Source organism: Micromonospora zamorensis, from assembly GCF_900090275.1.
In the GTDB taxonomy this organism is placed as follows: domain Bacteria; phylum Actinomycetota; class Actinomycetes; order Mycobacteriales; family Micromonosporaceae; genus Micromonospora; species Micromonospora zamorensis.
Genome location: NZ_LT607755.1, coordinates 6371613 through 6821204, shown reverse-complemented (window position 1 = coordinate 6821204; position 449592 = coordinate 6371613). Strand labels below are relative to the sequence as shown.

At 70.8% G+C, this 449592-nt stretch carries 436 protein-coding genes, 5 tRNA genes, 7 pseudogenes and 1 riboswitch (1 of these 449 cut by a window edge); of the genes and pseudogenes, 196 read left to right on the top strand and 252 right to left on the bottom strand.

The window, feature by feature from the left end:
• The 5 genes and pseudogenes from GA0070619_RS30745 to GA0070619_RS30725 form a co-directional block, all read right to left on the bottom strand.
• Nucleotides 1-2046 carry the 5' portion of a bifunctional glycosyltransferase/CDP-glycerol:glycerophosphate glycerophosphotransferase gene (locus GA0070619_RS30745; protein WP_088951240.1) on the bottom strand. The gene continues 165 nt to the left of window position 1, outside the view, so the window shows 2046 of its 2211 coding nt (coding positions 1-2046); the start codon lies at nt 2044-2046; the stop codon falls past the left edge of the window.
• A 15-nt stretch (nt 2047-2061) separates the two neighbouring features.
• On the bottom strand, nt 2062-4023 hold the full coding sequence (locus GA0070619_RS30740) for a DUF5941 domain-containing protein (protein WP_157744116.1): 1962 nt from the start codon (nt 4021-4023) through the stop codon (nt 2062-2064).
• Nucleotides 4020-4625: pseudogene (locus GA0070619_RS30735) on the bottom strand (ABC transporter ATP-binding protein); the annotation flags it as partial. The gene GA0070619_RS30740 and the pseudogene GA0070619_RS30735, both read right to left, overlap by 4 nt.
• Before the next feature lie 142 nt (nt 4626-4767).
• Nucleotides 4768-5595, bottom strand: a complete 828-nt coding sequence (locus tag GA0070619_RS30730; RefSeq protein WP_088951238.1) for an ABC transporter permease — start codon at nt 5593-5595, stop codon at nt 4768-4770.
• Between the two features lie 72 nt (nt 5596-5667).
• The gene (locus GA0070619_RS30725) at nt 5668-7038 is read right to left on the bottom strand and encodes an L-serine ammonia-lyase (RefSeq protein WP_088951237.1); all 1371 of its coding nucleotides are present in this window, start codon (nt 7036-7038) and stop codon (nt 5668-5670) included.
• Between the two features lie 471 nt (nt 7039-7509).
• On the opposite strand from GA0070619_RS30725, the gene GA0070619_RS30720 reads away from it, so the two are divergent.
• Nucleotides 7510-7719 (top strand): PspC domain-containing protein, encoded by a 210-nt coding sequence (locus GA0070619_RS30720; protein WP_088951236.1) that lies wholly within the window; start codon nt 7510-7512, stop codon nt 7717-7719.
• A 782-nt stretch (nt 7720-8501) separates the two neighbouring features.
• Here the strand turns inward: GA0070619_RS30720 and GA0070619_RS30715 are convergent.
• From GA0070619_RS30715 to pdxH, 7 genes are all read right to left on the bottom strand, one after another.
• On the bottom strand, nt 8502-9317 hold the full coding sequence (locus tag GA0070619_RS30715) for a DUF4230 domain-containing protein (protein WP_088951235.1): 816 nt from the start codon (nt 9315-9317) through the stop codon (nt 8502-8504).
• Nucleotides 9318-9489: 172 nt separating this feature from the next.
• A complete protein-coding gene (locus GA0070619_RS30710; protein WP_088952165.1) occupies nt 9490-10653 on the bottom strand; it encodes an acyl-CoA dehydrogenase family protein in 1164 nt (387 codons plus the stop codon).
• Nucleotides 10654-10697: 44 nt separating this feature from the next.
• Nucleotides 10698-11003 carry a type II toxin-antitoxin system VapB family antitoxin gene (locus GA0070619_RS30705; protein ID WP_030329612.1) on the bottom strand — a complete coding sequence of 102 codons (306 nt, stop codon included), beginning with the start codon at nt 11001-11003 and terminating at the stop codon, nt 10698-10700.
• Nucleotides 11004-11190: 187 nt separating this feature from the next.
• Nucleotides 11191-11793, bottom strand: coding sequence for a nitroreductase family protein (locus GA0070619_RS30700; RefSeq protein ID WP_088951234.1), 603 nt, complete (start codon nt 11791-11793; stop codon nt 11191-11193).
• The gene (locus tag GA0070619_RS30695; protein WP_088951233.1) at nt 11793-12722 is read right to left on the bottom strand and encodes an aldose 1-epimerase family protein; all 930 of its coding nucleotides are present in this window, start codon (nt 12720-12722) and stop codon (nt 11793-11795) included. Before GA0070619_RS30695 ends, GA0070619_RS30700 begins: the two co-directional genes overlap by 1 nt.
• 18 nt (nt 12723-12740) lie before the next feature.
• Nucleotides 12741-14039: an MFS transporter gene (locus GA0070619_RS30690; RefSeq protein ID WP_088951232.1), complete on the bottom strand. Its 1299-nt coding sequence runs from the start codon at nt 14037-14039 to the stop codon at nt 12741-12743.
• The gene (gene pdxH / locus GA0070619_RS30685) at nt 14036-14665 is read right to left on the bottom strand and encodes a pyridoxamine 5'-phosphate oxidase (protein ID WP_088952164.1); all 630 of its coding nucleotides are present in this window, start codon (nt 14663-14665) and stop codon (nt 14036-14038) included. Before pdxH ends, GA0070619_RS30690 begins: the two co-directional genes overlap by 4 nt.
• A 279-nt stretch (nt 14666-14944) precedes the next feature.
• Between pdxH and GA0070619_RS30680 the strand changes: the two genes are divergently transcribed.
• The 3 genes from GA0070619_RS30680 to sepH all read left to right on the top strand — a co-directional run bounded on the left by GA0070619_RS30680 (nt 14945) and on the right by sepH (nt 18650).
• Nucleotides 14945-16051: a citrate synthase 2 gene (locus GA0070619_RS30680; protein ID WP_030329620.1), complete on the top strand. Its 1107-nt coding sequence runs from the start codon at nt 14945-14947 to the stop codon at nt 16049-16051.
• A 206-nt stretch (nt 16052-16257) separates the two neighbouring features.
• Complete coding sequence (gene serC, locus GA0070619_RS30675) at nt 16258-17385, top strand: phosphoserine transaminase (protein WP_088951231.1); 1128 nt, start codon at nt 16258-16260, stop codon at nt 17383-17385.
• A 185-nt stretch (nt 17386-17570) separates the two neighbouring features.
• Nucleotides 17571-18650 carry a septation protein SepH gene (gene sepH, locus GA0070619_RS30670; protein WP_088951230.1) on the top strand — a complete coding sequence of 360 codons (1080 nt, stop codon included), beginning with the start codon at nt 17571-17573 and terminating at the stop codon, nt 18648-18650.
• A 55-nt stretch (nt 18651-18705) separates the two neighbouring features.
• Here sepH and GA0070619_RS30665 read toward each other — a convergent pair whose 3' ends face one another.
• Both GA0070619_RS30665 and GA0070619_RS30660 read right to left on the bottom strand, forming a co-directional pair.
• Nucleotides 18706-19536 (bottom strand): alpha/beta fold hydrolase, encoded by an 831-nt coding sequence (locus GA0070619_RS30665; protein ID WP_088951229.1) that lies wholly within the window; start codon nt 19534-19536, stop codon nt 18706-18708.
• 37 nt (nt 19537-19573) lie between these two features.
• Nucleotides 19574-20239, bottom strand: a complete 666-nt coding sequence (locus GA0070619_RS30660) for a DUF4097 family beta strand repeat-containing protein (RefSeq protein ID WP_088952163.1) — start codon at nt 20237-20239, stop codon at nt 19574-19576.
• Nucleotides 20240-20479: 240 nt separating this feature from the next.
• Between GA0070619_RS30660 and GA0070619_RS30655 the strand changes: the two are divergent.
• Nucleotides 20480-21193: pseudogene (locus tag GA0070619_RS30655) on the top strand (helix-turn-helix domain-containing protein); the annotation flags it as partial.
• Nucleotides 21194-21255: 62 nt separating this feature from the next.
• Here the strand turns inward: GA0070619_RS30655 and thpR are convergent.
• The 5 genes from thpR to GA0070619_RS30630 form a co-directional block, all read right to left on the bottom strand.
• Nucleotides 21256-21840: an RNA 2',3'-cyclic phosphodiesterase gene (gene thpR / locus GA0070619_RS30650; protein WP_088951227.1), complete on the bottom strand. Its 585-nt coding sequence runs from the start codon at nt 21838-21840 to the stop codon at nt 21256-21258.
• 7 nt (nt 21841-21847) lie between these two features.
• Nucleotides 21848-22357, bottom strand: coding sequence for a hypothetical protein (locus GA0070619_RS30645; protein ID WP_088951226.1), 510 nt, complete (start codon nt 22355-22357; stop codon nt 21848-21850).
• 161 nt (nt 22358-22518) lie between these two features.
• Entirely contained in the window at nt 22519-23802 is a 1284-nt protein-coding gene (locus tag GA0070619_RS30640) for an MFS transporter (protein ID WP_088951225.1), read from the bottom strand.
• A 73-nt stretch (nt 23803-23875) separates the two neighbouring features.
• Complete coding sequence (locus tag GA0070619_RS30635) at nt 23876-24325, bottom strand: MarR family winged helix-turn-helix transcriptional regulator (RefSeq protein ID WP_172862146.1); 450 nt, start codon at nt 24323-24325, stop codon at nt 23876-23878.
• Between the two features lie 116 nt (nt 24326-24441).
• Nucleotides 24442-25920 (bottom strand): NCS2 family permease, encoded by a 1479-nt coding sequence (locus tag GA0070619_RS30630; RefSeq protein WP_088952161.1) that lies wholly within the window; start codon nt 25918-25920, stop codon nt 24442-24444.
• Between the two features lie 88 nt (nt 25921-26008).
• Here GA0070619_RS30630 and GA0070619_RS30625 point away from each other — a divergent pair, with 88 nt between their 5' ends.
• Nucleotides 26009-26254, top strand: a complete 246-nt coding sequence (locus GA0070619_RS30625; RefSeq protein WP_088951224.1) for a DUF2530 domain-containing protein — start codon at nt 26009-26011, stop codon at nt 26252-26254.
• A 36-nt stretch (nt 26255-26290) separates the two neighbouring features.
• Here the strand turns inward: GA0070619_RS30625 and GA0070619_RS30620 are convergent, their stop codons facing one another.
• A complete protein-coding gene (locus GA0070619_RS30620; protein WP_088951223.1) occupies nt 26291-27112 on the bottom strand; it encodes a DUF3027 domain-containing protein in 822 nt (273 codons plus the stop codon).
• Between the two features lie 106 nt (nt 27113-27218).
• On the opposite strand from GA0070619_RS30620, the gene GA0070619_RS30615 reads away from it, so the two are divergent.
• Both GA0070619_RS30615 and GA0070619_RS30610 read left to right on the top strand, forming a co-directional pair.
• Nucleotides 27219-28820, top strand: a complete 1602-nt coding sequence (locus tag GA0070619_RS30615) for an MFS transporter (RefSeq protein WP_088952160.1) — start codon at nt 27219-27221, stop codon at nt 28818-28820.
• On the top strand, nt 28817-29467 hold the full coding sequence (locus GA0070619_RS30610; protein ID WP_088951222.1) for a futalosine hydrolase: 651 nt from the start codon (nt 28817-28819) through the stop codon (nt 29465-29467). The genes GA0070619_RS30615 and GA0070619_RS30610 overlap by 4 nt, the downstream gene beginning before the upstream one ends.
• 1 nt (nt 29468) lies before the next feature.
• On the opposite strand, the gene GA0070619_RS30605 is transcribed toward GA0070619_RS30610, so the two are convergent.
• Nucleotides 29469-30323, bottom strand: coding sequence for a helix-turn-helix domain-containing protein (locus tag GA0070619_RS30605; protein ID WP_157744115.1), 855 nt, complete (start codon nt 30321-30323; stop codon nt 29469-29471).
• A gap of 470 nt (nt 30324-30793) precedes the next feature.
• Here GA0070619_RS30605 and GA0070619_RS30600 point away from each other — a divergent pair, with 470 nt between their 5' ends.
• Complete coding sequence (locus tag GA0070619_RS30600; RefSeq protein WP_088952159.1) at nt 30794-31642, top strand: 1,4-dihydroxy-6-naphthoate synthase; 849 nt, start codon at nt 30794-30796, stop codon at nt 31640-31642.
• Here the strand turns inward: GA0070619_RS30600 and GA0070619_RS30595 are convergent.
• Both GA0070619_RS30595 and GA0070619_RS30590 read right to left on the bottom strand, forming a co-directional pair.
• Nucleotides 31603-31989 carry a cold-shock protein gene (locus tag GA0070619_RS30595; protein WP_088951221.1) on the bottom strand — a complete coding sequence of 129 codons (387 nt, stop codon included), beginning with the start codon at nt 31987-31989 and terminating at the stop codon, nt 31603-31605. The two genes, GA0070619_RS30600 and GA0070619_RS30595, sit on opposite strands and share 40 nt — an antisense overlap.
• Before the next feature lie 27 nt (nt 31990-32016).
• Nucleotides 32017-32640 (bottom strand): HAD family hydrolase, encoded by a 624-nt coding sequence (locus GA0070619_RS30590; protein WP_088952158.1) that lies wholly within the window; start codon nt 32638-32640, stop codon nt 32017-32019.
• An 84-nt stretch (nt 32641-32724) separates the two neighbouring features.
• Here GA0070619_RS30590 and GA0070619_RS30585 point away from each other — a divergent pair, with 84 nt between their 5' ends.
• Entirely contained in the window at nt 32725-35208 is a 2484-nt protein-coding gene (locus tag GA0070619_RS30585; RefSeq protein WP_088951220.1) for a helicase-associated domain-containing protein, read from the top strand.
• Nucleotides 35209-35250: 42 nt separating this feature from the next.
• On the opposite strand, the gene GA0070619_RS30580 is transcribed toward GA0070619_RS30585, so the two are convergent.
• Together GA0070619_RS30580 and GA0070619_RS30575 are read right to left on the bottom strand one after the other, a co-directional pair.
• A complete protein-coding gene (locus tag GA0070619_RS30580) occupies nt 35251-35490 on the bottom strand; it encodes a hypothetical protein (RefSeq protein ID WP_088951219.1) in 240 nt (79 codons plus the stop codon).
• A gap of 98 nt (nt 35491-35588) precedes the next feature.
• Nucleotides 35589-36476, bottom strand: a complete 888-nt coding sequence (locus GA0070619_RS30575; RefSeq protein WP_088951218.1) for a L,D-transpeptidase family protein — start codon at nt 36474-36476, stop codon at nt 35589-35591.
• Nucleotides 36477-36648: 172 nt separating this feature from the next.
• Here GA0070619_RS30575 and GA0070619_RS30570 point away from each other — a divergent pair, with 172 nt between their 5' ends.
• Entirely contained in the window at nt 36649-38328 is a 1680-nt protein-coding gene (locus GA0070619_RS30570; protein WP_088951217.1) for a DNA repair helicase XPB, read from the top strand.
• Nucleotides 38329-38846: 518 nt separating this feature from the next.
• On the opposite strand, the gene GA0070619_RS30560 is transcribed toward GA0070619_RS30570, so the two are convergent.
• Together GA0070619_RS30560 and GA0070619_RS30555 are read right to left on the bottom strand one after the other, a co-directional pair.
• Complete coding sequence (locus GA0070619_RS30560; protein ID WP_231927194.1) at nt 38847-40112, bottom strand: glycosyltransferase; 1266 nt, start codon at nt 40110-40112, stop codon at nt 38847-38849.
• 4 nt (nt 40113-40116) lie between these two features.
• On the bottom strand, nt 40117-40701 hold the full coding sequence (locus GA0070619_RS30555; protein ID WP_172862144.1) for a tetratricopeptide repeat protein: 585 nt from the start codon (nt 40699-40701) through the stop codon (nt 40117-40119).
• Between the two features lie 259 nt (nt 40702-40960).
• Between GA0070619_RS30555 and GA0070619_RS33660 the strand changes: the two genes are divergently transcribed.
• Both GA0070619_RS33660 and GA0070619_RS30535 read left to right on the top strand, forming a co-directional pair.
• Nucleotides 40961-42601 (top strand): hypothetical protein, encoded by a 1641-nt coding sequence (locus tag GA0070619_RS33660; protein ID WP_231927193.1) that lies wholly within the window; start codon nt 40961-40963, stop codon nt 42599-42601.
• Nucleotides 42602-43102: 501 nt separating this feature from the next.
• Nucleotides 43103-43660 (top strand): annotated as a pseudogene (locus tag GA0070619_RS30535) (DNA repair helicase XPB); the annotation flags it as partial.
• A 50-nt stretch (nt 43661-43710) separates the two neighbouring features.
• On the opposite strand, the gene GA0070619_RS30530 reads toward GA0070619_RS30535, so the two are convergent.
• The 4 genes from GA0070619_RS30530 to GA0070619_RS30520 form a co-directional block, all read right to left on the bottom strand.
• Nucleotides 43711-46617 carry a hypothetical protein gene (locus GA0070619_RS30530; protein WP_088952156.1) on the bottom strand — a complete coding sequence of 969 codons (2907 nt, stop codon included), beginning with the start codon at nt 46615-46617 and terminating at the stop codon, nt 43711-43713.
• Nucleotides 46618-46839: 222 nt separating this feature from the next.
• On the bottom strand, nt 46840-46965 hold the full coding sequence (locus GA0070619_RS33890) for a hypothetical protein (protein ID WP_269458541.1): 126 nt from the start codon (nt 46963-46965) through the stop codon (nt 46840-46842).
• A 372-nt stretch (nt 46966-47337) separates the two neighbouring features.
• Nucleotides 47338-48300 carry a zinc metalloprotease gene (locus GA0070619_RS30525; RefSeq protein WP_088951214.1) on the bottom strand — a complete coding sequence of 321 codons (963 nt, stop codon included), beginning with the start codon at nt 48298-48300 and terminating at the stop codon, nt 47338-47340.
• A gap of 158 nt (nt 48301-48458) precedes the next feature.
• Entirely contained in the window at nt 48459-49211 is a 753-nt protein-coding gene (locus GA0070619_RS30520; protein ID WP_088952155.1) for a TIGR03089 family protein, read from the bottom strand.
• Between the two features lie 141 nt (nt 49212-49352).
• On the opposite strand from GA0070619_RS30520, the gene GA0070619_RS30515 reads away from it, so the two are divergent.
• Nucleotides 49353-50423: a hypothetical protein gene (locus GA0070619_RS30515; RefSeq protein ID WP_231927192.1), complete on the top strand. Its 1071-nt coding sequence runs from the start codon at nt 49353-49355 to the stop codon at nt 50421-50423.
• Between the two features lie 319 nt (nt 50424-50742).
• Here the strand turns inward: GA0070619_RS30515 and ligD (GA0070619_RS30510) are convergent, their stop codons facing one another.
• Entirely contained in the window at nt 50743-51654 is a 912-nt protein-coding gene (ligD, locus tag GA0070619_RS30510; RefSeq protein ID WP_088951213.1) for a non-homologous end-joining DNA ligase, read from the bottom strand.
• The gene (gene ligD / locus GA0070619_RS30505) at nt 51644-52585 is read right to left on the bottom strand and encodes a non-homologous end-joining DNA ligase (RefSeq protein WP_088951212.1); all 942 of its coding nucleotides are present in this window, start codon (nt 52583-52585) and stop codon (nt 51644-51646) included. Before ligD (GA0070619_RS30505) ends, ligD (GA0070619_RS30510) begins: the two co-directional genes overlap by 11 nt.
• Before the next feature lie 85 nt (nt 52586-52670).
• On the opposite strand from ligD (GA0070619_RS30505), the gene ku reads away from it, so the two are divergent.
• The 6 genes from ku to GA0070619_RS30475 all read left to right on the top strand — a co-directional run bounded on the left by ku (nt 52671) and on the right by GA0070619_RS30475 (nt 58023).
• Entirely contained in the window at nt 52671-53699 is a 1029-nt protein-coding gene (gene ku / locus GA0070619_RS30500) for a non-homologous end joining protein Ku (RefSeq protein ID WP_088951211.1), read from the top strand.
• A 73-nt stretch (nt 53700-53772) separates the two neighbouring features.
• Nucleotides 53773-54411 (top strand): DUF4241 domain-containing protein, encoded by a 639-nt coding sequence (locus GA0070619_RS30495; protein WP_088951210.1) that lies wholly within the window; start codon nt 53773-53775, stop codon nt 54409-54411.
• Nucleotides 54412-54522: 111 nt separating this feature from the next.
• Nucleotides 54523-55239: an FKBP-type peptidyl-prolyl cis-trans isomerase gene (locus GA0070619_RS30490; protein ID WP_088951209.1), complete on the top strand. Its 717-nt coding sequence runs from the start codon at nt 54523-54525 to the stop codon at nt 55237-55239.
• A 189-nt stretch (nt 55240-55428) separates the two neighbouring features.
• On the top strand, nt 55429-56256 hold the full coding sequence (locus GA0070619_RS30485) for an SCO6745 family protein (RefSeq protein WP_088952153.1): 828 nt from the start codon (nt 55429-55431) through the stop codon (nt 56254-56256).
• A gap of 32 nt (nt 56257-56288) precedes the next feature.
• Complete coding sequence (locus tag GA0070619_RS30480; RefSeq protein WP_088951208.1) at nt 56289-56942, top strand: HAD family hydrolase; 654 nt, start codon at nt 56289-56291, stop codon at nt 56940-56942.
• Nucleotides 56943-57012: 70 nt separating this feature from the next.
• The gene (locus tag GA0070619_RS30475; RefSeq protein WP_088951207.1) at nt 57013-58023 is read left to right on the top strand and encodes an NADPH:quinone reductase; all 1011 of its coding nucleotides are present in this window, start codon (nt 57013-57015) and stop codon (nt 58021-58023) included.
• A gap of 191 nt (nt 58024-58214) precedes the next feature.
• On the opposite strand, the gene GA0070619_RS30470 is transcribed toward GA0070619_RS30475, so the two are convergent.
• Nucleotides 58215-59864, bottom strand: a complete 1650-nt coding sequence (locus GA0070619_RS30470; RefSeq protein ID WP_088951206.1) for a fatty acid--CoA ligase — start codon at nt 59862-59864, stop codon at nt 58215-58217.
• A gap of 56 nt (nt 59865-59920) precedes the next feature.
• Here GA0070619_RS30470 and GA0070619_RS30465 point away from each other — a divergent pair, with 56 nt between their 5' ends.
• Nucleotides 59921-60412, top strand: a complete 492-nt coding sequence (locus GA0070619_RS30465; RefSeq protein ID WP_088951205.1) for an NUDIX domain-containing protein — start codon at nt 59921-59923, stop codon at nt 60410-60412.
• Between the two features lie 36 nt (nt 60413-60448).
• Here the strand turns inward: GA0070619_RS30465 and GA0070619_RS30460 are convergent, their stop codons facing one another.
• The gene (locus tag GA0070619_RS30460) at nt 60449-61483 is read right to left on the bottom strand and encodes an aldo/keto reductase (protein WP_088951204.1); all 1035 of its coding nucleotides are present in this window, start codon (nt 61481-61483) and stop codon (nt 60449-60451) included.
• 126 nt (nt 61484-61609) lie between these two features.
• Between GA0070619_RS30460 and GA0070619_RS30455 the strand changes: the two genes are divergently transcribed.
• On the top strand, nt 61610-62242 hold the full coding sequence (locus GA0070619_RS30455) for a TetR/AcrR family transcriptional regulator (protein WP_088951203.1): 633 nt from the start codon (nt 61610-61612) through the stop codon (nt 62240-62242).
• Nucleotides 62243-62268: 26 nt separating this feature from the next.
• Here the strand turns inward: GA0070619_RS30455 and GA0070619_RS30450 are convergent, their stop codons facing one another.
• A complete protein-coding gene (locus tag GA0070619_RS30450; RefSeq protein WP_088951202.1) occupies nt 62269-63945 on the bottom strand; it encodes an MDR family MFS transporter in 1677 nt (558 codons plus the stop codon).
• Nucleotides 63946-64119: 174 nt separating this feature from the next.
• Nucleotides 64120-64659 (bottom strand): type 1 glutamine amidotransferase domain-containing protein, encoded by a 540-nt coding sequence (locus tag GA0070619_RS30445; protein ID WP_088951201.1) that lies wholly within the window; start codon nt 64657-64659, stop codon nt 64120-64122.
• A gap of 155 nt (nt 64660-64814) precedes the next feature.
• Here GA0070619_RS30445 and rfaE2 point away from each other — a divergent pair, with 155 nt between their 5' ends.
• Together rfaE2 and GA0070619_RS30435 are read left to right on the top strand one after the other, a co-directional pair.
• Nucleotides 64815-66662, top strand: a complete 1848-nt coding sequence (gene rfaE2 / locus GA0070619_RS30440; protein ID WP_088951200.1) for a D-glycero-beta-D-manno-heptose 1-phosphate adenylyltransferase — start codon at nt 64815-64817, stop codon at nt 66660-66662.
• On the top strand, nt 66659-67537 hold the full coding sequence (locus GA0070619_RS30435; RefSeq protein ID WP_088951199.1) for a glycosyltransferase family 2 protein: 879 nt from the start codon (nt 66659-66661) through the stop codon (nt 67535-67537). Before rfaE2 ends, GA0070619_RS30435 begins: the two co-directional genes overlap by 4 nt.
• Before the next feature lies 1 nt (nt 67538).
• On the opposite strand, the gene GA0070619_RS30430 is transcribed toward GA0070619_RS30435, so the two are convergent.
• The 3 genes from GA0070619_RS30430 to GA0070619_RS30420 are packed head-to-tail and all read right to left on the bottom strand — an operon-like array spanning nt 67539 to nt 69702.
• Nucleotides 67539-68645, bottom strand: coding sequence for a glycosyltransferase family 9 protein (locus GA0070619_RS30430; RefSeq protein WP_088951198.1), 1107 nt, complete (start codon nt 68643-68645; stop codon nt 67539-67541).
• Between the two features lie 8 nt (nt 68646-68653).
• Entirely contained in the window at nt 68654-69199 is a 546-nt protein-coding gene (locus GA0070619_RS30425) for an Hsp20/alpha crystallin family protein (protein WP_088951197.1), read from the bottom strand.
• Nucleotides 69199-69702, bottom strand: coding sequence for a DUF2231 domain-containing protein (locus tag GA0070619_RS30420; protein ID WP_088951196.1), 504 nt, complete (start codon nt 69700-69702; stop codon nt 69199-69201). The genes GA0070619_RS30425 and GA0070619_RS30420 overlap by 1 nt, the downstream gene beginning before the upstream one ends.
• A 167-nt stretch (nt 69703-69869) precedes the next feature.
• Between GA0070619_RS30420 and GA0070619_RS30415 the strand changes: the two genes are divergently transcribed.
• Nucleotides 69870-70487, top strand: a complete 618-nt coding sequence (locus GA0070619_RS30415; protein ID WP_088951195.1) for a pyridoxamine 5'-phosphate oxidase family protein — start codon at nt 69870-69872, stop codon at nt 70485-70487.
• Nucleotides 70488-70504: 17 nt separating this feature from the next.
• Here GA0070619_RS30415 and GA0070619_RS30410 read toward each other — a convergent pair whose 3' ends face one another.
• Both GA0070619_RS30410 and GA0070619_RS30405 read right to left on the bottom strand, forming a co-directional pair.
• Nucleotides 70505-70861 (bottom strand): VOC family protein, encoded by a 357-nt coding sequence (locus tag GA0070619_RS30410; protein ID WP_088951194.1) that lies wholly within the window; start codon nt 70859-70861, stop codon nt 70505-70507.
• An 81-nt stretch (nt 70862-70942) separates the two neighbouring features.
• Nucleotides 70943-71347 (bottom strand): VOC family protein, encoded by a 405-nt coding sequence (locus GA0070619_RS30405; RefSeq protein ID WP_088951193.1) that lies wholly within the window; start codon nt 71345-71347, stop codon nt 70943-70945.
• Nucleotides 71348-71388: 41 nt separating this feature from the next.
• On the opposite strand from GA0070619_RS30405, the gene GA0070619_RS30400 reads away from it, so the two are divergent.
• The 5 genes from GA0070619_RS30400 to GA0070619_RS30380 all read left to right on the top strand — a co-directional run bounded on the left by GA0070619_RS30400 (nt 71389) and on the right by GA0070619_RS30380 (nt 74364).
• Entirely contained in the window at nt 71389-71940 is a 552-nt protein-coding gene (locus GA0070619_RS30400; RefSeq protein WP_157744114.1) for an RNA ligase 1 family protein, read from the top strand.
• Between the two features lie 15 nt (nt 71941-71955).
• Nucleotides 71956-72600, top strand: coding sequence for a class I SAM-dependent DNA methyltransferase (locus GA0070619_RS30395; RefSeq protein WP_088951191.1), 645 nt, complete (start codon nt 71956-71958; stop codon nt 72598-72600).
• Nucleotides 72601-72684: 84 nt separating this feature from the next.
• Complete coding sequence (locus tag GA0070619_RS30390) at nt 72685-73542, top strand: patatin-like phospholipase family protein (RefSeq protein ID WP_157744113.1); 858 nt, start codon at nt 72685-72687, stop codon at nt 73540-73542.
• A gap of 69 nt (nt 73543-73611) precedes the next feature.
• Complete coding sequence (locus tag GA0070619_RS30385; RefSeq protein WP_088951189.1) at nt 73612-73938, top strand: DUF6331 family protein; 327 nt, start codon at nt 73612-73614, stop codon at nt 73936-73938.
• Between the two features lie 36 nt (nt 73939-73974).
• Nucleotides 73975-74364: a hypothetical protein gene (locus tag GA0070619_RS30380; protein WP_088951188.1), complete on the top strand. Its 390-nt coding sequence runs from the start codon at nt 73975-73977 to the stop codon at nt 74362-74364.
• A 44-nt stretch (nt 74365-74408) separates the two neighbouring features.
• Here the strand turns inward: GA0070619_RS30380 and GA0070619_RS30375 are convergent, their stop codons facing one another.
• Complete coding sequence (locus GA0070619_RS30375) at nt 74409-75830, bottom strand: hypothetical protein (protein WP_231927526.1); 1422 nt, start codon at nt 75828-75830, stop codon at nt 74409-74411.
• Between the two features lie 348 nt (nt 75831-76178).
• Between GA0070619_RS30375 and GA0070619_RS32620 the strand changes: the two genes are divergently transcribed.
• The 6 genes from GA0070619_RS32620 to GA0070619_RS30350 all read left to right on the top strand — a co-directional run bounded on the left by GA0070619_RS32620 (nt 76179) and on the right by GA0070619_RS30350 (nt 80309).
• Nucleotides 76179-76373 carry a hypothetical protein gene (locus tag GA0070619_RS32620; RefSeq protein ID WP_157744112.1) on the top strand — a complete coding sequence of 65 codons (195 nt, stop codon included), beginning with the start codon at nt 76179-76181 and terminating at the stop codon, nt 76371-76373.
• Between the two features lie 254 nt (nt 76374-76627).
• Nucleotides 76628-77161 (top strand): AAA family ATPase, encoded by a 534-nt coding sequence (locus GA0070619_RS30370; protein ID WP_088951187.1) that lies wholly within the window; start codon nt 76628-76630, stop codon nt 77159-77161.
• Nucleotides 77162-77429: 268 nt separating this feature from the next.
• Nucleotides 77430-77678: a hypothetical protein gene (locus GA0070619_RS30365; protein WP_172862143.1), complete on the top strand. Its 249-nt coding sequence runs from the start codon at nt 77430-77432 to the stop codon at nt 77676-77678.
• Between the two features lie 60 nt (nt 77679-77738).
• Nucleotides 77739-78017, top strand: coding sequence for a tyrosine-type recombinase/integrase (locus tag GA0070619_RS33885; protein ID WP_088951185.1), 279 nt, complete (start codon nt 77739-77741; stop codon nt 78015-78017).
• 823 nt (nt 78018-78840) lie between these two features.
• Nucleotides 78841-79569, top strand: a complete 729-nt coding sequence (locus GA0070619_RS30355; RefSeq protein WP_088951184.1) for an LPXTG cell wall anchor domain-containing protein — start codon at nt 78841-78843, stop codon at nt 79567-79569.
• 215 nt (nt 79570-79784) lie between these two features.
• Complete coding sequence (locus tag GA0070619_RS30350) at nt 79785-80309, top strand: nucleotidyltransferase domain-containing protein (RefSeq protein ID WP_197699580.1); 525 nt, start codon at nt 79785-79787, stop codon at nt 80307-80309.
• 225 nt (nt 80310-80534) lie between these two features.
• On the opposite strand, the gene GA0070619_RS30345 is transcribed toward GA0070619_RS30350, so the two are convergent.
• Nucleotides 80535-80608, bottom strand: a tRNA-Thr gene (locus GA0070619_RS30345).
• A 144-nt stretch (nt 80609-80752) separates the two neighbouring features.
• On the opposite strand from GA0070619_RS30345, the gene GA0070619_RS30340 reads away from it, so the two are divergent.
• Nucleotides 80753-82495 carry a metallophosphoesterase family protein gene (locus GA0070619_RS30340; protein WP_088951183.1) on the top strand — a complete coding sequence of 581 codons (1743 nt, stop codon included), beginning with the start codon at nt 80753-80755 and terminating at the stop codon, nt 82493-82495.
• A 118-nt stretch (nt 82496-82613) separates the two neighbouring features.
• On the opposite strand, the gene GA0070619_RS30335 is transcribed toward GA0070619_RS30340, so the two are convergent.
• The 6 genes from GA0070619_RS30335 to tmk form a co-directional block, all read right to left on the bottom strand.
• On the bottom strand, nt 82614-83453 hold the full coding sequence (locus tag GA0070619_RS30335) for a PSP1 domain-containing protein (protein WP_088951182.1): 840 nt from the start codon (nt 83451-83453) through the stop codon (nt 82614-82616).
• Between the two features lie 313 nt (nt 83454-83766).
• Nucleotides 83767-84447, bottom strand: a complete 681-nt coding sequence (locus GA0070619_RS30330; RefSeq protein WP_088951181.1) for a hypothetical protein — start codon at nt 84445-84447, stop codon at nt 83767-83769.
• Nucleotides 84447-84752 carry a type VII secretion target gene (locus tag GA0070619_RS30325; protein WP_088951180.1) on the bottom strand — a complete coding sequence of 102 codons (306 nt, stop codon included), beginning with the start codon at nt 84750-84752 and terminating at the stop codon, nt 84447-84449. The genes GA0070619_RS30330 and GA0070619_RS30325 overlap by 1 nt, the downstream gene beginning before the upstream one ends.
• A 1-nt stretch (nt 84753) precedes the next feature.
• Nucleotides 84754-85083 (bottom strand): YbaB/EbfC family nucleoid-associated protein, encoded by a 330-nt coding sequence (locus tag GA0070619_RS30320; RefSeq protein ID WP_007454690.1) that lies wholly within the window; start codon nt 85081-85083, stop codon nt 84754-84756.
• A gap of 145 nt (nt 85084-85228) precedes the next feature.
• Nucleotides 85229-86494: a DNA polymerase III subunit delta' gene (locus GA0070619_RS30315; protein ID WP_088951179.1), complete on the bottom strand. Its 1266-nt coding sequence runs from the start codon at nt 86492-86494 to the stop codon at nt 85229-85231.
• Entirely contained in the window at nt 86494-88593 is a 2100-nt protein-coding gene (tmk, locus tag GA0070619_RS30310) for a dTMP kinase (protein WP_088952150.1), read from the bottom strand. The genes GA0070619_RS30315 and tmk overlap by 1 nt, the downstream gene beginning before the upstream one ends.
• A gap of 308 nt (nt 88594-88901) precedes the next feature.
• On the opposite strand from tmk, the gene GA0070619_RS30305 reads away from it, so the two are divergent.
• Nucleotides 88902-90110: an amino acid deaminase/aldolase gene (locus GA0070619_RS30305; protein ID WP_088951178.1), complete on the top strand. Its 1209-nt coding sequence runs from the start codon at nt 88902-88904 to the stop codon at nt 90108-90110.
• Nucleotides 90111-90142: 32 nt separating this feature from the next.
• On the opposite strand, the gene GA0070619_RS30300 is transcribed toward GA0070619_RS30305, so the two are convergent.
• Entirely contained in the window at nt 90143-90748 is a 606-nt protein-coding gene (locus tag GA0070619_RS30300; RefSeq protein ID WP_088951177.1) for a TetR/AcrR family transcriptional regulator, read from the bottom strand.
• Nucleotides 90749-90974: 226 nt separating this feature from the next.
• Here GA0070619_RS30300 and GA0070619_RS30295 point away from each other — a divergent pair, with 226 nt between their 5' ends.
• Nucleotides 90975-92291 (top strand): D-arabinono-1,4-lactone oxidase, encoded by a 1317-nt coding sequence (locus GA0070619_RS30295; RefSeq protein WP_088951176.1) that lies wholly within the window; start codon nt 90975-90977, stop codon nt 92289-92291.
• A 126-nt stretch (nt 92292-92417) separates the two neighbouring features.
• Here the strand turns inward: GA0070619_RS30295 and topA are convergent, their stop codons facing one another.
• From topA to GA0070619_RS30265, 6 genes are all read right to left on the bottom strand, one after another.
• Nucleotides 92418-95261, bottom strand: a complete 2844-nt coding sequence (gene topA, locus GA0070619_RS30290) for a type I DNA topoisomerase (protein ID WP_088951175.1) — start codon at nt 95259-95261, stop codon at nt 92418-92420.
• A gap of 463 nt (nt 95262-95724) precedes the next feature.
• Nucleotides 95725-96456: a hypothetical protein gene (locus GA0070619_RS30285; RefSeq protein WP_088951174.1), complete on the bottom strand. Its 732-nt coding sequence runs from the start codon at nt 96454-96456 to the stop codon at nt 95725-95727.
• Nucleotides 96447-96989 carry a hypothetical protein gene (locus tag GA0070619_RS30280; protein WP_088951173.1) on the bottom strand — a complete coding sequence of 181 codons (543 nt, stop codon included), beginning with the start codon at nt 96987-96989 and terminating at the stop codon, nt 96447-96449. The genes GA0070619_RS30285 and GA0070619_RS30280 overlap by 10 nt, the downstream gene beginning before the upstream one ends.
• Before the next feature lie 102 nt (nt 96990-97091).
• On the bottom strand, nt 97092-99452 hold the full coding sequence (locus GA0070619_RS30275) for a sodium-translocating pyrophosphatase (RefSeq protein WP_088951172.1): 2361 nt from the start codon (nt 99450-99452) through the stop codon (nt 97092-97094).
• Nucleotides 99453-99767: 315 nt separating this feature from the next.
• Entirely contained in the window at nt 99768-100202 is a 435-nt protein-coding gene (locus GA0070619_RS30270; protein ID WP_172862142.1) for an ATP-binding protein, read from the bottom strand.
• Entirely contained in the window at nt 100202-100558 is a 357-nt protein-coding gene (locus tag GA0070619_RS30265; protein WP_088951170.1) for an STAS domain-containing protein, read from the bottom strand. The genes GA0070619_RS30270 and GA0070619_RS30265 overlap by 1 nt, the downstream gene beginning before the upstream one ends.
• 188 nt (nt 100559-100746) lie before the next feature.
• Here GA0070619_RS30265 and GA0070619_RS30260 point away from each other — a divergent pair, with 188 nt between their 5' ends.
• The 3 genes from GA0070619_RS30260 to GA0070619_RS30250 all read left to right on the top strand — a co-directional run bounded on the left by GA0070619_RS30260 (nt 100747) and on the right by GA0070619_RS30250 (nt 104148).
• Complete coding sequence (locus GA0070619_RS30260) at nt 100747-103119, top strand: DEAD/DEAH box helicase (RefSeq protein ID WP_414855648.1); 2373 nt, start codon at nt 100747-100749, stop codon at nt 103117-103119.
• Nucleotides 103120-103217: 98 nt separating this feature from the next.
• Nucleotides 103218-103427 carry a hypothetical protein gene (locus tag GA0070619_RS30255; RefSeq protein ID WP_088951168.1) on the top strand — a complete coding sequence of 70 codons (210 nt, stop codon included), beginning with the start codon at nt 103218-103220 and terminating at the stop codon, nt 103425-103427.
• Between the two features lie 142 nt (nt 103428-103569).
• Nucleotides 103570-104148 carry an LURP-one-related/scramblase family protein gene (locus GA0070619_RS30250; RefSeq protein ID WP_088951167.1) on the top strand — a complete coding sequence of 193 codons (579 nt, stop codon included), beginning with the start codon at nt 103570-103572 and terminating at the stop codon, nt 104146-104148.
• Between the two features lie 145 nt (nt 104149-104293).
• Here GA0070619_RS30250 and GA0070619_RS30245 read toward each other — a convergent pair whose 3' ends face one another.
• The 7 genes from GA0070619_RS30245 to ssd are packed head-to-tail and all read right to left on the bottom strand — an operon-like array spanning nt 104294 to nt 109600.
• The gene (locus GA0070619_RS30245) at nt 104294-104701 is read right to left on the bottom strand and encodes an Rv3654c family TadE-like protein (protein ID WP_088951166.1); all 408 of its coding nucleotides are present in this window, start codon (nt 104699-104701) and stop codon (nt 104294-104296) included.
• Entirely contained in the window at nt 104701-105111 is a 411-nt protein-coding gene (locus GA0070619_RS30240; RefSeq protein ID WP_088952149.1) for a TadE family type IV pilus minor pilin, read from the bottom strand. The genes GA0070619_RS30245 and GA0070619_RS30240 overlap by 1 nt, the downstream gene beginning before the upstream one ends.
• Before the next feature lie 32 nt (nt 105112-105143).
• Nucleotides 105144-105311: a DUF4244 domain-containing protein gene (locus tag GA0070619_RS30235; RefSeq protein ID WP_081883916.1), complete on the bottom strand. Its 168-nt coding sequence runs from the start codon at nt 105309-105311 to the stop codon at nt 105144-105146.
• 23 nt (nt 105312-105334) lie between these two features.
• Complete coding sequence (locus GA0070619_RS30230) at nt 105335-105976, bottom strand: type II secretion system F family protein (protein ID WP_088951165.1); 642 nt, start codon at nt 105974-105976, stop codon at nt 105335-105337.
• Nucleotides 105973-107292, bottom strand: coding sequence for a type II secretion system F family protein (locus GA0070619_RS33990; protein ID WP_331716858.1), 1320 nt, complete (start codon nt 107290-107292; stop codon nt 105973-105975). The genes GA0070619_RS30230 and GA0070619_RS33990 overlap by 4 nt, the downstream gene beginning before the upstream one ends.
• Nucleotides 107289-108500 carry a TadA family conjugal transfer-associated ATPase gene (locus GA0070619_RS30220; protein ID WP_088951164.1) on the bottom strand — a complete coding sequence of 404 codons (1212 nt, stop codon included), beginning with the start codon at nt 108498-108500 and terminating at the stop codon, nt 107289-107291. The genes GA0070619_RS33990 and GA0070619_RS30220 overlap by 4 nt, the downstream gene beginning before the upstream one ends.
• Entirely contained in the window at nt 108497-109600 is a 1104-nt protein-coding gene (ssd, locus tag GA0070619_RS30215; protein WP_088951163.1) for a septum site-determining protein Ssd, read from the bottom strand. The genes GA0070619_RS30220 and ssd overlap by 4 nt, the downstream gene beginning before the upstream one ends.
• Before the next feature lie 484 nt (nt 109601-110084).
• Here ssd and GA0070619_RS30210 point away from each other — a divergent pair, with 484 nt between their 5' ends.
• The 5 genes from GA0070619_RS30210 (at nt 110085) to GA0070619_RS30190 (ending at nt 115055) form a co-directional block, all read left to right on the top strand.
• Entirely contained in the window at nt 110085-110474 is a 390-nt protein-coding gene (locus tag GA0070619_RS30210; protein WP_088951162.1) for a hypothetical protein, read from the top strand.
• Between the two features lie 815 nt (nt 110475-111289).
• The gene (locus GA0070619_RS30205) at nt 111290-112096 is read left to right on the top strand and encodes an HAD family hydrolase (protein ID WP_088951161.1); all 807 of its coding nucleotides are present in this window, start codon (nt 111290-111292) and stop codon (nt 112094-112096) included.
• Nucleotides 112097-112270: 174 nt separating this feature from the next.
• Nucleotides 112271-113167, top strand: coding sequence for a hypothetical protein (locus GA0070619_RS30200; protein ID WP_088951160.1), 897 nt, complete (start codon nt 112271-112273; stop codon nt 113165-113167).
• Complete coding sequence (locus tag GA0070619_RS30195; RefSeq protein WP_088951159.1) at nt 113164-114528, top strand: methyltransferase; 1365 nt, start codon at nt 113164-113166, stop codon at nt 114526-114528. The genes GA0070619_RS30200 and GA0070619_RS30195 overlap by 4 nt, the downstream gene beginning before the upstream one ends.
• Complete coding sequence (locus GA0070619_RS30190) at nt 114423-115055, top strand: TetR/AcrR family transcriptional regulator (RefSeq protein ID WP_088951158.1); 633 nt, start codon at nt 114423-114425, stop codon at nt 115053-115055. Before GA0070619_RS30195 ends, GA0070619_RS30190 begins: the two co-directional genes overlap by 106 nt.
• 7 nt (nt 115056-115062) lie before the next feature.
• Here the strand turns inward: GA0070619_RS30190 and GA0070619_RS30185 are convergent, their stop codons facing one another.
• Nucleotides 115063-115809, bottom strand: coding sequence for a Fic family protein (locus GA0070619_RS30185; RefSeq protein WP_088951157.1), 747 nt, complete (start codon nt 115807-115809; stop codon nt 115063-115065).
• Nucleotides 115810-116252: 443 nt separating this feature from the next.
• Between GA0070619_RS30185 and acs the strand changes: the two genes are divergently transcribed.
• The 7 genes from acs to GA0070619_RS30150 all read left to right on the top strand — a co-directional run bounded on the left by acs (nt 116253) and on the right by GA0070619_RS30150 (nt 128168).
• Nucleotides 116253-118217, top strand: a complete 1965-nt coding sequence (acs, locus tag GA0070619_RS30180; RefSeq protein WP_088951156.1) for an acetate--CoA ligase — start codon at nt 116253-116255, stop codon at nt 118215-118217.
• Nucleotides 118218-118485: 268 nt separating this feature from the next.
• A complete protein-coding gene (locus tag GA0070619_RS30175) occupies nt 118486-121281 on the top strand; it encodes an immune inhibitor A domain-containing protein (protein ID WP_088951155.1) in 2796 nt (931 codons plus the stop codon).
• Between the two features lie 331 nt (nt 121282-121612).
• A complete protein-coding gene (locus GA0070619_RS30170) occupies nt 121613-124045 on the top strand; it encodes an immune inhibitor A domain-containing protein (RefSeq protein WP_088951154.1) in 2433 nt (810 codons plus the stop codon).
• Between the two features lie 110 nt (nt 124046-124155).
• The gene (locus tag GA0070619_RS30165; RefSeq protein WP_157744110.1) at nt 124156-124632 is read left to right on the top strand and encodes a hypothetical protein; all 477 of its coding nucleotides are present in this window, start codon (nt 124156-124158) and stop codon (nt 124630-124632) included.
• Nucleotides 124633-124874: 242 nt separating this feature from the next.
• A complete protein-coding gene (locus GA0070619_RS30160; protein WP_157744109.1) occupies nt 124875-125642 on the top strand; it encodes a helix-turn-helix domain-containing protein in 768 nt (255 codons plus the stop codon).
• A 112-nt stretch (nt 125643-125754) separates the two neighbouring features.
• The gene (locus GA0070619_RS30155) at nt 125755-127095 is read left to right on the top strand and encodes a vanadium-dependent haloperoxidase (RefSeq protein WP_157744108.1); all 1341 of its coding nucleotides are present in this window, start codon (nt 125755-125757) and stop codon (nt 127093-127095) included.
• A 140-nt stretch (nt 127096-127235) separates the two neighbouring features.
• Nucleotides 127236-128168 (top strand): alpha/beta fold hydrolase, encoded by a 933-nt coding sequence (locus GA0070619_RS30150; RefSeq protein WP_088951151.1) that lies wholly within the window; start codon nt 127236-127238, stop codon nt 128166-128168.
• Between the two features lie 4 nt (nt 128169-128172).
• Here GA0070619_RS30150 and GA0070619_RS30145 read toward each other — a convergent pair whose 3' ends face one another.
• The gene (locus GA0070619_RS30145; protein WP_088951150.1) at nt 128173-128538 is read right to left on the bottom strand and encodes a hypothetical protein; all 366 of its coding nucleotides are present in this window, start codon (nt 128536-128538) and stop codon (nt 128173-128175) included.
• Nucleotides 128535-131408 carry an SseB family protein gene (locus GA0070619_RS30140; protein ID WP_157744107.1) on the bottom strand — a complete coding sequence of 958 codons (2874 nt, stop codon included), beginning with the start codon at nt 131406-131408 and terminating at the stop codon, nt 128535-128537. The genes GA0070619_RS30145 and GA0070619_RS30140 overlap by 4 nt, the downstream gene beginning before the upstream one ends.
• Before the next feature lie 152 nt (nt 131409-131560).
• Here GA0070619_RS30140 and mycP point away from each other — a divergent pair, with 152 nt between their 5' ends.
• Complete coding sequence (gene mycP, locus GA0070619_RS30135; protein WP_088951149.1) at nt 131561-132784, top strand: type VII secretion-associated serine protease mycosin; 1224 nt, start codon at nt 131561-131563, stop codon at nt 132782-132784.
• 85 nt (nt 132785-132869) lie between these two features.
• Here the strand turns inward: mycP and GA0070619_RS30130 are convergent, their stop codons facing one another.
• Both GA0070619_RS30130 and GA0070619_RS30125 read right to left on the bottom strand, forming a co-directional pair.
• Complete coding sequence (locus GA0070619_RS30130; RefSeq protein ID WP_088951148.1) at nt 132870-133163, bottom strand: WXG100 family type VII secretion target; 294 nt, start codon at nt 133161-133163, stop codon at nt 132870-132872.
• A gap of 22 nt (nt 133164-133185) precedes the next feature.
• Nucleotides 133186-133506: a WXG100 family type VII secretion target gene (locus GA0070619_RS30125; protein WP_088951147.1), complete on the bottom strand. Its 321-nt coding sequence runs from the start codon at nt 133504-133506 to the stop codon at nt 133186-133188.
• A 290-nt stretch (nt 133507-133796) separates the two neighbouring features.
• Here GA0070619_RS30125 and eccE point away from each other — a divergent pair, with 290 nt between their 5' ends.
• The 4 genes from eccE to rarD all read left to right on the top strand — a co-directional run bounded on the left by eccE (nt 133797) and on the right by rarD (nt 137696).
• Nucleotides 133797-135725 carry a type VII secretion protein EccE gene (gene eccE, locus GA0070619_RS30120; RefSeq protein WP_231927189.1) on the top strand — a complete coding sequence of 643 codons (1929 nt, stop codon included), beginning with the start codon at nt 133797-133799 and terminating at the stop codon, nt 135723-135725.
• A 61-nt stretch (nt 135726-135786) separates the two neighbouring features.
• Complete coding sequence (locus tag GA0070619_RS30115) at nt 135787-136173, top strand: phage holin family protein (RefSeq protein ID WP_088951145.1); 387 nt, start codon at nt 135787-135789, stop codon at nt 136171-136173.
• Between the two features lie 111 nt (nt 136174-136284).
• The gene (locus GA0070619_RS30110; RefSeq protein ID WP_088951144.1) at nt 136285-136782 is read left to right on the top strand and encodes a GNAT family N-acetyltransferase; all 498 of its coding nucleotides are present in this window, start codon (nt 136285-136287) and stop codon (nt 136780-136782) included.
• The gene (gene rarD, locus GA0070619_RS30105) at nt 136779-137696 is read left to right on the top strand and encodes an EamA family transporter RarD (RefSeq protein WP_088951143.1); all 918 of its coding nucleotides are present in this window, start codon (nt 136779-136781) and stop codon (nt 137694-137696) included. Before GA0070619_RS30110 ends, rarD begins: the two co-directional genes overlap by 4 nt.
• Before the next feature lie 21 nt (nt 137697-137717).
• Here rarD and GA0070619_RS30100 read toward each other — a convergent pair whose 3' ends face one another.
• The 3 genes from GA0070619_RS30100 to GA0070619_RS30090 all read right to left on the bottom strand — a co-directional run bounded on the left by GA0070619_RS30100 (nt 137718) and on the right by GA0070619_RS30090 (nt 139981).
• Nucleotides 137718-138437 (bottom strand): anti-sigma factor family protein, encoded by a 720-nt coding sequence (locus GA0070619_RS30100; RefSeq protein ID WP_088951142.1) that lies wholly within the window; start codon nt 138435-138437, stop codon nt 137718-137720.
• Entirely contained in the window at nt 138434-138949 is a 516-nt protein-coding gene (locus tag GA0070619_RS30095) for a sigma-70 family RNA polymerase sigma factor (RefSeq protein WP_088952145.1), read from the bottom strand. The genes GA0070619_RS30100 and GA0070619_RS30095 overlap by 4 nt, the downstream gene beginning before the upstream one ends.
• A 249-nt stretch (nt 138950-139198) precedes the next feature.
• Nucleotides 139199-139981, bottom strand: coding sequence for an IclR family transcriptional regulator (locus GA0070619_RS30090; protein ID WP_088951141.1), 783 nt, complete (start codon nt 139979-139981; stop codon nt 139199-139201).
• Nucleotides 139982-140135: 154 nt separating this feature from the next.
• Between GA0070619_RS30090 and GA0070619_RS30085 the strand changes: the two genes are divergently transcribed.
• The gene (locus tag GA0070619_RS30085; protein WP_088951140.1) at nt 140136-141365 is read left to right on the top strand and encodes an MFS transporter; all 1230 of its coding nucleotides are present in this window, start codon (nt 140136-140138) and stop codon (nt 141363-141365) included.
• Here GA0070619_RS30085 and GA0070619_RS30080 read toward each other — a convergent pair.
• The 20 genes from GA0070619_RS30080 to mqnC form a co-directional block, all read right to left on the bottom strand.
• Nucleotides 141341-142426, bottom strand: a complete 1086-nt coding sequence (locus tag GA0070619_RS30080) for a polyprenyl synthetase family protein (protein ID WP_088951139.1) — start codon at nt 142424-142426, stop codon at nt 141341-141343. The genes GA0070619_RS30085 and GA0070619_RS30080 overlap by 25 nt on opposite strands.
• 90 nt (nt 142427-142516) lie before the next feature.
• Nucleotides 142517-144070 carry an NADH-quinone oxidoreductase subunit NuoN gene (nuoN, locus tag GA0070619_RS30075; RefSeq protein ID WP_088951138.1) on the bottom strand — a complete coding sequence of 518 codons (1554 nt, stop codon included), beginning with the start codon at nt 144068-144070 and terminating at the stop codon, nt 142517-142519.
• Entirely contained in the window at nt 144067-145602 is a 1536-nt protein-coding gene (locus GA0070619_RS30070; protein ID WP_088951137.1) for an NADH-quinone oxidoreductase subunit M, read from the bottom strand. Before GA0070619_RS30070 ends, nuoN begins: the two co-directional genes overlap by 4 nt.
• Nucleotides 145603-145666: 64 nt before the next feature.
• A complete protein-coding gene (gene nuoL, locus GA0070619_RS30065; protein WP_088951136.1) occupies nt 145667-147592 on the bottom strand; it encodes an NADH-quinone oxidoreductase subunit L in 1926 nt (641 codons plus the stop codon).
• A 12-nt stretch (nt 147593-147604) separates the two neighbouring features.
• The gene (gene nuoK, locus GA0070619_RS30060) at nt 147605-147922 is read right to left on the bottom strand and encodes an NADH-quinone oxidoreductase subunit NuoK (protein WP_088951135.1); all 318 of its coding nucleotides are present in this window, start codon (nt 147920-147922) and stop codon (nt 147605-147607) included.
• A gap of 58 nt (nt 147923-147980) precedes the next feature.
• The gene (locus GA0070619_RS30055; RefSeq protein ID WP_088951134.1) at nt 147981-148751 is read right to left on the bottom strand and encodes an NADH-quinone oxidoreductase subunit J; all 771 of its coding nucleotides are present in this window, start codon (nt 148749-148751) and stop codon (nt 147981-147983) included.
• Nucleotides 148748-149389, bottom strand: coding sequence for an NADH-quinone oxidoreductase subunit NuoI (gene nuoI, locus GA0070619_RS30050; RefSeq protein ID WP_088951133.1), 642 nt, complete (start codon nt 149387-149389; stop codon nt 148748-148750). The genes GA0070619_RS30055 and nuoI overlap by 4 nt, the downstream gene beginning before the upstream one ends.
• 1 nt (nt 149390) lies before the next feature.
• Nucleotides 149391-150743: an NADH-quinone oxidoreductase subunit NuoH gene (gene nuoH / locus GA0070619_RS30045; RefSeq protein WP_088951132.1), complete on the bottom strand. Its 1353-nt coding sequence runs from the start codon at nt 150741-150743 to the stop codon at nt 149391-149393.
• Nucleotides 150740-153247, bottom strand: a complete 2508-nt coding sequence (locus tag GA0070619_RS30040) for an NADH-quinone oxidoreductase subunit G (protein ID WP_088951131.1) — start codon at nt 153245-153247, stop codon at nt 150740-150742. Before GA0070619_RS30040 ends, nuoH begins: the two co-directional genes overlap by 4 nt.
• Nucleotides 153247-154563, bottom strand: a complete 1317-nt coding sequence (gene nuoF, locus GA0070619_RS30035) for an NADH-quinone oxidoreductase subunit NuoF (protein WP_088951130.1) — start codon at nt 154561-154563, stop codon at nt 153247-153249. Before nuoF ends, GA0070619_RS30040 begins: the two co-directional genes overlap by 1 nt.
• Nucleotides 154560-155747, bottom strand: coding sequence for an NADH-quinone oxidoreductase subunit NuoE (nuoE, locus tag GA0070619_RS30030; protein WP_088951129.1), 1188 nt, complete (start codon nt 155745-155747; stop codon nt 154560-154562). The genes nuoF and nuoE overlap by 4 nt, the downstream gene beginning before the upstream one ends.
• On the bottom strand, nt 155744-157069 hold the full coding sequence (locus GA0070619_RS30025; RefSeq protein ID WP_088951128.1) for an NADH-quinone oxidoreductase subunit D: 1326 nt from the start codon (nt 157067-157069) through the stop codon (nt 155744-155746). The genes nuoE and GA0070619_RS30025 overlap by 4 nt, the downstream gene beginning before the upstream one ends.
• Nucleotides 157066-157803, bottom strand: a complete 738-nt coding sequence (locus tag GA0070619_RS30020; protein ID WP_088951127.1) for an NADH-quinone oxidoreductase subunit C — start codon at nt 157801-157803, stop codon at nt 157066-157068. The genes GA0070619_RS30025 and GA0070619_RS30020 overlap by 4 nt, the downstream gene beginning before the upstream one ends.
• Nucleotides 157800-158477, bottom strand: coding sequence for a NuoB/complex I 20 kDa subunit family protein (locus GA0070619_RS30015; RefSeq protein WP_088951126.1), 678 nt, complete (start codon nt 158475-158477; stop codon nt 157800-157802). Before GA0070619_RS30015 ends, GA0070619_RS30020 begins: the two co-directional genes overlap by 4 nt.
• Nucleotides 158478-158491: 14 nt before the next feature.
• Nucleotides 158492-158857 (bottom strand): NADH-quinone oxidoreductase subunit A, encoded by a 366-nt coding sequence (locus GA0070619_RS30010; RefSeq protein WP_007454588.1) that lies wholly within the window; start codon nt 158855-158857, stop codon nt 158492-158494.
• Nucleotides 158858-158992: 135 nt separating this feature from the next.
• Nucleotides 158993-160270 (bottom strand): geranylgeranyl reductase family protein, encoded by a 1278-nt coding sequence (locus GA0070619_RS30005; RefSeq protein WP_088951125.1) that lies wholly within the window; start codon nt 160268-160270, stop codon nt 158993-158995.
• A gap of 139 nt (nt 160271-160409) precedes the next feature.
• Nucleotides 160410-160634, bottom strand: a complete 225-nt coding sequence (locus GA0070619_RS30000; RefSeq protein WP_088951124.1) for a hypothetical protein — start codon at nt 160632-160634, stop codon at nt 160410-160412.
• An 87-nt stretch (nt 160635-160721) separates the two neighbouring features.
• Nucleotides 160722-161432, bottom strand: a complete 711-nt coding sequence (locus GA0070619_RS29995) for a demethylmenaquinone methyltransferase (protein ID WP_088951123.1) — start codon at nt 161430-161432, stop codon at nt 160722-160724.
• Between the two features lie 165 nt (nt 161433-161597).
• Nucleotides 161598-162824, bottom strand: coding sequence for a cell wall anchor protein (locus GA0070619_RS29990; RefSeq protein ID WP_088951122.1), 1227 nt, complete (start codon nt 162822-162824; stop codon nt 161598-161600).
• 420 nt (nt 162825-163244) lie between these two features.
• Nucleotides 163245-164435, bottom strand: coding sequence for a cyclic dehypoxanthinyl futalosine synthase (gene mqnC, locus GA0070619_RS29985; RefSeq protein ID WP_088951121.1), 1191 nt, complete (start codon nt 164433-164435; stop codon nt 163245-163247).
• Between the two features lie 208 nt (nt 164436-164643).
• On the opposite strand from mqnC, the gene GA0070619_RS32615 reads away from it, so the two are divergent.
• From GA0070619_RS32615 to GA0070619_RS34195, 3 genes are read left to right on the top strand one after another with little or no spacing between them, the layout of a single operon-like run.
• Entirely contained in the window at nt 164644-164829 is a 186-nt protein-coding gene (locus tag GA0070619_RS32615) for a hypothetical protein (RefSeq protein ID WP_157744106.1), read from the top strand.
• Nucleotides 164829-165596: a peptidoglycan recognition protein family protein gene (locus tag GA0070619_RS29980; protein ID WP_172862140.1), complete on the top strand. Its 768-nt coding sequence runs from the start codon at nt 164829-164831 to the stop codon at nt 165594-165596. Before GA0070619_RS32615 ends, GA0070619_RS29980 begins: the two co-directional genes overlap by 1 nt.
• Nucleotides 165597-165604: 8 nt before the next feature.
• Entirely contained in the window at nt 165605-166333 is a 729-nt protein-coding gene (locus GA0070619_RS34195) for a hypothetical protein (RefSeq protein ID WP_088951120.1), read from the top strand.
• 228 nt (nt 166334-166561) lie between these two features.
• Here the strand turns inward: GA0070619_RS34195 and GA0070619_RS29970 are convergent, their stop codons facing one another.
• The 7 genes from GA0070619_RS29970 to paaA are packed head-to-tail and all read right to left on the bottom strand — an operon-like array spanning nt 166562 to nt 170779.
• The gene (locus GA0070619_RS29970) at nt 166562-166963 is read right to left on the bottom strand and encodes a hypothetical protein (RefSeq protein ID WP_088951119.1); all 402 of its coding nucleotides are present in this window, start codon (nt 166961-166963) and stop codon (nt 166562-166564) included.
• Entirely contained in the window at nt 166960-168069 is a 1110-nt protein-coding gene (paaE, locus tag GA0070619_RS29965; protein ID WP_088951118.1) for a 1,2-phenylacetyl-CoA epoxidase subunit PaaE, read from the bottom strand. The genes GA0070619_RS29970 and paaE overlap by 4 nt, the downstream gene beginning before the upstream one ends.
• Nucleotides 168066-168542 carry a 1,2-phenylacetyl-CoA epoxidase subunit PaaD gene (paaD, locus tag GA0070619_RS29960; RefSeq protein ID WP_088951117.1) on the bottom strand — a complete coding sequence of 159 codons (477 nt, stop codon included), beginning with the start codon at nt 168540-168542 and terminating at the stop codon, nt 168066-168068. Before paaD ends, paaE begins: the two co-directional genes overlap by 4 nt.
• On the bottom strand, nt 168536-169261 hold the full coding sequence (paaC, locus tag GA0070619_RS29955; protein WP_088951116.1) for a 1,2-phenylacetyl-CoA epoxidase subunit PaaC: 726 nt from the start codon (nt 169259-169261) through the stop codon (nt 168536-168538). The genes paaD and paaC overlap by 7 nt, the downstream gene beginning before the upstream one ends.
• Nucleotides 169258-169422 (bottom strand): hypothetical protein, encoded by a 165-nt coding sequence (locus tag GA0070619_RS32610; protein WP_157744105.1) that lies wholly within the window; start codon nt 169420-169422, stop codon nt 169258-169260. Before GA0070619_RS32610 ends, paaC begins: the two co-directional genes overlap by 4 nt.
• Complete coding sequence (paaB, locus tag GA0070619_RS29950) at nt 169419-169703, bottom strand: 1,2-phenylacetyl-CoA epoxidase subunit PaaB (RefSeq protein ID WP_088951115.1); 285 nt, start codon at nt 169701-169703, stop codon at nt 169419-169421. The genes GA0070619_RS32610 and paaB overlap by 4 nt, the downstream gene beginning before the upstream one ends.
• Nucleotides 169700-170779 carry a 1,2-phenylacetyl-CoA epoxidase subunit PaaA gene (paaA, locus tag GA0070619_RS29945; RefSeq protein ID WP_088951114.1) on the bottom strand — a complete coding sequence of 360 codons (1080 nt, stop codon included), beginning with the start codon at nt 170777-170779 and terminating at the stop codon, nt 169700-169702. Before paaA ends, paaB begins: the two co-directional genes overlap by 4 nt.
• Nucleotides 170780-171150: 371 nt before the next feature.
• On the opposite strand from paaA, the gene GA0070619_RS29940 reads away from it, so the two are divergent.
• Entirely contained in the window at nt 171151-172143 is a 993-nt protein-coding gene (locus tag GA0070619_RS29940; RefSeq protein WP_088951113.1) for a hypothetical protein, read from the top strand.
• The gene (locus GA0070619_RS29935; RefSeq protein WP_088951112.1) at nt 172143-173105 is read left to right on the top strand and encodes a serine hydrolase; all 963 of its coding nucleotides are present in this window, start codon (nt 172143-172145) and stop codon (nt 173103-173105) included. Before GA0070619_RS29940 ends, GA0070619_RS29935 begins: the two co-directional genes overlap by 1 nt.
• A 69-nt stretch (nt 173106-173174) precedes the next feature.
• Here the strand turns inward: GA0070619_RS29935 and GA0070619_RS29930 are convergent, their stop codons facing one another.
• The 3 genes from GA0070619_RS29930 to GA0070619_RS29920 form a co-directional block, all read right to left on the bottom strand.
• Entirely contained in the window at nt 173175-174026 is an 852-nt protein-coding gene (locus GA0070619_RS29930) for a menaquinone biosynthetic enzyme MqnA/MqnD family protein (RefSeq protein WP_088951111.1), read from the bottom strand.
• Nucleotides 173978-175375, bottom strand: a complete 1398-nt coding sequence (locus GA0070619_RS29925) for an MFS transporter (RefSeq protein ID WP_088951110.1) — start codon at nt 175373-175375, stop codon at nt 173978-173980. The genes GA0070619_RS29930 and GA0070619_RS29925 overlap by 49 nt, the downstream gene beginning before the upstream one ends.
• Before the next feature lie 113 nt (nt 175376-175488).
• On the bottom strand, nt 175489-176073 hold the full coding sequence (locus GA0070619_RS29920) for an ArsR/SmtB family transcription factor (protein ID WP_088951109.1): 585 nt from the start codon (nt 176071-176073) through the stop codon (nt 175489-175491).
• A 181-nt stretch (nt 176074-176254) separates the two neighbouring features.
• Between GA0070619_RS29920 and GA0070619_RS29915 the strand changes: the two genes are divergently transcribed.
• Both GA0070619_RS29915 and GA0070619_RS29910 read left to right on the top strand, forming a co-directional pair.
• Entirely contained in the window at nt 176255-177505 is a 1251-nt protein-coding gene (locus GA0070619_RS29915) for an HNH endonuclease signature motif containing protein (RefSeq protein WP_088951108.1), read from the top strand.
• Between the two features lie 307 nt (nt 177506-177812).
• Nucleotides 177813-179921: a HelD family protein gene (locus tag GA0070619_RS29910; protein ID WP_088951107.1), complete on the top strand. Its 2109-nt coding sequence runs from the start codon at nt 177813-177815 to the stop codon at nt 179919-179921.
• On the opposite strand, the gene GA0070619_RS29905 is transcribed toward GA0070619_RS29910, so the two are convergent.
• Genes GA0070619_RS29905 through GA0070619_RS29890 form a run of 4 tightly spaced genes read right to left on the bottom strand, consistent with a single transcriptional unit; the run spans nt 179910 to nt 182193 of the window.
• Entirely contained in the window at nt 179910-180521 is a 612-nt protein-coding gene (locus GA0070619_RS29905; RefSeq protein WP_088951106.1) for a hypothetical protein, read from the bottom strand. The genes GA0070619_RS29910 and GA0070619_RS29905 overlap by 12 nt on opposite strands.
• The gene (locus GA0070619_RS29900) at nt 180518-180865 is read right to left on the bottom strand and encodes a YbaB/EbfC family nucleoid-associated protein (RefSeq protein WP_088951105.1); all 348 of its coding nucleotides are present in this window, start codon (nt 180863-180865) and stop codon (nt 180518-180520) included. Before GA0070619_RS29900 ends, GA0070619_RS29905 begins: the two co-directional genes overlap by 4 nt.
• 9 nt (nt 180866-180874) lie before the next feature.
• On the bottom strand, nt 180875-181801 hold the full coding sequence (locus GA0070619_RS29895) for a WXG100 family type VII secretion target (RefSeq protein WP_088951104.1): 927 nt from the start codon (nt 181799-181801) through the stop codon (nt 180875-180877).
• Nucleotides 181798-182193: a WXG100 family type VII secretion target gene (locus GA0070619_RS29890; protein ID WP_143743148.1), complete on the bottom strand. Its 396-nt coding sequence runs from the start codon at nt 182191-182193 to the stop codon at nt 181798-181800. The genes GA0070619_RS29895 and GA0070619_RS29890 overlap by 4 nt, the downstream gene beginning before the upstream one ends.
• 131 nt (nt 182194-182324) lie before the next feature.
• On the opposite strand from GA0070619_RS29890, the gene GA0070619_RS29885 reads away from it, so the two are divergent.
• The 5 genes from GA0070619_RS29885 (at nt 182325) to GA0070619_RS29865 (ending at nt 185870) form a co-directional block, all read left to right on the top strand.
• Entirely contained in the window at nt 182325-182951 is a 627-nt protein-coding gene (locus tag GA0070619_RS29885; RefSeq protein ID WP_088951103.1) for a transporter, read from the top strand.
• 8 nt (nt 182952-182959) lie between these two features.
• A complete protein-coding gene (locus GA0070619_RS29880) occupies nt 182960-183271 on the top strand; it encodes a transcriptional regulator (protein ID WP_088951102.1) in 312 nt (103 codons plus the stop codon).
• Nucleotides 183268-184263, top strand: coding sequence for an ABC transporter ATP-binding protein (locus GA0070619_RS29875; protein WP_088951101.1), 996 nt, complete (start codon nt 183268-183270; stop codon nt 184261-184263). Before GA0070619_RS29880 ends, GA0070619_RS29875 begins: the two co-directional genes overlap by 4 nt.
• A gap of 10 nt (nt 184264-184273) precedes the next feature.
• Complete coding sequence (locus tag GA0070619_RS29870; protein ID WP_088951100.1) at nt 184274-185011, top strand: ABC transporter permease; 738 nt, start codon at nt 184274-184276, stop codon at nt 185009-185011.
• A gap of 94 nt (nt 185012-185105) precedes the next feature.
• Nucleotides 185106-185870, top strand: coding sequence for a VOC family protein (locus GA0070619_RS29865; RefSeq protein ID WP_088951099.1), 765 nt, complete (start codon nt 185106-185108; stop codon nt 185868-185870).
• On the opposite strand, the gene GA0070619_RS29860 is transcribed toward GA0070619_RS29865, so the two are convergent.
• The 4 genes from GA0070619_RS29860 to GA0070619_RS29845 all read right to left on the bottom strand — a co-directional run bounded on the left by GA0070619_RS29860 (nt 185820) and on the right by GA0070619_RS29845 (nt 191072).
• Nucleotides 185820-186656: an ABC transporter ATP-binding protein gene (locus GA0070619_RS29860; protein ID WP_088951098.1), complete on the bottom strand. Its 837-nt coding sequence runs from the start codon at nt 186654-186656 to the stop codon at nt 185820-185822. The genes GA0070619_RS29865 and GA0070619_RS29860 overlap by 51 nt on opposite strands.
• Nucleotides 186657-186760: 104 nt before the next feature.
• A complete protein-coding gene (locus tag GA0070619_RS29855; protein WP_172862255.1) occupies nt 186761-187822 on the bottom strand; it encodes a FecCD family ABC transporter permease in 1062 nt (353 codons plus the stop codon).
• Between the two features lie 76 nt (nt 187823-187898).
• A complete protein-coding gene (locus tag GA0070619_RS29850; RefSeq protein WP_088951096.1) occupies nt 187899-188828 on the bottom strand; it encodes an ABC transporter substrate-binding protein in 930 nt (309 codons plus the stop codon).
• 84 nt (nt 188829-188912) lie between these two features.
• Nucleotides 188913-189035: riboswitch (cobalamin riboswitch) on the bottom strand.
• A 156-nt stretch (nt 189036-189191) separates the two neighbouring features.
• Nucleotides 189192-191072: a M14 family metallopeptidase gene (locus GA0070619_RS29845; protein ID WP_088951095.1), complete on the bottom strand. Its 1881-nt coding sequence runs from the start codon at nt 191070-191072 to the stop codon at nt 189192-189194.
• Nucleotides 191073-191283: 211 nt separating this feature from the next.
• Here GA0070619_RS29845 and GA0070619_RS29840 point away from each other — a divergent pair, with 211 nt between their 5' ends.
• Nucleotides 191284-192621, top strand: coding sequence for a C39 family peptidase (locus GA0070619_RS29840; RefSeq protein ID WP_088951094.1), 1338 nt, complete (start codon nt 191284-191286; stop codon nt 192619-192621).
• A gap of 115 nt (nt 192622-192736) precedes the next feature.
• Here the strand turns inward: GA0070619_RS29840 and GA0070619_RS29835 are convergent, their stop codons facing one another.
• The 3 genes from GA0070619_RS29835 to mqnE form a co-directional block, all read right to left on the bottom strand.
• A complete protein-coding gene (locus GA0070619_RS29835) occupies nt 192737-193033 on the bottom strand; it encodes a DUF4229 domain-containing protein (RefSeq protein ID WP_088952144.1) in 297 nt (98 codons plus the stop codon).
• Between the two features lie 73 nt (nt 193034-193106).
• The gene (locus tag GA0070619_RS29830; protein WP_088951093.1) at nt 193107-193544 is read right to left on the bottom strand and encodes a hypothetical protein; all 438 of its coding nucleotides are present in this window, start codon (nt 193542-193544) and stop codon (nt 193107-193109) included.
• 23 nt (nt 193545-193567) lie between these two features.
• Nucleotides 193568-194737, bottom strand: a complete 1170-nt coding sequence (gene mqnE / locus GA0070619_RS29825) for an aminofutalosine synthase MqnE (protein ID WP_088951092.1) — start codon at nt 194735-194737, stop codon at nt 193568-193570.
• 237 nt (nt 194738-194974) lie between these two features.
• On the opposite strand from mqnE, the gene GA0070619_RS29820 reads away from it, so the two are divergent.
• The 4 genes from GA0070619_RS29820 (at nt 194975) to GA0070619_RS29805 (ending at nt 201175) form a co-directional block, all read left to right on the top strand.
• On the top strand, nt 194975-196537 hold the full coding sequence (locus tag GA0070619_RS29820) for a C40 family peptidase (RefSeq protein WP_088951091.1): 1563 nt from the start codon (nt 194975-194977) through the stop codon (nt 196535-196537).
• A 114-nt stretch (nt 196538-196651) separates the two neighbouring features.
• On the top strand, nt 196652-198313 hold the full coding sequence (locus GA0070619_RS33645) for a hypothetical protein (protein WP_088951090.1): 1662 nt from the start codon (nt 196652-196654) through the stop codon (nt 198311-198313).
• A gap of 197 nt (nt 198314-198510) precedes the next feature.
• A complete protein-coding gene (locus tag GA0070619_RS29810) occupies nt 198511-200448 on the top strand; it encodes a DEAD/DEAH box helicase (protein WP_197699579.1) in 1938 nt (645 codons plus the stop codon).
• 106 nt (nt 200449-200554) lie between these two features.
• Nucleotides 200555-201175 carry a putative glycolipid-binding domain-containing protein gene (locus tag GA0070619_RS29805; RefSeq protein ID WP_088952142.1) on the top strand — a complete coding sequence of 207 codons (621 nt, stop codon included), beginning with the start codon at nt 200555-200557 and terminating at the stop codon, nt 201173-201175.
• Between the two features lie 15 nt (nt 201176-201190).
• On the opposite strand, the gene cds1 is transcribed toward GA0070619_RS29805, so the two are convergent.
• Genes cds1 through GA0070619_RS29790 form a run of 3 tightly spaced genes read right to left on the bottom strand, consistent with a single transcriptional unit; the run spans nt 201191 to nt 203654 of the window.
• Nucleotides 201191-202282 (bottom strand): L-cysteine desulfhydrase Cds1, encoded by a 1092-nt coding sequence (gene cds1, locus GA0070619_RS29800; RefSeq protein WP_088951089.1) that lies wholly within the window; start codon nt 202280-202282, stop codon nt 201191-201193.
• 32 nt (nt 202283-202314) lie between these two features.
• A complete protein-coding gene (locus tag GA0070619_RS29795) occupies nt 202315-203145 on the bottom strand; it encodes an SDR family NAD(P)-dependent oxidoreductase (RefSeq protein ID WP_088951088.1) in 831 nt (276 codons plus the stop codon).
• 50 nt (nt 203146-203195) lie between these two features.
• Nucleotides 203196-203654, bottom strand: a complete 459-nt coding sequence (locus GA0070619_RS29790) for an Lrp/AsnC family transcriptional regulator (protein WP_088951087.1) — start codon at nt 203652-203654, stop codon at nt 203196-203198.
• Between the two features lie 270 nt (nt 203655-203924).
• Here GA0070619_RS29790 and GA0070619_RS29785 point away from each other — a divergent pair, with 270 nt between their 5' ends.
• Complete coding sequence (locus GA0070619_RS29785) at nt 203925-204191, top strand: BldC family transcriptional regulator (RefSeq protein ID WP_007454516.1); 267 nt, start codon at nt 203925-203927, stop codon at nt 204189-204191.
• A 107-nt stretch (nt 204192-204298) separates the two neighbouring features.
• On the opposite strand, the gene GA0070619_RS29780 is transcribed toward GA0070619_RS29785, so the two are convergent.
• Complete coding sequence (locus tag GA0070619_RS29780) at nt 204299-204928, bottom strand: UbiX family flavin prenyltransferase (RefSeq protein ID WP_088951086.1); 630 nt, start codon at nt 204926-204928, stop codon at nt 204299-204301.
• 161 nt (nt 204929-205089) lie between these two features.
• On the opposite strand from GA0070619_RS29780, the gene GA0070619_RS29775 reads away from it, so the two are divergent.
• Nucleotides 205090-206052, top strand: coding sequence for a terpene synthase family protein (locus tag GA0070619_RS29775; protein WP_088951085.1), 963 nt, complete (start codon nt 205090-205092; stop codon nt 206050-206052).
• A gap of 17 nt (nt 206053-206069) precedes the next feature.
• On the opposite strand, the gene GA0070619_RS29770 is transcribed toward GA0070619_RS29775, so the two are convergent.
• The 4 genes from GA0070619_RS29770 to GA0070619_RS29755 form a co-directional block, all read right to left on the bottom strand.
• Complete coding sequence (locus GA0070619_RS29770) at nt 206070-207068, bottom strand: DUF1648 domain-containing protein (protein ID WP_088951084.1); 999 nt, start codon at nt 207066-207068, stop codon at nt 206070-206072.
• Nucleotides 207065-207418 (bottom strand): GntR family transcriptional regulator, encoded by a 354-nt coding sequence (locus tag GA0070619_RS29765; protein WP_088951083.1) that lies wholly within the window; start codon nt 207416-207418, stop codon nt 207065-207067. Before GA0070619_RS29765 ends, GA0070619_RS29770 begins: the two co-directional genes overlap by 4 nt.
• Nucleotides 207419-207524: 106 nt before the next feature.
• Nucleotides 207525-208436, bottom strand: coding sequence for a menaquinone biosynthesis prenyltransferase MqnP (gene mqnP / locus GA0070619_RS29760; RefSeq protein ID WP_088951082.1), 912 nt, complete (start codon nt 208434-208436; stop codon nt 207525-207527).
• A complete protein-coding gene (locus GA0070619_RS29755; RefSeq protein WP_088952141.1) occupies nt 208436-209896 on the bottom strand; it encodes a menaquinone biosynthesis decarboxylase in 1461 nt (486 codons plus the stop codon). Before GA0070619_RS29755 ends, mqnP begins: the two co-directional genes overlap by 1 nt.
• Nucleotides 209897-210164: 268 nt before the next feature.
• Between GA0070619_RS29755 and GA0070619_RS29750 the strand changes: the two genes are divergently transcribed.
• A complete protein-coding gene (locus tag GA0070619_RS29750) occupies nt 210165-211040 on the top strand; it encodes an alpha/beta fold hydrolase (RefSeq protein ID WP_088951081.1) in 876 nt (291 codons plus the stop codon).
• 24 nt (nt 211041-211064) lie between these two features.
• Here GA0070619_RS29750 and GA0070619_RS29745 read toward each other — a convergent pair whose 3' ends face one another.
• Nucleotides 211065-211619 carry a carboxymuconolactone decarboxylase family protein gene (locus GA0070619_RS29745; RefSeq protein ID WP_088951080.1) on the bottom strand — a complete coding sequence of 185 codons (555 nt, stop codon included), beginning with the start codon at nt 211617-211619 and terminating at the stop codon, nt 211065-211067.
• A gap of 97 nt (nt 211620-211716) precedes the next feature.
• Between GA0070619_RS29745 and GA0070619_RS29740 the strand changes: the two genes are divergently transcribed.
• The 3 genes from GA0070619_RS29740 (at nt 211717) to GA0070619_RS29730 (ending at nt 214037) form a co-directional block, all read left to right on the top strand.
• A complete protein-coding gene (locus tag GA0070619_RS29740) occupies nt 211717-212199 on the top strand; it encodes a MarR family winged helix-turn-helix transcriptional regulator (RefSeq protein ID WP_088951079.1) in 483 nt (160 codons plus the stop codon).
• A gap of 126 nt (nt 212200-212325) precedes the next feature.
• Nucleotides 212326-212601 carry a hypothetical protein gene (locus tag GA0070619_RS29735; RefSeq protein WP_088951078.1) on the top strand — a complete coding sequence of 92 codons (276 nt, stop codon included), beginning with the start codon at nt 212326-212328 and terminating at the stop codon, nt 212599-212601.
• Between the two features lie 77 nt (nt 212602-212678).
• Nucleotides 212679-214037: a COG1361 family protein gene (locus GA0070619_RS29730; protein WP_157744104.1), complete on the top strand. Its 1359-nt coding sequence runs from the start codon at nt 212679-212681 to the stop codon at nt 214035-214037.
• Nucleotides 214038-214106: 69 nt separating this feature from the next.
• Here the strand turns inward: GA0070619_RS29730 and ccsB are convergent, their stop codons facing one another.
• The 6 genes from ccsB to hemL form a co-directional block, all read right to left on the bottom strand.
• Nucleotides 214107-215078, bottom strand: coding sequence for a c-type cytochrome biogenesis protein CcsB (ccsB, locus tag GA0070619_RS29725; RefSeq protein ID WP_088951076.1), 972 nt, complete (start codon nt 215076-215078; stop codon nt 214107-214109).
• Complete coding sequence (gene resB / locus GA0070619_RS29720; protein WP_088951075.1) at nt 215078-216733, bottom strand: cytochrome c biogenesis protein ResB; 1656 nt, start codon at nt 216731-216733, stop codon at nt 215078-215080. The genes ccsB and resB overlap by 1 nt, the downstream gene beginning before the upstream one ends.
• Entirely contained in the window at nt 216733-217581 is an 849-nt protein-coding gene (locus GA0070619_RS29715) for a cytochrome c biogenesis CcdA family protein (protein ID WP_088951074.1), read from the bottom strand. Before GA0070619_RS29715 ends, resB begins: the two co-directional genes overlap by 1 nt.
• Entirely contained in the window at nt 217581-218147 is a 567-nt protein-coding gene (locus tag GA0070619_RS29710; RefSeq protein ID WP_088951073.1) for a TlpA family protein disulfide reductase, read from the bottom strand. Before GA0070619_RS29710 ends, GA0070619_RS29715 begins: the two co-directional genes overlap by 1 nt.
• Nucleotides 218147-218794 carry a histidine phosphatase family protein gene (locus tag GA0070619_RS29705; protein WP_088951072.1) on the bottom strand — a complete coding sequence of 216 codons (648 nt, stop codon included), beginning with the start codon at nt 218792-218794 and terminating at the stop codon, nt 218147-218149. Before GA0070619_RS29705 ends, GA0070619_RS29710 begins: the two co-directional genes overlap by 1 nt.
• Nucleotides 218795-218857: 63 nt before the next feature.
• Nucleotides 218858-220195, bottom strand: a complete 1338-nt coding sequence (gene hemL / locus GA0070619_RS29700; protein ID WP_088951071.1) for a glutamate-1-semialdehyde 2,1-aminomutase — start codon at nt 220193-220195, stop codon at nt 218858-218860.
• A 178-nt stretch (nt 220196-220373) separates the two neighbouring features.
• Here hemL and GA0070619_RS29695 point away from each other — a divergent pair, with 178 nt between their 5' ends.
• Nucleotides 220374-220709, top strand: a complete 336-nt coding sequence (locus GA0070619_RS29695; RefSeq protein WP_088951070.1) for an STAS domain-containing protein — start codon at nt 220374-220376, stop codon at nt 220707-220709.
• A 19-nt stretch (nt 220710-220728) separates the two neighbouring features.
• Here GA0070619_RS29695 and GA0070619_RS29690 read toward each other — a convergent pair whose 3' ends face one another.
• A complete protein-coding gene (locus tag GA0070619_RS29690) occupies nt 220729-221283 on the bottom strand; it encodes a response regulator (RefSeq protein WP_088951069.1) in 555 nt (184 codons plus the stop codon).
• Nucleotides 221280-225647 carry a HAMP domain-containing protein gene (locus GA0070619_RS29685; protein WP_088952140.1) on the bottom strand — a complete coding sequence of 1456 codons (4368 nt, stop codon included), beginning with the start codon at nt 225645-225647 and terminating at the stop codon, nt 221280-221282. The genes GA0070619_RS29690 and GA0070619_RS29685 overlap by 4 nt, the downstream gene beginning before the upstream one ends.
• 340 nt (nt 225648-225987) lie before the next feature.
• Here GA0070619_RS29685 and GA0070619_RS29680 point away from each other — a divergent pair, with 340 nt between their 5' ends.
• Together GA0070619_RS29680 and GA0070619_RS29675 are read left to right on the top strand one after the other, a co-directional pair.
• A complete protein-coding gene (locus tag GA0070619_RS29680; RefSeq protein WP_088951068.1) occupies nt 225988-228063 on the top strand; it encodes a SpoIIE family protein phosphatase in 2076 nt (691 codons plus the stop codon).
• Between the two features lie 50 nt (nt 228064-228113).
• The gene (locus tag GA0070619_RS29675) at nt 228114-228518 is read left to right on the top strand and encodes a hypothetical protein (RefSeq protein ID WP_088951067.1); all 405 of its coding nucleotides are present in this window, start codon (nt 228114-228116) and stop codon (nt 228516-228518) included.
• 16 nt (nt 228519-228534) lie between these two features.
• Here the strand turns inward: GA0070619_RS29675 and GA0070619_RS29670 are convergent, their stop codons facing one another.
• Nucleotides 228535-229893 carry an FAD-binding oxidoreductase gene (locus GA0070619_RS29670; RefSeq protein WP_088951066.1) on the bottom strand — a complete coding sequence of 453 codons (1359 nt, stop codon included), beginning with the start codon at nt 229891-229893 and terminating at the stop codon, nt 228535-228537.
• A 96-nt stretch (nt 229894-229989) separates the two neighbouring features.
• Here GA0070619_RS29670 and GA0070619_RS29665 point away from each other — a divergent pair, with 96 nt between their 5' ends.
• Nucleotides 229990-232086: a S9 family peptidase gene (locus GA0070619_RS29665; protein ID WP_088952139.1), complete on the top strand. Its 2097-nt coding sequence runs from the start codon at nt 229990-229992 to the stop codon at nt 232084-232086.
• A 153-nt stretch (nt 232087-232239) separates the two neighbouring features.
• Nucleotides 232240-232425: a hypothetical protein gene (locus GA0070619_RS29660; RefSeq protein WP_088951065.1), complete on the top strand. Its 186-nt coding sequence runs from the start codon at nt 232240-232242 to the stop codon at nt 232423-232425.
• Between the two features lie 21 nt (nt 232426-232446).
• On the opposite strand, the gene GA0070619_RS29655 is transcribed toward GA0070619_RS29660, so the two are convergent.
• The 4 genes from GA0070619_RS29655 to GA0070619_RS29640 all read right to left on the bottom strand — a co-directional run bounded on the left by GA0070619_RS29655 (nt 232447) and on the right by GA0070619_RS29640 (nt 236017).
• Complete coding sequence (locus GA0070619_RS29655) at nt 232447-233970, bottom strand: FtsX-like permease family protein (protein WP_088951064.1); 1524 nt, start codon at nt 233968-233970, stop codon at nt 232447-232449.
• The gene (locus tag GA0070619_RS29650; protein ID WP_088951063.1) at nt 233967-234668 is read right to left on the bottom strand and encodes an ABC transporter ATP-binding protein; all 702 of its coding nucleotides are present in this window, start codon (nt 234666-234668) and stop codon (nt 233967-233969) included. The genes GA0070619_RS29655 and GA0070619_RS29650 overlap by 4 nt, the downstream gene beginning before the upstream one ends.
• Nucleotides 234665-235201, bottom strand: coding sequence for a PadR family transcriptional regulator (locus GA0070619_RS29645; protein ID WP_088951062.1), 537 nt, complete (start codon nt 235199-235201; stop codon nt 234665-234667). The genes GA0070619_RS29650 and GA0070619_RS29645 overlap by 4 nt, the downstream gene beginning before the upstream one ends.
• A 225-nt stretch (nt 235202-235426) precedes the next feature.
• Nucleotides 235427-236017, bottom strand: a complete 591-nt coding sequence (locus GA0070619_RS29640; RefSeq protein WP_088951061.1) for a TIGR03086 family metal-binding protein — start codon at nt 236015-236017, stop codon at nt 235427-235429.
• A gap of 31 nt (nt 236018-236048) precedes the next feature.
• Here GA0070619_RS29640 and GA0070619_RS29635 point away from each other — a divergent pair, with 31 nt between their 5' ends.
• Nucleotides 236049-236846, top strand: a complete 798-nt coding sequence (locus GA0070619_RS29635; RefSeq protein ID WP_088951060.1) for a helix-turn-helix domain-containing protein — start codon at nt 236049-236051, stop codon at nt 236844-236846.
• Between the two features lie 12 nt (nt 236847-236858).
• Here GA0070619_RS29635 and GA0070619_RS29630 read toward each other — a convergent pair whose 3' ends face one another.
• Genes GA0070619_RS29630 through GA0070619_RS29605 form a run of 6 tightly spaced genes read right to left on the bottom strand, consistent with a single transcriptional unit; the run spans nt 236859 to nt 242456 of the window.
• Nucleotides 236859-238397, bottom strand: a complete 1539-nt coding sequence (locus GA0070619_RS29630) for a SpoIIE family protein phosphatase (protein WP_088951059.1) — start codon at nt 238395-238397, stop codon at nt 236859-236861.
• Between the two features lie 4 nt (nt 238398-238401).
• Nucleotides 238402-239763 carry a sensor histidine kinase gene (locus tag GA0070619_RS29625; protein WP_088951058.1) on the bottom strand — a complete coding sequence of 454 codons (1362 nt, stop codon included), beginning with the start codon at nt 239761-239763 and terminating at the stop codon, nt 238402-238404.
• The gene (locus GA0070619_RS29620) at nt 239760-240782 is read right to left on the bottom strand and encodes a SpoIIE family protein phosphatase (RefSeq protein ID WP_374223731.1); all 1023 of its coding nucleotides are present in this window, start codon (nt 240780-240782) and stop codon (nt 239760-239762) included. The genes GA0070619_RS29625 and GA0070619_RS29620 overlap by 4 nt, the downstream gene beginning before the upstream one ends.
• Entirely contained in the window at nt 240770-241189 is a 420-nt protein-coding gene (locus GA0070619_RS29615; RefSeq protein ID WP_088951057.1) for an anti-sigma regulatory factor, read from the bottom strand. The genes GA0070619_RS29620 and GA0070619_RS29615 overlap by 13 nt, the downstream gene beginning before the upstream one ends.
• Complete coding sequence (locus GA0070619_RS29610) at nt 241186-241596, bottom strand: STAS domain-containing protein (protein ID WP_088951056.1); 411 nt, start codon at nt 241594-241596, stop codon at nt 241186-241188. The genes GA0070619_RS29615 and GA0070619_RS29610 overlap by 4 nt, the downstream gene beginning before the upstream one ends.
• Entirely contained in the window at nt 241596-242456 is an 861-nt protein-coding gene (locus GA0070619_RS29605; RefSeq protein ID WP_088951055.1) for an STAS domain-containing protein, read from the bottom strand. Before GA0070619_RS29605 ends, GA0070619_RS29610 begins: the two co-directional genes overlap by 1 nt.
• A 163-nt stretch (nt 242457-242619) precedes the next feature.
• Here GA0070619_RS29605 and GA0070619_RS29600 point away from each other — a divergent pair, with 163 nt between their 5' ends.
• Nucleotides 242620-242976 carry an STAS domain-containing protein gene (locus GA0070619_RS29600; RefSeq protein WP_088951054.1) on the top strand — a complete coding sequence of 119 codons (357 nt, stop codon included), beginning with the start codon at nt 242620-242622 and terminating at the stop codon, nt 242974-242976.
• Between the two features lie 11 nt (nt 242977-242987).
• Here the strand turns inward: GA0070619_RS29600 and GA0070619_RS29595 are convergent, their stop codons facing one another.
• Nucleotides 242988-244139: an MFS transporter gene (locus tag GA0070619_RS29595; protein WP_088952137.1), complete on the bottom strand. Its 1152-nt coding sequence runs from the start codon at nt 244137-244139 to the stop codon at nt 242988-242990.
• A 209-nt stretch (nt 244140-244348) separates the two neighbouring features.
• Here GA0070619_RS29595 and GA0070619_RS29590 point away from each other — a divergent pair, with 209 nt between their 5' ends.
• The 4 genes from GA0070619_RS29590 to GA0070619_RS29575 all read left to right on the top strand — a co-directional run bounded on the left by GA0070619_RS29590 (nt 244349) and on the right by GA0070619_RS29575 (nt 246515).
• Nucleotides 244349-245029, top strand: coding sequence for a FadR/GntR family transcriptional regulator (locus GA0070619_RS29590; protein WP_088951053.1), 681 nt, complete (start codon nt 244349-244351; stop codon nt 245027-245029).
• 39 nt (nt 245030-245068) lie between these two features.
• Nucleotides 245069-245530, top strand: a complete 462-nt coding sequence (mscL, locus tag GA0070619_RS29585; protein WP_088951052.1) for a large conductance mechanosensitive channel protein MscL — start codon at nt 245069-245071, stop codon at nt 245528-245530.
• Nucleotides 245531-245612: 82 nt separating this feature from the next.
• The gene (locus GA0070619_RS29580) at nt 245613-245864 is read left to right on the top strand and encodes a hypothetical protein (RefSeq protein WP_088951051.1); all 252 of its coding nucleotides are present in this window, start codon (nt 245613-245615) and stop codon (nt 245862-245864) included.
• 279 nt (nt 245865-246143) lie between these two features.
• Complete coding sequence (locus GA0070619_RS29575; RefSeq protein ID WP_088951050.1) at nt 246144-246515, top strand: hypothetical protein; 372 nt, start codon at nt 246144-246146, stop codon at nt 246513-246515.
• 67 nt (nt 246516-246582) lie between these two features.
• Here GA0070619_RS29575 and GA0070619_RS29570 read toward each other — a convergent pair whose 3' ends face one another.
• Entirely contained in the window at nt 246583-247845 is a 1263-nt protein-coding gene (locus GA0070619_RS29570; protein ID WP_088951049.1) for a benzoate/H(+) symporter BenE family transporter, read from the bottom strand.
• A 58-nt stretch (nt 247846-247903) separates the two neighbouring features.
• Here GA0070619_RS29570 and GA0070619_RS29565 point away from each other — a divergent pair, with 58 nt between their 5' ends.
• Nucleotides 247904-248464 (top strand): XRE family transcriptional regulator, encoded by a 561-nt coding sequence (locus GA0070619_RS29565; RefSeq protein ID WP_088951048.1) that lies wholly within the window; start codon nt 247904-247906, stop codon nt 248462-248464.
• 5 nt (nt 248465-248469) lie between these two features.
• Here the strand turns inward: GA0070619_RS29565 and GA0070619_RS29560 are convergent, their stop codons facing one another.
• On the bottom strand, nt 248470-249510 hold the full coding sequence (locus tag GA0070619_RS29560; RefSeq protein ID WP_088951047.1) for a response regulator transcription factor: 1041 nt from the start codon (nt 249508-249510) through the stop codon (nt 248470-248472).
• Between the two features lie 63 nt (nt 249511-249573).
• Here GA0070619_RS29560 and GA0070619_RS29555 point away from each other — a divergent pair, with 63 nt between their 5' ends.
• The 7 genes from GA0070619_RS29555 (at nt 249574) to GA0070619_RS29525 (ending at nt 255712) form a co-directional block, all read left to right on the top strand.
• Nucleotides 249574-250293, top strand: coding sequence for a PP2C family protein-serine/threonine phosphatase (locus GA0070619_RS29555; RefSeq protein ID WP_088951046.1), 720 nt, complete (start codon nt 249574-249576; stop codon nt 250291-250293).
• A gap of 103 nt (nt 250294-250396) precedes the next feature.
• Complete coding sequence (locus GA0070619_RS29550; protein ID WP_088951045.1) at nt 250397-250735, top strand: PadR family transcriptional regulator; 339 nt, start codon at nt 250397-250399, stop codon at nt 250733-250735.
• Complete coding sequence (locus tag GA0070619_RS29545) at nt 250732-251577, top strand: ABC transporter ATP-binding protein (protein ID WP_088951044.1); 846 nt, start codon at nt 250732-250734, stop codon at nt 251575-251577. The genes GA0070619_RS29550 and GA0070619_RS29545 overlap by 4 nt, the downstream gene beginning before the upstream one ends.
• Nucleotides 251574-252266: an ABC transporter permease gene (locus GA0070619_RS29540; protein WP_088951043.1), complete on the top strand. Its 693-nt coding sequence runs from the start codon at nt 251574-251576 to the stop codon at nt 252264-252266. Before GA0070619_RS29545 ends, GA0070619_RS29540 begins: the two co-directional genes overlap by 4 nt.
• A 92-nt stretch (nt 252267-252358) precedes the next feature.
• Nucleotides 252359-253549, top strand: coding sequence for a GNAT family N-acetyltransferase (locus GA0070619_RS29535; protein ID WP_088951042.1), 1191 nt, complete (start codon nt 252359-252361; stop codon nt 253547-253549).
• 54 nt (nt 253550-253603) lie between these two features.
• The gene (locus tag GA0070619_RS29530) at nt 253604-254353 is read left to right on the top strand and encodes a ZIP family metal transporter (protein WP_088951041.1); all 750 of its coding nucleotides are present in this window, start codon (nt 253604-253606) and stop codon (nt 254351-254353) included.
• A gap of 174 nt (nt 254354-254527) precedes the next feature.
• Entirely contained in the window at nt 254528-255712 is a 1185-nt protein-coding gene (locus GA0070619_RS29525) for a hypothetical protein (RefSeq protein ID WP_088951040.1), read from the top strand.
• Between the two features lie 150 nt (nt 255713-255862).
• Here the strand turns inward: GA0070619_RS29525 and GA0070619_RS29520 are convergent, their stop codons facing one another.
• Both GA0070619_RS29520 and GA0070619_RS29515 read right to left on the bottom strand, forming a co-directional pair.
• Nucleotides 255863-256945 carry an NAD-dependent epimerase/dehydratase family protein gene (locus GA0070619_RS29520; RefSeq protein WP_088951039.1) on the bottom strand — a complete coding sequence of 361 codons (1083 nt, stop codon included), beginning with the start codon at nt 256943-256945 and terminating at the stop codon, nt 255863-255865.
• A gap of 141 nt (nt 256946-257086) precedes the next feature.
• On the bottom strand, nt 257087-257389 hold the full coding sequence (locus GA0070619_RS29515) for a hypothetical protein (protein WP_088952136.1): 303 nt from the start codon (nt 257387-257389) through the stop codon (nt 257087-257089).
• Nucleotides 257390-257561: 172 nt separating this feature from the next.
• Here GA0070619_RS29515 and GA0070619_RS29510 point away from each other — a divergent pair.
• Nucleotides 257562-257633: transfer RNA gene (locus GA0070619_RS29510), tRNA-Lys, on the top strand.
• 65 nt (nt 257634-257698) lie between these two features.
• On the opposite strand, the gene GA0070619_RS32605 is transcribed toward GA0070619_RS29510, so the two are convergent.
• The 15 genes from GA0070619_RS32605 to GA0070619_RS29435 form a co-directional block, all read right to left on the bottom strand.
• Nucleotides 257699-258940 (bottom strand): tyrosine-type recombinase/integrase, encoded by a 1242-nt coding sequence (locus GA0070619_RS32605; protein WP_157744103.1) that lies wholly within the window; start codon nt 258938-258940, stop codon nt 257699-257701.
• 1 nt (nt 258941) lies between these two features.
• Nucleotides 258942-259121 carry a helix-turn-helix domain-containing protein gene (locus GA0070619_RS29500; RefSeq protein WP_231927521.1) on the bottom strand — a complete coding sequence of 60 codons (180 nt, stop codon included), beginning with the start codon at nt 259119-259121 and terminating at the stop codon, nt 258942-258944.
• 106 nt (nt 259122-259227) lie between these two features.
• The gene (locus GA0070619_RS29495; RefSeq protein ID WP_088951037.1) at nt 259228-261021 is read right to left on the bottom strand and encodes a replication initiator; all 1794 of its coding nucleotides are present in this window, start codon (nt 261019-261021) and stop codon (nt 259228-259230) included.
• On the bottom strand, nt 261021-261284 hold the full coding sequence (locus GA0070619_RS29490) for a hypothetical protein (protein WP_088951036.1): 264 nt from the start codon (nt 261282-261284) through the stop codon (nt 261021-261023). The genes GA0070619_RS29495 and GA0070619_RS29490 overlap by 1 nt, the downstream gene beginning before the upstream one ends.
• Nucleotides 261281-262087 (bottom strand): DUF2637 domain-containing protein, encoded by an 807-nt coding sequence (locus tag GA0070619_RS29485; RefSeq protein WP_088951035.1) that lies wholly within the window; start codon nt 262085-262087, stop codon nt 261281-261283. Before GA0070619_RS29485 ends, GA0070619_RS29490 begins: the two co-directional genes overlap by 4 nt.
• Nucleotides 262074-262364: a hypothetical protein gene (locus GA0070619_RS29480; protein WP_088951034.1), complete on the bottom strand. Its 291-nt coding sequence runs from the start codon at nt 262362-262364 to the stop codon at nt 262074-262076. The genes GA0070619_RS29485 and GA0070619_RS29480 overlap by 14 nt, the downstream gene beginning before the upstream one ends.
• A complete protein-coding gene (locus GA0070619_RS29475) occupies nt 262361-262771 on the bottom strand; it encodes an RRQRL motif-containing zinc-binding protein (RefSeq protein WP_088951033.1) in 411 nt (136 codons plus the stop codon). The genes GA0070619_RS29480 and GA0070619_RS29475 overlap by 4 nt, the downstream gene beginning before the upstream one ends.
• Complete coding sequence (locus tag GA0070619_RS29470; RefSeq protein ID WP_088951032.1) at nt 262768-263067, bottom strand: hypothetical protein; 300 nt, start codon at nt 263065-263067, stop codon at nt 262768-262770. The genes GA0070619_RS29475 and GA0070619_RS29470 overlap by 4 nt, the downstream gene beginning before the upstream one ends.
• Nucleotides 263064-263462, bottom strand: a complete 399-nt coding sequence (locus tag GA0070619_RS29465) for a DUF6197 family protein (RefSeq protein WP_088951031.1) — start codon at nt 263460-263462, stop codon at nt 263064-263066. Before GA0070619_RS29465 ends, GA0070619_RS29470 begins: the two co-directional genes overlap by 4 nt.
• An 85-nt stretch (nt 263463-263547) precedes the next feature.
• Nucleotides 263548-263757 (bottom strand): hypothetical protein, encoded by a 210-nt coding sequence (locus tag GA0070619_RS29460; RefSeq protein ID WP_088951030.1) that lies wholly within the window; start codon nt 263755-263757, stop codon nt 263548-263550.
• Nucleotides 263754-264623 (bottom strand): FtsK/SpoIIIE domain-containing protein, encoded by an 870-nt coding sequence (locus tag GA0070619_RS29455; RefSeq protein ID WP_088951029.1) that lies wholly within the window; start codon nt 264621-264623, stop codon nt 263754-263756. The genes GA0070619_RS29460 and GA0070619_RS29455 overlap by 4 nt, the downstream gene beginning before the upstream one ends.
• Nucleotides 264624-264704: 81 nt before the next feature.
• Nucleotides 264705-265649, bottom strand: coding sequence for a hypothetical protein (locus GA0070619_RS29450; protein WP_088951028.1), 945 nt, complete (start codon nt 265647-265649; stop codon nt 264705-264707).
• Between the two features lie 106 nt (nt 265650-265755).
• Entirely contained in the window at nt 265756-265938 is a 183-nt protein-coding gene (locus tag GA0070619_RS29445) for a hypothetical protein (protein WP_088951027.1), read from the bottom strand.
• 35 nt (nt 265939-265973) lie between these two features.
• Nucleotides 265974-266402: a DUF3307 domain-containing protein gene (locus tag GA0070619_RS29440; RefSeq protein ID WP_088951026.1), complete on the bottom strand. Its 429-nt coding sequence runs from the start codon at nt 266400-266402 to the stop codon at nt 265974-265976.
• A gap of 245 nt (nt 266403-266647) precedes the next feature.
• Entirely contained in the window at nt 266648-266965 is a 318-nt protein-coding gene (locus GA0070619_RS29435) for a hypothetical protein (RefSeq protein ID WP_088951025.1), read from the bottom strand.
• A 160-nt stretch (nt 266966-267125) separates the two neighbouring features.
• Between GA0070619_RS29435 and GA0070619_RS29430 the strand changes: the two genes are divergently transcribed.
• The gene (locus GA0070619_RS29430; RefSeq protein ID WP_088951024.1) at nt 267126-267884 is read left to right on the top strand and encodes an XRE family transcriptional regulator; all 759 of its coding nucleotides are present in this window, start codon (nt 267126-267128) and stop codon (nt 267882-267884) included.
• A gap of 4 nt (nt 267885-267888) precedes the next feature.
• Nucleotides 267889-268359 carry an NUDIX hydrolase gene (locus GA0070619_RS29425; protein WP_088951023.1) on the top strand — a complete coding sequence of 157 codons (471 nt, stop codon included), beginning with the start codon at nt 267889-267891 and terminating at the stop codon, nt 268357-268359.
• On the opposite strand, the gene GA0070619_RS29420 is transcribed toward GA0070619_RS29425, so the two are convergent.
• Nucleotides 268347-268904, bottom strand: a complete 558-nt coding sequence (locus tag GA0070619_RS29420; protein ID WP_231927188.1) for an HD domain-containing protein — start codon at nt 268902-268904, stop codon at nt 268347-268349. The genes GA0070619_RS29425 and GA0070619_RS29420 overlap by 13 nt on opposite strands.
• Before the next feature lie 88 nt (nt 268905-268992).
• Entirely contained in the window at nt 268993-269259 is a 267-nt protein-coding gene (locus tag GA0070619_RS29415; RefSeq protein WP_088951022.1) for a hypothetical protein, read from the bottom strand.
• Between the two features lie 748 nt (nt 269260-270007).
• Between GA0070619_RS29415 and GA0070619_RS29410 the strand changes: the two genes are divergently transcribed.
• A complete protein-coding gene (locus tag GA0070619_RS29410) occupies nt 270008-271720 on the top strand; it encodes a DUF262 domain-containing protein (protein WP_157744102.1) in 1713 nt (570 codons plus the stop codon).
• Between the two features lie 87 nt (nt 271721-271807).
• Nucleotides 271808-272953 carry a restriction endonuclease, SacI family gene (locus tag GA0070619_RS29405; protein WP_269458539.1) on the top strand — a complete coding sequence of 382 codons (1146 nt, stop codon included), beginning with the start codon at nt 271808-271810 and terminating at the stop codon, nt 272951-272953.
• A gap of 6 nt (nt 272954-272959) precedes the next feature.
• Here the strand turns inward: GA0070619_RS29405 and GA0070619_RS29400 are convergent, their stop codons facing one another.
• The 4 genes from GA0070619_RS29400 to GA0070619_RS29385 all read right to left on the bottom strand — a co-directional run bounded on the left by GA0070619_RS29400 (nt 272960) and on the right by GA0070619_RS29385 (nt 276215).
• On the bottom strand, nt 272960-274120 hold the full coding sequence (locus tag GA0070619_RS29400) for a DNA cytosine methyltransferase (RefSeq protein WP_088951019.1): 1161 nt from the start codon (nt 274118-274120) through the stop codon (nt 272960-272962).
• Between the two features lie 321 nt (nt 274121-274441).
• A complete protein-coding gene (locus tag GA0070619_RS29395; RefSeq protein ID WP_088951018.1) occupies nt 274442-274741 on the bottom strand; it encodes a hypothetical protein in 300 nt (99 codons plus the stop codon).
• Entirely contained in the window at nt 274738-275841 is a 1104-nt protein-coding gene (locus GA0070619_RS29390) for a WXG100 family type VII secretion target (RefSeq protein WP_088951017.1), read from the bottom strand. Before GA0070619_RS29390 ends, GA0070619_RS29395 begins: the two co-directional genes overlap by 4 nt.
• The gene (locus tag GA0070619_RS29385) at nt 275838-276215 is read right to left on the bottom strand and encodes a hypothetical protein (protein WP_157744100.1); all 378 of its coding nucleotides are present in this window, start codon (nt 276213-276215) and stop codon (nt 275838-275840) included. The genes GA0070619_RS29390 and GA0070619_RS29385 overlap by 4 nt, the downstream gene beginning before the upstream one ends.
• Nucleotides 276216-276682: 467 nt before the next feature.
• Between GA0070619_RS29385 and GA0070619_RS29380 the strand changes: the two genes are divergently transcribed.
• The 3 genes from GA0070619_RS29380 (at nt 276683) to GA0070619_RS29370 (ending at nt 279135) form a co-directional block, all read left to right on the top strand.
• On the top strand, nt 276683-277210 hold the full coding sequence (locus tag GA0070619_RS29380) for a hypothetical protein (RefSeq protein WP_157744099.1): 528 nt from the start codon (nt 276683-276685) through the stop codon (nt 277208-277210).
• A 473-nt stretch (nt 277211-277683) separates the two neighbouring features.
• Entirely contained in the window at nt 277684-278673 is a 990-nt protein-coding gene (locus GA0070619_RS32600; protein WP_157744098.1) for a PIN domain-containing protein, read from the top strand.
• A 3-nt stretch (nt 278674-278676) separates the two neighbouring features.
• Nucleotides 278677-279135, top strand: coding sequence for a protein NO VEIN domain-containing protein (locus GA0070619_RS29370; RefSeq protein WP_088951013.1), 459 nt, complete (start codon nt 278677-278679; stop codon nt 279133-279135).
• Between the two features lie 246 nt (nt 279136-279381).
• Here the strand turns inward: GA0070619_RS29370 and GA0070619_RS33880 are convergent.
• The 6 genes and pseudogenes from GA0070619_RS33880 to GA0070619_RS29345 all read right to left on the bottom strand — a co-directional run.
• Nucleotides 279382-279527: pseudogene (locus GA0070619_RS33880) on the bottom strand (site-specific integrase); the annotation flags it as partial.
• A 23-nt stretch (nt 279528-279550) separates the two neighbouring features.
• On the bottom strand, nt 279551-279808 hold the full coding sequence (locus GA0070619_RS29365; protein WP_088951012.1) for a hypothetical protein: 258 nt from the start codon (nt 279806-279808) through the stop codon (nt 279551-279553).
• A gap of 22 nt (nt 279809-279830) precedes the next feature.
• The gene (locus tag GA0070619_RS29360) at nt 279831-280460 is read right to left on the bottom strand and encodes an EndoU domain-containing protein (protein WP_088951011.1); all 630 of its coding nucleotides are present in this window, start codon (nt 280458-280460) and stop codon (nt 279831-279833) included.
• A gap of 10 nt (nt 280461-280470) precedes the next feature.
• Nucleotides 280471-281196 carry a WXG100 family type VII secretion target gene (locus tag GA0070619_RS29355; protein ID WP_088951010.1) on the bottom strand — a complete coding sequence of 242 codons (726 nt, stop codon included), beginning with the start codon at nt 281194-281196 and terminating at the stop codon, nt 280471-280473.
• A 19-nt stretch (nt 281197-281215) separates the two neighbouring features.
• On the bottom strand, nt 281216-281530 hold the full coding sequence (locus GA0070619_RS29350; protein ID WP_088951009.1) for a hypothetical protein: 315 nt from the start codon (nt 281528-281530) through the stop codon (nt 281216-281218).
• Complete coding sequence (locus tag GA0070619_RS29345) at nt 281530-281922, bottom strand: YbaB/EbfC family nucleoid-associated protein (protein WP_088951008.1); 393 nt, start codon at nt 281920-281922, stop codon at nt 281530-281532. Before GA0070619_RS29345 ends, GA0070619_RS29350 begins: the two co-directional genes overlap by 1 nt.
• Before the next feature lie 278 nt (nt 281923-282200).
• On the opposite strand from GA0070619_RS29345, the gene GA0070619_RS29340 reads away from it, so the two are divergent.
• The 10 genes from GA0070619_RS29340 to GA0070619_RS29295 all read left to right on the top strand — a co-directional run bounded on the left by GA0070619_RS29340 (nt 282201) and on the right by GA0070619_RS29295 (nt 293242).
• A complete protein-coding gene (locus GA0070619_RS29340) occupies nt 282201-282581 on the top strand; it encodes a hypothetical protein (protein ID WP_088951007.1) in 381 nt (126 codons plus the stop codon).
• Complete coding sequence (locus GA0070619_RS29335; protein ID WP_088951006.1) at nt 282581-286177, top strand: caspase, EACC1-associated type; 3597 nt, start codon at nt 282581-282583, stop codon at nt 286175-286177. The genes GA0070619_RS29340 and GA0070619_RS29335 overlap by 1 nt, the downstream gene beginning before the upstream one ends.
• Nucleotides 286178-286459: 282 nt before the next feature.
• The gene (locus tag GA0070619_RS29330) at nt 286460-286879 is read left to right on the top strand and encodes a YbaB/EbfC family nucleoid-associated protein (RefSeq protein ID WP_088951005.1); all 420 of its coding nucleotides are present in this window, start codon (nt 286460-286462) and stop codon (nt 286877-286879) included.
• A gap of 3 nt (nt 286880-286882) precedes the next feature.
• Nucleotides 286883-287203, top strand: a complete 321-nt coding sequence (locus GA0070619_RS29325) for a hypothetical protein (RefSeq protein WP_088951004.1) — start codon at nt 286883-286885, stop codon at nt 287201-287203.
• A 44-nt stretch (nt 287204-287247) separates the two neighbouring features.
• A complete protein-coding gene (locus GA0070619_RS29320) occupies nt 287248-287700 on the top strand; it encodes a WXG100-like domain-containing protein (protein WP_231927520.1) in 453 nt (150 codons plus the stop codon).
• Nucleotides 287701-287757: 57 nt separating this feature from the next.
• Nucleotides 287758-288180 (top strand): hypothetical protein, encoded by a 423-nt coding sequence (locus GA0070619_RS29315; protein ID WP_157744097.1) that lies wholly within the window; start codon nt 287758-287760, stop codon nt 288178-288180.
• Nucleotides 288177-288545 carry a hypothetical protein gene (locus GA0070619_RS29310; protein ID WP_088951001.1) on the top strand — a complete coding sequence of 123 codons (369 nt, stop codon included), beginning with the start codon at nt 288177-288179 and terminating at the stop codon, nt 288543-288545. Before GA0070619_RS29315 ends, GA0070619_RS29310 begins: the two co-directional genes overlap by 4 nt.
• A 160-nt stretch (nt 288546-288705) precedes the next feature.
• On the top strand, nt 288706-289476 hold the full coding sequence (locus GA0070619_RS29305; RefSeq protein WP_088951000.1) for an IclR family transcriptional regulator: 771 nt from the start codon (nt 288706-288708) through the stop codon (nt 289474-289476).
• 302 nt (nt 289477-289778) lie between these two features.
• Nucleotides 289779-291209 carry an extracellular solute-binding protein gene (locus GA0070619_RS29300; protein WP_088950999.1) on the top strand — a complete coding sequence of 477 codons (1431 nt, stop codon included), beginning with the start codon at nt 289779-289781 and terminating at the stop codon, nt 291207-291209.
• 125 nt (nt 291210-291334) lie between these two features.
• Complete coding sequence (locus GA0070619_RS29295) at nt 291335-293242, top strand: ABC transporter permease (protein ID WP_231927187.1); 1908 nt, start codon at nt 291335-291337, stop codon at nt 293240-293242.
• 114 nt (nt 293243-293356) lie between these two features.
• On the opposite strand, the gene GA0070619_RS29290 is transcribed toward GA0070619_RS29295, so the two are convergent.
• On the bottom strand, nt 293357-294001 hold the full coding sequence (locus tag GA0070619_RS29290) for a TetR/AcrR family transcriptional regulator (RefSeq protein WP_231927186.1): 645 nt from the start codon (nt 293999-294001) through the stop codon (nt 293357-293359).
• Between the two features lie 56 nt (nt 294002-294057).
• Here GA0070619_RS29290 and GA0070619_RS29285 point away from each other — a divergent pair, with 56 nt between their 5' ends.
• The 3 genes from GA0070619_RS29285 to GA0070619_RS29275 are packed head-to-tail and all read left to right on the top strand — an operon-like array spanning nt 294058 to nt 295657.
• Entirely contained in the window at nt 294058-294351 is a 294-nt protein-coding gene (locus GA0070619_RS29285; RefSeq protein ID WP_088950997.1) for a hypothetical protein, read from the top strand.
• Entirely contained in the window at nt 294351-295265 is a 915-nt protein-coding gene (locus tag GA0070619_RS29280) for a methyltransferase domain-containing protein (protein WP_088950996.1), read from the top strand. Before GA0070619_RS29285 ends, GA0070619_RS29280 begins: the two co-directional genes overlap by 1 nt.
• Nucleotides 295262-295657, top strand: coding sequence for a hypothetical protein (locus tag GA0070619_RS29275; protein ID WP_088950995.1), 396 nt, complete (start codon nt 295262-295264; stop codon nt 295655-295657). The genes GA0070619_RS29280 and GA0070619_RS29275 overlap by 4 nt, the downstream gene beginning before the upstream one ends.
• A gap of 55 nt (nt 295658-295712) precedes the next feature.
• On the opposite strand, the gene GA0070619_RS29270 is transcribed toward GA0070619_RS29275, so the two are convergent.
• Both GA0070619_RS29270 and GA0070619_RS29265 read right to left on the bottom strand, forming a co-directional pair.
• Nucleotides 295713-296660, bottom strand: coding sequence for a GNAT family N-acetyltransferase (locus GA0070619_RS29270; protein ID WP_088950994.1), 948 nt, complete (start codon nt 296658-296660; stop codon nt 295713-295715).
• Nucleotides 296657-297268, bottom strand: coding sequence for a dihydrofolate reductase family protein (locus tag GA0070619_RS29265; protein WP_088950993.1), 612 nt, complete (start codon nt 297266-297268; stop codon nt 296657-296659). The genes GA0070619_RS29270 and GA0070619_RS29265 overlap by 4 nt, the downstream gene beginning before the upstream one ends.
• Before the next feature lie 114 nt (nt 297269-297382).
• Between GA0070619_RS29265 and GA0070619_RS29260 the strand changes: the two genes are divergently transcribed.
• Nucleotides 297383-298285: a LysR family transcriptional regulator gene (locus GA0070619_RS29260; protein ID WP_231927185.1), complete on the top strand. Its 903-nt coding sequence runs from the start codon at nt 297383-297385 to the stop codon at nt 298283-298285.
• A gap of 73 nt (nt 298286-298358) precedes the next feature.
• On the top strand, nt 298359-299540 hold the full coding sequence (locus GA0070619_RS29255) for a low temperature requirement protein A (RefSeq protein ID WP_088950991.1): 1182 nt from the start codon (nt 298359-298361) through the stop codon (nt 299538-299540).
• 19 nt (nt 299541-299559) lie between these two features.
• Here the strand turns inward: GA0070619_RS29255 and GA0070619_RS29250 are convergent, their stop codons facing one another.
• Nucleotides 299560-300456, bottom strand: a complete 897-nt coding sequence (locus tag GA0070619_RS29250) for a helix-turn-helix domain-containing GNAT family N-acetyltransferase (protein ID WP_088950990.1) — start codon at nt 300454-300456, stop codon at nt 299560-299562.
• A gap of 10 nt (nt 300457-300466) precedes the next feature.
• Nucleotides 300467-301630, bottom strand: coding sequence for a low temperature requirement protein A (locus GA0070619_RS29245; RefSeq protein ID WP_157744096.1), 1164 nt, complete (start codon nt 301628-301630; stop codon nt 300467-300469).
• Nucleotides 301631-301875: 245 nt separating this feature from the next.
• Here GA0070619_RS29245 and GA0070619_RS29240 point away from each other — a divergent pair, with 245 nt between their 5' ends.
• Nucleotides 301876-302340, top strand: coding sequence for a hypothetical protein (locus tag GA0070619_RS29240; protein WP_088952132.1), 465 nt, complete (start codon nt 301876-301878; stop codon nt 302338-302340).
• 63 nt (nt 302341-302403) lie between these two features.
• On the opposite strand, the gene GA0070619_RS29235 is transcribed toward GA0070619_RS29240, so the two are convergent.
• Entirely contained in the window at nt 302404-304803 is a 2400-nt protein-coding gene (locus GA0070619_RS29235) for a glycoside hydrolase family 65 protein (protein ID WP_088950988.1), read from the bottom strand.
• A gap of 169 nt (nt 304804-304972) precedes the next feature.
• On the opposite strand from GA0070619_RS29235, the gene GA0070619_RS29230 reads away from it, so the two are divergent.
• On the top strand, nt 304973-305602 hold the full coding sequence (locus GA0070619_RS29230) for a phosphatase PAP2 family protein (RefSeq protein ID WP_088950987.1): 630 nt from the start codon (nt 304973-304975) through the stop codon (nt 305600-305602).
• 5 nt (nt 305603-305607) lie between these two features.
• Here GA0070619_RS29230 and GA0070619_RS29225 read toward each other — a convergent pair whose 3' ends face one another.
• Nucleotides 305608-306285, bottom strand: a complete 678-nt coding sequence (locus tag GA0070619_RS29225; protein WP_088952131.1) for a prepilin peptidase — start codon at nt 306283-306285, stop codon at nt 305608-305610.
• Between the two features lie 797 nt (nt 306286-307082).
• Here GA0070619_RS29225 and GA0070619_RS29220 point away from each other — a divergent pair.
• The 12 genes and pseudogenes from GA0070619_RS29220 to GA0070619_RS33640 all read left to right on the top strand — a co-directional run.
• A complete protein-coding gene (locus GA0070619_RS29220; RefSeq protein ID WP_088950986.1) occupies nt 307083-307649 on the top strand; it encodes a hypothetical protein in 567 nt (188 codons plus the stop codon).
• On the top strand, nt 307643-308605 hold the full coding sequence (locus tag GA0070619_RS29215) for a hypothetical protein (protein ID WP_088950985.1): 963 nt from the start codon (nt 307643-307645) through the stop codon (nt 308603-308605). The genes GA0070619_RS29220 and GA0070619_RS29215 overlap by 7 nt, the downstream gene beginning before the upstream one ends.
• 40 nt (nt 308606-308645) lie before the next feature.
• Nucleotides 308646-309305 (top strand): SAF domain-containing protein, encoded by a 660-nt coding sequence (locus GA0070619_RS29210; protein ID WP_088950984.1) that lies wholly within the window; start codon nt 308646-308648, stop codon nt 309303-309305.
• Between the two features lie 2 nt (nt 309306-309307).
• Complete coding sequence (locus GA0070619_RS29205) at nt 309308-310108, top strand: P-loop NTPase family protein (protein ID WP_088950983.1); 801 nt, start codon at nt 309308-309310, stop codon at nt 310106-310108.
• Entirely contained in the window at nt 310098-311639 is a 1542-nt protein-coding gene (locus GA0070619_RS29200) for a CpaF family protein (RefSeq protein ID WP_088950982.1), read from the top strand. The genes GA0070619_RS29205 and GA0070619_RS29200 overlap by 11 nt, the downstream gene beginning before the upstream one ends.
• Nucleotides 311600-312543, top strand: a pseudogene (locus GA0070619_RS29195) (type II secretion system F family protein). Before GA0070619_RS29200 ends, GA0070619_RS29195 begins: the two are co-directional and overlap by 40 nt.
• Before the next feature lie 58 nt (nt 312544-312601).
• Nucleotides 312602-313471, top strand: coding sequence for a type II secretion system F family protein (locus GA0070619_RS29190; protein WP_088952130.1), 870 nt, complete (start codon nt 312602-312604; stop codon nt 313469-313471).
• A gap of 24 nt (nt 313472-313495) precedes the next feature.
• Nucleotides 313496-313699 (top strand): hypothetical protein, encoded by a 204-nt coding sequence (locus GA0070619_RS29185; protein ID WP_088950980.1) that lies wholly within the window; start codon nt 313496-313498, stop codon nt 313697-313699.
• Between the two features lie 5 nt (nt 313700-313704).
• Complete coding sequence (locus GA0070619_RS29180) at nt 313705-314154, top strand: TadE/TadG family type IV pilus assembly protein (RefSeq protein ID WP_088950979.1); 450 nt, start codon at nt 313705-313707, stop codon at nt 314152-314154.
• Nucleotides 314151-314675 (top strand): TadE/TadG family type IV pilus assembly protein, encoded by a 525-nt coding sequence (locus GA0070619_RS29175; RefSeq protein ID WP_088950978.1) that lies wholly within the window; start codon nt 314151-314153, stop codon nt 314673-314675. Before GA0070619_RS29180 ends, GA0070619_RS29175 begins: the two co-directional genes overlap by 4 nt.
• A gap of 95 nt (nt 314676-314770) precedes the next feature.
• Complete coding sequence (locus tag GA0070619_RS29170) at nt 314771-315142, top strand: hypothetical protein (RefSeq protein ID WP_374224950.1); 372 nt, start codon at nt 314771-314773, stop codon at nt 315140-315142.
• A gap of 14 nt (nt 315143-315156) precedes the next feature.
• Nucleotides 315157-316305, top strand: a pseudogene (locus GA0070619_RS33640) (LysM peptidoglycan-binding domain-containing protein); the annotation flags it as partial.
• Nucleotides 316306-317069: 764 nt separating this feature from the next.
• Here the strand turns inward: GA0070619_RS33640 and GA0070619_RS29160 are convergent.
• Nucleotides 317070-317923 (bottom strand): annotated as a pseudogene (locus GA0070619_RS29160) (Rieske (2Fe-2S) protein).
• Between the two features lie 175 nt (nt 317924-318098).
• On the opposite strand from GA0070619_RS29160, the gene GA0070619_RS29155 reads away from it, so the two are divergent.
• Nucleotides 318099-318899 carry a crotonase/enoyl-CoA hydratase family protein gene (locus GA0070619_RS29155; protein WP_088950975.1) on the top strand — a complete coding sequence of 267 codons (801 nt, stop codon included), beginning with the start codon at nt 318099-318101 and terminating at the stop codon, nt 318897-318899.
• A gap of 1 nt (nt 318900) precedes the next feature.
• Here the strand turns inward: GA0070619_RS29155 and GA0070619_RS29150 are convergent, their stop codons facing one another.
• From GA0070619_RS29150 to GA0070619_RS29115, 8 genes are all read right to left on the bottom strand, one after another.
• Nucleotides 318901-322599, bottom strand: a complete 3699-nt coding sequence (locus GA0070619_RS29150) for a discoidin domain-containing protein (RefSeq protein WP_088950974.1) — start codon at nt 322597-322599, stop codon at nt 318901-318903.
• A 190-nt stretch (nt 322600-322789) separates the two neighbouring features.
• Nucleotides 322790-325669, bottom strand: coding sequence for a galactose-binding domain-containing protein (locus GA0070619_RS29145; protein ID WP_088950973.1), 2880 nt, complete (start codon nt 325667-325669; stop codon nt 322790-322792).
• Nucleotides 325670-325815: 146 nt separating this feature from the next.
• Nucleotides 325816-327438: a glycoside hydrolase family 13 protein gene (locus tag GA0070619_RS29140; RefSeq protein WP_231927183.1), complete on the bottom strand. Its 1623-nt coding sequence runs from the start codon at nt 327436-327438 to the stop codon at nt 325816-325818.
• Between the two features lie 139 nt (nt 327439-327577).
• On the bottom strand, nt 327578-328465 hold the full coding sequence (locus GA0070619_RS29135; RefSeq protein WP_088950972.1) for a carbohydrate ABC transporter permease: 888 nt from the start codon (nt 328463-328465) through the stop codon (nt 327578-327580).
• An 11-nt stretch (nt 328466-328476) separates the two neighbouring features.
• Nucleotides 328477-329433, bottom strand: coding sequence for a carbohydrate ABC transporter permease (locus GA0070619_RS29130; protein WP_088950971.1), 957 nt, complete (start codon nt 329431-329433; stop codon nt 328477-328479).
• Nucleotides 329434-329521: 88 nt separating this feature from the next.
• A complete protein-coding gene (locus tag GA0070619_RS29125; protein WP_088950970.1) occupies nt 329522-330901 on the bottom strand; it encodes an ABC transporter substrate-binding protein in 1380 nt (459 codons plus the stop codon).
• A 333-nt stretch (nt 330902-331234) separates the two neighbouring features.
• Nucleotides 331235-332239: a LacI family DNA-binding transcriptional regulator gene (locus tag GA0070619_RS29120; protein WP_088950969.1), complete on the bottom strand. Its 1005-nt coding sequence runs from the start codon at nt 332237-332239 to the stop codon at nt 331235-331237.
• Between the two features lie 104 nt (nt 332240-332343).
• Entirely contained in the window at nt 332344-333819 is a 1476-nt protein-coding gene (locus tag GA0070619_RS29115) for a dihydrolipoyl dehydrogenase family protein (protein ID WP_088952128.1), read from the bottom strand.
• A 91-nt stretch (nt 333820-333910) separates the two neighbouring features.
• On the opposite strand from GA0070619_RS29115, the gene GA0070619_RS29110 reads away from it, so the two are divergent.
• Nucleotides 333911-334987, top strand: a complete 1077-nt coding sequence (locus tag GA0070619_RS29110) for a serine hydrolase domain-containing protein (protein ID WP_088950968.1) — start codon at nt 333911-333913, stop codon at nt 334985-334987.
• Here GA0070619_RS29110 and GA0070619_RS29105 read toward each other — a convergent pair whose 3' ends face one another.
• Both GA0070619_RS29105 and GA0070619_RS29100 read right to left on the bottom strand, forming a co-directional pair.
• Nucleotides 334988-336313 carry a cryptochrome/photolyase family protein gene (locus GA0070619_RS29105; RefSeq protein WP_088950967.1) on the bottom strand — a complete coding sequence of 442 codons (1326 nt, stop codon included), beginning with the start codon at nt 336311-336313 and terminating at the stop codon, nt 334988-334990.
• Nucleotides 336310-337233 (bottom strand): phytoene/squalene synthase family protein, encoded by a 924-nt coding sequence (locus GA0070619_RS29100; RefSeq protein ID WP_088950966.1) that lies wholly within the window; start codon nt 337231-337233, stop codon nt 336310-336312. Before GA0070619_RS29100 ends, GA0070619_RS29105 begins: the two co-directional genes overlap by 4 nt.
• A gap of 65 nt (nt 337234-337298) precedes the next feature.
• Between GA0070619_RS29100 and GA0070619_RS29095 the strand changes: the two genes are divergently transcribed.
• From GA0070619_RS29095 to GA0070619_RS29060, 8 genes are all read left to right on the top strand, one after another.
• Nucleotides 337299-338441, top strand: a complete 1143-nt coding sequence (locus GA0070619_RS29095) for a polyprenyl synthetase family protein (protein ID WP_088950965.1) — start codon at nt 337299-337301, stop codon at nt 338439-338441.
• A gap of 28 nt (nt 338442-338469) precedes the next feature.
• Complete coding sequence (gene crtI, locus GA0070619_RS29090) at nt 338470-339951, top strand: phytoene desaturase family protein (protein WP_088950964.1); 1482 nt, start codon at nt 338470-338472, stop codon at nt 339949-339951.
• Nucleotides 339948-340568 (top strand): isopentenyl-diphosphate Delta-isomerase, encoded by a 621-nt coding sequence (gene idi, locus GA0070619_RS29085; protein WP_088950963.1) that lies wholly within the window; start codon nt 339948-339950, stop codon nt 340566-340568. Before crtI ends, idi begins: the two co-directional genes overlap by 4 nt.
• Nucleotides 340558-341502 (top strand): MerR family transcriptional regulator, encoded by a 945-nt coding sequence (locus GA0070619_RS29080; protein ID WP_088950962.1) that lies wholly within the window; start codon nt 340558-340560, stop codon nt 341500-341502. Before idi ends, GA0070619_RS29080 begins: the two co-directional genes overlap by 11 nt.
• A 75-nt stretch (nt 341503-341577) precedes the next feature.
• A complete protein-coding gene (locus tag GA0070619_RS29075; protein WP_088950961.1) occupies nt 341578-342360 on the top strand; it encodes a polysaccharide deacetylase family protein in 783 nt (260 codons plus the stop codon).
• A gap of 154 nt (nt 342361-342514) precedes the next feature.
• Nucleotides 342515-342587: transfer RNA gene (locus GA0070619_RS29070), tRNA-Glu, on the top strand.
• A gap of 31 nt (nt 342588-342618) precedes the next feature.
• Nucleotides 342619-342692 (top strand) — tRNA-Asp (locus GA0070619_RS29065).
• A gap of 102 nt (nt 342693-342794) precedes the next feature.
• Nucleotides 342795-342868: transfer RNA gene (locus GA0070619_RS29060), tRNA-Phe, on the top strand.
• Nucleotides 342869-343145: 277 nt separating this feature from the next.
• Here the strand turns inward: GA0070619_RS29060 and GA0070619_RS33150 are convergent.
• Nucleotides 343146-344309 (bottom strand): hypothetical protein, encoded by a 1164-nt coding sequence (locus GA0070619_RS33150; RefSeq protein ID WP_197699578.1) that lies wholly within the window; start codon nt 344307-344309, stop codon nt 343146-343148.
• Between the two features lie 165 nt (nt 344310-344474).
• Between GA0070619_RS33150 and GA0070619_RS29050 the strand changes: the two genes are divergently transcribed.
• Complete coding sequence (locus GA0070619_RS29050; RefSeq protein ID WP_088950959.1) at nt 344475-344999, top strand: SRPBCC family protein; 525 nt, start codon at nt 344475-344477, stop codon at nt 344997-344999.
• A gap of 13 nt (nt 345000-345012) precedes the next feature.
• Here GA0070619_RS29050 and GA0070619_RS29045 read toward each other — a convergent pair whose 3' ends face one another.
• Complete coding sequence (locus tag GA0070619_RS29045) at nt 345013-345720, bottom strand: DUF2786 domain-containing protein (RefSeq protein WP_088950958.1); 708 nt, start codon at nt 345718-345720, stop codon at nt 345013-345015.
• 126 nt (nt 345721-345846) lie between these two features.
• On the opposite strand from GA0070619_RS29045, the gene GA0070619_RS29040 reads away from it, so the two are divergent.
• The gene (locus tag GA0070619_RS29040; RefSeq protein ID WP_088950957.1) at nt 345847-346287 is read left to right on the top strand and encodes a hypothetical protein; all 441 of its coding nucleotides are present in this window, start codon (nt 345847-345849) and stop codon (nt 346285-346287) included.
• A gap of 57 nt (nt 346288-346344) precedes the next feature.
• Here the strand turns inward: GA0070619_RS29040 and GA0070619_RS29035 are convergent, their stop codons facing one another.
• A complete protein-coding gene (locus GA0070619_RS29035) occupies nt 346345-346734 on the bottom strand; it encodes a hypothetical protein (protein WP_088952127.1) in 390 nt (129 codons plus the stop codon).
• Between the two features lie 155 nt (nt 346735-346889).
• On the opposite strand from GA0070619_RS29035, the gene GA0070619_RS29030 reads away from it, so the two are divergent.
• Complete coding sequence (locus GA0070619_RS29030) at nt 346890-348233, top strand: ABC transporter substrate-binding protein (RefSeq protein ID WP_088950956.1); 1344 nt, start codon at nt 346890-346892, stop codon at nt 348231-348233.
• Nucleotides 348234-348297: 64 nt separating this feature from the next.
• Here the strand turns inward: GA0070619_RS29030 and GA0070619_RS29025 are convergent, their stop codons facing one another.
• Both GA0070619_RS29025 and GA0070619_RS29020 read right to left on the bottom strand, forming a co-directional pair.
• Nucleotides 348298-349041, bottom strand: coding sequence for an enoyl-CoA hydratase/isomerase family protein (locus GA0070619_RS29025; protein WP_088952126.1), 744 nt, complete (start codon nt 349039-349041; stop codon nt 348298-348300).
• A gap of 70 nt (nt 349042-349111) precedes the next feature.
• A complete protein-coding gene (locus tag GA0070619_RS29020) occupies nt 349112-349969 on the bottom strand; it encodes a 3-hydroxyacyl-CoA dehydrogenase family protein (RefSeq protein WP_088950955.1) in 858 nt (285 codons plus the stop codon).
• A 175-nt stretch (nt 349970-350144) separates the two neighbouring features.
• Between GA0070619_RS29020 and GA0070619_RS29015 the strand changes: the two genes are divergently transcribed.
• A complete protein-coding gene (locus GA0070619_RS29015) occupies nt 350145-350432 on the top strand; it encodes a hypothetical protein (protein ID WP_088950954.1) in 288 nt (95 codons plus the stop codon).
• 50 nt (nt 350433-350482) lie between these two features.
• Here the strand turns inward: GA0070619_RS29015 and GA0070619_RS29010 are convergent, their stop codons facing one another.
• A complete protein-coding gene (locus GA0070619_RS29010) occupies nt 350483-351262 on the bottom strand; it encodes a class I SAM-dependent methyltransferase (RefSeq protein ID WP_088952125.1) in 780 nt (259 codons plus the stop codon).
• A 54-nt stretch (nt 351263-351316) separates the two neighbouring features.
• On the opposite strand from GA0070619_RS29010, the gene GA0070619_RS29005 reads away from it, so the two are divergent.
• Nucleotides 351317-351706, top strand: coding sequence for a PPOX class F420-dependent oxidoreductase (locus GA0070619_RS29005; protein ID WP_088950953.1), 390 nt, complete (start codon nt 351317-351319; stop codon nt 351704-351706).
• Between the two features lie 85 nt (nt 351707-351791).
• Here the strand turns inward: GA0070619_RS29005 and GA0070619_RS29000 are convergent, their stop codons facing one another.
• Together GA0070619_RS29000 and GA0070619_RS28995 are read right to left on the bottom strand one after the other, a co-directional pair.
• Nucleotides 351792-352001 carry a BldC family transcriptional regulator gene (locus GA0070619_RS29000; RefSeq protein ID WP_007073996.1) on the bottom strand — a complete coding sequence of 70 codons (210 nt, stop codon included), beginning with the start codon at nt 351999-352001 and terminating at the stop codon, nt 351792-351794.
• A 251-nt stretch (nt 352002-352252) separates the two neighbouring features.
• Complete coding sequence (locus GA0070619_RS28995; RefSeq protein ID WP_088952124.1) at nt 352253-353092, bottom strand: hypothetical protein; 840 nt, start codon at nt 353090-353092, stop codon at nt 352253-352255.
• Nucleotides 353093-353285: 193 nt separating this feature from the next.
• On the opposite strand from GA0070619_RS28995, the gene GA0070619_RS28990 reads away from it, so the two are divergent.
• Both GA0070619_RS28990 and GA0070619_RS28985 read left to right on the top strand, forming a co-directional pair.
• Complete coding sequence (locus tag GA0070619_RS28990) at nt 353286-354368, top strand: Leu/Phe/Val dehydrogenase (protein WP_088950952.1); 1083 nt, start codon at nt 353286-353288, stop codon at nt 354366-354368.
• Between the two features lie 302 nt (nt 354369-354670).
• On the top strand, nt 354671-354886 hold the full coding sequence (locus tag GA0070619_RS28985) for a DUF3073 domain-containing protein (RefSeq protein WP_088950951.1): 216 nt from the start codon (nt 354671-354673) through the stop codon (nt 354884-354886).
• Between the two features lie 137 nt (nt 354887-355023).
• Here the strand turns inward: GA0070619_RS28985 and amcA are convergent, their stop codons facing one another.
• The 5 genes from amcA to GA0070619_RS28960 all read right to left on the bottom strand — a co-directional run bounded on the left by amcA (nt 355024) and on the right by GA0070619_RS28960 (nt 359693).
• Nucleotides 355024-355251, bottom strand: a complete 228-nt coding sequence (gene amcA / locus GA0070619_RS28980) for a multiple cyclophane-containing RiPP AmcA (protein ID WP_088950950.1) — start codon at nt 355249-355251, stop codon at nt 355024-355026.
• Nucleotides 355232-356323 (bottom strand): cyclophane-forming radical SAM peptide maturase AmcB, encoded by a 1092-nt coding sequence (gene amcB, locus GA0070619_RS28975; protein ID WP_331716867.1) that lies wholly within the window; start codon nt 356321-356323, stop codon nt 355232-355234. Before amcB ends, amcA begins: the two co-directional genes overlap by 20 nt.
• A 126-nt stretch (nt 356324-356449) precedes the next feature.
• A complete protein-coding gene (purM, locus tag GA0070619_RS28970) occupies nt 356450-357604 on the bottom strand; it encodes a phosphoribosylformylglycinamidine cyclo-ligase (protein ID WP_088950948.1) in 1155 nt (384 codons plus the stop codon).
• A gap of 59 nt (nt 357605-357663) precedes the next feature.
• On the bottom strand, nt 357664-359202 hold the full coding sequence (gene purF / locus GA0070619_RS28965) for an amidophosphoribosyltransferase (protein ID WP_088950947.1): 1539 nt from the start codon (nt 359200-359202) through the stop codon (nt 357664-357666).
• A 107-nt stretch (nt 359203-359309) separates the two neighbouring features.
• Nucleotides 359310-359693 (bottom strand): sterol carrier family protein, encoded by a 384-nt coding sequence (locus tag GA0070619_RS28960; protein WP_172862252.1) that lies wholly within the window; start codon nt 359691-359693, stop codon nt 359310-359312.
• A 191-nt stretch (nt 359694-359884) separates the two neighbouring features.
• Here GA0070619_RS28960 and GA0070619_RS28955 point away from each other — a divergent pair, with 191 nt between their 5' ends.
• Nucleotides 359885-361930, top strand: coding sequence for a carboxypeptidase-like regulatory domain-containing protein (locus tag GA0070619_RS28955; RefSeq protein ID WP_231927182.1), 2046 nt, complete (start codon nt 359885-359887; stop codon nt 361928-361930).
• 93 nt (nt 361931-362023) lie between these two features.
• On the opposite strand, the gene GA0070619_RS28950 is transcribed toward GA0070619_RS28955, so the two are convergent.
• The 4 genes from GA0070619_RS28950 to purS all read right to left on the bottom strand — a co-directional run bounded on the left by GA0070619_RS28950 (nt 362024) and on the right by purS (nt 366464).
• Nucleotides 362024-362779, bottom strand: coding sequence for a 2-phosphosulfolactate phosphatase (locus GA0070619_RS28950; RefSeq protein WP_088952122.1), 756 nt, complete (start codon nt 362777-362779; stop codon nt 362024-362026).
• Between the two features lie 4 nt (nt 362780-362783).
• Entirely contained in the window at nt 362784-365453 is a 2670-nt protein-coding gene (gene purL, locus GA0070619_RS28945) for a phosphoribosylformylglycinamidine synthase subunit PurL (RefSeq protein ID WP_088950945.1), read from the bottom strand.
• A 67-nt stretch (nt 365454-365520) separates the two neighbouring features.
• Nucleotides 365521-366204 carry a phosphoribosylformylglycinamidine synthase subunit PurQ gene (purQ, locus tag GA0070619_RS28940; RefSeq protein ID WP_088950944.1) on the bottom strand — a complete coding sequence of 228 codons (684 nt, stop codon included), beginning with the start codon at nt 366202-366204 and terminating at the stop codon, nt 365521-365523.
• The gene (gene purS / locus GA0070619_RS28935; protein ID WP_030491392.1) at nt 366201-366464 is read right to left on the bottom strand and encodes a phosphoribosylformylglycinamidine synthase subunit PurS; all 264 of its coding nucleotides are present in this window, start codon (nt 366462-366464) and stop codon (nt 366201-366203) included. The genes purQ and purS overlap by 4 nt, the downstream gene beginning before the upstream one ends.
• Before the next feature lie 356 nt (nt 366465-366820).
• Between purS and GA0070619_RS28930 the strand changes: the two genes are divergently transcribed.
• Together GA0070619_RS28930 and GA0070619_RS28925 are read left to right on the top strand one after the other, a co-directional pair.
• Nucleotides 366821-367504 carry a S1 family peptidase gene (locus GA0070619_RS28930; RefSeq protein ID WP_088950943.1) on the top strand — a complete coding sequence of 228 codons (684 nt, stop codon included), beginning with the start codon at nt 366821-366823 and terminating at the stop codon, nt 367502-367504.
• Nucleotides 367505-367528: 24 nt separating this feature from the next.
• Nucleotides 367529-368092 (top strand): YbjQ family protein, encoded by a 564-nt coding sequence (locus GA0070619_RS28925; protein ID WP_088950942.1) that lies wholly within the window; start codon nt 367529-367531, stop codon nt 368090-368092.
• 120 nt (nt 368093-368212) lie between these two features.
• Here GA0070619_RS28925 and purB read toward each other — a convergent pair whose 3' ends face one another.
• Nucleotides 368213-369637, bottom strand: a complete 1425-nt coding sequence (purB, locus tag GA0070619_RS28920) for an adenylosuccinate lyase (RefSeq protein ID WP_088952121.1) — start codon at nt 369635-369637, stop codon at nt 368213-368215.
• A 67-nt stretch (nt 369638-369704) separates the two neighbouring features.
• Nucleotides 369705-370997, bottom strand: coding sequence for an acetyl-CoA C-acetyltransferase (locus GA0070619_RS28915; RefSeq protein WP_088950941.1), 1293 nt, complete (start codon nt 370995-370997; stop codon nt 369705-369707).
• Between the two features lie 55 nt (nt 370998-371052).
• Here GA0070619_RS28915 and GA0070619_RS28910 point away from each other — a divergent pair, with 55 nt between their 5' ends.
• The 7 genes from GA0070619_RS28910 (at nt 371053) to GA0070619_RS28880 (ending at nt 378092) form a co-directional block, all read left to right on the top strand.
• A complete protein-coding gene (locus tag GA0070619_RS28910) occupies nt 371053-372417 on the top strand; it encodes a 3-oxoacyl-ACP reductase (RefSeq protein ID WP_088950940.1) in 1365 nt (454 codons plus the stop codon).
• Between the two features lie 80 nt (nt 372418-372497).
• Nucleotides 372498-373373 carry a MaoC/PaaZ C-terminal domain-containing protein gene (locus tag GA0070619_RS28905; RefSeq protein ID WP_088952120.1) on the top strand — a complete coding sequence of 292 codons (876 nt, stop codon included), beginning with the start codon at nt 372498-372500 and terminating at the stop codon, nt 373371-373373.
• Nucleotides 373374-373453: 80 nt separating this feature from the next.
• Complete coding sequence (locus GA0070619_RS28900) at nt 373454-374206, top strand: NUDIX hydrolase (RefSeq protein ID WP_088950939.1); 753 nt, start codon at nt 373454-373456, stop codon at nt 374204-374206.
• The gene (locus GA0070619_RS28895; RefSeq protein ID WP_088950938.1) at nt 374203-375177 is read left to right on the top strand and encodes a protein kinase family protein; all 975 of its coding nucleotides are present in this window, start codon (nt 374203-374205) and stop codon (nt 375175-375177) included. Before GA0070619_RS28900 ends, GA0070619_RS28895 begins: the two co-directional genes overlap by 4 nt.
• Nucleotides 375178-375188: 11 nt before the next feature.
• The gene (locus GA0070619_RS28890) at nt 375189-376148 is read left to right on the top strand and encodes a hypothetical protein (RefSeq protein ID WP_088950937.1); all 960 of its coding nucleotides are present in this window, start codon (nt 375189-375191) and stop codon (nt 376146-376148) included.
• Entirely contained in the window at nt 376145-377404 is a 1260-nt protein-coding gene (locus tag GA0070619_RS28885; RefSeq protein WP_088950936.1) for an adenylosuccinate synthetase, read from the top strand. The genes GA0070619_RS28890 and GA0070619_RS28885 overlap by 4 nt, the downstream gene beginning before the upstream one ends.
• Nucleotides 377405-377474: 70 nt before the next feature.
• Complete coding sequence (locus tag GA0070619_RS28880) at nt 377475-378092, top strand: DedA family protein (protein WP_088950935.1); 618 nt, start codon at nt 377475-377477, stop codon at nt 378090-378092.
• Between the two features lie 156 nt (nt 378093-378248).
• Here the strand turns inward: GA0070619_RS28880 and GA0070619_RS28875 are convergent, their stop codons facing one another.
• Nucleotides 378249-378887 carry a TetR/AcrR family transcriptional regulator gene (locus tag GA0070619_RS28875; protein ID WP_088950934.1) on the bottom strand — a complete coding sequence of 213 codons (639 nt, stop codon included), beginning with the start codon at nt 378885-378887 and terminating at the stop codon, nt 378249-378251.
• 70 nt (nt 378888-378957) lie between these two features.
• Here GA0070619_RS28875 and GA0070619_RS28870 point away from each other — a divergent pair, with 70 nt between their 5' ends.
• From GA0070619_RS28870 to GA0070619_RS28860, 3 genes are all read left to right on the top strand, one after another.
• A complete protein-coding gene (locus tag GA0070619_RS28870) occupies nt 378958-379410 on the top strand; it encodes an SCP2 sterol-binding domain-containing protein (RefSeq protein WP_088950933.1) in 453 nt (150 codons plus the stop codon).
• A gap of 1 nt (nt 379411) precedes the next feature.
• A complete protein-coding gene (locus GA0070619_RS28865; RefSeq protein ID WP_088950932.1) occupies nt 379412-380626 on the top strand; it encodes an acyl-CoA dehydrogenase family protein in 1215 nt (404 codons plus the stop codon).
• A 196-nt stretch (nt 380627-380822) separates the two neighbouring features.
• Nucleotides 380823-382385 (top strand): AMP-binding protein, encoded by a 1563-nt coding sequence (locus tag GA0070619_RS28860; RefSeq protein WP_088950931.1) that lies wholly within the window; start codon nt 380823-380825, stop codon nt 382383-382385.
• A gap of 31 nt (nt 382386-382416) precedes the next feature.
• Here the strand turns inward: GA0070619_RS28860 and purD are convergent, their stop codons facing one another.
• The 3 genes from purD to GA0070619_RS28845 all read right to left on the bottom strand — a co-directional run bounded on the left by purD (nt 382417) and on the right by GA0070619_RS28845 (nt 386149).
• Nucleotides 382417-383667: a phosphoribosylamine--glycine ligase gene (gene purD, locus GA0070619_RS28855; protein WP_088950930.1), complete on the bottom strand. Its 1251-nt coding sequence runs from the start codon at nt 383665-383667 to the stop codon at nt 382417-382419.
• Between the two features lie 100 nt (nt 383668-383767).
• Nucleotides 383768-384697 (bottom strand): type IV toxin-antitoxin system AbiEi family antitoxin domain-containing protein, encoded by a 930-nt coding sequence (locus tag GA0070619_RS28850; RefSeq protein ID WP_088952119.1) that lies wholly within the window; start codon nt 384695-384697, stop codon nt 383768-383770.
• Between the two features lie 162 nt (nt 384698-384859).
• Nucleotides 384860-386149, bottom strand: coding sequence for an adenylosuccinate synthase (locus tag GA0070619_RS28845; protein ID WP_088950929.1), 1290 nt, complete (start codon nt 386147-386149; stop codon nt 384860-384862).
• 124 nt (nt 386150-386273) lie between these two features.
• Here GA0070619_RS28845 and GA0070619_RS28840 point away from each other — a divergent pair, with 124 nt between their 5' ends.
• Both GA0070619_RS28840 and GA0070619_RS28835 read left to right on the top strand, forming a co-directional pair.
• Nucleotides 386274-387353, top strand: a complete 1080-nt coding sequence (locus GA0070619_RS28840) for a diacylglycerol kinase family protein (protein WP_088950928.1) — start codon at nt 386274-386276, stop codon at nt 387351-387353.
• A gap of 93 nt (nt 387354-387446) precedes the next feature.
• Nucleotides 387447-389645, top strand: coding sequence for a chromosome partitioning protein (locus GA0070619_RS28835; RefSeq protein WP_088950927.1), 2199 nt, complete (start codon nt 387447-387449; stop codon nt 389643-389645).
• Nucleotides 389646-389690: 45 nt separating this feature from the next.
• Here the strand turns inward: GA0070619_RS28835 and GA0070619_RS28830 are convergent, their stop codons facing one another.
• Nucleotides 389691-390119 carry a DUF3151 domain-containing protein gene (locus GA0070619_RS28830; RefSeq protein WP_088950926.1) on the bottom strand — a complete coding sequence of 143 codons (429 nt, stop codon included), beginning with the start codon at nt 390117-390119 and terminating at the stop codon, nt 389691-389693.
• A gap of 249 nt (nt 390120-390368) precedes the next feature.
• Here GA0070619_RS28830 and GA0070619_RS28825 point away from each other — a divergent pair, with 249 nt between their 5' ends.
• Nucleotides 390369-391562, top strand: coding sequence for an LOG family protein (locus GA0070619_RS28825; protein WP_172862138.1), 1194 nt, complete (start codon nt 390369-390371; stop codon nt 391560-391562).
• 52 nt (nt 391563-391614) lie between these two features.
• Here GA0070619_RS28825 and fbaA read toward each other — a convergent pair whose 3' ends face one another.
• On the bottom strand, nt 391615-392640 hold the full coding sequence (gene fbaA, locus GA0070619_RS28820) for a class II fructose-bisphosphate aldolase (RefSeq protein ID WP_088950924.1): 1026 nt from the start codon (nt 392638-392640) through the stop codon (nt 391615-391617).
• Nucleotides 392641-392775: 135 nt separating this feature from the next.
• Nucleotides 392776-393159, bottom strand: a complete 384-nt coding sequence (locus GA0070619_RS28815) for a phage holin family protein (protein WP_088950923.1) — start codon at nt 393157-393159, stop codon at nt 392776-392778.
• Nucleotides 393160-393282: 123 nt separating this feature from the next.
• Here GA0070619_RS28815 and GA0070619_RS28810 point away from each other — a divergent pair, with 123 nt between their 5' ends.
• Nucleotides 393283-393495, top strand: coding sequence for a hypothetical protein (locus tag GA0070619_RS28810; protein ID WP_088950922.1), 213 nt, complete (start codon nt 393283-393285; stop codon nt 393493-393495).
• A gap of 18 nt (nt 393496-393513) precedes the next feature.
• On the opposite strand, the gene GA0070619_RS28805 is transcribed toward GA0070619_RS28810, so the two are convergent.
• Both GA0070619_RS28805 and GA0070619_RS28800 read right to left on the bottom strand, forming a co-directional pair.
• On the bottom strand, nt 393514-394575 hold the full coding sequence (locus tag GA0070619_RS28805) for an LCP family protein (RefSeq protein ID WP_088950921.1): 1062 nt from the start codon (nt 394573-394575) through the stop codon (nt 393514-393516).
• A 2-nt stretch (nt 394576-394577) separates the two neighbouring features.
• The gene (locus tag GA0070619_RS28800; RefSeq protein WP_088950920.1) at nt 394578-395057 is read right to left on the bottom strand and encodes a SigE family RNA polymerase sigma factor; all 480 of its coding nucleotides are present in this window, start codon (nt 395055-395057) and stop codon (nt 394578-394580) included.
• Nucleotides 395058-395263: 206 nt separating this feature from the next.
• On the opposite strand from GA0070619_RS28800, the gene GA0070619_RS28795 reads away from it, so the two are divergent.
• Nucleotides 395264-396085, top strand: coding sequence for a DedA family protein (locus GA0070619_RS28795; protein WP_088950919.1), 822 nt, complete (start codon nt 395264-395266; stop codon nt 396083-396085).
• Between the two features lie 173 nt (nt 396086-396258).
• Here the strand turns inward: GA0070619_RS28795 and GA0070619_RS28790 are convergent, their stop codons facing one another.
• From GA0070619_RS28790 to GA0070619_RS28725, 14 genes are all read right to left on the bottom strand, one after another.
• The gene (locus tag GA0070619_RS28790; RefSeq protein ID WP_030332125.1) at nt 396259-396636 is read right to left on the bottom strand and encodes an ArsR/SmtB family transcription factor; all 378 of its coding nucleotides are present in this window, start codon (nt 396634-396636) and stop codon (nt 396259-396261) included.
• Between the two features lie 57 nt (nt 396637-396693).
• Nucleotides 396694-397233 (bottom strand): orotate phosphoribosyltransferase, encoded by a 540-nt coding sequence (pyrE, locus tag GA0070619_RS28785; protein WP_088950918.1) that lies wholly within the window; start codon nt 397231-397233, stop codon nt 396694-396696.
• Nucleotides 397234-397402: 169 nt separating this feature from the next.
• Entirely contained in the window at nt 397403-398212 is an 810-nt protein-coding gene (locus tag GA0070619_RS28780) for an SDR family NAD(P)-dependent oxidoreductase (RefSeq protein WP_210791942.1), read from the bottom strand.
• Nucleotides 398213-398222: 10 nt separating this feature from the next.
• Entirely contained in the window at nt 398223-398879 is a 657-nt protein-coding gene (locus tag GA0070619_RS28775) for a hypothetical protein (RefSeq protein WP_088950916.1), read from the bottom strand.
• Nucleotides 398880-398951: 72 nt separating this feature from the next.
• Entirely contained in the window at nt 398952-399740 is a 789-nt protein-coding gene (locus GA0070619_RS28770) for a hypothetical protein (protein WP_088950915.1), read from the bottom strand.
• 92 nt (nt 399741-399832) lie between these two features.
• Nucleotides 399833-400438 carry a DUF4178 domain-containing protein gene (locus GA0070619_RS28765; RefSeq protein ID WP_088950914.1) on the bottom strand — a complete coding sequence of 202 codons (606 nt, stop codon included), beginning with the start codon at nt 400436-400438 and terminating at the stop codon, nt 399833-399835.
• Between the two features lie 142 nt (nt 400439-400580).
• Nucleotides 400581-400961: a hypothetical protein gene (locus GA0070619_RS28760; protein WP_088950913.1), complete on the bottom strand. Its 381-nt coding sequence runs from the start codon at nt 400959-400961 to the stop codon at nt 400581-400583.
• A 112-nt stretch (nt 400962-401073) separates the two neighbouring features.
• Nucleotides 401074-402666 (bottom strand): polyamine aminopropyltransferase, encoded by a 1593-nt coding sequence (locus GA0070619_RS28755; RefSeq protein ID WP_088950912.1) that lies wholly within the window; start codon nt 402664-402666, stop codon nt 401074-401076.
• A 52-nt stretch (nt 402667-402718) separates the two neighbouring features.
• Nucleotides 402719-403141 (bottom strand): DUF350 domain-containing protein, encoded by a 423-nt coding sequence (locus GA0070619_RS28750; RefSeq protein WP_088950911.1) that lies wholly within the window; start codon nt 403139-403141, stop codon nt 402719-402721.
• Nucleotides 403142-403175: 34 nt separating this feature from the next.
• Nucleotides 403176-403601 (bottom strand): DUF4247 domain-containing protein, encoded by a 426-nt coding sequence (locus GA0070619_RS28745; RefSeq protein WP_088950910.1) that lies wholly within the window; start codon nt 403599-403601, stop codon nt 403176-403178.
• Nucleotides 403598-404110, bottom strand: coding sequence for a DUF2617 family protein (locus GA0070619_RS28740; RefSeq protein ID WP_088950909.1), 513 nt, complete (start codon nt 404108-404110; stop codon nt 403598-403600). Before GA0070619_RS28740 ends, GA0070619_RS28745 begins: the two co-directional genes overlap by 4 nt.
• Nucleotide 404111: 1 nt before the next feature.
• A complete protein-coding gene (locus GA0070619_RS28735; RefSeq protein WP_088952118.1) occupies nt 404112-404738 on the bottom strand; it encodes a DUF4178 domain-containing protein in 627 nt (208 codons plus the stop codon).
• 178 nt (nt 404739-404916) lie between these two features.
• Nucleotides 404917-407508: an ATP-dependent chaperone ClpB gene (gene clpB, locus GA0070619_RS28730; RefSeq protein WP_088950908.1), complete on the bottom strand. Its 2592-nt coding sequence runs from the start codon at nt 407506-407508 to the stop codon at nt 404917-404919.
• 85 nt (nt 407509-407593) lie between these two features.
• Nucleotides 407594-408238 carry a TetR/AcrR family transcriptional regulator gene (locus GA0070619_RS28725; RefSeq protein ID WP_088950907.1) on the bottom strand — a complete coding sequence of 215 codons (645 nt, stop codon included), beginning with the start codon at nt 408236-408238 and terminating at the stop codon, nt 407594-407596.
• An 84-nt stretch (nt 408239-408322) separates the two neighbouring features.
• Here GA0070619_RS28725 and GA0070619_RS28720 point away from each other — a divergent pair, with 84 nt between their 5' ends.
• The 4 genes from GA0070619_RS28720 to GA0070619_RS28705 all read left to right on the top strand — a co-directional run bounded on the left by GA0070619_RS28720 (nt 408323) and on the right by GA0070619_RS28705 (nt 411891).
• Entirely contained in the window at nt 408323-409459 is a 1137-nt protein-coding gene (locus GA0070619_RS28720) for an epoxide hydrolase family protein (RefSeq protein ID WP_088950906.1), read from the top strand.
• A 145-nt stretch (nt 409460-409604) separates the two neighbouring features.
• Nucleotides 409605-410105, top strand: a complete 501-nt coding sequence (locus GA0070619_RS28715) for a cation:proton antiporter regulatory subunit (RefSeq protein WP_030332098.1) — start codon at nt 409605-409607, stop codon at nt 410103-410105.
• 5 nt (nt 410106-410110) lie between these two features.
• Nucleotides 410111-411316, top strand: coding sequence for a cation:proton antiporter (locus GA0070619_RS28710; RefSeq protein WP_088950905.1), 1206 nt, complete (start codon nt 410111-410113; stop codon nt 411314-411316).
• 143 nt (nt 411317-411459) lie between these two features.
• Nucleotides 411460-411891: a hypothetical protein gene (locus GA0070619_RS28705; protein WP_088950904.1), complete on the top strand. Its 432-nt coding sequence runs from the start codon at nt 411460-411462 to the stop codon at nt 411889-411891.
• A gap of 126 nt (nt 411892-412017) precedes the next feature.
• Here the strand turns inward: GA0070619_RS28705 and GA0070619_RS28700 are convergent, their stop codons facing one another.
• The 5 genes from GA0070619_RS28700 to dnaK form a co-directional block, all read right to left on the bottom strand.
• On the bottom strand, nt 412018-412212 hold the full coding sequence (locus GA0070619_RS28700; protein ID WP_088950903.1) for a hypothetical protein: 195 nt from the start codon (nt 412210-412212) through the stop codon (nt 412018-412020).
• 135 nt (nt 412213-412347) lie between these two features.
• Nucleotides 412348-412788 carry a heat shock protein transcriptional repressor HspR gene (locus GA0070619_RS28695; protein ID WP_088952117.1) on the bottom strand — a complete coding sequence of 147 codons (441 nt, stop codon included), beginning with the start codon at nt 412786-412788 and terminating at the stop codon, nt 412348-412350.
• A gap of 30 nt (nt 412789-412818) precedes the next feature.
• On the bottom strand, nt 412819-414000 hold the full coding sequence (gene dnaJ, locus GA0070619_RS28690) for a molecular chaperone DnaJ (protein WP_088950902.1): 1182 nt from the start codon (nt 413998-414000) through the stop codon (nt 412819-412821).
• 85 nt (nt 414001-414085) lie between these two features.
• Nucleotides 414086-414844, bottom strand: a complete 759-nt coding sequence (grpE, locus tag GA0070619_RS28685) for a nucleotide exchange factor GrpE (protein ID WP_088950901.1) — start codon at nt 414842-414844, stop codon at nt 414086-414088.
• Between the two features lie 48 nt (nt 414845-414892).
• The gene (gene dnaK, locus GA0070619_RS28680; RefSeq protein ID WP_088950900.1) at nt 414893-416770 is read right to left on the bottom strand and encodes a molecular chaperone DnaK; all 1878 of its coding nucleotides are present in this window, start codon (nt 416768-416770) and stop codon (nt 414893-414895) included.
• A gap of 220 nt (nt 416771-416990) precedes the next feature.
• Here dnaK and GA0070619_RS28675 point away from each other — a divergent pair, with 220 nt between their 5' ends.
• The 3 genes from GA0070619_RS28675 to GA0070619_RS28665 are packed head-to-tail and all read left to right on the top strand — an operon-like array spanning nt 416991 to nt 421795.
• Nucleotides 416991-418832 carry a GTPase domain-containing protein gene (locus GA0070619_RS28675; RefSeq protein WP_088950899.1) on the top strand — a complete coding sequence of 614 codons (1842 nt, stop codon included), beginning with the start codon at nt 416991-416993 and terminating at the stop codon, nt 418830-418832.
• Nucleotides 418829-420514 (top strand): GTPase, encoded by a 1686-nt coding sequence (locus GA0070619_RS28670; RefSeq protein WP_088950898.1) that lies wholly within the window; start codon nt 418829-418831, stop codon nt 420512-420514. Before GA0070619_RS28675 ends, GA0070619_RS28670 begins: the two co-directional genes overlap by 4 nt.
• 57 nt (nt 420515-420571) lie before the next feature.
• The gene (locus tag GA0070619_RS28665; protein ID WP_088950897.1) at nt 420572-421795 is read left to right on the top strand and encodes a hypothetical protein; all 1224 of its coding nucleotides are present in this window, start codon (nt 420572-420574) and stop codon (nt 421793-421795) included.
• A gap of 64 nt (nt 421796-421859) precedes the next feature.
• Here the strand turns inward: GA0070619_RS28665 and GA0070619_RS28660 are convergent, their stop codons facing one another.
• Together GA0070619_RS28660 and GA0070619_RS32590 are read right to left on the bottom strand one after the other, a co-directional pair.
• Nucleotides 421860-422483 carry a phosphatase PAP2 family protein gene (locus GA0070619_RS28660; protein ID WP_088950896.1) on the bottom strand — a complete coding sequence of 208 codons (624 nt, stop codon included), beginning with the start codon at nt 422481-422483 and terminating at the stop codon, nt 421860-421862.
• Between the two features lie 65 nt (nt 422484-422548).
• Nucleotides 422549-423364, bottom strand: a complete 816-nt coding sequence (locus GA0070619_RS32590) for a hypothetical protein (protein ID WP_157744095.1) — start codon at nt 423362-423364, stop codon at nt 422549-422551.
• A gap of 603 nt (nt 423365-423967) precedes the next feature.
• On the opposite strand from GA0070619_RS32590, the gene pdhA reads away from it, so the two are divergent.
• From pdhA to GA0070619_RS28630, 6 genes are all read left to right on the top strand, one after another.
• Nucleotides 423968-425143, top strand: a complete 1176-nt coding sequence (gene pdhA / locus GA0070619_RS28650) for a pyruvate dehydrogenase (acetyl-transferring) E1 component subunit alpha (RefSeq protein WP_088950895.1) — start codon at nt 423968-423970, stop codon at nt 425141-425143.
• Nucleotides 425143-426132, top strand: a complete 990-nt coding sequence (locus GA0070619_RS28645) for an alpha-ketoacid dehydrogenase subunit beta (protein WP_088950894.1) — start codon at nt 425143-425145, stop codon at nt 426130-426132. Before pdhA ends, GA0070619_RS28645 begins: the two co-directional genes overlap by 1 nt.
• On the top strand, nt 426129-427601 hold the full coding sequence (locus tag GA0070619_RS28640) for a dihydrolipoamide acetyltransferase family protein (RefSeq protein WP_172862137.1): 1473 nt from the start codon (nt 426129-426131) through the stop codon (nt 427599-427601). Before GA0070619_RS28645 ends, GA0070619_RS28640 begins: the two co-directional genes overlap by 4 nt.
• A 217-nt stretch (nt 427602-427818) precedes the next feature.
• Nucleotides 427819-427956 (top strand): hypothetical protein, encoded by a 138-nt coding sequence (locus GA0070619_RS32915; RefSeq protein ID WP_165435866.1) that lies wholly within the window; start codon nt 427819-427821, stop codon nt 427954-427956.
• A 341-nt stretch (nt 427957-428297) separates the two neighbouring features.
• Nucleotides 428298-431018: an LppU/SCO3897 family protein gene (locus tag GA0070619_RS28635; protein WP_088950893.1), complete on the top strand. Its 2721-nt coding sequence runs from the start codon at nt 428298-428300 to the stop codon at nt 431016-431018.
• A gap of 232 nt (nt 431019-431250) precedes the next feature.
• Complete coding sequence (locus tag GA0070619_RS28630; protein WP_088950892.1) at nt 431251-433089, top strand: NHL domain-containing thioredoxin family protein; 1839 nt, start codon at nt 431251-431253, stop codon at nt 433087-433089.
• Between the two features lie 34 nt (nt 433090-433123).
• Here the strand turns inward: GA0070619_RS28630 and GA0070619_RS28625 are convergent, their stop codons facing one another.
• From GA0070619_RS28625 to GA0070619_RS28615, 3 genes are read right to left on the bottom strand one after another with little or no spacing between them, the layout of a single operon-like run.
• Nucleotides 433124-433873 carry a LamB/YcsF family protein gene (locus GA0070619_RS28625; RefSeq protein WP_088950891.1) on the bottom strand — a complete coding sequence of 250 codons (750 nt, stop codon included), beginning with the start codon at nt 433871-433873 and terminating at the stop codon, nt 433124-433126.
• Nucleotides 433857-434720, bottom strand: a complete 864-nt coding sequence (locus tag GA0070619_RS28620) for a 5-oxoprolinase subunit C family protein (RefSeq protein WP_088950890.1) — start codon at nt 434718-434720, stop codon at nt 433857-433859. Before GA0070619_RS28620 ends, GA0070619_RS28625 begins: the two co-directional genes overlap by 17 nt.
• The gene (locus GA0070619_RS28615) at nt 434717-435373 is read right to left on the bottom strand and encodes a 5-oxoprolinase subunit B family protein (protein ID WP_088950889.1); all 657 of its coding nucleotides are present in this window, start codon (nt 435371-435373) and stop codon (nt 434717-434719) included. The genes GA0070619_RS28620 and GA0070619_RS28615 overlap by 4 nt, the downstream gene beginning before the upstream one ends.
• A gap of 107 nt (nt 435374-435480) precedes the next feature.
• Between GA0070619_RS28615 and trhA the strand changes: the two genes are divergently transcribed.
• On the top strand, nt 435481-436158 hold the full coding sequence (trhA, locus tag GA0070619_RS28610; protein ID WP_088950888.1) for a PAQR family membrane homeostasis protein TrhA: 678 nt from the start codon (nt 435481-435483) through the stop codon (nt 436156-436158).
• Nucleotides 436159-436363: 205 nt separating this feature from the next.
• Here the strand turns inward: trhA and GA0070619_RS28605 are convergent, their stop codons facing one another.
• Nucleotides 436364-436651 carry a DUF6458 family protein gene (locus tag GA0070619_RS28605; protein WP_088950887.1) on the bottom strand — a complete coding sequence of 96 codons (288 nt, stop codon included), beginning with the start codon at nt 436649-436651 and terminating at the stop codon, nt 436364-436366.
• A gap of 113 nt (nt 436652-436764) precedes the next feature.
• Between GA0070619_RS28605 and GA0070619_RS28600 the strand changes: the two genes are divergently transcribed.
• Nucleotides 436765-437304: a SixA phosphatase family protein gene (locus GA0070619_RS28600; protein WP_088950886.1), complete on the top strand. Its 540-nt coding sequence runs from the start codon at nt 436765-436767 to the stop codon at nt 437302-437304.
• A 52-nt stretch (nt 437305-437356) separates the two neighbouring features.
• Here the strand turns inward: GA0070619_RS28600 and GA0070619_RS28595 are convergent, their stop codons facing one another.
• The 4 genes from GA0070619_RS28595 to GA0070619_RS28580 all read right to left on the bottom strand — a co-directional run bounded on the left by GA0070619_RS28595 (nt 437357) and on the right by GA0070619_RS28580 (nt 441763).
• Nucleotides 437357-437626, bottom strand: coding sequence for a DUF6458 family protein (locus GA0070619_RS28595; RefSeq protein WP_030332052.1), 270 nt, complete (start codon nt 437624-437626; stop codon nt 437357-437359).
• A gap of 283 nt (nt 437627-437909) precedes the next feature.
• A complete protein-coding gene (locus tag GA0070619_RS28590) occupies nt 437910-439766 on the bottom strand; it encodes an acyl-CoA dehydrogenase (RefSeq protein WP_088950885.1) in 1857 nt (618 codons plus the stop codon).
• A 129-nt stretch (nt 439767-439895) separates the two neighbouring features.
• Nucleotides 439896-441020: a PP2C family protein-serine/threonine phosphatase gene (locus tag GA0070619_RS28585; protein WP_088950884.1), complete on the bottom strand. Its 1125-nt coding sequence runs from the start codon at nt 441018-441020 to the stop codon at nt 439896-439898.
• A 104-nt stretch (nt 441021-441124) separates the two neighbouring features.
• On the bottom strand, nt 441125-441763 hold the full coding sequence (locus GA0070619_RS28580) for a septal ring lytic transglycosylase RlpA family protein (RefSeq protein WP_172862136.1): 639 nt from the start codon (nt 441761-441763) through the stop codon (nt 441125-441127).
• A 187-nt stretch (nt 441764-441950) separates the two neighbouring features.
• Between GA0070619_RS28580 and GA0070619_RS28575 the strand changes: the two genes are divergently transcribed.
• The 3 genes from GA0070619_RS28575 to GA0070619_RS28565 are packed head-to-tail and all read left to right on the top strand — an operon-like array spanning nt 441951 to nt 444065.
• Nucleotides 441951-442502, top strand: coding sequence for a phosphoribosyltransferase family protein (locus GA0070619_RS28575; RefSeq protein ID WP_088952114.1), 552 nt, complete (start codon nt 441951-441953; stop codon nt 442500-442502).
• Between the two features lie 33 nt (nt 442503-442535).
• The gene (locus GA0070619_RS28570; RefSeq protein WP_088950882.1) at nt 442536-443576 is read left to right on the top strand and encodes a questin oxidase family protein; all 1041 of its coding nucleotides are present in this window, start codon (nt 442536-442538) and stop codon (nt 443574-443576) included.
• Nucleotides 443577-443633: 57 nt separating this feature from the next.
• Nucleotides 443634-444065: an ASCH domain-containing protein gene (locus GA0070619_RS28565; protein ID WP_088950881.1), complete on the top strand. Its 432-nt coding sequence runs from the start codon at nt 443634-443636 to the stop codon at nt 444063-444065.
• A 10-nt stretch (nt 444066-444075) separates the two neighbouring features.
• On the opposite strand, the gene GA0070619_RS28560 is transcribed toward GA0070619_RS28565, so the two are convergent.
• Entirely contained in the window at nt 444076-444954 is an 879-nt protein-coding gene (locus GA0070619_RS28560) for an LLM class flavin-dependent oxidoreductase (protein WP_088950880.1), read from the bottom strand.
• 75 nt (nt 444955-445029) lie between these two features.
• Here GA0070619_RS28560 and GA0070619_RS28555 point away from each other — a divergent pair, with 75 nt between their 5' ends.
• From GA0070619_RS28555 to GA0070619_RS28545, 3 genes are all read left to right on the top strand, one after another.
• Nucleotides 445030-445449, top strand: coding sequence for a hypothetical protein (locus tag GA0070619_RS28555; protein WP_157744094.1), 420 nt, complete (start codon nt 445030-445032; stop codon nt 445447-445449).
• A 72-nt stretch (nt 445450-445521) separates the two neighbouring features.
• Entirely contained in the window at nt 445522-446226 is a 705-nt protein-coding gene (locus GA0070619_RS28550; protein ID WP_088950878.1) for a dihydrofolate reductase family protein, read from the top strand.
• A 33-nt stretch (nt 446227-446259) separates the two neighbouring features.
• Entirely contained in the window at nt 446260-446904 is a 645-nt protein-coding gene (locus GA0070619_RS28545) for a dihydrofolate reductase family protein (RefSeq protein ID WP_088950877.1), read from the top strand.
• 62 nt (nt 446905-446966) lie between these two features.
• Here GA0070619_RS28545 and GA0070619_RS28540 read toward each other — a convergent pair whose 3' ends face one another.
• Complete coding sequence (locus tag GA0070619_RS28540; RefSeq protein WP_231927181.1) at nt 446967-447311, bottom strand: VOC family protein; 345 nt, start codon at nt 447309-447311, stop codon at nt 446967-446969.
• Nucleotides 447312-447539: 228 nt separating this feature from the next.
• Here GA0070619_RS28540 and GA0070619_RS28535 point away from each other — a divergent pair, with 228 nt between their 5' ends.
• Nucleotides 447540-448055: a DUF6886 family protein gene (locus GA0070619_RS28535; RefSeq protein ID WP_231927180.1), complete on the top strand. Its 516-nt coding sequence runs from the start codon at nt 447540-447542 to the stop codon at nt 448053-448055.
• A 137-nt stretch (nt 448056-448192) separates the two neighbouring features.
• On the opposite strand, the gene GA0070619_RS28530 is transcribed toward GA0070619_RS28535, so the two are convergent.
• Both GA0070619_RS28530 and GA0070619_RS28525 read right to left on the bottom strand, forming a co-directional pair.
• Entirely contained in the window at nt 448193-448996 is an 804-nt protein-coding gene (locus tag GA0070619_RS28530; protein WP_088950874.1) for a hypothetical protein, read from the bottom strand.
• Nucleotides 448993-449580 carry an RNA polymerase sigma factor gene (locus GA0070619_RS28525; RefSeq protein WP_088950873.1) on the bottom strand — a complete coding sequence of 196 codons (588 nt, stop codon included), beginning with the start codon at nt 449578-449580 and terminating at the stop codon, nt 448993-448995. Before GA0070619_RS28525 ends, GA0070619_RS28530 begins: the two co-directional genes overlap by 4 nt.
• Between the last annotated feature and the right edge of the window lie 12 nt (nt 449581-449592).

Here is a 449592-nt window from a genome sequence, read left to right as displayed (position 1 = left end):
GTCGGCGAAGGTGGTGACCACCGCGCCCGGTGGTTCGGCAGTGACGTCGAAGTAGACCCCTCGGGCCAGCCGGTACGCCTCCCAGTCCGGGGTATAGAGCACGATCGGCCGGTCCAGCACCGCATAGTCGAACATCGCCGACGAATAGTCGGTGATCAACACGTCGGCTATCAGGTAGAGATCCTCCACCCGTTGGTGGCCACTCACATCGCGAACCCGTTCCCAGTCCACCGGCCGACCGGGGCGACGGTCACGGTCGTGGAAATAGTGGCTGCGCATCAGCAGCCGGCCCGAGTCACCCAGCGCCCGCACGAACCGGTCCGGGTCGAACGGCGGCCGGTAGCCGGGAAGGTGCTCCCGGTGTGTCGGTGCGTACAGCACGACCTGCTCGTCGGGGCCGACGCCGAACTCCGCGCGCAGCCGACGCACCTCGTCCGGACCGGCCGTCACCAGGCGGTCGTTGCGCGGGTAACCCACCTCCAGAGTCGTGTACGTGGCCGGGTACGCCCGGTCCCACATCTGGGTGGAGAAGCTGTTCGCGCTGACGCTGTAGTCCCAACGGTCCACCCGGCGCAGCAGCCCGGCGAAGTCCATCCGACCCGCGCCGATCGGGTAGCGCTGCTGGTCCAGCCCCATCACCTTGACCGGGGTGCCGTGGTGGGTCTGCAGGTGCACCTGCTCCGGCCGCTTGCGGACGAAGTCCGGAAAGTTGACGTTGTTGACCAGCCACCGGGCGCGGGCGAGGACCCGGTAGTACGCCGGCGTGCCGGCGACCACGTACTCCACCCCGGCCGGCACGCTGTCCACCCGGTCCCGCCGCACGATCCACACGCCGCGCACCCCCGGCGCCAACGTCCGGGCAGCCTCGTAGATCGCCGCCGGGTTGCAGGAGTAACCCCGGAACCAGTAGGCGGCGTACACCGCGAGCGTCGGGTCGACAGGCCGACGCAACTCGGCCCGGTAGTACTCGCGCAGCAACCCGTCGCGGGTCAGCCGGGCACCGCGGCGCGCGACCGGGCCGACCCGACGCCGGGCGGTGCGGGTCTGCCGACGGGCGGCGTCGCGGGCCCGGCTGGCGGCCCGCAACGCGCTGAAGGTGCGCCAGCGGCCGGACGCGACGAGCCGGTGTTTGATCCCCTCCACCCCGTCCGGCACCGGATAACCGCCGGCCGGCAGCCAGCGCTCGTAGTCGGCGGTGATCTGCGCGAAGAACGCCGGTCGCAGCTCCGGGGCGATCCGCTGGCCGTTGCCCAGCACCGTCAGGTAGTGCCAGATCATCCGCTCGAAGACCGCCGGCCGCAGGGCGTCCGTCGCCGAGCCCCACGCGTCCATCAGGTGGAAGACCCGGTGCCACTGTGGGAAGACCTCGAAGTGCCGGTCACCCCGGGTCCGGGTGATCGCGCCGGCGCGGCGTTGCCGGTAGTTGACGCACACCCGATCGAGTACGCCGATCCGCTGCGCCGCCATCAGCACCGGATAGCTGAACGAGACGTCCTCGTACCAACCCGGCGCGAAGCGCAGCCCCAGGCCGGCCAGGAACTCCCGGCGGACCAGCCGGTTCCACGCGGTGTGCAGCAGGTGCATCGCCTCCGGCCGGTCCCGCAACCGGAAGGTGTCCGCGCCGGGCGGCTCCGGGAACACCTCGGCCATCGCGCTGCGGGTCGCTGTGTCGTTCCAGTGGGTGCGGACGTGGTCGACCAGCAGCACGTCGGGGCGGGTCGCCCGCAACCGCTCGGCGACCTCGGTCAGGCACTCCGGCGCCAGCCAGTCGTCGCCGTCGAGGAACCACACGTACTCGCCGACGGCCCGGTCCAACCCGATGTTGCGGGCTGGACCGAGGCCGACGTTCTCCGACAGCCGAACCGAGCGGACCCGCTGGTCGCGGGCCGCGTACTCGTCGATGATCTCGCCGCTGGCGTCCGGCGAGCAGTCGTCGACGGCGATCACCTCGATGTCGGTCTCCGGCTGACCGAGGACGGAGTCCAGACATTCACGCAGGTATCCCTGCACGCGGAAGGCCGGCACCACGAAGCTGATCAGGGTCATCCGGCCGTCCCTCCGTCAGTGCGGCGCGGCACCTCCAGCGCCCACCGGCGCGACCGACGCCCGCGCGCTACGGGCCGGTCGCACGAACCAGGCCAGGACGACGCTCACCACGAAAACCACGAGAAGGTACGCACCGAGTGTAGCCAGCCCGATACCCACCATGCCGGCAATCGCCGCGAGGGCCAGCAGCGCCGAGCGCACCTCCCAGCCCAGCGTGAACGCGTGCAGCGGCGGTGCCGCCTGCCGCTTCTCCAGCCGGGCCGTCAGGTCGTAGTGGTGCACGGTGAGCACGAAGACGTACCCGAAGATCAGCCAACCCGGCGCCCCTCCGACCACCCCGACCGCGATGGCGAACAGGTACTCGGCGGCGCGCAACGCCGCGGGCACCAGCCAGTCCAGCGGACCGTTGTGCGCGGCCCCCGCGCCCAGGCCGCCGACCAGCAGCACCAGCAGCGCCACCGGCACCGCCCAGCGCAGCCCGTCCGGCGAGTCGCCCCACAGCGCCGCGACCAGCAGCACCGCCGGGCCGAGCGCGGCGATCACCGCCAGGGTCAGCGGCCCCATCGGGCGGACCACCGGCAGCCAGCGGGCCAACGGGCCGTCGTCGCGGTGCAGGGTGGCGTCGACCGTGTCCAGCACCGGCACCCTCATCCAGCGGGCCCGCAACGTCCGCAGCGCCCCGGTGTACGCGAACGCCAGCACACCCCAGACCAGCACCGCGATCAGGCTGACCAGCGGGTTGAACAGCGCAACGGTCAGCGCGATCAGCGCCCACCGCTCGCCGATGGGGAAGACGACGGTCCGCTTCAGCCAGTACGACAGCGACCCGGTGTCCGCCTGCACACGGGTCGACGCCGCGTTGAGCCGGTCACCGATCCCGCCGCTGGCACCCGCCGCAGCTCTCGGTCGACGGGCCGCCTCGTCGTGCAGCACCCCGTACCAGGTGTCGGTCATGTGCCGGACGGTCTGCAACGTCATCGCGGCGATCGCGAGCGCCCAGCCGTTGCCCAGCCCGGCGTGGCTCACCCCGAAGCCCAGCCCGGCGTAGACCAGGTATTCCTTCGCCCGGTCCGCCATCGTGTCCAGCCAGCCACCCCAGGCGCTGAAGTGCCGGGTGTAGCGGGCCAACTGGCCGTCCACGCAGTCCAGCACGAAGCCGAGGTAGAGCAGCACCGCGCCGCCGACCAGCGCGGGTCGCCCACCGACCCCGAACAGCACCGCCGCGGCCAGCGCGAACAGCACCGAGATCGCCGTCACCCCGGTCGGGGTGAGCCGCAGCCGGGCCGCCCACCGGACCACGTACGGGGACCAGGTGCTGACGAAGTAGGTGGAGAAGAAGTCGTCCTTCTCCTTCACCGACAGCCGCAGCTCGGCCCGGTCCTCGTCGACAGCGGTCACCGCCGCCTCGGCAGCGGTCAGCTCGTCCTCGTCCTCGACCCGGCGGGCGACGAGCAGGCGTACCCGCTGGGTGAAGATCAGCGTGCCGAGCGCCGCGAGACCCGCGAAGAGCCGGTCCACGGCGGACCCGGGGCCACCCTCCGCGGCGCGGGCGGCTGCGGCGAGGGTCGGCAGGTCGTCCACGCCGAGCCGCAGCGCGCCGCCGAACACGCCGGTGGCGGCCCCGTCGAGGGCGTCCAGGGCGCCGGCGTCGACCACCTGGCCGCGTTCCTCCCGCACGGCAGTGCGCCCGGGCACCGGCGGGTCGCCCAGCACCAGCGCCACCGTGGGCCCCACCGGGCTGGTGGCCAGGTGCCGCAGCACGGCGGTGTGCGCCACCAGGTCGGTGCCGGTGACCAGCACGGGGGCGGTGGCGGTGGCGACCAGCGCGGTCAACTCGTCGAGGGTGGCGGCGAAGCGCACCTCATCGGCACCGGCCCGGCGCAACTGGGCGGCCAGGCGGTCGGCCAGCGGCTCACCGGTCGCGGTGGTCAGGCCCGCTGCCGGCGACCCGGCGGCGAGCACGATCGCGAGCGTCACCGCGGGACCGCGGCGTGGTACGCGTCGAGCGCCTCGGCGATGGTGCCGTCGAGCGTCAACCGGCCCGCGTCGAGGTGCAACCCCCGACGACAGAACCGGGTCAGGTCCTTTTCGTTGTGTGACACCAACACCAGCGTGCGCCCCTCCCCGAGCAGACGATCAATCGTCGCGTAACACTTCTTGCGGAACTCCGCGTCCCCGACCGCGGTCACCTCGTCCATCAGCAGGATCGGGTGCGGCAGGTGCGAGATGATCGCGAAGCCGAGTCGCACCTTCATGCCCGACGAGTAGTGCCGGACCGACGTGTCGATGGCCCGCTCCACCTGCTCACCGGCGAACTCGACGATCTCGTCGAAGTGCCGCTTCAGGTAGCCCGTCGACAGCCCGTGCAGGCCACCGACCAGGTGCAGGTTCTCCCGCCCGGTCAGGTCGTTGGAGAAACCGGCGGACAACTCGAGCAGCGGTGCCACCGCGCCGTGCACCCGGATGTCGCCCTCGTCGGGGATGAGCACCCCGGCGATCAGCCGCAGCAGGGTGCTCTTGCCGGTGCCGTTGCGGCCGATCACGCCGACCGTCTCGCCGGGTTCGATGGTGAACGACACGTCCCGCAACGGCCAGAACTGGCCGGGCAGGGCACCACGCGCACCCCGGTGGATGAACAGCTCCCGCAGGCGCAGCTGACGGCGACGGTTCCGGACGAACCGGATGCCCAGGCCGTCGGCCTCGATGATCGGCGCGGCCACGTCAGAGTTCCTTGAGCACTGCGGGTTCCAACCGGCGGAACGACCACCAGCCGGCGGCCAGCACCAGCAGGCTGCCGACGACGGTGGTGGCGAGCAGCCGGGCGTTCGGGAACTCGTCCGGGTACCAGATCGCGTGATGCAACTGGAAGATCCCGACCAGGGGGTTCAGCTCGTACACCACCTTCAGCCAGCCGGGCAGGCCGGACTCGCGGACCAGGCTGAGCGGATAGATGATCGGCGTGGCGTAGAAGAGCACCCGGATGATCAGGCGCATCAAGCGTTCCACGTCGCGCATCAGCACGTTCCAGGCGGACAGCAGCAGGGCGAGCCCGGTCAACAGGACGGCCTGGACGGCCACCGCGAGCGGCAGGGAGAGCAGCGACCAGCCGGGGTGGATCCGACCGTGCACCGCGTAGATCACCGCGATGGCGATCAGGATCGGCAGGCCGGCCGCGTACTCGGCGAACCGGCCGGTGACCCGGCCGATCGGGAAGATCTGACGCGGCACGTTCATCGTGGTGATCAACCGGGACTGGCCGGTCAGCGCGTTAGTGGCCTCGCTCAGAGCCGAGCTGGCCCACATCCAGGCGAAGATGCCGGTGATCAGGAACAACGGGTACGACCCCGCCGCCTCGCCGAGATGCCGGCCGGTGTCGCGGGAGTAGAGCACCCCGAACACGAACCAGTAGATGGCGCCCATGCCGAGCGGCTCGATCAACGACCAGAAGTAGCCCAGCACCGACTGCTGGTACTTGACCGCCAAGTCCCGCCTGACCAGGATGCGCAGCGAGTTGCGGTGCGACCACAACGCCGCGACGCCAGAGGTCACCGCGAGCCTCCCGCCTCCTGAAACGGACGACAGGTTAGCAGTCGGTGAACGAATGCCCGGAATCGACCGGACTCAGCACTCGATCACGTTGACGGCCAGACCGCCACGCGCCGTCTCCTTGTACTTGACCTTCATGTCGGCGCCCGTCTCCCGCATGGTCTTGATGACCTTGTCCAGCGACACCTTGTGCACACCGTCGCCGCGCAGCGCCAGCCGGGCGGCCGTGATCGCCTTGATGCTAGCCACCGCGTTCCGCTCGATGCAGGGGATCTGCACCAGGCCACCCACCGGGTCGCAGGTCAACCCGAGGTTGTGCTCCATCCCGATCTCGGCCGCGTTCTCCACCTGCTCCGGTGTGCCACCGAGCACCTCGGCCAGCCCTGCCGCCGCCATCGAGCACGCCGAACCAACCTCACCCTGGCAGCCCACCTCCGCACCGGAGATCGAGGCATTCTCCTTGAACAGCACCCCGATCGCGCCGGCCGTCAGCAGGAACCGCACCACACCGTCGTCGGACGCCCCCGGCACGAACCGGGCGTAGTAGTGCAGCACCGCCGGAATGATCCCGGCCGCCCCGTTGGTCGGCGCGGTGACCACCCGGCCACCGGCGGCGTTCTCCTCGTTGACCGCCAGGGCGAACAACGTCACCCAGTCCATCGCGTGCAGCGGGTCGGGCGTCCCGGCGTCCGCCTCCAGGCCGCGCCGCAGCTCCGCCGCGCGCCGCCGGACCTTCAACCCCCCAGGGAGTACGCCGTCGCGCTCACAGCCGCGCTCCACGCACTCCCGCATCACCCGCCAGATCTCCAGCAGGCCCGCCCGGATGTCCGCCTCGCTGCGCCAGGACCGCTCGTTGGCCAGCATCACCTCACTGATCGACAGCCCGGTGCGGGTGGTGACCTCCAACAGTTGCGCCCCGGTCAGGAACGGGTACCGCACCACTGTGCTGTCCGGCTTGATCCGGTCCGCGCCGGCCGCGGCCTCGTCCACCACGAAGCCACCACCGACGGAGTAGTAGGTGCGGCTGCGCAGCTCGGCACCGGCCCCGTCGTACGCCGCGAAGGTCATCCCGTTCGGGTGGTACGGAAGCGACCGGCGACGGTGCAGGGTCAGGTCCCGGTCCGGGTCGAAGTCGATCTCGTGCGCGTCGAGGATGTTGATCCGCCGCTCAGCCCGGATCCGTTCGACCCGAGGGCCGACGGTATCCGTGTCGACAGTTTCCGGCGACTCGCCGGACAACCCCAGCAGCACCGCCGGGCCACTGCCGTGCCCGTGCCCGGTGGCACCCAGCGAGCCGAACAGCTCGGCCTGCACCCGTGCGACGTCGCTGAGCAGCCCGTCGGCCTTGAGCCCGCCAACGAACGTACGCGCGGCCCGCATCGGCCCCACCGTGTGCGAGCTGGACGGCCCGATACCAACGCTGAAGAGGTCGAAAACACTGATCATGGCCGCGCTTCCTCGCCGTCGTCCCGGCGTACGGGACCCGGCCGGGTCGTGACCGCCGGTCTGACGGCCCCGCTCGTGACCGCCCGGGGTATGGGTGCCGGTCACCCGGGGTGTGGGTGGCCGATCTGCCAGCCTACCCGCCCAGCTCAACGCCCACCCGGCCGCCGGGAGGCGAGCACCTGACCGCCGTCTTGCGGCCATTGCAAGATCACGCTCGATCCATGTTGCAGTGGTCTGGGCCCTTCCCCGAGGCCACCCCGTGAACGAGCGCGATCTTCACCGGTCCCGCCGTGCGCGGCGGTCGGGCGCGGCGCGGGCGGGTCGCGGGGAGGCGTCAGCGAGGGGCTGCCCGGGTAAAGCACCTACGGGTCCACGGGTCACCGCTCATCCTCGGGACCGAGGGCGAGGTGGCCACCCCCTTCTACCGTGGATTGCAGACGCGGCGCACTGCCGCAGAGTGGGAGTACGACGATGAGTCGCAAACTGGTCCGGCCCCGCGAGGGGCGCATGCTCGCCGGTGTCTGCGCCGGCCTCGGTCGGCGGTTCGGCATGTCCGCCGGGATGGTCCGGCTGCTGTTCCTGCTGTCCCTGCTGCTGCCCGGCACCCAGGTGATCGTCTACCTGGTCCTCTGGGTTCTCATGCCGAACGAGGATCGCTACCTGGCCTCCACCCAGCACTGACCCCCACCCCTCAAGCGCGCCGCGCGTCCGGGAGGCCACTACAACCCTGTTGTAGTGGCCTCCCGCACGTCCAGGGCCCCCATTTCCAGGAACTTGCGGGCAGAAGCGCTCGCCAACTCCATCCGGAACCGCCGCTCCAACCAAAGCCCCGCCCCACCCACCCCCTGCCCCCCCCGCCCCCGCCCCGCCTCAGCCCGAGGCAGCAACTTCGGGGAAGTTGCTGCCTCGGGCGCTCCTGAGGCACCAACTTCCCCGAAGTTGCTGCCCACCTCGCCGTTGATCCACTCGGGTTTGCTGATTCCGCGGTGTCCAGGTGCCGGCAATACCCCGAATTCAGCAAACCCGAGTGGATCATGGAGCGCACACGCCGCTCGGCAGAGCGCGGGCCTGCCCCCAGAGCACGACCGCGCCACGAGAGGCGGCAGACGGACGAACGGCAGGATTCAGCACTCAGACGCGCTGCAGACCGCCGGCAAAACGGCAGGCGAATGCCGACCGCGTGAACGACGCGACCACCGACAGCGAATGCCGACGCCGAATGCACGAGAGCGACTACCGACAGCGAATGCCAGCGGCGACTAACAGCGGCTGCCGACGGTGACTCACACAGCGGGCTGACAGCAGGGCTGCCACCGGCGACCGCCAGCTGCGACCGCCGACGGCGAATGCCAGCTGCGACTGCCAGCGTGGGCTACCAGCCGCGAATGCCAGCGGTCCCGATGGAGAAGCGCCCGCTCCGACGGACGTCGGGGCGGGCGCTTCCGCGGTTGGATTGTCGCCGGTCAGGGAGCCGTGTAGGTGACCGTGATCTGTTGGTAGCCGAGGGAGCGCAGCAGCCCCTCCAGCATCTTGCGGGTGTTTTCCTCGGCTCGGGCGGAGAGACCGCTGTCGCGGGCGGCGGCGGTGATCCGCTCCTCGGCGAGCTGGTAGACCTGCTGCTGCCGGTTGGGATCGTTGCCGACCAGGTCACCGAGCCGGTTGAGCAGACCGCGCTGCTCAGCGAAGACGTAGCTCTTCTCCATGTCGAGGTTGGTCTCGCCGAGCTGCGGGGCGGGCAGTTTGATCTCGACGGACTTGCCGTCCGCGGACTGGACGACGGCACCCTCACCGATCTTGGTGAAGTCGACGTACGCCTCGACGCTGCCGGCCCCGACGAACAGGGTGCGCTCGTTGAGCAGGAAGTCGGGAACGTTGCGCCGGTCGTTCTGGGTGTCGACCACGACCTGGAAGTTGCCTTCGGCCGCCACGTAGCGGCTGAGGTCCTGGATCGACTTCAGCAGTGGTGGCTGGCTGCGGTCGGTCTGCTCCTTGGCGAACGGGTTGCGGAAATCCGGCAGGATGCCGGTCGCCTGGATGCCGAGCAGCACCACCACGGCCAACGCGGCGGCGCCGAGCAGCAGGAGCAGGCCACGGGCCCCGCCACCACCACCCGTCGGGCCACCGCTGCCGCCCATCGGGCCACCCGTCGGGCCACCGGGGCCACCCGGTGTGTCCATGGTCGGCTCGGGTGTCGCGGCCGACCGCTCCTTGAGATCGTCACCGGTCGGGTAACCGGGAAACTCCCTCGTGGGCTCGTTGATGCCAGCGTCGCGGGCCATCACGCTCACCGTCCTCGTCAGACACGTCGTCTGTCAATGACGGTACGGCCCCGGTACGACAGCCGCGCGTCGAGCGGCCGGAAAGCACAAACGGGCAGGTCACGCGCGGGCAGGTCACGCGCGGGCAGGTCAGCACGCGGGCAGGTCAAGCCAGGCAGGTCACGCGCGCAGGTCACGCGAACGCGGAGATCCCGGTGAGTCGCTGCCCGACGACCAGCTGGTGGATTTCGGAGGTGCCCTCGTACGTCAGCACGCTCTCCAGGTTGTTGGCGTGCCGCATGATCGGGTATTCGCCGGAGACACCGTTGGCGCCGAGGATGGTGCGGCACTGCCGGGCGATGGCCAGGGCCTCCCGCACGTTGTTCAGCTTGCCCACGCTGACCTGCTCGGGTCGCAGCCGGTGGGCGTCGGCGAGCCGGCCCAGGTGCAGCGCGAGCAGTTGCCCCTTCACCAGCTCGACGGCCATGTCGGCGAGTTTCGCCTGGGTGAGCTGGAAGCCGGCCAGCGGGCGACCGAACTGGGTGCGGGTGGTGGCGTACGCCAGTGTGGTTTCCAGGCAGTCACGGGCGGCGCCCACCGCGCCCCAGACGATGCCGTACCGGGCCTCGGTGAGGCAGCTTAGCGGCGCCTTGAGCCCGATCGCCTCGGGCAGTCGGGCGTCCGCCGGGAGCCGGACGTCGTCGAGCGCGATCTCGCCGGTCACCGACGCGCGCAGCGACATCTTGCGGCGGATCTCCCGGGCCGTGACACCGGGCGTGTCCATGGGTACGAGGAAACCCCGCACGCCCTCGTCGGTGCGCGCCCAGATCACCGCGGCGTGGGCGATCGGCGCGTTGGTGATCCACATCTTGGCGCCGGTGAGCACCCAGTCGTCGCCGTCGCGGCGGGCGCGGGTGGTCATCGAGGCGGGGTCGGAGCCGTGGTCCGGCTCGGTCAGGCCGAAGCAGCCGATCGCCTCGCCGGTGGCCATCGACGGCAGCCAGCGTTGCTTCTGCTCCTCGCTGCCGTAGCGCCAGATGGCGTACATGGCGAGCGAGCCCTGTACCGAGACCAGGGATCGGAGGCCGGAGTCGCCGGCCTCCAGCTCCTGGCAGGCCAGGCCGTACGCGACGGCGGAGGCGCCAGCGCAGCCGTAGCCGGTGAGGTGCATGCCGAGCAGGCCGAGCTTGCCGAACTCCCGGGCCAGCTCGCGGGCCGGCACCTGGCCCTGTTCGTACCAGTCGGCGACGTGCGGGCGCACCCGGTCGTCGACGAGTTGGCGGACGACGTCGCGGATCTGTCGCTCTTCGTCGGTGAGCGACGGGTCCAGATCGAGCAGGTCCAGCGCAGCGGTCATGGACGCCACCCTAACGAAGGTTCAGCGAGCGACAGAAGGGCTCGTCACTCGATCGGCTCGGAGAGCACCAGCACCCGGGCGTGGATCTGGTTGCGCTGCTGTAGGGCGGCCCGCAACGCGCGGTGCAGCCCGTCCTCAAGGTAGAGCCCACCGTTCCACTGCACCACGTGCGGGAAGAGGTCACCGTAGAAGGTGGAGTCCTCGGCGAGCAGCTTGTCGAGCGCCAGCTCACGCTTGGTGGTGATCATCTGGTCCAGGCGCAGTGGCCGGGGCGGAATCTCCGCCCACTGCTTGAGCGTCAGATTGTGTTCCGGATAGGGACGCCCGTCCCGGACCGCTCTGAAGATCACGACGGCACGCTCCCCTCCCCGTGGCCGGGCCGACCGACGGCGCCGAGCCGGGCCGCGGCGGGCACCGCGCGGCGCGGCACCGATGACCGTGCCAGCCTAGCCGCCCGGCGCACGACGCGTTTCGCTCCCTGATGTCAGTTTCGCTACCGGTCGTCCGATCCTCAAGCGGACAAACGGGACGGGGTGCTCAACTCCACCGGCCGCGCCGCACCACCTCGTCCATCGGACGACGCCCCCGGCGCAGCGACGGTGACCGATGGTCCGCTGCCCGGTAACCGATTGTGACGGCACCGACGGGCTGGTATTCCTCCGGCACACCGAACGCGTCGCGGTAGGGGGCGAGTTGTTGCGGCGGAATGCCGAAGAAACAGGCCCCCAGCCCTTCGTCCACGGCGGTGAGCAACATCAGCAGGGCCGCGAAGCCGGTGTCCACGTGCCAGTACGGCACCGGCCAGCGGTCGGTGGACCGGTCCGTCCACCCCTTGTCCGGCTCCGCGTACCGCCGCAGGTAGGCCGACTCGTTGGCGTGCGGCACCACGATCAGGGGTGCCCGGCGCATCCCGGCCAGCCAGCGCTCCCGCCCACCGCCGTCCGGTGTGGTGGCCGCCCAGAACCGCTCCCGGTCGGCCGGCTCCTCCAAGACCAGGAAACCCCAGCCCTGAGCGAACCCGGCCGACGGTGCGCGGACCGCGTGCTCGAGCAGCCGGTCCACCACGTCGGGCGGGACGGGGCGGTCCGGGTCGTAGTTGCGCACCATCCGCCGACGCCGGACGACCTCGGCGAACTCCATCAGGCCCCGGGCCGGATGCCCCAGGCACCCCGCCAGGTCGTAGCAGGCTTGAGCGTGAGCACGTCCCGGCCCGAGCGGAACGCGTCCGGCGGGCAGGTCATCGGCTCGATTGCCACCGAGCGGCGGTGCCGGTCACCGGTGAGCGCGTCCCCGGTGAACACCTGCCACCAGCCGAACTCCGCGTCCGCCCAGATGCTCACCCCCGCCGAACCGTCCGGCGCGGACAGGCTCACCGACGAGCCGCCGTCAGCGTCGCGGATCACCTCGCCGAAGCAGAGATCCAGCTCGGCGGCGCCGATCCGGCGCGGGCTGGTCCAGTCGTACTCGGTCCCGGCCACCGGGGTCGCGCCGACCGGCAGCAGCCGACCGTCCACCAACAACCGGGTACGGGTCGGAAGCCGCATGACCAGGTCGTCGACCGCGACGCCCGGCAGCTGCAGGTACGGGTGCACGGAGAAGCCGAACGGCGCGGCCTCCCCGCCGATGTTGGTCACCTCGTGCTCGGCGCGCAGCCCGTCCGCGCTGACGCTCCACCGGCTGAGCAGCCGCAACGGCCACGGGTAGCCGGGCTGCGGCGGCAGGTCGTAGCCGAGGGTCACCGCGGCCTCCGACTGCTCCAGCAGACGCCACGGCACCCAGTTGACCAGCCCGTGGATGGCCACGTGCCGCTCCGGCTCGGTCAGCGGGAGCTGGAGCGCCCGCTCCCCGAACGCGTAGCGGCCATCGCGGATCCGGTTCGGCCAGGGTGCCAGCACCTGCCCGGCGCAGCCGGGGCACACCTCGTCGGTCTGGTACCCGTCGACCAGGTCGACACCGTCGTGCCGGTACGTCCGGAGCCCACCGCCCACCTCCACGATGACGGCCTCGTGACCGGCGGCGGAGATGGTCCACTGGGCGCCGGAGAAGGGGCGCTGATCGGGGCTTTCCATGCCGGCGACCCTAACCGGTCAGGCCCGGTCGTTGCTCGACGCGGTAGTGGCCCGGTAGCGCAGCAGTGCCGGGAACGCCACCGCGAGCACGACCACGAGCACCGCCGAGGCGAGCCCGCCGGCCACCCAGGCCACCCCGCCGCCGAACCCGGCGGCCATGGTGCCGGCCCGGAGGTCGCCCAGGCGTGGGCCACCCGCCACCACGACCGTGTTGACGCCCTGGAGCCGGCCGCGCATCCGGTCCGGTGCGTAGACCAGCAGCATCGACTGGCGCAGCACCGCGCTGATCAGGTCGGCGGCCCCGGCAACGGCGAGCAGCGCGACCATCAGCCAGAGCTGCTGGGCCAACCCGGCCGCGGCGATCGCCAGGCCCCAACCCACCACCGCGAGCACCAGGCCGAGCCCCTGCCGGCGGAGCCGGCCGATCCAGCCGGAGGTCAGCCCACCGATCATCGAGCCGATCGCGATGGCGCTGTAGAGCAGGCCGACGGACCCACCACCGCCGAACCGTTCGTGGGCGATCTCCGGGAAGAGCGCCCGCGGCATGGCGAGGATCATCGCGATCAGGTCCACCCCGAAGGACAGCAGGAGTACGGGTGTGGTGGCCAGGTAGCGGAATCCGTCGATGACACTGGCCAGGCCGGCTCGCCGGGCCTGACCGTCGGCGCTCGGCTCGGGCGGCAGCGAGGGCAGGCGCAGCGCCGCCCAGAGCATCGCGGTGAACAGCAGCGCGTCCACCCCGTACGCGATCGGCAGGACCACAGCGGTGTCCGGCGACGCGGCGAGGATCAGGCCCGCGGCCAGCGGGCCGGCCACCGAGGCGGCGGTGAAGGTCGTGTAGTTCAGGGTGGCGGCGGCTGGGACGAGGTCGTCCGGGACCAGTCGGGGCAGCATGGCACTGCGGGCCGGCGAGCTGATCGCGAACGCCACCGACTGCAACGCCATCAGCGCCAACAGGAGCACCGGGCTGCCCACGTTCAGCAGTGCCTGGACCAGCAGCCCAAGGGTCGATGCCCAGAGCAACAATGAGCCGCCGAGCAGCACCGCACGGCGGTCGCGGGCGTCGGCGACCGCGCCGCCCCAGAGCCCGAAGACCAGCAACGGTACGAAGGCCGCCACGCCCAGCAAGCCGACCCAGAGGGAGTCCCTGGTCAGGGCGTACATCTCCACCGGCACCGCGACGGCCGTGAACTGGAAGCCGAACATCGCCACGGTGTTGCCGAGCCAGAGCCGCCGGTACGCGGGCACGCGCAGCGGGCGTACGTCGAGGGCCCAGCGGCGCGCTCCGCGCGGCCGAGCCTCCTGCACATCTGTCACGGCGCCAACCGCTCGACGATCCAACCGCCCTCGTCGAGGCGACGGAAGCGGAGCCGATCGTGCAACCGGCCGGCCCGACCCTGCCAGAACTCCACCGACTCGGGGTGGACCCGCAACCCGCCCCAGTGCGACGGCGTCGGGATCACGTCCTCGTCGGCGAACCGCTCGGCCACCTCCCGGTAGCTCTCCTCCAGCTCGGCCCGGCCCGACACCACCTGCGACTGCGGGCTGGCCCAGGCGCCCAGCTGGGAGCCGCGCGGCCGGCTGGTGAAGTACGCCTCGCTCGTCGTGCGGTCGACCGGCGCGACCCGCCCGGCGACCACCACCTGACGCTGCATGGGAAACCACGGAAAGACCAGGCTGGCGTACGGGTTGGCGGTCGCCTCGACGCCCTTGCGCGACAGGTGGTTGGTGAAGAAGACGAACCCCTCGGGGTCGTACCCCTTCAGCAGCACCGTCCGACCGCTCGGCCGACCAGCCGGGTCCGCGGTGCCCACCACCATCGCGTTCGGTTCGGGTAGCCCGAAGGCCACCGCGTCGGCGAACCAGCTGGCGAACTGGGTGTGCCAGTCGGCGGCCAGGTCAGCCTCGGTCAGGCCCAGGTCCGCGGCGTACTCGTTACGCATCGCAGCCGGGGCGGGTGTGTCACCCGTCACGTGCCCACTCCTTCTCGGCGGCCCCGCCAACGCCCTCCCGCGCTGGCCAGCACGCACCGCCCAGTCTCACCGAGTCCAGCGGAGATTGCGCGCCCGGGGATGTCGCGTGCAGCACAGTCGCAGCGGGTCGCGTATCCCTTACTCAGCAGGCAAGATGTTGCGAACACATCCCTGAGGGTCGCCTAAGGCGCCCGGCCGACCGGGCCGGATGAGCTGTTCGGGCGCACCGACCAGATCCAGGAGAGCGACATGGCTGATTTCAAACCCGGGCTGGAGGGCGTCGTCGCCTTCGAGACCGAGATCGCCGAACCTGACCGTGAGGGCGGCGCGCTGCGCTATCGCGGGGTCGACATCGAGGATCTGATCGGGCAGGTGTCGTTCGGAAACGTCTGGGCGCTGCTGGTGGACGGCCGCTTCGGGCCGGGCCTGCCGCCGGCGGAGCCGTTCCCGGTGCCGGTGCACTCCGGCGACATCCGCGTCGACGTGCAGTCCGCGGTCGCCATGCTGGCCCCGTACTGGGGGCTCAACCAACTGCTGGACATCTCCGACGAGCAGGCCCGCGAAGACCTCGCCCGGGTGTCGGTGACCGCGCTCTCCTTCGTCGCCCAGTCCGCCCGGGGCCTCGGCCTGCCGGCGGTGCCGCAGAAGGAGATCGACAAGGCGCAGACCATCGTCGAGCGGTTCATGAAGCGTTGGCGCGGCGAACCCGACCCGCGGCACGTCAAGGCCGTCGACGCGTACTTCATCTCGGCAGCCGAGCACGGCCTGAACGCGTCCACCTTCACCGCCCGCATCGTCGCCTCCACCGGGGCGGACGCGGCGGCCTGCATCTCGTCGGGCATCGGTGCCCTCTCCGGCCCGCTGCACGGCGGCGCGCCGTCCCGCGTTCTCAGCATGCTGGAGGCGGTGGAGCGCAGCGGCGACGCCGAGGGTTACGTCAAGGGCGTCCTCGATCGCGGTGAGCGGTTGATGGGCTTCGGCCACCGCGTCTACCGGGCCGAGGACCCGCGCGCCCGCGTGCTGCGGCGCACGGCCAAGGAGCTGGGCGCGCCGCGCTTCGAGATCGCCGAGGCACTGGAGAAGGCCGCCCTCGCCGAGTTGCAGGCCCGCCGCCCGGACCGGGTGCTGGCCACCAACGTCGAGTTCTGGTCGGCCGTGGTGCTGGACTTCGCCGAGGTGCCGGCGCACATGTTCACCTCGATGTTCACCTGCGCACGGATGGGTGGCTGGAGCGCGCACATCCTGGAGCAGAAGCGCCTTCAGCGGCTGGTGCGCCCGTCCGCCCGCTACGTCGGCCCGGAGACCCGCAAGCCGTCCGACGTCGAGGGCTGGGCCGCCATCCCGCACGGCGTCTGATTGACACGAGGGGGCCCCTTCTCGACGCCTGCCGTCGAGGAGGGGCCCCCTTTCGTACCTCTGGGCGCGCTGAGGACGCCGGGTGTGGCGAAGGCCTCAGACCTGCCCTCGGGGGCCCGGCTTCCACCGATGGGTCCGGGTGCGAGGATGAGGGCCGGCAGTGTCGCCGGGCCCGCCCTCGCCCTTGCGGAAGGATCTTCAAGACCGTGGCTGACGCACCGACCATCCGGATTCCGGATGACATCAAGCCCGCCGACGGACGTTTCGGCTGTGGCCCGTCCAAGGTCCGCCCAGCGGCGGTGTCCGCCCTTGCCGAGGTCGCGACGAGCTACCTGGGCACCTCGCACCGGCAGAAGACGGTCCGCGACCAGGTGGCGCGACTGCGCTCCGGCATCGCCGAGTTCTTCTCGCTGCCCGAGGGCTACGAGGTCGTGATCGGCAACGGTGGCACCACCGCATTCTGGGAGGTCGCCACCTTCGGCCTGATTCGCGACCGCGCCCAGTTCGCCAGCTTCGGCGAGTTCGGTGCCAAGTTCGCCAAGTCGGTCAAGGACGCGCCGTTCCTGGGCGAGCCGACCGTCCGCAAGGCCGATGCGGGCAGCGCGCCGACGCTGGTCGCCGAGTCCGGCGTGGACGCGTACGCGACGCCGCAGAACGAGACCTCGACCGGTGTGGCGGTCCCGATCAGCCGGGTGGCCGGCGCGGACGAGGGCGCGTTGCTGCTGGTCGACGCGACCTCCGGCGCGGGTGGCCTGGAGGTCAACGTCGGCGAGACCGACGTCTACTACTTCGCCCCGCAGAAGTGCTTCGGCTCCGACGGCGGCCTCTGGCTGGCCCTGATGTCACCGGCCGCCCTGGACCGGGCCGCCGAGATCAAGGCGTCCGGGCGCTACATCCCCGCCTTCCTCGACCTGGTCACCGCGATCGACAACTCGCGGCTGGAGCAGACCTACAACACTCCGGCGCTGGCCACCATCTTCCTGGCCGCCGAGCAGACCGACTGGATGAACGCGCAGGGTGGCCTGGCCTGGGCGGCCAAGCGCACCGCCGAGAGCGCCGCCACGGTGTACGGCTGGGCGGAGCGTTCCAGCGTGGCCTCCCCGTTCGTCGGCGACCCGGCACTGCGCTCCAACGTGGTCGCCACGATCGACTTTGCCGACGAGGTGGACGCCACCGCGATCGCGAAGGCGCTGCGCGCCAACGGCATCGTGGACACCGAGCCGTACCGCAAGCTCGGGCGCAACCAGCTCCGGATGGCGCTGTTCCCGGCCATCGAGCCGGCCGATGTCGAGGCGCTGACCGCGTCCATCGACTACGTGGTCGAGCGACTCTGACGTTCGTCACGGTCGGTGTCGGTGGAGGCCTCCACCGACACCGACCGTGATCATTGCCGCAGCTCAGTCACGACATGCGGGGTGTCGCTTCCCCCACCCCGAGACAGATGCGCGTACGGTGGTCCGAGACGCCTGGGTGGCCGACTCGTGGCGTGCGGCCAGCGAAGCGGGACGGAGGCAACGCTATGCGCCCAGTACGCTTCGTCGCCCTCTCCGAGGACGGCCATGCTCTGGTTCTCGCCGACGAGGTCGGGCGGTTGCTCGCCCTGCCGATCGACGAACGGATCTCCGGTGCGCTGCACGCGGAGCCCGGTTCGCCGCCGCTCGCGGCGGCGCCGACCGCAGCCGATCCGATTCCCTCACTGTCCCCGCGGGACATCCAGGCCCGCATCCGCTCCGGTGAGTCCGCCGAGGATGTCGCCCGGATCGCCGGTGTGCCGGTCGACCGGGTGCTGCGCTATGCCGGCCCGGTTCTCCAGGAGCGGGCGATGCTCGCGCAGCATGCCCGCCGCACCCGCCTCAAGGGAGCGGAGAAGCCCACCCCGCTCGCCGAGGTGGTCAACGGTCGGCTGAGCCAGCACGGCATCGACACCGAGAAGATTTCCTGGGACGCATACCGGCGTGATGACGGCACCTGGCGGATCATCGCCACCTGGCCGTCCGGCAAGGCCACCGCGCAGGCCATCTGGGATCTCGACAAGACCCGGCAGTCGGTCGCCCCGCACGACGACATGGCGCAGTATCTGTGCGCCGAGCGGCCCACGCCGATCCTCGGTCAGGAGCCCGCACCGGAGCGGGGCGGGCATGCCCTGCCGGGTCCGTCGCGCGGTGAGCCGAGCCGAGGTGGACACGGGTTGCCGGCGGCGTCCGAGCACCCGCGTCCCGGTCGGGATCCGATCCGCGCTGGCCGCGATGCGTTGCTCGCCTCATTGGACCGCCCACTCGGCGCCTCGTCGGGCCGTGGTCTGGAACCGCGTACCCCGGCTGCTCTCGCCGGCTCGGACGCGCCCCGGCAGCGGCCGGTCGGCGGGGGTGCCGCCGCGTTGCTCGGCGGCGGCCAAGGGTCGGCCTTCGACGACGACTCGGACGCGCCCAAGGAGGTGCCGGCCGTGCCGTCGCTGGCGGTGCTGCGGCCTCGCCGGACGGGCGCTGCGGCAGCCGCTGGCGGCGAGTCCACCGATGCCAACGGCAAGCCGCGCAAGCGGCTGCCGAGCTGGGACGACGTCCTCTTCGGCAGCGGCCCGGCCGCACGCGAGTCCTCCTGACGCTTCGCGTTGACGGGTGGTGGTTCGCCACCCGTCAACGCGAAACACGTGAGCCTCATCGACGGTCTTCGGCGTCCCCGCGGTCGAGGCCGGCGACCTCGCGTACGGCCTCGGCGACGGCCGGGAAGTCCTTCTTGAGGATCGCACCGTGGTTGCTGGCGACCTTCGCCCCGATCCGGATGTGCGGGTTCCGGACGGTCACCGCGTCGAGGCTGGCGCGGATCTGTTCCTGCTCGTCACCGCGGCTCCCCAGGGACGTCCCCGAGGCGACCACGTACCGCACCGGCACGGTGATGGTGTCCAGCACGGGGCCCAGCTCGCGCTCGCGGGAGAGCCTGCCGAGTTCGATGTTGCTGTCGGCCATCTGGTCGGCGTTCATCCGAGGGGTCAGGCCGGTCGGGCGCAGCAGCGGCATGAAGAGGTTCATCCGTCGGAACATCTTGCGGATCCGTTGCGCCATGGCCTCGTCGAGCCAGTCGTGCGGGAACGCGCCGTCGACCAGGACCGCGCCCAGGGCACGCTCCGGGTTGCGGCTGACCCAGTGCGCCCCGACAACAGCTCCGTAGGACCAGCCCACCACGAGCGCGCGGTGCACGCCCCGAGCGGCGAGGACGACATCGACATCCCGGACGGCCGCCTCGAAGGAATAGTCCGCTGAGCGCTTCGACTTCCTGCCGCGAGCCCGCTCGTCGAAGGTGATGTGCCGCCACCCGGTGCCCAGTTCGGCGATGACCCGCCGCCAGTATCCCTGGGTGGCGAACTGGCCGTTGAGGTAGACCACGGGGACCCCGGGACCGCCGGTGTCGGTGACGGCCAGGGCCGTGTCGTCGACCGGCACCATGCCGGTCCAGGACGAACTCGGGGCGGAAGCGTTGTTCATTGGCATGTCTGCACTCCTGGTCGCGTCGGGGTTTCGGTCGGGATCAGAGGCTGCGGGCGGTGATGTCGCCGTGGGAGGTGGTGGCGCGGATGTCGAGGGCGGTGGTGCCGTCGTTCCTGAGGGCGTTGCTGACCCGGCCGTGGCCGGTGCCGGCGTCCAGCGCGGCCGACACGCCTGCGGCGGCGCCGACCGAGATGTCGCCGGACTGAGTGGTCAGCACGACGGTGCCGTGCACGGCTTCGGCGATCCGGATGTCGCCCCTCGCGGTGCTGATCTCCGCAGGGCCGGTGAGCCGGCCGACCTCCACGTCGCCGTCGATCGCGGTGAGGCGCACGCTCGCCGCCTCGTCGATCTTGATCTGGCGGTACGCGCCGTCGAAGGTGACGTCGCCGAGACGCCCGACACCACGCAGCTCGGCGCTGGCGGCCTTGGCGTCGACGCGGGAGTCGGCAGGCAACCGGACGGTGACCTGCACGGATCCGGAGGAACCGACGAGCGGGTTGCCGGGGGTCGCGGCCGTGATCCGCAGGACGCCGTCGGCGTACGCGACTGTGGTCTGCTCGGCGGCCCTGGTGTCGCGGCTCTTGGAGGGGTCGGTCGGCAGCACCTCGACCGTCGTGTCGACGCGGTCCGCGGCGATGAGCTGGATGCGCCCGGCGGGGATGTTCAGGACGGCGGAGATCGGGGCGGGGGTGTCGAACGTCTTCATCATGCTCTCCCGTGCTCGTACAGCGTTTCTGATATCGGAAACGCTACGTTGCTTTCCATAAGACGGCAACGGGTCTGTTGCGTTGAAGAGGCGTCTTCCCAGCTAGACTCGTCGGAGTTGTTGCAACGAGCTAGAAGATAACGCAACGTCTCCCGGTCGCGCGCGTTGCAATGAACCAGAATTGAACGCTATGGTGGAGGTGCCACGGGCCGCCCACGAAGGATCACCAGGGAGATCACGATGCCGGGAGGCAGACTCACCCAGCAGGAGCGCCAGCAGATCGCGCTGGGGCTGGTCGACGACCTCCCCTACGCGGAGATCGCCCGACGACTCGACCGTCCCACCTCGACGATCACCCGCGAGGTGATGCGCAATGGCGGCCCTCTGGCCTACCGCGCCGACCTGGCCCACCGCGCCACCGAACACCGCGCCCACCGACGCAGGTCGGCCTCCTCCCGCACGACGGAGTCAGTCCCCCAGCCCCACGGCCGTGACGCCGAGGCCGTGGGCGCGTACGAGGAAACGTTCACCACCGTCCTCATGGCGTCGGGTCTGAGCAAGATGGCGGCCCGTGTGTTGACCTGCCTGTTCATCACCGACTCGGGCAGCCTCACCGCGTCCGAGCTCGCTGGGCGCCTCCAGGTCAGCCCGGCGTCCATCTCCAAGGCGATCACCTTCCTGGAGGGGCAGAGCCTGGTCCGCCGCGAACGCGACGAACGCCGCCGTGACAGATACGTCGTCGATGACGAGCTCTTCTACCAGGCCACGATCGCCAGCGCCCGAGCCAACGACCAGCTGGTCGAGACCGCACGACAGGGCGTGGCCCTCCTCGGTCCGCACACCCCGGCCGCCGCCCGCCTGGAGAACATCGCCCGCTTCCTCGACTTCATCAGCGAGAGCATCGTCCGCGCCGCCGAACAGGCCCGCGAGGTCCTCCACAGCAGACCAGGGGCGGTCACTGCCCAGCCGAGTCCGGACCAGGATCAGTCGGGGGTCGCCGTGACGAGAGTGCCGGGTCAGAGCGGCCAGGCGGCGAGCCGGTCGTAGCGCGATGGTCGCGGGTCGAGGTGGCTGCGGATCAGCAGCAGTTCGGTCGCCGGCCACTCCGGTCCCTGGTAGTCGTCCAGGTCGGCCTGGTCCGCCTCGATGTCGGCCAGGTCCATCCGTTCGCCCGGCCGGGCCACTGTCAGGTGCGGGCGGAACGGCCTGGCGTCGTCACACGGCAGCCGGGCCTGCCGCAACCGGGACCGGACCAGCCCGGCGAGCACGTGCAGTGCCTCGACCTCGCCTCGCAGGCCCACCCAGAGCACAGTGGACCGACCCTGACCGAACCGACCACCGCCGCCGAGGCTGAACCGGGGCGGGGCGTTCCGGCCGTCGTGGAACGCTTCGGCGGCCAGCCCGAGCGCGCTCTCCACCTCGACCAGCCGGGCCGCCTCGACGTCGCCGAGGAAGGCCAGGGTGACGTGCAGATGGGCCGGATCGGCGAGCCGGACGTTGGTGCCGGCGGCAGCCGCTGCGCCGACCCGTAGTCGCGCGACCTGCGCGCCGAGGTGGCCGACCGATTCGGGGGGCGGGTAGACCGCGACGAAGAGCCGCAACCGTCGCTCAGCGGTGCCGTTGCCGGTGGCCGGCCCGAGCCGCTGGCAGGGTCAGCCCGGCGGCGTGCAGCACACCCTCCACCCGGACCCGCTCGATCTCCTGGTCGACGCCCTCCAACTCACCAAGGTGCTCGGTGATGCCGAGGGCGCGGCAGGCGAGGCGAAGCCGGTCGTCGTACGCCTGGAGCAGCGCGCCGTGCCAGACCATCGACCGGCCGGTGCCGCCGAGCCGCTGACCGCCGAGGCGGCGCAGGTCGGCGGCTAGTTGCTCCAGGGGCCGACGGTCGGTGCGGTCGAACTCGCTGAGGTCGATGTCCCGAGTCAGCGCGTCGGCCTCGATGGCCCGGTCGAGACGCGCGATCGTCCGTTTCTCCCGCCGGCGATCACGCCACTCGGACCAGCCGCAGACCACCCGGTCGAGGATCTCGTCATAGCAGAAGAGCAGGGCGAGTGCCGCCGGAAGACTGGCCACGGCGAGGAACGCCAGGGCCAGCATCAGCGCGCGTCCGACTCCCACGTATCGACGCTAAGCCCCATCGTGCCGCCCCGCCAGCGGTTTGCCCGCATCCGCGTCATCCGCTCAAGACGGCGCGTGCGGATCGGACCGCGGATGCGGCAGTGCCCGGAAGGGCCCCTTGTCATGCGAAGTCCGATGACGAGGGGGCCCTTCCGGACAGCTCAGCAGTCGGTGGACGTGACGTAGAAGCGGGGCATCGGCAGCACCCGGAAGCGCAGCCGGGCGCCGGAGTGCCGCAGCTGCCAGGTGAGGGCGATCAACGCGGCGGCCAGCGAGATCAGCCCGCCCATCCAGATGCTGGCACCGGCACCGAAGCGCTCCGCGACCCAGCCGATCAGTGGCGCGCCCACCGGGTTGGTGCCCAGGAAGACCAACACCCACAGCGCCATCACCCGGCCCCGGAAGGCCGCGTCCACGCCCAACTGGACCCGCTGGTTGGCGGCCTGGGCGAAGAAGACCATGAAGAAGCCGGTCGGCACCAGCAGTGCCACGACCAGCCAGTACGTCGAGGCGAGACCGACCAGGGTGCCGAAGCTGGCGCAGGCGATCGCCGCGCCCAGCACCAGCCAGACCGACGGCCGGCTTCGCCGACCGGTGCCGCTGAGCGCGCCGCCGAGCGCGCCCACGGCCAGCGCCGTGCTGAACAGGCCGAAGGAGGCGGCACCGGTGTGGAAGACCGTCTTCGCCAGCGCGGCCAGGGTCAGCTGGAAGTTGAACAGCGACATGCCGATCACCGACATGACCGCCATCGGCAGCAGCAGGTCGGGGCGGCGCGACACGTACCGCAGCCCGTCGATGACCCGTGCGGACGCCCGCTCGTCGCGCGGCAGCAGGGCGTCGCGGTGCAGGTCGGCCGTACGCATCCGGACCACGTTGACCAGGGGCGCGACGGAGCTGAGGGCGGTGAAGAGGAAGACCGGGCCGACGTCGAAGGCGGCGATCGCCAGGCCGGCGACGGCCGGGCCGACGATCCGCGCCGAGTTGAACACGGCGGCGTTCAGCGACAAGGCGTTGGGCAGCAGCGGCGTGCCGACGAGTTCGGAGACGAACGCCTGACGGACCGGGGTCTCCACTGCGTTGGCCGTGCCGAGCAGCGCGGCGAAGGCGAAGACGTGCCAGAGCTGCACCAGGTCGGTGAGGACCAGCACGGACATGCCGAGCGCCAGCACGGTCCAGAAGGCGTTGGCGACGAAGAGCAGCACCCGCTTGTCGTACCGGTCGGCAAGTCGGCCGGAGAGCAGGGTGAGCAGGAGCACCGGGGTGAACTGACAGGCGGTTACCACGCCGAGCGCGGTGGCCGAGTTGTTGGAGAGCTCAAGGACGAGCCAGTCCTGGGCGATGAACATCATCCAGACGCCGATCAACTTGATCAGCTGCCCGGATGCGAAGAGGCGGTAGTTACGGACCTGCAGGGACTGGAACATCGTGCTCAACTTGGCCTGCACTCTTCGTGCGCCTCCTTAAGAACGTACGCGTCATCGACAGGTGACGGCACGGACCCGGTGGCGCGGGCGCGGCTCAGGCGCGAGCGAGCTGCTGAAGAATCTGGGCAGCCCTCTGCAGGGTCTCCCGTTCGTCCTCGTCGAGTGCGGCCAGCCGGTGGGCCAGCCACTCGTCGCGGGCCCGCTCGAACTGGTCGAGCACGGCCTGCCCTCCTTCGGTCGCCGCGAGGATGACCTGCCGGCCATCGGTCGGGTGGGGTGTCCGCCGCACGAGGCCGCGGTCCTCCAACTTCCCGACGATCTTGGTCATCGTCGGCGGCTGCACCCGCTCCACGTCGGCCAGTTCCCTGGGCGTCAGCGCGCCGGCCAGCCGCAGGCTGGTGAGCGCGGAAACCTGGGTGACCGTGAGGTCGCCGACCGGTCGGGCCTGGCGGACCCGTCGGTTGAGTCGGGTGATCGCATCACGCAACTGGGGAGCCAGTTGCGCCGGTGGCACGCGTTCCGCCGTCACCGTCCGCTCCATCACGTTAGTTAGCTTAACTAATGAGCCTGGCTAACGACATCCGTTATGACCAGGCTCACGAGGACGTTGGTGCTGTTCCGAGCGGGGAATCCCGTTCGATTCCCCGCCCGGAACGTACGTCAGAGCACCAGGGACTCGATCGGCCCGCGCAGGAAGTACAGCACGAACAGCACGGCCACCCCGTACAGCAACGGGTGGACCTCCCGGGCCTTACCCCGGGCCAGCTTCACCACCACGAAGGTGATCAGGCCAGCGCCGATCCCGTTCGAGATCGAATAGGTGAACGGCATCAGCACGATGGTGAGGAACGCCGGGATGGCGATCTCGTAGTCGGACCAGTCGATCGTCCGCACCGCTGTCATCATCAGGAAACCGACCACCACCAGGGCCGTCGAAGCCGCCTCGAACGGCACGATCACCACCAGCGGCGCCAGGAACATCGCCAGCAGGAAGAGCACGCCGGTGACCAGGCTGGCCACGCCGGTCCGGGCACCCTCCCCGACACCGGCGGCACTCTCGATGTACGACGTGTTACTGGAGGTGCTGGCCGCACCACCGGCCGCCGCGGCGATCGAGTCGACCAGCAGGATCTCCTTGGCCCGTGGCGGGGTGCCCTGCTCATCGAGCAGGTCGCCCTCCTGGCCGACCGCCACCATCGTGCCCATGGTGTCGAAGAAGTCCGTGATCAGCAGCGTGAAGACGAACATCAGCACGACCAGCCAACCGGCCCGACCCCACGAGTCGAGCACGTTGAACTTGCCGAGCAGCGACAGGTCCGGCAGGTCCACCACCGTCTTCGGCAGCTCCGGCACGTTCAGCGACCAACCCTTGGGGTTGGGCTGACCGTTGACGAACGACGGGCCGATGTTGCCGATCGCCTCCACGATCACCGCCAGCACGGTCGAGGCGAGGATGCCGATCAGGATCGCACCCCGTACCCGGCGGACCACCAGCACGAGGGTGATCAGCAGGCCCACCACGAAGACCAGCATCGGCCAGCTCACCAGCTTGCCGCCGATGCCCAGACCGACCGGGACTGTGGTGTTGGCGTCGTCCGGGATCCGTCGGACGAAACCGGCGTCCACCAGACCGATGATGGTCAGGAACAGACCGATCCCGACCCCGATCGCGGTCTTCATCTGGGTCGGCACCGCGCGGAACACAGCGGTCCGCAGACCGGTCAACACCAGCACAGCGATGATCACACCCTCGATCACCACCAGGCCCATCGCGTCGGCCCAGGTCATCTCGGGGGCGATCTCGTACGCCACCAGCGCGTTGACACCCAGACCGGCGGCGAGCGCCAGCGGGAACCGACCCACCACGCCCATCAGGATGGTCATCAGGCCGGCGACCAGCGCGGTCCCGGCAGCCAGCGCGGGAATGGGGAGGGTCTTGCCGTCACCGTCGACGGCACCACCCAGGATCAGCGGGTTGAGCACCACGATGTACGCCATCGTGAAGAAGGTCGCCAGGCCACCGCGTACCTCGCGGCTCATCGTCGAGCCCCGGGCGGAAATCTCGAAGAACCGGTCGAATCCGTTACGCGGGTGAGCGGGGTTGGGAGGGGTGCCGTTCTCGGGCGGCGCTACTGCCATCAGGTCCTCGCAGGTGATCTTCCGGTTGTCGCGCGCATCGTCCCAGATCACCGACGGGCAGGGGAAGTAGGTCGCGTACGCTTGCCGAATGCCGAACGAGCAGCCACCGCGGCCCGCACCACTGGACCCGCCGATGGTGCCGTTCGCCCTCGCCGGGCTGGCCGCCTGGGCGATTGCCGGGCTGGTCCTGCTGATCTTCTTTCGGGGTTGGCTGACCGACCACGGTCACCAGAACTGGCTCTGGACCTGCCTCGCCGGGTTCCTGTGGGGCTTCCCGGGCCTCGCCGTGATGATGCGGCACGACGCCAACCGACGACGTCGCCGCGCGCGCTGACCCGGCCACGCACCGGGCCACCCCCGGTGCGAACGATCAGGAGTGCCCGTACGGCTCCGCCGGCTCGGCGGCTTCCACCGAGCCCGGGGCGCGGCTGACCGACATGGCCTCCACCGCGCTGTCGTCGTACACCGTGGGTAGCTCTTCGACCGCGGTCTCGGCCGCCTCGATCAGCGTCTCGGAGTGGGCACCGCAACCGTGGTCGGCGCTCACCACCCGGCCGTCGTCGGGGGCGTAGAAGTTGCCGCACGCCCCGAACGCCTGCCGCATTGCACCGGCCAGCGGCAGATAGAAACCGCAGGTGCCACAGCGGGCGGCGGCCGGCGCGGCAGCGGAGATGGGCGCGGCGGGGCCGTGGTCGCCGTCATACCAGCGCTGCGCCGCCTCCATGCGGCCCTCGAGGGAGAGCACGCGCGCCCGACCGAGGCCCAGCTCCCACGCCGTCTCCTCGACCGCCGGGTCGTCGGAGAGCAGGTAGCCGGGGACCAGCCGGTCGTCATCCGGTGAGGTCGGCAGCAGATCGCCCGGACCCAAGTCGCCCGGCTTGAGCCGCTCCTGCCAGGGCAGCCAGCCGGGCGCGAGCAGCGCGTCGGAACCGGGCAGCAGCACCGTCTCGCAGATGGTCACGGTCTTGCTGCGCGACACCCGGGTGACGGTGACCGCCCACCGCCAACCGCGGTAGCCGGCGAGGAGGCATTCGAAGTAGTGGGTGACCAGCCGTTCACCCTCGGCCACAACCTGCAGGTGATCGCCGACATCGTCGGCGTCGACCTCGGTGATGCCAGCGCGGGCCACCTCGACGGCGGCGGCGCAGACCTGGTCGAGACGGGCGGCACGGGTGGAGACAGGCCTGGTCACCTAACCATTGTTCCCTATGCGCCTCGCAGGGGTGACAGGGACTCCCGGGGAACCTTTCCCCGCAGTGGTGCGGCGTACCCGGATCGGATGGGCGAGGATGGTGGACATGCCGTCGTACTCCCGCTCCGGGCGATCCGTCCTCGGACGGACCGTCGGCACCGGCATTCGCGCCGTTCGTCTGTTGCTGCGTGGTTCGCTGGGCAGCGGCCGCTGGGTGACCCGTCGGGCCGGCAGCGCCCGGGCCCGGGGCGCCGGTGGCGAGGTCGGCATGGTCCGCCTGTTCGACCTGCACGCGCTCTCCTGCGCCGGTGACACCCTGATCGCCATCGGCCTGGCCGGCACGATCTTCTTCAACGTGCCGCTGGGCGAGGCCCGCAGCAAGGTCGCCCTCTACCTGCTGGTGACCATGGTGCCGTTCGCCATGCTCGCCCCCGTGGTGGGCCCGCTGCTGGACCACTTCCGGCACGGCCGGCGGTACGCGCTGGCCGCGACGATGCTGGGCCGCGCCTTCCTGGCCTGGTTGATCTCCGACTACATCCACGGCTTCGGGCTCTATCCGGCCGCGTTCGGGGTGCTCGCGCTGTCCCGGGCGTACGGCGTGGCCCGGTCCGCGGCCGTGCCCCGGTTGTTGCCGGAAGGGCTCGGCCTGTCCCAGGTGGGCGCCCGGGCCAGCGTCTACGGCACGGTCGCGGGTGCGCTGGTCGCGCCGATCGGGTTGGCCGCGTTCTGGTTCGGGCCGCAGTGGCCGCTGCGCGTCGCGTCGGTGATCTTCCTGGTCGGCATGGTGATCTCCCTGCGTCTGCCACCGAAGGCCGATTCGGAGCCACCGGAGCGGGTCCCCCGGCCACTGCGCGCGTTGGGCCGCCGCCGTGGCGATCGGCCGCTGGGCCGAGGCCGACCCGCCGGCCGCCTGGTGATCGCGTCGCTGATCGGCGCCGCGACGCTCCGCGCGGTGTACGGCTTCCTGCTGCTCTTCCTCGCCTTCGCGATCAAGAAGGGCGACCTGACCACTGTCGCGTTCGGCCGGGATCTGGGCGCCGAGTGGGCGCTGGGGCTGGTCGGCGGGGCCCTCGCGGTCGGCACCTTCCTGGCCACCGCCATCGGCACCCGACTGCGCATCCACCGGCCGACCGCCATCCAGTCCAGCAGCATGATCATCGTGGCCGGGGTGGCGGTGCTCGCCGTCATCCAGTTCTCGCTGGTGATGGTCGCCCTGCTCTGCCTGGTCGCCGCGCTGGTCAGCGGGATATCGAAGCTGGCCGTGGACGCCTCGATCCAGGAGCGCATCCCGGAGCGGCTGCGCGCGAGTTCCTTCGCCCATTCGGAGACGGTGCTGATGCTCGCCTTCGTCGCCGGTGGAGGGTTGGGGCTGGTCCCGTTCGACGGTCGGATGGGCATCGCCGTGGCCGCCGGGGTGGGCGTCCTGGCCGCGATCCGGGGTGTGCTGGTCGCCGCCCGGCTGCGCGGCGAGAAGCTGGCCGGCCGGCCGCTCGGCGACGACGAGCTGACCGAGGACGAGCCGGCCGACGAGCCCGGGGACGCCGCGCCCACCTCGCCGGCACCGGCCCAGGCCAGCTCCCCGCAGTACGACGATCCCAGCCTGACCCCTCCCGGCTACCACATCTACCGCCCGTCCTCAGCGGTCGGCGGCCCGGGCGGCGGGGCGGACGACGAGACCCGCCGGGAGTCCCCCGGCTCAGTCTCGTGAGCGGTCTGCTGGTGGTGACCGCGGTACCAGCCGAGGCGGAAGCCGTCCGCGCCGGTCTGACCGATCCCACCGTGACCGTCACCCCGGTTGGCGTGGGCCCGGCCGTCGCCGGTGCCGCCACCGCCAGGCTGCTGGCGCTGGCCGAGGCCGCCGGCCGCCCGTACCGTGCCGTGGTCAGCGCCGGCGTGGCCGGCGGCTTCATCGGGCGGGTCGAGGTCGGCGACACCGTGCTCGGCACCGCCAGCATCGCCGCCGACCTGGGTGCCGAATCACCGGACGGTTTCATCCCCGTCCACGAGTTGGGCATGCCGCCCGCGATGCTGGGTGTCGGCGGCGTGGTGCCGACCGACCCGGGTCTGCTGGCGGCACTGCGGGCAGCCCTCCCGGCGGCCACGACCGGGCCGGTGCTCACCGTCAGCACGGTCACCGGCACCACCGCCAGCACCGAGGAGCTGCGCCGGAGGCATCCGGAGGCGGTCGCCGAGGCCATGGAGGGGTACGGGGTGGCCGTCGCCGCCGCCCAGGCCGGGGTGCCCTTCGCCGAGCTGCGCACCATCTCGAACCCGATCGGCCCCCGCGACCGGGACGCCTGGCGGCTACGCGAGGCCCTCACCGCCCTGACCGCTGCGGCCCCAGCGCTGCGCTGAACTACGGCCGCGTAGGACGGACTTCGAGGGTGAGCGCCGACGGCCGGCCTGGCTGTAGCTCGAACCCGCAGGCGAGCAGAAACACGACGTTGCCACCGTCGGCTATCGCGTGGACGGTCCGGATATCAGCGACTGCCATCTCGCTGGCCAGCAGCTCGATCAGCTGACGCGCGATGCCCAGGGTCCGGAGGCCGGGCGCAACGACGACGCCCTCCAACACCAGCTCACGTCGGTCGCCCCAATCCTCGCCACGGAGGAGGTCCAGGCTTCGCTCATGGGCCCTCAGCTCACCGACCGGCCCGGCCCCTGGCAACTCGGCGAGAAAGCGCCACGACGTGGCTGGCAGCCCTTCGAACGCGCGCCGAAAGCGAACCCGGGCCCGCGCCTGGTCCCGCAACCGCCGCTTGTCACGTCGCGCTCGATCGAGGTCGTAGGTCAGCTCCGGGACGCGTACCGGCCACAACCGCTGCGGAAGTGTGTAGGAATGCACCCACCAGGCGCCGGGCCAGTCCTTCAGGGTCAGGACTCGACGGACGTCGAGATGCGCTGGGTAGCGGCGACCGGCCTCGTCCCGCAACTCGTCCCACAGCTCGTGGTCGGGCGCCTGCGGTGACTCGTCAACCGCCGCGGAGGAGGGGGCGTCGGGGAGTTTGAGCACGAGCTCACCGCCGGCCGCGCGGACCAGCCGCTCGACCGTGCGGAACGCCGGCCCGGCACCCTGCCCCGCCTCGATGCGAGCCAACGTGCTCTTCGGGATCCCCGACTGCTCGGCCAGCTCGCGCTGGCTCAAGTCGGCACGTCGACGAAGATCCCGCAGGGTTGCCCCCACGTTGATCGCACTCTTGTCGGCAGCCACCCGTCCATGGTTTTCCGCTCAGCCCGTGCCGTCAACAGCATCCGCCCACCTGTGGATAACCCTGTGGACAGCGTCTCTGCCGCTGTGCACATCCCTTCGTCAGCGCCTGTAGAGCTGCCCCGCGAGTGGGGCAAGAGGGTGCCCCTCGCCGGTACGGCCCAGCCCGGCCCGGCCACAGCACCTTCCGGACGCCGGCGCGCCTTCCGGACGCCGGCGCGCCTTCCGGACGCCGACGCGCCTTCCGGACGCCGACGCGCCTTCCGGACGCCAGCGCCCCACAGACGGGGCAGCTCTACAGGGAGCAGAGGTGAACACCGAGCCCCGACGACGGCTCGCGGGCAATCGGTCGCCGGGGACAGGCGGCGGGCCGGGGACAGGCGGCAGCCGGGGACAGGCGGCGAGTGCCCGGCAGATCACAGGCGCCGGACCGCGGCGACCGAGTGGCGAGGGGCGGGGCTAACGTGAAGGGCGTGGCGCTCTCTCTGGCGATCTCGCCCTGCCCCAACGACACGTTCGTCTTCCACGCGCTCGTGCACGGGCGGGTGCCCGGCGCGCCGCCGGTCGAGGTGACGTACGCCGACGTGGACGTCACCAACACGGCGGCCGAGCAGGGCGCCTTCGACCTGGTGAAGGTGAGCTTCGCGGCGCTGCCGTGGCTGCTCGACGACTACCACCTGCTGCCCTGCGGTGGCGCGCTCGGTCGTGGCTGCGGCCCGCTGGTGCTCACCCGGGGCGACCGCGACGGCGGGCCGGACCGCACCGACCTGACCGGCGCCACGGTGGCGGTGCCGGGTGACCGGACCACCGCGTACCTGCTGTTCCGGCTCTGGTCGGCCGGACGACCGCCGGCCCGGATCGAGGTGGTTCCGTTCCACGAGATCATGCCGGGCGTCGCGGCCGGCCGCTACGACGCTGGGCTGGTCATCCACGAGGCCCGGTTCACATACCACCGGCACGGCCTCAGCGCGCTGGTCGACCTCGGTGAGTGGTGGGAGGCCGACACCGGCCTGCCCATTCCGCTCGGCGCGATTCTGGCCCGCCGCGGCGCGGTGGACCCGGAGGCCGCGGCCGGCTGGGTCCGCGAGTCCGTCCGGCAGGCCTGGGCGGACCCGGCGGCCAGCCGGGAGTACGTGCTGGCGCACGCCCAGGAGATGGAACTCGACGTGGTGGACCGGCACATCGGCCTCTACGTCAACGAGTTCACCGCAGACCTGGGCGAGGCCGGTTTCGCCGCGGTGGCGGCACTGCTCGACCGGGCCGCCACCGCCGGGCTGGTGCCTCAGACCTCCAGCTCGTTCGCCACCGCGTGGACCAGCTGAGCGATCTTCTGCGCGGTCTTCTTGTCCGGGTACCGGCCCCGACGCAGGTCCGGCTGGACCTTCGCCTCCAGCAGCTTGATCATGTCCTCGACGAGACCGTGCAGTTCCTCGGCCGGTCGACGGCGCAACTCGGCCATCGACGGCGGCGCGTCCAGCAGTTTGACGCCCATGGCCTGTGCGCCCCGGCGGCTGTCCACCACGCTGAAGTCGACCCGCTGGCCACCCTTGAGGTCGGTGACACCCGCCGGCAGCGCCGCCTTGGACAGGAACACGTCGCCGCCCTCGTCACTCGTGACGAAGCCGTATCCCTTGGCCGTGTCGTACCACTTCACTCGACCCGTAGGCACCTGAAAACCCCTGCTTCACTTGAGCCGCTACTGCTCCAAGGCTAGCTGGATCATGTCGTCGAGCGCCGCCGGGAATTGGGTGAGGTCGTTCAACACGACTTCCGCGCCTGCCGCGTGCAGCTCGTCCGGAGAGCACGGGCCGGTCGCCACGCCGATCCCCGGCACCCCGGCCGCCCCCGCCGCCACCATGTCCGCCACATGGTCGCCGACGTAGTGGGTCGCGTCGTGCTCCCGCAGAGCGGTCGCCTTCTGCTCGGCGAACAGGTCACCGGCCAACTCGTCGACGGTGAGACCGAGGTGGTCCAGGTGCAGCCGGGCCAGCCGGCCCATCTTCGCTGTGACGACCAGCACACGGCCGCCCCGGGCCCGGATGGCGTCGATGGCCTCCCGCGCGCCCGGCAGCGGGACCGTCGGGGTGATCGCATACGCCGGGTACAGCTCGCGGTACGCGCGAACCGCCGACTCGACCTCTCCCGGCGGGAACCAGTACGCCAGCTCGGTGCGCAGCGGCGGCCCGAGCCGGGACACCGCCAGGTCGGCGTCCACCGGCACGCCCGTCCGCGCGGTCAGCGCCTCGAAGGTCGCGGCGATGCCGGGGCGGGAGTCGACCAGGGTCATGTCGAGATCGAAACCGACGGTCAGTGCGGGCATGCCGAGAAACGTACCCGGCGACACCTGCCCAGCCGAACGTCCGAGGGGCGCGGAAGCCCGGTGCCGGGCTAGCGTGGAAAGACGATGACCACCTCACTCGCCGACCACCTGCGGTCGCTGCCCGACGAGTCACTGGCCGCGCTCCTCCAGCTGCGGCCGGACCTCGTCGTGCCCGTGCCAGCCGACGTCTCCGCCCTGGCCATCCGGGCCCAGTCCCGGGTCTCGGTGGCGCGTGCGCTGGACGGGCTGGACCAGTTCACCCTCCAGATCCTCGACGCCGCCCGCCTCACCCGGAACCCGGACGACGGCACCACGGCCACCGACACCGTGCTCGCCATGGCGACCGCAGGGCCGCAACCCCCGGCCCCGACCGCTGTCCGGGCCGCCGTGGGCCGGCTACGCGCGCTCTTCCTGCTGTACGGCCCGGAGCACGCACTGCAGGTGCTGCCAGCCGTCGACGAAGTCGCCCCGTACCCCGCCGGGCTCGGTCGACCGGCCACGGAGCTGGACCCGCGCACGGCCGCGCTCTGCGCGGACCCGGCGAAGCTGCGGCGGACGCTGCTCGCCGCCCCGCCCTCGGCCCGGGCGATCCTGGACCGGTTGGCGGCCGGCCCGCCGGTGGGCAGCGTGCCCCCGGGCGCGTTGCAGGCACCGCCGCTGGGCGCGGAGGACCCGGTGCTCTCCGACCCGACCAACGGTGGCGCCCCGGCCGGCTCCCCGGTGCGGTGGCTCGTCGACAACCGGCTGCTGGTCCCCGTGACGACCGGGTCGTCGACGGCCGCCGGCACTGTGGAGCTGCCCCGCGAGGTCGGTCTGCTGCTGCGCCGGGACAGCGGCCCCCTCGGGCCACTGCGCACCAGCCCACCGCCGGTGGCCGCCGCCCCCCGCGAGCCGAAGGCGGTCGACTCGGCCGGCGCCGGGCAGACGATGGAGGTGGTCCGACACACCGAAGGGCTGCTGGAGCAACTCGCCGACGAGCCGGCGCCGGTGCTGCGCTCCGGTGGCATCGGCGTACGCGACCTGCGGAGGCTGGCGCGTACCGCCGTGCTGGACGAGCCGACGACCGCGCTGCTGCTGGAGGTGGCGTACGCGGCGGGGCTCGCCGGCGAGCTGGAGATGCCGGGTGCGACCACCAGCCGGTACGGGGCGGATCAGCAGGTGCTGCCGACCGGCGGGTACGAGGTGTGGCGGGCCGCCTCGCTGGCTCAACGGTGGGAGCAGTTGGCCCGAGCCTGGCTGAGCATGACCCGGCAGGTGGGGTTGGTCGGCCGCCGGGACGACCGGGACCGCCCGATCACCGCCCTCTCCGCAGAGGCCGAACGGGCGGGTGTGCCGGCCACCCGGCGGGCGGTGCTCGGCGTGCTCGCCGATCTGGAACCAGCGACCGCGCCCACGCCCGAGGAGGTGCAGGACCTGCTCGACTGGCGGGCTCCGCGCCGCAGCCGGGGCCGGGACGCCGCCCACCGGGAGGTGCTGGCCGAGGCCGCGCAGTTGGGCGTCACCGGGCTGGGGGCGCTCACCTCGTACGGTCGGCTGCTGCTGGGTGACCTGACGTCGACCGACGAGCGGGGAGGCGACCCGCTGGGCGTGCACGCGGACGTCGAGAGCGGTGACCCGTCCGCTGCCGCCCGGGCGTTGGACGCACTGCTGCCCGCCCCGGTCGACCACTTCCTGGTGCAGGCCGACCTGACAGTGGTGGTGCCCGGCCCGCCCGAGCCGGCGCTCGGAGTCGAGTTGGAGGCGATGACCGAGCTTGAGTCGGCCGGTGGGGCCAGCGTCCACCGGGTCACCACGGCCAGCGTCCGGCGAGCACTCGACTCCGGCTACACGGCCGACGACCTGCACGACGTGTTCCGGCGACGATCGCGTACTCCGATTCCGCAGGGCCTCACCTACCTGGTGGACGACGTGGCCCGTAAGCACGGTGGGCTGCGGGTCGGCCTGGCCGGGGCGTACCTGCGCAGCGACGACGAGACGCTGATCAGCGAGGTGCTGGCGGACCGGCGGCTGGAGTCGCTGGCGCTGCGCCGGCTCGCGCCGACGGTGCTGTGCACGCAGTACCAGGTCGGTCGCCTGCTGGGTGCGCTGCGCGACGCCGGGTACGCCCCGGTGCAGGAGGACGGCACCGGCAGCACCGTGCTGACCCGGCCACGAATCCGACGCGCCCCGCCTCGGGTCTCGGTGACCACCCGGACACTCGACCCGTTGGCCGCCCCGAAGCTGCCCATGCCCCGGCTGCTCGGGGTGGTGGAGCACATCCGGCGCGGTGACGCGGCGGCGCGGGCGGCCCGACGGGCACCGGCGGTGGTGCGTGGCGGTGCGGCAGGACTGGGCGGCGGCCCGGTGCCGGCGCACACGCACAGCGAAGCCCTGGCGGTGCTCCAGCAGGCGGTACGGGACAAGGCGCTGGTCTGGGTCGGTTATGTCGACGCGCACGGGGCGACCGCGTCCCGCCTGGTCAAGCCGGTCTCGATCGGTGCTGGCTATCTGCGCGCCGAGGACGAACGGACCGAGATGCTGCACACGTTCGCGCTGCACCGGGTCACCGCGGCGGTGCTGGCGGACTGACCGGGTCGGGTCGGCCGACGGCACCGACGCGGGCGCTGTCGGTCAGCGGCGGCTGCGGCGAACCGTGCCGACCACCGAGACGATCAGGAGCAGCGCGAAACCGGCGCCAGCGGACTCCCCGACCGAGTCGACGAAGCCCTGCCGCAGCACCAGCCAGCCGAAGAGGAACCACCCGACGAGGAGCGTCGCCGCGACGGCGTACGCGATCACGGTCGCGCGCGACACCTCGTCGGGCGGTGCCGCCTGCTCATGCTCCACGATCACGTCACGGTCGACCGTCATGCCAAGCCTCCCCGCCCGGTCCGGCCCTGGACTCCCAGCGTGACACTCGTTGGACCGGTCGGACAGGGGGTTATCCCCCGCGTTTCGCCGCGTGTCGCTCAGGTGCCGGGGCGGCGGCCGATCAGCACCACCCGGGTGCCGACCTTGCCCAGCTCCCACATCCGCACCGCGTCGGCGTGCAGGAGGTTGACGCAGCCGTGCGAGCCGATCGGCTTGTCGTGCAGGTAGGTGGTGGTCTCGTGGAAGCCCATGCCCTGGGTGAAGTGCTGCCAGTAGGGCAGCCACACCTCGTACGGGTCGGACCACTCCCTGGGGTTGCGGAAGTTGACGGTGAACGTGCCGGCCGGGGTGCGGTAGCCGGACATGCCGGTGCGCGTCACCGTCGGCTCCATGATCACCTTGCCGCCGCGCATCGCCCAGACGGTCTGCCGGGTCAGGTCCACGCAGAACGTGGTGCCCGTGCCGGCCTTGCAAGCGGCCGGGTCGGTGGTGGCGAGGCGTTGGGCCACGTCGTACGTGGTCGGTCCGGCGCGACCCTCGACGGGGCGAATGCCGTACCTCTTCTGGAACTTCTTGATCGCCGCGCAGTCGGCGGCGGACTGCCGGCCGTCCACGGTCACCGCCCCGAACCCGCCCAACCGGGCCAGGTAGGTCTCCACCTCGCGCTGGTGCTGGCCCTGCGGACAGCTGGCGACGGTCGGCGTGCCGGTGCTGGGTTTCGGCTTCGGCGTTGCGCTGCGTGTGGGTTTCGGCGTCGGGGACCGGGTTGCCTTCGGCGTGGGGCTGGGCGCGGCCGGCGTGGGCCGGCCGCGCTGGTCCGGGCCGGGCGTGTCGCTCGCCCCCGTTGCCTGGTCCGCCGCACCGGCTGGGGCGGCTCCCCCGCCACCACTCCCACCGGACTGCGGATCGAACGTGCACGCACCAGCACCGACCAGCACGACCATCAGCAGGGCGACCAGCCGGGAGGTGCTCCGAACATGCTTCATGGCAGCTCCCCTGACAGTCGTCCCTTTGCTAGACGTTCGTGAGTGCCGTCACGGTTGCACCTGGTGAGCATCTTTCTTCCGACAGCAGGCACCGTGCAACACTGGATGGTCGGCCAGCAGCGGGTATGCGACCCGCCCGGGCCGGACGGCCAACCGAGGAGAGGACGCTCGCGTGAGCGGTGGACCACTGATCGTGCAGTCGGACAAGACCCTGCTGCTGGAGATCGACCACCCCGACGCGCAGGCGTGCCGGATGGCGATCGCACCGTTCGCCGAGTTGGAACGCTCGCCGGAGCACGTGCACACCTACCGGCTGACCCCGCTGGGCCTGTGGAACGCCCGGGCCGCTGGGCACGACGCGGAGGGTGTGGTCGACTCGCTGCTCAAGTACTCCCGCTACCCGGTGCCGCACGCGCTGCTGGTCGACGTGGCCGACACGATGGACCGCTACGGCCGGCTCCAGCTCGCCAACGACCCGGCGTACGGGCTGGTGCTGCGCGCGCTGGACCGGCTGGTGCTGATCGAAGTGGCCAAGAGCAAGAAGCTCGCCGGGATGCTCGGCGACAAGATCGACGACGACACCATCCGGGTGCACCCGTCCGAGCGTGGCCGGCTCAAGCAGGCGCTGCTCAAGCTGGGCTGGCCCGCGGAGGACCTGGCCGGTTACGTCGACGGTGAGGCGCACCCCATCGAGCTGGCCGAGGCCGGCAAGGACGGGCGCAAGCCGTGGACGCTGCGGTCGTACCAGCGGGAGGCCGTCGAGGCGTTCTGGGCCGGCGGGTCGGGTGTGGTGGTGCTGCCCTGCGGCGCCGGCAAGACCCTGGTCGGCGCGGCGGCGATGGCCGAGGCGAAGGCGACCACGCTGATCCTGGTCACCAACACGGTCGCCGGTCGGCAGTGGAAGCGGGAGCTGATCGCCCGCACGTCGCTGACCGAGGAGGAGATCGGCGAATACTCGGGCGAGCGCAAGGAGATCCGCCCGGTCACCATCGCCACGTACCAGGTGCTCACCTCACGGCGCGGCGGCGCGTTCACCCACCTGGACCTGTTCGGGGCCCGCGACTGGGGCCTGGTCGTCTACGACGAGGTGCACCTGCTGCCCGCGCCGATCTTCCGGTTCACCGCGGACCTCCAGGCCCGCCGTCGGCTGGGCCTCACCGCGACTCTGGTTCGCGAGGACGGCCGCGAGGGTGACGTGTTCAGCCTGATCGGCCCGAAGCGGTACGACGCGCCGTGGAAGGACATCGAGTCGCAGGGCTGGATCGCCCCGGCCGAGTGCACCGAGGTCCGGGTAACCCTGACCGACGCCGAGCGCATGTCGTACGCGACGGCGGAGGCCGAGGAGCGCTACCGGATGGCGGCAACCGCCCGCACGAAGCTGCCCGTGGTCAAGGCACTGGTGGACCGGCACCCGGACGACCAGGTGCTGGTGATCGGCGCGTACATCGACCAGCTGCACCAGCTCGGCGAATATCTCGACGCGCCGATCATCCAGGGTTCGACCACGAACAAGGAGCGGGAGCGGCTGTTCGACGCGTTCCGCACCGGTGAGATCCGCACGCTGGTGATCTCCAAGGTCGGCAACTTCTCGATCGACCTGCCCGAGGCGGCGGTGGCGATCCAGGTGTCGGGCACGTTCGGGTCGCGCCAGGAGGAGGCGCAGCGGCTGGGTCGGGTGCTCCGGCCGAAGGCCGACGGCCGGCAGGCCCACTTCTACACGGTCGTGTCCCGGGACACGATCGACACCGAGTACGCGGCACACCGGCAGCGCTTCCTCGCCGAGCAGGGGTACGCGTACACGATCGTGGACGCCGACGACGTCCTCGGCCCGAAGCTCCCGACCGTCGACTGACCCGCGCGGCCTTGATCGACTCGGCTTTCCGGCCTTGATCGACTCGGTTTTCCGGAAGTCGCGGTGTCCGGGGCGCTCTGATACCCCGGTTTCCTGAAACCCGAGTCGATCAGCGCGGTGGGCGCGGGTGCGGGGCGGAGACGGCGTGTCTCTCGCGCTCGCTATCGAGCTGATGTCGTAGACGAATCAGCCGTCCGGCGTGGACCTCGGCCGCGGGCAACGCCGGGCGGGGTGACCGTCTCGGCGGAGGACCAGCAGGGCGTACGTCATTGGGTCTTCTGTGACCGGCCTCTGCCTGGCGGCGCGCGGTGCGCCCTGCCCGTCGACCACGTCGCGCCGTGCGCGCGACGACCCCGTAGGCCCTTACCGGTGGCGCTCCCCGGTAAAAGCGGTCGACCAGGACCGCGAGCCGCCGGTCGTGGTCGGCGCGGCGGAGCCGGCCGCTGCGCATCGTTCCTCCTGCCCTGGGGCCTCCTGCCCTAGCCGGAGGCCGCAGGGGCCGTGTCACGGCCGTCGGCTCAGATCGTCAACAGACCTCCGTTGCGGGTCTCGTCCTTCACCGCGATCAGGTTCGCGACGACGTACGGGATGTTGTTCGCCTGGTGAAAATCGCTCGGGAAGTACGTGCCCAGGCGGGACACCTGGAATCGGCAGCGGATTTCCGGCACGAAGCGTGCGTACTGGTCGTTGGTGTAATACCAGAACGAGTTCTCGTTGTAGAACGCGACGTGCGTCGGGTCCTGGTACGCGCCCCGTCCGTCCGAACTGGGCGTCAGGGACAGCAGCAACCCGTTCGGGGCGAGGACCCGGTACAACTCGTTGAAGATCCCGATCTTGTCCGGGATGTGCTCCAGGAAGTCGACCGCCCGGATCACCCCGACGCTGTTGTCCGGCAGGTCGATCCCCTTCGTGACGTCACAGACGATGTCCACGCCGTCCCCGGCACGGCGATCCAGCCCGAGGAACCCCTCCGGCTTGTTGTATGCCGCTCCCATATCCAGGGCCAGCAGGTCCCGCCGTTTCGCCCAGGCCAACGCGTTGAACTGGACGTTACGGTCGTAGATCTCCACGGACCGCCGCTGGATGCGCGCGTTGACCTCAGGGTCGCGCTGGGTGTTTCGGGTGTGCATCCGTTGCAGGTAAAGGCACTTGGGGATCTGGTGGAACTCGGCCGCCTGGTACAGCCGGCACATCAGGTCGAGGTCGTCGGCCACGTCGAGTTCCTCGTTGTAGCCGCCCACCTTCTCGTACAGATCCCGTCGGAACGCCCGGACGTGGTTCGGGGCGTACCAGATGTAGCTGACGTTGTGCGGCGTCGGCTCCAGCGAGTAGCAGGCCAACACCTCACGCCCGTCGACCCGCTCGTCGCGGTAGCGCCACCCGTGCGCGGCGGCGAACCGCGAGTCGTCCCGGCCGCCGTCCTCGCTGATCTGGGCCGTGTCGCTGTAGACGAAGCCCGCCCCGGGGTACGCGTCGAAGGCGGCCACGACCTCCGCCAGGCAGTCGCTGCTGAGCAGGTCGTCGTCGTCGAGTTCGACGAGGATGTCCCCGTACGCCTCGGCGCAGGCCTGTCGCTTCACCGCACCGACACCGGACAGCCCGTCCCGCACCAGGAGGCGGATCCGTGGATCGTTCGCCTCGGGGCGCCACCGGGTGCCCTGGTTGAGAATGACCACCCATTCCCAGTCCGCGTACGTCTGCGCCAGCAGGGACTGCAGACAATCGTCCAGGAAGCGGGTTCGGTTGCTACCCGTGAAAACCGTGACGTGTGGCGCCTTCACCACGCGATCACTTCTTTGTCTTCTGCGGGCGGAAGTCCTCGGGAACCGCCGACGCCAGCTTCGGATCTGCATCGATCGCCGACGCGAACGCCGCTCGCGCGCCCGTCCGGTCTTGCTGCTTGACGAGCATCAACCCCAGCCGCAGGTACGCCGTGGAAGCGCCGTCATCGGCATCGACGATCTTGCGATACAGCGCGACCGCCTCGTCCGGCTTCGCCTCCTCCAACAGCATTGCCTTGTTGTAGAGGGCGGGCCGGTAGGAGTCGTCGATCTGCAGCGTCTTGTCGTAGGCCGCCACCGCTTCGTTGGTTGAGTTACGCGACTGGGCGAGGTAGCCGAGGTTGAACCAGGCGAACTTGTTGTCCCCCTGAAGCGCGACCACCTTCTCGAAGGTTGCCTTCGCCTCGTCCGACTTTCCGGCCTGCCCCTGCTCGATACCCTGCTGGAGCAAGACCCCCGGATCCCCCTGCCCGGCCCCTGGAGCGACCGTCCCGCCGGATCCCTTCGCCACGGGCGTCTTGTCGTCACTGCACGCACCCGCCCCAGCCAGTAGCACGGAGCCGCAGGCAAGCGTGCCGAATACCTGTCGCATTCTCACTGTCTTCCTCTTCCTGCCGATCATTCTGGGTGTGCTTCGCCGATCACGATGTGCCGGGCGCGCAGATGACGTAGACGAGGCCGGGTTCTGTCCCCAGGAAGTTGGCCTGCCATCCGACCGGCGTCTCTCCTACTACGACCGGGCTATTCACGTTCACGGTCCCGTTGGTGGTGTAGCCGCCGCCCGTCGCCACTTCGCCGGTGGGGCAGCTGACGGTTTGGAAGCCGGTCCCAGGCTCATCAGAAGACTCGACATGAACGCCCGCCAGGGCGCCCTGGGCGCCTTGTGGGCCCTGGAAACCCTGCGAGCCCTGCGGACCAGCCTCGCCCTGCGCACCCTGCGCACCCTGCGGACCGGCCTCGCCCTGCGCGCCCTGCGCACCCTGCGCGCCCTGGAAACCCTGCGCACCCTGCGGACCGGCCTCGCCCTGCGCACCCTGCGCGCCCTGGAAACCCTGCGCGCCCTGCGGACCGGCCTCGCCCTGCGCACCCTGCGCGCCCTGGAAACCCTGCGCACCCTGCGGACCGGCCTCGCCCTGCGCACCCTGGAAACCCTGCGCGCCCTGCGCACCCTGCGGACCGGCCTCGCCCTGCGCACCCTGGAAACCCTGCGCGCCCTGCGCACCCTGCGCGCCCTGCGGACCGGCCTCGCCCTGCGCGCCCTGCGCACCCTGCGCGCCCTGGAAACCCTGCGCACCCTGCGGACCGGCCTCGCCCTGCGCACCCTGCGCGCCCTGGAAACCCTGCGCACCCTGCGGACCGGCCTCGCCCTGCGCACCCTGCGCGCCCTGGAAACCCTGCGCACCCTGCGGACCGGCCTCGCCCTGCGCACCCTGCGCGCCCTGGAAACCCTGCGCACCCTGCGGACCGGCCTCGCCCTGCGCACCCTGCGCACCCTGCGCGCCCTGCGGACCGGCCTCGCCCTGCGCACCCTGCGCGCCCTGCGGACCGGCCTCGCCCTGCGCACCCTGCGCGCCCTGCGAGCCCTGCGCACCCTGCGCGCCCTGGAAACCCTGCGCACCCTGCGGACCGGCCTCGCCCTGCGCACCCTGCGCGCCCTGGAAACCCTGCGCGCCCTGCGGACCGGCCTCGCCCTGCGGACCGGCCTCGCCCTGCGCACCCTGCGCGCCCTGGAAACCCTGCGCACCCTGCGCACCCTGCGCGCCCTGCGCACCCTGCGCGCCCTGCGCACCCTGCGCGCCCTGCGGACCGGCCTCGCCCTGCGCACCCTGCGCGCCCTGCGAGCCCTGCGCACCCTGCGCGCCCTGGAAACCCTGCGCACCCTGCGGACCGGCCTCGCCCTGCGCACCCTGCGCACCCTGGAAACCCTGCGCACCCTGCGAGCCCTGCGGACCGGCCTCGCCCTCCGCACCCTGCGCGCCCTGCGGACCCGGCGAGCCGGTCACACCCTGTGGACCCTGCTCACCCTGGAAACCCTGCGCGCCGGTAGCACCCTGGAAGCCACGCGGGCCACGCGGGCCGCGTTCGCCCTGCGGACCCACCTTGCCGCCATCATGGCGGCGCCGACCCGGCCCCTGGTCCTGCCACTGCCAACCCTGCGGATCGGACCACCCGTCGGGGCCGCCGTCCCGCGCGAGGGTTGCACCGGGCTGCCACGCCTGCGCCTGCCCGAACGGCCCGGGCGTGCCCTGGTAGCTGCGCTCGGCGCGGGCCTTGTGGACCACCTCGGCCGCCTGAGCGGGGGTGACGCCGGTGGTCATCCCGGCAATGATCAGCACGGAGCTCAAACCCGACGCGGCCTTGACGTGCCTGGGACTCGCCAGCGGCTTACGTTCCGTCTTTTCCCTCATGTCCCCTCCACGGAACGGGTCGACACATCGCGAGCCCCTCCCAGGACGCGCAAAAGTCACACTATCGGCGGTAGCAGCCAATAAAGGGCAAATGTAGTTTTGCACTCAAACCCTTAGGAATCGCCCACTCACGGCAGGTCTCCCGACGGGCATTGCTTCTGCACGGTGGTGTGTCAGACCCCCTGGCCGACCGGCGTGCCGGTGTAGATCCACGGCATGGACCCTGCCGTCGGTCGACTGACGGCGCGCGGGACGGCCGCGACAGTCCTGACCGGCGGCTCTTACGGCGAGAAGCGCTCCACCAGGACCGCGAGCCGCTGCTCGTGGTCGGCGCGGCGGAGCCGGCCGCTGCGCATCAGTGTGACCAGCCCGTGCAGGCCAGCCCAGAAGGTATCGGTCAACGTCTCGAGGTCGTCGTCCCCAGCGACCGGGCGCACCGCCTCGGCAGTTCGGCGAAGCCCCGGGCCAGGCTGGTCGCGGCTTCATCGGCGCGCGGTTCATGCTGGCACCCCGGGCGGCGGCAGCCGGGTACGGCGTGCCGGCCCGGCCGGACGGGGACGCCGCCTACCTGAGGATCAAGGGCCTGCGACTCTGGTACGCGAGGACGGCCGCGAGGGTGACGTGTTCAGCCTGATCGGCCCGAAGCGGTACGACGCGCCGTGGAAGGACATCGAGTCGCAGGGCTGGATCGCCCCGGCCGAGTGCACCGAGGTCCGGGTAACCCTGACCGACGCCGAGCGCATGTCGTACGCGACGGCGGAGGCCGAGGAGCGCTACCGGATGGCGGCAACCGCCCGCACGAAGCTGCCCGTGGTCAAGGCACTGGTGGACCGGCACCCGGACGACCAGGTGCTGGTGATCTCCAAGGTCGGCAACTTCTCGATCGACCTGCCCGAGGCGGCGGTGGCGATCCAGGTGTCGGGCACGTTCGGGTCGCGCCAGGAGGAAGCACAGCGGCTGGGCCGGGTGCTCCGGCCGAAGGCCGACGGCCGGCAGGCCCACTTCTACACGGTCGTGTCCCGGGACACGATCGACACCGAGTACGCGGCACACCGGCAACGCTTCCTCGCCGAACAGGGGTACGCGTACACGATCGTGGACGCCGACGACGTCCTCGGCCCGTCACTGCCGTCGTTCGACTGAGCGCGGTGGGTCGCCCCCCGAGGGGGCGACCCACCGCGCTCACCGCCGGATCAGGAGAAGTCGACCAGGAAGTAATAGTTGGTCGAGTCGGACCACGCGCCGTCGGCCGTACGCCCGCGCACGCTGATGGTGTGCGAGCTGGTTGAAGTGGGCGCATAGGTGACTGTGACGACCCCGGCGGCGTTCGCCGCCACCGTGGCCGGCTCCCCGTTGTCGATCGTGTACTCGAACTCCACCACCCCGGGGCCGCCCTGGGTGAAGGTGAAGTCGCCCGGCTCGCCGACGCCACCGGCCCACTGGCCCTCCGGATAGGCGGTCGACGACACCCTCGGCGCGGTGCCGACCAGGAACGGGTAGTCCGTCTGCGGCGTGTACTCGCCCGCCTCGGTGCGGCCCCGCACGGAGAACACGTTCGCGCCGTTGCGATCCATGGTCACCGAGATGTCGGTGACCAGCGAGTTGGGTGTCTTCGGCACGCTCTGCCAGGCGCCGCCGTTAAGCTGGTACTCGAAGGTCGTCACCTCGCCGATCTCGGTGTCGACACCGAACCTGCCGACCGCGCCGATCCCGCCACGCGGGGTGTACTCGTCGTACGCGCTGCCCACGTTCACGCGAGGATCGCGTACCCGGAAGTAGTACCGCCGTTCGGCGCTGGCGGTGCCGTCCGCCGCCCGGCTGGTGACCGTCAGCAGGGTGTAGCCGGGATGCACGGGCGCGATCTCGATGGTCGCCTTGCCGTCCGCTCCGGCGGCCACCACCTGCTCCTCGCCGCTGTACTCCAGCACGTAGCGGTACTCCACCACGTCGGAGCGGCCCGGATTGAAGGTGAAGCGACCCGGCTGGCCGGGCTGGCCTCCGTCGCCGTTCTCCGGGTATTCGCTGGACGTCACCACCGGAGCATCGCTGACCTCGAACGTATAGGTTCGCGTCGGCGAGAACGATCCGTCCAGGAAGCGCGTACGGACCGTCAGCGTGTTGCTGCCGGAGTGCTCGGGGGCGATCGTCGCGCGAGCCCAGCTGTACTCCGGGTCGACAGTCTCCTCGGGACCGTCGTTCAGCCGGTAGAGGTAGGCGTCCACGTCCGGCATCGCGGTGTCGAAGTTGAACTCACCGGGGATGCCCACGCCGCCCCACGCGCCGAACTCGTAGTAGGTGCCGGAGGAGACGGTCGGCTTGGCGTCGATGACGTTGAACTGGTACTGCTCGACCTCCGAGACGGTGCCGTCGGCGCTGATGCTGCGCACATTCAGCGTGTACCAGTTCGGCTCGGTCGGCGTCCAGGGCAGCACCGCGGTGCCGTCCGCCGCCGCGTCGACGCGTCGCATCTCGTCGTACTGGAACGCGTACTCGTAGGCCGCCACGCCCGTCCGGCCAGGCCGGAAGGTGAAGCTGCCGGCACGGTCCACCACGCCATCGTGTTCCGGGAAGGCGAAGTCGGCCGATTCCACGACTGGGTTGTCGCGGACCTGCACGTCCTCGGTGTACGCGCCGACCATCTCGGCGCCGACGTAGCTGCGCACCTGGACCCGGACGAGACCGGTCTGCGTGAACACCACCGGGACGACAGTGGCGCCGTCGGCGTCCGCCGGCACCCGAACATCCGCGCCGTCGCCGATCCGGTAGCCGAACTCGGTGACTCCTTCGACGTTGGTCGAGATCGCCAGTTGGCTCGGCAGGCCGACACCGCCCATGGTCACCCGGACCCCGGGGGCCGTGGACTTGACGAAGAAGTCGTACTCAACCACCGGCGAGGAGTTCGAGGCGCTGTCCACGCTACGCACGCTCAGATACTCGACAAACGAGGTGGGCGTGTATTCGAGGGTGACGTCCGCGCCCGGCTGCGGAGCGGCGATGTAGTTGTACGTCTCGCCGAAGCGCCCCCAGTAGTAGCCGACCACGTCCTTTGATCCGTTCGCCTTGAAGGTGAACGTGCCGGGGACGCCCGAGCCGCCATGGGGCTCGCCGTCGTCCGGGTACGTGACCGAACTGACCAGAGGTGTGGCCGGCCGCTCGCCGTCCACCTTCACGAAGCACGGCTTCGCCCAGGAGGAGTAGTCGTGACCGTCGTAGGCGCGAGCGGTCCACGCGATCACGCTGCCGTGCGGGTACTGCCCCATGTCCCAGGTGACCTTGGAGAGGGCGCCTGAGTAGCTCGAGCCGGACAGCTCGGAGCGCTGGTCCTCGTGGCCGACCGGCCACGCGGCGAACTGTCCCCAGTAGTCGTAGTCGTAGGGGTCTGCGTCCGCGCCCCGGACCATGAGGGTGTAGTTGCGCGCCCCCACGGGCTGCGGCTTGTCCTTGGTGCCGCAGGACCACGACGGAAACTCGAGCCCGATCTGCGTCACCGTCGGCGCGTGGTTGGCCTCCGTACGGATCGACGGGTACGGGCGGAGCTTACGGCCGTGGGAGAGGTCGCCCTCGTAACCGTGCGGCACCCGAAACTCGACGGTGAGGGTCTGCACGCCCTGCTTCGCCAGCTTCTGCAAGGCGGGCATGATGTCCCACGCCAGGTAACCGGGGCAGGTCGCCTCGCCACCGGCGTGCACGGTGCCGAGCAGTTCGCGTTGACGCGGCGCCGAATCCCAGCTCGTGGTGGCCTTGATCGCATCGGTGCGCCACAACTCGACCGGCTGCGCCGAGGTGCAGTCGGCAGCCGACCCCTCGGCGATGACCAGATCCGCCTTGTGGATGACGGCGCCACTGAAGCGTGTGATGTCGAAGGTGAAGTAGGACCGCGACTTGTGCTTCTTTCCGCCCGCGTCGGTCCACGCGCCGATCGGCGCGTCCCCGGAGGGGTTGACGAACGACTTCTTCGGCAGTTGGGAATCAGTGTAGGCCCAACCGGACTTGGTTACGTCCCACTGCTGGTAAGCCTGAGCCGGCGCGGCGGTCACGCCGACCAAACCCGCACCGAGCACTATGCCAAGTGACCCGGCCAGCAATCTTCGTGCGCGCACGACGATGCCACTCCCCCCGTAGACGATGGCGTGCATCGCCATCGAGGGGCCAGAGCATATCGAGGTATGACCAGGTCTCGGCTAGCCGATTCGGGTGGTCTGTGACCGTCATCCGGACCATGATCACCGTTGCGGCAAAACGCGTGTCGGCCTTCAGCCGACCCGCGTCAACGCTTGCCGGATTCCGCTACGAGGACACCGGGCCGGGGCCGGGCGGGGGTCTCAGGAGGTGGGCGGTGGGCAGCGGTCCGGGAGGGTGACCACGCCCGGGCGGTGCTCGAAGGTGTCCATCGTGAACCACTCGTCGAGCTCCGGGTCGAAGAGGTTCTGCAGGCCGAACTGCAACACCTGCCACCACCTGCTCGAGTCCCGCTGGTCGACGTAGATGTCGCCGAGCGCGAGCGGGAAACGGAAACCACGGTCCGACGGGTGCGCCTCGACACCATGTCCCCTCCGCCAACGTGCACTGTGGCCGGCGCTCCGACCGCGCGTGCCTTCGGCGGAGCGTAGGAACTCTCAAGACGTCCGAGCGGGCGGAACGGATGACCTCCACCGAACGGGTGACGCCCACGCGGCCTTGATCGACTCCGTTTGCTGGAAGTCGCGGTGTCCGGGGCAGGTTGATGCCCCGGTTGCACGGAAGCCGAGTCGATCGACGGCAGGACGAGGGGCCGACGAGTCGCATGCAGCGACCCGCCGGCCCCGACGGTCACCAGAGAGCTATCCGGCGCCACCGGCGCGGAACGCCACCCAGGCGTCGCTCATCCGGTCGGCCTGACCCGGCGTGAACATGTTCATGCAGGAGTCCTGCGTGTAGTCCATGAAGTTGTGGATCGGGTCCAGCCCGGGTGCGGTGCAGGTGTCCGCGCCCACCGGGCAGTCGAACTGCGGTGCCGCCTCGCGCGGGGTGTCCGCGACGAAGTCGCCGGACGCGGAGCAACCGTGCGCGAAGGTGTGCTCCAGCATCAGCCAGTGCCCGACCTCGTGCGTCAGCGTGTCACCGAGGGCGTACTTGCCGGCCGTGCCGCCCGGCATCGACTCGTCGAGCATCACCACGCCGTCGATGTAGTCGCGCCCGTTGTTGTAGCCCTTCGGGAAGTACGCCCAGCCGAGCAGGCCGCCGCCGATGTTGGCCGCGTACACGTTCAGGGTCTCCGAGTCGCCGGTGTGGAGCGCCTTCTTCATGTCCCGCTCGTTCTTGCCCGGCACGACCGTGTACCAGGCGCTGTTCACCGTCCACGTCGTGTCGACGAGCGAGAACCGGAACGGGGTGTTTGAGGCGTCTCCCGCCGTACGGCCCGCGAACGAGTCGTTGAGCACCTCCATCTGGGCCGCGATCAGGGTGTTCCACCTGGTCGTCTCGGCGGCGCTGAGGGGGTGGTCGGAGACCATGTGGAAGACGGTCGGCACGGTGACGCTGCCGTTCGGCAGGCGCGGCGCGTCCTTGATCACGCCGTAGGCCTTGGCCTCGTTCTTGGAGTACAGCTCCGGCTCCTGGGCGGTGGCGCCCTCGGCGACCCGGGCGGCGCTGTGCGCCTCGGAACCCGGCTCGCACGCCGCGACACCCGGGGAGGCGGCCGTGGGGGCGGCCGTGGCGAGCGCCCCGGAGGCGCCGCCGGACGCAAGGAACGTGGCGGCGGTCGCGGTGAGGACAGCCAGTCGGAAGGTCGATCTCCTGTGCATCGGTGCACCTTTCAGTGAGGGAGCGGTGCGTTGTCGATGACGTCGTTGTTCCGGTATGAGAACATGCCGACGACATCGACAAAAGACCCTCTGAGCAGGGCAGATGCCGATGTAACGGAACAGGGCCAGCCGGCGCTGTTTGGGCCGGTCCGGCCCGATCAGAGGACCCGGGTCACCCGCTCGGCGACGACGATCGCGTCCCGCCGCGCCGGGTCGAGGTTGGCGCTGATCACCACGGACGCGCCGGCCGAGAGTGGCGCGAGCAACCACTTCAGCGGCTGCTCGGTCTCGGCGGCGTCGACCAGCAGTCGGTCGCCGGCGCGTAGGTCCAGCATCGTGGCGAACTCCTGGGCGAGCGCACCCCACTGGCCGTAGGTGGTGCCGTCCGCTGTGGCCGGATCCGACGGGTGGATGGCGGTGTGGTCGGGCGCGCCGTCGCCGTGCCGGAGCACCTCTGCGGACCAGTCCAACCAGCCCAACGGCACGTCGTCCAGCCGCCCCGGCCCGGTGCCGACGAGATAGCGGTGCGGCGCGTCCGGCACCTCCTCCAGCCAGTCGTCCTGCCGCTCCGGCGTCACGAAGACCGCGTCGAACGGCCGGTCACCGCCGGGCTCAAGGACCGGCAGGCCCGCCGTGGCGCGCGGTCGGAACGACACCGCCAGGCCGGAGGCCCAGGCGCCCAGCAACACCGCGGCGGTACGCCAGTGCGGCGGCAGCAGGACCGCTACGCGGCTGCCGGGGCCGAGCCCGCAGCCGTCGCGCAGGAGGCTCGCGCTGCGCGCCGCCCAGCTGCCGACCTGCTGTGCGGTCAGGTCGACGCGCTCGCCGGTCGCCTCGTCGCGGTAGCTGAGCAGCGGGTGTTCGGCGTCGGCGGGTCGGGCCGTCAGGTCGGCCGTGACGGTTGGCTGCATCTCCACGCTCCCCGGGTCGACGTCGGCACCACCCTACTCAACGACTTTGGTCGCACCGGTCGTCGGCCGATGGCCGTAGCGGCTGGTCGGGTGGCCCGAGCACGGTACGGGGTGACACCCCACCGCCGCCGAGGAGCGCCCATGACGGCCGAGCCCCACCCCACCGCCACTGACGGCCCCGCCAACACCGAGCGCCCTGTCGCCGCTGCCCGGCTTCCGCTGCGCCGGCGGCTCCTGCCGGTGCTCGCGTTGCTGCTGCTCGCGCCCTGGGCGGCCGAGTGCTCGTGGGGTGGCTTCGCCATCGACGACTTCCTTCCGGTGCTGATCTTCCTGGGCCCGATGTACGGCGGGGCGGCGATCCTGGTCCGGGAGACCGCCCGGCATCTCGGCGCGGGTTGGCCGACGATCGTGCTGCTCGCCGCCGCGTTCGGCGTACTCCAGGCGGGCCTGGTCGACCAGTCGCTGTTCAACCCCGACTTCCTCGACGACACCCAGTACGCCGACACCCGCGCCGCCGCGGAGGCGACGCTGGTGCCCGGGCTGGAGTTCAGCCTCCGGCAGGCCTTCGACTACGTGGGCAACCACATCGTGCTGACCATCTGCGCCCCGATCGTGGTCGTCGAGTCGTTCCTCGGGGCGGACCGCCGGCTGCGGCCGTGGCTGGGCCGGCCCGGGCTCGTCGTGATCGGCGTGATCTACCTGCTCGGCAGTCTGCTGATCTTCTCGGACAGCAGCGGCCGGAAGGACTTCCTGGCCAGTCCGCTCCAGCTGACCTTCGCCACGGTGCTGGTCCTCACCCTCGTCGCGACGGCGCTGCTGCCGCGCTGGCGCCGCCCGCGTCCGCGTCGGGTCCGTCGGGTGCCGCACCCACTCTGGGTGGGCCTACTGGTCGTCCTGGTCCGCTTCGGCACCGACCTGACGCCCGGCTGGGCGGGGGTGGCCATCGCGCTGGCGCTCGCCGCCGCCGTCGGAGCGCTGATCGTGTACTGGTCGTCGCGCAACGGTTGGGGGCAGCGGCACGTGCTCGCCGCCGGCTCGGCGAGCCTGCTCACCGCCGCCGCGTTCGCGTACCTGGTGCCGCCGTACTCCCCGGCGAGCCCGGCGGCGGCCCTGGCCGGCGACGTCGCGGTCACCGTCGTCACGCTCGCCCTGATCGGTGGCGCCTGGTGGCGGCTGCCTGCTTCGCCGGCTGTTCGCGTCGCCGCAACCTGATGCGGGACCAGCTCTACGGCGTCACCAAAGCCGCGTACCTCCCGGCCCGGCGCACACCGCACATGGACGCAGGGCCGGTGACACAAGGTGATGCCAGGCGCAGCCAACACCCCCACCCCAGACCCTTTGCTCTGCATACCTATACGCAACGCTAACGCTCTGCGAGCACAGGTCCGGCCGCACCATCGGAGACCAGGAAGGAATCCGCAGCTCATCGTGGTGTTGCGTATAGGTAGGCAAAGCAAAGGGGGTTGAGGGGGCTGGGTGAGGCACTGGCGCTTGTCGCGCTCAGTCACGGACAGCCCGCCGCGCCGTCAGCTCAGAGGGGCAGTTCCGGGCCGCCGTCGAGCAGGGGGGCGAGCAGGTCGTCGTACTCCTCGACCCGGGCCAGGACCTCGGCGGCGGTGAACTGGCGGACGGCCGGCTTGCGGCCGCGGGCGCCGGCCTCGACCTCGTCCCAGGTCAGCGGCGTCGACACCGACGGCACCGACTGGGCCCGCAGCGAGTACGGCGCGACTGTGGTCTTCGCCGCGTTGTTCTGACTCCAGTCGATGAAGACCTTGCCCGGGCGGAGGTTCTTCGCCATCTTCGACACGATCAGCTTCGGGTGGGCCTTCTCCAACTCCTGGGCGATCCGTCGGGCGTAGTCGGAGACGAGATCCGACGACTGGGTGCCCGCGATCGGGCAGCAGAGCTGCATGCCCTTCTTGCCGGAGGTCTTCGGGTACGACTCGATCCCGTCCTCGGCGAGCCGGTCGCGCATCAGCACCGCCACCGGACAACACTCGGCGAGCCCGGCCGGCGGCCCAGGGTCCAGGTCGACGACCATCATGTCCGGGCGCTCGCCGACCTTCCACTGCGGCGTGTGCAGCTCCAATGCGGCCAGGTTGGCCAGCCAGACCAGGGTGGGCAGGTCGTCGGCGACCACGTAGTCGATGGTCTCCCGGCCCTTCGTCGAGCCGGGCGCCGGGAGGTTCTCCACCCGCACCCAGTCCGGGGTCGCGGCCGGCGTGTTCTTCTCGAAGAACGACTTGTCGTCCACGCCGTTCGGAAAGCGGATCCGGGTGACCGGTCGGTCCCGCAGGTGCGGCAGCAGCACCGGTGAGATCCGGGTGTAGTAGTCGATCACCTCACCCTTGGTGAAGCCGGCCGCCGGGTAGAGCACCTTGTCCAGGTTGGACAACTCCAGCGCGCGGCCCTCGACGTCCACCCGTAGCCGATCAGCCGGCATCGTCGACCTCCTCCGCGGGTTTGTCCGGGCGCAACCGCAGCACCCGGGGGAAGCGCAGTCGACCGTCCGGAGTGCGCTGGCCGTACTTCACCTCCACCACCACCCGGGGTTCTACCCAGATGGCCCCTCGGGCATCCTCGCGCGGCACACCCGGCGCGAACGGTGACGCGCCGGACCGCAGCGGCTCCAACTCGGCGAGGAGCTGCCGTTCGATGGCGGCACCGATCCCACCGCCGACCCGACCCCGGTAGATCAGCCGACCGTCCGGGCCGGGCACCCCGACCAGCAGTCCGCCGATCCGGCGCGCGCCCGGCCGCCAGCCACCGATGACGAAGTCGCCGGTCACCTCAAGCTTGACCTTCACCCAGTCCGGTGAGCGCACCCCCGGGCGGTAGACGGCACCGATCCGCTTGGCCATCACCCCCTCCAGACCGTGCTCACCGGCCGCCTCGTAGGTGGCCGGACCGTCAGCGAACGTCGGGGGCACCGCCCACCGGGCGCCTCCGAGCGCGAGGGCCTCCAGGGCCTCCCGGCGGCGCTCGTACGGCCAGCCGGTCAGGTCGTCGCCGTTCCACCGGAGCAGGTCGAAGATCATGTACGTCACCGGCATGACCGCCGCCAACCGGGCCGCCTTGTTCCGGTCCCGCACGTGCATCCGCTCGGCCAGCGCGGTGAACGACGGTTGCCCGCTCTCGCCGAGCAGCACCACCTCGCCGTCGAGCAGCGCGTCGTCGACCTGCTCGGGCAGGGTGGCCAATTCCGGGTACGCGGCGGTGATCTCCACGCCGGAGCGGGCATACAGGTGCTGACCACCACCGGAGATGTCGGCGAGCGCGCGGACCCCGTCCCACTTGAACTCGTACGCCCAGCCGTCACCGGCCGGGAGCGGCCCGGTCATCGCGAGCATCGGCTTGAGCGGCGCGCCAGGCACGACCCGACTGTAGTAGCAGGCCGAACAGCTCGCGTCCGGTTCTTTCGGATGCGAGCATGGTCGATACCGGGGAAGGGAGCGCAGGATGCGTGCCATCTGGAAGGGAGCCGTGTCGTTCGGGCTCGTCTCGATCGGGGTGAGGCTCTACTCCGCGACCGAGGAGAAGGACATTCGGTTCCACCAGGTGCACCGCGAGGATGGCGGTCGGATCCGCTACAAGCGCACCTGCTCGGTCTGCGGCGAGGAAGTCACCTACGACGACATCGCCAAGGGCTACGACATCGGCGGTGGCGAGATGGTGATCCTCACCGACGAGGACTTCGCCGACCTGCCGCTGACCAGCTCACGGGCCATCGACGTGTTGGAGTTCGTGCCGGCGGAGCAGGTCGACCCGATCCTCTACAACAAGGCGTACTTTCTGGAGCCGGAAGGCGCGGCGACCAAGCCGTACGTGCTGCTGCGCGACGCGCTGATCGACTCGGAACGGGTGGCCATCGTCAAGGTGGCGCTGCGCCAGCGGGAGCAGCTCGCCACGCTGCGGGTCCGTGAGGGTGTGCTGCTGCTCAACACCATGCTCTGGCCGGACGAGATCCGTACCCCCGATTTCGGTTTCCTCGACGAGGACCTCAAGGTGCGCCCGCCGGAGCTGGCGATGGCCAGTTCCCTGATCGACTCGATGACCGGTGAGTTCGAGCCGGACGTCTTCACCGACGACTACCGGGCGGCGTTGCAGGAGGTCATCGACGCCAAGGTGGAGGGTCGGGAGGTCGTGCAGCCGGAGGAGGTCGAGGAGGCGCCGGCCGCCGCGGTGGACCTGATGGCCGCACTGAAGGCGTCCGTGGAACGGGCCAAGGCCGCTCGCGGCGAGCAACCCGCGCGTGGCGGTGGTGGCGGCGGCGAGCCGACGCCCATCTCGTCGGCCCGGTCGGCGCAGAAGGCGGCCGAGAAGAAGGCGGCCAAGGCACCGGCGAAGAAGACCACCGCGAAGAAGACCGCCGAGAAGAAGGCGGCCGAGCCGGCGAAGAAGACCGCCACCAAGAAAACCGCCGCGAAGAAGGCGGAGCCGGCGAAGAAGACCGCCGCGAAGAAGGCCGCACCCCGCAAGAGCGCCTGACCGTACGGCAGCGACGGCGGTGTCCGCCGGGCCGGGTACGCTCCGCCGGCCGCTGGCCACCGGAGGAGCCCCCATGCCGTACACCCCTGATCTGGACCGGTTGCTGACGCCCGGTGCCCGCTTCACCGACCAGCACGGCGGATACCTGATCGAGGTCCACCCGGTGGGCGACGTCGTGTTGCCGACGGGTCAGGTGGTCGGGTGTGACCCGCTGGTCTGCCCGGAGGCCGAGCCGTTCACGGTGACCGTGCCGCCCGGTCGGCATCCCGCCCGCGCCTGGGTGGCGGTGGTGCTGCGGGAGGACGCCGAGGTGGACCGGCGGGTGGCCGCCCTGGAGCTGGTCGTCTCGGACGAGCCGACCACCCGTTGGGAACTGGCCGTCGCGGGCGACCAGGACGTCGCGACGCTCGGCGCGGACGACTACTTCGGGTACGGGGTCGACGCCGGCGCGGGCACCCTCGCCGACCCGACGGCGCTGGCCGTTCTGGAGGAGTGGGACGAGGACCGGGTCGAGGAGGTCTTCATCCCGAACGAGCTGCCCGCGTCGCCGGTCCCGGGGCTGATCACCGCCGTTCTGGACGAGGCCACCGGCGCCAACGTCGTCACCGTGGCCACCGGTTGGGGAGACGGTTGCTACGGCACCTGGATCGGTCGCGCCGCCGATGGTCGCGTGACATCGTTCGTGACCGACTTCATGGTCGTCCCGGAATAACCGCCCGCGAAGGCCCCGCAACTGCCTCGCTGGGCGATCCGAGGCGTCCGCGGCGGGCACGGTGGGCCGCGATGCGGGTACCGTGTGCGTCGGCTTTCCCCCCGGCACTGGGTGCCGGCCACACCTTCGCAGCAGGGAGTCGACGACGTGAGCGAGCGGACGCAGCAGAACCGGTCGGCGGGCGACCAGAGCCCGGCGACCAAGTCGGGCCGCCGGCTGGCGGCCCAGCTGGCGGCGAAGAAGGCTGCCGACGCGAAGCGCCGCCGCCAGGCGTGGGCGGGCGGGCTCGCCGGCGTCGCGGTGATGGCGCTGCTGATCGGCGGTTTCGTGTGGATCGACCGGAACCGGAGCGACGACAAGCCCGCCAACCAGGCCGGCGCGACCCCGTCCGCCTCGGCCCCGGCCCCCGATGCCGCCGCACCCCCCGCGCCGCAGTTGCCCGAGGGCTCCGACCCGGCGCTGGGCAGCAAGCCGACGGTGGCAAAGGGCACCGGCGACCTCAAGAAGCTCGCCGTCACCCCGCTGATCAAGGGCAAGGGCGCTGCCGTGCAGAAGGGTCAGACGATCACCACCAACTACGTGGGGGTGTTCTTCAAGGACGGCAAGGAGTTCGACTCCTCCTGGAAGGCCGGGCAGCCGGCCACCTTCCCGATCGGTGTCGGCCAGGTCATCCCCGGCTGGGACCAGGGCCTGGTCGGCGTGACCGTGGGCAGCCGGGTGCAGCTCGACATTCCGGGCGAGCTGGCGTACGGCAACGACGAGGCTGCCGCAGGTGGACGCCCGACCGGCCCGCTGCGCTTCGTGGTGGACGTGCTCGCCGCCCAGTGACCTGCCTGAATCGCCCCGGTTGTCCCCCGGTCGCGATGGAGTTGTTCACATGGGGCTTCCGACCCGTTACCCAACGGCAGTAGGTTCGGCGTCACCCCGGGCGGTCCGCCGCCCGGGGTGAGCATCGGGGACCGGGACGCGGAGGTGCACGTGACAGCGCTGGACGATCCTGGACGGACCGCTCGGTTGATGTGGACGCACTTCGAGCCGGTGCACGCGGTCACCTACTTCCACCCTCGGGCTCGTGCCGCGTACGAGGCGGTCGGGCTACGCGGCTACTGGCGGGGTTACTTCGCCGGCCGGGCCGCGCCGCTGGGCGCCACCGAGGCGGCCCCGGTGATCGCCGCGTTCTTCAGCTTCGCACCACCGATGGTTGCCCGGGCGCTGCCGGCGGTGTGGCGGTTGGCCACCCCGCAGGAGGCGCTGCGTGCCCGCCTCACCGGTGCGGTGCAGGCCCTCGCCGAGCTGACGTACGAGCTGCCGGAGACACACCTGGCGGAGGCCGCCGACCTGCTGGAGCGGGCCGCCTCGGCGACGCAGACCGCCGGCCGGGTGCTCGGCGCGGTCAACGCCGCGCTGCCGGTCGGGGAGTACCCGCTGGCCCGGCTCTGGCAGGCCGCCACCACTCTGCGGGAGCACCGCGGCGACGGGCACGTGGCGGCGCTGGTGGCCGCCGGGCTGGACCCGGTGGAGACGCTGGCGTGGCGGATCGCGATGGACGGCTCGTCGCCACTGAATCTCCTGGGCCGGGGCTGGTCCGAGGAGCAGTGGCACGCCGCCCGCGAGCGGTTGGCGCAGCGGGGCTGGCTGACCGCGGACGGCACGGCCACCGACCACGGCCGGGCCGAGTTCCAGGCGGTCGAGGACGCCACCGACCGGGCCGCCGCGCACCCGTGGCAGGCACTGGGCCGAGACGACACGGATCGGCTCCGGGAGCTGCTGGAGCCGACGGCCCGATCCTGCCATGCGTTGATCCCGGCCGGCAGCCCGATCGGCCTGCCCGCACTGCCCGGCTGACCGGGCGCCCGCCCGTCGGGCAGGATGGGGCCGTGGCTGATGCGGTGGTCTTCGACCTGGACGGCGTGATCGTGGATTCCGAGCCGGTGTGGGAGGAGGTCCGCCGGGCGTACGTGGCGGCGCACGGCGGGACGTGGCAACCGGACACGCAACGTCGCCTGATGGGCATGAGCACCGGCGAGTGGGCCCACTACCTCAGCGGCGAGTTGGGCGTCGACCGCACGGCCGAGCAGGTCGCCAGCGAGGTCGTCGAGGAGATGACCCGGCGCTACCGGGACCACGTACCCCTCATCGACGGCGCCGATCAGGTCGTGCGCCGGCTCGCCGCGCGCTGGCCGCTGGGGCTGGCCAGCTCGTCTCCGACCCGGCTGATCGAGGCGGCGCTGGCCGCCACCGGTCTGACCGACGCGTTCGGCGCAACCCTCTCCACCGAGCAGACCGAGCGGGGCAAGCCCGCACCGGACGTGTATCTGAGCGTCGCCCAGCGCCTCGGCGTCGACCCGGCCCGCTGCGTCGCGGTGGAGGACTCGTCCAACGGGGTGCGCTCAGCGGCCGCGGCGGGTATGCGGGTGGTGGCGGTGCCGCACGGTTCGTACCCGCTCGACCCGGACGCCGCCCGACTGGCCGTGGTGACGCTGGGAGCGATCGGTGAGCTGACCCCGGAGCTGGTGGACGACCTGGGTTGATCGAGGCTGAGCGGGGTACCGCAGCCGGCGGTGCTCGGCGCGGATGCCGCGCATGGTGAGGAGATCACGGATGAAAGCCATCGTGTACGAGCGCACCGGCGACCCTTCGGTGCTGGAGCTGGTCGACCGGCCGGTGCCGGAGCCGACTGCGGGCGAGGTTCTGGTGCGGATGGCGGTCGCGGGGGTGAACCCGACGGACTGGAAGTCCCGCCGCAGTTCCCCGCCGAACGGGTGGCAGATTCCCGGGCAGGACGGCGCGGGAGTGGTGGAGGCGGTCGGCGAAGGGGTCGACCCGGACCTGATCGGTGAGCGCGTCTGGATCTGGGAGGCCGCCTGGCAGCGGCCGTGGGGCACGTCGGCGGAGTACACGCTGGTGCCGGTCCGCCAGGCGGTACGCCTCGGTGACGCCCCGTTCGAGCTGGGAGCTGCCCTGGGCATTCCGTTCCTTACCGCGCACCGCTGTCTGACCGCTGGCGAGTTCATGCCGGACACGCTGCGCGCCGGTGCGCTGGCGGACCACACGGTGCTGGTGCAGGGCGGGGCCGGCGCGGTGGGCAACGCCGCGATCCAGCTGGCCCGTTGGGCCGACGCCACGGTGATCGCCACGGTTAGCAGCGCGGAGAAGGCGCAGCTCGCGGCGGCGGCCGGCGCCTCCTATGTCATCAACTACCGGGAACAGGACGTGGTCGAGGAGGTCCACAAGATCGCCCCCGACGGGGTCCACACGATCGTGGAGGTCTCCCCCGCCCGCAACGCCTCGGTCGACGTGCAGGTGCTGCGGCACGGCGGCGCGGTCTGCATGTACGCCGACAACGGCGGCGACGAGGTGAGCATCCCGATCCGGGCGATGATGGTGCCGAACGCCCGGTGGCAGTTCGTGCTGGTCTACACGGAGCCGAAGGCGGCCAAGGCGCAGGGCGTGAAGGACGTGGCGGCGGCGGCCAGCCAGGGTGGAATCCGGGTCGGTGCGGACGCCGGCCTGCCTCTGCACTCCTACGCCCTGGCCGAGACGGCTGCGGCGCACCAGGCGGTGGAGGACTCGGCGGTGGGCAAGGTGCTCATCACCACCAGCGACGCCTGATCGGGTCGCTGACCACCCGATTTCCCCGTCATCAGGACAGAGACGAACAAGTTTCGCAACAATGACGGTGCGGGGGTAACCCCGCGTGGAACGGGCGGCCCCGGCGCGGTGCGAACGCCGGGGCCGCCCCCTGGGGAGGGATCTTCCAGGAGTTACCCCTGCCCCAACAGGCGACAGTGCCTGGGAAAACGTTACGGGGCTGTCAGCTCCCGGACAGTCAGCTCACCCCCGGCGTACTGCGAACGGACGACCTTCTTGTCGAACTTGCCCACGCTGGTCTTCGGCACCGCGTCGATGAACGCCCAGCGCTCGGGCAGCTGCCAGCGCGCCACCGAGCCGGCCAGGAAGTCCCGCAGCTCCTCGGCGGTCACCGAGGCGCCCTCCCGGACCACCACGGTGGCCAGCGGTCGTTCGTCCCACCGCTCGTCCGGCACACCCACCACGCATGCCTCCAGCACCGCTGGGTGGCCCATCAGCGCGTTTTCCAGCTCGACTGAGGAAATCCACTCACCGCCGGACTTGATCACGTCCTTGGCCCGGTCGGTCAGCGTGATGTAGCCGTCCGGCGAGAGGGTGCCCACGTCGCCGGTGCGTAGCCAGCCGTCGCGGAACTTCTCCTCGTCCGGGGCATCGTCACCGACGTACCGGGCGGTCACCCACGGCCCACGGACCTCCAGCTCGCCCACGGCCCTGCCGTCGGCGGGCAACGGCTCGGCCAACGGGCCGACGATCCGCGCCTGCACACCCGCCGGCACCCGCCCCTGGGTGTAGCGGTAACGCCACGCCTGCTCCCCGGTCGCACCGGCGGGCGGGCGTGAGACCGACCCCAGCGGGGACATCTCGGTCATCCCCCAGGCGTGGATCACGTCGATTCCGAAGCGCTCGTCGAACGCGTGCATCAGCGCCGGCGGGCAGGCCGAGCCACCGACGATCACCTCGGTGAGCGAGGACGTGTCGACGTCGTGGCTGTCCAGGTAGGCGAGCAGATCGGTCCAGATGGTCGGCACCGCCCCGGCCAGGGTGGGCCGCTCGGCCGCGATCATCTCGGCGATCGGCGCGGCCTGGAGGAACCGGTCCGGCATGATCAGCGACGCGCCGGAGAGGAAGGCCGCGTACGGCAGACCCCAGGACATCGCGTGGAACATCGGCACGATGGCCAGCTCCCGGTCGGTCGGCCCGAGACCGAAGCCCTCCGGCATGCAGACCTGCAACGAGTGCAGGTAGATGGACCGGTGCGAGTAGGCCACGCCCTTCGGGTTGCCGGTGGTGCCCGAGGTGTAGCAGAGGGCCGCGGCGTCACGCTCGTCCACCTCGGGCCAGTCGTACACCTCGGGCCGGTCGGCGAGCAGCGCGTCCCAGTGGTGCACGGTGATCCGGTCGCCGGCCGCCGCCACCAGGGGCGCCGGGTCGCCACCGCCGACCACCACCACGTGCCGCACAGTGCTCAGCTCGCCGATCACCCGGGCCAGCAGCGGGATGAGCGTGCTGTCGACCAGCACCACCCGGTCCTCGGCGTGGTTGGCGATGTAGACGACCTGGTCGGGAAAGAGCCGGATGTTGAGCGTGTGCAGCACCGCACCCATGCTCGGCACCGCGAAGTACGCGACCAGATGCTCGTTGTTGTTCCACATGAAGGTGGCGACCCGCTCGTCGCCGGTCACCCCGCACTCGTCGCGCAGCGCGTGTGCCAGCCGGGCGGCGGTGCGACCCACCTCGGCGTACGTCATTCGGCGGGGCTCGGCGCCGGTCCAGGTCACCACCTCGGCCGTGCCGTGTACGCCTGCGCCGTGGTCGAGGATCCGGGAGACCTGAAGGGGGGCGTCCATCATCGTGCTACGCATGGGTAACAAGCTAGTGTCGGCGGTCACACGTTGGGAACCCCCGTAAGTTGTCGCAGGTGAGCATCTCCTGGGCCGACTCATACGTAGGGCAGTTACGCGCGATCGCCGGAGACCGGACGCTGATGTTCGTCGGCGCTCGTGCCGTGGTCAGCGACAACGCCGGGCGGATCCTGCTGATCCAGCGCTCGGACAACGGGCAGTGGGCCATGCCGGCCGGTGCGATGGAACTGGGCGAGTCGATCGCCGACTGCGCGGTCCGCGAGGTCCGCGAGGAGACCGGGTTGCGCGCGCTGCGGGTCTGCGCGTTCGCCCTCTACACCGGCCCGGACCGGACGAGCACCAACATGTACGGGCACACGTACCAGGTCTTCACGACGGCGTTCAAGGTGGAGGAGTGGGACGGGCAGCTCGCCCGGGTCACCGACGAGACCACCGACGCCGGCTTCTTCGCCCGGGACCGGTTCCCCGCCCCGCTCTCCGCCTCGGTCACCGAGACGCTGGCAGATCTGGACGTCTTCGAGCAGACCAACCGGCTCATCCTGAAGTAGGGCGGCCCCGGAGCCAGCGGCCCCGGGGCCGTGGCCTCACTGCGGGTGGCGGAGCCCCGCGAAGAACCCCTCCTGGATCCAGTTCGGGTACGCGACCGGCAGCTTGGTGGCCTCGTCCAGTTCGGTGAGGTCCTGCTCGGTCAGGGTGAGATCCGAGGCGGCGATGTTGTCCACCAACTGCTCCTGCTTGCGCGCACCGACGATCACGCTGGTCACCGCCGGTCGGGACAACAGCCAGGCGACCGCCACCCGGGCCGGGCTCACCTCGTGCCGCTCGGCGACACCCTTGAGCACGTCGACCACGGCGAAGGCGTGCTCCGGGTCGAAGGGGGTGAAGCTGGCGTACCCGGGCTGGGCGCTGCGCGCGCCGCTGTCGGCGACGGCGCCGTCCCGGCTGACCTTGCCGGAGAGGAAACCACCGGCGAGCGGGCTCCACACGGTCAGCCCGACACCCGCGTCGAGCGCCATCGGCACCACGTCGCGCTCCACGTCGCGGCCCAGCAGGGAGTAGTACTCCTGCACCGAGACGAAGCCGGCCAGCTTCTCCCGGGCGGAGATGCCCAGCGCCTTGGACATCTGCCAGGCGGCGAAGTTGGCGGCGCCGATGTAGCGGACCTTGCCCTGCCGGACCGCGTCGTCCAGCGCCCGCAGCATCTCCTCCATGGGGGTGACCTGGTCGAAGTTGTGGATCTGGTACAGGTCGATGTGATCGGTGCCCAGCCGGCGCAGGCTGTCCTCCAGGTTCTGCATGATGTGCAGCCGGGAGGTGCCCACGTCGTTCGGGCCGGGGCCGGTCCGGGAGTGCACCTTGGTGGCCAGCACCACGTCGCGGCGCCGCTTGCCGAGCGCCTGGCCGAGCAGCTCCTCGCTCTCGCCGTCGCTGTAGCCGTCTGCGGTGTCGATGAAGTTGACCCCGGCGTCCAGCGCGGTGTCCACCATCCGCTGAACGTCGGGCAGCGCCAGCCCGCCGAGGGTGCCCCAGAGGGGGTGTCCGCTGCCACCGAAGGTCATCGCGCCGAGCGAGATCTCCGAGACGTACACCCCGGTGGTGCCCAACAGTCGGTACTTCACGTGTCGCTCCTCGCGGTGCGGGGTCGGAGGCCGCAGTCGGGCGCTCCCTGGTCAGAGTGTCGGACAGTGTGTCCGGCAACGAGCGTACGTCGCCCACCCCGCACCCGCCCACCTAGGATTCCGGCTATGCCTTCGATCACCCGCCGTCGCCCACGCAACCCCGATGGGCGGGCCGCCGTCGAAGCGCGGGTGCTGGCGGCCACCGAGCGGCTCCTCCAGGAGGGGATCCGCTTCACCGACCTGGGCGTGCAGCGGATCGCCGCCGAGGCCGGGGTGGCGCGGTCGACCTTCTACACCCACTTCCGGGACAAGAGCGAACTGCTCATGCGTCTCGCCGGCACCATGCGGGAGAGCTCCTTCGGCCGCACGGGCGAGTGGAACCCCGCCGGTCCGGCCGATCCGCTCGCGTCGCTGACCGAGATCTTCGCCGACGTGATCCGGATATACCGGACGTACGCCCCGGTGCTTGCGGCGGTCAGCGAGGTCGCCGCGTACGACGAGGTGGTCCGGGAGTACTGGGCCGCAGGCCTGGAACAGTTCGTGGCGCGCACCGTGCAGGTGCTCCGCGCCGAACAGGAGGCCGGGCGCACCCCCGCGGGCATCGATCCGGTGACCGCGAGCCGGCTGATCGTGATCGGCGGCGACCGCTTCCTCGCCGATCACGTCAGCGCCACCTCGGCCGACCCCGACACCGACGCGTCGGCTGCGAGAGAGTTGGCCGCGACCTGGTGGTACGGCGTCTACCGCCGCCCCGCCTGACCGACCCGGACCGACACCAACCTCGCTCAGATCATCGTCTGGGACTTGGCCTCCATGTCGGCGGCGGCCTCTTCCTTGGACTCGCGGGTCAGCGGCTTGCCGCCCGGTGCCGGGGCCTCACCGCCGAGCGGGTCCGCGCCGCCGGTCGCGCCCTGCGGGCCGGCGCCCCGCAGTTGCGTGTTGGGCAGCGTCAGGGTGACCACCACCGCCACGATGGCGATCAGACCGGCGGTCAGGAAGACCATGTCCAGCGCGTCGACGAAGGCGCCCTGGATGGCCGCGCGGACCGGCCCCGGCAGGGCCAGGATGGTCGCCGGGTCGTTGATCGAGATGTTGGTGCCACCACTCGCCGCCACCGCGGCCTGCTCCTGCGGCGGGAGCTGCGCGATGGCACCGGGCAGCCGGTCGGACAGCCCGCTGGCCAGCCGGGACGACAGCACCGTGCCGAGGATCGCCACCCCGAACGAACCGCCCAGAGACCGGAAGAAGGTCGCCGAGGAGGTGCCGGCCCCCAGGTCGCGCACGGAGACAGCGTTCTGCACCGCCAGGATCAGCGACTGCATACACAGACCCAGCCCGACGCCGATCACCACCATGAACCCGAAGGCCACCCAGAGGGAGGTGGCCACCTCCAGCTGGGTGAACAGGAACATGCCGACCAGCAGGGTCACCGAGCCGGCCACCGGGAACCACTTGTACCGGCCGATCCGGGTCATCGCCCGGCCGGTCAGGATCGAGGTGATGATGATGCCGGCCATCATCGGCAGCATCAGCAGACCGCTGCGGGTCGGCGAGGCGCCCTTGACGATCTGCAGGTACAGCGGGATGAAGATGATCGAACCGAACATCACCAGACCGATGATGAGCAGTGCCGAGTTGGCCAGCGCGAAGGTGGCGCTCCGGAACAGCCGCAGCGGCAGGATCGGCTCGGCGACCCGGGCCTCCTGGAGGACGAAGAGCACCCCCAGCACCGCACCGACGACGAAGAGCCCGATGATCACGCCGGAGCCCCAGGCGTACTCGTTGCCGCCCCAACTCAGCGCGAGCAACAGCGAACTCACCCCGGCGACTAGCAGGCCGGCGCCGAGCCAGTCGATCGAGTGGTCCCGGCGTTCGAAGGGGATCAACCGCATCACGTGATAACAGACCACGATGGCCAGGATCGCCAGCGGCACGTTGATGTAGAAGATCCACCGCCAGTCGGTCTCCGCGAAGTAACCACCGACCAGCGGCCCCGCCACCGACGAGATCCCGAAGACGGCGCCGAACAGACCCTGGTAGCGACCACGCTCCCGGGGTGACACCACGTCCGAGATGATGGTGAACGCGAGGGTCAGCAGACCACCGGCTCCGAGACCCTGGATGCCCCGGGTGACGATCAGCTGGGTCATGTTCTGGGACAGCCCGGCCAGCAGCGACCCGACCAGGAACGTGCCGATCGAGAAGAGGAAGACCGGTCTGCGCCCGTACAGGTCGGCCATCTTGCCGTACAGCGGCGTGGACGCGGTCGAGGCGAGCAGGTACGCGGTGACCACCCACGAGTAGTGGTTGATCCCGCCCAGCTCACCGACGATGGTCGGCAGGGCCGTACCCACGATGGTCTGGTCGAGCGCGGCCAACAGCATGCCGGTCATCAGACCGAACATGAGCAGCCGAATCTGCTGACGATTCAGCACCGGCGCGCCGGAGGCTTCGGTGGTCATGTGGCCTTCTATCCCGGACAGCGCGGAACATGCGCCCAACCACAAAAAACCACCCCACCCGGACCCGATCCGGAGCGTTGATCATGAAGTTATCGCCACGACACGCCGAGTCGGAGGACGCTAACTTCATGATCAACGCGGAGGGGGTAGGGGTGGGGTGGGTGGGTGGGGTCGTCAGGCGGCGAAGACTTCGGTGATCTTCTGGCAGAAGGCCGGGAGGTCGTCGGGCTTTCGGCTGCTGGTCAGGTTGCCGTCGGTTACGCACTCCTCGTCGACCCAGGTCGCGCCGGCGTTGGTCAGGTCGGTACGCAGGGTGGGCCAGGAGGTGATCCTTCGGCCCCGCACCACGTCCGCCTCGATCAGCGTCCACGGGCCGTGGCAGATCACCCCGACGGGCTTGCCCGCGTCGAAGAACGCCTTCACGAACCGCACCGCGTCCGGGTCGCCACGCAGGAAGTCCGGGTTCGCCACCCCACCGGGCAGCACCAGAGCGTCGTAGCCGGCGGCGTCCGCCTTGTCCGCGGTCACGTCCACGTCGTACGTCTTCGACTGGTCCAGATGGTTGAAGGACTGGATGGAGCCGGGCTTGAGCGAGACCAGCTCGACCGTCGCGCCGGCGTTCTCGACCGCCTCGCGCGGCTGGACGTACTCGACCTCCTCGACGCCGTCGGCGGCCAGGAAGGCGATCCGCTTGCCCTGCAGTTGCGCTGCCATCTCGGTACATCTCCTTTCCGGGGTTACCTCAATTCCCTTCCCGCCTCCGGACGTCCGAAACGGCCCAGCCGGGCGGTAAGGGCACGGTGGTGACATGACCGCAGGTCAGGCGCGGGTCAGGTTTGGCCCGGAGGGCGGTGGGGACCCGGGGAGGCATGGCAGGAGCAGCAGCGGAACAGCGCCGGCTCGCCACCGTCGTGGAGAGCTGGCTCGGGCGCCCAGTCCTGATCGTCGGTGACGCCATGTTGGACGAGTGGCGCTTCGCCGACTCCGACCGGCTCTGCCGAGAGGCACCAGCTCCGGTCCTCACCCTGCGCAGGCGGATCTCCGCCGCAGGTGGCGCCGCGAACACCGCGGTCAACGTCGCCGCCCTGGGTGGCCGGGCGGTGCTGGTGGCACCGGTCGGCGCCGACGTGGCCGGCGACGAACTGCACGACTGTCTGGACCGGGCGGGCGTCTGGGACCGGACGGTCAACCAGCCGGGACGGCCCACCCCCGTGAAGCGGCGGATGCTCGCCGGCAACCAGATCCTGCTGCGCGAGGACTCCGGCGACCCGGACGACGCACTCGACCCGGAGGGCGTGACCCGGCTGCTCACCGCCCTGAGCTGCGCCACCGAGGAGTTGCGCGCCGCCGCCGGTGGGGAGGCGCCGACCCTGGTGGTCTGCGACTACGGTCTGGGTGCGCTGCCCGCACAGGTCCGCGCGTGGCTCGTCGAGCAACGCGAGCGGTACGCCACTGTCGCGCTGGACGCCCACGACCTCGCCGACTGGCGGGGGCTCGCGCCGACCGTCGTCACCCCCAGCTTCGCCGAGGCGACCCGGCTGCTGGCCCGGGCCGGCGGCACCAGCCGGACGACCACGGGGACCGAACTGCACCTGGAACACCCCGACGGCGACCCGGCCGACGGACCGTCCGAACTGACCGTCGGTGCCGCACCCGGTGGGGTACGCGCCGACGACAGCACCGCCGACCCGGCCCCGGAGCCGTCGCCGTCCGATCGCTCCGGGCCGGTCGGTGAACCCGTCCCAGGCGAGGGTCGGGTGGCCCTCACCGGCGACGGACTCAGCGTCACCGGCACCGGCGTCACAGTGAACACCCAGGCCGGGGAGGGCGTCGACCGGGCCGTCCTGGCCGAGTCGCGGCTGGCCGAGTTGCGCGCGCACACCGGTGCCGACGTGGTCGCGGTGACCCTCGACACCGAGGGCGCGGTGGTCGGTGGCGCCGACGGGGCGCCACGACGCAGCCACAGCACGCCGGTCCCGGCGAGCCACGCCGTGGGCGCCGGCGACGCGTACCTGGCGGCGATGACGTTGGCCCTGGCCGCCGACGCGCCGCTGCCCACCGCCGCCCAGCTCGCCCAGTTGGCGGCCACCATCACCGTCTCCGACACCGGCACCTGCGTGTGCCGGCGGGAGGACCTGCTCACCGCGCTCGACCAGCCGACCGAGACCACGGGCCATGCCGCGCTCGTCGACACCGACGAGTTGGACGCGATCGTCGCCGAGTACCGCGAGGCGGGACGGTCGGTGGTGTTCACCAACGGCTGCTTCGACGTGCTGCACCGAGGGCACGTGCGCTACCTGGAGCAGGCACGTGCGCTGGGCGACCTGCTCATCGTGGCGGTCAACTCGGACGGCAGCGTACGCCGGCTGAAGGGCGCCGACCGTCCGGTCAACCCGGTCGAGGACCGGGCTGCCCTGCTCGCCGCGCTCGCCTGCGTGGACCACGTCGTGGTCTTCGAGGAGGACTCGCCCGCCAAGCTGATCGAGGCGGTCCGGCCGGACGTGTACGTCAAGGGCGGGGACTACCCACCGGAGCTGGTCCCGGAGGCACCGCTGGTGCGCCGGCTGGGCGGCCAGGTGCGCACCCTGGGGTACGTGCCGGACCGGTCCACCTCCGCGATCATCGAGCGGATCCGGTCACACAGCCAGGACCCGTCGGCGCACCCCGTCGACCGGGAACCCGACCCGTCGCTGAGCACCCGCACCCAGGCGTCGTGAACCGCCCCCTCGTCCTCGGCACGCCGGAGGAGTTCCGCGCCGACCGGCTGCTCGACGTGCTGATTCCGACCCGGAACCGGCCCGCCGAGCTGGCGGTCACCCTGGGCGGGCTCGCCGCGCAGGACGGCGTACCCGGTTTCGGGGTGGTGGTCAGCGACCAGTCCGACGGAGATCCGGCGTACGCGCATCCCGCCGCGGCCACCATGGTCCGGGCGCTGCGTCACCGGGGTCACCCGGTGTTGCTGACCCGTCGGCTGCCCCGGCGGGGGTTGGCCGAACACCGGGCGTACCTGCTCGCCGCCTCGGCCGCCCGTTACGTCCTCAGTCTCGACGACGACATCTGGTTGGAACCGGGGGCGGTACACCGGCTGGTGTCGGCGATCGGCGAGCTGGGCTGCGGGTTCGTGGGCAACGGCGTGCACGGGCTCTCGTACGCCGACGACGTGCGGCCGGAGTCGCACGGGCACTACGAGGAGTGGATCGGCCCCCCGACGCCGGAGCGGATCCGCCCGGACACTCCTGAGTGGAACCGCGCCCGGATCCACTCGGCAGCCAACCTGCTGCACATCACCCAGCACCTGGCGCTGCCCCCAGGGGCGTGGCGGGCGTACAAGGTCTCCTGGATCGGCGGGTGCGTGCTCTACGACCGGGCCAAGCTCGTCGACGCCGGTGGCTTCGACTTCTGGCGTCGGGTGCAGGAGAAGCACCAGGGTGAGGACGTGGCCGCGCAGCTCTCGGTGCTGGCCCGGCACGGCGGGGCGGGCATCCTGCCCAGCGGCGCGTACCACCTGGAGTCCCCCACCACTGTCACCGACCGGGACGTGGAGGCGTGGGAGGTCGTCCTGGCCGACGAGGACAGCCCTCAGCCGGCCTGAACTACGGGATGAGCAGCTCCCGGGCGGCTTCCAGCACCTCGATCACCGGAACGTCCGCCACGAAGGAATCCCGGTGCGGGCACTCGCCGTCACCGGGCCGGTGCGGGTAGATGCCGGGTGTGCAGTCCACCCCGCAGACCGGGCAGTGCACCATCCAGGAGCAGATCGGCCGGTGCCGGCCGCGCAACGGATTCGCCGTGTTGATCAGGTTGCCGACCCAGAAGATGCCCACCGTGGGCGCGCCCACCGCGGCGGCCACGTGCAGCGGGCCGGTGTCGTTGGAGACGACCAACTCGCAGTCGGCGTAGCAACCCAGCAGCCCACCGAGGCTGAGCGTGCCCACCTGCGGCCGCACCGGCACCCCGGCCGCCGCGACGACGCGGTCCACCACCTCCTGCTCGGAGGGTGTGCCGGTGACCAGCACCTCGTAGCCGTCGCCGTGCAGCTCACGGGCCACCTCGGCGAAGCGTTCGGCGGGCCAACGTCGGCGGGTGTCGCTGGCCCCCGGGTGCAGCGCCACCCGGGGTCGGCTCGCCGGGCCGAGCACCTGGGCGGCCTCGGCCCGGTCGGCGTCGGTCACCGCCAGCGTCGGCACGATGGTGGTCGCCGGTGCTCCCACCAGCGCCACCACCTCCAGGTAGCGGATCACCTCGTGCTGGTAGTAGACGTAACGCAACCACCGGTCCAGCGGCGGCGCGTCGTCGGCGCGCAGGCCGACAGTCACCCGGGCGCCGAGGCGACCAATGATCGGGTTGGAGTTCGCGCCGCCACCGTGGATCTGCACCGCCAGGTCGAAACCCTCACCCGTCGCAGCGGCCAGGAAGTCGTCCATCGACGAGTCCGCCTCGCCCGGGTCGGGCGCACGGATGCCGGGGGCCGGCGGCACCACCAGCACCCGGTCCACCGGGCCGGGCCGGTCGCGCCAGAGCTTCGCGTGCCACGGCGCGCCGAGCAGCACGATCTCCGCCGACGGGTACGCGGAACGCAACGCCTCCAGCGCCGGCAACGCGAACACGAAGTCGCCAAGTGCGTTGGCGCGCAGCACGGCGATCCGCCGCACGTCGGGAAGGCGCTCGGCGGTCGGGCCGAGCAGTGCCGGGGTGACCACGCAGGCCGCTACGGCCGGTCGATCTCGGTGTCCGGGCGGTGCAACTCCCGGTCCGCGGCGGGATCGGCCGGCATCGGCGTACCAGTGGAAAAGTCGCCGGAGCGCGGCCCGGTGCGACCGACGGTGATGGTGCGCGGCGCGGGCCGGGTCGCCCGGGGCAGGCGGACCCGGAGCAGGCCATGGTCCATGACCGCGTCGATGACGTCCGGGTCGACCCGCGACGGCAGGTTGATGCGGTATTCGAAGCCCCGGGTCTCGAAACCGCCGGGGATGCCCTGGTCGGCGTTGACCTCCGCCTCGGAGCGGGCCCGCACGCACAATTCGAGGTCGTCCAACTCGACCGCCACCTCCTCCGGTGCCACCCCGGGCAGCCGGACGACGACCTCCCAGCCGTCGGCGGTCTCAGTCAACTCGACGTCGGACGCGCCGGCCCGGCCGCCGACCAGGCGACTCAGCTCGGCGCGCAGCGACTGAAGCTCACCCATCGGGTCCCAGCCCTGCTGCCGGCCACCCCGCCAACCCCGGCCGAAGCCCCCGGACTGCTGCTCGCTCATCACACATCTCCGATCCGCTGAGCGGCCGCGGGCGGCCGTAGGGAGCTGGGCGCGTCCAGGCCGGCATCGCGGTCGACGCCCACACCGAGCCGGTCGACCAGCTCGCCGCCGAGCCAGGCGCTGATGCCGAGGATCGCCAACGCGACAATCTCGACGACGAGCAACGCGCCGCCAGCGGCGCGGGAGTCGGCGTTGAGCCGGACCACCCAAATCGCGGCGAAGAGCAGAATCACCGCGAGGTTGGCCCCCGCGTGCAGCAGGCCCACCCGCTTGGCGCGGGTGCCCGTCGGGATGGCCAGCAGGTCGAACGAGCCGGCCACCGCGGCCAGGAGGCCGCCGATCAGGCCGACAGTGATGTTCCAGTACGCGACCTCGCCGAGCAGGTCCGGGCCCCCGACGGTGTCCACCACGTCGAACAGCACCGCCGTGGCCAGCAGCGCGACCGGGAACATGACCAGCATCGGGTGGACTGGGTGCCCCAGCACCTTGAGTCGGCTCTCCATCTCCCGGCCTCCACTGGTCGGCGTCCTGCGAACGGTCTCGTTGCGGCGGGCGCGTCGGATGAGGCCGTACCCCCGGCAACCGGGCACAAACCTCGCGCTGGTCACGGCGGCCTAGGCTGACAAATGGTGGTGCCCGCCAACGGGTCAACGCCTGAGGGAGGATCAACGTGACGGTGGAGATCACTTCGCACGAGGAGTTACGCGAGCTGCTCGGTGTGCCGACCGCGCGGGCCGCCAACAAGGAACGCAACCGCCTGCACGAGCGGGACCGCGAATGGCTCGCCGCCTCGCCGTTCTGCCTGGTGGCCACGGCCGGCGCGGACGGCAGTTGCGACGTCTCCCCCAAGGGCGACCCGGCCGGGTTCGCCCTGGTGCTGGACGACACGACCGTCGCGTTGCCCGAGCGGCCGGGCAACAAGCGGGCCGACGGCTACCGCAACATCCTCGACAACCCGCACGTCGGGCTGCTCTTCCTCATCCCGGGGCGGACCGACACCCTGCGGATCAACGGGCGCGCCCGACTGGTGAGCGACGCGCCCTGGTTCGACGACATGGTGGTCAAGGGGCACCGGCCGGTGCTCGCCGTGGTGGTGGAGATCGAGCAGATCTTCTACCACTGCGCGAAGGCGTTCCTGCGGTCCGCGCTGTGGCAGCCGGAGACCTGGCAGCCCGACGCGCTGCCGTCCCGAGCACGCCTGATCAAGGAGGTCGAGGCGCCGGTGGAGAGCCTCGAAGACCTGGAACGGCACTACGGCCCGGAGTACGCCAGGAAGATCTACGCCTGACCCCAGCCGGCGGGCGGTCAGGCCGCTGGCGTCACCAAGCAGATGACATGGCCGTCCGGATCGGTGAGCACCGACTGTCGTTCACCCCAGGGCTGATCAGCTGGCGCGTCAACGACCTGGGCACCGGCCTTCACCGCCGCAGCGGTCGCCGCGTCGACATCCGACACGAGGAAGCTCACCGCGACGCCGGCCAAACCGGGCGTGGGTGGGCGTTCGTGCAGCAGAAGCTCGACCCCGGAATCCGGAACGGCCAGGGCCACCATCTCGCCGGCACTGTATTTCTCGGTCAGCCCCAACGCATCCCGGTAGAGCGCCAGCGCGCGCTCCCGATCCGCCACCGACACGATGATCCGCCGCAGCCCTCGTACCGTCACGAGGTGACCTTAACGTCGGAGGATCGATCCGGCGTTCCCGGCAGGCTGTATCCGACGATGGAACTCTGATCCTGCGGAACGTCACTCGGGGGTGACCGACACCATCCACAGGTGACCGTCGGGATCGGCGAACACAGCCGCGTACCCCCAGGGTTGGGCTTGCGGCTCGGTGACCACCTCGCCGCCGGCGGAGCGCGCCCGCTCGACGATCGCGTCCGCGTCGGCGGACGAGGCGACGCCGAGGCTGAGCACGCACTCGCTCTGCCCCCGCGCGGCGACCTCGTGCCGGCCGATCACCCATCCGAAGCCCCCGGTCGGGACCAGCATCAGCCGCAGACCGTCGTTGACCACGAACTGCAACGGCTCCGGGAGGCCGTCGTCGGCCAGCTCGCCGACGGGGTCGAGGCCGAGACCGTCGCGATAGAAGTGGTACGAGGTGGCGCGATCGGCGATGGGCAGGCTGACGGTCATCGGTACGAAGGTCATGGGCGGACGCCTCCAGATCGTCGGACGGGCACCGTCGCAGCATGACCGCTCCGGACCCGGTTCGCGAGGTCACGATAAGACGTGGCGGCCGATATCGCCGCTCCTTCATGCTGTGCGGAGCCGGCGACCAACGACTGACCGCCACCCGGAAGTACGACGGCGAGCGCTGGTGGGCCCGGCGCGAGGTGAAGCCGGGCAGGGCCACACCAGCGGGGTACCAGCCGGTCATGACCGATGAGGTGACCGGCAAGACCGTCGGCTGGGAGCCGGTCGAGCAGTCGTCCTTCGCCACGTTCCACGCCGAGGCTCTGGACGCGATCGTCGACGCGGATCGGTTCGCCGGCCCACAGCTCGGCGCGACCTACGAGCTGGTCGGGCCAAAGGTGAACGGCAATCCGGAGCAGGTCGCGAGCCACCAGCTCATCCGCCACGGCTTCTGCACGTCTGGCGACGACGACGAGTTGGAGAAGGCACCGCTGGACCACGACGGGCTGCGCGCATGGCTCCTGGCTCACCCGGACTGGGAGGGTGTCGTCTGGCATCACCCGGACGGCCAGATGGCGAAGCTCAAGCGTCGCGACTTTTCCCTCTGATCTAGCGTCTCCGAGGTGGACGTTGACGGTTGGTTGGCAGACACCCGCACCTCCTACGACACCGTCGCGGTCAGCTACGCACACCTGGTGAGCGGCCTGCTGGCGGAGGCACCGCACGAACGGGCGGCGCTGAGGCTGTTCGCCGAGCTCGTGGATGGCGTCGGTGGCGGGCCGGTCGCGGATGTGGGCTGCGGGACGGGGCGCATCACCGCCCATCTGCACACGCTCGGCATCGACGCCTTCGGGATCGACCTCTCACCCGGGATGATCGCCGTGGCCCGCCGCGATCATCCCGGCCTGAGGTTCGAGGTGGGCTCGATGACGGATCTCGACCTGGCCGACGGGTCGGTCGCCGGCCTGATCGCCTGGTACTCGCTCATCCACATCCCCGACGACCAGCTCGGCGCGGTGTTCGCGCACTTCCGGCGGGTGGTGCGTCCCGGTGGTCCGCTGCTGCTCGGCTTTCACGTGGGCGACGAGACGACCCTCAAGACGGAGGGGTACGGCGGCCACCCGATGAAGGTGCACGTCCATCGTCGGCAGCCGGCCCAGGTGGCGGCCTGGCTGCACGACAGCGGATTCCGGGTCGAGTCGCAGACGACTCTCACCTCACCGGAGAGCAGGCTCGGCGGCATCATCTTCGGACGACGAGAGCCCTGATCATCGTTGCCAGCCCTCCGGGACCCTTGTTAGCCTGGAACTGCGAACGTTGTTAGCGGTTTGACCGACCTGAATGAGGAACTGATGACGGACGACGCGCGGCCCGTCTGGGTGCTCGGTGGCGGCGGAGTGACCGGCATCGCCTGGGAGGTGGGCGTCCTCGCCGGACTCGCGGACGAGGGCGTGACAGTGACCCCGGAGGCAGTGCTCATCGGCACGAGTTCCGGCGCCGTCGTGGGAGCACAGATCGCCAGCGGAACACCGCTGGCCGAGCTCTACGAACGTCAACGCCAAGGCGCGGCCCACGAGACCTCCACCGCACTGGGCCTCCTCGACCTCCTGCGCCTCGCCCGAGCGCAACTGTTCGCCCGGACCCCCGAGCAGGCCGCTCGCCGCCTCGGTCGCCTCGCCCTCGCCACGCCCACCCCCGACCCGTCGCGGCAACACCGGACAGCCGAAGCCCGCCTGCCGGATCACACCTGGAAGGACGCGGACCTGCGCATCGTCGTCGTCGACGCGGAGTCGGGCAGCAGCCGCACCATCACCCGGCACGACGGTGTCTCCCTCGTGGACACCGTCGCCGCAAGCTGTGCCATGCCGCTCTCCAGCGCGCCGGTGATGATCGACGGACACCGGTACATGGACGGGGGCATGCGCTCGACTCTCAACCTCGACCTCGCTCCCGGGGTCGGCCCGGTGGTCGCCCTCGCGCCCAGCACCGCCGCCATCGGGCCGTGGGCGCGCATCGCCAAGCAGCGGGCCGCACTGGGCGAAACCCGCCGGGTGGAGCTGCTCCTGCGGGATCCAGCGTCCAGACGAGCGCAGGGAAGGAACGTGATGGACAGGTCCGTCGTGCCCGCGCTTGTCGCCGCCGCCCGAGAGCAGGGTCGGCGTGAGGCGTCACGTGTGGCTGCCGCACTTGCCACCACCAGCCACTCGTAGGCCGGCCCGTCGCGGCGTTAGCATCGGCTACGCGCCAGCGTTTCGGCGGGCTCAACCGAAGGAGCGGCGATGGCGGAAGTATCGGTCGAAGTGCCATCGCCCCTGAGCAAGTGCATCATCTTCTGCGAGGTCGAGTGCGTCCGCGGGTGCTGCGGGATCGACGCCGTCTCCACCGATCCCGCGCTTATCAAGGCGTGGTGCCATCAGGTCGGGTCGGATGCGGTGGTCGAGGCTCGGGTTCAACTTGCGGAGCTGATCGAGGTGATCGAGGGCCGCTCACATGGACTCACGTCCACCTTCCTGAACCACCGCACGCACGACGACGCCGCACGGCGTGAGTTGCTGGACTTCCTGGCTGCCCTCGAAACAGGGCTGGCCGCTTGCGATGCCGCGTGAGCGACTACGGGCACCGGAACCGAGAACGGCGGGAGTGTGAAATTGAGCCTCGATATCCGGGTGTGGATACCGGACGGCGACGCCTATGCCGGTCGGCAGATTGTCGTGGATCCGCCGGGAACCAGCACCGGAGTAGGAGCTGAGAGCTTTCGTTACAAGCTGTGGGGTTCCGCAGCCGCTCGGCGTCTCGGCGCGACGTTTCTGCCGCAACTCGGTGACATCACGGTCGAGAACCATGCAGAACTCCAGGTCCCGCCCGACCAGCTCGATGTCTTCGAGCAGGAGTGCGTACTCCTGGAAGAGAGCGTCGAGCGACTATCCGCCGCGACTGGGTACGACGCGGATCGCATCCTCCATTACCTGACCAATATGCGCGACGCTGTGGCGCGCGCGAGAGCGGTACACGGCGGCATCATCATCTGGTAGCGGCATCAGGGACGACCGGCTCGGCGGCCGCGCCCACCTCGGTGTCAGCCCGCGGTCATCCTGTCCAGGATCTGCTCCATCTGATCGACCGTCAGAGCCCGGTTGGCCGCGGCGGCCTCGGCCAGTTCAGGATCATTGAGAAGCGCGACGATCCGCGGTGCCGGGAGGCGTGGGCTGCTTGCCATCGCCTGTCGCACGCTGGCGTCGGGGTCGGTGCTCAGTCGGTCGACAAGTTCGGGGTCGGCGTCCGGGTCGAGGGCGACGAGCCGTCGTACCGCCGGGTCGGGGTCGTCGGCGAAGCGGGCCAACCCGTCGGTAGGAAACTGCGGAAGCTCGCTCAACCGGTCCCGGCCGCAGCAGTGGTACTCGAGGAAAGAGCGCAGCAGCAGTGCTGGCGGTGCAGCCGGGTGGTGCTGGGCGAGCAGGACCCGGACACCCAAGTCGGAGTCGTCGGCGAGTATGGCGACGACTTCCGCCGGCAACTCGGCGTTGCGGGCCGCTCGGCGGCGCAGCAGCGGATTGACCGAACGGGCCCACGGCAGCGCATCGGCGAGCGCCGGTACGGCGTCGTCGGGAGGCAGGATCCATCGGCAGCGGACGTCCCCAGAGCCGAAGTGCCCATCACCCGGGGCAGTGGTCGTGTCGATGTCGATGCTGGCCCGCTGCGGCTCGGTGAGGCCCGGATGCGTGGAGACCGCGGTTCGGACCTCGACCGCTGGGTCAGTGGCGAGCCTGAGGAGCTGATCGCCGCTCAGGTCGACGCGACCGGCGAGTCCCTGCCGGACCGACGGGTCGGGGTGACGCAGCAGCGTCTCGACCACGTCCGGCGGGACACTCGGGTTCTTCGCCATCACCTTCAGCGCAGCCGCGTCGCCGGTGGCGAGCACCTGATCGATCAGCGCCCGGGACAGTGGGCGCTGCAGCACGTACCAGAATGCGTGACCGTGCTGGTCCGGCAGATCCGCAGGCTCCATCACCTGCTGCCGGTGCGAGACGGACGCCACGGCGGCCGCCCGCACCTCGGGCACCTCATCCTCCAGCAGCGCCTGGCGCGACCGCTCGTCCAGTCGGTACAGGGAACCGGCCGCGTACCGGCGCACCCCCGGTCGGGGGTGCGCGGCGGCCAGCCGAAGCAGACGCCGGTCGTACCGCATTGCGTTGAACAACTCGCCGATCAACTCCTCGCGGCTGAACGGCAGGTCGGAGGGTGGACGGTCGAGCTCGGTCAGCAATCTGACCAGCACGTCGTCAGGCAGCGATTCCTGACCAGGCCGGCCGAACGCGCGCATTCTGACCCGCCATTCCGGGTCGGCCAGCAGTTGGGCACGCGACGGTGCGTCGACCTGCGGGTGGGTGGCGAGCGCGCTGCGGATCCTGGGCAAGGGATGATGCAGCATCGCATCCCGCACCGGCGGCGGCAGCTCGCGGCGGCGTTGCAGCCCCTCGCACACCTGCTCCGGCCACATTTTCACCAGCCGGAGCAGCAGGTCGGTAGGCGCTGCCGGGTTCCTCGCCAGCCCGCCCAAGGTTCGCGGAGACGAACACCGATCCAACGAAGCGTCGCCGGTCATCGGCTGCACCCTACGCCCACGCCCGTCGTCGCGGCGCCCGCTCATCGGCATAGCAGGACCTTTCGTGACGGGCACGGCGGGCTCAATCTGGCGCCTTGGACCATTTGGACCCGTCCAGATCTAGGTGGTGAGCCTTTCATCCCTTGTGGAGGGATTTGAGCAGCGATCTGCGCCGCAGTTGCTCATTGCATAGACGAGGACGTTCATCTTCCTTGCCTTTCCGTCCGCTGACGGTAGCGACGCTTGACAACCGCGCTGCCGCAGTTCCTCGTCGACAAGCTGGCCGCGCACGTCGCCGGGAAGCGCCGGGACGCGCTGGCGTTCACCGCCCCGAATGGCGGCCCGCTCCGCAACACCAATTCCGAACGCGGGTCTTCGCGCCAGCAGCAGCGTCAGTCGGGCCGACCCGGGGGTGCCACGCCGGGCTGTGTTCGGTGACGACCTGGACGCGGTCGCCAACCGGCTGGACGAAGCGGTCGCTGCACGGAACAAGGACTATTCGAGGACTCGGCCGGCCAGCGGCGACCTGATCGATCTCGGGAAACCACCGCCTGGTCCTCGTGCCCGGCACGGTGTCCTGGTCCGCGATCGTCCGCTCATGCTCGCCGGTTTGGCTGCTCGGCAGGGCCCTGACGCCTCGCTTACAAGTCCTGTACAGGTCGTCCGGTTGCCCACGCGCGTTAATGTGTCCCGTGATCGTATGGCTCAACGGCACCCACGGCGCGGGCAAGACGACGACCAGCGCGCTCGTGCAGCAACTGATTCCCGATTCACGGGTATTCGACGCCGAGAAGGTCGGCGAGACGCTCATGGACATCACGCCGGGGCTGCCCGAGACTGACAACTTCCAGCACTGGCCGCCGTGGCGGCAGCTCGTCGTCGATACCGCCCGCCACGTGCTCGACTACACCGGCGGCACTCTGGTGATGCCCATGACTGTCCTGGTCGAGCAGTACTGGCGCGAAATCAGTACGGGTCTCGGCGAACATGCGATCCCAGTAAGGCACTTCGTCCTCCACGCTGACGAAGACACCCTCCGCAGGCGTATCGAGGGGGAACACCCCGTCCCGTCGCCGTTCCGTCTCAAGTACCTCGAGCCCTACGCCGAGGCGGCCCGCACGTGGCTGCATGCCGAGGCCGAGGTCGTCGACACCACGCACCTGACTCCCGCGCAAGCCGCCGTGCAGATCGTCCTCCGCGCTACCGCAGGAAGCCCAGGTGCCTAACCTCAGCTTGGAAATCAGATTGATCTCCACGGACAGCGACCGACATCAACGGGGGATAGCGCAGAGCGTTGATACCGCGTGCAGCGCGGCTACTGCTGATACCTGGTGTTGACCGTTGCGTCGGGCAAAGGAACGGGCACGAAGAACGTTGGGAGGGAACATGGAAATCACTTCTGGCGGCACCCCCGGGCCGCGTCTTGCCGACCGTCTAGCCGTTCGCGGCAACAACGTCTACGGCCGTCTCCCTCATGCCCCGAGGGTGAAAGTCTTGGCCGAGATGTTCGTGCGTGCAGGCTGGCGTGCCCGTGCAAGCTCGTGGACCGAGTATGAGGTCGAGAACGAGTGGGTGTGCATCGAACTGGTCGAGCCGTCACCTGATGAACGCCTTTTCAGCGGCGTCGTTGATCCGTCCCGCGTCGACGAACTCGGTGCCGTCCTCGCGGGTTTGGGCCTGCGCTACTCGATCGAACTGTGGAGCGACGACGGAACAAGCCTCCTGCGAGAACTCTCCGGATGAATCGTTCGGTGTGAACGAATGACCGGCGGGCGGTGAGCTGCCTCTGCCCCCCCTGCTGACCTGCTGACCCAACCCGCCCTCGTCCGAGTCCGTCCGTCCGTCTACGCGCGTACCGATCGTCACTCAGTTGGTGCCGGCCTACGGCAGGTTCGTCTTCACGACCTGCGGCACACGGCGGCCAGCGTCCTTCTCGCCCAGGGCGTACCCGCCCGTGTGGTGATGGAGATCCTCGGTCACTCTCAGATCAGCGTCACTCTCAACATCTACGCACACGTGGCCCCTGAGGTCGCGCGGGAAGCTGCGGCACGGCTGGAAGGGGCGCTGTGGTCCGGTGAGTAGGGTGCTGCTCGCTTGGCTGCTCGCCACAACGAAGGCAAGCGAAAGGCCCAGATCATGTTCGGCGATCAAGCCGGCGACCTGGGCACATGGGGTGTCCAGCAGCGGAAATACCTCTCGACATCTCGCACCATTCCCCCGCCGTCCGTCGACCTCTTGCGGACTGGATGCGGACCGTTTACCTCGGGCTCGTGGTGTGTGTGCGGGGGGCGGGTTGCGGTGTCCAATATTCAGTCCCGGGATCACTCCGGGGACCTACCAGTGCCCGCCCCCCGTAGCCGCGCTGTCCCACGTGGGGTTGCTCTGACCGGCCAACTGCGGCGCACCGTAACAGGCGGTTACGACATGGAAGGTCCTAAGCCGGGGATCAGAAGAAGATCGCGGCGGCCTGCTGGAAGGCCATTACCCCTGTTCAGGGGTCTGCCGCCGTCTGGGGATGCCGGCCCGGATGGGGTGGCTTGGCTGCACCGCTGGCTATACAGCCATTGGCGTCCGCATCGTGCGCTTCGGCGCTGGTCGCAGCACCTCAGCGGTACAGCTTGCCGGGGTATGAGTCCAGCTGGGCCGTTGACCCTCGACGCCCGCCCGACCAGGGCAGGGCGAGCCACGCGGCGCCTTGACCCATCCAAGTCCGCCCAGCTCGCTGAGAACTTCTTAACAGAATGATCTCAGTGGCGGGTCTTTCATCCCTTGTAGAGGGGTTGGGGCGGCGATTTTACGCAGTGGGTTGCTCGTTGCGCGGTTCAGGCCGCCGATCTCTTCTTGCCTATCCATCCAGTGACGGTAATATCCCCGTGTTTTGACGTGTAACGGGGAGGAAGACCACATGCGATGGAAGACCCCGGCTGGCGCCCTCATAGCGCTGGCCTTTCTGATTCCGGCCGCGCCGGCGATGGCTCAGACCCCATCGACCGGGCTGAACGCAGCCTGCCAAACGGTCAAGCGCGACGTGTACCAGGACATCCGCAAGCTTACCTCCGACCTGGACGCCGCCGATGATGAGCAGTTGCGGCTGGTGGCCTACCGGATCCTCGACGAGGCGCAAACCAACAAGTTTCCCGTCCTGCCTGGCGCCCTGGAGAAGCCGCTGGCGGGCACCCCGGACGATCTCCGCGCCTACCTCAAGGCGGACGTGCAGAAGGCCTGGTTGACGGATCTGCGGGTCTCGGTGGGCCGAACGATGGTGGACGCTGGTGACAACGTGGACGCTGCCGCGCAGAAGGTGCTCGACGAGGCGGCCGTCGACGCCTACCTGGCTTACCTGAACGACGGCGTGTACGTCGCACGTGCGCTTGATTGCGCGTCTACGCCCACACCGACGCCGAGCGCCAGTGCCACGCCGAGCGCCTCCCCCAGCGCCACGACGACCGTCGCACCGACCACCACTTCCTCCGCCAGCCCGGGCGCTCCCGGCGGCGAGAACGGTGAGGGCGGTGGGCTGCCCGTGACCGGTGCCAACACCGCGACCGTGGCCGGCATTGGCGGCGCGCTTCTGCTCCTCGGCGGCGCGGGCTACCTGATCGGACGCCGACGCCGTTCCAGCTTCGTGGCATAACCACCCGATCGCGCCCGGCTCGATGCTTCATCGGGCCGGGCGCCATCGGCGCTGTTCTGAAGAGGTCGGTCCGGCCCGAAGGAGTGTGCCAGCTTCGGGAGCAAGCCGCAGTGCATATCCGACGAGCGGCGGCAATCCGTGCCGTTGAAGGCATCGTGACCTGCATTGCGGAAGATCTTCTCGGCTGACCCTGGCTTGCCAGCCGCGTTGGAAAGATGGACATGATCGACACTGCTGACATGAATGCCGGCGAGGTCCAGACGGTTCTGGACACTCTCGCTGCCGCCGGCTGCAACGCATGGATCAGCGGCGGGTGGGGTGTGGACGCGTTGTTCGGAAAGCAGACTCGTCCGCACCGCGACTTGGACCTGGCAATCGCCGCAGAGCACGAAGCAGCGGCCCTGCTGGCTCTCGGCCGGCTGGGCTATGTCATCGAGACTGACTGGCGCCCGGTACGCGTTGAGGTCGTGGCCGAAGGACGAGGCCGAGTAGACCTTCACCCGCTCAAGTTCGACGAGGCCGGCCACGGCCACCAGGCCAGCCTCGATGGCGGTAACTTCCGCTGGCCGAAGGAGTGCTTCACCACGGGAACCATCGCCGGCCGCCCGGTCAACTGCATCTCGGTGGAGCAGCAACTGCTGTTCCACAGCGGGTACGAGCCGCGCGACATCGACCGCGCAGACCTGGCCCTTCTGCAGATACTCGCAACGGAGACCCGGCGAGCAGACGAAATCGTCTGATAATGCCCGCCACTCTCTACCTCACGTGAGATATCCAGGACAGTGGCAAGACCACCTTGGCCCGACGGCTGGAAAGAGATCCACACGACCTGGACGCTGTCACCAACCGCCTGGACGAGGCGGTCCCTGCGGAGAAGGACCACCTGCGGACCGGCACCACAGACGGCGGCGTGACAGACCTCGGAAACGGCGAAGCCCAGGCCAATGACCTGGGCTTCTGTACCGAGCCGCCTGACGGAATCGAACCGTCGACCTACGCATTACGAGTGCGTCGCTCTAGCCGACTGAGCTAAGGCGGCAACGATCAGCAAGTGTACGGCACCACCCGCCCACCGCTCGAACGGGATACCCCTGGCAGTCCCGCCGTCGCCAACCGGACATCGGCCGCCATCTAGCCGTTTACCGGACAGCGAGTGATCGAATGCGGGACTACGCTGCGGCGGGTGAGCGACGAACGCGACGATTCCCCCCACCAGGAGCGTCCTGCCCGCCCCCCGGGTGGCGAACGCGCCGCCCACCGTCCGCGTAGCACCGACCCGCTGGAGCTGGGCTTCACACCGCGCAAACCGGTGCCGTGGCTGGCGCCGTTCCTGCTGATCAGCACCGGCATCCGCACGCTGCTGGCCGTGCTCTTCGGGGCGTACCTGGACAAACGCGAGTTGCAGAACGCGTTCGGCGACGACGTCTTCCGCCAGGTCGGGCCGGACGGCGGGCTGTGGCTGGACTATGTGGCCGACCTGGGCGACGGCTTCAACGCCACGTACTCGGTGGCGTACCTGCTGGCGCAGCCGGAGCTGACGGTGGACGGGCACCGGCTGGCCCGGGCGCAGACCCTGGTGATGGGTGGCGACCAGGTGTACCCGTCGGCGGCCTACGCCTCGTACGAGGACCGGTGCAAGGGCCCGTACCAGGCCGCGCTTCCGGTGGCACCGCCCGAGAAGCCCACGCTCTTCGCGGTGCCGGGCAACCACGACTGGTACGACGGCCTCACCGCTTTCCTGCGGCTGTTCGTCCGCTCCCGGGACCGGAACTTCGCCGGGTGGCGCACCGGGCAGTCACGGTCGTACTTCGCGGTGGAGTTGCCCGCCGGCTGGTGGCTTCTCGGCGTGGACGACCAGTCCGGCTCGTACCTCGACGACCCGCAGTTGGCCTACTTCGACGAGGTCGCCCGGCAGCTCGGCCCGGAGTCGAAGGTGATCATCGCGGCGCCGGCGCCGACCTGGGTCAAGGCGGCCGACAACCCCACGGCGTACGACTCGATCGACTACTTCATCCGGACGATCATCGACCCGACCGGGGCACGGGTGCGGCTGCTGCTCTCCGGCGACCTGCACCACTACGCCCGCTATTCCGGGCCGGACCGGCAACTGATCACGTGCGGCGGCGGCGGGGCGTATCTCTACCCCACGCACAAGCTGCCCGAGCGCATCGAGGTCCCACCGCGGGACACGCTGGCCCGCCGGGCCAGCTCGGCCCAGCCGTACGACCTGGTGGCCCGCTACCCGGACGCGGCCCGTTCCCGGCGCTACGGCTGGGGCATCTTCACCCGGCTGCCGTTCCGCAATCCCGGCTTCACGACTCTGCTCGGGACCCTGCACACCCTCCTCATGCTGGCCATGGCGGGTGCCACCGCGAACTGGGCAGACAGCACCAATCAGCGGCTGTTCAGCGTTCCGCTGGTGTTGATGGTGCTCGTGACGGTGCTGGCGGCGATTCTGTTCGCCAAGCCGCCCAGCGCGAGCGGCAAACGCCACGCACGGCACGGCATCCTCGGTGTCAGTCACGGCGTGGCGCATGTGGCCCTGGCGGCGGCCGGCACCTGGGCGTGGTTGGCGCTGCCGTTCTACGACTGGCCGTGGCCGCTGCCGGCGGTCGCCGCGGCAGTTCTCTACGGCCCGGTGATCGGCCTGGTGGCCAGTCAGCTGGTGGCGGCGTACCTGTTGGTGGCTGGGTCGTTCGGGGTGAACGTCAACGAACTCTTCGCTGGGCAGGGCATCGAGGACTCCAAGGTGTTCCTGCGGATGCGCATCGACCCGGACGGCACGCTGACGATCTATCCGATCGCTGTGGACCGGGTCTCCCGTGACTGGCAGGTGAACCCCGACCAGTCCCCCACCCAGAGCTGGCTGACCCCGAAAACCCGCCTGGTCCCCCGCCTACCGGAACCCCCCACAGTCCTGCACTAACCCCACCCCACCCCACGCCCTCTCCTTCCGTTGACCATGAAGTTGTTGCCCCGACACGCCGGTCTGGTTGGCAATAACTTCATGATCAACGGGGACAGGGGTGGGGGTGAGGACAGGGTCAGGGGGTGTAGTGCTGGTCGTGGGCCTGGCGAGAGCCGCAGACGGAGGCGCGGGAGCACATGGAGCGGGAGCCGTCGGCGTCCAGCCGGACCGTCACCGCGTCGCGCGGAACGCTGTGGCCGACCACCCGGCCGTCGCCCTCGGGTGTGGAGACCCGGCTGCCGACCGCCGGGGCGGTCTCCTGGAAGCGCTGGTAGAGCGGATGTTCGTACTTCAGGCAGCACATCAACCGGCCGCACGCGCCGGAGATGCGCAGCGGGTTCAGCGGCAGGTCCTGGTCCTTCGCCATCCGGATGGTCACCGGCTCGAAGTCGGTGAGGAACGTGGCGCAGCACAGGTCCCGACCGCAGGAGCCGATGCCGCCCTGCACCCGCGCCGAGTCGCGGGCGGAGAGCTGACGCAGCTCGACCCGACAGTGCAGGGTGGCGCCGAGGTCACGGACCAGGGAGCGGAAGTCCACCCGGTGCGGCGCGGTGAAGTAGACGGTGCTGCGCTCGCCGCCACCCTCGGCGGAGCCGAGCACGTGGTCGACGGCCACCACCTTCATCGGCAGGCCGTGCGAGCGGATCAGCCGTTTCGCGGCGACCTTGGCCTCGGCCTTGCGGCGACGCAGCGCCTCGTCCCGGCGCAGGTCGTCGTCGACGGCCAGGCCCACCAGGCGGGGGAAGCCGTCGGTCTCCTCGGTGACCCACTGGGCGGCCCACACGCACTCCGCCACCTCGGGCCCGTCGTCGGTGGGCACCAGCACCTTGTCGCCCACCTGTGGGCGCAACTCGCCCGGGTCGAGGTAGTAGAGGCGCCCGTACCGGTTGAAGCTGACCGCGCAGAGCATGCCCATACCCCCACCCTACGACGGTCGCGGGCCGAGGGGCACGTCGGCCGTCGCCGGACGACTACGCCCCGCTGCCATTCACGACCGTCGACTTGACCTATTGCCGGGCGGCCCGTCGTGCCGTTGCTCCTCGACCGGACGGTTGATTCCGGGCCCGGGCACGAGACAAGACGCACCCCGGAGGCGTTGAGTGGAGGCATACCTGCGGGGGGTGCAGGGGGAAGACCACGGCGTCGCCGTGGGGCCGGCTCAGATCAGGCGCCCGCGAGCGACGCCGTGGCCTGTCCGGGACCTGGTGACCCCCTTCCGGGGGATCTGGCTACCAGCCGACCCGGGTGGGCTGGTCGTAACGGGGTCGCCCGTCCACCGGCGGTCGCCACGCTGCCTCGGCGAGACTCGGCGCCCACTGACGCAGCAGCGTCTCCGCCCCGTCGTACGCGACGCACAGCACCGCCAGCACCCGCGCGCCGATCTCGGCAGCGTCGGCCACACCGGGCCCGATCGGCCCGGGGCGCGTCGACACACCGGCGGCGGTGGCGGAGACCACGGCGACCGCCTCGGCCGAGCGGAGCACGTCGGCCAGCGTCCGGGCCAGCGCGAGACGGCTCCCCTCCACCCAGTCGGCGAGCGCGTCGGCGTAGCCGGCCGTGGACTCGAGTCGCCCGACCAGGCTGTCCGGCCCCTCGTCGAGGTGACGCAGCAGTGCCGCCCGCTGCTGCCCGTACGCGGTGGCGGCCGGACCGGACCAGAGCAGCCCGTCGGTGAGCGCGGCGGAGACGTCGTCGTACCCCCGGACCAGCCGGCGCACCGCGTGCCCGGCGCCGGCGAGCGGCGCGGGATGAAGGTCGAGGAAGCTGCGGACGGCGTCGCCCGGCAGCACCTGCATCCGGCGCAGCAGCGGCCAGACCCGGTGCCCCTCGGGGACACCCGCGGCGATCAGCGCGTCCACCCGGCGCAGCAGGTCGAGGCCGGGCTCGGCGAGGCGGTCCAGCGCGTCCATCAGGGCTCCCCGACGAGCCGGCGGCGGGCCGCCCGGTCGACTTCGGCATAGCGGTCGGCGGCCTCCCGCACCGCCGCGGCGGCGGCGGACAGTCGACCGGCGGCGGCGCGGGCCTCGCGGGCCCGGTCGTCGGTGGCGGTGGTCCACTGCCGGTGCAGCGCGCGACCGATCTCGCCGGGGCGACCCGGGGCGTCGGTGCCGAACGCGGCCTGGGCCGGGTCGGTGGCGGTGACGGTGTGCGAAACAGCGGTGAGCGTGGCGCTCGCCTCGTCCAGCCGGGCGGAGAGCGCGCGCAGTGTGTCCATCTCAGGCTCCCGCGAGCGGTCGGTAGGCGGCGAACGTCTCGTTGTGCAGCTTTTCCCGGGCCCACTCGGCGGCATCGGCCGCCGCGGTGACCGCGGCCTGCACGGAGCCGGCCACATCCCGAGGGCTGCGGGTGTGCAGCGGCCCGAGGAAGCGGACGTCGGTGATCCGCCCACCAGCGGTGACCACCACCTCGACCAGACCGTCCGGCGACCGGACGGTCACCTCGACGGTGGACACCGCCTGGTCGAACTCGGCCTGGAGCGACTCGATCCGGCGGTAGCGCCGCACCGCCTCCTCGATCCAGGCTTCGTCGATCTCCCCCCGCGGCATCGGCCGACTCCTCCCGGTGATCCCTCACTCAGCGTGCTGCCACCGTCACCACGGCACACCGGACCGTACCGCACAGCAATTGCGTGTGTCGATGCCTGTGGATGACCAGTCCGGCGAGCGGGACCAGGGCCTCCGAGGGTGCGGGTCAGCCCTTCCAGAGGGCGAGCATCATCGCCTCGACCGCGATCCGCGGTTTGACGTTCGCCTCGATCGCCGCTCGGCAGGCGAGCACGGCCTCCAACCGCCGCAGCGACCCCTCGGCGTCCCACTTCTGAGCGCCAGCGCCGGCCAGCGCGGCGGTGTCGGTGTGCACCGGGGCGACGGGCGCGCGCAGCGCCATGGTGAGCGCGTCCCGATAGAAGCCCGCCAGGTCGACCAGCGCCCGGTCCAGGGCGTCCCGCTGGGCCCGGGTTGCCCGCGACTTCTGCCGCTTCTCCAGCTCCTTGAGCTGGCCGGCGGCACCCCGGATCGCGCCGGACGCGCCCCGCCCGGTGCCGCCCGCGCCGAGCGCGGTCTCCAGCGCCGCCCGTTCGGTCGTGTCGGATTCGGTGACCGAGGCCTCGGCCTCCGCCTCGGCTGCCTCGATCAGCGCGGACGCCGCGTCGAACGCCGCGCCGACACCGGTCAGCCGGCGCGGCACCGCGAGCACCGCCTCGCGCCGCTTGCGGGCCTCCGGGTCGCGGGCCAGGCGGCGGGCCCGGCCCACGTGCCCCTGCGCGGCCGCCGCTGCCCACTGCGCCACGTCGGGCGCGATGCCGTCCCGACGGACCAGCACCTCGGCCACCGCGGTGGCCGGCGGCTGCCGCAGGGGTACGACCCGACAGCGCGACCGGATGGTCACCGAGATGTCGTCCGGGTGGGTGGACGGGGCGCAGAGCAGGAAGACCGTACGCGGCGGAGGCTCCTCGATCGCCTTGAGCAGCGCGTTGCCGGCGGCCTCGGTGAGCCGGTCGGCGTCCTCGATGACCACCACCTGCCAGCGCCCGCCGGACGGGGTGCTGGCCGCGCGGAGCACCAGCGCGCGCATCTCACCGACGCCGATGGAGAGCCCCTCCGGCACCACCAGTCGAACGTCGGCGTGCGTGCCGCCCGTCGTGGTGCGGCAGCCGGGGCACTCGCCGCAGCCGGTGCCATGCGCGCACTGGAGTGCGGCGGCGAACGCCCGGGCGGCGACCGAGCGACCGGAGCCGGGCGGGCCGGTGAAGATCCAGGCGTGCGTCATCCCGGTGGACGGGTCCACCCCGGCGGGCGCGCTCGCGGGCTCGGCAGCGCTGGCCGGGCCTGCGGCGACCAGCGCCGGTGCCCGGTCGACCGCACCCGCGCGCAGCACGGCGGCCGCCGCGGCGGCGGCCCGGCGCAGCTCGGTGACCGCCTCGTCCTGACCAACCAGGTCGGCGAAGACGTCCGGCATCAGGTCTTGTGCTCCATCGTCACCAGCTCCGCGTCGGATAACTCAGGCTGCACCGACGTGTCCGGGCCCTGCGCCGGCCGGGGGTGCACGATGCCGCCCGGCTTGCCGAGCATCTCCTCGACACGGCGGACCACCTGCCGGTTGATCTCCTCGACCGACCGGGACGCGTCGAGCACCAGGTAGCGCTTCGGGTCGGCGGCGGCGAGGTCCAGGAACGCGTACCGGACCCGCTCGTGGAAGGCGACCGACTCGGCCTCCAGCCGGTCGGTGCCGGTGTTGCGTGAGGCCACCCGGGACAGGCCGGTCTTCGGCTCGACGTCGAGCAGCACCACCAGGTCGGGCTTGAGCCCGCCGGTGGCCCACGAGGACAGCCAGGACACCTCGTCGACCGGGAGTGTCCGCCCCGCGCCCTGGTACGCCAGGGACGAGTCGACGTACCGGTCGCTGATCACCACGCCACCCCGGACCAGGGCGGGCCGGACGACGGTGGCCACGTGGTGTGCCCGGTCGGCGGCGTAGAGCAGCGCCTCGGCGCGCGGTGACGGCGCGTCGTCGCCCGAGGTGTCCAGCACGAGAGACCGGATCCGTCGGCCGACGCCGGTCGCACCCGGCTCGCGGGTGACCACGACCTCGCGTCCGTGGCCGCGCAGCCGCTCGGCGAGCGCGGTGAGCTGGGTGGACTTGCCCGCGCCCTCGCCACCCTCGAAGACCACGAAGAGCCCGGCGGAGACGAACGGCTCGGCCGGCATCAGCGGACGGCCCCGGATGGATCCCCAGAGGTCGGCGAGGACCGGCACGCCCTTCTTGTCGTCCATCTGGCCGAAGGCGCTGATCCCGGCGAAGATGCCGGCGGCACCGGCGGCGAGCAGCAGCAGTCGGGTGGAGGACACGGAGATGCCGAGGTCGGCGATGGTCAGCTTGCGGGAGCCGCCGACGCCGACCAGCACGCTGCTCAGCCCGATGGCCAGGATCAGCACCAGCCGGGTGCCGATCTGCACCACCGCGAAGACCCGGCCGCGCACCTCGTCGGCCACCTCGCCGCCCAGCAGCGTGGTGCCGGCCAGGAAGGCCATGCCGGCGCCGGCGCCGACCAGCACCGCGCCGACGATCGCCATGGACAGGTGTATGGCGAAGGCGAGGGTCATCACCGCGGCGCTGGCCAGCACGATGCTCATGCCGAACCAGCGGCGCCGGGACATCTCCTTGACGACCATCGGGCCGAGCCCGATGCCGAGCGCCAGACCGAAGAAGATAGCGCCGAAGAGCAGCGAGAACGCGGCGTCGCCGGCGCCCAGCGAGTTGGCGAAGAACTTGGCCGTGCCGACCACGATGCCGCCACCGGCGAACGCGCCGAAGATGCCCAGCACCAGGCCACGGACGAGCGGGGTCTCGCCGATGTACTTCCAGCCCTCGGAGAACTGCCGGAACATGCTCTGCTCGGAACGCTCGGCCTCACCGCGCTGCGCCTCGCTGATCTCCTTGATCCCGAATGCCACCACCAGTGCGGTGGCGAGCCGGGAGAAGGAGTTGATCCAGAGCGCGAGCTGGGCCGGCTCGGCCCAGGAGGGCAGGTCGCCGCCGACGGCACCACGGACGCCACGGTCGAGCACGGCCAGGCCGATGGCGGCGGCGATCGGGGTGAGGCCGTACGTGGTGATCAGGGTGAGCTGGTTGGCCGCCTCCAGCCGGGACCGCGGGATCAGGTTGGGGACCGCGGCCTCCTTGGCCGGAATCCAGAGCAGGGTGAGCGACTCGATCAGGAAGGTGGCGATCAGCGCCCAGCCGACCACCAGGCCGCCCGGGGCGCCGGAGAGGGCGTAGAGCGGGATGGAGGCGAAGAGCACGAAGCGCAGCAGGTCACAGATGACCATCGTCCAGCGCCGGTCGAACCGGTCGGCGAAGACGCCGGCCACCGGGCCGAGCACCAGCGCGGGCAGCAGCCGGATCGCGGTGACCCCGCCGAACGCGGCGCCCTGGGCGGTGCTGCCCTGCACCTGCGAGGCGGCGAAGAGGGCGGTGGCCAGCAGGCCGAGCCAGTCACCGAAGGAGGCCGCGCCGAGCACGATCCAGAGCCGCCGGAACGGCCGGATGCGCAGCACGGAGCGGATCGCGGCATAACCGGACGGATCAACCTGACCGCCGTTGGGCTGCTTGGCGGCGTTGCCCGACTGGTCGCCCGAGCGCGACACGCCGGGCGACTCGCCGCTGTTCTGGCTTTCGATGGCCGTACCTCCACGTGCCGGCCCATCGCTGGGCACCTCCGGTGGAACACTCTAGACCCGGTGGGGGGCCACCCCACGGGCGACATTCTCCTGCTCGCTGAGCCTAGGCCGCCGGAGGTACCGGCCGCAGCCCGGACGTACGCGAGGGTATTTCGCATTCTCCGTCGGACAGTTAGCGTGCATACGTGGCCATCGAAAGCGACAAACTTCGCGAGCGCCTGGATCGGGCGACCGCACACCTCGACCCGCCGTACGCGGTGGTCGATCTCACTGCCTTCGACGCCAACTCGGCCGCCCTGGCCGACCGCGCCGCCGGCAAACCGGTCCGGCTGGCGAGCAAGTCGGTCCGCTCCCGGGGGTTGATCAACCGGGCGCTCGCCCGGCCCGGCTGGCGGGGAGTGATGGCGTTCACCCTGCCCGAGGCGATCTGGCTGGTCCGTGCCGGTGTCAGCGACGACGTGCTGGTCGCGTACCCGAGCGTGGACCGGGCGGCACTCGCCGAGCTGGCCGCCGACCCGGCTCTGGCCGCCGCGATCACCCTGATGATCGACGGCACCGGGCAGCTCGACCTGATCGACGACGTGCGCGCCCCCGCGCAGCGCGCCGAGCTGCGGCTCTGCCTGGATCTGGACGCCTCCTGGCGGCCGATGCGCGGGCGGGTGCACGTCGGCGTCCGCCGCTCACCGGTGCACAGCGCACGGGCGGCCGCCGCGCTCGCCGCCACCGTCGCCGGGCGGCCGGGCTTCCGGCTGGTCGGGCTCATGTCGTACGAGGCGCAGATCGCCGGCCTGGGTGACGCGCCGCCGGGGCAGACGCTGCTGGCGGGCGCGATCAGGCTGGCCCAGCGCGGGTCGTACCGCGAGTTGCTGGCCCGCCGGGGTGCGGCGGTGGCCGCGGTACGCGAGCACGCCGACCTGGAGTTCGTCAACGGCGGCGGCACCGGCAGCGTGGCGGCGACCAGCGCCGATCCCGCGGTCACCGAGGTCACCGCGGGATCGGGCCTGTACGGGCCGACGCTGTTCGACGCGTACCGCGCCTGGCGGCCCACCCCGGCGGCGTTCTTCGCCTGCGCGGTGGTCCGCCGGCCGACGCCCGAGTTGGCGACGGTGCTCGGCGGCGGCTGGATCGCCTCCGGCCCGGCCGCCGACAGCCGGTTGCCCCGACCGTGGCTGCCGGCCGGGCTCAAGCTGGTCGGCAGCGAGGGCGCCGGCGAGGTGCAGACCCCGTTGTCCGGCGCGGCCGCGGCCACCCTCCAGGTCGGCGACCGGGTGTGGTTCCGGCACGCCAAGGCTGGTGAGCTGTGTGAACGGGTCAACGAGCTGCACCTGGTCGAGGGGGACGCGGTGGTGGCGACCGTCCCGACCTACCGGGGTGAGGGGCAGGCGTTCCTCTGACCCGCCGCCCGCCCCGGGCCGGCCGACACGAGTCAGGCGGGCTGAGCCACCTCGACTGGTTGCTCGGCGGCGACCCGACCGCTGTCCGGGCCGTCGACCTGGCGATGCAGGTACTCCCGGATCAGGGCCTTCGCCTCGAGCAGCACCCGCTCGTCGCCGTCGGACCTGCGCCGGAACGCGAGCTTGATCAGCGCGTCCGCGGCCTCGACCGCGATCTCCAGGACGAAGCGCAGCTTCGGTACGTCGGTGAGCCCGAAACGTTCGGTGAGCACCCGGGCCAACTGGTCGGCGATCACGCCGTTGTTGTCCCGCTGCTCGTCGAGCAGGTGCAGGTCGACCACGTCGCCGAAGTGCAGGGTACGGAAGCCGGGCACGGTGCGGTGCATCGAGATGTACTCGTCGATGCCCGCGTCGACGCCGTCCCACCAGTGGGTCATCTCGTCCGAGGCGAACCGCTCGTCGAGGCGCTGGAGGTAGGACTCCATGGTGCGCAGGGTCAACGCCTGCACGATCGCCCGTTTGTCCGGAAAGAACTGGTAAACCGACCCGATCGCCACTTCGGCTCGTTCGGCGAGCAGGGTCGTGGTCAGCCCCTCGTACCCCACCTCGTCGACGAGTTCGGCGCAGGCATCCAACATGCGCTGTACCCGCGCGACACTTCGACCCTGCACCGGTACGCGGCGCAGCGGCCCGGTCGTGGCGGCTGGTGTGGACACTCGGCGCCACCCCCCTTCGACGGATGAACATATCTCCACGTCACGAGTCCGTGACTACCGGTACAACGAGCGGATCGCAATTGCGGTATTTACCAGCTAGAACGTTCCTGATATGAAGTCAGTTCATATTCATGAATGAGGAGCGCGCATGGTAGGCACCGCATCGCTCACCGCCAAATGGTCCAACTGGGCCGGCAACCAGCGTGGCAGCGCCACCGCCATCCTGCGCCCAGGCTCGCCGACCGAGGTCGCGGAAGCTGTCCGATCGGTCGCGGCCGACGGCGGTCGGATCCGGGTCACCGGCAGCGGTCACTCGTTCACCGCGGTCGCGCTCGCCGACGACCGACGGATGGAACTGTCCGAGCTGGACAGCACCGTCAGCGTCGACGTCGCCCACCGACTGGTCACCGTACCGGCCGGAATGACTCTGCACGCGCTCAACGGCCTGCTCGCCCGGCACGGCCTCGCGCTGCCCAACCTCGGGGACATCGACGCCCAGACCGTCGCCGGGGCGATCTCCACGGGCACCCACGGCACCGGCGCCGGCTACGGGTGCCTGTCCACCTTCGTCGAGGCGATCACCCTGGTCACCGGCACCGGCGAGGTGCTGCGCTGCTCCGCCGACGAGAACCCCGACGTCCTCGCCGCCGCACGGGTGTCACTCGGCGCGCTCGGCGTCCTGGTCGAGGTCACCCTGCGCTGCGTGGACGCCTTCGTCCTGCACGCCCACGAACGCCCGGCCGAGATGGCCGACGTGCTCGGCGACCTGCCCACCCTGATCGGCGGGCACGACCACGTCGAGTTCTACTGGTTCCCCTACACCTCCCGGGTGCAGGTCAAGACCAACAACCGGGTCCCCGCCAACGACCGGCCACTGCCCCGCTGGCGCGGCTGGTTGGACGACGACTTCCTGTCCAACACCGTCTTCGCGGGCGCCTGCCGACTCGGCCGGGCCGTGCCCGCGCTGGCACCGGGAATCAGCGCGGTCTCCGCCCGCGCCCTGACCGAACGCCACTACACCGGCCGCTCCGACCGGGTGTTCTGCACCCCGCGCCGGGTCCGCTTCGTGGAGATGGAATACAGCCTGCCCCGCGAGGCACTGCCCGAGGCGCTCGCCGCCCTCCGGCGGATCGTGGACGGGCTGCCGTTCAAGGTGCTCTTCCCGGTGGAGGTGCGATTCACCGCCGCCGACGACATCTGGCTCTCCCACGGCTACGGGCGGGACAACGCCTACATCGCCGTGCACCAGTACGTCGGCATGCCGTACGAGCCGTACTTCCAGGCCTTCGAGAAGGTGGCCGCCGAGCTGGGCGGTCGTCCGCACTGGGGCAAGCTGCACTACCGCGACGCCGCCTCGCTGGCCGACGCGTACCCCCGCTTCGCGGATTTCCAGGCCGTCCGCGACCGGCTGGACCCGCACCGGGTCTTCACCAACCCGCACCTGACCCACGTCCTCGGAGTCTGACGGCCGGCCGGGTGCGTTTGATCGACTCGGCTTCCCGGAAGTCGGGGTATCAGCATGCTTCGGATACCCCGATTTCCCGGGAAGCGAGTGGATCTTCGGTCGGGTGTGAGCGGACTTGGCGCGGGGTCACTCCGTGCTGGTGGCCGCCTTGCGCGGGGCGGCCTTCTTCGCCGGGGCCTTCTTGGCCGCCGCCTTGGTGGTCGTCGCCTTGGCCGTCGTGGTCTTCTTCGCGGCCGTGGACTTGCTGGCAGCGGCCGTCTTCTTCGTCGCCGTGGCCTTCTTGGCGGGGGCCTTCTTCGCCGCCGCCTTCTTCTTCGGCGCCGGGCCCTTCGCCCGCTTCTCGGCCAGCATCTCGGATGCTTCCTCGATGGTCAGCGCCTCGGGAGTCTGCCCGCGCCGCAGCGACGCGTTGAACTCCCCGTCGGTGACGTACGGGCCGAACCGACCGTCCTTGATCACCATCGGCTTCTCGGTCGCCGGGTCCACGCCCATCTCGCGCAGTGGCGGTGCCGCCGCCCGCCGTCCACGTGCCTTCGGGGCGGCCAGCAGAGCCAGCGCCTCGTCCAGCGTGACGGTGAACATCTTGTCCTCGGAGTCCAGCGAACGGAACTCCTCGCCCTGCTTGACGTACGGGCCGTAGCGGCCGTTGTTGGCGAAGACCTCGACGCCGTCCGGCGCGACACCGATCAGCCGGGGAAGGCTGAGCAGCTTGAGCGCCTCCTCCAGGGTCAGCGAGTCCGGCGTCTGCGTCCGCAGGAGCGACGACTTCCGCTCACCGCTGGACACGTACGGGCCGAACCGGCCGGACTTGAGCACGATCGGCTCGCCGGTCGCCGGGTCGTCGCCGAGCTTGCGCTCCCCGCTGCCGCCGAGGAACAGCTCGTGCACCTTCTCCGGCGTCAGCTCGTCCGGGGCCAGGCCCTCGGGGATCGGCGCCCGGTCACCCTGGGAGCCGCCCTCCTCGCCCTCGGCAGCCGGTGCCGGCTGCTCACCGCCGGGCAGTTCCCGTTGCAGGTACGGCCCGTACCGGCCGACGCGCACCACGACCTCGCGGCCGTCGTCGTCGGTGAAGAGCGGGATGGAGTTGACGCTGCGGGCGTCGATGTCGCTGAGGTTCTCGGTGACCAGCTTCTTGAGCCCACCGGAGCGGGCGATGTCCTGGTCGCCGGCACCGTTGGAGCTGCCGAAGTAGAACGCGGTGAGGAAGTCGACAGCGGCGTGGTCACCGCCGGCGATCTCGTCCAGCTCGTTTTCCATGGTGGCGGTGAAGTCGTAGTCGATGAGGCGGGGGTAGTGCCGCTCCATCAGCCCGATCACCGCGAAGGCCAGGAAGGTCGGGATCATCGCCTGGCCGCGCTTGGTGACGTACCCCCGGTCCTGGATCGTCTGCATGATCGACGCGTAGGTCGACGGGCGGCCGATGCCCAGCTCTTCCAGGGCCTTGACCAGCGACGCTTCGGTGTAGCGCGACGGCGGCTGGGTGTGGTGGCCCTGCGCGGCCAGCTCGTCGGCGGTCAGCGGCTGGTCCTTGACCAGGGTCGGCAGCCGGCGCTCGGCGTCCTCGGCCTCGGCGTTCTCGTCGTCGCTGGACTCGACGTACGCGCGCAGGAAGCCCGGGTCCGTGATCGTCTTGCCGGTCGCGCCGAAGTCGGCTTCCTCCTGGGAGGTGGAGACCGCCCGGATCCGCACCGAGACGCTGGAGCCGACCGCGTCGGTCATCTGCGAGGCGATCGTCCGCCGCCAGATCAGCTCGTAGAGCTTGAACTCCTCGGTCGACAGCTCCTTGGCCACCTCACCCGGGGTGCGGAAGTTGTCCCCCGCCGGGCGGATCGCCTCGTGTGCCTCCTGCGCGTTCTTCACCTTGCCGGTGTAGCGACGCGGCTCCGGCGGCACACTGCGCTCGCCGTACAGCTCGACGATCTGCCGGCGGGCCGCCGAGATGGCGGTCTCCGACAGGTTCACCGAGTCGGTACGCATATAGGTGATGTAGCCGTTCTCGTACAGCCGCTGCGCGGTGCGCATCGTCTGCTGCGAGGACAGGCGCAGCTTGCGGGCCGCCTCCTGCTGGAGGGTCGAGGTGATGAACGGCGCGTACGGGCGGCGACGGTAGGGCTTCTCCTCGACCCGGGTGACGGTGAACGGCCGTCCGTCGAGTCGGGCCGCGAGACCCCGGGCACCACTCTCGTCGAGGTGGACCACCCCGGCGCCGGCCCGGACCCGACCGGTGGTCGGCTCGAAGTCCTTACCGGTGGCGATCCGGTCGCCGTTCAACGCGATCAGGGTGGCGTTGAAGGCGCGCGGCCCCTCGCCGGCGTTGGCCACGGCGAGGGTGGCCAGGATGTCCCAGTATTCGGCGGTGCGGAAAGCCATCCGCTGCCGCTCCCGCTCGACCACGATGCGGGTCGCCACGGACTGCACCCGGCCGGCCGAGAGCCTCGGCATGACCTTCTTCCACAGCACCGGGGAGACCTCGTAGCCGTACAGCCGGTCGAGGATCCGCCGGGCCTCCTGGGCGTCGACCAGGTCGCGGTCGATCTCCCGGGGGTTGGCCACGGCCGCCTGGATCGCCGGCTTGGTGATCTCGTGGAAGACCATCCGCTTGACCGGGACCTTGGGCTTGAGCGTCTCGACCAGGTGCCAGGCGATCGCCTCGCCCTCGCGGTCCTCATCCGTCGCCAGGAAGATCTCGTCGACTTCCTTGGCCAGCTTCACCAGCTTGCTGATCTGCTGCCTGCGGTCGGCGGAGACGACGTAGAGCGCCTGGAAGCCGTTGTCCACGTCCACCCCGAGACGGGCCCAGGGCTCCTTCTTGTATTTGGCCGGCACATCGGCGGCGTTGCGCGGCAGGTCGCGGACGTGACCGAAGCTGGCCTCCACGACGTACCCCGGGCCAAGGTAGCCCGAGATCGTCTTGGCCTTCGCCGGTGACTCGACGATGACCAGACGGGTGGTTCCAGCTTCGCTTGGCACGTCTCTCCCCGACCTCACTCCTGCTCGTGGCCTCCCGGCGCCCGGACAGCGACCGCTTTCGACCCCCGCCGTCGCACCGGCGGTCCGGATGTCCAACGTAACGCGCCGCCCGCGTTTCGGGTTTCGCGGGCCGCAATCCGCTTCAACGCGGCGGTGGACGCCGCCTCGCCGCGTTCGGCACTGCCGGACGGCGCCACCGTACACCGTGGGTAGGGCTCGAAGCGGGTCACTGTGACGATGGCGGACTGACGGCGGAGGTCCGACCCGCCCGTTTTCCGCCTGGATCAACCCGCCAGCTGTCCGGGACCGGACACCGGAAGCGCACGCCCCGCCCGGCCCCGCCCCCCGTCGATCATGGACTTGTGGTGGGCGTTTTAACCCCGGACGAGAAGTACGTCCACCACCACAACTCCAAGATCGACGGGGCAGGGCGGGGGCGAGGCAAGATCGAGGCAGGGCGGGGTTAGGACGGCCAGGCTTCTGGCGGTGCCGCTTTGGGGGGCTCGCCGACCAGCTCGGCCAGCCGGGCGAGCCGGCGGCGGCCGGTGATCCGGTAGGCGGGGCCACCCTCGTTCGGGCTCAGGAGCGTGCCGGCGAGCCCGGCAGCGGCGAGCGCCACCCCGATCGGCTCCCAGCACTCCTGGTCGTTCGCGCCGAGCCGCAGCAGACAGGCATCCGGAGGCTCCGGCGTCCCGGCGGCGGCGAGCCACAGCCGCAGCCGCCGGCCGGTCAGATGAAAGGTGGCTGGCGGGCGTTTCGCCGAACTGTGCAGCCACGCAGCCGCGAGCGGTTTCAACACCCGGGTGTACGACGTACGGACGGCGTGTCGCTCGCCCTCGGTCGGCTCCCAGCTCGCCGCGAGCCCGCGCGCCGCCAGTTCGGCGACGAGCACGTGCACCCGCCACGCGGCGTCCACCTGCACCGAGAGACGGGCGGTGCCCCCCATCCGGACCACCTCGCCCGGTCCGGCGAGCAACCCGGCCAGGTCGGCGACCGTCGGCTCGGCCGCCTCCGCGCCGAAGAAGACAAGTTGTCGCCCCGCGTCGTCACCCTGAGCTGAGCCGTTGCGGGGTGGACCATTCTGGGGCTGGCCGCCGCGCCGCCGCGCGGGTGCGGGCGCGTCCGACTCGGGCGCGGGAAACAGCGCCGGGGGCGGCTCTGCCTTCCCGGTGTCACCGAGCCCGCTCAGCGACACTCCGGCACCTCGTCGAAGGCTTGTTTCAACTCCTCGGAGTTGAGCTTGCTGGTGTCCAGCGCGCTGGCGTCGTACTCCTTGTTGAGGGTCTCCACCGCGGCCCGCACGCCGTCGTAAAAGGCGGTCGGCTCGCCGGTGCCCAACCCGTCGATGGTGTCCCGGGCGCGGCCGTAGGCGTCCCGCATCTTCCCCAGTGAGCTACGGAAACCGGCGGAGATCGCCTCGCCGTTGTCGGTCTCCGGGACGCCCGCCTGCTCCACCTTGCGGCGGGCGGTCTCGCTGGCCTTCTCGGCCCCACCGAAGAGCCGCACCAGGTTCTCCTTGGCCTGCGCCGGCGTGGTCTGCGCGGTCATCTGCTCGTCGGTGCTGCTGGTCAACTTGCTGATCTCGGAACGCCACGGGGTGAGCGCGCCGCAGACCGAGGCCGCCCAGGCCCGCGGGCTGGGACCCCCGCCGCAACCGGCGAGCACGACGACGATCGTGGCCAGGACCACCGTGAGCTTTCCGGCGGCAGACGCCCGGCACGTACGCATGCGTTGCAGCGTACGGCCTTTGGCCAGGTGTGGCACCGGTCCGGACGGCCGGGGTCCCCGGCCGACGCGGACGTCGACCGGGGACCCTGGGCCGTTGACGGGTCAGGCGTTGACCGTCTCCGGGCGGTGGTCGGTGCTGCCGGCGCCGGTGTTGCCGTCGGCGTCGGAGTCGGACATCGCGATGCCCTTGCGCTTGCTGAACACCACCGACGCCACGATGATCAGCGTCGCGACCAGGGCGATGCCGACCCGCAGGCCGACGTTGCGCTCATCGCCGACGCTCCACGCCACCACGGCGGGAGCGATCAGCAGCGAGACCAGGTTCATCACCTTGATCAGCGGGTTGATCGCCGGACCGGCGGTGTCCTTGAACGGGTCACCGACGGTGTCGCCGATGACCGTCGCGGCGTGCGACTCGGAGCCCTTGCCGCCGTACGCGCCGTCCTCGACCAGCTTCTTGGCGTTGTCCCAGGCCCCACCGGAGTTGGACAGGAACACCGCCATCAGGGTGCCGGCACCGATCGCACCGGCCAGGTACGCCGCGAGCGCGCCGGGCCCGAGGCCGAAGCCGACCGCGATCGGCGCCAGGATGGCGAGCAGGCCGGGGGTGAGCAGCTCACGCTGCGCGTCCCGGGTGCAGATGTCGACGACCTTGCCGTACTCCGGGCGCTGGGTGCCGTCCATGATGCCGGGCAGTTCACGGAACTGCCGGCGGACCTCCATGACCACGGCGCCAGCCGAGCGGGACACCGCGTTGATGGCCAGCCCGGAGAAGAGGAAGACCACCGCCGCCCCGATGATCAGGCCGACCAGGTTGCGCGGGTTCGCCACGTTCAGCGCGTTGAGGATCTCGTTGCCGACGTCGTTCACGCCAGCCGTCGCGTACGCGCTGGTGAGCGAGTCGGTGTAAGAGCCGAACAGCGCGGTCGCGGCGAGCACCGCCGTGGCGATCGCGATGCCCTTGGTGATCGCCTTGGTGGTGTTGCCGACCGCGTCCAACTCGGTGAGCGTCTTGGCGCCGTGCTCGTCGATGTCGCCGGACATCTCGGCGATGCCCTGGGCGTTGTCGGAGATCGGCCCGAAGGTGTCCATCGCGACGATCACACCGACAGTGGTGAGCAGGCCGGTGCCGGCCAGTGCCACCGCGAACAGCGACAGCGTGATGGAGCTGCCGCCGAGCAGGAACGCGCCGAAGACACCGGCGCCGATCAGCAGCGCCGAGTAGACGGCCGACTCCAGGCCGATGCTGATGCCGGCCAGGATGACGGTGGCCGCACCGGTCTGCGAGCTCTTGCCGATGTCCTGCACCGGTCGCCGGTTGGTCTCGGTGAAGTAGCCGGTCAGCGCCTGGATCGCGGCGGCCAGCACGATACCGATCACGACCGCGCCGATGGCCACGAACCGCGGGTTGCCGGTGGCCTCGGTGAGGCCACCGTCGAACTCGCCGAAAGTCGCCGGGAGGTACGCGAAGGCGGCGATCGCCACCAGCACCGCGGAGAGCACCGCCGAGATGTAGAAGGCTCGGTTGATCGCGGTCAGGGCGTTGCGGTCGGAGGCTCGCAGCCGGGTGATGAAGACTCCGAAGATCGCGACCAGCACGCCGATGGTGGAGATGATCAGCGGGAAGACCAGGCCCTCCTCGCCGAACGCGGCGCGGCCGAGGATCAGTGCGGCGACCAGCGTCACCGCGTACGACTCGAACAGGTCGGCGGCCATGCCGGCGCAGTCACCGACGTTGTCGCCCACGTTGTCGGCGATGGTGGCGGCGTTGCGTGGGTCATCCTCGGGGATGCCCTGCTCGACCTTGCCGACCAGGTCGGCACCGACGTCGGCGGCCTTGGTGAAGATGCCGCCGCCGACCCGCATGAACATCGCGAGCAGCGCGGCACCGAAGCCGAAGCCCTCCAGCACGGTCGGCGCGTCACCCCGGTAGACGAGGACGACCAGCGCGGCACCGAAGAGGCCGAGGCCGACGGTGAGGAAGCCGACGACGCCGCCGGTCCGGAAAGCGATCTTCATGGCCGCCTCGCGGCCACCTACTCGCTCCCTCGCGGCGGCGGCCACGCGCAGGTTGGCGCGGGTGGCCAGCCACATGCCGGCGCCACCGATGAACGCGCTGAACAGGGCGCCCACCACGAAGAAGGCCGAACGGCCGATCTTCACCGCCAGCTCACTGCCATCGGTGTCGTGCACCGGCAGCAGGAAGAGCAGCACGACGGCGACGACGACGAAGATCGCCAGGGTGCGGAATTGCCGGAGCAGGTAGGCCGAGGCGCCCTCCTGGACCGCCCCCGAGATCTCCTGCATTTTCTCGGTGCCCTTACCAGCGGCCAGCACCGTTTTTGTCAGGGCGGCAGCGAAACCGAGCGCCACCAGCGCGACTACCGCGGCGATGACGACGTAGGTGACATTGCTTCCGGTAAGGGAAAGCCCGCCGCCGTCGGCGGCCAAGGTCTCGGACATCTGTGTCCTCCTGTTACCGAACACTCGCGCCGGTGAGTGGAGACGCACTGACCGACGCCTGATTGCGGACTCGCAAGCGCGCGCCAACCCACCAGCGGACCAGCGATGAACACCCATACCCGCTGGCTGCGGGATAGGTCACTTGCTGACAACCCGGGTACTGTAGCCCTCCACAGTGTCGGAGGTCACACGCAGGTGCCACCGTGTCGCGATGATCTTCGTCGCTGTGTTATGAAACGAAATCTGATATAGGGCCCGGTCCATGCAAGAAGGCCGCACCCCCTGCTGGGGATGCGGCCTACGAACGAGAAGGGGTCAGTGGCCGACCGGCCACACCATCCGCACCTCGGTGCCGATGCCCTCGTCGACCGGGCGCACCTGCAGGTCCTCCACGAAGCCGGCGAGCAGCGCAAAGCCCACGCCGGTGGTCAGCGCCTCGTCGGTGAGCGACTCGTTGGCCAGCTCGTCCGGCGGCAGCGCGGTCAGACCGATGCCAGCCTCGATCGGCGCCCGGTCCACCACCCGCACCGCGTACGAGCCGCCGTCGGACATCTCCACCAGCACCGGGTCGGCCAGGCCGTACTGCCGGTGCAGCGCCACCGCCCGGGTGCACGCCTCGCCGATGGCCAGGCGCACCTCGTCGAGCAGGTCCTCCCGGACCCCGGCACGGCGGGCGACGGCGACGCCGACCAGGCGAGCGGTCCGCACGTGCACCGGGGCGGGCGAGAACGAGAGCTTGACTGTCGCCATCACGCGCCGGCGCCCGCCGAGTCGGCGCTGATCGCCGCGTCGACCGTCGGGTGCAGCGGGAAGACCTGGTCCAGCGCGGTGATGCGGAAGATCTTGAGCAGTGGCTCCTTGTCGCAGACCAGGGCGAACGAACCGCCGGCCGAGCGCAGCCGCTTGAGCGCGCCGACCAGCACGCCCAACCCGGTGGAGTCGAGGAAGTCCACCCGACCGAGGTCGACCACCACGTGACGGGCGCCACCATCGATCAGTTCGAGGAGTCGTTCGCGGAGCCGGGGCGCGGTGTAGACGTCCACCTCACCACCGACCTCAAGCACCGTGTGCTCACCCACGGTGTGCGTCGCCAGCGACAGCTCCATCGGTCCTCCTCGCCAGAGCCGTAAACTCTCGTGGGCATCTAACCACTACCGCCTGCGCGGCCTGCGGACGCCAGTGGAGGCTTCCCCTTACCCCGGTGTCCGACTTTTCATCTCCGAACACCAGTGCGAGAGTGCAGGGCGTGACCTCCAACGACTTCAGCACGGCGCATCCCGCGTCGCGCCCTGAGCTGGAGTCGTCGTCCGCGGCCACCGTATCCGCTGGTCCCAGCCCGGGGCCAACGCCGGCCGACCTGCTGCGCCGGCTTCGGGCCCGGGGTGCCGCCGACCCGGTCACCCACGTCGAACGGGTCCCGGCCCGCCCCGGGGTGCCCGCGCCGTGGCCGTCGTGGGCCCCGCCGGAGCTGCGCGCCGCGTTCGCCCGGCGCGGCGTGGGCGCGCCCTGGCAGCACCAGGCCCAGGCAGCCACCCTGGCGTACGAGGGTGAACACGTCGTGGTCGCCACCGGCACCGCGTCCGGCAAGTCACTGGCGTACCAGCTCCCGGCGCTGGCCACCCTGCTCGCCGACCCCCGGGCCACAGTGCTCTACCTCGCGCCGACCAAGGCGCTCGCCGCCGACCAGCTGCGGGCCGTCGCCGCGCTGGAACTGGAGGGGGTACGCCCCGCCTGCTACGACGGGGACACTCCGCGCGCCGAGCGGGAGTGGATCCGCCGGCACTCCCGGTTCGTGCTGACCAACCCCGACATGCTGCACCACGGCGTCCTGCCCGGGCATGCCCAGTGGTCCGGTTTCCTGCGCCGGCTCGCGTACGTGGTGATCGACGAGTGCCACACCTACCGGGGGGTGTTCGGCTCGCACGTGGCGCACGTGCTGCGTCGGCTGCGGCGGCAGTGCGCCCGATTCGGGTCCACCCCGGTCTTCGTCCTCGCCTCGGCGACCTCCGGTGACCCGTCGACCGCGGCCGGGCGGCTGACCGGCCTGCCGGTGACGGCGGTCACCGAGGACGCGTCGCCGCGCGGCGGGGTGACCTTCGCGCTCTGGGAGCCGCCGCTGCTGCCACCCGACTCCGGCCCCTCCACCCCGGTGCCACCGCAGTCGACCGGCGACCACGACGACCTTCAACAGGTCCGCCGCTCGGCGCTGCGCGAAACCGCGGACCTGCTCGCCGACACGGTCGCCGAGGGGGTACGCACGCTCGCGTTCGTCCGTTCCCGCAAGGGCGCCGAGGTGGTGGCGGCCAACGCGCGCCGGGCGCTGGACGACGCGGTCCCGGGGCTCGGCGACCGGGTCGCCGCCTACCGGGGCGGTTACCTGCGCGAGGAGCGGCGCGAGCTGGAACGGGCGCTGCTGCACGGCGACCTGCTCGGCCTGGCTTCGACCAACGCGCTGGAGCTGGGCGTGGACCTGGTCGGGCTCGACGCGGTGCTGATCTGCGGCTACCCGGGCACCCGGGCGTCGCTGTGGCAGCAGGCGGGCCGCGCCGGGCGTTCCGGCCAGGAGGCCCTCGCCGTGCTGGTGGCCCGGGACGACCCACTGGACACCTATTTGGTGCACCACCCGGAGGCGATCTTCGGCGCGCCGGTGGAGGCGACGGTGCTCGACCCGGCCAACCCGTACGTGCTGGCACCGCAGCTAGCCTGCGCCGCGTTCGAGGCCCCGCTCACCCCGGCTGACCTGGCGCTATTCGGTGACGGGGCGAAGGAGGCCGTCGACCAACTGGTGGCCGCCGGGGCGCTGCGGCAGCGGCCCACCGGCTGGTACTGGCGGCATCGGGAACGGCCCGAGGTGGACCTGCGCGGGGAGGGCGGCGCCCCGGTCTGCGTGGTGGAGTCGTCGACCGGCCGGCTGCTCGGCACGGTCGACGGTGGTTCCTCGCACTTCCTGCTGCACTCCGGTGCGGTCTATCTGCACCAGGGCGTCTCGTACGTGGTCGACGATCTCGACCTCGTCGACGGTTGTGCGCTGGTGCACGCCGAGGAGCCGGACTGGTCCACCCACGCCCGCGACGTCACCGACCTGTCCGTGGTGTCGGTGCGCTCCTACGTGGACGCCGGGCCGGTCGGCATGTTCCTCGGCGAGGTGGACGTGACCAGTCAGGTCGTGTCGTACCAGCGGCGGCGGATCGCCACCGGCGAGGTGATCGACACCCGGCCACTGGACCTGCCCGCCCGGGAGCTGCGCACGGTGGCGGTCTGGTTCACCCTGTCGCCGCAGTCGTTGACTCTTGCCGGGGTCCAGCCAGCCGACGTGCCCGGTGCGCTGCACGCCGCCGAACACGCCGCGATCGGCCTGCTGCCGCTGATGGCCACCTGCGACAGGTGGGACATTGGCGGGCTTTCCACCGCCATGCACCAGGACACCGAGGCGCCGACCGTCTTCGTCTACGACGGGCACCCGGGTGGTGCCGGGTTCGCCGAGCGGGCGTACGGGACGGCGTCGGCGTGGCTGCGGGCCACCCGGGACGCGATCGCGGAGTGCGGCTGCGAGAGCGGCTGCCCGTCCTGCGTGCAGTCGCCGAAGTGCGGCAACGGCAACAACCCGCTCTCCAAGCCGGACGCCATCCGGGTGCTCGACGTGGTGTTGGCGAACCTGCCCGAGTGAGCAGGTTGCATGAATCGACTCGGCGCGGGGCACAATGTGTGGGAGCGCTTCCATCGATGCCTTTGTTGCTGATCGCCCCCCGTGCCCGAGGAGAAGCCGTGGCCGACACCATCGCTGAGACCGTCGACCTGCTCTACACCATCGACCAGGACAAACTCACTCTCGACCAGCAGATCGCGCTCGGAACCGCGCTGGCCGCCCTGGCTCAGGCGGAACGGTTGGAGCAGATCAACGAACGGCTGCGCGTGATCCACCAGGTGCTCAACACGTGGGCGCTGCGCGCCGCGACCACCGCCGACGGCCGCTGATCCTCCATTCTCGGTCGGCACGGGCACCGGGATGCGGGGCGGTCGCCTGGCCGCCCCGCATCCTGTGATCATCGACGGCGGGGAACGCGACGGTTGTCGGGCTGTGCGAGACTCCGGCGCACGAACCCCCTGAGGAGATCAGATGCAGCTTGACAACTTGCAAGGTCAGCACCAGTTCCACATCCGCCAGCGACTGCGCATGATGGTCAACCAGTACGAGGTCCGGGCAGTCTCCCCGGACGGCACCGAAGGTGAACTGCTGGCGTTCGCGCAGCAGAAGCGGCTCGCCTTCAAGGAGCAGGTGACGATCTACACGGACGACTCGAAGCAGCAGCCCCTGCTCGGCTTCAAGGCCCGCCAGCGCATCGACCTCGGCGCCACGTACGACGTCACCGACGCGGCCGGGAACCCGATCGGCCTGTTCCGCAAGGACTTCGCCCAGTCGCTGCTGCGCTCCACCTGGCACGTCGAGCAGAACGGCCTGCCGCAGGTGACGGGCCAGGAGCGCAGCATGCCGGTGGCGCTGCTGCGCCGGTTCGTCGACTCGCTGTCCTGGTTGCCGTACCACTTCGACTTCACCGCGGGCGGCCAGCCGGTCTTCACCGTGGTCAAGAAGTGGGGCCTGCGCGACAAGTACATCGTCGAGGTGCAGCACCCGCAGATCGACCGCCGCCTGGTCATCGCGATGGCCGTCGCCCTCGACGCGCTCCAGGCCCGCTGACCCACCCGGCCCGCCTGGCCACCCATTCCTCGGCCGCTGGCCGGGACGCGGCTCTCAGCCCCGGTCCCGGCCAGCAGGTCGTCGGAAGATGTCGTAAATCGTCAGCTCCACAGCACTTGTCGACGCACCGCCCAGCCTCATCCCGTCAACCGCGCGCTGGGCCGGCGCGGGCCGTCGAGGTGACGGCGCGGGTCAGCCCGGGAAGTGGCGTGAAGGCCACCTCGACGGTCACCAGCACGTCGAGTCCGTCGAGGCGACAGCCGACCAGCCGACCAGCGTTGCGGCCGACGATGTCGGCGGCCGATGCGCAGGCCACCGCGTCGCCGTCGAGCGCCTGGACAGCCCCGGCCAGCGCGCCCAGATCGGCCGCCACCGCCGCCCGTTGACCGGCCATGCCGGCGGCGGCGATGGCAGCGCCGAACATCCCGAACAGCACGAAGACCAGCCCGATCGCCAGCAGCAGGACTGTTGCACCACCACGCTGCGCGTCCGGCAGCCCGTCATCGAGTCGCTCAGCGTCCGGTCCGTGGCCGAGGCGGGTTCGACAACCCATCACCAAACTCCCTCGGCGGCGCCTGGTTCCATGGCTGCGACGGCGGTCGCGACCACGGTGACCCGTGGTAGCCGGCCGCCCAGCGTGCGGACGGGCGCGCGTACCGTCGCCTGCACCCGGTTGCCGTCGACGGACACCGTCACCGAAGCCCCCGGCGGTGCCGCACGCCCGGCCGCCGCGCTGCCGTCCCCGCCACGGGCGGCGGCCAGCGCCGCCTCCCGGGCCGCGTGCAGGCAGCCGGCCTGCGCGGTGACGGCGTTGACCGCGGTCAGGCCAGCCAACAGGAGCAGGAGCAGCGCCGGCAGGCCGGCCGCCAGTTCGGCGGTGAACGACCCACGGTCCCCACCAGCGGCGCGTTCGACGAAGCGAGCTCTCCGCCCGCCCTCACCTGCCCGCCCAGGGGTGCCCAACCTTGGACCGCGACCGGCCTGCCGGCGCCCGGTCACTTCAGCGCCCGGTCGATGACGGCGGTCAACGCCGACTGGACGTTGCCGGAGGTCAGCACCTTCAACAGGATTCCGGCGAAGGCGACCGCCGCAAGCGTGCCGACCGCGTACTCGGCCGTGTTCATCCCGGCGTCGCCGCGCAGGCGGGCGATCAGTTTGCGCATGACTGTTCCCTTTCTCGATGGGGTCAGAGCACGTCGCCGAGAACGGCGACGATCACCGGCACCAGGCCGGCGAGAATGAACGCCGGCAGGAAGCAGAGCCCCAGCGGCAGGACGATGAGCACGCCGGCCCGGCGTGCCGACGCCTCGGCGGCGGTGGCACGGTCGGCGCGCAGGTCGTCGGCGAGCCGGGTCAACGCACCGGCCAGGGCGGCACCACTGTTGGCTGAGCGCAGGGCCGCCGCCGTCAGCCGGTCCGCGCCAGGGATCCCGTCCAACGCCGACCATGCCTCCGGCGGGCCACCGCCGAGCAGCAGCGTGCGGCCGACCCGGGCCAACCGGCCGGCGAGCGGTCCGTCGAGCGCCTCGGCGACGGCCAGCACCGAGCGATCCACCGGGGCCCCCGCCCGCATCGCCGCAGCCAGCAGATCAGCGGCCAGCGGCAGGTCGGCGGCCTCCTGGAGCCGCCGCTTGCGCACAGCCGGCGGCTCGATCCGGCGTAGGAGAAAGTCCAGCAGGAATGCGGTCGGGACCGCACCGAGCAGCCCCAGCCACCCCCCGACGACCACGGCTACGGCGAGCCCGGACAGCGCCGCGGCGAGCCGGATGGCGTCCGGCCGTCGGCCGCTGGCCGGGCCGCGTCGAGTCGCCGGGACCCGGGAGGTCATCCGGCCCGTCCCGGTGCCGAGCCGAGCCGTTCCGCCCAGAGGAGACCCACGACCTGCAGGGCGACCGCGAGAACGGCACAGGCTCCACCGACCCTGCTGTGCAGGAGCACTGCCACCGGGTCGACACCTATCCCGTACCCGAGGGCGATCCCGCCGATCGGCAGCGCCGCCAGCAACCAGGCCGTGGCCCGGGCACCGGCCGCCTGTGCCGCTGCGGCGGCCAGACCTCGGTCGGTCGCCCGAGCGTCCGCCTCGATCCGCTCGACGAGTTCGGCGAGCGGCGCGCCGGTCCGGTCCGCCAGTCGCACCGCCGCTGAGGTCAGCTGGCGCAGCCGGTCCGACTGCCCGGGACCACCGGCGGCGGCCTCAAGCGTGTGCGGGACGGGCAGGCCGGCCCGGAGATCCGCCGCGAGACCACAGAGTTGGTCCAGCCCACGTCGTCGGATGCGCTCGGCGCGCCGGTTCGCCCGCCAGCGCAACACACCCCGTACGGCCAGCGTGCCGTAGCTGGCCAACGCGACCGCGGCCACCGGACCGCCGACCACCGCACCGACACCGCCTCCCAGGAGGCTGACCAGCGGTATCACGCGCGCCCTCGATCGCACGGCAGGCGCCGCCGCGACGGCACTCGGCCCAACGGCCGTCATGTCGGCCAGGTCGGCGGCCGTCACCTCCGCCGGGTCGCCATGATCACGGCGATCGACGTCGCCGCGCCCCTCGGCGCCGAACACGTCACCTCGACTGTCCGCCTCGCCGTTGGTGCGATCACCGATCGCCGCAGCGCCTGGGGCGTCGACCCACCGGTCCGCTGTCACTCCTACGCCGTCGATCGCGATCGCGGCCACCGACGTGCCGCCCCCACGTCCCGCGTCGGTGGTCGTGACCTCCGGCACTGCGGTGCCGGCCGGGCGCCGAGGATCCCGACGGATCGGCGGGCGCGTCGGCCCCGCCGGACCTTTCGACCCCACCGACCCGCCCGGCGCTCCGGGCCAGCTCGGTCTCCCGGTGATGTCCCGGGCAGGCCAGCCGAGCGCGGTCCGTCTCGCGCTGGAACCCGTGCCGGGTTGCGGCTGGTACGCCATGCCGACCGGACGACCCGAGGTCAGCGACTCGCCGGTCTCGTCGACCGGCCCGTCCAACGTACGACCGAGTTCCCGGATCCACTCCACCAGTGCGTCGTCCGGATCGGGACCGGCGCTCCCCTGTCCGGGCGTCAACACACGACGCCGGCGGGACCGGATGGTCTGCACGGGCCACGCCACCAGGGCGGCGGCGACCAGGAGCAGCGCTGCCACCAGCAGCGCCCCGCCCGTCATGCCGGGCCTGCCGATCCGGGCCACGGCTCGCTCAGAATCGGCGGCACCGCCACCCCGCGCGCCCGCAGCAGCGCTCCGAGTGCACGGGCGGCCAGCCCGAGCCCGCCGCCGCGCACCCAGGCGGGCACCACTGTCACCAACCGATCGGGCCCCTCGGGCAGCAGCAGGCAGACCGACTCCAGGACGCGCCCCTGGTCGCCTCGTCGCACCTGGAACAGCACCTGCAACGCAGCGGCGACCTGGGCGTGCAGCGCGGCGCGGGGTAGCCCTCCCAGCATGCCCAGCGCCTCCAGTCGGGCCGGCACGTCGGACGGGGTGTTGGCGTGCAGCGTGCCAGCGCCCCCGTCGTGGCCGGTGTTGAGCGCGGCCAGCAGGTCGACCACCTCACCGCCCCGGCACTCCCCGACCACCAGCCGGTCCGGACGCATCCGCAGCGCCTGCCGGACCAGGTCTCCGAGGCTGATGACCCCCGATCCCTCCACATTGGCGGTACGCGCCTGAAGCCCCACCACGTGCGGATGCCCCGGACGCAACTCGGCGGCGTCCTCCACGAGCACGATCCGCTCGGTGGCCGGCACCATCCCCAGCAACGTGTTGAGCAGGGTCGTCTTGCCTGACCCGGTTCCGCCGGTCACCAGGTACGCCAGCCTGGCCGCTACGACGGCGGCGAGCAGCGGTGCCACCGGTCGCGGCACGGTGCCCTGGCGCACCAGCTCGTCGAGCGTGAACGGCCGGTGCCGGAAGGTCCGCAGGGACAGGTAGGGACCCTCGGTCGCCACCGGTGGCAGCACGGCGTGCAGTCGAGTGCCGTCGGGGAGTCGGGCATCCGCGAACGGTGACCCGTCGTCGAGCCGCCGACCGGCGCTGGAGATCATTCGCTGCGCCAACCGGCGGACATCCTCCACCGAGCCCACCGGGACCGCGACCTGTTGCAGCCCCGAACCACGGTCGACCCACACTCGGGTCCCGTTGACCAGGACGTCGGTCACCTCGGGGTCGGCGAGCAGCGGGGCCAGCGGCCCCGCGCCGACGAGGTCGTCATGCACCCGGTCGGCGATCCGCAGCACGGCGGTGTCGCCGAGCACCGCGGCGGCCGGTTCGGCCCGTACCGCCGAGACGATCGCCGCCGGTGTGACCGGGGTGGTGGCGGAGGCAATGCGCTGGCGCACCCGGGCGGCGATGCCGCTGTCCTCCGGCCGGCCGGTCATGCCGCACCCGTCGCCGGCGCACCGGTGAGGTCGGCGACGATCCGTTGGCAGAGCACGGCCAATGGGCCCTTGCCTGCGGCGGCTGGTGCTTCGCCCCGTTCCAGCCCGCGGCAGAGCCCCGGCTCGGGGCGCAGCGTGCCAGCCAGTGGGAGCCCAAGAGCCCGTGCCACCTCGGTCGCGCGCAGCCGGCCCGGGGCGGGACCGCGCACCACCACCGAGAGCGCGGCGCAGTGCGGGGCGGCGGCGGCAACGACCCGAGCGGCCGCAGCGGTGGCACGCAGCTCGGCCGGGACGACAACGAACGCCTGGTCGGCCGCCTGCAACGCCACCACGGCCGCGTCGTCCAACTGTCGGGGCAGGTCGACCACCACAAAGTCCCGCCCACGACGGGCGGCATCCACAGTTGCCGCCATCGCTGCCACCGGCAGCGGCAGCATTTCGCCGCGATCCCAGGAGAGCACCACCAGGTCACCTCGGCTGGGCAGAGCCTGCACGAGCGCCGGGGCATCGACCCGCCCGTCGGCACCGGTGAGGGACGGCCACCGCAGCCCTTCCAACTGCTCCCAGCCCAGCACCAGGTCGAGGCCACCACCGAGCGGATCAGCGTCGACCAGCAGAGTGCGCAGCCGGGCCCGGGCTGCGGTCACGGCGAGACCACCGGCCAGCACACTCGCGCCGGCACCGCCCCGACCGCCGAAGACCGCGACGATTCGAGCACCGACACCGTCCGGACGGCCGGGTCCCTGCTCGGCGAACCGGTCCACGAGCCACGGCTCCGCGTTGGGCAGCATGGCGACGTGTTCGGCCCCGATCAGCTCAGCGATCTGCCAGCCCGGATCGAGCTGACCGGCCCGGCCGACCAGCACCAGGCGGGAGCGCTGCGGCAACCGGGCGCGCAGACACGACTGCGCCTGATCGGCGCCGAGCAACACCAGCGGCGCGGGAAGCCACCGGGTGCGGGCGGCCGCCGGATCGCGGGCGAGGTCCACCTCCGTCCCGCCTGCTGCGGCGAGCCGGAGCACATCATCGAGCAGATCGTCGTCGCCGGTGACGACCAGCGGAAGCCGACGGATCGGCGGAACGGAGGTACGGGGTGGCATCGCGGCCTCCAGCGGTCGGGCTCTGGTATGCCGCCGACCCTGCTCGGAAACCGCTCCGCGAGCCGCCCTGATCGCGTCGCCTGTGGACAACTTCGTGGGCTGTGGACAACGCCCGTCGAGACAGTTGATCTGCTACGGGCGCGGGCAACTTCGCAGCTCCTGCCGCTGCCCGGAAAACAGCGGGGCCGCTCCCGGAAGAAGCGACCCCGCAAGTGCGCGCGTACTCAGCGGCGTACAGGCTGGTGATCCAGTCCTCGTCCCGCTTCTTCGGTGGACCCACTGAGACGCCCAACAGGCTCTCCCATCAGAAACCACCTGACCAGCCACAACGCCGGAAAGGCAATCACGGAAACCGCCACTGGCCAGCAATTTCAGGGAGATCACAGAAAGTTCCAAGCTTTGACACCAGTAAATTAGATACTTGCGCTCTCAACTTTCCCGGTGGTAACTTTCATCGACCGATTCCTCTGGGAAAGAGAGAAACGTGCGACTGAAATCCCTCGCCATCGCCCTGTCCACCGCAGGCCTGCTGGCCGCCATCCCCGCCGCGCCGGCGTCAGCCGACGGCCCGTGGCCGGACGAGGAGCCGTGGCCGCCCGGCAACTGTCAGCAGGGCACTTTCTGCGCCTGGCCGAACTGGGCCCCCGTGAATTCCGGCCCTACGGAGACCCCGTCCCTGGTGACCACCGGTCCGTGGACCGGCAGCGCCCCGACGAAAACCTTCTACAACTACACGACCGCGAACGTCGAATTGGAATACCACCACACGTGGCAGGACGACTCGACGGTTATCACACACTGCGCCACCCCGCGCGGCAACATCTTCTACCTTCAGGTAATCGTGACCAAGGTAAATTGGCACGGTTCCTGCTAGCGCTTCGCAATGAGGAAACCGCGCCGCCGTCCACGGTCGCGAATGCGGTGGTGCAGCTTGCCGGCGGCCAGGTCCGGCGCGGCGATCCCGTGTCGCACTCCCGGGTCACGGGCGTAGGTGGCGCGTAGTCACACCGACCGGCCGCCACGCACGCCTCGGTCGAACTTGCAGCTTCAGCGGCCCTGATCCATTGCCCGCACGGGACCCGGCCCTTGGCGGACCGGTGGTCACAACGGTCCAGGAGCCGGCGCATCCGTGGTGAAGTCGGGTCAGGTGCACCGGTAGATGAGCAGATCGAGTCTCGGGTCTGCTCATCGACCGTCTCGGTGCGCAGCTGAGCGACACCTGGACGACCACCGCCGCGCCCCGTAGGCACCCGCTGGCTCTGCTGCCTCTCTGCTGCTTTCCAACCGCAGAAGCGCCGTCCGCAAACGCCCGGACCGGCCGGGGGACGGCCTGCGACCAGCGGTGGAGCGTTTCCAGCAGAAAGGGACGACCCCCGTCGGGGGGAGACGGGGGTCGTCGAAAGGTTCGGCTCCGGGGGGGTCGAGCCGAACCACTCAGCGGTCACGGGGGGTGCAACCGCTGAGGGTCTTGTCTGTTTTCGGAGATGTGAAAACTCGTCGTACGGACAAGTCTGCCTGAGCGGGCCCGTCACGTCGAGTGGTGCCGCCTCCACTCAGTGCGAAAATCTCCTCGCAGAGTGTGAGCACGGTCACGCGGAGCGGAGGTGGTGGTGCCTGCCCGCAGGTCTGAGGGGTGGCCTGACCCCGGGCACCCGCCGACGATAGACCATCCGGCTAGACTTTCGCGCCGTGGGCCGAAGTGCCGCTTTCTTCGATCTGGACAAGACCGTCATCGCCAAGTCGAGCGCCCTGGCGTTCGGTCGGCCGTTCTACCGGGACGGGCTGATCACTCGACGTGACGTGGTCAAGTCGGCGTACGCGCAGCTGATGTTCCGGCTGGGCGGCACCGACGAGCAGACCATGGCCCGAACACGGGACTACCTGGCCGCGCTCTGCAAGGGCTGGCAGGTGGAGCAGGTCCGCCAGATCGTCGCGGAGACGCTGCACGAGCTGATCAACCCCTATGTGTACGCCGAAGCCGCCGTCCTGATCGCGGAGCACCAGGCGGCGGGGCGGGACGTGGTCCTGGTGTCGGCGTCGGGCGAGGAGATGGTCCGGCCGATCGGCGAGCTGCTTGGGGTGACCGACGTGATCGCCACCCGGATGACGGTGCGCGACGGTCGGTACAGCGGCGAGGTCGAGTTCTACGCGGCTGGCCCGAGCAAGGTCGAGGCGGTCAACGAGTTGGCCGCCGCCCGCGACTACGACCTGGCCGACTCGTACGCCTACTCCGACTCGTACAGCGATCGCCCGCTGCTGGAGTGCGTCGGCCATCCGAGCGTGGTCAACCCGGACCGGCAGCTGCGCAAGCTGGCCTCGGAGAACGCGTGGCCGGTGCTGGAGTTCCGGCACCCGATCCCGCTGGGCCGTCGTCTGCGGGAGCGACCCGCCGTCCCGGTGGCCGCGGCCGCGCTCGGCGTCGGGGTCGGTGTGGCCATCGGCATCGCCTGGTACGGCCGGCACCGTCGCACCCGCGCCGCCGCCACCACCGCCTGAGTCCGACCAGGCTGGCAGGGCGCACCAGCCAGCACCCGGAGCCCGGGCGCCGGTGAGGGCCGCCCAGAACCACATCGCCACCAGCGTCCTCGCTTCCGCCTGAGTGCGGGATTGAGCGGTCGCTCAAATAGCCGTACCCTCCGTTTAAGCGACTGCTCAACACGGGGGGTTCGGATGGAGAATGACGATGAGTCGCCACCGCAGCGGACAAGTGCGCACTGGATCCTGGCCGGCCTGATCGCGCTCTTCGGGCTGGTCCTCTTCGTCGGGGTGGTGCGCCAGGGACGCGCCGACAGCGCTGTGCTCTTCGTGGCGTTGCCGGTGCTCCTGGCGGCCGGGCTCGCGCTCACCCCCCGCCGGACGGCCCACGGCCAGGTCTTCGCGGCCACCACGGTGACCCTGCTGCTGGCGGCGGTGGCACTGCACGAGGGCGCGGTCTGCGTCATCCTGGCCGCCCCACTGGTCTACGGGGTGGCACACGGCACCACAGCGCTGATCCGCGCCCTGCGGGAAGCCAACCGGCCGTACGCGATCATCGCCGTTCCGCTGCTGCTCCTGCCCGGCCTGGAGGGCAGCGGCATCGCTCCCCGGGTCGACCCGGAGCAGACGGTCGAGGTGGTCCGGGTCGTCGGGCTCCCCGTCGAGCGGGTCGCCGAGCGGCTCGCCACCGGCCCCCGCCCGACCGCCGTCCGGTCCGCGCCGCTGCGACTCCTGGCAGTGCCCACGCCCGGGCAGGTCAGTGGCGACGGGCTTGAGGTCGGCGACCGGTGGATGTTCGGCTACCACGGCAGCGCGCACGGCCCGGGCGGCCATCTGCTCGCCGAGGTGGAGACCGTCGCGCCGGGGCGGGTGGGCTTCCGCTTCGTCGAGGACAGCTCCATCACCGCACGGTGGTTCACCTGGCAGCACGCGGAGCTGACCTGGCGGGCGCTCGACCCAGGGCACACCGAGGTGCAGGTCCGGGTCGACTACACGCGCGGTCTGGACCCCTCCTGGTACTTCGGCCCGGTGCAGCAGGTGCTGCTCGGTGCCGGGATGCGGCACCTGCTCGACATGTTGGCGCTGCGGTGACGGTCGCCCGCTGGCTGAGCCTGGCACTGCCGCTTCTCGCCGTGCTCGCCGTCGGCGCCCGGGAACGGGACCGGGCCGTCCGCGCGGCGGCGCTGCTGGCGTTCCTGACCGCCGGGATCGGCATCGCCGCGCTGCACGAGGTCGCCGGCCTGGCCGACTGGTACGCCTTCGCGCCCGTCGACGGGTCGTACCGGGGGATGCCGGTGGACCTGTGGATCGGCTGGGCCGCCCTCTGGGGTCCGCTGCCGGTGCTGCTGCGCCGGGTGCTAGCGCTGCCGGTCGCGCTGGGTCTGCTGCTCTGGGTCGACGCGGTGGCCATGCCGGCACTGCACCCGCTGGTCAGCCTCGGCCCACACTGGCTCGTCGGGGAGGTGGTCGGGCTGCTCACGGTGGCTCTGCCCGCCCAACTGCTCGGTCGGTTCTGCGCCGACGGCCGGCACCTCGGCGCGCGTACGTTCCTGCAGGTGGGCGTCTTCAGCGCCCTGCTGCTCTGGTTCATCCCCACGCTGGCCTTCGAGTTCGGCGACGGGTCGTGGTCGGCAATGACCGAGTTGGACCGCACCGGGATGCTGGTCGTCGCGCAGCTCGCCCTGCTGGTGGCCACGCCGGCGCTGGCTGCCGTCGCGGAGTTCGCCGTCCGGGGCGGCGGCACCCCGTACCCGTGGGACCCGCCGCGTCGTCTGGTCACCACCGGCCCGTACGCCTATCTGGCCAACCCGATGCAGGTCTCCGCCGTGGTGTTGCTGCTGTTCACCGCGGCGGTCACCCGGAGCGTCGCACTGGTCCTCGCCGCGGTGTCGGCGTGTGCGTTCGGAGCAGCCGTGGCCGGGCCGCACGAGCAGCACGACCTACGGGTGCGCTACGGCGTCTCCTGGCGGTTCTACCGGCGGCAGGTGCGCGACTGGTGGCCTCGATGGCGGCCGTACTCCTCCGGGCCACCGGCGGTGCTCTGGCTGGACGACGACTGCGGGCCCTGCGCGGCCACCTGGCGGATGTTGGCCCGGCGGCATCCGGTGGGGCTGCGGATCCGACCGGCCCGCCAACACGAGCACGTGCTGTGGCGGGCGGAGTACGTGGGCGGCGACGGTCACACGGAACGGGGGGTGGCCGCCGTCGCCCGCGGGCTCGAACATGTCCACCTCGGCTGGGCGTTTGTCGGCTGGACCCTGCGACTGCCCGGGGCCACCTGGCTCGCCCAACTGGTCACCGATGCGATGATCGCAGCGCCGCACCCGGCCCGTCCGGAAGGAGAGCCATGTCCGACACCAAGCAGCGTCTCCTCGACGGCGCCATCGCCGCCATCCGCGAGCACGGCATCGCCGGCGTCTCGGCCCGCACCATCGGTGCCGCCGCCGGGGTGAACCAGGCGCTCGTCTTCTACCACTTCGGCACAGTCGACGACCTGCTCTCGGCGGCCTGCCGGGTCAGCACGGCCGAGCGGGTCGAGCACTGGTCGGCGCGGCTGGCCTCGGCCGGGTCGTTGCGCGAACTGCTCGCCGTCGGGCGGGCGTTGCACGAGGAGGAACGCCAGCTCGGCAACGTCACCTTCCTGGCCCAGATGTTGGCGGGTGCGCAGGCGGACCAACGGATGGCTGCCCCCACCGCCGGGGCGCTCCAACTGTGGGTGGACGAGATCGAGGCGGTGCTGCGGAGGCTGCTCGCCGGGTCCCCGTTCGCCGAGGTCGCCGACGTGCCCGGCCTGGCCCGCGCGGTCTCGGCCGCGTTCATCGGGCTGGAGCTCTACGACGGGGTGGATCCGGAGGGCGCCGACCAGGCGATGGCCGCGCTCGACCAGCTCGCGCTCCTCATGGAGATCGTCGACGACCTCGGGCCGATCGCCCGCCGGGCGCTCCAGGCCAAGGTCAACCGGGCGACCCGACGGGACTGATCGCGGCTCAGGCGGCGGCGAGGATCTCGTCGCCGATGACGGTGAGCTGGTCGGCGCCGACCTCGACGGCCGCCATGTAGTGGCGCAACCAGGAGCGCAGACCGTCCGGGGTGCCGGTGGCGAAAGCGCCGGCCGAGCCGACGTACTCCGGCTCCCGCTCGCGGTGCCCGACGTCGACGGCGAGCAGGCCGCGCGGGTCCAGGCCGCTGGCGAGTAGCACCAACCGGGCGGCCCCCCGGGCCACCACGCCGGACGGCCCGGCGAACGGACGCAGGTTCAACAACTCCCCGTGTACGACGGCAGCCAGCACCAGCGGCGACACCTTCGTGCCACCGGCGACCAGCCCGGCCAGCCCGTCCAGCCGCGTGGCGACGACGGGATCGGCCACCGGGCGGCCCAGCTCGGATTCCGGCACCAACTCCCGGGCGGCGAGGACATGCAGCTTCGCGAGAGCCTGCCGGGGGGCCTTCGGCCAGAGTTCACTCAGGCCGGGCAGCGCCCCGGCGACCCGCAGCGCCCCCTGGAGAAGTGGGTCGGTGACCGTGCCGGCGCGGACCGCCTCGCGTTCGTGCACGGCCCCTTCGAGGGCGGCGCTGGCCACTGCGGAGCGCAGGCTGACCTCGGCCGCGACCTGGCCACCGTGCCGGCGCAGCGCGCGGTGCCCGAGCGCCTGGTCGAACCGTTCGCGGGCCTGCTCGACGGCAGTGGCGATGTCGGCGAGCGCGAGCAGCGGGGCGAGCGGATCGGTGGTCACCCCGTCACGCTAGCGACCCGGCCCGGCCGGTCGGGCCGCACCCGGCCGCAACGCGACCCGGACCACCCAACCCGGGCGCCCCACCCGACCCGGCGCCCAGCCCTGGCGCCCAGCCCGGACCCCCACCCGAGCCGGACGTCTCGCTTTGATCAACACGAGTTTGGTGAATTCGGGGCATCCCATCGGCTCCGACACCGCGATTTCAATGAACCCGTGTTGATCAAGGCCCTCCCCACCGACTCCGCGCCGACCGAGCCCGCACACCGAGCCCGCAGACCGGGGCGGGCCGTCGGGCGCGTGGTGACGGCCGCTCGGCGCGACGTGCCGGGCAGCGGTCGCCCGTCGAGGGTCCCGCGACTACCCTCGTGCCAACGCAGGTCACCCCGAGGACCAACGCAGGTCACCCCGAGGACCAGGTCACCCCGAGGACGAGGAGTCACGGCATGAGCGAGGCATTGGCAAATCTGCTGAACGAGACGCGCCAGTTCCCCCCGCCGGCCGAACTCGCCGCGCACGCCAACGTCACCGTCGACGCGTACGCCGAGGCCGAGACCGACCGGCTCGCCTTCTGGGCGAAGCAGGCCGACCGTCTGGCCTGGTCGAAGAAGTGGGACGAGGTGCTCGACTGGTCGAACCCGCCGTTCGCCAAGTGGTTCGTGGGTGGGCAGCTCAACGTGGCGTACAACTGCCTCGACCGGCACGTCGAGGCGGGGCTCGGCGACAAGGTCGCGATCCACTGGGAGGGCGAGCCGGGCGACACCCGCACCCTCACGTACGCCGATCTGCACGAGCTGACCTGCCGGGCGGCGAACGCGCTCACCGACCTGGGGGTGACCGCCGGCGACCGGGTGGCGATCTACCTGCCGATGATCCCGGAGGCGGCGGTAGCCATGTTGGCGTGCGCCCGGGTCGGCGCGGCGCACAGCGTGGTCTTCGGCGGCTTCTCGGCCGACTCGCTGAGCAACCGCATCCAGGACGCCAGCGCCAAGGTGGTGATCACCGCGGATGGTGGTTACCGGCGGGGCAAGCCGTCGGCGCTGAAGCCCACAGTGGACGAGGCGGTAGCCAACAGCCCGTCGGTGGAGCACGTGCTGGTGGTCCGCCGCACCGGCGAGGACGTCGCGTGGACGGAGAAGGACCACTGGTGGCACGAGACGGTGGAGACCGCGTCGCCCGAGCACACCGCTCAGCCGTTCGACTCCGAGCACCCGCTGTTCATCCTCTACACCAGCGGCACCACGGCCCGGCCGAAGGGCATCCTGCACACCACCGGCGGCTACCTCACCCAGGCGTCGTACACGACGCACGCGGTCTTCGACCTGAAGCCGGAGACGGACGTCTACTGGTGCACGGCGGACATCGGCTGGGTCACCGGGCACTCCTACATCGTGTACGGGCCGCTCTCCAACGGCGCCACCCAGGTCATGTACGAGGGCACCCCGGACACCCCGCACAAGGGCCGGTTCTGGGAGATCGTCGACAAGTACCGGGTGAGCATCCTGTACACCGCGCCCACCCTGATCCGCACGATGATGAAGTGGGGCGAGGACATCCCCGCCGGCTTCGACCTGTCCTCGCTGCGCCTGCTGGGCAGCGTCGGTGAGCCGATCAACCCCGAGGCCTGGATGTGGTACAGGCAGTTCGTCGGCCGGGGCGAGCTGCCCGTGGTGGACACCTGGTGGCAGACCGAGACCGGCGCCATGATGATCTCCCCGCTGCCGGGTGTGACCGCTGCCAAGCCGGGTTCGGCGATGACCCCGCTGCCGGGCATCGTGGCCGACGTGGTGGACGACCAGGGCCAGTCGGTGCCTAACGGTGGTGGCGGCTACCTGGTGCTGCGCGAGCCGTGGCCGTCGATGCTGCGCACCATCTGGGGTGACGACGACCGGTTCATCGACACGTACTGGTCGCGGTTCCAGGGCATGTACTTCGCCGGTGACGGGGCGAAGAAGGACGACGACGGGCACATCTGGCTGCTCGGCCGGGTGGACGACGTGATGCTGGTGTCCGGGCACAACATCTCGACCACCGAGGTGGAGTCGGCGTTGGTGTCGCACCCGTCGGTGGCCGAGGCTGCGGTGGTCGGCGCGACCGACCCGACGACCGGCCAGGCGATCGTCGCGTTCGCCATCCCGCGCGGCAGCACGGACATCGTCGGCGAGGCGGGTGAGAAACTCATCGCCGACCTGCGCAACCACGTGTCGAAGACGCTCGGCCCGATCGCCAAGCCCCGGCAGATCATGCTGGTGGCGGAGCTGCCGAAGACCCGCTCCGGCAAGATCATGCGCCGGTTGCTGCGGGACGTGGCGGAGAACCGGTCGCTGGGCGACGTCACCACCCTGCAGGACTCGTCGGTGATGGACCTGATCTCCTCGGGGATGAGCGGCACCAAGTCCGACGAGGACTGACGGCAGGCGTACACACCGGAGGGTGGCGGTCCGTGCGGACCGCCACCCTCCGTCATTTTCTTACGGGTACGGCACGCACGGCCTGACCAGTGTCACATCGGTCGGTCGGTGGAGCTGGGGAAGCTGAACGGACACACGAGGCAGACCACCCCTGTCCTTTCGGCCGGTTGTGATTTAGGTTCACGCAGGTTGGCAGAGTTCGACGCTCATCGCATCGATGGTCGGCCACGCCAGCGTCCTCCTCCCCATGCCCGAGAAATGGAGCGGCATGAACCACAAACCGCAGTCCGGGGCGCGCCGACGACTACTCGTCGCGCTACCCGCCATCGCCCTCGCGGCCACGTCACTGACCGTGACCGGCAGTGCGGCGGCCCAGTCGTCCTCCCCCGCCCCACGGGCGGTGATCGGGGCCGACGAGCACTACATCAACTACGCCGAGCCCGAGGTGCAGCCGGACACCACCGGCCGTGAGGTCAAGGGCAAGGGTGGCGTCTACACCCCGGCCGTGGAGTCCGCGCGCGAGTTCGACCAGAAGCACGCCCGGGGCAACCCGGTGACCGCGCGGCAGCTCGCCAAGGACGAAGCCCGGTCGCTCAAGACGGGCAAGAACCCCCGGCAGTTCAAGAAGTCGCCGACCACCCAGACGGCGAAGCTGCTCACGCTGCTGGTGGAGTTCAACGACAAGGCCAACGACGACTTCACCGACGTGATGGTCCCGAAGACGGTGTTCGAGGACCGGACGTGTGTCCCCGGCACCGTGCAGAACGGCCCGAAGCACAACAACATCCCGAACCCGGCGACCCTGCCCCACGAGGACAACAACTCGATGTGGGTGCCGGACTTCTCGCCGTCGCACTACAACAAGATGCTCTACAGCAAGAAGGGCATCACCGAGCGGGTCCGCACCGATCTGCGCGGCCCGGACGGCAGGAAGGGTGTCGACCTCTCCGGCCGCACCATGCACAACATGTACCTGGAGATGTCCAAGAACGCGTACACGGTGGACGGGCAGGCCAGCCCGTGGATCTCCGTGCCGCACTCGGAGGGCTGGTACGCCGCCAACCGCTGCTTCCAGGACGAGACCGGCGCCTGGGTCGCCGGCCGTGAGCAGTCGATGAACGGCCACCCGGACAACCCGGCCGGCGCGGGCCGCCTGGCGACCGACGCGATCGACGCGCTCGTCGCGAAGGACCCGAGCTTCCCGTGGGCCGACTACGACATCGAGGACCAGGCCGACCGCGACGGTGACGGCAACGTCTACGAGCCGGACGGCGTGATCGACCACCTCGTGCTGGTGCACGCCGGTCAGGGCAAGTCGCGCGGCGGCGGCGCCGAGGGCGTGTACGCCGTGTGGGCGCACTCCTCCACGGTCGCTGGCGGCTACACCATCCCGGGTACCAACCTCAAGGCGTCGAACTACATCGTGCAGCCCGAGGACGCCGGTGTCGGTGTCTTCGCCCACGAGTTCGGCCACGACCTGGGCCTGCCGGACCTCTACGACACGTCCGGCAACGCTGACTCCGACGTGGACTTCTGGGACCTGATGGCCTCGGGCTCGCACTCCGGTGAGATCTTCCAGGCGCTGCCCACGCACATGGGCATCTGGGACAAGTGGGTGCTCGGCTGGGCCGACCCGCTGACCATCCGCCCCGGGTCGAACCCGCGCGAGGTGAAGCTCGGCCAGACGTCGCGCACCCCGATCGACTCCGAGGACGGCATCAAGGTCGACCTGCCGGACAAGGTGACGACGCTGGCCACGCCGCACAGCGGCACCAAGATGTGGCACAGCAACAACGACCAGGAGTGGGCCGACGTCAAGCTCAGCCGCTCGGTCGACGTGCCTGCGGCAGCGGACTCGAAGTTCTGGATGTGGAACAACTACATCATCGAGGAGGACTGGGACTACGGCTTCGTCGAGCTCTCGACCGACGGCGGTACGACCTGGACCGAGCAGAAGGTGTACGACGAGGGTGGCGCGGTGGTCACCACGCCGGACGGCTACCCGGACCCGAACGGCCGGATGAACGACTTCGGCGGCAAGAAGTACGGCCTGACCGGCAGCACGAACGGCTGGCGCCACGACTACGTCGACCTGTCGGCGTACGCGGGCACGACGGTGCAGCTGCGGTTGCGCCAGGCCACCGACGAGGCGTTCGAGGAGCGCAACTGGTTCGCCGACGACTTCTCGCTCACCGGCGGCGGCGCCACCACGTGGAGTGACGACGTCGAGGGCGGCGCCAACGGCTGGACGGCCACCGGCGGCACCTTCGTGGACACCACCGGCGGGGGCTGGAAGGTCTCCAGCGGCACCGAGGTCCACGCCCAGTTCTACCTGGCGGAGTGGCGCAACTTCGACGGCTTCGACAAGGGCCTGAAGTACGCCTACGACACCATCTACTCGCACGACGCGTGGAAGGTCGACCGGATCTCCTACAACGCGCCGGGCATGCTGGTCTGGTACCGGGACAGCGCTCTCGGCGACGTCAACCACGTCACCGGGCAGATGACCGCGCTGCCCAGCTACGGCGCGAAGGGCGGGTTGCTCATCGTCGACTCGCACTTCGACCCGTACCGGCGTACCGGTGAGGCGGCGGTGAAGGACCCGTCGGTGACGGACAACCTGCCCAGCCGTCCGCAGTCGGCCAACGCGGCCTTCTCGCTGAACAAGACGTACCCCTTCACGGAGTGCCTGGAGGCGGCGGACGAGCCGTACAGCGCGTACTGCACGAAGTTCAAGGCGCAGGCGCCGGTGAAGGGCTTCACGGACGCCAAGACCTGGTACCCGGGCATCGAGATGCGCGACGGGGCTGCGTACGCGCGGGACAACGACGCCTCGGTGGTGGTGCCGTCGCGGAACAACGCGCCGTACACCACCCGGGTCACCCACCCGGACGGCAGCCCGGCACCGGAGTTCTACGGCACGACCCTCGGCGGTGGCGCGATCGTGCTGGGCACCGGTAACCCCGGCGACCAGGGCGTGAACTACGGCGTCTCGCTCACCATCAAGAAGGCGGCACGGGACAACTCGTCCGCCACGATCTTCGTCACCCCGGCGAGGAAGTAACGGTTTCGCGGATCAACAACTGACAGTGGGGCCGGTGGCGGAGACGCCGCCGGCCCCACTGTCGTACATCGATCATGTTGATCGAAATGAGTCGCTATATTTGGGATCACGCCGTCCTCGCTGGTCAGCGTGGCTGATGAAGCCCGGGTATGTGACGGTGAAAAGCATTCCCAACAAAATCTTGCAACAAATCGACGCGTGCATCTTCCCACCCGTCGCAGCAGTGTCTATGTTCACCAATGGTCCCACTAGTGGGATCGATCTCCCACCGGCCCGTACCCCCGTATGGCCGGTTCCCTCACACCGGAGGTACCACGTGCGCAAAGTCGCAGTGGGTCTGCTCGGGCTCTCACTGACGGCGACAGGCCTGGCTTTCGGCCCGTCCGCCTCGGCGGCGCCCCAGCCCAAACTGCCGGCAGCAGCACCTGCTGCTGCGGAGCCGCAGGCGCTGAAGGACGAACTCCCCGACAAGCTCGAGGAGAAGCGCCGCGCCCTGCGTGAGCAGGGTCTCAGCGACGTGCTGAGCGGTCGTAGCAAGCCGATTCAGCGCAACGGAAGCACTGTCGTCAAGGTCGGTCAGGTCGGCAAGACGGGCACCAACGCCAACGCCCGCTCCGCAGCCGGCACCCAGCCGACCCAGGATCAGTACGTCGAGCTCCAGCGGGAGCGCACCGACAAGATCTTCGTGATCCTGGCCGAGTTCGGTGACGAGCGGCACCCGTCCTACCCGGACAAGGACATGGACCCGAACATCGCCGGACCGGCGACGTTCGAGGGTCCGCTGCACAACAAGATCCCGGAGCCGAACCGGGCGGTCGACAACTCCACCATCTGGCAGCCGGACTTCAGCCCGGAGCACTTCCGCCAGGTCTACTTCGGCACCAACCCGGGCGACGAGTCGCTCAAGCAGTACTACGAGGCTCAGTCCTCGGGTCGCTACACCGTCGAGGGTGAGGTGACCGACTGGGTCAAGGTCCGGTACAACGAGGCCCGCTACGGTCGTTCCGACGACCCGAAGGCCGACGACGACCCGACCGGCGACCCCGCCGTCTGCGGCGACAACGTCTGCTCGAACACCTGGGCCCTGATCCGCGACGCCGCGAACCAGTGGGTCGCCGACCAGAAGGCCAAGGGCCGGACGGACGCGCAGATCGCCGAGGAGATGAAGTCCTTCGACCAGTGGGACCGCTTCGACTTCGACGGTGACGGCGACTTCAACGAGTCGGACGGCTACATCGACCACTTCCAGATCGTCCACTCCGGCGGCGACCAGGCCGACGGTGACCCGCAGCAGGGTGAGGACGCCATCTGGAGCCACCGTTGGTCGGCGTTCAACAGCTCGCCCGTGGGCCCGCCGAACTTCCCGATCGGTGGCACCCAGATCGGCAACACCGGCGTCTGGATCCGCGACTACACGATCCAGCCGGAAAACGGCGGCCGTAGCGTCTTCTACCACGAGTACGGCCACGACCTGGGCCTGCCGGACGACTACGGCCCGGCGGACAACAACAACGAGCACTGGACCCTGATGGCCCAGAGCCGGCTCGGTGCGAAGAACGACCCGGCCATCGGTGACCGTGGCGGCGACCTCGGCGCATGGAACAAGTTCCAGCTCGGCTGGCTCGACTACGAGGTGGTCGTGGCGGGCCAGAAGCGCAACATCGACCTCGGCCCGCAGGAGTACAACTCGAAGAAGGCACAGGCCGTCGTGGTCGTGCTCCCCCAGAGGGAATACACCTTCAACTACGGCGCACCCTTCGAGGGCTCGAAGCAGTACTTCACCGGTAACAAGGACAACCTCGACGGCACCATGACGAGGACGTTCGACCTCACCGGCAAGTCCGCGGCGGCAATGTCGCTCAAGGGCAAGTACAGCATCGAGGAGAACTACGACTACCTCTACTTCGAGGCGTCGACCGACGGCGGTCAGACCTGGACCGACCTGGACGGCACGGTCGGCGGCAAGCCGATCGGCGTCGACGGTGCGGGCCGCCCGGCGCTCGACGGCACCAGCAACGGGGCCTGGGCGGACATCAACATCCCGCTCAACTCGCTCGCTGGCAAGGTGGCGCAGGTTCGCCTGCACTACGTCACCGATGGTGGCGTCTCTGAGGGCGGCTTCTTCGGTGACGCGATCACCGTGACCGCCGACGGTCAGACCGTGCTCAACGACGGTGCCGAGACCGACGCGGGCTGGGCGCTCAACGAGTGGAAGGTCGTCGGCGCGACCTACACCGAGCTGTTCGACAACTACTACATCGCCGGCAACCGGTCGTACGTCTCGTACGACAAGTACCTGAAGACTGGCCCGTACTTCTTCGGCTACGCGAACACCCGCCCGGACTGGGTGGACCACTACGCGTACCAGGAGGGTCTGCTCATCTCGTACTGGAACCTGCGCTGGGAGGACAACAACACCGCTCCGGTTTCGCCCACCAACCCAGGTGGTCACCCGGGTGAGGGTCGCAACCTGTACATCGACGCGCACCCGCGCCCGATCTACAACCTGACCGGTGCTCCGTGGCGCGCCCGGGTCCAGGTGTACGACGCACCGTTCAGCCTCAAGAAGGCCGACTCGTTCACGCTGCACCTCAACAGCCAGCCGCAGTACATCCGTGGCCAGGCTGCCGAGCCGCTGTTCGACGACACCAAGAAGTACTTCTACGAGGAGCTGCCTAACCACGGCGTCAAGCTCCCCGCAGCCGGTGTCAAGATCAAGGTTCTGGAGCAGGACGGCACCGCGATGAAGATCCGGATCAGCTGACCACTGATTCAGCAACACCCAGCGGCGCCCGGGCGGGTCACCTGCCCGGGCGCCGCCCTTTGTCCCACCGGCAGGCGGAACCCGGCGACCTGCTGGAACGTCCCATCACCGTGCACCTCCCCTCACGCGTCACCCTCCTCGCCGCGCTCCTCCTGCTGCTCCTGACCGCGTGCGCCGACCCGGAGGGCTCCGGTCCCCTGGCTGCTCCCTCGGCCTCCGACACCCCGACGCCGGACGCACCCACCTCGCGCGCATTCAGGCCCGCCCAGCCCGCAGCGACGCCCTCACCGGCCTTCACACCGCCGCTGTCGCGCACACTCCGGCCGCCCATCGGCATTCCGCCAAAGCCACCAAAGCCGACACCGCCGACCGACCTACGAGACAGCGGCCTGATCGCGGGCCACATCACCCGGGGCGGTTCCGGCCCCTGCTACGGCCTCGTCGCCGAGGACGGCCGCGCGTACGCCCTGCACGGCCCGGGTTACGGCAACCTGACCGAGGGCAGTTTCGTCACCCTGCGGATCGTCCCCAGGCCAGCCGGAGTGGACTGCGGTGCGGGTGTCCCCGTGAGCATCGTCATGCGTTGACCCGTCGGGTAGACCCTGACCGGGGTGACGAATGGAACACCGTCGCCACGACCACTCACGTCGTCCGGCACTTGACGCAGAGTCGCCATCCAAGCACGATCATCGATGTCGATGGTGGACCGGCACCTGCGCTGACGACGTCGCAGCCGACACCACCTCGGCATCGTCCACGGGGGTGGTCAGGCTTGTCAGGTGGAATCTGGTCGGACACAGACGGCAGCGGCGCAGACCCGCTCTGGAGGGTGAATTCCACGCCACTCGACGCCGCCATGGTGTCGGCGGTGGAGTTGCGACTGCTGCTCGCCGCCCGACAGCGGGAGCTGGTCCGCGCCCAGCATCGTCTGATCGCCCAGTACGCCCAGTTGGAACAACTGGAGGAGCACCGAAGTTCGGTCGCGCTCGGCCCGGACGATGTCGTACGGGACTGGGCGGCGTTCACCCGGCTCTCCGGTCGACTGGCCACCGATGCGCCGGAGGACTGCCGAATCCTGCTCGGCATGCCGCCGGACTCCGCCGCCGGGGAGCCCGACCTGGAGCCACGGCACCGCACGATCCTCGACCGACGACTCCTCGAACGTCCCGGTGGCCTCAACCGCGCCGACCGAGCCGCCCGGCCGGAAGGTCAGGTCCGGATAGTCGGGGAGGTCCCCATCTCGATGGTGGTCTCCGCCAAAATGGCCGTGGTCGCACCGATCGGCACCCACCGGTCGGTCGGCTGGGTGCTGCGCGCGCCGGCGCTGGTCGATTTGGCAGGCCACTACTTCGACAGCCTCTGGCGGCAGTCACAGCCCCTGTCCACCCCGACGGCCGCAGGCAGGGACGCGCCGTCGGAGGTGCAGCTGCAGATCCTCCGACTCGCCGCGCACGGCGCCAAGGACGAGGCCATCGCCCGCAGCCTGGGGCGTAGCCCGCGATGGGTCCGGCGGCACTTCGAGTTGCTGGCCGAGCGACTTGGCGCGTCCAACAGGCTCACCGTCGGGATCGCCGCCGCCCGCCGCGGCTGGATCTGACCTTGCAACTTGCGGAACGCGACCGCTTCGCCCTTCTCCGTGATCAAGCCGTCCCAGATCATCGACACAAGCCGATAGAGACCCTACGGCTCACGTCCGGGAAGGGACCACGTTGAACACAAGAGTGAAGCTGGGACGGCTGGTCGCGGTTTTCGCCGCGGTCGTCGTCGGGGGCGGCGTCATCACACCCACGTCCGCCAGCGCCATTCCTCCCAACTTCGACCATGTCGTCTACTGGAACGACGTCCTACTGGACGCCTTCCGCACCAGCAACGGCCCACCCACCACGTTGTCCCGCGCCGGCGCGATGATGCACCTGGCCATGTACGACACCTCGATCTCCATGGGCGGAACCGGGGCGCCCTACATCGCGAAGGTGTCCCCGATCCCCAACTTCAGTTACGACCGCGACACCAACCTCGACGTCGCCGCGTACGACGTACTCCGGACGCTGTTCCCCGCCCAGGCCAGCTACTTCACCGCCAGGTTCAACGACGCCCGGCAGGCCGACCCGCCGACCGGCGAGCCGGGACCCGAGGGGTGGAGCAGCAGCATCGGCGAGACGGCCGCACGCAACATCATCAACGCCCGTGCGAACGACGGCTCGACCAACAACGCCGGGTACACCGCCAGCAACACCGCCGGGCAGTGGCGGCCAACCGGTTCCGGCGCGGCCGTCGGCCCCAACTGGGGTTTGGTGAAACCCTTCGCCCTGACGTCCGGCTCCCAGTTCCGCCCACCGCTGCCCGGGGGCTTCGGCACGGTGTCCGCGATGCTGACCAGCAGCGCCTACGCCGCCCAGGTCAACGAGGTGAAGAGGCTGGGCTCGGCCACCGCGCCACTGACCGACCGGAACGCCGACCAGACGCAGCAGGCCTTTTTCTGGGCCAACGACGTGAGTGGCACCTACAAGCCGCCGGGGCAACTCTTCGAGCACACCCAGATCGTCGCCAGCCAGCGGACCACGGACACCCCGCGACTCTTCGCCCTCGTCGCGATGGCCATGGCCGACGTCGCCATCGCCTCCTGGGACGCCAAATACAACACCAGCATCGACCTGTGGCGACCGGAGACGGCGATCGCCGAGCCGCAGAGCGACGGCAACGCGGCCACCGTTCCCAACGCCGCTTGGCGCCCGCTCTCAGTCGACCGCAACGGCACCCGGTTCTCACCGCCGTTCCCGGCGTACATCTCGGGCCACGCCAGCTTCGCCGGCGCTTGGGCGGGTGTCATGAAGCGGTACTACGGCACCGATGCGATCGGATTCGTCGCGACCACCGAGGACCCGAACGCGGTGGGCGTCACCCGTTCGTTCACCAGTTTCAGCGCCGCAGCGACCGAGAACGCCCGCAGCCGTATCTACCTGGGCGTGCACTACCAGTGGGACGCAGACGCGGGCCTGAGCACCGGTGACGCGGTGGCCAACCGGGTCTTCAACACCTACCTGCGCTAGATCGAATCGGCGGCGTCCGGGTCGACGGTCCACGGACCGTCGACCCGGACCCTCGTGTCGGTAGGGGACAACCCGGGCTTCTCCCTGTTCAACGCGACCACCGGCGCTGTCAGCGGCAACCGGGTCCTAGGCTGTCTGCCATGACCGACCAGCGCGGCGGAGCCGTCGACGAGTCCTGTGTCCTCACCGAGGGGCCGTGGACGCACCGCTTCGTCGGCGCCAACGGCAGCCGGTTCCATGTGGTCGAGGCCGGCACCGGCCCGATGGTGCTCTTCCTGCACGGCTTTCCGGAGCACTGGTGGGCGTGGCACCAGATGCTCCCGGCGATCGCCGACGCCGGCTTCCGGGCGGTCGCCGTCGACCTGCGCGGTTACGGCGCCAGCGACAAACCACCCCGGGGGTACGACGGCTACACCCTCGCCGCCGACATCGCCGGATTGATCCGGGCGCTCGGTGAACGGTCGACGACGATCGTCGGCAGCGGCCTCGGCGGCATGGTGGCCTGGACTGTGGCCTCGTTCCACCCGTCCCTGGTCCGTCGGCTCGTGGTGCTGGGGGCACCGCACCCGCTGCGGCTGCGCACCGCCACCTTCGCCGACCCGCGCGGGCAGTTCGCCGCCTCCACCCTGGCGCTGAAGTTCCAGCTACCCCGCTACGAGCACGTGCTGACCCGGGACGGCGCGGCGGCCATCGGTGAGATCCTGCACCGCTGGGGCGGGCCGCGCTGGGTGGCCGGGTCGGAGTTCGAGGCGTACGCCGAGCGGTGTCGGGAGGCGATGTGCATCCCGCAGGCCGCGTTCTGTGCCCTGGAGGGGTACCGCTGGGCGTTCCGCTCGCTGCTACGGCTGCACGGCTACCGGTTCGTCCGCCTCATGCAGAAGCCGCTGTCCACTCCGACCCTGCAACTGCACGGCGCGCTGGACGTCGCCTCCCTGCCGCGCACCGCCCTGGGCTCCGGCCGCTACGTCGTCGCCCCGTACGAGTGGCGGCTGCTCGACGGGGTGGGGCACTTCCCGCACCTGGAGGCACCGGAGCTGGTGCTCGGCGAAATCCTGCGCTGGGCCAAGACCTGACCGTTCAGACCCGCTGCTCCCGCAGGTCGGTGACCTCGGCGGCCGGCGCCCAGCCCTGGTAGACGCCGAAGTCGAAGACCTCCAGCCGCATTGCCTCCGCCACCGGCCAGCGGCCACCGGTGTATTCGACCCGCAGCCAGGCGTCGTGCTCGCCGAGCACGATGAACGGCTGCCCCTGCCACGTGCAGGTGGTGCGCACGTACGCCAGATCCTCGATCTCGCTCGCCGGCAGCACCCGGACGTACCGGCCCGCGCGGACCTCCTCGAAGCCCTCGCCCGGCTCGGGCTGATAGAGGCGGATGTTGTCGCCGTCCGGGCTGGCCTGGTATTCCCGACCCTGCCAACGGGCCACGTAACCGTCGCGCATCACGCCTCCCCGACCCGTCGCCAGACCACCGCGTCGGTGTCGAGCTCCGCGATAACCCGCTCGGTGCCGTCCGCAGCGACCCGCCACAGCTGCGCGCCGTGCGGGAGGCGCGCGCTGTCCACCTTGAACTCGGCCACCACGTCGCTGCTCTCACCCGGGGCGAAGCCGTTGCCCCGGAACGGCGGGCGCTCGATGACCCAGCCCTCCATGGCCCGCATCGCCGCCTCGTTCTGACCGCCGTACGGAATCCGGTAGAGGCTCGGCCGGTGCGCCGGCCAGCGCAGCACGTAGATCTCCTCGGCGTCCCGGGAGAACGGGGATCCGGGGTAGCTGAGGCCGAGCGCGTCGTGCACCTGAGCCGGCGTGGTCAGGTGCGCCAGCTCACCGGCACGGTGCACGAAGCCGGAGACGCGGTCGTAGCCACGATCCAGGTAGTAGGCGAGCTGGCTGGGCGCGATCGCCTTCTGCATGACCGTCGGTCGGGTCGGGTCGACGGCCGCCGGAGCGTACCGGGGGCGGGCGGTGGGCTCCGCCACGGCCGGCGCTTCCTCCTGGTCCACCTCCAGGTCGTCACCGAGCCCGACCTCGGCAGCCCAGTTGGCCAACGCGATGATCTGCTCCCCGGGCAGCTTGGCGCCGACCGGGGTGCCCGGGTTGACGGCGAACGACCAGTCTTCGTCCGGCCAGCGCCGGATCAGTTGGGCGAACTTCACCCGGACCGTGTCGACGTCACCCTCGAAGTGGTCGGCGAGGCGCTCCGGCGACGTGTAGACCACCACGTACGTCTCGCCGTCGAGTTGTGCCGTACGCCAGACGAAGCCCGCATCGCCGGGGCGGCTTCCCCGCAGCGATTCGGGTGCCGCCGGCAGCAGGACCCGGGCCAGCAGCAGGGTGGACAGGAACGTGTCGGTGCTTCCGGAGCCGGCGGCGCCGAGCAGGTCCTCCTCGACCGTGTTGGCCGGGTCGAACTCGACCACCGCCGGTTCGTCGGCCGGCGGGCGCTGCCCGTCGCCGGTGGTGGCGCTCTCGCTGGTCGGATCCGCGCTGGTCACGCCAACCGACGGGCTGTCGGTGTCGGCGCGCTCGGCACCGGCCGGATCGCCGGCGCGGACACCGCTCACGTCGCCGGCCTCCGCCGCCGGACCTGCGGGACGCGGGGTGGACGGGCTCGTGGCGGGCTGCGCGGGGACGAACGACGCCGGACCGGACGGGCGGGGACCGGCCGACGACGGCTCGAACAGACCCGGCCCGGCGTGCGTCGTGCCGAAGGGTGGCGGGGCGGTCTCGGCGGGGCGGGGCCCTCGGGGAGGGCCGGCCGGGCCGCTGGTCTCGACCGGGTCGGTGAGGTCGCGGGACTCGATGATGGTGCCCTCGATGACGATGGGCGTGAAGCCGCGGCGTGGTGCGGGCGGACCGGAGACCGGTTCCGCGGCCGACACCTCCTCCACCGGGGCGAACCGGTTCGGCAGGTCGCGTGGGATCGCCTGGGTCTCATCCGCCGGCGGGCTCGGCCGCGCCGATGACCGGATCGGCGGGGACTCACCGGTCGTCCGGAAGGCGCGGGTGACCTCCTCCGCCGCCGGGTCGGGCCGGCGGGGAGGCAGCGGCTGGGTGACTTCCTCACCGGGTGCCGGTGCGCGTACCCCTCGGGACGTGCCGAGGTCGCCCGCCGGCTGCCGAAGTGGCCGGGTGGCGTCCGGATCCGCCATCGGGAAGGCGCGGGTCGCGGTCTCGTCGGCGGGCCCGTCGGCCGGACGGCGGCGTGGGAACGGCTGGCTGCCGAGCCCGAAGCGCGTCGGTGGTGCCGCCCGGTCCCCGGGGCGGCCCCCACTCGCGTTCGGGTCGGCTGCCCGGTCCCGGACGGGAGTCGGTTCGAAGAAGGAACGTCGAGCGGCCTGCGGACCGCCGTTGCCGTTGCCCCCGGTCAGGCCGTCGTCGCCCGGCCGGTCCGCCGCCGGCCAGCCCGCGCCGAACCTCGACTGGTCGGTGGTGGGACGTTCGACGGGCGTCAACGGTGCGAACCGGGACGGCCGAGCGGAGCGGGGAAGGGCGCCGGTGCCCGGCAGGCCGGGTCGCGGCGGCTCGGTCGGGTGGCGCTGACCGGCGGCCGGCAGGTCCTCCTCGCCGGGTCGGCGGGACGGATCAGCGGTGCCGGGCGTCCCGGACGCCGGGGCAGCGACCCGAGGCGACACACCCTGCGAGGGCCTCCGAGGGGAGACCGGAGCAGACGGGACCGCAGCGGGCGGCACGGCGGCGAGCGGGCTCGGGGCGAGCGGACTCGGCGCAGGCGGAACCGGGGCAGGCCGACCTGGGGCAGCCGGGGCAGCCGGGGCCGCCGGGGCCGGCTCGGACCCGGGCGACGACGTACCCGCCCCGGAGGGCCGACCAGCGGCTGGCGCGGTGTCCCGGCCCGGCGGGCCGGTCCGGGTGCGGGCGAGGGTTTCGACCCGCTCCAGGCGGGCGCGGGCACCCATGGCGCGGCCGGGCAGGCGCACGTCGCCCCGGGAGAGTTGAGCCACGAACCAGGCCGGCAGGTAGCCCTCGACCGGCAGACCGGGGTTGACGGCGAGCCACCACTCGTGGTTTGGCCAGCCGACCGCGAGGTCGGTGAAGGGGACACGTCGGTTGCTGCCGGGGTGATCGCCGAGGCAGGCCCGCAGTGCGGCCGCGGAGGTGAAGGCCAGGACGTGGGTCCGGCCGCCGGTGGTCCAGGTGCCCCAGTCGGCGGCTGGCTGGCCGGGTTGCGTCGGGGCGGCGACCGGCAACAGCAGATCGGTGCGGGACAGGAGTCGGAAGTAAAGCTCCTGGTCATTGGCGCGCAGCGCGTCGCGCATCGCCACCTCGGCCTCCGTGGCCGGCTCCCATGCGGTCACGGCCACCTCCCCTTCCGAGAACAGGCCACAGGTATCGCGTACAACCTACAAGGTGGTATCAAGATCACAATGGCTGGCCGTCGGCGGCCTGCCGGGGCGCGGATGAGGCGATAACATCCCGTACCGGAGCCGACACGATACGGAGGCCGTCGATGTCCCGATCGATCGCGCGCCCGGTCCTCGCAGGTCTGGCCGCCAGCCTGTTGACCGTACCGGCCCTCCCGACCGTCGCCGCCACCGCCAGGCTCCGTGCGGCACCGGCCTGTGCGACCTCGCTCGCCCCGGCCCGGCCGGTCACGGCCGCGCCCTGGCCACAGCAACGGTACGACCCCGCCCGGCTCGCGCCCCTGGCCACCGGCACCGGGGTGACCGTCGCGGTGGTCGACTCCGGGGTGGACCGGGCGCACCCCCAACTGGCCGACCGCGTGCTGGCCGGCACCGACCTGCTCGACCCCGGCGGGGACGGCAGTCGGGACTGCGCCGGGCACGGCACCGGCGTGGCGAGCATCATCGCGGCGACACCCCGCGCAGGGGTCGCCTTCCAGGGTCTCGCACCGGATGCCCGGATCCTGCCGGTGCGGGTGAGTGAGCAGCAGGTGGTGCAGGGGCGGGAATCGGGGCGAACGGCCAGTGCTGGCGAGTTCGCGCAGGCCATCCGCTGGGCCGTCGACCACGACGCCGACGTGGTGAACCTGTCTGTGGTGCTGTATGCGGACGACCCGGAGGTCCGCTCGGCCGTGCGGTACGCGGTCGACCGGGACGTGGTGCTGGTGGCCGCAGCCGGCAACCTGCACGACAGCGGTGACCCCCAACCGTTCCCCGCCGGCTACGACGGGGTGCTCGGCGTGGGGGCGATCGGGGCGGACGGTGGACGGGCGACGTTCTCGCAGACCGGCGCGTACGTCGACCTGGTCGCGCCGGGCAGCGAGGTGCTGACCGCCGCCCCCGGCGCGGGCCACCATCAGGTCGAGGGCACCAGCTACGCGGCACCCTTCGTGGCCGCCACCGCCGCGTTGCTGCGCCAGTATCGACCGGAGCTGACCGCGGCCCAGGTGGCGGAGCGGATCATCGCCACCGCCGATCCAGCTCCCGGCGCGGGCCACGGCGGCGGGTACGGCGCCGGCGTGCTCAACCCGTACCGGGCGGTCACCGAGACCAGCGGCAGCCGTGCGGGCGACCCTCGACCGGTCACCGCGCTCGCCGACGACCGGCCCGACCCGGCGGTGCTCGCCCACCGGGCCCGACGGGCGACGGCACGGGACCGGGCCCTGCTGGTCGGTGCGGTGGTCGGCACGACGGCGGCCACCGTGGTGCTGCTCGCCCTGGTGCTGCCCCGTGGTGCCCGCCGACGCTGGCGCCCGGCCGGCCAGGCCTGACCCGGTCAGCCCGCCGTCCTGGCCGCAGCGCGGCGGTGGCCGGGGCACCGACCTGGACATGGTCAGCGCTCCCGGCCCACCGCGCTCACTGGAACAGCCCGGTGTTCTTCTTCTCGGTGTCCAGATAGTCGTTGGCGGAGTCGCCCACCGCCAGCTTGATGTCACGCAGCATCGCCTGGAGGTCCTGAGAGGCGGAGCGCCACCGCGCCTGCCGCTGCTCGTAGGCCTCGCGGGCCTCGCCCGTCCAGCTCGCCACCAGCGGAGCGGCATCCCGCTCAAGCTGACCGAGTTGCGAGTCGAGCCTGTTCAGGGCCTTGTGGATGTCGGCGCCGGCCTGCTGAAGCGCGGCGAAGTTGACGACCAGCACACCATGGTCCATCGGATTTCCTTCCCGGGCGGGATCAGAGCGGCAGCTGGATGCCGCCGCGGTTGGTGCCGGCTACCCGGCTGGCCACCTCGTCGTCGGAGGCGTCGTACTGCCGGCCGGCGGTGCGGATCGCGCCGGCGGTCTCCCGCAGCGCCCGGTGCAATGCCGCCTGGTCCTGTGACCACTGCTGCTTGACCTGCTCGAACGATCGGCCGCCTGCGCCACGCCAGGCCTGCTGCAACACCTCCAGCTCGGCCAGCAGGCCGGTCAGCATGGACTGCAACGACTGGTCCACCTGCTCGAACTTCGCGGCGGTCTGCTGCATCACCGCGGCTTCTGCCTGCGTCTGGGACACCCCGATGTCACCTCGTCTCTCTGATCGCGCGTGGCCCTCGAACGCGCCCGCCCTGGGGGCGCGTCGTTCGCTTGGCCCGGTCGTCGAGCACTGAGACACGGGTCAGCGACGAACTTCGTGGCTGACGGTAGCGATCCCGTAGCAGTTCTGCTACCCCCCGCCTCTCCCCTGTGGACAACCACGGCAGCCATCGGTCACTTACGATGTGCTGCAGCCACGTCGCGGCGCGTGACGGGCCGTCCGAGGACGGCCGACCGCCCGACCCGGTCCCGACTGGTCGAGGAGGCGCGGTGCCGGCGATCACCACCGGAGGGCCGCACCCGGCGACACCGGTCGGGCCGGGGCCGGGCGCCGTTCCCCGGGCGATCGGGCCGGGCCAACCCGCCGACCGCAGCCCGGGCCCGGCCGATCAGCGCGCACCGCGTCGCCGCTCGCCGTTCGGCCGCTGGGCGTCGCCCACTCCGGGCACCGGCACAGGGGTGCGGGCCGGTCAACTGGTCGCCGCGCAGGTCGCGGCAGCGCTCGTCCTCACCGCCCTGGGTCGACCCGCACCGGTCACCGCGGCCGCCGCACTGGTCGCCGTGCTGCTGGTGGCCGTCGCCGTGCTCCGGGTCCGGGGCCGGTGGCTCTTCGAGTGGCTGGGCATCGCCGCCGGGCATCTGACCCGTCGTCGGGAGCTGACCGCGCCGGCCGGAGCGGCCGACCTGCTCGACCTCGTCGCTCCGGGCACCGTCGTCCACTCGACCGAGCTGACCGGCGGGCCTGCGGCAGTGCTGGAGGACACCGAGGGCATGGTGGTGCTCCTGGAACTCGGGGACCCCGGCGATCTGCTCGGCGACGCGTCGCGGGCCATCCCGGCGCCGTCCGCGTTGCTGCCCCAGACCGGGCCGGACGCGCCCCCGCTCCGGGTGCAACTGTTGTTCAGTGGAGCACCGGCACCGGTGCCGGCCGCAGGTGGCACCGTCGGGACGTCGTACCGGCAGCTCACCGACGGGCGGCTCGCCGGGCGGGAACGGGCGGTGCTGGCGGTGCGGGTGCTGCGCGTCGACGGTTGGTCCGAGGAGGACCTTCGCCGGGTGCTCGCCGGCACCGTACGCCGGATCGTCCGCCGAGTCGGGTCGCTGACCGCACGGCCGCTCGGCGTGCCGGCGGCGCTGCGTGTCCTGGGCGAGCTGGCCCATCACGACGGCGACCGGGTCCGGGAGTCCTGGCCGGCGCTCCGGTCCGGCACCCTGGTCCAGGCCACCTTCCGGCTGATCCGGTGGCCGGACGGAACGGGTGCACGGCGGCTGGTGCCCCGGCTGCTCGCGCTCCCGGCAACCGCGACGACGGTGTCGATCTCCGCAGGGCCGGCGCCGATCACCTCCGCCGCCGGGGTGCCGACCGAGCTGACCGTGCGCCTGGCCGCTCAGACGGCGACCGAGCTGACCGCCGCCACCGAGGCCCTGGAGCGCCTGGTGAACGACCTGGGCGGGGAGCTGCGGCGGCTCGACGGCGCACACCTGGGCGGGCTTGCCGCCACGCTCCCGTTGGCGCTGACCACCCGGGAAGCGCAGCCCCGCCCCGCACTGGACGACTGGGATCTCACCCTGGGCGATGCCGGGATGATGGTCGGCACGAACCGGCACGGCGGGGCGGTCACCGTCCGACTGTTCCGGCCGGAGAGCACCCGGGTGCTGCTGGTCGGCGGGGTGCGCGCCGCCCAGTTGGTGGCCCTGCGCGCCCTGGCGCTCGGCGCCCTGGTGGTCGTGCAGACCTCCCGACCGCGCGTCTGGGAGCCGTTCGTCCGGGGAGTGGGCGCACCGGGCGGGACGATCCCGTTGATCCCACCCGGTCGACCGGTGGCCGACGGGGTGGGCAGCGCGCTGCGCCCGTTGCTGCTGGTCGTCGACGCCGGGCCGGTGCCGGCCGACGCCGGGCCGGTGCCGGCCGACGCCGAGCCGGGCCCGCCGTGGCGCGCCACTCTGGTGGTACGCGACGAGCTGACCCCGGCGGACGTGGACGCGTTGAGCCGGGCCGACCTGGCACTGCTGCAACCGCTGAGCGTCACCGAGGCCGCACTGGCCGGCACCGCGCTGGGGCTGGGTGGGTCGGCCGAGTGGTTGACCCGGATCCGGGACGACATGGTGGCCGTGGTCAACCGGCGGGCGCTGCGCTGGGCACTGCTCTCCCCCACGCCGATCGAGTCGCAACTGATCGGGCGTCCGGCTCGCGGCTGATCCACCGTGGTGGTCAACTGGCGGGTTACGTGGGTGCGTGGTCCGTGGCACGATCCCCGCCATGGGTTTTCTGAAAGGTCTGCTGATTCGGCTGGCCAGCACAGCGCTGGCTTTCTGGCTGGCCACACTCCTCATTCCGGGCATCTCTCTGGAGTCGAACTCCGCTGGCGAGACGGTGACCACGCTGCTCCTGGTGGCGGTGATCTTCGGCGTGGTCAACGCGGTTCTCCAGCCGCTCATCAAGACGGTCGGCTGCGGCTTCTACCTGCTGACCCTCGGTCTCATCGCGCTGGTGGTGAACGGGCTGCTGTTCCTGCTCACCAGCTGGATCGCCGACCAGGCCGGGCTGCCGTTCACCGTGGACGGTTTCTGGCCGGCCGCCGTGCTCGGTGCTCTCTTCGTGAGCATCGTGACCTGGATCCTGGGCGCCGTCCTCGACCGGGACTGACCGCCGACCGCACCGGCCCGTCCCGGGCTCCGGCCGGGCCCGGGCAGGCCGGTGACCAGAGTTCGGGAATTGGCCGGCACGGGTCCCCACCTGGGCGGTTAGCCTCGCATCGTGTTCACGCTGACCCGCAACGACGGCTATCTGCTCAGCACCGACCCGGCTCTGCTCGACCTGGGCCTGGTGCACCACTGGTTGTCCACCGACGCGTACTGGGCACTCGGACGTGACCGGGCCACCGTCGACCGGGCGTTCGCCGGCTCCCTGCCGTTCGGCGTCTACCGGCCTGAGGACGGCCGCCAGGTCGCGGTGGCCCGGGTGGTCACCGACCGGGCCACCTTCGCCTGGCTCTGCGACGTGTACGTCGACCGCGCCGCCCGTGGTCGCGGTTTGGGCGGGTGGTTGGCCAGCGCGGCCCGCGACCACCTGGACGAGCTGGGCGTACGCCGGATCCTGCTGGCCACGAACGACGCACACCAGGTGTACGCGCAGGTGGGCTTCACGCCGCTCGACGTGCCGGAGCGGTGGATGAACCTCGACCGGCGGATCCCGGTGACCCCGGTCACCGGAAAGGAACAGAGCGACGGTACGCCCCTTACGGTGGAGGCGTGACGCCTCTCCGCCTGGGATACCTCTACGGCCTCGGCGCGTACCTGCTCTGGGGTTTCTTCCCGCTCTACCTCAAGCTGCTGCGGCCGGCCGGCCCACTGGAGATCCTGGCCCACCGGATCGTCTGGTCGGTGGTGTTCGTGGCCCTACTCCTGGCCGCTCTGCGCAACGTCGGCTTCCTGCGGGCGCTGCTGCGTCGCCCCTGGGCGATGGCCGGGATGGTCGCCGCCGCCGCGCTGATCGCTGTCAACTGGGGCACCTACATCTACGGTGTCAATTCCGACCGGGTGGTGGAGACGGCGCTCGGCTACTTCATCAACCCGCTGGTCGTGGTGCTGCTCGGCGTGACGGTGCTGCGGGAGCGGCTACGCCCGGCGCAGTGGGTGGCGCTGGGGATCGGCGCGTCGGCGGTCGCGGTGCTCGCCGTGGACTACGGCCGGTTGCCGTGGCTGGCGTTGACCCTGGCGTTCAGCTTCGCCGGCTACGGCCTGGTCAAGAAGCGGCTGGGGCTGCCGCCCGCGGAGGGGCTCTTCGTCGAGTCGGCGGTGCTGGCGCTGCCGGCGCTGGGTTATCTCGGCTGGCTGATGGCGAGAGCCGACTCGACGTTCGGGCACGTCTCGGCCGGGCACACCGCGCTGCTGGTGCTGGCCGGTGCGGCCACGGCGATCCCGCTGCTGATGTTCGCCGGCGCGGCCAACCGGCTGCCGCTGAGCAGCCTCGGCATGATCCAGTACCTGGCACCGATCCTCCAGCTCGGCTGCGGCGTGCTGATCTTCCACGAGCCGATGCCACCGGCCCGCCTCGCCGGCTTCGCGCTGGTCTGGCTCGCCCTGATCGTCTTCACCGCCGACGCGGTCCGCAACTCCCGCCGCACCCGGGCCCAGGCCCGGATCCTGGAACCCGTCCCCACCCCCTGACCGCCATGCCCAGACGGGCGGTCAGGGCACCGCGTAGGTGAGCAGTGGTGTGCCGTCGGCTCGTTGCAGCTCCACGCTGACCAGCTCGGCGTCGGTGAACCTGGTGGCGCCGCTGAACTGGAGGGCGTCGCCGGGGGCCGCCAGCCAGGAGCCGATCTGCTCACTGGCGCCGTTCGGGCCGTGCGCCACCAGCCGGAACGGGTACGCCTTCCCATAGCTCGTCCGCGCGTCGTACCCGCACCGCATGGTCACCGCCGTGCCCCACTTGGTGCCGGACAGCCCGATGTCGGCGTGCACCGGCCCGGCGGTGGCCACCGGTCGCATGGCGACCATCGACACCTGCGTGGCCGGGGCGCTGGTCTGCGCCACGGGAGGTCCGGACGGGCCGGTGGGTCGGGGCAGCACCACGGCAGTGCCCACACCGACCATCAGGGCCAGCCCGGCAGCGGCCAGTGTGGTCAGCGCGTACCGTCGGCGGTCCGCGGAGCGGTCCCTCCTGCGGCGACGCCGGGCCTCCTCGATCAGCGCGGGCACCCGGGGCGGGGCCGGCGGCGGCAGGATCTGCTCCAACCCCGCCGGGTCGAGACGCCCCAGCAACCCGGGCAGGACGGCGATCTCGGCGACCGCCTCCCGGCAGGAGGCGCAGCCGGAGAGGTGCCGCTCGTAGGCCGCCCGCTCAGCGGGGGCCAAGGCGCCCAGCACATACGCGCCATCGTCGTACGCGAACTCACACTGCGTCATCCCGTCACCCCCATCTCGGCCAGCACCAACCGTAGAGACCGCAGCGCGTAGTGGGTGCGGGACTTCACGGTCCCCGGCGGTACGCCCAGCCGGGATGCCGCCTCGGCCACCGACCGCCCCTGGTAGAAGCACTCGACCAGCACCTCGCGGTGGGTCGGGCTGAGCCGGTTCAGCGCCTCGGCGACGGTCCACGCCTCAACCGCCCGCTCGGCCTCGTCGATCACGTCCGGCGGTTCGGGCAGATCGTCGGTGAACACCTCGCCGACCCGGGTGGACCGCCGCCGCCAGGCGTCGATGGCCAGGTTGCGGGCGGTGGTGAACAACCAGGACCGCACCGAACCGCGCTGTGGGTCGAGGGATTCCGGATGTCGCCAGGCCCGCAGCAGCGTCTCCTGCACCAGATCCTCGGCGCGCTGCCGGTCCCCGTTGACCAGCCGCAGGGCGTGGGCGTACAGCGCCTCCGCGTGCTCGTCGTGCAGCGCGCGCAGCAGTTGGGCGTCGTGGTCGCTGATGGCGGTCTCCTCGCTTCCGGCGCGCGTCCGGCGGTGCGTTCGCTCGGGAATACGTGCCGTCACGCCGATCGGTTCAGCCCGAGGTCAGACCGGTTGCGTGCCGGTTGCCGCCCGCGAAGGTGTTCATGGAGGCTTCTCCCATGAGCGACCGTCCCCGGCTGCTCCCCCTGTTGACCGGCACCCGCCATGGCACCCCGCCGCGAGAGGCCCTCTCCCAGCCCGGGAGAGGGCCTCTCATGCGTGGGTGCGTCAGTTGTCGGAGGCGATGCCGTCGGCGACGCTGCGGGCCACGGTGAGCAGTTTGGCCCGTACCACCCGGGCGGAGGTCATCATCTCGCTGGCCGGCAACGCGCAGGCCAGCACGACGCGGCGTTCCATGTCCTTGTCCGGCGCGACGAGCACCGCCGCGCAGGCCACCCCCTGACGGAACTGGCCCATCTCCAACTGCATGCCGCGCCGGTCGCCGGCGGCCAGGTCGGCCTCGAACGTCTCGGTGGTGGTCAGCGTGGCCGTGGTGAACGGGCGCATGCCGTATTCGCGCAGGTAGCGGTTGCGCTGGTCGACAGTGAGGGTGGCGAGCAGCGACTTGCCCAGGGCCGTCGCGTGCGCCCCCTCGTCGAAGCCGGGGACCAGGTCCTCCAGGTAGGGCGACCGGTGCCCCTCGGCGACCGCCGTGAGGGCCACCTGACCGCCGACGAAGCGACCCAGGTAGTGGCTGTAGCCGGTGTCCAGTGCGGCCCGCCGCAGCGTCTCACCGACCGCTGGCGGGCCCCGGAACGCGGTCACCAGCTCCCGGTACCGGTCGGCCACCTCCAACCCCACGATGTACGTGCCGTCCTCGCGACGGATCACGTAGCCCTCGTAGGCCAGGGTGCGGACCAGGTGGTAGGTCGTGGCCACGGTCAGCTCGCACCGTCGAGCGATCTGCTTGACGGTCAGGCCTTTCGGGGCGCGACCGACCGACTCCAGCACCCGCAGCGCTCGGGACACGCTGCGGATCAGGTCCGAAGGTTCTGCCAAGGGGTCGCGCACAACCACCTCCGCCGCCGGGGACTTACACCATATGAAAAACAGGCCCGGTGCGAAATGCCTGTTCGGGTCGAGGATGCCAGATCACCATCCACTCGTTGTGCCCCGACCGTCACCAGGAGTGGCCTGAGCGAGTCTCACGTAGGTTTGCCGGACGATGACCAACAACGCCATCACCTCCGACCCGACCGTCGCCCCCTCCCACCCGATCAGGGCGAGCGCCGGCGCAGTGGCCACCACCGTGGCCTGCGTACTCCCCGTCTTTCTGCTCGGTGGTCTCGCCGTGCAGATGGGCAGGGACCTCGACTTCTCCCCGGCCGGCCTCGGCCTGGCCGTGTCCGTCTACTTCGGGGTCAGTGCGCTGGCCTCGGTGCCCTCCGGCCGCCTCGTCGAGCGGTACGGAGCGGCCCCGGTGGCCCGCTGCGGGATCGTGCTGGCCGCCGGGTCGATGCTGGCCGTGGCGGCCTTCGCCCGCTCGTACCCGGTGCTGGTCGGGTTGCTGGCGCTCAGCGCCGCCGCGAACGCGCTCGGCCAGTTGGCAAGCAACGCCGCGCTGGCCCAGCACGTGCCGGCCCGACGGCAGGGTCTGTCGTTCGGCGTCAAGCAGGCCGCCATCCCGGTCTCCACACTGCTGGCCGGTGCGGCGGTGCCTACCATCGCGCTGACCGTCGGCTGGCGCTGGGCGTTCGTGGCGGCGGCCGTGGTCGCGACGATGACGCTGGCCGCCGTGCCCCGGCAGGTGCCCCTGCGGGCGCGGCAGGCCGGCGCGACGCGCGCTGGCCGGGCCACTGCGGCGTTGGTGGTGGTCGGTGCGGCGGCGACGTTGGCCGCGGCCGCAGCGAACGCGCTGGGCACCTTCCTGGTGGACTCCGCGGCGGCCCGGGGCATGTCGCCGGGCCTCGCCGGACTCACCCTGACGCTGGGCAGTGCGATCTGCATGACCGCGCGGGTGGGTGCCGGCTGGCTGGCCGACCGCCGCGTCACCGGTCACGTCGCCGTCATCGCCGCGATGCTGGTCGTCGGTGCGGCCGGGCTGGGCCTGCTCGCGTTGACCGGCCCGGTGCCGCTGGTGGCCGGCGTGGTGCTCGGCTTCGGCCTGGGTTGGGCCTGGCCCGGCCTGATGACGTTCGCGGTGGTCCGACTCCACCCGCAGTCACCGGCCGCCGCCACCTCGATCACCCAGACCGGGGTGTACGCGGGCGGCTGCCTCGGCCCGTTGACCCTGGGCCCACTGGCCGCCCACCTCGGCTATCCGGCCATGTGGACCGCCGCGGCGGTGTCCATGCTGCTCGCGGCCGTCCTCATGCTCTGCGGTGGCCGCCTGTTGACCCGCGTCGCCGGTGCGGCGAGCCGGGGTGACGATCAGCTGGTGCGGTCGGCGATGTAGTCGCAGAGCGATTCGAGTGCGTGCCGGGACGGGCCCTCGGGCAGCGGGGCGAGGCGCGCACGGGCGTCCTCGGCGTAACTGCGCACGGTCTCCCGGGCACGCTTGAGCGCGGGGCTCTCGCGCAGCAGACCCAACGCCTCGGCGTGCAGCGCGTCGTCGGTCAGCGGGCCGGTCGCCAGGATCTCCCGCAGTCGCACCGAGGACGCGTCGGAGTCGTCCGCCGCGCGGGCGTAGAGCACCGGCAGGGTCGGGACGCCCTCGCGCAGGTCCGTGCCGGGCGTCTTGCCCGACTGCACCGACTCGGAGGCGATGTCGAGCAGGTCGTCGGAGAGTTGGAAGGCGACGCCGATCGTCTCGCCGTATCCGGCGAGGGCCTCCACGTGCTCGGCCGGTGCGCCACCGAACATGCCGCCGAAGCGTGCCGACGTGGCGATCAGCGAGCCGGTCTTGTCGGCGATCACGTTGAGATAGTGGGTCACCGGGTCGTCGCCGGCGCGCGGCCCGACCGTCTCCGCGATCTGGCCGTGCACCAGCCGGGCGAAGGTGCGCGCCTGCAACCGGACCGCCTCGGGGCCCAGGTCGGCGGCGATGTCCGCCGCACGGGCGAAGAGATAGTCGCCGACCAGGATCGCGACCGAGTTGGTCCAGCGGGAGTTCGCGCTGGGCGCGCCCCGGCGAACGGCGGCCTCGTCCATCACGTCGTCGTGGTAAAGGGTCGCCAGGTGAGTGAGCTCCATCACCACGGCGGCCGGAACCACCTGCGCGCCGGTGGGATCACCGAACTGGGCACCGAGCGCCACCAGCAGCGGCCGGAAACGCTTGCCCCCGGCCTCCAGGAGGTGCCGGGCGGCCTCGGTGACGAACGGGTCGGCGCTGGACACACTGGCCCGCAGCTCGACCTCGACCGTCTCCAGCAGACCCAGCACGGACGCCTCGACGCGGGGATCGGCGAGATTGAGGCCGAGCGCGCCGAACTGACTCGTGCTCGCCCGACCCCGCCGACCGCCGGAGCCGGAGGCACCTGAACGCTCGCCCGCCGGATTCACCACACCATCAACCATGCCACACCCGTTCGACCTGCTCCGGGTCGGGGATACGCACCGGGGGCCGGCACGTGAACACGAGCCGGCCCCCGGTGGTCGATCCTTTGGTCATCGCACGAATTCGGCAGCTCCGGTGGCCAGATCGAGCAGCGGCGCCGGGGCGATGCCCAGCACCAGAGTGGCCAGCACGCCGATCATCAGGGCGGCGGAGGTGAGCCCGCCGGGCACCATGACGGTCGGGGTGGACTCGCCCGGCTCGGAGAGCCACATCATCACCACGACCCGCAGGTACGGGAACGCCAGCACCATGCTGGTCAGCACACCGGCGATCACCAGCCAGGCCTGACCACCCTCCAGGGCCGGCCCGAAGATGGCGAACTTGCTGGTGAAGCCACTGGTCAGCGGAATACCGGCGAAGGCCAGCAGGATGAAGGTGAACAGCCCGGCGAAGAACGGCGACCGCCGACCCAGCCCGGCCCAGCGGGACAGGTGGGTGGCCTCCCCGTCGGCGTCCCGCACCAGGGTCACCACGGCGAACGCGGCCAGCACCGAGAAGCCGTACGCGACCAGGTAGAACATCGTGCCGGAGAGCCCGTCGCGGCTCGGTGCCAGCACGCCGACCAGCAGGTAGCCGGCGTTGGCGATCGAGGAGTACGCGAGCAGCCGCTTGATGTCGGTCTGGGTGACCGCGAGCACTGCACCGATCAGCATGGTCAGCACCGCCACCGCGCCGAGGACCGGGGTGAAGTCCCAGGAGGCGTCGGTGAACGCGACGTGGAAGACGCGCAGCAGGGCACCGAACGCGGCGACCTTGGTGCAGGCCGCCATGAAGCCGGTGACCGGGGTCGGCGCGCCCTGGTAGACGTCCGGGGTCCAGACGTGGAACGGCGCCGCCGCGGCCTTGAAGAGCAGACCGATCGAGAGCAGTGCCATGCCGGCGAAGAGCAGCACCTTGCTGGCCGGGGACTCGCTCACCGCAGCGTGGATGGTGGCGAAGTCGACGCCGGCCGTCCGGCCCGGGATGCCCGAGGTGAAGCCGTAGATCAGGGCCACGCCGAACAGGAAGAACGCGGAGGCGTACGCGCCGAGCAGGAAGTACTTCATCGCCGCTTCCTGGCTCAGCAGACGCCGGCGACGGGCCAGCGCGCAGAGCAGGTAGAGCGGAAGGGAGAAGACCTCCAGCGCGATGAACATGGTCAGCAGGTCGTTCGCCGCCACGAAGATCAGCATGCCGCCGATCGCGAACGTGGTGAGCGGGTAGACCTCGGTGAGGCCGTTGCGCCCCTCGGCCTGCCGCCGGTCGTCGGCCGACTCGGCGGTCACCGCGGCCTGGGCGACGAACGCCCCGCCCCGCTCGACCGAGCGGTCGCCGATCAGCAGCAGCGCCATCGCGGCCAGCACCAGGATCGCGCCCTGGAGGAACAGCGTCGGCCCGTCGATCGCCAGCGCCTGGCCGGCGGTGATGATCCGCTCATCGGCGCTGAGGACCACCATGGTCAGCGCCGCGAGCACCGCGAGCAGCGCCAGCGTCAACTGCACCACGTGCCGCCAACGACGAGGCACCAGCGCCTCGACCAGCACGCCGAGCAACGCCGTGCCCAGCATGATCAGGATCGGAGAGATCGCCGCGTAGTCGATCGACGGCAGTTTCAGCTCGGTCACTTTGCCGCCTCCTGGACGGTGCCGCCCACGGACGGCGCCGGGTCGGTTCTGCCGATGTCGTCCATGGTCGCCTGGACGGCCGGGTTGATCACGTCAGTGACCGGCTTGGGGAAGAAGCCGAGCAGCACGATCAGCGCGATCAGTGGGGCGACCACGACCTTCTCGCGCAGGTTGAGGTCCTTGCGCATCCCGTCGACCTCGGTGAGAGCCGGGTTGAGCGTGCCCTGGGTGGTGCGCTGCACCATCCACAGCACGTACGCGGCGGCCAGGATGATGCCGAGCGTGGCGATGATCGCCACCGGCTTGTTCACCGTGAAGGTGCCGATCAGCACCAGGAACTCCGAGATGAACGGCGCCGTGCCGGGCAGTGCGAGCGAGGCGAGACCGGCGAAGAAGAGCACACCGGCGAGCACCGGGACCAGCTTGCCGGCACCGCCGAAGTCGCTGATCAACGCCGAGCCACGCCGGCTGATCAGCATGCCCACCACAAGGAAGAGCAGACCGGTGGCCAGCCCGTGGTTGAGCATGTAGAGCACCGCGCCGGTGCCGGCCTGGGTGGTGAAGGCGAAGATGCCCACCCCGATGAAGCCGAAGTGCGCGATCGAGGTGTACGACACCAGCCGCTTGAGGTCGTTCTGACCGACCGCCAGCAGCGCGGCGTAGACGATGCCGATCACGCCCAGCGCCAGCGCCCACGGCGCGAACCACTTCGACGCCTCCGGGAACAGCGGCAGGCAGTAGCGCAGGATGCCGAACGTGCCGACCTTGTCCAGCACGCCGACCAGCAGTGCCGCCGCTCCCGCCGGGGCCGCACCACCGGCGTCGGGCAGCCAGGTGTGGAACGGGAAGAACGGCGCCTTGATGGCGAACGCGAGGAAGAAGCCGAGGAACAGCCACCGCTCGGTGCCGGTGCTGATGTCGACCTGGGACAGCGCCTGCCAGTCGAAGGTCTTGCCGCCGACCACCCACAGGCCGATCACCGCGGCCAGCATGAACAGACCGCCGACCAGCGAGTAGAGGAAGAACTTCACCGCCGCGTACTGCCGCTGGTGGCCGCCGTAGCTGCCGATCAGGAAGTACATCGGGACCAGCATGACCTCGAAGAACACGTAGAACAGGAAGACGTCGGCGGCCGCGAAGACACCGATCATCGTGCACTCGAGGACCAGCAGCAGCGCGAAGTAGACGGGCACCGACCGCTTCGACGACTCCGCGTCGTGCCAGGAGGCCAGGATCACCAACGGCACCAGCACCGCGATCAGCATCAGCATCACCAGCGCGATGCCGTCGGCGGCGAAGGTGAAGCTGACGCCCCAGTTCGGGATCCACGAGTATGACTCGCGGAACTGGAACCGGTCACCGCCTGCGTTGAAGCTGACCCACATCACCACCGAGAGCACCAGCACGAGCAGCGACCAGGCGAACGCCACCTGCTTGGCCAGCTCCGGCCGGTGGCGCGGCAGGAAGGCCACCACCAGGGCGCCCACCAGCGGCGCCACGGTGAGCACCGAGAGGAACGGGAAGTTGGACATTATGCGGCCTTACCTCCGTCGTCACTGCGTGGTCCGCCGGCGGGGGCGGCCGGGAACAGGTCGATCACGCCAACCACCCGGCCTGCACCGCCAGGAACGCCGCCATCACCAGCAGCGCACCGGCCAGGATCGAGGTGGCGTACGAGCGGACGAAGCCGGTCTGCATCCGCCGGAGCCGACCCGAGCCACCGCCGACCGCGGCGGCAAGCCCGTTGACCAGCCCGTCGATGCCCCGGTTGTCGAGGTACACCAGCGCCCGGGTGAGGAAGATGCCCGGCTTCTCGAAGACGGCCTCGTTGACCGCGTCGGTGTAGAGGTTGCGCCGGGCGGCGGTGACCAGCACCCCGGCCGGCTGTGGCGCGGTGGCCGTGCCGGCCCGGAACAGGAACCAGGCGAGCCCGGCACCGAGCACGGTGACCAGCAGCGACAGGGTGGTGATGACGGCGTGCGAGAGGACCGCCTCGTGCTCCCCGTGCTCGCCGCCCAGGCCGGCGGTGGCCGTCAGCCAGTCCGGAACGGACGTGGAGAGCAGGAAGCCGGCACCTACCGAGCCGACCGCCAGCAGGATCAGCGGGATCGTCATCAGCTTCGGCGACTCGTGCGGGTGCTCGATGTCCTCGGTCCACCGCTGCGGCCCGTGGAACGTGAGCACGAACAGCCGGGTCATGTAGAACGCGGTCAGTCCGGCACCGAGCAGCGCCGCACCGCCGAAGAGCCAGGCGGTCCAGTCCTCCCGCTCGAAGGCGGCCACGATGATCGGCTCCTTGGAGAAGAAGCCGGAGAACGGGAACATGCCGATGATCGCCAGCCAGCCCATCATGAAGGTCAGCCAGGTGATCTTCATGTGCTTTGAGAGGCCACCGAAGCGGCGGATGTCGACCTGGTCCTTCATGCCGTGCATCACCGAACCGGCACCCAGGAACATGTTGGCCTTGAAGAAGCCGTGCGCCAGCAGGTGCACGATGGCCAGCGCGTACGCGCCGCCGCCCAGGCCGACGCCGAGGAACATGTAGCCGATCTGGCTCACCGTCGACCAGGCGAGCACCCGCTTGATGTCGTCCTTGGCCGCGCCGATGATGCAGCCGATCAGCAGCGTGAGCGCGCCGACGCTGACCACCACGAGCTGGAGCGTCGAGTTGGCCGAGAAGATCGGGTTGGACCGGGCGATCAGGTAGACGCCCGCGGTGACCATGGTGGCCGCGTGGATGAGCGCCGACACCGGGGTCGGGCCCTCCATCGCGTCCGGCAACCACGCCTGCAGCGGGAACTGACCGGACTTGCCGGCCGCACCGAGCAGCAGCAACAGGCCGAGGACCAGCACGGTGGTGCCGGTCAGCGCGCCGACGCCGTTGAACACCTCGTCGTACTGGGTGGTGCCCAGGGTGGCGAACATGATGAAGATGCCGATGGCCAGGCCGGCGTCGCCGACGCGGTTCATCAGGAACGCCTTCTTGCCGGCGGTGGCCGCGCTCGGCCGCTCGGTCCAGAAGGAGATCAGCAGGTACGACGCCAGACCGACGCCCTCCCAGCCGAAGTAGAGCATCACGTAGTTGTTGCCGAGCACCAGCAGCAGCATCGCCGCGACGAACAGGTTGAAGTACGCGAAGAACCGCCGACGACCCGCGTCGTGCGCCATGTACTCGACCGCGTACAGGTGGATCAGGAAACCCACCCCGGTGATCAGCAGCACGAAGACCGCGGCCAGCGGGTCGAACAACAGGCCGAAGTCGACGCGCAGGTCACCGACCGCGATGAAGTCCCAGAGGCTCAGCTCGACCGACTTGTTCTCCAGGCCACGCAGCTGGAAGAAGAACGACAGGCCGAGCACGAAAGCGGCGCCGATGGCGGCAACACCCAACCAGTGCCCCCAGCGGTCGGCCCGCCGGCCGAGCAGCAGCAGGATGGCCGCGCTGAGCAGCGGGATCGCCACCAGCAGCCAGACGCCCCCGAGCAGCCCCGTGGCCTGGGCGTATTCCACAGTCTCTTCCACCGGTGGACCCCTCTAGTACTTGAGCAGGTTGGCGTCGTCGACACTCGCCGAGCGTCGCGTCCGGAAGATGGACATGATGATCGCGAGCCCGACCACGACCTCGGCCGCCGCCACCACCATCACGAAGAACGCCATGATCTGGCCGTTGAGGTCACCGTTGATCCGGCTGAAGGTGACCAGCGTCAGGTTGGCGGCGTTGAGCATCAGCTCCACGCACATGAACAGCACGATCGCGTTGCGCCGGATCAGCACCCCGGCGGCGCCGATGGTGAAGAGCACCGCGGCGAGGACGAGGTAGTAGGTCGGCTCGACCGAGAAGAACGTTCCCATTACTTGGTTTGCCTTCCGTTCGCGACTGCGGGGCTCCGCTCCGCTGCACTCCTCGCGCTCACCGGTCCGTACCCTTCAGAGCCGTCTCCTCGGCGGTCAGCTCGCGCTGCGGAAGGATCGCCGGGGTGCTGCGGTCGGTCAGGCGGCCGTCGGGCAGCCGGGCCGGGGTGGCCACCGAGGACGAGGTCGCGAAGACACCGGGGCCCGGCTTCGGCCCGGGGTAGTTGCCCGGGGCGAATCGTGCCTTCATGGTCGACACCTGGTCGACCTTGTCCTGCTTACGCCGCTCCACGTGAGCCAGCACCATGGCACCGACCGCCGCGGTGATCAGCAGCGCCGAGGTCAGCTCGAACGCGAAGACGTACTTGGTGAACAGCAGCCGGGCGATGCCTTGCACGTTCCCCTCGGCGTTGACCTGCTCCAGGCCGACAGTGTTGGTCTGGTCCAGCGCCTGGTACAGGCCGGTGCCGACCAGGCCGGCGAAGCCGAGGCCGAGCACGATCGCGGCGACGCGCTGGCCGCGCAGCGTCTCGATCAGGGAGTCCGTGGAGTCCCGACCGACCAGCATCAGCACGAAGAGGAACAGCATCATGATCGCGCCGGTGTAGACGATGATCTGCACCATGCCGATGAACGGACCGGCCTGGAGGACGTAGAACACGCCCAGACAGAGCATGGTCAGCACCAGCCACAGCGCCGAGTGCACGGCGTTGCGCGCGGCCACCATCCCGATCCCGCCGAGCAGCGCGAGCGGGGCGAGGATCCAGAAGGTGACCGCCTCGCCGGTGGAGACCGAACCCGCCGCGGCGAGCACCGTAGACGTGGTCATGCTTCCTCTCCCTTGCCGGCAGCCGCGCGCTGGGCGGCCTGCTCGGCGCCCGGGAACGTCACGCCGGGGTGCTCCTCGACCTGGTAGCGGCCGGGACCCATCGGGGACGTCTCCGCACCGGCGGAGGTGCCCGGGTTGTCCAGCGCGCCGACGTAGTAGTCCTTCTCGCTGTCACCCAGCCGCATCGGGTGCGGAGGCTGCTCCATGCCCTCCAGCAACGGCGCGAGCAACTGCTCCTTGGTGAAGATGAGGTCCTGCCGGTTGTCCCGGGCCAGCTCGTACTCGTTGCTCATGGTGAGCGAACGGGTCGGGCAGGCCTCGATGCACAGCCCGCAGAAGATGCAGCGGGCGTAGTTGATCTGGTAGATGCTGGCGTACCGCTCACCCGGCGAGAAGCGCTGCTCGTCGGTGTTGTCGCCACCCTCGACGTAGATCGCGTCCGCCGGGCAGGCCCAGGCGCACAGCTCGCAGCCGATGCACTTCTCCAGGCCGTCCGGGTGCCGGTTGAGGATGTGCCGCCCGTGGTAGCGCGGCGCCGACACCGGCGGCTTGAACGGGTAGTCGGTCGTGACGACCTTCCTGAACATGTGCGAGAAGGTGACACCGAATCCCTTGAACGTTCCGGTGATCGCGCCCACGTCACACCTCCCTGGAGTCCGAGCCGGCAACGATGTTGGCCGGCTCCCGCTCGGCGACCACGCGCGTGATGCGCGGGCTCGGTGGTACCTGAAGATCCATCGGTGGCAGCGGGAAGCTCCCGTACGGCCGGTTGTCGACCTGTTCCTGAGTTGTCGGCTTCGGCTGCGGCCGGCGGCTGGGCCAGAACAGTGTGGCGATCAGCAGCAGGCCGGCGGGGATGCCGACCGCGATGACCTTGCCGCGGGTGTCCCAGTCCTCGATGGAACGCAGGCCCGACAGGACCAGGATCCAGACCAGGTTGATCGGCAGCAGCACCTTCCAACCGAGGCGCATGAACTGGTCGTAGCGCAGCCGGGGCAGCGTGCCGCGCAGCCAGACGAAGACGAAGACCAGCGCGATCACCTTGCCGAAGAACCAGAGCATCGGCCACCAACCGGAGTTGGCGCCCTCCCAGATGGTGATCGGCCAGGGTGCCCGCCAACCGCCCAGGAACAGCGTGGTGGTGACCGCGGACATGGTCACCATCGCGACGTACTCGCTGAGCATGAAGAGCGCGAACTTCAGCGAGCTGTATTCCGTCATGAAGCCGGCGACCAGCTCGGACTCGGCCTCGGGCAGGTCGAACGGCGCCCGGTTGGTCTCACCCACCGTGGCGATGAAGAAGATGATGAAGCTGGGCAGCAGCAGGATGGCGTACCAGCCCGGCGCCGGGATCTCGGTGCCCATGATGGTCAGCCGCGTGGCGTCGCCCTGAGCGGCGACGATCCCGCTGGTGCTCATCGTGCCGGCGGTCATGAAGACCGCCACGATGCTCAGGCCCATGGCGACCTCGTAGGAGATCATCTGGGCGCTCGACCGCAGACCACCGAGCAGCGGGTACGTCGAGCCGGAGGCCCAACCACCCAGCACGATGCCGTAGACGCCCATCGACGAGCAGGCGAGCAGCAGCAGCACCGCCACCGGCACGTCGGTGACCTGCAACGGCGTGTGGTGGCCGAAGATGCTCACCATTGGGCCGAAGGGCACCACCGACAGCGCGGTGACCGCACAGATCACCGAGATGGTCGGGGCGAAGAAGTAGACGACCTTGTCGGCCGCCTTCGGCAGGATGTCCTCCTTGAAGGCCATCTTCAGGCCGTCGGCGAGGGTCTGCAGCAGGCCGAACGGGCCGACCTGGTTGGGGCCGGGCCGCACCTGCATGTAGCCGACCACGCGCCGCTCGAACCAGACACCTAGCAGGGTGGCCAGCAGACCGAAGGCGAACGCGAAGACGATCTTGCCGAGAACCAGCCACCACGGATCCCGGCCGAAGTCGGCAAGCGTCGGATCCTGGGCCAGGATTGACGAAGTCACTGGTTACCCCCGGAGTTGAGGAGCGGACCCGGGAGCCCGGTCTCGTCGGCCGCCACGCGCCCGGCCGGGATGGCCGTGCTCGGTGCGGGAACGGAGATCCGGACGACAGTGCCGGACGTCGCCCCGAGGCTGCGTCGCACGGTCGAGCCGGGTGAGTTGGTCGGCAACCAGACCACGCCGTCCGGCATTTCGGTGAGCTCCGCCGGCAGGGTCAGTGCCCCCCGGTCGGTGCCGACCGTGACCGCGTCACCGTCGACCACACCGAGTGCCTCGGCGGTGCCCTTACCCAGCCGGACCACCGGCGGGCGGGCGGTGCCCGCGAGGTTCTCGTCGCCTTCGGTCAGGCTGCCGAGGTCCACCAGTTGGTGCCAGGTGGCCAGCACGGCCTCCCCGGCAGCCGGGTGCGGCACCCGGCCCGGCGCCACCGACGGTGCGGACGGCCGGGACGTACGCGTCGCCGGCAGCGTGCCCAGCTCACGACGCACGCTCGGCACATCCGCCGTGCCGAGCCGCACGTCGAGCAGCGCGGCCAGCGCGTCGAGCACCCGACCGTCGGTCATCGCGGCGGTGTTCAGCACGGCCTCGAACGGGCGCAGCCGACCCTCCCAGTCCAGGAAGCTGCCGGCCTTCTCGACCACCGGGGCGACCGGCAGCACCACGTTCGCCCGCCGGGTCACCGCGCTGGCGCGCAGCTCCAGGCTGACCAGGAACGGCACCGCGTCCAGGGCGGCCTCGGCCAGTCGCGGGTCGGCCAGGTCGGCTGGGTCGACGCCGCCGACGACCAGCGCGCCGAGCTGGCCGTTGGCCGCCGCGGTGAGGATGCCGTCGGTGTCCCGCCCGGCCTGGCTCGGGATCACCCCGGCCGGGATGTCCCACGCCTCACCCAGCTCGGCGCGGGCGGCCGGCTCGGTCACCAGCCGTCCACCGGGGAGCAGGTTGGGCAGGCAGCCCGCGTCGACAGCGCCGCGGTCACCCGCGCGCCGCGGCACCCACACCAGCTTCGCGCCGGTACGCCGCGCCACGTCCGCCGCTGCGGAGAGCCCGCCCGGCACAGTGGCCAGTCGCTCGCCGACGATCAGGATCGCGCCCGGTGCGCTCAGCGCCTCGGCGACCGTGGCGTGCTCGGCGAGCACGCTGGCCTCCTCGCCCGGCACGACCCGGGCCAGCTTGGCACCGAGCTTCTCCAGGCCACGGGTGGCGAACGGCGCCAACGCGTACACCGTCAGGGCCTTCTTCAGGTACGCCTTGCGCAGCCGCAGGAAGAGGATCGGGCACTCCTCCTCCGGCTCCAGGCCGACCAGCACCACCGCCGGCGCGTTCTCCACGTCGGTGTAGGTGACGTCGGTGACCCCGGCGACCGAGCTGGCCAGGAAGTCGGCCTCCTCGCGGGAGACCGGCCGGGCCCGGAAGTCGATGTCATTGGTGGTAAGGGCGACCCGGGCGAACTTCGCGTACGCGTACGCGTCCTCGACGGTCAGCCGGCCGCCGGTGAGCACCGCCGTGCCCTGCCCGCTCTCCCGAGCAGTGTGCAGGCCCTCGGCGGCCACGGTGAGCGCCTCGCTCCAGGACGCCTCGCGCAGCTCACCGGTGTGCTCGTCGCGGACCAGCGGGGTGGTCAACCGGTCGGCGGCCCGGGTGTACTGGAAACCCCACCGGCCCTTGTCGCAGTTCCACTCCTCGTTGACCTGCGGCTCGTCGCCGGCCAGCCGGCGCAGCACCTTGCCGCGCCGCCAGTCGGTGCGCTGCCCGCAGCCGGCCGAGCAGTGCTCGCAGACGCTCGGGCTCGACACCAGGTCGAACGGGCGGGCCCGGAAGCGGTACTGCGCACCGGTCAGCGCGCCCACCGGGCAGATCTGCACGGTGTTGCCGGAGAAGTAGGAGTTGAACGGGACGTCACCGGCGTCGCCCTCTTCGCCGTACGCGTCGTCCCGGTAGATGTTGATCTCCTCGGCGGACGACCGGCCCATCAGGTCGATGAACTTGTCGCCGGCGATCTCCTCGGAGAACCGGGTGCACCGCTGACAGAGCACGCACCGCTCGCGGTCCAGCAGCACCTGGCTGCTGATCGCCATCGGCTTCTCGTACTCCCGCTTGTGCTCGTGGAAGCGCGAGTCGGTGCGGCCGGTGGACATCGCCTGGTTCTGGAGCGGGCACTCACCGCCCTTGTCACACATCGGGCAGTCCAGCGGGTGGTTGAGCAGCAGCAGCTCCATCACCCCCTCCTGCGCCTTCTTGGCCACCGGGGAGGTGATCTGCGTACGCACGACCATGCCGTCGGCGACGGCCTGGGTGCAGGAGGCCACCGGCTTGCGCTGGCCCTCCACCTCGACCAGGCACTGCCGGCACGCGCCGGCCGGGGCCAGCAGCGGGTGGTCGCAGAACCGGGGGATCTCGGTGCCCATCTGCTCGGCGACCCGGATCAGCAACGTCCCCTTGGGGGCGGTGACCTCGACGCCGTCGATGGTGAGCGTGACGGTCTCGGTCTGCTTTGCTACGTCGGTCATCAGTGCGCCCCTACCAGGGTCTTCTCCGACAGCTTGGGTGCGGTACGTCCCTCGATGTAGTCGAGGTAGTCCTGCTTGAAGTACTTCAGTGACGAGGTCACCGAGCTGGTCGCGCCGTCACCCAGGCCACAGAACGAGCGGCCGAGGATGTTGTCGCAGGTGTCCAGCAGGGTGTCCAGGTCTTCGTGGGTGCCCTGACCGGCGAGGATCCGCCGGTAGACCCGAACCATCCAGTAGTTGCCCTCGCGGCACGGGGTGCACTTGCCGCACGACTCGTGGTGGTAGAACTCCAGCCACCGGTACGTCGCGTAGACCGGGCAGTCCTGGTCGGAGAAGATCTGGGTGGCCGTGGTGCCCAGGATCGAGCCGGCCGCCGCCACTCCCTCGAAGTCCAGTGGCACGTCCAGGTGCTCGGCGGCGAGCAGCGGGGTGGACGAGCCGCCCGGGGTCCAGAACCGCAGGTTGTGCCCGGGCTGCATGCCACCGGCCAGCTCCAGCAGCTCGCGCAGCGTGACACCCATCGAGCACTCGTACTGGCCCGGGTTGACGATCCGACCGGACAGCGAGTAGATCATCGGCCCGGAGGACTTCTCGGTGCCCATGCTCTTCCACCAGTCGGCCCCACCGAGCACGATCGGCGGCACGCTGGCGATGGTGCCGACGTTGTTCACCACCGTCGGGCTCGCGTACAGGCCGTGGGTGGCCGGGAACGGCGGGCGCAGCCGGGGCTGCCCCCGGAAGCCTTCCAGCGAGTCCAGCAGCGCCGTCTCCTCGCCGCAGATGTACGCCCCGGCGCCGGAGTGCACCACCAGCTCCAGGTCGTAGCCGCTGCGCAGGATGTTCCGGCCGAGGTAGCCCTTGTCGTACGCCTCCTGGACCGCGTTGCGCAGCCGACGCGCGGCGTGCACCGCCTCGCCCCGGATGTAGATGTAGGCGCGGTTGGCTCGGATCGCGTACGACGCGATGATCACGCCCTCGACCAGCGCGTGCGGGTCGTGGGTCATCAGCGGCAGGTCCTTGCAGGTGCCCGGCTCGCCCTCGTCGGCGTTGACCACCAGGTAGTGCGGCTTGCCGTCGCCCTGCGGGATGAAGCCCCACTTGAGACCGGTGGGGAAGCCGGCGCCACCCCGACCGCGCAGCCCCGAGTCCTTGATCAGCTGGATCAGGTCGTCCGGGTGGGCCTTGAGCGCCTTGCGCAGTGCGGCGTAGCCGTCCAGTTGCTCGTACGTGCCGATACGCCAGGCGTCCGGCGACAGCCAGCGCTTGGTCAGCACCGGCGTCAGCTTGGCCACGGTCTCCGGGCGGGGAGTGGTCACTTCTGGGCCCCCGTTTCGTTCGCGTCCGCCGGTCCGGCGCCGTCGGCGTCCGTGCCAGCCTTCGCTTCGGTGAGGTTGCGCTCCTGCGCCCCGGCCTCGTCGCCGGCGGGCTTGCCGTCACCGGCCGGCGCGTTGGCCGCCACACCGGCGGCCTCGGCCGACCGTGCGTCGCCAGCCTCGGGCGCGGTGCCGGTGCCGTCCGTCGGGACCTTGGTGCCAGGGGCGTCCGGCACCGCCGTGCCCGCGTCCGGCTGCCGGGTCTCGGCGGTACGCACCTGCGGCGACTTGTCGTCCGGTGCCTTCACGTCCCGCGTGGTGCTGCCACTGGCGTCCGCCGGCCCGGTGGCCTCTGCCGGCTTCGCCGGCCCGCCGACCCCGGCCGCCCCCGTCGGGGCGGACGCCCCGTCGCCACCCTTGACCGGTGCCGCGCTGGCCTCGACGGGCGCCGGCTTGGCGGCCTCCGCCTTCGCCTTCGCCTCAGCGGCGGCCTTGTCGGCCTCGGCCTTGCTGCGGATCGGGGTGTTCGGGTCGAAGCCCGGCACCGAGACGCCGTGCTCCTGCGCCAGCCGCAGCCCGCGCAGGGTGGGCTCACCCGGCCCACCGTCGGCGACCGCGCCCTCGCGCTCGTCGGCGAAACCGGCGAGCTGCACCGCCATTTCCTTGAGGGTGCAGAGCCGGGCACCGCGGGTCGGCATCGGCCGCCCGCCCGCCCGCAGCTCGTCGACGACGCCGACCGCTGTGGACGCGTCCACGCCGTCGAAGAAGTCGTAGTTGACGGTCATCACCGGGCCGTAGTCGCACGCCGCCAGGCACTCGGCGTGCTCCAGCGTGATCGTGCCGTCGGCGGTCGTCTCGTCGTGCCCGACGCCCAGGTGCTCGGACAGGGTGTCGTAGACCTCCTGGCCACCGAGCACGTTGCACATGGTGTTGGTGCAGACGCTGACCAGGAAGTCACCGGTCGGCTTGCGCTTGTACATCGTGTAGAAGGTCGCCACCGCGCCGACCTGGGCCTTGTTCAGCCCCAGGACCTCGGCGCAGAACGTGACCCCGGCCGGGGAGACGTACCCCTCCTCGGCCTGCACCAGGTGCAGCAGCGGCAGCAACGCCGAGCGGGACCGGTCCGCCGGGTAGCGGGCGATGATCTCGCGCGCCCGCTCCCGGGTCTCGTCAGTGAAAACACTCATCGGTCACAACCACCCATCACCGGGTCCAACGAGGCGCCGCCGGCGATCACGTCGGCGATCAGACCGCCCTCGGCCATCGCCGGGAGGGCCTGGAGGTTGACGAAGCTGGGCTCGCGGTAGTGCACCCGGTACGGCCGGGTGCCACCGTCGGAGACCGCGTGCACGCCCAACTCGCCCCGGGGAGCCTCGATCGCGACGTACACCTGGCCCGGCGGAACCCGGAAGCCCTCGGTCACCAGCTTGAAGTGGTGGATCAGCGACTCCATCGACTGACCCATGATCTTCGCGACGTGCTCCAGCGAGTTGCCCATGCCGTCCACGCCGATGGCCAACTGCGCCGGCCACGCGATCTTGCGGTCGGCGACCATCACCGGACCCGGGCGGAGCCGGTCCAGGGCCTGCTCGACCAGCTTCATCGACTCCCGGATCTCGGCGAGCCGGACCAGGTAGCGGCCCCACACGTCACCGTCGGGGTGGGTCGGCACGTCGAACTCGTAGTTCTCGTAACCGCAGTACGGCATGGTCTTGCGCAGGTCCCAGGCGAGACCGGCGGAGCGCAGCACCGGCCCGGTGATGCCGAGGGCCACGCAGCCGGTCACGTCCAGCACCGCGACGTTCTTCGTCCGCTCGGTCCAGATCGGCTGGCCGGAGAGCAGGTCCTCGTACTCCTTGAGCTTCTTCGGCATCATCTTGAGGAACTCGCGGATCTTGACGATCGCCTCGTCCGGCACGTCCTGCGCCACTCCGCCCGGCCGGACGTACGCGTGGTTCATCCGCAGACCGGTGATGGTCTCGAAGATGTCGAGGATGTACTCCCGCTCGCGGAAGCCGTACAGCATGATCGAGATCGCGCCCAGCTCCATGCCGGTGGTGGCCAGCCAGACCAGGTGCGACGAGATCCGGTTGAGCTCCATCATCAGCACGCGGATGGTGGTGGCCCGCTCGGTGATGTCGTCGGTGATGCCGAGCAGCTTCTCGACGGCGAGGGCGTACGCCGTCTCGTTGAAGATCGGGGCGAGGTAGTCCATCCGGGTCACGAACGTCGAGCCCTGAACCCAGTTGCGGTATTCGAGGTTCTTCTCGATGCCCGTGTGCAGGTAGCCGACGACGGTACGGGCCTCGCGGACCGTCTCGCCCTCCAGCTCCAGGATCAGCCGCAGCACCCCGTGCGTGGACGGGTGCTGCGGACCCATGTTGACGACGATCCGCTCGTCGTTGATCGGGTCGGTGCCCGAGACGATGGTGTCCCAGTCCCCACCGGTGACGGTGAAGACCCGGCCCTCGTCGGTCTCGCGCTCGCTGGCGTAGTTCGACGTCGTCACTGGTACGACCTCCGCTCGTTCGGCGGCTGGATCTCCGCGCCCTTGTACTCGACGGGCACACCGCCGAGCGGGTAGTCCTTGCGCTGCGGGTGACCCTCCCAGTCGTCCGGCATGAGGATCCTGGTCAGGTTGGGGTGGCCGTCGAAGACGATGCCGAACATGTCGTACGCCTCGCGCTCCTGCCAGTCCGCCGTCGGGTAGATGGCGGTCACGCTGGGCAGGTGCGGGGCCTCGACGGAGACTGCGGCCTCCAGCCGGACCTGCCGCCGGTACGTCATCGAGGTGAGCAGGTAGACCACGTGCAGCCGCCGCTCGTCGGCGCCCAGGTAGTCCACGCCGGACACCGAGGAGCACAGCTCGAACCGCAGCGCCAGGTCGTCGCGCATCACCTGGCAGACCTCGGCGATCCGTTCCGGGCGGATGTGCAGCGTCAGCTCACCCCGGTCGACCACGACCTTCTCAATCGCGTCGCCGAAGGCCGGGTACGCCTCCTCCAACGCGTCGCGGACCTCGTCGAAGTAGCTCCCGTACGGACGGGACGCCTCCTCGATGGGCTGGCGCTGGCGGACCAGGCCGCCGTAGCCGGACACGTCGCCGGTGCCCTGGTTGCCGAACATCCCGCGCCCGGCCGGGCTGGCCGGCGGGAACTCGGCGGGGGCACCACTGGTGGCGCCGGTCGGCACCACCGGCAGCGGTACGCCGCCGTCGTTGGGCTTGTCCGTGGGTGACGTCATTTGGGGCCTGCCTGCGGGTGGAGGTGGTTCTGAGCGTTCATCCAGTTCTCGATCCGCAACTGCTCCTCGCGGCCCTCGCGGACCGCCCGGGTCCACTCGGCACGCCGGCCCTTGTCGCTGCGGTACGAGGAGGGCATGGAGCCGTAGGGCACGACCGGAACGTCGCCGCGTTCCTGGCGGGCGGCCAGCATCTTGCGGCCGTTCGGGCCCAGCGGCTCATACATGATCTTCTCGCGGAGCTTGAGGATCGCGTCGATGAGCATCTCCGGCCGGGGCGGGCAGCCCGGCAGGTACATGTCGACCGGCACCACGTGGTCGACGCCCTGCACGATCGCGTAGTTGTTGAACATGCCGCCGCTGCTGGCGCAGACGCCCATCGAGAGCACCCAGCGGGGCTCGGCCATCTGGTCGTAGATCTGGCGCAGAACCGGGGCCATCTTCTGACTCACCCGGCCGGCCACGATCATCAGGTCGGCCTGCCGGGGCGACGCCCGGAAGACCTCCATGCCCCAGCGGCCCATGTCGTAGTGCGGACCACCGGCTGCCATCATCTCGATGGCGCAGCAGGCCAGGCCGAAGGTAGCGCCCCACACGGACGACTTCCGGGACCAGTTGACCAGCTTCTCCACCGAGGTGAGCAGGACGCCGGCGGGAAGCTTCTCCTCGATGCCCATCTGACGTTCCTTCCTCAGTCCCAGTCCAGGCCGCCGCGCCGCCACACGTAGGCGTACGCAACGAAGACCGCGACGATGAACAGGACCATCTCCACGAAGCCGAAGATCGGCAGAGCGTCGAACGAGACCGCCCAGGGGTAGAGGAAGATGATCTCGATGTCGAAGACGATGAAGAGCATCGCCGTCAGGTAGAACTTGATCGGGAACCGGCCGCCGCCGACCGGCTGCGGGCTGGGCTCGATGCCGCACTCGTAAGCCTCGAGTTTGGCCTTGTTGTAGCGACGGGGACCCGCGAAGCGGGCGGCGCCGACGGAAAACAGCGAGAACGCCGCGGCGAGGGCGAACAGCCCGATGATCGGTGCGTAAGGCGAGAGCGACATCGTTTTCTCCTGCTCGTCCTTCCCTGCCCTCGGTGCTTGACGAAAATCACACTATTCACGTCCCTCGCAGTGGCAGTCGGCGGGGGTCGATCTTTGTCGGCGTCGGGGCTGTGACCAGCACCGATGCCGTCCTACTTATACGGCTGGAGCTGCCTTCGTCATCGCGTTGATGACCCGGTCCATCGCATCCCCGCCACGCGGGTCGGTCAGGTTGGCCAACAGCTTGAGGACGAAACGCATCAGCGTCGGGTGCGGCATGCCGTGTTTGGTGGCGATCCGCATGATCTCCGGGCGGCCGATCAGTTTCACGAAGATGCCGCCCAACCGGTAGTAACCGCCGAGTCGGGCCTTCAGCTCGTTCGGGTACGCCATCAGCGCCCGCTCCCGCTCCGGGCCGGCCGGGCGGGCGAGGGCCTGGACGATGGCCTCCGCGGCCAGTTCGCCGGACTCCATCGCGTACGCGATGCCTTCGCCGTTGAACGGGTTGACCATGCCGCCCGAGTCACCGACCAGCAGCACGCCACGGGTGTAGTGCGGCACCCGGTTGAAGCCCATCGGCAGCGCGGCGCCGAGGATCGGGCCGTCGGCGTTGGTCTCGTCGGTCATCCCCCAGTCCTCGGGGGTGTTGGCGAGCCAGTCGGTGAGCAGCCGGCGGTAGTTGGTCTTGCCGAACGCCGAGGACGAGTTGAGCACGCCGAGACCGACGTTGACCCGACCGTCACCCAGGCCGAAGATCCAGCCGTACCCGGGCAGCAGGTTGTCGCCGCTGTCCTTGCTGCGCAACTCCAGCCAGGACTCCAGGTAGTTGTCGTCGTGCTTGGCCGGCGAGCGGTAGTAGCGGCGGACGGCCACGCCGATCGGCCGGTCCTCCCGCTTGGCCAGCCCGAGCGCGAGCGGGAAGCGGCCGGAGACCCCGTCCGCCGCGACGACCAGCGGGGCGTGGAAGGTGGTCGGCTCCTTGCCCGGCCCGACCTCCGCCTCGACGCCGGTGACCCGGCCGTCGCCGTCGAGCACCGGGCCAAGCACGTTGACGTTGGTCCGCAGCTTGGCACCGGCGGCCACCGCCTGCCGTGCGAGCAGGTCGTCGAAGTCCAGTCTCGTACGCACCAGGCCGTAGTTGGGGAAGCTCGCCAGCTCCGGCCAGTCCAGTTCCAGGCGCACACCGCCACCGATGACGCGCAGGCCGCGGTTGTGCAGCCAGCCCGCCTCGGGCGAGGTGTCCACACCCATCCGGATGAGCTGACGGACGGCGCGCGGGGTCAACCCGTCGCCGCAGACCTTCTCCCGCGGGAACTCGGTCTTCTCCAACAACAGCACCCGTACGCCGTGCCGGGCCAGGTGGTACGCAGTAGCTGATCCACCGGGACCGGCGCCCACGACAATGACGTCGGCGTCGTGTTCCACCGGGGTCATTCGCGCCTCCTCCCGCACGCTCGTGAAATGCTTCACAAGCCAGACGGGACGAGTGTATGACCGGCGTCATACCAGCGCAGGATCAGGGGTACCTAACTCGCCGATGTGACAGTCCCCGACCGTCCACAGCAGTCAGGTGTCAGGCCGAGCTGGAGGCGTCCAGCCCCGCATCGACTCGGATTGTCTCGGGCAGATGCTCACGGAGCGCGCCACCCGCCGCCCGGTCCAGTGCCGCCAACACCTCGGCGACCACCAGCCGGACCTCCACCGGGTCGGCTCCGGCCAACGCGCGCAACTGCGCGATGAGTTCGGCCGCGTCGTCGTCGGTGGCGGCCACCGGGTCCGCCGGGTCTGCTCCGGTCATGCGATCGAGCGTACGGGGCAAAGTGGACTAAAGACTGATATTCACGAAACCTGAATAATGTCCGTGCCGTCCCGTGTCGATCGCGGACTACTCGCGGATGCCCCGATGCAGGGCAACCACACCACCGGTCAGGTTGCGCCACGCCACTCGTCCCCACCCGGCCGCGGCGATCCGCCCGGCAAGCGCGGCCTGCGCCGGCCAGGCCCGGACCGACTCGGCGAGATAGACGTACGCCTCGGGGTTGCTCGACACCGCTCGGGCGACCACCGGCAACGACCGCATCAGGTACGACAGGTAGACCGTCCGGAAGGCCGGGTTGACCGGGGTGCTGAACTCGCAGACCACAAGTCGCCCGCCCGGCCGGGTGACCCGAGCCAGCTCACGCAGGGCCGCGTCGGTGTCGTTGACGTTGCGCAGCGCGAAGGAGATGGTCACCGCGTCGAAGCTGGCATCGGCGAACGGCAACCGCAGCGCGTCGCCGGCCAGCAGCGGCACCTCGGGGCGGGCCCGCTTGCCGGCGTACAGCATGCCCAACGACAGGTCGGCGCCCACCGCGTACGCCCCGGACTGCGCCAGCTCCCGCGTCGAGACGCCGGTGCCGGCGCCCACGTCCAGCACCCGCTCACCCGGCCGCAGCCCCAGTGCCGCCCGGGTGGAGCGACGCCACGAGCGATCCTGACCCAGCGAGATCACCGTGTTGGTCAGGTCGTAGCGCTCCGCCACGCCGTCGAACATCGCGGCGACCTCGTGCGGCTGCTTGTCCAGACTGGCTCGCTGGCCCTGCGGGGTACGGCTCACCCCTCCACTCTGCCAGCCGGCCGACGAGCGCCGCCAGCTGGGTGCGGTGCCGTCGCACGGGTACGCGAAAGGGCGGGGTGGTCGCCCACCCCGCCCTCGCGTCGTGCCCGGTCCGCCGCCGTTGCGCCTCGTGTCGAAGCGCCTCGGCTCAGCGGCGCGGTGTCATCAGTCGGTCGACTTCTCGTCGCCCGGAGCGACCAGGACGACCTTGCGCCGACGGGAGAGCACCAGCAGCGCCCCGCCCACGAGCAGGATGATCGCGCCGATGCCGCCGATCAGGCCGACCTGCACACCGGTCACCGGCAACCCACCACCGTCGGAGCCACCGCCACCGGCGGCCGGCGAGGTGGTGGTGCCCGGCGTGGCCGTTCCGCTCGGCGTGGGCGTCGCGGTCGGCGTGGGCGTGGCGGCCAGGTCCACGAAAGCCTCGAACGTGGTGTGGTTGTCCATCACGTCGACCTCGGTGAACGCCTTCCGCTGAGCCAGGCTGGCCACCTCCGGCTCCTCCTCAGGCTGCCCTTCGGCACCGTCCAGCCCGTACGCGAAGAGGTCACCCTCGTGCAGCACCGGCTCGGTCACGTCGCCGCCGATGGTCACCCGGATGTCCGAGGTGTAGTACTCCCCCGGCTTCACGACCGCACCGGCGTCCTCGCAGAACAGCTGCTGCTTGCCCTGGAATACCTGCTCAAGGCAGCCCTCCGGCTTCTGCGCGAAGGTGACGCCCACCGGCAGGGTCAGGCCGTAGAAGATGCCCGTCGCCTTGCGACTGCCATCGTTGTAGATCGCCCAGTCCAGCGGCACCGTCTCGCCTCGCCGCACCGGACGCAGGTCGGGATCATCGCCCTGGACGCCGTTCACCACGACGTTCGCCTGGACGTCCTGCACCCAACTGGTCAGGTCGTAGCCGGGCTTGGCGACGGTGATCTCGTGCTCGACCTTGTTGTCGCCACGCTTGGGGTCGACGGTGGCCGACTTGATGGTGACCACCAATGTGCCGGCCGCGCCGCGACCACCGGTGGAGAACAGCGGAATGCCGAACTCCTCGCTGGTGCCGGCCGGCAGGTCACCGAGTTCGCAGGTGAACTTCTTGCCCTTCACCTGGCAGCCGTCGGGAACCACGAAGCCGATCTTGTTTTTCAACAACAGGCTGGTGTCCGCGGTGTAGCTGACGCCCTTGGCGGCAACCGAGCTCCGACTGTTGTCGACTCGGAACTTGAACGGCTTGGCCTTGGCCGCGTCGACGCCCTTGGCCAGCTCGTAGCTCAGCGGCACCAGCGCCAGGTCGGCCTGGTCGGCGGCCTGCGCCGGGGCGGCCACGGTGGCCAGGCCACCGGCCGCGAGCAGAGCCACAACGCCGGCGCGCGCCAGGGCCGAGCGGTGGAACGCTGTCATCAGTCCCCCGGGGGTAGGGAAGAAGAATGGTTGCGGAACGGAGCGGACGCTATCGAAGGTCGATCTCTTACGCCAGCGGGCGGGGGTGTTTTCATCCGTCCGGCCCGAGCTGGGCAGACGCTACGGGCGGGATGGTCACCCATCCCGCCCGTACCGCCGTGCGTTATATGAACGACCCTCAGCGGGCCGATGGAGGACAGCCCACGGCCATCAGACCATCCGCCACCAGCACGGTCGCCCCGTTCTCGGCAACCGACTGTGGCAACGGATACGAGGCGCGACGCTAGCCGTCGACGATCATCTCCACCAGCCCTTGACCGGGCAGCCTGACGCTGCGGCGACGGGGACCACCCGTACCGCCGGCATGACCCGGCAGGAGCATGAGCCTCGGTCAGCCGAACGGCCGGACGCCGACCCGCGTCAGTTGACCTCGACCAGCGGCAGGGATTTGCCCGCCCCGCCACCGGGCAGCGCGATCGAGGAGAAGTGTGAGACCACCCGCTCGTCGGTCGGATCGTCGGCCGGCGTGTGGTGCACGGCGAGCCGGTTGTAGAGGGTGTCCCGCTGCGCGGGGATCCGGTCCGCCGAGCGGATCATGCCGATCAGCTCGTGCAGGTTGGAGCGGTGCCGGGCACCGGCGGAGGAGATGACGTTCTCCTCCAGCATGATCGAGCCGAGGTCGTCCACGCCCATGTGCAGCGAGAGCTGCCCGACGTCCTTGCCCGTGGTCAGCCAGGACGCCTGGAGGTGCGGCACGGTCTCGAAGAAGAGCCGGGCCACCGCGACCAGCCGCAGGTATTCCAGCGTGGTCGCCTGGGTGCGGCCCTTGAGGTGGTTGTTCTCCGGCTGGTACGTCCACGGAATGAAGGACCGGAAACCGCCGGTGCGGTCCTGCACGTCACGGATCATGCGCAGGTGCTCGATCCGCTCGGCGTGCGTCTCACCGGTGCCCATCATCATGGTGGCGGTCGACTCGATGCCCTGCCGGTGGGCCAGCTCCATGACCTCCAGCCAGCGCTCGCCCGACTCCTTGAGCGGCGCGATGGCCTTCCGCGGCCGCTCCGGCAGCATCTCGGCGCCGGCGCCGGCGATCGAGTCCAGACCGGCGGTCTTGATCCGGGCGATCGCCTCGTCCAGGCTCACACCGGAGACCTTCGCCATGTGCAGGATCTCGCTGGGGCCGATCGAGTGGATGACCAGCTGCGGGTACGCCTGCTTGACCGAGGAGAACAGCTCCTCGTAGTACTCCACGCCGTAATCCGGGTGATGCCCGCCCTGGAGCATCACCTGGGTCGCGCCCAGCTCGACCGCCTCGCCGCACCGGCGCAGGATCTCCTCGGTCGGGTGGGTCCACCCTTCCTTGTGCTTGGGAGCGCGGTAGAACGCGCAGAACTTGCACGCCGTCACACAGACGTTCGTGTAGTTGATGTTGCGGTCGATCAGGTACGTGACGACGTTGTCGGGGTAGCGCCGCCGGCGCACCGCGTCCGCCGCCTCGCCCAACGCGTGGAAGGGCGCCTCGGTGTAGAGCAGCAGCGCCTCCTCGGGCGTGATCCGCCCGCCGTCCGCGCCACGCTGCAGGATGTCGTCGATCTCCCGGCTCACCGTCACGCCTCCGAGGTTACGCCGCTCGACCATCCAGGCCCTCAGGGGTACGCCGGGCCGTGACCGACCCCCCATTCACCCGGCCCCGACAAGCCCTCGCTCGGATCGGGGACTGTCCGTCACCGGCTGACCGTGACCGGTCGGGATCCACCTGGACAGATTCGGGTGGCGAAGGGACTTACCAGCAGCATATCGAAGATTTACGATGCTTCTCATGATCAACGTAACTCGATCCTCTCCACGGCCCCCCGTCGGGCGACGCACCCTCCTCGGGCTGGTCCCACTCGTGGCCGGCGGCCTGATCCTGGCCACCACGGCCCAGCCCGCCAACGCGGCCAGCGCCGCCGCCGGAGCGGCCCAGCCCGCACCGGAGTGCCTCGCCGACCTGCTGGAGGCCTGATGGCGACCATCCCCTGGCTCGCCACCGTGCTGCGCGAGGCCGGCGTCAGGGTGGTCGAAGAGGGCAACTGGCTGGGCCGGGTGGCCGGCAGCTCGTTCAACCCGATCGGCGTGCTCTGGCACCACACTGCGGCCACCTCCAGCGCCGCCAACCCGCACCCCGCCCTGAACATCTGCATCAACGGCCGGTCCGACCTGCCCGGCCCGCTCTGTCAGGCACTGGTCGACTACAACGGCGTCTTCCACCTCATCTCGGGTGGTCGGGCCAACCACGCCGGCACCAGCGTGGGCAGCGGGCCCATTCCGGCCGGCGACGGCAACGCCCTGATGGTCGGTTGGGAGATCGACTACAACGGGATCAGCCAGGCCATGACCAACGCCCAGTACTCGGCCTCGGTGCTCGCGACCGCCGCCGTGCTGCGCCGGCTCGGCCGCGATGCCACCTACGCCCGGGGCCACCGGGAGACCAGCAACGCCGGCAAGATCGACCCCTCCTTCATCGACCTCGACACGATGCGCGCCGACGTGGCCCGCCAGCTCGCCGGCAACCCTCCCCTCAACCTCTCGGAGAACGACATGAAGCTGATCCAGTCCACCAACCGGGGCATCGCCCTGGTCGGCCCCGGCTACTTCCGCGTGCTCACCACCAACGAGGAGGTGCAGCAGGCAGTCCTGCTGGTCGGCAACCCCCTGATCGGCAACGACCGCCAGTTCGACCTGTGGCGCAGCATCGCCTTCGACGGCCAGGTCAAGGCCCCGTCGGCCTGACACCGAGGATGAACACCTACTCCCGCCGTCAAGCGCTCGCCCTGGCGTCCAGCGGGGCCGCCCTGGTCGCCACCGGCATTGGGGTATCCCAGGCGGCCTCCGGCGAGCCGGCCCAGGCGGCCTGCTCGTCGATCCCGTCGAGCGCCGACGACGCCGTCCTGACCACCGTCTACCGGGTCGCCACCGGGCTGTCGGCCAACGAGCGGGTGCTGCTCGCCGGCTTCGAGGCGGGCTGGGTGGAGTCACGGATGAACAACCTGCCCTGCGGCGACTCCGACTCGCTGGGCGTGTTCCAGCAGCGCCCCTCCCAGGGCTGGGGCACACCCGCGCAGATCCTGAACGTCTCGTACGCGGCCAACTCGTTCTTCGTCCGGGCCATCCCGCTGGCCGCCGCCAACCCCGGCTGGTCTGCCGGGCAGGTCGCGCAGGGCGTGCAACGCTCCGCCTTCCCGGATCGCTACGACGCGGCGCGGGCCACGGCGCAGGCGCTCATCGCCCGCGCGCGCGGGCTGACCACTCCACCCCCGCTCGACCTCTGGAAGGACGACATGAGGCTGATCCAATCCCCGAACCGAGGCATCGCCCTGATCGGCGCCGGCTACTTCCGCCAGCTCTCCAGCACCGAGGAGGTGCAGGCCGCCGTCCTGCTGGTCGGCAACCCCCTGATCGGCAACGACCGCCAGTTCGACCTGTGGCGGAGCATCGCCTTCGACGGCCAGGTCAAAGCCCCGAACTGACCCCCAGGAACCCCAAGATCCGCGCAACTTCGGGGAAAGTGCTCCCTCGACGCGCACGCAGACAGCAGTTTCGGTGAACTTGCGCGGATCTTGGGGCGCGGGCGAGGGCGCAGGTACTGCCCGGCTGGTGCGCGGCGCGGAGGCCCGTGAGGCCGGCAACGACGTGGACCAGGGCGACGGGCGGGACGGGCACCCTTTACGGACACCCCGCGACGCTCGCCCGGCGTCCTAGGCGGTTCGTACCTCGACGTGGATGCCGTAGGTGTCCCGCAGTTCCGCCGCGAACTCCGGCCCTGCCCACGCCGGCACGGACGCCTGCCACCACGGCCGCTCGGAGCGCCCCGGCATCGCCTGCTCGGAGAGCACCGCCCGGAACCGCCCGTCTGCCGCCTCGATCCGCTCCCGGACCCACCCCATCTGCGGAAAGCCCGACAACCGTTCGTCAGTCAGCACCCTCTCGATGGCGTCCCGGATGCTGAGGTCGAACCAGTACTCGTCGAGGTTGTCGTGATAGCCCTCCTCACAGAACTCGACGAACTGCTCCCACCCCTCCACGTAGCTGGTCGGTCGCCGTCCCCCGGTGACCTCGGCGAACCGCTCGACGAACTCCCGGTCGTTCGGCGTCGTCATGCGTCGTAGTCGACAGTGAGCTTGTCGGTCGTCGGGCTGGACTGGCAGGTCAGGACGTAGCCGGCGGCCAGCTCGTCGGGCTCCAGGGCGTAGTTGCGGGCCATCGTGACTGCACCGTCCACGACCTTCGCCTTGCAGGTCGAGCAGACACCACCCTTGCAGGCGTACGGCAGCTCGCCGCGAACCTTCAGGGCGGCGTCCAGCACCCGCTCCTCGCGACCCATGGTGAAGTTCGACGAGCGGCCGTCCAGCACGATGGTCACCTCGGCCCCGGCGCCCACCTGGTCGGTGGGTCGGCGGACCGGCTCCGGCGGTGCGTCGACGTGGAACAGTTCGGTACGCACCGCCGACTCGGGAAGCCCGCGCGCGGTCAGCACGTCCCGGACGTCGACCACCATGCCGTACGGGCCGCAGAGGAACCATTCCTCGACCAGGTCGCCCGGCACGATGCTGCCCAGCAACCGGCCCAGCCTCTCGGCGTCGATGCGCCCGGAGAGCAGTGGTGACTCGCCCTGCTCCCGGGACAGCACGTGCACCAGGTGCAGCCGGGTGGGATAGCGGTCCTTCAGGTCGGCCAGCTCCTCGGCGAACATCACGGTGTTCGCCGTGCGGTTGCCGTACACCAGGGTGAACGTGCTGGCCGGCTCGACGGCCAGGGCGGTCGCGACCAGCCCGAGCACCGGTGTGATGCCGGAGCCGGCGACGACCGCGCCGTAGTGGCGCACCCGGTCCGGCGCGAAGGCCGTCGTGAAGGTGCCCAGCGGCGGCAGCACCTCGACCGTGTCGCCGCCGCGCAGCGCCCCGCAGGCGAACGCCGAGAACGCGCCGCCGGGGATCTCCCGCACCCCGATCCGCAACCGGCCGTGCCGGGTCAGGTCGTCGGGGGTGGAGCAGATCGAGTACGACCGGCGCACGTCCGAGCCGTCCTCAGCCACCCGCCGCACCGTGAGGTGCTGGCCCGCCCGGAAAGCGAATGTGTCCCGCAACTCCTCCGGTACGGCGAACGTGACCGCCACGGAGTCGTCGGTGAGCCGGTCGACGGCCGCGACCGACAACGGGTGGAAGGCCGGCCGGCGACGGACCGGGCGGGTGATGGTGACAGTCACAGCGCCTTCAGGTGGTCGAAGGGTTCGGAGCAGGAACGGCAACGCCACAGCGCCTTGCACGCGGTGGAGCCGAACCGGCTGACCTGCTCGGTCTCCGGCGAACCGCACTGCGGGCAGCGGACCGCGAGGGTCAACGACACCACGCCGGCGGCCGGCACCGGGGCCGGCGGGGCGATCCCGGCGGCGGCCAGCTTGGCCCGCCCACCGTCGGAGATCCAGTCGGTGCTCCACGGTGGGCTGAAGACCGTGCGCACCTCGGCGTCGGCGTGGCCCGCGACCGCGAGCGCGCGGCGGATGTCGGCCCGGATCACGTCCATCGCCGGGCAGCCGGTGTAGGTCGGGGTGATGGTGACGGTGACCCGACCACTGGCCGGATCCTCCTCGACCGCCCGCAGGATGCCCAGCTCGTCGATGGTGATCACCCGGATCTCCGGGTCCACCACCGACGCGGCCGCCTCCCTGGGGTTCACCACTGCGCTCCGGGGTGGGCGCGGTGCAGCACCTGCATCTCGGCGAGCAGGTAGGCCAGGTGCTCGGTGTGCACGCCGGTTCGTCCACCGGCCGGCGCCCAGCCGCTTCCCGGCAGGGTGAGCGTCGCCTCGGCCAGCACCGCGCCGACGGTCTCGTCGAACGCCGGCCGCAGGGTGGCCGGGTCGACCGGCGCCGCCGGGTCCGCGGCGAACAGCTCATGGGTGTACGGCCACACCTGGTCGACGGCGGCCTGCATGCGACGGTGCGACTCCTCGGTGCCGTCGCCGAGCCGTTTCACCCACAGCGCGCCGTGGTCGAGGTGGTACGCCGACTCCTTGCGCGCCTTCGCGCCGATCGCGGCCAACCGCTCGTCCGCGCAGCCGGCCAGTGCCGTGTACAGCGGCAACTGGTACGCCGCCAGGAAGAACAGCTTCGCCATCGTCACCGCGAAGTCGCCGTTGGGCAGCTCGACCAGGAGCGCATTACGGAACTCGCGGTCGTCGCGCAGGTACGCCAACGCGTCCTCGTCCCGCCCCGCGCTCTCCAGTTCGCCCGCGTACGACAGCAGCAGGCGGGCCGCGCCGAGCTGGTCGAGGGCGATGTTGGCCAGCGCCACGTCCTCTTCCATCTCCGGCGCGCGGGTGGTCCACTCGGCCAGACGCTGCGCGGCGATCAACGCGTCGTCGCCGAGGCCGAGGGCGAAGTCGAAGGGCCCGTTCACGCCGCCACCTCGCTACGCTCGGTGGCGGCGTGAAGCGCCGCGCTGCTGAGCTGGCTGGTTCGCTCGCTCCGCTCGCTTCCCGCCACCACCTCGCTGCGCTCGGCGGCGACGCGAAGCGCCGCGCTGCTGAGCTGGCTGGTTCGCTCGCTCCGCTCGCTCACAGGTGGGCCACCCCGTCCGGCACCTCGTAGAAGGTGGGGTGGCGGTAGACCTTGTCGGCGGCCGGGTCGAAGAAGGCGTCCTTCTCGTCCGGGCTGGACGCGGTGATCGCGCCGGCCGGCACCACCCAGATCGACACGCCCTCCTGGCGACGGGTGTAGAGGTCCCGGGCGTTGCGCAGGGCCAGCTCGGCGTCGGGGGCGTGCAGGCTGCCGACGTGGGTGTGCGACAGCCCGCGCCGCGCCCGCACGAAGACCTCCCACAGAGGCGAGTGATCCGTCATGCCGCTACCTTCTCCCGCTGTTCTGCCCGCTTCGCGGCGTACGCCGTGGCGGCCTCCCGTACCCATGCGCCGTCGGCGTGTGCGGCCCGGCGGTGGGCGATCCGTTCCCGGTTGCACGGCCCGTCGCCGGAGATGACCCGCATCAGCTCGTCGTAGTCCGGCTGGGTGTAGTCGTGAGCCTGCCGTTCCTCGTTCCAGCGCAGGTCCGGATCGGGGATGCGCAGCCCGAGGATCTCGGCCTGCTGGACGCACATGTCGACGAAACGCTGCCGCAGGTCGTCGTTCGAGAAGCGCTTGATCTTCCAGGCCATCGACTGACCGGAGTGCGTGGAGTCGCCGTCCGGCGGGCCGAACATGGCCAGCGACGGGTACCACCAGCGGTCCACCGCGTCCTGAGCCATCGCCTGCTGCCCCGGGGTGCCGTGCGCCAGGGTGTGCAGGATCTCGTAGCCCTGCCGCTGGTGGAACGACTCCTCCTTGCAGACCCGGATCATCGCCCGGGCGTACGGGCCGTAGGAGCAGCGGCACAGCGGCACCTGGTTGACGATCGCCGCGCCGTCCACCAGCCAACCGATCGCGCCCACGTCGGCCCAGCTCAGGGTGGGGTAGTTGAAGATCGAGCTGTATTTCTGTCGTCCGTCGAGCAGCAGCCGGACCAGCTCGTCGCGGCTGATGCCGAGGGTCTCGGCGGCGGCGTAGAGGTAGAGGCCGTGGCCCGCCTCGTCCTGCACCTTGGCCAGCAGGATCGCCTTGCGCTTGAGTGACGGCGCCCGGCTGATCCAGTTGCCCTCCGGCTGCATGCCGATGATCTCGGAGTGAGCGTGCTGCGCGATCTGCCGGATCAGCGTCCGGCGGTACGCGTCGGGCATCCAGTCGCGTGGCTCGATCTTCTGCTCGGCGTCGACGACCTCGGCGAAGTACGCGGCCAGGTCCTCGTCCGGGGCTGGGCCGCCACGCCGTCCGCGCGCTGCCGCCGCGCGAAGCTCGGCCTCGGCGGCCTCGACCTCACCCAGCAGGCCGCTACCGGGGGCGTCGTCCGGGGTGCCGTTCGGTGCGGAGAAGTCGTTGCCATACATGACGCTAAGTGTTACAGCTTGCGCCACGTTGCACCAGGGGGTGTAACAGGAATCCGAGGATCCCATCCGTAACGGAATGAGCGCTTTGCGTCACCTGGATCGCCGGGACGTTGCAGTGACTTGGGCCACGAAACAAAGGTGAATCCCCGCAAGAACCGCATACCGGTCCCATATCGCGTCTTTATGGCGGCGTGCCTGGTGTCGGACTCTGGCGGGTCCGGCAACCGGACGTAGACTTTCCGCCGTCACACCGATCGGCTTCAAACGATCGCCGTACGACAGAGGCCACCTCCCCCGGCCTTGGCGATCAGCCGGTTTGTCCGGACAACAAGCCGGTCCCCCCGGCCCTGACACCTGGAGCTCACCCACTCATGCGATCTCGCGTGACCATGGTGCTCGCCATCACGGCGGTCCTGCTCGGCGGCGTCCTACTGGTCCCCGCCGCGTACGCCCGCCTCTCCGACGGCGACAGCAGCGGAGGCGGAGGCGGAGGCGCCGCCTCGACCGTCGCCGCGCCCGCGCCCACCCCGCCGCCGCCGCCCACGCTGGCGGCCGGACCCGTGTCGGTGAGCTTCCAGGGTGAGTTCTTCTCGTGGGCGCTGCTGGACCGCCAGACGGGCACGATCTCCGGATCGCCGAACATGACCGCGACCAGCTCCACCGAGTCGATGATCAAGGCGTGGATCGTCTCCGACTATCTGCGGCAGCTCAAGAACAAGGAGCCGTCCGCAGCGATGAAGGAGATGGCTCGAGTCGCCATCGTCGACAGCAACGACGGGGCTGCCAACAAGGTGCACGCCGCTGCTGGCGGCTCGTACAAGCCCTCCAACAGCAGCACGCCCGACGCGGTGATCCAACGGGCGATCACGATCTGCGGGCTGACCGACACCAAGCGCGGCAACGTCAAGCCGTACACCGGTTACTGGAGCTTCACCCGGATGTCCCCCCGCGACGCGGTCCGGCTCGGCGACTGCATCGCCGACGGTAAGGCCGCCGGGCCCAAGTGGACCAAATGGGTGCTGGACCAGATGAGCAAGGTCCAGGGCACCACCGCCAAGAAGGACCAGAGACCAGACTCCGGCGGTGGACGCTGGGGGATCATCGACGGTCTGCCCAAATCGATCACCGCGCAGGGCCCGGTCAGCATCAAGAACGGCTGGACCCCGATCAACTACGACGGCAACTGGCACGTCAACTGCCTCGCCGTCAACGACAAGTGGAGTCTCGCGGTGATGCTGCGCTACCCGCAGAAGAGCGGTCTGGACTACGGCGCGAAGGTCTGTGCCAGCGTGGCCACCCAGCTGGTCACCCCGCAGCCGGGTGCCGCGCTCAAGGTGCCGCAGCAGCCGGTCGGGAAACTCTGATGGCCGGCAACCGTCGGGCCGCCCGGCGCGAGGGCGCTGACGCGTCCCCCCTTCGCCTGGTCGCGATCGCGGTCATCCTGATCGGCCTGGTGCTGGTGTCGCTGCGGCTGCTGCCCGGGTCGCCGTTCGAGTCGTCCGCCGCCGCCAAGTGGGGCAACGCCGGCACGACGACCAGCGACCGGTCCACCGGCAAGCCCACCGACCGCAGCGCCCGCCAGCCGGCCCCGCCGTCGCCAAGCCCCAGCCCCTCCCTGGCACCGCTGCCGTTCGCGGCCAAGGACCTCGACCTGGACATCGAGGGCTGGTATTCCTGGAGCGTGCTGGACCGCCGGACCGGGCAGATCATCGGCTCCAGGAACATGGGCGAGACCAGCACCACCGCCTCAATGATCAAGTCGTGGATCGTCGCCGACTACCTGCGTCGCGCAGCCGACGCCGGGCAGACGCCGAGCGACGCGAAGCTCGCCGACGCGACGCGGATCATCCGGGACAGCGACAACACCCGGGCCGAACAGTTCTACAACCAGGTCGGCCGGGACGCCTCGATCAAGCGGCTGATCTCCATGTGCAAGTTGACCGACAGCAGCGTCGCCCCCGACCGCGGTTGGAGCCGCACGGCTCTCTCCCCCCGGGACACCGCCCGCCTGGGCAACTGCATCGCCACCGGCACCGCTGCCGGGCCGAAGTGGACCAAGTGGCTGCTCAACGAGATGAAGCTCGTGCGCGGCGCCGGTGACTTCGGCATCCGCAAGGCATTCCCGGCCGCCGAGCAGAAGCAGATCGCCATCAAGAACGGGTGGATCGACCGGACCAGGGAGCAGGAGATGCACATCAACTGCCTGGCCATCGGCGACACCTGGACGATGGGCGTGATGGTGAAGTACCCGATCAACAAGGGCTACGACTACGGCATGAAGAACTGCGAGAAGATCACCGAGGCGCTGCTCCGCCCCGGTGCCTGAGCCCCGCCGGCCCCGGCCGGCTGCTCAGCTGGCCCGCACAGGCTGGCTGGCAGGGGCCGCGCCCGCCGCTCAGCCCGCGAAGAACTCCGGGCCGCCGTCCGGCAGTGCCGGGGCCTCGCCGATGGCGGTAGCCCGCCGGGCCCACTCGCGCAGCCCGGCGACCTGACGGTCGCCGAGGGAGAAGTCCAGGGTCCGGAAGTACGTGGCCAGCGTCTCCGCGTCGAACGTCTCCCACCGGGCCGCCGCCTCGGCGACCTGGTCCAACTCGGCCAGGCAGAGGTCCCGCGAGCGCAGGAACGCCTCGTGCACCTCCTTGACCATGCCCGGATGGGCGGCGGCGAAGTCGCGGCGGACCGCCCAGACGGCGAAGACCATCGGCAGGCCGGTCCACTCCCGCCACGCCTGCCCGAGATCGGTGACGGTCAGGCCCCGCTGGGGCGCCTCGTAGTACGCCCGCAGCGCCACGTCACCGATCAGCACCGCGGCGTCGGCCTCCAGCAGCATCTGGGTCAGGTCCGGCGGGCAACGGAAGTAGTCGGGCCGCACGTTGTACTGCTCGGTGAGCAGCAGTTGAGCCAGCATGACCCCGGTCCGCGACGTCGAGCCGAGCGCCACCCGGGCGCCGTCCAGCTCGGCGAGGGGTCGGGTGGAGACCATGTTGACCGAGAGCACCGGCCCGTCGCTGCCCACCGCCAGGTCCGGCAGGAGCAGAAGCTCGTCGGCGTGCTTCAGGTACTCCAACAGGGTGATCGGGCCGATGTCGAGGTCGCCGGCGACCAGCGCAGCGCTCAACCGGTCCGGTGAATCCTTGTGCAGGTCGACGTCGAGCAGGGCGCCGGAGCGCATCAGACCCCAGTAGATCGGCAGGCAGTTCAGGAACTGGATGTGCCCGACCCGCGGGCGTGCGATGCGCTCAGCCATGACCCGACCGTATCCCCGGCCTCCGGCTCCGGCTCGGCGGGCCGGCCCGAAGTGGCCAACCCCGCATCCGTGCCAGCGGCCTGGGGATGTCGGAGGGCCTCGTCCGGCACCGGCCGTCGTACCGCCCGGGCGACGACCGGCACGAACGCCAACACCACCACGAGCCCGGCCGCGCCCGCTGCGGCGATCAGTGGTCGGGGCGGGACGACCGTGAGCAGCGCCCCGCCGATCAGATAGCCGGCCATCGAGCCACCCTGCACCGCAGCGCCGTAGCTGGCGTACGCCCGGCCGCGCATCGCCTCCGGCACCCGGCGACTGGTGAGCAGGTTGGCGAAGACGTTCTCGCCGCCGTTCGCCGCGCCGGCCACCAGCCAGAGCGGCACGAGCAGGGCGGCCGTCGGCACCGTCGCGGCGATCAGCACCAGCAGGCTGCACATGGCCAGCGTCACCAGCACCCCACGGATGAGCGCCCCGTCGTGGTCGAACCGGCGGGCGAGTCGGGCGGCAATCCAGCTGCCGGGCAGCATGCCGGCCATCCATGCCGCTCCTACCAGGCCGTACGTGGTCGCCGAACCGTGCAGCGTCTCCCGGATGAAGAAGACCTCGATCACGTTGATGCCGCCGATCGCCGCGATCACCACCGCGGTGCTGGCCACCATGACCAGCATCAGCGGGTCACGGCGCAGCCGCCAGCCCATCCCCGTACCGCTCGGGTCGGCCTGGTTCGCGGGGCTTCCCCCGCCCGCCGGCCCGGCCGCGGCGGTGGCGGGCCGCCGGCCGCCCCGCCGGGTCCGCAGGAGCAGGCCCGCGACCACCAGCGCCAGGTAGGTCACAGCATCGAGAAGCAGGGGTACGCGAGTGCCGAACTGCCCCACCAGCAGGCCGGCCAGCACCGGCCCGCCGAGCGCGCCGAGGGAGACGGCGTTCTGACTGATCGCGCTGGCCCGGGGCAGGTCGGCCGGGCGGACCATCGCCGGCAGCAGCGCCGCCAGGCAGGGCTGGGTCACCGCGAGCCCGCAGGCGAGCAGGGCGACGAGGCCCACGACCAGGACCGGGTGCTCGGCGACGGCGAGCAGCGTACAGATGACAGCCTGCGCCAGCCCGACGGTGACCAGCAGTGTGCGGCTGTCCACCCGGTCGGCGAGCCGTCCGGTGAGCGGGGCGAGCACCACCAGGGGCAGGGTGGCCGCGAGCAGCAGCCCCGACACGGCAAGCCCTCCGGCGCCGGAGCCCTGGAGCGCCAGCGCGAGCGCGGTGGCGGCCAGGAAGTCGCCGCAGATCGTGGTGCCACGGGCGGTGGCGGCGAGCCAGACGTCCGACCAGCGCGACGGCTCAGTTGTGAAGGACATACTTCGAAAATAATCCTTCACAACTGATCAGCACAACCCCTGCCGCCGCGACGACGGCGAATGGCCGGTCGGCGATCAACCAGCGTGGGGCTCGGCGCACCGCGACCGTCCAGTCAGGCCAGCGGCACAGCCCGGTACTGCACGGCGACCATGCGGGCCCCCGCCGGAGGATCGGCCTGGCGCAGGCGAGCCCGGTACGGCTGCAGCATGGTCATGACCGCCTGGTTCACCTCGGCCAACTCCTCAGCGGTGAGCAGCAGCAATGTGTCGTTGAAAAGCGCGGCGTCGTACCACTCGGCGGGCTCGTCCCCGGCGCGCCGCAGCCAGTCCCGGGTCCGCTCCATGGCCCGAACGGCATGCGCCTCCACCAGCGCCTGCTCGGCCGCGCGCGCCTCGGGCCCGGCATCGCGACCCGCCTCGACCCACACACTCACACTCGGCACTCGCCACAGCCGCTCGCGCGCGTCCCCGCGACTCGGCGCCTGCTCGACCAGGCCGAACTTCGCCAGCGCGCGCAGGTGATAACTGGTCGCGCTCGGCGACAGACCGACGATCTCCGCGCACTCGGTGGCGGTCCCACCGCTCTCCCGGCTACTCAGGTATTCCATGATCGCGATCCGGGCCGGGTGAGCCATCGCCCGCATCACCTGCGGGTCACTGATCGTCATCCGACGCGAATCGGGGCTGGCCTCGGTCATGAGCCCATGATCCCGGGCGGCTCCCCGACCCGCCATCACCCCCGCTTCTCCCCGACCAAGCCTGCCACTTCGGTGACCGACTCAGCTCGGGTCAGCGAGCCGGCAATGTCGGGTGGATTGGGTTGTTCCGCGTCGATCAACACGGACCGAAACTGTCGTACACCTGTTCTAGTCTCTGTCTATGTTGAGGGCGTTGGCGCAGGCGGGCGGTGCCGTCGACGACTGTGCCGGCACCTCGCTGTGGGCGCTCTCCGACGACGACCTGCTCGCGTGTCTCGACGCGACCCACGTGCTGGCGCAGCGGTTGGCTGCCGTCCAGCTCGGCCTGGTGCGCGAGGTCGACTCTCGCGGCCTCGCGGTCGCCCAGGGCGCCTCGTCCACCTCCGTCTGGCTGCGGGAACGGCTGAGGCTTTCCAGTCGCTCGGCCCGGCAGTTGGTCCAGCTCGCCGCCGCCGTCGACGCGGCACCGCAGGCGGTGCGTGACGCACTGCTCAGCGGCGCGATGACCGTCGAGCAGGGTCGGGTGGTGGCAGAGACGATCGCGGCCCTGCCGCCCGAGGCCGGCCCTGAGGTGGCGGACAAAGCCACTCAACTGCTGGTCAGCTGGGCCGACCGCTTCGATCCGACCATCCTCAGCCGGCTCGGGGAACGCGTCCTCACGCACGTCGCACCGGATCTGGCCGACCAGGCCGAGCTGGCCGCCCTCGAAAAGGCCACCGAGCGGGCCGTGGCCCGTCGGCACGTCACGCTCTCCGAGCAGCAGGACGGGCAGGTACGCCTCAGCGGCAACCTCGACACCGAAACCGCGAGCCTGCTACGGGAGGCGATCGACAGGCTCTGCGCCCCGGCCGGTGAGCACGACGACCGCAGTCCCGGTCAGCGCCGAGCGGACGCGCTGGGTGAGGTCTGTCGTTTGGCGCTGCGCACCGGCCAGCTGCCCGACAACGGCGGCGACCGGCCGCAGCTCGTCGTGACCGTGTCGCTGGACGAGCTGGTCAACGGCGTACGCGCCGGCACCCTGGAGACCGGAACACCCCTCACGCCGGGCGCGATCCGCCGTCTCGCCTGCGATGCGGGCGTGCTGCCGGCGGTGCTGGGCGGCGACAGTCAGGTTCTGGACGTCGGGCGCCAGCGTCGGCTCTTCAACGGCCCGTTGCGCCGAGCACTCGTGCTGCGCGACGGCGGTTGCGCCTTTCCTGGTTGTGATCGGCCATCCCGATGGTGCGACGGTCACCACGTCCGGCACTGGGCAGACGGCGGAGCCACCGCGCTGGGCAATGCCGTGCTGCTCTGCGGCCACCACCACCGGCTCATCCACCGCGGCGACTGGCTGGTCCGCATCGCGCCCGACAGCCGGCCGGAATTCCTCCCGCCCAGCTGGCTCGACCCGCTACGCGCACCACGACGCAACCTCTACCACCGGCGCTGCTGACACCCGGCAGACGTGCCGTCGCCCCCCGAGAACGGGATCAACCACCCGGGCCGACCGCTGACGTCGGGGCAGCGTGTTGCCACCCGACGACACGCCCACTTTCGTGCGCCGCGCCCGGCGACACGCCCTCTCGTACGGATGGTCGCGTGGGTAATTCGGTGGAACGGTCAGGCTGGGGAGCGTAGGGTTGCAGCCCGCTTGACGGCCGAGGTGATCTGCACCGGAACGGACGTCTTCGCGCCGGGCGGCCGGCCATCCGCCCCCGGACACGCGAGCGCGCAGCAGATGTGAACGATGGGACGTCAGCATGCCCGCACTTGACCTCGACACCCACCTCGACACGGATCTGGCCGCCGAACGCACGCACCTTGCAAACTCGCGGGCAGCGCTACGCCGGATGCGGGAGCGGGCCGAAGCCCTCTTCTCGACCGGTGACCAGGTTGCCGGCGACGCCTACGCGGCCGAGACGCTGGGTCGCACCCTGGCCCGCCGGGTGGCCGAGCTGGCGGACGACCCGACCACGCCGCTCTTCTTCGGTCGCCTCGACTTCACCGGAACCACGGACCACGAAACCACGGACAACGCGACCGCTGACGACGCGACCCCCAGCAGCGGCAGCGGTGATCATGAAGGCCGGCGGTACCACGTGGGGCGGCGGCACGTCACTGACGAGCTTGGCGAGCCGTTGGTGCTGGACTGGCGGGCACCGGTCTCCCGGTCGTTCTACCGGGCCAGCGCGCGGGATCCGCAGGGGGTGGCCGTCCGGCGGCGGTTCGGGTTCAGCAACGGCGTGCTGACCAGCTTCGAGGATGAGCGGTTGGATCGGGGCGAGGAACTCGGTACGACCAGCCGGATCCTCACCTCCGAGATCGAACGACCACGCGTCGGGCCGATGCGGGACATCGTCGCGACCATTCAGCCGGAGCAGGACGAGCTGGTCCGGGCCGACCTGGCCGACTCGATCTGTGTGCAGGGAGCACCGGGGACCGGCAAGACGGCTGTCGGCCTGCACCGGGCCGCGTACCTGCTGTACCTGCATCGGGAGCGTCTGCGACGGGCCGGTGTGCTGATCGTCGGACCCAACCGGGCGTTCCTGTCGTACATCGCGGCAGTGCTTCCGGCGCTCGGCGAGGTCGAGGTCGAGCAGGCCACGGTGGAGGAGTTGATCTCCCGGGTGCCGGTTCGGGCGGTCGAGGCGCCGACGGTCGCCACGCTCAAGCACGACGTACGCATGGCGAGCGTGCTGCAACGCGCGGTGCAGGCACAGATCGACACGCCCACCGAGTCGATCACCGTGTCGGACGGTTCGTTCCGGTGGCGGATCGGGCTGGAGCCGTTGCACCGGATCGTCGAGGAGACCCGTCGGGAAGGTCTGCCGTACGGCACCGGCCGGGAGCGCGTCCGGGCGCGGGTGGTGAGCCTGCTGCAACGGCAGGCCGAGGCCCGCCGGGCCGAGTCGCCCGGTGATGCCTGGCTGCGTCGGATGAGCCGCTGCCGCCCGGTGGTCGACTTCCTGGACGCGGTCTGGCCGGCACTCACGCCGGAAGGGCTGGTGCACAGCCTGCTCTCCGACCCGGATCAGCTGGCCGCGGCGGCGGACGGCCTGCTCAGCGACGAGGAGCAGGCGTTGCTCGTCTGGGCGAAGCCGGCTCGCACCCCCAAGGCGACCCGCTGGACCGCCGCCGACGCGGTGCTGATCGACGAGGCGACCGGGCTGCTGGAACGACCCTCCGGGTTCGGGCACGTGGTGGTGGACGAGGCGCAGGACCTCTCCCCGATGCAGTGTCGGGCCATCGCCCGGCGCAGCGAGCACGGCTCGATCACCCTCCTCGGTGACCTGGCCCAGGGCACCGCGCCGTGGGCGGCCACGGACTGGAAGGAGTCCCTCGCCCACCTGGGCAAGCCGGACGCCGTGGTGGTCCCGCTGACGATCGGTTTCCGGGTGCCAGCCGCGGTGGTCGCGTTCGCGAACCTGCTCCTTCCGGCGCTCGCTGTGGACGTACCGCCGGCCGAGTCGCTGCGGCACGACGGCGGCCTGGACGTGCGTACGGTGACCGATTTGACCTCGGCGACGGTGGCGGAGGTGCGCTCGGCGCTCGCGCACGACGGCTCGGTTGGTGTGATCGCCGCGGACGACGCGGTCGACGGGTTGCGCGCCGCACTGGCCGATGCCGGTGTCGCGACCGCGACCGCCGACGACGTGGCGGCCGCGGAGCGGGTCACCCTGGTGCCCGCGACGCTGGTCAAGGGCCTGGAGTACGACCATGTGGTGGTGGTCGAGCCGGCCGCGATCGTCGCGGCCGAACCGCGTGGGCTGCACCGGTTGTACGTGGTGCTCACCCGAGCGGTGTCCCGGCTGGCGGTGCTGCACCACGAGCCGCTGCCCGCGCCGCTCGTCGGCGGGTCAGCCGGCTGACAGGGCCGCCGCGATCTCCCGCAGGGGGCGGCCGGAGTCAGCCAGTGGCACGTGGAACGACAACCACGACCCGTCGGCAAAGTCGATCCGCAGCCGCTTCCAGTTCAACCGGTACCGGCCGACCCGGGCGGTCACGGCCGTGCGCGGCACCGACCCGAGCAGCTCGATGTCGGCCTGCGCCCGTTCGTCCGCCGCTGAGCTGGAGAGCAACCCGACCGGTGCTGTCGCGCCGACCAGCAACCGCTGGTCGGTGACCCCCAGCACGATGTCGCGGACGCCGGAACCCTTCGCCGTCACGGTCAGGGCGTGGTGCAGCAGGGAAGCCTGCGAACCTGGTTCGCCTCGACCTCCGACGCCGAAGAAGAGCCAGTCGACGGCGTCGTCCGCCCGACCGAAGGTGATGTTCGGCGACAGCACGTTGAGCAGGGCACCCAGGAAGCCCGGCCCACCCGGGGCGGGTGGCGCCGACGGCTGCGGGGGCGCCGCCGGGGTCAGCCCTCCCCCCGCTCGGACCCGGGCCACCGCACGCACCTGCTCTCCGGCCGCTAGCAGCCGGGTGATCCCCTCGACGTACCGCGCCTGACTGCCGTCGACCGTCATCGGCGCTCCTCGTGGTCGCCGGGCCGGCGCGGGCCGGCACCTGGCTCCCCGATGACCTCACCGACCAACTCCCGGACCTGGGCCGCAGCGGCCTCCTGCGCCCGGTTGGCGGCTGCGGTGAACTCCTCGGCCAGGCTGTAGGAGTCCAGTCGCATCGCCCGCGCGTTCAGCTCCGCAGAAACGATCTTCCCGTCGGCGGCGGCGGTGACGCGCACCAGGCCGGAGTCGCTCACCCCCTCGGCGCTGGTCTGCTCCAGCTCCGCCATCCGGTCGGCGAGCTGCTGCTGCCAACCGTCCAGGTTGCGGGCCAGCGCCTCGATGCGGTCCAGGGCGGGGAAGGTCATGGCTGCCTCTCAGTTCACGATGGAGTCGAAGACATTCTGCACACTCTTGGTGTATGGGCCCAGGTCATCGCTGTACGTGCCGTCCACGAGGTAATTGCGGTCCTTCTGCCCGTCGGAGATGTCGTGCAGGCCCACACCGGTGTCCAGCAGTGCGCCGCCGAAGCCGGGAACGTTGACCGGCGAGACCTGGTTGATGACGAACTTGCCGGGAAAGAGGGTCTTGAACTTCTCGATCTGGAAGGCACGCCCCTCCGGCGTCCAGCCACCCTTGGTAAGCAGCTTGTACTGCTTTTTCCGCTTCTTGAGCTCCATGACGGTGTTGGCGTACTCGCGCAGCTGCCCGGCGACTTTGCCCAACCGAGTGGCGAGGCGGGTGAGCACCTCGGCGAACCGGGCGACGATCTTGACCATCCGACCCACGGTGGTGGCCAGCCGGGCCAGCACCCGGACCACAGTGGCTGCCAGCGAGACGCCGGCGCTCAGCGCCGCGGCCACCGCCGCGATGATCACCTCGGTGAGGAACCAGAGCAGGAACTCGAGGATCAGCTCGACCAGCAGGTTGAACGCGTCGACCGCCGCGTTGGCCGCCTCGACCAGCACGTCCTTGGTGCCGTCGAGCCCTCGGGCCAGCTCCTCGATCGCCTTTTCCACCGACTCCATCGAGGCATGGAAGCTCTCTGCGGCGTCGCCCTTCCAGTTGCCGCGCAAGCGGGCCCGGTCGGCGATCTGGTCGCCTGCGATCTCCCGGACCGCCGCGCCGGTGTCCAGGCAGACCTGCGCCGCCCGCATCAGGTCGTCCGGTTCACCGGCGACCAGTTCCAGCAGTTGCTCGAACGGCCAGAGCACCGCGTTGGAGAGCGGCTTGAAGGGCTCCGGAGTGCCCGACACGATCTGCTCGAAGTAGGTCTTGTTGCGGTGCAACGCCTCCGTGCTCACGCGGGCACCGGCCCGCTCGGAGCGCCGGTGCCACCCGACCAGGGGCCGGGAGCGATGAGGTCGGGAGCTGGCGGGCGGCCGGGCACGAACATGTCGGTGTTGGCCACGTCGGTGCCGGTGTAGGCACCGGCGGTGTCGCTGACCCCCTCCGCGATGTCCGCCATCATTTCGGCGCCGTCGGCGAGCCCCTGGAGGCACGCCTCGAACTGCTCGGCGTACGCGGCGGCGAGGCCGAACGACGCCGGCATCACCCCGAACGCGTGCCGGGGCACGTGCCCGTCGCCAAATGAACGGTGCAGCTCGCGGAAGCGGGCCGCCCGGTCGTTGGACGTCTTGGCGAACGCCGCCAGCGCCTCCGGCTGGACCTCCAGGTCTCTGCTCGGGCTCGACACGGACCCTCCCCTGTGTCCTGTGCGACCGGTCAGCCGCCACGGTTCCCCACCATAGGCACTGCGCGCCGCTGTCGTAACCCGGACGCCGAGCGGGACACCGCGTTCGGACTTTGCATCGTAAAGTAGTTTGCGTGGACCTAGACGATGACCTTCCACCCGCCGACGCGGCAGCGGCGCTCCGGCTGATCCAGGACCAGCGGTCCGCGACGGCACGGCGTCTCGACCCCGACGCCCGCCTGGTCTACTGGCCCTGGGGAGTCGCCTGGCTGGTCGGCTTCGGGCTGTTCTTCCTGCGGTTCTCCCCCGACGACCGGGAGCTGCTCCGGCTGCCGAGCTGGCTGCCGCTGACTGTTCTCTTCGCGCTGCTCGTGGCAGCCGGAGTGATCCAGGCAGTGGTCAGCACACGGGCCTACGGCCAGGTGATCGGTGACTCCGCCCAGCGTGGGCGTTGGTATGGGTGCACGTGGGCCCTCGGCTCCGTGAGCATCTACGCGGGGCTCGGCCGGATCTCCGAGTACCTACCGGACGATCTGGCGGGCCTGGTCTGGTCGGCGACCGCCGTCGGGCTGACCGGCGCGCTGCACATGGCCGGTGGAGCGATCTGGCTGGATCGGGACCTTTTCCGGCTGGGCGTCTGGATCAGCGTGATCAACCTGGCCGGTGTGATCGCCGGGCCCGGCTGGCACGCGCTGGTCATTGCGGTGGCCGGCGGCGGCGGGATCCTGGTCGCTGGCGCGATCGCCCGACGGCGACAGTGACACCGCCGATGAGCGAACTGGACCCGGTCATCCACGCGCAGGCTCGGCTCCGGGTGGTCGCCAGCCTCTCCGCTCTCGGCGACGGCGACCTGATCGCCTTCCCCCGGTTGCAGGAACTGCTCGCGATGACCGCCGGCAACCTCTCCGTGCACCTGCGCAAGCTCGAGGAGGCCGGCTACGTGGAGATCAGCAAGACCCACCGTGGACGCACCCCGGCAACCCTGGTCCGGCTCAGCCGGCGGGGCCGGCTGGCGTTCGAGGAGTACACCGAAGCGATCCGCACCCTGCTCGATCCCACCCCGTCGAAGGAGCAGTCATGACCCTCGCCCGCGCCGACCAGGCCAGTCGCCGGTACGGCGACGTCCTCGCCCTCGACCGTGTCGACCTGGAAGTCCGGGCCGGTGAGCTGGTCGGCCTGCTCGGCCCGAACGGCGCCGGCAAGAGCACACTGATGAACCTGCTGGTCGGCCTGCGCCGGCCCAGCTCGGGGCGGGTCGAGCTGTTCGGCGGCGACCCCCGCGACCCGGCGAACCGGCGGCAGATCGGGGTCACCCCGCAGGAGACCGGCCTGCCGGGCACACTGCGCGTCGGTGAGGTCGTCGATTTCGTCTCCGCGCACTACCCGGCCCCGGTGCCCCGCGGTGAGTTGCTCGACCAGTTCGGCCTGGGCGACCTCGCCCGACGGCAGACCGGAGGCCTCTCCGGTGGGCAGCGTCGCCGGTTGGCGGTGGCGTTGGCATTCGTCGGCCGACCCCGGCTGGTGCTGCTCGACGAACCGACCACCGGTCTGGACGTCGCCGCCCGGCACACCCTGTGGGAGGCGATCCGCGCGTTCCACGCCGACGGCGGCACCGTGCTGTTGAGCAGCCACTACCTGGAGGAGGTGGAGGCGCTGGCGCACCGGGTGGTGGTGATCGGGCAGGGCCGGGTGCTCGCCGACGACACGGTGGACGCCGTGCGCGGCATCGTCGGCGTACGCCGGGTCAGCCTCGTCGCCGACCACCTGCCCGACCTGCCCGGCGTCGTCCGCACCGAACGGGTCGACGGCCGGCTGCACCTGCTCACCACCGACGCCGACGAACTGGTCCGAGCGCTGGTCACGGCCGGAACGGCCTTCACCGACCTGGAGGTACGACCGACCTCGCTGGAGGAGGCGTTCCTCGCCATCACCAGCGGGGACGCGCCCGCCGGGGACCAGCCGGCCACCGAAGGCCGAGCCACCACCGCCGCTGCCGGCGGCCGAGCCACCACCGCCGCTGCCGGCGGCCGAGCCACCACCGCCGCTGCCGGCGGCCAACCCACCACAGTCTGAGGAGGCCACCGTGCAGCTCGCCCTGGTTCACGCCCGCTACCAACTCCTGGAGATCATCCGGATTCCGGTGGCCGTCGTCGGCAGCGCCTTCTTTCCGGCCGCCGCCATGATCTTCTTCGTGGTGCCGTTCGCCGGCGACGACGCGGCCGGTGCCACCTTCGCCACCGCGTCGATGGTCACCTTCTCGGTGATGAGCGCCAACATCTTCCAGTACGGCGTCGGCGTCGCCGAGGACCGCGACCAGCCCTGGAACCCGTACACCCGGACCTTGCCGGCCGGGCCCGCGCCCAGGTTCGCGGGCCGGGTGCTGGCCGGCCTGGCGCTCACGTACCTCTCGCTGATCCCGGTCGTGGTGATCGGCGCGACGCTGACCGCGGCCCAGATCACCCCCGCGGCCCTACTGCTGACCATCGGCACCGTGGCCGTCATCTCGGTGCCGTTCACGCTGATGGGCCTCGCGATCGGCTACTCGCTGCCCAGCAAGGCGGCGATCGTCGTGGCGCAGGTCGTCTTCCTGCCGCTCGCGTTCGGCGGCGGCCTGCTCTCCGCGCCGGGTGAGGCGCCCGGGTTCATCGAGACGATCGCGCCGTACCTGCCCACCCGGGGCGCGGCCGAGCTGATGTGGTCGGCGGTCGGCGAATACCGCGTCGAGCCGCTGGCGATGATCATGCTCGGCGTCTGGGTGGTGCTGCTCGCGGCACTCGCCGGCTGGGCGTACCGACGGGACGAGGGTCGCCGGTTCAGCTGACGATTCGTCCGTTTCCGCCCCGGGCCGCCGCGGGACGGTGCCAGGATTCCGGCAGGGGGTCGCCGTGACCGCCCGGGCCGAGAGGGGTCTTGACGTGAGCACCGTCCCGCCAGGTACGCCCTGCTGGGCCGACCTGGCCACCCCGGACCTGACCGAGGCGCGACGCTTCTACCCGGAGCTGTTCGGCTGGACCGGCCGGGTGACACCGGAGCCCGAGGCGGGCGGCTACACGGTCTTCCTGCTCGACGGCAGGCCGGTGGCCGGGGCCGGGCCACCGGCGATCCCGGACCAGGTGCCGATCTGGTCGACGTACCTGGCCACCGACGACGCGGAACTGGTCGCCGGCCGGGTCGAGCGGGCCGGCGGCCAGGTCGTCGTGCCGCCGTTCGAGGTCTTCGACCGGGGCTGGATGGCCGTCTTCGCCGACCCGGCCGGCGCCACGTTCAGCGTCTGGCAGCCCTTGGCCATGGCCGGGGCCGAAGTGTTCAACGTGCCGGGCGCGATGAGCTGGAACGAACTGGTCACCCCCGACCCCGAGGGCGCGAAGGTCTTCTACGAGCTGGTGTTCGGCTGGCAGCCGGACGACCAGGCGGTGGGCCCCATGACGTACACCGGCTGGCGGCTCGGGACGCAGATCGTCGCCGGGATGATGCCGCCGCTGGCCGACGACTTCCCGGCCGACCTGCCCGCGTACTGGACGGTGTACTTCGCGGTGACCGACGCGGACGCCGCCGCGGCCCGCGCCGCCGAGCTGGGCGGAACGATCCTGGTCCCGCCCCGGGACATCCCGGCGGGCCGGTTCGCAGCCCTACGCGACCCCCAGGGCGCCCTCTTCTCCGTCATCGACCTGGGCCCCTGACCCGGACGATCTGGCGCGGGGGCGGACCGGGACCACCAGTGGGCCGTGGGTGCCGGGGACGACCCGGACGCTGGCCCGGTAGTGGGTCGCCAGCAGGTGCTCGGTCAGCACCTCGGACGGGGTTCCGGCGGCCACCACCTGACCGCTGGCGAGCATCACCATCCGGTCGGCGTACTCGCCGGCCAGGGAGAGGTCGTGCATCGTGGCGAGGACGGTCAGGCCGTGCTCGCGGCGCAACTGGTCGACCAGTTCCAGCACCTCCTGCTGGTGCCCGATGTCGAGCGCGCTGGTCGGCTCGTCGAGCAGCAGCAGCGTCGCGCCCTGGGCGAGTGCCCGGGCGAGGAACACCCGCTGCCGTTCGCCTCCGGAGAGGGTGGCCAGCTCACGGCGGTGGAAGCCGGTGAGGTCCAACCGGCCGAGCACCTCGTGCACGGCGTCGAGGTCGGCGGCCGACTCCCGGCCCAGCGTGGGGATGTACGGGGTGCGGCCGAGCAGCACGTAGTCCAGCACCGACATGCCGGGCGGCACCACCGGCGACTGTGCCACGGTGGCCACCACCCGGGCGCGGTCCCGGCGGCGCAGCGCGGTGCTCGCCGTACCGAACAGGGTGATCGCCCCCGGCGCGGGCAGCAGGCCGCCGACGGCGCGCAACAGGGTGGACTTGCCGGCGCCGTTCGGGCCGATCACGGTGACCCACTCGCCGACGGCGACGGTGAGGTCGACGCCGGTCAGGATCGGTGTGCCGCCGAGGTCGACGTGCAGCCCGCGCACCTCGACGGCCGGCACACCGCCGTCACCACCCCCGGACGAAAGACCCCCGGACGAAGGACCGCCGGACGGAAGGCCGCCAGGCGGACGACCGCCGGGCGGGCCGGCGGCGGGCTCGCGGCTCACGTGAGCACCCGTCGGGCGGTCCGCAGCACGATCACGAAGAACGGGCCGCCCAGCAGGGCGGTCACCACCCCGATCGGCACCTCGGACGGAGCGGCGACGGTGCGGGCCACCACGTCGGTCAGTGCCAGGAACGCACCGCCGAACAGCAGTGACAGCGGCAGGATCGCCCGGTAGCTCGACCCGGCGAGCAGCCGGACGGTGTGCGGCACGATGATGCCGACGAAGCCGATCAGGCCGGTCGCGGAGACCGCCGCAGCGGTGCCCAGGGAGGCTGCGGCGATCAACAGGTAGCGGGTGCGCTGCGGGTGCAGGCCCAGACTTCTCGCCTCGTCGTCACCGACCGCGAGGACGTCCAGCTCACGGCGGTGCAGCAGCACCACCACAGTGGTCAGAGCGGCGTACGGCAGCACCAGCAGCACGTCGTGCCAGCCGGCGGTGGCCAGCCGGCCGAGCAGCCAGGAGTAGACCGGTTGGATGCTGTCGGAGTGTCGTTGCAGCAGGTAGGTCTGCCCGGCGGAGAGGAACGCGGAGACCGCCACTCCGGCCAGGATCAGCATCGCCGGCGAGCCGCCGCGCCCGCCGGCCGCGCCGAGCACGTAGGTCATCGTGACGGCGAGCAGTGAACCGGCGAAGGCTGCCAACGGGATGGTCATCGGCAGCCCGGAGATCGCGCCCTGCCGGCCGGCGCCGCCGAGGGCGATCGCCGCGGTGACCGCGAGGCCGGCGCCGGCGGCCACGCCCAGGAGGTACGGGTCGGCGAGCGGGTTGCGGAAGACGCCCTGGTAGCAGCCGCCGGCGAGGGCGAGCAGCCCGCCGACCAGCAGGCCCAGCACCACCCGGGGCAACCGCAGCTCGGTGACGATCGCGATCTCCCGCTCGGAGAGACCGCTGTCGAGGTGCACCCCCGGGATCAGGTTGAGCAGCTCGGCCGCGACGCTGCCTGCAGGCAGGCTGACCGGGCCGAGCGACACCCCGGCGACGAGCGCGACGAGCACCGCGAACACCCCGGCGACCAGCCACCGCTTGCGCAGCCCGGCGGGCCGGGCCCTTGACGGCAGCCCGGCGGGGCGCGGCGTGGACGGCGGTCCGGCGGACCGGGCCGCGGGAAGCGGCCCGGTCACCGACGGACGACGGTCACGCGGGCACCTTGGCGACCGCGTCGATGATGACCCGGAGCAGGTCCACGACCCGCGGCCCCCAGCGGGAGGCGACGTCGTCGTCCAGTGCGATCACCTGGCTGTTCTTCACCGCGGTGAGCCCGGACCAGCCGCTGCGCGCCTTGACCGAGTCGGCGTTCTGCTGGCAGCACTTGGAGTCGGCCAGGAAGACGAAGTCCGGGTTGGCCTTGACGATGAACTCCTGGGACAACTGCGGGTAGCCGGCGCTCTTGCCGTCCGCGTCGGCGGGGTCGGCGATGTTGGTCAGACCGATCTGGCTGTAGAGCGTGCCGATGAAGGTCTTGCTGGTCGCGCTGTACAGCTCGGGGCCCAGCTCGTGGTAGTAGGTGAGCTTCTCTGCGCGCTGCGGCACGTCCTTGACCAGCTTGGCGATGTCGTCCTTCATCCGGCTGGCGACGTCGGTGGCCTGGTCGGCGTGCCCGGTCAGCGTGCCCAGCTCGGTGATCTGCCGGTACGTGTCGTCGAGCGTGGTGGCCGCCGGGGTCTGGTACACCGGGATCTTCAGCTTGCCGAGCTGCTCGACGATCTTGTTGCGGTCGTCGGAGAGCACCACCAGGTCGGGGTTCTTGCCGGCGATCGCCTCGGCGTTCGGCTGGAAGGCGGAGATGTCGCTCTTGGGCGCGTCGGCCGGATAGTTGGACTGGTCGTCGACGGCGGTCACCTGCGGGCCGGCACCGATCGCGAAGAGCATCTCGGTGGCGGTCGGCGACAGCGCGACGATCTTCTCGGGGCGCTTGTCGAGGGTGAGCGTGCCGACCGTGACCGGGTAGGCGGCGGCCGCGGTGCCGGTGGTCGGCTTGTCGTCGGCCTTCTCGGCGCAGGCGGCGAGGGCCAGCGCGGCGACCGCGAGGGTCGCGGCGAAGAGCCGAGGGGTACGTCTGAACATGGGGCCTCCTGTCGGTCGAGGAGTGTGGTGCTTCGCCGACAGGACTTTCGTACGCCCGCCCACGAGGCGCCCTTCCTCGAGAGCGCGTTTCGCGACCGATCCGCAGGCGACCTGGCTCGTCCCCACCGTCGGGTGGGGCATCACAGTTGCGGGACAGCGCCGGGTTTCGCACCGGCTTCGCTGCGGACTGGTCGGTAAGACGGTAGCGCACCGCCGGGACGTGCCGGATCGATCACGCGCCGATCGCCGCGAGTCGATCCCCCGGAACCGTCACACGGTGACCGTCGGAGGGCGTATGTCCGAGTTGGTGGTGTTCGGAAACGGGTGGTGGGGCCCCGCGGGGCGGAGCGGGGCCCCACCCGATCAGGAGGACGTGATGGTGACGTTGTCCACAGCCGCCTCTACCAGGCTGGCGCCGGAGGCGTCCGCCGCCTCAACGAGGATGCGGACCGACTGCCCGGCGTACGGGGTGAGGTTGAGGTTGGCCACCGCCCAGCTCCCGTTGCGGTTGGTCGCCGCGCCAGCCTGGGTGAGCAGCGCGGTGGTGCCGCCGTTGTGCACCACGCTCACCCGCAGGTAGTCCGCCGACGAGGCGTTCGAGCCGTGCGCCAGGTACCAGGCCAGCGAGAGGCTCAGCGTGCCGGACGACGGCAGGGTCACCGCCGGGGACCTGGCACTGGTCACGCCGCCGTCGACGTCGTAGTCACCGGCCGCCGAACCGGCGAGCCGGCCGGTGACCAGGTCGTTGGATCCGGCGTACGGGGTGAGCTGCTTGGCGCCGGAGGACGTGGTCGCCTGGGCGGCGCCCCGCTCGAACGCGCCGAGGGTGGCGGTGTCGGTGCCGGACGGGTTGATGGTCCAGCCGGTGGCGGTCTCGAAGGTGTCCGACCAGACCGTGGTGCCGCCACCGCCGCTGCCGCAGTACTGCGCCTGCTTGCCGATGGCCCGGTACGGGCAGTCGGCGTACTCGCTCAGCAGCAGCACCGCCTCCCGGTTGCGCGAGGTCTGCGCTGGGATGACCTCATCGGGCGGGTAGAAGCCGCCACCGCCGGACGAGCCCGGGTACATCTCGAAGGTGTACGCCCAGATGTTGTGGGTGGCCCACATCCAGTCGAGGCTGTCCCCGTCGGTGATGTAGAGGTCGCTGGACTGTTCCGGGGTGTAGTTGTTGGTGGCCGCCATCTGCTGGCCGATGGTGGCGAAGGTGTTGTACTGGTCCGCGTTCATGCCCGTCGCGGTGTTCGCCGTCGTGTAGCCGTAGGGCCAGAGCACCAGCTGCGAGTACGTGTGGAAGTCGATGTTGGCCTTGATCTGCTGCACGCCACCGACCACCCGACCGTTGACGAAGTTGCGCAGCGCCTGCGTCTCGGGTGCGGAGAACGCCGACGGCCCCCGGTAGGTCTCCGACGAGGTGGTGCCGGACGAGCCGCCGCAGCAACCCCAGTTGTAGGACCAGTTGCGGTTCAGGTCGGTGCCGACGTTGGACGAACCACTGTTGGGCTGCCGGTTCTTGCGCCAGGACCGGTACGACCCGGTGGCGATGTCGTACTCGCTGCCGTCCGGGTTGACCGTCGGCACGATCCAGATCTCCCGGCCGTTGACGATGTTGGTGATCCGGGAGTCGGAGCCGTAGCTGTCGGTGAACAGGTTGAGCAGGTAGATCGCCATCTCGACGGTCAGGTGCTCACGGGCGTGCTGTTGGGAGTTGAACAGGATCTCGGGCTCGTTCTCGTCGGTGCCGACGTTGTCGGAGATCTTCACCGCCATCAGGTCGCGGCCCTCGTACGACGAACCGATGCTGATCTTGCGGGCGATCGCCGGATGGTCGGCGACGACCTGGTTCACGACGGCGGTCAGTTCCGCGTAGTCGTGGTAGTTGGAGTCGGCGGGCGGGAAGGCCATCGTGCCGATCTCGCCGGCGCCGCGCTCGGCGTTGGGCGGCGGGGCCAGCGGTTCCAGCCGGAAGCCGAGCTTGCCGATCTCGGCGGCCTCACCCGCGGTCGCCGAGATGTGCAGGACTCCGTGTTCGGAGTAGTCGATGGCGGCTCCGGTGCGGGCCACCGCGTTGCGGTCGGCGAGGGTCCGGGGGCCGAGCACCCGGTAGCTGGCGGCGGCCGGCTCGGTGGACCGGTCCGGTGCGGGTCGGGCGGCGACCGGACCGGCGGCGACGGTGACGATGCCCAGCCCGGTGACGACGGCGAGCACCAGGACGCGGCGGAGAGGGATGGGCGTGCGGAGGGCCATCAACTACCTCCTTGATCGGCGGGAGATCCCGCTCGGTGAAGCACACTTCACCACCTGTCACATGGTCATATCAATATCCTTCGCTGCCTTGTCCATCCCGAGCCGATCATCCCGGCGGCAATGATTTTCCACTCAGGAACATCTGGCGAAACTTCCCTCCAAGCGGGAAACTGACCAGCGACGATGCCCCTCTCGACACCGCGGAGCACCCATGGCCAGATCCCGCCTGCACGCGGCCGCCCTCGCCGGCGTCACCGCGCTCACCCTGCTCGCCACCAGCGCGCCAGCGACGGCGGCCCGCCCGCCCGCCGCCACCCACGACGAGCAGATCACCTTCCAGGACTGGTCCGGGCCCGCCGACTGGCACCGGGGCAGCCGGTCCGGCACCCGCGTGGTGCCCGGCGCCCGAGCGGGCCTCACCCTGGCCCGTCCGGCCGGCACCACCGAGTACGCCGACCCGCACACCGGCACCACCCGCACCTGGGAGTACGGCACCTGGACCTCACCGGTGACCCGGGTCGGGTTCGACGCCAGCGAGCTGATCGCCTCCTGGAACGCGGAAACCCCCGCCGGCACCTGGATCCAGGTGGAGATGCAGGGCAGCTACACCAGCGGCGACCAGACCCCGTGGTATGTCATGGGTCGCTGGGCGTCCGGCGACACCGACATCAAGCGGACCAGCGTCAACCGGCAGGGTGACCCCTGGTCGACGATCTGGACCGACACCTTCAGCATCGACGACGCCACCGCCGGGGTGCTGCTGCGGTCGTACCAGCTGCGGCTGACCCTCTACCGGGCACCCGGGCAGACAGCCGCACCGGTGGTGCGGATGCTCGGCGCGATGAGTTCCACAGTGCCGGACCGGTTCACCGTGACCCCGAGCGCCGGGCACATCGCCTGGGGCGTCGAGCTGCCGGTGCCGCGCTACTCGCAGAACGTGCACTCCGGGCACTACCCCGAGTACGACGGCGGCGGCGAGGCCTGGTGCTCACCCACCTCCACCGAGATGGTGGTCGAGTACTGGGGTCGCAAGCCCTCGGAGGCCGACACCTCCTGGGTGGACCCGACCTACCCCGACCCGACGGTCAACCACGCGGCCCGGATGACCTACGACTACGCGTACGACGGCGCCGGCAACTGGCCGTTCAACACCGCGTACGCAGCCAGCTTCCCGGGGCTGGAGGGTCGGGTGACCCGACTGCACTCGCTGGACGAGCTGGAGCGTTTCATCGCCGCCGGCATCCCCGTCGTGACCAGCCAGTCCTTCCTCGCCAGTGAGCTGGACGGGGCGAACTACGGCACCTCCGGGCACCTGTTCGTGGTGGTCGGCTTCACCGCCGACGGCGACGTGATCGTCAACGACCCGGCATCGTCCAGCAACGACGTGGTGCGCAACGTCTACAAGCGCGCGCAGTTCGAGCAGATCTGGCTGCGGACCAAGCGCACCAACGCCAGCGGCGGCGTCTCCGGCGGCTCCGGCGGCATCGCGTACCTGATCAAGCCCACCTCGAAGCCCTGGCCCAAGGTCCCCGGCTCCACCAACTGGTAACCCACCAACCCCTGCCACCCGGCCCCTGCCACCCGGCCCCGCGCCGCCCCGCTCAACGCGGGTGATCAAGAGGTTTGCGTCACCGGAACCCAGTTCCGTGACGCAAACCTCTTGATCAACGCGGAGTGTCCGGGCCTTCGGCCGGGCGGGTGGGGTTGGGGTTGGGGCTGTCTTCGCCGGCCAGGGCGCTGCGGAGGCGCTCCTTCTCGGTGCGCCGGCGCTCTGCGGCGGTGCCCATCTCCTCGGCCATCTCGTCCCGCCAACCGCGCAGCAGGAAGAAGGAGAGCGCGGCGGAGAAGGCCAGCGCCAACATCAGCTTCAGGAACACGTTCATGTCGATCAGCCAGAGGCCCGCCAGCACGGCGACGAACAGCCCGATCCGGCCCAGCGTGTACTTGAGCGCGGCGCTCACCCGTACCACTCCGTTCTCTCCGTCGCCCGCCGATGTCGGCGGGAGGGTCGATCCGCCCGGCGGGCGGTCGCGGTCAGCCGGTTCGGCGGGCCAGCCAGCGGACGCCCGGGAACCAGAGGGCCGCGTACGCCACAGTGAACGCCGCCGCCGCCAACGCGCCGGAGAGCAACGGTGGCAACCCGGAGCCCAGACCGGCGATCAGCAGCCCGACGAACACCCCGACTGCGGCGGCGACCAGCGCAGCCACCACCCGGGCCGCGCCGAACCCCCAGGCCCGGAAGTCGTCCCAGAACAGCCACGCCGGCAGGATCACCGCCAGCCAGCCGTTGGTGTGCCCGAAATCACCGGCGCCGATCGAGGCGAACGCCCAGTCGAACAACACCAACGCCAGCACACCGATGACCAGGCCGGCCAGGCACACCCCGAGCAGATCGCCGAGGGTACGGATGCGCCCCTCGGCGTCCCGGCGGGGAAACCCACTCTGCTGCTCAGGTTCGCGTTGCTCGGTCATCGACTGCGAGGGTACGTGGTGGCTCAGGCCCAGACCTGCTGCGGCTCGGCGCGCCGCTCGGCCAGCGACGGGGCCTTGTCGTACTCCCGGACCACGTTGTAGCGGGTGTCCCGCTCGACCGGCTGGAACCCGGCGTCCCAGATCAGGTGCAGCAGGTCCTCGCGGTGCATCGTGTTCGGGGTGCCGTACGAGTCGGCATCGTGCGTGATCTTGTATTCGACGACGGAGCCGTCCAGGTCGTCCACGCCGAAGTTCAGCGAGAGCTGGGCCACCGACAGCCCGTGCATCACCCAGAAGTTCTTGACGTGCGGCACGTTGTCGAAGAGCAGCCGGGAGACGGCGAACGTCTTCAGCGACTCGGCCGGCGAGGCCATCGTGGTGCGCGCCTGGATCCGGTTACGGATCTTGCCGTCCGCCGAGTCCACGAAGTCGTGCTGGTAGCGCAGCGGGATGAAGACCGCGAAGCCCCCGGTCTCGTCCTGGAGCTCACGCAGCCGCAGCACGTGGTCGACCCGGTGCCGGGGCTCCTCGATGTGGCCGTACAACATCGTCGCCGGGGTCTTCATGCCCTTGCGGTGCGCCAGGGCGTGGATGCGCGACCAGTCTTCCCAGTGGCATGCGTGGTCGACGATGTGCTGCCGGACCTCCCAGTCGAAGATCTCCGCGCCACCGCCGGTCAGCGACTCCAGACCGGCGTCCATCAGCTCGTCGAGGATCTCGTCGGCGCTCAGACCGCTGATCTTCTCGAACCACTGCACCTCGGTCGCCGTGAAGCACTTGAGCTTGACGTTCGGCAGCGCCGCCTTCAGCTCGCGCAACACCTTGGGGTAGTAGCGCCAGGGCAGGGTCGGGTGCAGGCCGTTGACGATGTGCAGCTCGGTGAGCTGCTCATCCTCCATCTCCTTGGCCTTGCGAACCGCCTCGTCGATGCGCATCGTGTATGCGTCCTTCTCGCCCGGCTTGCGCTGAAACGAGCAGTACGCACAGGACGCCGAGCAGACGTTGGTCAGGTTGAGGTGCCGGTTGACGTTGAACATCACCCGGTCACCGTTGAGCTCGGTGCGCTTGTGGTGCGCCAACCGGCCCAGCCACGTCAGGTCGTCGCTGTCGTAGAGGGCGACCCCGTCCTCCCGGGTCAGCCGCTCACCGGCGTACACCTTCGCTTCGAGCTCACGCTTGAGTCCGGCGTCCATGGCACGTCCCTTCCACCTGCGGTCCTCGTCGAGCGTACGTCGGGACGCCGACAGCCACGGCGGCACGGTCGCCGGCAGCGATCCACTTCACCAGACTCTCAGCCTCCTGTAACCCGGAGATGCATCGACATCACTGCCGTCGTGCGGTAAGACAGAACGGGGCGGAACCACACACTGGTACCGTCCCGACCGCCGCGCCCACCAAGCGCGGTGACGGACTGCGGGACGGGGAGCGGAATGGTCGACAGCGGGCGCGGGCGACGGCAGCGACGACGGAACCCGGTGATCTCGCCGGTGCTGCGTCCGAAGCTTTGGGCCGCCCTGCTCGGCGCGATCGCCGCGGCCGTGCTGTCCACCCCCGCGTACGCCGAGCCCGGATTGCCGACCACCGTGCCGGACACCGGTTCCCGCCCCGCGGTGACCGGTGCGCTTCAACTGCCCGGTGGCGCTCCCGTCGCCGGTGTCCCGGTCCCGCCGGTGGTCAACGTGGGCACGGGTCCGCTGGCCGCCGCCATCTCCGCCGGCGAGGCCCAGGTCGGCGCGCTCGGCGAGACGCTGTTGCTGACCAAGCAGAAACGCGTCGACGCCAAGGCGCAGCTCGACGCGGCCGGCAAGACACTGGCAACCGCGCAGGACGCCCTGCTCCGGGCCCAGCAGGCGGCCGACGCGGCCGCCGCCGACGCCGTAAAGGCAGCTGCCGCGCTGCCGGACAGCGACCTCGCCCAGGACATCCGCGAGCTGAACCGCCTCCAGCAGATCACCCGGGGCCAGAAGGTCGACGGCGGCACCACCGGCGTGGCCGGGGAGCTGTCCCGGGCCCGCAGCAACGAGCAGCTCGCCTACCAGGCGCACGCCGCCGCCAAGATCCGCGTCGACTCCGTCGAGGCGGAGTTCACCGCCGGCGAGGCGTCGCTCCGCACGGCCGAGGCGAGCCTGCTCAAGTTGCGCCGCGACAACGCCACACAGCTGATCGAGATCGAGCGTCAGCAGGAGGCCGCCGAGCAGCAGATCGGCGCCGGCTACGTCTCCAACCAGAACATCAGCGGCATGGCCGCCCACCCGCGGGCACTTGCCGCGGTCCGGTACGCGCTCGCCCAGCTCGGCGACCCGTACAAGTGGTCCGAGGAGGGGCCGAACCAGTTCGACTGCTCGGGTCTGATGTGGGCGGCGTACCGGTCTCCCGGCGCCGACTACTTCGACCTGCCCCGGGTCTCCCGCGACCAGTACGCCGCCACCCGGGCCCGGACGGTGCCGCAGAGCGCGCTACTCCCCGGCGATCTGCTCTTCTTCGCCTCCGGCAGCAGTTGGACGACGATCCACCACGTCGGCATGTACATCGGCAACGGCAAGATGGTGCAGGCGCCGACCACCGGCGACGTCGTCAAGATCTCGGTCGTCAGCTGGTCCCGCCTGTACGCGGCGACCCGGGTCATCGGCGCGGTGCCGGGACCGATCGTGTCGATCCCGACCCCGCCGGTCACGACGCCCAGCAAGCCGCCCGTGAAGCCGACGCCCACCGTGAAGCCGACGCCCACCCCGACGAAGTCGGCCACCCCGACGCCGACGGGTTCGGCCACGCCGAAGCCGACCGGCAGCGCGACGCCCACGCCGAAGCCGACGCCCACGCCGACCGAGACCACCTCGCCGAGCTCGCCAGCCACCCCGAGCAACACGCCGACGACCCTGCCCCCGCCACCGACCAACGCCCCGAGCAGCTCATCACCGGCGACCACCCCGAAGGCCACCACGAGCGCGTCGGGCGGCGACAGCCCGTCGGGCAGCCCCAGCACCGCTGGTTGATCCGCCACGACCGGCTCCGGCTGTCCGGTCGGGGCGATCTGTGGCACCGTGACAACCAGGCACATCCGACTCGACGTCACGAGTCCGGGTGCGAGCATGGCGCGGAGGGCGGAGATGGCCGAGCAGAAAGATCCGGCGGAGACTGTCGACCCTGTGGTCGACCAAGCCGACCCGCCAGGGCTCGGCACCGGCGACCCGGTGTCTCCCACCGAGGCCGCCCCGGTCAGCCCTCCCGCTGACCCGGCTGCCAGCGACACGGCCCCGGCCGCCACCGGCACCGCTTCGGCCGCCAGCGACACAGCGCGGGCCGCCACCGGCACAGCGCGGGCCGCCACCGGCACGGCCTCGGCCGCCACTGACGACACCCCGTCCCCCCGTGACGACTCCGCCGACGCCGATGCCGCGCCCGCCGACGCCGACGCGGCCGACACCACGCCCGCCGACGCCGACGCGGCCGACGCCGCTTCCGTCGGCAGCGGCGTCGACACGGACGATCCCGCCGTCGGCCACGGGCAGGCGGCGCCCGCCGACGCCCGCCCGGACCAACCCGCCGCGCCGGTACGGGCCAGAGCCAGCGTCGCCACCGCCGGGGCTCTCCGCAGTGACCTGCCGGTCAGCGCCCCGGTCACCGCCACCACCTACCGTGCGACCGGCTCGGCCAGTCCGGCTGACGTGTCGTTGCCCGGGCAGCGGAACGACTCGACCGCGCCGGCCCGGGCCAGCGCCACGGTTCCCGGCAGCAGCCGGGTGACGGCCGGTGCCATCCGCACCCCGGCCTCCCGGGGGAGCACGCCCACCGTCTACGGAGCCGGACCGGTGAACCCCGAGCCGCCCGAGCCGGCGCAGCCACCGGAGCCGGCTCAGCCACCGGAGCCGTCGACTCCGGAACCGGAGCCGTCACCCACGCCTCCCGGCCCCGGGCCGACCCAACCGTCACCGCCCGAGCCGGAGCCCGCGCCGGATCCGGGGCCGTACCCGCCCGGCCCGATGCCGACGCCAGGGCCCCGACCCACGCCGCCGCCCGGTCCGGTTCCGCCCGTCCCGGGTCCACCCGTACCGCCGCCCTCGCCGGTGCCGCCCATGCCAGGCCCGCCCTCGCCGCCCATCCCGGGCCCGCCCGTGCCGCCGCCCGGTCCGCCGGTGCCCGCGCCGCCGGGTCCGCCGGGCCCGATGCCGGCGCCGCCGTTTCCGCCTCCGCCGGCGATGACCGACACGCCCGGCGTACGAGCGAGCGCATCGGTTTCCGCACCGCCGGCCGGATGGCAGTCCACCGCCCAGGCGGCCCGCCCCGCAGCGGGCGGCGGCTGGGCCGAGGCACCCGTCTCCGCACCGCCGGTGGTGCCCGCGCCAGCGCTGCCGAGCTGGCCGCCGTCCAGCGTCGGCACTCCCCCGTCGACGGGCAGCGCCGGCGGAAACTCCCGGTTCACCGGAGGGACCGCCGGCCCTTCGTTCAGCTCCGGACAGGGCACGACCGGTGCTCGTGGTGGGCGACACAGCGGCGACACCGACCTGGCCGGAACCGTCTACGGCAGCGGCGACGGGCCGGGTTTCGCCACGATCGCGATGCCCGCCAACGCGGTGGAGAATTCCGGCTCGCTGACCGGGCACATCCTGGCCCAGGGCTGGGCCGACACGCCGTCCGAGCGGCGCAGCAACGCCAAGGTCATGATCGTCCTGGCCGCCGCTCTGGGGCTGTTGGTCGCGATCAGTGTCATGATCGTTCTGCTTGCCGGCGACGCCTTGGACGGTCTGGTCGGCGGCGCGCTCAGCGGGTGAGTCATCGGGCGGGCGTGATGGTGAGTCCGCCCACTACCGCCGGACAACCGACTGGCGGGTTCGCCGGACCGCCGTACACTGGCATAGATCACTGACCCGGCGCGCGTGGTGTGCGCCCATGGGCGGTCTTGCGGGCGATCCGGCGGCACAGCCGCGGCAGGCCATCGCGAAGATGCGCCCCGCTCGAAAGGCATTTGTTGACCACCTCTGCTGACCCCAGCACCGTTACGTCCGTTTTCCACTCAACCCCGGCGACCGACACCGCCTCGGAGCCGCTCGACGCCGCTCTGAGCGAGGCCGGCACCGCGGCGGCGACCGCCGCACAGCCGGCCGAGTCCGCGCCGGTCGAGTCCGCCGCACCGGTCGACTTCGCCTCCCTCGGCCTGCCCGAGCCGCTGGTCCGCGCGCTGGCACAGCAGGGCATCACCAGCCCGTTCGAGATCCAGCGGGCCACCGTGCCGGACGCGCTCGCCGGCCGTGACGTGCTGGGCCGTGGGCAGACCGGTTCGGGCAAGACGCTCGCCTTCGGTCTGCCGCTGATCGCCCGGCTGGCCACCCGCAACCGGGCCCGGCCGATGCGCCCCCGCGCGCTCATCCTGGTTCCGACCCGGGAGTTGGCCATGCAGGTCAACGACGCTCTGTTGCCGCTGGGCAAGGCCGTCGGCATCTTCCTCAAGACCGCTGTCGGCGGTGTTCCGTACGACCGTCAGATCGACGCGCTGCGGCGCGGCGTGGAGATCATCGTGGCCACGCCCGGCCGGCTCGGCGACCTGATCGAGCGGGGCATCTGCCAGCTCGACGACGTCGAGGTCACGGTGCTCGACGAGGCCGACCAGATGGCCGACATGGGCTTCCTGCCCGAGGTGACCCAGCTGCTGGCGAAGACGCCCGCGAACGGTCAACGGCTACTCTTCTCGGCGACCCTGGACGGCGACGTCGACGCGTTGGTCCGGCGGTTCATGACCGACCCGGTGACCCACTCCACCGCGCCGTCGACCGCCTCGGTGTCCACCATGGACCACCACATGCTGTTGATCCCGCCGCACGAGAAGTTCCCGGTGGCGGCCTCGATCGCCGCTCGGGACGGTCGGACCATGGTCTTCGCCCGCACCCAGCTCGGCGTGGACCGGCTGGTCGAGCAGCTCGCGGCGGTGGGCGTACGCGCCGGTGGGCTGCACGGCGGCAAGACCCAGCGGATGCGCACCAAGACGCTGGCCGAGTTCCGTGAGGGCCGCATGAACGTGCTGGTCGCCACGGACGTGGCGGCTCGGGGCATCCACGTCGACGGTGTCACCCTGGTGCTGCACGTCGACCCGCCGAAGGACCCCAAGGACTACCTGCACCGCGCAGGGCGCACCGCGCGGGCCGGCGAGTCCGGCGCGGTCGCCACGTTGGTGCTGCCCAAGCAGCGCCGCACCACCCTGGCGATGATGGAGAAGGCCGGCGTCGCGCCGGCCGAGACCCGGGTCCGGGTCGGCGACCAGGCGTTGGCCGAGCTGGTCGGCGCACGGGAGCCCAGCGGCGTCCCGGTTCGCCTCGAGGCGGAGCCCCGGGGCTACGGCGATCGCTCCGGCGGCTCGCGTCGGTTCGACGACCGTTCCGGCGGTCCGCGTCGGTTCGGTGACCGCACGGGCGGCGAGCGCCGCTACGGCGACCGGCCCCAGGGCGACCGCCCGACCGGTGAGCGTCGCTTCGGCGACCGGCCGCAGGGTGACCGCCAGTACGGCGACCGCCCGACTGGCGAGCGTCGCTACAGCGACCGGCCGCAGGGTGACCGCCAGCACAGCGACCGCCCCCAGGGCGAGCGACGTTACGGCGACCGGCCCACCGGCGATCGGGGCTTCGGCGACCGGCCGACCGGCGAGCGGCGTTACGCCGACCGGGACACCCGGGGTTACGGCGACCGGCCGCAGGGTGAGCGCCGGTTCGGTGACCGCCCGCAGTTCGGCGACCGGGACGGCCGGGGCGACCGGCCGACCGGTGACCGGCGCTTCGGCGACCGCGACACTCGGGGTGGTTTTCGCCCGGAGAGCCGTGTGCGGGACGACCGTCCCCGCGACGACCGGCCCCGTGAGGACCGTCCGCGTGACGACCGGCGTGGGTTCGGCGGGCGACCGCCAGCGCGTACCCACTGATTCACTGATCCACCGAACGCCGTCGCGGAGCCCAGGCTTCGCGGCGGCGTTCGCGCATGCCCTGCCGATGTCCTCCTGGTCGCGTAACGTCCGGCTCATGCCGACCATGCCGAAGACGATCTTCTGGTCCCGGACGGACACCGCCGGCAGCGAGCAGGTGCTGCTCGACGACGGTCACGGGTTGACGGCTCGGGGCACCCTGCTCGCCGTGGACCCGATCCCCTGGACCGCCCGTTACCAGCTGACCACCGCGCCGGACTGGACCACCACCCGGGTCGAGGTCGAGGCCGAAGGGCTGGGCTGGCTGCGCAGGGTGAAGCTGGAGCGAGCCACGGACCGGTGGCGGGTGACCACCGCCGAGCAGGGCGACCTGGACGCGGCACTGGTCGCGGCCGGTCACCCCCGGGCCGGCCTGCCGGGCACCGACGACCCGGACCGGCTGGCCGACGCGCTCGACGTCGACCTGAGCGGCTCACCGCTGTTCAACTCCCTGCCGGTCCACCGGCTGGGGTTGGCAGCCGAGCCGGCCGACCTGGCACACCGGATCACCGTCGCCTGGGTGCTGCTGCCCGGTCTGGAGGTGGTGGCGGCGGAGCAGATTTACAGCGGGCTCGGGCCGGGCCGGGTGCGCTTCGCCAGCGGCACCTTCACCGCCGACATCGATCTGGACGACAGCGGCTTCGTGGTGCGCTACCCCGGGCTTGCCGAGCGAATCGACCCGCGCTGACCGCGCCCGCGTGACTCAGGCGGGCCAGGTGCCGCTGGTCAGGAAGCGTTCGATCGTGGCCAAATACGGCGTCAGGTCGAGGCCCTGGGCGGCCACCCAGTCGTCGGCGTAGTACGTGTCGGCGTAGCGGTCGCCCGGGTCGCAGATCAGGGTGACCACCGAGCCGGTCCGGCCCTCGGCGAGCATCGCGGCGATCAGGCCGAAGGCACCCCACAGGTTGGTGCCGGTGGAGCCGCCCACCCGGCGGCCGAGCACCGCCGAGCCGGCACGCATGGCTGCCAGTGACGCCGCGTCCGGCACCTGGACCATCCGGTCCACCACCGAGGGCAGGAACGACGCCTCCACGGCGGGACGGCCGATCCCCTCGATCCGGGAGCCCTTCCCGCTGCGCACCGACCAGTCGGCGGCCAGCCAGGCCGGGTAGAACGCCGAGTTCTCCGGGTCGACCACGCAGAGCTTGGTGGCGAGCCGTCGGTACCGGGCGTACCGGCCGATGGTCGCGCTGGTGCCCCCGGTGCCGGCGCCCACCACGACCCAGGTGGGGATCGGGTGCCGCTCCAACTCCAACTGGGCGTAGATCGACTCAGCGATGTTGTTGTTTCCCCGCCAGTCGGTCGCCCGCTCGGCGTAGGTGAACTGGTCCATGAAGTGCCCGCCGGAGTCCTCGGCCAGCCACCGAGCCTCGACCACCACGCTCGCGGGGTCGTCCACCAGATGGCACCGGCCGCCCTGGAACTCGATCTGCGCGATCTTCTCGGGCGAGGTGGAGGCCGGCATCACCGCGATGAACGGCAGCCCGAGCATCCGGGCGAAGTACGCCTCGGAGACCGCCGTGGAGCCCGAGGACGCTTCGACGATCGTGGTCTGCGGCCCGATCCAGCCGTTGCAGAGGCCGTAGAGGAACAGTGAGCGGGCCAACCGGTGCTTCAGCGAGCCGGTGGGGTGGGACGACTCGTCCTTGAGGTAGAGATCGACCCCCCAGGCGCGGGGCAGCGGGAACGGCAACAGGTGGGTGTCGGCCGAGCGGTTCGCGTCCGCCTCGACGGCGGCGATCGCCTCCGTCACCCAGGTCCGGCTGGCATCGTCGCAGCGGTCGAGATGAGTCACGCTCGGAAACGTAGCAAGCAGGCCAGCGGTGGTCAGCGCCGGTCCGGCGGCGTGCTCCGACGGTGTTGGCGGCGCTGACCTGCGCGGCCGGCGGCCTGGACGATCGGGGTCAGTGCGACGGCCAGCCCCGGTAGGACGTCCAGCAGGCGGACCTGCGCTCCCCGCCAGCGGGGCAGGCTGACCACCGGGCGGGGTCGGCGGGCCAACCGGACCGCCCGGGCGGCCACCTGTTGCGCGGTCAGCATCGACCCGGTGAACGAGGCCACCGCCCCCGGGTCGTCCAGCCGGTCGTGCAGCATCGGGGTCCAGATGCCGTCCGGGCAGAGGCAGGAGACGTGCACCCGCCGGTATCCGGCCATCCGCAGGTCGGACAGGGTGCCGAGGCTGAACGCCAGCAGGGCGTGCTTGCTGGCCGCGTACACCGTCTCGCCGGGCGCGGCGATCAGCCCGGCCAGCGAGACGACGTTGAGCACGTGGCCGTGACCTTGCCCGCGCATCACGGCCAGCGCGGCGAGGGTGCCGTTCATGGCGCCGAGGGCGTTGACGTCGAACACCCGCTGACGGGTCGGGCCGTCGTGCTCCCACGACGGCCCGGTGACCAGGATTCCGGCGTTGTTGACCCAGAGGGCGAGCTCGCCCCGGCCCGCCGCGGTCGCGGCGACGGCGGCGCAGGCGTCCTCGTCCCGGACGTCCAGGGCCGCCGACCAGCCGCCGAGGGGTGCCGCGGCGGCGGCGACCGCCGCCGGGTCGAGGTCGGTGAGCAGCACCGACCAGCCGTCGGCGTGCAGCGCGGTGGCGATGGCCCGGCCGAGGCCCCCGGCAGCGCCGGTCACCACGGCCACAGGACGTACCGGCGGGGTCATCGGCGCACGCTACCGCCGGCAGGCCGGGCGACACCAGGGGTACGCGACGGTCAGGCCGTGGGCGGGCCGACCGGCTGCGGGCGGTTCTCCCACTTCGTGGAGAGGGCGATGGCGGTGCGGGTGGAGGCGACCCCGGGGGTGCGGTTCAGCCGCACGATCAACTGCTCCAACTCGGCGATCGTGCCGACCCGCGCCTTGAGCAGGAAGGACTCCACGCCGGCCATGAAGTAGCAGGACTCGATCTCGGGCAGCACCCGCAGCGACTCGAGCATGTCGTCGCTGTCGGCGCCGGAGTCCTCGACGATGCCGATCAGCGCGGTGACGCCCAGCCCGATCGACTCCGGGGCCACGTCCGCTCGGTAGCCCCGTACCACGCCGCTGCTCTCCAGCTTGCCGACCCGTTCGTGCACGGCCGGGGCCGAGAGGCCCACCTGTCGGGCCAACTCGGCGTACGAGAGGCGAGCGTTGCCGCGAAGCAGGTCGACGAGGTTCAGGTCGATGGCGTCCACAGAGAGTGACCCTAACCGCTGAGGCATAACGCGAGGCGTTCGGCATCCGTTGGACTGAGCGGTGAGTCACTGTTCGCAAACCGCCGGTCAAGGCAGAGGTAGCACCAGTACCATTACTAACTCCCCACTCAGTGCATTTTTCGCGTTTGGGCGGACAGGCCATGTCCCTGGTGCTGTAATTGCCATACGTCCCTCATGACGGCTCTGGGCTACGCACCAGCCGGGGGCAGTGTGTTCAGCCGGGGGCTTCGTCGACGCGAGGAGGGGGCTGTGGACACTGGAGATCGCCTGCTGACACCGGGTGAGGTCGCCGCGCTGTTTCGGGTAGACCCGAAAACTGTGACTAGATGGGCGGCGGCCGGCCGGATAGGAAGCATCCGGACTCCAGGCGGGCATCGCCGGTTTCGGGAATCCGAGGTGCGAGCCCTGCTTGAGGGGGAGGGCATGCTGGACGAGGTGGATGAGGTCGGAAAGCCACGCAATGTGGGGCCGGCCGCATCCACGGGGCCGGGTCCGGCCAACGCTGGCATGTACTGAACTGGTGCGGACAACGCTACGCGGACCGGACACCAGTCCGGTCCGCGTCCCGCTACGACCGACGACCGCCGGGCGGCACGGCGGGGCGGACTGAGGATCAGGCCGGCTCAGGTCCGGGTCGCGCCGAGCTGCCCGGACCACCGACGGAACAGGGTGTGTGGGACGCCGAGCGCGTCGAGCACCTTGCCGGCCACGAAGTCGACCAACTGCTGGGCGGTGGCGGCCGCGCCAGCCCCGTAGAAGCCAGGGCTGGCCGGCAGCACCACCGCGCCCGCGTCGTGCAGCGCGATCAGGTGCTCCAGATGGCTGCGGGTCACCGGTGTCTCCCGGGGGACCACCACCACCGGGCGGCGTTCCTTGAGGTTGACCTCGGCGGCACGCTGCAACAGGTCCTTGGAGAGCCCGATCGCGATCCCGGCGCAGGCTGCCGTGCTGGCCGGGACCACGGCCATCCCGCGTACCCGGTATGAGCCGCTGCTCGGCCCGGCGGCCAGGTCGCCGGCCGGCCAGTGCCGCACATCCGCCCCGGTCAGGTCCCGGTCGAGCCAGGCGGAGAGGTCCTCGGCCCAGTGCCCGTCGCGGAACGATCGGCCGGTCTCGTCGAGCACGGTGAGTCGTGCCGCGCGGGACACGATCAGGTCCACGGGCTCGCCCGCGTCGAGAAGTCCGCCGATGACGGCCGCCGCGTACGGCGTACCGGAAGCGCCGGAGACTCCGACCACCCAGGGTTCGCGCATGCCCCCAGCCTGCCTGGTCCGGCCGGGCGCCGTGCCGTGCCCCCCGCCCTCGCCCACCCGCCGTCCTCCCGGCCCGCGACGGACATCATCGACAGCCGATTTCTGACATGCTCGGATGGGGGGAAAACCTCTGTGCGGCAACCGGAGGGACGGTACGACCGATGACGGTGGCGGCAGCCCGCGCACTACGTGCCGAGTGTCCCCTTCCCTCGCGGTGCTCGCCGCATGCCGAGGCGACCCAGGAGTGGCTGGCGGGCTGGGTGCGCCGCTTCGACCTGCCGCTGGACGACGACGAGCTGCGCCGGCTGGATGCCGGTCGCATCGCCTGGTACGCGGGTCGGCTCTACCCTGACGCCAGCGCCGCCGACCTGCGTACGGTCGCCGCCCTCTGGACCTGGTTCTTCCTGCTCGACGACGCCTGCGACGGGCCGCACGGTGCGAGCGGCGCGGACGTCGCTGCCTTGCGGGACGGCGTGCTCCACGTGCTGCGCCACGGCCCCGGCGCCCACACGGCAGGGTTCCGGGGACCGCTGCGCCAGATGCTCGCGGACGCGTGGCAAGCGCCGCGTGCCCGGATGCCCCCGCCCTGGCAGCAGCGCTTCGCCGACGCGGTCGCCCACCACCTGGCAGGCGACCGGACGGAGGCGGAGAACAAGACCAGGGGCCACGTCCCCGCCGTCTCCGAATACGTTGCGCTGCGCCGGGCGACCTCGGCGGCGTACGTGTCGTACACCATGATCGAGTTCGTCACCGGTCACGCGCTGCCAGACCCCGTCTACCACCACCCGGCGCTGCGGGCGCTCGCGGCAACCGGCAACGACCTGCTCTCCTGGTTCAACGACCTGGTGTCGTTGGAGAAGGACAGGGTCACCTCGGGCGGGCACAACCTGGTGCTGGCCATCGCACGGGAGCAGCGCCTGCCGGACGAGCGGGCCGTGGAAGCGGCGGTGGCCCGCTGGCGCACGACGATGGGCCGATTCATGGAGCTGCGGGCCACGATCCCGTCCTTCGGCCCGGAGCTGGACCGGGCGGTGGCCGCGCACGTCGAGGGAGTCGCCCGCTCGGTGCGGGGGACGATCGACTGGTCGATGGAGAGCGCCCGGTATTCGGCATCCCGGAGCTGACCCCGAGGGCTACCGGGTCAGAGGGTCGGCCGATGACGGTCGGCGAGCGTGTTGAGCAGCCCGGCGGCAGTGCCAGCGCCGGCAACCGTGACGACGGTCGAGCGCCCGCCGGTCCGCTCGACCAGCAGGCCCTCACCCGCACGCAGAACGATGCCGACCCGGCCGCCACGGCCCACCCGCCAGCCCCAGCCGCCAAACTCGCGCAGCGGGTTGACCTGGACAACGCTGGCGCGAAGCACCTCGTCGAGGGGGACGTGGGTGCGCGGCCAGCCGGCCGACGACCGGACCAGCAGGCCGGTCTCGTCGATCCGGACGGTGAAGGCGAACATCGCCACGAACACCCCGACCAGCAGGGCCGCGACGATCAGCAGGCCCCACACGCCGCTGATGACGGCGAGCGTGACCAGGACGACAATCGCCGCGGCGCCCAGGGCGATCCCCGGCCCGGCACCGGTGTGCCCGATCCAGACCGCCCGTTCGCTCGCCGCCAAAGGGACGCGGGACGCCTCGGGCGGAACGGGGGCGTCGGCTGGCTGGGGCGGGTCACCGGGCAGGAGCACGCCGACGAGCACGGCCGGCAGGAGCGAGCCAACGGTCGCCAGGATGAGCGCAGCGCCGATGTCGTCGGCGCCGCGCGCGTCAGCCAGCCCAAGCTGGACGTGCAGTGTGCCGATCTGGAGGAGGGCCAGGAAGAGCGCCAGCCAGATGGTGGTCCCCGCGCCGATGCGGCGGCTCGCCGCCGACTGCCCCCACAGCGTCGTGACCGCGCCGAAGGCGAGCACCAGGAGGGCGCCCAGGCCGAAGCCGACCCAGAGGAACGCACCGAGGGACATGAAGCCGTCAGGCGTGCCCCGGGCTCCCCAGTGCGTCGCAACCGGATCGGGCAGGTCGCCACGCCAGGCGAGGGCGACGGCGGCGGCCACGGCCAGGATCACGAGCCCGCAGATGGTGACCGTCAGGCCGACGCGGCGCATGCGCCGGCGCTGGGCACGGGCAGGCTCGGTGCCGGTGGTCATGAGAACGCCTCCTTGAGGAGTGTGGCGGTGGCTTCCGGGGAGAAACGCAGGGCACGCGCCTCGCGCACCACCTCGTCGATGGCGGCCAGCAGCTTTGCGTGGTCGGCTGCGGGTCGGGCGGTGACGATGGCGCCGCGACCTCGTCGTAGCTCGATCAGCCCGTCGTCTCGGAGCAGCTGGTAGGCCCGGAGCACGGTATGCACATTGAGGTCGAGCGAAGCGGCGAGCTCGCGGGCGGCGGGCAGCCGTTCGCCGGGCTGGAGCGCACCCTGGGCCACTGCGAGGCGGACCTGCGTGACGAGCTGGGCAAAGAGCGTCTCATCCAACGACGGGTCGATGCGGAAGAGCATGCTTAAAGATTACTTGTTCTAGTGTTCATAGAACAAGTGCCTGGACGGAACGCCGACGGCGGCGGTGCCGAGCGCACCGCCGCCGTCTGCCGCCGCCACAGCGGCCCTAGCCGCGCAGGCCGAGCCGCACCACAAGATCGAGCAGGGCGAACACGAACAGCGCGATGCCGACGAACCCGTTGGCGGTGAAGAACGCCCGATTGACCTTGCTCAGGTCGGTCGGCGTGACCACCAGGTGCTGGTAGCCGAACGCCACAGCGGTCAGCACCAGCCCGATCCACCAGAGCCAGCCGAAGCCGATCAGCGCGCCGAACCAGACGAACAGCCCGAAGGTCACCACGTGCGCGACAGTGGAGGCGTGCAGGGCGAAGCGCCGACCGTAACGGGCCGGCACGCTGCGCACGCCGATCTCCTGGTCGATCTCGGAGTCCTGGCAGGCGTAGATCAGGTCGAAGCCGCCGATCCACAGCCCGACCCCCACGCCGAGCAGCCAGGCCGGCCAGGAGCCGTCCAGGGTGCCGGTGACGGCCAGCCAGGCGCCGACTGGGCCGACCGCCTGGGCGATCCCGAGGATGGCGTGCGGCCAGTTGGTGAACCGCTTGGCGTAGGGATAGACGACCAGCGGCACCACGGCCAGCGGCGCGAGCACCAGGCAGAGCGGGTTGAGCAGGGCTGCGGCGGCGAGGAAGACCACCAGCGCGACGGCCGCGCCGGTCCAGGCCGTCCGCACGCTCACGGCCCCGGTGACCAGTTCCCGGCCGGCGGTACGCGGGTTCCGCGCGTCGATCCGCCGGTCGAGGATCCGGTTGGCGGCCATGGCGAACGTCCGCGCCCCGACCATCGCCACGGTGATCAGCAGCAGGTCCCACCAGCGCACCCGTCCGCCGTTGACCTGCATGGCGCTCAACGCCGACAGGTACGCGAAGGGCAGCGCGAACACCGAGTGCTCGATCGCGACGAGCTTGAGGAAGGACTTGACCCGGCCCGGCTTCTCGGCCGGTGCGTCGAGGACGGCCATCAGAGCCCGTACTCCTTCCAGCGCTTGTCGACCAGGGCGGTGACCTCCGGGCTCATGCGCATCTCCTCCGGCCAACCGCGGGTGTAGCCCTCGGTGGGCAGCTTGCGGGTGGCGTCGACGCCGGCCTTGCCACCCCAGAACTGCTGGTACGAAGCGTGGTCGAGGTGGTCGACGGGCCCTTCGGTGAGCAGCAGGTCGCGCGCGTAGTCGACGTTGCCGAAGGCCCGGAAGGCGACCTCGTTGTAGTCGTGCACGTCGCAGTCCTCGTCGACGATCACGATGAGCTTGGTCAGCGACATCATGTGCGCGCCCCAGATCGCGTTCATCACCTTCTGGGCGTGCTTCGGGTACCGCTTGCGGATCGACACGATCGCGCAGTTGTGGAACACCCCGGCGGCGGGCAGGTCGTAATCGACGATGTCCGGGATCAGGAAGCGCAGCAGCGGCGCGAAGATCCGCTCGGTGGCCTTGCCGAGACCGTGGTCCTCCTGGGGCGGCTGCGACGTGACGATCGAGTGGTAGACCGGGTCGCGCTGCATGGTCATGCACTCGATGTGCATGACCGGGAACGGCTCCACCGGGGTGTAGAAGCCGGTGTGGTCGCCGAACGGGCCCTCCGGCAGCCGCTCGCCCGGCTCGATGTAGCCCTCAAGGACGATCTGTGCGTGCGCCGGCACCTGCAGCGGCACGGTCAGGCAGTCGACCATCTCGACGCGCTCGCCGCTCAGGAACCCGGCGAACAGGTATTCGTCGATGTCGGCCGGAAGTGGCGCGCTGGCCGAGTATGCGACGGCGGGGTCGGCGCCGATGGCGATCGCCACCGGCAGGCGCTGCCCGAGCCGCTCAGCGACCGCGTGGTGTGCAGTGGAGTTCTTGTGGATCTGCCAGTGCATACCGATGGTGTTGCGCGAGTGCTGCTGGAGCCGGTAGAGCCCGAGGTTGCGCTTACCGGTCTCCGGGTGCTTGGTGTGGGTCAGCCCGAAGTTGTGGAAGATCCCGCCGTCACCCGGCCAGATCTGCAGCCCCGGCAACCGGTTGAGGTCGACGTCGTCGCCGCGGTAGACCACCTGCTGGCAGGGGGCCGTCTTGACCTTCTTCGGCGGCATCGACTTGAGCTGCATGACCTTGCCGAGCCCGCCCATCATGCCCGAGAAGCCCTGCGGCAGCTCCGGCTTGAGCAGCTCGCCGATGCGCGCGCCGATCTCGTCGAGGTTCTCCACCCCGAGGGCCATCGCCATGCGCTTCTCGGTGCCGAACAGGTTGATCGCCACCGGCATGTCGCCCCGGGTCGGGCGCTCGAAGAGCAGCGCGGGGCCGCCTGCCCGCACCGTGCGGGTGACCACCTCGCTGATCTCCAGGGTGGGGTCGACCGGGACGTCGACCCGGCGCAGCTCCCCCGCGCGCTCCAGCGCCGCGAGGAAGTCCTTGAGATCGGTGTACGGGAAGCCACGAGCCGCCATGTCGCCAGTCTCCCGCACCGGGTGCCGAACGGCCCAGGCCGGGTGCTGTGACACTCGCGATGACCCGGTCGGCTGCCGGTCAGGAGGCTCGGCCCGCACCTTGATCCACTCGGATTTCCGGAAGTCGGGGTGTCCACTGGCCCGGGAGGGCCCGACTTCCTGAAACGCGAGTGGATCAACGGTCAGGGCGCAGAACTCGCAGGCATGGTGGGCGGTCGAGCGGGTAGCCGGGCAGCCGGCGGCGGACAGCCGGCGGACGGAGGCGGCGATGGGCGCGGAGCGGGTTCCGGCGGGGTTCACCGAGCAACGGGCGCGGGTCGGCCAGATCTCCATGAACTACGTCCGTGGCGGCAGTGGCCCGCCGCTGGTCCTGCTGCACGGGTATCCGCAGTGTTGGCACATGTGGCGGAACCTGCTGCCCGAGTTGAGCCGATCCTTCGACGTGGTCGCACCCGACCTGCGCGGCTTCGGGAGCAGCGACGCCCCGGCCGGCGGGTACGACAAGAAGACCGTCGCCGCCGACCTGCACGAGCTGCTCGACCAGCTCGGCCTGGTCAGTGACCTCCGGTTGGTCGGGCACGACCTGGGGACCATGGTGGCGTACGCGTACGCCGCCGCCCATCCGCAGCGGGTGAGCCGACTGGTGCTCACCGAGGCACCGATCCCCGACGAGAGCATCTACACGTTCCCGGCGCTCACCTCGGCCGGCCCGGGAGTGTGGAACTTCGGGTACTTCTCGATCGGCAACGGGCTTCCGGAGGAGTTGGTGCGTGGACGGGAGTCGCTCTGGGTGGACCGGTTCACCGACGCCCTGATGGTGCGCAAGGGCAGCATCGCCGCCCCCGACATCGAGGAGTTCGCGAGCCACCTACGCGACCCGGCGCATCTGCGGGCCAGCTTCGCCTACTTCCGGGCGTTCGATCAGGACATCGCCGACAACGCGGCGTACCGGGCCACGAAGCTGACGATGCCGGTGCTGGCCGTCGGCGCGGCGGCGAGCCTGGGCGGGCAGGTCGCCGAGCAGGTTCGCCGGTACGCCGACACGGTCCGCGGCGAGGTGATCGAGGACTGCGGGCACTGGCTCTACGAGGAGCGCCCGGACGAGATGCTCGCCCTGCTGCGGGACTTCCTCGGGGCGACCTGAGCAGCGGTTGGCAGGCGCCCCCGGTCAGGCGGCGGGCGTCCAGGCGTGGGCGGCCAGCGGTGGGTCGAGCGGTGCGCGGGTGAGCCGGTTGGCGAAGGTGGACATCGTGTACGCGCCGACGCCGAGCACCACGTCCAGCGCGTGCCGGGGCTGGTAGCCAGCGGTCAGGAACTCGTGCAACTCGTTGTCGGGCACCGCTCCCCGGTGGTCGAGCACGGCCAGCGTGAACCGGCGCAGCGCCTCCAGTCGCGGCTCGGGCAGCGCCGAGCCGGCGCGCAGTGCGGTGATCAGCTCGGTGGTCGCTCCGAGCTGGGTGAGCTTGCCGGTGTGCAGGGCAACGCAGAAGTGGCACTCGTTGGTGGTGGAGACCGTCAGGATGACCACCTCCCGCTCCAGCGGGGCGAGGTCGGTCTGCTCGAAGCCCGCGCTGGTGGCGAGGAAGCCGGTGAGCAACTGTGGCGAGTCGGCCATCAGCGCCACCGGGGTGGGCAGCCAGCCGAACCGGCCGCGTACGCCCTCGATGGCTCGGCGGGCGGCAGCGGGTGCGGTCTCGGCGGTGTGAGCGGTGAAGACGGGCATGGTTACCTGCTTTCGGCAGCGTCGGTCGGGAGGGTCGGTGCCGCATCCCGTAGGATAGTCAACGTGGTTGACGGAATAGTAAACGTGGTTGTCGAACATGGCAACCGCTGATCCCGCGCGCCCCGGGTTCCACCTGCCACTGCTGCTGCTGGCGGGCTTCCGGACGCTGATCGACGACCTGCACGCCGAACTGGCCCGGGAGGGGCATCCGGAGCTGCGGCCGCTGCACGGGTTCGTGCTCCAGGCCGTCGGCGCGGACGGCACCACCGCCACCGAGCTGGGCCAGCGGCTGGGCATCTCCAAACAGGCCGCCGGCAAGACGATCGACCGGCTGGTCGCCGTCGGCTACCTGGAGCGGGCCGACGATCCCTCCGACGCCCGACGCCGGCTGGTCCGGGTGACGCCGCACGGCGCCGACGGGCTACGCCGCTCCGCCGAGATCTTCGACCGGCTGCGCGCACAGTGGTCCGAAACCCTCGGCCCGGAACGGGTCACCGCCATGGAAGACGACCTCCGCACGATGGCCTCGGCAAACTGGTTCCGCCTCGACATGCCGGGCTGGTTCGGCGGCGCGGCCTAGATCCACTCGACTTTCAGGAAGTCGGGGCCTCCCGCCGCTGGGACAGCCCGATTTCACGGAAACCGAGTGGATCAACGAGGCGGTCACGGTGGCGGAACGGCGGGAGCCGGGTGCAGGGTGGTGGGCATGTCGGACGCCTATGTCGTCGGCGACCCGGACGGGTTGTCGCCCCTGCTGGTCGCGCTTCGCGACACCATCGCCCGGGAGCTGCACGCCCAACTGGCGCTGCGTGGTGAACGGATCGAGCTGGCCGACCTGCCGGAGGTGTCCTACCAGGTCACCGTCCAGGTCGAGCGGACGTTGCGGGCCTGGCGACCGGCGCGGCGGGCACCGACCGAATCCGGTTTCGACGAAGATCGCGACCTGGTCGACCGATCGAGAACTGTCACAGGTGATCTCTAAGATCATGGATGCCGATCGGGTCGGGGTGCCGCAAACCTGGCTTCTTCCGGTCGGCTCATCCCCCACCAAGGAGATCGATGAGATCTGTGCGCGTTACGCGTGGCAGGCTTGTGCACGGGCTGACCACGCTGGTCCTCGCAACGGCGATGATCGGCGCGGCGGCAACGCCCGCCTCGGCCGAGGACGACCCGGGTTGGGTCAATGGCTGGCTGGGCGACGTGACGCTCGGCGCGGCCGGCGCTCCCGGCCGCACGGTGCCGTTGACCCTGACCAGCACCGGAGCCACCCAGCCTCGGGTGACCATCGACCTGACCGGCCTCGCTGGCGTGGCCACCGCCAGCTTCCCCGACTTCTGCGTCAACCAGGGCACTTCGGTGACCTGCCCGATGCCGCCGACGGCCATCGACGAGTTCGGCACGCTCACCGGCACCGTGCCGGTGGTGTTCCGGGCCGCTCCCGGCGCGGTCGACGGCGCGACGGGCACCCTCGACTACACGGCGTTCGGCGAGCAGACCGAGGCGTACACCCAGCAGGCGACGGTCACCGTGCGGTCCGGGCCCGACCTGCTCGACATGGTCGACGAGTACGTCTCCGGCGTCGAGGTGGGCGACACACGCCCGGTCCCGGTGGCCGTGGTCAATGCCGGTGACCAGCCGGCCGTGGATCTGCGGCTCACCATGCGCTTCCCGGTGGGCCTCGTGCCGGCCAGCTACCGCAACTGCCGGTACGGCACCGACCAGGTGCTCGCCACCGTTGTCGTCTGCACCGTGCGGGGCACGTTCGCGCCCGGCCAGCGGCACGAGCTGCGGGGCGGGTTTCTCACCACAGTCGGTCCAGCCACCCTCGGCGGCAAGCGAATCGGCCAGATGGTTGAGCCGCTGACCAGCGCTGGGCCGCTCCCCAGCGGCGTCAGGTTCAAGCACCGCGACGCCGACCAGGCACTGCGCCTACGGCCGGCCGGTGCACCGCTCGACGTAGTCCCCATCACGGTGACCGGCGCCGGCGGTGGGACCTACCTGGAGGTCCAGGGAGCCTTCGACATCGTCGCCCAGGGCGCCGCCGTCACCGGAGCCGTCGGCGACACCGTTCCGGTCACCGTGGGCCTCCACAACGAGGGCCCGGGCGTGCCGGACGGCACCAACTCCGGCGACACCGTCGGCGCGTTCTACTTCACCCCACCCGTCGGAGTCACCGTCGTGGACCATCCGTCAGACTGCTGGCCGTTCGGCGGTGACGAGGGCACGGCGGATGCCCCGGCAACCTGGTACTGCAACGGGCGGGAGGCCGTGTTCCTCGCCGGGACCAGCCATACGGTCACGTTCGACCTTCGGATCGAGCGCATCACCGGCACTCCCGGAAGGGTCGAGCCACACGGCCGCTACCCGCGGGTGGACGACAACCCGGGCAACGACATCGCCCCGGTCACGGTGAGCTGACCGAAGCCCTTTGAACGACGCGGGCCGGTCACTGACGAATCAGTGGCCGGCCCGCATCGTGTTGCCAGGTCAGTCCAGCCCACCGTACGAGTGCAGGCCGGTGAAGAAGATGTTCACGCCGAACAGGTTCATCAGCATGGTGAGGAAGCCGAGCACCGCGAGCCAGGTGGCCACGTTGCGCTTGACGCTGGGCGTGGCCCGGGCGTGCAGGTAACCGGCGTACACCACCCAGGAGATAAACGCCCAGGTCTCCTTCGGGTCCCAGCCCCACGGCCGACCCCAGGCCGCCTCGGCCCAGATGGCACCGGCGATCACCGCGAAGGTGAAGATCGGGAAGGCGAAGGCGTGCAGCGTGAAGGTCAACCGCTCCAGCCCGGCCGCGGCGGGCAGCCGCTTGGCCAGGGTGTACGGGAAGCTCCGCTTGCCGTTCTCGTACCCGTTGCGCATCAGGAAGCCGACCGCCGGCACCGCACCGAGCAGGAAGATGCCGGACGCGAACACGATGGTCGAGACGTGGATGACGAACCAGTACGAGTTCAGTGCCGGCACCAGCGGCACGATCGGCACGTACAGCACCAGCTCGGCGGTAGCGACCAGCAGCACCATCACCAGCGTGAGGAACAGCCCGAGCTTGCGCAGCGACGGCCGCTTCCAGAGCACCACCAGCCAGGCCGCGACCCCGATGAACGTCACAGTGAGCACGAACTCGTACATGTTGCCCCACGGCATCCGGTCGGCCGCGAGGCCACGGGTGACCAGCGCCGCCAGGTGCAGCACGGCGGCGACCGCGGTGGCGCCCACCCCGATCAGGCCGGCGAGGCGGGCCCGTCGCGCGGAGCGGTCGGCCCCGGGCTGCGACGGTACGGGCGCGGGCGGCGTCGGCACGATGCCGCCGCCGGCACCCACCAGCTCGCGCACCGGAGCCGCAGCGGCGACCCGGGTACGCGCGTTGCCCAACGCGTACTCCACGGCGTGACCGATCATCGCGACCAGGTACGCCAGGATGGCGAAGGTCACCAGATTGTCGGAGAGTGCGGACATCACTCGGCTCCTTCTCGCACGCCGGCCCGGTCACTGGAGTCAGCGCCCGTGCTGGCCCGCTCAGCCGCCCGTTCGTCGCCATTGACCTCGGCGATGAGCTGGGCGAACTCGTCGGCGAACCCTGGATAGTCGGTGCGCGGCAACCCACCGGCCTCCATCAAGCTACTACCGCCCGTCGGAGATCCTTCCGCCGGGTCGGCCGGCACCACCCGGAAGAACACCCGGCGGCGTCGCCCGAACAGCGAGCCCATCAGGCCGACCAGCAGGAAGCCGCAGCTGATCAGCAGTGGCGTCGCGCCGGGGTCGTGTCGGATGGAGAGGGTGACGTACCGCTCGGTGCCCAGGAACTCGACGGTGGTGCCGTCGTCCAGCTTCCAGGTCTCGCCCTTGCGGAGCAGCTTGGTGCCGACCTCCTGGACCTTGCCGGTCCGCACCTGCCGCTGGTCGAGTTGGTAGACCGAGCTGGGGATGCCGGCGTCCAGGCCGAGGTTGCCCCGGTAGGCGACCAGGTTCAGTGCCGGGTTGCGCTCGGTCGGGTATTCCGAGCGGACGAACGGCGTCTGCTCGGGCGCGGTGGGCAGGTAGATGCCGGTGAACGCCATCTGCTCGTCCGGTGCGCGCTGGCCGGTGGACGGGTCGACGTTCGCGTCCGGGAAGGCGGCCAGCCCTTCACTCGTCAGCCCCATGTCGCCGGTGGTGAGGAACGGTTCGTCGCTGATCTGGCTGTTGCCGAACCGGTCGGTGTAACGGATCACCGGGGCGTACCCGTGGCCGAGCAGGTAGACGCTCGCGTCGGCGAGGCGCAGCGGCGAGTTCACCGAGAAGTCGGCGCTGCGGGTCGGCTCGTCCGGGCCGTCGACGGTGACCGTGGCATTGAAGAACTCCGGCTGACCGGACGGCAGGAAGCGGGCCTCGAAGTCGTCCAGCCGCAGGCAGAAGCGGGGCAGGTCGGCGCTGTCCACCTGGGGGCCGAGCTTCGCCTCGGCGTACTGCTGCCGGGTGTTGCAGAACGCGTTGTCCGTGCCCGCCACCAGCAGCCGGTTGCCGCTCCAGCCGTACCACGAGCCGAGGGCGACGCTGATCAGCACCGCGATCAACGACGTGTGGAACAGCAGGTTGCCGGTCTCCTTGAGGTAGCCCTTCTCGGCGGAGACCTCGTCGCCACGGACCTCCACCCGCCAGCGGCGCTTGCGCAGCACCTCGGCGATCGCCGCCGCGCCGCCGGGCGGGGCGGGCAGCACTGTGTGCTGCGGCAGCCGCGCCATCCGCTTCGGCGCGGCCGGCGGGCGGGACCGCAACGCCCGGATGTGGTCCCGCAGTCGGGGCGTGATGCAGCCGATCAGGGACGTGAACAGCAGCAGGTAGATCGCGGAGAACCAGACCGAGCCGAAGACCTCGAACGCGCCGATCCGGTCCAGTCGGGGGGCCCATTCCGGGTGGTCGACGAAGTACTCGTTGACCTTCTCCGGGCTGATCCCGCGCTGCGGCAGCACCGAGCCGGGGATGGCCGCGATCGCGAGCAGGAAGAGCAGGATCAGCGCCGTACGCATGCTGGTCAACTGCCGCCACGAGTTGCGCAGCAGCGCCAGGAGGCGGTTCGGCCGACGGCGTGGCGCTGGCGCCACGGTTTCCGGCCGGTCGTCGACGACCGTCATCAGATGCTCACCTCGCCCACCCCGACGGTGGTCTGCAACCAGATCACGAAGCTCTGCCATCCGCCGGTGACCAGCGCGAGGCCGATCAGGATGAGCAGGGCGCCGCCGACCCGGGTGACCCAGCGGCTGTTGCGCCGAACGGCGCGGAAGACCCCGAGCAGGCGTTGGAAGCCCAACCCGAAGACGATGAACGGTATCCCCAACCCGAGGCAGTACGCCACGGCGAGCACCACGGCACGGTCGCTCTGCCCGGAGGCGGTGGCCATGCCCATCACCGCACCGAGGGTGGGGCCCGTGCAGGGCACCCAGCTGAGTGCGAAGACCGCGCCGAAGACCGGTGCGCCGAGCAGCCCGGCCGACGGCAGCCGGGAGATCCGGAACTCCCGTTGCAGGGCGGGGATCATCCCGAGGTAGCCGAACCCGAGCACGATGATCAACGCGCCGACGACGATTTCGAGCTGCCGCTCGTACTCGAAGAAGACCTGGCCGATGCCGGCGAACAGGATCGCCGTGGCGACGAAGACGGCGGTGAAGCCGGCGATGAAGAGCAGCGTGCCCGCGAGCACCCGGCCCTTGACGGCACCGGCCCGCGCGATCCGCTCCCGGACCGCGACGCCTCCGCGGTCGCTGGCCTCGGCGGCTTCCGCTGCCGCAGGGGTCGACGAGGTGCCCTGCCGTGCACGGCCTTCGAGGTCGGAACCGGCCAGGCCGGTGACGTACGAGAGGTAGCCGGGAACGAGTGGGAGCACGCACGGGGAGAGGAAGCTGACCAGGCCGGCGAGCGCCGCCGCGCCGATGGCGAGCAGCAGTGGCCCGCTCAGGGCCAGCTCCCGGAAGGTCTCGCCCATCAGTTGGGCGCCGGTTTCTCAGCCGCGATCCGCTCGACGATCGGTTGCAGGCCCTCCTGCTTGACGGCGGCCCGGATCACCGCGGCGATCCGACCGTCCCGGTCGAGCACCACCGTCGCGGGCACGCTGTTCGGCGGGATGTCCAGCGCGAGTGCCGTCTTGCTCGACGGGTCGAACAGGCTCGGATAGGTGACGCGGCCCTTCTCGAACGCCTTGGCCTTGTCCCGCGAATCCTGGACGTTGATGCCGAGGAAGCTCACCCCGGAACCCTTGGTGGCCTGGTAGACGGCTTCCAGGTCGTCCGCCTCGGCACGGCACGGCGCGCACCAGGAACCCCAGAAGTTGACCACGACCACCTGCCCGCGAGCCTGGCTGACGTCGTAGGTGCCGCCGAGCAGCAGCTCACCGGCGACCTTCGGGGGTGCGGAGCGCTGGTCCGGTGCGCACTCGAAGATCCCGTCGGTGGTGGTCGTGCAGGTCTTCTCCTGCCCCTTCGACGTGCAGCCGACCAGCGCCACCGCGGCGACGGCGGCGAGCAGACCGGCGGTCCACCTCCGGGCGTTCATCAGGCCCCCTTGGCCGTCCGGGCGGTCGCGGAGAGAGCGATCAGGTGCGCGGCCGGCTCGCTGTAGCCGATGCCCACCACCTTCGCGTCGTCGAAGTGGAACGAGGTGAGGCTCGCCAGCCCACACTGCCGCTTGCGCGGGTCGTGCCAGAGCCGCTTGCGCTCGACGTAGCGGCGCAGCGTCCAGATGGGGAGCTGGTGCGACACCAGCACCGCCTCGCGCCCCTCGGCGGCGACCCGGGCGGCCTGCACGGCGGCGAACATCCGCTCGGCGATCACCCGGTACGCCTCGCCCCAGGACGGGGTCACCGGGTCGCGCAGCACCCACCAGTTGCGCGGGTCACGGAACGACCCGTCGCCCGGCGACACCTTCTTGCCCTCGAACCAGTTGGCGCTCTCGATCAGCCGCTCGTCCACCCCGACCGGGAGCCCGAACTGGGCCGCGATCGGCTCGGCGGTCTGCTGCGCGCGTTCCAGCGGGCTGGCCACCACGTGCACGATCTCTCGCTCGGCCAGGCCCTCCGCGGCGGCCTTGGCCATCTGCACGCCCAGCTCAGAGAGGCGGAAACCGGGCAGCCGACCGTAGAGAATCTGGTCGGGGTTGTACACCTCGCCGTGCCGGAGCACGTGGACCACCGTCTTGCTCACCGCTGTGCCCCCTTTGTTTGCGACTGCGGGGCTCGCAAACCCGGCTCACTCCTCGCGCGCACGTCAACCCCCGTGGCCAGCCGCTGCCGCCGCGTTCGCCGCCGTCGGCAGCGCGTCGGCGATGTGCTCCAGAGCGACGTCGTCGATCGCCGCCGACACGAACCATGACTCGAACGCGCTCGGCGGCAGGTAGACGCCGGCGGCGAGCATCGCGTGGAAGAACGCCTTGAACGCCGGCACCTGCTGAGTGCGGGCGCTGTCGTAGTCGATCACGTCGGCGTCCGTGAAGAAGATCGAGAACATGCTGCCCGCGTACGACAGTCGGTGCGGGACCCCGGCGGCGCCCAGCGCGTCGGACGCCAGCTTGCCCACGACGGCGGCCGTGTCGTCGAGTTTGCGGTAGAGCGACTCGTCGGCGAGTCGCAGCGTGGCCAGGCCGGCGGCGCAGGCCAGCGGGTTACCGGAGAGCGTGCCGGCCTGGTAGACCGGGCCGGCCGGGGCGAGTCGCGCCATGATGTCCGCACGCCCGCCGAAGGCGGCGGCGGGCAGGCCGCCACCCATGACCTTGCCGTACGTCCACAGGTCGGCGTCGGAGGCGTCGAGGCCGTGCCACCCGGCGCGCGACACCCGGAACCCGGTCATCACCTCGTCCACCACGAGCAGGGCGCCGTGCGCGTGCGCGATCCGGGCGAGCTGCTGGTTGAAGCCGTCGCGGGGGGCGACCACACCCATGTTGCCGGCTGCCGCCTCGGTGATCACCGCTGCGATGTGCGGGCCCTCGGCGGCGAACGCCTCCTCGACGGCCCGGATGTCGTTGTAGGGCAGCACGATGGTCTCGCTGGCCGCCGCACCGGTCACGCCGGGCGAGTCGGGCAGGCCCAGGGTGGCCACGCCGGATCCGGCGGCGGCGAGCAGGGCGTCGACATGCCCGTGGTAGCAACCAGCGAACTTGATGATCTTGGAGCGGCCGGTGAAGCCACGAGCCAGCCGGATCGCCGACATGGTGGCCTCGGTGCCCGAGTTGACCAGGCGAACCTGCTCCATCGGGGTGCGGTCGACCAGCTCGGCTGCCAGCTCCACCTCACCCGGGGTGGGAGTGCCGAAGCTGGTGCCCCGGGCAGCGGCAGCCTGCACGGCCTCCACCACCTCCGGGTGGGCGTGCCCGAGGATCAGCGGACCCCAGGAGCAGACCAGGTCGACGTAGCGGCGGCCGTCAGCGTCGTACAGCCACGGGCCCTCGCCACGGACCATGAAACGCGGCGTGCCGCCGACCGCCTGGAAGGCGCGCACGGGGGAGTTCACCCCGCCCGGCACGATGGCGCGGGCGCGGTCGAACAGGGCCTCGGAGGCCGGCGCGTCGGCCGGGTAGCGGCCGGATCCGGCTGGAAATATGTCGGTCACGATGCCGCCATTGTGTCAGCGACGAACGGCCCACCAGCAGCCACCCCGCGGTGGGGTTACCAGGCTCACCTGTGGCCGGCACCCGCCAGCAGCGTCGACATGCGGGGGGCTCGGCCTGGACGGCGACGGCTCGCGGCCTCAACAGGCCGGACCGGTCGGATCGCGCTAGGCTGACCGGGTGGATCGTGCCGAGCTGTCCATCACGCTACACCGGACGGGTGACGAAGCTGTGCTTCGCCTGGCCGGTGAGATCGACATGCTCACGGCCGCGCAGCTCTCGACAGTGGTCAACGAGGTGCTGGCCGACCCGCCGCCGAAGATCGTCCTCGACCTCGGCGGCGTCACCTTCTGCGACTCGCAGGGCCTGGGCACCCTGGTCGTGCTCAGCCGCAAGGCCAGCCACGCGCAGAGCCTGCTGATGCTGACCCACGTGGGTGACTTCCTCATCCGCGTCCTGGACATCACGGGCCTCCGCAGCGCCCTGATGATCCGCAACGACCAGCCCACCGGCTGACCCGACCCGCCCCGCCGCGTCAGGCGGTGTTGCCCCAGCGGGCCTGCTCCAACATGCTCACCGCCCGGTCACGGGCCTCCCCGTCGTCGGACCGCAGCAGGGTGGTCGCCTCGTCGACCGCGTCGGTGAGCCTGCGCCACTGCGTGTCGCGCTCCCGGACCAGGTCGGACTGGGCGGCCAGCTGCCGGGTCTTCACCCACAGCTCGACGAAGACCGACACCTTGGCGCGCAGCACCCACGGGTCGAACGGCTTCGTCAGGTAGTCCACCGCGCCCACCTGGTAGCCCCGGAGAGCGAGCTGGGCGTCCCGGTCAGCGGCCGTCAGGAAGATGATCGGCACGTGCCTGGTCCGCTCACGGCGCTTGATGTGGCTCGCCGTCTCGAAGCCGTCCATGTCCGGCATCTGCGCGTCCAGCAGGATCACCGCGAAGTCGTCCACCAACAGCTGCTTGAGGGCCGCCTCACCGCTCTCCACCGCCACGGACTGGACCGGCAGGCCCTGGAGGATCGCCTCCAGGGCCGTCAGATTCTGCCGCCGGTCGTCCACGAGCAGCGCCTTGGCCAACTGGGTCACGAAGTCTCCTCGGTCCGGCTGCCGTTGATCCAGGACGACATCAACTCGATCAGGTCGTCCAGGTCGACCGGCTTGGTGATGTAGTCGCTGCCCCCGGCAGCGAGCGCCGACTCCCGGTCACCCGGCATCGCCTTCGCGGTCAGGAACACCACCGGCAGGTCGGCGAAGCGGTGGTTGCGGCGGATCTGGCGGGTCGTCTCGTAGCCGTCCTGGTCGGGCATCATGGCGTCCATCAGCACGATGTCCACCTCCGGATGCTCGGCCAACAGACGGACACCGTCCGCTCCATTGTCCGAGTACAGCACGGTCATCCCGTGCAGTTCCAACGCGCTGGTCAAGGCGAAGACGTTGCGGACGTCGTCATCCACGATCAGCACGGTGGCGCCGTCCAGTTGGCGGGTGGCCGGTGCCTCCGGCCGCTCCGACAACAGCTCCAGCGGCGGCATCAGCAGCGACGACGGCAGACCGGCGCGCTGCGGAGACGGAGCCTGGGGCGCGACCACCGCGTCCGGAGCCAGCACCTGCGGCACGAACAGGGTGAACGTCGACCCCTGCCCGGGCGCGGACGACACGGTGATGGTGCCGCCGATCAACCGGGCCAGGTCGCGACTGATCGACAGGCCCAGGCCGGTGCCGCCGTAGCGCCGGCTGGTCGTGCCGTCCGCCTGCTGGAACGCCTCGAAGATGATCGACAACTTGTCGTCGGAGATGCCGATCCCGGTGTCGATCACGGTGAACGCGATGACCTGCTGGGCGTTGGTCAGCGCCGGCACGTCGAAGACCGCGTTCTCCGCCGCCGGGGCGATCCGCAGCGTCACCGCACCGTTGTCGGTGAACTTCACCGCGTTGGAGAGCAGGTTGCGCAGGATCTGCTGCAACCGCTGCGCGTCGGTCACCAACGCCGGCGGCAGATCCTTGCTGACGCGTACCTGGAAGTCCAGGTTCTTCTCCTCGGCCTGCGGCGCGAACGCCTGCTCGACGTAGCCACGCAGCTCGGCGAAGCGGATCTCGGTCGGCTCGACGTCCATCCGGCCCGCCTCGATCTTGGACAGGTCGAGGATGTCGTCGATCAGGCGCAGTAGGTCCGAGCCGGACCCGTGGATGGTCCGGGCGAACTCGATCTGCTTCGGGCTGAGGTTCTGCTCCGAGTTCTCCGCCAGCAGGCGGGCCAACAGCAGCAACGAGTTGAGCGGCGTACGCAGCTCATGGCTCATGTTGGCCAGGAACTCGGACTTGTAGGCCGAGGCGCGGGTCAACTGCTGCGCCTTCTCCTCAAGGCCGAGCCGGGCCAGCTCGATCTCCCGGTTCTTCGTCTCGATGTTGCCCTTCTGCTCGGAGAGCAGAGTGGCCTTCTCCTCCAGCTCGGCGTTGGTGCGCTGCAACTCCGCCGACTGTTCCTGCATCTCGTGCGCCAGCCGCTGCGACTGGGCCAGCAGCTCCTCCGTACGCCGGTTGGCCTGGATGGTGTTCACCGCGATGCCGATGGTGAGCACCAGCCGCTCCAGGAACGCGAGGTGCAGGTCGGAGAAGGCCGACACGCTGGCGAACTCGATCACGCCGAGCAGCTCGCCCTCGAAGAGCACGGGGAGCACCACCAGGTCGGACGGGGGCGTCTCGGCCAGACCCGAACGCAGGGTGAGCCGGCTGTTCGGGGAGGCGCTGACCCGGATCGTGCGGCGGGACAGCGCGGTCTGCCCGACCAGCCCCTCGCCCGGCCCGAAGGTGACGTCGTTGCCCCGCGCCACGTACCCGTACGAGGAGGTGAGCCGCAGTCGCATGCTGCCGTCGGTGTCGTCGGCCAGGAAGAAGGCTCCGAGCTGGGCTTCGACCAGCGGGGTCACCTCCGTCATGATCATGCGGCAGACCTCGCCGAGGTCGCGCTGGCCCTGCAACAGGCCGCCGATGCGGGCCAGGTTGGAGTCCAACCAGCCCTGCTCGGCGTTCTTCTTGGTCGTCTCCCGGAGGGTGACGATCATCTGGTTGATGTTGTCCTTCAGCTCGGCGACCTCGCCCTGCGCCTTGACGGCGATCCGCTGGGTCAGGTCGCCCCGGGTCACCGACGTGGACACCTGGGCGATGGCCCGCAACTGCGTGGTCAGCGTCGAGGCGAGCTGGTTGACGTTCTCGGTGAGGTCCCGCCAGGTGCCGGAAACACCCTTCACCTGCGCCTGACCGCCCAGCTTGCCCTCGATGCCGACCTCACGGGCGACCCGGGTCACCTCGTCGGCGAACGACGACAACTGGTCGACCATCGTGTTGACAGTCGACTTGAGTTCCAGGATCTCGCCCTGGGCGTCCACGGTGATCTTCTGTGACAGGTCACCCTTTGCCACGGCGGTTGTCACCGAGGCGATGTTGCGGACCTGGCTGGTCAGGTTCGACGCCATCGAGTTCACGTTGTCGGTCAGGTCCCGCCAGGTGCCACTGACACCCTTGACCTGCGCCTGACCGCCGAGCTTGCCCTCGGTGCCCACCTCACGGGCCACCCGGGTCACCTCGTCGGCGAACGACGACAACTGGTCGACCATCGTGTTGACGGTCGACTTCAGCTCCAGGATCTCGCCCCGCGCGTCCACCGTGATCTTCTGCGACAGGTCACCCTTCGCCACCGCCGTGGAGACCTGGGCGATGTTGCGGACCTGGGCGGTCAGGTTCGACGCCATCGAGTTCACGTTGTCGGTCAGGTCCCGCCAGGTGCCGGCGACGCCACGCACCTGGGCCTGGCCGCCGAGCTTGCCCTCGGTGCCCACCTCACGGGCCACCCGGGTCACCTCGTCAGCGAACGACGACAACTGGTCGACCATCGTGTTGACGGTCGACTTCAGCTCCAGGATCTCGCCCCGCGCATCCACCGTGATCTTCTGCGACAGGTCACCCTTCGCCACGGCGGTGGTCACCGAGGCGATGTTGCGGACCTGGCTGGTCAGGTTCGACGCCATCGAGTTCACGTTGTCCGTGAGGTCGCGCCAGGTGCCACTGACGCCCTTCACCTGCGCCTGACCACCCAGGTTGCCCTCGGTGCCCACCTCACGGGCCACCCGGGTCACCTCGTCGGCGAACGACGACAACTGGTCCACCATCGTGTTGACGGTGTTCTTCAGCTCCAGGATCTCGCCCTGGGCGTCGACAGTGATCTTCTGCGACAGGTCGCCCTTCGCCACGGCGGTGGAGACCTGGGAGATGTTGCGGACCTGGCTGGTCAGGTTGCCGGCGAGCTGGTTGACGTTCTCGGTGAGGTCCCGCCAGGTGCCGGAGACGCCCCGCACCTGGGCCTGACCGCCCAACTTGCCCTCGATGCCCACCTCACGGGCCACCCGGGTCACCTCGTCGGCGAACGACGACAACTGGTCCACCATCGTGTTGACGGTGTCCTTCAGCTCCAGGATCTCGCCCTGCGCCGCCACCGTGATCTTCTGCGACAGGTCACCGCGCGCCACCGCCGTCGACACCTGGGCGATGTTGCGGACCTGGGCGGTCAGGTTCGACGCCATCGAGTTGACGCTGTCGGTCAGGTCCTTCCACGTGCCGGCCACGTTCGGCACCTCGGCCTGACCGCCCAACTTGCCCTCGGTGCCCACCTCGCGGGCCACCCGGGTCACCTGCTCGGCGAAGAGCCGCAGCGTGTCGGTGAGGTAGTTCATCGTGGCCGCCAACTCGGCGACCTCACCGCGCGCGCCCACCGTGATCTTCTGCGACAGGTCGCCCTTGGCCACCGCCGTCGCCACCTGCGAGATCGACCGCACCTGGCCGGTGAGGTTCGACGCCATGGTGTTCACCGAGTCGGTGAGGTCCTTCCAGGTGCCGGCGACGCCCCGAACGTCGGCCTGGCCCCCCAACTTGCCCTCGGTGCCGACCTCACGGGCCACCCGGGTCACCTCGTTCGAGAACGAGGACAACTGGTCGACCATCGTGTTCACGGTGCGCCCGATGCGCAGGTACTCACCGCGCAGCGGCCGGCCGTCGATCTCCAACGCCATGTGCTGGGACAGGTCGCCGTCCGCGACCGCCACGATGACCCGGGCGATCTCGGTGGTCGGTCGGCCCAGGTCGTCGATCAGCGAGTTGATCGCCCGCTGCCCCTCCGCCCAGGAGCCGTCCAGCCCCTCGTCGTCCAGCCGCTCGGTGAGCCGGCCGTCGCGACCGACGATCCGGCTGATCCGCCGCAGGTCCAGGTGATGACGCTCCTGGAGCGAGACCACCTCGTTGAAGGCGTCCGCCACCTCACCCGCCTTGCCGGCGCGGCGGGGAAGCCGGACCTTCAGGTCGCCGCGACCGATCCGTCGCAGTGCCTCGGTCAACTCACCGAGGAGCGCCTCGTGGTCGGGCGCGGACGGATCCGCCACCGACTGCTTCGCCGTGGTCATCATTCCTCGCTCAACTCGGGGGGCGCCGGTCCGTGCGGACACACCGGCACCCCATATTGTGCCCGCGCGAGCCGTAGTGCCAGGGTGCGCGACCCGCCAGGTGGCCCGGATCGCCATCCGGACCGGCTCGACGGAGGCCGATAGGGCACAGCCCGCCGCAGACCTCGCAGCGGTGCCGAACCCGCCCGAGCGACGCATACCGGTGAAGGGTGCGCTGGCCGGAAGGGGCCCCTGCTCTACTGGAAGCGTTGATACGGTGCGTGCGCTCCTCCGCCAGGGAGGGAGGCGCGACAAGGTGATCAGCTTGGCACCCGGCAGGGGGACGGTGGAGGATACGGGGGTGTCAGCCGAGGCGGGGCCCGCGACGGCCGGGGCCCGGGACGGGGCGGTCCGGCGTGTCCGCCTGCCCGCAGACCGTCGTACGCCGGCCGCCGCCCGCGCCGTGGTCCGCTCGGTGTTGACCGAGTCACACCTCGACGAGCTGGCCAACGAGGCCCTGCTGCTCACCACCGAGCTGACCACCAACGCCGTGGAGCACGCGCGCACCGAGTTGGACATCGAGGTCGTCGCCGACGAGATCGGGCTGACCGTCACCGTCTCCGACTTCGCGCCCGGCTCCGGTGACGAGCTGACCGTCGGTGCCCGCAACGACTCCACCGAGATCAACGAGGTCTCCGAGCGGGGCCGGGGCCTGCTGCTGGTCGACCACTTCGCCAGCCGCTGGGGCACGACGTACCTGCCCACCGGGAAGGGCGTCTGGTTCCGGCTGGACCGTCCCGGCACCGAGCCGTCGGCCGAGGGCACCGCGGCCGGCGGGTCGACCCCGGCCAGCGCCGGGCCTGCCACCAGCGCGGACGGGCCCACGCCGAGCGCCAGCGCGATGAGCGAACTCATGCAGACCGCCCCCGACCTGTACGCGGACGACCCGCTGCCCGACTTCGCCACCAACCTGCTCAGCCGCGTCGCCGAGATGGTGGGCGCGGCCGGGGGCTCGATCCGCCTCGACCGGGGCGACGGGCAGGGCCGTCAGGTGTTGGCCCGCTTCGGTCGGCCGCCCCGCCCCGGCAGCGACCTGCTCCGGGTGCCGTTGACGGTGCACCGCCCGTACGCCGGGGAGCTGGAGCTGGACGCGGCGCCGTCGGCGTACGCCCGGCCGTTGGCGGTGCTGACCGCCGAGCGGCTGTCGCTGCACCTGGAGAACGACCGGCTGCGCAGGACCGACATCCGCCGGCAGGTGTGGCTGACGTTCCTGGCCGAGGCCAGTGAGCTGCTCGCCCAGTCGCTGGATGTCGACCTGACCATGGCGCTGGTGCCGCAGTTGGTGGTGCCGCGGCTCGGCCAGTGGTGCGCGGTGCACACCACCGACGAGTGGGGCCGACTGCGGCTGGCAGCGGCCAGCCACGCCGACGAGTCGATGCTTCCGCAACTGCACAAGGTGCTGGCGGAGACCGGGCCGGACTCGATCCAGGCTCGCCTGCGCGAGGCGTCCCGCAGCGCGGCACAGATCCCCCTGGGCGGCCCGATGGAGGGTTTCGCGGTGCCGCTGATCGCCCGCGGGCAGCGGCTCGGCACCCTGGCGGTGGGGCGGCACCAGCGACACCGGCACGACCCGGACGAGGTCGCCGTGTTGGAGGACGTGGCCCGCCGGGCCGCGCTGGCGATCGAGAACGCCCGGATCCACGCCGAGCGTCGCCGCGTGGCGCAGACGCTTCAGCAGTCCCTGCTGCCACCGGTGCTGCCGCTGGTGGACGGGATCGGCTTCGCGGCCGAGTACGTCCCGACCGGCGACGACGCCGAGGTGGGCGGCGACTTCTACGACGTGGTGCCGCTGCCCGACGGGCGTTGGCTGGTGGTGATCGGCGACGTCTCGGGCAAGGGTGTCCAGGCCGCTGCGGTGACCGGGCTGGTCCGGGACGTGATCCGGGTCCTCGTCGGCGACGGCAAACCGTTGCCGGAGGCGTTGGCGCGGCTCAACGAGACGCTGGTCGAGCGGGGTGGCGGCCGGTACTGCACGTTGGCGCTGGCGGCGGTCGGCCCGGGCGAGGGCGACCAGCTGGACGTGTCGCTGCACCTGGCCGGACATGACCGGCCGGTGCTGCTGGCCGGCGCGGGCGGCGCGGGGTTCGTCGGCACCGGGGGCACCGCACTCGGCCTGCTCGACACGATCACCTCGCCGACCGCGAAGATCGCGCTCGCACCGGGCGACTCGCTGATCTTCTACACCGATGGCGTCACCGAGCGCCGGCGCGGCCGGGAGCTGTTCGGCACCGACCGCCTACGGGACGCGGCCGCGCCCCTGGCCGGATATTCAGCCGACGTGGTGGCCGCCCGACTGCGCTCCGCCGCGATCAACTTCTCGGTCGAGCCACCCCGGGACGACATCGCCATCCTGGTGCTCCGCAACGACGCGACCTGACCGCCGTCTGCGGCAGCCGGATTCCGGGGCCGCTCGGTAGATTGACGCTCATGTCGACTGTCGCGCAGGCCACGCCGCACTCCCGGCCGGCGGTCCGTGCCCTCGTCGTCGCGCAACTGGCGACCGTCGGCGGGTTCCTCGCCGTGCTGCTGTCCTACCTGGTTCGGATGGCGACCGCTGGCGTCGGCCCGGCCGAGATGCTGACCGGCGCGTACGACCCGAAGGACATGCTGTTCTTCTGGCTGCACGCCCCGGTTGCGATGCTCTATCTGGTCGGAGCGGTGCTCGGGCCGCCGCTGGCGCTCGTCGCGGTGGCAGTTGTCGCCAGGGAGCGCGAGGCCCTGCCCCGGGCGACCCGGGCGTTGCTGTTGACCGGGGCGGTCGGCACTCTGCTGGTGCTGGTGGCCCGCTTCACCCCACCGCTGCTGGACATGCACCGCTGGTGGATGGACTGACCGACCCGGGTGGGGCTCACAGACCGCCGGGGAGGCGCCCGGGGGCGAGGCGGTGTTCCGGATCGAGGTGCTCCTTGGCGGCCCGCAGTTGGGCCAGGCCGGCCAGCTCGCCCCACAGGTCGACGGACCTCCGGACAGCCGTCGGCGCGGAGACCACCACGCAACGACCCTGCCGGGCCAACAACACCCCTCGGACGGCGGCCAGGATGGACGCCACCCGATCGGGGGCCATCGCGCCGGGCAGTGCCGCGTGCACCACGCCCAGCCCTGCGGACCCACGAACCGGCACCGGGGTGCCGGCCGCGTCACGCAGCGCGTAGACGGCGGCGTGCAGGTCACCGATCGGCACCTCCAGGCGCAGCGCCGTGTCGCCGGGTGCGAACGGGTAGCGACGCCACCACGTCGGCGCGGAGTGGGCGATCGTCGCCTCCCCGTGCAGCAGGCCGACCAGGCGCTCGGCGCGTTCGGTGACGTCGGCGGGGCCGCCCTCCAACAGCACCACCAGGCTGCCCGCCCGGGACGGCGCACCGGCCCGGCCGGACATCGACGGGTGGCGCTCCCGGGCGGTGGCCGCCGGGTGGCCGGGCGGGTACGGGGTGCGCGGCCGTGGCGTGCCTCCGGGCAGGTCCAGCTCGATGGCTGACGGCTCCAGCCGGGCGGCGAGGATCGTCCGGACCAGGTCGTGCACCTCCAGCGGTGTCCACACCGGGCGGGACACCCAGAGTCGGCTGGCCGGCAACGGCTGCACCCGCAGGGTCGCCGAGACCAGCACACCGAGCGCGCCCTGGGAGCCACAGAGCAGCCGGGCCAGGTCGAGCCCGGGCGCGCCACCCCCGGCGCTCACCAGCTCACCGTCGGCGGCGAGGTAGCGGACACCGAGCAGTTGGTCACACGGGCTGCCGTGGCGGTGGCGCAGCGGGCCGGCCTCGCCCGCGGCGAGCACCCCACCGAGAGTCGCGCCGGGTGAAGGGGCATCCATCGCCAGTCGCTGCCCGGTGCGCTCCAGCGTGGCCTGCACCGCCCGCAGTGGGGTGCCGGCGCCCACCTCGGCCACCATCGCGCCGACCGGCTCGTGACCGATGCCGGCCAGCCGGCCGGTGTCGAGCATGATGTCGACCTGAACCGGCGTGGCACCCCAGTCGATCTTCGTGCCGGCGCCTCTGGGCACCACCGCCAGGTCGTGCGCGGCAGCCAGCCGCAGCACCTCGGCAGCGGCGTGCGGGCCGCCCGGCACCGCCACCCACCGCGCCGGCCGCCCCGCCACCTCGTCGGCCGGCCCACCCGGCCGGGAGAACGGCGGGCCACAGATCGCCGCCAACCGCCGGGTGATTTCGAGGGCTCCGGACCGGCCGAGGGAACTCGCTGCTGCCGCCATGGCGCTCATCGTACATGTGTTCGAAAGCCGTGGTAGGGGCTATCGGGATGCCGCTGGTCCGGCGTACAGCGGGTGCCGGCCGGTAACGTGGCCGCCGTGACCACCGAGACTGCCCCGCCCGCGGCGAAGCGGGTGCCCAGCGAGCGCACCCACCACGGCGACACCGTCGTCGACGAGTACGCCTGGCTCGCCGCCAAGGACGACCCGGAGACGATCGCCTACCTGACCGCCGAGAACGCGTACACCGACACGCGTACGGCGCACCTGGCCGAGCTGCGCACGACGCTGTTCGAGGAGACCCGCCAGCGCACCAGGGAGACCGACCTGTCCGTGCCGACCCGCAAGGGCGGGCACTGGTACTACACCCGGACGGTCGAGGGCCAGCAGTACGGGGTGCACTGCCGCCGCGCGGTCCGCGACGGGGAGGTCGAGCCGCCGGTCAGCGCAGACGGCGCCCCGCTCGACGGCGAGGAGGTGCTGCTCGACGGCAACCTCCTGGCCGAGGGGCACGACTTCTTCTCGCTGGGCGCGTTCGACGTCAGCCCGGACGGTCGCTGGCTGGCCTACTCCACCGACTTCTCCGGCGACGAGCGGTTCACCCTGCGCGTGAAGGACCTGACCACCGGCGAGCTGCTGCCCGACGAGGTGCCCGACACCTTCTACGGCACCGCCTGGTCGACCGACGCCTCGGTGCTGTTCTACGTGACAGTGGACGACGCCTGGCGGCCGAACCGGGTCTGGCGGCACACAGTCGGCTCGGCCGCTGCCGACGACGTGGTGGTCCACCAGGAGGACGACGAGCGGTTCTGGGTCGGCGTGGAGCTGACCCGGTCGGAAAAGTTCATCCTGATCGACATCCACAGCAAGGTGACCAGCGAGGTGCTGGTCATCCCCGCCGGCAACCCGACCGGCGCCCCGGCCGTGATCGCACCCCGCCGCCAAGGCGTCGAATACGCGGTGGAGCACCACGGCCACCGTTTCCTGATCCTGCACAACGACGGTGCGGAGGACTTCGCGCTCGCGTTCACCTCCGCGGACGCGCCGGGCGACTGGGTGCCGGTCATCGAGCACACCCCCGGCACCCGGCTGGAGGCCGTGGACGCCTTCGCCAACCACCTGGTCGTGTCGCTGCGCACCGACGGGCTCACCGGGCTGCGGGTGTTGCCGGTGGGCAGCGACGACTCGTACGACATCGACTTCCCCGAGCCGCTGTACAGCGTCGGTCTGGACGCCAACCCGGAATACCGCACCGGGCAGGTCCGCCTGCGGTACTCGTCGCTGGTCACCCCCGACTCGGTGTACGACTACGACCTGGTCACGCGGCAGATGGTGCTGCGCAAGCAGAAGCCGGTGCTGCCCGGCCCGGACGGACGGCCGTACGACCCGGCCGAGTACGAGCAGCACCGTGACTGGGCACTCGCCGACGACGGCACCCGGGTGCCGATCTCGCTGGTCTGCCGCGTGGGCACACCCCGGGACGGCTCGGCGCCCTGCGAGCTGTACGGCTACGGCTCGTACGAGGCCAGCATGGACCCGTGGTTCTCGGTGGCCCGACTGTCCCTGCTGGACCGGGGCGTGGTCTTCGCCGTGGCGCACACCCGGGGTGGCGGCGAGCTGGGTCGGCGCTGGTACGACCAGGGCAAGATGCTGGCCAAGAAGAACACCTTCACCGACTTCGTCGCCTGCGCCCGGCACCTTGTCAAGGCCGGCTGGACCGCCAGCGACCGGCTGGTCGCGCGGGGAGCCTCGGCCGGCGGCCTGCTGATGGGCGCGGTCGCCAACCTCGCGCCGGACGCCTTCACCGGGATCGTCGCGCAGGTGCCGTTCGTGGACGCGCTCACCTCGATCCTCGACCCGTCGCTGCCGCTGACCGTCACCGAGTGGGAGGAGTGGGGCAACCCACTGGAGGACCCCGAGGTGTACGCGTACATGAAGTCCTACACGCCGTACGAGAACGTGACCGCTGTGGACTACCCCGCGATCCTCGCGGTGACCAGCCTCAACGACACCCGGGTGCTCTACTCGGAGCCAGCGAAGTGGATCGCCCGGCTGCGGGCGGTCGCCCCGGGCGGCGACTACCTGCTCAAGACCGAGATGGGTGCCGGGCACGGCGGTCCGAGCGGTCGCTACGACGCGTGGCGCGAGGAGGCGTTCATCAACGCCTGGATCCTGGACCGCATCGGCCGCGCCTGACCCGTCGGGTCGGCATGATCGCGCTCGATGGTGGGAGTGGTCCCCTCGGCGGCTCGGGGAGGGCGCCACTTCCACGATCGGGCGCGATCATGAGTGGGCCGCGCGGTCCGGCGTTCCCGGTCCCGGGCCGATGTCGGGGCCTAGACTTCCGGGGTGACCGGGACCACGGATGGTGACGGCGGGGCCGCCGAGGACGTGCGCCGGCCGAGCGTCGCGGCGGTGGCGCGGGATCGCCGGGTCTGGTTGATCCTCGCGGTGGTCGCCGGTCTCCTGGTCTGCTGCTGCTCGGCGGTGGTCGGCACGCTGGTGGCACTCTCCTCCGGGCTGCTCACCGCCTGATCGGGCTGTACGCGCGGTGGCTCAGGTCATGCGCAGCTCGTCCAGGGCCGTGCTGGCGCGCAGGAAGAGCAGGCCGACACCGACCGTCACCAGCACCGCCGCCAGAGCGCCGGCACCGAGCCAGGCCAGGTGCTCCAGGGGTACGGGAACGGCTCGCTGGATCTCGGGGGTGTACACGATCCGGGTGTACTGCTCGCGGGTGGCCGGGTCGTCACAGAGCGCCGCAGTGGCCTCGCAGATCTCTGTCGACGAGACGCCCGTCGACACCTCCCCGAAGAGCCCTCGGCCGAGCAACGTGCCCACTGTGAGCGCGAGCAGGATCGCCGGCACCGCCGGGGCCAGCGCCTGCCAGGCCACCGAACGGCTCAGCGTCGCTCGGGGCACCCCGGTGGCGACCAACGCCGCGTAGGCGCGTCGGCGGGCGACGATCCCCTCGACCAGCGCGACGATCAGCCCACCCGCCGCGATCAGGACGGCCACCGCGACCGCGGCATCGACCAGATCCATGGTGGACAGATAGAAGGGGTCAGCGCCGGCGTCCACCCCGACGAGCCGGTTCTGCTCCCGGTCGAGCTGGTCCTCGGTGGCGAAGTAGGCGCGCTGAGCGGCCGCACCCCCGCCGAAGATCAGGGCGGCGAGCAGCGCCGCGAAGGTGCGGCTGCCCGCCCACGGGTCCGCCATCAGCCGGCCCGCCGCGAGCAGCGCCGCGGGCCGGCGGGCATGCCGACGCAACAACCGCCCGCAGTGGTACGAGATCCAGCCGGTGCCGATCACCACCCCGATCATCGCCGCGAGCGCACCCACCGCGAACAGCAGCGGCACCAGCCAGCCGAGCAGCTCATCCCTGCCCCTGAGCTGGTCGGCGGCCGGACGGACCGCGAGGAACGAGGCCAGACCCAGCCCGATCAGGAGCCCGGCCCACGGGCCCGGACCGCGCTCGCGGGCGGCCTTGCGGCTCACCCCGAGCGGGCTCATGGTGACCGTACGCAGCATCAGGGCGGTGGCCAGTGCCGCGACGACCGGCAGGCCGAGCACTACCGCGGCCACCGCTGCGGGCGACGGCAGCACATCGGTCGGCAGGGCCAGTCGACCTTGCGCGTCCGGACGGTGCAGCACCTCGCGGCCGACCAGGTAGGCACCCAGCCCGACCAACGTGCCGAGCAGAGCGGCCATGCCGGTCTCCAGCACGGCCAACCGGGTGACCTGGCCGGGTGTGGCGCCAGCAAGCCGGATCGCCGCCAGCCGGCGATCCCGTGCGGGCGCGCCGAGCCGCGCGCACTGGCCGGCCAGCGCCAGCACCGGAATCATCAGCATGAGCAGCGCGAACGCCGTCCCACCGCGCAACCCGGGCTCACGCAGCAACGCGTTCCGGTACTGCTCGGACTCCACCCAGGCGTCGCCAGCGGGTTTCTCGATGGCCAACACGGTCAGCGCCGCGAGCCCCGCCAGGGTCGCCAGCAGGGCGCTGAGGGCGGTGAGCACCACCCGGGCTGTGTCGGTGCGGCTGCCGGCGAGCGCGAGCCGGACCAGCGTCGCCGGTCTCACCGGGCGCCACCGGCCAGCGGCACGTCGAGCCCCAGGCCCGTGTGGTCCACCAGGCCGTCACGCAACACGATCTCCCGATCGGCGTACGCGGCGATCCGCGGCTCGTGGGTGATCAGCACGACGGCGGTGCGCTGCTCACGGGCGAGCCGGACCAGATGGGTCAGCACCTGCTCGCCCGCGAGCGTGTCCAGCGAACCGGTCGGCTCGTCGGCGAAGAGCACCCGCGGCTCGGTCACCAACGCCCGCGCGGTGGCGCACCGCTGCTGCTGACCACCGGACATCTCACCCGGCCGGAGGTCGGCCAGCTCCCCCACACCGAACCGGTCCAGCCAGGTGAGTGCCGCCGTCCGCGCCTCTCGCCGCCCCGTGCCGGCGAGGAGCAGTGGCAGTGCGACGTTCTCCGCCGCGGTCAACTCGGCGACCAGTTGGCCGAACTGGAACAGCACCCCGAACTCGGTGCGTCGCAACCGGGATCTGGCCGCCTCCGACCAGGTGTCGATGCGCTGCCCCCGCCAGGTGACCTCGCCGGCGTCCGGCCGGAGGATCCCGGCCAGACAGTGCAGCAGGGTCGACTTGCCGCAGCCGCTCGGGCCGGTGACGGCGACGATCTCACCCTCGGCCACGTCGAGTGTCACGCCGCGCAGCGCGGGTGTCGGGCCGTACGCCCGAACCACGCCGCGAGCCTGGAGTTGCGTCACGGATGCACCTCCCGGTGCCAGTCGGCGACCCGGCCCAGAGTGGCGTGCAGCCACCGCAGGTCCGCGTCGAGGTGGGCGATCGCGAAGTCGGCCGCGACCACGTCGCTGAGAGTGGCGGCCGCGTCGGCCTTGACCGCGGTCAGCTCACGCAGCCGTGCGGTGTGCGCGGCGCGCTGGGCAATCAGGTAGGACCGGGCCCGGTCGACGTCGGCGACCAGGAGCGCCACCACGACCTTGGCGAAGAGTGTGCTGGCCACGTACGGCATGGGTGATTCCACAGTGGTCAGCCACTGGTCGAGCGCGGCCCGCCCCTGGTCGGTCAGCGCGTACGCCGTGCGATCCGGCCCGGCCGCGCGGTCCTGCCCGGCGGTGACCACCAGGCCGTCCCTTTGCAGGCGGCCAAGGGTGGCGTAGACCTGCCCGAAGGCCAGCGGTCGAGCCCTCGGCAGCCGCTCGTCGTGTGCACGCTTCAGCTCATAGCCGTGCCGGCTGCCAGCAGCCAACAACCCGAGCAGAACATGCGACGTGGACACGCCCGCAACTATTCACCGAGCGAATACCCAAGTCAACAACCCAACCCAACCCGTCCCCTCCCACCCACCCATCCACCCCCTCCCACCCGGCCCACCCCACCCCACCTCGTTGATCAAGAGGTTTGCGTCACCAGAGCCTCGAAATCTGACGCGAACCTCTTGATCACCGAGAGCGGAGGGTGCGGGCACGCGGGGTGGGGTGCGGGGTGCGGGGTGGGCGGTTGGTTAGGGGGTTTGGGGCCAGGTGGGGGTGCGGCCGGTCTGGGTCAGGAGGTGGGCCAGGTCGGGCGTCGGGGCCAGGTCGGGGGTGGGGGTTGGGGTGGGCAGTGGGTCGGCGAAGACGCCCATCTTGCGGGCCGTGGGGCCCAACTGCTCGACCAACCCGTGCAGCTCGGCGACTGCCTCCGGGGCCGGCTGGTAGGGCTGGCCGGTGGCGACGGCGAGGTCCCAGCCGTGCACGGTCAGGTCCAGCAGGGCCATGCCGCCGATGACGGTCTGTGGCATGCCCATGCCCGGTGACACACCCTCCAGGGTGGACGGGTCCGACCAGGCGGCGACCAGGCGACCCGTCTCCGCCTCGAACCGGTCCCGCCAGCCGTCGCCCAGGTGGTCGGGCTTCTCGGCCCACTCCACCGGCCGCTTCACTGCCAACTCCTGGAAGTTGACCACCACCTCGAAGAGGTGGTTGAGCAGATCACGGACCACGTAGTCGCGGCACGGGGTGGGCAGATCGAACTGGTCGTCGGCGATGCCACGCACCACGTCGACGGTTCGCGGCGCGGCAGCCGCCAGCAGGTCGCTAGTCTGAGTGGTCATAGGGCCAGCGTATGAGGGTGGTCTTGAATAAATGCGACAGCGACCGCGTGGCGACAGCCGGGGGATTCTCGACCCCGGGCGGATGCTGCGCGAGGTGCGCTTCCGTCGGCACCTGCCGGCGGAGCCGCTACGCGGGTGGGTCGAGCACTACTGGTTGATCGACTGGGAGTTGAGCACACCGTTCGAGCAGCGGGTCGTGCCGCACCCGGCGGTCAACGTGGTGTTCCGGCGGGACGGCGACGGGCCCGAGTCCGGCGAGGTGGCCGGGGTGGGCCGCGACCTGTTCCGGATCACGCTCACCGGCACCGGCCGGGTGGGCGGGGTGCAGTTCCGTCCCGGTGGCTTCCACGCGTTCTGGCGCCAGCCGATCAGCGAGCTGACCGGCCGCCGGCTGCCACTTCCCACGGGCCGGCTGGCACGCCCCGGCTTCCCGGCGTGCGCGGCATCCGACGACGAGCGTTGCCGCGCCCTCGACGCCCTGCTCACCGCGTGGGACCCAACGCCGGACCCGATGGCCGACGAGGCCATCCGGCTGGCCGAGGCGATCCGCACCGACCGCACGGTGCTGCGGGTCGACGACTTCGCGGCACGGCACGACCTTCCGGTCCGCCGGTTGCAGCGACTCTTCCTGGAGTACGTGGGGGTCGGGCCGAAGTGGGTGATCCGCCGCTACCGGCTCCAGGAGGCCGTCGAGCAGGCCGCCGGTGGCCCACTGAAATGGGCGGCCCTCGCCGCCGACCTCGGTTACAGCGACCAGGCCCACCTGGTTCGCGATTTCACCGCAGTGGCCGGGGTGTCACCCGCCGCGTACGCCCGCTCGGTGCACTGAGGCCGCACCGGCTCAGCGGCGGCGCAGGACGACCACGGCGACGTCGTCCTGGATCTCCGGTGGGGCCAACTCCACCAGCAGCCGGGCGCAGAAGCGGTCCAGGTCGTCGTCGACGGTGGCGCAGACCCCGGCCAGCGCTGCCAGCCCCTCGTCGATGGTCGCGTCCCGCCGCTCGATCAGCCCGTCGGTGTAGAACACCAGCGTGGCCCCGGCCGGCACCACGAACTCCAGGTCGTCCGGGCGAGGTGCGCGGACGCCGAGCAGCGGCGCGGAGTGCTGCACGAACTCGACCTTGCCGTCCATGCTGAGCACCGGCGGAAGATGCCCGGCGCTGGCCAGCCGGACCCGCCCGGTCGGTGGGTGCAGCAGTAGCACGCAGAGTGTGGCGATCTCGTTGGGCAGCAGGGTCCGCATCAGCTCGTTGACCCGGTGCAGGATCTCGCCGGGCTGGTGCCCCTCGACCGCGTACGCCCGCACCGCGTGCCGCAGCTCGGCCATCACGGTCGCCGCGTGCAAAGAGTGGCCGGCCACGTCTCCGATCGCCAGCAGCAGATGCCCGTCGAGCATCACCAGTTCGTAGAAGTCGCCACCCACCTCGGTCTGTGCGCTGGCCGGCTCGTAGCGCACCGCGAGGTCCAGTCCGGCGACGGTGGGCAGGCCGCGCGGGAGCAGGCTGCGTTGGAGGGTGACCGCGATCCGGTGCTCCTCGTCGAACGAGCGCTGCCCCTCCACGGCCGCCGCCACCGCCTGAGCGAGCTGCTTGAGCACCGGGGTCCGAGCGGTCTGGGTGGCGGTCGGGACCACCACGTACAACGGGGCCCGGTCCTCGCGCAGCCGGGCGGCGGCGACTGTCACCGTGTCGTCCGTCGGCCACTCGACCAGCGCCCAGCTCTCCGGGGTCTGCACCCGGACCGTGGCGCCGGTCGGCACCCCGGTGTCGTCGACGACCCACGGCACCACAGTGGCCACCGCGCCGGGGCCGGCGCAGATTCCCGCGATGCAGTCACCGTCGAAGGTCTCGGCGATCACCGCCGCCGGGCTCTTGAAGATCTGCGCGGCGCCCTCGGCGGCGGCCTCCAGCAGACGCGCGAAGGTTGGTGCGGCGTGCACCGCCACTGTCGTGTCGGCCAGCCCGAGCAGCCGCTCGGCGAGCAGCTCGGCGCGCTGCCGGGCCTGGTAGTAGCGCAGGACCGCCCGCGTGGTGGCGATCAGCTCTTCCGGCTCGATCGGCTCGGTCAGGTACGCGTCGGCACCCCGGGTCAGCCCCTGGGCACGGTCGGCCACGTCCACGGCGTGCGCCGACACGTGGATCACCGGCATCGCCGGACGCCGGATCTTGATCTGTTCGCAGACTTCGAACCCGCTCAGGTCCGGCAATCGGACGTCGAGGACGACCAGGTCGATCCGGTCCACCTCGACCCGAGCCAGCGCCTCGGCGCCGTTCTCGGCCTCCAGCACTGTGAACCCGGCCCGGGTCAGCCAGCTGACCAGCAGGTAACGCTTGGTACGACTGTCGTCGACGACCAGGATGGTTGCCGGCATGCCGTCCATGCTGTCACGCCCCGCCGGTGGGCAGGGAGACGGTGAATGTGCTGCCCCGGCCCGGCTCGCTGGTCAGCACCAGCGACCCACCGAGCAGTGTCACCAACCGCCGGGCGTACGGCAGGCCGAGGCCGGTGCCGCCGACCCGGGTGGCGCCCGGCACCTGGTAGAACTCCTCGAAGATCCGGTCGTGCAGCTCGGGGGCGATGCCGGGCCCGGTGTCGGTGACCTCGAAGGTCCACCGGTCGCCGTGCTGGCGGGCCCGCAGCCGCACCTCGCCGCGCTCGGTGAACTTCAACCCGTTGTGCAGCAGGTTGCGCAGCACCTGGCCGAGCAGCACCTCGTCGGTGCGCAGCAGGCTGGGCGCGGACGGCTCCTCAACCACCAGCTCGACCTCCGGACGGGTGGCGAGCGCACGCATCGTGCCGCGCAGTTGACCGAAGACCGACCGCAGGTCGACGTCCGTCAGGGCCGGCTCGATCCGGCCGGACTCCGCCTTGGCCAGGTCCAGCAACTCGTTGACCAGATTGAGCAGATCCGCCGCCGACGAGCGGATCAGATCGACCTGGCGGCCCTGCTCGTCGGTGAGCGGATCGGAGGCGGAGTCGGTGAGCAGCCGCCCCAACCCGATGATCGCGGTGACCGGGGCGCGCAGCTCGTGGCTCACGTTGGCGAGGAACCGGCTCTTCGACTCGCTCGCCGCACGGAGCTGGGCCGACTTCTCGTCCAGCTCGGCGTAGAGGGCGACGACACCGCGGTTGGTCTCCTCCAACTCCTCGGTGAGCTGGTTGTAGAGCGCCAGCACACCCCGGTTGGTCTCGGCCAGCTCCTCGTTGAGGACGGCCAGCTCGTCGCGCTGGCTGCGCACCTCGTCGAGGGCGGCGATGAGCTGCCCGTTCTGCACCGTCAACTCGTCCAGCGCGCTGCCCGGCGCGGTACGACCGAGTTCGGCGCGGAACTCGGCGAGCCGCTCCGGGGTTGGCGTCGGCGCGCTGACCGGAACTCGTCGGGACATCCTCACGACCGTAACCCCACCGACGGTCGACACGCTCAACGTGTCGACCAGTCGGGACACCGCGCCGGACTGCGGCTGGTAGCGGCCGTCCGGCAGCGGAGCCACCGGGGCCAGGTCGGCGCGCAGGTGGAACCGGCCGTCGACGCCCGCGTCGATGTGGAAGGAGATGTCCGCGCCGCCGGTCGTCCGCAACAGGTCCCGGGCGACCTCGCTGAGCGCGGTGGCGATCCGAACCTGGTCCTGGTGTTCCAGACCGACCACCGCCGCCACCTCGCGGCCCCGCTGGCGGATCACGAAGATGTCCTGCTCGACCCGCAGCGCCATCTGCAACAGCGGCAGCGCGGCCGGCTCGCCGGTCATGTCCAGGACCTCGCGACCAGTACGCAGGCGTCGTCACGTCGCACACCCGCGTCGCGCAGGAGGGTCGCCGCCATGACCAGCGGGGATCGCTCCGCCAGGCCCGGGTAGTCGGCCAACCGCCAACGGTCGACCACCCCGTCGCTGTGCATCACCAGCCGGGCACCCGGAGCGAGTGGGTAGTCGTACTCCCGGATCGTCGGCCGCTGGTGACCGGCGATGCCGGGCAGCGACACCAGCCCTCGCCGGTGACCGTCGCCCTCGACTACGACGCCGGAAATGTTGCCCAGGCCGGCGTAGCGCAGCACACCGGCCGTCGGCGCCAGCTCGGCGACCGCGAGCGCCGCGCCACGGGTGTGCGACATGCTTCGGTGCAGGTGACCGACCACCACCGCCGGTGGGCCGGCCGGGGCGTCCCGGAACGCGGCCAGTGCCGCGTCGGTGGCGGCAGCGGCCAGCGGGCCGTGCCCGAGCCCGTCGCTGACCAGCACCTGGTGCCGTCCATCGGCGATCCGGACGGCGTAACCGTCGCCGCTTACCGTCTCGCCGGTCAGTGGCCGGGTGAGGGCGCCGGCCCAGGACGGCTGGGCCGGCTCCGCCGGCCAGACCTGCACGGCGAGGACGGTGCCCTTGCCGGGCAGCGAATATCCGTCGAACCAACTGGCCTGCCGCACGATGGCACCCAGACCGATGCCGAGGGTGCCGGTGGTGGAGTGCCCGTCCTGGGACGAGACGGTCAGGTCGGCCATGCCGGGCCCCGAGTCGATGGCGATCAGTTCCACACCGGCCTGCCCGGCGCGGCGCACCGGCCGGAGCAGCAGCACACCCTCGTCGGCGTGCTTGACCAGGTTGCTGGTCAGCTCGGCGGCGACGATGGCCAGGTCGGCGATGCGCGCCGCACCCATTTCGACCTGCGCACCGAGGCGCTCGGCGGCGCGTCGGACGGCGCTCGCCGCACTGCTGGCCTCCACACGGAACCAGATGCCACTGTCGGTAACCGCCTCGGCGTTCACCGGGACCACTTGGTGACCGTGATCCGCGTGCCGGTTTCCGGAGAAGTCTCGATCTCGAACTCGTCGACCAGCCGGCGGGACCCGCTCAGCCCGAGGCCGAGCCCTCCGCCGCTGGTGTAGCCGTCGGTCATGGCCAGATTCAGGTCGGCGATGCCGGGCCCGGAGTCGGCGAAGACGATCCGGACGCCCTTGCGTCGGCCGTTGTCCACGGTCGTCACCTCGACCGAGCCGCCACCGCCGTACACCAGGGTGTTGCGGGCCAACTCGCTCGCCGCGGTGACCACCTTGGTCTGGTCGACGAGGGACAGCTTGACGGCCACCGCAACGGCGCGAACCAACTGCCGGACGCGCACCACGTCCTCATCGCTCTGGATCGCCTGCGCCTGCGGGTGGCCCAGGTCGATGTCCGCGGTCACGTCGTAGCCGTCTCGGCGTCCGGATCGTCGTCGAGCTGGTCATCGAGCTCGTCGGCGTGGGCGGCCGCGATCAGTTCCATGCCGCGCTCGACGTTCAGCGCGGTACGGATGCCGTTCAGCGACAGCCCCAGTTCGACAAGGGTGATGGCGACGGCTGGGCGCATCCCGACCACCACCGTCTCCGCGTCGAGCACCTTGGAGATCGAGGCGATGGTGGAGAGCATGCGCCCGACGAAGGAGTCGACGATGTCCAGCGCGGTGATGTCGATGATGACGCCGTGGCAGCCGGTGTCCACGATCCGCTCGGCGAGATCCTCCTGGAGCTGGACGGCCGTCTGGTCGGACATGTCCAGCTGGATCGAGACGAGCAGGATGTCGCCGATCTTGAGGATCGGAACGCGCTCCATCAGACGCCCCGACGCGGCTGGCGACGGGCGGTTTCCACCCCGCTGAGCCGCAGCACGTGACGCAGCGCGTCGGCGAGGCTCGCCTTGGTGGCGATGTCGCCGAACTCGATGCCGAGCGCGACGATGGTCTGCGCGATCTGCGGGCGGATGCCGGAGATGATGCAGTCGGCACCCATCAGTCGGGCGGCCACCACTGTCTTCAGGATGTGCTGGGCGACCTGGGTGTCCACCGCCGGGACGCCGGTGATGTCGATGATCGCGTACGGGGAGCCGGTGTCGACCAGGGTCTGGAGCAGCCGCTCCATCACCACCTGGGCCCGGGCCGAGTCCAGGGTGCCGACCAGCGGGACGGCGACCACACCTTCCCAGAGCTTGACCACCGGCGTGGAGAGCTCGAGCAACTGCTCGGCCTGGTCGGCGATCAGGCTCTCCCGGGTGCGGACGAAGCTCTCGAAGGTGAACAGGCCCATCTCGTCGACCAGCTTGGAGAAGGCGACGAAGTCGTGCAACGCGGTGGGTCCGCCGGCCTCCTGCACCAGCTCGGCCAGCACGTCCTTGAGCGCGAAGATGCTGATCGTGGTCTCGGTGGCCGAGAAGCCCTGCCGGGCCCGACCACGGGACAACTCGGAGAGCGCGGCCCGCAACTCGGCCGCGTTCTCGCCGGTCAGGTCGATGTCACCCTGTTCGCCGGTGGCGACGATGGCGTTGTGCAGATCCTGGACCTGACGGCGCAACTCGGCCTGGCTCAGCCGGCCGCGCAACGAACTGGTGACGATCTCGGTCCACCGAGTCGTGACCCGTTCTGCCTGCCCGCTGAGCAGCGCGGCGAGACGGCGACTTTCTTCGGTGCTCAACGCCATTTGGAACCCCCTTGACCTGGACCGGGCGGACTCTATCACCGGGGCCTGATCAACTACTTGCCCCGTAGCAACGGAATGACGACGGCCACCGGATCCTGCCTCCCGTTCTGCGTACGACCCCGGTCGTGGGATACCGTTCCCCCGATAACAGGAGGTCTGGCGAATGTCCTTGACGGTGCACACGGAACAGCGCGGCGACGTGGTCGTCGTGTCGGTGGCGGGCGAGCTGGACATGGCCACCGCACCGCAGCTTCAGGACCAGATCACCGACCTGCTCGACAAGGGCCGTAGCCGGCTGGTGTTCGACCTGGCGGACGTCTCGTTCTGCGACTCGACCGGGTTGTCGGTCTTCGTCCGCGCCAAGAACAGCTGCGACGAGGCTGGCGGCGTGGTCCGGCTGGCCGCACCACAGCGCGGGGTGCTGCGCATCCTCGAGGTGAGCGGGCTGGTCGAGGTGCTGCACACCTACCCCACGGTGGATGAGGCAGTCGCCGGCGAACCGACGCCGGCTTCCTCCTGACCGTTGCGGTTTCACTCGTCCTCGACGTAGCGGGGACGAGCGATCGCCAGGCCCGCCATGGTCTGCACGGCGAGTGCGCCCAGCAGGAACCCGATCGGCGCGGTCCAGCCCCCGGTCACCTCGTAGAGGATGCCGACCATCAGCGGGCCGAGAGCGGCGATCACGTACCCGGTGCTCTGCGCGAACGCGGAGAGCGCGACGGTGCCCTCGGCGGTGCGGGCACGTAGACCGATGGCGGTCAGGATCATCGGGAACGCGCCCTGCCCGATCGCCAGCAGGGCGACCCAGAGCAGCGCGGCGCGGTTCGGCGCGAAGGCCAGACCCAGGTAGGCCAGCGTCGACGCGGTGGTCAGCCCGAGCACCAGCGGGCGCAGGCTGCCCAGCCGGCCGGCCAGGGTGGGCATCAGCAGCGCGATCGGCACGCCGAGCGCGGTCACCCCGGCGAGCAGCAGCCCGGCCGATTCCGGCTGGTAGCCGGCGTCGCGGAACAACTGGGCCAGCCAGCCCATGATCGCGTACCCGCTGAGCGACTGCGCCCCGAAGTAGACGGCCATCGCCCAGCCGAGCCGGGTGCGCGCCGGCCGAACCCGCACCGGCGCTGCGGCGACCGCCGTCGGGGTCGCCCGCCGCGCGCCCGCCCGGGTCCGCAGCGCCAGCGGCACCCACGGGAGTACGGCCACCGCGGCCATCGCGGCCCAGACACCGAGCCCGGCCCGCCACGACCCGAAGGCGTGCGCGATCGGCACCGCGGAGGCGGCGGCCACCGTCGTGCCCACTGTCAACGCCATCGTGTACGCGCCGGTGACCAGGCCGGTGCGGTGCGGGAAGTGCTGCTTGACGAGCATCGGCAGCAGGATGTTGGCGACCGCGATGCCGGACAGCGCGAGCGCGCTGGTGAGCACGAACACCAAGGTCGAGTCGGTGATGACCCGGAGCACCTGACCGACGGCGAGGGCGAGCATGGCGACCACCAGCACCCGGGCCGGCGCCACCCGGCGGACCAGCCACGGGGTGAGCGCGCCGAGGCCGGCGAACGCGATGGTCGGCAGGGTGGTGACCAGACCGGCGGTGGCGCCGGAGAGGCCCAGCCCGTCGCGGACCTCGTCGAGCAGCGCGCCGAGGCTCGTCACCACGGCCCGCAGGTTGAGCGCGACCAGCAGCATCCCGACCAGCACGAGCGCGCCACCGGTCGCCGGGTGCGTCCGTCGACCCGTGTCGGGGTCCCTCGTCGGGCGGGGGTCGACGGGAGCGGGCGGCGCCGGAGCGGCGGTTGGTGGCGGGGTCATGGCCTCTAACCTACAATCATGGGATGAATTTGGGACCGGTGATGTAACCAGTGCCACCGTCGGTTGATTTCCCCTCCGCCCCGCCGGTGCCGCCCCGCGGCCAGCCCGCCGTGCCGCCTCGCGGCCACCGCGTCCGGCAGACGACCGAGCAGCTCCGCGCCCGGATCCTGGGCGGCGAGTGGCCGGTCGGCGGGCGCATCCCCACCGAGCCGCAGCTCGTCGCCGCGCTGGGCGTGGGGCGCAACACGGTCCGCGAGGCGGTCCGAGCCCTGGTGCACGCCGGGGTGCTGGAGTGCCGGCAGGGCTCCGGCACGTACGTGGTGTCCACCGACGAGCTGGCACCCGTGGTGGCCCGCCGCCTCGGCGACGACCGGATGACCGAGGTCATCGAGGTGCGCCGGGCCTTCGAGGTGGAGGCCGCCCGGCTCGCCGCGCTGAGGCGTACACCGGAGGACCTGGCGGCGCTCGACGGCGCGCTCGCCGAGCGCGAGGCCGCCTGGCACGGTGGCCGGGTCGACGCGTTCGTCGAGGCCGACGCGGCGCTGCACACGGCGGTGGTCGCCGCCGCGCACAACGCCATGCTCGCCGAGCTGTACGCCTCGGTCGGCACCGCCCTGCGGAGCACGGTCGCCGAGGCGATGGGGGGCGCGCTCACCCCCGAGCGCTACGTCGACCACACCCGACTGGTCGAGGCGATCCGGGCCGGCGATCCCAGCCGGGCCGCGCTCGAAGCCGGCGCTTTTCTGGAACCCGCCGAACGGGCATAGGTTGTGCCGGACAGAAAAGCGGACACTTCAGGAGTACGAATGCTCAAGGGCTTCAAAGACTTCATCATGCGCGGCAACGTCGTCGACCTGGCGGTCGGCATCGTGATCGGTGCCGCGTTCACCGGCGTGGTCACCCAACTCACCAAGTCGTTCCTCGAACCACTGATCAAGGCACTCGGCGGGGGCACTGGCCTGTCGGCCGGGAGGTGGGAGATCACCAAGGGCAACTACATGGACTGGGCGGGGTTCATCAACGCCCTGATCACCTTCCTGCTCACCGCCGCGGTGCTCTACTTCTTCGTGGTGTTCCCCATGAACAAGCTGGCCGAGCGTCGGCAGCGGGGCGAGGAGCCGCCCCCGGCGGCGCCGAGCGAGGAGGTCAAGCTGCTCACCGAGATCCGGGACGCGCTGGTCTCCGCCGGTCACACCACCCCCGGCCAGCAGCGTGGAGCACTGGACGACGTGCTGGGCCGCCGGACCGAACCCCCGGCACCGCGCTGACCTGAACGAGATGCACATCGGCCCCTGCGGGATTCCCGCAGGGGCCGCATCTTCTCGTACGTGTGTTCGATAGAGTCCCGCCATGGAGCAGCGAAAGCACTGGTGGAACGGGAAGTGGGGGCGGCTGGCCCGGCGGGACGTCTTCCTGCGGGTGGACGCCGACCGGTGGCACGTCGAGCAGCGGGCCGGCGGCGCGGAGGGCATCTCCCGGTTCTACGAGTACGGCAGTGCGGACGAGGCCGAGGACACCGTCCGGGCGCTTCTCGACGGCCCGGACACCTGGCGGGAGCTGTCTCCACGCCCGCCGGGCAGTTGGACCCTCCCGAACAGCTGAGCAGGTCCGTCGTCCCCCGCCACCGCCGCAGGACCTGGCGGCGGTGCCGCTTTCGACGGTGATGACTCACAGGCATATTTATGCCGCAGAGTCATCACGCTCTCCAGGGTGGGCCGCGCCGGCACCCGCAGGTCGGTGGCGATCATGCCCATCAGCCTCATGCGCCGCCCGCGACTGCCACTCGTGGGCTGCCTCAGCCGCCCGCGACCTCCGCTGCCCGGGTGGCGGGTCGGGCGGTGACGGCGTTTAGCGGCGTATCGCCCTGGGAACCGCGGTGGGATGGACCAGCAGGACGAGCAGCAGGCGACCATCTCGCGGATCACCACCGGGATGCCGGTGATCGACTCAGCCGGCACCGAGGTCGGGACCGTGGACCTCGTCCAGCGGGGCGACCCCAACGCGGTGACCGTCCAGACGTCGACCGCCGACCCGGGCAGCAGCCTGGACGAGCTGATCGAGGCGACCGCCGTCGAGGAGCCGGACGTCCCGGCCGACCTGGCGGCGCGGCTGCTGCACAGCGGCTACCTGAAGGTCTCGACCGAGTTGACCCGCACGGGCGCGGTGTACGTGCCGGCCGACCGGATCGGGTCGGTGGCCGACGGCCGGGTCCTCCTCGCCGTGGGTGTGGCCGACCTGCCGCCAGAGGAGTAGCCGCACCACCCTGATCGACTCGGGTTCAAGGAAATCGGGGCGTCCGGAGCCTTAGGACACCCCGGTTTCATGAACCCTGAGTGGATCTTTCCGGCGCTGCGAGCACGGGCTGGTCCGACGCAGCGAGCGCGGGTTGCCCCAGCGCAGCGGAGGCGGGCTGCCCCGGACCGTCGGCGGGTGGGCGGCGGCGGAAGAGCAGCAGCATCAGGCAGCCCGCGACCAGGCCCCAGAACGCGCCGCCCACACCGATGAGCGTCACCCCGGAGGCGGTCACCACGAAGGTGACCACTGCGGCCTCCCTGGCCTCCGGGTCGGTCACCGCCGAGGCGAGCGCGGTCGCGAGGGCGCCCAGCAGGGCCAGCCCGGCGACCGCCTCAATGAGGATGGGTGGGGCGACCGCTACCAGCGCGGTGGCCACGCCGGCACCCAACCCGAGCAGGGCCAACCCGACGCCGGCGGTGACCGAGGCGACCCACCGGCGCTCCGGGTCGGGGTGCGCGTCGGGGCCGGCGGCGAGCGCGGCGGTGATCGCCGCGAGGTTCACGGCGTGCCCACCGGCCGGGGCGGCGAGCAGGCTGGCCAGGCCGGTGGCCCGCAGCGCGGCGCCGAACGGCGGCCGGTAGCCGTAGCCGACCAGCACGGCCATGCCGGGTACGTTCTGCGCGGCCATGGTGACCAGGAACAGCGGGAGGGCCAGCCCGACCAGCGCGGACACGTTCCAGGCCGGCGCGGTCAGCGTGACCGACGGGACCAGCGCGGCACCGGTCAGACCGGCCGGCGGGGTGGTCAGCGCGATCGCCGCCACCGCCACGACCAGCGCGCCGGGCACCGCCCAGCGGCGGGCGAACCGGTGCAGGAGCAGCCAGCCGACCACCACCGGCCCGGCCACCAGGGGCAACTCGACCAGCGCGCGGACCGGGGCGGTGCACAGCGGCAACAGCACCCCGGCGAGCATCGCGCCGGCCACCGGCTTGGGAATGGCCGCCACCGCGCGGCCGAGTGGTGGGAACAGCCCGGCCGCGACGATCAGGGCACCGGAGACGAGGAAGGCGCCCACCGCGACCGGCCATCCGCCCGGGGGCGGCCCGGTCGCGACCAGCAGCGCCGCACCCGGGGTGGACCAGGCCACGCTCATCGGTATCCGGTGTCGCCAGCCCAGCCAGGCGGCGGCGAGCCCGCACGCCACGCAGAGGGCCAGCAGACCGGAGGCGGCCTGCGCGTCCGACGCGCCGGCCGCCCGGAGCCCGGCCAGCACGACGGTGAACGAGCTGGCGAAGCCGACCAGCGCGGTGACCACGCCGGCCAGCACCGGTTGTACACGTCCGGCCATCCCCACCCTCCCCCGGCCGTTCCGTTTACGGAACGACAGCGTGTAGGACGATAGCCGGGTGCCGCACCCACCACCAGCCCGCCGCCCGAACCTCGATGTCGACCCCGCCGTCGTCGGTCGCCGGGTCCGCGCGCTGCGCGAGGAGCGGGGGATCTCGCTGTCCGCACTCGCCCGACTCGCCGGCGTCGGGAAGGCCACCCTCTCCGGCCTGGAGCACGGCACCCGCAACCCGACACTGGAGACGCTCTGGGCGGTCACCGTGCAACTCGGCGTACCGCTGACCGGTGTGCTGGCCGAGCCGTCCGACGAGCCCACAGTGCACGGCACCGCGGTCAGCGCCACGCTGCTGGAGGTCTTCACCGACACCGACGCGACCTACGAGCTGTACCGGATGCGGGTCGCACCCGGGCCCGGGCAGCTCTCCCCCGCCCACCAGGCGGGCGTCACCGAACACGTCACCGTCTTCGCCGGGGTGTTGCGCGCGGGCCCGGCCGACGCGCCGCTGACCGCCTCGGCCGGCGGTCACCTCCGCTGGGTGTCGGACGTGCCGCACACGTACGCGGCGGTGGGTGACGAGGAGGTCGCCGCCAGCCTGCTGCTGCGCTATCCGCGCCGCTGACCGCCTCAGTCCACCGGGGCGGGCACCGGCGGCCGGCGGCGTACCGCCCAGAGCGCCACCTCGGTCCGCGACGCCGAGCCGGTCTTGCGCAGCAGGTTCGACACGTGCACGGTGACCGTGCGCACCGAGATGCCGAGCGCCTTCGCGACCTGCTTGTTCGACATCCCGTCGACCAGGCAGCCCAGCACCTCGATCTCCCGGGCGGTCAACTCCGGGTCGATCGCCGCCACCGGGTCGACCGTCGCCATCGGTTCGACCGGTGGGCGCGGCTCGGGCAGTCGCCGGAGCAACGCCTCCGGCCCGTCTCCGGCGTGTGCGGCCAGCAACTCGGTCAGCGCGTACGGGTTGCCGCCGGTGCACCGCCACAGCGAGGCGACCAGCCGGTCGGACGGGTCGCAGCCCTCGTACACCTGGGTGAGGACCTCGGCGACCTCGGCCTGGCGCAGCGGGCCGAGGTGCTGGCGGACGGCTCCCCGGACCCCACTGAGCCGGGCGAGCGCACGACGGGTCAGCTCCGGCGCCACCGCGTCGGCGGCCGGCCGGCTGGCCACCACCAGCAGGGCGGGCAGCTCGGCCACGGTGGCCAGCTCGCCGATCAGGTTGACGCTGGCCGGGTCGAGCGCGTGCAGGTCCTCCACCACGAGAACGGCCGGGCCGGCGCCGACCAACAACTGGACGGTCCGCACGGCGAGTCGCAGCAGGGTGCCGGGCGCGTACCGCTCCCGGGGTGCGGTGGGCTGCTGGGCCAGCCACGCCAGCGCGTCCGACGGCAGGGCGAGTCGACCGGTGTCGCGCCCGGTGAGCACGGCGGCCAACCAGTCGTACGGGGCCGGGCCGTGCACCCGGGCGGCCCCGGAGAGGATCATCGCGGGACGAGGCGTGAGGGCGTCCACAGCGGCGGCGACCAGCAGACTCTTGCCCACTCCCGCCGCGCCGGTGATCACCGCGACGGTCGGCGCCGAGCGGCCGGCCGCCGACACGACGGACCACGCGCGGTCGAGCTCGGCAAGCTCGCCGGCGCGTCCGACCATGGACACCGGCATCATTTCTCAACCCTACGCAGTAGTGCGTAGAGACGAAGGCAGGGTCTTCTTGGCAAGCTTGACCCCATGACGCTGATCCTCCGCTCGGTCATCCTCAACGACATCGGCTTGGTGCGCACCAACAACGAGGACTCCGCCCTCGCCGGTGACCGCCTGATCGCCGTCGCCGACGGCATGGGCGGGCTGCCCGCGGGCGAGGTGGCGAGCGAGATCGTGATCCGGATCCTGGACGAGCTGGCTCCGCCCATCGAGCCCGACGCCGCCGCCGACGCCCTGCGTGCCGTGGTCAGCACCGCCAACCAGCGCATCCACGCCGCCATCACCGTCGACCCGACCCGTGACGGGATGGGCACGACGCTCACCGCGGCGCTGCTGGCCGGGGAGACGCTGGTGCTGGCCCAGGTCGGCGACTCCCGCTGCTACCTGCTGCGCGACGCGGAGCTGACCCAGCTCACCCGGGACGACACGTTCGTGCAGGCGCTGGTCGACCAGGGCACGCTCTCCCCCGACCAGGCCCGCCACCACCCGCAGCGGTCCCTGGTGACCCGGGCCGTGCAGGGTGCCGACACCCCACCGGCGATCGGGGTGCTCACCGTGGTCCCCGGTGACCGACTGCTGCTGTGCAGCGACGGGCTCTCCGACTACGTCGAGGACGAGGCCATCGCGGCGGCGCTGGGCATGTACGCCGACCGCCAGCAGTGTGGTGAGCAGTTGGTGAAGCTCGCGCACCACGCCGGCGCACCGGACAACGTGACAGTCGTCGTCTCCGACGTCGTCGCCCGCTGACCTCGCCGGACCTGTTCGACGGTTTCGCGGAACCGGCCGGACCGGATCCGGTCGACCCAGTAGGTAGTTGTGTCATCTAGGTTGCGCCGCTACTGTCCGACGCGTGGATTCCGACCGGCGCGGGCAGTGGCTGCGGGGGGTGCTCGACATCTGCGTGCTGGCCCTGCTGTCCGACCGCGAGTCCTACGGCTACCAGCTCGCCCAGGCGCTCGACGCCGCGGGCGTCGGGCCCATCCAGGGCGGCACGCTCTATCCCGTGCTGCTGCGCCTGCAGAAGACCGGCCTGGTGACCGCGCAGTGGCGGGAGGGCAGCGCCGGGCCGGCCCGCAAGTACTACCGGCTCACCGACGACGGGTACGCGGCACTCCGCTCGGGCGGCAGCGCCTGGCTCACCTTCGTCCAGCCGGTGAACGACATCGTCACGAAGGGGGTCACCCGGTGAACGCCGACGATTGGCTGCGAACGCTCACGGCCGAGCTGCACCAGCGCCGGGTCGCGGCGGACGCCGCCCGGCACGTGGTCGCCGAGGCGGCCACCCACCTGCGCGAGGGTGGTGGCGACCCCTGGGTCGTCTTCGGTCCACCCCAGCAGTACGCGGGCGCCGTCGTGGAGAGCATCGGCACCGCGCCCGGTCCGCGCCCCGGGCCGGTCCGGCTGCACGCGGCGGGCATCACCAAGCGGTACGGGCGGCGAACGGTGCTGCACGACGCCACGCTGACCGTCCGGGCCGGACAGATCGCCGCCGTCATCGGCGCGAACGGCTGCGGCAAGAGCACCTTCCTGCGGATCTGCGCCGGACTGATCTCACCCGACGCCGGTGAGGTGACCGTCTCCGGGCGGCTCGGCTACTGCCCACAGTCCGGCGGCACCGCCGACTTCCTGCTCCCCGACGAGCACTTCGTGCTGGTCGGCGCCGGTCAGGGCGTGGCCCGGGGTCCCGCCCGCCGGGCCGGTCGGGCGGCAGCACGCCAGCTCGGTTGGGAGGCGGGCGGGGACGTGCAGGCCCGCCACCTGTCCGGCGGCACCCGGCAGAAACTCAACCTGACCATGTCCACGCTCAGCGCCCCGGACGTGCTGCTGCTCGACGAGCCGTACCAGGGCTTCGACCAGGGCACCTACGTCAACTTCTGGGACCAGCTCAGCCGACTGCGCGACGGCGGCGCGGCGATCGTCGTGGTGACCCACCTGCTCAACCAGCTCGACCGGGTGGACATCGTGCTCGACCTGACACCTGCACAGGACGCCGGGTGGCACGCGCCCGACGTCAAGGGAGGCCACCCGTGAACCGGCTCCTGACCGTCGCCGAGATGACACTGCGGGAGCTGCTGCGGCGTCGGGGCGTACTCCTGCTGTTGTTGTTGATGCCGTTGACCTTCTACCTGATCCGGCGGGACGCCTACCTCGGGCAGTCGGTCCGGTCGCTGCTCCTCGGCGTGGGTTGGGCGGTGAGCACCGCCGCGCTGTTCGCCACCACAGCGGCTCGGGAGTTGGAGCCGAGGCTGCGGCTGGCCGGTTACCGTCCACATCACCTCTACCTCGGTCGGGTGCTGGGCCTGTGGACGGTGGGGCTGGTCATCTCCGTACCGTTCTTCCTGCTCCCCATGATCGACGGCGCGGACCTGCGGTACGCCGGCCTGGCCGCCGCGCTGCTCTGCTCCGTCGCGGTGGCGGCACCGTTCGGGATGCTGATCGGCGCGCTGCTGCCCCGCGAGATGGAGGGGACGCTGCTGCTGCTCACCGTGGTCACGGTGCAGATGTTGATCGACCCGGCCGGGTCCGGGGCGAAGTTGACGCCGTTCTGGTCGACCCGGGAGATCGCCACCTGGGCGGTGGACCACACCGACCAGGGCTACCTCTCGCGTGGCGTGCTGCACGGGCTCGCCGTGACCGTCCTGCTGGTCGTCGGTGTCGCCGCCGTGGTCAGCGTCCGCCTGCGCCGCCGCCGGCACCTGCGGCACCTGCCGGTCGGATGACCGGTGTGCCGTCCGGCGTCGAGCGCCGTGCCGGTGGCACGGATCCCGCCAATCGGGTTGCTGCGACCTGTACGGCAGGCTGAGATGGGCGAATGACCATCCGCCGGGTGACCGCCGACGACCGTCTCACCACCAGCTTCCCGCTGGCCGCGTACGCCTTCGAGTCCTCGCCGCTCAGTGCGGCCCGGATCGACGAGTTCCGCGACTACCTGCCCTACCAGGAGGGCAACCGGACGCTGATCGCCGAGGAGAGCGGCGCAACACTGGCCGCCGTGTCGGCCATTCCGATGCGGCAGAACCTGCGGGGGGTGGTGCTGCCGATGGCCGGTGTCGCCGGGGTGGCGACCCATCCGCTGGCCCGCCGGCAGGGGCACGTCCGGACGCTGCTGCACCAACTCCTCGACGAGATGCGCGACGAGGGGCACTCGCTCAGCGCGCTCTATCCGTTCCGTCCCAGCTTCTACGCCCGGTTCGGCTACACGGGGCTCCCCAAGCCGCGCCGGGTCACCTTCACCCCGGCCAACCTGGGGTCACTGCTCCGGGTGGACCTGCCCGGCGAGGTGAGTTGGGAACGCATCGCCGCCGGCTATCCGGCGTGGCGGGCCTTCACCGAGCGCAACCTCCAGGAACGACACGGCTTCTCGATCTTCCCGGACTACCGGGCGGTCGGGATGCGCGACCGGGACGAATACTGGCTGATCACCGCCCGCGTGGCCGGCGAGGTCACCGGCGCGGTGACGTACCGGATCGACGAACACGGCGGCACGCTGCACGGCAACGAGCTGCTGGTCGCCGACCCGCTCGCGCGGGCGCTGCTGTTGCAGTTCTTCGCCCGGCACGTCGACCAGATCGACCGGATCACCGTCCAGGTCCCGCCCGACGAGTTGCCGGAGCTGTGGCTGACCGACCTGGACGTGCACGTCGAGGCGCGGACGGCAGTGCCGGGTGCGTCGGCTCCGATGGCCCGCCTGCTGTCGCTGGACGCGTTGCGTGGGCTGCCCGCCGGCCCCGGCCGGGTACGCGTCGAGCTGACCGGGGACCGATGGCTCGCCGGCACGCACCTGCTGGACGGCACGACCGGCGCGCTGGAGCTGGTCGGTGACACCTCCGACCGCACGCCGACCGCCACCCTCACCGCGGCCGGGCTCTCCGCCCTCGCATACGGGGTGCTGGACCCGGCCGAGCTGCCGTTGCGCGGTCTGGGTGAGGTGCCGGTGGACGCCGCCGCGGAGCTGCGCGGCATCTTCCCCCGCCGGGTGCCGTATCTCTTCGCCGACTTCTGAGCCTTCCTCACGACCGGGTTTGTCGCCCCGGCGGGCGTGGGTAGGGTCCCGCGAATGCCGGAGTGGTTACAGGCGGGTGGGTGGGGGCTGCTGGCCGGGTCGGCTCTGCTGGTCGGGGCGGCGGTCGGCTGGTTCGCCCGGGTGCCGCAACGCGTCACCGCGTCGATCATGGCGTTCGGGGCGGGGGTGCTGCTCTCCGCCGTGTCGTTCGAGTTGATCGCCGAGGCACACGAGCAGGGCGGCCTGCTGCCCACCGCGCTCGGCGCTGCCGGCGGAGCGGTCGTCTACACACTGGCCAACGTTGCTCTTGCCCGGCACGGCGCCCGGCACCGGAAGCGGTCCGGCGACCAGCAACCCTCCGAAAACGAGCAGCCCGGCTCCGGGTCGGCGATAGCCGTGGGCGCGCTGCTCGACGGCATACCGGAATCGGTGGTGATCGGCGCGAGCCTGCTCAGTGGTGGCACGGTCAGCCTGGTCACGGTGGCCGCGGTCTTCCTCAGCAATGTGCCGGAGGGTCTGTCCAGCGCGGCCGGCATGCGTCAGGCCGGCCGGACCCGGCGGTACGTCTTCCTGCTCTGGACCGGGATCGCCCTGATCAGCGGGGTCGCGGCGCTGCTCGGCAACACGTTGCTGGGTGGCGCCCCGCCGGAGGTGCTGGCCGGGATCACCGCACTGGCCGCCGGCGCGATCCTCGCGATGGTCACCGACACCATGGTCCCCGAGGCGTTCGAGGACGCGCACCTGCTGGTCGGTCTGGTCACGGTCGCCGGCTTCCTGACCGCGTTCGCCCTGTCCCACAGCTGACCACCGGACACACCGCCACGAGCGGCGCGGCGGTGGGCGGCGCGGCGGTGGGCGGCGGGTGGTGGGCGGCGCGGCGGTGGGCGGCGACGGTGGGCGCGCGGCTTAGCGGTGCATTAAACCGGCCCGGCGGATTCGTCGTGATGCCGTCGCGGCTCCTAGCATCACGGGGTGCGCATGACGTCGCTTGCCGCTCTGGTCGTCCTCGGTGTCGCCGCCGCAACCCTGCCCGCCTGCGCGCCCAACGATCCGGCCCCCACCTTCGAGGCCGGCTCGTCCGCTTCGCCGACAGCCCTGCCGACGGGCGGCCAGGGCGAAGCACCGGTCGCCCGCGACGGCCTCGGTGGCCCAGGGGCCAGCGCGAGCCCGAGGCCCGCCGAGAAGGTCCTCGCGGCCGGCAACCCGAACGGCAGGGCCAGCGTGCCGGCGGAGGCCCGGGCGGTGGACACCTCGAAGCCGACCCGGACCGTCGGCACCGGCACCCCGGCGAGCTGCACCTCCGCCGCGGTCGTGAAGGCCGTCGCGGCCGGCGGTGTCATCACGTTCAACTGCGGGCCGGCCCCGGTGACGATCAAGATGACCGCCACCGCGAAGGTCCGCAACGCCAACGGGCCGAAGGTAGTGCTGGACGGCGGCGGCACTGTCACGCTGAGCGGCCAGGGCCAGCGCCGCATCCTCTACATGAACACCTGCGACGAGGCCCAGGGCTTCACCACCTCGCACTGCCAGAACCAGGACCACCCGCAGCTCACCGTGCAGAACCTGACGTTCGCCGACGGCAACTCCACCGGCGACAAGGCCGAGGGCGGCGGCGGTGGGGCGATCTTCGTCCGCGGTGGGCGGTTCAAGGTGGTCAACTCGCGCTTCGTCCGCAACCGCTGCGACCGCACCGGCCCCGACCTGGGCGGCGCGGCCATCCGGGTGCTCAGCCAGCATGAGAACAAGCCGGTGTACGTGGTGGGCAGCACCTTCGGCGGCGGTTCCTGCTCCAACGGGGGCGCGCTGAGCAGCATCGGCGTCTCCTGGGTGGTGCTCAACAGCGTGCTCAGCCACAACGAGGCGATCGGCAGCGGCGCCAACCCGGCCAAGTCCGGCACGCCGGGAGGCGGCAGCGGTGGCGCGATCTACTGCGACGGCAACGAGTTCACCGTACGGATCGCCGGCACGATCATCGAGAACAACAAGGCCAACGAGGGCGGCGGTGCGGTCTTCTTCGTGAGCAACAACCGCACCGGCACGATGAAGATCGAAAACTCGACCCTGCGCCGCAACCCCAGCGGCAAGTTCGAGACCCGCGGCTTCCCCGGCATCTTCTTCCTGGGTGCCAAGAACCCGACGGTAACGGCATCCAAACTGAGCTGACCCAGCCTGCGGTCCGGCGCCTGCGGATCCGGCGCCTGCGCGCGGGCTCGGCCTGCGCGCCCGCCTCGGTGATCAAGAGGTTTCGGTCACCGGAGCCGCGTTTTCTGACCGAAATCTCTTGATCACCCCGGGCCTGCTGGCGGGTTGGGGTCAGTAGGGGTTTCCCTGGCCTGGGGGGCGGGCTTCGAGCAGGGCTGCGGGGCGGCCCGGCAGGTCCCGTGCGCCGGACATCGGCGGGCTTCCCGTGTGGGCGCCGTCGGCCATTCCGGCGAAGAGTTCCTTGAGCGCCGTGAGCGCGCTTATCGTCGGCTGCCAGCCCAGCTCGGTCTCCGCCCGCTCGCTGGACATCAGCGGGGCGTTCAGACCCAGCTCCACCCAGCCCGCGTCGACCGGCTGCAGCCGCGCGCGCCAGGTCAGCGCCGCCGCCACCCGTAGCACCGGCGCGGCGACCGGGACCGTCCAACCGTGGAAGTGCCGGGCCACCAGCTCCGGGGTCAGCACCGGGTCCGCGGCGAGGTTGAAGGCGCCGCGCGCATCACCCAGCACCGCCCGGGCGTACGCATCGGCCACGTCATCGGCGTGCACCGCCTGCATCCGCAACCGGCGGTTCGTCGGCACCAGCGGGATCCGGCCGAAGCGCAGCAGCCGCACCGGCGCCAGCGGGCCGAGAAAGTAGCGGGTGATCTCCGTGCCCGCGGCCCGCTGGAAGATCAACCCGGGTCGCATCCGCACCACCCGCAACGCCGGGTGTTCGCGCTCCACCCCGTCCAGCAGCGCCTCCACCTCGGCCTTGTGCTCGCTGTACGACGAGCCGGGCACACCTGTGGCTGGCCACCGCTCACTGATCGGGTGGTCCTTCGGGCCGGACGCGTAGACGCCGACCGACGACGCGTACACCAGAGCCGGCACACCGGCCCGGACCACCGCGTCGATCACCGCCCGACTGCCGTCGACGTTGGTCCTCCGCAACACCCGCTGGTCGTGGCTGGGCTGGATCTGCCAGGCCAGGTGCACCACCGCGTCCGCACCAGCGAACACCTCGGCGAGCTGCCCCGCCGCACCCGGCGCGCCGATGTCACAGGAGTGCCACTCCACCTGGTCGTACGGCTCGCCGGCATCCGGGCCGGGCAACCGCCGGGCAACCCCGGCCAGCTCCACGCCCCGCTCCCGGCGCAGCCGCCGCAGCACCGCCGTACCGACGTTGCCGCTCGCCCCCACCACCACGATCCGCATGCCCGACCCCGTACCCGCCCAGGAGCAGCTCAACCACCCACCCGCGCGGACCGCGCGCTTGGCGCGTTGGCGCGCTCGGCTTCCTGAAAGTCGCGGTATCCCGGCGGGAACGACAGCCCGACTTCCGGAAACCCGAGTCGATCAAGGGCGAGGAGAGTCCCGGACCCAGCCGTGCTTCTCCGTCCCCCGCCGGCCGGCGGTAGCGGCCAGGCAACGCGGGCAGATCCAGCCCACCGCGTCAGCCTCCGTGAGCACGTCGGTGCCCGAGTAGTCGAAGCGCACATGCGGGAAACGACGCAACCGGGTCCGGCTGAGAGCCAGGCCGCACACGGTCTGGTTCTGACCGGGCAGCCAGGCATGCACCTCGCCACCCGGCTGGCGTACGCCGTCCGGCCCGATCTCCTCGCCCGACGCCGCCACGGCCGGGATGCTGCTCGCCCTCATGCCCATCCCGGTTCCCCACCCGCCCACACCCATGCGTCGTCTGACCAACCTCACCGGCCTCTCGCTGACCGGGTGGTGATCAGGCACGGCGAGCGCCGGCTGACGGCAGGCATCGACGGCCGGCCGGAAGCCGTGAGTCGCCGGCGCTCACCGTCGGGTAACCTGAGCGCGCGGGCCGCTAGCTCAATGGCAGAGCTGTGGACTTTTAATCCATAGGTTCAGGGTTCGAGTCCCTGGCGGCCCACCCTTTACCCCTTCTGAGCTGCAAGAACGCCGGGCGAAGATCATCGGGCACAACCAGGGCACAAACTAGATCCGATCTTGGCCGGTGGAGGGTTCCCGCCGCTTGCCGCCTGCCTGCCGCAGGAGGTTGCCCACCAGGCCGCGCGGGCGGTCCTTCTTCGGCAGCCAGTGGACGTAGGTTTCCAGCGTGATCCGCAGGTTGGCGTGCCGTAGCGCCTTCTGCACCTCCTGCGGCTCGACGCCGTTGCTCATCAACGTGGTGGCGAAGAAATGACGCAGTGAGTGGAAGGTGCCTTCCTTCGGCCAACCAGCGGCTTCACGCCAGTCCGCCCACAGCTCCGACCAGTAGGTGTCGGTCAGCAGCTTCCCTCGGGACGAGGTGAACAGGACGCCCACCGGACGAGTCCGCCGCTCCCCCGTGGTGATGTCGGGAAGCTCGAACTCGACAGGGCCGACGTCGCTGATGTGCGCGGTCAGTTCCTCAGCGACCACCGCGTCCAGGTCGACGGTGCCGACGGAACCGCTCTTGGGTGTCGAGAGGTAGAAGCCGCCGAAGTGCTCAGGCGAGTGCCGCAACTGCTGGACGACGTGCAGCTCTCCACTGTCAAAGTCCGCGCAGCGCGGGCCGTTCTCCATACCCAGCACCTCACCCAGGCGAAGCCCTTCCCCCGCCCCCAACCAGATAGCGGCCCGGTAGCGGCGCGGGACCACCTCAGCGAGCTTGAGCACCTGGTCGCTGGTCGGAACCCACTTCGGTGCCCGCGACAGGCCGCGCAGGATCTGGGCCAGTTTCACGCCGTTGCAGGGGTTGTCGGGGATCACCTTGTCGACAACTGCGGCGTTCATGATGGTCTTGAACAGGCCGAAGTACAGGCTCACCGAAGATTTGGGCGTGCCGTCATCGAGTAGACGGCTCAGCCATGCCAGCACGTCGGTCAGGTTGATGGAGCGGATGGCCTTCTCGCCAAAGACGGGCAGGAGGTGCTTTCGCAGGTTCTGCGGGATACGTCGTCGCGTCTCGGTCGCCCAGCCCGATTCCCGGGCTTCCCTCCACCGCTGCGCGTACTCGGCGAAGGTCAGCCGGACCGCTTCCCGCTTCAGCTGAACCTCGGGTGCGCCACCGGAGCGGCAGTCGAGGTCGAAGGTTTCCGCATCGCGTTTGAGGTCAAACAGCCTTTCGCGGTCGTTGTTGTCGGCGTCGGTGTAGCGCACTCGCCAGCGCTTTCCTCGGCCGTGCCGCTTCGAGGGAACGTACTTCCGCGTGTCCGGGTCGCGTTTCTTGAGGTACCACAGGTCATCGATTGCCATGTCAGGCCGCCTGGTCTTCCAGCCATGCGCGAACATCGGCCGGGTTGTAGCGGAGGTGACGGCCGACCTTGGAGGCACGCGGCCCGGTCCGGCGGTGCCGCCATTGGTAGAGCGTGCCGACGGGGATGCGGAGGAACGCAGCGGTCTCGGTGATCGACCACAGTTCCGGCGATGGGCTCAAGACGGGTTGAGCCGGGGAGTTGCCCTGCTGATGGTGGTGGTCTGAGTACGGCTGTCGCCGGTCGGTGCCGGCTCGTGTGTTGCGCATCGGGGTTGGCCTCCTGGGTCTATGCGGCGGGCGTAAGCGAGGACTGGACAGCGAGTTCGTGGGCGAGTTCTTCGCGGCCGGTGGCGTGTCGGGCGCGGGCCATGGCGGCGGCGGTGTTGGCGAGCAGGGCGTCTCCGGTGGTGTGCCAGCCGACGCCGGCGAAGGCGAGGGTGCCGACGATGAGCGGGGTGGTGTCGTCGAGGTGGTCGACGGCCCGCAGTGCGGCGGGTTGCTCGTCGGCCTGGTGCTCGTGCTCGTGCCGGCGGAAGGCGACGCGGGTGTCGCGTAGGAGTTGGAAGGTGACGGAGTACCGGCGGGCTTTGGTGAGGAAGTGGCCGCCGTAGCCGAGCATGTGTGCCCATCGGCGTAGCCGGGCGTAAGGGTTGCCCGTCGTTGGTTTGGTTGGTTCGGCGTCAAGGCTGGCTTGACGGTCAGCGACGCAGACGGGGCAGGCGGCGTAGCGGGTGTGGGTGCCGCAGTCAGCGCAGGTCCAGCGGTCGACGAAGCCGGGTGTGGGCCGGTGGTCCCGGGGCCGCTGCGAGAGCGGGACGGGTGTGCTGGTGGGTCGGCCGAGTCGCCAGCAGGCGTCGATGAGGCGGGCGGTGTGGTCGCCGTCGGGGTCGGCGTAGTCGCCGATGGTGTCGGCGGTGAGCCTGACGGAGCGGTGCCCGGTTACCTCGGTGCTTTTGGTGGCGTACTTGGCAAGGTATCCGGCGACGAGGCTGTCGGTGACCTCTCCCGTGCCGGTGGTGGTGATGGGTTCCAGGTCGAGTTGTGCGCCCCAGGTGATTGACCAGCCGCCGGGCCGGTCAGGGTGTGGTGGGGTGGTGTAGGCAATCTGCGTGGCGGCGTGGCGCAGCGCGTCGACCAGGTCGTCGATGGTGAACCCCGGTGGCGGGGGGACGATCGCGTCGGGGTCAGTGGGGTTGACGCCGTCGAGGCGGGCGATGGCATGGAAGTGGACCGCTGCGCGGGCTTGGAGTTCTGCAACCTTGCCGGGTGAGAGCCGGACCGGCGGAACTTTGCGGGTGTTGCCGGAGGCGGTGACGACGTCGACGGAGGGGATGCCGCGTTTCCGGGCGAGGTGGGCGAGGTGGCGTTCCGCGGCTTGCTTGGTGCGGTGCCAGAGCTTGCCGGAGAACAGGTTCCAGACGACCTGGTGGTCGTGGTCGTAGCAGTCCAGGCACAGCGGTCGTCCGATCACCGTGTCGCCGGTTTCGTGGCGTGCCCAGCAGACGGCGGGGCGGTTGTGGGCGCAGATGCCGGCGGTGGGGTCGGTGGTGCGGCGGGCGTGGCACGGTTCGGCCCGGCAGTCGCAGCGCTTGCGGTTGGCGCAGGTGTGCCGCTTGACCACTCGGGCGTGCACGGTGCCGAAGGTCGGAGCGGTGAACGTCGCGAACACCGCTGGGTGCGCGGCGACTGTTTCGGGGATGCCTTTGCCGCCGACGAGGCCGGCGCGTAGGAGTTGGTAGGCGTCGCGTTGGTAGGTCTGGGCGCAGGCGGGACAGACAGCAGCGCGTCGGTTGCCGCACGCCTTGTAGATCGCGGCGTCGGGCATGGCGTCGGTGTGTCGGGCGTCGAGGAGTCGGCCGGTGGTGGGTTCAACGGTCAGGAGCTGCCCGGCGAGGCGGATGGGGCGGGTGCAGGCGGCGGCGGCACGGACGTGTTCGAGCCAGCCGAAGTAGTCGGGCCGCTGGGAGCGCAGGAAGGCGGAGCCGGCGGCGGTGTAGCCGACGTAGGGACTGGTGGTGTCGGCGTTCGAGCCCACACCCCGGGCCGTAGCGCGGGGTGTGAGGTCCAGCGTCGAATCCATCAGCCGACGACCTCGTGGTGTCGGTTGGTGATGGTGTGTTGGGTGACGATGATGCGGCAGGCGCCGCACTGGCGATCAGCCGGTTCGTGCCGGTGGCACGCGATGGTGGTGGTCGTGTCGCCGCAGTGGATGGTGACCGGGTTCCGGCAGGGTCCGCCGGGGATGACGTCGATGACGGTGCGTCGGGTGTCGTAGATGTGTGGCTCGGCGAAGGCCGGGCAGGTGTGGAAGGTGTAGTCGATATCGACGACGTGGATGGTCATCGGGCACCACCGACGGGGGTGCCGTTGACGGCCGGGGTGTGGCCGGTGATGGTGTGCAGCAGTTCCCGGGCGATGTCCGGGGTGACCGACAGCAGGTCGGCGAGTTCGTCGGTGGTGATGGGTCGGCCGGTGCTCTGTTCGTGGCGTCCGATGACGAACCGGGCGGTGGGCATCAGGTGCGCCGGAACCTCAGGCCGGGCGACCGGGATCGGGGTGAAGGCGGGTGCCGTGATGGCGACCGGAGCAGGTGCCGGCGGGGTGTCGACGACCGGAGCCGGTTCCGGGGTGGTGGTCGGCTCGGTGGCCGGTGTCGTGTCGGTGAGGTCGTTGACGGCGGCGAGGAGGGCGGCGGCTTCGGCTTGGATGGCGGCGAAGTCGGGGCGGATGCGTCCGGCGACGAGTTCGACGCCGATGACGAGGACGACGACCAGGGCGAAGACCAGGCGTAGGCCGAGGCTGCCTGGGGAGGCGAAGTTGATGGTGGCCGACAGCATGGCGGCGGCGGCGAAGACGACCATGGCTCCGCGTTTGGCGTCTTTGGCGATGCCGGAGGTGCGGACGACGGTCAGCATCGACACCATCGCGGCGTCGAAGATCAGCGGCACAAGGTAGGCGAAGTAGCCGGCGTTCTGGGTCCACAGGTAGTGGGCTTGGTGCAGGTAGCTGGTCAGCAAAGCGCCGAGCAGGACGAAGCGGTTGTACCGCTTGATGGAGCTGATCGCCTTGAGCATGGTCGGTACGGCGTTGCGGGCGTATTCGGCGGCGAACTGCTCGGTGACGGTGGCGGGGTCAGTGGTGGCCATGGGGAGTCACCTCCGTGGCGTGGTCGCGGTCGACGAGGTCGACGACGCCGGAGCAGCCGAGGCAGAACAGCGGGGACAGGCCGAGGACGGCCATGCTGTTGAGGAAGCAGGGCATGCAGGTGAAGTCGGCGGGGAACAGCCCTTCGCCCTCACAGATGCCGCAGACCGGCAGGCAGGCCGGGCAGGGCGTGAAGACGGGGCCGAGGATGTCGTGGATGCCGGCAGGGGTGTTCTGCTCGATGCACCACAGGCAGGAGTCAGACAGGTTGAAGCTCACGACGGGTTCCCTTCGTGGCAGTCGAGGCATTCGCCGTAGCGGCGGGGGATGTAGTAGGGCTTGACCTGGGCGCAGACGCGGCAGGTGCGGCGGGCGCGAAGCGCTTTGGCGATGGCCTCCCGCTGAGCGGGCGTGGCAGTGCGCTTCGGTGCGGCCATATCGAGGCGGTAGAGGTAGGCGACCCGGCGGTTCTTGCGGTGCCGCCAATAGATCTGCGCGATGGGGTCTTGGCCGTTGGGGCGAAGGCCGGCGGCGCGGAGCTGCCGCACGGTGGCCAGCCCGGAAGGTGCGGCGTGGTAGGGGAAGGTGGGGAACCCGTAGCGGGTGCCGAGCGGGTCGTAGAACTCGACCCGGATGCCGGTGCGCTCGGCCAGGTTGTCGAGGTCGACGCTGCGCAGGTCGGTCATGGCTTGTCTCCCCAGCGCTGCTGGGCGGCCTGCTTGGAGATGCCGAGCCGGGAGCCGATTTCCGACCAGGAGTAGCCGAACGTGCGGAGGCCGATCACGGCCTCACCGATGGCGTCGTCGATGACGGAGGAGAGGGCGACCAGGTCGCGCAGTGCTTCCACGTCGCCGGTGGCGACGCGGCGGCCGTGAGCGCGGATGATCCGGCGGCCGAACGCGGCGAACTCGTCGTTCTCGACCACGATCCGGCGCTTTTGCCGAGGAGGGGAAGGCGTCAAGGGACGCTTGACGCTGCTCATCGGTTTCCGCCTGCCTTGGCGTGCAGGGAGTCCCACCGGTCAGCGGCGGCGTTGAGAGCGTGGATGACCTCGGCGGCGGTGCGCCCGGGGCGGTCGTTCCACTCGAAAAGCTCGGTGGAGGTCTTGAGGCAGAGGAAATCCGCCAGTGCTCGCGACGCGGCGTGGTAGTCCCGGCGCTCGGTCCGGTTGGCGGTAAAGGGAATGCAGGTGGCCATGCCGTAGGTGGACATGCCGATAGCACCCGAGACGCAGGCCCGGGGAGTGAGGGCATCGAAGACGACGGCGTAGTAGTCGCCCTGGGTCCAGCCGTGCCGGCGCAGGTAGAGGGCGGCCATCCGCAGCAGGTCGGCCGGTGTGACCGGTGCTGTGGTGGGTGGGTTGTGGGTAGCCTTCATGGCAGCCACGTCCTTTCAGAGGGCTTGGTGGGAGGTCGGCAGGACCAGCTCTGCTGGCAGGCGGTCGTCTGGTCCTGTCGGCCAATCAGTTGGTGCGTAACCGCAGGTAGCGGCGTTGGCGGTTGTCGTCGCCGCCCATCGGGGTTGGCGAGGACACGTAGATGAGTCGGCCGGACATCCCGGCGACGCGGACCATGGCGGCGATGTCCTCGGGACGGCCGATGACCCACAGTTCGGTGTATTGCGCGGCCCGCTGGTTGTTGGCGCGGGCGTAGGTGCGCTCTCGGGTGGTCATGCCGCCATCTCCCATTCGGTGGGGTTGACCGCCGGAGCGCTGGTGCCGGTGGGGCGGCGGGTCCAGGCGGCGTAGTCGGCGATGTTGTAGATGTCGGTGTCGGTGAGGTAGGCGGCCTTGATGCGGCGGGGAACGCCGCCTTCGGCCAGGAGGTAGGCCGCGCCTTGGTTGGTGGGTGAGATGTCGGAGGCGGTGTAGCCCTGCTCGGCCCAGCCCTGACCGAGGATGATGTTCGAGCTGTTCAGCGAGGTGCACCGGAACGCGGCCCGGTAGCCGAACAGGTCCCGCAACGAAGCGGGGATGATGTCCCACGACGGCCGCTGAGTCGCCGCCACGACGGGCATACCGCAGGCCCGGCCCAGGGAGACGAGCCCTCGCAGGAGGGTGGAGAACTCTTCCTGTTGCTGCTTGGTGCCGAGGACGGTGGAGAACATGGCGAGTTCGTCGATGATGGTGACGATGACGGACATGCCGTCGCCGTCGGCGAGCTTGCGGCGCCGGTTGGCCAGGAGCCAGGCGTAGCGGTTGGTGGCGACGACCAGGAGGCGACGCAGCACGTCGATGCCTTGGTCGATGTCGGGGCCGATGAACGCGTCGGCGAGGTCGCGCCAGGGGCCGAGTTCGACGAGTTTGGCGTCGAAGAGCACCAGGCGGGTGTTGTCGCACAGGGCGGCGTGGCCGCAGATGTTGTTGATCAGGCCGGACTTCCCGCCGCCGGGTTCGCCTGCGGTGAGCAGGTTGCGGTAGATGACGTCCAGGTAGACGGGTTGGCCGAACTCGTCGATCCCGATGAAGATCGGGTCGAACATCGACAGGCCAGGACCCACCGGAACCGCATCGGCGGTGGTGGGAATCGTGGTGGTCATGAGGTGCCCTCCTGGGCGTTGTGGACGCGAGGAGCCACACGAACGAGCCGCCATGGCTCCTCGCGTCCCGGGTTGGGTTGGTCAGATCCAGTCGGAGGTGTCGTCGTCCTCGACGGACGACGCGGACGAAGCCGCGGGCTTGCTGCCGTTGGCCGTAGTAGCCGGGGCCGGCTTCTTGCCGGCGGGCTTGCCCTGAGCCGGAAGGGTGACCGTCGGCATGTGCACGTCGGGCAGGTCCAGGGCGGTGGGGACCGTCAGCGGCGACGCCGAGACCGGTGCCGCAGGGTCGATCACGTCGACCAGCGGGGAACCGACGTGGGCGGTCAGGACCTCGCGGCGTTTGATGTCGAACCGCAGGTAGGCGGCGTTGTTCTCCGAAGCGCGCTCGATGAGCACGGTGGAGGCGTGGCAGGTGACCGCGATCTTGTCGAGGCGGCCTTCCAAGTCCTTTTCGGACAGGCCGGGCCGCAGGTAGACCCAGACGCGTTCGCCGACCGGGGTGGGCTTGGCCCACAGGATCAGCGGCAGCGAACCGGACTGGTTGGCGATGATGAACTGCGCGAAACACACACGCAGCCGGTGCCTCACCACGAGGCACCACGTCCAGGCGATGACCTGACGGCGTACCGCCGGGATGGCGGCGGGGACGCCGACGACTAGGGCGACCACGAGCAGGGTCACCAGGGTCGGGGTGTGGTTGGCGAGCTGCACCCACGCGGTGAGCAGCAGGACACCGAGGAAGGTTTCCGGGGTCCACCACCACAGCAGCCGGATCACCGGCCAGATCCGGACGAGCACCCAGACGAGGCCGCCGGTCGGGACGCCGATCAGCGCGCCGACGAAGACGGCGAGGATCGGGTGGATGGAGGAAGCGGCCACCACGGCCGACAAGAGGCCGACGATGACCGCCGTGAGGATGAACGCCATGCGGGCGTTACGCGCGGAGGAACGGTGGACTTTGGCCTCGATGACCGTCACCGTTCCGGTTGACCTGCCACCGAAGCGGCGGGGGCTAGACTTGGACATGACACGTCCTCCCAAGCAATTGGGCTGGATGGGTTGGAGAGAGCGGGGTCGGCAGGTTGCGAGCCAGTACCGGCCCCGCGCTCGAACTTCCTAGAGCTGACCGAGGTCAGCTGTCGCGTAGCTTCTTGCCGAGCAGGCCGAAGCGGATGCGGTCGTCTTCGTCGAGGACGGTGGGGGTGCGCCCAGCGGCGCGCTCCTCGCGGAGCTGCTTGTCCAGGTGCTTCGGGTCGACCTTGACCTCACGGACACGACCGTTGGTGTCCTCGCTGAACAGGTACTTCTTGCCCATGGCAGGGATCTCCCTTTGCTCGAAGTGAGGGGTTCTTAGAGGCAGGCGATGAGCAGCGCGGATGCCCAGAGGCACGCCGCGTGCAGGGACTGATCGGCCAGGTACATCCCGCAGATCGGGGCCTGACGGTCGGCGAAGTCGCCGCTTCCGGTGTGAGTGAGCAGCCAGCGCACCGGCCACCGCCGGTCAAGAAACGCGTGCGAGACGGCGGAGAAGCCGAGCCCAGCGGCAAGCCCGAGGGCGGTGACGGGCAGGTCCAGGGCGGCGATGGTGATGGCGAGCATGACCACCACCACGAGGTGATAGGCCATCACGTGGCCAAACAGGTGACGCCAGCCGTCCCAACCCGGGGCGGCCTTGTGGGCGGCCTGCTTGTCGGACTGGCCGAGAACGTGATCGGCCACCTGGTGGCCGGCGTAGAGGGTCGCCGCGACAACGGCGAACACGATGGCGGAAACGAGCATGAGACAACCACTCCCTATGACGAGGGCAGACAGGTTGGAAAGGCAGACGGGGCCGGCAGGTATGCGAGCCAGTACCGACCCCGTGCCTTGAGGTTTGTGACCACCTGACGTGATCACCGGCCGGAAACGTGCGAACCAGAACCGTTCCCGGACGAATCTGAGATGTGGATGGGATCAGCGGACCATCAGGCCGCTTCGCGAGCCACGGACACCAGCGGCTCACACAGCACAGCGGTGCAAGGGACCTACTTGGCCGGAGAACCAGTCTTCGGCTTCAGCGAGACCGCCCGGAACGCGACGCCGTTACGCCCGTTGGTCGCCCACGGAATGGCCTCCAACTGCTCGACAGCCAGGAAGTCGCCCACCTTCACGCTCGGCTTCTCTCCCGCCGTGGTGATGGTGATGACCTCCCCGCCGTTCTCGTCGAGCACGAAGACCTGGGTGGACCACATGAGCCGGCCCGTGTTCTTCTCGGACTTCTGATTGCCGTTCTGGTCGTTCTTCGGCTCCGGGTCCTTCGACGCCGTCACCTGCTTGCTCGTGGTGTCCACGTACAGCTTCACAGCAGTACCTCCTGTGTCTGAGCGCATCCCTTGTTGGACGACTGCTCCGTGATGTGTCCACTGTCGCCAAACCGGGAGTCACGGCATCACCACTAGTGCTGTACGTCTTGGGACGTCCCCGCTAAGCTGAAGTCGTCCCCCACGTCCGAGGGAGTAGACGATGGCAAATGAGCGGCTCCGCGAAGCGATGCTCAAGGTTGGGCTGTCCACGTACGAGCTAGCCGAACGAGTCGACGTGAACCCAAAGACGGCAGAGCGATGGGTGACGCTCGATCGCGCGCCTTACCCACGTCATAGGCATGCGATCGCCGCCATCGTGCAGGAGCGTGAGGCCTACCTGTGGCCAAAGGCCGTCTCATCGGAACGCGCAACGCGCATCGCGGAGTCGGAGCTCGTTCACGTGTACCCGCGTCGCGCGGCCATCCCGTTGGATCTTTGGGGCCGACTGATCAATCAAGCCACCAAGGAGATTGGGATCCTGGTCTACGCCGGCCTGTTCCTCCCGGAGCAGGTGCCGACCATCATCAGAGACCTGACGACGAAGGCGCAGGCGGGCGTCCGGGTGCGGCTTCTGCTGGGCGATCCAGAGTCCGAAGCGGTCGCGGCGCGAGGAGCCGAGGAGGGAATCGGGGGCGCGATGGCCGGGAAGGTGCACAACGTCCTGGCGTTCTACAACCAGCTTCGCGGTGTGGAAGGCATCTTCGCCCGCTTCCACGGAACCACGCTCTACAACTCGATCTACAGGTTCGACAACGAGCTACTCGTCAACACTCATGCCTACGGCTTCCCGGCGGCTCATGCGCCGGTGTTGCACCTTCGGCGGCTCTCGGCCGGCGAGTTGTTCGATACCTACGCAGACAGCTTTGACCGCGTGTGGTCGAGTGGACACCCAATCTGGGCGCCGACCGTGGCAGCCTAGAGCGATGGCGAGGATCGAGCACTACAACGACCCGGACGCACCCAAGGCCAACAGCATCGTGGTAGCTGTGACGGTCTTCGTTCAGGACGAGCAGGGGCGTGTGCTGCTCATCCGTCGCACGGACAACGGCCTGTGGGCGCTACCAGGGGGCGCTCAGGACTTCGGTGAGTCTATTGCTGAAACAGCCGCGCGTGAGACTCGGGAAGAAGCCGGCGTCAACGTTGAGGTCGTTGACGTCGTGGGAACGTACACGGACCCAAGGCATGTGGTGGAGTACAGCGATGGCGAGGTTAGGCAGCAGTTTTCCATTTGCTTCCGCGCTCGTTACGTCGGCGGCGACCTGCGTACAAGCGAGGAGTCAGCCGAGGTCCGCTGGGTGCCCCAAGCCGAGCTAGACGCTCTGCCGATCCACGAGTCGATGCGGCTCAGGATCAGCCACGGGTACGAGAACCGTGCCAAGCCCTACATCGGCTGAGCGGCAAGCGTTGCTTCGGTCCGCTCGACGGCCTCAAGAAGCGTCGGCGTTGCCCGAGCCCAAAACCGGACCACGATGCTGTCTGGCCCGTAGCGCTGGTGAATCTCGGCCAACCGATCCAGCACATCCAGGTCTTGGCCGTCGGGACCGGTGGTCATATCAGCGAACCAGAGGGCATCCGCGGTTGAGGACCGTTCCTGGTCGAACTCCTCAGCAAGGACGTTGCCGAGCCCTCGCTCGTCGGCCTCGAACTGAGCGCAGGAGTGATGGGCGACCAGGGCAGCAATCCTGCGAGGCCAACCGTTGGCCAGTAGCCAACGAGCACCATCGAGAGCGTGTAGGCCTGTGTCTGCAAGGCTAGGGGCATAGCCCAGGTCGTGTAGCCAGGCCGAAGCAACTAACGCCTGAGCATCAGCGTCGTCAAGAACATGAGCGATGCGATCAGCCTTCAAAGCGACAGCCTGCACATGCTTCCACCTACGTGGTAGTCCGTCAGCTAGATGGCGCTCTGCCAGCTCAGCGGCCTGCATTAGGAGGTCGTCCACGCAATCAGGCTACGCGTCCCGAGACGTCCCCGGCATCAGCCCATCGCTGCCTTGGGAGGTGCCGGCTGGCTACTAGACACCGACAGGGTTAAGCCTCAGTTGCCAACCTGGCGTCGGCGCGACTCACGGCGTATGGGTCGAGCAAGCTCCTCCACATGCCGGCGGACAACGCCATCATGTGCTTGATCAGGTCCCGTGCCCGGTCTTCGTTGTCGAAATGGTGCGTTACCTCCTGGCCCTCGTCACCTCCGAGGCGGCCCCGCACGACCCAGCGATCCCCGTCCGACAACAACCAGATGTCGCGCCGTCCGATCCGGCCCCACACGCCGTTCCACCAGCGGTCCCGCGCCTCCACGGCGAGAGCCTATCGAACGCACGTACGAAGCGGCCGGTGGCCGGCGATGTTGTGCAAAGTTTCTGTACGTCTTCAAGGCGGCCCTGAACGGACCGCACGCGCCGCCGCCTGGGCGCGCGTCCGTCGCTCCGCTGTCGCTCCACGCCGGCCACGCAGAACGCCCGGCGGCTGGCGCGGAAGCCGGAAGCCCAAGGGGCCGCCGCAGAACGACAGGTCGTTGGCTGGTGGGTGATGGGCCGGCAGCCGGCCGGGCCGCGCGGCCAGCAGCCCGCGCGGCGTAGGTGAGCGCACGCAGGCCGCGTCGGCGAGCTGGCGGAGGTCGCAGGGTTGCGGTCACTGCGCCTCCGGCGGGGGCGCTCCGGCTCCAGGATGGCCGGGGCTCCGTCGGCGGGTCACGGTCCGGGGGGTGGTTGCGGTAGGCCATCCCGCCTGCCCTCGACCCGGGCAAGCCGAGCAGACCACCACCCGACCCGCCAGCGTCCGTACGGGCGTCAAGGCCGTCTTGACGTGGCGGGCCGGGCGGAGGCCCGCTCCCAAGGAGGTCGGGTCGACGGCAGGCGGGATGGCGAATGGCGAGGTGATTCGAGTGCAGCCGGAGTCGCACGGATGGGGTAAATCACGCTATTGACGACATCCTCGGGACCGCAGTCGTGAAATTGCCACGCATGAGAACCGCGCGGGGGCTCACCCGCAGGCCATCCTGCTACTAAGGTCTGTGATCTGGGTCGGGCAAGTGGGGAGGGCCGCCGTGAAGGTGACCACAAACGCAAAGACGATGGCAGAGGTTCTCACCTCGTACTATCTGAGAGTTCCCCGCTTTCAGCGACCGTACGAGTGGCTTGACACTGACATCGAAGACTTCTGGTCCGACGTGGTGGGCAGCGATAGAGATTACTTTATCGGCTCTATGGTGGTATTTCCCTCCCAACACGGAACCCAGGGCCTTGTTGACGGCCAGCAGCGTGTCACGACCGTCACGCTACTGATGTGCGCTCTTCGGGACCAGCTCAGGACGCTCGACCTCGAGGATGCGAAAGACGCGGCGGACGGTCTTCACAACCTAGTCGAGCGCAGAAGCATTCTTGATAACAAACAGCATTTCGTTCTTCAGACCGACTCCGACAACGCCTTTCTGCGGTGGATTCAGGCTGGCAGCGGCGGACTTGATCCGGAGCGGGTTGAGAGCGAGCGGCGGATTCGCGCCGCAAACAACAAACTCCGCGCCCTCCTGCGCGCGCATCTAAATTCCGCTACTTCCGTAGAAGTCTTTGAAAAACTGATCGAAATCCGCGACAAAATCCTCAATCTAAGAGTTGTATTCGTCGAAGTCGACAACGAAGACGACGCTACGATCATCTTCCAAACGCTCAACAGTCGAGGTAGGGATCTCGAGGTTTCGGACCTGGTCAAGAGCCACCTAATGGCAGCAATAGGGGCAGCTAATCCGGGCCACGATCTACCACGCGAGAAGTGGCATGCAATTCTGGCCAGCTTCGAGGAATCTGAGGCCGACCTAACTATTGATCGATTCCTTCTTCACTACTGGTTATCAGTCCATGACTACGTGAGTGGAAAGGGTCTTTTCAAGCCCGTCAGGGTTCACCTGCTGCGTGCGACCTCCGCTGAGACTGCCACAGTGGCGCAGAAGCTCTTGGACTCCTTCGTCCATGAGGCAAGACTCTATCGCCAGATCCATGAGCCTGGATACCGAGCAAGTTGGTTGCTGCACGAGGCGCAGCTACGCCAGTCGCTCAGCGCGATTCAGCTCTTTCGGCTCAGGCAACCTGTGCCATGGCTCTTGGCTGTTTGGGCCGAATATGACGCAGGGCGCCTCCGTCTAAGGGAAGCCAAGCGCGCAATTTCAGCCATTGAGAACTACCACTTTATTGCAACGGCAGTCTCCAACCAGCCCTCCTCGGGAGGGGTTTCGAAAATGTATGCGGCACACGGAAGGGCCCTGCGGGGAGCGGCGTCCACGGAAGAGCGCAAGCAGGTGATCGAGGACTTGGTCGAAAAGCTTGCCGCTCGGCTGCCGAAGTTTGACGAATTCCGAGCGAAGTTCGCCGAGGTGCGTTCCTCGAAGATTTACTCTCAACAGCGTCCGCTCGCGCAATATATTTTGAGGAAGATGCACCAAAGCCCCGTAGCCCCGGATTTCAATCAGCTTACAGTCGAGCATCTTGCACCCCAGGGCTCCAACAAACCCCAGGGCCTCGACGACGCTAATGTGGCCCAGCTCGGAAATCTCATCCTTATACCGCAAGACTTGAACGGGAAGCTTGACAATAAGCCTTTTGAAACCAAAAAGCCGGCATTAATGGAAGCCGTTGCTCGCGGTGTATGGGTCGACCAGGACGTGACCTCCGTCGAGCAATGGGGCGCGGAGCAGATTCACCTGCGCACCGAGGCAATGGCCAAGCGCGCCTACAGCGAGGTGTGGACTCTCAGCAACCCAACGTAGTGTTGTCGTCGAGGATTGAGGTCCGACCGTGGCCCATCCCATGCAGATCGCCAGCGCACTATTCCTGGCTTGATCCGGAGGAATGCCGTGTCTATCGGGGTTGTAATCGACTATGTCGCTGCGGAGAGGCGGCTAATCGAGGCTGTGGAAATCGCCCGTTCCGGTTGCGAACTTCCTCAAGAATGGCTCGATGCCGCCGCGGTAATCGGGAAGTCGACGCGGAAAACGGACTCGGTCGTGCTTGGATGCGCTCTGCTCGCCAAGGCCTACAGTTCCCAGATCGACCCTTACGTCGTGCGCCACGGTGTCACGGATCGCGGTTACAACATGCGCAACTTAGCCGAGTATGTTCTCGCTCCTTGTGGCGAAGAGTACGGATTTGACATCGGCTCAGGCAGCCCGAACCCGCTGAACGGCAATACGTGGATACGCATCAAAACGCTTGCGGACATCACGCCGCCACGAGAGCCATCTAGTCTCGAGCGCCTTATCGATACCGTACGAGCGGCTGACGCGTTAAGCGAGGAGGCGGCACTCTTTGCCTTGGCTGCATGGATCCGAGTAAGAACGCGCATAGTCGAATCCCGGCATGTTGTGGAGGTCGTGAGGAATGGCGTAGAACTTGGCGCATTCATCCAGGGATGCCGAACGTTTATTTATGAGCGGCCCGAGCGGGGAGCGCGCGGGCAAGCGCTAGTGGCAGCGGCTCTTAGCCTTGTTTGGGATGATTTACGCACGGGTAAAATTACCGACCCGAGTCGTCATTGGCCAGGTGACGTCCACGCATTTGACGAAGGCCTCAAGGTGCCAATCATGGCTGCCGAGGTAAAGCAGCGTCCAGCTAGGGCAGGCGAGGTTCGACAGTTTCTCAATAAGTGTATCGAGCACGGAATCAACTGTATCTTCTACGCGGCTCTGGACCGAAAACAAGATTCCCTTGACCTGGAGTCTGCAGCAGGAATCGCTACCCGAAACGACGCGGTCTTTCGTTGGATTGAAGGCGTAGATGAACTGGTGCTCACGGCAGTGGCGTGGAGTGGGATGCTCCTCGAAGACGCACTCCGGGAACTTGCAACTGGTATGGTTCGCAGGCTTGGCGAAGTCGAGCTGTCGGACACAACTCAACTCCGCTGGGCGGAATTAGTTGGCGCAGATGTCTTGAGCGGACAAGTGATTCCGGAGAACCGCAGGCCGGTTTTCCAGGAGCGTCCTTTGACTTTGCCGGGCTTATAAGCTGCTTCACACGAGTTCTAGTTGCTGGAAATCAGACTCGTTGCTATCGAGGTAGCCGAGCTGCGCCATCAAAGCGTCGACTACAACTCGGCCCAGCTTAACAGGAACGGCGTTGCCGAGTTGACGCTGGATATCGCCTCTGCTCCCGGCGATTTTAAAATCGTCCGGCATCGTCATGAGTTTGAGTAGTTCGGGGACCCGCAGTCTACGTGCCCGCTTTTCGCCTCGCCCATTATCGACGTTTTCCCAGTGGAATGGCCCGACCCAGGGTCCCGGCTGGGCTTGAAGTGTTGTCGACGGACGCCCCGGGTCCAGCCGTAAGAGAAACGTCCAGTAGCGGCTTCGCCATCTAAAGACGTCTCGACCGCCATAGCGTTCGGTATGCCACAGGTAATTCTGTCCCGGAGGGACTTCAGCTGCCAGTTCGCCGAACTCCCCTTCCACTACTTCAGTGGGCTCCGGAGTTCCCGGAAGGAGGTCGGAAATAGCCTCGCCTGCAGTCACAAAGGGAAGCTTAGACGCGTCGAAGACGCGGTCTCTTTCACTTACGCCGGAATGCGTGGTCTTCGGGAACTTGAAGGGCTTTCCGTCTCGGCGCCCTACTACGAAGACACGGCGGCGAAGCTGAGGGACGCCGTACTCGGCGGCGAGTAGAACTTTGTGCTGTGGGTTATACCCTAGGTCCGACAGTTGACCCAAAAGACGCTGAAACTGTACACGGTGCGTTGAATAGGTCAAGCCTTGAACATTTTCGAGAATGAAAGCCTCGGGCCGTGTTTCACGGACGACGCGTACGTACTCGTCAAGAAGGGAGGCATTGGGGTCTCGACTGTCGCGTTTTTCCTCAAGCCAAAAACCGGATTTGCTGAACGGGGTACAGGGAGGGCCGCCAATTACGAGGGTGGGTTCGCCCTTCGATAGCTGGGCGACCTCAAGTAAGTCCTGCGCCGATACCTCGCGGATATCGCCACAAAGCGTTGGCGTTTTGGGTGAGTTCAGGCTCAGGGTTTCCAAGGCAAGTTCGTCGAAGTCCGTAGCCACAGCGACTCGCAGCAGGCTGTCCTGCCCACCTGGTCCTGCATTTGAGTCTCGCCCACACTGCTCGACCGCCAGGTCCAAACCGCCTGCTCCTGAGAACAGGCTTATCACTGGCAGGCGATCGGACATCGGCGTTGCTCCTCACGAAGGCGATGGGGAGACTCTATGGCCTTGCCGGAGGTCAGCGGGAGTGGCACGCGGGTCAAGGTTGGGTTCGTCACGGTGGTGTCGGTCTAGGTAGCACGCGGTAACTCCCTGCCCTCGGAACGTTGAAATTTCCGTCGTCTCTTCAGCTGTCAACAGCGACATCGGTAGCAGGTCAGTTGGACGGCATCGCGCAGGGGGAGTGAATTCCTCAGGCGGCGATGCCGTGCGACCAGATTTGATCGTCGCTGTCATGGTTGAGCGGCGGGACCGACCTTCAACGCTTGGCGGTGAGCGGCACGGCCACTAGGTACCCGGGTCCTGCTCGGTGGACGGGAGATAGGTGTAGGCGCTGGCTTCGAACTCGCTTCGTTCGTCTGGGCTGAGTTGGCTGTAGTACGTCCAGAAGCTGTCGAAGGCGTCGCCGAGGGCGGGAGCGTAGGCACCGCTGAGCGCCGCCATCCGTAGCGGGACCTCTCCGTCGAGGACGGCGCGTGCCATCTCGCGGAGTTCGGGCTGCGGGGAGTTGGCGAGCCGGTCGAGGCTGTCGCGCAGGCTGCGGAGACGACGTGGGTCGCCGTCGGCAATGTCGGAGAGGTCGCTCACCGGTTGATCCCGGCCGATGCCAGAGGGTGGTCGTATCCGCTGCTGCCGGGCAGCGTGGGCAGCTTGACGTTTTCGAGGTCGCTGAGTCTGTGTGTGAGTGCGGAGCGGAACGCGAGGACAGCGGCACTTGCGTGTTGGTAAAGCTGGGTGGCCTGGCTCCACAGCTTGAGCATGTAGGCGACTTCGGCGGCAGCGACTCCATAGCCGACGATGGCGCCGACGCCAGTTGCGGAGGTGGCTGTTCCGGCGGCGGCGGCGATGCCGGCGATGATCGCGGCGTCGATGAGCCCTTTGATGATGCCGCCGATCGCTTCGCTGATGGACCAAACGGAGTCGGCCATAGCCTTGTACTCGTTGCCGATGTCGTTGAGCGGTCCCCGCAGTGCGGCGGTCGTACTGGAGAGTTGCGTGAAGTAGCTGTAGGCGGCGTCTCCTGCCTGCCCCTGCCACACCTGGCGCAGTGTGGCAGCGCCGGTCTGGGTGTTGAGGGCCAGGTCGTGCAACGCGGAGCCGACGTTGGCGAGGACGGGTTGCATGGCGGCGAGCGCTTCCCAGTTGCCGAAAAGGCGCTCCTGGAGCCAAGAGATGGGGTCGAAGCCGAAGACGACGTCGAAGCCCTGCATGGCCCAGGACGTAGGACTGATGTTGTCCATCCAGCCGAGGGCGTTCGGCGGGGTGTCTGGCTCCGGGGGCGGGATGAGGCTCGCCGTGACGTCCCGCATGTCAATGAAGGGTGGGGGGAGGCAGACGAGCGTCGTGAGTTCTTGTTCCAGCGCCGTCGGCGGTTGGCATGGGGCGGTGCCGGGGAGCATGCGGTCAAGGTTCGCCGCAGTGGCGAGGTCATTCAGGCGGTAGTACATGGAGGCCGCGACCAGCTCGGGACCGGAGGCGTCCAGCAGGGTGGTCAGCCGCCGCATCGTGTCGGAGATGACGGTGACAGCGTGCCGATGCCCGTCGGCGGCAATGGCGATCAACTCACCGCCGGTGGCGTCCTTAGCGTAAGTGCCGATGTAGCCCGCGATCGCGGAGGAGTCCCCGCTCGCCCGGTCCAGTTGTCGGGCGTAATTGGCCAGCGCAAACGGCTCAACGGTGAAGCTCACGTCTCCACGACCGTAGCTACCAGGACGAGGCCGACCAGCCCGATCACCACGAGCGCGCTCGAAACGGCTAGGAGCCGGACAGCTATCTTCCACTGCTGCCGGGCGGGGTAGTAAGCCGCTCCCACCAGTCCAGCAAGAACAAGGACAGCCATCGGAATCAGGCGTAGCCCGTCTGCCGCCCCGACGACGATCCCGAACACGCCCACAAAGCCGAAGAAGATCGCAACGTTGGCGATGGCGGCACGGAGGTTGCCGTATGCCGTGTCTTGGAAGTCGGAGACCGCACCTCGGACGTCCCGCTCGGCCTGCACCCGCTCCTCCGCAGACATCGGCTTGCGTGACTTGCGCCGGCCCCTCTTACTCCCCGCAACCATGCAGCGACGATAGCAACCACCCGCCGATCCAGGCTGTCCCTAGTCAAGCGCCCCCAGAGGCAGCGAGAAGGCATCACAGGCGCAGGTCCGGTCTGGCTCCGAACGTCAAGCGACGATGGAGCGGAGCTGCTGCCGGGGCTTGCCGCCACAGTTGGCAGCAGCCGACAACTTGAGACCGTGCCGGCAGTCACGCCGGCGACGCAGATTGGCCGGGTCAACCACTACAGAGCCTGGCAGGACGGACGAGCTGCGGCCGTGCCCGTTACGTGCCCGATCTCGCGGGCGCTGACGGGCAACCACGGTCAAGGCCTGACGACAGGTGGCGAGCCTGGCCAGCGATGTTGGCAGGCAGCGAGGCTGCTCGGCGCACCGCGCCGAGAATTCCTAAACCGTGTGCCGCAGGCGAGCAACCAACGGAGCAGTCAACCGCACCCACTGACCTTGCGTCGAACTAGCAGGCTGACTGTATGAACCTCGCGCTTGCCTTAGCTGGTCCGATCAGTGCTCTGCTGGGTGTATGGCTAGGAACGATGATGAGTACCCGAGCACAGGGCCATGCGCTGCGACAGGAGCAGGAACGGCAGGCTGCAGAGGTCAAGCGGGCGGCCTACGTGAGTCACCTGACCGCCCTTCGCGCCTACATGGTGTACGTCACTTCCCATACTGGAGAAATTTCGATCATCCGCGACCAGGACGGCACCCGCGCGAGGCCGTCGTTCAGCGGTAGAGGCCACGAAGTTCGAGAGGCCGTCGAGACAACCTACACAGGACTGCAGTTGGTCGCGGGGGAGCAAAAAACCGTCAATCAGGCCCACCTGGTTTCGCGAGCCGCCCGCAGGATCGCGGTAGCCGCCGCCGAGCGCGACCCCCACCTAGACGAGAAGCTGCTGACCTTTTGGGAACTCGAACGAGGGCTCGTGAACCAACTGCGGCGAGAGTTGGGTGAAAAGCTCTCACTTGCTTCGGCATACGATGCCGACGCGCTGCTGCCATAGAAGCGGCGACAGCCGTAGCGCCATTGGGCCGAAGGTGCGGCGCGCAGGCCAGCCTCAACGGGCGGGTGCTTCAGGTGGCCAAGGCCATGGATGTGGACGCCTGTTGCTGCGCTCCCAAGTCAACCAACCGAGGCACCAGCGTGAGGCAGCAAGAAGGCCGCGCGGTCGTCGATGGCGATTGGCCTTGGGCATCAACCAACCAGGTCCACCACGTGCTCAACGGTGCGTGCCGCCGCCAGATGGCAGCCCACGACAAGACGAGTCCGCATCCCCTCGACGGGGGTCATGCCCGGCTGCGAGGGCGACGGCCGCTCTGGGCAATGGAGGCGCGTCAGCCGCCGGATACATGCTGGTAATCCCACCGAGCCGGCGCGCAAACTAGACGGATGCACAGTCAGGCACTCCGGGCATCGGCGCTTCCTCGCGTCGGCCCTACACTGCGCCCTCTTGCAGCGCCATGGCCGGCATTGGTTGTGGTTGCCGACACTAACGTCCTGGCGTCGCGTGCCTGCAATGCGGTCCGCAGAGGCCGCAACGAGGAGCTCTTCAGCGGGCTGGCGGGAAACGGCCGGTCAAACATCTATGTCTCTGCGCACGTGCCTGAGGAACTTGTCGAGCACCTGCCGGCAATCGCCGCGTCAAATGACGTCCCGGTGTCGGAGGCATCAGGGGTCTTGTGGAACGAAATCATGCCGGGGGTCCCTGTCGTCGACCTGGCGATTCGCGACTACCTCAGCCCACGCGTGCGCACGATGCTCTGTATCGACCGCGAGTTGCCGCGTCGGCTACGGGGGGACCCGGATGACATCGGGACTACTGCCCTCGCCGAGTTGCTTGCTCCGGCGGTGATCCTCAGCAGCGACAGTGTCTTCACGCGACTTGGGTTCGCCAACACTGACGCCGCGACCTGGGTCGGGTTGGCCTACGGCCTGTTACGGGCGGCCGGGTTCGAAGCACGGTTGGGTGACGCTGCCTTGCTCGCGGAGCTGACTGCTCGTACGGTCGCCGCAGCCGGCGGAGCCGCCGTCCGCGCCATTGGTAGCTACCCAGTGCCTGCCATCGGACTGCTTGCGGGTGCTGTAGTACTGGCCGGTCGCTTCGGCTATCTCGATCCAGCTCGATGGCGTGAGGGCTGGCATCGTTTCCGCGAGGCGATGGAGCCCTTGCGGGATGGGCTGACGGTTGCCCTTGAGGAACACCAAGCAGCTCGCGGGGCGCTTCGCGTCATTGAACCCGCAGGACGGCCAACGGTCGAACAGGCCGCCGCTCGGCATCTCGCCCGCCGACGTGCCGCGCTGACCCCTCGCGAGCTGCGCGACGAGCTGTCAATGTCAGGCTTCACAGCCTCTGGTGCTGAACTCAGACGCGGCATGCTCAGCCACTCAGCCTTCAGTCGGCGGCCTGGCGACCGGTTCGAGTTGGGGCGGTGTTCGGTCTCGATGCTGGATTGCGTAGAGGGCTAGGCGATGGGCAACAGTGAGATCGAGCGCATTGCCATCGAGTACGTGATGGAGCTCGAACGCCGCAACGGCCGGGTACCGGAAGACGTACATCTCACGAGCGCTCCGTACGACGTCAGCAGCCCACCGCGGCAGATTGAAGTGAAGGCCTTCGGCGCGTCGGCTCGAAGCGCCTCAGTTCCCCTGGAGGACCGACAGGTTCAGGCGGCCCGTCAAGAGCCCGAGAACTTCTACCTCTACGTCGTGGACAACGTCGCGCGAGCTGGCGAGGGATTGATGCGCGTACGGATCATCCACGGTGACGTCCTGACCAGGATGCTCGACCGTACGAGGCCGCAGATCACCTACTGGCCGACGTTGCGTGCACAGGAGTACGACGACGCCGAGCAGGTCGGGCCGATCGGGCAAACGAATGCAGCGCCAGGCTGTGCCCATGATCCACGGGCACAGATCCGGCACAACTGACACCGGCAAGGGCTGTCAACCGCTGTAAGGCAACAGCAGAGCCGGCCCAGGCCAGGCAGCCGATCCGCCCGATTCGGGTTGATCAGAAGCAGGGCGGAGGGGTTCAGGGTTCGAGTCCCTGGCGGCCCACTCTGTTGCAGCTCAGCGGCCCTTTCTAGGGCCGCTGTCTTTGTCAGCGCGGCTCGTACAGCAGCGAAGTGCAGCAGTAGCCGCCTACAGGACTTGATGACGTGAACGAATCACGGCTCACCGGTCCAGCGTGCTGCCGAGCCGCTTGAGGGCGTCGCGGGTGGCCGCCGAGGAGACCACCGTGTAGATCTCCATCGTGATGGCGAACTGCGCGTGCCGGAGGATCTGCATCGCCCCCCGAGGTGGACGTCCAGGTCCGCCAGGGGCCCGAGCTACGCTTCGGCCGTCAGTCCGAGGTCCGGATCTGCTCCAGGTAGGTCAGAGGCTCCCGGCGGAACTCCATGAGCTCCCGCAGCGCGTCCTTCTCCGCCGTGGTGATCACGACGTCCTCCTCCGACAGGGCGCCGACGAGCGTCGGGATTGCCAGGTCCCAGGCCCCGGCGCCTCCGGCGGTCAGGACGATCGGCCGGTACTTCGGGCTGATCCTGGGTGCGAGCTGGTCGGTGATCCGGCGGCTGCGCCGGTAGAAATCGATGACTTCCATGTGTCTCCCGTGGGTTCGGTGGCTAGGCCAGCGGGTTGGTGGTGACGCCCTCGCCGCTGACGGGGAAGCCGCCGGAGATGCTGCCGTCCTTGTCCAGGGTAACGACGCAGGTGATGCCGTCGCGGGTGCCGGTGACGACCCAGCCGTCGCCGCCGGGACGTGCCTGAGGGCGGCTGTCGGGGTTGGCGGCGATGCTCTTGAACCAGCCCTCGACCTGCGCCTTGGTGGTGCCGGGCGGGAAGACCGTCTTGCCGGGCTCGGTGGACGAGGGCTTGTGGTTGCCACTGCCCATGCCGTCGCCGTCCCAGATCTTGTCCATCGCCCCGTCGCCCATCTGACCGAAGCGGTGCATGTCGTACTTGGCGTCGGTGAAGTCGGGGTCGTCCCAGGGGTTGGTCTTCTTGGGCGCCTCGGGCTCGGATGTGTCGGCGCCCTTCGGGCGGCCCTCCTCGGCGCGCTTGATGCCGTGCTGCTGGGCTGGTCCCACGCGCTTGGGCATCATGCCGGGGCTGAACTTGGGACGCTTGGTGCCATCGCCGTCACCGCCGTGCGGTGGGGTGGGGCCTGAGGGGTGCTTGTTGTGGAGGCCCGCCACAGCGAACAGGACCACCAGGACGGCGGTGGTCCGCAGAGCCGCCATGAGTTGTCGCATCGAGGGCCGCCTAGACGTCGAGGAGTGCGCGGAGGGCGGAGAGGCTGGCGATCAGGCCCATCAGCCAGCCGAAGATGCGGCCGGTCCAGCGGACGACGGCGATTGCGAGCTGGGAGGCGACCAGCGGTGTGGCGATGCCGAGGGAGAAGACCACCTCGGCCAGCCACACCACGACCTTGGCGATGCAGTCGGCGATGAAGGCGCGTACGACCTCCCGCACAATCTGCACCACGGTTCCCGCGCCACGGGTCGCGGCACCCATGCCGGCGGCCGTGCCCGCGAAGATCCCGGCGACGTCGATGTTGATGGCGAGGATGTCGCGGTAGGCATCGGCGGCGACGCCCTGCCATCCGTCGAGGTCGCCGACCAGCCGCGCCTTGAGGTCCTCGGCGATGGAGAACAGCTCATTGGCCATGTTGTCCCAGGTCATGGCGTGCGTCTCGATGGTCTCGGGATCACCGGCGAGCCAGTCGAGTGCCTGCTTCAGTGGCTCGACCTGCTCGATGGCCCACTCGATGCCCATCGACAGGAGCGTGCTGAACGGGTCGATGGCGATGGCCGCCCCGTCGAGAGCGGCGCCCAAGCCCGCGATTGAGCCGTCGATCCAGCTGCCGGAGTCGATGGCGTCCTTGATGCCCATGTAGTCGTCGGCGAGCGGCAGGCCGGTCCAGCCGTCGCGGTGCGCGGCGCTGGTCGAAGGGATGTCGGAGGTCGTGGCGACCAGTGGGTTGCTCATGAGAGGACGCCGGGGCGGCTCAGGTCGCGGAGTGGAAGGAGTTGAAGCCGTCGGTGGTCGACTCCTCGGCCCGCTGGTAGGCGTCGGCGTTTTTCTTGATTCCCGCGGCGAGCAGCGCGATGTTCTCGGCGAGCATGTCCACGCCCTTGTCCTGGTCCCGGTGGCGTCCCTCCAGGATGGGCGGTAAGAACTGGCAGAGCTGCCCGTAGGCATCGTCGGCCTGGAAGATGGTGCCGCTCGCGGCCTTGACGGCGGCGAAGCGGTCGTGAATGGCCAACATGGCCGTGGCGTGCGCGCGCAGCGCCTCGACGTCGACCTCGAACCCACCGTTCATCAGTATCGCCCCTCTTCGTCCTCGGTGTCGGCGGTCCGGAATCCGGCCAGCAGGGCCCGGCCGGTCGCCGAGTCGGCGCCGACCGTCTCCCGCACGACCTCGGCGGCGGCCTCGGCGAGCTTGACCCGCGCGTTGCGATAGGCGCCCATGATCGCCTGCTGCGTCTGCTCCAGGCTCACGCGCTGCACGCGCGCGGAGAGCCGGACGTCGGCCATCGCCCCCGTGGAGTCGACGGTGACCTCGACGATCCCGTGGGCGTCGGTGGCCGCGACCCGCAGCGCGCGCAAGCCGGCAGCGGCGGCCTGCGTGTCGGCGGCCCGACGCACGGCATTGGCCTGCCATGCCTCCAGGCGTTCCCGCGCATCCTCGGCGTCCAACAGCGGATTAGCCATCGCGCCTCCGTTTCCGTTGCCCAGCAGGGGAATTTAGAGGCGTCAGTGTAGCCGCGGCCCGCCACACCAAGATTGCCGAGCGAATGCAGCGTGATCTGGTCAATCTGGATCTCGGCGACGTGGGTGCTGATGATCGCCTTCTTCGGGCCTGCTCGACCTGGCGGCGGTGTTCGGCCCAGGGACCGGACAACGGGGCGTTCGATCGGCATGCCGACAGACGCGGCCCGATGGCGAAGTTGTTTCGTAGGTTGGACAGCACCGCTGATGCAGGAGGTTGAATGTCCCACGTCCGCGTTCGGATCGATTTCACACCGCTTGCTGACGACGACGAGTTCGTTCTCGGTGAACTGACCGACGATCTGGCGGACGATCTCCGCGAGATCGGCGAGGTGGAGCGCGTCGAACGCCCGGTTGTCGACCCACATGCCAAAGGCGTCGCGGAGTTGGCGATCGGTGTGGTGACCGTGCTGGTGGGCACGGACCCCGGCTACGTGCAGGCGTTGGTCGAGGTGGTTCTGGCCTTCCTCCGACGCCACGACGGGCGCCGGGTGCACCTGCGGGTCGGTGACATCGAGCTGACGATCGACCGGCCCACTCACGGCCAGACCGATGAACTGATCACCACGGTACGGGCCGCGATCGAGCGGGCCCGCCTCTGATGGGACGGCATGCCCTGCTGCTTGGCACGGCCACGTACCACGTCGACCGTGAGCTCGCGCCCCTTCCGTCGGTACATCACGACGTGGCGCAGCTCAAAACACTGCTCGACGGTGTCGGCGAGTTCGACACCGTACGCTCCGAACTGGACCTTCCGGCGGAACACCTGCGCCAGGTGGTCGAGGAGTTCTACGGCGCGCGCCGCGGGGACGACCTGGCCCTGCTCTACTATTCCGGCCACGGAGTGCTGCACGGCGACGGGCAGTCGCTGTTCCTCGCCGCGACGGACACGGTCAGTGGAAGTTTGCACGCATCCGCGCTGGACACTGACGGCACCCTGCGTCATCTGCTCAACGACACCAAGGCCCGCCAGAAGGTGGTCGTCCTCGACTGCTGCTTCTCCGGGGCGTTCACGGCGCGGAACCGATTTCGAGGTGGGGTGCGTGAAGAGCCGCGGCGCCTCAAGCGTCAACGCGGCACCTTCATCCTGACGTCCAGCACCCATATGAAGGCGTCGAAGGCGCAGGGACCGGATCGCCCGTCGGTCTTCACAGAGGTGCTTCTCGAGGGTCTGCGCGGCGCGGCCGAAGGGCCGTCCGATGACGGTTGGATCACCAGCAACGACCTCTCCCGATACACCTTGACCGAGATGGCGCGGCGCCGCCAGCACACACCGGTCGAGTCGAGTGAGGGCGTCACCGAGCCGATCAAACTGGCAACGACGCCGGGATCCGCCGCTGCGGCGAGACAGGTCACGACCGTCACGTCGAGCCCAGCGGACGAGGCGCCGTTCGACGCGGACCAGTGGCGCCGCCTCGTGACCTACTACATCAACTGTATGCAGCGATCGACCGTTCTGCAGTCGCTCATCGATCCTCGTGAGACTCGGTCGTTTGTCGCCGCGCCACCGGGGTCTGAGGCGGTCTTCACCTCGGAGACGCCCGTCAAGCTGAGTGGTTCGGCAGCCGAGCTCGCCGCCAGGGCCCGTGATGGCGGCAGAGAGCTGCAATACGGGTATCCCGTCGTCGCCGTTCGACCGGCCCGGCAGAAGCCAGTGCGGCTCGCCCCACTGCTGGTCTGTGACGTCACCGTCGGCGTGGATGACGTTCTGCACGCCTCCTTCCCACCCCGCCCAAGCGCCGCGCTCGTCGACCTGTTCCAGCTCTCCGAGGTGGAGAGCGACGAACTGCTGCAACGGGTCGAACAGGCATTCGCGCCGGGTGACCCCACCTCTCTCACCGCCACGGTAGAGGTGCTGGTGAAGACGTTCGGGCTGAACCCGGTGACGGAGCTGGACCCGAAGTCGCTGGCAGGCACCATCCGGCCGGGACCGGTGAACGGGGTGCAGAACGCAGCGATCATCTACACGGTCGACGCAGCCGAGTCGCCGCAGCGGCAGCTTGTCGACGACCTACGCGGCATGATCAAGAACCCTCGGCTCATCGACCAGACGGCACTGAGCGCTCTGGCGCGCCGACCGGACGAGGCGACCGCGACGCCGGTCGCGACGGTGACGATGAGCGCGACGAACGAGGCCCAGGAAGAGATCATCCAGGCGGCGATGTCCCAGCCCTTGACGGTCGCCCAAGGGCCGCCGGGTACCGGCAAGAGTCAGCTCGTCACCGCCCTGCTCGCCACCGCCACCGCGGCCGGCCAGAGCGTACTGATCGGCTCCACGAGCAACCAGGCCGTCGACTCCGTGCTTGAGAAGGTGACTGACCTGATCGGCCCGGGCCTGCTGCTACGTACCGGCAACAAGGAACACCGTTCGCAGGAGCCTACGCACGTCGCCGACATCCTGGCCGCGTATCCACCGACGGACCGGCCCGCCACACCGGACGACCGCACCCCACTGCACGAGTTGCGACTCCTCGCTGACGAGATCGCCGGCCTCCGTGCCGAGTTGGACGAGCGGCGGCTACTCGAACGCGACCTCGCGGACCTCGCCGTCGAGCGCCACGGTGATTCAGACGTCGGTGGGGCGGCGCTGCCGACCGACAACACCGCGCTGGAGCATCTTGTCCAGCTCACCGATGGAGCGCTCGCCAGCAGGTGGTTCGGCTGGTGGTATCGGTGGCGGCTGCGGTCGTACCAGCTCGCCGGCCGGAACGCCGTCGAGGCGCTTGCCGAGCGGGCGGTGATCGAGCTGCGCTGGCGAGAGCGCCAGCGGCTCCTCGCTGAGCTACCCGACGCCGACGCCTCCTGGCGGCGACTGGTCGACCTGATCAGCACCGAACGGCCGGCGCTCAGCATCGACCTGCTGGGAGCGCAGATCGCTCGACGGGTAGCTGCGGGATCACGGCTGCTCCAAGATCGAGCCGATGAGATGTCCAGGCCGCAGTCGGACAGCTGGGCCTACTTTCCAGAACTACTGCGGGTGCTGCCAGGCTGGGCGGTGACCGCACTTTCTGCCCGGCGGTTGAAGCGAAGCCCTGCGATGTACGACCTCGTCGTGATCGACGAGGCGGCGCAATGCACCATCCCCGCTATCCTGCCCATGCTCTATCGAGCGAAGCGTGCCCTACTCATCGGCGATCCACGTCAGCTCGCGCCCGTCGTGGACCTGTCCGAGGCCGACGACGTCACCGAGCGGGCCCGAGCCGGCCTGAGCAGCGGATGGCTGACCAACCGTCGACTGACCTATACCGCCCATTCCGCGTACGACGCGTTTGCCGCCGCGGCGGGTTCGGCACTTCTCCTCGACGAGCACTACCGATGCCATCCGGACATCGTCGAAGTGCCGAACCGGGAGGTCTACCAGGGCCGGCTCACCGTGCTGACCAATCCGGACAGACTGACCGCCCCAGCCGATCCTGCGGTGCGCTGGTGCGACGTGCCCGGAGTCTTCAGGTCAGGGGTGACCGGGTCCGGGCTCAATCAGGTCGAGATCGATGCGGTCGTCACCCAGGTGGCGGACTTGCGGAGGGCGTACCCCGAGGCTTCGATCGGAGTAGTCACGCCGCTGGCCGTGCATCAACGTCGGCTGGCGTCAGCCCTCCGAAGTGCCGGCCTCATCGACAACCTGCTCTGCGCGACGATCCACAAGTTCCAGGGCAGCGAGCGGGACATCATGGTCGTCTCACCGGTGGGGGCGCACGGCATTCCGGACCGTACCCGAGGTTGGCTGGTGCACCAGACCAACCTGTGGAACGTCGCCATCACCAGGGCGCGGTCTCAGCTCGTCGTGATCGGCGACCGGTCATGGTGGTCGGGCCAACGCGGACTGCTGACCGCCCTAGCTTCGATCCGTAAGGTCGCCGACGCTCCGCTGGACTCCGCGACTGGGGCAGCGGACCAATTGCACCGTGCCCTTCGCGGCGCTGGCCTGGCCGTGCGGCGCGACGTCGCCGTGGCCGGACGCGCTGTCGATCTGGTGGTGCGACGCGACGATGTCGAGTTGGCTGTCGCCGTCGACGATCCAGCGGGTGATCCCGCCGGCCGGGAGCTGCGTAAGGTCCTCGCCCAACTCGACATCATTGGTGGTTCCACGCCTGTCCAACGGGTGCCCGCCTGGCGCTGCCTGGCCGAGCCGGCGCAGGTGGCGGCAGAGTTACTCAGCGAGCTGAGCAGGCAACAGCAGGCGCAGAACGAAGGGTAGGCCAGAGACGGTGCCGCAGGCCGATGGTGGAGGCGCCTCCGCAGCGCACAAGGTGACCCACAGCTGGCCAGGCTAAGTGCAAGCGCCCATGGACCAGACCGAAATGTACGTTTGACATCGCACAACGCCGGTCCCGAGGCCGACCTTGCGGGAGCCCCAAGCGGTGACCAGTCGGGTACTCTCCGCCTAACAAGCGTCCCCAATGGACCGCGTGAGCTTGCCCCTGACGGCGGCATGTCGTAGCCGCCGGGCGACTGCCGACCGGTCGACGAGGAGCCCTTCATGACGGCAGATGCCGACCAGTTCCGCCAGTCGATGGATGACGCCCTGGACACTCTGCGCGAGTTGCGGGCCAACCGCCCTTCTGCCGAGGAACTCGTCAGGATCCGCGGAGAAGCCACTGCTGCGGACGGACTGATTGCCGTGGTGGCCTCTCCGGGCGGGCGGGTCGAGTCGATCACCGTGGCACCTCAGGTGCTGCGGCAGGGCAGCGGCTACCTTGCCGAACAGCTGACGATCGCTGTCAACGCGGCCCTCGACGACCTGCAAGCCCGAACGGTCGCCGAGGCACCGGACACCCCAAGTCCGGCCGTGCTGCTCGATCGGCTTGCAGACGTCCAGCAGCAGTCGGTGCACCAGATGCAATCGTTCCTGAGCGCGCTCACCTCGGCTCAGGCCCGGACAGCCCGGCCTGCGGGTTGACCGATGTCCTTCGAAATCGACCCGGAGCAGGTCCGGACGGCAGGCACTGGACTCGTTGGCGTGGGTGACCGGCTGGCGAGCGCACTTGAGACGCTCGACACCCGGTTGAAGAGCTTTGGCGAGCCGTGGGGTGGCGACATGCTCGGGACCCTGGTCGGCCTCTCGTTTCCGGTTGTCTCCGGGTACCTGGTGCAGTGCTACGCCGCTATGGCTGACGAGTATCAGAGCAGCGGCGAGGACCTGGTGGCACTGGCGGAAGACATGATGGCCGTCGAGGAAAACCTGACCGGCGAGTTCGGCGCACTGGCCTCGAAGTTGAGCTGACGATGGGCATGACAATTCCGGGTGAACTCGCCTCGGTGCTCGCCATGATCGGGTACGACTGGCCGGAGGGCGACGAGGAGAAGCTCTTCGAGCTCGGGCGAGTCTGGATGGACTTCGCCAGCACAGTCGAGGAGGTGGGTCGGGAGGCTGACGCGCTGGCGGCGGATGTGACTGGCGGCAACCAGGGCGGCGTAATCGCGGCCTTCGACGCTTACTGGTCCGGTGCCGATGGGCCGGGCGGCGTGTTGGCCGGGAACACCACCGCCACTACCGTGCTGGGCGCCGGTTACGTGGTGGTCGCCGCGGTTGTGCTGGCGCTGAAGGTGGCGATCATCGTTCAACTGGTCATTCTGGCCGTTCAGATCGCCCAGGCGGTGGCCACGGCGGTGCCCACCTTCGGCGCATCCCTGCTGGAGATTCCGATCTTCAAGATGATCACCAGCCTGATCCTCGACCAGCTCATCGACATGGCAATGCGGGCGATCCTGGGTGGGTAAGCGAAACCGCAACCGACATCTCCGCGACCGGCAGTGCCGCCCGAGGTGGAGTCGGCGTTGGTCAAGCCGGTCGCGCAACTCGCCCGGACCCCCCGGGTACGCCGGGTCTACCACGTCGGCGACGAGCAACGGCCCAAGCACCGGGACACCGACCGCAATCTCGCCATGGGCAGCGCGAGCCGTTCCCCCGCCAACGGTCAGAGCGCACTGGACCGGTCGGTGCAGATCAAGGAGACCAACGAGCGCCGCCGTATCGGCGTCGATCACCAGACGGGTGAGATCGTCATTCTCGACCGGCACCGCCGCATCGAGCCGTCCAACCCCGGCGACGACGTCGTCGAGATTTACCACGGCCATGTCCGCGACTGGGAAGACCACAGCAAAGACGGCCCGAACGACGACATGCGCAACGCCCTCAAACGTGCCGGACTGGTAGACAAGAAGGGCAGGCCGACCGCGCCGCCGAAGGACGAGGCATGAGCACACAGCGCAGCTACTACGAACCGGCTCCGGCGACCCACGACACGGCCACAGCCGCACTGGCAGCAGGCGATATCGACACCCTCACCGACTCGATGGTCGGGCTCGCGTTGCACGATGCGGACTGGCGCTGGTGCCAGGACTTCTACCTGCGCGTGCTGGATCATTCGGAGGAAGACGTCCGGGCCACAGCAGCGATCTGCCTTGGCCATCTTGCTCGCATCCACCATCAACTCGACACCGACAAGGTCCTGCCCGCCCTGCACGCCCGGCTGCGCGACCCGAAGGTCGGCGGCACGGTGGAGGACGCCATCGCCGACATCGAGCAGTTCCTCGCTCTCCCGCCCGGTGCCGAGGGGCGATAGACACCGAACCAAGCTCGATGGCGCGGGATGGCGCCATCGCCCACCGGACGGCAGCGCTGGTCCGGAACCTGGCGCCGGGAGCTGACGCGGTTATCCTCTTCAGGTGCTGGCCCGTGGAGATCGTTGACACGGGGTCCGGCACTGCGAAGGGACTATCGACATGCCCCGTGTGGTACCGGCGGTCATCCGCGCACTCGACGTCCTCGAACTGTTCCTGGACTGTCCCCAACTGTCGGCCCGACAGGTGATGGAGCGGCTCGACCTGCCCCGTACCACCGTCCACGAACTGCTTGTCACGCTCGAGGCTCGCTCGTACCTGATCTCCGTTCCGGGTCAGCCGGTGCAGTATCGGCTGGGCATGCCGCTGTTCCAGCTTGGCGCGGCGTTCGCCGGCCGGCTCGACCTGGTCCGCGAGGCGCAGTGCGTCGCGCGGGACGTGGCCGCCGCCTGCGACGAGGCGGTCCACGTGGCCGTGCTCGACGGCGCCGATGTCATCTACCTGGTGAAGTTCGACAGCACGCATCCGGTTCGGATGGTCTCCGCGGTCGGGCGGCGGCTGCCGGCCCACTGCACGGCGGTCGGCAAGATCCTGTTGTCCGCCCTTGATGAGGCGAGCCTGGACGACGTCCTGACGAAGGGCGACCTGCCGGGCATGACGCCGGACAGCATCACGGACCCGGACCGGCTCCGCGAGCATCTCGACCGTGTCCGGGCTGACGACGTCGCTGTCGACATTGGTGAGTCTGACAGCGCCATGCGTTGCGTCGCCGCGTCGATCCGAGACCACTCGGGCACCACCATCGCCGCCATGAGCCTGTCCGCGCCGATCATTCGCTGGACCCCCGAGGCGCACGTGGAGTGGACCGGGTTGGTTCGCGAGGGCGCTGCGGCGCTGTCGGCCCGGATGGGCTACCGGGCCCTGTCTCGATAGCCGACTTCCCGCTTTCGGCTCGAAACCTCATCGAAACATTGACATCGCTCAGAGCGCTGCTCTAGCGTCGCGACCACTCGATACGGTATCTCGAACTCAGTTCGAAATCTCGAACGGTGGTGGTCCCGTGGCCCGACCGAACTGGTACGTCAGCGCTGCTTTCTCGGCCCGGTCCCCGATCGCCTCAACGCACTGATCGATGCGGGCGACTCGTCCGTGGTCGCCGTCATGAAGACACACCTGAAGCACGAGCTACGCCCTCGGCGTGCAGTGGTGCGGGGACTTAGAGGAGGCGAAAGTCAATGGAAACCAATCCAGCCTGGTCACGGCGCGGCTTTCTGGGGATGGGGGTGGGGGTTCTCGGCGCAGCCGGCCTGGCCGCCTGTGGCGGCGAATCCGACTCGCCACCCAAGGTGCAGGCGGAGGTTCCGCAGGAGCTGATCGACGCCGCGGCGGCGATGAAGGGCTCCTCGATGGGGATGCTGTCGCAGAAGCTGTACTCGACGGCCGCGAACGACGCCCTCGACAGCTCGATCAAGAAGTTCGCCGACACCACCGGCACGAAGATCGAGAACAGTCTGGTCCAGGCCGACGCCGGTGACGTGGTGGCCAAGATCGACGCCGAGGTCAAGGGCGGGGTGGCGCGTGACCTGGCGTTCATGACCGACTCACGGTTCGTCGCGCAGTTCCAGGCGCTGGGCGACCTGGAGGACGTGACGGACGTCGTCCAGGCGCTGACCGCCAAGTACGGCGAACCCTGCGCTGAGGCCAAGAACTTCTGCGTCTTCGACGGCAAGTGGTTCGCGATCCCGTACCACTTCATCGGTATCGGGTCGTTCCTGCGCAAGGACTGGATGAAGGACAAGGGCATCTCCCCCAAGGACATCTACAGCTGGGAGGAGTTGCGGGATCTGTGCCTGGAGATCTCCGATCCCGCCAAACGCCGATTCGGCTGGGGCATGACGGTGAACCGGTCCGGTGACGGCAACGGCATGATCGAGGCACTGGTCAACGCCTACGGCGGGTCGATCGCCTCCAACGACGGCCGGAAGGTCACGTTCAACTCCCCGGAGACGGTGCAGGCGGTGACCTTCCTGGGCGATATCTACACCAACCCCAAGTACAAGCCGATGCTGCCGCCCGGGGTGGCGAGCTGGACCGACACCAGCAACAACGAGAACTGGCTCGCCGGGGTCCTCGGCTACACCCGCAACCAGTTCAGCGTCTACGCCGACTCCAGGACGAAGAAGAACCCGGTGCACGCGAACACCCACGTGTTCTCCGACTGCATCGGGCCCGCGACCAACAACCCCCTGCTGCTCGGCCAGTCGCAGGGCTTCGTCGTCTTCAAGGGTGCCAAGAACCCAGCGCTCGCCAAGCTCCTGGCCCAGTACCTGGTCAGCGCGCCCGCGCTGCTCGGGGTCGCGAAGGAAGCACCCGGCCTGGTGATGCCCGCCTGGGAGAAGGTCTGGGACGCCGACCCGTTCTTCACCAGCGGCGACCAGGCGTTCCCCATGCTGCGCAAGATCACTGAACTGAAGCTGCCGCTGAACACGAAGAACGGCCTGGCCTTCCCGCAGAAGGCCAGCGCGGGCCAGCAGGCGGTCGGGTCGGCCTACGTGCTCACCGACATGATGCAGCAGGTCGTGCAGGGCACGGCGCCGGCGCAGGCCGTGACGAGCGCCCACGCGAAGATGGTGCAGATCTTCAACCAGCAGGGGCTGCCGCAGTGAGCTCGGTCCGTCCTGCGCGGGTCCCGGCGGCGAGGAAGTCCCCGCCGCCGGGACCCGGCTCTCTCACGGCAACCCAGCGGCGGCTGGGTCGTGACTGGCGGCTGGGGGCACTGTTCCTGGCGCCCATGGCCGTGTTGGTCGGCAGTCTCGTCCTCGTGCCGATCGCCCGGTCGATCGTCACCAGCACCACCGAACGGCACGGGCAGGACACCGTGTTCGTCGGCCTGGACAACTACCTCGCGCTCGTCGGTGACGAGCAGTTCCACACCGGCGTCGTGAACTCGTTCGTCTTCACCGCGTACGCCGAGATCTTCAAGGTTGTGCTGGGGTTGTCCGCGGCCCTGCTACTGCATCATCGGCGTCGCGGCCGGGCGCTGCTGACCGGGTTGCTGCTCGTGCCGTGGGTGGTGCCGACGGTGGTGACGGCGTTCAGTTGGCGCGCGCTACTCGACCCGATCTTCGGCAGCGTCAACACGCTGCTCACCGCTACCGGAATCGGGCCGCTGCTGGCCAGCGCGCACCTGGTCGACAGCTGGCCCGCAGGCTGGCTGTCCGACCCGTCACTGGCCATGCCGTCGGTGATCCTGGTCAACGTCTGGAAGGGGGTGCCGTTCTTCACCGTGTGTTTCCTCGCCGGGTTGAAGGCCATCCCGGCGGACCTCTACGAGGCGGCGACAATCGACGGCGCTTCGTCGTTGCAGCGGTTCACCAACGTGACGCTGCCCGGGCTGCGCCACGTGCTCACCGTGACGGTGACCCTGTCGTCGATCTGGACGTTCAACAACTTCGACCTCGTCTGGTTGCTGACCCAGGGCGGCCCGGGCGACGTGACCGCGCCGTACGTGCTCGTCGCGTACTCGAAGGCGATCTTGCAGTTGCAGTACGGCGCGGGGGCGGCGGTCACGCTCGTCATGCTGCCGGTCATCGGTGGGCTGGTGTTCGTCCTGGTCCGGTTGTTGCGCCAGGACACCAACATCAGACTGCCCCGGCGACGCCAGGCGGCGTGGCGGATCGGGGCGCGGCGGTGGGCTGGGACGGCGCGCAGGGCGCTGCCGTGGGTCGTCACCGCAGTGGTCACCGGTCTGCTCTTCTGGGCATCGCCAGAGATCTTCTGGAAGGCGGCGGTGGTCCTCGGAGTGATTCTGCTGATCGCGGTGGCGGTCGGCCGGGTGGTCTCGACCCTCCAGTCCCGGGGCGGTCGCCGGTCGTCGTCAGCGGTGTCGGGTCTGGGGTCCTGGGTCGCGCTGGCCGGGTTGCTCTTCTTCGTGCTGGGCCCGCTGTACTGGATCTTCGTCACGGCCTTCAAGTCCGAGGGCCAGGTCGTCATGCGCACCGACGACCTGTGGCCGACACCGTGGACTCTGGAGCAGTTCGGTGCCCTGTTCGACAACCAGCCCTTCGGCCGCTGGTACCTCAACACCCTGCTGGTGTCCGCGGCGTCCACGGCGGTGGCACTGGTCTGCGCCGCCCTGGCCGGTTACGCGCTGGCCCGGCTGCGGTTCCGGGGTGCGCAGGGCTTCACCGTCACGGTGCTGCTCACCTACGTGATGCCGGGTGCGCTGCTGTTCATCCCGCTGTACCAGATGCTCATCGGAGCGCGGCTCACCGACTCGTTGTGGTCCCTGGTGGTGACGTATCCGACCTTCACGCTTCCGTTCGCCACGTGGCTGCTGGTGGGGTATTTCTCGTCGATCCCCGTCGAGTTGGAGGAGGCCGCGCTGGTCGACGGCTGCAGCCGCGTCCAGGCGTTCGGGAAGGTGGTGCTGCCACTCGCCAAGCCAGGGCTGCTGGCGGTCGCGCTCTTCACCCTGACCAACGCCTGGAACGAGTTCCTTTTCGCCTTCGTGTTCATCACCAAGGACGAGTACAAGACGCTGCCGGTGGGGATGCAGTCGATGATCGCCGGAGACGTCGTGCCCCAGGGACAACTCGCCGCGGCGTCGCTGCTCGTCAGCATCCCCGTGGTCGTCATGTACGCCTTCGGGCAGCGCTTCCTGACCGAAGGGCTCACCGCAGGCGCGGTGAAGGGCTGACCTCAACGAGGGTCGCACCGGCAACGAGACGGACCCGTCCGAGCGTTCGCCGCCAGCACCGCATCTCGATCAGTGCCGCTCGGTCGAGATGCGGTGGTGGGCCGGGCCTGTCCGCTAGTCGGCGCTGACGGCCAGGGCGCCGCTCACGGTGTCCACATACCAGCGCTGGTACTGCTCCGGCCGCCAGCCGCGTTGCCGGACGAGCCAGTCGAAGTTGCGGACGTCCTGGGCCAACCAGAGGATGTCGGCCACCTGTTCGACGTCCAGGTCAGGGCGGAGGCCCCCGGTGCCGACGAGTTCCGCGGCGAACATTGCCATGCCGCGGCGGCGGTCGTCGACGTTCTTGCGCCAGATCTCGGCGGCGTCCGGATCGGCCGTGGCAGCCCCGGCCAGCGCGAGCATCACCTGAGCCTGTCGTGCGTTGACCTCGGCCAGATGGCGGGCGTAGCGGGTGAGCTTGGCGCGGGGGTCGGCGAGTGCGCGGATCTCCGCGACGAAGGGCCGGTCCGGCAGGGCCACCGGTTCGTCGTCGCCGGCCAGGGTGACGTCGACCAGTTGGGAGAGCAGTTGCCGCTTGCTGCCGAACACCGCGTACAGGGTCTGGACCGCGACGCCGGCTTCCACGGCGACAGCGGTCAGTGGTGTGGCCGCGTAGCCAGGGTCGACGAACAGCCGGCCAGCCGCTTCGAGGATCGCTCGCCGGGTCTGTCGGGCCTGCTCCTGTCGGCGCGAAGAGTCATAACGTCTCTTGACAACCACCTCTCAAGTGTAGTGCTCTATTGGATAGAGTCTCACTCTATCGAGAGGCGGCGGCCATGCCGTTCGGTGTGTTGCAGGAGATGCCCGGCGTCAGCGAGGCGGAATACCGGCAGGTGGAACGACACCTCGGGCCGGACCGGCCCCCGGGCCTCCTCGCCCATGTCGCCGGGCCGACGGAGGACGGCTGGCGGATCATCAACATCTGGCAGGACGAAGCGGCATTCCGCCGGTTCCAGTCCGAACGGCTGGTCCGGGCCGCTGGTCTGGCGGCACAGGAGGACGGCTTCGACCCGACGAAGGCGGCTCACTTCCGCTCGATGAGCGTCGACGGCACCGAGATGCCGTTCTGATGGCCGACACCGCCAGCCTGCGGATCCGCAGCGCCGCTTTCTGGGCGGGAGCGGCAGCTGGCTGGATTCGCCACGCCGATCGGCAGGACGGAACCGGCCGACCGCTGGGCGCAGCGGCCATGGATCGACTGGCCGCACGACCCGCCGAACGCGTCCTCGATGTGGGCTGCGGCTGCGGCGGCACCACGGCCGAGATCGCCGCCGCGGTCGGCGAGACCGGCGCGGCGATCGGTGTCGACCTCGACGAGGCGATGGTGACCGCCGCTCGGCGCCGGTTCCCCACCGACGGGCACCCGGGCATCCAGTTCCACGTGGCCGACATCGAGACTCTCGATGTCGTGCCGGGTGGCCCGTTCGACGCGGCGTTCTCCCGAATGACCCTGATGCTGTTGGCGGACCCGGTTGCCGGCTGCCACACGATCCGGCGATCACTGCGCCCGGGAGGGCGCCTCGTCGCGACCGTCTTTCGCGACAGCGGCGTCAACCCGTGGCTGTCCGCGGCGATGCTCGGTGCCGCACCGCACCTCGGACCGCTACCACCGCTCCCGGTCGGTGACGAGCCCGGTCCGTTCGCGTTCGCCGACCCGGCCCGGCTCGTCCGGATCCTCACCAGCGCCGGCTTCACCGCCGTCACGATCACGCCGTGCGATGTCGCAGTGGAGACTCCGGACGACGCCGACACGGTGGCCGAGTGGCTTATCGAGGTCGGCCCGGCCGGTGCCGCGTACCGGGCGGCTCCGCCAGCTGGGCAGGCTTCGGCCCGGGCGGGAGTCGCCCGGCTGCTCGGCCGGTTCCGTGAGCCTGGCGTCGGCTACCGGCTGCCCACCGGCCTCTGGCTCGTCGCCGCAACCTCCGTCGGGGCTGACAACCCGTCCGCCACCCACCAACAACCACGTCAGGACGAAACCCGATGAGAACGATCCGTCTGCTCGCGCCGGTCGTCTGCCTCGTGCTGGCTGCGACGGCGTGCACCGACGCGCCCGAGCCCGGGGCTGCGGCGCCGGACAGCCCCACCACAACCGCCGCCGCGTCCAGCGCGGCCGGATCCGCTCCGGACGGCGGCCCCACGCAGGTGTCGGCGAAGGAGGTGTGCGCCTACCTGGACGGCCAGTTGCCGACCCTGAAGGGAATCGGGTCCGAGACGGGCGTCATGGCCAACCTCACCGTGAACCTCTATTCCTGGTACGAGAAGCAGGGCCCCGTGCCGACCGGCCGGCAGATCGACGACCAGACCCGACAGGAATGCCCGGCAACCCGGACCGAGGTGCTGAAACTCGCCGGCATGGAGAGCTTCGAACGGCTGTAGCCGCCGCGAGCCGGCCATGACCTCGGCATATCGGCTTCACCGCGGCGGCCCCTGGTCAGCGCCAGGCCATGTTGATCGCCCGCTCGAAGTTGACGTAACCAGCGCGGGCGAAGGCCTTTGCCATGGGTACGTTGCCCAGGTCGGTGGCCGCGCGGATGCGTGGGACGTCCTCGGCGGCGAGGGTTCGGGTGCCTTCGGCGAGGAGGCCGTCGACGTACCCGTGGCCCCGGTGCTCGGGGACGACGCCGAGATAGGCGATCACCGGGTGGTAGGTGTTGCGCGCCGGAATGACGAACCCGACCGGGTCGCCGTTCTCGCCCAACGTGCCGACGCGCCACCACTCACGAGGACTGGAGTACGTGGCGAGTTCCTGCTCGTAGTGCTTGAGCGCGGCCTCGTGGGGCGACATCTGCGCAAGGTCGGTACGGCTGTGTGCGTCCAGGGTCCCGTCCAGGGCGCGGGTCATCAGCGCGACCAGCTCGTCGGTGTCCAGGGCCGGGCGGAAGGCCAGTCGCTGGTCGGGCGTGGGCAGGCCGGCCGCGGGGCGCCACTCCAGGCGTAGCCGTTCGACAGTCAGGTGTGCGCCGGTGCTCTCGAGGACGCCCATCCTGGTCCGCACCGCCCGGTACGTGTCCGGGTCCTCGCGCCAGTCGGCGGGGAGGAAGCGGCCGTATTCGGGAGGGACCGCGCCGGGTGCCAGGACCTGCTTCGCGGCGGTTTCGTACAACGCCTGCGCCACCTCGGTGAGGTCTTCGGCACCGTCGTCGACGTCGAGGATGTCCAGCAGCAGCGGAGCGCTGTCGTCGCCGCGACCCCACCAGGCGACCCTGGCGAGCAGGCGGTCGCCGCGCAGGGCCACCCACATCCACTCCGGTCGGCGGCGCTTGGCGGCGAGGTCGTCGTCGAGCTCGTGGTTGATGGTGTACGGCAGGCGGTTGAACAGGGCGATCTCGTCCGGCCCGCTGATGGGACGGATGGTGACGCCGCTGGGGGATGTGCTCATGCGGGCTCGTTCCCGGTCTGTGCGCGCGTGTAGGTGAGGAAGAGAGCGCCACTGTCCAGAACGGTGTGATCGGTCAGGCGCCAGGTGGTTGGCGCGAAGACGGCGTCGCGGCCGAACAGCGGGATGCCGGCGCCGATGGTCAACGGGGCAAGCTTGATGATCAGCTGGTCGATCTCGGGGTAGAGGGCACCAGCCAGGGCGCCGCCGCCGATCACCCAGACGTCCCTGCCGTCGTGGCGCTTCAACTCTCGTACGGTGGCAATGGGGTCCTCGGCGATGACCTCGACGGCCGGGTCCGGGCTGGTGCCCAGCGTGCGGGAGAACACCAGGTGGCGCAGATGCGGGTACGCGTCGGTCACGCCGGCCTTCAGGCCCACCTCGTAGGAGTGGCGCCCTTCCAGCACGGTGTCGAACCGGCTGCCCTGGTCGGTGATGCCGAACGCCTGCCGGGCCGGACCGGGCAGGGTCTCCGGATATTCGCCGACGAGGTGGCGGAGGTAGTCGTCCGGGATGGGCCAGAAGCCGTCGGGGCCGGTGGGGTCGGCGCCGTCGGGACCGGCGATGAAACCGTCCAGGGTGGCGGCGATGTAATACACGAGCTTGCGCACGACGATCTCCTCGTTAAGGTGCCTGATGCTGTTCCGCTCCGACGTCCCTCAGCCTGCCCGGCGAGGCCCCGGGCTACAAGATCACATCTGGCAACGTGCCATAACCCTTCGCTAATGAGTGGATCGGGGACAGTGATGGAACTCCGCGACATCGAGATCTTTCTGACCCTGGCGGAGGAGCTGCACTTCACCCGCACCGCCGAGCGGCTGCACGTGACCCAGGCCCGGGTCAGCCAGGCGATCAGGAAGCAGGAACGTCGGATCGGCGCGGCGCTGTTCGAGCGGAACAACCGGCAGGTGGCACTCACACCGATCGGTCAACGGCTCTTCGACGACATTCAGCCCATGTACCGAGGGCTGCACGAGGGCATGGACCGGGCCAGGCTCGCCGCCCGCGGCAAGACCGGGGTGCTGCGGGTCGGGTCGATCGCCGTCAACCTCCACGATTTCCGCGAGTTGTTCGACGGGTTCGCGAAGGACCACCCGGAGTGCGAGGTGCAACTCCGGCATGTCGACTTCGGCGACCCGTTCGGTCAGCTGCGCGCCGGCGACATCGACGTGCAGATCGTGTGGCTGCCCGTCAAGGAACCGGACCTCACCGTCGGCCCGGTCATCTACACCGAACCCATCGTGCTGGCCGTCGGGGCGACCCACAGGTTGGCCGGCCGTGAGTCGGTCTCGTACGAGGACCTGGCGGACGAGACGGTCATGGGCGGGGCCCGGCCGGACTACTGGCGGGAGATCCTGGTGCCCGTACGCACACCCAGCGGACGGTTGATCCCGATCGGCCCGTCCGTCTCCAACTTTCAGGAGATGATCCCGATCCTCGTCACGGGCGAAGCCGTCTCACCGGTCCACGCGCAGGCCGCCCGCTACTACGCACGGCCGGACCTCGCCTACGTGCCCATCCACGACGCTCCGCCGGGCCGGTGGGGGCTTATCTGGCGTACCGGCAACGAGACCGAACTCATCCGGTCGTTCGCCAGCGCCGCACGCCACCTCACCTCCATCGAGTAGCCCGGCTGGCTCACCTCTGCCGCGTGGTACGAATGCCGCAGAGCGTGCATAAACCACAGAACGGGCCGAGCCGATGACGACGAGCAGGGCGGGCAAGCTGCTGCGGAAGCCCGGGGACCCACAGCGGGCCACCTTCCTGGAGCTCTTCTTCGATCTGGCGTTCGTCTACGTGCTCACCCAGCTCGGGCAGGTGCTCAGCCAGAACCTCACCTGGCGTGGGGCCTTCCACACCCTGGTGCTGCTGCTGGCGGTGTGGTGGGTCTGGTGCAGCACGGCGACGGTGCCAGACCGGTTCGACCCGCAGCGGCCGACGATACAACTGCTGGTCATCGCGACCCTGGTCGGCAGTCTGCTGATGGCTGTCGCGCTACCGGAGGCCTTCGGAGCGCAGGGCCTGGTCTTCGCGGGCGCGTACGTCGCCGTCCAGGTCGGTCGCAGCATCGGCCTTCTCATCGCCCTGCGGGGCCACGAGCTGCAGCGCGGCGCCCTACGGGTGGTCATCTGGTTCTGCGTGTCTGCCGTGCCGTGGATCGCGGGGGCACTGGTGCACGGCACCGTCCGGGAGGCACTGTGGGTGCTGGCGGTGGCCATCGACTATCTGGCCGGAAAACTCCGCTACCTGACACCCGGCCTGGGCCGCTCGCCGCCCTCGGAGTTGCCGAGCGCGGCCGAACACCTGGCCGAGCGCCACCGACAGTTCTTCATCATCGCGTTGGGCGAGATGATCCTGGTCTCCGCGTCGACCCTGGGCGGCAGCGGCTTCGCGCCCGACCGGACCACGGCGTTCCTGGTGTCGATCGCCGCCACGGTCCTGCTCTGGCGCATCTACATCTACCGTGCCGGGGAGTTGTCGGCGTCAGCCATCGCCGGCTCCCGCGATCCGGCCCGCCTCGGACTGTCGGCGTTCTACGCCCACCTGGTCATGGTGGCCGGTGTCGTCGTCGCGGCGGTCGGCGCCGAACTCGTCATCGCCCATCCGTCCGGGCATCCTGAACCTGCCTGGATCGCGATCATCCTCGGCGGACCGGCGCTGTTCCTGGCCGGGCGCTCCCGCTTCGAGTACGTGGTCTTCAGCCGGGTGTCCCGGGATCGGCCGATCGGGCTGCTCGCCCTGGCCGCCCTGACGCCGTTGATGTTCCTCGTACCGCCGATCGTGGCCGCCCTCGCCGCCGCCGCGGTCCTGGCCGGGGTCGCCATCTCGGACGCCGCCCGCGCGAGAGGACGTCCATCCGAGGTGCCATCGCCACCTGGATAGCCGGCCAAAACCCACGCCGTCACCGTCGCAGCTGTTTTTCGAACCAGTGGTGGGCGTAGCGCTCGGTGTTGTACGCCTCGATCTCCCGGTAACCCGCCGCCCGGTACATGGCGATCGCCTCGGTGAGGTTGCGGTTGGTGTCCAGCCGGACGGCCGTCGCCCCGCGCTCGGCGGCGTACCGTTCCAGCTCGCCCAGCAGCCGTCGCCCGACGCCGAGCCCGCGTACGGTGTCGGCCACCCACACGCGCTTGATCTCGGCGGGCACGTCGGGGTGGAGTTTGACCGCGCCGCAGCCGATCGGTTCGGTGTTGAGGGTGGCGAGCAGGAGCACACCGGCGGGCGGGACGAGTGCCTCGTCGTGGACGGGGTTGCTCAGCGCCGGGTCGAACCCGTCGTCGAATCGACTGGCGATGTCCCGGGCGTACGCGCGCAGGCAGGCGCGGGCCCGCGGGTCGCTCGGTGGGCACGGCTCGATGACGACCATCGATCCGACGAGGAGGCGTTCGACCTCGGCCATGGCGGCGACGAGTCGTTCGCGGCGGTGCTCGCTGAGTGGTTCGAGGATCGAGGCGGCGAGGTCGTCCGACCGCTCGTCGAGGTCGGCCCATGCCGTACGGCCGGCGTCGGTGAGCGTGGCGGTGCGGACCCGGCCGTCGCCGCCGGCCTGGTCGGCCGGCCCGACGGTGATCAGGCCGTCGTTCTCCAGGGCGCGCAGGAGCCGGCTGAGGTATCCGGAGTCCAGGCCCAGCCGGGCGCGCAGCGCGGCGACCTCGGCGCCGGCGGGGCCGATCTCCCAGAGCAGGCGGGCCTGCCCGAGGGGTCGCCCCTGGGCCATGTACTCGTCGTCGAGCGCACCCACCCGTTGGGTGACCGTCCGGTTGAACCGCCGTACGGCGGCGATGAGCGCGGAGTCCATAAGCCTGACTTTAGTCAGGATTCTGGCTGCGGTGGTAGGAGAGGATGCCGGCGTGGTCCAGGACGACCACAGTGAGCACCACCCCGGTGGCGACCGCGGTGACCGCCAGCAGCGGCAGTCGCAGGACGGCCGCGCCGACAGCCAGCACGAGCAGGGCCACCACCCGCGGCCAGGAGAGCCGTCGGTGGATCGACAGCGAGAAGAGGATCCGCCCGACGAGAAACAGCATCGGACCGCCCAGGATGACGACGGCCGCGGTCATGTCGGCTGCCCTGGTGGGGTGGGCGATGCTCAACTCCGCCCCGACGGCGGTGACCACCAGCCCGGCGATCATCACGAGGTGCAGGTATCCGGTGATGACGCCGAGCCGGGACGGGTCGGCGTCATCGATGGCCGGCGCCAGCCGCTGGCCGGCGGGCGTCACGTAGAGCAGACCGGTCAGCACGGCGGTGGCGAAGACCAGCAGGAAGGCGGCGGTCTGCGGGAGGTCGAGGTGGGTGCCGGCGTACGAGAGACCGGCGACCAGGACGAGTTCGCCCAGCGCAATGATCATGATCTGCTGGTACCGCTCGGCGAAGTGCTCGCCGGCGAGGCGCAACTCCTGCCCGCTCGTCCGTCCTAGCCATGGGGTGGGCCAGCCGATTCGTGGGCCGGTGAAGTCGAGGGCGAGGGCGAGCACCCAGAGCGGCACCCGCCACTCCGGCAGGAACCCACCGACCAGCCACGGTACGGCGGAAACACCGAACCAGCAGAGAATCCGCACCGCCCTCTTCTGGCGGGGGTGACCGCGCAGCGCGAACGCGGTCACCGTGCCCCGGGCGATGTGGACCGCGACGTACGCACCGGCGAAGAGCAGGCCGCGCCCGTCCAACGCCTGCGGGATCGCCACCCCGGCCAGCAGACTGCCCAGCGCGGCGACGACCAGCAGCCACCGGACCAACGGGCTCTCCGGGTCGTACCAGTCGGCGAACCAGGTGGTGGTCACCCAGATCCACCACACCCCGGCCAACAACACTGCGGTACGCAGTGCGCCGGCCAGGGTGAGGTCGTGCAGCAGGTGCCCCGCCAGTTGACTGAGGGCGAGCACGAACGCCAGGTCGAAGAAGAGCTCCAGGAACGAGGCGCTCAGCGGGGAGTCGCTGCCCCGCAGCAGCCGTTCGGGCCTGCTCGCCATCGGCGCTCCTCCCCGGTGGCACGCACGCGCCGCGTCCGTCGTACCACCCGAGGCGGCCACTGGAGGCGGAAACGGGTCGGCGGCGGACGCCGACCGTGGGAATCCACGGTCTCCGGCTCGCCGGCGGATCTCGATGTTCAGCACCCCTGGCGACGACCCGCTGACCCCTCGTGTCGTTGATCCGGCAGCGCCCATGGTCGTCGCTGACCACGGTGGGGGCACCGACTCAACGAGGAGGGACGCCGATGACCGCTCAGCGGGAGACCGTGCAGGTCGATCACGACCTGTTCCGCGCCGTGTACGACTCACCCGCATCACTGCCCGGCCGACACCGCTGGACCACCCCGGAGGCGGACGTCCGGCGGCTGGAGAAGCTGCTCGGCATGCCGGCGCGCAGCATCGGCGCCCCGCTCTGGGTCAGCGGCGACGAACCGGACTGCCCGAAGTGCGGCCGACGGGTCACCTGGTACGACATCGTGTCGTCGGCGCTCTCCGGCCTGCACGACAAGGCCATGATCGCCACCGTCATCCTCGGCGAGCGCAAGTACGTCAACACCGAGATCCCGGACGCCATCGCCGGCGTGCGCTGCGCCGACTGCCACACCGCGATCGACGGCCTGCGCAGCTTCAAGTGCCACAACTGGGCGTACGCCTTCGAGGAGTTGGAAGCCGTGCGCGAACGGATGGCCGGCGGTCTCCCGCCAACCTGACCGGGCCGCCGGCCCGACCCGGGCCGCCGGTCCCGAGCTGATGCGGGAGTCGGTCGAGGCGGCTCAGCCGGCCGAGCGACGGGTGGGACGGCGGCCGGGCGGGGAGGGCGGCTCCGGCCCCGGGTCGGGCACCGGGGGCATCGGCCGGGTGACCGGCTCCGCCCCGGTGACCCGCACCGACTCACCGTGGTGCCACAGCTCGACCTCGGTGTCGGCGGCGGCGTCGGGCAGTTCGTAGCGGGCCTCGCTGGGGGTCAGCGTGACCCGCAGCCGGTGGCCGCGCCAACGCAGGCTGAAGGCCAACCGGTCGATCCGACGCGGCAGCCGGGGGTCGAAGGAGAGCACCGCCCGGTCGTCGCGCAGCCCGCCGAAACCCTGCACGAGTGCCAGCCACGCACCGGCCAGCGAGGCCAGGTGCAGCCCGTCGGCGGTCTTGTCCCCCAGATCCGCCAGGTCCTGGAGGACCGACTCGGCGAACAGGTCGTACGCCAGATCCAGGTGCCCGACCTCGGCGGCCAGCACCGCCTGCGGGGCGGCCGACAGCGACGAGTCGCGGACCGTGCGGGCCTCGTAGTAGGCCAGGTTGCGGGCCTTCTCGGCGGCGGTGAACTCACCGGGGCAGAGCTGCATGGCCAGCACCAGATCGGCCTGCTTGACCACCTGTTTGCGGTACAACTCCAGGTACGGGAAGTGCAGCAGCAGCGGGTAGTCGTCCTCGCTCGTGTTCGCGAAGTCCCACTCGGGCTGCTGGGTGAAGCCGGCGGCCTGCTGGTGCACCCCGCGCTCGTGGTCGTACGGGATGAACATGGCGTCGGCGGCGGCCCGCCAGCCGGTCACCTCGTCGTGGTCCACGCCGAGCCGACCGGCCACGTCGGGGTGACGCTCGGCGGCGTCTGCCGCTCCCAGCAGGTTGCGCTTGGCCATCAGGTTGGTGAAGACGTTGTCGTTGACCAGCGCGGCGTACTCGTTCGGGCCGGTCACGCCATGCAGGTGGAAGTCACCCTCGTCCGACCAGTGCCCGAAGCCGTGCCAGAGCCGTGCGGTCTCCACCAGCAACTCCAGCCCCGCCTCGGCGAGGAACCGCTGGTCGTCGGTGGCCGCCAGGTAGCGCAGCACCGCGTCGGCGATGTCGGCGTTGACGTGCAGCGCCGCGGTCCCCGCCGGCCAGTAGCCGGATGATTCCCGGCCGCCGATGGTGCGCCACGGGAAGGTTGCGCCGGTCAGCCGCAGCTCGCGGGCCCGTTCCCGAGCCTCCGGCAGGTGGGCGTGCCGCCAGGTCAGCGCCGAGCGGGCCACCGCCGGAGCCAGGTAGGTGAGCACCGGCAGGACGTAGCTCTCGGTGTCCCAGAGGACGTGCCCGTCGTAGCCGTTGCCGGTCAACCCCTTCGCCGAGATGGTCCGGCCCGAGTCCGGGCGGCCGGCCTGGATCAGGTGGAACATCCCGAAGCGGACCGCCTGCTGGAGATCCTGGTCGCCGTCGAGCTGCACGTCGGCGACCTGCCAGGCCGCGTCCAGAGCGGCACGCTGGTCGGTGAGCAGGGCGTCGAAGCCGTCCGCGCGGGCCGCGTCCGCCTCGGCGACGACCAGGGCCGCCAACTCGTCGGCCGGTGTCCCGTCGACCGATGCCCACTCGTACGCGGCGAACTTCGTCAGCCGCAGCCGCTCCCCCGGGTGCAGGCGACCCGTCACGGTCAGCCGGATCCGGTCCGGGGTGCAGTCACCGGTGGTGGTGACGGTGTCCGGACCGTCCAGCAGGTGACTGACGGCGACAGCGACCCGCTGACCGCTGCGCTCGGTGCGGTGCACCAGCATCCCGTCGAGGCCGGTCGCGCTGTACGACTCGGCGGTCAGCGGGTCGGTGGGCACCGAGGCGGCCCGGGGGTCGTCGGAACGCTCCGGCACCGTCTCGTTGGCCAGCAGGTCCGAGCAGACCCGCAGCTCGACGGGGGCGCCCAGTGGTTCGACCTCGTACCGGACGGCGGCCACCGGGCGGCGCGGCAGGGACACCAGTCGGGTGCTGCGGATGCGCACCGCCCGCCCCGCCGGGGAGATCCACTCGGTTTCCCGGCGCAGCACACCGTTGCGCAGGTCGAGCACCCGTTCGTGGCGGCGCAGCGTCCCGGTCCGGATGTCCAGCGGCTCGTCGCCGATCCAGAGCCGGATCAGCGCGGCGTTCGGCGCACTGATGACGGTGTCGCTGGCCTGCGGAAACGCGTACCCGTCCTCGGGGTAGGTCAGCTCCCGCCGCTCGTGCAGACCGTTGACGTAACTGCCCGGCATCCCGCAGGGTGCGCCCTCGTCGAGCACACCACGCCAACCGACCCACCCGTTACCCAACGCGAAGATCGATTCGGTCTCGCCGAGCCGGTCCAGATCGGCCTCCGTACGCCGAATCTGCCAGGTCTGGTCGTCCACCGTCCCGGCAGCGGGCGGCGGTTGGCCGGTGGCCGAACTGGTGTGCACGAAGCCTCCTGTGGATGCCGACGTCCTTGACCAGCCAAGCAGAGCCGGCTGAACGAATCCTGGACGAAGGTCATGAAGCCGACCTGACCTTCGACGGCTGCCATGCCCTCTGCCGGTTCCTAGGGTGTCCCCAAGGTGAACGAGGTATGAACGTGGAGTGAGGTGATGCATGGTCCACAACGGCAGCATGGACGTTCCGGAGATCAGCGCTGAGTGGTACGACGACGTCGTTGACGCCGCCGCCCGCAGCCCAGAACCGGTGCAATGGTTCGTCGGACACGCCACCGAGGGGGTGATCCTGCTGCTCGGCGTGCTGCTGCTGATGGCCGCGCTGAATCGCCGCGGCGGCGGCCCGCACGACCGGGCACTCGCGCTGATCGCGCCGGTGCCGGCCCTCCTGGCGTACGTGGGCAGCGAATTCTTCAAGACCGTGGTGGACGAGGACCGCCCCTGCCGGACGATCGGGCGGGCGATCATCGCGGGTGCCTGCCCACCCCCTGGTGACTGGTCGTTTCCCAGCAACCACGCCACCGTCGCCGGCGCGCTGGCGGTCACCACGCTGCTGCTCTCCCGCCGGCTCGGTCTGATCGCGCTGCCGCTGGCTGCGCTCGGCGCCTTCTCCCGGGTCTTCGTGGGAGTGCACTACCCGCACGACGTGGTCGCGGGCGTGCTGTTCGGCGCCCTGGTCGCCGTGGTGGCAACCCCGCTGCTGGCCCGACCCGCCGCCGAGGTGCTGCGCCGCCGAGCCGACCGCGCCGACAGCCCGGTCCCCAAACTGGCGAGCCGCTCCCGCCCCTGACCCGGTCAGAGTGCCAGTGCGAGGGCACCTACCGTGCCGAGGAGCAGGAACGGGCCGAACGGCAGGTGCGTGCTCCAGCGGGCACGCCGCGTGGCGAGCAGAGCCAGGCTCACCAGGGCGGACAGCCCGAAGGCGAGCAGCAGCCCGAGGAGCAGCACCGGCCAGCCGTACCAGCCGAGCAGTGCTCCCACACTGAGCGCCAGCTTGGCGTCGCCCAGCCCGAAGCCGCGACGGCCGAGCAGCAAGGTGGTGCTGGCGAAGAACAGCGCCAGTCCCGTGCCGCCGATGACGGCTCTCAGCCAGTGCCCCGGCTCGGCGTCGAGCGCGGCGACGCCGAGCAGGAGCCAGGTCCCGGCAGCCGCCGGCAGGGTGAGCCGGTCCGGCAGTCGGTGCACGGCCAGGTCGACGAAGACCGCCGGGATCGTCCAGCCGAGCCACCAGGCCAGCGCCGGGAGCGCCCCGCCCGAGGGACCGACCAGGGCCAGCAGCACCACAGCGGCGAGCAGGGCCAACTCGACAGTGCCCGGTGGCGGCCCGACCCGGGCCCGGCAGCGACCGCACCGGGCCGCCGGGCCGAGCGCCGGCCAGGGCCGGGTCAGGCCGAGCGGCGCGCCGCACGCGTCGCAGCCGGTGCGGCTGGGCATGCCCGGGGGTACGGCGTAGCGCAGCGCGGCCATCCGCATCAGTGGACCGATGGCGAGGATCGCGAGCACTGTCGCGAGTCGGGCGCGGGCCACAGCAGGAACGCGCTCCGCGTCTGGTCGACGATCGGGAGGGGGCGCTTCCCGGTCAGCGGGGTTCGTCGTGTCGCCGGTCGGTGGGGAGGCCGGGCTCCGATCGGGTGGGTTTTCCCGCCCCGGGACGGCTGCCGGGGGCCCGGTCAGCGCCATGCCGCGTCCGGAACGCCCGGGTGGTCCCCAGCGAAGGTGAACACGCATCGTGACGGAACGATCGCTGTGGTGTAGCGAATGGCGCAGAAAGCGACCTTGCCGAGCGGCCGTCGGACGGCGCTCTCGACCGGCCTCCGAGTGGTCATCCCGTCGGACGAGGTGACCCCCGGACGGGTCGGCAACTCCGCTGGGATGCCGGGATGAGGGCGCGATGTCCTACTCCCGGGACCGGCGACCGGACGTACCGGACGCCACCCGTCCCGACGACGCCCGATCTTCGACGAACCCTTGCTCGGCCACTGCCTCGGGCGCAGTGCGGACACCCGCCACCACCACCTGTCATCACTGAGTGTGTTCACTTGAATTACCTCTGTTGCATCGGCGAACGTCAGCCTATGCTCGCCCCTTGGGTGTGACGCAAGCCTCACCTCGACAACCGGAAGAAACAGGACCTTGCATTTGTAGAAGATCCGTAACGGTGAATGCAGAAGCGCAATGAACGGCTCCGGATGTGCTGATCCGGGCGCGCTTCCGCATGCCCGGCGGCGGTGGACCGACACCGCGCGGGGCGACCACGAGGAGGCTCGACGGTGCGCGGACGGCAGCTCAGACGAGCGGCAATCTGCCTGCTGGCGGTCGTAGCGGCGGTGCCGGTCACCGCCTGCGCCAGCGGACAGGAGTCGGTCGGACGACCGGCGGCAGCCCGTGAAGACGGACAACGGGCCGATCCCGACGCAGAACGGAGAGCTGCCGAAAAGGCGGCCCTCGACGCGTACTCCGGTTATCTCGCGGCCTCGCGAACGGCGAGTGGGCGCAGTGACCCACGCGCGCCGGAACTCGCCCGGTATCTCGCCGACCCACTTCTCAGTCGGGTCCAATTGTCCATCCGCGACGCTAAGGAGCACGGCGCTATGCGTACCGGGACGGTGAAGTCCGACCCGACCGTGACCGCGGTCAGCCTCGACGCGAAGCCGGCGACCGTGGAGATCCAGGACTGCCTGGACACGACCGGCTATCGACTGGTCTACGCGAAGGACAAGCGCGTGGTCCCGGGCAGCGGGGGCGGCAAGCACCTCTCCACCGCCACCGCGACCCGGTATCCCGACGGCCGCTGGCTGATCAACTACGGCGCGACGCACCGGGATCAGCCGTGCTGACGTGGCAGGAGACCGGCGCTCCGGCCCGTACGCGTCGGGCTGGCGCCACCTGGCGCGCGCTCGCCGGGATCGGCCTCGCGCTCCTGCTGGTGGCCGGCGCGACCCCACCGGCCGCCGCCGCTGGCCGCGCCGACCCGGGGGCCGGCTGCCCACCGGACCAGCCCGACTGCAGCGTGTGGGACGACGAACCCGGCAACCCGGGTGACCCGGGCGGCGGCGGTGACGACGGTGGGGACGAAGGCGGCGGTGGCGGTGGCGGCGGCGTCTGCCGGTGGGACGGGCGGACCATCCCCTGCTACGACGAGTTCAAGGGCTGGTTCAACAGCGGCGACGGCTGCTACTACAAGCTGGCCTCGCCGCAGAACGAGGCACCCGAGGGTCAGCAGTGGTACGTGCAGACCTGCAACGGCGGCGCCGACGTGGGCAATCGGAACATGGTTCTGCGGGCCGAGCCGCCACCCGGTTACGGCGCGCCGCCCAACCCGGAGGAACTCGCCCGTCGCGCCCTGGCGTCGATCAAGCTGCTGCCGGCACCGCTGAAGGTCGCACCTCGCAAGGGCATCGGCCCCGGCCTGGTCGGTCTGCCGGTCTGGATGTGGGCGGACCCGGGCGAGAACTACTTCGGCCCGTTGACAGCCAAGGCGACCGACCGGGACGTGACCGTCGAGATCACGGCGAAGGTCGACCGGACCGTGTGGGACATGGGCAACAAGGAGACGGTCACCTGCTACAGCGCGGGCACCGAGTACAAGCGCGACGGCGAGCGGGCGGGCGGCACCTCCCCGACCTGCGGCTACGACAACGGCTACCAGAAGGCCGGCACGTACCGGATCACCGCCACCACGCACTGGAAGGTGACCTGGCGCGGCGGTGGCCAGACCGGAGAAATCCCGGTGACCCGCCGCAGCGGCGTCGTGCAGATCCAGATCAACGAGCTTCAGGTGGTGACCCGGTGAGTGAGCCCAGTGTGCGAGCCCCGCGAACGGAGATGACGCAGTGAGCCTCGCGACGCGCAACGGAACCGGGTCGGTCGACGCGCCGGTCACCCCACCGACTGTGGTCCGGCAGCGCCGGGTCCGCCCGGGGTTGCTCGGTCTCGCCGTACTCCTGATCGCCCTGGGTGGGCTGGGCGCAGCGTTCGCGGTCACCTCGGTCCGGGCCACCGGTAGCTACCTCGCGGTGGCCCGGCCGGTGGAGGTGGGCCGCGAGATCAGCGCCGCTGACCTGGTCAGCGTGCAGGTCGCCGGCGGTCAGGGGTTGCGCCCGGTGCCGGCCGGCCGGCTCGACGAGGTGATCGGCAAACGGGCCGCGGTGGCGCTGGTCCCGGGCACCCTGCTCACGCTGGGGCAGGTCACCGACGACCCGCTGCTCGGCCCCGGCCAACAGCAGATCGCACTCGGTCTGAAGACCGCCCAGGTGCCGGCCCGCGAACTGCACCCCGGTGACAAGGTCCTGCTGGTCAGCACGCCGGACAGCAACGCCACCGGGGACGCGGCCGCAGCGAGCACCCGGTTCACGGCCACCGTGATCGACATGGTCAGCCCGGCGAACGACGACAAGGTCCTGTACCTGGCGTTGCTCACCCGCGATGTCCCGGCGGTGGTGGCGCTCGCCGCACAGGAACGGCTCGCCGTCGTGCTGACCGAAGCGGCCTGAGCATGGCGATCATCGCGCTGGTGTCCGCGAAGGGTTCGCCCGGCGTCACGACCTCGGCGCTGGCCTGCGCGCTGGCCTGGCACCGGCGACTGGTGCTCGCCGAATGCGACCCGGCCGGCGGCTCCATCCTGGCCGGCTACCTCGGCGGTCAGCTGGACGGCCCGCGCGGCATCGGGGAGCTGGCCGTCGGGGAGCTGCGCGACGGCAACCTGGAAACCGCGTTCTGGTCCCAGCTCGTCGACCTGGACGCGCCCCGTCGGGAACGGCTGCTGCTGCCCGGGCTCGTCGACCCGGCCCAGGGTGGCAGCGTCACCCCGCTCTGGCAGCGCTTCGCCGACTACTTCGACGCGCTGGACCGTGGCACCCCCGGCTACGACGTCCTGGTCGACTGCGGCCGGCTGCACGTCACCGGGCCACCGTGGCCGGTGCTGCGGGCCGCGTCGGTGGTGCTGCTGGTGACCGGGGCGCAGCTGCCGGACCTCTCCGGCACCCGGGCGGTGGTCACCGCTATCGAACGGGACTTCGCCGAGCACCGGGTGCCGCCGGGCACCCTGCGGCTGCTGCTGGTCGGCGACGGGCACGGTCGAACGGAGATCAGCCGCGCCCTGAAACTGCCGGTGATCGCACGGCTGCCGCACGACCCGCGTACCGCCGGGGTGCTCGCACTGGGCGGCACCGTCCGCGCCGGACGGCCACTGATGCGCGCGGCGGCCGCGCTGGAGGTGCCGATCGGCGCGCTGCTGGAACGGCGGCGGGCCCGGCTCGCGTGGCCCGTGCAGCAGGGGGTGCCGGATGCGGTTTGAGCCGGTCTCCACCGACCCGCGCCAGCAGCCGCCGGGCGTCACCTCGACCGTGCCGCCACTGGCCCCGTCGAACGGGCGACACCAGCAGGCCGGGCCGATGCCGCAGGCACCGCCCACGGCCACGGCGCAGCCAGAGGCGGCACCCCGGCCCCGAATGGACTTCCAGGTGGTCCGGGAGTTGCGCCGGGAACTCACCGAACGGCTCACCCTGTGGCAGCGCGGCCGGGAGTTCACCGTCGACGAGGAGGACACCGAACGGGCGCGGCTCGCCGTCGGGGTGGTCGCCGCGTACGCCGACTCCGTGCGCAGGGCCGGCACGCCGATGGCCGCCGGTGAGGAACGCCTGCTGCTCGACCAGGTGACCGCCGAGCTGGTCGGGCTCGGCCGGCTACAGACCCTGCTGGTCGACGAGACCATCGAGGAGGTGCACATCCTCGGCTGCGACCAGGTGCGCATCACCCGGCACGGCGGCGGGGTGGACTGGGCCGAGCCGATCGCCGACAGCGACGCCGAGCTGGTGGAGATCCTCCAGGCGGCGGCCCGCCGGGCGGGCGCGACCGAGCGGTCCCTGTCCACAGTGAAGCCCACCCTCGACCTGCAACTGCCCGACGGCAGCCGGCTGGCCGCCGTGTTCCTGGTCAGCCACCGCCCGTACGCGGTGATCCGCAAGCACAACACCCTGGACGTGAGCCTCGACGACGTGGCCGGTGCCCGGGGCGATCTGGACGAGATGATCGACCCGCTCCTGCGCGACTTCCTCCGCGCGGCCATGCGCGCCGGGCTGAACATCATGGTCGCCGGGTTGGCCGGCGCCGGGAAGACCACGATCATCCGGGCGTTGATGAACGAGATCCCGCAGGACGAGCCGTACGTGCTGCTGGAGGAGAGCCGGGAGCTGTTGCCGGCCCGCCGTCGGGAACGGCACCGGGCGGTGATGAGCTTCGAGGCCCGGGAGGGCCATGGGGAGCGCGGCTTCGACGGCCGCCCGGCCGGTGAGGTGACCATCGCCGACCTGATCCCGTTGTCGCTGCGGATGGGCGTACTGCGGATCATCGTGGGTGAGGTGCGGTCCCGGGAGATCGTGCCGATGCTCCAGGCGATGACCACCAGCCGGGGCTCGATGTGCACCATCCACGCCCGCACCGCGGCGGGCGTGGGTGAACGGATCGTCGAGCTGGCGTTGGCGCACGGCCGCGAGATGACCGTCGACCAGGCCCGCCGGATGGCCGGCAACGCCCTCGACCTGATCGTCTACGTCACCGTCGAGGACGAGACCGCGATCGGCGGGCGTAAACACCGGTTCGTCTCCCACGTGGAGGAGGTGATCGGCGCCGGCGAGGGCGGCCGGATCACCACCACCACGGTCTTCGGGCCCGGGCCGGACGGTCGTGCGGTCCCCCGGCACCTGCCGGAGCGGGTGCGTGACCAGTTGCTGCGGGTGGGTTACGACGTACGGCTGCTGACCCGGTGGATCGAGGCCGGCGCCGGCGCCTGGCGGCGACCCCGGCAGACCCGACTGGCCCGGCGGTGACCTGATGCTGAGCCTGGAGTTGATCGCGGTGGTCTCCGGGGCCGCCTGCGTGGCCGGACTGCTGCTGGCCGTGGTGGCCCTGGTCGGCACCCGACGGCCTCCCGGGTCCCGCCCCGGTGGCGGTTCGGGTCTCGATCGACTGTGGCGTGGGCCCGGCAGCACGCCCTCCGAGCAGCGGTCCTACCAGGCACTGCTGATCGCCGCGGTGGTCGCGGGCGCGTTGGCGTTCCTGCTGACCGGGCTGCCGGTGGTGGGTCTGCTGGTGGCGGTGGCGGTGCCCGGCACCCCGTGGCTGTTCGGAGTGGGTAAGGCCGAACAGCGGGCGATCGCCCGGATCGAGGCGGTCGGCGAGTGGACCCGACGCCTCAAGGACGTGTCCAACACCGGGCAGGGCCTCCAGCAGTCGATCATCGGCACGATCGGCAGCGTGCCACCCGGCGTCGAGGACGAGGTGCGACTGCTCGCCGCCCGTCTGCAGGCCGGCTGGGTGGCCCGCACGGCGCTGCTGGCGTTCGCCGACGAGATCGCCGACCCGGTCTGCGACCAGGTGGTCGCGGCGCTGATCCTGCACCTGTCCGACCGGGGTGAACGGCTGGGTGACGTGCTCGGTTCGATCGCCGGCGCGGCGTCCGCCGAGGTCGCCACCCGCCGGGAGATCGAGGCCAAGCGCACCCAGCCCCGGTTCGCGGTCCGCTTCCTCACCGGAATGACCCTGGCGACCCTCGCGTACGGGCTGATCAACACCGAGTACATCAAGCCGTACGCCACCCCGGTGGGCCAGGTGGTGATGGCGGTCCTCGGTGTCGCCTTCATCGCCCTGCTGGCCTGGGTGCGGTCGATGAGTCAGCCGCAGCGGCCGGCCCGGTTCCTACCGGCGCCCGACCCGAGCGAGGTGATCGCGTGAGCGCGAGGAGTGCAGCGCAGCGGAGCCCCGCAGTCGCGAACGAAGGGCGGGTCCCGTGATCGTGAACTGGCAGTTGGCCATCGCGGTGTGTGGTGGCGCCGGGGTCGGGCTGGGCGTGTTCCTGGTGGTCCGGGAGCTGGTGCCGGCGACCCCGGCGCTCGGGCCGGCGCTGCGTCGACTGCACCAGCCGCCGGGCAGCGGCCTGGTCGCCACTCCCGCCTCCCGCCGGCTGGACTCGCTGACCGGGTTGTCCCGTTGGCTGCGTCCGCCGCATCGGCAGCTCGCCCTGATCGGGCAGACCCCCGAGCAGTACGCCCTGTCGGTGCTGCTCTCCGCGCTGATCGGGCTGGCCACGCCGACCCTGCTCGGGGTGGCACTGCTGGTGTTCGGCGTCTCGTTCCCGTTCGTCATACCGGTGCTCGGCAGTCTCGGCCTGGCACTGCTGGGCGCGCTGCTGGCGCACCGTGCCGTGGTGACCAAGGCCGACGCCGCCCGGGACGAGTTCCGCCAGGCGGTCTGCACCTACCTCGATCTGGTGGCGTTGCAGCTCTCCGCCGCACACGGCCCGGTGCAGTCGCTGGAGCGCGCGGCGGCGGTCTGCGACGGCTGGGTCTTCGATCGACTGCAGGAGTCGCTGCGGATCGCCCAGATGCAGATGCACGCGCCCTGGGACGAGCTGCGCGACCTCGCCGACAAGATCGGCATTCCGGAGCTGGGGGACGTCGGCGCGATCATGCGCTCCTCTGGCAGCGAGGGCGCACAGGTGCACGAGACCCTGCGCAGCCGGGCCGACTCGCTGCGCGACCAGATCCGCACGGACAACCTCGCTCGCGCCGAGGGAGTGACCAGCAAACTCGACATTCCGGGCGCACTGCTCGTCTTCGTGCTGCTCGGCTTCGTCGTCTATCCGTTCATCGCCCGCGTCTGACCCCATCCCCTGAAGGAGAACGCCATGTCCATCCTCAGCTATCTGCACGTCGCGCTGACGACGCGCCTTGCCGAGCTGCGCCGCGACGGTGAGCGCGGTGACAGCCCGGTCCCCACCGCCGTGATCATCTTCGGTCTGGTCTTCATTGCGACGGTCGTCACCGGCCTGGCCCTGGCCAAGGCCAACAACTGGATGAACGCCATCCCGAACAACAAGAACCCGCAGTAACCGGCATGCGCCGAGCCGCGTTCCCGAGGTGGCACCGGGCGGTCACCGCCGTCCGGCGCCACCTCGCGGCCGGCGACCGGGAGCGAGGTGCCAACCCGGTGGAGCTGGCCGTGATGATGCCGCTGATCCTGGTGCTGCTCTTCGCCTCGATCCAGATCGCGGCCGTCTTCCTCGCCCGCTCCACAGCGTTGAACGCCGCCCAGAGCGGCGTCAACGCCCAGCGGACGTACCAGGCCAGGGACGGCGCCGGGGTGGACAGCGCCACCCGCTTCCTGAAGGCCGCCGGCGGCTGGCTGGTGGGTTGGGACAAGACCGGCCCGAACTGCGTCGTCCTCAACGACGACACCGAGGTGACCTGCACGGTGCGTGGCCGGTCCCTGTCGGTGGTGCCGGGCGTGGACTTCGCCGTGCAGCAGACCGCCCACGGGACGGTGGAGAGGGTGACCACACCATGAACCGCACCGCCGAGCGTGGCTCGGTCTCCATCGAGGTGGCGGTGCTCGCGCCCGCCTTCATCGCGCTGATGGTGCTGGCCGGCGTGGTCGGGCGCACCGCGCTGGCTGCGGAGGCCATCGATGCCGCCGCGCACGACGCCGCGCGCGCCGCCTCGATCTCGCGAAGCTCGAGCACCGCCGAGACCGCCGCGCTCGAAGCCGCCCGGCAGCAGCTGGACTGGTACGGCCTGGCCTGCACCAACGAGCTGGCACCCACGTTCAGCGGCACGGTGGGCGGCGAGCCCACCACCTTCGACGTCGCCTTCAGCAGCGCGGTCGGTCAGAACGCCACGGTGACGGTCGAGATCATCTGCGAGGTGTCCTTCAAGGACATCTCGCTCGACATCCTGCCCGGCATGACATCCGGGAAACAGATCAAGTCGAAATTCACCTCGCCGCTGGACCGTTACCGCGGCAGGGCTCTCGGACCCGGGGCGGTGGGCGTGGGTTCCGCGCCGGACGCGCTTGCGGGTGGCGTCTGATGAACGCCGACAGGACTCTGGGCGGGTCAGGGCAACGGGCCCGGGCAGACTCGCACGGTGAGCACGGCCGGGTGAGCATCTTCCTCGCGGTGACGATGTTCGGCGTACTGGCCATCATCGGCCTCACCTACGACGGCGCCGGGCAGCTACGCACCCTGCAGACTGCCGAGAACCTGGCTGCCGAGGCGGCCCGGACCGGCGGTCAGGCCATCGACCGGGCCGTCGCCATCGAGGGTGGACCGAAGCGGATCAAGGAGTCCGAGGCCCGCGTGGCGGTCGACAGGTACCTGGCTGCCGCTGGCGTCTCCGGCCACACCGTGAGCTTCCCCGTGGTCGGCGGGGAGACCCTGATCCGGGTGACCGTCCCGATCACCTATCACCGCACGATGCTCGGGCTGTTCGTGCCCGAGAAAACCGTCACCGTCACCGGCGAGGCGACCGCGCGAGCCATCACCGCAACACCGTAGGAAGGAAGGCAGCCATGCCCGTATCGGGTGGGTCCGTTGTACGACGGACCGGACGGATCCTCACCGGCATCGGCGCCCTGGCCGTGCTGTGCGCTCTGCTGGTCGGCGCGCCGATCGCGCTGCTGGCCTTCGCCGGAAACCCGCTGCCCGATCACCTCCCCACGATCAGCGAGGTGGGCACCGCGCTGACCAGCCGGGACGACGGCCAACTCTTCCTGCGCGCCCTGGCTGTGGCCGGCTGGTTCGGCTGGGCCACGTTCGCCTTCTCCGTCCTCGTCGAGTTGGGGGCACAGAGCCTGCGCCGACCGGCGCCGAAGTTGCCCGGGATGGGCCGCCAGCAGAAGGCCGCCGCCGCGCTGGTCGGCTCGGTCGCGCTGATCCTCGTCGCCAGCCCGGCCGCCGCCAGCGCCGCCGCGGTCTACGGCGCGCCGGCGTACACCGGCGCACAAGGCGCCAGTGCCCTGGCCGCTCCGGCCCGCGCGGCTGCGACACCCGACACGGCGGCTCCGCTGGCCCGCAGCGGGCCACTCGGGTTGGCCGGGACAGAGCGGGCCGCATTCGGCGGCTCTGCGGCGAACAACGAGGCCGCGCCGATGTACCGGGTGGCGCGGGGCGACTACCTCGGTGAGGTGGCCGAGCGTTACCTGGACGAGTTCGGCGACTACCGACAGCTCGCCAAGCTGAACAAGCTCGACGACCCGGACCGGATCCGCCCCGGCCAACTGCTCCGACTCCCCACCGAGGCCGCCGACCAGGGGGCCCGGCAGCACGCCAGCGGCCGCCTGGTCGGCCGGCCGGCGGCGCCCAAACCGCCCGCGCCCCGGCCGGCGCCCGAACGTGCCGCACCGGAGCGGGTGGACCCGGCACCCCCCAGCGGTACGCAGTCAGCGGGCCAGCCACCCGCCATGACCGTCGGCGCAGCCCGAGCAGGCACGGCCGACCGGGTGAATCGACCGCTGGCGGTCTCCGCCGTCCTGGCCGTCGCGAGCATCGTCGGAGCGCAGATCGGTGCGGTGCTGGGCCTGCGCCGACGCCCGGCGACCGCCGGGGCGGCTCCCCGGTTGGCCGCGTCCTCCCGCAAGCCCCGTGGAGGCGCGGCCCGAAGCACCGGTGGCGCGGGCCGAACCAGCGGAGCGCGGGCCAGCAGTGCGGACCGGCGGAGTGGCGGTGGAGCGGTCGGAAGCGGTGCCGCATGGGCCGCCAGCCGAGCGGCTGCGGCCATCGAAGCCCCGGCAACACGGACCAACGGCACGGCACCCAGCGGCGACGTCTTCGCACCACGCGACGGGATGACACCGCGCGGAGGTGGGATGACGTCCACCGGCGGCGGGATGACACCTACCGGCGATGGGACGACACCTCGCGACGGCGGCGTGTGGCCCGCCGGCAGTGGGATGGCTCCTCCCGGTAGCACGGCGTTCCCCGGTGGTGGGATGGCTCTCTCCGGTGGTGCGACAGCTACCGTCGGCGGGGCGGGGGCCGGCGCATCGGGCTGGGGTGGTGACGACAGTTGGGCCGGCGATGGCGCTGAGGGCGGGTTGTTCGGGGGCGGGCACGGCTTGGACTCCGTACCGGACGGACCTCCGGTCGGCCGCCACCGACGCACCTGATCCGCACGGGCGGGCGTGAGCTGGCTCGCCGCCCGCCCGGCACCGACTCGCCCGACCACAACTCGGCTGGCCGCAGCAGCCAGGCAGGGGCAGGTCTGGTCGGCAGCGGTCCGCGCCGAGGACCAGGTCTCCAGAATGCGTGATGCCTGTGAGTCATCAAGATGACTCACAGGCATCAGCGTCGAAAGCGGCACCGCCTTGACCGCGCGAACTTCAGCGTCCGAAGCGGCACCGCTTGACGACGCGAGCATCGGTGCCGAGTGACACCCCACGGAGCCGGTGGCGGTCGGGCGAACCGCAGCCACCGTGCCGCTGGGTCAGGGCAGGCGGGTCTGGAGCACGCCGTCCTGGATCCGGGTGGGCAGGATCTGCTGGTCGTTGCCGGACGGCCCCTGCACGACCTCGCCGCCGTTGAGCCGGAACGCGCTGCCGTGCCACGGGCAGACCACGCAGGCGTGGCCGTCGATCTCCTGCACCTCACCCTCGCCGAGCGGGCCGCTCTGGTGCGGGCAGCGCTCCAACATCACGGTCACCTCGTCACCGTGCCGGTAGAGGATCACCGAGATGTCGTCGTCCACCTCTCGGGTGATCAGGGTGCGCTGCGGCAGCGTCGCCATGTCGGCCAGCGAGTGCCAGCCGTCGGTCATCCGGTGCAACTCGGAGATGCTCTGGTTGACCTGCGCCCCCTGCTTGTACGCGAGGTGACCCCCGATGTAGGCCCCAGGCTGACGGTGGAGAGCCCGAGGAAACCGAGAGCGCGGCCGACGCCGTGCCGGCCGGACAGCCGCGCGGCCAGTGACCCGGCGTACAGCGTCAAGCCGACCGTGTTGGCCGCGGCGTGCACCAGGCCGACCCGGCGCTGGTCACGGGCGAGTGCCGCCCAGTCGTTCAACCCGGCGATCGCCGCCGGCACCGCGCTGACGGTGCCCAGGCCGACCAGCACGGTGGCGGGCCGACGTTGCCCGGGCATCAGGTCCAGCACCGCGGCGCTGATCCAGGCGCCGACCGGCACCTGCACCATCGCCGGGTGCAGCGGATGCCCGAGGGTCACCCCGTGCAGCAGGTCCCGCAGCCGCCGCGGACGCAGCGTGCTCAGGACCACTCGCTGCAACCGGTCACCCGTCCGGTCGAGGCTGGATGCCTGCTCAACTTTCGTCAAAAGTGCTCGCACCCGTACCGACTTCCCGGCGAAGGGGGTCGCAAACCGGTCTCGGGCGACAAATTCGTCACTGAGCGCGATCTTGCGGTTGCTGCCCGGGAAACCGCCCACACCTGGCCGAACCAGGCCGCCGGCCGCAAGATCGACGGGGATTGTGGGTGCGGGACGGTACGGGCATGCTGAGTCGATGGGTGTACGGGTGGAGCGTGCCGGGCCGGTGACGACAGTCGTGCTGGATCGGGTGGCGGCTCGCAACGCCGTCGACGGGCCGACGGCTCGGGCGCTGGCCGACGCTTTCCGGGCCTTCGAGGCCGACCCCGACGCGGCGGTGGCAGTGCTCTGGGGCGCCGGTGGCACGTTCTGCGCCGGCGCCGATCTCAAGGCGATCGGCACGCCGAGCGGCAACCGGGTCGAGCCGGAAGGGGACGGGCCGATGGGCCCGACCCGGATGACGCTCAGCAAACCGGTGATCGCGGCGATCTCCGGGTACGCGGTGGCGGGCGGCCTGGAGTTGGCGCTCTGGTGCGACCTGCGGGTCGCCGAGTCCGACGCGACGCTCGGGGTGTTCTGCCGCCGCTGGGGCGTGCCGCTGATCGACGGCGGAACGGTCCGGCTGCCCCGGTTGATCGGCGAGAGCCGGGCGATGGACCTGGTCCTCACCGGCCGCCCGGTGCCGGCCGATGAGGCGTACGCGATGGGGTTGGTCAATCGGTTGGTGCCACCCGGTCAGGCGCGGGCCGCGGCCGAGGAGTTGGCGGCGGCGATCGCCCGGCACCCGCAGACCTGCCTGCGCAACGACCGGGCTGCGCTGCTGGCCGGCAGCGGGCGAGGAGAGCCGGAGGCGCTGGCGACCGAGTTGGCGTACGGGATGGACTCGCTGGCCACGGACGCGGCGGCCGGCGCGGCCCGGTTCGCGGCCGGCGCTGGCCGACACGGCACGATGCCGCCGGGAGAGGGACCCCTCCCGGCGGCACCCGGTGCGAGCTGAATCAGTTGCGGTTGATGGTGAAGGTTGACGTGGGGTTCTGGATGTCCACCGCGTTGTTGCTCAGCCGCAGGTTGTTGAAGGTGACGGACCCGACGGCCGGCCCCTGCCCAGCCTCCGGCATCGGGTTGGCCCAGATGGCGAAGCCGGACTTCGCGTCGTAGGCGTCACCGCTCTTACGGGCCCCGCTGATCGAGATGTTCGTGAAGACCGTGTCGGTGATCGGGTTCTGCGGCTGCCCGCCGACGTAGTTGGTCTGGAACATGATGCCGCTGTAGGTCGGATCGACGATGTCGACGTCGCTGACCCGGATGCCCTGGAACACCTTCGAGGCGGAGAAGACCCAGATCGCCGGGAAGGTCTGCGAGCCCCAGAAGTGCCCACCGGCCCGCACGATCGAGATGTTCTCGAACCGGGTCGGCGGGCTCGCGCCGAAGCCGTTCATCGGGTAGCCGAAGTCGAGCGAGCTGATGGTGATGCCCGAGTAGACCAGGGTGTCCGCGATGTAGATGTTGCGGAACGTGTTGCCGTAGCCGCCGTAGACGGCCACACCGGCGGCCCGCCAGGTGAGGGTCGAGGTCAGGTTCTCGTAGATGTTGTCCTTCATGTCGGCGCCGCCCGCGTCGATCGCCGAGAACAACGCGAAGCTGTCGTCGCCGGTGGCCCGGGCGTCGTTGTTGCTGACCAGGTTGTTGGTGCTGCCGTTGGTCATGTTGATGCCGTCGGCGAACATGTTGCGGATCCGGGAGTTCTTGATCGTCATGTAGTCGGTGTTCGCGCCCCAGTAGAGGCACACCATGTGCTCGTTCCAGATGTTGTCGATCACGATGTTCGACACGTTGGAGAAGTCGAACACCTTGCCCGGACCGTCGATCCGCGAGGTGTAGTTGCCGAAGTAGGCGAAGTTCTTGAAGGACGAGTTCGCGGCCGAGTTCTCGGCCCGGAAGCCGATGTCGGTGTTGTCCTGGCCCGATGGAGCGTTGAACCGGGTGTACCAGGGGCCGGCGCCGGTCACCTGCACCGCCTTGCCGTACACCTGGAACTTCGACGAGGTGGAGTAGTTGCCGGCCGGCAGGTACACCCCGATCAGGTTGCCGGTGGTGTCCATCCGCACCCGGTCCAGGGCGTTCTGCACGTCCTGGTGGGTGAAGCCGGTCGGCGTGGTGTAGCGCGCCGGGTCCGGGTTGGCGATCGGCGCCACCTGCTCCGTGTTGATGAAGTCGATGGCGTACGTGGTGGTGTTGGCCGGGTCCTTCTGGAGGCGGATTTTGCTGCCGGCCGGGACGGTGGAGTTGAGCATGACGTTGGCTTCGTCGTAGATGTGCCGCGGCCCGCCGGCGCTCGGCGAGTTGCCCGGGCTGGTCTCGTTGCCGTAGAGCCAGGCGTACCGGGACGTCAGGTCGATGGCCTTGTGGAACGTGCCGTTGACGTAGACGTTCAGCGTGGAGTTGATCCCCCCGCCGCCCGGGGCGTCCGGGATGGAGAAGCGGGTGACCAGCGTGTTGGTGCTGGCCCGGGTGGTGAACTCGACGTAGCTGCCGGTCGAGTTGAGGGTCACCGCCCGCCGACCGGACGCCTCGCCGGCCAGGTCTCCGACCTCCCGGTTCGGCCCGACGACGCTGGCGCCGCCGCCGACCGCGCCGTCCTCGGCCTCGTACATGTCGTACGGCATGTTGGCGCCGCGACCGACGAAGAGCGGGCGGTCACTGGTGTTGTTGGCCTGCTTGACCGGCAGCTCGTTGCCGTCGGCGGCGAGCACCACCCGGACGGTGTACTTACCGTTCGCGGCGGTCCAGGTGCCCAGGTTGATCGGGCCGACCGTGGCACCGGCGTTGATCACGCCGGAGTACGAGCCAGTCAGGGTACGGACCACGGTGCCGGACTCGTTGAGCACGGTGAGCGTGATGCCGTGCGCGCCGGACGCGGACGCCACACTGCCGGCGTTGCGCACCGACACCGAGAAGGTGACCGTGTTGCCGGCCGACGGGTTGCCCGGCGACCAGGCCACCGACGAGGCGACCAGGTCCGACGTGGCGACCGGGCTGACCACCAGCGGGCTGGGGTTGGAGTAGCTGTTGTTGGTGTCGTCGGACTCGACGACGGTGTTCGACTCGTCCACCTTCGCGCTGAGCGGGTAGCTGCCGGAGTCCCGGGTGCCGATGCTGGCGCTGACCGTGGTCGAGGCGCCGGCCGCCAGGCCGCCGACCGACGCGGTGCCGACCCGGGTGGCACCCAGGTAGAAGTTGACTCCTGTCGCGCCGGAGGCCGCCGAGCCCGCGTTACGCACTGTCGCGGAGAGCGTGATGGTGCTGGTCTCCACGGGTGCGGACGGGCTGAACGACATGCCGGTCACGGTCAGGTCCGGATTCGGCGCGGGAGTGCCGAAGACCTGGAACTCGGCCACCTGCCCGGCCGGGGCGCCGGTGTTCGAGGCGATCGAGAGCCGTACGTCGGCCGCCGCACCGGAGACCGGGATGGTCACCGTGTTGCCGCTGCCCGGGTTGAAGGTGTAGTTCGCCGCGCCGACCAGGGTGGTGAAGCTCGACGAGCCCTGGTCCCGGCCGAGCACTGTGATGTTCTGCGTACGCGCACCCCACGCCGAGTCCGGGTTCAGCTTCACCACGACCTGGCTGAGGCTGGCGTTCGCGCCGAGCTGCACGGTCAGCGTGCTCGGGTTGCCGTTGCCCTCCCAGTAGGTGGCCACGTTGTTGTCGTTGGCGTTGGTGGCCACGAACGTGTGCACGTACCCGGAGGCGGTGATCGGCTTGCCGATCGCCAGGTTGGAACCGGTCGGCGGGTTGCCGGTGCCGGTCCGGGTCACGGTGTTGCTGTTCGCCGACTGGTTGCCGGCCGCGTCCTTGGCCCGCACGTAGTACGAGACCGTGGTGCTGGCCGACTGGCTGTCGGTGTACGTGAGCGTCGAGCCGTTGACGCTGCCGCGCAACGCGCCGTTGGCGTAGACGTCGTACCCGGTCACCCCGACGTTGTCGGTCGACGCCGACCAGGTGAGCCGGATCTGCCCACTGGCCGGCTCGGTGTACGCGAGGTTGCCGGGAACGCTCGGCGCCTGGGTGTCGGTGTTGCCGGCAGCACCGTAGACCTCGACCTCGGAGAGCTGGGCGGCCGGCCAACCGGTGTTGCCGGTGACCTGCACCCGTACGTAGCGGGTGCTGGCGGCGGTGAAGCTGACCGTCGCGGTGTTGCCGCTGGCCGGGTTGAAGGTGTAGCCGGCGGACGCCTTCAGGGTGGTGAAGGACGAGCCGTTGGTGGAGCCGAGCACCGACAGCGTCTGGGTGCGGGTCTGCCAGTCCGACGCGGGCGGCAGCTTGAGCACCACCCGGTCCACGCTGACAGTGGCGCCCAGGTCGGCCTGGATCCACTGCGGGAACGCGTTGTTGGCGCTCTCCCAGTAGGTCGACGCGTTGCCGTCGTTGGCGTTGCTCGCCACGTAGTTCTGGTTGTAGCTGCTGGCGGTCATGGTGGCGGAGAGCCCGGCGAGCATGGCGACGCGGGCGGCGGCCGCGACCGGGTCGGAAACTGGTGCCGCGCTGGCCGCCGCGGGGGTGACGACCGGTGCGGTGACGAGGAGCATCCCGGCGAGCACGCTGGAGAGCAGCCGCCGACGGCCGGAGCGGGTGGTGCCGGGGACGGGAGTGGGCGCGCCGGTCGGCGGCGTGCCTCGTCTGGTGCCGTTTCTGGACATGGGGTCGCTACACCTCTTTCGGGGGTGGGTGTGGGTGCGTTGCCCGGCGACGGGTGCAGGGGTACGCCCGTCGTTCCGCGACAGGTGGGGGACGGTGCGGGTTGGGGGACGGGGTGGGTGGCCGGCGCTGCGTTGCGCCGGACCGCCCGGACCGGGGTGCCCCCACCCTGGGCGGGCGGGGGCACCTGGCCTAGCTGGAATAGACCTCGAACTCGCTGAGCTGACCTGCTGGCCAACCGGTGTTGCCGGTGATGGTCAGCCGCAGGTACCGCTGGCTGGTCGCCGTGAAGGTCACGGTGACCGTGTTGCCGCTGCCCGGGTTGAAGGTGTAGCCGGCGGACGCCTTCACTGTGGCGAACGTCGAGCCATTGGTGGAGCCGAGCACCGACAGCGTCTGGGTGCGCGTCTGCCAGGCCGATGACGGTGGGAGTTTCAGCACGACCCGGGACACCGTCCGGTTGGTGCCCAGGTCCACGGTCAGCGACTGCGGGAAGGCGTTGTTGGCGCTCTCCCAGTAGGTGTTCGGGTTGCCGTCCACAGTGTTGGCGGCGGCGTACACGTCGGAGTGGCTGGTCTCGGTCACCGGCCGCCCGGCCGCCAGGTTGCCGCTGGGCGGCGGGGTGGTCGGGGGTGGCGTTGTCGGGGGTGGCGTGGTCGGGGGCGGTGTGGTGGGCGGCGGCGTGGTGGGGGTGCCGCCGTACACCTCGACCTCGGAGAGTTGCGCGGCCGGCCAGCCGGTGTTGCCGGTGACGGTCACCCGGACGTAGCGGCGGTCGCCGGAGGGCAGCCCGATCGACACGGCGTTGCCGGCGCCCGGGTCGAAGACCCGACCGGCGGACGACGCCAGCGTGGCGTACGACGATCCGTCGGTGGAGCCGAGGACCGACACCGTCTGGGTACGGCGTTCCCAGCCGGCGGGCAGCTTGAGCACCACCCGGTCGACGGATCGGGCCGAGCCCAGGTCGACGGTGACCGACTGGGGGAACGCGTTGTTGGCGCTCTCCCAGTAGCTGGCCGCGTTGCCGTCCACCGCGTTGCCCGCCGTGTAGCTCTGGTTGGTGCTGGTCGCGGTCGCCGGCCGGTTCAGGGCGAGGTTTCCGCTGGTGGGAGGCGGGGTGGTCGGGGGCGGAGTCGTCGGGGGCGGAGTGGTGGGCGGCGGGGTGGTGGGTCCACCGCCCCACTGCGGGTTCGGCCACGGGCCGCAGTACGGGGTGGGCGTGTACCAGCCGGAGTTGCCGCTGCCCTGGGTGATCTGGAAGCCACCGCCCACGCAGTTGTGCATCGGGTTGCTCTGCGCGATGTTGGTGGCACGCACGTTCGTGAACGACACCTGACTGGGTGCCTGCACCTGGAGCGCGTACGTGCCGGCGCCGTCGATCCGCACGTTGCTCAGGTTGATGCCGCTGGTCTGGCCCTCGATCCAGTGCAGCGCGGCGTACGAGCTGTCCAGGATGTCGGTGTCGGTGATGTTGATGGTGGCCTGCTGGAACGCCTCGTTGAGTGCGGAGAACCAGATCGCCCCGACACCGAAGTTCCAGTTGTAGTCCGAGTTGCCGTTACGGATCAACGTGTTCCGGGCGATCGTCCAGGTGCCCCGGACCGCGGTGTCGCCCTGCACACCCGGGTAGCGGTTGGCCACGTGGATGCCGCCGCCGTTGGTCAGCGAGTCGGCCGTCACGTTGTCGGTGATCTTGATGTCCCGACCGCCGTAGCTGACCAGGTGGTTCGCCAGCAGGGTCACACCGATGGTGTTGTGGGTGAAGGAGTTGTTGACGTTCGGCACGCTCTGCGCCCACATCGCCAACGCGTCGTCGCCGGTGTTGCGGACGAACGTGTTGGTCACCGTCGAGTTGGTGACGCCGGTGTGGAAGTTCACCCCATCCGCGGTCTGGTCCAGGATCCGGCTGTTGCGGATGGTGAAGTTGTCCATCGGGCCGTCCATCCACGCCCCGACCTTGGTGTTCTCCAGCCAGAGGTTGTCGACCACCGAGTTGGTCATCGCCCCGCCCAGGGCGTTGACCTGGTCGTCGTCGATCCGCTCGCGGATGTCGCCGATGATGGCGAAGTCCCGCAGCGTGACGTTGCGGCTCGGCCCGTTCGCCTCGTGCGCGCGGACCGGCCCGGTGTAGCCGCCGCCGGGCACGTACTTGCCGTAGATGCCGACGGACCTGTTCCGGTCGGTGGGGTGCCGGCCACCGAGCACCGAATACCAGGGCCCGGCGCCGCGCAGTGTCACCCCGTCGACCACCGCGTGATCCCAGAGGGTGAAGGTCCCGGTCGGGATCCAGACGGCCCTGCCCTGGGCCTTACCGGCGTCGACCGCCGCCTGGAACCTGGCGGTCGAGTCGGTCGCGCCACTCGGGTCGGCGCCGAAGTCGGTGACCACGTCGAGCACACCGGCGGGCTTCGTGATCGCGGGGGCGACCAGCTCGAAGTCGGCCAGGTCGATGGTGAACGTGGGCGACTGGGCGGTCGAGGAGACCTGGAAGCGGATCTTCGTGCCGGCCGGCTGGGTGCTGCCGAACATCGCCCGGGTCTCGTCGTAGAAGTGGTGCGGGTTGGTGTCGCCCGGGTTGTTGTTGAACGGGTATCCGCCGTAGTACCAGCCGTACCTCGACGTCACCGGGACCGACTTCAGCAGCGACCCGTTGGCCCGCAGGTCGATGGTGGCGTCCCGGCCGGTGCCGGACGGGCTGTCGGGCAGGCTGTACCGGAAGGTGACCGCGTTGGTCGGCGCGGTGAGGGTGAACTCGACGTACTCACCGACGGCGTCGAGGGTGACCGCCTCCCGGCCGGACGCCTCGGACGGCAGCGTTCCGTAGCGCCGGTCCGGGCCGATCTTCGAGCCGTTGTGGGCGGCCTCCTCCGCCTCCTGCTCGATGAACGGGACGGTGGCGCCTCGATTGGGGATGTCGAAGGGGGACAGTCCGGCTGCCGAGGCCGGCGTTGCGGTGCCGGTGACCGCGAGAGCGGTCACCGTTGTGGCGGCGAGCAGGGTGGCGGCAATGGCGGCCAGCCCTGCCCGGGTCGGGTGTCGGTGGTGCGGGGTGCCGGTGGTGTGGTTGGCCATGAGCTGCGCTCTCCCTTTCGTCAGGCAGGCCAGATCCCCCCGTGTCGGTGCGGCGTGGCGCGTCTCCCCCTTGTTTCTCCTTTCCTTTGGTGGCGTGGTGCCGGCGGCCGGGACGGGCCGCCGGCACCACGGCGAGCAGAGTCAGGTCAGGCCGGGCCGTCCGCCCCGCGCGGCCCGTCGGTGGATTCGGTGGTACGCAGCCACACGGCGGTGTCGGACGGCAGCAACCCGTCGTCGAGTGGCCCGCTGGCCAGCAGCAACCGCCCCTGGGCCGGCATCGGAACCGGCGTCTCGGACAGGTTGACGAGGCAGGTGAAGCCACCGCCACGGCTGAAGGCGAGCACCCCGTCCGGGGCGGGCAGCCAGGTCAGCTCACCGTCACCGAGCGCCGGGTCGGCCTTTCGAGCCCGGATCGCCGCCCGGTACAGCTCCAGCATCGAGGCGGAGTCGCCGGTCTGCGCACTGGCCGTCCGGTCCTTCCAGTCGGCAGGCTGGGGCAGCCAGGGCGCCGCGGCACCGGCGGGGCTGAACTCGAAGGGCGGCTCGTCCCCGGCCCACGGCAGCGGCACGCGGCAGCCGTCCCGACCCGGGTCGACCCGGCCGGACCGTTCCCACATCGGGTCCTGACGCAACGCGTACGGGATGTCCTCGACCTCGTAGAGGCCCAGTTCCTCGCCCTGGTAGACGTAGGCGGCGCCGGGCAGCGACAGCGAGAGCAGCGCGGCGGCGCGGGCCCGGCGGGTGCCCAGCTCAAGGTCGGTGGGGGTGCCCTCGCGCTTGGCGGCGAAGCTGAACCGGGTGTCCGCCCGACCGTAGCGGGTGACGTGTCGGGTGACGTCGTGGTTCGAGAGCACCCAGGTGGCCGGCGCGCCGACCGGCGCGTGCGCGCTCAGCGTCCCGTCGATGCTCTCCCGCAGCGCCGAGGCGTCCCAGGCGCAGCCGAGGAAGTCGAAGTTGAACGCGGCGTGCAGCTCGTCCGGGCGCAGGTAGTTGGCGAACCGCTGCCGGTCCGGCAGCCACACCTCACCGATCAGGGCCCGCTCGCCGGGGTAGGAGTCGGCGACCCGCCGCCAGCCCCGGTAGATGTCGTGCACCCCGTCGAGGTCGTGGAAGGGGTGCGGGTGGTCCGGTCGGACCTCGGGCAGCTCCCCGTCCTTGACCAGGAGCCCGGCCGAGTCGATCCGGATGCCGTCCACGCCCCGGTCGAACCAGAACCGCAGGATGTCCTCGAATTCCGCGCGTACCCGGGGGTGGTCCCAGTTGAAGTCCGGCTGCTGCGGGGCGAACAGGTGCAGGTACCAGTCACCGGGGGTGCCGTCCGGGTTGGTGGTGCGGGTCCAGGTCTCGCCGCCGAACTCGCCGATCCAGTCGGTGGGCCGCTGGTCGCCGTTCGGGCCCCGGCCCGGCCGGAACCAGAACAGGTCCCGCTCGGGCGCGCCGGGCCCGCCAGCGAGCGCCGCCTGGAACCAGGGGTGCGCGTCGGAGCAGTGGTTCGGCACCACGTCGACGATGGTCCGGATGCCCAGCGCGTGTGCCTCGGCGATCAGCGCCTCCGCCTCGGCCAGGCTGCCGAAGACCGGGTCGATGTCGCGGTAGTCGGACACGTCGTAGCCGGCGTCGGCCATCGGCGAGGGATACCAGGGACTGAACCAGATCGCGTCGACGCCGAGCGCGGACAGGTGGTTCAGCCGGGACCGGATGCCGGCGATGTCACCGATGCCGTCGCCGTTACCGTCGGCGAAGCTCCGGGGATACACCTGGTAGATCACGGCTCCACGCCACCACGGACTTCTGTCAGCTGTGGACACGAGCACCTGCTTTCTGCGTCAGTACGTCGGCGGGTTCGCCGGACCTGGATATGTGTCGGGCGAACGGTCGTCGTTCGCCGCGCGGGAGGGCCGGTGGTCGCTATCCCTTGATGCTGCCCGTGGTCAGACCGGACATGATGTTCCGTTGGAAGATCAGGAAGATGATGACAGTCGGGATCGCGGCGATGACCGACGCGGCGATCACCACGTTCATCGGTGTGCCGCCGGCGAAGGTGTAGATGCCGACGCTGACCGTCCGGGTCTCGGGCGAGGGCATGACCAGCTTCGGCCAGAGGAAGTCCTTCCACACCGCCGTCACCGCGAAGATCGACACGACGCCGAGGATGGGGCGCGACAGCGGCAGGATGATCGACCAGAGCGTGCGCAGCGACGACGCCCCGTCCATGAGGGCCGCCGCCATCAGCTCCTCGGGAATCGAGTCGAAGAACCGCTTCAGCAGGAAGATGTTGAACGCGTTGGCGACCATCGGCAGCCAGATCGCGAACGGCGAGTCCAGCAGGTTGATGTGCAGGATCGGCAGGTCCAGCACTGTCACGTACTGCGGGACGATGAGGACCATCGCCGGGATCATCAGAGTTCCCAGCATCAGGGCGAGGATCGTGTTGCCGAAGATCGGTCGGAGCTTGGACAGCGAGTACGCTGCCGCGCTGTCGAAGACCAGTTGGAACAGCACCGCGCCGATGGCGTAGTAGAACGTGTTGAACAGCAGCTTGGCGAGGGCCAGGTTGTTCCACGCGTCGATGTAGTTCTGCGGCTGGGGATCCTTCGGGAACAGCGAGGGTGGGGTCTGCGCGATCTCCTGGCCGGACTTGAGCGCGCCGGTGACCATCCAGTAGAGCGGCCCGAGGAAGACGAGCGTGAACCCCGCCACGACGACGATCAGCAGCGTCCAGTAGATGACCTTGCCGCGCCCCCGGCTGAGCTGGGAGTGGGAGATGAGGGTCCGGGTTCCGGAATCCTGTGCCATTCCTCGCCGTCCTAGTCCTGTTTCGCAGTCAGCCGCACGTACACGGCGGAGAAGCCGGCCAGCACCACGAGCATGATCACGCCCAGGGCGGCGGCGCCGTTGAGGTCGTTCTGGAAGAACCCGTGCTGGTAGATGAGGTACGCCACCGAGGTCGCCGAGTCCTCCGCGCCCGCGCCGTTGGCGAGGATCAGGGGCTCGATGAAGAGCTGCATCGTGGCGACGATCTGCAACATCGCCAGGAGCGCGAGGATCAGCCGGGTCTGCGGGATCGTCACGTGCCGGATCCGGCGCCAGATCCCGGCGCCGTCGAGCTCCGCCGCCTCGTACAACTCGCCGGGGATGTTCTGCAACGACGCCAGGTAGATCAGCACGGCGCCGCCCATGTTCATCCAGGTCGACGCGACCACCATCGCCGGCATCGTCATCTCGGGCGACTGCATCCACTGCGAGGTGGGCAGGTGCAGCGCCTTGAGGATCGCGTTGAAGAGCCCGGCCTCACTGGGGTCGTACGCGTAGAACTTGAAGAGGAACAGCGCCGAGGCCGGCGGCAGCATCACCGGCAGGTAGACCAGGATCCGCAGGTAGCCCTTGGCGTGGCGGAACTCGTTGAGCAGGATCGCCACGAAGAACGGCACCGCGTACCCGAGGACGAGCGCGAGCACCGTGAAGTAGAAGGTGTTCTGCCAGGCCGTCCAGAAGCTGGGGTCGGCGATGATGCGGGAGTAGTTGTCCCAACCCACCCAGGTGGTCTCGCCGCGCCGGGTCCGCTGGAAGCTCATGACGATGCCGCGGACCATCGGGTACCAGGAGAAGACGACGAAGCAGAGCACCGCGCCGATCAGGAACGCGTGCCCGGTGAGGTTGTCCCGTACCTTTCGGCCGAGGCTCGTACGCTGCGGCCTCGCCGAGTACGGCGACGGCGGGCGGCCCGGTTTCCTGGGGGTCTCCGGGACGGTGGTGATCGCCAAGGCAACTCCTGGGTGAGTCGGTGACGTCGACGATGCGGCGCGGGTGGTGTGGGGGCCGGGTCGGCGTACCGGCCCCCACACGCTCAGGTCAGCTCTCCGCGGTGAGGAGCTGGTTGACCTTCTCCTCGGCGGTCTTGAGCAGGGCGTCGATGTTCGAGTTCGGGTTGGTCAGCACACCGGACATCGCGGCGTCGAGCACCGCGTAGATCGCCTGTGCGTTGCGCGGCTCACCCTTGATCGGCACCGGGGTCGCCTCGAAGAGAGCGAAGTTGGCGGTGTCGACGTTCGCGTTCGCCTTGCGCAGCTCGAGCTCCTGCTTCTGCGCGTCGCTGCCGTTGGCGAAGAGCAGCGGCTGGGGCAGACCCACCGGGTAGTTCTGCGGCTTGGCCCGGACGTAGTCGAACTGACCCTTGCCCGGGGTGAGCTTCTGGTACGCGATCCACTTCAGGCCGGCCTTGACCTGCTCGGGGGTGAGGTCCTTCTTGAAGAAGTAGCCCTCGCCGCCACCGAGCGTCCCCTTCGCCGCGCCGTCCTGGCCGGGCAGCGGGGCCATCGCCCAGTCCTGGAACTTGCCCTGGAACTGGCTGACGATCGCCTGGGTGGCGTCCGGCGCGCCGATGAACATGCCGACCTTGCCCGCGCCGGCGTTGGTCAGCAGGTCGCCCCACTGGAGCAGCTGACGGGCGCCCATGCTGTTGTCGCCGTACCGCATGTCCTTGATGTTCTGCAGGACCTGCTTACCCATGGCGTTGTTGAAGTCGGCCTTCTTGCCGTCCGGGGTCAGCACCTGGCCGCCCTGCGAGTAGAGCAGGGAGGTGAAGTGCCAGCCGCCGGTGTTGCCGGCGCTGTACTCCGAGTAGCCCGCGATGCCGTTGCCGAGTGCGGAGATCTTCTTGGCGGCGGCCCGGACGTCGGCCCAGGTCTTCGGCGGGTTGTTGACGTCGAGCCCGGCCTGCTGGAACAGGACCTTGTTGTAGACCAGACCCATCGAGTAGTTCTTCACCGGAACGGCGTAGAGCTTGCCGCCGTCGGTGAAGACGCCCTTGAGTGCCGGGTCGACGCTGTCCCAGGTGGGGATCGTGTCCTTGCTGACCTGGGAGGTGATGTCCATGGCCTGACCGGAGTCGAGCACCTGCTGGAGATCGGTCATGTATCCGTAGAACACGTCAGTGACGGTGCCGCCGGCGAGGCGGGCGGTGAAGTCCGGCGGGTTGTTGCACTGCTCACCGACGCTGACGCTCTTGATGACGATGTCCGGGTTCTGCTTCTGGAACTCGGCGACGTCGTCGTTCCAGTTCTTCAGCAGCTCTTTCTGCGCGCCGACCGGCTGGCAGTCGACAGTGATGGTGACCTTGCCGCCCGCGGTCGCGTCCTTGTCGTCACTCTTCGTGGAGCATGCCGTGAGGCTGAGCCCCAGGCCGGCCACGAGCGCAACCGCCGCAGCCTTTCGGTATTGCGGTACGGACATCTGTCCATCCCTTCGGGAACGGGTGTCTCCAATGACCTTCGCTGATCTGCGGTGATGCGACCTGACGCCCAGTAGCTGCGTCGGAGCCAGGTGTGAGTGGAGTCACTGTAGCGAGGGGGACTCATTTCGGCAAGGTATCGACCCTGTTCCGAAAGGACACGACGTGATTACGGCAGATGTTGGCAAGCGCTTGAAAGCAGCCAGATATGCAGGCTTTTGGTCCCTTATGGCAGGTCATTCGGCGAGATCGATGCCGCTCCCGACGGACAACGACGAAAAGGGCCGCCGACCGCATGGAGCGGTCGACGGCCGAAGCGTCGTCTGGTGTGGTGCCTAGCGACCCGGGGCGGGAGCGGTCGAGCCGCGTACCACCAGCTCGGGCTCGAACAGCAACTCGTCGTGCAGGACGCCGGCGCCTTCGATCTGGGTGACCAGCAGATCCACCGCGGCCTGCCCCATCGTCTCGATCGGCTGCCGGACCGTGGTCAACGGCGGGTCGGTGCAGGTCATGAACGCGGAGTCGTCGTAGCCCACCACCGACACGTCGGCCGGCACCGAGCGACCCAGCCGCCGGGCCGCACGAATCGTGCCCAACGCGAGCACGTCGCTGGCGCAGATGATGCCGGTAACGCCACGCTCGACCAGTTTCGTCGCGGCGACCCGCGCGCCCTCCATGGAGAAGCTGGAACGCTCGACGCACTCGGCGTCACCCTCGTCCCAGCCCGCGGCCCGGATCATCGCGTCCAGTTTGCGCCGGGACGGCACATGCCCCTCCGGGCCGAGCACCATCCCGATCCGTTCGTGCCCGAGCGAGCGCAGGTGCCCGTACGCCTGCTCCACCGCCACGGCGTCGTCAGTGGAGACCCGGGGGAAGCCCAGCTCGGCCACGCCTGCGTTGACCAGAACGACCGGAAGACCGCGATCGGTCAGCCGACGGTAGTGGTCGTGTCGGGCGTCGGCGAGCGCGTACGAACCACCCGCGAAGATCACGCCGGAGACTTGGTGGTCGAGCAGCATCTCCACATAGTCCATCTCGGAGACACCGCCGATGGTGCGGGCACAGAGGGCGGGGGTGTAGCCGCGCTGCGCCAGTGTCCCGGTGACGACCTCGGCCAGCGCCGGGAAGATCGGGTTCTGCAACTCGGGCAGCACCAGCCCGACCAACCGGGCGCGCTCGCCGCGCAGTTTGGTCGGCCGCTCGTAACCGAGCACGTCCAGCGCGGTCAGCACGGCGGTGCGGGTCGTCTCGGAGACCCCGTCGCGGCCGTTGAGCACCCGGCTGACGGTGGCCTCGCTGACGCCCGCCTTCTTGGCAACTTCAGTCAACCGCTTGGTCACGGTCGCAATCGTACGTCACCAGGATGAAAGAAATGAACAGCAAAGTGCCCGTCGTTTGCTGGCTTGCTGCCGGATTCTTCCGACATCGACCACCGGGGCGGGCGTCAGGACAGGTCGTGCAACGCGGACTCGATGGCCCGGTGGAAGGTCGGGTACGCGTAGATCATGTGCCGGAGCTGGCTCAGTGGCACGGCCGCGTGCACCGCCACGACCAGCGCGGAGAGCACCTCGCCGCCGGCCGGGCCGACCGAGGTCGCGCCGATCAGCACGCCCTGGTCGGCGTCCGCGACTAGCTTGATGAAGCCGTCGTCGCCGACCCGGTGGATCCAGCCCCGGGTTGAGCTGCCCAGCTTGGTGAAACCGACCTGCACGTTGATGCCACGCTCGCGGGCCTGCTGCTCGGTGAGCCCGACCGCTCCGACCTCGGGATCGGTGAAGGTCACCCGGGGCAGTGCGCGGTAGTCCGCTCGCGGGACGGTGCCGGCCGACCCACTCGACCCGCTGGCGGCCAGCGAGCTGGACGCGCCCATCGCACCGCCGACCACGCTGGAGGTCCCGCTGGCGTCCGCCCCCGCACTCGCCTGCCGGGCACGGGCCAGGATGTCGGCGATCACGATCCCGGCCTGGTACATGGCGATGTGCGTGAAGGCACCCTCGCCGGTGATGTCACCGACCGCCCAGACCTGGTCGGTGACGTGCAACCGGTCGTCGACCGGCAGGTAACGCTGGCTGGCGTCCAGGCCGATCGTGTCCAACCCCAGCTCGGTCAGATGGGCCTTGCGCCCGGTCACCACCAGCAGACGGTCGGCGGTGAACGCCGAACCGCCGCTGCCGCGCAGTGTGAACCGGGTGCCGTCGTGCTCGACCCGCTCGGCGCGTACCCCGGTGTGGATCTCCACGCCGTCGGCGCGCAGCGCAGCGGCGGCGACCTCGGACGCCTCCGGTTCCTCGACGGCCAGCACCCGGTCGAGCGCCTCCACCACCGTGACCCGGACCCCGAAGCGGGCGAAGACCTGTGCCAGCTCCAGACCGATCGCGCCGCCGCCGAGCACCAGCAGCGACTCCGGCAACTCCTCGACCTCGATCGCCTGGTGGTTGGTCCAGTACGGAGTGTCGGCCAGGCCGTCGATCGGTGGCACCGACGGACGGGTCCCGGTGCCCAGCACGACCCCGTGCCGAGCCTGGAACACCTGGTCGCCGACGCGGACCCGGCCAGGGCCGTCGAGGCGGCCACTACCCCGGATGAGCCGGCCGCCCAGGCCCGTGAACCGGTCGGCGGCAACCGTGTCGTCCCAGGTGTCGGTGGCCTCCTCGCGGATGCGCTTGGCCACCGGCGCCCAGTCCGGTTCGACCTGCGCCGTCCCGGCCAGCCCGTCGACCCGGCGCGCCTCGGCCAGGGCGTTGGCCGCCCTGATCATCATCTTGCTCGGGATGCAGCCCCAGTAGGGGCACTCCCCGCCGACCAGATCCCGTTCGATGCCGACGACGCTCAGGCCGGCCTCGGCGAGCCGCTCGGCCACCTCCTCGCCGCCGACCCCGAGCCCGACCACGACCACATCCACCAGCTCCGGCTCTGCCACCCCGACAGCATCCCCCAGCGACACCAGCCCGACCACCAGGGTCGGAGAAAAGTCGGCACCCTCACCGGTCCGGGACGCCTACCGTGGCGGGATGCACGCACGCTTCGCACCGGTCCGGGACTGCTTCCACGACCTGCTCACCTCCGGCCGGGAGACCGGTGCCGGCCTGGTCATCTGGTACGACGGTCAGCCCGTCGTCGACCTGATCGGCGGAACCCGGACCGCTGCCGGGTCGGACGGCGAGCCGTGGCGGCCGGACACGCTCGTCAACGTCTACTCGGTCGGCAAGCCGGTGGCCGCGCTCTGCCTGCTGATGCTCGTCGACCGGGGGCAGGTGGACCTTGACGCACCCGTCGACCGGTACTGGCCGGAGTTCCGCACACCCGCCACCGTGCGTCAGGTGTTGTCGCACACCGCCGGGCTGCCGGCCTTTCCGGTACCGCGACCGGCGACCGCGATCGCCGACTGGACGCTCCTCACCAGCGACCTGGCCGCCGCCGACCCCGAGTGGTCACCGGGCTCGGTGGCCGCGGAACACGCCTGGACGTACGGGCACCTGGTGGGCGAGGTGGTTCGCCGGGTCGACGGCCGGTCGGTGGGCCGGTTCCTGGCCGAGGAGATCGCCGACCGGTGGCAGCTCGACCTCGGCTTCGGGCTGGCCGACGCGGATCAGCGGCGCTGCGCCGACCTGCGCTACGGCGACCCGCAGTGGCCGGCCCGCAAGCTCGGTGAGCCGGGATCGCTGCGGGCGCGAGCGCTGGGCAACCCGGCCGGAGGGCTGGACCTGGCCGTGCTGAACAGCCCGCTCTGGCGTGCTGCGGAGATGCCCGCGGTCAACCTGCACGCCACCGCCTCCGGCCTGGCCCGGCTCTACGCCGGTCTGCTCGCCGGGGGTGTCCTGGACGGAGTCCGTCTGCTCAGCCCCGAGCTGTTGGCGGAGGCGACCCGGGTCCAGTACGACGGGCCGGACCTGCTGCTGGACCGCCAGGTCCGTTGGACGCTGGGCATGCAGTGGGAGCCGGACGGCAGTTGGGGCATGGGCGGCATCGGCGGCAGCAGCGCGTGGGCCGACCCGGAGCGCGGCTACGCCTTCGGGTACGCCACGGCGCACCTCGCCGAGCACGACCGGGTGGACGAGCTGGTCGAGGTGTTGCACTCCTGCCTCTGATCAGCGCAGCCAGACGGGGTCGGTGCCCGGCACCGAGAGCGGCGGCGGATAGTCGAGCGTCTGGCGGAGCGCGTCGGGCAGTCGCCACGGTTGGTGCACGGCCTTGCCCTGCACCTTCGCCAGCTCCGGCACCCACCGGCGCACGTAGTCGCCGTCCGGGTCGTACCGTTCGGCCTGCCGGACCGGATTGAACCCCCGGTACGGCTTGGTGTCGTTGCCGGTGCCGGCGACCCACTGCCAGTTGCCGGAGTTGTTGGCCACGTCCCCGTCGAGCAGCCAGCGGAAGAAGACGGCCACGCCGGGCCGCCAATCCTGCCCGAGGTGCTTGGTCAGGTAGCCGGCGGTGATCAGCCGGGCCCGGTTGTGCATCCAGCCCTGCGTACGCATCTGCCGCATCCCGGCGTCGACGATGGGCATGCCGGTCCGACCCTCGGCCCAGGCCGCCAACGCGTCGTCGTCGTAGCGCCACTGTTCGGTGGCGCCCCGCCGGTACGCCGACGTCGAGATCTCCGGGAAGGCCGCCGTGACCTGGTAGTAGAAGTCCCGCCAGCAGATCTGCCGGACGAACGGCCCGGACCGGTCCCCGGCCCGGTTGGCCACCGCCAGTGGGGACACGCAGCCGAACCGCAGGTACGGACTGAGCCGGGACGTGTCGTCGCCGGCCATGTCGTCGTGCTGATCGTCGTAGCGGTCCAGGTCGGGCAGCCAGTCGGTGAGCCGCTGCCGGGCAACCCGCTCGCCGCCGACCGCCGCGTCCGGTGAGTCCCCGGCCGGCGGCTTCGGCAGGCTGCCCACGCTCACCCCGCCGGGCAGCTCCACCCGGTGCGGCGCGGCCAACTCCGCACGCCACTGACTGGCCGCCCAGGCCCGGTGGTAGGGGCTGAACACCCGGTAGTGGTCGCCCCCGCCACCGGGCCGCAACGCGCCCGGCTCGACCACTGTCAGCCCGGGAAACAGTCGCAGGTGCAGCCGGTGCCGCTCACACTCCGCGCGCAGTCGTCGCTCGCGGCGCCGGGCGTAGTTGCTGACGTCGGCGGAGAGCGCGACGGCGGTGGCGTCGACCTCGCTGGCCAACCGGATCGTCTCGGCCACCGGGTCGCCGTGGCGTACCACCAGGTCACCACCGCGCTCGCGCAGCTCGGCCCGCAGTTCGGCGAGCGCCTGGTGCAGAAACCGGGTGCGGTTGGCCGACAGGCCGGCCAGTGCCGGGTCGAGCACGTACAGCGGAACCACCCGGTCGAAGGCCGCGCAGGTGGTGGCCAGCGCCGGGTGGTCGTGCACCCGCAGGTCGCGGGTGAGGAGCACGATCGCGGTGCTTGCGGTCACCGGGTCTGCGGGTGGACCGTCGGCCCGGGGATGGTGACCGGCGTACCGGTCGAGGTGAGCAGAGCCCGTGCGGCCACCGCCATCCGTCGCCGCTGCGGCACCAGGGCCCGCCGGGTGAAGACGTCGTAGTCCTGCGCGGCCACCTCGTCGAGGATGCCGCCGTACAACGCGTACGCGGTGCGCATGCAGGCCTGCGAGGCTGGCGCGAGCATGGTGATGCCCGGCGCGGCGGCGGCGTAGTGCGCCTGGGCGCGGGTCACCTCGTACTCGATCAGCTCGCGGGTCCGGGGCGTGCCCCGGCCCCGGGCGCAGGCCTCGGCCAGCTCCTCGCGGGTGACGCCGAACTTCGCCAGGTCCTCGTCCGGCAGGTAGGTGCGGCCCCGGTCGAGGTCCTCGGCGACGTCCCGGATGAAGTTGGTGAGTTGGAACGCGAAGCCGAGCTGCCGCGCCGGCTCCCGTGCCGCCACCGGGTCGGAGGTGCCCAGGATCGGCAGCATCATGGTGCCGATGACCGCCGCCGAGCCCTCCATGTAGTCGAGCAGGTGGTCGTAGGTCGGGTACGAGGTGACGGTCAGGTCCATCGCCATGCTCTTCAGAAACGACGCAAAGTCGTCCCGGTCGAGGTCGAAGACGGCGATGGTGTGCAGCACGGCCGGCAGCAGCGGGTCGTCGACCGACGCACCGTGCAGGCCGGACACGAATCGGCTGGCCCAGTCGTCGAGGCGGGCGGCACGCTCGACCTGCGGTAGGTCCTCGGTGCGGTCGACGATCTCGTCGGCGTACCGCGTGAACCCATAGAGGGCATGCACATGTCGTCGTTTCCAAGCGGGGAGCAGCCGGGTGGCGAGATAGTAGGTGCGGCCGTGGCGTTTGTGCAGCTCACGGCACCGGTCATAGGCAGCGGTGAGATCAGTGTCCACCGGCCCTCCTTATTTTATCGACGCACCAATCGACGCAACTCGTAGCCTAGGGTACGCTCAGTCGCATGGCCAACGACGCAGTTGCGGGCAATGCGACCCGTGTGGCGCAGCGGGGGCCGGGGGACGGTGACGATCCGGTCCGCGCCGTTCTGGCCGCGTACACCCATGACCTGATCACCGCGGTCGACGAGACCCTGGCAACCTTCCTCACCGCCGAGGTCGACTCCCTCACCGAGATCGACATCTCGATGGGCCGCTTCGCCGCCACCGCGAGGGAAGCAGTCCTCGTGGGCGGCAAGCGGATCCGCTCCACGTTCGCCTACTGGGGGTGGCGCGGGGCGGTCGGTGGCACCGAGGCGCTACCACCCGTCCTGCCCGCGCTGGCCGCGCTGGAGCTGCTGCACACCTTCGCCCTGGTGCACGACGACGTGATGGACGCGTCCACCACCCGCCGGGGCCGGCCCACCGCACACGTCGCGATCGCCGAACAGCACATCGCCGCAGGCCACCGGGGTGATCCCGGCCGATTCGGCGAAGCCGTCGCCGTGCTCATCGGTGACCTATGCATGGTCTGGGCCGACCGGTTGCTGGCCCAGGCCACAGTGCCGTCGGCCCGGCTGTTCGAAGTGCGGCGCTGCTATGACCAGATGCGGGTGGAGACGGTCGCCGGGCAATATCTCGACGTGCTCGGCGAGAACGACCCGGCGAGCTGGTCGGTCAACCGGGCGCTGCGGGTGGCCCGCTACAAGACCGCCAGCTACACCGTCCAGCGACCATTGCTCTTCGGGGCCTGCCTGGCCGGCGTGCCCGTCGACGACGCGCTGGTCTCCGCGTACACCCGCTATGGCCTTGCCGTCGGCGAGGCGTTCCAGCTCCGCGACGACCTGCTCGGCGTCTACGGCGATCCCGCCGACACCGGCAAGCCGGCCGGCGACGACCTCCGCACCGGCAAACCGACCACGCTGCTCATGCTGGCCCGCGAGCTGGCCACGCCGGCCCAGCTCCGGGCGATGGATCGGGCCGGCGACGGGCCGGTCGACCGGCTCGCCGAGCTGGTCGAGGAGACCGGCGCGGTGGCCCGGGTGGAGCGGATGATCGCCGAGCGGGTGAGTGACGCACTGGCCGCGCTCGACGCCGCACCAGTGGACCGGACGGCGCGGACCGCGCTGACCGGGCTGGCCACCGCCGCCACCAGCCGGCGGGCCTGATGAGCGACTTTCTGGAAGAGGTGGTCACGTGCGGACGGTGACAGGACGGACGGACCGTGTGGTGGTCGTCGGGGCCGGGTTGGGCGGGCTCGCCTGCGCGCTGCACCTGGCCGGCAGCGGCCGGCAGGTGACAGTGCTGGAACGCGAGCCGGTGCCGGGTGGGCGGGCCGGCCGTCTCGGGGTCGACGGCTACGAGTTCGACACCGGCCCGACCGTGCTCACCATGCCCGACCTGATCGCCGAGGCGCTCGGCGCGGTCGGTGAGGAGCTGGACGACTGGCTCGACCTGACCCCGGTCGACCCTGCCTACCGGGCGTACTACCCGGACGGTTCCACCCTCGACGTGCTCACCGACACCACCAGGATGGCGGCGGAGATCTCCCGGGTCTGTGGGCCGCGCGAGGCCGACGGCTACCTGCGTTTCGTCGACTACGCGCGGGAGCTGTGGCGCCTGGAGCGCGCCGACTTCATCGAGCGCAACCTGGACGCGCCGACCGACCTGATCACCGGCAACCTCCTCAAGCTGCTTGCCAGCGGGGCCTTCCGGCGACTCCAGACGAAGATCAACCAATTCTTCCGGGACCCGCGTACCCAGCGGATCTTCTCCTTCCAGGCGATGTACGCCGGCCTCGCCCCACACGACGCGCTGGCCATCTACACGGTCATCGCGTACCTGGACTCGGTGGCCGGGGTCTACTTCCCGCGCGGCGGCATCCACGCGGTCTCCAAGGCGATGGCCGGCGCGGCCGAGAAGCACGGCGTGCAGATCCGGTACGGCACCACGGTGACCCGGGTCGAGACCGCGAACGGCCGCGCCACCGGTGTGATCACCGCCGACGGCGAACTGGTGCCGGCGGACGTGGTGGTGCTCAACCCCGACCTGCCGGTCGCCTACCGGGACCTGCTCCCCGCCGCCCCGCAGCGCCGGCTCACCTACTCACCGTCCTGCGTCGTTCTGCACGTCGGCTCCCGACAGGGATATGAAAAGATCGCCCATCACAACATCCACTTCGGACGAGCGTGGAAGGGCACCTTCGATGAGGTCATCCGGCGGGGTGAGCTGATGACCGACCCGTCGCTGCTGGTGACCAACCCGAGCCGGACCGACCCGTCGGTGGCCCCACCCGATCGGCACACCTACTACGTGCTGGCTCCCGTGCCCAACCTGCACCGGGCCCCGTTCGAGTGGCGCGGCGACCTGACCCGGCGCTACAGCGACCAGCTGATCGGCACCCTGGAGGAGCGCGGCTACGTCGGCTTCGGTGCCGGCGTCGAGGTGCTGCGGGCGATCACCCCGGCCGAGTGGGAGGACCAGGGCATGGCCGCGGGCACGCCGTTCGCCGCCGCCCACACCCTCTTCCAGACCGGCCCGTTCCGCCCGTCGAACCTGCACCGCAAACTGTCGAACGTGGTCTTCGTCGGCTCCGGGACCCAGCCCGGCGTCGGCGTACCGATGGTGCTCATCTCCGGCAAGCTCGCCGCCGGCCGGATCACCGGGGAAGGCCGATGAGCAGCCGCGAGGACCACCTCGTCGAGCTGGTCGACGAGAACGGCGAGGCCCACGGCGAGACGACCGTCGCGGCCGCGCACCAGGCTCCGGGGCAGTTGCACCGGGCCTTCTCGGTGCTGCTGGTCGACTCGGACGGCCAGGTGCTGCTCCAGCGGCGCGCCGCCGTCAAGACCCGGTTCCCGCTGCGCTGGGCCAACGCCTGCTGTGGCCACCCCCAGCCCGGCGAGTCCCTCGCCGAGGCGGCCAACCGGCGGCTACGCGAGGAGTTGGGCGCGGGCCCGGTCGAGCTGACCGAGGTCGGCGTCTACGTCTACTACGCCGAGGACCCGGCGACCGGTCGGGTCGAATTCGAGTACGACCACGTGCTGCGGGGCGATTTCCTGCCCGGGGCCCCGCTCCTGCCGGACCCGGACGAGGTCGCCGAGCTGCGGTGGGCCGATCCGACCGCGCTGGAAGCCGAGCTGGATCGCGACCCCCGGTCGTACGCGCCCTGGCTGGGCGGGGTGGTGAACCGGCTGCTGCACCCCTCGGGCCCCACGTCCGGCGCACCCGGCCTGGCCGTGACCCCGCCTGCTCTGTCGGCGGACGACTCGGCGGAGCGGTCGGGTGGTCGATGAGGCGCTGAGCGCGGGCGCGGTCGCACGCAGGTTGGGAGTCGCGGTGACGACCCTCCGCACGTGGCACCAGCGCTACGGGCTCGGGCCCAGTGAGCACATCCCCGGTCACCACCGCCGGTACACCCCGACCGACCTGGCCCGTCTCGAAATCATGCGACGGCTCACCGCCGAGGGGGTGAGCCCCGCCGAGGCGGCTCGCTGGGCTCGCCAGGCACCGGATCCGACACCCAACGGCACCGTCACCCCCGTCCGGATCCCCCCGTCCGGCCGCGACGGCGGTGGCACCATCCCGGTCGGCCGCGCCGGCCCGGCAGCCCGTGGTCTGGCCCGCGCCGCCATGCGGCTGGACGCGGCGGCGATCAGCGAGACGATCGCGCACGCCCTCGCCACCGTCGGGGTCGTCGCCACCTGGGAGGGTCTGCTGCGCCCGGTGCTAGCCGGCATCGGCGAACGCCACGCCGCCACCACCGGCCTGATCGAGGTGGAACACCTGGTGTCCCGCTGCGTCTCCGAGGCGCTCGCGGCGGCCAGTCGGGCCAAGGTTCCCACCGGGCCGGCCCGGATCCTGCTCTCCTGTGCCGACGAGGAGCAGCACACCCTGCCACTGGAGGCGTTGGCCGCCGCGCTCGCGGAGGCCGGGGTCAGTTACCGGATGCTCGGCGCCCGGGTGCCGGTGGCCGCTCTCGTGGAGGCGGTCAACCGGACCGGTCCGGCCGCCGTGGTGCTCTGGTCGCACACCCGGGCCACCGCCGATCCGTCCCAGCTCAGCGCGTTGCTCGCCGCACCCCGCCGCCCGTTGTTGGCGCTCGCCGCCGGCCCCGGCTGGCGCGCCGACACGCTGCCCGCCGGGGTGGTGCGGCCGGTCGACCTGGCCGAGGCGGTCTCGCTCGCCGTCGCGGTCCGTGACTCCCTGGACCAGTCGAGGCGTGACTGATCGCACTGTTGCCCGGTGATCGCGTGAACTACCGTCGGGCGGGTCCGCCTACCCCGACCCTCCGGGAGCGAGCAGATGCGAGCCCGCGCCTTCCTGGCGTCCGTCCTCGCCGTGGCGCTGGTCTTGTCCGGCTGTGCGGGGCCGGACCACACCATCGCGCCCGCCGGCGCGCCGCAGCCGGTGGAGTCCACCACTGCGCCCACGCCGTCACCGCATCCCACGGTCGCCAAGCCACCCAAGCCTCCGCTGCGGCCGCTGCCGGCCAAGCTCCCGGCCGGCCTGCGGCGCAACAGCGGCGTACGCCCGGTGGTCCTGACCTTCGACGACGGGCCCAACCCGACCTGGACTCCCAAGGTTCTCGACCAACTGCGGGCAGCCAAGGTGACCGCCACGTTCTGCGTGGTCGGTCGCGAGGTGCAGCGCCATCCGGAGCTGGTCCGGCGGATCGTCCACGAGGGGCATCAGCTCTGCAACCACAGTTGGCGGCACGACCTCGACCTGGCCCGACGGCCCGTCAACGAGATAAAGGCCGACCTGAAACGCACGAACAGGGCCATCCAGGCAGCGGCGCCCGGCGCCAAGGTGTCCTTCTATCGGCAGCCGGGCGGCCGGTGGACGCCGGAGGTGCTGGCGGTGGCGAAGGGTCTCGGCATGCGCCCGCTGCACTGGTCGGTCGACCCACAGGACTGGGACAAGCCGAACGCCGCCACGATCGGCAAGCGCATCCACACCGCCGCCCGCCCCGGCGCCATCGTGCTGCTGCACGACGGGGGTGGCGATCGGGCCGCGACGCTCGCCGCCTGCCCCCACCTGATCGCCGACCTGAAGAAGCGCTTCGGCATCACCAAACTCCGCTAGACCCGCTTTGACCTGCTGTTATGTCTCTTCCGAAGCCCTTGCGGATACCGATTTTGTCGACCGACCGGGCATCACGTATGCTTTCCAAGCCTCCGGCGGGGCCGGATGGGAGCAAGTCCGCTTGAAGTTGCGAGTGTGCAATGATGGCGGGGCCGCCCTCATCGTCTAGCGGCCCAGGACGCCGCCCTTTCAAGGCGGTAGCACGGGTTCGAATCCCGTTGGGGGCACGACCGGCGCAAGTCGGAGCAACACAAGCTAGGTCCTGTGGAGCAGTTGGAGTGCTCGCCGCCCTGTCAAGGCGGAGGTCGCGGGTTCAAGTCCCGTCAGGACCGCAGCGCTGACGCCGCGCCTCGCGCGGCGTTCTGCGTATCGGAGCAGGTCGCCCTGCCACCGGTTCGTCCGGTTGCCGGGTAGCATGAGCCGAGCAGCGATACGGCCAGGTAGCTCAGTTGGTACGAGCGTCCGACTGAAAATCGGAAGGTCGGCGGTTCGACCCCGCCCCTGGCCACATAGCCTTTCGCCGGGCTACAGAGGTCCCCACCAGCGGAAACGCAGGTGGGGATCTTGCTGTTTACGGCTGCGGACCCGCCCGCCACGGGCGTGATCCACTCGACTTCCCGGAAATCGGGGCATCGGAAGGTGCCCAATACCGCGCTTTCCTGAAAAGCGAGTCGATCATGCCTGGGTCGCGCGGATCGGCTGCGCGGACCGGCTGCGCGGGACCGGCTGCGCGGGTCGGTCGCGCGGACCGGCTGCGCGGCGTCGCTGGTCCGCTTTGCCCGGCGTCACTCGTCTCGGCGCCCCTGCTGGCGGTGCTGCGCCACGCCGCTCTGGATCGCCTCCCACACGCTGCGCCCGGCCTGCCGCAAGGTCTCCCCCGCCTGCTCGGCGAGCTGCGCTGCGCTCTGCGCCCCGCCCAGCAACCCACCACCGCCGTCACTATCGCCGGACGGGCCGGGCCCTGGGCCAGCCGCCTGGCCCGGTCGGTTCCCACGCTCCCCGGTAGACGACCCCGCCGGACCCTCACCGCCCCGGTCCGCGCCGGCCGGCCGTTTCCCGTCACCCGGGCCCGCGGCCCGCTGACCCTCGGGGTGGTGCCGCTCCCCCTCGGGGTGGCGTGGCTCCTCGTGCCGCTGCCCCTCAGCGTGGCGTGGCTCCTCGTGCGGCCGGCCTTCCGGAGTCCGGCCGCCCTGCGGCCCACCGGACTCCGGCTGCGACTTCTGGCCCGGCCCGGGGCCACCCGCTTGAGACCCGGGTCCGCCCGCACTGGGTCCCGGACCTCCGGCATGGGGCCCAGGGCCCCCAGGACCCTTCCCCGCGCCGCCGGGCCCCGCCCCAGGCCGACCCGGACCCGCCCCGGGCCCACCCGAACCTGGCCCACCCGGCCCCGCCCCTGGCCCACCCGGACCCGGCTGACCCGGACCCGGCCGGCCCGCACCCGGCCCCGGCCGACCGGGGCCTTGCTGGGCACGGTCGGCGGCGGCCCCGACCTGCTGACCAAACTCCTGGAGTACGCCGTTGGAGCGCCGCGCCGACCCCCGCACCTCAGCGGCCCCCATCGACCCCGGGGCCAGCTGCTGCGCGCTGCGGTTCACGTCGTCGACGGTGGTGACGGCCGTCCGGGCGAGCGCCTCGATGATCTCCGGGTTGGCGTCGAGTGTGTCGAGCGCCCGGCCCAGGATCCTGGTCAGCTGCTCCAACCGCACCCGCAACTGCGCCTCGGCGTGCACCCCGTTGACGTCCAGCTCGCCGCCGTTCAGGTGCACCCGTACGCCGGCGTCGACCTGGAGCAGGTTGGCCACCCGGGCCCGCAGCGACAGGTCGGCGTCCAGGCCGTCGACGGCCAGTCGGATCGAGTCGACGGAGACCTTCGGGATGTCGAGCAGGACGTCGGGGTCCGCGCTCTCGACGTTCCGGTCCGGCCCTCGCTGTTGCGCGCTCTCGCTCATGATCTCCCGCCCCGCCTGCACAACGTCCCGGTCGTCCGGGCGTTCGGCGCGCTTACCCGCTTTCCGGCGGGGCATCCCGTCCGTGACGAGTCGGCGACCCTCTGTCTGGAACCGGGCACCGTGCGAAGCTGCACACGCGGGCATCAGCCGGTATGGTCCGGGCCTATGGGACAGGAAATGACTGATCCGGCCGACATCCGGCAGGACGTCGACCGGTTCTCCCTACGGTGCAGTCTCCTCGTCCCGGGCGCCGCCGAGCACGCGTTCGCGGTGTTCACCGACGAGCTGACTGACTGGTGGGTCACCGAATACACCTGGTCCGGCCCGGACGCTCTCGCGGAGCTGGGCATGGAGCCGCGCGCCGGCGGGATGCTCTACGAGATCGGCCCGTACGGTTTCCGTGCCGACTGGGGTCGGGTGCTCACCTGGGATCCACCGCGGCGGCTGGTCTTCGTCTGGCAGATCGGCCCCGACCGGGCGCCGGTGCCGGACCCGGCCCGGGCCAGCGAGGTCGAGGTGCTGTTCCTTCCTGAAGGGCCGGAGCGCACCCGGGTCGAGCTGGAGCACCGGCACTTCGACCGGCACGGCGAGGCTGCCGAGGGATATCGCAAGGCGCTCACCGCCGGCTGGCATGAGCTGCTCACCCGCTACGTCGCCACTGTGTCACGCGGCCCCGGCACGTCCGCCTGACGGGCGCCCGGAGTCACCGACCGAGCTGCCGGTCGCCAGCGGAGCGGCCGCCGAGGTCCCGACCACCCAGGTTGGCGCGTTGGCCGGCCTCCGCCCCCGAACCGAAGCCGGTGCCGCCGAGCCGGCGCGGCGGTGCGGTGCGCAGCCGCGGGTATTCCTCGGTGAGCCGTCGCTGCACCCGGTCGGACCGGTCGGCCAGCACCAGCGCCACCGACGGCGTGCCCGACTCGCTGGCCGCCGCCGTCTCGGCCGCCCAGAGCCGACCGCCGATCACTTCCGCGAAACCGGCGAGCCAGGAGCGGCGGAAGGCGGCGGGGTGGTCGTCCGCGGGCACGGCGGTGGCGGCCAGGCCGTGCGCCGCCTGTACGAGCAGTGAGGTGAAGAGCAGGTCGACCCGTTCCAGGTCGCTGGCGAAGCCGAAGAGGTGCAGCGCGAAGCCGTTGCCCTGCCGGCGGCGTACGCAGCGGCAGCGCAGTGGCTCGGCGACCGCGGCGAGCAGGCCGACCTTGTCGCGGGCGTACGGGGCGACGATGTCCAGCACCCGGTCACCGACGGGGTCGGTGGTCGGGTCGCGGACGGCGAGCAGCGCCCGGTCCACCCCGTAGCGGGCGATCAACTCGGTCGCCTTGGCGGTGAACGCGGCGGCCTCGGCGGGCGTGCAGGCCGGGTCCTCGGCCTGGGCCAGCAGCTTGCGCACCTTGCTGAGCATCGCCTCGGACATGCCTACAGAGCTACCACACGGGCCGGACATCACGGGGTCACGCCGCCATTGATCGATACGTATCATCGTCACGGTCGGATGATCAGTCCAATACGGACGGTCAGTCACCCGCTTTCGGAGGCACGCATGTCATCCCCGACCGCTCGCCTGTTCGCCGTCGCCACGGCCACCACCCTGCTCTTCGCCGGCACACCCGCGCAGGCGGAGCCGACAACACCGACCGCACCGGTCAGCTCCGGGGCGAACGCGTTCGCCCCACTCGCCACCTGTTACGGCGGGGCGGTCCGGTCGTACTTCGAGACGGGCCGCTACGGCGGATCGGCCGGCGAGTACCGCACCACGACCCGCTGTCGCGACATCAACGTCCGCAACGCGAGCGTGTACGCCACCGAGGCGTGCGTGATCTTCGTGGACAAGACGAGTGCCTGCAACTACTGGACCTACCTGCCGGCCAACTCGGGCTGGATCACGGTGGCGACCGACGTCCGGGACGGGGTCAACTTCCGGGTCCGCTTCGAGAACCTGCGCTACGAGTACGAGCCGCTGATCGCGTACCACGCGTTCTGAGTGGTACGCGCGGTCGCGGCGTCCGCCCCCCGACGGACGCCGCGAACCGGCGGCCGGTCACCCGGCACGGCTGCGCAGGGTGGCGATCGTCGAGCCGGCGAGCGTGAGCAGGCAGTCGGGCAGCAGCCCGTCGGCTGCCGCGGCACCGAACAGCGCCTCCCCGGTTGGCTCGTCCCGGTTGGCGTACGCGCTGACGAAGCGGGCCACCCAGCGGGTGTCATACTCAGCCTGGTCGATTCCCGGGAAGTCCAGGGCCGCACCGCTGGCCGCCGGAGCGTCACCGAGCATCGTCGCGGCCAGGCACCACGCGACCCCGTACGCGCCGCTCAGGCCGGCCCGGTCGACGACCGCGTCGAACGCTCCCACCACCGCTTCTCCATCCCCGGTCAGCGCCGAGTGGAGCACGGCGGCCGCGTCGTCGAACGTCTGCTGTGGTAGGTCCGTCACCCAGCGCACAGTAGGACGCCCGGTCAAGGCCCCCGACAACCGTCACTGTCCGTGTTCAAGGCGAGCTACCTGCGCTTTACGCCACCTCCACGGTCCCGCCGTCGGCCTCGGCACGCTAATGTGCGCAGCGGACCTTCGCCGGAGGAAGGACGACCATGCTCGTATCACGCCGCTCGCGGGTGGCCTCACTGGCTGCCTGCGCGACGATCCTGCTCGCCACAAGCGCTTGCGGGGATGACAAGGCCAAGGAGACCAGCGCCCAACAGGTGCGCCTCTACGGCACGGACGGCAACATGCTCAACACCTACCCCGCGGAGTTGAAAGAACGCGCAGGTCTCGTGGATGGGATGAAGGGCACCACGCCACTCGTTCCGCTACCCGAGGACTTCAAGGGCCGGCTACGGGCCGTCAATCCGGCGCTGACGGACTACGTGTACTCGGCCGAGACGTACGACGCGGTGGTGATCGCCGTGCTCGCCGCGCAGCTGGCCGGAAGCACCGACCCGGCTGCCATCGCGAAGCAGATCGTCGCGGTGACCAACGACGGGCAGCGCTGCGAGGACCCGGTCAGCTGCCTCACGCTGGCCCGCAACGGGCAGGACATCGAGTACCGCGGGGTCTCGCTGACCCGGGCGGGCTTCACCGACAAGGGTGAGCCGGCCACCGCGAGCTACGCCACGCTGACCTTCGACGGGCAGCAGATCAACGACGGCAAGACCGAGTTCGTCGGCGCGGGCATCGAGTCGGCGGCGAGCACCAAGACGCCGCCGAAGCCGAAGAAGCAGCGCCCGGGCGGCGACCCCGAGCAGGAACCGTTGATCCTGGGCGGTCTGCTGCCGAAGACCGGTGACCTGTCGATCGCCTACCCGCCGATGGCCGCCGGCGCCGCGCTGGCGATCAAGGAGATCAACGCCGCTGGCGGCGCACTGGGCAAGCCGGTGACGTGGCTGGACGGCGACGACGGCACCAACCCGGACGTGGCCAAGGCGACGGTGGCCCGGCACGCGACGGCTGGCGTCAGCGTGATCATCGGCGCTGGTGGTTCGGGCATCTCCCGGGCCGTGCTGCCGAACGTGGTGCAGGCCGGGAAGATCCTCTTCTCTCCGTCGAACACCGACAGCAGCCTGACCGACGTGGACGACGAGGGCCTCTACTTCCGCACCGCCCCACCGGACAGCCTCCAGGGCCGGGCGTTGGCCGACGTCATCCTCCGCGACGGTTCGCAGAAGATCGTCATCGTGGCTCGCAAGGACTCCTACGGTGAGGGTCTCCAGGGCACCGTCCGTGAGGAGCTGGAGAAGGCCGGTATCGCTGCCGATCGACTCAAGCTGCTGACGTACGAGCCGCCGGCCGACGCCAAGGCGGCACCCGTCGACTTCAGCCGGGGTGCGAAGGAGATCAAGGACTTCGGCGCGGACGCCGTGCTGATCATCGGCTTCGGCGAGTCCGCCCAGGTGATCCGCGGCCTGGCCGACGCCGAGGTGCAGATCCGGCAGTAGCACGACCACAGGCACACGAAGGCCGCACCGGCGCTCGCCGGTGCGGCCGTTTCGTCTCCAGGAGTCACCGCGGCCGGCGGCGCTCCAGGAACTCGGTCATCCGCCGGTGCTTCTCCTCGTCCTCGAAGAGCACCGCCTGACTGACCAGGTCGAGTTGCGGATGCGCGGCGGCGGGCGCGTCGACCGCGAGCTTGGTCAGCCGCAGCGCCAGCGGCGAACCCAGGGCGATCTCGTCCAGCAGCGCGTGCGCCACCGTCAGCAACTCGTCGGGCTCGTCCACCACCCGGTTCACCAGGCCGATCCGCAGCGCCTCCGCGGCGTCCACCCGCCGGCCTGTGAAGAGCAGCTCCTTGGCCCGGCCCTCACCGACCAACGCGGGCAGCCGGTGGGTCGCGCCAGCGCCGGCCAGGATGCCCAAGCGCACCTCCGGCTGACCGAAGACCGCCCGCGCCGTGCACACCCGCAGATCGCAGGCGTACGCCAGCTCCGCGCCACCGCCCAACGCCGGGCCGTCGACGGCGGCGACGGTGGGCATCGGCAACGCCCTGATCCGGGCGAAGGCAGCGGAGTTGATCGCGGCGAGGGCATCGGTGCGGCCCCGTTCACGCAGTTGGCCGATGTCGGCGCCACCGGCGAAGATGCCCGCCGCGCCCCCGGTGAGCAGCAGCAGTCGGGGACGCGCCTCCAGCTCGGCGCAGACCTGGTGCAGCTCGGCGATCAGCTCAGCGTCGATGGCGTTGCGCTTCTCCGGCCGGTCCAGGGTGACCACCAGCCGGTCCGGCCGCTCCTCGATCCGCAGCCCGCTCACCGCGCCCACCGCGCTCACTGCGCCCACCTTCCGTTCGCGACTGCGGGGCTCGCAAGCTCACTCCTCGCGCTCACTGCTTGACCCCGGCTTTCCACTGGTAGAAGCCCTGCCCCGACTTCTTGCCCAGCCGCCCGTCGGCCACCATCTCCACGAGCAGGGGCGGCGGTGCGAAGCGGTCGCCGTACGCGGCCTGGAGGGTGCGGGCGATGTCCAGCCGCACGTCGAGGCCGACCAGGTCGGTGAGTTCCAACGGCCCGATCGGGTGCCGGTAGCCCAGCACCATCGCCTTGTCGATGTCGGCAGGGCTGGCCACCCCGTCGGCGACCATCCGGATCGCCTCCAGCCCGAGGGTGACCCCGAGCCGTGAGGTGGCGAAGCCGGGCAGGTCGCGTACGACGACGGGGTCCTTGCCCAACCGGCCGGCGAGCGCGACGGCCGCGGCCGTGGTCTCCTCGGCGGTGGCCGGGCCGACCACGATCTCCAGCAGGGCCATCGCCCAGACCGGGTTGAAGAAGTGCAGGCCGAGGAAGCGCTCGGGCGCGTCCAGCCCAGCGGCCAGCTCACCGATGGCGATGCTGGAGGTGTTGCTGCCCAGCAGCGCGGGGTTCAGCGCGGCGGCGTCCCGCAGCACTGCCCGCTTCTCCTCGAGCCGCTCCGGCACCGCCTCCACGATCACCTCAGGGGCGGGAGCGACGTCGGCGAGCGTGGGACGCAGCGTGACCCGTTGCCGGTTCGCAGCGGCCTCGTCGGCGCTCAGCTTCCCTCGCTGCACCGCCCGCTCCCACAGGTCGGCGAGCCGGTTCAGCGCGGAGGCGCCCCGCTCGGGGTCCACCTCGACCAACTCCACGGCGTGACCGGCCCCGGCCGCCACGTACGCGATGCCGAGCCCCATCGTGCCGGCACCGACGACCACGAAACGATCGCTCATCACGCCTCCCTGTCCCGCCTGTCGGCGCGCGGGGTCCCCGCCACGCCGACCGGGGTGTTCCGCCCGCTCCGCTCGCTCATGGTGCGACCCTAGACAGCTCGACGACCCGGCTCATGCGTGGGGGAGCGCGGGATCGGGTACTGACGGCCCGTCAACCGAGGGAAGGACCACCGAGATGAGCCAGGCACCGGAGAGCGTCACTGACGGGCAGACCGTGGAGACCCGGGGCGACGAGCGGGTCGAGCTGCTGCGCGCCGACACCAACAACGACGGCAAGACCGACGTGTGGGTGGTGGACACCGACGGCGACGGCAAGGCGGACCTGTTCCAGTTCGACACCGACGGTGACGGCAAGGTGGACATCACCATGGTCGACATCGACGAGGACGGCCAGCCGGACGAGGTGGTCGACGGCGACGGCGGTCTGCCGCCCGAGCAGCTTCCCCCGACCGTCCAGGTCTGAGCCGTACGACGGCCCCTGTCCTCCGCGATGCGGAGCGCGGGGGCCGTCGCTCAGTCGGCGAGCCGCAGGGTGGCCAGGTAGTAGGGCTTGTCGCGGTCGTCCACATCGGTCAACCGCCAGCCGGTGCCGTGCACCAGCGAGGCGAACTCCTCCGCCGAGCAGACCAGATAGTCGAACCATTCGGTGCTCAGCTCCCGGTAGCGCAACCGGAGCCGGAGCTGACCGCCGAGCCGACCCCGGCTGCGGTTGCGCTCGTGGTAACTCGTGTGCACAGGGTCACGGGTGCCGTACGGGTCGGTGCCGTGCGCGATGATCTGCGCCCCCGGTCGGGCCAGCGCGGCGAGCGCGGCCAGGAACACGGGGGCACGCTCCCGCCCCTCGAACAGCCCGAGGTTGTTGCCGAGCAGCAGGAATGTGTCGTAACGCTGCCCGTCCGCGACGTGCGTGTCGACGGTGCCGTGCACCAGCTGCCGGACACCGCGGCGTCGACTCACGGCCAGCGCGCCTGCGGAGGTGTCCAGCCCGGTGACCGGTACGCCGCGCTCCTGGAGCAGCAGGGCGATCCGCCCGGCGCCGGTGCCGATGTCCAGCGTTTCGCCGCGGGCCCGGTCCACCGCGCGGTGGTCGTACGGCTGCCAGTCCTGCGGACCGTCCAGATAGTGGGCGGCCGGTGCGCCGTTGATCAGGCCGTCGTTCCGCTCGATGATCTCGATGACCGGCCGGGGCAGGCGCCCACCGACCAGGGGTCGAGGGCCCACCCCGCTGGCCACCGCGAGCGTGTCCCGCAGCAGTTCGCCGACCACGTCACCGATTCGAGGCTCAACCGTCACGACGTTCACGCTATCTGTCCACTCAGCGGCCGGTAGCGGCCGTATCCTGGCGGCGTGACCATGCTGGACCGGCTGTCGGCCGAGAAGTACATCCTGCTCACGACCTTCCGCAAGGACGGTCGGGCGGTGCCGACCCCCGTCTGGGCGGTACGAGATGGTGAGGCGTTGGCGGTCTGGACCCGGGCCGACTCGGGCAAGGTGAAGCGGATCCGCCACAACGGCGAGGTGACAGTGGCCCCGTGCGACGTGCGGGGGCGGCCACACGGGGCGGAGGTGCCAGCCCACGCGACGATCTACGGCAACGGCGACACCGGTCGGGTACGGGACCTGCTCAAGCACAAGTACCGCCTGATCGGTCGACTCAGCCTGCTCGGCAGCCGGCTGCGGCGCGGCGAGGGCGGCACTGTCGGCATCCGGGTGACGCTGGCCGAGACGCGGCGCTGAAACGCAGCGGCGGCCGGCCACTCAGGACATGGAAAGGGGCGGCGGATCGAGATCCACCGCCCCTGACCGGAAAACTATTGCCGCTTCAGTCGCCCTGCCGCTGCTGCGGGATCTGACCCTGCAACAGCGCCCTGACCTCCGACTCGCGGTATCGACGGTGGCCACCCAGGGTGCGGATGGCACTGAGCTTGCCAGCCTTTGCCCACCGGGTCACCGTCTTCGGGTCGACACGGAACATCGACGCCACCTCGGCCGGCGTGAGTAGCGGCTCTGGTTCGTGCGTTCGCGATGCCATCGGTCACTCCTCCACATGTATAGACATCGGCCGGGGTCCCGCCGGCCGACGCGTCTCCCATGGTCCGGCTAGTCCCCGATGTCCGACATGGGCCGAACGGATGAAGGTCCCTAGACGGACGGATGAACCATGCCCGATTTTTACGACTTTTACACGGCAGAAAGTACCTTATTCGGACTCATGATCACGGTTCGTGATGCGTCAACTACGAGCACACCTCACCTTGGGAGCGCTCCTCGGGCGATATGCCCCTAGTTGCACCGCTCCAGCAGCTGCACGGCACGCCACCGGGCCACCAACGTGTCGTACGCGGCGGACGCCTCCTCGGCCTCACCGCGCGACAGCCCCGCGAGGCCGGTGGCGACCAACTCGGGCGAGTCGTCCGCGGTGAGGGTCTCGTCGGAGAGCAGGTCGACCAGGCCGCCGTAGTCCAACTCGACCACCGAGCGCGGATGGAACTCCTCCAGCCAGCGCGCCGCCTCCTCCACCGCCTCGGTGATCGGCGCCTCGCCCACCGACTTGCGCAGCACCGACAGCGCCCGTGAGGACCGGCGACGGGCCTTGGAGATCTCGGTCCGGTAGCGCAGCGCCCGCCGGCCCGGCTGGGTGACCAGGTCCCGCTCGGCCGGCTCGAAGAGCACGAACCACCGCAGAGGCACCCCCCACGTGGCGATCTGCTCGTGCACCCGGGGCACCCCGTGCTCCAGCACCCGGGCGCCGCTGCGCCAGTCGTCGACGACCGCCCTGGCCTGGCCAGCGAGCACCGGGGGCACGAAGGCGTCGGCGAGCACCGAGGGCACCCCGTCCCGAGCGCTGAGCGCCGCCTCAGCGACCCGGATCCGCAGGTTCCATGGGCAGACCAGCAGGCTGTCGTCCGTCTCCAGGACGTACGCCTCCTCCGGCAGGTCCGGCAGCCGGGTCCAGCCCGCGCCCAGCGCCTCGATCACCGCCGTCCGCTGTCGGCCGGGCCCCTCGACCGGGGCCACCGCCCGCCCCTCGGACACGTAGCGGCGCCAGTAGCTCTGCCGGTCCCGGTCGAAGGCGGTCAACGGTTCGTACACGCGCAGGTAAGAAGCGAAGAGCGACGGCACGGCGCGATCCTCCCACGAACCACAGCCGTATGAGGTCAGCGGCCGGACCACGCGCGCCGCAACGTGGGACGGCGGCGGCGCGTCGAGCGTCCCCAGGGCGGCCGATACTAGGCTCGATCTCACCGGCAGCATCCCCGCCGGGGTCCACCAGGTCCGCGTCCCACAAGGACGCACACCACTCCAGGAGCCAACCATGGGCGTATTCGCGAGCACCGACGATCCGGTATCGACCGGTCACGAACAGGTCGTCTTCTGCCAGGACAAGCAGAGCGGCCTGAAGGCGATCATCGGGATCTACTCCACCGCGCTGGGGCCGGCGCTCGGCGGCACCCGCTTCTACCCGTACGCCAGCGAGGACGACGCCCTCGCCGATGTGCTCGACCTGTCCCGTGGGATGGCGTACAAGAACGCGCTCGCCGGGCTGGACCTGGGCGGTGGCAAGGCCGTCATCTGGGGTGACCCCGAGCAGATCAAGAGCGAGGCGCTGCTGCGCGCGTACGGTCGCTTCGTGGAGTCGCTGGGCGGTCGCTACTACACCGCGTGCGACGTCGGCACCTACGTGGCGGACATGGACGTGGTGGCACGGGAGACCCGCTACGTGACCGGGCGCAGCGTGGAGCACGGCGGCGCCGGCGACTCGTCGATCCTCACCGCCTGGGGTGTCTTCCAGGGCATGCGGGCCGCCTCCGAGCACGTCTGGGGCACCCCGAGCCTGCGTGGCCGCCGGGTCGGCGTCGCCGGTCTGGGCAAGGTCGGCAAATACCTCACCGGCCACCTGCTGGAGGACGGCGCCGAGGTGGTCGCCACCGACGTCAACCCGAAGGCACTGGCCTGGGTTCGCAGCAACCACCCGCAGGTCACCCTGATGGACGACGCCAGCGCGCTGGTCGCCGCGGACATCGACGTGTACGCGCCGTGCGCGCTGGGCGGCGCGCTGAACGACGACACCGTGCCGGCGCTGCGCGCCAAGGTGGTGACCGGTGCGGCGAACAACCAGCTCGCCCACCCGGGCATCGAGAAGCTGCTGGCCGACCGGGGCATCCTCTACACGCCGGACTACGTGGTCAACGCCGGCGGTGTGATCCAGGTCGCCGACGAGATCGAGGGCTTCAACTTCGACCGGGCGAAGCTGCGGGCAACCCGGATCTACGACACCACCCGCGAGATCCTGGGCCTGGCCGACGCCGAGGGCGTGCCGCCAGCGGTCGCCGCGGATCGGCTGGCCGAGCGCCGGATGGCGGAGGTCGGCCGCCTGCGGTCGATCCACCTGCGCTGAGCATTCCCCGGAGGCGGATCGACGGGATCCGCCTCCGGGCCCCCTGTGCCGACGCGGCTCGGTAGGCTGAGAGCCGGATCGAATTTGATGCGGTTTGTCCGGTGTCACGGGCGCTAACCGTTCCGCTCCTTACCCGGTACACTGGGTGACGGCCGGATCGACGCGACGCGCAGAGCCGGCTGACGGTAACCCGAGGTGCCGAACGGTGGCATCCCCATGTACCGTAAGAGCCACGAGAGATGCCTGACGTCATCGGGGCCCGCCTTCGGGCTGCCCCGCATTCTGTGCGAGGGGGTCGAGCCATGGGGCGCGGCCGTGCTAAGGCCAAGCAGACAAAGGTGGCCCGGGAGTTGAAGTACCACTCCCCGAACACCGACCTCACCGCCTTGCAGCGCGAACTGGCGGGTGCTGGTAAGTCTGAGCACCACTTCGACGACGACTCTAAAGAGTTCGTCGACGACGATGATGAGGATCACGCGGACGACGATCCGGATCCCTGGGTCCGTCCGGCCCGCTGACCTCTCGACGCAGCTGAGCACGCGGTGATACCCGCGTGCTCACGCACGTCTCGTGCAGGTTCAGCTGCCGACGATCAGGGGCCTGACCCGACCGGAGTTATTCCGGCCGCTCGACAGGCCCCTGTTCACGGCTCCCGTCAGCGCGGGCGGTTGTTCCAGTTGTAGAAGGTCGGGATGTTCTCGAAGTGGTTCCAGGCGCAGACCGCGCTGGCACCATCGCCGCCCGACACCTCCGAGCGCAACCGCCTGGCGTCCTCCGCCTCCTGCAGCAGCGCGACGAGCGCAGGGGCCGCCTCCCGCACCCGCTCGTTGACTCCGTCATCCGCCTCGCGCTCAGGCCGCCGGTTACTGGTGCTCTCGGGCATGCTCCAACACTCCATCCAATAGGCGGATCTTGCTGTTTCGGCAGTGCTCGGTCTCCGTACCGTCAAAACGCCCCAGCTCGAAGTAGCGGTTGGCCGCGTGGCCACCGCCACAGAAGCCGAAGTAGGGGCAGGACACCCGACAGGCCTCCACCCCGGCCAGGAACTCTCCCACCCACGGGGTCGCCGCTGCTCCGCCGAGAATCTCCGCCAGCGGAGCGTGCAGGACGTTGCCGCTGCTGAAATCGCCGTAGCGCGGGTCGGTGAAGCCCGCCAACTCCGGGGACAGCACGGTCACCGAGCCGTCGTGACCGATGGTCGGGATCGGGTCCAGTTGGCGGGGCAGCACCCCGTCAGCCGAGTTGTCGAGCACCGCCGCGGCATAGCGCAACGTCCACTCGACCTCGCGGAGGTGGATCCGGGGGTCACGGCGCCACGCCGCGACCAGCTCCGCCCAGAACGCGGTCACCGCCGAGGAGTCGTGGCGGTTGTCCCGGGTGTTGACCCCCTCGGTCTCCTCGATGTTGATGCCCAGCACATCGCAGCCCAGTTCGAGGAAGTAGTCGTACAGCTCGGTGGCGAGCCCCGGGCCCGGCTGGGACACCACGGCCAGGGCGGAGAAGGGCAGACCATGACGGCGCAGCGCCGCGACGCCGCGCAGAATCCGGTCGTACGCCGGCTGGCCGCCCCGGTTGACCCGGTCGCCGTTGCGGACCCGCGGCCCGTCGACGCTCACGCTCACCCGCATCTCGTGCCGGGCGAAGAAGTCACACCAGTCGTCGTCGATCAGCGTGGCGTTGGTCTGCACGTGATGCTCGACCTCGGGGTCGAACGGCGCCATCAGGTCGGCCAGGTGCTCCCGGCCGGCCGCCAACGGCTCGCCGCCGTGCCACACCACGGAGAACCGGCCGGCCGCCGCCCACGGGTTGACCGCCGCCGCCACCGCCTCGGCCACCGCCACCGGCATCCGCTGGTCGGTGGCACGAAACGGCAGGTAGCAGTACGCGCAGTCGAGGTTGCAGAGGGTGGTGGGCTGCATGACGACGTACGACGGGACGGTGGAAAGACCCCGCATCCCGCTGAACGACTGTCCCCGAGCAGCCATCGCCCTCCTCCGCCAAGCCTGAGCCCTTCAGGCTAGGCGGCATAGGCCACTCGGGTGAAGCCCTGATCAGGTGCCCGTACGATCACCGGAACGTGATCATCCTCGGGTGTGCTGACCAACCATCTGCACGTTGCCGGTGCCCTCGATGATCTCGCCAGCCTGCCAGGCCTCGACCCCACGGCCGGTCAGCGTGGCCAGCGCCCGGTCGGCGTCCTCGGCCGACACGATCGCGAACATGCCGACGCCCATGTTGAAGGTCGACTCCATGTCCTGGTCGTCGATCCGACCCTTCGACTGGATCAGGTCGAAGATCGGCTGCGGCTTCCAGGTGGAGCGGTTGACCACAGCGTCGACGTGCTCGGGCAGCACCCGGACCAGGTTGCCGGGGATGCCGCCGCCGGTGATGTGGGACAGCGCCCGCACCTCCGCCTCGGCGATCAGCTTGAGGCAGTCCTTGGCGTAGATCTTGGTCGGGGTGAGCAGCTCCTCACCGAGGGTCCGCTGCCGACCGAAGTCGTCGATCACGATGTCCAGGCGCATCCGGGCCGCGCCGAGCAGCACGTGCCGGACCAGCGAGTAGCCGTTGGAGTGCAGACCGGACGAGCGCATGGCGATCACCACGTCGCCCACCTCGACCCGGTCCGGGCTGAGGATGTCGGCCTCCTCGACCACGCCGACACCGGTCGCGGAGATGTCGTACTCGTCCGGGCGCAGCACACCGGGGTGCTCGGCAGTCTCCCCGCCCAGCAACGCGCAGCCGGCGTAACGGCAGCCGTCGGCGATGCCCGCCCCGATCTCGGCGACCTTGTCCGGAACGACCTCGCCGGTGGCGATGTAGTCGAGCAGGAACAGCGGCTCGGCGCCGCAGGCCACCAGGTCGTCCACGACCATGGCCACCAGGTCGATGCCGACCGTGTCGTGGATGTCCATCTGCTGAGCGATCACCAGCTTGGTGCCCACCCCGTCGGTGGAGGACGCCAGGATCGGGCTCTTGTACTTCTTCGTGTCCAGCCGGAACAGACCAGCGAACCCGCCCAGGTCACCCATCACCTCGGGCCGGCGGGTCTGGCGCACCTTCGACCTGAGCAACTCCACCGCGCGGTCGCCCGCGTCGATCGAGACCCCGGCATCGGCGTACGAGACCGAGCGTTTGCGCGCCTGACGGCCAGCGCCGGCCGTCCAGGGCTGACGGTCGCCGCCGGCGCCGGTCGGGCTGCTTCCTGCGCCGTTGCGCTCGGACACGTGCGTCACGGTTCTCCCCTTTGGTTCTCGGTGCCGCGCCGGCGGTGGCCGGGCCGCGCCGGTTGGTGCTACGGGCGGTTTGCGGTAACGCCACCCGGAGTGGCGACGAACGAGCCGTTGGTGTGCGGGGCTTCCGGCGCCGAGTTGGCGACCCGTCGGCCCACCCCTTCGAGCACGTGCTTGCCGATCAGGTTGCCGGCCGGCAGCTCGATCGGGTACTCCCCATCGAAACACGCCCGACACAGCCTGGTCTTCGGCTGCTCGGTCGCGGCGATCAGGCCAGGAAGCGAGACGTAACCCAGCGTGTCGGCGCCGATGGAGCGCCGGATGCCGTCGTTGTCCAACCCGTTGGCCAGCAGTTCCGCCCGGGTGGCGAAGTCGATGCCGTAGAAACACGGCCAGCTGACCGGCGGCGAGGAGATCCGGACGTGCACCTCCAGCGCCCCCGCCTCACGCAACATCCGCACGATGGCGCGCTGGGTGTTGCCGCGCACGATCGAGTCGTCCACGACCACCAACCGCTTGCCCCGGACGTTCTCCCGCAGCGGGTTGAGCTTGAGCCGGATGCCGAGCTGACGCAGCGTCTGCGACGGCTGGATGAAGGTGCGCCCCACGTACGGGTTCTTCATCAGGCCGGCGCCGTAGGTGATGCCGGACGCCTCCGCGTAGCCGATCGCGGCCGGGGTGCCCGACTCGGGCACCGGGATCACCAGGTCGGCCTCGACCGGGTGCTCCTTGGCCAACTGCCGGCCGATCTGCACCCGCGCCGAATGGACGTTGCGCCCGGCGATCGTGGCGTCCGGGCGGGCGATGTAGACGTACTCGAAGAGACAGCCCTTCGGCTCCGGCGCGGCGAACCGCGTGGAGCGCAGGCCGTTCTCGTCGATCGCGATCAGCTCGCCCGGCTCGACCTCGCGCACCACGCTGGCACCGACGATGTCCAGTGCGGCGGTCTCACTGGCCACCACCCAGCCGCGCTCCAGGCGGCCGAGCACCAGCGGGCGGACGCCGTGCGGATCGCGGGCCGCGTAGAGGGTCGACTCGTCCATGAAGACGAAGCTGAACGCGCCACGCAGCTGCGGCAGCACCTCCAGTGCGGCCGCCTCGACCGACAGATCCGGTCGGCTGGCGAGCAGCATCGTCACCAGGGAGGTGTCGTTGGTCGAACCGTCCGCGACGAGGCCGCGCTCGGCGACCTCCTTCTCCAGCTCGGCGGTGTTGACCAGGTTGCCGTTGTGAGCCAGCGCGATGGTCGTGCCGGAGGTGGTCGACCGGATCGTCGGCTGGGCGTTCTCCCAGTTCGACGCGCCGGTGGTGGAGTAGCGGGCGTGCCCGATGGCCAGATGGCCGCGCAGGCTCGCCAGGGTGGGCTCGTCGAAGACCTGGGCCACCAGCCCGAGGTCCTTGTAGACCACCACGCCGGAGCCATCGCTCACCGCGATGCCCGCCGCCTCCTGGCCGCGGTGCTGCAGGGCGTAGAGGCCGAAGTAGGTCAGATTGGCAACCTCTTCGCCGGGGGCCCAGACGCCGAAGACGCCACAGGCATCCTGGGGGCCAGGTCGTTGGGGGTCAAGGTCGTGGCTCAGCCGGCCGTCGCCTCGGGGCACCTACCGCTCCCTCATGCTGGTCTGGACCGGCCGGGCGGGATCACGGGCGGATCCACACTTCTCTGCCGGGACCACTGTCGTCGCCTGACAGTGTACGCGAATCGCCGTCAATACAGATAGTCACGATTCCTGCGCATGCCGTCACCGTGAGTGGGACTCGGAGATAATAAGACGGGCAGATACGCCGAGAGGTCCGCACGGACACCACTCATCTGAACGCGACCTTCGGCGACCGCCTCGACCCAGCCGATCCTCCCGGTCGCCAACCGCAACCAGGTGTCGGGAGCCATCTCGACGACGTTTGGTGGGTTTCCCCTGGTGTGTCGAGGTCCGGGTACGCACTGGATCGCCCCGTATGGTGGGACGCGCACCTCCACCGATCGGCCGGGGGCGCGCTCCGCGAGGACGGCCAACAACGACCGGACCGCCTCTCGGAACACCGGCCGTTCGGGCGTACGCCCCTCGTCGAGCGCCAACAACGCCGCCGTCACGGCAGCGGACTTACTGTGCGGAGAGGACACGACGGGACGATACGACCCGCAGGCCAACTACCTGACGCTGGCCCTGGGTCGCGCCGATCCGGTCGGACAAGGCATAGTTGCCGACGGCGTATCTGAACCGTGATGATCCCCGGCCCGGCGCCCCGCCGGTCAGAGGGAAGTCAGCCCGGAAGGCGGTGGACGTGTCAACACACCGACGTGCCTGGAAGCAGCGGGCCGGTGTGGTCGTAGCGCTGGTTGCCGGCGCTCTGCTCGCCGTCCCCGCCACACCAGCCATGGCCGCAGAGGTCGAAGTTTCCCCCGGCTCGGTCACCGTAAACGCCGGAAGCGATGCCACGGTCACCGTGCGCGTGACCCCCGGCGACAACGACCGGAAGGCGAAGATCGGTCTCTCCGGCCTGCCGTCGGGTGTCAGCTGCGCCAGCGGCTGCGGCGACGTCGATTTCCCCGGTCTGGGCAACCCCCAAGCCAGGTCGGTGCTGGTCAGGATCGCGGCCAACGACAACGCCGGCGACGCGACAGCGACCGTCACAGTGGCCGTCGAGGCCGATTCGGGCCCAGACACCGCCACCGTCGCGCTGACGGTCAAGGGCAAGGCCGCCGCTCCGCCGCCGACCAAGCAGACCGTGCAGTCGGTCTCCGGCAAGGTGGTCTCGCAGGCCGACAGCAAGGCCGTGCCCAACGCGGTGGTCATGCTGCTGGACAGCACCGGCAAGACCTTCGACACCACCAGCGACGGCAGCGGCAACTTCCGCTTCACCGGCACCACGGCCAACCCGATCGCACCGGGCCGGATCGACCTGGGTGCGACCTTCGACAACGTGGTGGCCCGGAAGACCATCAACGCCGCCGCCGGGCAGTCCATCACCGGGCAGCGGATCAGCCTCGCGATCAAGGTCGAGGTGACGCCCAGCGCCACGCCGTCGGCCAGCACCGAGGCCACTCCCACCGAGGAGGCGACCGACGAGGGCACCGAGGACCAGGCCTCCGAGGACCCCAGCCCGGGTGCCGCTGCGAACGCCTCGAACAACGAGGACAGCGGCGGCGGCATGGGCTCGTACCTGATCATTCTGCTCGGCGGTCTTCTGGTGGCCGCCGGCGTCGGCACCATCGTGCTGCTCTGGATGAAGCGCAGGGAGAACGGCGACGACGACGACGCCCCTGCGGCGGCTGGCGGCGGCGGTCCGGTCCCACCTGCGCGGGGCGGTTTCCGTGGCGCCGAAGAGACCCGGGTGGTCGGCGGACGACCCGGCGGCGGGGCGGACCCGACCATGATCGGTGGCGCGGCGCTGAGCGATGCGCCGACGATGATGCACCGCCCGGTGGTCGACGACGTTCCGCCGGACCCGTACGCCGCGCCTGCGCAGGCGTACGGCGGTGCGGGCCAGCAGGGCTGGGGCGGCGTGGGTTACGGCGACGAGCCAGCACCGGGCGGGTACGGCGCCGGCGGGTACGGCAACGCGCCCGCCTCGGGTGGCGGCTACGGCAACGCGCCCGCGTCCGGTGGCGGCTACGGCACTCCGGCAGGTCCCGAGGGCGCTTACGGCGCTGGCGCGGCCGGTGAGGGCTACGGCGCTGCGCCCGGCTCCGGCGCTGGCTATGGCGGCGCACCGGCCTACGGCAACGCTCCGGCCTCCGGTGGCGGCTACGGCAGCCGTGACTACACCGCGCCGGCCGGGACCGCTGCCTACCCGCCGGCTCCCGCTGGCGGAGCGGCCTACGGCGAGCGGTACGACGAGCCGACCGGCCGGTACACCGGCGACAACACCCAGTACCCGGCTCCGGCCGACCCGTACGCGACCGGCGTCTACCAGCCGGAGCAGGGGCAGGGCTACGGCCAGCCGGACCCGGCCCCGTACGGCGGCGGTCGGGCTGCTGAGCCGACCGCCGGGTATGGCGGTCAGCCGGCCGGCGGCTACGACCAGGGCGGCTACGGGCAACAGGCCGGTGGCTACGACCAGGGCGGTTACGGCCAGGAGCCCGCACCGCCGCAGCAGCGCGGCGGCTACGACGACCGGGGCTACGACCAGGGTGGCTACGGCCAGCAGGCCGGTGGCTACGACCAGGGCGGTTACGGCCAGGAGCCCCCGCCGCCGCAGCAGCGCGGCGGCTACGACGACCGGGGCTACGACCAGGGTGGCTACGGCCAGCAGGCCGGCCGGGCCCGACCGGAAACCCCGCCGGCGACCGAGCGGGGCGGCCGACGCCTCGACTGGCTGGACGACTGACCGACCACGACGCACGGAAACGGCCACCCGGATCCCGGGTGGCCGTTTCGTTTGGTCATGGCATCAAGCGTCAGCGGTGATCGCGGGCCTCGCTCAGGCGGCGGAGAAGACTCCCTGGCGCAGCACCGGGACCACCGCCGACACACCCACCTGGACGGCGACGTCCACGTCCTCGGCGAAACCACTCTCGGTCAGCTCGCGTCCGGAGACGCTGCCGCGTACCGCGGCGGGCACGTCCGGAGTGCTGGCCAGGGCGGCGAGCGCCATGGCCGCCTCCACGGACAGCCCACCCGGCACGCCGGAGAGGGCATCGAGCACCGAGGCGGCACCGAGTTGGTCCTCCACCGACGGGCGCAGCGAGCCGTCCGGCCACCGCTCCCCCGAGGCGATCACACCGATTGGGGCGTCGACTGTGCCGTACCCCTGGCGGCGCAGCCAACGCCCGACGGCCGGTGCGTTGCGCAGACACGCCGCGACCACCGGCAGGCCGGTGGCGCTGGCGGCGGCGCTGATGGCGGAGCCGTTGGGTGAGGGTAGGACCAGGTCCGCCACCACCGGCGCGGTGCTCAGTGCGGCCGGCGACAGCGACCACGGATGCTCCGCGCTCACCTGCCGTCGCCCCACCGCAGCGGTCGCGCCGACCCGCACCGCGTAGTCCGCGGCCTGTTCACCCCAGGGGAACGGGTGCACCCGCATGCCACGGGCGACCGCCACCTCCACCGAGGTGGTGAACGACAGGACGTCCACCACCACCAGTGCCGCGCAGACCCGTCCGAGCTCGGCCGCCCCGGTCAGCCCCCAGTCGAACCGGGCACCGGAACCAGGTTGGCCGTGGACGGCGGCCGCCAACGCCTCAGCGCTCGTCAGGCGACGGCTCGGCGACACCGGGGTCAGACTCGGCGGCGGTGCCCGGCTGCTCCGACTCGATCGGCTCAACGGCACCGGTCTGCGGGACCGGCCCGAACGAAGCGATCGGCTCGGAGACCACCTCCGCGGGATCGACCGGCTCGGCCTCCGCGACCGGCAGCGGGACGGCCTCGACCGCACCCGCCACGCCGGCGGCCGGCGCGGGCACCTCGACGGCGGCGGCACCCCCGAAGAGGCGCGGCAGCGTCTCGGTGTGCGCGGTACGCAGCTCGTCCAGGCTGATCCGGAACTGGCCGTGCACCTCCAGCGCGCCGCCGGACGGGTCGGTGACACCGATCAGCTCGAACGGCACCCCCCGCTCGGCGCAGAGCGCCGCGAACGCCTTGTCGTGGCCCCGCGGCACCGAGACCAGCGCCCGGGTGGCGGACTCACTGAACAGGTAGACGAACGGCATCGAGCCCTCGGCGAACTGCTCCGGCACCGCGACCCGTGCACCTACGCCACGCCGCAGGCAGGACTCGACCAGGCTCTGGGCGAGACCACCGTCGGAGAGGTCGTGCGCGGAGGCCAGGTGACCGACCCGGGCCGCCTCGGCCAGCAGCTCGGCGAGCGCCTTCTCCCGGGCGAGGTTGACCTGCGGCGGGATGCCACCGAGGTGCTCGTGCGTCACCCAGGCCCACTCCGAGCCGGACAGCTCCACGTTCGTCTCGCCGAGCAGGTAGAGCTGGTCGTGGTCGCCACCCGCGCGCGGCACGAAGCCCATCGGCACCCGGTCGGCGACGTTGTCCAGCACGCCCAGCACACCGACCACCGGGGTCGGGTGGATGGCCGCCGCGCCGGTCTGGTTGTAGAAGCTGACGTTGCCGCCGGTCACCGGGATGCCCAGCTCCAGGCAGCCGTCCGCGAGGCCGCGGACGGCCTCGGCGAACTGCCACATGACGCCCGGGTCCTCCGGGGAGCCGAAGTTGAGGCAGTCGGTGACGGCGATCGGCTTCGCGCCGGTCACCGCCACGTTCCGGTACGCCTCGGCCAGGGCCAGCTTGGTGCCGTTGTACGGGTCGAGCCTGGCGTACCGGCCGTTGCCGTCAACCGACAGCGCCACGCCCAACCCGGTCCGCTCGTCGATCCGGATCACGCCGCCGTCCTCCGGCTGGGCGAGCACCGTGTTGCCCAGCACGTAGCGGTCGTACTGCTCGGTGACCCAGGTCTTGTCGGCGAGGTTCGGCGACGCGATCATGCGCAGCACGGTTTCCCGCAGCGCCTCCGGGTCGGCCGGCCGGGGCAGCGTCTCGGCCCGGTCGGCCTGGAGCAGGATCAGGTCGGCCGGCTCACGCATCGGCCGGGCGTAGACCGGACCGTCGTCGACCAGCGAACCCGGCGGCACGTCGACGACCAGGTGGTCCTGCCAGGTGATCAGCAGTCGACCCGGGCTGCCGTCCGGCTCCGGTGCGGTGACCTCACCGATCGCGGTGGCGAGAACGCCCCACTTCTCGCAGGTCTTGAGCACCGCGTCGAGCTTCTCCGGCTCGACGACCAGCAGCATCCGCTCCTGCGACTCGCTGGCCAGGATCTCGTGCGGGTCCATCGAGGGCTCGCGCAGCGGCACCCGCTCCAGCCAGACCCGCATGCCGGTGCCGGCCGCGGCGGCGGTCTCGGTGAGCGCGCAGGTCAGGCCGGCGCCCCCGAGGTCCTGAATGCCGACGACCAGTTGGCCGTCGTACAGCTCGAGGCACGCCTCGATCAGCAGCTTCTCGATGAACGGGTCGCCGACCTGCACGGCGGGTCGACGTGCCTCGCTGCCCTCGTCGAAGGTCGCGCTGGCCAGCACCGACACGCCGCCGATGCCGTCGCGGCCGGTCTTGGCGCCCATCAGAACGACAACGTTGCCCGGGCCGGCGGCGGCCTTGTTCTGCAGCCGCTCGACCGGCAACACGCCCAGGCAGAGCGCGTTGAGCAGCGGGTTGCCCTGGTAGGAGGGGTCGAAGACCAGCTCACCACCGATGTTGGGCAGGCCGAGGCAGTTGCCGTAGCCGCCGACGCCGGCAACCACGCCGGTGAGCACGCGGGCGGTGTCCGGGTGGTCCGCGGCACCGAAGCGCAGCGGGTCCATCACCGCGATCGGGCGGGCGCCCATGGCGAGGATGTCCCGGACGATGCCGCCGACACCGGTGGCCGCACCCTGGTACGGCTCGACGAAGCTGGGGTGGTTGTGCGACTCGACCTTGAAGGTCACCGCCAGCTCGTCGGAGATCTGCACGACACCGGCGTTCTCACCGATGCCGGCGAGCATCCGGTCGCTGGGCGGGGCCTTCTCGCCGAACTGGCGCAGGTGCACCTTGCTCGACTTGTAGGAGCAGTGCTCGCTCCACATGATCGAGTACATCGCGAGCTCGGACTGCGTGGGCCGGCGGCCGAGGATCTGCCGGATCCGGTCGTACTCGTCGTCGCGCAGACCAAGCTCGGTGTACGGCTGAAGCTCGCCCGGGGTGCCGTCGGCGCGCGGAACGGTGTCCACGCCCTCGGTCCAGACGGCGGGAGCCGGCTGGGCGGGGGCGGTGGCCGGTGCCACGGGCTGCGCCAGGCTGGGCTCCGCCGGCTGCGACGGGGCGGAGTACGCCTCCGGTGTGTCGCGTACCGGGTCCGGATGGGTGGTCATGACCTCTCCTCGCTGCGCTCGTGCCCGCCAGACCGGCGGTTGAGCAGACCGATGATCGTGTCGCCGGTCACGCCGGCGCCCCCACCAGGTGCTTGAGGACCGACGTGAAGAACCCGAGGCCGTCCAGCGAAGGACCGGTGAGCGCCTCCACCGCGTGCTCGGGGTGCGGCATGATGCCCACCACGTTGCCGGCGGCGTTGGTGATCGCGGCGATGTCGCGCATCGACCCGTTGGGGTTGCCGCCGACGTAGCGGGCGACCACCCGACCCTCGGCTTCGAGCTGGTCCAGCGTCGCGGTGTCCGCGACGTAGCAGCCCTCGCCGTTCTTGACCGGGATGAGCACCTCCTGGCCGGGCTGGAACGCGTTGGTCCACGCGGTGCCGGCCGACTCGATGCGCAGGACCTGGTCCCGGTTACGGAAGTGCAGGTGCTGGTTGCGGGTGAGCGCGCCGGGCAGCAGGTGCGCCTCGCACAGGATCTGGAAGCCGTTGCAGATGCCGAGCACCGGCAGACCGCCCTGGGCGGCGTCCACGATCGTCTCCATCACCGGGGCGAACCGGGCGATGGCGCCGCAGCGCAGGTAGTCACCGTAGGAGAAGCCACCGGGCAGCACGACCGCGTCGACGCCGTGCAGCTGCGGGTCGCCGTGCCAGAGCCGGACCGGCTCAGCGCCGGCGATCCGGACCGCTCGGGCCGCATCCCCGTCGTCGAGCGAGCCAGGGAAGGTGACCACACCGACCCGGGCGGTCACGAGCGGGCGTCCGCGGTCTCGTCGGCCTCGACCAGGCGGACGGTGAAGTCCTCGATGACCGGGTTGGCGAGCAGCTTGTCGGCAATCTCCCGAGCGCGGTCCAGGTCCGGTTCACCGGTGAACTCGATCTCGATCCGCCTGCCGATCCGAACCGAGGCGACGTCACCGACGCCGAGCCGGGGCAGCGCGTTTGCGACGGCCTGGCCCTGCGGATCGAGGATCTCGGGCTTGAGCATGACGTCGACGACGACGCGAGGCACTGGGCACTCCTGACTGTGTACGCAGTTGGGTGCCGACCCACAACGGGCGAGCGCAGCCAGCGTACCTGGCAGATACGGCCACGGACGCACCGGCCGGCTGCAGTTCAAGCAGTGATCAACATTACTGGCGCTCTGAGCGGCTCCACAGGCGGGGCAGGTGGCCTCAGCAGGGCATACACGGCGCAACGGGAGGCCGAATCGTTACATCGGCGATCCTCGATCAGGTCCTTGATAACGGCCGGCTCGGGCCCTACTGTACATCGACGTAAGTCGATTCAGGCGGCAGAGGGGACCTCCCGCTGTCGCCCGTCCACACCCGGCGACCCCGGGTCCGCCCCGCCCAAGGAGTCCACCCGATGCGCATCCGCCCCCTGCTCGCCGTACTCAGCATCGCGCTGGTCGGCGCCCTCGGCACCGCGTCCGGCGCGTCCGCCGCCCCGCCCGGCCCGCAACCCATCATCGGCGGCACCACCGTCTCGTCCGCCCCCTGGGCGGCGGCGGTCATGAGCAACGGCTCGTTCACCTGCTCCGGCAGCGTGATCTCCCCGCAATGGGTGCTCACCGCCCGGCACTGCATCAGCGGCACCATGTCCGTCCGGGTCGGCAGCGTGTACCGCTCCTCCGGCGGCGTCACCCGTACGGTCAGCGCCACCTACACCCGCAACGACCTCGCCCTCATGCGACTCTCCAGCACCGTCAGCACCTCGACGGTCAGCCTGGCCAGCAGCAACCCGCCCCTCAACTCGACGAACTCGATCTACGGCTGGGGCATGACCTGCTACAGCGGTTGCTCCGCGTCGAGCCAGCTGAAGACCGCCACCGTGCGGGTGACCAGCAACAGCGTCACCGACGCGTACGGCGGGCAGGCGATCCGGAGCACCGAGATCAGCGGCAACGCGTGGCGGGGCGACTCGGGTGGCCCGCAGTTCTACAACGGCCAGCAGGTCGGCGTCGCCTCCACCGCCGACGGGCAGAGCATCCAGAACTACGGCAGCGTTGCGTACAACCGGGCCTGGATCACCTCGGTGGCCGGTGTCTGACGGTTAACGCCCGCTGCGGCGCGGATGGTCGGCGCCGTGCCGGCCGTCCGCGCCGCGTCGTTTTGCAGCATCCGATCAGGTGAACAATGCACCCGATCGGGTCACGCCACTCCTGACAGCATCGGAAATGTGCTGGTCGTGACGACAGAGCAACTGCCCGGCTACGAGATCCGCCAGATTCTCGGTGAGGTGGTGTCATCGATGGCCAGGACGCGCAACCCGTACCGCGAGGGGGTCAAGAACCTGCGCGGTGGCGCGTACGACCCGATGGCTCCGGACAACCTGACCCGGTGGCGCACCGACTCGGTGGCCCGGCTCGGCGAGGAGGCCCTGCGGCTCGGCGCGAACGCGGTGATCGGCATGCGGTTCGACAGCCGGGACTGCGGTGAGATGTGGATGGAGATCTGCGCGTACGGGACGGCCGTGGTCGTCGTGCCCAAGATGCCCGAGGTCATGCCGGCCGACCAGCCGGTGGTCGCCGCGGAGACCGCCGAACCCGCGGGCTTCACGGGGTCGCCCGGTGGCATCGCCGAACCGGCCAGCGCACCCAACCTCAGAACCGCCGCCGAAACCCCAACCGGCGAATAACCCCAACCCACCGACCCCACCCACGCCGCCCCACGCACCCCATGTGGTTGATCAAGAGATTTCCGTCAAGTAGGAGATCAAAGTTGACGCAAACCTCTTGATCACCGGGGCGGGGTGGGGTTAGAGGATTGGGGGCGGGCTGTAGGTGGCGGCTTCCGGGTGGGTCTCGACCACCTTGGTGATGCGGCTGGTTACCGCTGCAACCTGGGCGGCGGCGGCGCCGACGAAGGCGGAGCGGTCGGCGACCAGGGTGTCGATGTCGGCGCGGGACAGGCCGAGTCGGCCGTCCGCCGCCAGGCGGTCGAACAGGTCGTTCTCCGGCGAGCCCTTCTCACGCATCGCCAGGGCCACAGCGACCGCGTGCTCCTTGATCACCTCGTGCGCGACCTCGCGGCCGACGCCACGCCGGACCGCCGCCACCAGGATCTTCGTGGTGGCCAGGAACGGCAGGAACCGCTCCAGCTCCCGGTTGATCACCGCCGGGTACGCGCCGAACTCGTCGAGCACTGTGAGGAACGTCTGGAACAGCCCGTCGGCGGCGAAGAACGCGTCCGGCAGGGCCACCCGACGGACCACCGAGCACGACACGTCGCCCTCGTTCCACTGGTCGCCGGCCAGCTCGCCGACCATCGACAGGTAACCCCGGATGATCACCGCGAAGCCGTTCACCCGCTCCGACGAGCGGGTGTTCATCTTGTGCGGCATCGCGCTGGAGCCGACCTGGCCCGGCTTGAAGCCCTCGGTCGCGAGCTCCTGACCGACCATCAGCCGGATCGTGGTGGCCAGCGACGACGGCGCGGCGGCGGTCTGGGCCAGCGCGGCCAGCACGTCGAAGTCCAGTGAGCGCGGGTAGACCTGCCCGACGCTGTTCAGTACGCGGGAGAAGCCCAGGTGCTCGGCGACGCGCCGCTCCAGCTCGGCCACCTTGTCGGCGTCGCCGTCGAAGAGGTCCAGCTGGTCGGCGGCGGTGCCGACCGGGCCCTTGATCCCCCGCAGCGGGTAGCGGGCGATCAGGTCCTCCAGCCGCTCGTACGCGATCAGCAACTCCTCCGCCGCCGATGCGAAGCGTTTGCCCAGCGTGGTGGCCTGCGCGGCCACGTTGTGGGAACGGCCGGTCATGACCAGGTCGGTGTGCTCGTACGCGAGGAAGGCGAGCCGGGCCAGGGTGGCCACGACGCGGTCCCGGATCAGCTCCAGCGAGGCGCGCACCTGGAGCTGCTCGACGTTCTCGGTGAGATCCCGCGAGGTCATGCCCTTGTGCACGTGCTCGTGCCCGGCGAGCGCGCTGAACTCCTCGATCCGGGCCTTCACGTCATGCCGGGTGACCCTCTCCCGCTCGGCGATCGAGGCGAGGTCGACCTGGTCGAGCACCCGCTCGTACGCCTCGACCACACCGTCCGGCACCGCAACGCCCAGATCCCGCTGGGCGCGGAGGACGGCGAGCCAGAGCCGCCGCTCCATCCGGACCTTCTCCTCCGGAGACCAGAGGGCGACCAATTCGGGCGAGGCGTACCGGTTGGCCAGCACGTTGGGGATCGTCGTCACGTACCTCATTGTCCCGCACCCACCGGTCGACACCCGGACCGGGCCGGGCTGTTCGGGGCTGCCGCCCTCAACGCTCCAGGATGGCGGTCACACCCTGACCACCGGCCGCGCAGATGGAGATCAGCCCGCGTCCGCTGCCCCGCTCGGCCAGCAGCTTGGCCAGGGTCGCCACGATCCGCCCGCCGGTGGCGGCGAACGGGTGTCCGGCGGCCAGCGACGAGCCGTTGACGTTGAGCCGGTCGGTGTCGATCGCGCCCAGCGGCGCGTCCAGGCCGAGCCGGTCCTTGCAGAACTCCGGCGACTCCCAGGCGGCGAGGGTGGCCAGCACCTGGGACGCGAACGCCTCGTGGATCTCGTAGTAGTCGAAATCCTGCAACGTCAGGCCGGCGCGGGCCAGCATCCGGGGCACCGCGTACGCGGGGGCCATCAACAGCCCCTCGTCGCCGTGCACGAAGTCCACCGCGGCCGTCTCCGACCAGCTGAACCAGGCCAGCACCGGCAGGTTGTGCGCAGCCGCCCACTCCTCGCTGGCGAGCAGCACGGTGGATGCCCCGTCGGTGAGCGGTGACGAGTTGCCGGCGGTCATGGTGGCCTGCTCGGCGTCCGGGCCGCGGGTGCCGAAGACCGGCTTGAGCGAGCCGAGCTTCTCCACGCTGGTGTCCGGGCGCAGGTTCGCGTCGCGGGTAAGCCCCAGGTACGGCGTCATCAGGTCGTCGAAGAAACCCCTGTCGTACGCGGCGGCGAGCCGCTGGTGCGAACGCAGCGCCAGCTCGTCCTGGGATCGCCTGTCGATCTGCCAGCGCACCGCAGTGCGGGCGGCGTGGTCGCCCATGGACAGGCCGGTGCGGGGTTCGGCGTTGCGCGGGATCTCCGGCTTGAACGGCTGGAGTGGGCGCAGCTTCGCCGCGACCTTGAGCCGTTCGCCCAGCGTGCGGGCCGAGTTGAGCTTGAGCAGCGTGCGGCGCATCTCCTCGTTGACCGCGAGCGGCGCGTCGGAGGTGGTGTCGACGCCGCCGGCGATGCCCACGTCGAGTTGACCGAGGGCGATCTTGTTGGCGACGAGGATCGCCGCCTCCAGGCCGGTGCCGCAGGCCTGCTGGATGTCGTACGCCGGGGTGTGCGGGTCGAGCCGGGAGCCGAGGACCACCTCGCGGGTGAGGTTGAAGTCGCGGGAGTGCTTGAGCACCGCGCCGGTCACCACCTCACCGACGCGCTGCCCGGCCAGCCCGTACCGGGCGATCAGGCCGTCCAGCGCGGCGCCGAGCAGGTCGGCGTTCGACGCGTCCGCGTAGCGCGAGTTGGAACGGGCGAAGGGGATGCGGTTGCCCCCGATGACCGCGACCCGCCGAATGCTCTGCACGATCCGCCTCCTCGACATGTGTTGCTCGAACCCTACTCGCCAGTAGGCTACGCCCATGACCGACAGGTACGCGAGCTTCGTCCAATCGACTGCCGGCCGCACGCTGGTCAAGCGCCTCGGGCTGCCCGACCCGCCCCGACTGCGCCGGCACTCTCCCGGCGACCCGCTGCTGCCCGGGCCGGCCCTGCTCGGCGCGGCCACCGGCGGCCGGCTCGCCGAGCCGGTCGGCAGGATCCTGACCGCCGCCGGGGTCGAGCTGGCCGACCCGGCCGCCGACACCGCCCCCGGCGACAACCCGCGGCGGTACGGCGCACTGCTCTTCGACGCCACCGGGATCACCGATTCGACCGAGCTGCGCCAGCTCTACGACTTCTTCCACCCACAGGCCCGGGCCGTGCTGCCCGGCGGCCGGGTGATCGTGCTGGGCACACCACCGCAGGAGTGCCCGACGCCCCGCGAGGCGACCGCCCAGCGCGCCCTGGAAGGTCTGGTGCGCAGCATCGGCAAGGAGTTCGGCCGGGGCACGACCGCCCAACTCGTCTACGTGACCCGCGCTGAGAACGGCGTCCTCACCAGCCTCGAGTCGACGCTCCGGTTCCTGCTGTCCGGGCGGTCCGCGTACGTCTCGGGTCAGGTCATCCGGGTCGGCACCGGCGAGGCGACCGCCCCGGCCGACTGGGACCGCCCACTGGACGGGCAGGTCGTGCTGGTCACCGGCGCCGCCCGGGGCATCGGCGCGGCGCTGGCCCGGGTGCTCGCCCGCGACGGCGCACAGGTGGTGGCGCTGGACATCCCGGCCGCCGGTGACGCGCTGGCCGCGGTGGCGAACGACATCGGCGGTACTGCGGTGCAACTCGACCTGACCGCACCGGACGCACCGACCCGGCTCGCCGATCACCTGGCCGGCCGACACGGCCGGGTCGACGTGGTGGTGCACAACGCCGGCATCACCCGGGACAAGACGCTCGGCCGGATGGACGCCGACCGGTGGGACCAGGTCATCGACGTCAACCTCTCCAGCCAGGAACGCATCAACGACGTGCTGTTGGAGCGGGGGCTCATCCCGACCGGCGGGCGGCTCGTCTCGGTCTCGTCGATCGCCGGGATCGCTGGCAACCGGGGGCAGACCAACTACGCCACCAGCAAGGCCGGCGTGATCGGCCTGGTCGACTCGCTCGCCCCGGCTCTGCGGGAGCGGGGGATCAGCGTCAACGCGGTGGCCCCGGGCTTCATCGAGACCCGGCTGACCGCGCGTATCCCGCTGGTGGTCCGCGAGGCGGGCCGGCGGATGAACAGCCTGGCCCAGGGCGGGCTTCCGGTGGACGTGGCCGAGACGATCGGCTGGTTGGCCTGGCCGGCCAGCGGTGCGGTCAGCGGAAACGTGGTCCGGGTCTGCGGCCAGAGCCTGCTGGGGGCGTGATGGGCACTCAAAGGCAGCCGGACGACGACCTCTCCCTGCACGAGCTGATCGACGGCCCGACGGAGACACTGTCGGCGGAGATGCGGGCCGCGGCACTCCGGCCGGAGGCCGCCGGCCGTGACCGGGTCGAACTGCCTCGGATGCCGGCGGCCGGAGCGCTCTACCGTCGGGCGTTGCTCGGCGCGCTGCCCGGCCTGGGCGGCGGGAGGCGCGGCCCCGGCGTGCCGGGCGTCGAGTTGGCAGTGGGCGGGGTGAGCGTCGACCGGGCGCACCTGGCCGCCTACGACCGGGTCTGCGGGTTCCGGCTCACCGATCGCCTGCCGGGCACGTTTCCGCACGTCATGGGCTTCCCGCTGACCCTGCGGCTGATGACCGCGCCGGACTTTCCCTTTCCACTGATCGGTCTGGTGCACATCGGCAACCGGATCACCGTGCACCGCCCGATCACCGCCGACGAGACCCTCGACTTCACGACGTACGCGGAGAACCTGCGCCCGCACGACCGGGGGCGGCAGGTGGACGTGGTGCTGGTCGGCTCGGTCGCCGGCGAGAAGGTCTGGGAGGGTGTCTCGACGTACCTGGGTCGGGAGCGCAAGCCTGGCGAGGGCGACCGGAGTGGACGCACCGAGCCGCCGGCCGGCACGTCCCGCTGGCGGGTGGAGCCCCGGGTCGGCACGGAGTACGCGCGGGTGTCCGGGGACCACAACCCGATCCACACGTCCCGCCTCGGGGCGCGGCTCTTCGGCTTCCACCGGCCGATCGCGCACGGCATGTGGAGCAAGGCGCGCTGCCTGGCCGCACTGGAGAACCGGCTGCCGGACGCCTACACCGTCGAGGTCGCCTTCAAGCTTCCCGTCCCGCTTCCGAGCACTGTGAGCTTCGCTCTCCTGCCGGACGGCGGGTTCGCCCTGCACGACTCGCGCGGCCGACCGCACCTGGCGGGTCTGGTGCGCTGACGGGCACCCCTCTTGGCAGGGGCGCTCGCATGCGCTAGGTTGTTCTCACAGCGAGATGTTCTCAGAATGAGAGAGACGCGATGAACGAGCAGGAGTTCCTGGGCGCGTACGACCCCCGGGCCTATCCGTCGGTCGCGGTGACCGTCGACGTGGTGGCGCTGACCATCCGCGACGACGCGCTGCACCTGCTGCTGATCCGGCGCGGCCAGGCACCCTTCGAGGGGCACTGGGCGCTGCCCGGTGGGTTCGTCCACCCCGACGAGGACCTGACCGCTGGCGCCCGACGCGAGCTGGCCGAGGAGACCGGGCTCGGCGGCGAGGGGCTGCGCCGCGTACACCTGGAGCAGTTGGGCAGCTACGGCGCACCCGACCGCGACCCGCGGATGCGGGTCGTCTCGATCGCCCACCTCGCGTTCGCCCCCGACCTGCCGGACCCGGCCGCCGGCACCGACGCCGACGAGGCGATCTGGCTGCCGGTGACCGCGCTGACCAGCCGGCAGCTCGCCTTCGACCACGGCCGGATCATCGACGACGCGCTGGAACGGGCCCGGTCCAAGCTGGAATACACGCCGCTCGCCACGCGCTTCCTCGCCGCCGAGTTCACGATCAGCGAGCTGCGCGCCGTCTACGAGACGGTCTGGGGTCACCCGCTGCACGCCGGCAACTTCCACCGCAAGGTGCTCTCCGTGCCGGGCTTCGTGGAGAGCACCGGCGCCAGCACCGAGCGCGGCGGCGCCCGAGGCGGCCCCCGCGCCCGGCTCTACCGCGCCGGCGACGCCCGACTGCTGCACCCGGCTCTGCTGCGCCCCGCCCGCGAGGAGACGGTGCGATGAGGACGGCGGCGGCCATCGACCTGGTCGCGGCGGCCCGCACCGACGCCGACCTGTTCGGCACGGACCAGCCGGCCCGGCGTTACCGCGAGCTGGTCGCGGCCCTGCACCCCGACCGCCTGCCGGCCGACCCGGCGGTACGCGCGGAGGCAGTCGACGCGTTCATCCATGTCACCACCCGGTGGCAGGCCCGGCAGGTCACCGTTCTCGGCGACTACCGGCTCCGCGCGCCGGCCCACTCGGGTGACCTGGCCGACCTCTACGACGTCGGCGACGGCCGGCTGCTCAAGCTCCCCCGGCGGCCCGCCGACAACGACCTGATGGCCCGTGAGGCACACGCCCTGCACACCATCGCCGAGCGCGGCGACCCGCGCTACCTGCCGTACGTGCCCCGGCTCGTCGACGAGTTCCCGCACCGCGACGCCGCGACCGGCGCCGAACGGCGGATCAACGTGCTCGCCACCGCGCCCGGCTTGCACGACCTCGACGAGGTGCGGCGCGCGTACCCCGACGGGTTGGACGCCCGCGACGTCGCCTGGATGTGGCGGCGGCTGCTGGTGGCGCTCGGCCTGGCCCACAGCGCCGGCATCGTGCACGGCGCGGTCCTGCCGCGACACGTGCTGATCGAGCCGGCCGCCCACGGCGTGGTGCTCATCGACTGGTGCTTCTCCGCCCCAGCCGGCACCACTATCCCGGCGATGGTGCCCGGCCACGACGACGCGTGGTACCCGGAGGAGGTCCCCCGGAAGCGGCAGTGCGGCCCGGGCACCGACATCGCGATGGCCAGCCGCTGCATGAGCTGGCTGATGGGGTCACGCGCGCCCCGCGAGCTGCACGCCTTCGCGCAGGGTTGCCGGCAGCGGTCGCTGGACGCCCGACCCGACGACGCCTGGCGCCTGCTGCGCGAATTCGACCAGGTGCTGGACCGGCTCTACGGGCCACGCACCTTCCGACCCTTCACCCTCACCCCCTAAGGAGAGCTGTCATGGGCAGTGGAATCTGGTCCACCGACGTGTACGACGCCGCCGACCGCTACCGCCGGTCCACCGGCAAGAGCGCCTTCTCCTACAGCGACAGCGGGGCGCGCACCGTGCACACCGCGCTCGACCCCCGCGACGGGATGCGCGAGAGCCGCGACTCCGACGAGCACCCCCGGTCGACGCCCGTCGCCGTGCTCTTCGACGTGACCGGCTCGATGCTCAAGGTGCCGCGTGTCCTGCAGACCAAGCTGCCGCAGCTGCTCGGGCTGCTGCAACGGCAGGGGTACGCCAGCGACCCGCAGATCATGTTCGGCGCGATCGGCGACGCCACCTGCGACCGGGTGCCGTTGCAGGTGGGCCAGTTCGAGTCGGACAACCGGATGGACGACGACCTCGGCCGGATCGTCCTCGAAGGCGGGGGCGGCGGGCAGATGAGCGAGTCGTACGAGCTGGCCATGTACTTCATGGCCCGGCACACCGCCACCGACAACTGGGAGAAGCGCGGCCGGCGCGGCTACCTGTTCATCATCGGCGACGAGCTGGCGTACCCCCAGGTGAAGGCCCGGGAGGTGGCCCGTCTGATGGGCGACGACCTGACCGAGGACGTGCCGCTGCGGCAGATCTTCGACGAGGTGACCCGCCGCTGGGACACCTACTTCCTGCTCCCCGCCGGCAGCCACTACGCCGGCAACGCCAAGGTGCTCGACTTCTGGCGGGGCCTGCTCGGGCAGAACGCCGTGGTGCTCGACGACCTCGACGCCGTCTGCGAGACCATCGCGCTCACCATCGGCCTCGGCGAGCAGGCCATCGACCTGGACGAGGGCCTGCGCCACCTGGACCACGCCGGTTCCAGCGCCACCGGCACCGTCTCGAAGGCGCTGGCCCGCCTCGGCCGGGGACGGCGGGCCGAGGTGTCGACGCTGCCCGCGTTCACCGACACCACCGGTGGGGTGACCCGGCTGTGAGGCACGTGGCGGTGGTCGACCTCGGCTACGGGGACGCCGGCAAGGGCACGGTGGTGGACTGGCTCTGCGCCACCCGAGGAGTGCACACGGTGGTCCGCTTCAACGGGGGCGCGCAGGCGGCGCACAACGTCGTGCTGCGCGACGGGCGGCACCACACGTTCGCGCAGTTCGGCGCCGGCACGTTCCATCCCGGTGTCCGTACGCACCTGTCGCGGCACGTCGTGGTGGATCCGCTGGCGCTGGCCGCCGAGGCCGACCATCTCGCCACGGTCGGGGTGACCGACGCGCTCGACCGACTCACCGTCGACTCCGACGCGCTGCTCGCCACCCCGTACCACCGGGCCGCCAACCAGGCCCGGGAGATCGCCCGGGGAGCCGACCGGCACGGCTCCTGCGGGCTGGGGGTGGGCGAGACCGTCGCGTACGGTCTCGCCCACCCGGACGACGCGCCCCGGGTCGCCGACTGCCGCAGCCCAACGCTGCTGCGTCGCCGGTTGACCGCCCTGCGGGAGCGGCTGACCGCCGAGCTCGGCCCACTGGACGCGCCACCGGTCGAGGACTGCCTGCCCGCGTTCACCGGGTTCGCCGGGCGGGTCGCGATCGTCGACGGGAGCTGGCTCACCGGGGCGTTGCGCGCGGGGACCTGCGTCTTCGAGGGCGCGCAGGGGGTGCTGCTCGACGAGTGGCACGGCTTCCACCCGTACACGACGTGGAGCACCACCACGTTCGCCAACGCCGACAGCCTGCTCACCGAGGCGGGCCAGCCCCACGCGACCCGGATCGGGGTGCTCCGGCTGGTCACCACCCGGCACGGGGCGGGCCCGCTGGTGACCGAGGACCCGACCCTGCCGCTGGCCGATCCACACAACCCGACGAACCCGTGGCAGGGCCGGTTCCGGTTCGGCCACTTCGACGCGGTCGCCCACCGGTACGCCCTCGCCGTGGCCGGTGGGGTCGACGGCCTGGCCCTGACCCACCTCGACCTCGCCGGCCCCGAGCTGCGGATCTGCCGCCGCTACGACACCACCGACCGGCTCACCCCGGGCCCACCCGGTGACCTGGACCGGCAGGCCGCGCTCACCGCCCGCCTGCTGCGCTCCCGCCCGCTCTACGACGACCCGCCGGCGGACTGGGTGGAGGCGGTGTCCGCAGAGCTGGGCGCGCCGGTGGTGCTGACCTCGCACGGCCCCACCGCCGACGACAAGACCCCGCACGGTCCGCTGCTCGCCCCGCCCGCCCTGGTCCGCGCGGCCTGACGCGCGGGACCGGAGGAGGTGATCCGCCGACTCGGCCACCGGGCGGGTCGCACCCGGCGAGCATGGGGGCATGGACTCCGCGCTCGACCTGCTCCGACAGCTGGTCACCTCACCATGGGTGTACCTGCTGATCTTCGGGCTCACGGCGGTCGACGCGTTCTTCCCGGCCGTACCCGGTGAGGCGGCCGTCATCACCGCCGCCGTGCTCTCCACCAGCGGCAACCCCAACCTGGCGCCGGTGATCGTCGCCGCCGCCGTGGGCGCCTGCGTCGGCGACCACGTGTCGTACGCCATCGGACGTGGTGGTGGCGCGAACCGGCTCGCCGGGTTTCCCGACGGCAGCCGCCGACAGGCCAGCTCCGAGTGGGCCCGGCGCGCGCTGAACCGGCGCGGCGGGCTGATCCTGACCACCTCCCGCTACCTGCCGGGCGGCCGGACCGCGGTCACCCTCACCATGGGCGCGGTGCGGTATCCCCGCCGGTCGTTCCTTCTCTACGACGCGATCGCGACGGTCACCTGGGCCCTGTACTGCGGGCTGCTCGGCTACTTCGGTGGGCTGGCCTTCGAGCGCCACCCCGTCAAGGGCGTCCTCGCCGGGATCGGCCTCTCGGTGATCGTCACGCTGGGCATCGAGGGCGTCCGGTGGCTGCGGCACCGGGCGCACCGCCGCGCGGCTGCCCGCCACTGACCGGCCGGACCGACCTGCCACCCGTCACAGCAGGTCAGCGTCGTGCACCAGGATGGCCAGCTGCACCCGGTTGCCCGCGTGGAGTTTTGCCAGCCCCCGGCTGACGGCCGGCGCCGGTGACCGCGCCGCTGGGTCGGACCCCGGTGCGGTGACCGGTCAGTCGACCGGTGGGCGCCAGGTCGCTCCGTGCAGGAGCTGGGCGGCGCCGAGCCAGGCCACGTTCATCATGCGGGTGGCCGTCTTCTCCGGGTCGGCGTCCGGGTGGTCCGCGAGCCAGTCGGCCAGCGACTCGGTCGCGCCGACCAGGGCGTACGCGACGACTTCCAGGTCGACGGCGGTGATCTCACGGCCCTCGGCTCGCAGCGCGTGGTCGAGCATCCCGGCGACCACCTCGACCAGCCGGGCCCGCATCGCGGCCAGCTCCCCGGCGAACGGCTGCTCGCCCCGGGCCTGCCGGTAGAGCACCGCCCAGCCGTCCCGGTATGCGCCCACGAAGCCGAAGAACGCCCTCAGCCCACGCCAGAGCCGCTCGTCGGCCGGCAGGTCGGGGGCGGCGGCTCCCGCGATGGCCTGCATCATCCGGGTGCCCTCCCGGTGCAGGCAGGCGACGAAGAGCTCCTCCTTGGTGCCGAGGTACGCGTACACCATGGGCTTGGAGATGCCGGCGTCCTCCGCGATCTCGTCCATGCTGGCGGCGTGGAAGCCGCGACGGGAGAAGACCTTCACGGCCGCGTCGAGCATCTGCTGCTCGCGGACGGCGCGTGGCAGGCGCTTGAAGGCGGGGACGGTGGACACCTTGCGAGCATACCTACTCGTGCGTAGGGTTACGCACGAGTAGCCAAATCTTCCGGAAGGCACACACCTGATGACTGACTTCGACCCGGCCACCTTCGCCAACGTTGGCCCCAAGGAGTTCGCCCAGCTGGTCAAGTCCACCCCGGACGACAAGATCGCTCAGGTGATGTCCGGTGACATGCGCGACAAGGTCCTGGGCGAGGTGTTCGGCCGGATGCCGTCGCTGTTCCGCGCGGACCGGGCCGGCTCGACCAACGCGGTCATCCACTGGGTCATCACCGGTCGCCCCGACGGCGGCAGCGACACCTACGAGGTGGTCATCGCCGACGGCGCGTGCGTCGTGAACGAGACCCCGCAGCACGACCCGAAGCTGAGCCTCACCATGGGTCCGGTCGAGTTCCTGAAGATCGTCTCCGGTGGCGCCAACCCGGTGATGATGTTCATGACCGGCAAGCTGAAGGCAAAGGGCGACCTCGGCCTCGCCGCCAACATCGCCAACCTGTTCGACATCCCCAAGGCCTGACATGGCTGAGTTCTCGCTTGACCTGAATGAGGAACAGCGGGATCTACGCGACTGGGTGCACGGCTTCGCCGCCGAGGTCGTGCGCCCGGCCGCCGCCGAGTGGGACGAGCGCGAGGACACCCCGTGGCCGGTGATCCAGGAAGCCGCCAAGGTCGGCCTCTACGGCTTCGAGTTCCTCGCCACCTGCTGGGCCGACCCGACCGGGCTCTCCCTGCCGATCGCCAGCGAGGAGCTCTTCTGGGGTGACGCCGGCATCGGCCTCTCCATCTTCGGCACCTCACTCGCCGTCGCCGCCATCTACGGCGCCGGCACCCCCGACCAGATGGTCGAGTGGGTGCCACAGTGCTTCGGCGACGTCGATTCACCGGCCGTCGCCGCGTTCTGCACCAGCGAACCCGAGGCCGGCTCCGACGTCGGCGCGATGCGCACCCGGGCCGTCTACGACGAGGCCACCGACGAGTGGGTGCTCAACGGCCAGAAGGCGTACGCCACCAACGGCGGGATCGCCGGCGTGCACGTGGTCACCGCCTCCGTCGACCCCACCCTCGGCTCCCGAGGCCAGGCAGCGTTCGTCGTACCGCCGGGCACCCCCGGCCTGGCCGCCACCCGCAAGCTGCGCAAACTCGGCCTCCGCGCGTCACACACCGCCGACGTCTTCCTCGACGACGTACGCGTGCCCGGCCGCTGCCTGCTCGGTGGGCGGGACGCCCTGCTGGAACGCCTCGACCGGGCCCGCTCCGGGCAGCGGGCCAGCGGACAGGCCGCGATGCGGACGTTCGAGCTGTCCCGACCCACGGTGGGCGCGCAGGCGCTCGGCGTGGCCCGGGCCGCCTACGAGTACGCCCTGGACTACGCGAAGGACCGGGTCCAGTTCGGACGGCCCATCATCGAGAACCAGGCGGTCGCGTTCGCGCTGGCCGACATGCGGATGGAGATCGACGCGGCACGGCTGCTCGTCTGGCGCGCCTCGTGGATGGGCCGCAACAACCGCCCGTTCACCGCGGGCGAGGGCTCGATGTCCAAGCTCAAGGCCGGCGAGGTGGCGGTGTCGGTCACCGAGAAGGCGGTGCAGTTGCTCGGTGGGGCCGGCTTCCTGCGCGACCACCCGGTCGAGCGCTGGTACCGGGACGCCAAGATCTACACCATCTTCGAGGGCACCTCGGAAATCCAACGACTGGTGATATCCCGAGCCATCTCCGGGATGCAGATCCGCTGACCGCCGTCGGCCCGGCGCCTCTTCAAGGGGGGTCGGGCCGACGGTGGCCCGGACTCCACGATCTGTGCCGTCTTCGTCACCCCGCGCCGACGCCAACTGGGCCTTCAGCCGCCCCCAGTGCATGATCAAGGAAGAAGCCCTGATGGACGGGCAGGCCACTGCCCCGTCCGCGCACCACCCCTAGGAGGTCTGCGGCATGGACCTGCCGTTCACCGTCGCCACCCTGACCCGTCGCGGACTGCTCACCCCCGGCAACCCGGTCCGAGTCGCCGCGCAACTCAACGCCCTGCGTACCTGGGGGTGGAGCCTGGCTGGCGAATTGCGCCAGGCGGCCGCCCGGGATCCCGGCCGGACGGCGGTCATCGACGAGGACGGCGTCGAGCTGACCTACCACGACCTGCTCGACCGGGCCGAACGGATGGCCAGGTCGATGCGGGCCGGGCACGGCGTGCAGACCGGCGACCGGATCGGCGTGCTCTGCCGCAACCACCACGGGCTGATCGAGACGATCGTCGCTGCCACCCTGCTCGGCGTCGACGCGGTGCTGATCAACACCGGGCTCTCCGCGGCCCAGCTCGGCACCATCGCCGAGGAGCAACAGCTGCGACTGCTGGTGCACGACGACGAGTTCGCCGAGCGGGTCCTCGGACTCCCCGCCGAGCTGCCCCGGCTCGACGAACGCGCCCGCGAGGAGCTGGTGGCCGGCGCACTGCCGGGCGACCTGCGCCCGCCGGAGCAGGACGGCCGGATCATCGTGCTCACATCCGGCACCACCGGTACGCCCAAGGGCGCCCGTCGTCGCACGCCCAAAGGCTTCGGCCCGCTGGTGTCCATCATCGGCCGCATCCCGCTGCACACCAGGACCCGGGTGATGATCGCCGCACCGATCTTCCACACCTGGGGATTCGCCGCCCTCCAGGTCTGCCTGGCCCTGCGGGCCACCATCGTGCTGCACCGACGCTTCGACCCGGCCGCCACAATCGCCGCCCTGACCGCCAACCGCTGCGACGCGCTGTTCGCCGTACCCGTGATGGTGCAGCGACTGATGGAGGTGCCCCCGCCGGACCCGCGCCCCCCGCTCAAGGTCGTCGCCGTCAGCGGCTCCGCCCTGCCCGGCGGGCTGGCACCGAAGTTCATGGATGCCTATGGCGACGTCCTGTACAACCTCTACGGCTCCACCGAGGTCTCCTGGGCGTCCATCGCCGGCCCACAGGACCTGCGCCAGGCACCCACCACCGCCGGTCGGCCGCCGCACGGCACCCGGCTGGAAATGCTCGACGACAACGGCCAGCCCGTGCCGACCGGACGGGTCGGGCGGATCTTCGTCGGCAACGAGATGCTCTTCGAGGGCTACACCTCCGGCACCAGCCGGGAAACCCGCGACGGTCTGCTCGACACCGGCGACCTCGGCCGGCTCAACGCCGACGGGCTGCTCTTCGTCGACGGACGGGCCGACGACATGATCGTCTCCGGTGGTGAGAACGTCTTCCCCTCCGAAGTGGAGGATCTGCTCGCCCAACTGCCGCAGGTCCGCGAAGTGGCCGTGATCGGCGTACCCGACCCCGAGTACGGCCAGCGCCTGTCCGCGTTCCTCGCCCTGCACCCCGACGAGACGCTCGACCCCGATGCGGTACGCGAGTACGTCCGGCGCTATCTCGCGCGCTTCAGCGTCCCCCGGGACGTGATCTTCGTGAAATACCTGCCCCGTAACGCCACCGGCAAGGTGCTCACCCGCGAACTGCGCCGCTACTTCGGCTGAGGTGCCGCCCAGCCGTCGGCCCGGCGGATGCTCAGCCCGGGATCGTGATCCGGCCGTCGATGGCGGCCGCGGCGATGTCGGTGCGGTGCTGCGAGCCGGCCAACTGCACCCCGTCCACCAGCGCGTACGCGGCGTCCCGCGCGGCGGCCAGGTCGGAGCCGGTGGCCGTACCGCAGAGGACCCTGCCGCCGGCGGAGAGCAACGCGCCGTCGCTGGCCCGGCGGGCGGTGCCCGCGTGGATGATGCCCGGCCGGTCCGCGCCGGTGATGACGTCGCCGGTACGCGGCGCGGCCGGATAGCCAGCGGAGGCGAGCACCACTGTGACAGCGCTGCCGTCCCGCCATTGCAGCGGCGGATGCTCGGCCAGCGTGCCGGTGGCCGACGCGTGCAGCAGCCCGCCCAGCGGGGTCTCCAGCAACGCGAGCACCACCTGGGTCTCGGGGTCACCGAAGCGCGCGTTGAACTCGATCACCCGGGGGCCGGCAGCGGTGATCGCGAGCCCGACGTAGAGCAGACCAGCGAACGGGGTGCCCCGGCGGCGCATCTCCGCGAGCGTCGGGTGGACCACGTCGCGCATGACGTCGTCGACCAGGCCGGGAGGTGCCCAGGCCAGCGGCGCGTACGCCCCCATGCCCCCGGTGTTCGGCCCCGTGTCGCCGTCGCCGAGGCGCTTGAAGTCCTGAGCCGGCAGCAGCGGCAGCGCCGCCTCGCCATCGGTCACCACGAAGAGGCTGACCTCCGGGCCGTCGAGGAACTCCTCGACCACGACCCGTCCACACTCGTTCGCGTGGGCCAGCGCGGCGGACCGGTCGTCGGTCACCACCACGCCCTTGCCTGCGGCGAGTCCGTCGTCCTTCACCACGTACGGGGCACCGAACTCGTCCAGCGCCCGAGCGGTGCTCTCCTCGTCCGTGCAGACGTACGCCCGAGCGGTCGGTACGCCGGCAGCGGTCATCACATCCTTGGCGAACGCCTTGGAGCCCTCCAGCTGCGCGGCAGCACCGGATGGACCGAAGACGGCGATCCCCTTGGCGCGGACAGCATCGGCAACCCCGGCGACCAGCGGCGCCTCCGGCCCGATCACCACCAGGTCAGCGGCAGTCTCCACGGCCAGCGCCGCCACGGCGTCCGGATCGGAAGCGTTCACCGTCCGCAGCTCAGCCACCGATGCGATCCCCGGATTGCCAGGTGCGGCAACAACCGCGGAAACAGCCGGATCCGCCACCAACCCGAGGGCGAGCGCATGCTCCCGCCCACCACCACCAACCAAAAGAACCCGCACGACCGAGATCCTACTGTCCCCCACCCGAACCCCGGTCGACCGCCGCCGATCATGAAGTTATTGCTCACCGTCCCGGCGTGTCTCGGCGATAACTTCATGGTCAACGGCGCCGGGCAGCGGCGATCGCCTGCCGAACCGTCCACGGGATGTAGTCGGGGCGGAGGGTGTCCTGCCAGGTGAAGCGGAGGACGGTCCAGCCGGCATTGACCAGACGGTTCTGCCGGCGGCGGTCGGCGAATGCAGCTTCGGGAACGTCATGCGGACCGCGGCCGTCGGCCTCGGCGATGATCCGGGGCCCACGCCAGCCGAGATCGCCAATGCCGAGCAGATAGCCATCGTCGTCGCGGACCTCGAGTTGCAACTCGTCTGGCGCAACCCTGCCGTCGACGCAGCGGAGGCGGGCACGCGTCTCGAGCGGCGACTGCGCCCGTCCGTCCGTTTCGCCGAGATAGCCACGCGCGGCGATCGCACCCCGCCGTCCCCGTACGAGGCGCGGGATGGCGAGCAGGTCATTCGGGGCCACGAGGCGCCGGTTCACCGCCGAGTCCAACACGCTGACCGCCGAGTAACGATCAGCCCGCAGACAGAGGTCGGCGAGGGTGCGCAGTGGCTCTGTAGCAGTGATCCCATCCACTCGAAAGAGGTGCTCGCGCGGGATGACCAACTGGTGGACCACCACCTGTGGATGTGCGGATCGAACCGGCCGGACGGCCGGGCCCGGCATTGACAGATGAATCAACTCGGTGGCCGGCATTCCGGCCAGTCCGTGCAGCTCAGCCGCTGTTGAGAGCACTGCGGTGGCCGCCGGACCAAAGGAGGCCATCGCCGCTCTGATCCGCGCCCGTCGGGGCACGCCGTCATACAGGTCGGCGTCCACGAGGTAGCTTCCCCGCGCCACGGCGCGCCAGCGTCCGGAGCGGCAGAACCGCTGCACCTCGTACGTGCTCAAGCCGGCAGCTCGCGCCTGTTCGATCGTCACGATGCCGTTCCGAGCGGCCGAAATCCGCCGCACAATGTCCAGAGCGTCCACCCAGCCACCCTGGCCGACCAACAAGCCTGGGGCACCCCCCTGTGGACAACCACCGAGCCCCTGTGGATAACCCGCAGCTAGCCCCCGTTGACCATGAAGTTATTGCCATGACACGCCGGGCAGGACAGCAATAACTTCATGATCAACGAAACAGGTCCGGGGTTAGGGGAGGAGGGGGTGGAGGACCACGTTTTCGTCTCGGCCTGGGCCTACGCCTACGACGCTCACCTTGGCGTTGCAGAGTTCCTCTACCCGGGCGATGTAGCGGCGGGCATTCTCCGGCAGATCGGCGGCCGTCCGCGCCTTGGTGATGTCTTCCCACCAGCCGTCGAGCTCCTCGTAGACGGGCTTGGCGTGGTGGAAGTCCGTCTGGCTCATCGGCATGTCGTCGACCCGGACGCCGTTGATCTCGTAGCCGACGCAGATCGGCACCTTGGGCATGCCGGTGAGCACGTCCAGCTTGGTGATGACCAGGTCGGTGACACCGTTGAGGCGGCAGGCGTACCGGGCCACGACCGCGTCGAACCACCCGCACCGGCGCTCCCGCCCGGTGGTCGTGCCGTACTCCGCGCCGATCTTGCGCAGGTGGTCACCGTTGGCGTCGAACAACTCGGTCGGGAACGGCCCCGCGCCGACCCGGGTGGTGTACGCCTTGCTCACCGCGATGACCTTGCTGATCGCGGTCGGCGGGATGCCGGCACCCACGCAGGCACCACCGGCGGTCGGGTTCGACGAGGTCACGAAGGGGTACGTGCCGTGGTCCATGTCGAGCATGGTGGCCTGGGCACCCTCCAGCAGGACCGTCTCGTCCCGGTCCAGTGCGTCCCAGAGCATCGCCCGGGTCTCCGCGATGTACGGCTTGAGCCGCTCCGCGTACGCCAGGTACTCCTCGACGGTCGCCTCAAGGTCGATCGCCTTGCGGTTGTAGACCTTGAACAGGATCTGGTTCTTCTCGCGCAGCGCGAGTTCCAGCTTCTTGCGCAGGATGCCCGGGTCGAGCAGGTCCTGCAGACGGATGCCGATCCGGGCGACCTTGTCGCCGTACGCCGGGCCGATGCCCCGGCCGGTGGTGCCGATCCGGGACGAGCCGAGGTAGCGCTCGATCACCCGGTCCAGCGCCCGGTGGTGCGGCATGATCAGGTGCGCGTCACCGGAGATCCGCAGTCGGGACACGTCGACGCCGCGCTCGGCCAGGCCGTCGATCTCGGCGAGCAGCACCTTCGGGTCGACCACCACACCGTTGCCGATGACGATCATCGCGTTCGGCGAGAGCGCTCCGGACGGCATCAGGTGCAGCGCGTACTTCTGGCCGTCCGGGGTGATCACCGTGTGGCCGGCGTTGTTGCCGCCGGAGTAGCGCACGACGTAGTCGACCCGCTCACCCAGCAGGTCGGTAACCTTGCCCTTGCCCTCGTCGCCCCACTGAGCGCCGAGGAGCACGATCGCTGGCATCTTTTCCGCCTCCAGAAGGCTCGGGTGCCAGGTGGCGACCGGTTGGCGAGCCCGGGGTGTCAGGTTAACAAGTAATGACGGCGCGGCCGGCAGGGGTCGCGTCGAGAGGCAGGAGGCTCCTTCCGTGTACGACGTGGTGCTGCTCACCCTCGGTTCGGAGCGGGACGCTCCCGGGGGCTGTGGCAGCGGCGGGGCCTGCTGCGGCGGTGCGGCCGAGACCGCCACCGACCCGACGAGCCAGACCGAGACCGGCCAGGCCGACACCAACCAGGCCGACGCCAGTCAGTCACCCCGGGCTGAGGCCGGCGGTGACACCGAGCGGTGCGCCACCGAGCGGCCACGGGTGCCGGTGCTGGCCTGTGCCGACGCGCTGAACGCCCGAGGCGCCCGGGTGGAGATGGTCACCGCCCGCTCGGACGCGGAGATCGACGCGGTGTTGGCCCGGCTCGACGGTCCGGTCCGCCCGGACGGGCTCACCTGGCCGGACCCGGACGGCAAGACCCGGCTGGTCGTCGCGACGGCCAACGACGGGCAGTTGCGCGCCGTGCTGCGCCGGCTGGTCCGGCGGTACGCCCCGGCGCCGAGCAAGCGCCCCGCGGATCTGCCCGGCAACCGGACTCTGCCCGACCTGCCGCCGGTGGGCGTACTCCCGCTCGACCCGGCCCGTGGCGGCACCCACCGCGACCTGGCCGCGCAGCTCGGGCTGCCCCGTGACCCAGCGGTGGTGGCCGCCGCGGTGTTGGACGGCACGCCGCGCCGACTGGACCTGCTGCGCAACGACGGTGGTTCGGTGACGCTGGACGGTGCGTTGCTCGGTGCCGCCGACGACGCCGGGCGGCCGCTGCACTGGCGGGCTCGGGTGGAGGTCGACGACGCCATCCTCACCGACGGTGACGAGCCGCTGCTGGCCTGCGCGGTCGCCAACGCCGGCGGCTACGCGACGCTCGACGACGTCACGCTGCTGACCGCACCGGACCCGGCCGACGGCCAGGTCGAGGTCGCGGTTGCCGTGCCGGTGGTCGTCCGCTCGGCGTTCGGCCGCAAACGGGTACGCCTCGAAGTCCGGCGGGCCCGTGGCCGGGCGGTTTCGGTGCTGCCCAGGGAGGGGAAGGTGCCGTACCTCGACGATGGTGTCGAGGGCGAGCTGACCCGGAAGCGCTCCTGGTGGGTCGAGCCGGGCGCCTGGGCGGTCTGGTCGATCTGATCTCGGCGGCGCGGAGCGGCCGACCTCGGCTGCGCCGCCCGCCCCTCGTGGGCGGATGCGCCTATCCTCGCAGGAGGACTGGGGAGGGCCCTAATGGACGAGAACGCCGACCGGGCGCAGGTGCACGGCCAGCAGCCGGTGCCGGAGCGGGACATCGAACCACTCTGGCCACCGGATCCGACCGACCGGGGCGCGGGGACCGTCGTACCGCCCTGGGCGGCGGTCGCCGAGCAGCGGGGCGCGCCGTCGTCGGCCGCCCCCGGGCCGGTTACGCCGCCGGTGGCGGCCCCGCCGATCAACCGGCCGCCGGTCCCCGGACAGCCCGGAGCTGCCCCGCTGCCGCCACCCTCGCCGTCCGACTACCCGTCGCTGAGCGGTGCCGTTCCGGCGCCCGGGGGTTGGGGCGCTGGCGCCCCGGCCGGCGGAGGGTCGGGCTGGGGGCCGCCGCAGCCGAGTTGGCCACCAGCGGCCGCTCCGACCGCCGCGGCGACGCCGCCCGGTCCGCCGGCGACGGGCACGCCGCCGGCAACGGGTACGCCGCCGGCGGGCAACGCTCCGGCGGGCAACGGCGTCCCGGGCGGCACCGGGGTTCCTCCGGCACCGAACACCGCCTTCGGGCCGACGGACAGCCGACCCGAGGGGGCGAGCACCGCAGCCGGCGCGACGCAGGCGCAGCCAGGTGACCGCGGTACGGCCGCCGTCCCCGCCCCGCCGTTCAACCCGGGCGGTGTCGACCTGGACCTGCCGTTCACCCTGGACAACCCCACCGCAGGCCCCCCGCCCACCGGCCGCGCCACCGTGCCAGAGCCCACCGCCGCGGGCCCCGCCCCGGCAGCTCCTGCGACGCCGGAGTCCGCGACGGCCGGACCAGCGCCGCAGGCTGGCGGGACCGGCGAGGACGGGCCCGCTGGTGGAGCGGCACGGCCGGCCAGCGAGTCGCCGTGGGCGTATCCGCCGCAACGGCCGGCCGGCGCAGCCGCACCGACCCACGACGAGGGCGCCACCGCGACGCCCCCGATCCCGGCCCCGCCGCAGCCGCACTCCGCCGTCCCGCAGGCCGGCCCCGGGCAGGCCGGTCAGTCTGGCCAGGCCGGCCAGGCGTTCGACCCGGCGATTCCCAGTCAGGCCGGCCCGACGCCGATCCCGCCTCCACCCGACCTGACGCAGTTCAGCAACCTGCCGCCGCAGGTTCCCCAGCAGGCCGCACCGCCCGGGCCGTTCCCGCCGTCCCCTGGCTGGTACCCCCCGCCGTGGCAGCAGGGCCCGCCCGGCGTACCTCCTGGTCAGCCTTACCAGCAGGCCGAGGGGGTGGCCCAGGTGCCGACCACCGGATACCCGGACGCGAGCTGGACGCCGGAGTCCACGGCGGTGCCGACCGCCGAGGACTTCAGCAAGCGTCGACAGGTCCGGCCCGCCGACCCGGTGGCGACCATGGGCGTACGCGCGGTGGTCAACAAGATGGGGCTGCTCCGGCTCTCTCCCGGGCGGCACGAGCAGGAGCTCAAGCGGGACATCGAGATGGTGCGCCGCAACTTCGGCGGGCTGCGGCAGGTGACCGTGGTCAACCCGAAGGGCGGCGCCGGTAAGACGGTGGCCATCCTGCTGCTCGCGATGACGTTCGGTCAGAAGCGCGGTGGCTACGTGCTGGCGTGGGACAACAACGAAACCCAGGGCACCCTGGGGATGCGCGCCCAGCAGGACTTCCACTCCCGCACTGTGCGGGACATGCTGCGTGACCTCGGGCAGTTCCAGGGCGCGCACGGGCGGGTCGGCGACCTGTCGCAGTACGTGCGCTCGCAGGGCGAGGGGATGTTCGACGTCCTGGCCTCGGACGAGTCGGCCACGGGCGGCGAGATGTTGACCGCGGCCGCGTTCGCCGAGATCCGCGAGGTGGTCAGCCGGTTCTACAAACTGATCTTCGTGGACACCGGCAACAACGTGCGGGCGCAGAACTGGCAGGCCTCGATGGACGCCACCGACCAGTTGGTGGTCACCATGTCGGCCCGTAACGACTCAGCGGAGACTGCCGCCCGGATGCTCGACCACCTGGAGCAGAGCGGCCGGCAACGGCTGGTCCGCCAGGCGGTGACTGTGGTGTCGATGCCGCCGTCCCGCAAGGAGATCGACCTGCCGGCCATCCAGGAGCACTTCGCGGCCCGCACCCGGGCGGTGCTGCTGGCCCCGTACGAGCGGCTCATCGACACGGGTGAGCCGATCCGGTACGGCGGGCTCTCCTCGGCCACCCGGGACGCCTGGCTCAAGATCGCCGCCGCGGTTGCCGAAGGGCTGTGAGCCTCCGACGGCCGGCCCGATGTCGGGCCGGCCGTCGGATCGGGCTCAGTTGCTCGCGAGCGCGTCCGCCGCCGCCGGGTCGCAGTCACGCAGGAACTGCGCGCAGCGGGCTGCCTCGTCGGCCTCGCCGATCTCGTCCGCAGCTCGGGACAGCACGTAGAGGCAGCGGAGGAAGCCCCGGTTGGGCTCGTTCGACCACGGCACCGGGCCGTGCCCCTTCCACCCGCTGCGGCGCAGCTGGTCGAGGCCCCGGTGGTAGCCGGTGCGCGCGTAGGCGTACGCGGTCACGACCTGGCCCTGCGCGAAGGACCGGGCCGCGAGCTCCGCCCAGGCCGCGCTGTAGGTGGGAAAGCCGGCCGCCACGCTGGCGAACGCCTCATCGGTGCCGGCCTCCTCGGCGGCAGCCAGGGCGGCGTCGGCCTCGTTGTTCGCGGGCAGGCGGGTGGCCGGTGGCTCTGGCAAAAGGTTCTGCATCGCCCCATTCAACCCGCTGGACAGGGCGACACGCGAGCGGGTCGGCCGACACGTTCCGCTGAACGGCTGAGGAGTTGGTCACGCCTGCGGCCTATGCCGCTGCCAGGTGTTTTCCACTACAACTAATGGTCCGGAGCCTCCCCAGGAACCGGTAACGCAGGAGCCCGGTGGCCACGACCACCGGGCTCCTGTCGTTTCACCAAGGGGCCCGAGGTTTGGCCGCACCCGGTGCGGGGGCAGGATGGCCCGGTGCCGACCCCACCTCCTGCGGACGTCATCGAGCCGCACCTGCACGCGGGCGAGATCCAGACCCGGGACGAGTTCGACCGCCAACTGGCCGCCGGCCGACTGAGCGGGCTGACCGTGCAGGGCCTGCGTCTCGACCTCGCACCGGTGCCCGACCTGACCGGCGTCGACGTCGCCGGCACCCTCTTCGTGGGCTGCCGCTTCGCGTCCCGGGATGTCGGCGCCGACCTGGTCCGACGCGGCGCCAACGTGGTGCCGCCGTTCTCGGGGCTGCCGTACCCGACCCAGCCGACACACCTCTACACCCCGGAGGAACTGGCCGAGGGGTTCGCCGAGGGTGGGTTCACCGGGATGTACGACACCCGGGTGTACGACCACTACCGGGCGCACGGCGGCGCGCTGCCGGACGTCAAGGAGGCGCTGGGTCAGCGGCTGCACGACCACGGCGTGGACAACGCGTTGGCCGACGCCACCCGCGCCTGGCTGGTCGGGCACGGGCCGCAGTCGGTGGTGGGCATCATGGGTGGGCACGCGGTGCGGCGCGGCAGTCCCGCGTACCGGATGGCGGCAGTGCTGGGTTGGGAGCTGGCGCGGGCCGACCGCCTGGTGGTGACCGGCGGCGGTCCCGGGGTGATGGAGGCGGCGAACCTCGGCGCCTACCTGGCGGACCGGCCGGCGACCGACGTGACGGCGGCGATCGACCTGCTGGCCACCGCACCGGACTTCACCGACCACCACCTGTACACGGCCACCGCGTTGACGGTCCGGCAGCGGTACGCGAGCGTTCCCCGTCAGCGTGGCGACGACCTGGGCTGGGCGCGAGCCGGTGGGCTGGCCATCCCGACCTGGCTGTACGGGCACGAGCCGGCGAACCTGTTCGCCGGGCGGATCGCCAAGTACTTCTCCAACGCGATCCGGGAGGACACCATCCTGCGACTCGCCCGGGGCGGCATCGTCTTCGCGCCGGGGCGGGCGGGCACGGTGCAGGAGGTGTTCCAGGCGGCCACCAAGACCTATTACGGCACCGACGGGGCCAGCGGCGCGTACATCTTCCTGGACCGCGCGTACTGGACCGTGGAGTTGCCGGTGGAGGCGCTGTTGCGTCCGCTGCTGGCCGCGTCCCCGTTTGGTGACCTGTCGGCGACGATCCACCTCACCGACGACGTACGCGAGGCCGTCCACCTGCTCACCGCCTGAACGACGACGGCCGGCTCCCCGCGAGGGGAAGCCGGCCGTCGGTGGTACGTCGTTACTTGGTCATCGTGGTGCCGGTGGAGCGAAGGTGCTCGCACGCCTCGACGACCCGGGCGGCCAGGCCAGCCTCGGCGGCCTTGCCCCAGGCACGCGGGTCGTACTGCTTCTTGTTGCCGACCTCGCCGTCGATCTTCAGCACGCCGTCGTAGTTGCGCAGCATGTGGTCCACGACGGGCCGGGTGAAGGCGTACTGGGTGTCGGTGTCGATGTTCATCTTCACCACGCCGTAGTCCAGGGCCTCGCGGATCTCGCTCAGCAGGGACCCCGAGCCGCCGTGGAAGACCAGGCTGAGCGGCTTGTCCTTGCCGTACTTGGCGCCGACGGCGTCCTGGATCTGCTTGAGGATCTCCGGACGCAGCTTGACGTTGCCCGGCTTGTAGACGCCGTGCACGTTGCCGAAGGTCAGCGCCGCCATGTAGCGGCCCTTCTCGCCCAGGCCGAGCGCCTCGACCATGGCCAGGCCGTCATCGGTGGTGGTGTAGAGCTTGTCGTTGATGGCGTTCTCGACGCCATCCTCCTCGCCACCGACGACACCGACCTCGATCTCAAGGACGATCTTGGCCTTGGCGGCCTCGTCGAGGAGCTGGGCGGCGATCTCCAGGTTCTCCGCGACCGGCACGGCCGAACCGTCCCACATGTGCGACTGGTACAGCGGCTCCTCGCCGCGCTTCACCCGCTCCTGCGAGATGCCCATGAGCGGACGCACGAACCCGTCCAGCTTGTCCTTCGGGCAGTGGTCGGTGTGCAGGGCGATGTTCACCGAGTACTTCTTGGCGACCTCGTGCGCGTACGCGGCGAACGCCACCGCGCCGGTGACCATGTCCTTGATCGACGGGCCGGAGAGGTACTCGGCGCCACCGGTGGAGACCTGGATGATGCCGTCGCTCTCCGCGTCGGCGAAGCCCTTGAGCGCCGCGTTCAGCGTCTGGGAGGAGGTCACGTTGATCGCGGGGTACGCGTACCGGCCAGCCTTGGCGCGGTCCAGCATCTCCGCGTAAGCCTCGGGGGAAGCGATGGGCATGTTGACGCTCCTTACTTACCACTCTCGGCCGTGCTGGCCGCTGTTGTTCATTTGTGCGCCGGACCGCGCTGTCCTCCGCCCGGCAGTATCCCGTAGGTGAGGTGCGCCGGAACAACCGACCCGGGTGTCAGCCGTTCACCGGCGGTCCAGGTTGTCCGGCACGATGACGCTGATCAGCCAGGTGACCACTGTCATCACGATGGCTCCCCAGAACGCGGCCCAGAAACCGTCCACCTGGAACGGCAGGTCGAGCCCGCGGGCGATCCGGTCGGTGAGCAGGAACAGCAGGGCGTTGACCACGAGCGCGAACAGGCCCAGGGTCAGCAGGTAGAACACGCAGCCGACGACCTTGATCAACGGCTTCAGCACGGCGTTGATCACGCCGAAGATCAGCGCCACCACGATCAGGGTGAGCGCGGTGTTGCCACCCGAGCGACCGTGCACGTCGACACCGGGCACGATCAGGGTGGTTATCCACAGAGCGACCGCGGTGATCGCCAGTCGAATGAGGAAGCCCACGGCACCATCCTGGCATCGGGTCGCGTCGTCGAGGGCTGATTCCGCCTACTCCGCTTCCGAGCGCGGCGCCGACGCAACCCGTACGGTGGGTGGGAACCGTGCCCCGAGACCCCGGGAGGGACGATGGGTCAGCCCGACGAGGACTTCATTCCCGGCGACCACCTCGCCCCGGACGAGCGCGACCCCGAGGCCGATTCGGCCGACGCGGTCGAGCAGGCCACGGTGGTCGGCCCCGCCGACGCCGACGGCGAGCCCCAGCGCGGCCTCGAGGTCGACGACTGGGACGCGATGGAGCAGGCCCGGGTGGTCACCGGTGACGAGGACGACTACCGCTGACCTCGCGGCAGGTCGCCATCACCGGGCGGGGTTGACCTGTTCGGGGTGACGGGCCACCCAGTCGCCGAGCCGATCCTCGCGCAGTGCGGTCAGGAACTCCGGGGCGAGCTGCGGGTCGGCCTGCACGAAGCGACTGGGCCCGGTGGGGTCGCCGACTGGCAGACTGAGCCCGACCGGGTCCACCGATCGCAGTGTCGGGACGAGCCGCATCAGGTCCAGCATGGTGGCCTGCCCCGGTGACACGGCGAGGTCCGGACCGACGGCCCCCAGCAGCTTGGCGAGTCGTACCGGATTCGTGAGCACACCCTGGTCGGAGGCCGAACGGACCAGCCCGGCCGCGAAGATCCGGGCGTTGCGGTCCCGGCCCTGGCTGCCGTCGGGCAGCCCGTACCGCTGGCGGAGCAGGTCGGCCGCGGCGGCACCGTCGAGGCGTTGGCACGCGGCCGGGAAGACCCGCCGGGTGTGGACCGACTGCACCCGCTCGGGCAGGCAGACCGGCACACCGCCAACCTCGTTGGTCAGCGTGCGCAGAGTCGCGTACGTCAACACCACACCCGTGTCGATGCGGAGGCCGGTCAGCTTCGCCACCGTCTGCCGGGTCAGCTCGTAACCCTTGGTCAGATCCGGTGGAGAGTGGCCCGCGCCGAACGGAAACGCCGCGTTCAGCTTGTCGGTGCCGTGGCCGGGGATCGGCACCTTCAGGTCGCGGGGCAGTGAGACCAGGTACGGGCGGCTGCGGTCGGCCGGGATGTGCAGCAGCAGCACCGAGTCGGCCAACGGCGGGACGGACCCCCGGTTGTCGATGCCGACCAGCAGAACGTTCACCGCGCCCGTCGCCACCGGCCGATCCGTCGCGCCGATCAGGTCGGCCTGCGGCGGCCCGGCGCGCTCCGGGGTGAACAGAGGCACCCCGATGCCCAGTACGCCGAGCACGGCCAAGGCCGTTCCGCCAGCCTGCCAGCGTCGGCGAAGCTGCCGCCGACGCGTCGCCAGCCGGTCGATCGCGACCCGCAGCGGGCCCGTCGGTGGTGTCAGTGGCTCGTGCCGGGTGAAGGCGGCACGCAGGTCGTCCTCAATCATGTTCACGCCTCCACGTACTCGGCCCGGAGCGTGGCGAGGGCCCGGGAGATGGACGAACGTACGGTCCCGACGGCGCAGCCGAGGATGTCGGCGATCTCGGCGTCGGGCAGGTCCTCGTAGTAGCGCAGCACCAGGGCGGCCCGCTGCCGACGCGGCAGCCGGGACAGCCAGGACCAGATCTGGTCCCGGTCCACGGCGGACTGGGCGTGGTCGGTGGTCACCGGCACCGTCGCGTCGGGCTCTCCGCGCAGCAGCACCCGGCGGACCCAGGAGCCGCGCCGCCAGTCGACGTACTGGTTGGTGAGCATCCGGCGCACGTATCGCTCGGGTGAGTCCGCCCGGGCGACCCGACGCCAGTTGAGCTGGACCCGGACCATGGTTTCCTGAACGAGATCCTGGGCCTGGTGCGGATCGCCGGTCAGCATCACCGCGTACCGCAGCAGCGGGGCCAGCCGCGTGTCCACGAACTCCTCGTACGTCACCGCACCTCCCGGGTCTCCTGCCCCTGACGACGGCTGCGGACCCGGGAAACATTGCACTGATCAGTCGAGGCGAGGCGCGGGAGGCGCGCCCGGGCCCACGGCGCGACATCGGTCGAGCCGTTCGGACCCCTGCACACGGGTATTGCGCCGGCGGGTGGCGAGGTGCCGGTCCGGCGCGGCCGGAGGCCCGGGCTTCGGTACCCTTTGTGGCCGTGGACACAGCTGAGCAGACCCGCGCTCTCGTGGAGAGCGTCGCCCTGAACCCGCTCGACCCCAAGGAGCTGTTGCAGACCTTCGGGCTGATCGGCGTGTGGGTGATCCTCTTCGCCGAGACCGGCCTGCTGGTGGGCTTCTTCTTCCCCGGCGACTCGCTGCTGTTCCTCGCCGGCGTGGCCTCGTCGCCGGTGGCGGACGCGATCTTCGGCGACGGCACGCGGCTCTCGCTGGCCGGCCTGCTGATCGGTGGGCCGATCTGCGCGATCGTCGGCGCCCAGTTGGGGCACTGGCTCGGTGCCCGGTACGGCCGGCCGATGTTCGAGCGGCCGAACTCCCGACTCTTCAAGAAGGAGTACGTCGAGAAGGCCGAGTACTACTTCCAGAAGTTCGGCCCGGCGAAGGCCGTGGTGCTGGCGCGCTTCATCCCGATCGTCCGGACGTTCCTCAACCCGGTCGCGGGTGCACTCGGCATGCCGGCCCGGCAGTTCCTGCTCTGGAACATCGTCGGTGCGGTGCTCTGGGTGGACGGCATCCTGCTGATCGGCTACCTGCTGGCCGAGCAGATCTACCAGGCCATCGGCGACAAGATCGACCACTACATCCTGCCGGTGGTGGCCCTGATCATCGTGATCTCGGTGCTGCCGATCTTCTTCGAGTTCCTCCGCGACCGGCGCGCCCGCAAGCGTGGCGAGGCGGTTGCGGTAATTGCCGCGGCCAGCGCCGCAGGCGCGGTGGAGGCAGCCCGCGAGGCGTTCGACCACGACGGACACCAGCACGGCCGCCATCGACCGGAGCACGGCCAGGACCGCTGACGTCCTGGTACGACGACGACGGCCGGCCCCCTGGTGCGGGGGTCGGCCGTCGGCATGTCGGACCCGGCCTCCGGCGGTGCGGCCGGGGACGAGCAGGTGTTACTCACCGATGGCGCCACCCCTGGCTCGCCACCGGACGCCGTCCCGGCGCGGGACGGCGTGCAGTGCCTACGTCAGCGGGCCTTCTTGGTGGCCCGCTTACGCGGCGGGGTCAGCAGGTCGGCGATCGTCGCGATCGCACTCGGGACCAGGCTGTAGTACGCCCAGACACCGCGCTTCTCCCGCTGCAGCAAGCCAGCCTCGGTGAGGATGCGCAGGTGATGACTGACCGTCGGCTGAGAGAGGCCGAGCGGCGCCGTCAGGTCACAGACGCACGCCTCGCCCTCGGGGGCCGACTGGATCAGGCTGAGCAGCCGCAACCGAGCAGGATCAGCAAGGGCCTTGAGGACCCCGGCGAGACGCTCGGCATCGGCACGTTCGATCGGCTCGCCGTTTAGCGGCGAGATCTGAGGCATAGTCATTTCGGCCAACGCAGTTCCCACGTATTCCATCCTTCCACCAGCAGCATCGATCCGCCTGCATATCAGCAGATCCGAATCGGCAAACTTTTACGCCACAAGGCCGAGGTCAGCCAACGTATAGGCCGCCCGGTATGGCAATCCGGCGGCTCGCACCGCGTCGCCGGCGCCTCGATCAACAATAACCGCCACGCCTACAACTTCCGCCCCGGCCTCACGAAGTGCCTCGACAGCGGTCAACACACTTCCGCCTGTCGTGGACGTATCCTCCACCGCCAACACCCGACGGCCGGCCACCTCCGGTCCTTCGATCCGCCGTTGCAGACCGTGGGCCTTGCCCGCCTTGCGCACCACAAAGGCGTCCAGGGCCCGACCGGTCGGAGCGGCGGCATGCAGCATCGAGAGCGCGACAGGATCCGCGCCCAGAGTGAGGCCGCCAACGGCGTCGTACTCCCAGTCGGCGGTGAGGTCGAGCAACACCCGGCCGACCAGAGGAGCGGCCTGGTGATGGAGCGTGACGCGCCGCAGATCCACGTACCAGTCTGCCTCGCGCCCCGAGGAGAGCACGACCCGTCCGTGGACCACAGCCAGGTCGGTAATGAATTTGCGCAGGTCGTCGTGGTCCCCCATGGCGATAGAGGTTACTGCGCAAGTCTGAACGCCGTGTGTGGGGTCCACCCTGATCAGCCCGGCGGGGGACCGATGGTTGGCGATGTTCGACTACGCTCAGCAACTGGCCCGATAGCGGCGCGCCAGCACCGCCCCAACGACCTACGGGGCCTGGTGGGCCGGTCGAGGCTCAGTGCTCGTCGCGACCGATCCGGCCGCGGGTGTCCCGCGCGACGGCCTGGAGCAGTCGGCGGGGGGCGTGCCGCATGCCGGCGACGACCATCTTGTACTTCCATGCCGGGACGCTGACCATCTTGCCTTTGCGCAGGTCACGCAGGGCTTCGTCGACCACATCCTCGGCGCGGAGCCACAGCCACTCGGGCGTCTTGGACATGTTGATGCCGGCTCGTTGGTGGAACTCGGTGCGGGTGTAGCCGGGGCAGAGGGCCATCACCCGGACGCCGAACGGGCGCGCCGAAAGGCCTACGGACTCGCTGAAGTTGGTGACCCACGCCTTGCTGGCCGAGTAGGTCGAGCCGGGCATCGCCGTGCCGAAACCGGCGACCGAAGAGACATTTATCACTGCCCCATTCCGCCGTTCGGTCATCGGTCGCAACGCCGCCAGGGTCAGCCGCATGACCGCGTGCACGTTGAGCCGCAACAGCCGCGCCTCGTCCTCTGCCGTGGAGCGCAGGAACGGTTTGTTGAGGCTGATGCCGGCGTTGTTGACGAGCAGGTGCACGGGGCTGCCGTCGGCGATTCGCCGCTCCACGACCGCGCAGCCGTCGTCGGTGGACAGATCCGCCGGGATCGTCTCCACGGGGCGGCCGTAGGTGGAACCCAACTCGGTGGCCAGCTCGGTCAGCCGGGCCGCGTCACGGGCGACCAGCACCAGATGCCAGCCGTCGGCGGCCAGCCGCCGGGTGAACGCCGCGCCGATGCCTGCGGTGGCCCCGGTGATCAGGGCCCGGCGCTCGGCAGTCGTGGGGTCGAGCGTCACGGGGTGGTCCTCACCTGGGCGGGTACGGGGGTGCGGGCGGCGGCTGGTGCGGGGCATGCGGAAACGCCGGTGGTGCGGATGGGACGGTCGGCGCGGTCGAGCGGTGGCGACCGAACCAGGCGTTCGCCGCCGGCAGGGCCAGCAGCGTAGCTACTACAAGGTAACCGAGGCCCTGCGCGACGGAAAGCCCGGCGTTGAGCGGAATCCACCACGACGGGTACGCGTCGCCGATCAGCCCCAGCAACTCGGCGACAGCCTGCTCACCGGAGCCGAGTTGCAGTGGTGCGGCTCGTTCGCCGATCAGCACCGCCACGCTGCAACAGCCGGCGAGCAGGCCAAGCCCACTGACCACCCAGGTGGCAACCCGTACGCCGTTGCGACCGGCCAGCAGCCCCAGGGCCAGGCCGGCGAGCACCGGCGCGGAGAGGGCGGCCACCACCGCAGACAGCACCGCGGACGCGCGGAGCAGGGTCACCACGTCGTCGATCTGCTCCGGGCTGGCCGAGGTGTCCCGGGCGGCGGTGCGGAACGCGTCGACCGTCCCGCCCAGCACCACCAGGTCGACCACGGCGTACGCGAGCGCGGCGACCGCCATCACCAGCAGCACGCCCGCAGCCATCAGGACGACGGCGGGCCGGCGGGCCGGTGCCGATTCCGGGTACGACACGACGAATCCCTCCGGTAGGCGTCGGGTTGCAACCTACTCGGAGGGATCGTCGGCGTCGTGCTTATCTGTCGATCAACTCGTCGACGGCGGGGTTGACCCCGGACGGTCCGCGGGCGGCGTGTCGTCCGGCCGGTTCGTGCCCGGCGGCGGCGGGTAGCTCGGCTCCCCACTCGACTGCGGGTAGCCCGGCTCACCGGACGACTGCGGGTAACCGGGCTGACCCGGGGCCTGCGGGTAACCGGGCTGACCCGGGGCCTGGTAGCTGGCGCCCGGGGTCGGCGGCTCCCACGCCGCGGTCGGCTTGCGGAAGAACGCGTTCGCCTTCGGCATCGCCAGCAGGATCAGCGCCGCGAGCAGCGAGATCAGGCTGATCACGCCGAGCAGCAGGCTCACCGCGGTGGCCCAGGAGGGCAGGGCCTCCTCCAACCGGCGCTGGACCTCTTCACTGCTCGGCCCGTTGGCGCCGGTCTCTCCACCGGCGGTGAAACCACCGGCCGCGTTGCTGAGCAGGCCACCACCCACGCAGCAGACCATGATGCCGCCGACGATCCAGGTGGTGATCCGGGCGCCGTTGCGGCCCTGGTTGTTGAAGAGGGCCAGAACGCCCAGCACGACCGCGAGCAACAGCACCAGAATGGCGCTGCCGAGGCCGATGGCGTAGAAGACGTCACCCACCTGATCGGCGTTCTCGACGTTGCTGCCCGCGTACGCGTCACGAAGGGCGTCGCGCGTCTTACCGATGGTGCTGAGCGTGATGATCAGACTGATCACCTGGCACGCCAGGAACAGGAAGAGCAGGTAGCTGGAAATCGACACAATGGATGGCCGCTGACGGGCCGGCGTGCTCTGGGAATCGACCACGATTCTCCTTCCCTAAGATCGCGACCACACCGTATCGACAACAAGCCAGTTCGGCATGCCGTGTCGACCCCGCGCGTCCCGCCCGGTTCGGCTCAGTGCTCCTCGGACGTGGGATGGATCGTCAGGTCGGCGGGGTCGAGAAGGTCACCTCGGGCGACCCGCCAGCCCTCTTCGCCGTACGCCTCGAAGGAGAGCCGCGCGGCGCCACCCGACTGGTAGTCGTGGTAGCGCATCGTCCCGGCCGACGGCAGCCCGGTCTCCGCGGTGGCGGTGTAGCGGGCCTGCCCTGTCTCGGCCCACGTGTACCGCCGGCCGCCGAGGTCGATGGTCGGGGCCCCCGGGGTGACTGTCGCGCCCGGCTCGGCCGTCCAGAGCACCAGCTCCAGTTCCGGGCCGTCCTCCACGGAGAGCCGGTGACGGGTGCCGGAGTCGTCGTCGAGCAGGTGCTGCACCCAGCTCCAGTCCCCCTCGACCAGTCGGACCGTGCCACTCACCACGTACTCCCGGTCCTGGATCCGCACCCGGTCGCCCAGGGTCAGGCGGAGCGGTCCGTCGTCCGGCGTCCCCGCCGCACGGCCGGGTGGCAGCGTGCCGTCGGGCCGGGCCGCGGCTCGCAGCCGGGCCCGCACGATGATCACAACCACGACCGCCACGAGTACGGCAAGGGCCACCACCAGGTACACCGCTGACCCGCTCACCCGACCACCTCCCCAGGTACGTCGGCGCAGACGGTAACAACCGCAGGCACGATCCGGACCCGTACCGTGACGGACAGCTCAGCTACCGACGGCACCCGTGGTGTCGCCCGGTGTGCACCCTCGCACGTTGATGGCGGATGACTCACGCCGCAGCGAGGCGCTGGGTGGCGTAGTTCCCGATGGTTTCGCGGTCCATCACGCAGCCGACGAAGGTGGTGAACTCGCTCGGGTCGTCGCGCAGCGACGTCCAGGCCGCTCGGGCCGCCGCCGGGTCGATCCGCTCCAGCAGCGTCGCCGCGTACGCCCGGCCGGCGGGTGTGCCGTCGGCGAGCACGCGGTCGAGCTGCCGGCGTACCTCCTCGGGGTGGTCGTCGATGGCGGCCTCGACCCGTTGGTATGCCTCGGTCACCGGCAACAGCTTGCCCGCGATTCCCACCCCACCGAAGGCGAGCGTGTCAGCCGCCACCAACTCGTCGACGGCCGCGCCCAATTCGCGCTCCCAAGCCTTGCGCATCCCAAACATGCCTCCACCCTTTCCCCGTTCGCACCCACTCCACCCCGTTAGTCAAGAGGTTTGCGCCATGAGCGGACTCTCTCCTGACACAGCCACCGTGTTCTGGCGCCAGATGATGGGGTCAGTAGCCGCGCCACTCCGTGCGGGCGTAGTCGAGGACCCTCGGTTGGAGGAGGGTGCTGGGGGGCACGTTCAGACGAGCGCGGTCGGCGGGAAAGACCGCCGCCGCCCGCAGCACGCCCGGGTCGAGGAAACGCAGCCGGAGCGCGTCGGCCGGCAGTTCCAGCACCGGCGGGACGGTTCCCGCCGTGGCCAGCAGGAACCCCCAGTCGCCGAAGGACGGCACGTCGACGTGGTACGGCACGGTGGCGAAGCCGGCTTCCCGCACCGACGCATCGATCGACCAGTATGAGCGGGGCGCGAAGTATGGCGAGCCGGACTGCACCACCAGCCGTCCCTGCTCGGCGAGCACCGACCTGATCAACGCGTAGAACTCGACGGTGTAGAGCTTGGCGGTGGCCGTCTCGTCCGGGTCGGGCAGGTCGGCGACCACCACGTCGAAGCGCTCGGCGGCGGTACGCAGCCAGCCGAACGCGTCAGTGTTCAGCACCCGTACGCGGGGGTCGTCGAGCGAGCCGCCGTTGAGCGCCCGCAGCTGCGGCACGGTGCTGGCCAGGGCCACCACCGCCGGGTCGAGGTCGACCACTGTCACCCGCCGGACGTCCGGGTACCGCAGGATCTCCCGGACGGCGAGGCCGTCGCCAGCACCGAGAACCAGGACGTCACCGCGCGGGCCGCGCATCGCCGGATGCACCAGCGCCTCGTGGTAGCGGTACTCGTCGACCGAGCTGAACTGGAGATCACCGTTGAGGAACAACCGCAGGTCGGTGTCGGCGTGGCCAACCTCCCGCACCGACCGGGTCAGCACGATCTCCTGATAACGGGAGCGTTCGGCGTACACCACGGGGTCCCGGTAGAGCTGCTGCCGGGCGGTCACCTCGAAGTCGGCGGCGGTCACCCAGGCGTACCCCAGGCAGAGCGCGACCACGACAGAGCCGGCGCCGAGGACGAGCCGGGCCCGGCGGCTCAGCTCCCTCCGGAACACCGTGCAGACCAGGGCGAGGCCGGCCACCGCGTTCACCGCGCCGACCACCAGGGCACCCTTGAGCTGGCCGAAGACGGGGATCAACAGGAACGGGAAGGCGAGCCCGCCGAGCAGCGCGCCGACGTAGTCGGCGGCGAACAGGTCGGCCACCGCACTGCCGGCGGCCTGCTCGCGGATGCGCTGCAGCATCACCATCAGCAGTGGAATCTCCGCGCCGATCAGCAGGCCCAGCACGAAGGCGGTGCCGACCAGCGCCGGGCCGTACAGGTCGAGCCAGGCGAAGGCGGCGTAGAGGCCGAGCACGGACAGACCACCGAGCAGGGCCAGGGTCAGTTCGATCACCGCGAACGCGGCGGCGGCCCGGGGCTGCAACGGCTTCGCGACCAGCGCGCCGACCCCCATCGCGAAGACCATCACGCCGAGCACGATCGACGCCTGCCCGACGGTGTCGCCGATCAGGTAGCTGCCGAGCGCGACCAGGGCCAGCTCGTAGACCAGCCCGCAGGCGGCGCAGACGAAGACCGCGAGCAGCACCGCCGCGCGGGCCAGCCGCCAGTGCGGTCGGGCGTCGGTGCCGCTGTCGACCACCGGCGGTGCCCCGGTGCTCATGACCGCCCCGGGTACGGCCGGCCGGCACCGCCCGGTCGCGGACCCCCGGCCATCAGAGGATCGCGGCGGCGATGATCGCGCCGGTGGCCAGGTGCACCACGGCCGACACCCACACGGCGGGGTGCGGCTCCGGGTCGACCAGCAGCTCGCCGAGCCGGCCGGGGGTCACCGCGTCGAGCAGCAGGAACGCGGCGGCCATGATGACCAGGCCGACGATCCCGTACGCCGCCGCGCCGACCAGCCCCAGGGCGAAGTCGTCGTCGCTGGCGACGATCGCCGCGACCACGATGGTGCCGACGCCGAGCAGGTTGGACGCGAGCAGCAGCGCCGCGTTGCGGTTGCGCTCGGTCCAGATCAGTTCGTGGAGCTTGCCAGGAGTGGTCAGGTCGACCAGCGCGTAGCCGACGCCCATGAGGACGACGCCGACCGCGCCGAAGGCGAGGGTGGCCAGCAGATCGGTGACGAGGTTCTGCACGGAGGGGCTCCAGGTGAAGGGGTCGGGTGTCGGGCTACTTGCCGGTGCCGGGGCCGCCGCCCCGAACGCTGCTGCCGCGTCCCCAGCCCCAGTACGACCCGACGGTCGAGTGGTAGCGGGGGTGAGCGGTGTCCATGTCCTCGAGCAGGATCACCGAGCCGGCGGCGATCGGCAGGATCACCACCGAGTCGTCGTCGTAGCGCAGGTAGACGCCGCTGCTGTCGGCGTACCGGTCGGACGGCTTCCACGCGTCGGTCAGTTCCTTGGCGACAGTGGTCGGTGACTTGGACGAGGTGTACGCGGTTGCTTGCCGGCCGATGTCCCGGCTGGCCGCTCGCGAGTACCTGTCCTGCACGTAGGCGCGCGGGGAGAAGGTGCCGTTGACGAGCGCGAAGGCCGCGACCAGCACGCCGACCACGGCCACCGCCGCGCCCACCACGAACCAGCGTCGGTACGTCATCGCAGTGCCACCACCGTCTCGGTCAGGACCAGCTCATTGGTCTGGGGGTACGCGTGCCAGGTACGCCAGCCGACCGACCCGTGCGGCAGGTCGGTGCGTACGGCCAGCGCGGTGACCGCGTCCGGGTCACCGGGAAAGACTCCGACCAGGGCGTACGGGTCGTCGGCCAGGTCGGCGCGGAGCCCGGCGATCCGGGTGTGCAACTCGCCGTCGGCGGGGCGCAGCACGCTGGCGGTGAAGCGGTAGCCGGCCGCCTCGTCATGCAGGGCGCCGGGCAGGTGCGGCGGCCGACCAGGCAGGCAGGCGACCGTCTCGGTGAGTCCGGCCGCACCACCGGGTTCGGCCAGTACGACCTGGTGGGACGCGCCGAGCAGGCGCAGCCGCAGCCGGACCTCCCCGGGCAGCGTGAGGTCGTGGACGTGCAACGCGGGCCGCTCCAGCCCACCGAGTGCCAGGCTCAAGTCGGCGGCGCAGGTGTCGACGTACGGGGTGTGGAGGCTCACCAACACGTCAGCTGGCCTCCGGTCCGGCCTGCGGGTAAACCATCACGTCGGCGCGGTGCAACTGCTCGCCCCGGGCGACCTCCCAGCCGGCCTGGCCGTACGCCTCGAAGGAGAGCCGTTCGCCGCCCTGGGACCGGTAGTCGTGGTATCGAAGGGTGCCACTGGGGTCGAGGCCGGTGCTGCCGGTGGCCGTGAAGCGGGCCTGACCGGACTCCTCCGAGGCGTAGCGGCGGCCGGCAAAGTCGAGGGTGGATGCACCCGGGGTGATCGTGGCGGCCGGCTCGGCGGTCCAGAGCACCAGCTCCAGGTCCGGGTCCTCCTCCACGGAGAGCCAGCGCTTGTCGCCCTCGACGGTGTCCAGCAGGTGCTCGGCCCAGCCCCAGCCGCCCTCATTCAGATGCACCGAGCCCCGGACCGCGTACGACACCCGGCGGATCTCGACGATGTCGCCGGGCTTGAGCCTGCGCGGGTCGCCGCGGAGCGCGTCGCTGTCGGTGTCCCGGAACGGGTCGGCGGGTGCCGCCGGCCGGGCGGCCTTACGGCCCTTGCGTACCGCCACCACCGCCACCACGACCCCGGCGACTCCGATCAGACACCCCAGCGTCGTTACCAGGTACGCCACAGGACCATTCATGCCGACCACCTCCCCAAGTGCGTCGGCGGGAACGGTAACAACCCCGCGCACCTGGGGAAACAAATCATTTTCTGGTGATGCGGCAGCTACGCAGCGTCCCGGCGGAGTGTCGGTGGGGGCGGAGAACGTGTCGGGCCGACCCCGCCTGCGGAGGCGGGATCGGCCCGGGTGCGACGGATCAGGCGGCGGTTACGGAGAGGGTGTTGGTTTCGGTGGCGCGGTCCACCTTCACCGTTTCGCCGTCGCGGATCTGGCCGGACAGGAGCGCCTTGGCAAGCTGGTCGCCGATTGCCGTCTGGATCAGGCGACGCAGCGGGCGAGCGCCGTAGATCGGGTCGTAGCCGTGCTCGGCGAGCCAGTCCCGAGCGGCATCGGTGATCTCCAGGCCGAGCCTGCGGTCGGCCAACCGCCGCCGCATCCGGTCCAACTGGATGTCGACGATCGAACGCAGATCGTCGCCCAGCAGCGAGGCGAAGACCACGATGTCGTCCAGCCGGTTGAGGAACTCCGGCTTGAAGTGCGACCGCACCACGGCGAGGACGCCCTCCCGGCGCTGCTCCTCGGCCAGGGTCAGGTCGCTGATCATCGAAGACCCGAGGTTGGACGTGAGGACCAGGATGGCGTTGCGGAAGTCCACAGTGCGGCCCTGGCCGTCGGTGAGCCGACCGTCGTCGAGCACCTGGAGCAGCACGTCGAAGACGTCCGGGTGGGCCTTCTCCACCTCGTCCAGCAGGATCACCGAGTACGGCCTGCGGCGCACCGCCTCGGTGAGCTGGCCGCCCTCGGTGTAGCCGACGTAGCCGGGCGGGGCGCCCACCAGTCGGGCGACCGAGTGCTTCTCGCCGTACTCGCTCATGTCGATGCGGACCATCGCCCGCTCGTCGTCGAAGAGGAACTCGGCGAGGGCCTTGGCCAGCTCCGTCTTGCCGACACCCGTGGGGCCGAGAAAGAGGAAGCTGCCGGTCGGGCGATCCGGGTCGGCGATTCCGGCCCGTGCACGGCGTACCGCGTCGGAGACCGCGCCGACCGCCTCGGCCTGGCCGACCACCCGGCCGCCCAGTGACTCCTCCATCCGCAGCAGCTTGGCCGTCTCGCCTTCGAGCAGGCGGCCGGCGGGGATGCCGGTCCAGGAGGCGACCACCGCGGCGATGTCGTCCGCGCCGACCTCCTCCTTGAGCATGGCGCCGTCGGCCTGGAGCTGGGCCAGCTCCTCCGCGGCCTGCTTCAGCTCGACCTTGAGGGCGGGGATGCGGCCGTAGCGCAGCTCGGCGGCGCGCTCCAGCTCGCCGTCGCGCTCGGCCCGCTCGGCCTCACCGCCGAGGCGCTCCAGCTCCTCCTTCGCGGTGGAGAGCTTGGTGATGTGGCTCTTCTCCGTCTGCCAGCGCTCGGAGAGCACAGTGAGCTGCTCGCGCTTGTCGGCCAGCTCCTTGCGCAACCGCTCCAGCCGCTCGGCGGAGGCGGCGTCCGGCTCCTTGGCCAGCGCCATTTCCTCGATCTCCAACCGGCGGACCGCCCGCTCGATCTCGTCCACCTCGACCGGCCGGGAGTCGATCTCCATCCGGAGCCGGGACGCGGACTCGTCGACCAGGTCGATCGCCTTGTCCGGCAGGAACCGGTCGGTGATGTAGCGGTCCGACAGTGTCGCGGCGGCGACCAGCGCGGCGTCGGTGATCCGTACGCCGTGGTGCACCTCGTAGCGCTCCTTGAGCCCCCGCAGGATGCCGATGGTGTCCTCGATCGTCGGCTCGCCGACCAGCACCGGCTGGAAACGGCGCTCCAGAGCCGGGTCCTTCTCGACGTGCTCGCGGTACTCGTCCAGCGTGGTGGCGCCCACCATCCGCAGCTCACCACGGGCCAGCATCGGCTTCAGCATGTTGCCGGCGTCCATCGAGCCCTCGCCCTTTCCGGCGCCGACCACGGTGTGCAGCTCGTCGAGGAAGGTGATCACCTGCCCGTTGGAGTTCTTGATCTCCTCCAGGACGGACTTGAGCCGCTCCTCGAACTGCCCCCGGTACTGCGCACCGGCGACCATCGCGCCAAGGTCGAGCGAGATCAGCTTCTTGTCGCGCAGCGACTCGGGCACGTCACCGGTGACGATCCGCTGGGCCAGCCCCTCGACGATCGCGGTCTTGCCGACGCCGGGCTCACCGATCAGCACCGGGTTGTTCTTCGTACGCCGGGAGAGCACCTGGATGACCCGGCGGATCTCGGAGTCACGGCCGATGACCGGGTCGATCTTGCCGTCCCGGGCGCTGGCGGTGAGGTCGACGCCGTACTTGGTCAGGGCCTGATAGGTCTGCTCCGGGTCGGCGGTGGTGACCCGCCGGTCGCCACCCCGCACGGTCGGGAAGGCCGCGACCAGGGCGTCCTCGGTGGCACCGGCCGTCTTCAGCGCACCGGACACCGCGCCGCCCACCCGGGCCAGGCCGGCGAGCAGGTGCTCGGTGGAGGTGTACTCGTCGCCCAACGGTCGGGCGATCTGCTCGGCGGCGCCGATGGCGTTGACGAACTCCCGAGCCAGGGTCGGCTCGGCGAGGCTGGAGCCGCGAGCGGCGGGAAGGCCGTCGACCGCGCGCTGGGCGGCCCGGCGCAGCTCGGTCGGGTCGGCCCCGACGGCGCGCAGCAGACCGGTGGCGGTCGAGCCGTCGGTGTCCAGCAGTGCCAGCAGCAGGTGCCAGGGCTCCACTGTGGCGTGGCCACGCTGGTTGGCCAGCGCGACGGCGCCCGTGATGGTCTCGCGGCTCTTGGTGGTGAGTTTTTCGGTATTCATGGGCTCCCCCGGATCGGCGTTGTCCACTGAGTTGGACACAACCAGAGTTGAGCGTATTCCGCTCAACCTTAGCGCGTGATGCCCATCACTCCCGGCGACGCCACCGCCAGTCGAACTCTCCTGCCGCGGGCGCCGGGCCGGGGAGCGGGTCTGTGGCCGGCCCGGTGGACAGACCCGCCAGCAGCACGGCGAGCTGGCGTCGGCGCAACTGCCCGGTGCGCTCCGAATCGGGTACGCGCACCGCGGCGCACGCCTCCAGCAGCAACCCCAGATCCTGCACGACCGCGTCCGGCCGCAGCCGCCCGCTGGCGCGGGCCCGCTCGAACAGGGCGGTGGCCAACTCGTTGGCGCGCGTCGCGTCCCGACCCATCTCCTCGGTCGGAGTGAACATGCCGGCCAGGTGGACGGTGAGCGAGTGCACGTCGGCGTCGACCACCTGGGTCAGGAAGGCGCTGAACGCGGCCCAGTCGTCCGGCTCGGCGAGGGCGGCCTCGGCTGCGGCGACGTACCGGCGCAACCCGTCATGGCAGAGCTGGCGCAGCAGGTCCTCCTTGCCCGCGTACCTCCGGTAGAGGGCACTGATGCCGACACCCGCGCGTTCGGCGACGGCGGCGATCGGCGCCTTCGGGTCGTCCAGGAAGACCGCGCGGGCGGCTTCGAGGATGACCTCGTCGTTGCGGGCGGCCTGGGCGCGGCGGCCGGCCAGCGTCTTTCCGGGGGGATTCGGCATGACCTCAGACTACCAGTGGAACGGATCATTCCGGTCTGCTACGCTGATTGCAGAACGAAACATTCCGTTCCGAAGGAGCTTCAGATGACCGGCACTGCGATCCGCCCGTTCCGCGTCGAGATCCCGCAGACCGCACTCGACGACCTGGCCGACCGGCTGGGCCGCACCGTCTGGCCCGCCGACCTGCCCGGCACCGGCGACTCGTACGGGATGAGCAGCGACCGGGTCCGCGCCCTCGCCGACCGGTGGCGGGACGGCTTCGACTGGCGCGTCGTCGAGGCCCGCCTGAACGCCCACCCGCAGTTCGTCACCGAGATCGACGGCGAGCAGATCCACTTCCTGCACGTCCGGTCGACCCGGCCGGACGCCACCCCGCTGGTGCTCACCCACGGCTGGCCAGGCTCGGTGCTGGAATACCTCGACGTGATCGCCCCGCTCACCGAGCCGACCGACCCGGACGCGCCGGCCTTCCACGTGGTCATCCCATCGCTGCCCGGCTTCGGCCTCTCCGGCCCGACCCGCAGCGCCGGGTGGAACCGGCACCGCACGGCCCGCGCCTGGGCCGAGCTGATGAACCGCCTGGGGTACGCCAGCTACGGCGCGGTCGGCAACGACGCCGGCTCGATGGTCGCGCCGGAGCTGGGCCGGATCGACCGGGACCACGTGCTCGGCGTCCACGTCACCCAGCTCTTCTCATTCCCCTCCGGCGACCCGGCCGAGTTCGCCGGGCTGTCCGAGGCGGATCAGGCGGCGCTCCAGCACCTCCAGTGGTTCTACGAGAACAAGTTCTCCTTCAACCAGGTGCACAGCCAGCAGCCACAGACCCTGGCGTTCGCGCTGGCCGACTCCCCGGTCGGGCTGCTCGCCTGGAACGCGCAACTCTTCGACGAGAGCCTGGACGCGGACTTCATCCTGGCCAACGTGGCGCTCTACTGGTTCACCGGCACGGCCGCGTCCGCGATCCGGTTCTACTGGGAGGACGCGCACGCCGAGGAGTCACCGACCGGGCCGACCACCGCGCCGACCGCGCTGGCCATGTTCCCCGGCGACTTCCAGTCCATCCGCCGCTTCGCCGATCGGGACCACGCGAACATCGTCCGGTGGACCGCGTACGACAACGACGTCGACGGCCGCGGTGACGTCGGCGGTCACTACGCCGCCCACCAGGCCACCGAGGTTCTGGTCGCCGACATCCGCGAGTTCTTCGCCAGCCGCCGCTGACCACGACCAACTCCGGTTGCCCGCGCCCGCTCCACCGGGGGCGGGCACCGCCCGCACTCGGCCCTGTTGGACGTGTCGGGGCTGGTCGGAAGGGCCGAGGGCTTCCAAGATCTGCGTTCTGTTCACGAAGCGGTAGCCTTGGTGGGTGCGAGTACGTGTCGAGCAGACCGCCTTACCCGGGATCGGGGTACGCCACGATCTGGTGACGGAGTCAGGACGCCGTTTGGGCGTCGTCTCCCACCGCAATGGCCGCCGTGATCTCGTTCTCTACGACCCCGACGATCCCGACGCGTGCCAGTCGGACATCCCGCTGACCGACGACGAGGCTGAGGCCCTGGCCGACATCCTCGGCGCGTCGCTGATGCTCGGCCAGCTCTCCGGGCTGCGCGAGCAGGCGGCCGGTCTGCTCACCGAGCAGATCGCCATCACGGCCGGGTCGCCGTACGTCAACCGGAAGCTCGGCGACACCAAGGCGCGTACCCGCACGAGCGCCTCCATCGTGGCGGTGCTTCGCGAAGGCGAAGTCATCGTCTCGCCACTTCCCTCCTTCCGCTTCGCGGCCGGCGACGTGGTGGTCGTTGTCGGGACCCGACGGGGTCTCGACGGCGTGTCCGCCATCCTCGCCGACAGTGACCCGGACGGCTGAGGCGGATGCACGATTCCACCACTCTGCTCGTCGAAGTCGGCGCGCTGCTGCTGCTGCTTGGCGTCCTCGGTCGGCTCAGCCGCCGGGTAGGCCTGTCCCCCATCCCTCTCTACCTGTTCGCCGGGCTGGCGTTCGGGCACGGCGGGCTGCTTCCGCTCGCCGCCAGCGAGGAGTTCTTCGCGGTCGGCGCCGAGATCGGCGTCATCCTGCTGCTGGTGATGCTCGGCCTGGAATATTCGGCCAACGAGCTGGTCGGCAACCTCCGATCGGCGGCCCCCGCCGGGCTGATAGACGGCGTCTTCAACGCGCTGCCCGGCGCGGCGTTCGCCCTGCTGCTCGGTTGGGACTGGGTGGCCGCCCTGGTGCTCGGCGGCATCACCTGGGTCTCCTCCTCCGGCGTGATCGCCAAGGTCCTCGCCGACCTGGGACGACTCGGTAACCGGGAAACCCCGGTGATCCTCTCGGTCCTGGTGATCGAGGACCTGGCAATGGCGCTCTACCTGCCGCTGGTCACCGCCGTACTGGCGGGCACCGGTCTGCTCGGCGGCGGCATCGCACTCGCCGTCGCGGTGGGCACGGTGCTGCTGGTGCTGGTGGTGGCCATCCGGTACGGCCACCTCATCTCGTCCGCCCTGTCCGCGAAGGACCCGGAGGCGCTGCTGCTCGGCGTACTCGGTCTGACCCTGCTGATCGCCGGGCTCGCGGCGAAGCTGCAGGTGTCGGCGGCGGTCGGCGCGTTCCTCGTCGGCATCGCGCTCTCCGGCCCGGTGGCGCACCACGCGACCGAGTTGCTCTCCCCCCTGCGGGACCTGTTCGCCGCTGTGTTCTTCGTCTTCTTCGGCCTGGTCACCGACCCACGGGACATCCCGCCGGTGCTGTTGCCGGCGCTCGCGTTGGCCGTGGTCACCATGGCGACGAAGACGCTCACCGGCTACCTCGCGGCGCGTCGGGTGGGCATCGCGGAACCCGGCCGATGGCGGACCGGCCTCGCACTCGTACCCCGAGGTGAGTTCTCCATCGTCATCGCCGGGCTCGCGGTGGCCGCCGGGAGCGTCGAGCCGCAGTTGGCGGCGCTGGCCGCGACGTACGTCCTGATCACCGTGGTGACCGGGCCGATCCTCGCCCGGCTGCCGGACTTCCCGTGGTTCAAGCGGTGGCTGCGCAACCGCGCGGCGGCCCAGCGGGCGGCACCGGTCCCGATCCACGACTGACCGCGCAGCCCCGACCCCAACGGTTGCTGAATTGCTCCCCACGGGGACTACCGCAGCACTCGACGGCAGGTTACCGTTTCGCCCCAGCAGCCAGGGTCCGCAGGCAGTGCAGCCAAACGCGGGCGAGAGCGGAAGGTTGGCCGGTGAGCGTGCAGGAATCGACGTTCCACGGCTTCGCCAACCCCGTCGATCCGAGTCCGGCGGAGTTGCGAGCTTGGGCGTACCAGCCTGATTCTGTGCCGTTGGCTTCGATGCCGCCCGACTGGGACCTGCTGGTCTCCGGCGATCGACTGGTGTTGACGCTCTTCGAGCTGGCGATGGACCCGTCCTGCCCGGCGCGGCGGTTCGCGTTGCACTGCCTCTACATCTACGCGGCCGACGGCATCCGGACGAACTTCCGCGCCCACCCGAAGCGTCGCTTCCGCAAGCTCGTCGAACAGGCCGAGCGTGAGGGCGACGAGCTGATGAAGATCTGGGCGCACAACGGCCGGGTGCTGCTGGCCCGACCGGATCTCTTCGTCTACCGGGACTGGTGCGAGGGCGGCCTGGTCCGCGAGAACCGCCGCCTCGGCTGAGGTCGGTTCAGTACGACGGCGAACGGGCCGGGACCCCCGCCTGGCGTCACCGCGTCCCGGCCCGCACTCAGCGACGCGAACGGGCCGGGACCCCCCGTGGGTCCCGGCCCGCACGTCGGTTACCGGTCAGTCCTGCTGCCGTTCCGTCTCGGCTCGGTCCTTCTCGCCGCCGTGGTCGTCCCGGCCGGCGAACCGCCCTCCGACGACCCGGTCCCGGTAGGTTCCCTCGGTCACCTTGTCGAACTTCTTGCGGACGGTCTCGGCCAGTTCTTCCAACCGGTCTTCCGCCTGCTGGGCGACCTTCTTCGCCGGCTCCGCCATCGCTCCCCCTCGCCATGCCGGTAGGTCCGTATTAAGCCGATTGGACCGTATCGACAGGCTAACCGAAGCGGCCCGGACCGCGCCGGGAAATCCGGTACGGTCCGGGCCGAAAGACAGCGCCGGGTGAGCGGTTGGTCAGCGATCGGGCATGCGGCGGGGTCGCCAGACGACCAGCGCGGTGGACGTGCGGTTGGTCGGCACCAGGTCCCGACCCGGGAAGCGGGCCAGCGACTCCAGCTCGGCCACCCGGCGGTACGCGGCGTCCAGCTCCGCCTCCAGCCGGGCCACCCGCTGCTGCGCCTGCTCCAGCAGCCGCTCCAGCCCGATGATCCGCTTGACGCCGGCCAGGTTGATCCCGTCGTCCTGACTGAGCCGCTGGACCTCGCGCAGCAGCACCACGTCGCGCACGCTGTACCGACGGCCGCCACCAGCGGCCCGGCCGGGCTGCACCAGCCCCAGCCGGTCGTACTGGCGCAGGGTCTGTGGGTGCATCCCCGCCATCCGGGCCGCAACCGAGATCATCAGAACCTTGGCCTCGTAGGCAGGGTCACCCGAACCGAGGAACTCGCCCGACATGCCGCTCACCTCCGCGTCCACTCCATCGGACTAACTGACCCGACGCACCCGAGCGTCGAGATGTTCGCGGGCCGCCGGCGGGCTCTGCTCGGCGAACGCCTCCAGTGCAGTGCGCGCCTCGTCCGACAGTCGGGCCGGGACCACCACGTCCAACGTGACCAGCAGGTCACCGGCCTGCCCGTCGCGGCGGACCACACCCTTGCCACGGGCCCGCAGCACCCGCCCGCTCGGCGTCCCCGGCGGAACCCGCAGGGTCACCGCGCCGTCGAGCGTGGGCACCCGCAGGTCCGTGCCGAGCACGGCCTCCGCGAAGGTGACCGGCACGGACAGCGTCAGGTCGTCGCCGGTACGCCCGAACAGCTCGTCCGGTCGAACCTTGACCTGCACGAAGAGGTCACCAGCGGGGCCGCCGCGCTCGCCTGCCTCACCGCGCCCGGCGAGCCGGATGCGCTGACCGTCGGCCACCCCGGCCGGGAACCGCACGTTCATGGTGCGGGTCTTGGTGACCCCGCCACTGCCCTGGCACTCCGGGCACTTCTCCTCGACCACGGTGCCGACGCCCTGGCAGTTGCGGCACGGCTCGGAGAAGCTGAACGCACCCTGGTCGCGGGTGGTCACCCCGGCGCCGTGGCAGACCGTGCAGGTACGCGGCTGGGTGCCGGGCTTGGCCCCGTTGCCGTGGCAGGTCTCGCAGACTCCGGGGGCGCGCAGCGTCAGGGGCAGCGTCACCCCGCGTACGGCGTCACCGAAGTCCAGTGCCACCTCGGTCTCGACGTCCCGACCACGGGCCGGACCGCGCGGTGCGGCCTGCCCACCGGCCTGGCCACCGGTGAAGATCGAACTGAACAGGTCCTGGAAGCCGGCTCCGCCGAAGCGACGGTCGCCGCCTCCACCGCCGCCGAACATGTCGGAGACGTCGAACGGCATGCCGCCCGGCTGGCCTCCGCCCCGGGCGCTGCGCCGGAAGGCCCCCGAGCCGAACAGCGAGCGCATCTCGTCGTACTCGCGACGGCGACCCGTGTCCGACAGGACGTTGTAGGCCTCGGACGCGGCCTTGAACCGCTCCTCGGCCTTCGGGTCGCCCGGGTTGTGGTCCGGGTGCGACTCCCGGGCCACCTTGCGGTACGCCTTCTTGATGTCATCCGCGGAGGCGGCCTTGTCCACGCCGAGCACGGCGTAGAAGTCCTTCTCGATCCAGTCCTTCGAACTCACCGGTCCACCCCCTCTCGACCCTCGCGGCCCGGCCGTCCCGCCCACCGCTGCGCGGTGGGCGGGACGGCCCGGTCACTGTCTCGCACTATTCCGGATCCGCGACCGCGACCAGCGCGGGGCGCAGCAGCCGCTCACCGAGCTGGTAGCCGCGCCGCATGACCTGGACGCAGGTCGGCTCGCTGACGTCGGCCGAGGTCTGGTGCGCGACCGCCTCGTGCCGGGTCGGGTCGAACGGGTCGCCCTGCTCGCCGAAGGCGTTCAGGCCGAACTTGCCCAGCGCGGTGGTGAGCTGTTCCGCCACCGTGCCGAACGGCCCGACCAGGTCGCCGTGTTCCCGGGCCCGGTCCAGGTCGTCCAGGATCGGCAACAGCGCGGCCAGAACCGAGCCGGTCGCCTGCTCCTGCACCAGGCTGCGGTCCCGGTCGACCCGCTTGCGGTAGTTGGCGTACTCCGCCGACACCCGCTGCAGATCCCTGGTGCGCTCGTCCAGCTCGGCCCGGAGCGCCTCCAGCTCGGCGCCGAGCGAGGTGCCCGTGCCGCCGCCGTCGACCGGCTGCGCCGGGGCGTCCACCACCGCCGGGCCGGATGGTTCCGGACCGTCGGTGGCGTTGACCTCGACCTCGATCTCGTCGACCACCACCTCGGCGTCCTCGACCAGGCCCTCGGCCGGTACGCCGGTCTCGGCGTCGGCGGCGGTGCCCTCAGGCTCCGACGTGTCGATGAGCTTGCGGTTGTTGCGGATGACGACCCGCTCCTTGTCGCCGGTGGTCGGCTCCGTGGGCGCGGAGCCACCCGGCGTCGACCCGGTGTCGGCCGGGTCGGCGGCTCGTGGCTTCTGCGTCATGCGGCTACCTCATCCCCTTCGCCGTGGATACGCGTCCGAGGCCGGTGGTCACTTCTTGCCGTCCTCGTCCACGATCTCCGCGTCGACCACGTCGTCGGCCCCACCGGCCTGCGCACCGGTCGCGCCGGTCGCACCGGTCGCGCCGGCCGCACCCGGGCCGGGCTCGCCGCCCGGCTGCTGGCCCTGCTCGGCCTGCTGCGAGTAGAGCAGCGAACCGGCCTGCTGGGAGACCTGCGCCAGCCGCTCGTGCGCGGACTTGATCTTCTCGATGTCCTGCCCGCCGAGCGCGCCACGCAGCTCGCCGAGCGCCTCGTTGAGCTGCTCCCGGTTTTCGGTGGGCAGCTTGTCGCCGCTCTCGGCGAGGAACTTCTCGGTCTGCCACTGGAGCGCCTCGGCCACGTTGCGGGTCTCGGCGTCGTCGCGGCGGCGCTTGTCCTCCTCAGCGTGCTCCTCGGCGTCCCGGCGCATCCGCTCGATGTCGTCCTTCGGCAGCGAGGAGCCGCCGGTGATCGTCATCTTCTGTTCCTTGCCGGTGCCCAGGTCCTTGGCGTGCACGTTGACGATGCCGTTGGCGTCGATGTCGAAGGCGACCTCGATCTGCGGCACGCCGCGCGGCGCCGGCGGGAGGCCGGTCAGCTCGAAGGTGCCGAGCTTCTTGTTGTAGGCCGCGATCTCACGCTCACCCTGGAAGACCTGGATCAGCACCGACGGCTGGTTGTCGTCCGCCGTGGTGAAGACCTCGGAGCGCTTGGTCGGGATGGTGGTGTTGCGCTCGATCAGCTTGGTGAAGATGCCACCCTTGGTCTCGATGCCCAGGCTCAGCGGGGTCACGTCAAGCAGCAGGACGTCCTTGACCTCACCCTTGAGCACACCGGCCTGGAGGGCGGCGCCGACGGCGACGACCTCGTCCGGGTTGACGCCCTTGTTGGGGTCGCGACCGGTGAGCTGCTTGACCAGGTCGGTCACGGCGGGCATCCGGGTCGAACCGCCGACCAGGATGACGTGCTCGACGTCGGAGATCTTGATCCCGGCGTCCTTCACGGCCTGCTCGAACGGGCCCTTGCAACGGTCCAGCAGGTCCTGCGTCATCCGCTGGAACTCGGCGCGGCTCAGCGTCACGTCGAGGTGCAGCGGGCCGGCCGCGCCGGCGGTGATGTACGGCAGGTTGATGTTGGTGGTGGTGGCGGCGGACAGCTCGATCTTGGCCTTCTCGGCAGCCTCACGGAGGCGCTGGAGGGCCATCTTGTCCTGACCGAGGTCGATGCCGTGCTCACCACGGAACGTCTTGACCAGGTGGTCGATGATCCGCTGGTCCCAGTCGTCGCCACCGAGCTGGTTGTCACCGCTGGTCGACTTGACCTCCACGACACCCTCGGCCAGCTCCAGCAGCGACACGTCGAACGTGCCGCCGCCGAGGTCGAAGACCAGGACGGTCTGCTCCTTGGAACCCTTGTCCAGCCCGTACGCCAGGGCGGCCGCGGTCGGCTCGTTGACGATCCGCAGCACGTTGAAGCCGGCGATCTCACCGGCCTCCTTGGTGGCCTGGCGCTGGCTGTCGTTGAAGTAGGCCGGAACGGTGATCACCGCGTCGGTGATCTGCTCGCCCAGGTACGCCTCGGCGTCCCGCTTGAGCTTCATCAGCGTCCGGGCCGAGATCTCCTGCGGGGTGTACTTCTTGCCGTCGATGTCGACGGACCAGTTCGTGCCGACCTCGCGCTTGACCGACCGGATCGTCCGATCCGGGTTGGTCACTGCCTGACGCTTGGCGACCTCGCCGACGAGCACCTCGCCGTTGCGGGCGAACGCGACGATCGACGGAGTCGTCCGCGACCCCTCAGCGTTGGCGATGACGGTGGGCTCACCGCCCTCGAGAACGCTGACGCAGGAGTTCGTCGTGCCGAGGTCGATACCGACCGCACGTGCCATGTTCGCTTCCTCGCTTCGTAAGGTTGTGCAGGTGACGGGCACTGCCCGCGGCTGCCTGGCGAGCACCGCCCGCAGCGGGCCCCACCACAAGTTGAGTGAACTTGACTCAATAGTGCCACGCGTTGGCGAATCGTCAAGTTGAGTTGAGTCAACCCGACGCAACCCACCCGTTATTACCGTCCGGTTGTCTTCTCTTGCATCGGTCGGGCACGCTTTAGCGGTGACGACGCACGGCGATTCCGCCACCCGTTCCGGCGCGCCCGCCGTCGCATCCCGCACCGGCCCGCCGGACGCCGCGGAGGAGCCGCCCGCCACCACCGGGGACGACAGCCTCCCCGGCGCACTGTCGGGCCTCCGGGAGGCGATCGGTGCGACCCGGTATCCCCTCGCGCTGCCCACCGCCGGGTCCGCCCGGCACAACGCCACCGCCCTCACCGACCAGCTCGACGACTATCTGCTGCCCCGGCTCGCCCGGCTGGACGCCCCACTGCTCGTGGTGGTCGGCGGCTCCACCGGCGCGGGCAAGTCGACCCTGGTCAACAGCCTGGTCAAGGCCCGGGTCAGCGCCGCCGGCGTGCTCCGGCCGACCACCCGCTCGCCGGTGCTGGTCTGCAACCCGTCCGACGCGGCCTGGTTCCGGCAGGGTGACCTGCTGCCCGGGCTGACCCGCACCACCGAGCCGAGCGAAGATCCGCGCGCCCTGCACCTCGTCACCGCGCCGGCCCTGCCCGCCGGGCTGGCCTTCCTCGACGCGCCCGACATCGACTCGGTGGTCGACGCCAACCGGGCGCTCGCCACCCAACTGCTCGCCGCCGCCGATCTCTGGCTCTTCGTCACCACCGCCGCGCGGTACGCCGACGCGGTGCCCTGGGAGCTGCTGCGCAGCGCCCGGTCGCGAGGCGCGGTGATCGCCATGGTGCTGGACCGGGTGCCTGCCGAGGCCACCGAGGAGATCGCCGCGCACCTGAGCGAGATGCTCGCCGAACAGGACCTCGGCCGGGCGCCGCTGTTCGTGCTGCCGGAGACCTGGGTCGACGGGCAGGGGTTGCTGCCCGAGGGGGTCACCGCATCGCTGGCCGACTGGTTCGCCCGGCTGGCCGGCGACGCGGACGCCCGGGCGGCGGTGGTCCGTCAGACGCTGGACGGGGCGCTGGCCGCCCTGCACCCCGCCGTCGAGGAGCTGGCCGACGCCGCCGACGAGCAGCTCGCCGCCGCCGACGGGCTGGACGAACGGGTCCGGGCCGCATACCGGGGTGCCGAGCGCACCGTCGAGCAGGGGCTCCAGGACGGTCGGCTGCTCCGGGGCGAGGTGCTCGCGCGCTGGCAGGAGTTCGTCGGCACCGGCGAGCTGTTCCGCACCCTGGAGGCACGGATCGGCCGCCTGCGGGACCGGGTGGTGGCCGCCGTCACCGGCCGGCCGGCGCCCTCCGTCGAACTCCGCAACGCCATCGAGTCGCAGCTGGTGACGCTGCTGCGCGGGGTGGCCTCGGAGGCCGCAGAATCCGCGTACACCGGGTGGAAGGCACACCCTGCGGGCGCCGACCTGCTCGAACCGGCGCTCGCCCACCCAAGCGCCGACCTGCCCGAACGCGCCGAACGGATGGTCCGGGACTGGCAGCGCGGGGTGCTGGAGCTGGTCCGGGTCGAGGGCGGGGACAAGCGGTTCGTGGCCCGCACCGCCGCGTACGCCGTCAACGCCACCGGGCTGGCCGTGATGATCGCCGTGTTCGCCTCCACCGCGTTCATCCCGACCGGGCTGGAGCTGGCCACCGGGGCTGGCACCACCGTCGCCGCGCAGGCCGTACTCCAGGCGATCTTCGGCGACCAGGCGGTGCGTACCCTCGCCGCCAAGGCCCGCACCGACCTGCTGAAGCGGGTGCGGACGCTGCTCGACGCGGAGGCCGACCGGTTCCTGAGCCGCACCGCGGACGCCCGCCCCGCCGCGGACGCCGGCGACAGCCTGCGCCGGGCCGCGGGCCGGGTCGAGCTGGCTCGGCACCGCAGCGGCCTGTCCGCCGCCGGCAACACCCAGCCGGCCGCCGACGAGGAGGGTTTCCGGTGACGAACATCACCGGCCGGGTACGCGAGGCGTTCCGCGGAGACCAGCGGGTCGACGCCGACGTGCTGATCGCCCGACTGGACGCGGTACGCCGGTTCCTGACCGCTGTCGACGGCCTGCTGCCGGACGCGGAGCTGGTGCCCGCGCACACCCTGGTCGAGCGGGCCGGCACCCGACTCGCGCTCTCCCGGGACCACACCGTGGTCGCCCTGGCCGGCGCCACGGGCAGTGGCAAGTCCAGCCTCTTCAACGCGCTGGCCCAGCTGGAGCTGTCGCCGGTCGGGGTCCGTCGGCCGACCACCGGCGTCACCCACGCCTGCGTGTGGGGCCCACTGGAGGGCGCCAACCGGCTGCTCGACTGGATCGGCGTGCTGCCCCGACACCGTTTCGTCCGGGAGAGCGCCCTGGACGCGGACGACGAGACGGCGCTGCACGGGCTGATCCTGCTCGACCTGCCCGACTTCGACTCGGTCCAGCGGTCCCACCGGCTCGAGGTGGACCGACTGCTCGGCCTGGTCGACCAGGTGGTCTGGGTGGTCGACCCACAGAAGTACGCCGACCGGGTCATCCACGACAGCTACCTGCGCGAGTTCCACCGGCACCGCGACGTCACACTGGTCGTGCTCAACCAGGCCGACCGGCTGCCCCCGGCTGAGGTGCCCCGGGTCCTGGACGACCTGCGCCGACTGCTCGACACGGACGGGCTGACCGGTGTGCCGCTGCTGTCCACCACCGCCATCGACCCGGCCGGGATGGTCGGGCTGCGCGGTGCCCTGGAGCGGACCGTCGCCGAGCGGCAGGCCGCGCTGCGTCGGCTCGCCGGTGACGTCGACACGGTCGTCGCCGGGCTGGACGAGCTGGTCGGCTCGGCCAGACCGGCCGGTGGGCCGGACGACTCGACAGTCGACGGCTTGAACCGGGCGCTGGCCGGAGCTGCCGGCGTGCCCGCGGTGACCGAGGCGGTGCAGCAGGCGTACCGGCACCGGGCCGTCGCGGCCACCGGCTGGCCCCTGGTCCGGGGCTGGCGGCGGTTGCGACCCGACCCGCTGCGCCGGCTGCACCTGCCCGGCCCGGCCGACGCGGGTGCCGACGCGGCGGAGAGCCTGGTCGCGGCCACCTCCGTGCCGGATCCGACGGCCGCCCAACGCTCCGCCCTGGGTCTGGCGATCCGCGCGGTGGCCGACCGGGCCGCCGCCGACCTGCCCGCCGCCTGGCCCGGCGCGGTCACCGCCGCCGCCCGGTCCCGCCTCGGCGACCTGCCGGACGCGCTGGACCGCACGATCGCCGGCACCGACCTCGGCCTCGGCCGTCGACCGCTGTGGTGGCGGGTCGTCGGCGGTTTGCAGTGGCTGGTCACCCTGGCCGCCGTGGTCGGTCTGGGCTGGCTGGTGCTCGGCTACGCGCTGCGGGCACTCGGCCTGCCCGCGCTGGACAACCCGATGGTCGGGCAGGTGCCACTGCCGACCCTGCTGCTGCTCGGCGGTCTGCTGGCCGGGCTGCTGCTGGCGGCGCTGACCCGACCCGTGGTGCGCTGGGCCGCGCGGCGTGCCCGGGCCCGCGCCGAGCAACGCCTGACCGCGAAGGTGGCCCGGGTGGGCGAGGAGTACGTGCTCACACCCGTGCGGGTCGTGCTCGGCTCGTACGCGCAGGCACGCGACGCGCTGAGGGACGCCGCCCGCCGCTGACGCTCCGCACGGCTCGCTACCGCTCTGTGTACGCCCCGGGCGGCGTAGGGTCGGAGCATGGCCACGCCTCAGACCCCCTACGACGCGGTGCTGCACGCCGCACGCGACGTGACCAAGCTGGAGTCCGCCCTCGACGCCGAGATGCTCGGCAGCGCGCTGCTGGGCAGTGTCTACGCGATCGCGGAGACCGACCGCGACACCGCCGTACGGGAGTTCGTCACCGGGTTTCTCGCCGCCACCGCCCGTCGCCGGGTCGCGGCCGCGACCACCATCCGGCAGGTCTTCGCCACGCTCGTCCCGGACGCCGAGGGCACCGATCGGGTGCGTCCGGGCAGCCAGGCACCCACCTGGGCCGGTCAGCTCGGCCGGGTGCACCTCACCGGCACGTGGGCGTACGGCGACGTCTACGGCGACCAGACGTCCTACCTCGCCACCTTCGCCTACGACGACGCGTCCGGCGGCTCGGAGCACGCGCTGGTGGCCCTGGTGGACCACAACATCGGGATCACCAAGGACATCTTCGTCGGCGGGCCGGCGGAACGGATCCTGGACCAGGTCCGCCAGATGTGCGCGGACGACGAGCTGACCTGGTTCCGCACCGAGAATCCGGCCCAGCTCCGTGGCGAGGTGGCCCGCCATCTCGCGGTGACCGACGAGCTGAGCGAGTTGCCCGGCGAGGGTTCCCTCGCCACCGACCGGGCGCTGGTCGGTGCCCGGCTGGCGCTGCTGCCCACCGCGGCCGACCCGACCGGCCCGGCGGAGGTCGAGCCACTCTCCGCCGCCGAGCGCACCGACCTGGTCCGGCGGTTCCTCGCCGCGCCGGAGGCCACCCGCTTCGGGCTGGACTCCGTCGACGGCCCGGAGCTGGCCTCGCTGCACTTCTGCCTGAGCCTGCTGCTGGACCACTCGGCGACCTTCCCGGACGCCGACCCGATGCGCTGGAGCCCGGCGGTGTCCGGGCTCTTCCTGCTCGACTGGGTGCACCGCCGCGCCGTGCTGGACATGGACGACGCCGCGATGCTGCCCCGGGTGCTGCGTGCCTGGGCGCGGTACGCGTCCCGGCAGCGCGGTCTGCCCGAGGCGGCGACCACGCGCACCGACGAGGCGATCGAGGAGATGGTGCCGGAGTTCGCGCGCCTTTACTCCACTGGTGAACGACGCAGCGCCGCCACCGCCGCGGTGGCACAGCTGATGGCCGACGGTGTGGACCCGGACGACCCGGCCGCCCTGGACGCCTGGATCGAGGCGAACCGGCACCGCCTGGCCGACGACGGGGCCTGACGACACCCGAGGCCGGGCGGCATAGCGCCGCCCGCCTCGGCCCGGCCGGCGTCTGCGGCGGGTCTCAGCGCAGTGGGCCGAAGACCGCCGCGGCGATCAGCGCGCCGAGCACACCACCGGCGAGCACCTGCGGCACCGTGTGGTCCCTCAGTCGCACCCTGGACCAGCCCACCAACGCCAGCAGCGGGGCGGCGACGAGCACGCGCGTTCCGAACGTCAGGGCCAGGATGACCAGGGTGCCGGCGGACACCGCCGAGTGGATCGACATCTTCCACCAGTGGCTGACCGACACGGCGACCACGAGGCCGACGAGCCCGGCCACCGCCAGCGCCAGCAACGGGCGGGGCGCGCCGAGCACGGCGAGCAGGGCGAGCCCTCCCGCGACCGAACCGAGGCCGACCAGCAGCGGCACCCGTCGCTGCTCCCGACGGCCGATGTGGTGGTCGGTGAGCCGGCCACGGCGTACGCCGCCGACGATGTAGGCGAACGGGATGCCGGTGACGAAGATCGTGGCGAGCAGACCCCAGACGAGGCCCTGACCCGGACGGCGCGCGCTGTGCCAGCTCACCGTGATGATCAGCAACGACACGAGCACGGCCGGTGCGGTCACCTCGGTGACCAGCCGGGCGATCCGCCGCCCCGGACCGGGTCGGCTGGTGACCGGGCGGACTTCGGTACCGCCGCCCACGCCACCCCCTCCGGTATGCGCCTACCGCCGAACACCGCCGGCACCGGATGGGCCGCCCCTGTTCGTCACCGTACCGCCGGGGACACCGTCGGGTGCGGCGGTCCGGCCAGCGATGCCAGGCCGGCCGCGAACGTCGGGAGATCGGTCGGAGACGACGGGACCGACGGGCTGGGCCGGCTGGTCGGCACGGCGGGGGTGACGGGCGGCGCGGGCCTGGTGGCCGGCACGGACCGGGTGCTGGTCGGCGCGGGCCTGGTGGCCGGCACCGACCGGGTGCAGGTCGGGACGGCGGTGGCGGTCGAGGCGTCCGTCGGCGTGGGCGTCGGGTCCAGCGTGGGCGTCGGATCCAGCGTGGGCGACGGATCCAGCGTCGACGTCGGGGTCGGAGTCGGGCTGGGAGTCGGCGTCGGATCGGGGCCCGGCGAGTCGGTCGGGTCCGGGTCGGTCGGACCGGGGCCGGTCGGCGAACCGGTCGGCGACGACGGGGGGACGGCCGGTGAGGTGCCCCGGGGTGGCTTCGGCGCCACCGGCGGGTGCGGCGCCCGCGGGGCGGGCCCCAGGTCGGTCACTGTGGGCCCCGACCCAGGCCCTTCCCGGGTACGACGGGGAGCGGCGGGCAGCCAGCCGCTGGTGGGGCCGACGCTGGGTGAGCCGGGCGGTGGGACTGACGGCTGGCTGGTCATCGGCAGCGGAATCAGCACCGGCCCGACCGACGGGGTCGGGATGAACGGGATGCTGCTGTCCGGCAGCGCGGTGCTGCCCGGGGTGGCCGAGCCGGCGCTGATCGCGGCGAGGATCGGCATCGACGCGGTGCCGGCCAGCAGCGCGACGGTGAGCAGGTAACCCCGGGTGGGGCCGCCCGCGCCGGGAGCACGGTGCACGCCGACCACCCTGCGGTAACCGCCCGCGGACCGGTGCCGGCCGAGGGCTGGTGTGCCGGGACCATCACCTGGCTCGTGCACCGCACACCCCTTGTCGTCGGCCGTCGGAGGACATGGATGGACGCCGCCGGCGCTGAAGCCGGCAAATAACTCGATAGGCGCGATCCTGCGGTAATCAGCCTTACGTAGTCACGCTCCGTCGTCCAACCTCCACCGCGTGTCGACACGCGGTGCTGACCGAACGGTGACGAATCATCGCCGGATCGCCCTCGAAACGCAGGCCAGCATGATGGCGACAAACGATGGCAAAGCGTGGGCGGTCGGAATGCGGGGCAGGCGTACTGTGGGCGCGCTCACCTGCTCTGCGAATATGGAGCACGACGGCAACGCAGCCGTGACCTCCGCGCACCCTCGCGGCAGGCGCGGTTGAGCGCCGGCACTCCCGATCCGGGTTCGGCCAGAACCCGGATCACGCCGTGCGGCAACCCCCACCGGGGCTAGGCGCGGCCGCCAGGAACCGGCCCGGCAGCAGCCGGGCAGGCGCACGAGTTGCGCGGCCGGGTGACCCCCCGGTGCCGACGCAGACACGACAGGGAGAGACCGATGGCAAAGGGCGACCCCGGGGGCACCACCCGCAGCAGGCGGCCTGCACCCCGCTCCAAGAAGGGCGCGGCCGGTAATCCGGAGCTGGTGCAGCTGCTCACCCCCGACGGCGAGCGCATCGACAGCGCCACCGGGCCGGACGGCACCGAGTACCGCGTGGACTTCACCGACGAGGAATACCGCGGGCTCTACCGCGATCTGGTGATGGTCCGCAAGCTGGACGCCGAGGCGACCGCCCTCCAGCGCCAGGGCGAGCTGGGCCTCTGGGCCAGCCTGCTCGGCCAGGAGGCCGCTCAGGTCGGCTCCGGGCGGGCGCTGCGATCGCAGGACATGGCTTTCCCGACCTACCGGGAGCACGGCGTCCTCTACTGCCGGGGCATCGACCCGATCATGCCGCTGGGCCTGTTCCGCGGTGTCGACCAGGGCGGCTGGGACCCGAACGAGTTCAAGTTCAACATGTACACGATCGTCATCGGTGCGCAGACCCTGCACGCCACCGGCTACGCCATGGGCATCACCATGGACGGCAAGATCGGCAACGACGACGGCGAGGCCGCGATCGCCTACTTCGGTGACGGGGCCACCAGCCAGGGCGACGTGAACGAGGCGTTCGTCTGGGCCAGTGTCTTCAACGCGCCGCTGGTCTTCTTCTGCCAGAACAACCAGTACGCGATCTCCGAGCCGCTGGAGCGCCAGACCCGGGTCCCGCTCTACCAGCGGGCCGCCGGCTTCGGCTTCCCCGGCGTACGGGTGGACGGCAACGACGTGCTGGCCTCGTACGCGGTGACCCGCACGGCGCTGGACAACGCCCGGCACGGGCAGGGCCCGAGCCTGATCGAGGCGTACACCTACCGGATGGGCGCGCACACCACCTCCGACGACCCGACCCGCTACCGGATCGCCAGCGAGGTCGAGTCGTGGCAGGCCAAGGACCCGATCACCCGGGTCAAGGCCTTCCTGGAGAAGCAGCAGATCGCCGACGCGACCTTCTTCGCCGAGGTCGACGAGCAGGCTCGCCGCGAGTCGGTGCACCTGCGCGAGCGGGTGCTCAACATGCCCAACCCGGAGCCGGTGACGATGTTCGACCACGTCTACCCCAACGGCTCTCCGCTGCTCGACGAGCAGCGCGCGAAGTTCAACCGCTACATGGAGTCCTTCGAAGGGAGCGCCCACTGATGGCCACGGAGACGCTCACCCTCGGCAAGGCCCTCAACACCGGCCTGCGCCGCGCCCTGGAGACCGACCCCAAGGTCATCATCATGGGCGAGGACGTCGGCAAGCTCGGCGGCGTCTTCCGGATCACCGACGGGCTCCAGAAGGACTTCGGCGACCAACGGGTCATCGACACCCCGCTGGCCGAGTCCGGCATCATCGGCACGGCGGTCGGTCTGGCCATCCGCGGCTACCGGCCGGTCTGCGAGATCCAGTTCGACGGTTTCGTCTACCCCGCGTACGACCAGATCGTGTCGCAGGTGGCGAAGATGCACTACCGCTCGGGCGGCAAGCTCAGCATCCCCATGGTGATCCGGATTCCGTTCGGCGGTGGCATCGGCGCCGTCGAGCACCACTCCGAGTCGCCGGAGGCGTACTTCGCGCACACCGCCGGTCTGAAGGTCGTGACCTGCTCCAACCCGCAGGACGCGTACGTGATGATCCAGCAGGCCATCGCCTCGGATGACCCGATCGTCTTCCTGGAGCCCAAGCGCCGCTACTGGGAGAAGGGTCAGGTCGACCTGAACGCGCCGCTGTCCGAGGCGTACCCCCTGCACTCGGCCCGGGTCGTGCGGCCCGGCACCGACGTCACGGTGCTGGCCTACGGGCCGATGGTGCGGACCTGCCTGGAGGCGGCGACCGCCGCCGCGGAGGACGGCCGGGAGCTGGAGGTCATCGACCTGCGCTCGCTCTCCCCGCTGGACCTGGGCGCCGCGTACGAGTCGGTGAAGCGCACCGGCCGCGCGGTCGTGGTGCACGAGGCACCGTCCAACATCGGTCTCGGCGCCGAGTTGGCGGCCCGGATCACCGAGGAGTGCTTCTACTCCCTGGAGTCGCCAGTGCTGCGGGTGACCGGCTTCGACACCCCCTACCCGGCCTCCCGGGTGGAAGAGGAATACCTGCCCGACCTCGACCGGGTGCTCGACGCCGTCGACCGCACCTTCGGCTGGTGATCGACATGTCCCGGATCAAGACGTTCAACCTGCCCGACCTGGGCGAAGGGCTGACCGAGGGCGAGATCCTTGCCTGGCTGGTCAAGGTCGGCGACACCATCGAGCTGAACCAGCCGATCGTCGAGGTCGAGACCGCCAAGGCGGCGGTGGAGATCCCGGCGAAGTGGGCCGGGCAGGTGCAGGCGATCCACCACCCGGAGGGCACCACCGTCGAGGTCGGTACGCCGATCATCGCGATCGACACCGATCCGGGTGCCGGCCCGTTGGAGGCACCGTCGACCACGGCCACGCCCAGCAGTGACCTGCCCACCCCGTCGGCGGCCTCGCTGGCGGCGGTGGAGGTGGCGCCGGCCGAGGGCATGATCGAGCCCGGCCTGATCGGCGGGGCGGCCCCGGGTGGGCGGACGGCGGTGCTGGTCGGTTACGGCCCGCGTACGACGGCCGCGAAGCGTCGCCCGCGCAAGGGCGGTGTCCCGGCGCAGGCCGCTGCGGCACCCGCTCCGGCGGCACCGGCTCCGCAGCCGGTGGTCGCGCCAGTGGCGGCTCCGACTCGTAACGGGCAGGCCGCGACGGCGACCGGCGGGCTGGTCCTGGCCAAGCCTCCGGTGCGCAAGCTCGCCAAGGACCTCGGGGTCGACCTCGGCACGGTGACCGGGTCGGGCCCGTTGGGTTCGATCACCCGGGAGGACGTGCAGCAGGCGGCGAGCGGTGCCGTGGCCGAGCCGATCGCGACCCCGTCGGTGACGACGAGCGCCGCGAGCTTCGGCACGGACCGTGAGCAGCGCATCCCGGTCAAGGGGGTTCGCAAGCTCACCGCCGAGAACATGTCCCGCTCGGCGTTCACCGCCCCGCACGTGACGGAGTTCCTGACCGTCGACGTGACCCGGGCGATGAAGGCTCTGGACCGACTGCGCGGTCGACGGGAGTGGCGCGACGTACGGGTCTCGCCGCTGCTGCTGGTGGCGAAGGCCGTGCTGCTGGCGGTGAAGCGTCACCCGATGGTCAACTCGACCTGGGCCGGCGACGAGATCGTGGTCAAGGACTACGTCAACCTCGGTATCGCGGCGGCCACCGAGCGTGGCCTGATCGTGCCGAACGTCAAGGACGCCGGCCGGCTCTCGCTGCGGGAGTTGGCGGACGCACTGAACGGCCTGGTGCAGACGGCCAAGTCCGGCCGTACCTCGCCGGCGGACATGTCCGGTGGCACCTTGACCATCACCAACGTCGGGGTGTTCGGAGTGGACACCGGCACGCCGATCCTGCCGCCGGGCGAGTCCGCGATCCTGGCCTTCGGTGCCGTGCGGGAGATGCCCTGGGTGCACAAGGGCAAGGTCAAGGCGCGTCAGGTCACCACGCTGGGGCTGAGCTTCGACCACCGGATCATCGACGGTGAGCTGGGTTCGAAGTTCCTGCGCGACATCGGCGACTTCCTCACCGATCCGGAGGCGGCGCTGCTCGCCTGGACCTGATCGTTCACGACGCCAGCCACGGCCGGTGTGCCACGGGTTAACGCCCGGCACACCGGCCGTGTCGTTTGGGCGACGAAACATCAGCCAGATCGGCTGTTGACCTTTGATTGTTAGGCAGGTGTCTCAGCTCACCTAATAATCGATGGAAGTTGGCCGGGTTCTGCGGTTAAATAGACGCATCAGGGGCTGACAACCGAATAGCTAGGGGGACCCACCAATGAGCATGATCGAGCGAATCCGCAACCACCGCGACGCGACCCGCCGCGCCCGTGCCATCGAGCACGCGCTGCGCTCGGCGAACTCGCCGGCGGTTCGCGAGGAAATCCTCGTCATCGCCCAGCGTCACATGAGCTGACGCTCCTCGACATTCCTACCTCCTCCAGATCGATGGCCCACCCGGTCCGCCGGGTGGGCCATCGGCGTTTCCGGCATCGGCCACCGGGATTCCGCCCTGCCGCAGCGCCCGGTACGGTGGGCTTCGGTCGCCGCCCGCCGACCCGGCAGGGGCCGAGCTGACAGAAGCTGCTCGACACCGACCGGCCACGCAAAGTGACGACCGGTGCTCCTTGGACGGGCCGTGCCACCACCCGATACCGTGCGGGGAGCCGGCACAGCGGTACGCCGGTGACGCCGGCAGCCATGCCGAGGAGACCGATCGGCACCGGCGAGCCGACATGTGATGGAGGAGGCGCACCCATGACGTCCGAGGGCCCGCACCGCCCCGGCCAAGAGCCGGACGAGGTGTCACCGGGCGCCGGCGGACCGGCGCCGTACGGCGACCGCCCGGCGCAGCCGGACAACAGCCACAACGCCGCCGGCCCCGACCTGGGCTGGGCGCCCCCGCCGCCGACGCGGCCCAACCCGTCGACGCCAGCATGGGCGACCCAGTCCGAGCAGCCACCGGCCCCCGCCTGGGGTGCCGCCGCTGCCCCGCAGCCCAGCGACCCGGCGCAGCCCGCCTGGGCGGCCGGCGGCACGAGCGAGCCGCCGCAGCAGCAGCCCGGCACCTGGCCCGGCAACGACGGCCCACCGGCCCCCGCGCAGCCTGCCCCGTGGGCGGCGCAGCAGCAGGGCTGGACGCCGGCAGAGCAGAGCGCACCCGCACCAAACTGGACTCCGAACGCCGCTGAGCAGCCCGAGTGGGTGCAAGCCCAGCCGGCCGCGCGAGGCGCCGCGCAGGTGCCTCCGGCCACCGCTGCCTGGCCTGCCCAGGAAGATCCGGCCCGAGCCGGAGGCTGGGGTGGGGCGCCGCAGGCCAACCCGCCCGCCGGTGACTGGCACGGCGCCGAGTCACAGCAGCCCGAGATGCCGCAGGCCGGTGGCTGGTCCGGCGGCGCTCAGCAGGACGACGCGGCCGGCAACGGCGGTTGGCCCGCCAGCAACGCCGCCGCGCGCGACGACCAGCCGGTGTGGACGCCGGCTGAGCAGTCGCCGCCGGCCTGGGGCCAACCTGCCGAACCGACCGAGCAGCCCGCCCCCGAGTGGGGACAGGCCGCCCAGCCCGGCGCCGCCCGTGGCGCGGCCCAGGTGCCGGCACCGGCGGCGAACTGGCCCAGCCAGGACGACCCGGCCCACTCCGATGGATGGGCCGCACAGCAGCAGGCACAACCCGCAGCCTGGAATGACGGCGGCGACGCGCGGCAGGACCAGGCCGAGCAGCCGGCTGCCTGGGGCGGGGCCGAGAGCCGTCCGCAGCAGCCCGACTGGGTGCTCGCACCCCAGGACCAGCCGGCCGAACGGCCGGAGCCGGCAGTGTGGAATCCGCCGGAGCAGAGTGGCCTGCCCGCGCGTGCCAGCGTCAGTGTGCCCAGCAACGACGGTGTGCCCGGCTGGGCCGCCAACCAGGACAACGCCGCACAGGCCAACCCCGGCGTGCCGGCGGTCGAGCCGTGGGCACCCGGTGAGGTGTGGGGACGCGCCGAAGCGGAGGCTTCCGCCCAGTCCCGCGGTGGCTGGGAGGCGGACCGGGGCGACGAGGCACCTGCCTACCAGCCCGGGCCCGCGCCGGGCATCTCGCCCGCGAACGCCGTGCCGCTGCCCCCACAGGAGCAGCGTGTGCCGGGTGCCAGCCTGGCCGCCGCCCCGCCGGCCGACTACGCGCCGCCCCAGGCCCAGTTCGCCCCGATCCCCGAGCAGCCCGCATACGCCGAGCGGGAGGCCCCGGACGCCGCCGCGCAGTACGAGGCGGAGCCGGCCGGCTGGGGCCGCGCCGGCGACGCTCCCGCGAGCGGCGGCGCCATGGTGCCTGCCCCGCGCACCTCTCCGGAGTCCGGAGCGGGCCGCGCGGTCGTGCCGGCGTCGGAGGCCGACTCGGCGGACGGCTCGGCCGCCCGCGCCACTGCGAGCGCTTCGGTGCCGCTGGCCAGCCGGGTGATGCCACCGACCGACCAGGCCATCCGGCCGACCGGCACGGCGACACCACAACCCCGGGTGTACGGCCGCCCGGCTCGACCCGAGCCGGAGAACGAGCCGGAGCCGGAGGCGTTCCAGGGCGACCCGGGAGCCGACCGCCAGGCCGCACCGGAATGGCAGAACGACTCACACCGCCAAGCCGCACCGGAATGGCAGAACGACGCCCAGCGCCAGGCCGCACCGGAGTGGCAGAACGACTCGCAGCGCCAGGCCGGTCCCGGTTGGGGCGGCGAGTCGGCTGCCGATCCCCGCTTCGACGACCGGCAGCCCGCACCGAACACGTTCGGTGAGGCCCCGTCGGCGCCGCCGGCGTTCCCGCCCGGTGTGCCGTCCTTCGTCGACACGCCCGGCAACAACCGGCCGATGAACGGCACCCGGCCGCACTCCGGTGCCGAACGACCGGCCGACCAGTTCGGCGGCCCCGGGTCACCTGCCTCCGGCGCCGCCGCGGTGAACGGGGCGTCGGCCTTCGGTGGGTCGAACTTCGGTGGGCCAGGGTCCGGCGGGTCGGGCTTCGGTGCCGGGCCGGCAACCGAGCCGGTGCCGGGCGGAAACTTCCCGCCGTCGTTCCCGCCCGCGCAGCAGCCCACGTCGTCCTGGGGTCAGGAGGCCGGCCAGTCGGACCACGGCCGGTTCGACGCGTTCAAGCCGGACGCCGACGAGCCGAAGGCGGAGCCGCCCACGCCGAAGGTCCGCAACGGCCGGGTGCTGGCCGCGGTGCTGATCGCTGCGGTGCTGATCCTGGCGGTGCCGCTCGGCCTGCTGATGCTGCTCGGCAAGTTCGGCGGCGACGACGGTCCGTCGTTCGACCCCGCGGTCGGCACCTGCGTGAAGCAGTCCGGTCAGGGTGGCGCCACGGCGGCGGACTGCGGCGAGGCGGACGCTTTCACGATCGTCTCGAAGGTGGACGCCAAGGAGAAGTGCACCGACACGACGCAGCCGCACGTGGTGCTGCCCGGTGACGGCACCAACCGGGTGCTCTGCCTCAAACCGGCCACGAAGTAGCTCGACCGGCGGCGGGGTTCACGGGCGACCGTGACCCCCGCCGCCGTCGTACCCCACCCCCTGGGCCTTCCTGCCTCGTCCCGTTGATCGTTGGCAGCTGAGCAACTCGACACGCCGAGCACCGCACTGCTGAGCTGCCACCACTGCTGAACTGCCACCGATCGAAATGTTGACTGTCGTCCGGGTCACGACGACCGATACGGAGAAGCCTCGCCGTGGCAGGCTGACAGGCATGGGAACGACTGCACGAGTACGGGCTCCAGAGCTGCACGGCCGGGGTTGGCTGAACACCGGTGGACGCGACCTCAAGCTCGCCGACCTTCGCGGCAAGATCGTTTTGGCGGATTTCTGGACGTTCTGCTGTATCAACTGCCTGCACGTTCTCGACGAGCTGCGCCCGTTGGAGGAGAAGTACGGCGACGTGCTCGTCGTGATCGGTGTGCACTCGCCGAAGTTCGAGCACGAGAAGGACGCCGACGCGCTCGCCGCCGCCGTCGAGCGGTACGGGGTGCACCACCCCGTACTCGACGATCCTGAGATGGAGATGTGGCAGCAGTACGCCGCGCGGGCCTGGCCGACCCTGTCGGTGATCGACCCCGAGGGGTACGTGGTGGCCACCATGGCCGGCGAGGGGCACGCCGAAGGGCTGGCCCGGTTGATCGACGAGCTGATCGCCACCCACGAGGCCAAGGGCACCCTGCACCGGGGCGATGGTCCGTACGTCCCGCCGCCGGCGCCGGAGACCGCGCTGCGCTTCCCCGGTAAGGCGGTGCAGCTGCCGAACGGCAACCTGCTGGTCTCGGACTCGGCCCGGCACTCCCTGGTCGAGGTTGCCCCGGACGGCGAGACGCCGGTGCGCCGGATCGGCTCGGGCGAGCGGGGCCGGGCCGACGGGCCGGCTGCCGCGGCGACATTCTCCGAGCCGCAGGGCGTGTGCCTGCTGCCCACGCATGTCGCCGAGGTCGCCGGCTACGACCTGGTGGTGGCCGACACGGTCAACCACCTGCTGCGCGGCGTACGGCTGGAGTCCGGCGAGGTGGTCACAGTGGCCGGCAGTGGGCGGCAGTGGCGCGCCTCGGTCGACGACCACGCCCACGACGCGTTCGCCGTCGACCTTTCCTCCCCGTGGGACCTGGCCTGGTACGACGACAAGCTGATCATCGCGATGGCCGGCATCCACCAGCTCTGGTGGTTCGACCCGATCAAGCGGACCACGGGCATGTACGCCGGCACCACCGTCGAGGCGCTGCGTGACGGCCCGTTGGCCGAGGCGTGGATGGCGCAGCCGTCGGGGCTCTCGGTCTCGGCCGACGGCACCCGGCTCTGGGTCGCCGACAGCGAGACCAGCGCCATCCGGTACGTGGAGAACGGCGTGCTGGGCACCGCCGTCGGGCAGGGCCTGTTCGACTTCGGGCACGTGGACGGTCCGGCGGAGACGGCGCTGCTCCAGCACCCGCTGGGCGTGTGCGCGCTGCCGGACGGCTCGGTGCTGATCGCTGACACGTACAACGGCGCGGTGCGCCGCTTCGACCCGGCCAGCAACCAGGTCTCCACCGTCGCCGACGGGTTGGCGGAGCCGAGCGACCTGGTGCTCACCCCGGCCGGTGAGGTGCTGGTGGTGGAGTCCGCCGCGCACCGGTTGACCCGGCTCGCCCCGGGTGCCCTGTCGGCGGCGGGTGCCAGCACGGTGGACGGGCCCCGGCACCGTACCGAGCGCAAGCCGACCGACGTCGCGGCCGGTGAGGTCACCCTGGACATCGTCTTCACCCCGGCGCCGGGGCAGAAGCTGGACGAGACGTACGGGCCGTCGACCCGGTTGGTGGTCTCCGCGTCTCCGCCCGAGCTGCTGGTGGACGGTGCCGGCACGGGCACCGAGCTGTCCCGTCGGCTGGTGCTCAACGGCGAGGTCACCGCCGGGGTGTTGCAGGTGACCGCCCAGGCGGCGACCTGCGACGCGGACGTCGAACACGCGGCGTGCCATCTGACCCGGCAGGACTGGGGCGTACCGGTCCGGGTGGTCGACGGTGCCGTGACCCGGCTGCCTCTGGTGCTCCGCGGCCTGGACGCCTGACGTGACCTTCAGGGGCCCGCTGGGCCCCTGAAGGTCACGCGAACGGGGCCAGCGGGATGTCGGCGTCGATCAGGGTGGCGCGGACCAGCTCGGCGGCGGAGACCGCGCCCGGGGTGTCACCGTGCAGGCAGATCGAGTCGACCGAGCAGGGGATGACGGTGCCGTCCACCGCCACCACGCTCCGCTCGACGGCCATGCGCACCGCCCGTTCGGCCACCTGCTCCGGGTCGGTGATCACCGCGCCGGGGGTGCCGCGCGGCACCAAAGCCCCGTTGGGCAGGTAGGCGCGGTCGGCGAAGGCCTCGGCGACGACCGGCAGGCCCGCGCCGACGGCGAGCTGAGCGAGCGTCGAGCCGGGTAGGCAGAGCACGGGCAGCTCGGGGTCGTACCCGGTGACCGCCGCGACCACCGCCGCCGCCTGGGACTCGTCGGTGCTCGCCGCGTGGTAGAGCGCGCCGTGCGGTTTGAGGTAGCGGACCCGGGTGCCGAACAGCCGGCAGAACGCGTTCAACGCCCCGAGCTGGTAGGTCACCTCGTCGCGTAGCTCGGCGAAGTCGTACGCGATGTGCCGTCGACCGAAGCCGGCCAGGTCCCGGTAGCCGACCTGCGCGCCCACCGCGACCCCGCGCCGTGCGGCGCCCTCGCAGACCCGCCGCATGGTGGACGGGTCGCCGCCGTGGAAGCCGCAGGCGACGTTGGCGGAGGTGACGAGGCCCAGCAGCGCCTCGTCGTCGCCGAGTCGCCAGATGCCGAAGCCCTCACCCAGGTCAGCGTTGAGGTCCATGGAATCTGACGGTAGTCCCTGGGCGGGCCTGCGCGAGCGGGGTCACGTCGGTGACCACCCCGATGACGGGGTATCCGCCGGTGGTCGGGTGGTCGGCCAGGAAGATCAGGGGTTGTCCGTCGGCCGGCACCTGCACCGCGCCGAGCACGATGCCCTCGCTGGGCAGCTCGCCGGCGACCGCGCGGGGCAGCGGCGCGCCGGCGAGTCGCGCGCCGACCCGGTTGCTCACCGGGCTGACGGTGTACGCGGTGCCGAACAGCAGGTCGACTGCGGCCGGTGTGAACCAGTCGTCGCGAGGGCCGAGGCTGAGCATCAGGTGCAGCTCCGGTGGGGGCGCGGAGCAGACGGTCAAGTCCACCGGCGCGGGTGCGTCGAGCGGCTCGCCGAGCGGCAACCGGTCGCCGTCGCCCAGCCGAGGCGGACCGAGCCCGGAGAGGGTGTCGGTGGCCCGGCTGCCGAGCACCGGCGGCACGTCGATGCCGCCCGCCACCGCCAGCCAACTCCGTACGCCCCGACGGGCTGGGCCGATCCGCAGCACCGTCCCGGCCGGCACGGTGATCGGGCGCCCGGTGTCGCCGGGCCGATCGCCCGCGTGGACGGTCACCTCGGCGCCGGTGACCGCTACCGTGGTGGCCCGGGTCAGCCGCACCGTGCAGCCGGTCAGGGTGATCTCCAGGCCGGCGGCGTGCTCCGGGTTGCCGACCAGGCGGTTGGCCAGCCGCAGGGCCGCCGGGTCGAGGGCACCGGACCGGGGGACCCCCAGGTGCGCCCAGCCGGGCCGACCCAGGTCCTGCACGGTGGTGAGCGCACCGGCGCGGAGCACCTCGATGGCGGGCGGGCGGGTCATGCCGCGGCCATCCGGACCGGGGTGCCCGGGCCGAGTCGGGCCGGCGGGTCGGCGTGGACGTCGAAGAGGACCAGGTCGGTGCGGCCGACCAGCTGCCAGCCGCCGGGTGACGCGCCCGGGTAGATGCCGGCGTACGGGCCGGCCAGGGCGACCGAACCGGGTGGCACCCGGGGGCGGGGCGTGGCCAGCCTGGGCAGCGCCAGCTCGGCAGGCAGCCCGGTCAGGTACGGGAAGCCGGGGGCGAAGCCGCAGAACGCGACCCGGAACCGGGTGCCGGTCAGCCGGGACAGCACGGCGGGCACGTCGACGCCCCAGTGCTCGGCCACGGCCGGCAGGTCCGGCCCGTCGAAGTCGACCGGAACGACGGTCTCCGTGCCGTCGTCGGGCTCGTCCGTGCCGCGACGGGCGGTGGCGGCGGTCACAATGGCCGGCGCCCACCGGGTCAGCTGCTCGGCCGTGGCGGCCGGGTCGGGCAGGCCGTCGAGCAGGACGGTGCTGGCCGCCGGCACGATCTCGACGGCGCCCAGGTCCCCCTGCTCCCGACGCCGCCACAGCTCGGCTCGCCATGCGTCGACCAGGTCGACCTCGGGCACGCCGTCGGGGTCGGTGCAGTCGAGGAGCAGGGCGTGCGCCCCGACGGGTCGGATCCGCATTGGCTCATCTTCGCCGATGACCGGCGGTCGCGGTGTTCACGGCGACGGTGCCGGGTGTCACCGCCGTGACTACTTGCAAGTAACCTACGGTGCCGTAACCTAAGGAGGTGACCACCTCCGCCCCGCTTCGCCTGAAGCCGGTCGACATCGGTAAGCCCCGGATGCGCGGCTGGCTGCACACGTACGCCTTCTTTGTCGCGGTGGTGTGCGGCATCGTGCTCTGCTCGATCGCCGCCACCCGACCCGGGTGGGCGCCCCTGGTCAGCTGCCTCATCTACAGCCTGACGGTCTGTGGGCTCTTCGGCACCAGCGCGCTCTACCACCGTCGGGTGTGGTCGGAGCGCGGCTACCAGCTGATGCGCCGGATGGACCACTCGATGATCTTCGTGTTCATCGCTGGTACGTACACGCCGCTCTGCGTGATGCTGCTCGCGCCCCGCCCGGCCACCGTGATGCTGTCCCTGGTCTGGGGTGGCGCACTGGCCGGCGTGGCGCTCAAGGTGGTCTGGCCGCACGCGCCGCGCTGGGTGTCCGCGCCGCTCTACCTGGCGCTGGGCTGGGTGGCGGTGGCCATGTTGCCGGAGATCCTGAACGGCGGCGGCGTCACCGCACTGGTGCTGCTGGTCGTCGGCGGCGCGATCTACAGCGTCGGCGCTGTCTTCTATGCCTTGCGGCGGCCCAATCCGTGGCCGACCGTCTTCGGTCACCACGAGTTCTTCCACGCCTGCACGCTGCTGGCGGCGCTCTGCCACCACATCGCGATCTACTTCGCACTGTTCGCCTGAGCACCGAGGCGAGGACGCAGGCGCGCCCGCACCGCAAGATCCGCGCAACTTCGGGGAAACTGCTGCCTCGACGGGCTTTCAGGCAGCAGTTTCCCGGAAAGTGCGCGGATCTTGCCAGGGGTGGCCGGGGTGGTGGTCCCTCCGGGTAGAGACGCGAGCCGGGGCCCCGCGACGCTGCGGGACCCCGGAGTTTCGCGAGCGAGGTTCAGACCGGTCGGCCCGGCCGACGCACCTCGCGGTACTCCTGCACGACCTGGTCGTCCTGGACCGGCACCACCCGGTCCGCCACGACGCGCTGCTCGCGCACCGGCGCGGCGACCACGGTGCGGCGGCGGCTGTTCCAGAAGTAGAGGGTCGTGATCAGGCCGGCGACGCCGGCCAGCATCAGCACCCAGCCGACCACGGACAGGTCCAGCCAGCCCAGGTCGGCCTCCACGGCGAATGCGAGGATCGCGCCAAGCGCGATCAAGAAGATGCTGCCACCAATGCCCATGTCTCGCTCCTCGGCTCAAAACCTGGCGTACGACGCGCCGCGGCCGTCGGTAGGGGTGCGGCATCCATCGACTTACCCAGGCACGGAGATCGCCAATCGGGCAAGCTGGGAGCATGACGGACGCCGACCCCGAGACCCGGACGCTGGTGTTGTTGCGGCACGCGAAGGCCGAGCAGGGTAGCGACGCGGCGGACGACGCCGAACGGCCTCTCAGCGCACGTGGGACCGCAGACGCCGCAGCGGCCGGCGCCTGGCTGGCGCGCCACGGGTTGCTACCCGACGTGGTGATCTGCTCGACGGCCAGACGCACCCGCCAGACCTGGCACGGGGTGGCGATGGGGATGACCGGTTCGCCGCCGGAGGGTGGCCCGGCCGGGCCACGGCCGACCGTTCGTTACGAGCCCGGCGCGTACGACGCGCACCCCGAGGAGTTGCTGGCGCTGGTCCGCACGATCGACCCCACGGCTCGCACGGCGCTGCTCATCGCCCACAATCCGGGCATCTCACTGCTCTCCGCGCTCCTCGACCCGGAGGGCGCGGCCGACGAAGGGTTACGCACCGCGGAACTGGCGGTGCACCGTGGCCCACTCGCCTGGGCGGAACTGGGTCGGTCGAGCGCTCCGATCATCGAGCGGCACACCGCACGCGACTGAGCCACCCGCCGCTTCTCGACGGGTGGCTCAGAGGTATGCGCCCAGGTCCAGCTCAGGACGGCGGCGCGGTTGGTGGCGGCGGGTCCGGCGGCGGCGGCATCATCGCGGTCGGATGAGAGAGCCGGTTCTCCTCCACGATGAGCGTCCGGGCCCGCTTGCGCCGGTCCTGCCAGAACCAGAGCGTGGTCAGCAGTACGGCCAGCCCGGCCAGGATGAAGACCCAGCCGACCGCCCGTACGTCGATCCACCAGACGTTGGCTCTCAGCGCGAAGGTCAGGATCGCGCCGATCGCGATGAGAAAAATGCCGCTTCCGACACCCATATGCGCTGCACTCCCCCGTGCGGTGGCTCTGGGCGTTCCCTTTCGAGGTCACGCGACGGTTACCCGCCACGCCGCCGGCATACCCGGCCAGGCTCGCCCAATACCCGGCCCGAGGAGGGACCGACCGGTGTTCCTTGCCGCGGATTGGGACGTCGGGGCCGGAAGCAGAGGCGTCGCTGACCCCTCGGACGCGGCAACGGCCGGTGGGGCAGCTGCCCCACCGGCCGTCGGTGTCGGTCCCAGGTGGTGCGACCCGGGACCGGTCAACCGTGCCGTGGCACGGTCAGAAGGCCTCCTCCGGGAGGTCCATGATGTCGAGGTCGGTGTTCTCGATGATCCGCCGGTCGGCACCGATGCGGGGCAGCACCTCGCGGGCGAAGAAGCGGGCAGCGGCCACCTTGCCGGTGTAGAACGCCTTGTCGCTGGCGGAGACCTCGCCGGTCAGTGCCTTCAGCGCCACCTCGGCCTGCCGCTGGAGCAGCCAGGCGACAACCAGGTCGCCGATCGCCAGCAGGAACCGCCGGCTGCTCAGCCCGACCTTGTAGAGCGCGCGGGTTTCGCCACCCTGCGCCTCGCCCAGCCAGCCGGTCATCACGCCGAGGATGTTCTGCACCTCGGCCAGCGCCTTGCCGAGCGACTGCCGCTCCTCCTTGAGCTGGCCGTTGCCCGCCTCGGAGGAGATGAACTCCTGGATCTCGCTGGCGACCGCCATCAGCGCCTTGCCGTTGTCCCGGACGATCTTGCGGAAGATCAGGTCCAGGCTCTGGATGGCGGTGGTGCCCTCGTACAGGGTGTCGATCTTCGCGTCGCGGACGTACTGCTCCAGCGGGTAGTCCTGGAGGAACCCGGAACCACCGAAGGTCTGCAGGGACTCGTGCCCGAGCATCTCGTAGGCCCGCTCCGACCCGACGCCCTTGACCAGCGGCAGCAGCAGATCGTTGACCCGCTTGGCCAGCTTGGTGGCCTTCTCGTCGCCGGCGGCCTCGGCGATGGCGACCTTGTCCTGCCAGGAGGCGGTGTAGAGAACCAGGGCACGAAGACCTTCGGCGTACGACTTCTGCAGCAGCAGCGAGCGACGCACATCCGGGTGGTGGGTGATGGTGACCCGCGGGGCGGTCTTGTCGGCCTGCTGGATCAGGTCGGCGCCCTGCACCCGGCTCTTCGCGTATTCCAAAGCGTTGAGGTAGCCGGTGGAGAGGGTGGCGATGGCCTTGGTGCCGACCAGCATCCGGGCGTACTCGATGATCATGAACATCTGCCGGATGCCGTCGTGCTTGTCGCCGAGCAGCCAGCCCTTGGCCGGTACGCCGTGCTCGCCGAAGGTCAGCTCGCAGGTGTTGGAGACCTTCAGGCCCATCTTGTGCTCGACGTTCGTGGTGTAGACGCCGTTGCGCTCACCCAGCTCGCCGGTGGTCTCGTCGAAGTGGAACTTCGGCACCACGAAGAGCGACAGGCCCTTGGTGCCGGGGCCACCGACGCCCTCGACGCCGACCGGGCGGGCCAGCACGTAGTGCACGATGTTGTCGCTCAGGTCGTGCTCACCCGAGGTGATGAAGCGCTTCACGCCCTCGATGTGCCAGGAACCGTCGGGCTGCTGGATCGCGCGGGCACGGCCGGCACCGACGTCCGAGCCGGCGTCCGGCTCGGTGAGCACCATCGTGGAGCCCCACTGCTTGTCGATGAAGAGCTTGGCCCACCGCTTCTGCTGCTCGTTGCCCTCGACCTCGAGGACGTGCGCGAAGGAGGGGCCGGAGGCGTACATCCAGATGGGGGCGTTCGAGCCGAGGACCAGTTCGGCGAGGGCCCACCAGAGGGCGCGCGGCGCGTTGGTGCCGCCCAGGTGCGGCGGCAGGTCCAGGCGCCAGAACTCGGAGTCCATGAACGCCTGGTACGACTTCTTGAACGACGCCGGCAGCGGCGCGGTGTGCGTGGCCGGGTCGAACACCGGCGGGTTGCGGTCGCTGTCCGTGTAGCTGGCGGCCAGATCGCCGCGGGCGAGGCGGTCGAGCTCGGCGAGGAACGTGCGGGCGGTGTCGACGTCGAGTTCCGAATAGGGCTCCTGGCCGAACGCCTGGTCCGCCCCGAAGACCTCGAACAGGTTGAACTCAAGGTCCCGCAGGTTGCTCTTGTAGTGGGTCATGCTCGCTGGCCCCGCTTCCGGACAGGTGTTACCGATCAGTAACCCACACTGTATTACTCGCGGGTAGCCAGCGACAAGCGGATCACCCAAGTGACGGCGATTACACACCTCCGGGCCGGGCTGACCGAATCAGCTCTCGGCGGCGCCGACCTCCCAGCTCGGGACCGCTGCGGTCACGGCGGTGCGGGCACCGACGTACTCCATGAGGACCAGAGCGATGTCGTCGTCGAGACGACCATGGACCCACTCGATCAGCGCCGTCTCCAGTGAGGCCAGCCCGTTGGCGACAGTGCCGTGGCCGAGCAGTCGCCAGGCCCGGTCGGCGGTCGGGAAGAACTCCCCGTCACGCCGCGCCTCGCCGAGCCCGTCGGTGAACAGCAGCAGCCGGTCGCCGGGCTCCAGGCGTTCGACCCGGGGGCGGACCACCGGCATGAACCCGAGCGGAGGGGCCGGCGCCGGCGGCTCCAGCGGGATCACCGCGCCCCGACGCAGCAGCAGCGGCGGCGGATGTCCGCAGTTGACGATCGTGAGCGTGCCACCGCGCTCCTCAACCAGTGCCGCGGTGACGAAGTCCTCGTCGCCCACGTTGCGGGCGACCGCGCGGTCCAGGTCGGCGACGACGGCGCGCAGGTCGGCCCGCTCGTAGGCCACGTGGCGATAGGAACCGAGGACGATGCTCGCCAGCCGGACCGCGTCCAGGCCCTTGCCGCGCACATCACCGATGATCATGCGTACGCCGTAGGGCGTGTCGATCGCCTCGTACAGGTCACCGCCGATCTCGGCCGTGGCGGTGGAGGAGATGTAGCGACCGGCGACCGAGAGCGTCCCGACCTGCGGGCCGAGTGGACGCAGCACAGCTTGCTGGGCCACCGAGGCGAGCTTGGTCAACTCGACGATCCGGTCCGCCTGCTTCTGGCGGACCGACGTCACCGCCACCGCCAGCCCGGTGGCGAGCGCGACCCAGACCACGTTGACCGAGGTGACCAGCAACATCTCCGGATCGAGCAGCGCGAAGGCGACCCCGATCACTGTCGCGGCGACACCCACCCCCAGCACCACCGGCCAGGCCGCCAGTGCGGCGGCCAGGATCGGTGCGGCCGCCAACAGTGCGATGTAGTTCGCCGAACGCCCGTCCGCCGCCTCCACCGCCGACACGATCGCGAGCAGAACGAGGGCCGCGCCGAGGCCGGCGCGGGATCCGGGGCTCAGCGGGCGACGGACCGGCTGAAGGAGTCGCGTGGGTACGAGAGACAGTTTGCCTGATCCGCGTGAAACGGTGAATGAACCTGACCCGTCGTCCGAGGAGGTTCTGACCGGCCGGTCCGATCGACCGGCCGAATCGACGTCGCTTGCCCCACTCAGCCGAGTACCTCGTAGCGGACGGTGAGCGCGCCCACGTCGACCGAGGCGATGGTGGCGAACGCGGCGCGGGAGAGGTCCAGGCAGCGGCCGTCGATGAACGGGCCGCGATCGTTGATCCGCACCACTACCGACTTGCCGTTGGCCGGGTTGGTCACCCGGACCTTGGTGTTGAACGGCAGCGTCTTGTGTGCGGCGGTCAGCGCACTCGGGTTGAACGACTCACCGTTGGCGGTGAGCTGCCCGTCGGAGTAGAACGAGGCGCCGCACGAGCCGCTGTCCAGCACCTTCGGGGCGGCGGTGGTCTTCTTGGCGGTCGGCTTCGGCTTCGGCGACGCGGTGCGCTCCTTGCCTCGGGAGGCGGCCTGCTGCGACCGGGTGGCCGAGGGGCTGGCGGACGCGCTCGGGGAGACGCTGGCACTCGGGGACGCGGAGGCGGCCGGGGAGCTGGGGGCGAGGCTGCTGGCGGCGGTGGTCGGGGTGAGGTCGAGAGTCGTCTGGCCCGACTGAGCGGAGCCGGAGGTCAGCTGCACGGCACCGAACGTGCCCCCGACGGCGAGGGCGACGCCGACCGCCGCGGTGGCCACGATGCCCGCCGGGGAGGAGAAGATGCGGGTACGGGAGTGCTTACCTGCCACCGGCCCGGTCCTTTCGTCGACTGAACAAACCGGGTCGGACCGTAACGAGAGAAGCACTTCCGAAGTCAACGTGATCATAGTGGTATGCCCGTATTTGCACTGGTACGTGTAGCCGATCATCCGAGGCGGGATGGGCCGGCCGGCCCGGGTGTCGGCACGTCGACCGGCCGTGGCGCAGGATGAGCGGATGCCCGCTGAGCTGACCGAACGCCTGGCCGCCCTGTTCCAGTGGATCGACCCCGGTCCGGGCACCAGTCACCTGGTCAGCGACATCTCCGGTTGGTGGCGCGACCCGACGGTGCTGGCCGAACTGGGACCGGCCCTGGTGGCGCCGTACCGGGCCGCCCGACCGACGGTGGTGCTCGCCCCGGCGGTCACCGGGCTGCTGCTCGGACCGCTTGCGGCCACCGCCCTCGGGGTCGGCTTCGTGGCCGCACACAAACCCGCCGACGGCCGGCTGCCGGCCGGGCCGCTCACCTGGGCGCAGAGCCCACCGGACTACCGAGGACGACGGGTCGACCTGGCGGTACGCGACCGGCACCTCGGCCCCGACGACCGGGTGCTGGTGGTGGACGACTGGGTGCGTACGGGCGCGCAGCTCCACGCCCTCTACGACATCTGCGCGGCGCGTGGCGCCGAGGTGCTGGGCACCGCCGTGGTGGCCGTCGACTGCCCGCCCGAGGTCGCGGTCGACCTGCGGATCACCGGTCTGATCGACGCCGCCGATCTGCACGCTTGACCTGAACCTCGGTTCACGTCCGACGATCGATGCATGAGTGACGACATTCTCGACGAGGCGTACGAACGACTGCATCGCACCGGCCCCGAATACGAGGGGTGGCTCTCCAACCACGGACCGATGGCCGTCGAGGCGCTGGCCCGACACGGGCACCAGGGACAGGTGCACCGTTGGCTCGACGACTACCTCGGCCGACTCGACGAACTGCCCCGGGGGTTGCACCCGATCGGCGACTGGCGAGCGGCGCTGGGGGATCCGAAGCGGGCCGGTGACTGGCTGGCGTACTTCGACCGGCAACTGCGCGACCACCCGTGGCGTGACGTGCTCGGCACCTGGTGGCCCCGTCTGCTGCCGGGCATCGCCGCCGGCGCCACCCACGGCGTGATCCGGGTCGGGCATGCCGTACGCGTCCTCGAAACGGACGACGTGAACCCACCTCGGCTCACCGAACTGGCCCAGGCCCTCGGCTACTGGGCGGCCCGCTGGCAGCCGATCCCCGGCACCGACCGTGTTCTCGACGGCCACCGGGCCGGCCGCGAGCAGATGGACGTGGTCGCCGCGCTGGCCGGGCTGCCCCGGATCGACGACCAGACCGGCGGCGTCCGGGATCGGTTGGGCCAACTGCCGGGCGTACCCCGGTGGGAGCCGGCGCTCGCGGCGCTGAGCCCCGCGCGGAGCCCGGACGAGGCGAAGCGCGGGCTCACCACGTTGGTGCACCGCGCCGGCCTGGACTACCTGCGCTTCGGCCACGCCGCGCCGGTCATGCTGGTGCACGCGGTCACCGCGCCGACCGCGGTGCTGCGTACCCTGCCGGCCCTGGACCGGGCGCTGTGGGCGCCGAGCCTCGCCGCGGCCTGGGCCGCGACGGCGGCCCTGACCTCGGTGTACGCCCCAGCCGACGGCATCGCGCCACCGACCGTGACCGCCGTGCCCCCGACGGAGGTCTTCGCCCGAGCGGCTCGGCACGGCGACGAGCACGTGGTCAAGCTCGCCGACGCGGTGCTCGACGCGCACGAGGCCACTGGCGACGACCGGCTGCTCACCGCCGCCGGCTACGCCGGTCAACTGATCTGAGCAGGCCCCGGCGCAATGCGGCGGCGGTACGGGTCGCGCTGGCCTAGCCTCGGCAGGATGTGGCCTCGGATCGGTGAACTGCGCACCCTTGCCCTCGGCACCCCCGGCGAGCTGCGGGCGACCCTCAACACCCTCGTGCTGGCCGGCGTGAAGACCGCGACGGCCGGCCGGCTCGCCGAGTACGCGGAAGAGGGCGAGGAGCTGGAGCAGGTCGGGGAACGGCTGGCCCTGGTCGACGACGACGACGCGCTGGCCGGCGTCGTGGAGATCACCGGAGTCGAGGTGGTCCGCTTCGCGGACGTGCCGTGGGACTTCGCCCGCGCCGAGGGTGAGGGGGACCGTTCGATCGAGGAGTGGCGGGCCGGGCACGCGGCCTACTGGGCGGGCCTCGGCACCCCGGTCGACGGCGACACCCCGATTGTCTGCCTACGCCTGCGACTGGTCTCCGGCGGCGAGGGCGGAGTGGCCAGCGGCGACCTTGGCACCTGACGCGGCCACGTCAGCCGCGCAGCTCGGGCAGCAACCGCGTCGCCACGTCCGCGAGGATGGCCTCGTCGCCGGCGTACCAGCTGCTGGCGCGCGGCCAGTGCGTCACCACATCGGTGAAGCCCAGGTCCGCGGCCCGGCCGACCTGGTCGGCGAAGAACTGCGCGCTGCTGAGCGAGAACACCGGCGCCGCGTCCAGCGAGAGGTAACGGTCCAGAGTGGCCGGATCGCGGCCGGCCTCCTCCAGCGTGCGATCCATCCGCGCGCACAGCGCCGACACGGTGTCCCACCAGCCCGACACGTCGTCGGCATCGGTGCCGGTGGTCACCCAGCCCTGACCGAACCGGGCCACCAGCCGCATCGATCGCGGCCCGTTGGCGGCAACCACGAAGGGAACCCGGGGCTGCTGCACGCAGCCGGGGTTGTTGCGGGCGTCCACCGCGGCGAACCACTCACCGCGCCAGGTGGTGCCGTCCTCGCGCAGGACGAGATCGAGCAGCTCGGTGAACTCGGCGAACCGGTCCACCCGCTGACGCGGCGGCAGGGTCTCACCGCCCAGCACGGCCGAGTCGAACCCGATACCACCCGCGCCCAGGCCGAGCAGCAGCCGACCGTCGGAGACGTCGTCCACGGTGGTGATCTGCCGGGCGAACGCCGCCGGGTGCCGGAAGTTCGGCGACGCCACCAGGGTGCCCAGCCGGATCCGGGAGGTCACCGTCGCGGCGGCGGTCAGCGTGGCTATCGAGTCGAACCACGGGCCGTCGACCAGGTCACGCCAACCCAGGTGGTCGTAGGTCCAGGCGTGGTCGAAGCCCCACTCGTCCACCTGCCGCCACCGACGCTGTGCCTCCGCCCACCGCTGGTCGGGCAGGATGACGATGCCAATCCGCATGATCGCCAGCCTAGCCGGGGACCGCACCGCCGCCGGTTGTCGATCCGCGTTGCGGTCGGCCCGTATCCTCCGGGCATGCCCGCCGAAGCGCCTGCTGCCCGCGTACCCCGGGATCGCCGCGGGCGCACGATCCGCACGGTGGCCATGACGCTCGCGGTGGTTGTCCCGTCCTTCCTCCTCCGCGAGCTGATCGAGTCCCGGTTCGGTCGCGGGCCGATGGCCGACCTCAGTGCGATCGCACTTCCGATGGCGGCGACCGCGTGGCTGGCGCCGTACGCCTCCTATCGGCGACGCGACGCCCTGCTCTGGCTGGCGGGCCCGGGCATCTACGTCTTCGCGGTGATCGCCTGGCGGGTGGCCCTCGCGCCCTACCGGGACTGGCGGCCCCGCCCCGAGGAGTTGCCCCGGATGCGCTGGTCCCGGGACCCGGAACACGCCGGAACCTGGCACCTGATCGAGCCTTCGGGTGACGCACGTCACACTGCTCTCGGGTAGGGGTCTCCCCTTCGGCTCCGACCCCTTGGCGAGCTGCACCCGTCGGGTGTGACCGAGGAGAGGACCAACGCGATGACCAAGGTGACCGCACAGCTGTCGGTGTCGGTGGACGGCTTCTACGCCGGCCCACGGTTCGAGGGCGACGGCAACTGGATGGACTCGGCGGAGAGCGCCGGGTTCTTCCGGGTCACCCGCTGGGCGACGGAGGCGTCGGCGTGGCGTGAACGACAGGGCTTCGCCGGTGGTGAGGAGGACACCAACTCCGAGGTCATCGCCGAGTCGTTCGGGGCCGCCGGCGCGTACGTGATGGGGCGCCGGATGGCCGACGGCGGTGAGGCGCCCTGGGGCGAGGAACCGCCGTTCCGCGCGCCGGTCTTCGTCGTCACGCACCGCCCCCGCCAGACTCTCCTGCGGGGCGGAGGCACCAGCTTCACCTACGTCACCGATGGTGTGGCCAGTGCCGTCGAGCAGGCGCGCGCCGTGGCCGGCGGCAAGAACGTCGCCGTGGCCGGAGGCGGCAGCCTGGTGCGGCAGGTCATCAAGGCGGGGCTGCTCGACGAGTTGGAGCTGCACGTCGTACCGGTCGTGCTCGGCACCGGCCTGCGACTGTTCGACGCGGATCTCGACCTCGGCGACAAGGAGGCGATCGAGCTGACGCCGACCCGCGTCCTGCACACCCCGCAGGTCACCCACATCCGGTACGACGTGAACGGTCGCGCCCCACTCGTGCTCGACGATCGGGGCAGGGGCGGCGGCCCGACGACGACCACGAACTGAGTCACCCGACCCGCCACCTCAAGAGGAGATGCCATGCCGCAACTGCTGCGGGTGCAGTGTTTCAACGTGTCGCGCGACGGGTTCGGCACCGGCGAGGGGCAGAGCCTGGAACGGCCCTTCGGCCACGCGGACCCCACCCCGCTGTTCTCCTGGCGGGCCGCCACCGCCAGCTTCGTGTATCGCACCGAGCCCGGCGGCAGTCGCGGCCTCGACGACTATCTGACCCGCGACGCCGAGTGCAACATCGGTGCGGAGATCATGGGTCGCAACAAGTTCGGCCCTCAGCGCGGGCCCTGGGAGAACCACGACTGGCAGGGCTGGTGGGGGGACAACCCGCCGTTCCACACGCCGGTCTTCGTGCTCACCCACCACGTACGCCCGTCGTTCACGCTGTCCGACACCACGTTCCACTTCCTCGACGCCAGCCCGGCCGAGGCGCTGGCCCGGGCGAAGCAGGCAGCCGACGGTCGCGACGTACGCCTCGGTGGTGGGGTCGCCACCATCCGCGAGTTCCTCGATGCCGACCTGGTCGACACGATGCACATCGCCGTCGCGCCCGTCGACCTCGACCGGGGCGAGCGCCTGTGGGACAGCCCCGACGAACTTCTCGACCGCTTCCACCTGGAGTCGGTTCCCAGCGCCAGCGGAGTCACCCATCTCCTGTTCTGGCGGCGCTGACCCGCGATCCTGGACAGTTTCCGTTACGCCTGCTCGGAAACTGTCCAAGATCTGTGCAGGCCCTAAGCGAGGCGGGACAGCACCAGCATGCGGTTGCCGTCGGGATCCGTGACCCGGGCGGACCGCTCCCCCCACGGCTGGTCGACGGGTTCCTCGGTGACCGTGGCGCCGCCCGAGCGCAGGGCGTGCACGGCGGCGTCGCAGTCGTCGGCGTAGACGCACAGCTCCCACCGGTGCGATTCGGCCGGCCCGCCGGCCTCCGGATTGGCGGCCAGGCCCAGCTCGCTGTTGCCCAGTCGGAGTGCGACGAACTCCGGAACACCCTCATCCGGGAACCGGTAGGTCAGCTCGAAGCCGACCACATCCCGGTAGAACCCGATCAGTCGTGGCAGGTCAGGTGTCGTCACGATCGGAAAAGCTTCGGTGAACACGGACCACCTCCAGAGCGGACACTAACGGACGCTCTGTGTGATCGGGAGCAACCGTTTGGGATACGCCCCGTCGAAGAGCGGTTGTTCGAGTGCCGGTATTCCGGTGGCGCTGAGTTAGGAGCGCGACCGGAGGCTGCCCGAATGTGGTTGAGCTGAGCACCTCTCCCAGGTAGGAACGACCAAATGCGACCAGAGCCTGGGCAGGTGCTGCATTTCTCGGAGGATCCGACGATCACGCGGTTCGTTCCGCATGTCGCCGCGACCGCTCAGCAACCGGACGCATACGTGTGGGCCGTCGACCAGGATCGGGCTCCCGATTACTGGTTCCCGCGCCAGTGCCCCCGGGCGATGGCCTGGGTGCTGCCGAGCACCTCTCGGGCGGATCGTGATCGGGTCGTCGGAGCGGGCTGCGGCGAGCGAGTCCATGCGATCGAGTACGGCTGGCTGGAGGCGATGCAAAGGGTGCGACTGTTCGCGTACCGGCTACCAGCTGATCGCTTCCAACTCTTCGGCACTCCCGAACCACACGCGCTCGTGGCAGTCGAGCCCGTCACACCCCTCGGTCCTCCCGAGCCGGTGGGTGATCTGCTGCGGTGTCACGCCGAGGCGGGAATCCAGCTTCGCGTGCTGAACAACCTCTGGTCCTTCTGGGACGTAGTGGCCAACAGCTCGGTCGGCTTCAGTGGCATCAGGCTGCGCAACGCAAGGCCCCGCTCCTGATCCTCCCCGGAAATTGGAAGGCCGTTGCTGGGACGATGGCCGCCGCTGAGATCCCTCTGAGGGCTCTAGAGCTGACAGCGCGGAAGCACCGCGTCCGACGCCGGAAGCCCCGGTCGTCGCTGGCACCACCGCGGTGCCTACCGGCTCCAACGCTCCGCGGGTAGGCAGTTGGTGCCGGGCGAGCCGTAGACGACAGTGCCCGACGGGTCCCCGTAGCAGTGGTCGAACTCGTCCGACGGACGAAAGAGCGGACGGCGGTCGATTTCGGCACCGGTGTCGTCGTAACTGACCAACTCGGCGCCCTCGTTGGCGTTCGCATCCTCGGTGATCAGGCCGAACACACCGTTGGCCAACCGCGCGGTGGTCGTCTGCCCATCCCCGTGTTCGAGCACCAGCCGGTGCACCCGAGCGCTGACCCGGCCAGTCGCCGCGACGTCGCCGCCGTTGACTCTGCTGGACACGAGCAGGAGTCGCTGGACCGGGCCGGGCAACCAGTTCCGTTGTGGCCAGTCCCGTTCACTGCTGGCGGCCCCGCTGATCTCCTGATGTGGCGCCGTGGAGACTTCACAGGTGAAGTACCCGGTCTCCGATATGAAAAGTGCCACGGCCCGGTGGTCCTGCTCGGCGGCCACGGCCAACTGGTCCATCGACACCGGAAGCCGCTCCATCTCCTCGTTCCACGACAGGCACTGCTCCATTGATCGGCGCAGCGTCGGTGACAGTTCGCTCGGACCCATCGCCAGATGCCGCACATCGTCGCCACTCGGCACCATCGCCACACCGGCGACCATGGCCGCAGCCGTCGCCACGGTGGCCACCCCGAGCCGTAGCGCCCGGCGGGATCGCGGACGATGGACAGAAGCCATCAGATCCGAACGCATCCGCGCCGCCGCGCCGGGCGGCAGATCCCGCTCGACAGGCGTTTCGAAAATGCCCTTCATCGCTCATCCTCCTGCTTGGTTCCGTCGACGACCATCCGTGCCAGTCGGGCCCGTGCGCGACTGACACGTGATCGGAGCGCGCCTTCGTTGATGCCGAGGACCTCAGCCGCCTCGGCGTACGGCACGCCCGACCAGAGACACAGGGCAACCGCCTCGCGCTCGGCGCGAGGTAATCGGCGTACGACCGCCAGGACGTCGGCCATCTGCCGTTCGTCATCGAGCCGAGCGACTATGTCGTCCGCCGGGTCCGCCTCCACCCCGCGTCCCGGCGGCAACCTCCGCAGGGCTGCCAACCACCGCCGGGCCGACCGCCACTCGGTGCGGGTCGTGTTGGTGGCGACCACCAGTAGCCACGGCAGCGCCAACCCGTCGACCAGGACCGCTGCTTCGCCACGCCTGCGCCACGCGACCAGGAAGGTGGACTGCGTCACGTCCTCGGCGAGCGTCCACGAGCCGGTGAGCCGGAACGCGTGGTTGTAGACCGCCCGGGCGTACCGGTCGAAGAGCCGGCCGAACGCGACCTCGTCACTGGCTGCGATGGCCGACCACAGATCTTGGTCGGACGGTTGTATCTGGCTCGTCACACCTGACTATCG

What these genes read in the sequence shown, in the direction of transcription:
- GA0070619_RS28725 (WP_088950907.1), bottom strand. Translation starts at nt 408,238, where the DNA reads ATGCCGAATCCCCCCGGAAAGACGCTGGCCGGCCGCCGCGCCCAGGCC.
- GA0070619_RS30355 (WP_088951184.1), top strand. Translation starts at nt 78,841, where the DNA reads ATGCGATGGAAGACCCCGGCTGGCGCCCTCATAGCGCTGGCCTTTCTG.
- GA0070619_RS30150 (WP_088951151.1), top strand. Translation starts at nt 127,236, where the DNA reads ATGACCGACCAGCGCGGCGGAGCCGTCGACGAGTCCTGTGTCCTCACC.
- GA0070619_RS32615 (WP_157744106.1), top strand. Translation starts at nt 164,644, where the DNA reads ATGATCAACGTAACTCGATCCTCTCCACGGCCCCCCGTCGGGCGACGC.
- GA0070619_RS29425 (WP_088951023.1), top strand. Translation starts at nt 267,889, where the DNA reads ATGGCGAGGATCGAGCACTACAACGACCCGGACGCACCCAAGGCCAAC.
- GA0070619_RS29345 (WP_088951008.1), bottom strand. Translation starts at nt 281,922, where the DNA reads ATGGCTAATCCGCTGTTGGACGCCGAGGATGCGCGGGAACGCCTGGAG.
- GA0070619_RS29805 (WP_088952142.1), top strand. Translation starts at nt 200,555, where the DNA reads ATGCCGAAGACGATCTTCTGGTCCCGGACGGACACCGCCGGCAGCGAG.
- ccsB (WP_088951076.1), bottom strand. Translation starts at nt 215,078, where the DNA reads ATGTCCGCACTCTCCGACAATCTGGTGACCTTCGCCATCCTGGCGTAC.
- mscL (WP_088951052.1), top strand. Translation starts at nt 245,069, where the DNA reads ATGCTCAAGGGCTTCAAAGACTTCATCATGCGCGGCAACGTCGTCGAC.
- GA0070619_RS30100 (WP_088951142.1), bottom strand. Translation starts at nt 138,437, where the DNA reads ATGACGCAGTGTGAGTTCGCGTACGACGATGGCGCGTATGTGCTGGGC.
- GA0070619_RS29445 (WP_088951027.1), bottom strand. Translation starts at nt 265,938, where the DNA reads ATGGGCAAGAAGTACCTGTTCAGCGAGGACACCAACGGTCGTGTCCGT.
- GA0070619_RS30265 (WP_088951170.1), bottom strand. Translation starts at nt 100,558, where the DNA reads ATGGAGCTGTCGCTGGCGACGCACACCGTGGGTGAGCACACGGTGCTT.
- GA0070619_RS29750 (WP_088951081.1), top strand. Translation starts at nt 210,165, where the DNA reads ATGGGCGCGGAGCGGGTTCCGGCGGGGTTCACCGAGCAACGGGCGCGG.
- GA0070619_RS30455 (WP_088951203.1), top strand. Translation starts at nt 61,610, where the DNA reads ATGCCTTCGATCACCCGCCGTCGCCCACGCAACCCCGATGGGCGGGCC.
- GA0070619_RS29575 (WP_088951050.1), top strand. Translation starts at nt 246,144, where the DNA reads ATGGACCAGCAGGACGAGCAGCAGGCGACCATCTCGCGGATCACCACC.
- GA0070619_RS29465 (WP_088951031.1), bottom strand. Translation starts at nt 263,462, where the DNA reads ATGAAGGCTACCCACAACCCACCCACCACAGCACCGGTCACACCGGCC.
- GA0070619_RS30475 (WP_088951207.1), top strand. Translation starts at nt 57,013, where the DNA reads ATGAAAGCCATCGTGTACGAGCGCACCGGCGACCCTTCGGTGCTGGAG.
- GA0070619_RS29530 (WP_088951041.1), top strand. Translation starts at nt 253,604, where the DNA reads ATGCCGGAGTGGTTACAGGCGGGTGGGTGGGGGCTGCTGGCCGGGTCG.
- GA0070619_RS28550 (WP_088950878.1), top strand. Translation starts at nt 445,522, where the DNA reads ATGACCAAGGTGACCGCACAGCTGTCGGTGTCGGTGGACGGCTTCTAC.
- GA0070619_RS29745 (WP_088951080.1), bottom strand. Translation starts at nt 211,619, where the DNA reads ATGCCCGTCTTCACCGCTCACACCGCCGAGACCGCACCCGCTGCCGCC.
- GA0070619_RS28925 (WP_088950942.1), top strand. Translation starts at nt 367,529, where the DNA reads ATGGTCGGCGCCGTGCCGGCCGTCCGCGCCGCGTCGTTTTGCAGCATC.
- ligD (WP_088951213.1), bottom strand. Translation starts at nt 51,654, where the DNA reads ATGCCGGCTGATCGGCTACGGGTGGACGTCGAGGGCCGCGCGCTGGAG.
- GA0070619_RS29370 (WP_088951013.1), top strand. Translation starts at nt 278,677, where the DNA reads ATGGGCAACAGTGAGATCGAGCGCATTGCCATCGAGTACGTGATGGAG.
- GA0070619_RS28865 (WP_088950932.1), top strand. Translation starts at nt 379,412, where the DNA reads ATGGCTGAGTTCTCGCTTGACCTGAATGAGGAACAGCGGGATCTACGC.
- GA0070619_RS30040 (WP_088951131.1), bottom strand. Translation starts at nt 153,247, where the DNA reads ATGACCGACGTAGCAAAGCAGACCGAGACCGTCACGCTCACCATCGAC.
- GA0070619_RS29470 (WP_088951032.1), bottom strand. Translation starts at nt 263,067, where the DNA reads ATGAGCAGCGTCAAGCGTCCCTTGACGCCTTCCCCTCCTCGGCAAAAG.
- GA0070619_RS30130 (WP_088951148.1), bottom strand. Translation starts at nt 133,163, where the DNA reads ATGGACCATGGTGTGCTGGTCGTCAACTTCGCCGCGCTTCAGCAGGCC.
- GA0070619_RS28710 (WP_088950905.1), top strand. Translation starts at nt 410,111, where the DNA reads ATGCACGATTCCACCACTCTGCTCGTCGAAGTCGGCGCGCTGCTGCTG.
- GA0070619_RS29730 (WP_157744104.1), top strand. Translation starts at nt 212,679, where the DNA reads ATGAGATCTGTGCGCGTTACGCGTGGCAGGCTTGTGCACGGGCTGACC.
- GA0070619_RS28695 (WP_088952117.1), bottom strand. Translation starts at nt 412,788, where the DNA reads ATGTCGGGCGAGTTCCTCGGTTCGGGTGACCCTGCCTACGAGGCCAAG.
- GA0070619_RS30555 (WP_172862144.1), bottom strand. Translation starts at nt 40,701, where the DNA reads ATGCGACAGGTATTCGGCACGCTTGCCTGCGGCTCCGTGCTACTGGCT.
- ku (WP_088951211.1), top strand. Translation starts at nt 52,671, where the DNA reads ATGCGTGCCATCTGGAAGGGAGCCGTGTCGTTCGGGCTCGTCTCGATC.
- GA0070619_RS29075 (WP_088950961.1), top strand. Translation starts at nt 341,578, where the DNA reads ATGCGAGCCCGCGCCTTCCTGGCGTCCGTCCTCGCCGTGGCGCTGGTC.
- GA0070619_RS29310 (WP_088951001.1), top strand. Translation starts at nt 288,177, where the DNA reads ATGAGCACACAGCGCAGCTACTACGAACCGGCTCCGGCGACCCACGAC.
- GA0070619_RS30335 (WP_088951182.1), bottom strand. Translation starts at nt 83,453, where the DNA reads ATGGGCATGCTCTGCGCGGTCAGCTTCAACCGGTACGGGCGCCTCTAC.
- GA0070619_RS28555 (WP_157744094.1), top strand. Translation starts at nt 445,030, where the DNA reads ATGCCCGCCGAAGCGCCTGCTGCCCGCGTACCCCGGGATCGCCGCGGG.
- GA0070619_RS29940 (WP_088951113.1), top strand. Translation starts at nt 171,151, where the DNA reads ATGCGATCTCGCGTGACCATGGTGCTCGCCATCACGGCGGTCCTGCTC.
- GA0070619_RS30710 (WP_088952165.1), bottom strand. Translation starts at nt 10,653, where the DNA reads ATGACCGCTGCGCTGGACCTGCTCGATCTGGACCCGTCGCTCACCGAC.
- GA0070619_RS30420 (WP_088951196.1), bottom strand. Translation starts at nt 69,702, where the DNA reads ATGGAGAGCCGACTCAAGGTGCTGGGGCACCCAGTCCACCCGATGCTG.
- amcA (WP_088950950.1), bottom strand. Translation starts at nt 355,251, where the DNA reads ATGCCCGAGAGCACCAGTAACCGGCGGCCTGAGCGCGAGGCGGATGAC.
- pdhA (WP_088950895.1), top strand. Translation starts at nt 423,968, where the DNA reads ATGGCAAAGGGCGACCCCGGGGGCACCACCCGCAGCAGGCGGCCTGCA.
- sepH (WP_088951230.1), top strand. Translation starts at nt 17,571, where the DNA reads ATGCGCCCAGTACGCTTCGTCGCCCTCTCCGAGGACGGCCATGCTCTG.
- GA0070619_RS30245 (WP_088951166.1), bottom strand. Translation starts at nt 104,701, where the DNA reads ATGGGTTGTCGAACCCGCCTCGGCCACGGACCGGACGCTGAGCGACTC.
- GA0070619_RS29300 (WP_088950999.1), top strand. Translation starts at nt 289,779, where the DNA reads ATGGAAACCAATCCAGCCTGGTCACGGCGCGGCTTTCTGGGGATGGGG.
- GA0070619_RS29155 (WP_088950975.1), top strand. Translation starts at nt 318,099, where the DNA reads ATGGGTGTACGGGTGGAGCGTGCCGGGCCGGTGACGACAGTCGTGCTG.
- GA0070619_RS29340 (WP_088951007.1), top strand. Translation starts at nt 282,201, where the DNA reads ATGTCCCACGTCCGCGTTCGGATCGATTTCACACCGCTTGCTGACGAC.
- GA0070619_RS30115 (WP_088951145.1), top strand. Translation starts at nt 135,787, where the DNA reads ATGGGTTTTCTGAAAGGTCTGCTGATTCGGCTGGCCAGCACAGCGCTG.
- GA0070619_RS29285 (WP_088950997.1), top strand. Translation starts at nt 294,058, where the DNA reads ATGCCGTTCGGTGTGTTGCAGGAGATGCCCGGCGTCAGCGAGGCGGAA.
- GA0070619_RS29175 (WP_088950978.1), top strand. Translation starts at nt 314,151, where the DNA reads ATGAACCGCACCGCCGAGCGTGGCTCGGTCTCCATCGAGGTGGCGGTG.
- GA0070619_RS28700 (WP_088950903.1), bottom strand. Translation starts at nt 412,212, where the DNA reads ATGGCGGAGCCGGCGAAGAAGGTCGCCCAGCAGGCGGAAGACCGGTTG.
- GA0070619_RS30700 (WP_088951234.1), bottom strand. Translation starts at nt 11,793, where the DNA reads ATGGAGTTCGCCGAGGTCGTCCGGCGTCGGCGGATGGTGCGCAACTAC.
- GA0070619_RS29430 (WP_088951024.1), top strand. Translation starts at nt 267,126, where the DNA reads ATGGCAAATGAGCGGCTCCGCGAAGCGATGCTCAAGGTTGGGCTGTCC.
- GA0070619_RS30400 (WP_157744114.1), top strand. Translation starts at nt 71,389, where the DNA reads ATGACCGCTCCGGACCCGGTTCGCGAGGTCACGATAAGACGTGGCGGC.
- GA0070619_RS29735 (WP_088951078.1), top strand. Translation starts at nt 212,326, where the DNA reads ATGTCGGACGCCTATGTCGTCGGCGACCCGGACGGGTTGTCGCCCCTG.
- GA0070619_RS29685 (WP_088952140.1), bottom strand. Translation starts at nt 225,647, where the DNA reads ATGACCACGGCGAAGCAGTCGGTGGCGGATCCGTCCGCGCCCGACCAC.
- GA0070619_RS30525 (WP_088951214.1), bottom strand. Translation starts at nt 48,300, where the DNA reads ATGCACAGGAGATCGACCTTCCGACTGGCTGTCCTCACCGCGACCGCC.
- GA0070619_RS29830 (WP_088951093.1), bottom strand. Translation starts at nt 193,544, where the DNA reads ATGACCGAGCAACGCGAACCTGAGCAGCAGAGTGGGTTTCCCCGCCGG.
- GA0070619_RS30715 (WP_088951235.1), bottom strand. Translation starts at nt 9,317, where the DNA reads ATGGCCCGCGACGCTGGCATCAACGAGCCCACGAGGGAGTTTCCCGGT.
- GA0070619_RS29630 (WP_088951059.1), bottom strand. Translation starts at nt 238,397, where the DNA reads ATGGACGGCATGCCGGCAACCATCCTGGTCGTCGACGACAGTCGTACC.
- GA0070619_RS29570 (WP_088951049.1), bottom strand. Translation starts at nt 247,845, where the DNA reads ATGGCCGGACGTGTACAACCGGTGCTGGCCGGCGTGGTCACCGCGCTG.
- GA0070619_RS29275 (WP_088950995.1), top strand. Translation starts at nt 295,262, where the DNA reads ATGAGAACGATCCGTCTGCTCGCGCCGGTCGTCTGCCTCGTGCTGGCT.
- GA0070619_RS29880 (WP_088951102.1), top strand. Translation starts at nt 182,960, where the DNA reads ATGAGCGAACTGGACCCGGTCATCCACGCGCAGGCTCGGCTCCGGGTG.
- GA0070619_RS29485 (WP_088951035.1), bottom strand. Translation starts at nt 262,087, where the DNA reads ATGGCCACCACTGACCCCGCCACCGTCACCGAGCAGTTCGCCGCCGAA.
- GA0070619_RS29230 (WP_088950987.1), top strand. Translation starts at nt 304,973, where the DNA reads ATGGTCCACAACGGCAGCATGGACGTTCCGGAGATCAGCGCTGAGTGG.
- GA0070619_RS29280 (WP_088950996.1), top strand. Translation starts at nt 294,351, where the DNA reads ATGGCCGACACCGCCAGCCTGCGGATCCGCAGCGCCGCTTTCTGGGCG.
- GA0070619_RS28570 (WP_088950882.1), top strand. Translation starts at nt 442,536, where the DNA reads ATGAGTGACGACATTCTCGACGAGGCGTACGAACGACTGCATCGCACC.
- GA0070619_RS29205 (WP_088950983.1), top strand. Translation starts at nt 309,308, where the DNA reads ATGGCGATCATCGCGCTGGTGTCCGCGAAGGGTTCGCCCGGCGTCACG.
- GA0070619_RS30450 (WP_088951202.1), bottom strand. Translation starts at nt 63,945, where the DNA reads ATGACCACCGAAGCCTCCGGCGCGCCGGTGCTGAATCGTCAGCAGATT.
- GA0070619_RS29455 (WP_088951029.1), bottom strand. Translation starts at nt 264,623, where the DNA reads ATGACCACCACGATTCCCACCACCGCCGATGCGGTTCCGGTGGGTCCT.
- GA0070619_RS28575 (WP_088952114.1), top strand. Translation starts at nt 441,951, where the DNA reads ATGCCCGCTGAGCTGACCGAACGCCTGGCCGCCCTGTTCCAGTGGATC.
- GA0070619_RS30300 (WP_088951177.1), bottom strand. Translation starts at nt 90,748, where the DNA reads ATGTTGGATGCCTGCGCCGAACTCGTCGACGAGGTGGGGTACGAGGGG.
- GA0070619_RS30000 (WP_088951124.1), bottom strand. Translation starts at nt 160,634, where the DNA reads ATGACCGGAGCAGACCCGGCGGACCCGGTGGCCGCCACCGACGACGAC.
- GA0070619_RS29915 (WP_088951108.1), top strand. Translation starts at nt 176,255, where the DNA reads ATGTTGAGGGCGTTGGCGCAGGCGGGCGGTGCCGTCGACGACTGTGCC.
- GA0070619_RS32605 (WP_157744103.1), bottom strand. Translation starts at nt 258,940, where the DNA reads ATGGCAATCGATGACCTGTGGTACCTCAAGAAACGCGACCCGGACACG.
- GA0070619_RS30250 (WP_088951167.1), top strand. Translation starts at nt 103,570, where the DNA reads ATGCAGCTTGACAACTTGCAAGGTCAGCACCAGTTCCACATCCGCCAG.
- GA0070619_RS30660 (WP_088952163.1), bottom strand. Translation starts at nt 20,239, where the DNA reads ATGAAGACGTTCGACACCCCCGCCCCGATCTCCGCCGTCCTGAACATC.
- GA0070619_RS30005 (WP_088951125.1), bottom strand. Translation starts at nt 160,270, where the DNA reads ATGACCCCGGTGGAACACGACGCCGACGTCATTGTCGTGGGCGCCGGT.
- GA0070619_RS29625 (WP_088951058.1), bottom strand. Translation starts at nt 239,763, where the DNA reads ATGACCGGCGAGCCGGCCGCGCTGCCGCTGTTGCAGATGGCGCTGCGG.
- GA0070619_RS29240 (WP_088952132.1), top strand. Translation starts at nt 301,876, where the DNA reads ATGACCGCTCAGCGGGAGACCGTGCAGGTCGATCACGACCTGTTCCGC.
- GA0070619_RS28905 (WP_088952120.1), top strand. Translation starts at nt 372,498, where the DNA reads ATGCGGGCCGCGGCACTCCGGCCGGAGGCCGCCGGCCGTGACCGGGTC.
- GA0070619_RS32915 (WP_165435866.1), top strand. Translation starts at nt 427,819, where the DNA reads ATGAGCATGATCGAGCGAATCCGCAACCACCGCGACGCGACCCGCCGC.
- GA0070619_RS30280 (WP_088951173.1), bottom strand. Translation starts at nt 96,989, where the DNA reads ATGCGTACGTGCCGGGCGTCTGCCGCCGGAAAGCTCACGGTGGTCCTG.
- GA0070619_RS29850 (WP_088951096.1), bottom strand. Translation starts at nt 188,828, where the DNA reads ATGTTCAGACGTACCCCTCGGCTCTTCGCCGCGACCCTCGCGGTCGCC.
- GA0070619_RS29740 (WP_088951079.1), top strand. Translation starts at nt 211,717, where the DNA reads ATGGCAACCGCTGATCCCGCGCGCCCCGGGTTCCACCTGCCACTGCTG.
- GA0070619_RS30615 (WP_088952160.1), top strand. Translation starts at nt 27,219, where the DNA reads ATGCCGTCGTACTCCCGCTCCGGGCGATCCGTCCTCGGACGGACCGTC.
- GA0070619_RS33645 (WP_088951090.1), top strand. Translation starts at nt 196,652, where the DNA reads ATGGCCGAGCAGAAAGATCCGGCGGAGACTGTCGACCCTGTGGTCGAC.
- GA0070619_RS30320 (WP_007454690.1), bottom strand. Translation starts at nt 85,083, where the DNA reads ATGCCGCGGGGGGAGATCGACGAAGCCTGGATCGAGGAGGCGGTGCGG.
- GA0070619_RS28625 (WP_088950891.1), bottom strand. Translation starts at nt 433,873, where the DNA reads ATGGACCTCAACGCTGACCTGGGTGAGGGCTTCGGCATCTGGCGACTC.
- GA0070619_RS29030 (WP_088950956.1), top strand. Translation starts at nt 346,890, where the DNA reads ATGCTCGTATCACGCCGCTCGCGGGTGGCCTCACTGGCTGCCTGCGCG.
- GA0070619_RS30080 (WP_088951139.1), bottom strand. Translation starts at nt 142,426, where the DNA reads ATGGTTGATGGTGTGGTGAATCCGGCGGGCGAGCGTTCAGGTGCCTCC.
- GA0070619_RS29440 (WP_088951026.1), bottom strand. Translation starts at nt 266,402, where the DNA reads ATGCTCGTTTCCGCCATCGTGTTCGCCGTTGTCGCGGCGACCCTCTAC.
- GA0070619_RS30520 (WP_088952155.1), bottom strand. Translation starts at nt 49,211, where the DNA reads ATGCAGCCAACCGTCACGGCCGACCTGACGGCCCGACCCGCCGACGCC.
- GA0070619_RS29185 (WP_088950980.1), top strand. Translation starts at nt 313,496, where the DNA reads ATGTCCATCCTCAGCTATCTGCACGTCGCGCTGACGACGCGCCTTGCC.
- GA0070619_RS29380 (WP_157744099.1), top strand. Translation starts at nt 276,683, where the DNA reads ATGAACCTCGCGCTTGCCTTAGCTGGTCCGATCAGTGCTCTGCTGGGT.
- GA0070619_RS28930 (WP_088950943.1), top strand. Translation starts at nt 366,821, where the DNA reads ATGCGCATCCGCCCCCTGCTCGCCGTACTCAGCATCGCGCTGGTCGGC.
- GA0070619_RS30665 (WP_088951229.1), bottom strand. Translation starts at nt 19,536, where the DNA reads ATGCCAATGAACAACGCTTCCGCCCCGAGTTCGTCCTGGACCGGCATG.
- GA0070619_RS29045 (WP_088950958.1), bottom strand. Translation starts at nt 345,720, where the DNA reads ATGTCCGAGGCGATGCTCAGCAAGGTGCGCAAGCTGCTGGCCCAGGCC.
- GA0070619_RS29320 (WP_231927520.1), top strand. Translation starts at nt 287,248, where the DNA reads ATGATCGGGTACGACTGGCCGGAGGGCGACGAGGAGAAGCTCTTCGAG.
- GA0070619_RS29670 (WP_088951066.1), bottom strand. Translation starts at nt 229,893, where the DNA reads ATGGCGGCAGCAGCGAGTTCCCTCGGCCGGTCCGGAGCCCTCGAAATC.
- GA0070619_RS29255 (WP_088950991.1), top strand. Translation starts at nt 298,359, where the DNA reads ATGACGACGAGCAGGGCGGGCAAGCTGCTGCGGAAGCCCGGGGACCCA.
- GA0070619_RS28845 (WP_088950929.1), bottom strand. Translation starts at nt 386,149, where the DNA reads ATGCCAGCGATCGTGCTCCTCGGCGCTCAGTGGGGCGACGAGGGCAAG.
- GA0070619_RS28630 (WP_088950892.1), top strand. Translation starts at nt 431,251, where the DNA reads ATGGGAACGACTGCACGAGTACGGGCTCCAGAGCTGCACGGCCGGGGT.
- GA0070619_RS33990 (WP_331716858.1), bottom strand. Translation starts at nt 107,292, where the DNA reads ATGACGGGCGGGGCGCTGCTGGTGGCAGCGCTGCTCCTGGTCGCCGCC.
- GA0070619_RS29365 (WP_088951012.1), bottom strand. Translation starts at nt 279,808, where the DNA reads ATGGAAGTCATCGATTTCTACCGGCGCAGCCGCCGGATCACCGACCAG.
- GA0070619_RS28900 (WP_088950939.1), top strand. Translation starts at nt 373,454, where the DNA reads ATGAACGAGCAGGAGTTCCTGGGCGCGTACGACCCCCGGGCCTATCCG.
- GA0070619_RS30275 (WP_088951172.1), bottom strand. Translation starts at nt 99,452, where the DNA reads ATGTCCGAGACCTTGGCCGCCGACGGCGGCGGGCTTTCCCTTACCGGA.
- GA0070619_RS30590 (WP_088952158.1), bottom strand. Translation starts at nt 32,640, where the DNA reads ATGCCCGCACTGACCGTCGGTTTCGATCTCGACATGACCCTGGTCGAC.
- GA0070619_RS29295 (WP_231927187.1), top strand. Translation starts at nt 291,335, where the DNA reads ATGGCCGTGTTGGTCGGCAGTCTCGTCCTCGTGCCGATCGCCCGGTCG.
- GA0070619_RS30515 (WP_231927192.1), top strand. Translation starts at nt 49,353, where the DNA reads ATGACGGCCGAGCCCCACCCCACCGCCACTGACGGCCCCGCCAACACC.
- GA0070619_RS29520 (WP_088951039.1), bottom strand. Translation starts at nt 256,945, where the DNA reads ATGCGGATCGTGGTGGTGGGGGCGAGCGGCAACGTCGGTACGGCGGTG.
- GA0070619_RS29225 (WP_088952131.1), bottom strand. Translation starts at nt 306,285, where the DNA reads ATGCGGATGGCCGCGCTGCGCTACGCCGTACCCCCGGGCATGCCCAGC.
- GA0070619_RS29820 (WP_088951091.1), top strand. Translation starts at nt 194,975, where the DNA reads ATGGTCGACAGCGGGCGCGGGCGACGGCAGCGACGACGGAACCCGGTG.
- GA0070619_RS30070 (WP_088951137.1), bottom strand. Translation starts at nt 145,602, where the DNA reads ATGTCCAACTTCCCGTTCCTCTCGGTGCTCACCGTGGCGCCGCTGGTG.
- GA0070619_RS29605 (WP_088951055.1), bottom strand. Translation starts at nt 242,456, where the DNA reads ATGGCGTTGAGCACCGAAGAAAGTCGCCGTCTCGCCGCGCTGCTCAGC.
- resB (WP_088951075.1), bottom strand. Translation starts at nt 216,733, where the DNA reads ATGACGGTCGTCGACGACCGGCCGGAAACCGTGGCGCCAGCGCCACGC.
- GA0070619_RS28545 (WP_088950877.1), top strand. Translation starts at nt 446,260, where the DNA reads ATGCCGCAACTGCTGCGGGTGCAGTGTTTCAACGTGTCGCGCGACGGG.
- GA0070619_RS29580 (WP_088951051.1), top strand. Translation starts at nt 245,613, where the DNA reads ATGGAGCAGCGAAAGCACTGGTGGAACGGGAAGTGGGGGCGGCTGGCC.
- GA0070619_RS29900 (WP_088951105.1), bottom strand. Translation starts at nt 180,865, where the DNA reads ATGACCTTCCCCGCCCTGGACCGCATCGAGGCGCTGGCCCGCAACCTG.
- GA0070619_RS30315 (WP_088951179.1), bottom strand. Translation starts at nt 86,494, where the DNA reads ATGCCGGACGTCTTCGCCGACCTGGTTGGTCAGGACGAGGCGGTCACC.
- GA0070619_RS29135 (WP_088950972.1), bottom strand. Translation starts at nt 328,465, where the DNA reads ATGGCACAGGATTCCGGAACCCGGACCCTCATCTCCCACTCCCAGCTC.
- pyrE (WP_088950918.1), bottom strand. Translation starts at nt 397,233, where the DNA reads ATGGGGGACCACGACGACCTGCGCAAATTCATTACCGACCTGGCTGTG.
- clpB (WP_088950908.1), bottom strand. Translation starts at nt 407,508, where the DNA reads ATGAATACCGAAAAACTCACCACCAAGAGCCGCGAGACCATCACGGGC.
- GA0070619_RS29920 (WP_088951109.1), bottom strand. Translation starts at nt 176,073, where the DNA reads ATGACCGAGGCCAGCCCCGATTCGCGTCGGATGACGATCAGTGACCCG.
- GA0070619_RS29765 (WP_088951083.1), bottom strand. Translation starts at nt 207,418, where the DNA reads ATGCTCTTCCGCATCGACCCGTCGTTGGATGAGACGCTCTTTGCCCAG.
- GA0070619_RS29635 (WP_088951060.1), top strand. Translation starts at nt 236,049, where the DNA reads ATGCGACAGCGACCGCGTGGCGACAGCCGGGGGATTCTCGACCCCGGG.
- GA0070619_RS29360 (WP_088951011.1), bottom strand. Translation starts at nt 280,460, where the DNA reads ATGCGACAACTCATGGCGGCTCTGCGGACCACCGCCGTCCTGGTGGTC.
- mqnP (WP_088951082.1), bottom strand. Translation starts at nt 208,436, where the DNA reads ATGGCCGTCCTCGACGCACCGGCCGAGAAGCCGGGCCGGGTCAAGTCC.
- grpE (WP_088950901.1), bottom strand. Translation starts at nt 414,844, where the DNA reads ATGACGCAGAAGCCACGAGCCGCCGACCCGGCCGACACCGGGTCGACG.
- GA0070619_RS29775 (WP_088951085.1), top strand. Translation starts at nt 205,090, where the DNA reads ATGACGGTGGCGGCAGCCCGCGCACTACGTGCCGAGTGTCCCCTTCCC.
- GA0070619_RS29400 (WP_088951019.1), bottom strand. Translation starts at nt 274,120, where the DNA reads ATGTCCGATCGCCTGCCAGTGATAAGCCTGTTCTCAGGAGCAGGCGGT.
- GA0070619_RS28665 (WP_088950897.1), top strand. Translation starts at nt 420,572, where the DNA reads ATGGCCACGCCTCAGACCCCCTACGACGCGGTGCTGCACGCCGCACGC.
- GA0070619_RS29145 (WP_088950973.1), bottom strand. Translation starts at nt 325,669, where the DNA reads ATGGCCAACCACACCACCGGCACCCCGCACCACCGACACCCGACCCGG.
- GA0070619_RS28615 (WP_088950889.1), bottom strand. Translation starts at nt 435,373, where the DNA reads ATGCGGATCCGACCCGTCGGGGCGCACGCCCTGCTCCTCGACTGCACC.
- GA0070619_RS30405 (WP_088951193.1), bottom strand. Translation starts at nt 71,347, where the DNA reads ATGACCTTCGTACCGATGACCGTCAGCCTGCCCATCGCCGATCGCGCC.
- GA0070619_RS28880 (WP_088950935.1), top strand. Translation starts at nt 377,475, where the DNA reads ATGGACTCCGCGCTCGACCTGCTCCGACAGCTGGTCACCTCACCATGG.
- acs (WP_088951156.1), top strand. Translation starts at nt 116,253, where the DNA reads ATGAGCGAGGCATTGGCAAATCTGCTGAACGAGACGCGCCAGTTCCCC.
- GA0070619_RS29245 (WP_157744096.1), bottom strand. Translation starts at nt 301,630, where the DNA reads ATGGCGAGCAGGCCCGAACGGCTGCTGCGGGGCAGCGACTCCCCGCTG.
- GA0070619_RS29875 (WP_088951101.1), top strand. Translation starts at nt 183,268, where the DNA reads ATGACCCTCGCCCGCGCCGACCAGGCCAGTCGCCGGTACGGCGACGTC.
- GA0070619_RS29560 (WP_088951047.1), bottom strand. Translation starts at nt 249,510, where the DNA reads ATGATGCCGGTGTCCATGGTCGGACGCGCCGGCGAGCTTGCCGAGCTC.
- GA0070619_RS29640 (WP_088951061.1), bottom strand. Translation starts at nt 236,017, where the DNA reads ATGACCACTCAGACTAGCGACCTGCTGGCGGCTGCCGCGCCGCGAACC.
- GA0070619_RS30390 (WP_157744113.1), top strand. Translation starts at nt 72,685, where the DNA reads ATGACGGACGACGCGCGGCCCGTCTGGGTGCTCGGTGGCGGCGGAGTG.
- GA0070619_RS30495 (WP_088951210.1), top strand. Translation starts at nt 53,773, where the DNA reads ATGCCGTACACCCCTGATCTGGACCGGTTGCTGACGCCCGGTGCCCGC.
- GA0070619_RS28760 (WP_088950913.1), bottom strand. Translation starts at nt 400,961, where the DNA reads ATGTTTGGGATGCGCAAGGCTTGGGAGCGCGAATTGGGCGCGGCCGTC.
- GA0070619_RS33660 (WP_231927193.1), top strand. Translation starts at nt 40,961, where the DNA reads ATGAACGCCCGCCAGGGCGCCCTGGGCGCCTTGTGGGCCCTGGAAACC.
- GA0070619_RS28735 (WP_088952118.1), bottom strand. Translation starts at nt 404,738, where the DNA reads ATGAATGGTCCTGTGGCGTACCTGGTAACGACGCTGGGGTGTCTGATC.
- GA0070619_RS28860 (WP_088950931.1), top strand. Translation starts at nt 380,823, where the DNA reads ATGGACCTGCCGTTCACCGTCGCCACCCTGACCCGTCGCGGACTGCTC.
- GA0070619_RS28810 (WP_088950922.1), top strand. Translation starts at nt 393,283, where the DNA reads ATGGGTCAGCCCGACGAGGACTTCATTCCCGGCGACCACCTCGCCCCG.
- GA0070619_RS29095 (WP_088950965.1), top strand. Translation starts at nt 337,299, where the DNA reads ATGGCCAACGACGCAGTTGCGGGCAATGCGACCCGTGTGGCGCAGCGG.
- GA0070619_RS28835 (WP_088950927.1), top strand. Translation starts at nt 387,447, where the DNA reads ATGGACGAGAACGCCGACCGGGCGCAGGTGCACGGCCAGCAGCCGGTG.
- GA0070619_RS29555 (WP_088951046.1), top strand. Translation starts at nt 249,574, where the DNA reads ATGACGCTGATCCTCCGCTCGGTCATCCTCAACGACATCGGCTTGGTG.
- GA0070619_RS29980 (WP_172862140.1), top strand. Translation starts at nt 164,829, where the DNA reads ATGGCGACCATCCCCTGGCTCGCCACCGTGCTGCGCGAGGCCGGCGTC.
- GA0070619_RS30725 (WP_088951237.1), bottom strand. Translation starts at nt 7,038, where the DNA reads ATGATCAGTGTTTTCGACCTCTTCAGCGTTGGTATCGGGCCGTCCAGC.
- GA0070619_RS28755 (WP_088950912.1), bottom strand. Translation starts at nt 402,666, where the DNA reads ATGAGCACCGGGGCACCGCCGGTGGTCGACAGCGGCACCGACGCCCGA.
- GA0070619_RS29040 (WP_088950957.1), top strand. Translation starts at nt 345,847, where the DNA reads ATGTCATCCCCGACCGCTCGCCTGTTCGCCGTCGCCACGGCCACCACC.
- GA0070619_RS29180 (WP_088950979.1), top strand. Translation starts at nt 313,705, where the DNA reads ATGCGCCGAGCCGCGTTCCCGAGGTGGCACCGGGCGGTCACCGCCGTC.
- GA0070619_RS29335 (WP_088951006.1), top strand. Translation starts at nt 282,581, where the DNA reads ATGGGACGGCATGCCCTGCTGCTTGGCACGGCCACGTACCACGTCGAC.
- GA0070619_RS28595 (WP_030332052.1), bottom strand. Translation starts at nt 437,626, where the DNA reads ATGGGTGTCGGAAGCGGCATTTTTCTCATCGCGATCGGCGCGATCCTG.
- idi (WP_088950963.1), top strand. Translation starts at nt 339,948, where the DNA reads ATGAGCAGCCGCGAGGACCACCTCGTCGAGCTGGTCGACGAGAACGGC.
- GA0070619_RS30325 (WP_088951180.1), bottom strand. Translation starts at nt 84,752, where the DNA reads ATGGACACACTGCGCGCGCTCTCCGCCCGGCTGGACGAGGCGAGCGCC.
- GA0070619_RS29325 (WP_088951004.1), top strand. Translation starts at nt 286,883, where the DNA reads ATGTCCTTCGAAATCGACCCGGAGCAGGTCCGGACGGCAGGCACTGGA.
- GA0070619_RS28830 (WP_088950926.1), bottom strand. Translation starts at nt 390,119, where the DNA reads ATGCAGAACCTTTTGCCAGAGCCACCGGCCACCCGCCTGCCCGCGAAC.
- GA0070619_RS30575 (WP_088951218.1), bottom strand. Translation starts at nt 36,476, where the DNA reads ATGAAGCATGTTCGGAGCACCTCCCGGCTGGTCGCCCTGCTGATGGTC.
- GA0070619_RS30720 (WP_088951236.1), top strand. Translation starts at nt 7,510, where the DNA reads ATGAGTCGCAAACTGGTCCGGCCCCGCGAGGGGCGCATGCTCGCCGGT.
- GA0070619_RS30235 (WP_081883916.1), bottom strand. Translation starts at nt 105,311, where the DNA reads ATGCGCAAACTGATCGCCCGCCTGCGCGGCGACGCCGGGATGAACACG.
- nuoE (WP_088951129.1), bottom strand. Translation starts at nt 155,747, where the DNA reads ATGAGTGTTTTCACTGACGAGACCCGGGAGCGGGCGCGCGAGATCATC.
- GA0070619_RS29150 (WP_088950974.1), bottom strand. Translation starts at nt 322,599, where the DNA reads ATGTCCAGAAACGGCACCAGACGAGGCACGCCGCCGACCGGCGCGCCC.
- GA0070619_RS28910 (WP_088950940.1), top strand. Translation starts at nt 371,053, where the DNA reads ATGACCGACAGGTACGCGAGCTTCGTCCAATCGACTGCCGGCCGCACG.
- GA0070619_RS29675 (WP_088951067.1), top strand. Translation starts at nt 228,114, where the DNA reads ATGTCGACTGTCGCGCAGGCCACGCCGCACTCCCGGCCGGCGGTCCGT.
- GA0070619_RS29495 (WP_088951037.1), bottom strand. Translation starts at nt 261,021, where the DNA reads ATGGATTCGACGCTGGACCTCACACCCCGCGCTACGGCCCGGGGTGTG.
- GA0070619_RS30425 (WP_088951197.1), bottom strand. Translation starts at nt 69,199, where the DNA reads ATGAGCGAGCAGCAGTCCGGGGGCTTCGGCCGGGGTTGGCGGGGTGGC.
- GA0070619_RS29905 (WP_088951106.1), bottom strand. Translation starts at nt 180,521, where the DNA reads ATGACGGTCGACGGCAGTCAGGCGCGGTACGTCGAGGGGATCACCCGG.
- GA0070619_RS29925 (WP_088951110.1), bottom strand. Translation starts at nt 175,375, where the DNA reads ATGTCCTTCACAACTGAGCCGTCGCGCTGGTCGGACGTCTGGCTCGCC.
- GA0070619_RS29200 (WP_088950982.1), top strand. Translation starts at nt 310,098, where the DNA reads ATGCGGTTTGAGCCGGTCTCCACCGACCCGCGCCAGCAGCCGCCGGGC.
- GA0070619_RS29355 (WP_088951010.1), bottom strand. Translation starts at nt 281,196, where the DNA reads ATGAGCAACCCACTGGTCGCCACGACCTCCGACATCCCTTCGACCAGC.
- GA0070619_RS29460 (WP_088951030.1), bottom strand. Translation starts at nt 263,757, where the DNA reads ATGACCACCCGAGAGCGCACCTACGCCCGCGCCAACAACCAGCGGGCC.
- GA0070619_RS28720 (WP_088950906.1), top strand. Translation starts at nt 408,323, where the DNA reads ATGACCGGCACTGCGATCCGCCCGTTCCGCGTCGAGATCCCGCAGACC.
- GA0070619_RS28805 (WP_088950921.1), bottom strand. Translation starts at nt 394,575, where the DNA reads ATGATTGAGGACGACCTGCGTGCCGCCTTCACCCGGCACGAGCCACTG.
- mycP (WP_088951149.1), top strand. Translation starts at nt 131,561, where the DNA reads ATGTCCCGATCGATCGCGCGCCCGGTCCTCGCAGGTCTGGCCGCCAGC.
- GA0070619_RS33150 (WP_197699578.1), bottom strand. Translation starts at nt 344,309, where the DNA reads ATGAGCGAGAGCGCGCAACAGCGAGGGCCGGACCGGAACGTCGAGAGC.
- GA0070619_RS28560 (WP_088950880.1), bottom strand. Translation starts at nt 444,954, where the DNA reads ATGCGGATTGGCATCGTCATCCTGCCCGACCAGCGGTGGGCGGAGGCA.
- GA0070619_RS29385 (WP_157744100.1), bottom strand. Translation starts at nt 276,215, where the DNA reads ATGGTTGCGGGGAGTAAGAGGGGCCGGCGCAAGTCACGCAAGCCGATG.
- ssd (WP_088951163.1), bottom strand. Translation starts at nt 109,600, where the DNA reads ATGCCACCCCGTACCTCCGTTCCGCCGATCCGTCGGCTTCCGCTGGTC.
- GA0070619_RS29970 (WP_088951119.1), bottom strand. Translation starts at nt 166,963, where the DNA reads ATGACGACGCCGAACGACCGGGAGTTCGTCGAGCGGTTCGCCGAGGTC.
- GA0070619_RS29475 (WP_088951033.1), bottom strand. Translation starts at nt 262,771, where the DNA reads ATGACCGACCTGCGCAGCGTCGACCTCGACAACCTGGCCGAGCGCACC.
- GA0070619_RS29020 (WP_088950955.1), bottom strand. Translation starts at nt 349,969, where the DNA reads ATGAGCGATCGTTTCGTGGTCGTCGGTGCCGGCACGATGGGGCTCGGC.
- GA0070619_RS30680 (WP_030329620.1), top strand. Translation starts at nt 14,945, where the DNA reads ATGGCTGATTTCAAACCCGGGCTGGAGGGCGTCGTCGCCTTCGAGACC.
- GA0070619_RS28645 (WP_088950894.1), top strand. Translation starts at nt 425,143, where the DNA reads ATGGCCACGGAGACGCTCACCCTCGGCAAGGCCCTCAACACCGGCCTG.
- amcB (WP_331716867.1), bottom strand. Translation starts at nt 356,323, where the DNA reads ATGCGGGGTCTTTCCACCGTCCCGTCGTACGTCGTCATGCAGCCCACC.
- GA0070619_RS29305 (WP_088951000.1), top strand. Translation starts at nt 288,706, where the DNA reads ATGCCCCGTGTGGTACCGGCGGTCATCCGCGCACTCGACGTCCTCGAA.
- pdxH (WP_088952164.1), bottom strand. Translation starts at nt 14,665, where the DNA reads ATGCGTAACGAGTACGCCGCGGACCTGGGCCTGACCGAGGCTGACCTG.
- GA0070619_RS29845 (WP_088951095.1), bottom strand. Translation starts at nt 191,072, where the DNA reads ATGGCCCTCCGCACGCCCATCCCTCTCCGCCGCGTCCTGGTGCTCGCC.
- GA0070619_RS30385 (WP_088951189.1), top strand. Translation starts at nt 73,612, where the DNA reads ATGGCGGAAGTATCGGTCGAAGTGCCATCGCCCCTGAGCAAGTGCATC.
- GA0070619_RS30470 (WP_088951206.1), bottom strand. Translation starts at nt 59,864, where the DNA reads ATGCGTAGCACGATGATGGACGCCCCCCTTCAGGTCTCCCGGATCCTC.
- GA0070619_RS34195 (WP_088951120.1), top strand. Translation starts at nt 165,605, where the DNA reads ATGAACACCTACTCCCGCCGTCAAGCGCTCGCCCTGGCGTCCAGCGGG.
- GA0070619_RS29525 (WP_088951040.1), top strand. Translation starts at nt 254,528, where the DNA reads ATGACGTCGCTTGCCGCTCTGGTCGTCCTCGGTGTCGCCGCCGCAACC.
- fbaA (WP_088950924.1), bottom strand. Translation starts at nt 392,640, where the DNA reads ATGCCCATCGCTTCCCCCGAGGCTTACGCGGAGATGCTGGACCGCGCC.
- mqnE (WP_088951092.1), bottom strand. Translation starts at nt 194,737, where the DNA reads ATGGACGCCGGACTCAAGCGTGAGCTCGAAGCGAAGGTGTACGCCGGT.
- GA0070619_RS29015 (WP_088950954.1), top strand. Translation starts at nt 350,145, where the DNA reads ATGAGCCAGGCACCGGAGAGCGTCACTGACGGGCAGACCGTGGAGACC.
- GA0070619_RS29125 (WP_088950970.1), bottom strand. Translation starts at nt 330,901, where the DNA reads ATGTCCGTACCGCAATACCGAAAGGCTGCGGCGGTTGCGCTCGTGGCC.
- GA0070619_RS28600 (WP_088950886.1), top strand. Translation starts at nt 436,765, where the DNA reads ATGACGGACGCCGACCCCGAGACCCGGACGCTGGTGTTGTTGCGGCAC.
- GA0070619_RS30270 (WP_172862142.1), bottom strand. Translation starts at nt 100,202, where the DNA reads ATGGCGACAGTCAAGCTCTCGTTCTCGCCCGCCCCGGTGCACGTGCGG.
- GA0070619_RS30175 (WP_088951155.1), top strand. Translation starts at nt 118,486, where the DNA reads ATGAACCACAAACCGCAGTCCGGGGCGCGCCGACGACTACTCGTCGCG.
- GA0070619_RS30295 (WP_088951176.1), top strand. Translation starts at nt 90,975, where the DNA reads ATGGTAGGCACCGCATCGCTCACCGCCAAATGGTCCAACTGGGCCGGC.
- rfaE2 (WP_088951200.1), top strand. Translation starts at nt 64,815, where the DNA reads ATGGCAGGAGCAGCAGCGGAACAGCGCCGGCTCGCCACCGTCGTGGAG.
- GA0070619_RS29270 (WP_088950994.1), bottom strand. Translation starts at nt 296,660, where the DNA reads ATGAGCACATCCCCCAGCGGCGTCACCATCCGTCCCATCAGCGGGCCG.
- GA0070619_RS29795 (WP_088951088.1), bottom strand. Translation starts at nt 203,145, where the DNA reads ATGACCCCGCCGGTACGTCCTGTGGCCGTGGTGACCGGCGCTGCCGGG.
- GA0070619_RS28890 (WP_088950937.1), top strand. Translation starts at nt 375,189, where the DNA reads ATGGGCAGTGGAATCTGGTCCACCGACGTGTACGACGCCGCCGACCGC.
- GA0070619_RS29910 (WP_088951107.1), top strand. Translation starts at nt 177,813, where the DNA reads ATGCCCGCACTTGACCTCGACACCCACCTCGACACGGATCTGGCCGCC.
- GA0070619_RS30010 (WP_007454588.1), bottom strand. Translation starts at nt 158,857, where the DNA reads ATGTCGCTCTCGCCTTACGCACCGATCATCGGGCTGTTCGCCCTCGCC.
- GA0070619_RS30695 (WP_088951233.1), bottom strand. Translation starts at nt 12,722, where the DNA reads ATGGAAAGCCCCGATCAGCGCCCCTTCTCCGGCGCCCAGTGGACCATC.
- GA0070619_RS29755 (WP_088952141.1), bottom strand. Translation starts at nt 209,896, where the DNA reads ATGGCGGCTCGTGGCTTCCCGTACACCGATCTCAAGGACTTCCTCGCG.
- GA0070619_RS29515 (WP_088952136.1), bottom strand. Translation starts at nt 257,389, where the DNA reads ATGAGGGCGAGCAGCATCCCGGCCGTGGCGGCGTCGGGCGAGGAGATC.
- GA0070619_RS29490 (WP_088951036.1), bottom strand. Translation starts at nt 261,284, where the DNA reads ATGACCATCCACGTCGTCGATATCGACTACACCTTCCACACCTGCCCG.
- GA0070619_RS30585 (WP_088951220.1), top strand. Translation starts at nt 32,725, where the DNA reads ATGACCACCTCACTCGCCGACCACCTGCGGTCGCTGCCCGACGAGTCA.
- GA0070619_RS29770 (WP_088951084.1), bottom strand. Translation starts at nt 207,068, where the DNA reads ATGACCACCGGCACCGAGCCTGCCCGTGCCCAGCGCCGGCGCATGCGC.
- dnaK (WP_088950900.1), bottom strand. Translation starts at nt 416,770, where the DNA reads ATGGCACGTGCGGTCGGTATCGACCTCGGCACGACGAACTCCTGCGTC.
- GA0070619_RS29840 (WP_088951094.1), top strand. Translation starts at nt 191,284, where the DNA reads ATGGCCAGATCCCGCCTGCACGCGGCCGCCCTCGCCGGCGTCACCGCG.
- GA0070619_RS29000 (WP_007073996.1), bottom strand. Translation starts at nt 352,001, where the DNA reads ATGGCATCGCGAACGCACGAACCAGAGCCGCTACTCACGCCGGCCGAG.
- GA0070619_RS30020 (WP_088951127.1), bottom strand. Translation starts at nt 157,803, where the DNA reads ATGACGTCACCCACGGACAAGCCCAACGACGGCGGCGTACCGCTGCCG.
- GA0070619_RS28790 (WP_030332125.1), bottom strand. Translation starts at nt 396,636, where the DNA reads ATGGAATACGTGGGAACTGCGTTGGCCGAAATGACTATGCCTCAGATC.
- GA0070619_RS28605 (WP_088950887.1), bottom strand. Translation starts at nt 436,651, where the DNA reads ATGGGCATTGGTGGCAGCATCTTCTTGATCGCGCTTGGCGCGATCCTC.
- GA0070619_RS29935 (WP_088951112.1), top strand. Translation starts at nt 172,143, where the DNA reads ATGGCCGGCAACCGTCGGGCCGCCCGGCGCGAGGGCGCTGACGCGTCC.
- GA0070619_RS30085 (WP_088951140.1), top strand. Translation starts at nt 140,136, where the DNA reads ATGACCAACAACGCCATCACCTCCGACCCGACCGTCGCCCCCTCCCAC.
- GA0070619_RS29610 (WP_088951056.1), bottom strand. Translation starts at nt 241,596, where the DNA reads ATGGAGCGCGTTCCGATCCTCAAGATCGGCGACATCCTGCTCGTCTCG.
- GA0070619_RS30190 (WP_088951158.1), top strand. Translation starts at nt 114,423, where the DNA reads ATGTCCGACACCAAGCAGCGTCTCCTCGACGGCGCCATCGCCGCCATC.
- GA0070619_RS30580 (WP_088951219.1), bottom strand. Translation starts at nt 35,490, where the DNA reads ATGACGGTCGACCGTGACGTGATCGTGGAGCATGAGCAGGCGGCACCG.
- GA0070619_RS30625 (WP_088951224.1), top strand. Translation starts at nt 26,009, where the DNA reads ATGCCGAACGAGCAGCCACCGCGGCCCGCACCACTGGACCCGCCGATG.
- GA0070619_RS28745 (WP_088950910.1), bottom strand. Translation starts at nt 403,601, where the DNA reads ATGACGTACCGACGCTGGTTCGTGGTGGGCGCGGCGGTGGCCGTGGTC.
- GA0070619_RS30375 (WP_231927526.1), bottom strand. Translation starts at nt 75,830, where the DNA reads ATGTGGCCGGAGCAGGTGTGCGAGGGGCTGCAACGCCGCCGCGAGCTG.
- GA0070619_RS29535 (WP_088951042.1), top strand. Translation starts at nt 252,359, where the DNA reads ATGACCATCCGCCGGGTGACCGCCGACGACCGTCTCACCACCAGCTTC.
- GA0070619_RS28590 (WP_088950885.1), bottom strand. Translation starts at nt 439,766, where the DNA reads ATGACCCACTACAAGAGCAACCTGCGGGACCTTGAGTTCAACCTGTTC.
- GA0070619_RS30200 (WP_088951160.1), top strand. Translation starts at nt 112,271, where the DNA reads ATGGAGAATGACGATGAGTCGCCACCGCAGCGGACAAGTGCGCACTGG.
- GA0070619_RS29170 (WP_374224950.1), top strand. Translation starts at nt 314,771, where the DNA reads ATGTTCGGCGTACTGGCCATCATCGGCCTCACCTACGACGGCGCCGGG.
- GA0070619_RS28990 (WP_088950952.1), top strand. Translation starts at nt 353,286, where the DNA reads ATGGGCGTATTCGCGAGCACCGACGATCCGGTATCGACCGGTCACGAA.
- GA0070619_RS28530 (WP_088950874.1), bottom strand. Translation starts at nt 448,996, where the DNA reads ATGAAGGGCATTTTCGAAACGCCTGTCGAGCGGGATCTGCCGCCCGGC.
- GA0070619_RS28565 (WP_088950881.1), top strand. Translation starts at nt 443,634, where the DNA reads ATGTGGCCTCGGATCGGTGAACTGCGCACCCTTGCCCTCGGCACCCCC.
- GA0070619_RS29260 (WP_231927185.1), top strand. Translation starts at nt 297,383, where the DNA reads ATGAGTGGATCGGGGACAGTGATGGAACTCCGCGACATCGAGATCTTT.
- GA0070619_RS30445 (WP_088951201.1), bottom strand. Translation starts at nt 64,659, where the DNA reads ATGGCAGCGCAACTGCAGGGCAAGCGGATCGCCTTCCTGGCCGCCGAC.
- GA0070619_RS28985 (WP_088950951.1), top strand. Translation starts at nt 354,671, where the DNA reads ATGGGGCGCGGCCGTGCTAAGGCCAAGCAGACAAAGGTGGCCCGGGAG.
- GA0070619_RS30350 (WP_197699580.1), top strand. Translation starts at nt 79,785, where the DNA reads ATGGACATGATCGACACTGCTGACATGAATGCCGGCGAGGTCCAGACG.
- GA0070619_RS29250 (WP_088950990.1), bottom strand. Translation starts at nt 300,456, where the DNA reads ATGGACTCCGCGCTCATCGCCGCCGTACGGCGGTTCAACCGGACGGTC.
- GA0070619_RS30230 (WP_088951165.1), bottom strand. Translation starts at nt 105,976, where the DNA reads ATGACCTCCCGGGTCCCGGCGACTCGACGCGGCCCGGCCAGCGGCCGA.
- GA0070619_RS29990 (WP_088951122.1), bottom strand. Translation starts at nt 162,824, where the DNA reads ATGACAGCGTTCCACCGCTCGGCCCTGGCGCGCGCCGGCGTTGTGGCT.
- paaB (WP_088951115.1), bottom strand. Translation starts at nt 169,703, where the DNA reads ATGACGGATCACTCGCCTCTGTGGGAGGTCTTCGTGCGGGCGCGGCGC.
- purL (WP_088950945.1), bottom strand. Translation starts at nt 365,453, where the DNA reads ATGACCACCCATCCGGACCCGGTACGCGACACACCGGAGGCGTACTCC.
- GA0070619_RS30015 (WP_088951126.1), bottom strand. Translation starts at nt 158,477, where the DNA reads ATGGGCATCGAGGAGAAGCTTCCCGCCGGCGTCCTGCTCACCTCGGTG.
- GA0070619_RS29595 (WP_088952137.1), bottom strand. Translation starts at nt 244,139, where the DNA reads ATGCTGCTGGTCGCGCTCAACCTGCGGGCCGTGGTGACGAGCCTCGGC.
- GA0070619_RS30330 (WP_088951181.1), bottom strand. Translation starts at nt 84,447, where the DNA reads ATGGACGCGCTGGACCGCCTCGCCGAGCCCGGCCTCGACCTGCTGCGC.
- GA0070619_RS29450 (WP_088951028.1), bottom strand. Translation starts at nt 265,649, where the DNA reads ATGTCCAAGTCTAGCCCCCGCCGCTTCGGTGGCAGGTCAACCGGAACG.
- GA0070619_RS29710 (WP_088951073.1), bottom strand. Translation starts at nt 218,147, where the DNA reads ATGAACGCCCGGAGGTGGACCGCCGGTCTGCTCGCCGCCGTCGCCGCG.
- GA0070619_RS29330 (WP_088951005.1), top strand. Translation starts at nt 286,460, where the DNA reads ATGACGGCAGATGCCGACCAGTTCCGCCAGTCGATGGATGACGCCCTG.
- GA0070619_RS28895 (WP_088950938.1), top strand. Translation starts at nt 374,203, where the DNA reads ATGAGGACGGCGGCGGCCATCGACCTGGTCGCGGCGGCCCGCACCGAC.
- GA0070619_RS29780 (WP_088951086.1), bottom strand. Translation starts at nt 204,928, where the DNA reads ATGCGCGAACCCTGGGTGGTCGGAGTCTCCGGCGCTTCCGGTACGCCG.
- GA0070619_RS29050 (WP_088950959.1), top strand. Translation starts at nt 344,475, where the DNA reads ATGGGACAGGAAATGACTGATCCGGCCGACATCCGGCAGGACGTCGAC.
- GA0070619_RS28635 (WP_088950893.1), top strand. Translation starts at nt 428,298, where the DNA reads ATGACGTCCGAGGGCCCGCACCGCCCCGGCCAAGAGCCGGACGAGGTG.
- GA0070619_RS29350 (WP_088951009.1), bottom strand. Translation starts at nt 281,530, where the DNA reads ATGAACGGTGGGTTCGAGGTCGACGTCGAGGCGCTGCGCGCGCACGCC.
- GA0070619_RS30485 (WP_088952153.1), top strand. Translation starts at nt 55,429, where the DNA reads ATGTGGACGCACTTCGAGCCGGTGCACGCGGTCACCTACTTCCACCCT.
- GA0070619_RS29110 (WP_088950968.1), top strand. Translation starts at nt 333,911, where the DNA reads ATGCACGCACGCTTCGCACCGGTCCGGGACTGCTTCCACGACCTGCTC.
- GA0070619_RS29930 (WP_088951111.1), bottom strand. Translation starts at nt 174,026, where the DNA reads ATGGCTGAGCGCATCGCACGCCCGCGGGTCGGGCACATCCAGTTCCTG.
- paaA (WP_088951114.1), bottom strand. Translation starts at nt 170,779, where the DNA reads ATGTATGGCAACGACTTCTCCGCACCGAACGGCACCCCGGACGACGCC.
- GA0070619_RS29600 (WP_088951054.1), top strand. Translation starts at nt 242,620, where the DNA reads ATGTCCTTGACGGTGCACACGGAACAGCGCGGCGACGTGGTCGTCGTG.
- GA0070619_RS30055 (WP_088951134.1), bottom strand. Translation starts at nt 148,751, where the DNA reads ATGACCACGTCTACGGTGCTCGCCGCGGCGGGTTCGGTCTCCACCGGC.
- GA0070619_RS28620 (WP_088950890.1), bottom strand. Translation starts at nt 434,720, where the DNA reads ATGACCCGCCCGCCCGCCATCGAGGTGCTCCGCGCCGGTGCGCTCACC.
- nuoK (WP_088951135.1), bottom strand. Translation starts at nt 147,922, where the DNA reads ATGGGAACGTTCTTCTCGGTCGAGCCGACCTACTACCTCGTCCTCGCC.
- GA0070619_RS30630 (WP_088952161.1), bottom strand. Translation starts at nt 25,920, where the DNA reads ATGGCAGTAGCGCCGCCCGAGAACGGCACCCCTCCCAACCCCGCTCAC.
- GA0070619_RS29715 (WP_088951074.1), bottom strand. Translation starts at nt 217,581, where the DNA reads ATGGGCGAGACCTTCCGGGAGCTGGCCCTGAGCGGGCCACTGCTGCTC.
- GA0070619_RS28870 (WP_088950933.1), top strand. Translation starts at nt 378,958, where the DNA reads ATGACTGACTTCGACCCGGCCACCTTCGCCAACGTTGGCCCCAAGGAG.
- GA0070619_RS30220 (WP_088951164.1), bottom strand. Translation starts at nt 108,500, where the DNA reads ATGACCGGCCGGCCGGAGGACAGCGGCATCGCCGCCCGGGTGCGCCAG.